This is a genomic window from Azotobacter chroococcum (assembly GCF_004339665.1).
Classification (GTDB): domain Bacteria; phylum Pseudomonadota; class Gammaproteobacteria; order Pseudomonadales; family Pseudomonadaceae; genus Azotobacter; species Azotobacter chroococcum.
Map to the genome: position 1 here is coordinate 1 of NZ_SMMU01000002.1, position 376,021 is coordinate 376,021.

A 376,021-nucleotide genomic window follows, 5' to 3' on the forward strand; every position below is an offset into this window, starting at 1 on the left:
TCGGTGATCAGGATGTCCAGGCTGTCGCTGGCGGTCTGGCCGTTGGCGTCGGTGAGCAGCAGGGCGAAGGAGTCGAGCACGCTGGTGTCGCCGGCACTGTGGTCCTGGGCGCCGTCCACCCTGTAGCTGTAGCTGACGCTGCTGCCGTCGAAGCCGGTGAGGGTCAGCAGGCCCTTGGCGGTGTCGATCGTCACCGGGGTGCTGCCGAGGGCCTGCAGCTGGGCCAGGGTCAGGGTGGTGCCGCCGATCTGCAGGCTGGCGATGCCGGCCTCGCTGGCGACGCTGAAGCTGCCGGTGACCGGCTCGCCGGCGTTCTCGGCGATGCTGGCGTCGCCGGCGAGTGCGCTGTTGCCGTCGGGCACTTCGATAAGTGGCTCGCCGAGCGGCTGGACACTGATGGTGGCCGTTGCCGGACTGGCGTCTGTCAGGCCGTCGTTGTCGACGGCGGCATAGGTGAAGCTGGTTTCACCGTTCCAGTCGGCATTCGGCACGAAGGTGAGAGTGGCGGCATTGCCGGAGGCCGGCACCACGCTGCCGATGGCCAGCACGGTGGTGCCGAGCATCAGCGTGCCGTTTTCCGGCAGCGACTGGATGACGAAGGAGGCGACGCCGCCGTCGGCGTCGGTGCCAGAGAGGGTGACCGGGACCTCGCTGTCCTCGTTTCCGCTGGCGACGCTGTCGAAGGTTTCGGGGGCATCGTTCAGCGGGGTGACGCTGCCGCTGACCGTGGCGGTGGCCGTGGCGTTGCCGTCGCTGACGGTGTAGTCGAAGGCGGCCGGGCCGTTATAGTCGGCGGTTGGAGTGAACACCAGTTGGCCATTGTTGAGGGTGACGCGGCCGTTGTCGACCTCGACGGTCTGGCCTTCGGCGATGGCCTGGCCGTTGACCGCGGTGACGGTCAGCTCGTCGCCGTCCGGATCGGAGTCGTTGGCGCGTACGTCGATGGCGACGCTGCCATCTTCGGCGACGGTGAAGCTGTCCGGGGCGGCGAGGGGGGCATCGTTCACCGGCATGACGTTGCCGCTGACCGTGGCGGTGGCCGTGGCGTTGCCGTCGCTGACGGTGTACTCGAAGGTGGCCGGGCCGTTGTAGTCGGCGGCCGGGGTGAATACCAGTTGACCGTTGCTGAGGGTGACGCGGCCGTTGTCGACCTCGACGGTCTGGCCTTCGGTGATGGCCTGGCCGTCGACCGCGGTGACGGTCAGGGGATCGCCGTCCGGATCGGAGTCGTTGGCACGCACGTCGATGGCGACGCTGCCGTCCTCGGCGACGGTGAAGCTGTCCGGGGCGGCGAGCGGAGCATCGTTCACCGGCATGACGCTGCCGTTGACCGTGGCGGTGGCCGTGGCGCTGCCGTCGCTGACGGTGTAGTCGAAGGACGCCGGGCCGTTGTAGTCGGGGTCCGGGGTGAACAGCAGCTGGCCATTGCTCAGGGTGACGCGGCCGTTGTCGACCTCGACGCTCTGGCCTTCGGCGATGGCTTGGCCGTTGACCGCGGTGACGGTCAGCGCGTCGCCGTCCGGATCGGAGTCGTTGGCGCGTACGTCGATGGCGACGCTGCCGTCCTCGGCGACGGTGAAGCTGTCCGGAGCGGCGAGGGGGGCATCGTTCACCGGCATGACGCTGCCGCTGACCGTGGCGGTGGCCGTGGCGGCGCCGTCGCTGACGCTGTACTCGAAGGACGCCGGGCCGTTGTAGTCGGGGGCCGGGGTGAACAGCAGCTGGCCGTTGCTCAGGGTGACGCGGCCGTTGTCGACCTCGATGGTCTGGCCTTCGGCGATGGCCTGGCCGTCGACCGCGGTGACGGTCAGGGGATCGCCGTCCGGGTCGCTGTCGTTGGCACGCACGTCGATGGCGACGCTGCCATCCTCGGCGACGGTGAAGCTGTCGGGAGCGGCGGAGGGGGCATTGTTGGCGGGTACAGGCTGTGTCTCGTCCTCGTCCGGCTGGTCGAGCAGGTCCCGTTCCACGGGACCCTCGAAGGCATTGCCGATGCCCAGGGTCGGGTAGCCGATGATCGGGTCCAGCTGCTGGCCCGTCTCGCTCAGGACGATGAAGGTATGGCCGCCCCCCGAAGCGTTGGTGCCGCCCGTGGCGCCCGGACCGGCGGCGGTGGGTTCGAGTCCGGTGGTCGGGTCGAAGCCCTCGGCGATCGCCCGCTCCAGATCGGAGGCGGGCTCATCGGTCGCCTGCTCAGTGTCTTCGTCGTTCTGCGCCACAGCCTGCCAGGTGCTGGAACTGCCCAGCCGGAGGGTTTCGCCGTTGGCCAGTTCCAGCACCACCGAGCCATCCGCTCCGGTGAGGATCTGCTCGCCCGGCAGCAGCCGTTCCCCTTCGAAGAGCGGCCGCTTGATGCCCTCCGTGGTGAGGACGAAAACCTGCCCTGTGACGCTTTTGACGACGGCAACTGCACTGCTCATACCGATGCTCCATGCGCTTGCTGGAATGGCCTTTACGCTCGGGACTGACGTATTTCAATGACTGCAGTCAATAAAGTGACGACATCGGTTCCTGGCGAATTGATATTGCCAAAGTATTGACCCTGGCAGCAGTGATCCTAAACAATAGGGGCTAATATGTCACTTCAATATCAGTCTGGCATCTTGGTGATATCAGTGCTGCCGCAGGACCCTAAAGCGAGCCGGTTTGGCTGACGTTTCGCTTCACCCGTCCTGCCAGGCGAAATCAGCCGGTCGCTTGAAAGGAATCCCAAGCATGAAGCGTTTCACAGCCCTTCTCCCCCTGGCACTGGCCATTTCCCTCCCGGCCAGCGGGCAGACCTTGCAGGAAGCCATGCGCAGTGCGCTGGAATACCATCCGGAAGTCCAGTCGGCGCTCAACGCCCGGCTGTCGGTGGACGAGCGCCTGAAGGCGGCCAAGGGGGGCTATCTGCCCAAGGTGGACCTGCTGATGGGCTACGGCTGGGAGGGTTCCGACAACCCGACCACGCGCGGCGACGGAGACCATCGAAAGACCCTGACCCGCGGCGAGTCGTCGCTGAGCCTGCAGCAGATGTTGTTCGACGGCTTCGCCACCGACAGCGAGGTGGCGCGTCAGCGGGCCACGGTGAACTCGCGGGCCCTGGAGCTGATGGGCGTCTCCCAGCGCACCGCGCTGAAGACCGCCGAGGTCTACCTGGATGTGCTGCGGCGCCAGGAATTCGTCCGCCTGGCCGAATACAACCTGCGCAGCCACGAACGGGTCTACGAGCAGATCAGCCAGCGCAGCGCCCGCGGCGTCGGGCGCATGGCCGACCAGGAGCAGGCCGAGGCGCGCCTGGCGCAGGCGCGCAACAACCTCATCACCGAGCAGACCAACCTGGCGGACGCCAAGGTCAACTACTTCAGCGTGGTCGGCCGGCCGGCGGAGAGTCTCGCGCCGCCGGAGGGGCTGAACGGGCTGGTGCCGGAAGACCTGCTGGCCGCGCGCCAGGAGATGGTGCAGAACAACCCCTTCCTGCGTTCCTCCGAAGCCGACGTGGATGCCGCCGATGCCCAGTATCAGACCGCCAGGTCCACCTACTACCCGCGCTTCGACGTGGAGCTGGCCAACGGCTACAACGACGACCTGGACGGCACCAAGGGCCACGACAATTCCTGGCAGGCGATGGTGCGCATGCGCTACAACCTGTTCCACGGTGGCAGCGACAAGGCCGACATCCAGTCCAAGGCCCACCAGATCGACGAGGCCAGGGACATCCGCAACAACACCCTGCGGGTGCTGAACGAGGAGATCGGCCTGGCCTGGAACGCCATGCGCAACGCCCAGCAGCAGTACCCGATCTCCGAGCAGTACGCCGAGCGCGCCCGCCGCGTGCGCGATGCCTACCAGCAGCAGTTCACCATCGGCGAGCGAACCCTGCTCGACCTGCTCGACAGCGAGAACGAACTCTTTACCTCCTCGCGCCGGCGCGAGGACATCCGCTTCACCTCGATGTACAGCCAGTACCGGGTCAAGGCGGTGATGGGTTCGCTGATCCAGAGCCAGGGCGTGGTCGCGCCTATGGCCGCAGCGCCGATGGACGACGTGCGGGCCCGGGTGGCCTTGCCGAACATTGATTGAGGAACCCGCGCAGGGGCATGCCATGAGCCAGTCCGAGGAGGCGCTCGACGCCGGTCAGTCGCAAAGCCGTGGCGATCCCCGCGATCGCTGGGACGATCCCCTGCTCGACAGCCTGCTGACGCTCTGCAGCCTGCATCAGAGGCCCGCCAGCCGGGCCATGCTCAGCGCCGGCCTGCCGCTCGCCGGGCAGCGCCTGACCGTCGAGTTGCTGCCGCGCGCCGCGGCCCGCGCCGGTCTGCGCGGGCGCTGGCTGCGCCGCAGCCTGCGGCAGATCCCGAAACTGGCCATGCCGGCCCTGCTGCTGCTGCACGAGGGGCGCAGCGCCCTGCTGCTCGGCTGGGACGCGCAGGGCCGGGCGCGCCTGCTGCTGAGCGAGAGCGAGGGCGGCGAGGTCGCGGTCGACGCCGCGCTGCTCGAGGAGGACTACGCCGGCCAGGTGTTCTTCGCCCAGCCGCGGCACCGCCTCGACCCCCAGCGTGGGGAGCTGATCCCGCGCACCCGCCACTGGTTCCGCGACACCCTCGCGCGCTCGCGCTGGCTCTATGCCGATGCCCTGGCCGCCAGCCTGCTGATCAGCCTGATCGGCCTGGTCACCCCGCTGTTCGTGATGAACGTGTACGACCGGGTGGTGCCCAACCAGGCCGAGGCCACCCTCTGGGTGCTGGCGATCGGGGTGGCCGGCGCCTACTGCTTCGACCTGCTGCTGAAGACCCTGCGCGGCTTCTGCCTGGACCTGGCGGGCAAGAAGACCGACCTGATCATCTCCGCCACGCTGTTCGAGCGGATCGCCGGCATGCTCATGAAGTGCCGCCCGGCGCGGGTCGGCACCTTCGCCCAGAACATCCACGAATTCCAGAACCTGCGCGAGTTTCTCGCCTCGCTGACCCTGGCCAGCCTGATCGACCTGCCGTTCACCCTGCTGATCCTCGCCGTCATCGCGCTGATCGGCGGGCATCTGGTGTGGATTCCGCTGCTCGCCTTCCCGCTCGTCGCGCTGCTCGGCTGGCTGCTGCAGCGGCCGCTGGGCGAGACCCTGGAGCGCAGCATGGCGCTGTCCGCCGAGCGCCAGTCGGGCCTGATCGAGACGCTCGCCGGGCTCGACGCGGTGAAGGTCAACAATGCCGAGAGCGAGCGCCAGTACCTGTGGGAGCAGACCATCGGCGCCCTGAGCCGCCTGGAGCTGCGCGCGCGCATGCTCTCCGGCCTGGCGCTGAACGGCACCGTCCTGCTGCAGCAGCTCAGCGGCACGGCGCTGATCGTCGCGGGGGTCTACCTGATCATCGACGGCCAGCTCAGCATGGGCGGGCTGATCGCCTGCTACATGCTCGGCAGCCGGGCCTTGATGCCGCTGGCCATGCTCTCCGGCCTGCTGGTCCGCTACCAGCAGGCCAGGGTCACGCTGCGCACGGTGAACGACATGCTGGCCCTGCCGCAGGAGCGCAGCGAAGAGGAGCAGCCGCTCAAGCGCCAGACGCTGCAGGGCGCCCTCGAGTTCCGTGCGGTGGACTTCCACTATCCGGGCCAGCAGCAGGCCGCGCTGAGCGGCGTCAACCTGCTGATCAGGCCCGGCGAGAAGGTCGGCATCATCGGCCGCAGCGGCTCGGGCAAGAGTTCACTGGCCCGGCTGGTAGTCGGCCTGCATCAGCCCGATGCCGGCAGCCTGCTGGTCGACGGCGTCGACATGCGCCAGCTGGACATCGCCGACCTGCGCCACAACATCGGCTACGTGGCCCAGGACATCCAGCTGTTCTCCGGCACCCTGCGTGACAACCTGACCATGGGTGCGCGCTACGTCGAGGACGGACTGGTCCTGCAGGCCGCCGAGCTGGCCGGCGTGCACGAGTTCGCCCGCCTGCATCCGCAGGGCTATGCGCTGCAGGTGGGCGAGCGCGGGCAGAACCTGTCCGGCGGCCAGCGCCAGTGTGTGGCCCTGGCCCGGGCCCTGTTGCTCGACCCGCCGATCCTGTTGCTCGACGAGCCGACCAGCGCGATGGACAACACCAGCGAGGAGCGCCTGCGCCAGCGGCTGGCCGGGGTGCTCGGCGACAAGACGCTGCTGCTGGTGACCCACCGTACCTCCATGCTCGCCCTGGTCGATCGTCTGCTGATCGTCGATCGCGGGCAGATCGTCGCCGACGGGCCGAAGGCGGCCATCATGGAAGCGCTGAAGAAGGGGCAGATCCGTGTCAGCTGAGCAATCGACGAGCGTGCCCGCCGCGGAGCGCACCGGCTTCTCCGGCGGCCTTTTCGGGCAATCCGAGGCGCCGCTGCCGGAGGTCGGCCGGGCGCTGGTCGAGGACGCGCCGCGGCTGGTGCGCCTGACCATCTGGGGCATCCTCGGCTTCGTGCTGTTCTGCCTGGCCTGGGCGCACTTCGCGATCATCGACGAGGTGACCCGCGGCGAGGGCAAGGCGATTCCCTCCACGCGCCTGCAGAAGATCCAGAACCTCGAGGGCGGCATCGTCGCCGAGCTGTTCGTCCGCGAAGGACAGGTGGTGAATGCCGGCGACCCTCTGCTGCGCCTGGACGACACCCGCTTCACTTCCAACGTCGGCGAGAGCGAGGCCGAGCGCCTGGCGCTGGCCATGCGCGTCGAACGTCTTTCCGCCGAGGTCGACGGGCGCGCCCTGGAGGTGCCGGCGGAGGTCCGGGAGAAGGCCCCGGGGCTGGCCGACAGCGAACTGGCGCTGTTCCGCAGCCGCCAGCAGCAGCTCGGCGACGAGATCGCCGGCCTCGAGGAGCAGCTCACCCAGCGCCGTCAGGAGCGCCGCGAGCTGAGCTCCAAGCAGGCGCAGTTCCGCAACAGCCTGGGCCTGCTGCGCCAGGAGATCAACATGTCCGAGCCCTTGGTGGCCTCCGGGGCGATCTCCCAGGTCGAGGTCCTGCGCCTCAAGCGCGCCGAGGTCGAGAGCCGCGGCCAGCTGGATGCCACCACCCTGGCGATCCCGCGGGCGGAGGCGGCGATCAAGGAGATCGAGAGCAAGATCGGCGAGACCCGCGGGCGCTTTCGCAGCGAGGCGCTGACCCAGCTCAACGAGGCGCGCACCGAGCTGGCCAAGCTGGCCTCCAGCGGCAAGGCGCTGGAGGACCGGGTGCGCCGCACCCTGGTCACCTCGCCGGTACGCGGGGTGGTCAAGCAGCTGCTGGTCAACACCATCGGCGGGGTGATCCAGCCGGGCAGCGACATCCTCGAAGTGGTGCCGCTGGACGACACCCTGCTGGTCGAGGCGCGGGTGCGCCCGCAGGACATTGCCTTCCTGCATCCCGGCCAGGAGGCCATGGTCAAGTTCACCGCCTATGACTACACCATCTACGGCGGCCTCAAGGCCCGGCTGGAGCACATCAGCGCCGACAGCATCACCGACGAGGAGGGCAACAGCTTCTTCCTCATCCACCTGCGCACCGAGAAGAGCCACCTGGGCAGCGACGACAAGCCGCTGCTGATCATTCCCGGCATGGTCGCCTCGGTGGACATCATCACCGGCCAGAAGAGCGTCCTCAGCTACCTGCTCAAGCCGATCCTGCGCGCCCGCGCCGAGGCGTTGCGCGAGCGCTGAGCCGTTCACGGTCCCGCCCTTCGCCTCTCCCGGGGGCGAGGCTGCTCCCGCCTGACCAAGAGCAGGCCGCCAGTGAGCCGAATGAGCGGTCATGGCTCGCTATGGGCCCATACGCCGCTGCCGGGCGCCTTTGTCCGTCATTGCGGCACCATGGGTGCAAGCGCAGGCTTCGCGTCGCCAGTACCTGTGCGAACAGACAGCGGCGGGACAGCGCATATAAATTGTGTGGGTTACCTGTCGCTTTTGGGATAACCGGCTATCTTGATATCACGGCGCTGTTACAGCAGTGGCACTGTGCCTGATTTCATTTACTACACAAGGAAGGAAGTAGTGGGTTTTACCGGCACCTTCGTGGTCGGAGGCGGCTTTGTCTCCTCTCCACGCAGTGCCTCATTGGGGACATCTCATGTGCGATCCAAGGATGGTCGATGCGCAGCGTTTCTCTCTGGCGATTCCGAAACTGCACGATGAGTTGGCGCAACTGTGTAGGGGAAGTTTGTACTGGCTGGCCTGCGCCCGGGTTGAGGATGCCGACAGGCTGTGCCGCCAGATCCTGGCGGGAATGGGAGCCGGCACACGTGCCGCGCTAGTGGTTGGCGGGCGCTCGCCCCAGTTGCTGACCCTGGGGCTGGATGCCCGCCAGGGGCCGACCGAGCTGGCTTCCTGCAGTTTTTCCGAGCATCAGGCAGCCGCCGTCCTGCAAGACCTGCCGAAGGAGTTGGAGCGCGCCCTGCGCCCACGCGGACGGCTGTTGCTGCTGTCGGTGCCGGCGCAGGCCTGGAGCGGCTTCGACCAGGGCTGGCTGCAGGCCTGGTGCATGCGGATGCGTACCTGGCTGGCCGCGCGTGACTGCAGCCTGCTGGTGGTGACCCATGCCGGCTCGGCAGCGCTGTATTTTCGCCTGCAGACGTGCAACGAGTATCTGGCTGGGCTTGCACAACTGTACTGGCAAACCGGGGCCATCCATTATCTGGTGCATTTCTGGCGCAACGAGTGGGGCGTGAGCGGCAGCTGCGCCCTGGAGCTGGTGGAGGGGGCCGCAGGCTTTGCCGTGCGCGTCCAGCCCGGAATGCCGGCGCTACCGGACGCCGGCGACCAGCAGCTGTGCCTGGCCCTGCGCGAGATCCTCGAGGGGGCGCCGGCGCTGTCCGAGCACTGGCAACTGTTCGACGAGCCGCAGGCCCTGCTGGCCAGGGCGATGCATGCCCAGGCTGCCAGCGTGCTGCTGGCGATCGCCGGCAACGATCGCGTCGGCGAACTGGCTCGCCAGCTGTATGCGTTGCGCCAGCACCGCGGCGCGGCGCTCAAGCTGGTGGTCCGTGAGCTGGCGCCTTGCCTGCGTGGCCCCGACGAGCAGGTGCTGCTGGGCTGCGGGGCAAATCTCGTCGTGCCGTGCGGCACCCGCCTGCCGCGCTTCCTGACGCTGCTCGGCACTGTGCAGGGCCAGCTCTGGCGGGGGCGTCTGCCGGCAGACATCGAGGAGTTCCTGCGCCATCGACAGCCGCCGCCGCAGCGTGGTGTGGTGCCGGGTGGACAGTTCGTGGCTCAGGTACGCGAGATCCTCGCTCTCGAACGGTCGGACGAGGCCCGTCATCTGCTCCTGGCGTTGAGTCCGGTAGCGGGGCTGAGTGTGGCGCAGACCTTGGGCCAGTGCCGGCTGCGCCGCTACGGCGATTTCGCCTGCATCGGCGGTGGGCGGCTGTATCTGTTCCTTTTCGGCTGCCCGTCCGAAGGCCTGGAAATGGCCTTGGGCCACGTGTTCCGCCTGCCTTGGCGCGAGTTGTTCAGCGAATACGAGGTGCTGGCGGGTGTGGATGCCCTGTGGCTGGACTGGCCCGCTGGGGCGTTGCCGAACGAGGCGCCGCCGAGCGCAGCGATCGCCCCGGCGTCTCAGTCTGCCGGCCATGAGCTGCTGCCGGCGCCTCGACAGGTAGTGCTGCCCAACGTTCTGGGGGCGCCATGAACTATTCCGACGCCTTGCAATTGATCGGAGCCACCATCCTGCTGACCCTGCCGCTAGGCCTGCTGCTCGGCCATCTGGGTGGCCACCTGCCAAGGCTGGTCGAACGGCTTCTTCCGCCTCGCTATCTGCAGATCCACCCCGTCCGCCGCCGTCAGCCGGCGGATGCCCCGGCGAGCGAAGACCATGAGCCACGCTGAGCAACTGCTGCCGGGCTCCGTGCAGTCATCCAGCGCCTGGGCTGGGCTGGGAGCCTGGAACCTGTACTTCCTGTTGAAGCTCCTGCTGCTCTGGCAGGGGCTGCTGAACTTTCACGTACTGCCCAACCTGCTTTTCGCCGGCGTGCTCCTGCTGCCCCTGCGCCATGACTGGCCGCGGCGGCTGCGGCGCTGGCTGGCAATGCCGGTAGCCGTGGCGCTGTTCTATCACGACACCTGGCTGCCACCGCTCGAGCGCCTGGCTGCGTTGGCCGACGTGCTGGATTTCTCCGCCGAGTATCTGCTGGAGCTGGCGGGGCGCCTGGTCAACTGGCAACTGCTCGGGCTGTGCCTGCTGCTGGTGGTGGCCTACTGCCTGCTAGCGCCCTGGCTGCGCCTGACCAGCATCAGCGTGATCGGCATGCTCTGGCTGGCGTTGCAGTCGCTGCCGGGCGCTTCCGGACTGACGTCGGCGGCGAATGCCGGCGCTACGGCGGCGACGGGGCCCCTGGATGGCCATGGGCCGGGTATCCAAGCCGGCACAGCCGGCAACGAACCGGTCGATGGGCGTGTTCTGGACGTCTATCTGGAGCGCTTCTACCGGGGCGAGGCTGGGCGCAGGACGCATTTCGTACCCGCTGCCGCAGGGAGCGCGCCCTTCGATCTGCTGCTGCTGAACATCTGCTCGCTGGCCTGGAGCGACCTGCAGACCTCGGGCTTGAGCGGCCATCCCCTGCTGCAGCGGATGGACATCGTTTTCGACGAATTCAACTCGGCCAGCGCCTACAGCGGCCCTGCCGTGATCCGCCTGCTGCGCGCCAGCTGCGGACAGACCTCGCATGCCGGCCTGTACCAGCCGCCGGACGAGCAGTGCCTGCTGTTCGAGAACCTCAAGACACTCGGTTTCGGCACCGAGATGCTGCTCAATCACAATGGCCGCTTCGACGGTTTCCTCCAGGAGGTACAGGCCGAGGGGCGGATGCCCGCGCCGATGGCCCTGACCAACCGGTTGCGGCACCGGATGGTCGGCTTCGACGGTTCGCCGATCTGGCGTGACCAGGAGGTGCTCGGCGGCTGGTGGCAGCAGCGCCGGGGCCTCGACAGGCCGCGGGTGGCGCTGTTCTACAACAGCATCAGCCTGCACGACGGCAACCGCCGGGTCCATGAGAGTGGGCGTACCCAGCGCGCGGATTACGCGAGCCGGGCCCGGCAGCTGCTGGACGATCTGAGCGCCTTCATCGAGGAACTGCAGCGCAGTGGGCGGCGCGTTGTGCTGGTGCTGGTGCCCGAGCACGGGGCGGCGCTGCACGGCGATCGCATGCAGATCGCCGGCATGCGCGAAATCCCCAGCCCGGCGATCACTCATGTTCCGGTGGGGGTCAAGCTGATCGGCATGTCGGCGCCGCCGCGCGGCGAGCCGCTGCATGTGCGCGAGCCGAGCAGCTATCTGGCCCTGTCGGAGCTGATCGCCCGCCTGCACGAGGGGCGTGCGGACGGGTCCGAGGGCATCGACTGGACCACGCTGCTCGACGGGTTGCCGCAGACGCCGCGGGTGGCGGAGAACGCCGGCACCGTGGTCCTCGACTATCAGGGCTCCACCTACATCCGCATCAAGAACGAGTGGTTGCCTTATCCACAGTGACTCCAGGGAACGGAGGGTCTGCCATGCATGGCCGAGTGCGCATGAAGCGCAACAACGATATCGCCAACCTCAAGGAGGCCCTGCGCCTGCCCGGGTTGGCCTATGTGGACTGTGCCGCCCGGCAGGAGCTGAGGCTCGCGTTGCAGCGCTGGCCGCTGCTGGCCGAGCTGCTGGCGGCGCGGGGGGTGGAGCCATGACCGCTCCGGCTACCAGCCTGACGCTGCGCGGGGTGCGCGGCGGCGTCGGGGTCAGCTCGCTGCTGGCGGCGCTCGGCCATGCCCTGGAGGGCCTGGGCGAGCGGGTGCTGCTGGTGGACATGTGTCCGGAGAACCTGCTGCGCCTGCACTTCAATCTGCCGCTGGGTGAGAAGGACGGCTGGGCGCGCGCCACGCTGGACGGCCATCCCTGGAGTGCGTCGGCATGGTGCCTGGGAAACCACATGCACCTGCTGCCCTACGGCTGCCTGACTGTTCAGGAGCAGGCGCAGATGGAGGTGTACCTGCGCCGGGAGCCGGAGTTGTGGGCGCGGCGCCAGGCCAGCCTAGCCAGCCATTTCGACTGGATCCTGTTCGATCTGCCCCAGCGTCTGCCCGGGCATTGCCTGCTCGGGACGTGCGACCTGTCCATCCTGCTGCTCGAAGCGGATGTCGCCTGCCATGTCCTGTTGCAGCAGCCCATGACGGAGGGCCTGCTGCTGGTCAACCGGTTCGACCCGGCCAGCACGTTGCAGCGCGATCTGCTGCTGGTCTGGCAGCAGACCCTGTCCAGCCGTCTGCTGCCTCAGGTCATGCACCTGGATACGGCCATGCCCGAGGCGCTGGCGCACAAGCAGCCGGTCGGCCATTACGCCCCCTCCAGCCTGGTGGCGCTGGACGCCGCGAGTCTGGCCACCTGGCTTCTGACCCGCCGTGCGCCGCTTGCCGGCGAGCGGGCAGTTCCGACCGGCAGTGCCGAGCAGCGGGTGACGCTGCATGCCAAGGCGGGCGTCGAGCCGGCTGCAGGGGGCTGAGCATGGTCGATCCTGTCAGGGACGCTGCCCGGCCCGGGGAGCGCCCTCGCGGTCTGGCGGCCATCTGGCCGTACCGCTACCTGCGCGAGTGCCGCGGCGCTACGGCTGCTACCGCCATGCTGCTTTGTGTGCTGCAGGCGCTGGCCTGGCTGGTATTGCATCTGGAATCGCCGGTCTGGCAAGCCGTCCGGCGCGACCACGGGCGCTGGTTCCCGCACCTGGCGAACAAGGTGCCGACTCTCGGCGATCCATTGCGCTATGGACTGCAGGGCCTGTGGCTGTTGCTGACTCGCCCGGTCGTCTTGCCGCGGTTCATTGTCTGGCACCGACTCTGGCACAGTGCCACGGCTCCGCTGCGGCGGCTGCGTCTGTGGCATGGGCTGATCCTGGATCGGCTCAGGCGGCGTCTGCAGAACGGCCGCATCGAAACGGCGACGGAGACGGTGCTGGCCGGTCTGAGCTGCCGCCAGCGGGGCGTGCTGGCCGGCGTGCTCGGGCTGCTCGGAACGGCACTGGCGCTGCTGTGCATCACCGAGCCCTTCGGCTCTCAGGCGCAGCTGCTGTTCAGCCTGCTGCTGTGGATGCTGGCCATGGTTCTTTGGCGTCTGCCGGGGACCTTTCCCACCCTGCTGCTGATCCTGCTGTCGGCGATCGTCTCGTGCCGCTACCTGTGGTGGCGCTACAACTCCACGCTGCACTGGGACAGCGCGCTGGATCTGACCCTGGGGCTGGTCCTGCTGGCCGCGGAGACCTATGCCTGGCTGGTGCTGATGCTCGGCTATGTCCAGTCGAGCAGGCCACTGCGACGCAAGCCGGCGCCATTGCCCGTCGACACGGTGCGATGGCCGACCGTGGACCTGATGATTCCGACGTACGACGAGGACCTGGCGGTGGTGCAGACCACCGTGTTCGCCGCCCTGGGAATCGATTGGCCGGTCGGCAAGCTGCGCATCCACCTGCTCGACGACGGCCGGCGCGAGAGCTTTCGCCGCTTCGCCGCCGAGGTCGGGGTGGGCTACATCACCCGCCCCGACAACCGCCACGCCAAGGCCGGCAATCTCAACCATGCGCTGCGCGTGACCGATGGCGAGCTGGTGGCGATCTTCGACTGCGACCACGTACCGGTGCGCTCCTTCCTGCAGCTCACCGTCGGCTGGTTCCTGCGCGACCCGAAACTGGCGCTCGTGCAGACCCCTCACCATTTCTTCTCGCCCGACCCCTTCGAGCGCAACCTGGGCACCTTCGGGCGCGAACCCAACGAGGGAGAGCTGTTCTACGGCCTGCTGCAGGACGGCAACGATCTGTGGAATGCCGCCTTCTTCTGCGGCTCCTGTGCGGTGCTGCGGCGTGCGGCGCTGGAGGCAATCGGTGGGTTCGCCGTGGAAACTGTCACCGAGGATGCCCATACCGCCCTGCGCCTGCATCGCCACGGCTGGAATTCGGCCTATCTGCGCATTCCCCAGGCCGCCGGCCTGGCCACCGAGACGCTGGCGGCGCATATCGGCCAGCGCATTCGCTGGGCACGCGGCATGGTGCAGATCCTGCGCACCGACAATCCCTTGTTCGGCAAGGGCCTGAGTCCGCTCCAGCGGCTGTGCTACATCAATGCCATGCTGCATTTCCTCGCCGGCCTGCCGCGCCTGGTGTTCCTCACCGCGCCGCTGGCGTTCCTGCTGCTGCATGCCTACATCATCTACGCACCGGCGCTGATGATCCTGCTCTACGTGCTGCCGCACATGATCCACGCCAGCCTGGCCGGCTCGCGCCTGCAGAGCGATTACCGGCACATCCTGTGGGGCGAGCTGTACGAGACGGTACTGGCCTGGTACATCGCGCGGCCGACCACCCTGGCCCTGTTCGCGCCGAAGCTGGGAGCCTTCAACGTCACCGCCAAGGGTGGGTTGATCCCGGACGGCTGGTTCGACTGGCGCACGGCCCGGCCCTACCTGACGCTCGCCGCGCTGAACGCGCTCGGTCTGGGATTCGCCGTCTGGCGTCTGCTCCAAGGTCCCGCCGAAGAGATCGGGACCGTGCTCATCAGCGGCCTGTGGGTGCTCTTCAACCTGCTGATCATCGGCGGCGCCGTGGCGGTGTCCGCCGAAGTGCGCCAGGTACGCCGGAACCACCGGGTGACGGCGGTGCTGGAGGCGGTTCTGCGCCTGCCCGATGGCCGCGCCTACCCGTGCCTGCTGAGCGACTATTCGGTCGGCGGTGCCGGCATCGAGCTGCCGCAGGCCCTGACGCTGGCCCAGGGCTCGCCGGCCACGCTGCTGCTCGCGCGCGGGCGTCGCGAGTTCGCCTTTCCCTGCACCCTCAGCCGCTGCCTCGGCCGGCAGATCGGCATCCGCTTCGACGGCCTCAGCCGCCAGCAGCAGATCGATCTCGTCCAATGCACCTTCGCCCGCGCCGACGCCTGGCTGAACCGCACCGAGCGATACGGCGAGGAGCGCCTGCTCGGCAGTGTCGCCAGCGTGCTCCGTCTGGGCGGCAGGGGATATCTGCGGCTGTTCGAGCATGCCCCCGGGCGGTTGCGTCGACTGCTGCGGCCCGTGTCGAGGCTGCTGCGCTGGCTGTCCAGTTTCCTGCCGCGCTCGCCGCTCCCGGCTTCCTCCATTCCACCTTTTCTGCACATGGAAGTGTCGAAAGCATGAAGAATCGAACTTCGATCAAGTTCTGGCTGGCAGGTCTGTGCCTGCTGGCCATCGGCAACAGCCTGGCAGAGCCCAAGCCGGCGCCCCGGGCCGAGGTGGCACCGAGCTGGCGCACCACCTACAGCTTCGAGCAACTGGGCCGGCAGGTCGACTCCCTGCTACTGGGGATTCGCAACAGCGACCAGCTGGAGTTCCGCCTGCGCCGCGACCGCCTGGTCAGCGAGGCGACGCTGCAGCTCGACTACACCCCTTCACCCTCGCTGCTGCCGAACCTGTCGCACCTGCGCGTCTACCTCAACGACGAGCTGATGGGCGTGCTGCCGGCGACCGGCGCCCAGCCGGGGCAGCGCGTCAGCCAGCAACTGCGTCTCGAGCCGCGGCTGCTGGGCGACTTCAACCGTTTGCGCCTGGAGCTGGTCGGCCATTACACCGATGTCTGCGAGGATCCGGCCAACAGTGCCCTGTGGCTGAGCCTCGGTCGCCAGAGCCGGATCTCCTTGGTCGAGCAGCCCTTGATCCTGAGCAACGACCTGGCGCATTTCCCGGCCCCCTTCTTCGACGAGCGCGACATGCGCAAGTTGGTGCTGCCGGTGCTGTTCGCCGGTTCGCCGACCCTGGGCGAGCAGCAGGCCGCGGCGATTCTGGCTTCCTACTTCGGCAGCCTGGCCGGCTGGCGTCGCGCCAGCTTCCCGGTGCTGTTCGAGCAACTGCCCGAGGCAGTGCACGAGCCGGGCCAGCCGGCGCTGGTGTTCGCCACCAATGCGCGGCGCCCGGCGTTCATGGCCGACCTGGAGCGTTTCCCGCCGGTCGAGGGGCCGGTGGTGGAGATGATCGGCCATCCCCGGGACCCCTACGCCAAGCTGCTTCTGGTGCGCGGGCGCGACGAGCAGGATCTGGTCAGGGCGGTCACCGCCCTGGCCGTGGGCCGCGAACTGCTGCGTGGCCAGCGGGTCGCCTTCGACCGGCTGCCGGCACTACCGGCGCGTCGGCCCTACGATGCGCCGAACTGGGCGACTACCGAGCGCCCGGTACGTTTCGCCGAATTGCTCGAATATCCGCAGCAGCTGCAGGTCAGCGGCCTGCAACCGCCGCCGATCAGCCTCGAGCTGAACCTGCCGCCGGACCTCTTCGTCTGGCGCAACCAGGGTATTCCCCTGAGTACCCGCTATCGCTACAGCACGCCGACACAGGCTGACGATTCGCGCCTCAGCGTCAGTTTCAACGGGCAATTCATCAGCAGCGTGCCGCTCGTCGGGCGCGAACCGGGCCGCGTGCTGGCCGGACTGCCGCTGGCCGGGCTGGTCGGCGGCGATGGTGCCCAGAACGAGAGGCTGCTGCTGCCGGCGCTGAAGATCGGCGAGCGCAACAGCCTGCGCTTCGACTTCAACTTCGCCAGCCAGCTTGGCAGCAGCCAGCGCGAGCGCTGCCAGACGATCCTGCCGGTGAACGTGCAGGCCGTCATCGACGAAGGTTCCACCATTGATCTGTCCGGTCTCCACCACTACATGGCGCTGCCCGATCTGCGCGCCTTCGCGCGCAGCGGCTTCCCCTTCAGTCGCCTGGCCGACCTGTCGGAGACGCTGGTGCTGGTGCCGTCGCAACCCAGTGCGGTCCAGGTCGGCACCCTGCTCGATGCGCTCGCCGGCATCGCCGCGCATGTCGGCTATCCGGCCCTGGGCGTGCGCCTGAGCGACGGCTGGGCGCAGGCCCAGGGCCTGGATGCCGATCTGCTGCTGCTCGGCCCGCGGCCGGCCTCGCTGCACGACAGCCCCGACCTCGACGCGCTGTTCGACCTGGCGCGTGGCTGGCTGCAGCAGGCCACCGCCCGGCCGACCGCCGCTCCCGAGGCCGGCGCACAGGCGCCGCTGGCAGCCATCGTCGGCATGCAGTCACCCTTCCATCCGCAGCGCAGCCTGGTCGCCCTGCTGGCCTCGTCGGCGGACGATCACGCCCTGTTGCGCGACACCTTGGGCGATGTCGGCAAGCTCGACGCAGTGGCCGGCTCGCTGGCGCTGATTCGCAGCAGCGGCGTGAGCAGCCAGTTCGTCGGCAAGCGCTACTACGTCGGCCAGTTGCCCTGGTGGCTGCTGCTCTGGTACCACCTGGCCGAACGACCGTTGCTGCTGGCCGTGCTGGCATCGCTGGGCATCGTGCTGCTGGCCTTCCTGCTGTGGGCGGCGCTGGGGCAGCGGGCGCGGCGCCGCTTGGGAGAGGGATGACCGATGCTGCGTGCCTTGTGCTGCGCCATGGCGCTGGCCATGGCCGGGCGTGCCGCGGCCGCGGACTGTACATGGCCGGCTTGGGACGCCTTCAAGCGGGATCTGATCAGCGCCGATGGCAGGGTCATCGACCCTTCCTTGCCCCAGAAGCCCACCACCTCGGAAGGGCAGAGCTATGCGCTGTTCTTTGCCCTGGTCGCCAACGATCGCGAGAACTTCGCCCGCCTGCTCGAGTGGACGCAGAACAACCTGGCCGGTGGCGATCTGGACCGGCACCTGCCGGCCTGGTTGTGGGGGGACGACGGCAAGGGGCGCTGGACGGTGCTCGATGCGAACAATGCCAACGATGCCGACCTGTGGCTGGCCTACAGCCTGCTGGAGGCCGGGCGGCTCTGGCAGGTGCCGGACTACCTGGGGCGCGGCGAGCGCCTGCTCGCGCGCATCCAGGCGCAGACCCTGCGCCGGCTGCCGGGGCTGGGGGCGCTGCCCTTGCCCGGCGATCTGGGATTCGAGGCGGAGCAGGGCTGGCGGCTCAATCCCAGCTATCTGCCGCCGCAGCTGCTGAGGCGTTTCGCCGCCAGCGACGCGCGCTGGGCCGAAGTGGCCATCGGCGGCCTGCGCCTGCTGCGCGAGGGTGCCCCCCTGGGGCTGGCTCCGGACTGGCTGCTATGGCGCCACGAGCAGGGCTGGGCAGCCGATCCCAAGTCCGGCAGCCGCGGCAGCTACGACGCCATCCGCGTTTACCTGTGGGTCGGCATGCTGGGCGAGGGCGCGCCGGAGCGGGCCGGGCTGCAGCGGCATTTCGCCCCCATGGCCGAGTTGACCGCGCGGCTGGGCGCGCCGCCGGAAAACGTCGATACCACCAGCGGCAAGACCAGCGGCAGCGGTCCGGCCGGTTTCTCGGCGGCGCTGCTGCCGCTGCTGGCGGCCAGCGAACAGCACACCGCATTGCAGCAGCAGCGCGATCGCCTGCATCGCCATCCGCCGCGTCGCAAGAACTATTACAACCGGGTCCTGGCGTTGTTCGGCATGGGCTGGGATGAGCGTCGTTACCGTTTCGACGCGGACGGCCGACTGCTGCCGTCCTGGGAGGATGCATGCGCAACCGAAGGGAATTGACCCACCTCTTGCTGCTGCTGGGCGCTTTGCAGGGAGTGAGTCTGGCGCAGGCCCAGCCGGGCGTGCAGGAGGGGCAGCAGCAACGGCTGATCGAGCAGATCCGGGTAGGCGAGGCGCTGTATCGCGACGATCTGGTGCGCGATTCGCTGACGCGCCTGGAGTCGATTGCACCGGATGCTCCCGAGGCGCTGGCGGCCGGCATCCGCCTGGCCCTGCGCCAGCAGGATCAGGGCCGGGCCGAGACGCTGCTGGCGCGCCTGGCCGAAGTCGCGCCCGGCTCGCCGCCGTGGCGCCAGTCGCAGCTGCTGGTGAGACTGAGCCAGCCCTGGGGCCGGCAAGCCCTGCAGGAGGCCCGCCTGCTTGCCGCTGCCGGCCGTGCCGACGAGGCCCTGGCGGCCTACGACAAGCTGCTGGCCGGCGCCCCCTTGGATCTCGAGCTGGGCGTGGAATACTGGAAACTGCGCGGTGGTCTGGCGGGGCAGCGTCCGCAGGCGATCGAGCGCCTGCGCGAACTGGACCGCCAGTATCCCGGCAATGCCGCCCTGCGCCAGAGCCTGGCCGGCCTGCTGTTCGCCCAGGCGCGCAACCGCGAAGCGCTTCAGGTGCTGCACCAACTGGCCGACGATCCGCGGGCGAGGAGTGCGGCGGCGCAGCGCGAGTTCGATTATCTCGACGAGCTGGAGCCTGGCACGGAAAGCGTCGCCGGCTGGCAGGCGTTCGTCGATCGCTACCCGGATTCTCCCCTGCGCGCCGAGGCCGCGGCGGCGCTGGCGCGCCAGCGCACGCTGCTGGCCGATCCCGGCTGGCAGGCGGCCCAGCGCGGTCGGCGCCTGCTCGAGCAGGGCCATGACGCCGAGGCACAGGTGCAGTTGCGCCAGGCGCTGCGGAGTTTTCCACAGGACGGCGGTCTGCACGGTGCCCTGGGCCTGGCGCAGATGCGCCTGGGGCAGCGCGAGGCGGCGGATGCCTCGTTCCGGCAGGCCTTGCGTCTGGACAGGGACAGCCGGCGTATCGACAAGTGGAGCGACCTCAGGGCCGCGAACCGCTATTGGCTGACCCTGCAGCAGGGCGAGGCGGCGCTGGCGGCGAAGCGCTTCGGGCAGGCCCGCAGCCTGTACGGGAGCGCCCGGCGGCAGCGGCCGCGCGAGGTCGGGGCATGGCTGGGGCTGAGCGAGGTGGCGCTCGCCGAGGGACAGACGGGCGAGGCCGAGCGCCTGCTGCTGCAGGCGCGCCAGCTCGCCCCGGACCACGAAGGCGTGCTGCACGGGCTCTATCGGCTGTACCTGGCGCAGTCGCCGGACAGGGCCCGTGTCTGGCTCGACAGCCTGTCACCGGAGCAACAGCGCGGCTTCGCCGGGCAGCGCCGCACCCTGCGCCTGCAGCAGCTCCGCCAGGCCGGCGAAGCCGCCCGCGCCCGCCAGGACTGGGCGCAGGCCAGTGCCTCTTTGCAGCAGGCCGTCGAGCTGGATCCCGACGATCCCTGGCTGGCCTATCACCTGGCCGGCAGCCTGAGCGAGCAGCGCCGCCATGGCGAGGCCGACGCGGTGTTCGAGCGCCTGCTGCAGCGCCAGGGGCGCGATCCGCAAGCCCGCCATGCCCACGGGCTCTACCTGGCCGCCAGCGCGCGCGACGCCAGTGCGCTGAGCAGCCTGGAGGCGATCCCGCAGGCGCAGTGGAGCGACGACATGCGGGCGCTGGCGGCGCGCCTGCAGCGGCGCTACCTGCTGGCGCGGGTCGAGGCGCTGCAGGCGGCCGGTCAGGAGCGGGAAGCCATCGCCCTGCTGCAGGCCCAGGCCGCCGACGGGCCGCTGCTGGCCGAAGGTCTGCTGCGCCTGGCCGACCGGGCACGGCAGCGTGACGACCACGCCCGGGCCCAGGACCTCTACCGGCAGGTGCTGACGCGCGATCCGGCGCATGCCGAAGCCCGTCTCGGGCAGATCGAGAGCTGGCTCGAACTCGGCGAAACGGCCCGTGCCCGCCGTGCCCTGGAGCAGGCACCGCCGGAGTTTCCCGCCGCGGAGATCGGTGCGCGCCGCCGGCTGGGCAACGCCTGGGCAGCGGTGGGCGAGCGCCAACGCGGCACTGCGCTGCTCGAGCAGCTAGCCGGCGAGCAGCAGGCACCGGATGTCCTGCTGCATCGCGACCGGGCACGCCTGCTGGCCTCGATCGAGCCGCAGCGGGCGCTGGATGTCTACGCCCGCGCCATGGGCGACGCCGGTCTGCTGACGAGCGGGCAGACGAGCCCGCGCGACGACCGTGCCCTGACCCTGGCCAGCCGCGAGCAGGATGAGGACGACTGGCTGCGGCGCAGCCTGCGCAGCGATGTCGACGAGCTGTATCGGCGGCAGAACCCGACGTTGCGCCTGCAGCACGACCATGCCTGGCGCGAGGACAGCACCACGCCCGGGCTATCCGACCTCGAGACCGATACCAGCATCGTCCAGATCGACTGGCCGTTGGCGGGCGGTCAGGCCTTTCTGCGCGCCGAGCAGGTGCGCATGGATGCCGGCAGCTTCGATACCGATGCCGATGGCCGGCATACCGAGGAATTCGGCACCTGTTCCTTCCAGGGGCGCGACAGCGCCGGCCGCTACCAGGCGCTGCCCGGCTGCCTGGGCGGCTCGCAGACCGACAGCGGCACCGCCGTGGCCATAGGGTGGCGCAACGAGCGCCTGGTGGTCGATTTCGGCCGCTCGCCGCAGGGCTTCGAAATCGACAACTGGCTGGGCGGGGTGACCTACGACTGGGATTTCGCCGGGCTGGGCTGGTCGCTGACTGCATCACGGCGGCCGCTGACCAACTCGCTGCTGTCCTATGCCGGCAGCGTCGATCCGCGTACCGGCATCCGCTGGGGCGGGGTCACGGCCAATGGCGTCAGCTTGGGCCTGAGCCATGACCGGGGCGGCCGCCACGGCGTCTGGAGCCAGTTCGGCAGGCACTGGCTGCACGGCAAGAACGTGGCCGACAACGAGCGCACCACGGCGATGGCCGGCTACTACTACAAGCTGATCGACCGCGCCGACACGCGCATGCGCCTCGGCCTGACCGGGATGTACTGGCACTACGACAAGGACCTCGGCGACTACAGTCTCGGCCAGGGCGGCTATTACAGCCCCCAGCACTACTATTCGCTCGGCGTCCCGGTGAGCTACGCCTGGCGCAACAGCGACTGGTCGGTGTTGCTGGAGGGATCGCTCGGCTGGTCGTACGCGGTCACCGACGATAGCGAGCGCTACCCGCTGCAGCGCCTGATCGCCCGGCCGCTGGCCGAGATCATGGCGCAGTCCGAACCGGCGGCCTTCGGCCGGGACAACTTCCGCCAGGACGGCGGTCGCAGCGATGCGCTCAGCTACCGGGCCCAGGCCCTGGTCGAGCGGCGGCTGAGCGATCACCTGGTGCTGGGCGGCGGATTCACCCTGCAACACAGCAGGGACTATGCGCCGCAGCGCGTGTCGCTCTACCTGCGCTATACCTTCGAACCCTGGCAGGGCAACCTGTCGCTGGTGCCCAGTCCGCTGATTCCCTATGGCGACTTCAGGTAGCGGCGTCTCGCCCGCCCGTCCGCACCCCGTGCCGTCGCGCGCGGCGCAAGGTGGCGCTCCGGGTAAAATCTGCTAACAATGATCGGCCGAACGGCCGCCAGGGCAGCGTCATATAATGGCGTCCGACCGTCGCCAGGAGTCCCGATGAACAGCACAGCCAGCGCCACGCCGGAAGGCGAAAAGATCCTCGTCGTCGACGACGACCCCCGTCTGCGCCACCTGCTGGATCGCTTCCTCAGCGAGCAGGGCTACCGCGTGCGGGCGGTGGAGAACGTCGAGCAGATGGACCGCCTGCTCGGCCGCGAAATCTTCAACCTGGTGGTGCTCGACCTGATGCTGCCCGGCGAGGACGGCCTGTCCGCCTGCCGCCGCCTGCGCGAGCGCGACAACCCGGTGCCGATCATCATGCTCACCGCCAAGGGCGACGAGAGCAGCCGCATCCAGGGGCTGGAGCAGGGTGCCGACGACTATCTGGCCAAGCCGTTCAACCCCCGCGAGCTGCTGGCGCGGATCAAGGCCGTGCTGCGCCGTCAGGCGCCGGTGGTGCCGGGCGCACCGACCAGCGAGGACGAGATCGTCAGCTTCGGCGACTACCGGCTGTCGCTGGCCACCCGCGAGCTGATGAAGGGCGACCAGGTGCAGATGCTCACCACCGGCGAGTTCGCCGTGCTCAAGGCGCTGGTCCAGCATGCCCGCGAGCCGCTGACCCGCGACAAGCTCATGAACCTCGCCCGCGGCCGCGAATGGGACGCCCTGGAGCGCTCCATCGACGTGCAGATCTCGCGCCTGCGCCGGCTGATCGAGCCGGACCCGTCCAAGCCGCGCTATATCCAGACCGTCTGGGGCGTCGGCTATGTGTTCGTCCCGGACGGCACCAAGTCGTAGGACGGAAAACGGCCGCAGGCCTTTTCCGTCGCCAGGCCGAGAGGTGGAAAACCGCTTGGCGGGTTTTCCACCCTGACGCTGATTCCGTGATTGCCTACCGATGAAAACCCCGCTCTGGTTCCCGCAAAGCTTTTTCGCCCGCACCCTCTGGCTGGTGCTGATCGCGGTGCTGTTCTCCAAGGCGCTGACCCTCGTCTACCTGATGCTCAACGAGGACGTGCTGGTGGATCGCCAGTACAGCCACGGCGCCGCGCTGACCCTGCGCGCCTACTGGGTGGCGGACGAGCGCGACCAGCCGCGTATCGCCGAGGCGGCCGGCCTGGTGCGCGGCGCGCCGGAAAACGTACCGCTCGGCGAGCACCACTGGCCGTACAGCGAGATCTTCCAGCGCCAGATGCAGGACGAGCTGGGCCCCGAGACCCAGGTGCGGATGCGCGCCCAGCCGAACCTGGCGCTCTGGGTCCATGCGCCCAACCTGGGGCCGGACTGGGTGCGCATCCCCATGTATCCGCACCCGCTGCGCGGCCAGCGGATCTGGAGCGTGCTCGGCTGGTTCCTCGGCATCGGCCTGCTGTCCACCGCCGCCGCCTGGATCTTCGTCCGCCAGCTGAGCGCGCCGCTCAAGCTGCTGGTCTTCGCCGCCCGGCAGATCGGCCAGGGGCGCAGCGTGCGCCTGCCGGTCAGCGACACGCCGAGCGAGATGACCGAGCTGTACCGCGCCTTCAACCAGATGGCCGCCGACGTCGAGCAGGCCAGCCGCGAGCGCGAGCTGATGCTGGCCGGGGTGTCCCACGACCTGCGCACCCCGCTGACCCGCCTGCGCCTGTCCCTGGAGCTGCTCGGCAACGACTCCGAGCTGACCGAGGACATGGTGCGCGACATCGAGGACATGAACGCCATCCTCGACCAGTTCCTCGCCTTCATCCGCGACGGCCGCGACGAGCCGGTGGAACAGCTCGAGCTGGGCGAGCTGGTGCAGGAGGTGGTGGCGCCGTTCAACCAGAAGGACGAGAAGGTGCGCCTGGCCCTGCAGCCGATCCCGCCGTTCCCGCTGCGCCGGGTGTCGATCAAGCGGCTGCTCGGCAATCTGGTGCAGAACGCCCTGCGCCACGGCGGCGAGCAGGTCGAGGTCGCCGTCTATGTGGCGGGCGACCAAGGTGCGCCCTACGTGGTGCTCAGCGTGCTCGACCGCGGCGCCGGCATCGACCCGGCCGAGATGGGCGAGATCTTCAATCCCTTCACCCGCGGCGACCGCGCCCGCGGTGGCTCCGGAACCGGCCTGGGCCTGGCCATCGTCAAGCGCATCGCCGCCCAGCACGGCGGCAGCGTCGAGCTGCGCAACCGCCCGGGCGGCGGCCTGGAAGCGCGGGTCTGCCTGCCGCTGGGGTTAATGCTGCCGCGCGACGCGGTGTGAGCAGTCCGCGTGAAAACTACTGCGCTCGGCCATGCTGCGTTGAAATCAGGCTCAGAAGCCGCTTGCGGCTAACGCACTTCAGTGCGGCCCCGAAGGGGCGAGCGGAGCGAGTCATGCTCATTTACAACGCGTAAACTGCGCTTCTTCACCTGATTTCGCCTTGCCTGGCCTTCGCTCGCTACGTTTTCACACGGACTGTGAGGAGCGCTCGCCAGGGCAACGCATGCGTTGCCTGTTTCTGGCTCAGCCCTTGCCGCGGGTCCGGGTCAGTCCGTGCTCGGCGTTTTTCTCCAGGTACTCGATGATCATCCCCGCGACGTCCTTGCCGGTGGTGGTCTCGATGCCTTCCAGGCCGGGCGAGGAGTTCACCTCCATCACCAGCGGGCCGTGATTGGAGCGCAGGATGTCCACGCCGGCGACGCTGAGGCCCATGATCTTGGCCGCGCGGATGGCGGTGGAGCGCTCCTCCGGGGTGATCTTGACCAGGCTGGCGGTGCCGCCGCGGTGCAGGTTGGAGCGGAACTCGCCGGGCTTGGCCTGGCGCTTCATCGAGGCGATGACCCGCTCGCCGACCACGAAGCAGCGGATGTCGGCGCCGCCAGCCTCCTGGATGTACTCCTGGACCATGATGTTCTGCTCCATGCCCATGAAGGCCTCGATCACCGACTCGGCGGCCTTCTGCGTCTCGCAGAGCACTACACCTATGCCTTGGGTGCCTTCCAGCAGCTTGATCACCAGCGGCGCGCCGCCAACCATCTCGATCAGGTCGGGAATGTCGTCCGGCGAGTGGGCGAAGCCGGTCACCGGCAGGCCGATGCCCTTGCGCGAGAGCAGCTGCAGCGAGCGCAGCTTGTCCCGCGAGCGGCTGATCGCCACCGATTCGTTGAGCGGGAACACGCCCATCATCTCGAACTGGCGCAGCACCGCGCAGCCGTAGAAGGTCACCGAGGCGCCGATGCGCGGGATCACCGCGTCGAAGCCCTCCAGCGGGCGGCCGCGGTAGTGAATCTGCGGCTTGTGGCTGGCGATGTTCATGTAGGCGCGCAAGGTGTCGATCACCACCACCTGATGGCCGCGCTGCTCGCCGGCTTCCATCAGGCGGCGGGTCGAGTACAGGCGTGGGTTGCGCGACAGCACGGCGATTTTCATTGGGCACCAAGCAGCTTGGGGAAAAGGGGTTTGTCCTGCACGTAGGTCAGCGCCGGATTGACCACCAGCTGGCCGTCGATCAGCGCTTTCGAACCGAGCAGCACGCGGTAGCGCATGGCCTTGCGGCAGGTCAGGGTGAACTCCACCGGCCAGGCACGATCGCCGAGCGCCAGGGTGGTGAGGATGACGTAGCGGGTCTGGGTCTGGCCATTGGAGCTCTTGATGGTCTTCACGGCCACCAGGGGCGCCTGGCAATGGCGGTGGCGCAGTTGCACCAGGGTGCCGAGGTGGGCGGTGAAGCGCACCCAGGGCTTGCCGTCGCGCTCGAACTGCACCACCTCGGTGGCATGCAGGGTCGAGGTGCTGGCACCGGTGTCGATCTTCGCCCGCAGTCCGGCGACGCCGAGCTCGGGCAGATCGATCCATTCGCGCAGACCAATCACCGAAAGATGGTCGAATGTCTTCAAGAAGGCGGCGCTCCAACAGTCGGTGTGAGGCATTCTAATCGGCACGACCGACAATCGCACCTGTCTGCGCCGGCCCCGACGGTCGGCCGAATCGGCATGGGAGAGGTGATCTGCAAGCATGAACGAGAAAGATGACGAAAAGGTTCGCCTGGACAAGTGGCTCTGGGCGGCGCGTTTCTACAAGACCCGGGCGCTGGCCAAGGAGGCCATCGAGGGCGGCAAGGTGCATTGCCGCGGCGAGCGCTGCAAGCCCTCGAAGGAGCCGAAGATCGGCGAGGAGCTGACCATCCGCACCGGCTTCGACGAGCGCACCGTGGTGATCCGTGCGCTCAGCGCGGTGCGCCGTGGCGCCCCCGAGGCCCAGCTGCTCTACGAGGAAACCGCCGAGAGCCAGGCCCGCCGCGAGGAAGCCGCGGCCCTGCGCAAGGCCGGCGCCCTCGGCCTGGAGACCGCCGGGCGGCCGAGCAAGAAGCAGCGCCGGCAGCTGTTCCAGTTCCGCCAGGATCATTAGGCGGCTCGTCCGGCAGTGCTCATGGGGCGCATGGAATGGCTGTCGGACGCTCTGGCACGGCGCCGTAGGCGACCCGCGGAATGCCGCCGAGACGGCGCTCGAGCAGGGCGGCGAGGGATTCGTCGGGATCCAGGCAGGCGTCGCCGAAATCCTCGCCCAGGTTGCAGGGGTGGCTGATCACCTCCAGGGTGCCCTGCGCCGGCAGGGGCTGGTCGCGCAGGTCGGCCGGGGTGCAGACGTGCTCGACGCAGCGTCCGGCCAGTTGGCGCAGGCGCCGGTTGAGCAGCGCCTTGAACAGCCGCTTGGCCGGGCCGAGGTTGCCGCCCAGGTTGCGCGCCAGGCGCAGCGGCACGCCCTGGGCGGCGGCGAAGCGCGCCAGCCGCTCGCCGACCGGCCAGATGTTGTGCACGTGCTGGTGGGAGTCCAGATGGCTGGGCCGCACCCCGTGGTCCAGGCAGCGCTGCCATTGCGCCTGCAGCTCGTCGTCGATCGCCGCGCGCACCGCCCGGTTCAGCCACAGGCGATGGCGCGGCAGACGCAGCTCGAACTCGCCGGATGCGTTGCAGAAGCAGTTCTGGCTGGCGATGGCGCTGCCCAGCGGGCGGCCGTAGGTGAGGTTGACGTGCAGGCCGACCCGGCCGTGCAGGCCCTCGCTGTGGATCAGCGCGCAGGCCTGGGCGAACGCCGGCATGTTCGCCATCAGGGTGGCGGAGCTGATCAGGCCGCGGCGGAAGGCGCGGACGATGACGGCGTTCTCTTCCCGGTTCAGGCCGAAGTCGTCGGCATTGATGATCACTCGGCTGGGCATGGGCGTTCTCCGCTGCTGCGCGGGGGCTGGTCCGCGGACTGCAGGCGGCGGGCCTTGACGGCGCTCCACAGACGATGGGCCAGGCCCAGGGCGATGCCATCGGGGCGCCAGGAGTAGAAGCTCCAGCGCAGCTGCAGGAGCTCGCCGGTCATGCGTTCGTGCAGCTGGTGGCTGGAGCCCTGCAGGCTGACCCGCGAGGCGTCGATCCACTGCCAGCCGTCCTCCAGCCCCCAGCGAATCCACTCGTCCAGCAGCAGGCGGCCGCTGCCGAGTTCGGCGTACTCCGGCAGGAAGGCCAGGTTGTAGTCGTACAGCCGGCCGCGCTCCAGCAGCCCGAGGCGGTAGCTGATGCAGCGCTCCTGGTGCTCGAGCAGCACGATGCGCACCAGACCGGCCGCGGCCAGCGCGCCGAAGGCCTCGCGCATCCATTGCCGGCGCCGTTCACCGGAGAAGATGCCGACGCTCTGCTCGCCCTTCCAGCTGGCCTGCTCGACCGCGGCGATGGCCTCCAGCGCGGCGCCGATGCTCGCGCCGTCCGGGGTCAGGCGACGTATCCGGGCATCGCAGGCGGCGGCGCGCTTGCGTGCCCGGCGCAGCTTGTAGCGCAGGTCGCCGGACGGCTCACGGTGGTCGCCTTCGTCAATCGCGTGCACCGGCACCCGGCAGCTCGGGCGCCGCTCGTGGGTCGAGCTGGCGACGGCCCAGTCCTCGAGCAGGGCTTCCTGTTCGCCGCCCTCGACCAGTTCGTGCAGTTGCAGGAGGGCGTGCGGCAGGTGCCGGCGGATGGCCGTCCGCACCTGGCGGCGGCCGTCCGCGTCGAGCCGGCAGAGCAGGGCGATGCGGTCGCTGAGCGGATGGCCGAGGTGGCGCAGCACCGTCCAGCGCAGGCCGAAGCGGCGTTCGCGGGCGCAGACCAGCGGCAGGCACAGGCGCAGCTCGTCGCCCGCCCAGGCCAGCAGCACCTGCAACTCCTGTCCCGGCTCGAGGGCACGTTCGGCGGCCTGCAGCCAGCCGAGCTGGTTGAACGGAGTGGCCTGCGGCACCTGGGCCTGGAGTCTGGCGTAGGCGCCACGGGGAAAGTCGGCGGCGCAGAGGCCGGTCATCCATTGCAGGCGATAGTCCATGATGAGGTCCGTTCTCGCTGGTTCTCGCTGGGAGCTGCTTGGCATGCTGTACAGCAGCGTAGCAGCTGGACATACCGACGGTTTGAATCACATGGATACGTTTCCCGCGTCGCGCCGCGCACCTGGCGTCTATAGTCCTGAACGGACCTGCGTAGGAGCGGCGCCAGGCGGTCCCGGCCGGTTCTTCCCGCCACGTTTGTGTGGTGCCGTGCAGGATGCACAAGATGATGAAGCAGAAAGCCTTCGAGCAGGATTCCGGCCTGCCCCTCTATGGCGGCTACCGCATCGCGGTGGTCCGCTCCCTGGAAGATGTCGGGCCTTGGCTGGCGGACTGGGAGGCGCTGGCCCGCTCGTCCGGCGAGCCCAACGTGTTCTATTCGCCCTGGGCCCTGCTGCCGGCCCTCGAGCACCTGGCCGGCGACAAGCGCTTCGCCCTGCTGTTCGTGATCCGTCCGGGCGGGCCCGATACCGCGGACAGGCCGGTGCTGGACGGCTTCTTCCCGCTGCTCGAGCCGGTCGGTTGTGCCCTGCTGCCGCTGAAGGTGGCGAGGATGTTCCGCCACCGCTACTGCTTTTCGGTGGCGCCGCTGGTGCGCGAAGGACGCGAGCCGGCGGTCATGCGCGCCTTCCTGCGCTGGCTGCAGGCGCACCGCCGCCAGTATCCGCTGTTGCTGCTGCGCGATGCGCCCGCCGACGGGCCGCTGGCCGCGGCCCTGCGCAGCACCCTGGCCAACGAGGGCCGGCATTTCCACGAGGGCGCCCGGCGCTCGCGCGCACTGATCGAGCCGGGCGACGATGCCGAGGATTACCTGGAGCGGGCCCTGTCCGGGAAACGGCGCAAGGAATACCGGCGGCTGGGCCGGCGCCTGGCCGAGCTGGGCGAGCTGCGCCTGCGCGTGCTGCAGTCGCGCGGCGAGGACCTCGGGGCCTGGCTGTCGGCCTTCGTCGCGCTGGAGGCGAAGGGCTGGAAGGGCCAGTCGCGCTCGGCGCTGGGCTGTCGCGCCGCCTGTCGCCGCTACTTCGAGGAGGTCGCCACGGCCGCCCATGCGCGCGGGCAGCTGCGGATGCTTGAGCTGTCCCTGGATGGCCGGCCGCTGGCGATGCTCTGCGACTTCCTCGCCCCGCCGGGGGCCTTTGCCTTCAAGGTCGCCTTCGACGAGGACTACGCCCGCTATTCCCCCGGCGCGCTCCTCGAACTCGAGTGCATCCGCCTGTTGCACGAGCAGAAGGCGCAGGGCATCCGCTGGATGGACTCCTGCGCGGCGCCGGAGCATGGCCTGAGCAACAGCCTGTGGCTGGAGCGCAAGCCGCTGTGCACCTTCCTGCTCAGCAGCGGCTCGCTCCTGGCTGATTGCTGGGTCGAGCTGTATCCCTACGGGAAGCGCCTGAAGGGGTGCTGGAGGCGATACCAGGCGAGGCTGCCGGACTGGCTGCCAAGCTGGTCGCGCACCGCCGGCGGCTGATGGCAGAGGCGCAGGCAGCCGAACAGCCTGAACACCCGGGTCTGCCAGCCGAGCGGCTGGAAGCCCAGGTGTTCGAGCAGCTTGCGGGCGCGCGCATTGCGCGCATCGACCACCGCCCGGGCATGCGGGTGGCCGGCCGCCCGCAGCCGTTCCCAGAGGTGCTCCTGGCCGCCGAGGATCAGCGCACTGCCGCGGTGACCGGGGGCGACCTCGACGGCGAACAGGTAGGCGCCCGGCGCCGTGACCGGAAACCAGCAGCGATAGTAGTGGCGGTCGTAGTAGTCGCGGTCGCTGTACCAGACGAAGGCGCAGACGTTGCCTTCGTCGTCCAGGGCGGCCAGGCCCTGCACCCCGGCCTCTTCGAGCAGGTCGCCGATCACTGCCCGGTGCTGGGGAAAGTGGCGTTCGAAGGCCGGCAGCAGCTCCCGGCCGATCGGCGGGTAGCGCCAGTGGTGCTGGCGTTGCAGCCTTGGCGCCTCCAGGGTCAGGTCGCGCTCCATCCAGAGCAGGCGCCGCTGGCCGTACAGGTAGCGTGCGCAGAGATGGTGCAGGCTGCCGGACAGACCCTTGCGTTTCACCTTGCCGGCCAGATCCCTCGGGTTCATGGTGCCTCCCATTCGAGGACGAAGAGGGTTTCGCCCGGCAGGCTGAAGCGCCATGGCTGCTCGGAGCAGTCGAGGCGGCCCTCGCCAGGCTCTGCCGTCGCGCTCAACAGGTGCAGGCGGGGCGGCTCCTGATCGCGGCAGGTCAGCGGCTCGCCGCGCAGCCGTACTTCCTGATGACGTGGCGTCTTGTTCACGCCGAACAGCACGATCCGGACGCCGGAGCGCATGGCCAGGACATCCACCTCGAAGGCGTCGTTGTCCAGGCGCAGGACCTGCTCCTGCCAGTGCCGCTGCATGAAGACCATGGCCTCGCCGACCGGCTTGAGGACGTAGCGGCCGTCGTCCGACAGGCCGATCATGCCCTTGGCATGGTTCTCGTTGTCGGTGGCGGGAAACCAGTCGAGCAGCTCCAGCAGGCCGTCCTGGGCCGCGTTGACCGCCACCGAGGCCCACCAGAGCGCGGCGATCCCGGTTTCCTGCTCGTAGGGGCTGACGCTGTTGCCGCTGGACAGGTTGGTCTGTTCCAGCAGCAGCGCCTTGCGCGGCCGGCCGCGCTCGTCCAGGCCGACCAGCTGCGCGGCCTGGCGCACGGCGTTGCGATAAACGCCGGTGGCGCGCAGGTCGCGGACCATCCATTCGTGCCAGGAGAGGGCGTCGATCCACTCGCCGTGCTCGGCCAGCAGCTGTTGCGCCCAGTCCAGGCCGCGCCGTGCGCTGGCGCCATTGAGGCTTGGGCCGTTGATCAGGCGCGAGGAAGACGGCACGGCGAGGCGCACCCCGGCTTCGCGGGCGCCGGGGTGCTCGCGGAGCAGCGGGGCCATCCGGGCGAAATAGGCGGCGAAACTGGCGTAGTCGGGGTAGTTGAGGTTGGGCTCGTCGGCCAGGGCCAGGTAATGGGTGCCCTTCCCGCCGAGGGCGACGATGCCGTCGAGCCAGGCCTTCAGCCCGCCGCGGCTCATCTCGTTGGCGGCGAGCAGCGGGCGCCGGCCGCTCTGCGAGAGCAGGGTGATGTCGGTGCGGATGCCATAGCGGTTCAGGTACAGGGGACGGAACTGCTCCTCGCGCTTTGGATTGCGGGTCATCGCATCGACGAAGCTGTAGTAGCTGGCGGCGCGCGGTGCCAGCCGGGCGAGCAGCTCGGGCGCCTCGGGCGGTGTGTAGGGCAGGGCCACGCCGAGTTTGGGCGTCGGGCCGAGGACTTCGCCGTGCAGCTCGAGCCCGACCTTGCCGGGGGCGAGCTCCGGGCTGAACAGGTGCTCGGGGCGCTGGGCGAACAGGTTGGCGCTGCCGTCCAGCCAGAAGGCGGCCTTGCCGCGTCCGCGCAGGCGCAGGCTCCAGACCTGGTCCTCGGCGGATACGGGCAGCGCGATGCGGTCGCTCCGGCGGTACTGGAGGTCGCGCGACAGCGGCAGATAGAGGCTGTGGCCGTCGCTCAGGCGTTCGGCGTACAGGCCCTCGACGCCGCCGTGGTACTTGCCGGCGAGCAGCGCGCGCTCGCCGCCGCGCACGCGAAAGTACAGGCGCGTGCCGGCCGGCAGTTCGGCGCAGAAGTGCAGCTTGACCGGCTCGAACAGTGCGGCGGTGTCGTCGGCATGCCGGACCCGGTAGCGGCGGAAGCTGTAGCCGGGGATTTCCAGGCGCTGGTCGCCGTCCTCGGGACGCAGCGCCCAGTGCTGGCGGCCGCGGATCTCCTCGGCGCCGATGTCGCGGCGGGCCAGCAGGCGTCCGTCGCCGGCCTGCAGGTAGAGGCGCTCGGCGTTGGCCTCGGCCTGCCAGGCGGGTTGCCAGTCGACCTGCAGGCTGTCGCCCTGTTGAGCGCGCAGGTACAGCGCGCCGTCGCGGATGCCGGGCCACTCCTGGGCCCGTGCATCCGGTAGCAGCACGGCGAGCAGCAGGCCGCCGAGCAATGCGCATCGTCCGTTCATGTCGCCGTCCCCAATTGGGCGCGCAGCAGGCGCAGGTCGCTGGGCAGGATCAGCAGGGTCTGGCCGATGCCGACGCCGCTGACCCGCCAGTAGAGCAGCAGCATGGCCAGGGCCAGGGCGCCGTAGGCGACCGACGAGGCGATTGCCGCGCCGACGATGCCCCAGCGCGGAATCAGCAGCAGCGCCAGCACCAGGTTCAGCGCCGCGGCGCCGCCGGCGAAGATCGACAGGGTACCGGGCCGTTCCTTGCCGAGCAGGTCCAGGTGCAGGATGCTCGAGTAGCACAGGCTGAACATGCCGGGCAGCAGGGCCAGCAGGGCCGGATAGGCCGGCCGGAAGGCGTCGCCGAACAGCAGCACGATCAGCCACTCGCCGGTCACGGCCAGGCACAGGCAGGCGGCGAGCATCGCGGTGCCGGTCAGGCGCAGCGCCAGCGGGGTGAGTCGCTCGATGCCGTCGTCCTGCTGCAGCAGGCGCTTCATCAGCGGGGTGGTGACCGCCTCGGGGACGATGAACAGCAGCTCGGCGGCGGCGGTGGCCATGGCGTAGTAGCCGAGCTGCTCGCTGTCGAGCAGCAGGCCGATGAGCAGGTAGTCGGCGCGCATCAGCATCTGCTGGAACAGCACGTCGGGGTGGCTCTTGCTGCCGAAGCGCAGCAGCTCGCCCTGGCTGGCCGGATCCCAGCGCAGGCGGATGCTGTGGTAGCGGGCGAGCAGGCAGAGGCCGGCCGCCACCACCAGCGCCAGGCCGCCGAGCCAGCCGATCAGCGCGGCGCTCAGCGCGGCGTCCGGCCACGTCCAGATCAGGGCGAGGAACAGCAGCAAAGGCGCCAGCGACTCCAGAAGGCGCAGACCGTTGAAGGTGCCGACCCGACCGTCGGCGTTGTGCAGGGTGAGCAGGGCGCTCTTCAGCACGAACAGCGGCACGGCCAGCAGCAGCAGCCAGGCGAAGGGGCCGAGCTGGCGCATGATCTCCAGGTCCTGGCCGAACGACTGCAGCGCTTCCACGCCGAGCAGGGTTGCCAGCGCCGAGGCCAGGCAGCCGTAGAGCAGCATCAGGGTCAGCAGCAGCCCCATCGGATGCTGGCGCGCCGCCTGGTAGCCGAGGGCGGTGTTCAGCCCGCCGCTGGTGGCCGCGCCGATCAGCTCCGGCAGGGCGCTGAGCAGGGCGAACAGGCCGCGGTCGGCGGGGCCGAGGATGCGCGCCAGCAGCACGTTGCGCAGCAGACGCAGGGCGAGCATCGCCAGTTTGGTGCCGATGCTGAACAGCAGTTGGCGAATATAGTCACTGGACTTCATTCCGGACTTCCTGCAGGCCGCTGGCCTGTACTGCCGATTGCTCGGCGCCCTGGCGGCGGACGCCTTGCAGGATGCGCCAGCCGAGCAGGGCGGGCCGACAGGCGACCTGGTGGCTGACGCCGATGCGCGGCAGCGACAGCGAGACCGCCTGCCGGCTGCGCTGCAGGCCGGGCCGGGTGCTCAGCGCCTGGCTGTAGCCCAGCCGCCTGAGCGCGGCGCAGACCCGCGCGTCGTGGTCGCCGTTGGGGTAGCAGTAGACCGGCAGTGGCCGGCGGCAGTGCGCGGCGAGGGCTTCGTGCGAGCGGCGCAGATCGAGCTCCAGGCTGGCGTCGTCGAGTCCGGTGAGGATCGCATGGCCGGCGCCGTGGGGGCCGAAGCGCACCAGCCCGGAAGCCTCCAGCGCCTGCACCTGCCGCCAGTCCATGGCGTGCGGCCCGGGTGGGGGCGGGCAGCTGTCGGCGAGTTCCTGCAGGGTGGTCGCCGGCAGGCCTTTCAGGCGCTGCAGGAACTGCGCGAGGACCTGGCTGCGGTGTTGCTCGGAGCGCGCGGTACGCAGCGCGTCCGGCAGGTTCAGGTGCTGGCGCAGGCGGGCACCGAGCTGCTCGCGGGCCTCCTCGCCGAAGCTGCCCCAGAGGGTTTCGCCGATGGCCTCCCACCAGTAGCGCCGCGGGCTGTCGATGAAGTCGGTGGACAGGAAGATGCTCGCCGGCAGCCCGTGCTGCAGCAGCAGCGGGAAGGCATGCTCGGCGTTGTCGCGCCAGCCGTCGTCGAAGGTCAGGGCCAGGCGCGGCGGCCCGTTCGCCGGGGCTGCCGGGTCGAGCAGCTCGGTGAGCGGCACGCAGTCGAAGTGCCGCTTGAGCCAGTGCAGCAGGTTGCCGAAGGCCGGTTTGCCGATGCACAGGGCGTTGCGGTGCGGCAGGGCCGCCTGCGCATCCTCGGCCAGCACCCGGTGCAGCATCAGGATGGTGCCGGTCCCGCGCAGCAGGCGGCGTCCCGCGGGGGTGTCGAGGCAGAGCCAGCCGGTAGCGGCCTTGATCAGCTGCGTGAAGGGCACGAGACCTCCTTAGCGGTTCTGTTGTGGGTTCCAGTGCTGGTAGCGTTGCCCGCCGAGGAACTGCCAGACCCCGGCGCTCATCGCCGCCAGGGTCACCAGCAGGTAGGCGGCCAGGTGGAAGGGCTTGGGCAGGCGCCGGTGCTGGCCGAGCAGGCCGATCACGGCCACCGCGTAGCCGGCGAGCTGGGCGAGCAGGGCGAAGCGGTAGAAGGCGCCGGCGTCCCACAGCCAGAGATTGCTCAGCAGCAGCGGAATCAGCAGGACCGGCGCCAGCCGGCGGATCAGCTTGTGGCTGAGCAGGCCGAGGGCGAGCAGGCCGTGGCGGTGCGGGGCGAGCAGCGCGCGACGGCGGGCCAGGCTGCGCAGGCCGCGGGTGGTGATCCGCCGGCGGCGGCGGAACTGACTGTCGGCGCTCTCCACGCCGACATCGACGACCCGCGCGGCTTCGGCGAAGACGATGCGCTGGCCGGCGACCGGCGCGCAGGTGCTCAGGAAGAAGTCGTCGGTGACATCCGCCGGTACCGTCTGGAACAGGCTGCGGCGCAGGGCCTGCAGACCGCCGTCGGCCGAGGCCATGCAGCCGGTGCGGCTCTCCAGGCGGCGCAGCCAGGACTCGTAGGCGCGGTACAGGCGGTCGCCGACGGCCAGCGCCTTGCCGGCGGCAGGGATGGTCACGTTGCCGGCGGTGGCGCCGACCCGCGGGTCGGCAAAGGGCGCGACCAGCTGGCGCAGGGTGTCGCCGGTCCACAGGGTGTCGGCGTCGCTGAACACCAGGATCTCGCCGTCGGCCACGGCCACCGCGTTGTTCAGCGCCCCGGCCTTGCCGCTGCGCGGCAGCTCCAGCACGCGGATGTCGTCCCAGGGACGGAGCTGGGCGACGCGCCGGGCCAGCGTCACGGTGGCGTCGCTGGAGCCGTCGCTGGCGACGATGATCTGCCGCCGCTCGCGCGGGTAGTCGTCGTCGAGCAGCGAACGCAGCTTGGCCACGATGTGCCGCTCCTCGTTGTAGGCGGCGACGATCACGCTGACCCGCGGCAGCTCCTGCGGCGCGCCGGCCGGCGCGGGGCGGCGGAACAGGGCGCACAGCGCCAGCAGGGCCGGATAGCCGAGGTAGGCGAAGAGCGGCAGGCAGAGGCACAGCCAGAAGATCGATTCAGCCACGGGAAGGCCTCCGTGCGCTCAAGTTGGTCAGGCCCATCAGCAGGGCGATACCGGCGACATGCAGGCGCAGCCAGTGCAACAGCGCCAGGCGCGCCGCCAGCAGCGGGCGCTGCCGGGTGTAGCGGTGGCGCAGGCTGAGCAGGCCGGCCGGCAGCCAGCCCAGGGCGAAGGCGCCGAGGGCGGCAGCCGGCTGGCCGAGCAGCAGGCAGACCAGGGCCAGTGCGTCGAGCGCCCAGTGCCCGGCCGCCAGCAGCGGGAAGCGCAGCAGGCGCAGGCTGGCGCGCCCCTTGCGCAGCAGCTGGGCCTGGCTGCTCTGCCGCCAGAGTTCCTTGCCCAGCCATTCGCTCCAGCTGCCCTCGTAGCCCCAGTTCAGCACTGTCGGCCGCGGCAGGCTGAGCAGGCGCGCCCCGGCCTGGCCGAGGCGCAGGCCGAGGTCCTTGTCCTCGCCGCTGCGCAGGCGCTCGTCGAAGCCGCCGACGCGCTCGAACCAGGCGCGCTCCAGGCACAGGTTGGCGGTCGGCAGCCAGTCCAGCAGCGCCGGCCGGTCGCGCTCGGCGGCCAGCCGCTGCAGCCAGGCGCGGGCGTACCAGGGCGCCTCGGGCGGCGCCTGGTGGACCAGGCCGAGCACGTCGGCGCGGTCCTCGGCGCGCACCGCGCACCAGGTGGTCAGCCAGTCCGCGGGCATCTCCATGTCGGCATCGAGAAAGGCCAGGCAGTCGCCGCTGGCCGCCGCGGCGCCACGGTTGCGCAGGGCGCCGATGCTCACCCCGGGGCAGTCCAGCACCTGCGCGCCGAGGCGCCGGGCCAGCGCCTGGCTGCCGTCGCGGGAGCCGTTGTCGGGGACGATCAGCTCGTATTCGAGGCCGGCCTGCTCGGCGGCGCGCCGCGCGGCTTCCAGGGTGCGGCCGAGGCGCTCGGCCTCGTCGAGAGTCGGCACGATGATCGAGATGCGCTTCATGGCCGTACCTCCGCGGCGTCGTCGTCCGCCTGCCGGCGCAGGAAGCTGGCGATCCCGAGCATCACCCAGAGGTACTTGTGGCTCGGTACGCTGAGGAAGAACAGGAAGCAGCCGAGCGCCAGGCAGGACAGGCCGAAGTGGGCGGCCAGCGCCGCCCGCTCGGGGTCGCCGCGGCTCAGCCAGTGGCGGCGGGCGAGCTGGCAGTTGCGCAGGCTGAGCAGGATCAGGCCGACGAACAGCAGGCCGCCGGGCACGCCGACCTCGCTGAACATGCCCAGGTAGGTGTTGTGCGCTTCGCGGAACAGTTCCACCGGCAGCCCCCGGATGGAGAAGGCGATGGCGTAGCCGGTCTTGGCGAACTCCAGGGGAAAGGTGCCGGGGCCACTGCCGAGCAGCGGGTGTTCGGCGATGATCTGGCTGCCCACCACCACGTAGGCGCTGCGCCGGGCCAGCGAGGTGTCGGCGTAGGCCTTGACCCCCGACTTCAGGCTGGCGAGGACCTCCAGGCGCTGGATGAAGCTGTCCGGCAGCAGCGCTGGGGCGAGCGGCACGGCGATCGCTGCGGCCAGGATCAGCCCGCCGAGGTGGTAGGTCAGCAGGTGTTTCAGGCGTGCGCGATAGTGCCAGGTGGCGATGGCTGCGGTGAGCAGCACCACCAGCAGGCCGGAGCGCGAGCCGGTGCGGCCGAGGCCGGCTAGCAGCAACAGCAGCGGCGCCAGCCAGAACAGCCGCTGCGGCCAGCGCGGCGCGCGCACCACCAGGAGCAGCGCCAGCGGAAGGGCGACGCTGATCAGCAGGGCGAAGTAGTTGGGGTCGGCGAGCAGGCCAATGGCGCGGCTGGCCGGCTGGGTGCTGGTGGAGAGCAGGGCGACCACGCAGGTGCTGGCCACCGACAGCACCAGCACGCGGGCCAGGGCCGGCAGGTCGAAGTCGCGGCCGAACAGCACGGTGAGGCTGAACAGCACCAGGCCGACGGCGAGCTGACGCAGCTGCTGCAGCGACAGGCCGAGGTGGCTGCTGAACGCCAGGCTGAGCAGGTACCAGGCCAGGAAGGCCAGCAGCAGCGGCCACAGGTTGCTGCGCAGGTGCTGCAGCGACAGTTGGCGCAGCAGCACCTGCAGGGCGGCGATGGCGATCAGCGCGAGGCCGAGCAGTTTGCTCAGGGTCAGACCGGCACCGTCGCTTCCGGCGGCGGCATCGGCGGCGGAGAACAGGCCTTCGAAGGGCACCAGGGCGAGCATCACCAGCAGGCCCCAGACCGGCTTGCGGTAGAGCACGGCGAGGGCGGCGAGGGCGGGAAACGCCAGCGGCGCCAGATAGGGCCAGGGGCTGGCCAGCAGGAGCAGGCAGGCCAGGCCGAGCAGCAGAGCCAGGGGTAGCGTCAGGACCATTGCCTTACTCTCCGACTGCGTTGCGGTACAGCTGCCGCCAGCGCTCGGTCTGGGCCGGCAGGTGGTAGTGGCGCAGCTGGGCGAGTCTGGCCTGTTCGGTCAGCGTCCGGCACAGCGTCTTGTCGAGCAGCAGGCGCGCCACCTGCCGGGCCAGTTCGTCGACCTCGCCGGGCGCGACGAGTAGGCCGGACGCCTCGTGGTCGAGCACGTCGGGAATGCCGCCCACGGCGAAGGCGGCCACCGGCACGCCGGCCTGCATGGCTTCCAGCAGGACCATCGGCGTACCCTCGGTGCGCGAGCTGATCACCAACACGTCGAGGGCGCGCAGCCAGGCCGGCAGGTCTTTCCGGTAGCCGGGCAGGAGGATGCGCCCGTGCAGGTCGGCGTCGTCGATGCTCTGCTGCAGGGCCTCCTGCTGCGGACCCTCGCCGAGCAGTACGGCGTGCAGGCGCGGATTGCGCCGGCACAGGGCGATGGCCAGCTCGACGAACAGATCCGGGCCCTTTTCCGCGCTGAGGCGGCCGACGAAGCCGATCAGCGGGGCCGGGGGGGCTGCCGGCGGCCGCAGGTAGGTGACCGCGGGGGCTGGCGGCAGGCCGTTGGGCAGCACGTGCAGCTTGCCGGCGCGCACCCCGGCCTGGCGGTGCAGGCGGGCGATGCTGTCGGCCACGCAGACCACTGCGCGGACCTGCGCGGTGCGGCACAGGCGCAGGCTGAGCCAGGCGTAGAAGCGCTGCTTGCGGCTGCGCGGGGTGAAGCCGTGCTGGGTGACGATCAGCGGCAGGCCGAGACAGAGCGCGCTCAGCCAGCCGTAGACCAGGCCCTTGAAGCCGTGGCCGTTGAGCAGCGTTGGCCGAGCGTCCGACTGCCCCAGCTGGCGCAGCAGGCTGCCCAGGCCGGTGCAGCGGCTCAGCTCCACGCCGGCCTCGCGAAAGCGCTGGGCCAGCGGCTCGGGGCCGTCGAGCAGGAGCACCCGGTGCTGGCCGGGCGCGTACTGGCAGTGCTCGAGGAGCATCCGTTCGAGACCGTAGAAGCCGCCGCTGCTGAGCAGGTGGGCGATCCGCAGCGGCGCCTCCTTCTGACGGGTGCTCAGTCGCTGGCCCAGTGTCGAATCCATGGCAGGCTCCCGGGTTTGTGCGGATTGGGCAGCGCGGTGGGCTGCGTGTCGTTGATGGTCATCAGCACGGGCAGGCCGAGCTGGTTCGGCAGCTGCTCGGGATGCTTGAAGCGATGGTCGAAGAACTCGCGGATGTAGCCGGCGGCAATCGCCAGCAGCAGGGCGGTGAGCAGGCCGAGGGGAATGATCTGCAGGGGCTGGGGAAAGCTCGCCGCGGTGGGCTCGAAGGGCCGGCTGAGGACCTTGGCGTTGGACTGGCCGCCGTCGAGCAGGGCGCGGCTGCGGCTTTCCTCGTAGCGCTGGGTGTAGGTGAAGAAGGCCTGGTGCAGGGCCTCGATCTCGGTGTTGAGCTGGCGCAGGCCGCCCTGCGCGTCCTGCAGTTCGCGAATCCGCGCCTGGTATTCCGTGATCCGGGTGGTCTTCTGGGCGATCACGCCGGAGAGGACCTCCAGCTCCTTCTGGCGCTCGCTGATGCGGTTGCCGATCACCTGGAGGAACTGCTGGCGGGTCCGGCTGATCTGCGCGTAGAGGTTTTGCATCGGCGCGCTGTTCGGGTTGTAGACGTCGGTTTCGGCGCCGTACTGGCCGATCTGCTCGATCAGCCGGTCGCCCAGCTGACGGATTTCGCGGTCTTCGAAGGACGCGTTGTTGAGGGTGTTGGCGAAGGTGTAGGGAAAGCCGTAATCGGTCAGCCTGGCCTTGCGTGCCATGGCCAGGCTGTTCTGCAGGTAGTCGACCCAGCGCTGGTTTTCCAGCAGGCGGTCGCGGTACTGGTTGAGGGCCTGCTCTTCCTGGTTGATGGCGTTGAGGCGGAAGGTGATCTCCTCCTCGGGATTGGCCGCGTTGACCCGTCCGAGCAGGGCCAGGCGCTGGCTCTCGAGATCGCCCAGCTGGTTCTGGTACTGGGCCTTCTTCTGCTCGTAGAAGGCTTCCGGCAGGTCGTTGGAGTGCAGGGCGTGACGGCGCATCAGGTAGGTGTCGAGCAGGCGGTTGACGAACAGGGTGCCGAGGGCCGGCTCGCCGGCCCGGTAGTGCACGGCGATGACGTTGGAGCCGGGCAGCGGGACGACCTCGAGGTCCTCCAGGGTGGCTAGGGTCAGCTCGTCCAGGCGGCTGTCGCGCACCGGTTCGGCGGCGAAGCCGAGGGCGGCGAGCAGCGGGTCGAGCAGCCGCTCGCGCAGGGGGTTGATCAGGTAGTCGCGCAGCGGGTTGAGCAGCACCTGCTTGAGCAGGCCGTCCTCCTCGGCGAAGTGGCCTTCCTGGCGCAGCGAGTCGAGGGTCGCCCGGACCAGCTCGGGCGAGCGCAGGATGCTGCTTTCGGTTTCCATGTCGGCCAGGGTCGGCGGCAGGAACTTGTCGGTTTCCTGCTGCAGGCTGGCGCTGTTGGGCTCGGTCTGCGCCACCTTCTTGGATTGCACCAGGACTTCCGCACTGATGTCGTAGGTCGATCTGAGCAGGAGCGGCAACAGCAGGACGAGGGCGGCGAAGGCCAGGAACACCCGCTTGATCAGCCGGCGGTTGGCGTACAGCGTGTAGAGGAGCGGATAGAGCGGGTTTTCGTGTCTGAGGGTGTCCATCGCTAGTTGTCTCCATCATCCTTGTTGTCGACCTGATAGGAGAAGCCGAAGTTGAAGCCGCTGAAGAGCATCACGTCGGCCAGCTGGCGCATGGTGTCGCCGGCGCTGGTCAGGCCGCTGCGCGGCACGAAGAGCAGGTCGTCCGGCTGCAGGTAGGCGACGCTGTCGGCGTCGTTGTCGAGCAGTTCCTCGAGGTCGTAGGTGCGCGATACCACCTGGTCGCCCCGGCGGTGCAGGACCAGCACCGAGTCGAGGTCGGCGGTGACCGGGTTGTGGCCGCGCGCCATGGTCAGCGCCTCGAGCACCGAGATCGGCCGGCGCACCGGATAGGCGCCGGGCTGGCCGACCTCGCCGAGCACGTAGATCTCGTTGGCGGCGGTGGCCTTGAGCAGCACGTCGACCTGGATCGGCCCGACCTCCTCGCGGTAGCGCTCGTTCAAGAGCTTCTCGAGCTCGTCTCGGCTCATGCCGCTCAGGCGGATGCTGCCGAGCATCGGGAAGGTGGCGCGGCCGTCGGCGCCGATGGTGATGTCCCGGCTCATCCCGCTGTTGGGGCTGAACAGGGTGTCGCGCAGGTGCTGCGCGCGGGTCTGCGCCTTGGCCACGGAGACGGTGATCAGCGGCGTGCGCAGGGTCTCCCGGTAGCGCTCGACCATCTGCGCCTGGGCTTCCTCGACGGTCAGCCCGGCGACCTTCAGGCTGCCGACGTATTCCAGGTTGACGGTGCCGTCGGGCATCACCGTCTTGATGCCGGTCAGGCCCTTGGCGGTGGCGAACTGGATCTCCAACTGGTCGCCGGGCTGGATGCGATAGGCGTTGGGCGAGTCCATCTCGATGTGGAAGATCACGTCGAGGACATCCTGCGGGCGCAGCACCTGGGTCACCGGGATCAGTTCGCTCTGCGTGGCCTGCTCCTCGGGGGCGGTGAGGATGTAGGCAGGGATCGAGCGCTGGCTGCTGCAGCCGGCCAGGGCCAGGAAGGCGAGCAGGGGGAGGATTGGTTTGTGCATGGTGGCGTCCGTCCTGTGGGTGCGATCCGTGATCAGAGCAGCCTGTAGAGCCACTTCGGCATGTAGAACCGGCGGGCGTTGAATACGCTGCCGAGCAGCTTGGCGTTGGCCTGGCGCAGGCGCTGCACGGCGGCCTGAGCGACTTCCAGGCGGGTTTCCTCGGCGCGGACCACCAGCACCACGGCGTCGGCCATGGCCGCCAGGGTCAGGCCGCTGGTGCCGCTGTAGACGGCCTCGGCGTCGACCACCACGAAGCGGTAGCGGGAGGCCAGGCAGTCGAGCAGGTGCTGCAGGTCCTCGGCGGTGAAGCGGCCGGCCGCCGGCGAGGGCTGGCCGAGCGGCAGCAGGTCGAAGGGCAGTTCAGGGTGCTGCTGGATGCAGCGGCGCAGCTCGCCTTCGGGATTCTGGCTGTGCAGCAGCTCGAACAGGCCCGGGTCGGCCGCCATGCCCAGGCGCGAGCTGAGGCCGGTGGCCGAGGGGCTGGCGTCGACCAGCAGCAGCTTGCCCTTGGCGGAGTGGGCCAGTTGCCGGGCCATGCTCAGGGCGCTGGTGGTGGTGCCGCAGCCGCTGGTCGGGGCGATCATCAGCAGGGTCCGGCAGTTCTGGTCGAGTAGCGTGGCTGCCAGGTTGACTTCGCTGGGACTGAGGACACGCTGGTCCTGCTCCAGCAGGAGCGTGGTTTGCTCGGAACGGAGCATGGTCATGGGCTGACTCCTGAGGCGTGCACGGCCTGAAGAAAGGGAAGGTTCAGCTGGCGCCATGGCCGTAGAACACTTCGAGGGGGGTTTTCAGGAGAATCCACAGGTCCAGCAGGGGACCCTGTCGGCGGATGTAGGTCATGTCGAGCTCGACCCGGTCGTCGAAGTCGACGTCGCTGCGCCCGGAGATCTGCCAGAGGCCGGTCATGCCGGGGTAGATGCTCAGCCGGCCGAGGTGGTGCAGGTGGTAGCGGCTGGCGTTGAACGAGGTAGGGCGCGGGCCGACCAGGCGCATCTCGCCACGCACCACGTTGATCAGGTTGGGCAGCTCGTCGAGACTGGTGCGGCGCAGCCACTGGCCGATCGGCGTCACCCGCGGGTCGGCGTCGATCTTGAAGTCGATGGCGTCGGGGCCGTGCTTGTTCAGGTGGCGCAGCGACTCCTTCAGGGCCTCGGCGTCGGCCACCATGCTGCGGAACTTGAACATGCCGAAGCGGCGCCCGCGAAAGCCGGTGCGCTGCTGGACGAACAGCACGGGGCCCGGGCTGCCCAGCCTGATCAGCAGGGCGATGCCGAGCAGCAGGGGGGAGAGCAGGAGCAGCAGGAGGAGGGCGGCGAGCGCCTCGCTGACGCGCTTGGTGCGGGACAGGGTCCAGGGGCGGCCGCCCTGGCGTCCGCTGAGCCAGCCGCAGTTGTGGACCCAGAGGGCGTTCTCGATCTTTTCGCGCTGCGAGGGATCGGTGCGTTTTTCCTTGAGGCGGTACTGGCTATCCTTGGCGAAGCTGGGTTGTTGGAACGAGTTTCCCGGGGCATTCATTGCGCATTACCTCATGCGGCAGATCCCCGGCCATGGCAGCGGATGAGAGCGCCGCGGCATCGGGACTGCCGATCCTGTAGTAGTGGCAAAACCAGGATACGAAGCGGGCGAGGCCTTCTTCGAGACTGACCTGGGGCTGAAAGCCGGTGTCCCGTTGCAATTCCGAGACGTCGGCATAAGTGTCGAGCACGTCCCCGGGCTGCAAAGGCAGCAATTCTCGTTGGGCCTTGCGGCCCAGATGCCTTTCCAAGGTGTCAATGTAGTCGGTGAGGGCGATCGGTCGATGCCCGCCGATGTTGTACAGGCGCCACGGCGCCATGCTGCTTTCCGCGCGGGGCCGTTCGCGGTCCCAGTGCGGATCGGGCTGGGGCGGCTGCGCCAGCAGCCGCACCAGCCCTTCGATGATGTCGTCGATGTAGGTGAAGTCGCGCCGGTGCTGGCCATGGTTGAACAGGCGCAGCGGCCGCCCCTCGACGATGGCCTGGGCGAACTGGATCGGCGACATGTCCGGCCGGCCCCAGGGGCCGTAGACGGTGAAGAAGCGCAGGCCGGTGGCGGGAATGCCGAACAGGTGGCTGTAGCTGTGGGCCATCAGCTCGTTGGCCTTCTTGCTCGCAGCGTACAGTGACAGGGGGTGGTCGACGTTGTCCTGCACCGAATAGGGGGTGTGCTGGTTGGCGCCGTACACCGAGCTGGACGAAGCGTAGATCAGGTGCTGCACCGGCTGCTGGCGGCAGCCTTCGAGGATGTTCAGGAAGCCTGCCAGGTTGCTCTGCACGTAGTCCTGCGGATGGCTCAGCGAGTGGCGCACGCCGGCCTGGGCGGCCAGGTGGACCACCACTTCCGGGCGCTGGCTGGCGAACAGGTCGGCGATGCCGGCGGCATCGCCGAGATCCAGCCGCCGCAGCGGAAAGTCGCCGGCCTCCTGGCATACCCAGCGCACCCGGTCCTCCTTCAGGGCCGGGGCGTAGTAGTCGTTGAAGTTGTCCAGGCCGATGACCTCATGGCCGTCGAGCAGCAGCCGGCGCACGCAGTGGGCGCCGATGAAGCCGGCCGCGCCGGTGACCAGGACCTTCATTGCGCACCTGCCCGGGGGGCGACCTGCGGCAGGCCGATGCCCAGGTAGCGCAGGCCGGCGGCAGCCAGCTGCTGGGGGTTGTAGAGGTTGCGCCCGTCGATGACCAGGCGGTCGCGCAGCTTGTGCGCGAGCAGCTCGAAGTCGACCACCCGGAAGGCCTTCCACTCGGTGCAGATGACCAGCGCGTCGGCGTCCTGCAGGGTGTCGTCGCGGGTGGCGCAGAGCACCAGGTCGTCGCGGTAGCCGTACAGGCGCCGGCATTCGGACATGGCTTCGGGGTCGAAGGCGTGCACCGTCGCGCCCTCGCGCCACAGGGCCTCCATCAGGCAGCGGCTGGGCGCCTCGCGCATGTCGTCGGTGTTGGGCTTGAAGGCCAGTCCCCAGAGGGCGATGGACTTGCCGGCCAGTCCCCCGGGATAGAGCTTCTGCAGCTTTTGGAACGGCACCAGGCGCTGCGTCTCGTTGACCTCCTGGACGCTCTGCAGCAGGCGCAGCGGCTGGCCGCTGGCTCTGGCGGTGTGCAGCAGGGCGCGCAGGTCCTTGGGAAAGCAGGAGCCGCCGAAGCCGCAGCCGGGGTAGATGAAGTGGTAGCCGATGCGCGGGTCGGAGCCGATGCCGCGGCGCACCGCCTCGATGTCGGCACCCAGTTGCTCGGCCAGGTTGGCCAGCTCGTTCATCAGGCTGATGCGCGTGGCCAGCATGGCGTTGGCCGCGTACTTGGTCAGCTCGGCGCTGCGGTTGTCCATGAAGATCAGCTTGTCGCGGCTGCGGCAGAAGGGCGCGTAGAGCTCGGCGAGCTGGGCGCGGGCCTGCTCGTCGTCGCTGCCGACGATGATCCGGTCGGGGCGGATGCAGTCGTTGACCGCGCTGCCCTCCTTGAGAAATTCCGGATTGGACACCACCCGCACCGCCAGCTGGCCCTTGCCCAGGCGGTCGAGTTCGTCGCGGGCGACCGTCTCCACCTGGCTGGCGGTGCCCACCGGCACGGTGGACTTGATCACCAGGGTGCGGTCGGCCTGCATGTGGCTGGCGATTTCGCGGGTCACCCCCAGCACGTGGCGCAGGTCGGCGGAGCCGTCCTCGTCCGGCGGGGTGCCGACGGCGATGAAGATCAGCTGGCCGTGAATCACCGCATCGCTGGCCTGGGTGCTGAAGGACAGCCGGCCCTCGCGCAGGTTGTCGTCGATCATGGCGGACAGGCCAGGCTCCTGGATGGGCGGAACCGCCCGCTGCAACTGCTGGATCTTCAGCTCGTCGATGTCGACGCAGAGAACCCGGTGGCCGACGTCGGCCAGGGCAGCAGCCTGAACCAGGCCGACGTATCCGGTACCGAAAACACTCACGTCCATGTTGGCGTGCCTCGTTGGGGGAGTGCGGTGTTACAGGTATAGGCGGTCGTACAAGGAGACTGTCAAGCAGGCGGCTTGATGTCTGTCTGACACTCCCTAGATGGCATAACAATGGCCATCACCCTCCTGTAACCTATTCAATTCCTTATATTTTTCTGAGCTGTTGAAGTATTGGTTAGGAGCGGGAAATTATCATTTCACCCGACGAGCGGTACTATCGTGTCGAAACGGGAGATGATGGAAAACTTGGAGGCTTCCCGCTTTCTTTCTAGAATTTCCCTGCGAGTCGGCCGCTTGTGGCGATTTTGCTTTTTCCGACTCCGAGGACTGGCTGCAGGCCAGCTCTGTTCCCCGACATGGCCAGCCGATATGCCCGATTTCGATTTCACCCAACGCTTTCTCTTTGACGACACCGACGTGCGCGGCGAACTGGCCGACCTGCGCGGCAGCTACGCCGAGGTGCTGGCCAAGCACCCCTATCCCGAGCCGGTCGCCCAGCTGCTCGGCGAGATGCTCGCCGCCGCCGCGCTGCTGGTCGGCACCCTCAAGTTCGACGGCCTGCTGGTGCTGCAGGCGCGCTCCCCGGGGGCGGTGCCCCTGCTCATGGTCGAGTGCTCCAGCGACTGCGAGGTGCGCGGTATCGCCCGCTATCACGCCGAGCAGATCCCGGCCGGCGCCGGGCTGCGCGAGCTGATGCCCGAGGGCCTGCTGACCCTGACCGTCGATCCCGCCCAGGGGCAGCGCTACCAGGGCATCGTCGAACTGCAGGGCGACAGCCTGGCCGACTGCCTGTCCGGCTATTTCGCCAGTTCGGAGCAGCTGCCGACGCGCTTCTGGCTCAATGCCGACGGCCGTCGCGCCCGCGGCTTCCTGCTCCAGCAGTTGCCCGGCGACCGCCAGAAGGATGCCGAGGCGCGCGCGGCCAGCTGGGAGCACCTGGTCACCCTGGCCGATACCCTGACCGCCGAGGAGCTGCTCGCGCTGGACAACGAGACCCTGCTGCGCCGGCTCTACCACCAGGAGGCCGTGCGCCTGTTCGAGCCGCTGCCGCTGCGCTTTCGCTGCAGCTGTTCGCGCGAGCGCTCGGCCAACGCCCTGTCCAGCCTGGGGCACGCGGATGCCGAGCAGCTGCTGCGCGAGCGCAGCGGCCTGGTGGTGGTCGACTGCCAGTTCTGCAACCAGCGCTACGAGTTCGATGCCAGCGACATCGCCCAGCTGTTCGCCGGCGGCGGCAGCGAGGCGCCCTCGGCGACCCGACATTGAGCGGCCGGGCCGCCCGTGATCGGCCGGCCCGGATGCACGGATTTTTCGGCAAAGGCCTGCTCCGGCAAGGGGGGGCAGGGGCCTGCTTGTCTTCGAAAAACCTCGGCAGCGCCGGTCGCGTTCCGGCCGATGGTGTGACGGCAGGGAACCTTTGCCAGACTAGCGGCTCCTACTGTGTCGTCGGCTTTTCTGGTATGATCGCCGCACTTTTTTTATCTTTTCCCTGTAGCGTGACCGGATGTCGCGCTACAAAACGTATGGAGGAATCGGCCACAAGCCGATCGGACGCACATGACGCAAGCCACTCAAGCCGTGTTTACCGACATCAGCGCCGCACAATTGGTAGAAGAAGCCCTCCGCCGCGGAGAAGGCGAACTGGCCGCCAACGGTTCGCTGGTGGTTCGGACCGGCCATCGCACCGGGCGATCCCCGAGCGACCGCTTCATCGTCGAGGAACCGGGCACTCAGCACAAGATTGCCTGGGGCAGCATCAACCGTCCCTTCCCCAGCGACAAGTTCGACGCCCTCTGGTCGCGCGTCGAAGCTTACCTTGGCGAACGTGACCGCTTCGTTTCGCACGTCCATGTAGGCGCCAATCCTGAATACTACCTGGCGGTCAAGATGACCACCGAAACGGCCTGGCACAACCTGTTCGGCCGCTGCCTGTTCATCAACCCGGAAAAGTTCAACCCCGCCGGCAAGGGTGAATGGCAGATCCTCAACGCCCCCCACTTCGAGTGCGTGCCGGAGCGCGACGGCACCAATTCCGACGGCTGCGTGATCATCAACTTCGCCGCCAAGCGGGTCCTGCTGGCCGGCATGCAGTACGCCGGCGAGATGAAGAAGGCAATGTTCTCCGTGCAGAACTTCCTGCTGCCGGAAGTCGACGTGCTGCCGATGCACTGCGCCGCCAACACGGGCGAGGAGGGCGACGTGACCCTGTTCTTCGGCCTGTCCGGCACCGGCAAGACCACCCTGTCCGCCGACCCGAGTCGCTACCTGATCGGCGACGACGAGCACGGCTGGGGCGAGGGCACCGTGTTCAACATCGAGGGCGGCTGCTATGCCAAGTGCATCGACCTGTCCGAGAAGAACGAGCCCGTCATCTGGAAGGCCATCCAGTTCGGCGCCGTGCTGGAGAACGTGGTGCTCGACGAGCGTTCGCGCCAGCCCGACTACGCCGACAGCAGCCTGACCCAGAACACCCGCGCCGCCTACCCGCGCGAGCTGATCGAGAAACGCGTGGCGGACAACCGCGCCGGCGAACCCAATGCGGTGATCTTCCTCACCTGCGACCTGACCGGCGTGCTGCCCCCGGTGTCGATCCTCGACAACGAGCAGGCGGCCTACCATTTCCTGTCCGGCTACACCGCGCTGGTCGGTTCCACCGAGATGGGCTCCGGCGGCGGCATCAAGTCGACCTTCTCCACCTGCTTCGGTGCGCCCTTCTTCCCGCGCCCGGCCGGCGAGTACGCCGAGCTGCTGATCAAGCGCATCCAGGGCTACGACTCCAAGGTGTACCTGGTCAACACCGGCTGGACCGGCGGCGGCTACGGCGTCGGCAAGCGTTTCAACATCCCGACCACCCGCGGCGTGATCGCGGCGATCCAGAGCGGCGCGCTGATCGGCGTCGAGACCGAGCGCCTGCCGATCATCAACCTGGACGTGCCGAAGGTCGTGCCGGGGGTCGACACCGGGCTGCTCAACCCGCGCAACACCTGGGCCGACAAGAGCGCCTACGACGAGGCGGCGCGCGCCCTGGCCAGGCAGTTCATCGAGAACTTCAGGAAGTTCGACGTCTCCGACGCCATCCGCGACGCCGGCCCGCTGCTGTAAGCCGCAGCGCGTGGTGAAGAAGCCGCCTCCGCAGACTGTGTGAAAACCTGGCAGTCGGTGGGGCGGATGAGGACAATGCCCGTATCGTAAGATGCGGGCATTGTCATTTATGGCTTGCATCCGCGGCCAATCCCCCGACCAGGGCAGCCTCGGCGCGCCGGCAACTGAGCATCAAGCAGCTCAAGCGTCAGCAGGCGGCCCTGTCAGGCCCTGATGGAGGCGCAGCAGTAGCCAGGTCGTCGCCCAGGGCCTTTCGCTGGCGCTGGCCGAGCCCATGGCCGAGCCCAGCACGGTGGTCAGCCTGGTCACCTACGCCCTGCACAGGCGGGTCGACTGGATGCTGGGCATTTCCCTGGCGATCGGCGGTCTGTTCGGCGTTGGCTGGGGCGTGCGGATGGCCCATGCGTTGCCGGAGCGGGCATTGGTTCTGCTGTTCTGCGGTCTTATGTCGTTCTGCGCACTGCTTCTGCTGCTCGACTAATGCAGCCGGTGCAGCCGGCACGGCAAGGAGGGAGTCCCGTCAACTCCTGTACCCCACGTCCCTGTGGGGACAGGAAGGCTGCGCATCAGGTCTTCAGGAGGCAGCCGGCGGATAGTTTGCGATAGGCGACGACCTTGGTTTCGCCGGCGGAGTCCAGGTAGGTCATCCTGGCGTCGACGATCCTGCAGACATAGGGATCGTAGGGCGTCTCGATGGAGATGACCCTGGCGATATCCAGGGGGAGGCCGTAGCGGTACTGCTGGACGGGCGGTTCGGCGGCCTGGGCGAGGGAGGCCGCGCAGCAGAAGGGCAACACCAGATACGAACGTTTCATGTCGATCACTGTCGTTCTCAGGAGGTGACTGCACGGAATGTCAGAAGAAACCTTACCGGGTTGCCAACTGCGATCGCCGGTGCAATCACGCGGGTGAGCTCATGGATCGGGAGGTTCCATGACTCCACCGCGAGCAGGACGCCGATCGGGTGGAATTCGATCCAGCCATCACCAACGTCATTGGCGAAAGGTTGTAGCCGAGCGGTGCGAAGGCCTCGCTAGCCGCCTGTACCAGCCTCTCGTCGCCTGGCCAACCGGGCCTCTTGCAATCCGCTATGAGCGGAGGCTTCCCGGATCAGGGGTTTCATCGGAATGGTTCCCAGCGACGAAACAGCACGCTGGCATTGACACCACCAAACCCGAACCCGTTTGACAGGGCGTACTGGATCGGCATTTGCCGCGCGACCAGGCCAACCAGATCGAGTCCGTCAGCCGCGTCGTCGGGATCAACGAGGTTCAGCGTGGGCGGGACGATCTGATCGCGTAGCGCCAGGATGGTGAAGATGGCCTCAATCCCGCCTGCCGCCCCCAGTAGATGACCGGTACTGGATTTGGTCGATGTGATCGCCACGCCCGATCCGGTCCCGAAGACGGACCGAATGGCGGCCAGCTCGCCCCGGTCTCCAACTTGAGTGGAGGTCGCATGTGCATTGATGTGCTGCACATCGCCCGAGGCAATACCGGCCTGCCGCAACGCCTGCTCCATTGCGCGTCGAGCGCCGCTACCGTTCTCCGGGCCGGCGGTCAGGTGATAGGCATCGGCGCTGGTGCCGTAGCCGACCAGCTCCGCCAGTGGCCGTGCGCCGCGTGCCAGCGCATGTTCCAGCGATTCGATCACCAGCAGGCCGGCGCCTTCGGCCATGACGAAGCCATCCCGGCCGCGGTCGAACGGACGCGACGCTTGCTGGGGGCGGTCGTTGAATCCAGTGGACAACGCACGCGCCGCAGCAAAGCTTCCGAGCGTGACGCGATGGATCGCGGCCTCGGTCCCGCCGCACACCGCAATATCCGCTTCGCCGCTACGGATCAGTCGGGCCGCATCACCGATGGCTTGCGCCCCGGCCGCGCAGGCGGTCACCGGTGCCCCGAGCGGCCCCTTGAAGCCGTGCCGGATGGAGACGTGCCCGGCCGCCATATTGGCGAGAAACGAAGGCGCGGTGAATGGCGAGAGCCGGCGCGGCCCGCGTTCGTCCGTGGTGCGCACGGCTTCGGCGATGGCACCGAACCCACCGACACCGGATGCAATGATGGTCGCGGTTCGCTGCCGCTGTTCCTCGTCTGCCGGCTGCCAGGCCGCCTGCGCCAAGGCTTCCTGAGCGGCAACGAGCGCAAACTCGATGAAGCGATCCATCTTCTTGCGCTCCTTGGCGGCGACGATTCGCTCCGGGTCGTAGCCCGCCTGTCTGTCCTCTTCCAGCGTTGGCACCCGCCCGCCTACAGCGCAGCCGGTACCATCGGCCAGATCGGCAGGCAGGGCACGGATGCCCGACTGTCCCGCCAACAGACGGGACCAGACCGTCTCGGTGCCGCACCCCAGTGGTCCGACGGTACCTGTCCCCGTCACCACGATACGAACTGCATTACGGACACTCATCGTCTACCTCGCTTGTCACACGGTCGGCGCCTCGCAGCGAGCACCGTTTGCTTCTTTCTGGCCGCATATCGGTTATCGCTGGTAAGCGAACACAACTACATCCGATCACCTCAAGCCCCGGTCATGCGTGCTGCGCCTCCATGGGGCGGGTGACTGTGCCGGGCCCGATCTTGAACCAGATGGAATACATGGCCGGCAGGAACACCAGGGTCAGTACGGTTCCTGCGAACGTGCCGCCGATCAGCGTGTAGGCAAGCGTTCCCCAGAACACCGAATGGGTCAGCGGGATGAAAGCCAGGATTGCCGCCAATGCGGTCAGGATCACCGGGCGGGCACGCTGCACGGTTGCTTCGACGACCGCACGAAACGGATCCAATCCCGCCTGCTCGTTGTGGTGGATCTGCCCGATCAGAATCAGCGTGTTGCGCATCAGGATGCCTGATAGCGCAATCAGACCGACCAACGCATTGATGCCGAATGGCTGCTGAAAAAGAATCAGCGTAGGCACCACGCCGATCAGCCCCAGCGGACTGGTGAGAAAGACCATGGCCATCGCGGAAATCGAGCGCACCTGAAAAATGAGGATGATCAGGGTGATCGCCAGCATGATGGGAAACAGCGGCAACATCGCCACCGTCGCCTTGCCTGACTCTTCGATGGAGCCAGCCTGCTCGATGCGATAGCCGCTCGGCAGTTTCTCCATGACGGGCTGGAGCTGCCGGGTAATTGCTGCCGACACGTCCGGCGGCTGCAGGCCATCGGCAATGTCGCCCCGCACGGTGATCGTCGGCATGCGGTCGCGCCGGCGCATGATCGGTTCCTCCGTGCGCACATCGACCTTCCCGACCTGCGACAGCGGGATGCGTTGCCCGTTGACGCCCGCCAAGGTGAAGTCCGCGATCCTGGCCGGATCGAAGCGGGTGTCCCCGGCCGAACGGGCCACTACCTGCACCGTGCGGATGTCCTCGCGCACGGCGGTAACGGGCACACCGCTCAGCAGGAACTGCAGTTGTTGCGCGACGGCGCTGGAGGTCAGCCCCACGGCCTGCAAGCGGTCCTGCTGCAAGGTGAAATGCAGCGTGGGCGTGCGCGTGCCCCAGTCGGTGTTGACCGTGCGCATCATCGGGCTGGCATTCATGACCTGCTGCACGTCGGCGGCGATGTCGCGCAGCTTTTCCGCATCCGGGCCGGTGACGCGGTAGGCGACCGGAAACGGCGAATACGGGCCGAACACGAGTTGGGTGACACGCACGCGCGCCTCGGCGGCGAGGCCCTCGGAAATCGCCTGGCGCAGACGATGTTTCAACGCCTCGCGCTCTTCCTGGTTGTCCGTGCGGACCACGATCTTGGCAAATGACGGATCAGGCAGTTCCGGCCCCATTGCCATGTAGAAGCGCGGCGCGCCCTGGCCGACGTAAGCCGTGACGATCCTGGCTTTGTCCTGCCCGGCCAGCCAGGCTTCCACCTTCGCCGTGGCGGCGCTGGTCTGGGCGATCGAGGTGCCGTAGGGCATCTGCACCTCGACCAGCACCTCGGGCCGATCGGAGATCGGAAAGAACTGCTTCTTGACCAACCCCATGCCGAGTATGGCCAGGACGAAAAGGCCGACCACCGCACCGGCGACCAGCCACTTGTGTGCGATGACGCGCCCCAGCACCCGGCGAAAGCGGTTGTAGCGCGGCGTATCGTAGAGCGCCTCGTGGCCGCCTTCGACCTTGTTGAAGTGAGGCAGCAGCTTGACGCCGAAGTAGGGCGTGAAAACCACCGCCACCAGCCACGACGCAACCAGTGCGATGCCGACGATCCAGAACATATTGCTGGTGTATTCGCCCGCCGTGGAGCGGGCGAAGCCATTGGGCATGAAGCCCACGGCCGTCACCAGCGTGCCCGACAGCATCGGCGCGGCGGTATGGCTCCAGGCATAGGCGGAAGCGGCGATGCGGCTGTAGCCTTCCTCCATCTTCACCACCATCATTTCGATGGCGATGATGGCGTCGTCCACCAGCAGGCCCAGGGCCAGGATCAGGGAGCCCAGGGTGATGCGGTCGAAGTTCTTGCCGGTCGCGGCCATCACCACGAAGACCACCGCCAGCGTCAGCGGCACGGCCGCGGCGACCACCACGCCCACACGCCAGCCCATGCTGATAAAGCTCACCAGCATGACCACCAGCAGCGCGACGAAGAACTTGACCATGAACTCATCGACCGCTGAGCTGATGTTGACGGCCTGATCCGTGACCTTGCTCAGGCTCATGCCCAGCGGCAGCTCGGCGTTGATCGCACGCACCTCGCTGTCCAGCGCCTTGCCCAGGCCGAGACCGTTCCAGCCTTCGCGCATGACGATGCCCAGCAGCAAGGCAGGTTCGCCGCCGTTGCGAATCATGAAAGTCGCCGGGTCTTCATAGCCACGCTTGACGGTGGCGATGTCCGACAGCTTCAGCGTGCGGCCCTGCGCCACAACCGGCGTGTCGCGGATCTTCTGCAATTCGTCGAAGGCGCCGTCCAGGCGAATGAACACCTCCGGCCCCTTGGTTTCCACCGAGCCCGCCGGCGTCAGGGCATTCTGGCTGTTGAGCGCGGCGAACACCTCCTGCGGGCCGACGCCCAGGGTTGCCAGGCGCTCATGCGAGAACTCGACATAGACGCGCTCGGACTGCTCGCCGACGATGTTGACCTTCTTCACCCCCGGCACGTGCAGCAGCCGCTGGCGCAGCGCCTCCGCGTCGCGTACCAGCAAGCGCTGCGGCTCGCCCTTGGCCTTGAGGGCGAACAAGGCAAAGGTGACATCCGAGTATTCGTCGTTGACCATCGGCCCGATCACGCCAGACGGAAGCTCCTTCGCCTCGTCGCCGACCTTCTTGCGGGCCTGGTAGAACTCCTCCGGCACTTGCGAAGGCGGTGTGCTGTCGAGCAACGTCAAGGTCGTGAAGGCCAAGCCGGGTCTTGTGTAGGTCTCGGTGCGGTCGTACCAGCGCAGCTCCTGCAGGCGCTTTTCGATCTTCTCGGCGACTTGGTCCTGCATTTCCTGTGCGGTGGCCCCGGGCCAGGCGGTAATGATGGTCATCACCTTGACCGTGAAAGCTGGGTCTTCCGCCCGGCCCAACTTGAAGAACGCAATGAGCCCGGCCAACGAAATCAGACAGATCAGGAACAAGGTGATGGAGCGCTCACGTACGGCGAGCGCTGACAGGTTGAAACGGCCTTCGCTCACGGACGGACTCCCTCGGCCGCCGCGACGGCGGCTTGACCAGCCACCCGCACCTGCTGGCCGTCGTGCAGCAGGTGCGCGCCGAGCGCGACTATCCGCTCGCCTTGCTTGAGCTGACCGGTGATGCGTGCCCCCTCATCGTCCAGGTGCTGGACCACGACCGGCTGCCAGTGAACCTGCGTTGGTTCGCCCTGGATGACCCACACTCCGGGGCCCTTGCCTGCGTCGTACAGGGCGCCGATCGGTACCCGCAAGATGCCTTGCATGGAGGAATGCCCAGCCGGGATCTGCAGGGTGACCGTGGTGCCCAACGGCGCGTTGGCCAGTTCCCCTTCCAGCACATAGCGCGCCTCGAAGGTGCGGGTCAGTCGATCTGCGGCATCCGATAGCTGCCGGAGCTTGGTCGGAACGCTAACGTCCTCTTTGCCGAAGAGCGTGGCCTGTGCGGCGGAACCGACCGCCGGGCGCAGGGTTTCCGGCAACTGGATAACCGCTTCACGGGGCCCGGCATGAGCCAAGCGCACCACGACTTGGCCGGCATTGACGACTTGGCCGGGTTCGACCAACGTTTCCATGACAATGCCATCGGCATCGGCCAGCAACTCGGCATAACGGGTGGCGTTGAGGGCAACTTCAGCCTGGGCCTCGGCCGCACTGAGCTGGGCCTTGGCGGCATCCGCCGCAGCCTTGACCTGATCGTAGGCCGAAGCCGATATCGCGCCGGTTCCGCGCAGGTTGCGGTAGCGGGATTCATCCTCAGCCGTTTGCTGCGCCCGCGCTCGCGCAGCAGCGACAGCCTCCCGCTGCGCATGCGCTGCGAGCTTCAAATCGACGGGATCGATGCGCATGAGTGGCTGACCGCGTTTGACGGTTTGTCCCGTATCCACAAGCCGCTCCAGCACCTTGCCGGAGACGCGAAAGCCCAGGTCGCTCTGAACTCGAGCAGCTACGGTCCCGGTGAAGGCGCGTGGCGCAGGGGTTGCCCCCTGAACGATGGCGACACGCACCAGCGGCGCTTCGGCGCGTGGATCGGATTGTGTTTTTTCGCCGCAGGCGACCAACGCAAACGGCAATACGCAGATGACGGTTGGTAAAAAGAGGCGGCGCCGGAGCATGAGAGTCCCATCGACGAATCGGTCAGGACTCCACTCTGAATCTAGTGACTAAAATAGTCAATAGTCACAAGGCCTCCCCGTCTCAGGGCGACAGGCTGCGCAGCACCAGGCCAGACAGCTGGGCGGGCGCTTCGTCGGTGTAGTCGAAGCTATGCTGCAAGAGCAGCGGGTTGAGGTAAGGACGCATGACCAGATAAATCGCCATCACGGTTTCATCGAGAGGCGTCTTGCGCTCGAAGTCTCCGGTTTGCCGACCTTCCTGCAAGATGTCCTGAAGCAACTTCCGAATGCGCTCTTCATAAGCGAGCGCCGCCTGCCAGCGCTCGGTTGCCGCCGAAGCCGCAATCTCGTAGAGCTTACGGTCCTGGAAAAACAGGCGAAGGCTCGCCGCGACGATCGCCTTGAACATCCGCCGCAGCTTCTCCGGCGGTCGATCGGCCTCATCGACGGCCGCTCTGACCTCGGACTCGATCTGGCGCAGGCAATTCGCGCAGATCATCTCGCCAATGGCCTGCTTGGACTCGAAGAACTTGTAGATGTAGGCCTTGGAAAAACCGATAGCTTTGGCGAGATCGGAGACGGTCGTCTTCTCGTAGCCATACCGGCTGAAGTGCTCGGTAGCTGCGACAACGATTTGATCTCGCACCTCGTGATCGGCCGGGCCGCGGGCCGAAACTGAATTAGTGACTGTTTTGCTCATGGTTTACAGCTTACTGCCAATCTTAAAAGGGGATAGCATGTGACCAATATGTATTATGGTCACCATTATTCTGCTCGCCATATCTCCTGCTCCGGAAGAAGCCCATGCTACCCAGGCGCACCCTTGCCATGCTCATCAGTGCCAGCCTCTCGGCAGGCTGCGCCATCGGTCCAGACTACGTTCGCCCCGACATGCCCTTGCCGGAACGATATCTGGGCCAGGCGGCAGTAGATCAACGGCATGCCACTGCCAGCGCCGATCTCGTCGCATGGTGGACGGGTTTCGGCGACCCGCAACTAACTCGATTCGTGATACTTGCGCTGGAGCAGAACCTCGATCTCGCGCAGGCGCCCGCTCGCGTCGCTCAAGCGCGTGCGGGACTCGGGGCGGCAAATGCCGCCTTGTTGCCTTCCGGCAACATCAACGGCCAAGCAGCCAGAACCTACCAGTCGGTTGAAACGCCGTTGGGGCAAGTCCTTGACTCGACGCCCGATTTCGACCGCTATGGCAATGCCTACGAAGTCAATCTTGGCGCGAGCTGGGAACTGGACCTATTCGGCGGCCTGCGTCGTGGGCGCGAAGCGGCGCTTGCCGAGTACCTGGCTTCGGAGGCCGACGCGACTGCAACACAGTTGGCTGTGGCGGCACAGGCCGTCGACATTTACATCAGCATCCGTGGATTGCAAGCCCGCCTTGCCGTATCGAACGCGCGAATCGGCGTCGCCATCGCCGAGTATTATCCCAAGCTCTCCCTGAGTGGACTGATTGGCAGCGCGACATCGGTGTCCGGTGGCAGCCTGTTCAGTAACGGTGCCAGCCAGGCCGCCGGCATGCTGGGCCTGCGCTGGCGTCTGTTCGATTCCGGCTGCATCAGCGCGCAGATCCACTTGGCCAGGGGCCAGGAGGCCGAAGTACTGGCATGCTTATCTGCATGCAACCGAGGACGTAGAAAATGCCTTCTCGGCTCTGGCTACCGTACTTGCCCGGGGGAGTGGACTCACTCGGGCGCGCGCGAGGAGCTTCGTTTGCGGCATACCAAAAAGGTGTCGTCAGCCTGATTGAAGTCCTGAAGGCCGACGAAGACTTGCTACATGCTTCCGATGCGCGAGCCCAGGCGCAGACGGAATCAGCGCGAGTAGGCGTCGCTGTCTTCAAGGCACTTGATGGGGGGTTGGCAATCCCGCAAGTCCGAAACGGTAGCAACCAGGTAACAGACGGTCAGCGAAAACGATGTCCGCTCTGGGGCGGATAGCGCCCATTGCTGGGGGCCCGGCGCCTGATGGCGCTACTGGCCTGAGCGGACTTTTGTCCGCTCTCAGGATCGGGCAACAGTCCAGAAGCAAACGCCCTGAGCAAGTCGGGACGTTTGTTTAAGCCGCTGTAGCGTGTTTTCCACGGTCTGTCCGGGAGGCTTTTTCACGGCCGCTTCCCGACGCTCCATCGCCATGCCCGCCTGTTATGCTCAGAAGCGGCATCTCGATGGAGTGGGGCATGGGCATGGAGCAGGGCGCTTTCCAGCTCTTGGGCTATCTGCTGGTGCTAATCCAGGCGCTCGGGGTGGCTGCGGCCGTCCATGCGGTGTTCACCGTGCGTACCGCCCAGGGGGCCATCGCCTGGGCCATCTCCCTGCTGTTCATGCCCTATCTCACCCTGCTGCCCTACCTGGTGTTCGGCCGCAGCCGTTTCGATGCCTACATCGAGGCGAGGCGCCAGGCCGACCTGCAGATGCACCGGGCGATGGCCGAGCTGGACTGGCGGCCCTGGGTCGAGGAGGCCCTGACGGCCCACGACAGCGAGGCCGCGCAGAACCTCAAGGTGCTGGCGCGCCTCGGCCGCCAGCCGCCCCTGGCGAACAACCGGGTGCGCCTGCTGATCGACGGCGAGAATGCTTTCGCGGCGATCTTCGAGGCCATCGCCCAGGCGCGCGAGGTGATCCTGCTGCAGTTCTTCATCGTCCGTGACGACCATCTCGGCCGGCATCTGCAACGCCTGCTGCTGGAGCGGGCCGCCAGCGGTGTGCAGGTGTTCTTCCTCTACGACCGCATCGGCTGTCATGCCCTGCCGCGCCGCTATGTGCAGTGCCTGCGCGAGGGCGGGGTGGCGATGCATGCCTTCTCGGTCTCCGCGCACAGCGGCCTGCTCAACCGCTTCCAGCTGAATTTCCGCAACCACCGCAAGCTGGTGCTGGTCGACGGCCGGCGCGGCTTTCTCGGCGGGCTGAACGTCGGCGACGACTATCTTGGCGGCAATCCGCAGCTTTCCCCCTGGCGCGATACCCAAGTGGAGCTGAGCGGCCCCGTGCTGGCCTGCCTGCAGGAGTCCTTCGCCGAGGACTGGTTCTGGACCACCCGGCAGTTGCCGCCGCTGCTGCTGCCGGAACGCTATCCCGCCGGCGGGGTGCTCTGCCAACTGGTCGGCAGCGGCCCGGCCGATCCCCAGGAAACCGGCTCGCTGCAGTTCGTCGCGGCGATCAATGCGGCGCGCCGGCGGATCTGGCTGGCCAGTCCCTACTTCGTGCCCGACGAGTCGGTGTTCGCCGCCCTGCGCCTGGCGGCGCTGCGCGGGCTGGAGGTGCGCCTGCTGCTGCCGTCGCGGCCCGACCACCGGGTGGTCTATGCCGCCTCCAGCCTGTATGCCTTCGAGGCGCTCGAGGCGGGCATCCGGGTGTTCCGTTACCTGCCGGGCTTCATGCACCAGAAGGTGCTGCTGATCGACGGCGATACCGCGGCAGTGGGCAGCGCCAACCTGGACAATCGCTCGTTCCGGCTGAATTTCGAGCTGACCCTGTTCACTGTCGATGCCACCTTCGCCGCGGAGGTGGAATGCATGCTGCAGACGGACTTCAGCCGCTCCCGCGAGCTGGATCGGGAGGAGAGCCGCCGGGCGCACCGCCTGAAGCGCCTGGGCATGCGGGTGGCACGGCTGATTTCGCCGATCCTCTGAAACGAAGAAGCCCGCCATGGGGCGGGCTTCTTCTGAGTCCGGATTGCACCGCTATCAGTCGTCGTGACGATGGCGACGCTTGTGCTTGTGCTTGTGGTGGCCGCGGTGATAGCCATTGTCGTGGTAATGGTGGTGGTGCTCGACGCGGCGGCGACCGCCATGGTCGTCGTCGTCGTCATCGTCGCCATAGGCGTTGCCCAGGGCGCCGCCGCCGGCGCCTCCGAGTGCGGCGCCGATCACGCCGCCGGTACGGCCGCCGACCGAATTGCCGATGACGTTGCCGCCGGCCGCACCGAGCCCGCCGCCGATGGCCGCTTCGGTCCGGCTGCGGCGGTCGGCGCCGATCCCGGCGCCGGCTGCACCGCCAACCCCCGAGCCGATCACCGCGCCGGTGGAGCCACCCAGGGCGCCCCCGACAACCGAGCCCAGTGTGCCGCCCAGTGCGCCGCCGACAGCTGCCTCGGTGTTGCCGCCAGCGAATGCCGCGCCGCTGGCCAGGCCGAAGGAGAGCAGGAGTATGGGTGCGTACTTCATGACGTGGGGAACCTCAGTGGGGATGACGAGGCGATCCTCTCCGCCGTGAAGGCTTTGTGCAAGCATTTTCTGCCGATCTGCAGGATTTTTTGTTGCTTTGTAACTCGTTGTTTGTTAAGGGGAACTTTGCGAAATCGGGACTGTCAACCCTTTTCTGCAGGTCGTTTCTGCCTTTTTCCCAGCCTTCCGGCGACCGTCGTGATCCGCTCTGGCACGGTCTTTTCCCTGGCTCAGCAAAGCCCCTCGCACAGCGCCGGATAGCTCTCCACGGCGGTGAATTCCCCAGTGTCCTTCGGTCCCTGCCGGCTGTCCGGCTGGCGTACCGCCAGCAGATGGGCGATGCCGTAGCGCCGGGCGCTGCGCAGGACCGGCAGGCTGTCGTCGATGAACAGGCTGCGTGCCGGCGCGAAGCCGAAGTCCTGCTGCAGGGCGAGCCAGAACTGCTGGTCCTCCTTGGGAAAGCCGTAGTCGTGGGAGCTGATCAGGCGGTCGAACCAGGGGGCCAGTTCGACCCGCTCCAGCTTCAGCGACAGCGAATCGCGGTGCGCGTTGGTGATCAGCGCGACGCGCTTGCCGGCCCTGCGCAGGGCGGCGAGGAAGCGGTCGGCGTCCGGACGCAGGGCGATCAGGTGGGCGACCTCGCGCTTGAGCTCGACGACCGACAGCTTCAGCTCGGCGCTCCAGAAGTCTAGGCAGTACCAGGTCAGCCGGCCGGCATGTTCGCGGAACAGCGGCAGCAGTTCCTGCTCGGCCATCGCGCGGCTGATGCCGTGGTGCTCGGCATAGCGTTGCGGCAGGTGCTCCAGCCAGAAATGGTTGTCGAAATGCAGGTCGAGCAGGGTGCCGTCCATGTCGAGCAGGACGGTATCGATTTCGCTCCAGGGTAGCGGGGGCATGGCGGCTCTTGTCGGGTGGAGGCTTCGGGAAGCGTGGCATGCGAAGGACCTGCGCGCTATCGGCCAAGGGCGAGCCGCGCCGCAAGCCGGGGTATGATACCCAGCCACAGGGCTCCAGAAGAACGTCCAATCGAGCCTCCCATCCAGTCGAGGAATGACTATGCGCCAGAAACCCACCGTACTCGTTCGAGCGATCGTCGCGACCAGCCGCCTGTTTCGCGTCGAGGAACTGCAGCTGCGCTTCAGCAATGGCGTCGAGCGCACCTATGAGCGTCTGGTGGGCACCGGCAGCGGCTACGGTGCGGTGATGATCGTCGCGCTGATCGACGACCAGCACGCCCTGCTGGTGGAGGAATACTGCGCCGGCACCGACGATTACCAGCTGTCCCTGCCCAAGGGGCTGATCGAGCCGGGCGAGGACATTCTGGTGGCGGCCAACCGCGAACTGAAGGAGGAGGCCGGCTACGGCGCTCACCATCTGGAGTACCTCACCGAGCTGTCCCTGTCGCCCGGCTACATGACCCAGAAGATCCAGGTGGTGCTGGCCCGCGACCTCTATGAAAAGCGCCTGCCGGGCGACGAGCCGGAGCCGATGCGGGTCGAGCGGGTCAACCTGCGCGAGCTGTCCGATCTGGTCCGGCATGCGCAGTTCAGCGAGGGGCGGGCCCTGGCCGCGCTCTATCTGGCGCGCGATCTGCTGGTCCAGCGCGGAGTCCTGGTCCTGTGAGCCCTGTCCCGTTCGCCCCGCTGATCGATCTGGTGCGCCAGGCCGGCGCCGCCATCCTGCCGTACTGGCGCGTGGATATCGAGGTGCAGGAGAAGGCCGACGCTTCGCCGGTGACCGCCGCCGACCTGGCCGCGCACCGCGTTCTCTGCGCCGGGCTGCAGGCGCTCGAGCCGGGAATACCGGTGCTCTCCGAGGAGGACTGCGCGATTCCCCTAGCCGAGCGCGCCGGCTGGCGTCGCTGGTGGCTGGTCGACCCGCTGGACGGCACCAAGGAGTTCATCGCCGGCAGCGCGGAGTTCACCGTCAACGTGGCGCTGATCGAGGACGGCCGGGTGCTGTTCGGGGTGGTCGGCGTGCCGGCGACTGGCTGCTGCTACTTCGGCGGCGCCGGGCTCGGCGCCTGGCGCAGCGACGCGCCGGGCCTGCAGCAGCCGATCGGCGTGCGCAGCAGCCCGGACGAGGCTTTCACCGTGGTCGCCAGCCGGCGGCACAGCAGTCCGGCCCAGGAACGCCTGCTGCAGGGGCTCGGCGCGCGTTTCGGCAGCCTGCAACTGGCCAGTGTCGGCAGCTCGCTGAAGTTCTGCCAGGTCGCCGAGGGCCGCGCCGACTGCTATCCGCGCCTGGCGCCGACCTCGCAGTGGGACACCGCCGCCGCCCAGGGCGTGCTCGAAGGCGCCGGCGGCGAGGTGCTGGACCTGCAGGGCCGGGCGCTGGACTACGCGGCGCGCGCCGACTATCTCAACCCGTCGTTCCTGGCCCTGCCGCTGGCGGCGGACTGGCGCGACGGGCTGCTCGCGCTGGCGCGGACACTGGAGTGAAGGGGGAGGGCGGGGGCGCGGCCCCCGCCGGGCGAGGCTGTCTCAGTCGAGCATGTCGCTGAAGCGCTCATCCTTCTTGAAGCGGATCGCCTGGCTGAAGCCGGGCAGCTTGATCCCTTCCTCGCTCAGTTCGATGGCGTGGTCGTCGATCATGTCCTGGCCGAAGTTGTAGAGGATGTCGAAGCGCCCCTGCAGGGCCTGCTCGTCGTAGCGGCGGGCGGCCTCGCGGGTGGTTTCGCGGCGTGCGCAGTAGTCGGCGAAGGCGGCCTCGCCATGGCGCTTGCGCAGCATCTTCTCGGTGATCCGCGGCGACAGCAGCACGCCGGTGGCGTTGTTGCCGCCGAAGCCCTTGGAGTTGATGAAGCAGACGTCCAGATCGTCGCGATGCACGTCGCGCGTGGACAGGCGCAGATGCTTGTCATGGACATCGTCGGCAAAGCGGTCGACGGTCTTGATGCCCGGCAGCAGGCCGTACTTGAAGGTACCGAGGGCGGAAATCAGCTGGTCGCCGCTGGCGGTGGCCAGGGAGTGGCCGACATAGGCTTTGACCGCGGCGACCGGCCAGTCGGCGATGCCGAAGGCCCCGGCGACGCGGTCCAGCAGCTCCGACTCGGTGACGCGGTTGGCCGGCGTACTGGAGCCGTGGGCATGGACGAAGCTGCGCTGGCGCACGCCCTCCTCGCCGACCAGTTGTATCGCGCTGGCCACCGCCTTGGCCAGGGTCAGGTAGTTGCCCGGGCCGGGGGCGGAGATGGACTTCTTGAAGCCGTCGGCGTTGACGAACACGTCCGGCGCCGCGCCGTGGATATCGGCGCCCAGCTCCAGGGCCAGGGCATCGTCCATCAGCACCACGTACTGCGCCGCCTCGGCCAGGGTGAACCCGCAGTTGGCGCCGAAGGGCCGGCTGGCGCGGCGGAAATCCACCTCGTCGCGGCCTTCGATATGGCGCAGGCCTTCCTCGGTGGCCAGGGCGCCCATGGCCGCATAGCCCTCGACGATCTCCGGGGTGATGGGCGCCTCGGCGTTGCCGACGATGACCACCCGCGCCTGGCCGGAGGTAATGACGTCGATACCCTTCTGCAGGTTGTAGAGGAAGGTGGCGCAGGCGCCGGTGATGCTGCCGGTGATGCCGACGCTGCCCAGCACATAGGCGTTGATGAAGTCGGTGGGCATGCTGTTGAAGCCCAGCGGCAGCTGCTTGGCGGAGACGCGGTGACCCTTCAGGCGCGACTGCAGCAGGCCGCCGTAGCCGTTATCGTCGAGCTGGCTCATGATGCTGCTGGAGAACACCGCCACCTCGTCGGGCTGCACGTGGTCGAGAATGGTCTGCCAGTCGATGCCGATGGAGCGCAGCGCGTCGGTGGCGGCCACCACCGACAGCTGCAGGCCGCGCGGGTGGAAGCGCGAGTTGTAGAGTTCCCCCGGCTCGAAGCCGGTGGGCAGCTGGCCGGCGGACTTCACCGGCAGCTCGCGGTAGCTGTCGACCTTGAATTCGCAGCTGCCGTGGATGGTCACCCGTACCTGGTTACCTTCGAGGGGCTCGACGCTCCAGCTGGCCGGCAGTGGCTCCGGTAACTGCTTGGTGCTGGTGGTGAAGTGCAGCGGCTCGCCTTCCCCGGACAGCGTCAGGCTCTTCTGCCAGTGGGCGGCGTCGACGTCGAAGTACTGCTTCTCGATGCGCCGGATCAGGGTGGAGGCGAGGATCTGCTCGCCGTGGCGGCGTTCGATCTCGGCCGGGGTGAGGGGCGCGCCGTCGCTGCCGCGGTACTCGCCGTCGACCACGCTGACCAGCTTCATCATCACCGCCAGTCCGGCGAGGGTTTCCTGGCGGGTCTGGGGGTCGAGAGACTCGATGACGGTGCGACGGAAACCGTGGTGGAAGGAGCTGCGACCGGCTGAGTTGTAACCACCAAAACCAACGATGACAGGTAAGCGAGACATAGCTCGAAAAACTCCTCACGCAAGAGAACTGCAGGCTCCGGAATTAGGGGCCGGTCACTGCCAGATTGCCGATCCGCTGTACGGCCCGAGGCTCGGACCTGCCGGATCGGTCACGCCGAAGCGGAATTTGGGATGTCCAGGTTGACGAGATCGTCAACGATCGAGTCACGATCACCGCAGGACGTTCGTCGCTTGGCTTTCGCGGCGGCCCGGGGCGAGGCATCGACGGGGGATCTTAGCCGATTGTAGCCCTGGACTGCAGAGGGGGAAGGCGACGACCGCCGCCAGTGTGACGGCGGTCGTCGGGGCAGTCACAGACCGGCGGCGGCGCGCAGCGCCTCGGCCTTGTCGGTGCGCTCCCAGGTGAAGGCGGTGAAGGTGTCGTCGCCGACGGTCATCTCGACCGGCGTGCGGCCGAAGTGGCCGTAAGCCGCGGTCGGACGGTACATCGGGTGCAGCAGGTCGAGCATCCGGGTGATCGCGTACGGGCGCAGGTCGAAGTGCTCGCGGACCAACTGGACGATGCGCTCGTCGCTGATCCTGCCGGTGCCGAAGGTGTTGACCGAGATGGAGGTCGGCAGGGCCACGCCGATGGCGTAGGACACCTGGATCTCGCAGCGCTCGGCGAGGCCGGCGGCGACGATGTTCTTGGCCACGTAGCGGCCGGCGTAGGCGGCCGAGCGGTCGACCTTGGACGGGTCCTTGCCGGAGAAGGCGCCGCCGCCGTGGCGGGCCATGCCGCCGTAGGAGTCGACGATGATCTTGCGCCCGGTCAGGCCGCAGTCGCCCACCGGGCCGCCGATGACGAACTTGCCGGTCGGGTTGATGTGGAACTGGGTGTCCTTGTGTAGCAGCTCGGCCGGCAGGGTGTGCTTGATGATCAGCTCCATCACCGCTTCCTGCAGGTCGGCCTGGCTGATCTCCGGGTTGTGCTGGGTGGACAGCACCACCGCGTCGATGCCGACCACCTTGCCGTTCTCGTAGCGGCAGGTGACCTGGCTCTTGGCGTCCGGGCGCAGCCAGGGCAGCAGGCCGCTCTTGCGCGCTTCGGCCTGGCGCTCGACCAGACGGTGGGAGAAGCAGATCGGCGCCGGCATCAGCACCTCGGTCTCGTTGCTGGCGTAGCCGAACATCAGGCCCTGGTCGCCGGCGCCCTGGTCTTCCGGCCTGGCGCGGTCGACCCCCTGGTTGATGTCCACCGACTGCTTGCCGATGATGTTGACGATGCCGCAGGTGGCGCCGTCGAAGCCGACATCGGAGCTGTCGTAGCCGATGTCGACGATCACGTCGCGCACCAGCTGCTCGAGGTCGACCCAGGCGGAGGTGGTGATCTCGCCGGCGACGATGGCCACGCCGGTCTTCACCAGGGTTTCGCAGGCCACGCGGGCGTGCTTGTCCTCGGCGATGATGGCGTCGAGCACCGCATCGGAGATCTGGTCGGCGATCTTGTCCGGATGGCCTTCGGACACGGACTCGGAGGTGAAAAGGGAATATTCGCTCATCGATCGGTTCCTGTTGTTTACCGGTGGCTGAGTCGGCCTCGCGGCCGTGTCATGCAATGTTCAATGGGGTCACTGTCGTTCGCCGGCGCCCATCGGTGACTTGGCGAAGTGCCGTATCTGGATCTGGAAGCCGTTGCGCAGGCCGATGTACAGGCTTTCGCCGGGCTCCAGGCCGGCCTCCGCGGCCCAGCGCGCCAGCTCGTCCTGGTCGAAGCCGAGCCAGAGGTCGCCGCAGGCTTCGCGGGCCCAGGCCTGGTCATGGCGGCACAACTCGGTCAGCAGCAGGCTGCCGCCCGGCCTGACCCGTGCGGCCAGCCACTTCAGCGCTTCGGCCGGTGCGGCGAAGTGATGCAGCACCATGTTCAGCACCACGCAGTCGGCGCGCTCCTGTCCGTCCTGCAGCGCATCGGCGAGCTTCAGCTCGACGTTCTCCAGGCCTTCCTGGGCGCAGCGCTGGCGCGCCAGCTCGAGCATCGCCGGGCTGTTGTCCAGGGCCGTCACCTTCGCGAAGCGCCGCGCCAGCTCCGGCAGCAGGGCGCCGTCGCCGGGGCCGACCTCCAGCGCGCAGGCCGAGTCGGCGAAGCCCAGGGCATCGAGCAGGGCCAGCAGGCTGTCGCGGTACTGCGGCAGGCCGGCGATCAGGTCCTGCTGGGCCTGGAACTTGTCCGCCATGCGGCTGAAGAAGTCGCGGCTGACCGCGGCGCGCTGGGCATGCACCTCGCCGATCCGCGTGCGGATCGCGGATTCCAGCTCCAGTGCGTCGACCTCCGCCAGCAGCGCCGCGCGCAACATGCCGCCGAAGCCGGCGGCGGCCGGCAGGGCGCGGCGGTAGAAGATCGCGTTGCCCTCGCGGCGCGTCGCCACCAGCCCGGCCTGGGCCAGCACCTTGAGGTGGTGGCTGATGCCCGACTGGCCGATGGCGAAGATCTGCGCCAGCTCCAGCACGCCGAAGGAATCGCTGGCCAGCACGCGCAGCACCCTGAGGCGCAGCGCGTCGCCGCCGGCCTTGCAGAGGGCGGCCAGCTCGTCGCAGTCGTCGTCGCGGCGGAGGGTGGGGACACGCAGGTTCATGGGGCAGGCAGTCTAGTCGGTCGATTTTCGTCCAGCAAGGCTGTATCAAAAAGTTTTGATATTGCCGTCGGCATTCGCAGGAGAAGGGCGTCCGTCAGGAACCCAGGCAGACGGGGAGGCGGGTCTGCGACGGGCTGCTAATCTGGCGGGTTACGGCCACTTCGACCATCTGCGATTGCCGCTGCCCGTGCGGCTGGGCGAAAATAGCCGACTTTTTCGATTCAGTACCCCCGCAGGAGATTCAGCGATGCCCAGCCGTCGTGAGCGTGCCAATGCCATCCGTGCCCTCAGCATGGATGCCGTGCAGAAAGCCAACAGCGGCCACCCCGGCGCCCCCATGGGCATGGCGGATATCGCCGAAGTGCTGTGGCGCGACTACCTCAGCCACAACCCGGGCAACCCGCAGTGGGCCGACCGTGACCGTTTCGTGCTGTCCAACGGCCATGGCTCGATGCTGATCTATTCGCTGCTGCACCTGACCGGCTACGACCTCTCCATCGACGACCTGAAGAACTTCCGCCAGCTCGGCAGCCGCACCCCCGGCCACCCGGAATACGGCTACACCCCCGGCGTCGAGACCACCACCGGCCCGCTCGGCCAGGGCCTGGCCAACGCCGTCGGCATGGCTGTAGCGGAGAAGGTGCTGGCCGCACAGTTCAACCGCCCGGGCCATACCATCGTCGACCACCACACCTACGTGTTCCTCGGCGACGGCTGCCTGATGGAGGGCATCTCCCACGAGGTCTGCTCGCTGGCCGGCACCCTGGGGCTCAACAAGCTGATCGCCTTCTACGACGACAACGGCATCTCCATCGACGGCGAGGTGCATGGCTGGTTCACCGACGACACCCCGGCGCGCTTCGAGGCCTACGACTGGCTGGTGATCCGCAACGTCGATGGCCATGACGCCGACGAGATCAAGACCGCCCTCGAGACCGCGCGCAAGAGCGAGCGGCCGACCCTGATCTGCTGCAAGACGGTGATCGGCTTCGGCTCGCCGAACAAGCAGGGCAAGGAGGAGTGCCACGGCGCCGCGCTGGGCGCCGAGGAGGTCGCCCTGACCCGCGCCGCGCTGGGCTGGAGCCATGCGCCGTTCGAGATCCCCGCCGAGCTCTACGCCGCCTGGGACGCCAGGGCCGCCGGCGCCGCCCGCGAGGCCGAGTGGAACCAGCGTTTCGCCGCCTACCAGGCCGAGTATCCGGCGCTGGCCGCGGAGTTCCTGCGCCGCAGCCGCGGCGAGCTGCCGGAAGGCTTCGCCGCGAAGGCCGCCGAGTACGTCGCCGAAGTCGCTGCCAAGGGCGAAGCCATCGCCAGCCGCAAGGCCAGCCAGAACGCGCTGAACGCCTTCGGCCCGCTGCTGCCGGAATTCCTCGGCGGCTCGGCGGACCTGGCCGGCTCCAACCTGACCCTGTGGAAGGGCTGCCAGGCGCTGAAGGCGGACGACGCCTCCGGCAACTACCTGTACTACGGCGTGCGCGAGTTCGGCATGAGCGCGATCATGAACGGCATCGCCCTGCACGGCGGTTTCATTCCCTACGGTGCCACCTTCCTGGTGTTCATGGAATACGCCTGCAACGCCGTGCGCATGGCCGCGCTGATGAGGCAGCGCGTGCTGTTCGTCTACACCCACGACTCCATCGGTCTTGGCGAGGACGGCCCGACCCACCAGCCGGTCGAGCAGCTGGCCAGCCTGCGCAGCACGCCGAACCTCGACACCTGGCGTCCGTGCGACGCGGTGGAGTCCGCCGTGGCCTGGAAAAGCGCCATCGAGCGCCAGGACGGCCCGAGCGCCCTGGTGTTCAGCCGCCAGAACCTGCCGCACCAGACGCGCGAAGCCGGGCCGCTGGCCGATCTCGCCCGTGGCGGCTACGTGCTCAAGGACTGCGCCGGCGAGCCGGAGCTGATCCTCATCGCTACCGGTTCGGAAGTCGCCCTGGCCGTGCAGGCCTTCGACAGGCTGAGCGCCGAGGGGCGTCGGGTGCGCGTCGTCTCCATGCCCTCGACCAGCGTGTTCGACCGCCAGGACGCCGCCTGGAAGCAGGCCGTGCTGCCGCTCCAGGTCGGTGCGCGGATCGCCATCGAGGCCGCGCATGCCGACTTCTGGTACAAGTACGTCGGCCTGGAAGGACGCATCATCGGCATGACCAGCTTCGGCGAGTCCGCCCCGGCCGGCGCGCTCTTCGAGCACTTCGGCTTCACCCTCGACAACCTGCTGGCCACCGCCGAGGAACTGCTCGAGGACTGATGTGCCGGCTCTCCTCTCCCGCGTGCGGGGGAGGAGGCAGGGGAGAGGGCGTGGCCGGCGCCCCCGTCTCCCCGACCTTCTCCCCTGCGGGGGAGCGGGAGCGAATCGCCTACCGCCGAGACCTGTCATGTCCAACCCTCCCTACCGCGTTGCCCTCAACGGCTATGGCCGCATCGGCCGCTGCGTTTTGCGTGCCCACTATGAGCGGGGCGCGTCGGCGGAGTTCCGCATCGTCGCCCTCAACGACCTGGCCGACCAGGCCAGCGTCGAATACCTGACCCGCTTCGACTCCACCCACGGGCGCTTCCCCGGCGCGGTGCGGGTGGAGGGCGACCGGCTGTGCCTGAACGGCGACGCGCTGCAGGTGCTGCGCGTCCCGACCCCGGAGGCCGTCGACTGGGCGGCGCTGGGCATCGACCTGGTGCTGGAGTGCTCCGGCGTCTATCACAGCCGCGCCGACGGCGAGCGCTTCCTGCGCGCCGGTGCGCCGCGGGTGCTGTTCTCCCAGCCGATGGCCAGCGAGCACGACGTCGACGCCACCATCGTCTACGGAGTCAACCAGCAGCGTCTCGCGGGCGACGAAAAGCTGGTTTCCAATGCCTCCTGCACCACCAACTGCAGCGTGCCCTTGCTGAAACTGCTGAACGAGGCGATCGGCCTGGAGTACATCTCCATCACCACCATCCATTCGGCGATGAACGACCAGCCGGTGATCGACGCCTACCACCACGAGGACCTGCGCCGCACGCGCTCGGCCTTCCAGTCGGTGATCCCGGTGTCGACCGGCCTGGCCCGCGGCATCGAGCGCCTGCTGCCGGAACTTTCCGGGCGCATCCAGGCCAAAGCCGTGCGCGTGCCGACGCTCAACGTCTCCTGTCTCGACATCACCCTGCAGACCGCCCGCGACACCTCGGCCGAGGAAGTCAACCGCGTGCTGCGCCGGGCTGCCGAGCAGGGCCCGCTCCAGGGCCTGCTGGACTACACCGAGCTGCCCCACGCCAGTTGCGATTTCAACCATGATCCCCATTCGGCCATCGTCGATGGCAGCCAGACCCGCGTTTCCGGCCCCCGGCTGGTCAACCTGCTGGCCTGGTTCGACAACGAGTGGGGGTTCGCCAACCGCATGCTCGACGTCGCCAGCCACTGGCTGAGCGTCGCCGCAGCACGACAATGAAATTCTCTGCCCGTAGAAGGACCGACCGTATATGACCGTGTTGAAGATGACCGACCTCGACCTCAAGGGTAAGCGCGTACTCATCCGCGAAGACCTCAACGTGCCGGTGAAGGACGGCGTGGTGACGAGCGACGCCCGCATCCTCGCCGCCCTGCCGACCATCCGGCTGGCGCTGGAGAAGGGCGCGGCGCTGATGGTCTGCTCGCACCTGGGCCGGCCCACCGAGGGCGAGTACTCCGCGGAGAACAGCCTTCAGCCGGTTGCCGACTACCTGTCCAAGGCCCTCGGCCGCGAGGTGCCGCTGCTCAAGGACTACCTCGACGGCGTGAACGTCGAGCCGGGGCAGGTGGTGCTGTTCGAGAACGTGCGCTTCAACAAGGGCGAGAAGAAGAACGGCGATGAGCTGGCGCAGCAGTATGCCGCGCTCTGCGACGTGTTCGTCATGGACGCCTTCGGCACCGCCCACCGCGCCGAGGGCTCGACCCACGGCGTCGCCAAGTTCGCCAGGGTCGCCTGCGCCGGCCCGCTGCTGGCCGCCGAGCTGGACGCGCTGGGCAAGGCGCTGGACAACCCGCAGCGGCCGATGGCGGCGATCGTCGCCGGCTCCAAGGTGTCCACCAAGCTCGACGTGCTCAACTCCCTGAGCCAGGTCTGCGACCAGTTGATCGTCGGCGGCGGCATCGCCAACACCTTCCTCGCCGCGGCCGGCTACAAGGTCGGCAAGTCGCTCTACGAAGCCGATCTGGTCGACACCGCCAAGGCCATCGCCGCCAAGGTCAGCGTGCCGCTGCCGGTGGACGTGGTGGTCGCCAAGGCCTTCGCCGAAGACGCCGAGGCCACCGTCAAGGCCATCGCGGACGTCGCCGACGACGACATGATCCTCGACATCGGCCCGCAGACCGCCGCGCAGTTCGCCGAACTGCTGAAATCCTGCAAGACCATCCTGTGGAACGGCCCGGTCGGGGTGTTCGAGTTCGACCAGTTCGGCAACGGCACCAAGGTCCTGGCCCAGGCCATCGCCAACGGTGACGCCTTCTCCATCGCCGGCGGTGGCGACACCCTGGCGGCCATCGATAAATACGGCGTGGGCGAGAAGATCTCCTACATTTCCACTGGGGGTGGTGCCTTCCTCGAGTTCGTCGAGGGCAAGGTGCTGCCGGCCGTGGCGGTGCTGGAAGAGCGCGCCAAGTAATACCCGTGTCTGGATGGCTCCCACGCTCCGGCGTGGGAGCCATGCCCGGGACGCTCCGGCGTCCCGGTGCATGGACGCAGGAGCGTCCGGGGAGGCGTTCCCACGCGGGAGCGTGGGAACGATCAGCTCGCTCCTACGGGCGCGCTACCCGAAATTCTTGACCCTGGCTGTGCCCCCGCGGCCGGCCGGGCAGCGATCCAACGATCATCATTGGGAGTAGAAAGATGGCACTTATCAGCATGCGTCAGCTGCTGGACCACGCCGCCGAATTCGGCTACGGCGTGCCGGCCTTCAATGTCAACAACCTCGAGCAGATGCGCGCCATCATGGAAGCGGCCGACAGGACCGACTCGCCGGTGATCGTCCAGGCTTCCGCCGGTGCGCGCAAATATGCCGGTGCGCCCTTCCTGCGCCACCTGATCCTCGCCGCCATCGAGGAATTCCCGCACATCCCGGTGTGCATGCACCAGGACCACGGCACCAGCCCGGACGTCTGCCAGCGCTCGATCCAGCTGGGCTTCAGCTCGGTGATGATGGACGGCTCGCTGCGTGAAGACGGCAAGACCCCCGCCGACTACGAGTACAACGTCCGCGTGACCCAGCAGACCGTGGCGTTCGCCCACGCCTGCGGCGTCTCCGTGGAAGGCGAGCTGGGCTGCCTGGGCAGTCTGGAAACCGGCCAGGCCGGCGAGGAGGACGGTGTCGGCGCCGAGGGCATCCTCGACCACAGCCAGATGCTGACCGATCCGGAAGAGGCGGCCGCCTTCGTCAAGGCCACCCAGGTCGACGCCCTGGCCATCGCCATCGGCACCAGCCACGGCGCCTACAAGTTCACCAAGCCGCCGACCGGCGACATCCTCGCCATCGAGCGCATCAAGGAGATCCACAAGCGCATCCCCGACACCCACCTGGTGATGCACGGCTCCAGCTCGGTGCCGCAGGACTGGCTGAAGGTGATCAACGAATACGGCGGCGACATCAAGGAAACCTACGGCGTGCCGGTCGAGGAAATCGTCGAGGGCATCAAGTACGGCGTGCGCAAGGTCAACATCGACACCGACCTGCGCCTGGCCTCCACCGGCGCGATCCGCCGCTTCATGGGCCAGAACCCCAGCGAGTTCGACCCGCGCAAGTACCTGGCCAAGACCGTCGAGGCCATGCGCGACGTCTGCATCGCCCGCTACGAAGCCTTCGGCACCGCCGGCCACGCCTCGAAGATCAAGCCGATCTCCCTGGAAGGCATGTTCCAGCGCTATGCCAAGGGTGAGCTGGCGGCGAAGGTCAACTGAGCCCCGGCTCCACCGTCGTCCCACAAGGCCCGCTGTGTGCGGGCCTTGTGCTTGTAGGTCCAGTATGGGCGCACTCTGGGCGGTGCCAGGAAGCTCGGGCCATTGATGCCATACGTTTTTTTCCAAAGCATATCAGTTGGTTCATATTTAGAACGATTTGTGCTTTGCCTGTACTGGCAACTACGAAACCTTCCTCGCCTGGCAGGTGCGGCCGGACTGGCTGATGCTCGCCAGCATTGGTTGGCAGGACTGGTCGGAGTTCGGCGCCGTGGGCGTGGAGATTGACTCCGCCAATCCGCAAAGCTTCTCCGTCGAGCGCGAGTACAAGTACATCTGGTATCTCTCGTTGGGTCTGCAGCATCGGATCAATGCGCGCCTGCGCTGGAATGCCGGCATCGGCTACGATAGTTCGGCGGTGGACGACAGGGACCGCACCCTGGACAACCCCATGAACGAAACTTGGCGCCTGGCCACCGGCTTCAACTACCGGCCGGGTGATATGGAGGTCGACCAGCAGAGGCGCAGCACCGATGTCCGGACGTTCGGGGAGTATTCCAACGCTGCCCTACACATCATCGCGGGAGGGGTGGTCTAGCGGTTCTGAGCGCGTGCCGTGTCATTTCAGCGCGCCTCCTTCGATTCCACCTGTGGTCGGCCCTGCATACGATTAAGGTGGATAATGTCCACGGTCGGCACTGGACAATCGGGCACAGGCCCTATCCGGTGCCCGATGCCCTGCACGAGCGCTCTGCGAGCTTTCCGGATCAGGCCCGCTCCGCCGCCAGCCAGGCCTGCAGCGCCTCCACCACCAGCCGGTGATCGTCCCACTGCGGCAGGCCCGATAGGGTCAGGGCGCCGATCAGTTCCCCGTTGCTCAGGCGCAACGGGAAGCTGCCGCCGTGGGCCGCATATTTCCGCGCGTCGATATGGGGCTGGGTTTCGAATTCCCGCCCTTTGCTGCGGTTGTACTCCCCCAGGTACATCGAGCTGTGCCCGAAGCGCAGCACCGTGTTGCGTTTGCGCCGGACCCAGTCATCGTTGTCGGCACTGGAACCCGGCAGGGCGGCGCTGAAGGCGACCCGGCCGTAGGCGTGGATCTCCAGCACGGCCGGGGCCTGGACGGCGGTCGCGAGCCGATGCAGCTGCTGGCCCAGTTGCCAGGCCGCGTCCAGGTCGAAGGCGGGCAGTTGCAACTGCGCTTCCTGCGCCAGCAGTTCGGACGGGGTCATCGGCTCATCTCCAGGGTACGGCCCTGTTGATGGCTGCGGTAGGCCAGCTCGATCAGGCGGATGCCCTGCAGGGCGTCCGCAGGAGTGACCGGCGGTGGCAAGCGCCGCTGCAGGGCCTGCGCCAGTTGCTGGTAGAACAGTTGGTAATTGCCGGCCAGGGTCGGCAGCGTCCGGCTCTCGTGTTCGGTATGGATGCTGCCATGCTGGCTCGCCGGTTCCAGCCCCCAGTCCGGGCCGCCCGGCAGCGCGCCGGCGCGCAGCGCATCCTCCTGGGGATCGAGCCCGGACTTGTGGTAGCTGCCTTGGGTGCCCTGCAGCACGAAGCGCAGGGTGGGGGCGGCGCAGAATGGGCTCGAATGCAGCACCACCTCCTTGTCCGGATAATGCAGTTGCAGGTGGAAGTGGTCGGTGGCCTCGGCGCCGGCGCGCAATTCGCGGCAGCGGGCGCTGATGGCCTCGGGCAGGCCGAACAGCACCAGCGCCTGATCGATCAGGTGGGGGCCGAGGTCATAGAGAATGCCGCCACCCGGGACGGCCTGCTCGCGCCAGCGGGCCCTCGGGATCGGGCGGAAGCGGTCGAAGTGGGATTCGAAATAGCGGATCTCCCCCAGCTCTCCCGTGCGCAACAGCTGTTGCAGGGTCAGGAAGTCGCCATCGAAGCGGCGGTTGTGATAGACCGCCAGAACCCGCTGCTGGCGTGCGGCCAGGGCCAGCAACTCTTTGCCTTCCTCCGCCGTCACCACGAAGGGCTTCTCCACCAGCACATCCTTGCCGGCCAGCAAGGCCTGCCGGGCCAGGGAAAAATGACAGTGGTTCGGCGAGGTGATGACCACCAGCTCGGCGTCGCTGTGGGCGATCAGCTCGCTGCCATCCGGGTAATGCTGCAGCTGCGGATGATCCTGGCGCAGCTGTTCCTGGCTGCTGCTGATGGCCACCAGTTGCAGTTCCGCCTGGTTGCGAATGAAGGGCAGGTGGAAGGTTCGGGCCGAGAGCCCGTAGCCGATAACAGCAGTCTTAATCAACGGAAGCCTCCAGGGTGACGATCGGGGTTTCGAGGTCGGCGAGTGCCTGACGCAACGGCCCGGCGGGCAAGGCATCGCAGATCAGCAGGTCCAGCCGTGCCAGGTCGCAGACCTGGTGCAACTGCTGCTGAGCGAACTTGTCGGCGCTGCCGACTGCGATCAGATGTTCGGACTGGGCGATCGCCCGGCGTTTCAGCGCGGCTTCGGCGGCCGTCGGGGCGCTCAGTCCGTGCTCGTTCAGGGCGCAGATCCCCATGACGGCGTGTTGCAGCCGGAACTGTCCCAACTGCCGTTCGGTTTCCGTTCCCAGCATCATGCGCTGCAGCGGATCAAACTCCCCGCCCAAGCCATGGAGGCTGAGCGCCGGGTTCTGGCTCAGCACCTGCAGCGCATCCAGCGCGGCGCTGACCAAGCTGAAGGGCCGGGACTGTGCAGCCAGCAGTCGGGCCAGTTCCAGCAGCGTGCTGCCACCGTCCAGGTACAGGCTGGCGCCGGGCCGCAGCACCTCCAGGGTTCGCCGGGCGAGCGCCGTTTTGATCTCGTTGCGCGGACGCTGCAGAAAGGGCAGCGGCTCCGGGGCCGGCTCGAACAAGCGTGCGCCGCCGCGAATACGCTGAAAGCGGGGCTGCTCGGTCAGCTTGATCAGGTCTCGCCGGGCCGAGTCGCGGGAAATACCGAAGTGCTGGCAGATCTCGTCCAGGGTGATGCGCTGCTGCCGTTCCAGCAGTCCGGCGATGACATCGAGGCGTTCTTCCTGGGTCACGGCAATCATGCTAGGTGGTTCTGCGTTTTTAAGTGATTGCAAGCCTATTCAACCAGTAAATCTTGGTCAAATGCTTTGTTTGTAAGTTGTTGTAAGTGTATATGCGTAAAAAAGGAGGAGGCGGCGTGACAAGCCGTCCTGATGCAGCCTTACTGCTGCTCCCGGCGATGCCTTCCCGGCACTCGAAGAGAACCACTTGATGACCGTACTGAAATACCTCGCCGCCTATCCCGTCCATCTGCAGGACCAGGTCCGCCGGCTGATCGCCGAGGAGCGCCTCGGCGGGTACCTGGAGAGGCGCTATCCCGGCCGCCACGACGTACAGAGCGACAAGGCGCTGTACGCCTACACCATGGACCTCAAGCAGCAGTACCTGCGCAATGCACCGGGCATCGACAAGGTGCTCTACGACAGCAGGCGGGACGTGCTGCGCAACGCCCTCGGCCTGCACACCGCGATCTCGCGGGTGCAGGGCGGCCGGCTCAAGGCGAAGAAGGAGATCCGCGTGGCCACGCTGTTTCGCGAGGCGGCGCCGGAGTTCCTCGCGATGATCGTGGTGCATGAGCTGGCGCACCTGCGCGAGTTCGACCACAACAAGGCCTTCTACCAGCTCTGCGAGCACATGCTGCCCGGCTACCACCAGCTGGAGTTCGACCTGCGCGTCTACCTGACTTGGCGCGAGCTGCCCGGGCAGGACACCCTGGCGGGCCGCTGAGTCCCTCTCCCCGTCCGGCAAAATGCACGCTGCGCTGGCCTGCGGTCTTGCACTTTGCAAGACGTTCTTCTGTTCTTCATTTGCAACTCACTGATTAAAAAGGAAATTACTGCTGGCATGAGAGTTGCCCAAGCTTTGCCGCGGAACCACACGATCAGGGAGTAGCTTCATGAAGCAGATAGTAGAAACGTTTGTCGCCGCTTTTCCCGACTGCGAGGTCCTTCTCGAGCGGCGTCCGGACGGCAGCCTGCTGCTCACCCTGCAGCAAGGGGAGCGTCTGGTGCTGCGTCGCGCCCTGTCCCTCGCCCAGCTGCGAAACCGCCTGCAGCTCGACGGGGTGATCGGCTCGATCCAGCGCGACCTGGCCATCGAGGCTGGCCAGGCGCCGATGCTCGCCATGTTGCAACGCCAGAGTCGCCTGCGTCTGCCCACCTACGCCTTGACCTGATACGGAGGGACGCCCGCCGTCCCCGCGGGGCATTCACCTGTCCGGCCCGGCCTCCTGCCGGGCCTTTGTCTGGGCAGGGCGCACAAATTTCCTGCAGTTTCTCCGGCCATCTTTGCCGTGTCCTGCCGACCTGCTTTACTGGCGGCCCGCGCCAGGTCCGCCAACCCGCCTGGCTCTTCCCCAACAAGGAGTTCCCCATGGCTGGTAGCAGTCTGCTAACCCTGATCGACGATATCGCCACCCTGCTCGACGACGTCTCGGTGATGACCAAGCTCGCGGCGAAGAAGACCGCCGGCGTGCTCGGCGACGACCTCGCCCTCAATGCCCAGCAGGTCGCCGGCGTGCAGGCCGAGCGGGAGCTGCCGGTGGTCTGGGCGGTGGCCAAGGGCTCGCTGCTGAACAAGGTGATCCTGGTGCCCGCCGCGCTGCTGATCAGCGCCCTGGCGCCCTGGCTGATCACTCCGCTGTTGATGCTCGGCGGCGCCTTCCTCTGTTACGAGGGCTTCGAGAAGCTGGCGCACAAGCTGACCCACAGCGCCGCCGAGGACGAGGCCGAGCACGCCGAGCTGACCGCCGCGCTGGTCGATCCCAACATCGATCTGGTCGCCTTCGAGCGGGACAAGATCAAGGGCGCGATCCGCACCGACTTCATCCTTTCCGCCGAGATCATCGCGATCAGCCTCGGCACCGTGGCGCAGGCCGCCTTCACCACCCAGGTCGCGGTGCTGGTGGGCATCTCGCTGATCGTGACCGTCGGCGTCTACGGGCTGGTCGCCGGCATCGTCAAGCTGGACGACCTCGGGCTTTACCTCGAGCGCCAGCCCGACGCGCTGCTGAACCGTCTCGGCCAAGGCCTGCTGGCGGCTGCGCCCTGGCTGATGAAGGCCCTGTCGGTGGTCGGCACCGCGGCGATGTTCCTGGTCGGCGGCGGCATCCTGGTGCACGGTCTGCCATTCCTCGCCCACTGGCTGCATGGTCTGGAGGCCACCACCAACGGCTTGCCGACCGTCGGCAGCATCCTCTCGGCGCTGCTGCCGACTCTGGCCAACGCCGTGGTCGGCATCGTCGCCGGCGGCCTGGTGCTGGCCGGCGTCACGCTGGTCAAGCGCGTGCTGAAAGCCTTCGGCCGCTGAGGCGTGCGGGCCCCTCAATCGACCTCCAGTACCTCGTAACACCGGCGCACCCCGGCCAGCGCCAGCTCGATCTCTTCCCCTTCGCCCCGGCCGAGCAGGCGCTGGCCGAGCGGCGAGCGCGGGGTGATGACCATCACCTGCCGGTCGCCGGCCTGCACCTTGAGGCCGGCGGCGTCCGGGCCGAGAAACAGCGTCTGCTCCCCGCCCTGCCCATCGACCAGGCGCACCAGGGCGGTCAGCTGGATACCCCGTTCGGCATCGAAGGGACGCAGCTGCAGGTTCTGGTAGAGGCTCAGGGCCTGGCGGATTTCCTCTACCCGGCGTGACTGGCCGGCCGCCAGATAGGCGGCCTCCAGCCCACGGGTGTCGTACTTGTTCTCGGCGAGACTCTCTTCGTGGGTCGCCGCTTCGTGGGCCGTCTGCGCGGCCTGCCGGGCGAGGGCGAAGTCGTCCTCCAGGCGGGCGAGGATCAGCTGCAACAGGTGGGTTTTGGTCATCGGAAGGCGTCGGGAAAACGGGGGATCGGAGCGCGCTGGCGCCCGTGTGGACGCCATTGTGCCTGAAGGGTGAAGGACGGCGCGGGCCATCCGGGGGATGATGCCGTGGCGTCATCCCCCGGTCGAGTGCCTCAGAGCGTGCGCAGGAAGGCCACCAGGTCGGCCTTTTCCTCCGCGCTCAGGCCGCGCTGCAGCACCAGGTTGAAGAACTCCACGGTGTCGTCCAGGGTCAGCAGGCGGCCGTCGTGCAGGTACGGCGGCGAGTCCTTGATGCCGCGCAGCGGGAAGGTCTTGATCGGCCCGTCGGCCTTGGCCAGGCGGCCGTTGATGTTCTGCGGCTCGAAGAAGCGCTCGGTCTTCAGGTTGTGCATCGAGTTGTCGGTGAAGTAGGGCGGCGCGTGGCAGCCGGCGCAGGCGGCCTTGCCGTAGAACAGCGCCTCGCCGCGCAGCTCCTGCTCGCTGGCCTGGCCGCGGATCAGCCGGCCCTCGACGCCCAGCTTGGGCGCCGGCGGGAAGTCCAGGATGTTCTGGAACTCGCCCATGAAGTGCACCTGGCTGCCGCGCTCGAGAATGTTCACCCCCTTCTTGGTGGCGATCACCGGGTCGCCGTCGAAGTAGGCGGCGCGCTGCTCGAACTCGGTGAAATCCTCCACCGATTTCAGTGCGCGCTGCGAGCCGAACAGCCGCTGGATATTCACCCCGCGCAGCGACGGGGTGTCGATGCGATGGCGCAGCTCCTGCGGGCGGATGTCGCCGACCAGGTGGGTGGCGGCGTTGGTGTGGCCATTAGCGTGACAGTCCAGGCAGGCCACGCCGCGGTGCGGGTGCTCGCTGCGGCGGTCCTCGGTGGCGTTGAACTGCTGCTGCGGGAAGGGTGTAAGCAACAGGCGCAGGCCTTCGAGCTGCTTGGGATTGAGGATGCCGTTGAACAGCTCGTGGAAGTTGAACAGGGTCACCTGCTTGCCTTGCGACACGTCGCCCAGATCCGGGCGGGTGGTGAGAAAGATCGGCGCCGGGAACTCGGGCAGGAAGTGGTCGGGCAGGTCGAAGTCCAGATCGAAGCGGGTCAGGTCGCGCTGCTCCTGCTTATTGATCTCGTCGATCATGAACTGCGGGAAAACCATGCCGCCCTCGCCGTGCTTGGGATGCGGCAGCGGCATGAAGCCGGCCGGAAACAGACGCTTGCCGCGGATGTCCTCGGGACTCATGCGTCCCAGGTCGTCCCAATTGGTGCCGCTGGACAGCTTGACCCGCACGCCGCCCTGCACCGGCTTGCCCCTGCTCATGGTGACGCCCTGGACGGGCTTGTCGGCGAGGTCGTAGCGCGCATCCAGCAGGCGGCGTTGGGTCTGCGCCACGCCGGCTTTCTCGCCCGCGAGACGGTTCTTGGTGGACTCGAAATCTTCTGTGATCGCCACCGGCGAATAGCTGCTCGGCTTCTCCTCCGGTGCGGCCTGGGCGCTGCCGGCCAGGTTCAGGACCAGGGCGAAGGGAATCGCCAGGCCTGCTGTTACTGTTGTTCTGCTCATGAAGTTCTCCCAGCGATGGATGTTTCGAGGGAACAGCAACAGGTATAGCCGAGCGTACCGGGGAAGGCGAAAGGCCGGGAAAGTGCCCGGCCGCCGGCGATCAGTGCGCCGGACTCTGCTGCAGGGGGACGGCGAGGCTGCGCAGCGGCGCCAGCTGGCCGGCGATCAGCGCCAGCTGGCTCTGCACCAGGCGCAGGCGGTCGTCCTGCTCCTCGGGCAGCTGTTCCAGGCGCTGCGCCAGCGCCTGCTCGGCCTCGTTGCGGACGGCCAGCGGGCGGTTGCCGGCGAGCGCCCGGGCGATTTCCTCAAGGCTGTCGGCCAGGCGTCCGGCGGCCTCGTCGAGCAGCGGGCGGCACTCGGCCTCCGGCAGTTGCTCGCGGTGCGCGCCGAGCGCCGAGAGGTAGCCCAGCAGGGTGTGGGAGAGGACCAGGAAGCGGAAGCCGACATCCGCCTCGTGGCGGAACTGGCCGGGCTCCATGAGCATCCCGGCGAGGGTCGAGGACAGCGCCGCATCGGCGTTGTGCGCGTCGCGCCGGGCCAGGCGGTAGGCCAGGTCGTCGCGCTTGCCGCTGCGGTACTGCTGCATCAACTGGCGCAGGTAGCGGGCGTTGCAGGCCAGGGTGTTGGCGAGCACCCGGTTCAACTGGCGGTCCTGCCAGTCGGGGAGGATCAGGAACACTGCGAGGCCGGCGATCAGACTGCCAAGCAGGGTGTCGACCAGCCGCGGCCAGATCAGCCCGTAGCTGTCGCCGACCTGGTTGAAGCAGGACAGCACCAGCAGGGTGATCGCCGCGGTGGCCAGGGTGTAGTGGCTGGCCCGGGTGGCGAAGAACACCACCCCGGCGAGCACGGCGAACAGCGACTGCACCAGCAGGCTGGGGAAGAGCTCGAACAGCGCCCAGCCGGCCAGCAGACCGAGCATGGTGCCGGCGATGCGCTGACGGACACGGCGGCGGGTGGCGCCGAAGTTGGGCTGGCAGACGAACAGGGTGGTCAGCAGGATCCAGTAGCCTTGGGTCGGGTGGATCAGGTGCAGCAGGGCGTAGCCGGCGGAGAGCGCCGCGGCCAGGCGCAGGGCGTGGCGGAACGGCCGCGATGCCGGCGTCAGCTGTTGGCGCAGGCGACTCAGGGCCTCGCCGAGCGACTGCGGCTCGCGGTCGAGCAGGCTGCTGTCCTGGGCCTCGGCCAGGGCGTCGGGGTTGCGCGCGTCGTGCAGCAGGCGATCGAGGTGGGCGAGGTTGTCGGCCAGCGCGCCGAGCGAGCGCAGCAGGTGGCGCCAGGCTGGATTGCTCTGCAGGCGCAGGTGCGCCAGCGAGGTCTGCAGGTCTTCGAGGGCTTGGCTCTGGTCGAAACAGTCGAACGGCTGGCGCAGCTCGATGGCCCGCGCCAGGGCCAGGCAGGACTTGCCCTGCTGGCGTATCACCAGGCGGCAGCGGAACAGCACGTCGCTGTGGAAGAAGGCCTCGGCCAGTGCGTTGTAGGGATAGTGCGAGGAGCTGGCGCGCTCGTGGAGGTCCTGGGCGAGAAAGTACAGCTTCAGGTAGCGGTTCACCTGCGGCGTCGGTCGGCCGTTGTCGACCCGGTGCAGGATGATCTCCTTGGTTGCGTTCAGCGCCGCCACCACCCGGCTGTTCTGCTGCGCCAGGGCCAGGCGGCGCTTCTCCACGTCGAGATGGCGCACCGGCTCGAACAGCGACGCCTTGAGCTTCAGGTATTCGCCCAGCTCGCGGAACACCCGGGCCAGGCTCTGCTGGATCGGCTGGTGGCTGAACAGCGCCTGCCAGATCACCGAGAGCCCGCCGTACCAGGCGGCGCCGGCGACCAGCACCAGCGGCTCGCGCCAAAGGTCGAGCGGCGGCCCGCCGCGCTGGTCGATGCCGATCATGGTGTAGATCGCCAGGATCAGCGTGCCCGAGGCGATGGTGGCATAACGCTCGCCCAGCGCCCCGAGCATGGTCAGGCCGAAGCTGGACAGCGCCAGGGCGGCGGCGAACCACCAGGGATGGGGGAACAGCAGCTCCACGGCGAAGGCCGCCGCGGCGAAACAGGCGAGGGTGACCAGCAGCGCCTGCAGCCGGCCCTCCCAGCTGTCGTCGGTTTCCGCCAGGGCGCTGGCGATGATGCCGAGGAACAGGGGGATGAGCAGGTCCATGCGATCTAGAAACCAGCACAACGCCATGCTGCCGGTGAGGGCGATGAACACCCGCAGGCTGTAGCTGAAAACGTGGTGGGCCCAGAGCTGGCGGAGGGACTGGCTGAGGGAGGTCGAGGGCATGGGGGCGGCCTGGTGGTGGGGGCGGGTCATTGTAGACATCGGGGGGAGTGGGGTGGGAGGCCGGTATGCGGCCTCGTCAGGGCAATCGCGCTACATCATCCCTATTGCCTTGGATGACGATTACCGGTGGCGGATGTCGATCCACGGTCAGGGGCAACTGGATGCGCTTGCCTGCCTGCTGAGCTTCCGGATGCGTAAAGGTTTCGATTTCAAATGCCCGATCGAAATGATGACGGAAGTCATGGCAATGCAGCATGATGTGCCTGCTTCAATTCAGTAGCCGTGTTGCACTCAGTTTCTGCATCCGCAATTTTGCCCGATGTCTTCGTGGCTCCTTTCTCTCAAAAGTTGGAGCATCCGGATAATCGGATGCGGTTCAGGTTGTTGGGTTTTTAGAGGTGTCCCGCTATGATGCCGGTGTCATATTGAGGTAGAGCCCCAAATGCTGACTTTGTTAAAGCTCCTTCAAGATGGTCGTTTCCATTCAGGGCAGGAAATTGGAGATGCATTATGTATTAGTCGAAGTGCCGTCTGGAAACAGATGCGGCGCTTGGAGGCTGAGTTTGGGGTTCGGTTGAGTCGGGTGCGGGGGCGTGGTTATAAACTAACTAATCCACTGGCTTTATTGGCCGATCTGACGCTGCGTGAAAGGGGCTTGTCTGATATTTGGCCTTTTTATATTTATGAAACCCTGGATTCAACCAATACTGAAGCGGCTAGACTTTTAACGGCGGGGGTTGAGCCTCCTTTTCTGGTTCTGGCCGAAAGACAGACGGCCGGGCGGGGGAGGCGCGGTCGTGTTTGGCAAAGCCCATTTGGGGTAAATGTTTATTTTAGTTTGGTAATTCGAGTTCAAAAGGGAGCTCGTCAGTTAGAGGGGTTAAGCCTCGTGGTTGGGTTGGCGGTGATGCAGGCGCTGCGAGCATCGGGCCTTGGCGAGGCTGGACTGAAATGGCCGAATGATATTTTGGTGCAAGGGAAAAAGATCGCAGGAGTCCTCTTGGAGTTGACTGGTGATCCTGCGGACGTATGTGATGTTGTTGTGGGTGTTGGTGTCAATGTCAATATGGAAAGTGAGAGCGGTATTGAGCAGCCTTGGACCTCGATGAGGTTGGAGCTCCAGCATCTGATTGACAGAAATGATTTGGTCTGCGCGTTGAGTCGGCACTTGCACGGGTATTTGGCGCGTCACGCGGAGTTGGGCTTTGCTGCGTTTCAAGAGGAGTGGGAATCGAGCCACTTATGGCAGGGGCGCGAGGTGGTGTTGATTGCGGGTACGCAGCGGATCGAGGGCTTGGTCTTGGGGGTTGATCATGTGGGCGCTCTACGCCTGAGCGTCAATGGGGTGGAGCAGCGGTACAGTGGTGGCGAGATTAGCTTGAGGTTGTGTGATGATCATCGAGCTTGACTGTGGCAACAGTTTTATAAAGTGGCGAATCATTGATGCGGCCTCTCAAGTGCTCCTGAGTGGAGTGGTTGGATCGACTGAGGAACTGGCCCGTGCTCTGGAGGGGGCGCGAGTATCCCATGAGCTTTATCATTGCCGCATGGTCAGTGTGCGTAGTGATGAGGAGACTGCTTGTCTTGAGCAGTGTCTTGCTCAAAAGTTTGGACTCCGTGTGTTGACTGCTCGGCCGGCATCTTGCTTGGCGGGGGTGCGTAACGGATATGTAAATTATGAAAGCCTGGGGCTTGATAGGTGGATGGCTGTTATTGCTGCCTATCATCTTTCGGCGGGTGCCTGCCTGGTGCTGGATCTGGGTACTGCAGTCACGGCTGATTTTGTTGCTGCCAATGGCGACCATAAGGGAGGGTTTATTTGTCCCGGGCTGCCGCTGTTGCGTAGTCAGTTGCGCACGCATACCCGGCGCATTCATTACGATGCCGTTGCTTCTAATCAATTCATGGCTGAGCCGCTTGCTCCGGGGCGCTCTACAGCTGAGGCGGTTGAGCGTGGATGTGCCTTGATGTTGAAGGGGTTCGTGCGTTCCCAGTTGGAGTTGGCAATGGCGTATTGGGGCGATGATTATGAAGTCTTTCTGACGGGCGGAGATGCCTCCGTGGTCGCGGATGTTTTGCCTCGTGTAAGAGTGGTGCCGGATTTGATTTTCATCGGGCTTGCCATTGCTTGTCCCATTTCTTCCTGAGGTCATGCATGCGCTGGCTTTTCCTCTTGCTGCTGGTGTTGAACCTCTTTTATTGGGTCTGGAGTGAGCGATTCAGCACTCGGGGGGCGCATGAGAATCCCGCTTCGCCGTCTCTTGATGTGAACTCAGGAATTCAGCTTGTCAGTGAGTCGAGGGTCGCTACGCGAGCGAAGGCAGGGGAGCCCAGAAAGGAGGTGTGCTTATTTCTGGGGGGATTTCAGTCTGAGGAAAGGGGGCGCCAGGTTGTGCAGCGGCTGCTAAGCCTCGACGTCGCCTCCAGTGTGGAGCGGGTCGAGCGTATTGTGGCAACGGACTACTGGGTGTACTTGCCGCCGCTGGCCTCTCGGCAAGCATCCTTGCATCAGTTAAGAGAGCTGCAGGCAAAAAAAATAGACAGCTACGTCATTACTCAGGGCGATCTGGTCAATGGCATCTCGCTGGGGGTTTTTTCTCGCGCTGAGCCCGCCAAGGCTGCAATGCAGCACTTCAGGGATGCTGGCTATGAGCCTATGGTGCGTGAGCTGTCGCGGGTACGGCATGATTATTGGGTAAAGGTGGCGCCCGAGGGTGCCCGACTGTTTGATGAGAGGCTAATGGGGATCCTTGCTCGATCCTTTCCAGGGCTGCAGCATCAACAAAAAGAGTGTGAGGGGGTTGCAAGTCCTGGGCAGCTTGAATAGAATTGCGCCCGCTTTCAGGCGGCGGCCGATACAGGCGGCGCTCAGGAAAGTAGCGGTCAAGTGAGCTAAGCTCAAGTTTTTAAAGAAAAAACTCTTGACAGCATCTTGGCGGCAAGCAATAATGCGGCCATGTTTTGGAGGGGTTCCCGAGTGGCCAAAGGGATCAGACTGTAAATCTGACGTCATAGACTTCGAAGGTTCGAATCCTTCCCCCTCCACCAGATTTTTAGCATTAGCCTGATGGCTGTGCGGGTATAGTTCAGTGGTAGAACCTCAGCCTTCCAAGCTGATGATGCGGGTTCGATTCCCGCTACCCGCTCCATGTTTGGTTTTTGCTTGGTTTCCGCTCATGTAGCTCAGCTGGTAGAGCACACCCTTGGTAAGGGTGAGGTCAGCGGTTCAAATCCGCTCATGAGCTCCAAAATATTAAAAGGCAGATATGAAAATATCTGCCTTTGTTTTGGTGGTGTGATTATCGCGGGGTGGCCTCGGTGGCTAAAGAAAAGTTCGAACGTAACAAGCCGCACGTCAACGTCGGCACCATCGGTCACGTGGACCATGGCAAGACCACTCTGACGGCCGCCCTGACCAAGGTCTGCTCCGAGACTTGGGGTGGCTCCGCTCGTGCCTTCGACCAGATCGACAATGCTCCGGAAGAAAAGGCGCGCGGTATCACCATCAACACTTCCCACGTTGAATACGATTCCGCAACCCGTCACTACGCGCACGTCGATTGCCCCGGTCACGCCGACTACGTGAAGAACATGATCACCGGTGCTGCCCAGATGGACGGCGCTATCCTGGTCTGCTCGGCTGCCGACGGCCCCATGCCGCAAACCCGCGAGCACATCCTGCTGTCCCGTCAGGTGGGCGTTCCCTACATCGTCGTGTTCCTGAACAAGGCCGACATGGTCGACGACGCCGAGCTCCTGGAGCTGGTCGAGATGGAAGTGCGCGATCTGCTGTCCACCTACGACTTCCCGGGCGACGACACTCCGATCATCACCGGCTCTGCCCTGATGGCCCTGGAAGGCAAGGATGACAACGGCATCGGCGTTTCCGCCGTGCGCAAGCTGGTGGAAACCCTCGACTCCTACATTCCGGAGCCGGTGCGTGCCATCGATCAGCCGTTCCTGATGCCGATCGAAGACGTGTTCTCGATCTCCGGTCGCGGCACCGTGGTGACCGGTCGTGTTGAGCGTGGCATCGTCAAGGTGGGTGAGGAGGTGGAGATCGTCGGTATCCGTCCGACCACCAAGACCACCTGCACCGGCGTGGAAATGTTCCGCAAGCTGCTCGATGAAGGTCGTGCCGGCGAAAACATCGGCGCCCTGCTGCGCGGCACCAAGCGTGAAGACGTGGAGCGCGGCCAGGTTCTGGCCAAGCCGGGCACCATCAAGCCGCACACCAAGTTCGAAGCCGAAGTGTACGTGCTGTCCAAGGAAGAGGGTGGTCGTCACACTCCGTTCTTCAAGGGCTACCGTCCGCAGTTCTACTTCCGCACCACCGACGTGACCGGTAACGTCGAGCTGCCGGAAGGCGTCGAGATGGTGATGCCGGGTGACAACATCAAGATGGTCGTCACCCTGATCGCTCCGATCGCCATGGAAGACGGTCTGCGCTTCGCAATTCGCGAAGGCGGTCGTACCGTTGGCGCCGGTGTGGTTGCCAAGGTCATTGAATAAATCGTTGATCTTTTCTTCTGGGGCTGACAAGATAGTCAGCCTTGTCAAAGTTTTAGGCCAGTAGCTCAATTGGCAGAGCGGCGGTCTCCAAAACCGCAGGTTGGGGGTTCGATTCCCTCCTGGCCTGCCAGATTTCACAGGATTTCTGGCATTTCTTATGGGGTCTCTCGGATGAATGCCAAGGCTGAAGCTAAAGAGTCTCGCTTTGATTTGGTGAAGTGGCTCGTGGTGGTGGTCTTGGTCGCAGTGGGTGTAGTTGGTAATCAGCTATACTCCGAAGAGTCCATCCTGTATCGCGTTATCGCATTGCTGGTTCTGGGGGTTGTGGCGGCCTTCGTTGCGCTCAAGACCAGTAAGGGGCAGGCTTTTTTCTCTCTGGCGAAAGAAGCGCGTGCCGAAATTCGCAAGGTTGTCTGGCCGACCCGTCAAGAGACTACGCAGACCACGTTGATCGTGGTGGCTGTAGTTCTGGTGATGGCGCTACTGCTGTGGGGGCTTGATTCCCTGCTTGGTTGGCTGGTCTCCATGATCGTTGGTTAAGGGTGCATTCGTGGCTAAGCGTTGGTACGTCGTTCATGCCTATTCGGGCTACGAAAAGCATGTCATGCGCTCGCTGATCGAACGGGTCAAGCTTGCTGGGATGGAAGATCAGTTCGGCGAGATTCTGGTTCCCACCGAAGAGGTGGTGGAAATGCGGAACGGCCAGAAGCGGAAAAGCGAGCGGAAGTTCTTTCCAGGTTACGTGCTGGTCCAGATGGAGATGAACGAGGCGACGTGGCACCTGATCAAGGACACGCCTCGTGTCATGGGTTTTATTGGCGGTACTGCCGACAAGCCTGCCCCCATTACCGACAAGGAAGCTGAGGCTATTCTTCGTCGAGTGGCTGACAGCGGTGATCGGCCAAAGCCGAAGACCTTGTTCGAGCCGGGTGAGGTGGTGCGTGTCATCGACGGCCCTTTTGCAGATTTCAATGGGGTCGTGGAAGAGGTCAATTACGAGAAGAGTCGCATCCAGGTAGCGGTGCTCATCTTCGGTCGCTCCACGCCAGTGGAGCTGGAGTTCAGTCAAGTCGAAAAGGCGTAGCTGAAGAACTCGCCCCATACCCCGCAGTCGCAGGCTGCGGGGTTTTGTCGTCACTAGGGCAATCGCGAAAGCAATAGGGGAGCCTTCGGGCGTTTGAACCCATAACTGGAGTTTTGCATGGCTAAGAAGATTCAGGCTTATATCAAGCTGCAAGTGAAGGCCGGCCAGGCCAACCCGTCGCCGCCGGTCGGTCCGGCTCTGGGTCAGCATGGTGTGAATATCATGGAGTTCTGCAAGGCGTTCAACGCCAAGACCCAAGGCATGGAACTGGGTCTGCCGACTCCGGTGATCATCACCGTCTATAGTGACCGCAGCTTTACCTTTGAAACCAAGAGCACCCCGGCATCCGTCTTGCTGAAAAAGGCGGCCGGTATCTCCAGTGGTTCTGCTCGCCCGAACACCCAGAAAGTCGGTACCGTGAACCGTGCTCAGCTGGAAGAGATCGCCAAGGCCAAGCAGGCCGATCTGACGGCCGCTGACCTGGAGGCTGCTGTGCGTACCATCGCTGGTTCCGCGCGCAGCATGGGCCTGAACGTGGAGGGTGTTTAAATGGCTAAGCTGACCAAGCGCCAGAAGGCGATCGCTGCAAAGGTAGAGGCAGGCAAGCAGTACGGCTTCGAAGAAGCTGCCGCTCTGCTGGCAGATCTCTCCACCATCAAATTCAAAGAATCTGTAGACATCGCCATCAATCTTGGTGTGGATCCGCGTAAATCCGACCAGGTTGTGCGTGGCGCCACCGTGCTGCCGAACGGCACCGGCAAGAGCGTGCGCGTTGCCGTGTTTACCCAGGGCCCTGCTGCCGAAGCAGCCTTGGCCGCTGGTGCCGACAAGGTAGGCATGGACGAGTTGGCTGCCGAGATGAAGGGCGGCGATCTGAGCTATGACGTGGTCATTGCCTCCCCGGATGCAATGCGTGTCGTTGGTCAGTTGGGCCAGATCCTCGGCCCGCGTGGTCTGATGCCGAACCCGAAGGTGGGTACCGTGACCCCCGACGTAGCTACGGCCGTGAAAAACGCCAAGGCTGGTCAGGTGCGTTTCCGCACCGACAAGAACGGCATCATCCACGCTTCGGTGGGCAAGGTCGATTTCGAGCCGATCAAGCTGAAGCAGAACGTCGAAGCCCTGCTGAGCGACCTGAAGCGCCTGAAGCCGTCCACCTCCAAGGGCGTCTACGTCAAGCGTGTGACCCTCAGCACGACCATGGGGCCGGGGCTGGTCATCGATCAGGCTTCCCTGGAAGCCTAAGCATTGAGCGTGGCGGACTGTTCCGTCACGCCAACTATTGGGGTCCCTGCCTGGCGGGGGCTATCCAAGACCGTAGGCGGCGCAAGCCTTAAACCCTCAGCCTACGCAGATGGTGCTCCCGATTCGTACCGAATCAGACACCAAAGCGCGTCCGGCTCTGCTGGGCGAAACGGTAACATCCAGGAGTAAACCCGTGGCAATCAAACTCGAAGACAAGAAGGCCATCGTCGCTGAAGTCAACGAGGCTGCCAAGGCTGCCCTGTCCGCTGTCGTGGCCGATGCCCGTGGCGTGACCGTCGGCGCCATGACCGGACTCCGTAAAGAGGCCCGCGAGGCTGGTGTGTACGTGCGAGTCGTGCGTAACACCCTGGCCCGCCGCGCCGTCGCAGGCACTCAGTTCGAGATCCTGAACGACGCGTTCAAGGGCCCGACCCTGATCGCTTTCTCCAACGAACATCCGGGTGCTGCAGCCCGTATCTTCAAGGAGTTTGCCAAGGGTCAGGACAAGTTCGAGATCAAGGCCGCTGCATTCGAGGGGCAGTTCCTCGCAGCCAACCAGATCGACGTACTGGCTACCCTGCCGACCTACAACGAAGCCGTTGCACAGCTGATGAGCGTGATTCAGGGCGCTACCAGCAAGCTGGCCCGTACCTTGGCGGCAATTCGCGACCAGAAAGAGGGTGCGGCTGCCTGACCGGCATCCGGCTGCTTTCGAACTCATATTTAACTTTGATGGCCGTGAAAAGGCCGTCTATCCCTAACAGGAATTAGAGTCATGGCTCTGACCAACGAAGATATCATCAACGCCGTTTCCGAAATGTCCGTCATGCAGATCGTCGAGCTGATCAAGGCGATGGAAGAGAAGTTCGGCGTGACTGCTGCCGCTGCCGTGGCTGCCGGCCCGGCTGCCGCTGCCCCGGTTGCTGAAGAGCAGACCGAGTTCAACGTCATTCTGACCGAGGCTGGCGAAAAGAAAGTGAACGTGATCAAGGTCGTTCGCGAGCTGACCGGTCTGGGTCTGAAGGAAGCCAAGGCTGTTGTCGACGGCGCTCCGGGCGTGGTCAAGGAAGGCATCTCCAAGGAAGAGGCCGAGGCTGCCAAGAAGGCCCTGGAAGAAGCTGGCGCGAAAGTCGAGCTCAAGTAAGCGACGATCTTGCGTCTACGGCCTGCGCGCGTTGCGTAAGGCTGATGGCTGGTGGCTGGAGCCACCGGCCTTTTTCCGTTATGGGTGGCTTGCCTGTCTGCCGCCACCCGTGACCTACCACCTCAGAGGGTGGCGCAGGCAATCAGCCTGCACGATTTCTGGCAACTCCCCTTCGGAGAGGCCAAACAAGCAGGTGACCAAGCTGGGGAACGCTGATGGCTTACTCATACACTGAGAAAAAACGTATCCGCAAGGACTTTAGCAAGTTGCCGGACGTCATGGATGTGCCTTATCTCCTGGCTATCCAGTTGGATTCCTATCGCGAATTCCTGCAAGCCGGTGCGAGCAAGGACAGGCTCCGCGACGTTGGTTTGCATGCAGCCTTCAAGTCCGTTTTCCCGATCATCAGCTATTCCGGCAATGCTGCACTGGAATACGTTGGCTACCGTCTGGGCGAGCCGGCCTTCGACGTCAAGGAGTGCGTACTGCGAGGCGTGACCTTCGCCGTACCGCTTCGCGTGAAGGTGCGCCTGATAATTTTCGACAAGGAATCTTCGAACAAGGCGATCAAGGACATCAAGGAGCAGGAAGTCTACATGGGGGAAATCCCCCTGATGACCGAGAACGGCACCTTTATCGTCAACGGTACCGAGCGCGTGATCGTTTCTCAGCTGCACCGTTCCCCGGGTGTGTTCTTTGATCACGACCGCGGCAAGACCCACAGCTCCGGCAAGCTGCTGTATTCCGCACGGATCATTCCCTACCGCGGCTCTTGGCTCGACTTCGAGTTCGATCCGAAGGATGCAGTGTTCGTCCGTATCGACCGTCGCCGCAAGCTGCCGGCCTCGGTGTTGCTGCGTGCGCTGGGATACACCACCGAAGAAGTGCTGGACATCTTCTACGACACCAATGTGTTCCATGTGACGGAGCAGGGCCTCAGTTTGGAGCTGGTGCCGCAGCGTTTGCGTGGCGAAATTGCCGCGTTCGACATCAAGGACGCTGCCGGCAAGGTCATCGTCGAGCAGGGGCGACGCGTCACCGCTCGTCACATCAATCAGCTGGAAAAAGCCGGCATCAAGGAACTGGATGTTCCGCTGGAATATGTCACCGGCCGCACCTCGGCCAAGGCCATCGTGCACCCGTCCACCGGCGAGATCATCGCCGAGTGCAACACCGAGCTGACCCCCGAACTGCTGGTGAAGATCGCCAAGGGCCAAGTCGTGCGCATCGAGACTCTCTACACCAACGACATCGATTGCGGCCCGTTCATTTCCGACACCCTGAAGATCGACTCGACCACCAATCAGCTGGAAGCATTGGTCGAGATCTACCGCATGATGCGCCCGGGCGAGCCGCCGACCAAGGATGCCGCCGAGACCCTGTTCAACAACCTGTTCTTCAGCGCCGAACGTTACGATCTGTCCGCGGTGGGGCGCATGAAGTTCAACCGCCGCATCGGTCGCGAAGAGATCGAGGGGGCGGGTGTGCTGAGCCGCGAGGATATCGTCGACGTGCTCAAGACCCTGGTCGACATCCGCAACGGCAAGGGCATCGTCGATGACATCGACCACCTGGGCAACCGTCGCGTGCGCTGTGTCGGCGAAATGGCCGAGAACCAGTTCCGGGTCGGCTTGGTCCGCGTCGAGCGCGCGGTCAAGGAGCGCCTGTCGATGGCCGAAAGCGAAGGCCTGATGCCGCAGGATCTGATCAACGCCAAGCCGGTGGCGGCCGCGGTCAAGGAGTTCTTCGGCTCCAGCCAGCTGTCGCAGTTCATGGACCAGAACAACCCGCTGTCGGAAATCACCCATAAGCGCCGCGTTTCCGCCCTCGGCCCGGGCGGTCTGACCCGCGAGCGCGCCGGCTTCGAGGTGCGCGACGTACACCCGACCCATTATGGCCGCGTGTGCCCGATCGAAACGCCTGAAGGTCCGAACATCGGTCTGATCAACTCCCTGGCTGCCTATGCCCGTACCAACCAGTACGGCTTCCTGGAGAGCCCGTACCGTGTGGTCAAGGAAGGGCAGGTAACCGACCAGATCGTGTTCCTTTCCGCCATCGAGGAAGCCGACCATGTGATTGCCCAGGCGTCGGCGACGCTGGACGAGAGTGGTCGGCTGATCGACGAGCTGGTAGCTGTCCGCCATCTGAATGAATTCACCGTCAAGGCGCCGGAAGACGTCACTCTGATGGATGTCTCGCCGCGTCAGGTGGTGTCCGTCGCCGCTTCGCTGATTCCCTTCCTCGAGCACGACGACGCCAACCGTGCGCTCATGGGCTCCAACATGCAGCGTCAGGCCGTGCCGACCCTGCGTGCCGACAAGCCGCTGGTGGGCACCGGGATGGAGCGCAACGTGGCGCGCGACTCCGGCGTCTGCGTGGTAGCCCGCCGTGGTGGGGTGATCGACTCGGTCGACGCCAGTCGCATCGTGGTGCGCGTCAATGACGACGAGGTCGAAACCGGCGAAGCCGGTGTGGATATCTACAACCTGACCAAGTACACCCGTTCCAACCAGAACACCTGCATCAACCAGCGTCCGCTGGTCAGCAAGGGTGACCAGGTCTCGCGCGGCGACATCATGGCCGATGGTCCGTCCACCGACATGGGCGAGCTGGCCCTGGGGCAGAACATGCGCGTGGCGTTCATGCCCTGGAACGGCTTCAACTTCGAGGACTCCATCTGCCTGTCCGAGCGCGTGGTCCAGGAGGACCGCTTCACCACCATCCACATCCAGGAACTGACCTGTGTGGCGCGTGATACCAAGCTTGGCCCGGAGGAGATCACCGCGGATATCCCGAACGTCGGTGAGGCTGCGCTGAACAAGCTGGACGAGGCCGGTATCGTCTACGTCGGTGCCGAGGTCATGGCTGGCGACATCCTGGTCGGCAAGGTCACCCCGAAGGGCGAGACCCAGCTGACTCCGGAAGAGAAGCTGCTGCGGGCGATCTTCGGCGAGAAGGCCAGCGACGTGAAGGACACGTCCCTGCGCGTACCGACCGGCACCAAGGGCACCGTGATCGACGTCCAGGTGTTCACTCGTGATGGCGTCGAGCGCGACTCCCGTGCCCTGGCCATCGAGAAAATGCAGCTGGACGAGATCCGCAAGGATCTCAACGAGGAGTTCCGCATCGTCGAGGGGGCAACCTTCGAGCGTCTGCGGGCCGCTCTAGTCGGCGCCATGTGCGAAGGCGGGGCCGGCCTTAAGAAGGGCACCGAGATCAGCGACGAGATCCTCGACGGACTCGAGCATGGCCAGTGGTTCAAACTGCGCATGGCCGACGACGCGCTCAACGAGCAGCTGGAGAAGGCCCAGGCCTACCTGTCCGATCGTCGCCAGCTGCTCGACGACAAGTTCGAGGACAAGAAGCGCAAGCTGCAACAGGGCGACGATCTGGCACCGGGTGTGCTGAAGATCGTCAAGGTCTACCTGGCCATCAAACGCCGCATCCAGCCGGGCGACAAGATGGCCGGCCGTCACGGCAACAAGGGTGTGGTGTCGGTGATCATGCCGGTCGAGGACATGCCCCACGATGCCAACGGCACTCCCGTGGACATCGTCCTCAACCCGCTGGGCGTGCCGTCGCGGATGAACGTCGGGCAGATCCTCGAAACCCACCTGGGGCTGGCAGCCAAGGGCCTGGGCGAGAAGATCAACCGGATGCTTGAGGAGCAGCGCAAGGTCGCCGAGCTGCGTCAGTTCCTTGCCGAGGTGTACAACGAGATCGGCGGGCGCAAGGAGGAAGAGCTGGATTCTCTGAGCGATACCGAGATCGTCGACCTGGCAAACAACCTGCGCGGCGGCGTGCCGATGGCTACGCCGGTGTTCGATGGCGCCAAGGAAAGCGAAATCAAGGCCATGCTGAAGCTGGCCGATCTGCCGGAAAGCGGTCAGATGCGCCTGTTCGATGGGCGGACCGGCAACCAGTTCGAGCGTCCGACCACCGTCGGTTACATGTACATGCTCAAGCTGAACCACCTGGTCGACGACAAGATGCACGCGCGCTCTACCGGTTCCTACAGCCTGGTGACCCAGCAGCCGCTGGGTGGCAAGGCGCAGTTCGGCGGTCAGCGTTTCGGGGAGATGGAGGTCTGGGCGCTGGAAGCCTATGGCGCCGCCTACACCCTGCAGGAAATGCTCACCGTGAAATCGGATGACGTGAATGGCCGGACCAAGATGTACAAGAACATCGTGGACGGCGATCACCGCATGGAGGCCGGCATGCCCGAGTCCTTCAACGTGCTGATCAAGGAAATCCGCTCGCTCGGCATCGACATCGAACTGGAAACCGAATAACCACGCACCGTCCATGCGGTGCCCGGCGCTAGCCGGCCACCGCCGGTTCGTGAGGAGGAAAGGCCTTGAAAGACTTGCTGAACCTTTTGAAAAACCAGGGTCAACTCGAAGAGTTCGATGCCATCCGTATCGGTCTGGCTTCGCCCGAGATGATCCGCTCCTGGTCCTTCGGTGAAGTGAAGAAGCCGGAGACCATCAACTACCGTACCTTTAAGCCGGAACGCGACGGCCTGTTCTGCGCCAAGATCTTCGGCCCGGTGAAGGACTACGAGTGCCTGTGCGGCAAGTACAAGCGCCTCAAGCATCGCGGCGTGATCTGTGAGAAGTGCGGGGTGGAGGTCGCCCTGGCCAAGGTGCGTCGCGAGCGCATGGCGCACATCGAGCTGGCCTCGCCGGTCGCCCACATCTGGTTCCTCAAGTCGCTGCCGTCGCGCATCGGCCTGCTGTTGGACATGACCCTGCGCGATATCGAACGCGTGCTCTATTTCGAGAGCTACGTGGTGATCGATCCGGGCATGACCACGCTGGAGAAGGGCCAGTTGCTCAACGACGAGCAGTACTTCGAGGCCCTCGAGGAGTTCGGTGACGACTTCGATGCGCGCATGGGCGCCGAGGCGGTCCGCGAACTGCTTAACCAGATCGACCTGGAACACGAGATCGGCCGCCTGCGCGAGGAGATTCCGCAGACCAACTCGGAAACCAAGATCAAGAAGCTGTCCAAGCGGTTGAAGCTGATGGAGGCCTTCCAGGGCTCCGGCAACCTGCCGGAGTGGATGGTTCTGACTGTGCTGCCGGTGCTGCCGCCGGACCTGCGTCCGCTGGTGCCGCTGGACGGTGGCCGCTTCGCCACTTCCGACCTGAACGATCTCTACCGTCGGGTAATCAACCGCAACAACCGTCTGAAGCGCCTGCTCGACCTGGCTGCGCCGGACATCATCGTGCGCAACGAGAAGCGCATGCTGCAGGAGGCGGTGGACGCCCTGCTGGACAACGGTCGCCGCGGTCGGGCGATCACCGGCTCCAACAAGCGCCCGCTGAAATCCCTGGCCGACATGATCAAGGGCAAGCAGGGCCGTTTCCGCCAGAACCTGCTGGGCAAGCGTGTCGACTACTCCGGCCGTTCGGTGATCACCGTGGGCCCGACCCTGCGTCTGCACCAGTGCGGTCTGCCGAAGAAGATGGCGCTCGAGCTGTTCAAGCCGTTCATCTTCGGCAAGCTGGAAACCCGTGGCATGGCCACCACCATCAAGGCGGCCAAGAAGATGGTCGAGCGTGAGCTGCCCGAGGTTTGGGACGTGCTCGCCGAAGTCATCCGCGAACATCCGGTGCTGCTCAACCGTGCGCCGACCCTGCACCGTCTGGGTATCCAGGCGTTCGAGCCGGTGCTCATCGAGGGCAAGGCGATCCAGCTGCACCCGTTGGTCTGTGCTGCCTACAATGCCGACTTCGACGGCGACCAGATGGCCGTGCACGTCCCGCTGACCCTCGAGGCCCAGCTGGAGGCGCGTGCGCTGATGATGTCGACCAACAACATCCTCTCGCCGGCCAACGGCGAGCCGATCATCGTGCCGTCGCAGGACGTGGTGCTGGGTCTGTACTACATGACCCGCGAAGCGGTGAACGCCAAGGGCGAGGGTCGCGTTTTCGCCGACCTGCAGGAAGTCGACCGGGTGTTCCGGGGCGGCGAGGCATCACTGCACGCTCGCGTGAAGGTGCGGATCAACGAGACTGTCAAGCAGAAAGACGGCAGTCTGGTTCACAACACTCGCATCGTCGACACTACCGTTGGCCGTGCGCTGCTGTTCCAGGTCGTACCGGCCGGTCTGCCGTATGATGTGGTCAATCAGCCGATGAAGAAGAAGGCGATCTCCAAGCTGATCAACCACTGCTATCGTACGGTGGGCCTGAAGGATACCGTCATCTTCGCTGACCAGCTGATGTACACCGGTTTTGCCTTCTCGACCCTGTCGGGGGTTTCCATCGGAGTGAACGACTTCGTCATTCCGGCGGAAAAGGCGCGGATCATCGATGGCGCCACCGAGGAAGTGAAGGAGATCGAAAGCCAGTATGCCACCGGCCTGGTGACCCAGGGCGAGAAGTACAACAAGGTGATCGACCTGTGGTCGAAGGCCAACGACGAAGTGTCCAAGGCGATGATGGCCAACCTCTCGAAGGAGAAGGTCATCGACCGCAATGGCAACGAGGTCGAGCAGGAGTCGTTCAACTCCATGTACATGATGGCGGACTCCGGTGCGCGGGGTTCCGCGGCGCAGATCCGCCAGCTGGCCGGGATGCGCGGTCTGATGGCCAAGCCCGATGGCTCGATCATCGAGACCCCGATCACCGCCAACTTCCGCGAGGGCCTGAACGTACTGCAGTACTTCATCTCAACCCACGGCGCACGAAAGGGCCTGGCGGATACCGCACTGAAAACTGCGAACTCCGGCTACCTGACCCGTCGTCTGGTTGATGTGGCCCAGGATCTGGTCGTGACAGAGGTCGATTGCGGCACCGAACAGGGCCTGCTGATGACTCCGCACATCGAGGGCGGCGATGTGGTCGAACCGCTCGGCGAGCGCGTGCTGGGCCGAGTCATCGCCAAGGATGTGTTCCGTCCCGGGACCGACGAAGTTATCGTTCCGGCCGGCACCCTGATTGACGAGAAGTGGGTCGAGTTCATCGAGGTGAACACCATCGACGAGGTGGTCGTGCGTTCGCCGATCACCTGCGAGACCCGCTACGGCATCTGCGCCAAGTGCTACGGCCGCGATCTGGCTCGTGGGCACCAGGTCAACATCGGCGAGGCGGTCGGTGTCATCGCCGCCCAGTCGATCGGTGAGCCGGGTACCCAGCTGACCATGCGGACCTTCCACATCGGCGGTGCGGCCAGCCGGACCTCGGCAGTGGACAATGTCCAGGTGAAGAACGGTGGCAACATCCGTTTGCACAACCTGAAGCACGTCGAGCGCGCCGACGGCAACCTGGTCGCGGTGTCCCGCTCTGGCGAGCTGGCCGTGGCCGACGACTTCGGTCGCGAGCGCGAGCGCTACAAGCTGCCTTACGGTGCGGTGATTTCGGTGAAGGAGGGCGACAAGGTCGATCCGGGCGCCATCGTTGCCAAGTGGGACCCGCACACCCACCCGATCGTGACGGAAATGAAGGGTACCGTGACCTTCGTCGGCATGGAGGAGGGCATCACCATCAAGCGCCAGACCGACGAGCTGACCGGTCTGACCAACATCGAGGTGATGGATGCGAAGGACCGCCCGGCCGCCGGCAAGGATATCCGTCCGGCCGTGAAGCTGGTCGATGCCAATGGCAAGGAGCTACTGTTGCCGGGGACCGACGTACCGGCCCAGTATTTCCTGCCGGCCAACGCTCTGGTAGGGGTGGCCGACGGTGCCGAAGTGGGGGTGGGTGACGTAATCGCCCGTATCCCGCAGGAAACCTCGAAGACCCGCGATATCACCGGTGGTCTGCCGCGGGTGGCGGACCTGTTCGAGGCGCGGCGTCCGAAGGAACCGTCGATCCTGGCGGAAATCAGCGGCACCATCAGCTTCGGCAAGGAAACCAAGGGCAAGCGCCGCTTGGTCATCACCCCGAACGATGGCAGTGATCCGTACGAGGAGCTGATTCCGAAGTGGCGTCACCTCAACGTCTTCGAAGGCGAACAGGTGAATCGCGGCGAAGTGATCTCCGACGGTCCGAGCAATCCGCACGACATTCTGCGCCTGCTGGGAGTTAGTGCGCTGGCCAAGTACATCGTCAATGAAATCCAGGACGTGTACCGCCTGCAGGGTGTGAAGATCAACGACAAGCACATCGAGACCATCCTCCGGCAGATGCTGCGCAAGGTCGAGGTTGCCGAAGCCGGCGACTCGAGCTTCATCAAGGGCGATCAGGTGGAGCTGACCCAGGTGCTCGAGGAGAACGAGCAGCTGGCGACCGAGGACCGCTTCCCGGCCAGGTACGAGCGCATCCTCCTGGGTATCACCAAGGCGTCGCTGTCGACCGAGTCGTTCATCTCCGCCGCTTCCTTCCAGGAGACCACTCGCGTGCTCACCGAGGCAGCGGTCACCGGCAAGCGCGACTACCTGCGTGGTCTGAAGGAGAACGTCGTTGTCGGTCGGCTGATTCCGGCCGGCACCGGTTTGGCCTACCACAGCGAGCGCAAGCGCAAGCGCGATGCCGAGAAGCCGGTGCGGGTGAGCGCGGAAGAGGTCGAGGCCGCGCTGACCGAGGCGCTCAACACCAGCGGCAGTTGACTGCCAAGGCCTGGGCGGCGAGCTGCCTGTCGGGCCTTGCCTTGACGGGGTCCGGGAGTCTCTTTAGACTTACGGACCCCTAAATTTGGCAGGGCGAATCGCTCTGCCATTTTGTTTATGTCGAAAGACAACAGTGGAGCTAGTAGATGGCAACTATCAACCAGCTGGTGCGTCAGCCGCGCAAGCGTCTCGTCGACAAGAGCGACGTGCCTGCGCTGCAGAACTGCCCCCAGCGCCGTGGCGTGTGCACCCGCGTGTACACCACCACGCCGAAAAAACCGAACTCGGCACTGCGTAAGGTCTGCCGTGTGCGCCTGACCAACGGTTACGAGGTCACCTCCTATATCGGTGGCGAGGGGCATAACCTGCAGGAGCACAGTGTAGTGCTGATCCGTGGCGGTCGTGTCAAGGACCTTCCGGGTGTCCGTTACCACACCGTGCGCGGTTCGCTGGATACCACCGGCGTGAAAGACCGCAAGCAGGGCCGTTCCAAATACGGTACCAAGCGTCCGAAGTAATTCGGTGCGCCAATTTTCTATTTGTTGAGTCGATAAGAGTAAGGTCGGACGTGGCCTTGGTGGCTACCGTTCCGAGCTAACCTGAAGACCGTTTGAGGGCTTATCAATGCCAAGACGTCGTGTAGCAGCCAAGCGTGAGATTCTGGATGATCCGAAATACGGAAGCCAAATTCTTGCCAAGTTCATGAACCACGTGATGGAAAGCGGCAAGAAGGCGGTTGCCGAGCGCATCGTTTACGGCGCGCTGGATACCGTCAAAACCCGCAAGAACAGTGATCCCCTGGAAATCTTCGAAAAAGCACTCGACGCCATCGCTCCGCTGGTCGAAGTGAAGTCCCGCCGCGTGGGTGGTGCGACTTACCAGGTTCCGGTCGAGGTTCGTCCGTCGCGTCGCAATGCGCTGGCCATGCGCTGGCTGGTGGACTCCGCACGCAAGCGTGGCGAGAAATCCATGGCCCTGCGTCTCGCTGGTGAGCTGCTTGATGCCTCCGAGGGCAAGGGCGCTGCTGTGAAGAAGCGTGAAGACGTGCATCGCATGGCCGAGGCGAACAAGGCGTTCTCGCACTATCGTTTCTGAATTCAGCCTCCATCTACGAGGACCTCATTGTGGCCCGTACAACCCCTATCAATCGCTACCGTAACATCGGTATCTGCGCCCATGTGGACGCAGGCAAGACGACGACTACGGAGCGGATCCTGTTCTACACAGGCGTCAACCACAAGATGGGCGAGGTGCATGATGGCGCCGCCACCATGGACTGGATGGTGCAGGAGCAGGAGCGCGGTATCACCATTACCTCCGCTGCGACCACCGCCTTCTGGCAGGGCTCGACCAAGCAGTACGACAACTATCGCGTAAACATCATCGATACCCCCGGTCACGTGGACTTTACCATCGAAGTGGAGCGCTCACTACGTGTGCTGGACGGCGCTGTGGTGGTGTTCTGTGGTACCTCCGGTGTCGAGCCGCAGTCCGAAACCGTATGGCGTCAGGCCAACAAGTACGGCGTGCCGCGTATCGTCTACGTGAACAAGATGGACCGTGCTGGTGCCAACTTCCTGCGCGTCGTCGAGCAAATCAAGAAGCGTCTGGGTCACACTCCGGTCCCGGTACAGCTGGCCATCGGCGCGGAAGAGAACTTCCAGGGTCAGATCGATCTTCTCAAGATGAAGGCAATTTACTGGAACGAAGACGATCAGGGTATGACCTACCGCGAGGAAGAGATTCCGGCGGAGTTGCAGGGGCTTGCCGAGGAGTATCGCTCCAACATGGTGGAGGCTGCTGCCGAAGCCAACGAAGAGCTGATGAACAAGTACCTTGAGGGTGGCGAGCTGTCGATCGAAGAGATCAAGGCTGGGCTGCGTCAGCGCACCATCGCGTGTGAGATCGTCCCGGCTGTATGTGGTTCCTCCTTCAAGAACAAGGGTGTTCCGCTGGTTCTCGACGCCGTTATCGAATTTCTTCCGGCTCCGACCGAGATCCCTGCAATCAAGGGCGTGCATCCCGATAACGAGGAAATCGTCGACGAGCGTCATGCTGACGATAACGAGCCGTTCTCGGCGCTGGCGTTCAAGATCGCTACCGACCCGTTTGTGGGTACCTTGACGTTTGCTCGAGTGTACTCGGGTGTTCTCAGTTCTGGCGACTCGGTTATCAACTCGGTCAAGGGCAAGAAAGAGCGTGTGGGGCGTATGGTGCAAATGCACGCCAACACTCGCGAAGAAATCAAGGAAGTGCGTGCTGGTGATATCGCGGCGCTGATCGGTATGAAGGACGTCACCACTGGTGACACCCTCTGCTCGATCGAGAAGCCGATCATTCTCGAGCGTATGGACTTCCCTGAGCCGGTAATCTCCGTGGCGGTCGAGCCGAAGACCAAGGCTGACCAAGAAAAGATGGGTATCGCCCTTGGCAAGCTGGCACAGGAAGACCCGTCTTTCCGCGTCAAGACCGACGAGGAAAGTGGTCAGACCATTATTTCCGGTATGGGCGAGTTGCATCTGGATATTCTGGTCGATCGCATGAGGCGCGAGTTCGGTGTCGAGGCTAACATCGGCAAGCCTCAGGTGGCTTATCGCGAGACCATTCGCAACAAGTGCGAGATCGAAGGCAAGTTCGTGCGACAGTCCGGTGGTCGTGGCCAGTTCGGTCATTGCTGGATCCGTTTCGAGCCGGCTGACGAGGGTCAGGAAGGGTTGCTCTTCACTAACGAGGTTGTGGGTGGTGTGATTCCGAAGGAATACATCCCGGCGATCCAGAAGGGTATCGAAGAGCAGATGAAGAACGGTGTGGTTGCGGGTTATCCGCTGCTTGGTCTGAAGGCCGCCGTATTCGATGGCTCCTACCATGACGTTGACTCCAACGAAATGGCGTTCAAGATCGCGGCCTCCATGGCGACCAAGCAACTGTCCCAGAAGGGCGGTGCGGTGCTGCTCGAGCCGATCATGAAGGTCGAGGTGGTTACTCCGGAAGACTACATGGGTGATGTCATGGGCGACTTGAACCGTCGCCGTGGTCTGATCCAGGGTATGGAGGACACCGTCTCCGGTAAGGTCATCCGCGCCGAAGTCCCGCTGGGCGAGATGTTTGGTTACGCTACCGATGTACGTTCGATGTCCCAGGGACGCGCCAGCTACTCCATGGAATTCTCGAAGTACTCCGAAGCTCCGGCCAACATCGCCGAAGCTATCGTCAAAAAACAAGGTTGATTCAGCCCTTTAAGTAAGAGGTTTACTGTCGTGGCTAAGGAAAAATTCGAACGTAACAAACCGCACGTCAACGTCGGCACCATCGGTCACGTGGACCATGGCAAGACCACTCTGACGGCCGCCCTGACCAAGGTCTGCTCCGAGACTTGGGGTGGCTCCGCTCGTGCCTTCGACCAGATCGACAATGCTCCGGAAGAAAAGGCGCGCGGTATCACCATCAACACTTCCCACGTTGAATACGATTCCGCAACCCGTCACTACGCGCACGTCGATTGCCCCGGTCACGCCGACTACGTGAAGAACATGATCACCGGTGCTGCCCAGATGGACGGCGCTATCCTGGTCTGCTCGGCTGCCGACGGCCCCATGCCGCAAACCCGCGAGCACATCCTGCTGTCCCGTCAGGTGGGCGTTCCCTACATCGTCGTGTTCCTGAACAAGGCCGACATGGTCGACGACGCCGAGCTCCTGGAGCTGGTCGAGATGGAAGTGCGCGATCTGCTGTCCACCTACGACTTCCCGGGCGACGACACTCCGATCATCACCGGCTCTGCCCTGATGGCCCTGGAAGGCAAGGATGACAACGGCATCGGCGTTTCCGCCGTGCGCAAGCTGGTGGAAACCCTCGACTCCTACATTCCGGAGCCGGTGCGTGCCATCGATCAGCCGTTCCTGATGCCGATCGAAGACGTGTTCTCGATCTCCGGTCGCGGCACCGTGGTGACCGGTCGTGTTGAGCGTGGCATCGTCAAGGTGGGTGAGGAGGTGGAGATCGTCGGTATCCGTCCGACCACCAAGACCACCTGCACCGGCGTGGAAATGTTCCGCAAGCTGCTCGATGAAGGTCGTGCCGGCGAAAACATCGGCGCCCTGCTGCGCGGCACCAAGCGTGAAGACGTGGAGCGCGGCCAGGTTCTGGCCAAGCCGGGCACCATCAAGCCGCACACCAAGTTCGAAGCCGAAGTGTACGTGCTGTCCAAGGAAGAGGGTGGTCGTCACACTCCGTTCTTCAAGGGCTACCGTCCGCAGTTCTACTTCCGCACCACCGACGTGACCGGTAACGTCGAGCTGCCGGAAGGCGTCGAGATGGTGATGCCGGGTGACAACATCAAGATGGTCGTCACCCTGATCGCTCCGATCGCCATGGAAGACGGTCTGCGCTTCGCAATTCGCGAAGGCGGTCGTACCGTTGGCGCCGGTGTGGTTGCCAAGGTCATCGAGTAATCGATGAGGTGATAGAAAAAGCCCCTTTTGGGGCTTTTTCTATTGCTGATCATTTTATTGACACCTTGGGGGAGCATCCGTACAATTGCGCCTCCTTTTATCGGGCGTATTCCGCTCGGTAGGGTGGCAACTTCGAGTCTGAGGTCAAAATGCAAAACCAACAAATCCGTATTCGGTTGAAGGCTTTTGACCATCGCCTGATTGATCAATCTACCCAGGAAATCGTGGAAACCGCGAAACGTACTGGTGCTCAGGTGCGTGGTCCGATTCCTCTGCCTACTCGCAAAGAGCGGTATACCGTTCTGGTTTCGCCGCACGTCAACAAGGATGCGCGTGATCAGTACGAAATTCGTACCCACAAGCGTGTGCTGGACATCGTTCAGCCGACCGACAAGACCGTCGATGCGCTGATGAAGCTCGATCTGGCGGCTGGCGTGGAAGTGCAGATCAGCCTCGGCTAAGACCGTTCAGGTTTTGGTCGTGTAACGCTCTGAAATGGGCGGCCATAGCGGGTGAAAGCCCCGTACACTCGAGAGGTTCAAAAAATGACTATTGGTGTAGTCGGTCGTAAGTGCGGCATGACCCGCATTTTCACCGAAGAAGGTGTCTCCATTCCGGTTACGGTCATTGAGATCGAGCCGAATCGCGTGACCCAGTTCAAGAACGAAGAAAGCGACGGCTATCGTGCAGTGCAAATCACTGTTGGCGAGCGCCGTGCTTCGCGTGTGACCAAGGCGCAGGCTGGTCACTTCGCCAAGGCGAATGTCGCTGCTGGTCGTGGTGTCTGGGAGTTCCGCCTCGAAGAGGGCGAGTACCAGGCCGGTGATCAGATCACTACCGAAATTTTCCAGGCAGGACAGTTGGTGGATGTCACCGGTCAGTCCAAGGGTAAAGGCTATGCCGGTACCATCAAGCGCTGGAATTTCCGTGGTCAGGACAATACCCACGGCAACTCAGTCTCTCACCGTGTTCCGGGCTCCATCGGCCAGTGCCAGACTCCTGGCCGTGTGTTCAAGGGCAAGAAGATGTCCGGTCATATGGGTGCCGAGCGCGTGACTGTGCAGTCCCTGGAAGTGGTTCGTGTTGATGCCGAGCGCAATCTGCTGCTGGTCAAGGGTGCTGTTCCCGGCGCTACCGGCGGCGATGTGATCGTGCGTCCGGCAGCCAAGGCTCGCGGTTAAGGGGGAAGCTGAGATGCAATTGAATGTGAATGGCGCTCAGGCGATCGAAGTCTCTGAGCGCACTTTTGGCGGCGAATTCAACGAGACCCTCGTGCACCAGGCTGTCGTTGCCTATCTGGCGGGTGGTCGCCAGGGCAGCAAGCAGCAGAAGAATCGCTCCGACGTCAGCGGTGGCGGCAAGCGCCCCTGGCGCCAGAAGGGCACCGGTCGTGCGCGTGCCGGTACCACTCGTGGTCCGATCTGGCGTGGCGGCGGCATGACCTTCGCCGCTCGTCCGCAGAATCATGAGCAGAAGCTCAACAAGAAGATGTACCGTGCCGCTCTGCGCTCGATCCTGAGCGAGTTGGTACGCCAGGATCGCCTGGTCATTGTTGAAGATTTCGCCGTGGATGCCCCGAAGACCAAGAGTTTGGTGAGCAAGCTGGGTAGCCTGGGCCTGAACGATGTGCTGATCGTCTCCGATGCTGTGGATCAGAACTTGTATCTGGCTGCCCGCAACCTGCCGCATGTCGATGTTCGCGACGTTCAGGGTTCCGATCCGGTCAGCCTGATCGCGTATGACAAGGTGCTGATCACCGTGCCGGCCGTGAAGAAATTCGAGGAGCTGCTGGGATGAACCAGGAACGCGTATTTAAAGTGCTGCTTGGTCCGCACATCTCCGAGAAGGCCACCGTGCTGGCGGAAAGCAAGAAGCAGTTCGTTTTCAAGGTTGCCACCGATGCAACCAAGCTGGAAATCAAGAAGGCTGTCGAAGCTCTGTTCGAAGTGAAGGTCGCCCGTGTCACCACCCTGAATGTCCAGGGCAAGACCAAGCGCACCGCTCGCGGTCTGGGCAAGCGCAACGACTGGAAGAAGGCGTACGTCGCTCTTCAGGCCGGCCAAGATCTCGATTTCGCCAGCAGCGCTGAGTAAAGGGGTGCATCATGGCAATCGTTAAATGCAAACCGACTTCCGCTGGCCGCCGCTTCGTGGTCAAGGTGGTCAACCAGGAGCTGCACAAGGGTGCCCCCTATGCGCCGCTGCTGGAGAAGAAGTCCAAGTCCGGCGGCCGTAACAACAACGGTCGCATCACCACCCGTCATATTGGTGGTGGTCACAAGCAGCACTATCGCCTGGTCGACTTCCGTCGCAGCAAGGATGGCATTCCTGCCATCGTCGAGCGCATCGAGTACGACCCGAACCGCACCGCGCATATCGCACTGCTGAAGTATGCCGACGGCGAGCGTCGCTACATCATCGCACCGAAGGGCGTGGCGGCTGGTGACCAGCTGATCTCCGGCGTGAACGCACCGATCAAGGCGGGCAATACCCTGCCGCTGCGCAACATTCCGGTCGGCTCCACCATTCACGCTATCGAGCTGAAGCCGGGCAAGGGTGCGCAGATCGCCCGTTCTGCCGGTGCTTCCGTGCAGCTGGTTGCGCGTGAGGGTGCCTACGTGACCCTGCGTCTGCGCTCTGGCGAGATGCGCAAGGTCCTGGCTGATTGCCGTGCGACCCTGGGCGAGGTGTCCAACTCCGAGCACAGTCTGCGCTCGCTGGGCAAGGCCGGTGCCAAGCGCTGGCGTGGCGTTCGCCCGACCGTTCGTGGCGTGGCGATGAACCCGGTCGACCACCCGCATGGTGGTGGTGAAGGTCGTACCTCGGGTGGTCGTCATCCGGTGTCGCCGTGGGGCTTCCCGACCAAGGGTGCGAAGACCCGGTCGAACAAGCGCACCGACAACATGATCGTCCGCCGCCGTAAGTAACTAGAGGGATACGACTGTGCCGCGTTCTCTGAAAAAAGGTCCTTTCATCGATCTTCACCTGTTGAAGAAGGTCGAAGTGGCGGTGGAAAAAAACGATCGCAAACCGGTCAAGACCTGGTCGCGTCGTTCGATGATCCTGCCGCAGATGGTCGGTCTGACCATTGCTGTGCATAACGGCCGTCAGCATGTCCCGGTGCTTATCAGCGAGGATATGGTCGGTCACAAACTAGGCGAGTTTGCTGCTACCCGTACCTATCGTGGTCATGCGGCAGACAAGAAAGCCAAGCGTTGAGGGGTAAGGAAAGATGGAAGTAGCCGCTAAGCTGTCGGGCGCTCGAATCTCCGCCCAGAAAGCCCGCTTGGTCGCCGACCAGATCCGCGGGAAGAAGGTGGGCGATGCGCTCAACCTCCTGGCTTTCAGCAGCAAGAAAGCCGCCGAGATCATGAAGAAAGTGCTGGAGTCGGCCGTTGCCAACGCCGAGCACAACGAGGGCGCAGACGTGGATGACCTGAAGGTTTCCACCGTTTTCGTCAACGAGGGGCGTTCGCTTAAGCGCATCATGCCGCGCGCCAAGGGCCGTGCTGATCGCATCGTCAAGCGGTCTTGCCATATCACTGTCAAGGTTGCGGACAAGTAACGGAGTCGATCAGATGGGTCAGAAAGTACATCCCGTTGGCATCCGCCTGGGAATCGTCAAGGAGCATACCTCGGTCTGGTATGCAGATAAGCGCACTTATGCCGATTATCTGTTCGCCGACCTGAAGGTGCGTGAGTACCTCCAAGACAAACTAAAAAGCGCGTCCGTGAGCCGTATCGACATCGCTCGTCCGGCTCAAACCGCACGCATCACCATCCACACCGCTCGTCCCGGCATCGTGATCGGCAAGAAAGGTGAGGATGTCGAGAAGCTGCGTCAGGACCTGACCAAGCAAATGGGTGTGCCGGTGCACATCAACATCGAAGAGATCCGCAAGCCGGAGCTTGACGGTATGCTGGTTGCTCAGAGCGTAGCCCAGCAGCTCGAGCGTCGCGTAATGTTCCGTCGCGCCATGAAGCGCGCCGTGCAGAACGCCATGCGCATTGGTGCCAAGGGCATCAAGATCCAGGTGAGTGGTCGTCTGGGCGGTGCCGAAATCGCCCGTACCGAATGGTATCGCGAAGGCCGTGTGCCGCTGCACACCCTGCGCGCAGATATCGATTACGCCACCTACGAAGCGCACACCACCTATGGTGTGATCGGCGTCAAGGTTTGGATCTTCAAGGGCGAGGTCATTGGTGGCCAGCATGAAGAGCTCAAGCCGCAAGCGCCTGCGCCTCGCAAAAAAGCTGCTAAGTAAGAGGAGTACGCAACATGCTGCAACCCAAGCGTACAAAATTCCGCAAGCAGATGACCGGCCACAACCGTGGCTTGGCTCACCGTGGTAGCAAGGTCAGCTTCGGCGAGTTTGCCCTGAAGTCCGTGAGCCGCGGTCGTCTCACCGCTCGCCAGATCGAGGCTGCACGTCGCGCCCTGACCCGTCACGTCAAGCGTGGCGGCAAGATCTGGATCCGCGTATTCCCCGACAAGCCGGTTACCAAGAAACCCCTCGAAGTTCGTATGGGTAAGGGTAAGGGTAACGTCGAGTACTGGGTAGCCCAGATCCAGCCGGGCAAGGTGCTCTACGAAATCGAGGGTGTTTCCGAAGAGCTGGCGCGCGAGGCTTTCGCCCTGGCAGCAGCCAAGCTGCCGCTCGCCACCACTTTTGTTAAGCGGACGGTGATGTGATGAAAGCGAATGAACTTCGTGAAAAATCGGCTGAGCAACTGAGCGAGCAATTGCTCGGCCTGCTGCGTGACCAGTTCAATCTGCGCATGCAGAAGGCAACTGGCCAACTGGGGCAGAGTCACCTGCTCTCGCAAGTGAAGCGCGATATCGCTCGCGTCAAGACTGTGCTCAACCAGCAGGCAGGTAAGTGATCATGGCTGAAGCTCAGAAAACCGTTCGTACGCTGACCGGCCGTGTCGTAAGCGACAAAATGGACAAGACCATCACCGTCCTGATCGAGCGCCGCGTGAAGCACCCGATCTACGGTAAATACGTGAAGCGTTCGACCAAGCTGCACGCCCACGACGAAACCAACCAGTGCCGTATCGGCGACACGGTCACCATCCGCGAGACCCGTCCGCTGGCCAAGACCAAGTCCTGGATGCTGGTGGAAGTCGTCGAGCGCGCGGTGGAAGTCTAAGAGACTAAGGGTCGGAGAAAGTTATGATTCAGACTCAATCCATGCTCGACGTGGCCGACAACAGCGGTGCCCGTCGCGTCATGTGCATCAAGGTGCTGGGCGGCTCTCATCGCCGTTACGCCGGCATCGGCGACATCATCAAGGTGACCGTGAAGGAAGCGATTCCGCGCGGCAAGGTCAAGAAGGGCCAAGTCATGACGGCTGTGGTGGTTCGCACCAGGCACGGTGTCCGCCGTCCCGATGGCTCCATCATCCGCTTCGACGGCAATGCGGCAGTCCTGCTGAACAACAAGCAGGAGCCGATCGGCACTCGCATCTTCGGGCCGGTTACCCGTGAGCTTCGTTCCGAGAAGTTCATGAAGATCGTCTCGCTCGCCCCTGAAGTGCTGTAAGGAGAAGCCGTCATGCAAAAGATTCGTCGTGACGACGAGATCATCGTCATCGCCGGCAAGGACAAGGGCAAGCGTGGCAAGGTGCTCAAGGTTCTCGCGGACGACCGTCTGGTCGTCGGTGGGGTCAACCTGATCAAGCGCCACAGCAAGCCGAATCCGATGCTGGGCGTCCAGGGCGGTATCGTCGAGAAGGAGGCGCCTCTGCACGTCTCCAACGTGGCCATCTTCAATGCTGAAACCAACAAGGCTGATCGCGTCGGTTTCAAGGTCGAAGACGGCAAGAAAATTCGTGTCTTCAAGTCGACCCAAAAGCCGGTTGATGCTTGAGCACTGCTAGGTAGATAACCATGGCACGACTAAAAGAGATTTATCGGAAAGAAATCGCGCCCAAGTTGAAGGAAGAGCTTCAGCTGGCCAACGTGATGGAAGTTCCGCGCGTTACCAAAATCACCCTGAACATGGGTCTTGGCGAAGCTATCGGCGATAAGAAAATCATCGAGAACGCAGTTGCTGACCTGGAAAAAATCACTGGTCAAAAGCCGATCGTCACCTATGCTCGCAAGTCAATTGCGGGCTTCAAGGTTCGTGAGGGCTGGCCGATCGGTGTCAAGGTGACGCTGCGTCGCGATCGTATGTACGAATTCCTGGATCGTCTGCTCGCGATCTCCCTGCCGCGTGTGCGTGACTTCCGCGGTCTGAATGCCAAGTCCTTCGATGGTCGCGGCAACTACAGCATGGGCGTCAAAGAGCAGATCATCTTCCCGGAAATCGATTACGACAAGATCGATGCGCTGCGTGGTCTGGACATCACCCTGACCACCACTGCCCGTACCGATGATGAAGGTCGCGCTCTGCTGCGTGCCTTCAACTTCCCGTTCCGCAACTGACTGGAGCAGGCAATGGCCAAACAGAGCATGAAGAACCGCGAGCTGAAGCGACAGCAAACGGTTGCCAAGTACGCCAAGAAGCGTGCCGAGCTGAAAGCTATCATCGCCAACCCGAACTCCGCTCCGGAGCAGCGTTGGGAAGCCCAGATCGCCCTGCAGAAGCAGCCGCGTGATGCCAGTGCCTCGCGCCTGCGCAACCGCTGCCGTCTGACCGGTCGTCCTCATGGCGTCTACCGCAAGTTCGGTCTGGCTCGCAACATGCTGCGCCAGGCCGCCATGCGCGGTGACGTGCCGGGTCTGGTCAAGGCCAGCTGGTAAGTACATCTCGGACTCGCGAAGCCTTCGTCGAGTCCGGGCTATCTGAGTCAAGCCCCTTTTGGGGCTTGATTCTTTTCTGGACAGCCTCTAGGATGTTCGGCTCTCCTGACTTTTGATTTTTATCTGTAGTCAAGGTCCGGGGCTCAGGCCGCAAGGCTTTCTTTCTGTATCAGGAGCAATTAGCCCATGAGTATGCAGGACCCGTTAGCGGACATGCTAACTCGTATCCGTAATGCCCAGATGGCTGAGAAGACCGTCGTGAGTATGCCGTCTTCCAAGCTGAAGGTGGCTGTGGCCAGTGTTCTCAAGAACGAGGGCTACATTTCGGATTATCAAGTCAGCAGCGATATCAAGCCGCTGCTGTCTATCGAGCTCAAGTATTTCGAGGGCCGTCCGGTCATCGAGGAGCTCAAGCGCGTGAGTCGTCCTGGCCTGCGCCAGTACAAGTCCGTCGATCAGCTGCCGAAAGTGCGTGGCGGTCTGGGCGTTTCGATCGTGTCCACCAACAAGGGTGTGATGACTGATCGTGCGGCCCGTGCTGCTGGTGTTGGCGGCGAAGTGCTCTGCACTGTGTTCTAAGGGGGGGAACAGCATGTCTCGCGTTGCTAAGAACCCCGTCAAGCTGCCCGCTGGCGTAGAGATCAATCTGGCCGGTCAGCAGCTTTCGGTGAAGGGAGCCAAGGGCTCTCTCGAATTGAATGTGCATCCTTCCGTCGAGGTCATCCAGGATGCCGGTGAGCTGCGTTTTGCTGCCCGCAATGGCGATCAGCAGAACCGGGCCATGGCCGGTACCACTCGTGCACTCGTCAACAATATGGTGATCGGTGTCAGTCAGGGCTTCGAGCGCAAGCTGCAGCTGGTTGGCGTTGGTTACAAGGCGCAGGCCAAGGGGCAGATCCTGTCCCTGGCGCTTGGCTTCTCCCATCCGGTGGACTATGAGCTGCCGCAAGGCATCACTGCGGAGACTCCCAGCCAGACCGATATCCTGATCAAGGGCATCGACAAGCAGCTGGTTGGTCAGGTGGCGGCCGAGATTCGCGACTTCCGTCGTCCCGAGCCGTACAAGGGCAAGGGTGTGCGGTATGCCGGCGAAGTGGTCCATCGCAAAGAAGCCAAGAAGAAGTAGGGCATAGCAAATGAGCGTAAAGAAAGAAACTCGTCTGCGTCGCGCCCGCAAGGCGCGCCTGAAAATGCGCGAGCTGGAAACCGTACGCCTCTGCGTGTATCGCTCTTCCCAGCATATCTACGCCCAGGTCATCACGGCCGACGGCGGCAAGGTTCTGGCTTCTGCCTCGACCTTGGACAAAGAACTGCGTGACGCTGCCACCGGCAACGTCGATGCGGCCAAGAAGGTTGGCCAACTGGTAGCCGAGCGTGCGAAGGCCGCTGGCGTAACCCAGGTGGCATTCGACCGTTCTGGCTTCAAGTACCACGGTCGTGTCAAGGCACTGGCCGATGCTGCTCGTGAAGGCGGGCTGGAGTTCTAAGTTATGGCGAATAACGAGCAAAAGCGCGACGAGGGCTACATCGAGAAGCTGGTCCAGGTCAATCGCGTCGCCAAGACCGTCAAGGGTGGTCGCATCTTCACCTTTACCGCGCTGACTGTCGTTGGCGATGGCAAGGGCCGTGTTGGCTTTGGTCGCGGCAAGTCCCGCGAGGTCCCGGCTGCTATCCAGAAGGCCATGGAAGCTGCCCGCCGCAACATGATCCAAGTCGATCTGAACGGTACCACTCTGCAGTATCCGGTCAAGTCCGCCCATGGCGCTTCCCGGGTCTATATGCAGCCTGCCAGCGAGGGTACCGGGATCATCGCCGGCGGCGCCATGCGTGCCGTTCTCGAGGTTGCGGGTGTGCAGAACGTCCTGGCCAAGTGCTACGGTTCGACCAATCCGGTGAACGTGGTTTACGCCACCTTCAAGGGTCTGAAGGAAATGCAGTCCCCCGAGTCGGTGGCCGCCAAGCGTGGCAAGAGCGTCGAGGAGATTCTCTGATCATGGCAACCGTCAAAGTCACTCTGGTCAAGAGCCTGAATGGTCGTCTGGCCAATCACAAGGCTTGCGTCAAGGGCCTGGGCCTGCGTCGCATCGGTCACACTGTCGAAGTTCAGGATACCCCTGAAAATCGCGGGATGATCAACAAGGCCTATTACCTGCTGCGTGTGGAGGGTTAATCCATGCAACTGAACGATCTGCGTTCCGCGCCGGGTGCCCGGCGCGAGAAGCTGCGTCCGGGTCGTGGCATCGGCAGCGGCCTCGGGAAGACCGGCGGCCGTGGCCACAAAGGGCAGACTTCCCGCTCCGGCGGCAAGATCGCTCCCGGGTTCGAGGGCGGTCAGCAGCCTCTGCATCGCCGTCTGCCGAAGTTCGGCTTCACTTCCCTGAAAGCCATGGATCGTGCGGAAATTCGCACTTCCGAGCTGGCCAAGTTGGACGGTGATGTCGTGACTCTGCAGGCGCTGAAGGATGCCGATCTGGTCAATCAGAACGTCCGTCGCGTGAAGGTCATGCTGTCTGGCGAGGTAAGTCGGGCCGTTACCCTGAAGGGGATCGCCGTCACCAAGGGTGCGCGTGCGGCCATCGAAGCAGCTGGCGGTAAGATCGAGGACTAAATGGCTAAGCAAGGTGCTCTCTCCGCACTCAGCAATGGCGGGCTGTCCGAGCTCTGGGCTCGGCTGCGGTTCCTGTTCCTGGCGATCATCGTCTATCGCATAGGCGCGCATATCCCGGTGCCAGGAATCAATCCCGACAGGCTGGCGGAACTGTTCCAGCAGAACGAGGGAACCATTCTTAGCCTGTTCAACATGTTCTCCGGTGGCGCGCTGGAGCGGATGAGCATCTTTGCGCTGGGGATCATGCCGTATATTTCGGCATCGATCATCATGCAGCTGATGACCGTGGTCAGCCCCCAGCTGGAGCAGTTGAAGAAGGAGGGCGAGGCCGGTCGTCGCAAGATCAGCCAGTACACCCGTTACGGGACACTTGTTCTGGCGATTATCCAGGCCTTCGGCATGTCCGTCGGTCTGGCCAGCCAGGGTGTCGCCTTCGCCGCCGATTTCAGCTTCCACTTCGTGGCTGTGACCACCTTCGTGGCTGGTGCGATGTTCATGATGTGGCTGGGTGAGCAGATTACCGAGCGAGGCGTCGGCAATGGTATCTCGATGCTGATCTTTGCCGGGATCGTGGCCGGTCTGCCGGCAGCGATCGGTCAGTCGTTCGAGTCTGCCCGTCAGGGTGATATCAATATCATTGCTCTGCTGTCTGTCGCGCTGCTGGCTGTGGCGATCATCGGCTTTGTGGTTTTCGTCGAGCGTGGCCAGCGACGTATTGCGGTGCACTATGCCAAGCGTCAGCAGGGTCGCAAGGTTTTTGCTGCGCAGACCAGCCACTTGCCGCTGAAGGTGAATATGGCGGGGGTCATTCCGGCCATTTTCGCTAGCAGCATCCTGCTGTTCCCAGCTTCGCTGGGGTCCTGGTTTGGTCAGTCGGAAGGCATGGGCTGGCTGCAGGACATTGCCCAGGCCATCGCGCCCGGTCAGCCATTGAATATCCTCCTGTTCAGTGTGGGGATCATTTTCTTCTGCTTCTTCTACACTGCGCTGATGTTCAATCCCAAGGATGTGGCGGAAAACCTGAAAAAATCGGGCGCTTTCATTCCGGGCATCAGGCCGGGTGAGCAGTCGGCGCGCTATATCGATGGTGTACTGACCCGCTTGACCATTTTTGGCGCTCTCTACATGACGGCGGTCTGTCTGCTCCCACAGTTCCTGGTGGTGGCAGCCAACGTGCCGTTCTATCTTGGCGGGACTTCGTTGCTGATCGTGGTGGTGGTTGTGATGGACTTCATGTCGCAAGTACAATCGCACCTCGTTTCGCACCAGTACGAATCCCTGATGAAGAAAAGCAACCTGAAGGGCTATGGCGGCGGCATGCTCCGCTGATTCGCCCATAAGGTTCGAGGAGTTGGTGATGAAAGTTCGTGCGTCGGTGAAAAAGCTGTGCCGTAACTGCAAGATCATCCGCCGCGACGGTGTCGTGCGCGTGATCTGCAGCGCGGAGCCGCGTCACAAGCAGCGCCAAGGCTGAGTGTGAACCTCGCGTGATGAACCCGGCAGCTAGTGTGCTGCCGGGTTGATTCTTTTTTATTACAGCGCTAGTATCCTGCGCCCTATTTCTTGGCTTCCAGGGCGTGGGTAGCTGTCAATTGGAGTTCCACTGAATGGCCCGTATCGCAGGCGTCAACATTCCAGATAACAAGCATACTGTTATCTCGCTGACCTATATCTATGGTGTCGGTCGTACCACTGCACAGGCTATCTGTGCCGCTACCGGCGTCAATCCGGCAGCAAAGATCAAGGATCTCTCGGACGAGCAGATCGAGCAACTGCGTGGCGAAGTAGCCAAGCTCACCACCGAGGGTGACCTACGCCGCGAAGTCAACATGAAAATCAAGCGCCTGATGGATCTGGGCTGCTACCGCGGCCTGCGTCATCGCCGTGGCCTGCCGGTTCGCGGTCAGCGTACCAAGACCAACGCCCGTACCCGCAAGGGTCCGCGCAAGCCGATCCGCAAGTAATCGCGTTCGCGAATCGACAGGAATTTAATCATGGCAAAACCTGCTGCTCGTCCTCGTAAGAAAATCAAAAAGACCGTGGTGGATGGCATTGCCCATATCCATGCGTCCTTCAACAACACCATCGTGACCATCACCGACCGTCAGGGCAACGCGCTGTCCTGGGCGACCTCGGGTGGTTCCGGTTTCCGCGGCTCCCGTAAGAGCACTCCGTTCGCTGCCCAAGTGGCTGCCGAGCGTGCCGGCCAGGCTGCTCTGGAGTACGGTCTGAAGAACCTCGACGTGAACGTCAAGGGTCCCGGTCCGGGTCGCGAATCCGCCGTGCGCGCCCTCAATGCCTGCGGTTACAAGATTGCCAGCATCACCGACGTGACCCCGATCCCGCACAACGGTTGCCGTCCGCCGAAGAAGCGTCGCGTGTAATAGGAGACAGTGAAGAATGGCTCGTTACATTGGTCCCAAATGCAAACTGTCCCGTCGCGAAGGCACTGACCTGTTCCTGAAGAGCGGCTCCCGTGCGCTCGAGTCCAAGTGCAACGTCGAGTCGGCTCCCGGTGTTCATGGTCAGCGCCGTGGTCGTCTGTCCGAGTACGGTTCCCAGCTGCGCGAGAAGCAGAAAGTCCGCCGTATCTACGGTGTGCTGGAGCGTCAGTTCAGTGGTTACTACAAGGAAGCCAGCCGCCGCAAGGGTTCCACCGGCGAAAACCTGCTGCAGCTGCTTGAGTGCCGCCTGGACAACGTCATCTATCGCATGGGCTTCGGCGCCACCCGTGCCGAATCCCGCCAGCTGGTTTCGCACAAGGCCATTACCGTCAATGGCCAGACCGTGAACATCCCGTCCTACCAGATCAAGGCCGGCGACGTCGTGGCCATTCGCGAGAAAGCCAAGAATCAGCTGCGCATTGCTCAGGCTCTTGAACTCTGCGCCCAGCGCGGCCGCGTCGAGTGGGTTGAAGTGGATACCGAGAAGAAGTCTGGCGTGTTCAAGAGCGTGCCGGCCCGCAGCGACCTGTCTGCCGACATCAACGAAAACCTGATTGTCGAGCTCTACTCCAAGTAAGGGCTAGAAAATAGGTATATCCATGCAGAGTTCGGTAAATGAGTTCCTGACCCCCCGCCACATCGATGTGCAGGCGGTCAGTCCGACCCGCGCCAAGATCACGCTCGAGCCTCTCGAGCGCGGTTTTGGTCATACCCTGGGCAATGCCCTGCGTCGCATCCTGCTGTCCTCCATGCCCGGCTGCGCAGTGGTCGAGGTTGAGATCGACGGCGTGCTTCATGAGTACAGTGCCATCGAAGGCGTGCAGGAAGATGTCATCGAAATCCTGCTCAACCTGAAGGGCCTGGCCATCAAGCTGCACGGTCGCGACGAAGTCACGCTGAGCCTGAGCAAGAAGGGCCCAGGCGCGGTCACCGCTGCCGATATTCAGCTGGATCATGATGTCGAAATCGTCAACGGCGGCCATGTAATCGCCAACCTGGCGGACAACGGCGTACTGAACATGAAGCTCAAGGTGGCTCGTGGGCGTGGCTATGAGCCCGCCGATGCCCGCTTGAGCGACGAAGACGAAAGCCGCAGTATCGGTCGTCTGCAGCTCGACGCTTCCTTCAGCCCGGTCCGTCGTGTTGCCTACGTGGTGGAAAACGCCCGTGTCGAGCAGCGCACCAACCTGGACAAGCTGGTCATCGATCTGGAGACCAACGGTACCCTGGATCCCGAAGAGGCCATCCGCCGTGCCGCGACCATTCTGCAGCAGCAGCTGGCCGCGTTCGTCGACCTCAAGGGTGACACCGCACCGGTGGTGGTCGAGCAGGAAGACGAGATCGATCCGATCCTTCTGCGTCCGGTCGACGATCTGGAGCTGACCGTACGTTCGGCCAACTGCCTGAAGGCGGAGAACATCTACTACATCGGTGACCTGATTCAGCGCACCGAAGTGGAGCTGTTGAAGACTCCGAACCTGGGCAAGAAGTCCCTGACCGAAATCAAGGACGTTCTGGCTTCCCGTGGTCTGTCCCTCGGTATGCGCCTCGACAACTGGCCGCCGGCAAGTCTGAAGAAGGACGACAAGGCTACGGCCTGAGCGTCATAACCACCGAACGAACAAGTTTGGTAAGGAATTTAACCATGCGTCATCGTAAAAGTGGCCGTCATCTGAGCCGCACCAGCGCACACCGCAAGGCCATGTTCCAGAACATGGCGGTGTCGCTGTTCGAGCACGAACTGATCAAAACCACCCTGCCCAAGGCCAAGGAACTGCGTCGCGTCGCCGAGCCGCTGATCACCCTGGCCAAGGAAGACAGCGTCTCCAACCGTCGCCTGGCCTTTGATCGTACCCGTTCGAAGTCCGCCGTCGGCAAGCTGTTCAACGACTTGGGCAAGCGCTATGCCAACCGTCAGGGCGGCTATCTGCGTATCCTGAAGTGCGGTTTCCGCGCCGGCGACAACGCCCCCATGGCCTATGTCGAGCTGGTGGATCGTCCGGTTGCCGAGGCTGTGGAAGCAGCTGCCGAGTAAACGTGGACGAGCGACAAGAAACCGGGCCCAGTGCCCGGTTTTTTGTTGTTCTCGAAAGTGCTTGAGCGGCACGGTCCGTTCTCCGGGGCGCCGCCACGCATTACACCCGATCCCGTTCTAGCAGTGGGGCGAGGAAGCGCCCGGTGAACGACTGCGGCATCGCCGCCACGGCTTCCGGCGTGCCACGGGCAATGATCTGCCCGCCGCGCGAGCCGCCTTCCGGACCGAGGTCCACCAGCCAGTCGGCGGTCTTGATCACGTCCAGGTTGTGCTCGATCACCACCACGGTGTTGCCGTGGTCGCGCAGGCGGTGCAGCACGTCGAGCAACTGCTGGATGTCGGCGAAGTGCAGGCCGGTGGTTGGCTCGTCGAGGATATACAGGGTCTTGCCGGTGTCGCGCTTGGACAGTTCGCGCGACAGCTTGACGCGCTGTGCCTCGCCGCCGGAGAGGGTGGTGGCGTTCTGTCCCAGCCTGATATAGGACAGCCCTACGTCGATCAGCGTCTGCAGCCGACGGGCCACCGCCGGAATCGGATCGAAGAGCTCGCGGGCCTCCTCGATGGTCATCTCCAGCACCTCGTGGATGCTGCGTCCCTTGTACTTCACCTCCAGGGTCTCGCGGTTGTAGCGCTTGCCCTTGCAGACGTCGCAGGGCACGTAGATGTCCGGCAGGAAGTGCATCTCCACCTTGATCACACCATCGCCCTGGCAGGCCTCGCAGCGCCCACCCTTGACGTTGAAGGAGAAGCGTCCCGGACCGTAGCCGCGCGAGCGGGCCTCCGGCACGCCGGCGAACAGCTCGCGGATCGGGGTGAAGAGGCCGGTATAGGTCGCCGGGTTGGAGCGTGGTGTGCGGCCGATCGGGCTTTGGTCGATGTCGACCACCTTGTCGAGATGCTGCAGTCCGTCGAAGGAGGTGTATGGCGCAGTCTCCAGGGAGGTGGCGCCGTTCAGCGCGGTGGCGGCGAGCGGGAACAGGGTGTTGTTGATCAGCGTCGATTTGCCCGAGCCGGATACCCCGGTGACGCAGGTGAACAGGCCGACCGGGATTTCCAGGTCGACGTTCTGCAGGTTGTTGCCGCGCGCGCCCCTGAGCGTCAGCAGCTTCTGCGGATCGCGCGGCGTGCGGTGGGCCGGCACGGCGATCTTCATCCGGCCGGAAAGGTACTTGCCGGTCAGCGAGTCGGGGTGGGCCATCACCTCGGCGGGCGTACCCTCGGCGACGATCCGCCCGCCGTGCACGCCGGCGCCGGGACCGATGTCGACCAGGTAGTCGGCCAGACGGATGGCGTCCTCGTCGTGCTCCACCACGATCACCGTATTGCCGAGGTCGCGCAGGTGGGTGAGGGTGGCCAGCAGGCGCTCGTTGTCGCGCTGGTGCAGGCCGATGGAGGGTTCGTCGAGGATGTACATCACTCCCACCAGGCCGGCGCCGATCTGACTGGCCAGGCGGATGCGCTGCGCCTCACCGCCCGACAGGGTGTCGGCGCTGCGGTCCAGGGTCAGGTAGTCGAGGCCGACGTTGACCAGGAACTGCAGGCGCTCGCGGATTTCCTTGAGGATCTTCTCGGCGATCTCGCCACGCCGGCCGCTCAGCGACAGGCCGGCGAAATAGCTGCGGGCCTCGCCTACCGGCAGCGCGGTGACCGCCGGCAAGGTCTTTTCGCCGATCCAGACATGCCGTGCCTCGCGGCGCAGGCGGGTGCCGCGGCACTCCGGGCAGGGCTGAGTGCTGAGCAGTTTGGCCAGCTCCTCGCGCACACTGGCGGACTCGGTCTCGCGGTAGCGGCGTTCGAGGTTGGGAATGATGCCTTCGAACGGATGCGCCCGGATGACGATGTCGCCGCGGTCGTTGAGATAGCGGAACTCGATGCTCTCGCGGCCGCTGCCCTGCAGCAGGACCTTTTGCTGGGCGGCCGGCAGCTCCTCGAACGGTTCTTCGAGGCTGAAGCCGTAGTGCGCGGCCAGCGAGCCGAGCATCTGGAAGTAGTAGACGTTGCGCCGGTCCCAGCCGCGGATCGCGCCTTCGGCGAGGGACAGCTTGCCGTTGACCAGCCGGCGCGGATCGAAGAACTGCCTGACCCCCAGGCCGTCGCAGGAAGGGCAGGCGCCAGCCGGGTTGTTGAAGGAGAACAGCTTGGGCTCCAGCTCGCCGATCGAGTGTCCGCAGTGCGGGCAGGCGAAGCGCGCGGAGAAGATGATTTCCTCGCCTTCCTCGCCCTCCATGGGGGTGATCAGGGCGATGCCGTCGGCCAGTTTCAGCGCGGTCTCGAAGGACTCGGCCAGGCGCTGCTGCAGGTCGCCGCGGACCTTGAAGCGGTCCACCACCACCTCGATGCTGTGCTTTTTCTGCTTGTCGAGTTTCGGCAGCTCGTCCAGTTCAAAGAGCTTGCCGTCGACCCGGGCGCGGATGAAGCCCTGGGCGCGCAGCTCCTCGAACACCGAAAGATGCTCGCCCTTGCGCTCGCGGACCACCGGGGCCAGCAGCATCAGTTTGCTGCCCTCGGGCAGTGCCAGCACCTGGTCGACCATCTGACTGACGGTCTGTGCCTCCAGCGGCACGTCGTGTTCCGGGCAGCGCGGGATACCGACCCGGGCGTAGAGCAGGCGCAGGTAGTCGTAGATCTCGGTGATGGTGCCGACGGTGGAGCGCGGGTTGTGCGAGGTGGACTTCTGCTCGATGGAAATCGCCGGCGAAAGACCCTCGATGGCATCGACATCGGGTTTTTCCATCATCGACAGGAATTGCCGGGCGTACGCCGAGAGAGATTCCACGTAGCGGCGCTGGCCCTCGGCATAGAGGGTGTCGAAGGCCAGCGAGGACTTGCCGGAGCCGGACAGGCCGGTGATAACGATCAGCTTGTCGCGGGGCAGGGTGAGGTCGATGTTCTTCAGGTTGTGGGTGCGCGCCCCACGGATCAGGATCTTGTCCAAAGCGGCCTCGCATGGCGGGCGGAAATCCGCGAGTATACGGCGCGCCGCAGGCGGCTGGCATGGGCTGGCCAGGCAGCGGCTGGTAGAATCGTGCCTTTTCACGAGGACTGGAGCATGCACGACCGCGAGCGCATGAGTGGCAGCGAAATCCGGGCGGGAGGCGGACTGGCGCTGGTGTTCGCCTTTCGCATGCTGGGCATGTTCATGGTGCTGCCGGTGCTCGCCACCTATGGCATGGACCTGACGGATGCTACGCCGGCGCTGATCGGCCTGGCGATCGGCGCCTACGGGTTGACCCAGGCGCTGTTGCAGATTCCCTTCGGCATGCTCTCCGACCGCATCGGTCGTCGTCCGGTGATCTATGCCGGCCTGGTGATCTTCGCCGCCGGTGCGGTGCTGGCGGCCACTGCCGACTCCATCTGGGGGGTCGTCGCTGGACGTGTGCTGCAGGGCGCCGGGGCCATCTCGGCGGCGGTGATGGCGCTGCTCTCCGACCTGACCCGCGAACAGCATCGCACCAAGGCCATGGCCATGATCGGCATGAGCATCGGCCTGTCGTTCGCCGCGGCCATGGTGATCGGCCCGCTGCTGACCCGTGCCTTCGGGCTGTCCGGGCTGTTCTGGGCGACCGCCGGCCTGGCCCTGCTCGGCATCCTGCTCGTCGCTGCACTGGTGCCTAAGGCGCCGCAGGTCCTGCAGCACCGCGAATCAGTCGTGGCGCGCCAGGCGCTGGGCGCCACGCTGCGCCATCCCGACCTGCTGCGCCTGGATTTCGGCATCGGCGCGCTGCATGCGATCCTCATGGCCACCTTCATCGCCCTGCCGCTGGCCCTGGTGGAGCAGGGCAGCTTGCCCCGGGAGGAGCACTGGTGGGTGTACCTGGTCGCCCTGCTGGTGGGCTTCTTCGGCATGGTCCCGTTCATCTTCTACGCTGAAAAGAAGCGTCGGATGAAATGGGTGTTCTGCGCGGCGGTGGCGGTTCTGCTGTTCTGCGAGCTGTATTTCTGGCTGCTCGGTGGCGGCCTGGTGGCGCTGGTGGTGGGAGCGGTGGCGTTCTTCACCGCCTTCAACCTGCTGGAGGCCTCCCTGCCGTCGCTGGTCAGCAAGGTCGCCCCGGCCGGAGGCAAGGGCACGGCGATGGGCGTATATGCCACCAGCCAGTTCCTCGGCGCGGCGCTGGGCGGCATCTTCGGCGGCTGGCTGTACCAGCAGGGCGGACTGGGTGCAGTGTTCGTCGGCTGTGCGCTGCTCTGCGCCCTATGGCTGGCGATAGCTGTTACCATGCGCGAACCTCCCTACGTCACCAGCCTGCGCTTGCCGCTGTCGCCCGCGGCCCTGCGCGATGCGGCCCTGCGCGAGCGCCTGTTGGCCGTGCCCGGAGTGGCGGATGTCATGGTGGTGGCCGAGGAGGCCGCCCTCTATATCAAAGTGGATACCCAAAAACTGGACCGCACGTCCCTCGAGCGCCTGATCGACCCGGCGCCGGCGCGTGCTGAAGCCTAGGAGAACGTTATGGCCCGTGGGGTTAACAAAGTCATTCTGATCGGCAACGTCGGCGGCGACCCGGAAACCCGGTATCTGCCCAATGGCAATGCGGTCACCAACATCACCCTGGCCACCACTGACGCCTGGAAGGACAAGCAGACCGGCCAGCAGCAGGAGCGCACCGAATGGCACCGCGTGGTGTTCTTCGGCAAGCTCGCCGAGATCGCCGGCGAATACCTGCGCAAGGGCTCGCAGTGCTACGTCGAGGGGCGTCTGCAGACCCGCAAGTGGCAGGGCCAGGATGGTCAGGACCGCTACACCACCGAAATCGTCGTCGACATGAACGGCACCCTGCAGCTGCTCGGCGGCCGCGGCGGCAACGCCGACGACGCCCCCCGCGCGCCGCGTCCCCCGCGCGAGCCGCAGCAGCAGGCCCAGGCTCCGCAGTCGCGTCCCGCCCCGCAGCAGGACCGGCAGCCGCCGGCGCCGGACTACGACAGCTTCGACGACGACATCCCGTTCTGAGCCCGCTTTCCCGCCTGCCATGCGGCAGGCGGGGATTCAGATCTCTCGGTCCTTCACGCGCGCCTTGTCGCCTCAGGCGGCGCAAAACGCTCGGCATAGAGCGCCGAAACCCACTCGACGAAGACCTTGACCCGCGGCGACAGCTGGCGGTGATAGGGATAGAGCACCGAGACCGGCAGGCCGGGGCTGGGCCAGTCCGTCAGCACCTCCTCCAGCCTTCCGCTGCGAGATGTTCCTCCACCCGGAAGCGCGGCACCTGGATCAGTCCGCAGCCGCCCAGCGCACAGGTGCTGTAACACTCCGCGTCGTTGACCGAAATCCAGCCGCCCACCTCGAACTCCGCCACCTCACCGTCGATCAGGAAGCTGAAGGGGTAGCGGATGTTGGGATTGCTGGAGAAGAAGCCCACCGCCTGATGGCCCGCCAGCTCGGCGGGGTGGGCGGGGCAGCCGTGGCGCTTCAGGTAGTCCGGGCTGGCGCAGACCACCTCCGGCATCAGCGCCAGGCGCCGTGCCACCAGCGAGGAGTCGCGCGGGTTGCCGGCGCGCACCACGCAGTCGATGCCTTCGCCGACCAGGTCAACCAGGCGGTCGCCACTGCTGATGATCAGCTCGATCTGCGCGTAGCGGCGGCGGAATTCCTGAATGCGCGGCAGGATGATCAGGTTGGCATGGGCGCCGTGGAGGTCCAGGCGCAGGATGCCGCGCGGGTTGGCCAGTGTGGTGCTGAGGGAGGACTCGGCGTCCTCCAGATCGCCGAAGATGTGCTTGCAGCGCTCGTAGAAGACCTGTCCGTCCAGCGTAGGGCGCACTTGGCGGGTGGTGCGCTCCAGCAGCCGCGCGCCGAGTCGTTCCTCCAGTGTCTTGATGGCGTGGGTGGCCGTGGCGCGGGGAATGTCCAGGGCGCCGGCCGCCCGAGTGAAGCTGCCCTGCTCGACGATGCGAGTGAAGAGCTGCAGGGTGTCGAATCTGTCCATGGGCACCGCAATTGTTGTGGTTAATTGAATAATCCTGGCAATTCCTGCGCATTTATCCAAGGAGTCCCGGCTACCAGAATCACTTCCAGCAGGGACGGCCTTCGTCGCCCCGTCACGCAGGAGTGAAGTCATGCAGACAGTCAACAAGGCGGCCATCGTCACGGGAGCTGCGCGCGGCATCGGTCGGGCCATCGCCCGGCGCTTGGCGCAGGACGGCTTCGCGGTGGCCGTCAACTACGCCGGCAACCAGGTCATGGCCGAGTCGGTCGTGGCGGAAATCGTCGCCGCCGGCGGCCGGGCCATCGCTGTGCGCGGTGATGTGGCCGAGCCGGCCGATATGGAGCACCTGTTCGCCAAGACGCGGGTGACCTTCGGGCGCATCGACGTGGTGGTCAACAGTGCCGGAATCATGTCCTGCCTGACGATTGCCGATGGCGATCTCGAGCAGTTCGACTGGGTGATCCGCACCAATCTGAGCGGCGCCTTCGTCGTGCTCTCCCAGGCGGCCCGGCAGGTGGGGCGTGGCGGGCGAATCATCGCTCTGTCGAGCAGTGCGATCGCCAAGTCCTTTCCCGGTTATGGTCCCTACATCGCCAGCAAGGCGGGCGTCGAGGGACTGGTGCAGGTCCTGGCCAACGAGTTGCGCGGGCGCGAGGTCAGCGTCAACGCCGTGGCGCCGGGGCCGGTCGCCACCGAGCTGTTCTTCGCCGGCAAGAGCACGGAACAGCTCGATCAGCTGAGCAAGCTGCCGCCGCTGGAGCGCCTCGGCGCGCCTGAGGACATCGCCGCGCTGGTGTCCTTTCTCGCCGGCCCGGACGGCGGCTGGATCAATTCCCAAGTGCTGCGCGCCAACGGCGGCTTCGCCTGAGCCCGGACAGTCAAGGAGGCATGCGATGCCCCGTATCCTGGTTCCCGATCATCTCAAGGTCACCGTCGGCGAGTCGGCGCTGGCGAGCCTGGCTGCCTCAGTCAGTGGGGTGCTCGTCGAGGTGCCGTCATCGGCTGGATCGCCTTCTTCACCCGCGGCGTCACGGCCCGCCACGGCCACTCCCTGCTCTGGTTACCTTGTCGGTACACAGGCACAGGGCAGGGGGCCGGTACGGCGAGTGGCGGCCCGTGGCGCAGGCGGTAGTGACGTACAGGGTTGAAAGCCGCACAATACCGTCCAATTGCTAGGGTTGGCTTGGCCGCCTTGGCGCCGATCAGTGCAGATGACGAACCGTTTTCAGTCTTTCCATGTATCCATTCCTTCTGCCAGCCCAGGATAATCTCCTCCCATGCATATGCGCCTGATGCTGCTGGGGGGCGGCAGTGCCCTGGGGCGGGCCCTGATCCACCTGGGCGCCGAGGCCGACATCAGCTTCCTGGCTCCCCGTCCGCCGGAGCAGGGCTGGGATTCGGCCAGCCTGACCCTTCTGCTCGACGAGACCCGGCCCGATGCGCTGGTCAATCTCGCCTACTACCACGACTGGTTTCAGGCCGAGACCCTCGAGGCCGCGCGTCTGGCGACCCAGGAGCGCGCCACCGAGCGTCTCGCCGAACTTTGCCAGCATCATCAGATCATCCTGCTGCAGCCTTCCAGCTATCGGGTCTTCGACGGTACCCGAGCCACGGCCTACGGCGAAAAGGACGAGCCCATGCCGCTCGGGCTGCGCGGGCAGTCCTTGCTGCGCATCGAGCAGGGCGTGCGCTCGATCTGTCCCCGCCATGTGCTGCTGCGTTTCGGCTGGCTCTACGACGACAGCCCCGACGGGCTGCTCGGGCGTTTTCTCCTGCGTGCCGAACGGGAAAGCGTGCTGGCGCTTGCCGACGACCGACGCGGCAACCCGACGCCGGTGGACGATGCCGCGCGGGTGATGCTCGCCGTGCTGAAGCAGCTGGACTGCCGGGCGCCGCTGTGGGGTACCTACCACTATGGCGGGCACGAGGCGACCACTGCTCTGGCATTCGGCCAGGCGGTCCTTGGCGAAGCGCGCGTCCACCGTCGGCTGGCCGTCGAGGACATCCAGGCCCAGCCGCACGCGGCGAGTCCGGATGCGGCCGAAGAGCCGCAGCATGCGGTGCTATCCTGCAAGAAGATTCTCAACACCTTCGGCATCAAGCCACGCGCCTGGCGCGCCGGTTTGCCGAGCCTGCTGGATCGCTATTATCGCCATGTCTGATCTGCCCGTTCTGGTCACCGGTGGGGCCGGCTTCATCGGCTCGCATCTGGTCGATGCGCTGCTCGCCAGGGGATATTCCGTGCGCGTGCTGGACAACCTGTCGAGCGGCAAGCCGGGCAATCTGCCGCTCGGCGATCCTCGCCTCGAACTGGTCGAGGGGGATGTCGCCGATGCCGGCCTGGTGCGGGACATCATGGTCGGCTGCGGCGCGGTGGTCCATCTGGCCGCCGTGGCCTCGGTGCAGGCCTCGGTGATCGATCCGGTGGGGACCCACCGGAGCAATTTCATCGGCACCCTGAATGTCTGCGAGGCGATGCGCGAGCATGGCATCAGGCGTGTACTGTTCGCCTCCAGCGCCGCGGTCTACGGCAACAACGGGGAAGGGGAGGCCATCGACGAGGACACGCCGAAGGCGCCACTCACCCCCTATGCGGCGGACAAGCTGGCCAGCGAGCATTACCTTGACTTCTATCGCCGCCAGCACGGGCTGGAGCCGGCGATCTTCCGCTTCTTCAATATCTACGGGCCGCGGCAGGATCCTTCGTCACCCTATTCGGGGGTGATCAGCATCTTCACCGAGCGGGCCGCCAAGGGCCTTCCGATCACCCTGTTCGGCGATGGCGAGCAGACCCGCGATTTCGTTTATATCGCCGATCTCATCGGGGTGCTGCTACAAGCCCTGGAGGCGCCGCAGGTCCTGCCCGGAGCGGTGAATGTCGGCTTGAACCGCAGCCTCAGCCTGAACCGGCTGCTCGAGGAAATCTCGGCGCTGTTCGGCGGTTTGCCGGAGGTGCGCCGGGAGGCTGCGCGTCCCGGCGATATCCGTCACTCGCGGGCGGACAACCGGCGCCTGATGGAGCGCTACCGGTTGGCCGAGCCGACGTCGATGGCTGCCGGCCTGGCCTGTCTGCTGGGGCGTGCACGGCCCTGATGGCCGGTGCTGGAGGTGGCTTTTATGGTGCCGCGGGGAGTGACAAACGAAAAAGGCGCCCGGTTGGCGCCTTTTTCGTTGCTGGGGCTGGTTCAGAACTTGTAGCCCAGGGCGACCATGTAGACCCAGGGGTTGACGTCCACGTCGACGGTGACTTTGCTGTCGTTCAGGTAGGTGGTGGCCTTGGTTTCGATGTCGATGTAGCGCACCTGGGCGTTGAGCATGAGGGTGTCGGTCAGCATGTAGTCCACGCCGATCTGCGCGGCCAGGCCGACGGAGTTCTGCATGTCCAGGCCGCTGAAGCCCTTGCCTTCGGCGGCCTTGCCCAGCTTGGTCTCGAAGATGTAGGTGTAGTTGACGCCTACCCCGACGTAGGGCTGGATGGTGGCGTTGGGCGACAGCGGGTAGTAGACCAGGCTGACGGTCGGCGGCAGCTGCTTGAAGTCGCCGAGGCGGCCGTCCAGGTTGCCGGGGAGGCCCTTGCCTTTCACTTCGTGGGTGAAGGGAGTAGCAGCCAGGTATTCGATGCCGACGTGGTCGGTCAGCATGTAGAGGTAGTTCAGACCGAGCTGGGTATCACTGTCGAGGGTGGCCTTGGTACCGGAGAGCTTGCCGGCGCCGGCGAGGCGGATGTCCTCGCTGTCTTCGCGCGGGTCGACGGTGACCGCACCGGCCCGCAGGATGATGTCGCCGCGCTCGTGCGCAGTGGCATAGGGGGCTGCCAGAGCCATGGTAACCAGGGAAAGGGCGAACAGTGAGTTACGCATGGTCTTGCTCCTAAAGGCCCCACAGGTTTGTTGGCCTTTAATATGTTTGGTTCTTGGGGCTCATATTAGGCTGCTCGTGCCGGGCTGTTTTGATTCAACTCAATAAATAATGGCCACTATGTTCATGCCAATTATTGGGGGGCTGAGTGATTGTTTGAGTGCGCTTGACTCATGTCAAAAGGGGCAGGGCCGGCCTGCCGGACGGTCTTTGCTGCTGGCTGTTGTTTGATTTGGATCAAGGCCATGTTCTGGGCATGGTTCCCTGCTTCCCGGATTGAATTGAGGGAGAGTTTGTACTGATGTTTGTCGGAAAAGGCTCTTCGAGGTGAGGGGTTCTTTGATCTGTATCAATGCGTGGATAAGAAGTGTGGGGGCTGGTCGCTGAGGGGGCAGAAGAGGACGCTGGCAAGAGGTCGGGCCATGCTGCAGCTCTGCTGTCGTGCTGCGTTGTGCGGAGGTGGCAGCAACGAAAAAGGCGCCCGGTTGGCGCCTTTTTCGTTGCTGGGGCTGGTTCAGAACTTGTAGCCCAGGGCGACCATGTAGACCCAGGGGTTGACGTCCACGTCGACGGTGACTTTGCTGTCGTTCAGGTAGGTGGTGGCCTTGGTTTCGATGTCGATGTAGCGCACCTGGGCGTTGAGCATGAGGGTGTCGGTCAGCATGTAGTCCACGCCGATCTGCGCGGCCAGGCCGACGGAGTTCTGCATGTCCAGGCCGCTGAAGCCCTTGCCTTCGGCGGCCTTGCCCAGCTTGGTCTCGAAGATGTAGGTGTAGTTGACGCCTACCCCGACGTAGGGCTGGATGGTGGCGTTGGGCGACAGCGGGTAGTAGACCAGGCTGACGGTCGGCGGCAGCTGCTTGAAGTCGCCGAGGCGGCCGTCCAGGTTGCCGGGGAGGCCCTTGCCTTTCACTTCGTGGGTGAAGGGAGTAGCAGCCAGGTATTCGATGCCGACGTGGTCGGTCAGCATGTAGAGGTAGTTCAGACCGAGCTGGGTATCACTGTCGAGGGTGGCCTTGGTACCGGAGAGCTTGCCGGCGCCGGCGAGGCGGATGTCCTCGCTGTCTTCGCGCGGGTCGACGGTGACCGCACCGGCCCGCAGGATGATGTCGCCGCGCTCGTGCGCAGTGGCATAGGGAGCTGCCAGGGCCATGCCGACCAGGGAAAGGGCGAAGAGGGATTTGAACTTGGCCATGGCGAACTCCCGAAGAAGTATTTGCGTGTTGGAGTTGATATTAATAACTCCCGTCAGGCCGGTTTTGATTTGCCTCAATAAAGCTCTTGGTTCCACTTTACTTTGGATGGGTGGATGAAAAGTGATTGTCTGCGAAAGGGAGATGAGGATTTTAAGTTGTTGGAAAGATAACTTTTGCGAGCGGCAAAGTTTGCCTGGCAAATAATTCCTGTGAACTTTGCCGGGAGAGTTGTCATTATCAAAAAATATCGACGGATGACAGAAGGGAAGAGCGGGAGCAGGGTTTCCTGCTGCTAGTGCATGAGGCGGAAATGATCTTCCGATGTCGACAGAGGATAGGTTGTCCGGCCGCACCCATGTTGACCTGGCGCAAGAAAAGTTCCGTGACATTCTTGGTTTTCTGAAAAATTGTGACGCAGTTCGCGCGAAGCGGCGTCCTCCCCCGAGAGACCAAGGGGGGCGGCCTGTTGCAGGCCGGCCTGGAGGCTCTTTCCAGAGCGCTGCCAGGCTTTTACAGGTTGCCTTGAGTGGCTTTTTTGCAGGTGATAATTTTTCTCTTTTGTGATCTGTGCCTTGTTGAGGACGCCCCGTATGAACCCTTATCCCCACCGCCTGCTGACAGTAGTCTTGCTGCTGGCCAGCTTGCCGCTGTCGGCGGCGTCGCTGGATGCTGCGCTGGATGAAAGCCAGCGTCTGGCCGAGGAGGCGAAGGCCTCGCAAGGCCGTATCGACGCGCTGGACGATGCCAGTCGGGACATGCTCAACGAGTACCGCGCCGCGATCCAGCAGGCCGAGGCCTTGAAGGGCTACAACGCGCAGATGCGCGAAATGACCGCCGCCCAGAGCAAGGAGCTGGCCGGTTATCAGCAGCAGCTGGACGGCATCGAGCGCACCCAGCAGACGGTGGCGCCGCAGATGCAGCGCATGGTCGAGGTGCTCGGCGAATTCATCGCGGCTGACCTGCCGTTCCTCCCGGAGGAGCGCGGCGACCGTCTGGCGCAGTTGCAGGAGCTGTTGCCGCAGCCGAATGTCTCCCTGGCCGAGAAGTACCGGCGGATCCTCGAGGCCTACCAGATCGAGAGCGACTATGGCCACACCCTCGAGGCTTGGCGGGGCGAGCTGCAGGCAGAGGGCGGCCTGCGCAGCGTCGAGTTCTTCCGCCTGGGCCGGGTGATGCTTTATTACCAGACCCTCGATGGTCACGAGAGCGGCTGGTGGAATCCGCAGACCCGCCGCTGGGAGATCCTCGACGGCAGTGCCCGGCGGCCCCTGGCCCAGGCCATCGCCATCGCCCGCCAGCAACAGGCTCCCGCCTACCTGCACCTGCCCGTCAAGACCCTGGCCCTGGAGGCCAAGCCATGATTTGCCGTCTCGCCTTCGCCCTTGCCCTAAGCCTGCCGACCCTGGCCCTGGCCCTGGCGGCGGACTCCTTGAGTCCCGATCAGTTGCTCGAGCGCATCCGCAGCGAGCGTGCCGCCGAGCTCAGTGCCATGGCCGAGCGGGAAAAGGCCTTCCTCGCCGAGCGCGGCGAGCAGGCCAGGTTGCTCGCCGCTGCTCGTGCCGAGCTGGATGCGCAGAAGGCCGAGGCCGAGCGCTTGAAGGCCGAGTTCGACCGGCAGGCGGCCCAGCTGGCCGAGCAGGAAAAACAGCTGGCCCTGCGCGCCGGCAGTTTCGGCGAGCTGTTCGCCGTGGTTCGCCAGAGCGCCGGGGATATCGCCGGGCAATGGCAGGACAGCCTGCTCAATGCGCAGTACCCCGAGCGTCTGGCGCGCCTCAGGACACTGGCGGAAAGCAATGTCCTGCCGTCCAGCGAGGATCTCGACGGCTTCTGGATGACTCTGCTCGAGGACCTCGCCGCCAGCGGCCGGGTCGAGCGGGTGGAGCTGCCGGTGGTGGGGGCCGACGGCCGGCGCGCGACACAGCCGGTGCTGCGGGTCGGCACCTTTTCCACCTTCGCCGATACCGGCTTCCTGCGCTACGACGCCGATGCCGGCGAGCTGCTGGTCGTGCCGCGCCAGCCGGCCGGCGATGGTCTGCTGAAAAGCTATCTGCAGAGCGGCGAGGCCCTCGCCGAGCTGCCCGTCGACGCCTCCCGCGGCACCCTGCTGGCCCAGCTGCAACGCGAGCCGGGCCTCTGGGATCGCGTCCAGCAGGGCGGTCTGGTCGGCTGGGTAATCCTCGGCCTCGGCGTGCTCGGCCTGTGTCTCGCCGCCTGGCGGATGATCTACCTCGCTGGCGTGTCGCGCAGCATCAGGGCGCAGCTGCGGGACCTCGGCACTCCCCGCGACGACAATCCCCTCGGTCGGGTGATCGGCGTGCTCGGGCCGAAGCCGCAGCTGGGCGACCTGGAAACCCTGGAGCTCAAGCTGGACGAGGCGATCCTCCTGGAAGCACCGCCGCTGGAGCGCGGCCAGGGCCTGATCAAGCTGATCAGCGCCGTGGCTCCGCTGCTCGGTCTGCTCGGCACCGTGACCGGCATGATCGTCACCTTCCAGGCCATCACCCAGAGCGGCGGCGGCGATTCGCGGCTGATGGCCGACGGCATCTCCCAGGCCCTGGTGACCACCGTGCAGGGACTGGTGGTGGCCATCCCGATGCTGTTCCTGCACAGCCTGCTGGCCGGCCGCAGCAAGGCGCTGGTCCAACTGCTGGAGCAGCAGAGCGCCGGTCTGGTCGCCCTGCACCTGTCGGGAGTGCCGCGCCGTGACTGATCCATACATCTATTGGCTGCGCCTGATCGACCGCGGTCATGTGCTGCTCGACTTCATGGCCGCCGGCGGGCCGGAGATGTGGGTTCTGGCGGGACTCTGCGTGATCTACTGGACGCTGGTGTTTGAGCGCCTGTGGTTCATGCGCCGGGTATTTCCGCGCTGGGCCGAGGCGCGCCGCGGGGACTGGGGGGTGATCAGCCAGCGGCCCGGCACCTGGCAGCGCGCGGTGCGCACCGCCTGGCTGGCCCAGGCCCGGCAGAGGCTCGCCGGCCCCCTGCGCTTCGGCAAGGTCCTGGTGGCGCTGTACCCGCTGCTCGGTCTGCTCGGTACCGTCAGCGGCATGATCGCGGTGTTCGACGTGCTGGCGCTGAGCGGGGCCGGCAATCCGCGCAGCATGGCCGCCGGAGTCTGGCGAGCGACCCTGCCGACCATGGCCGGCATGGTCCTGGCCATTACCGGACTGTTTAGTCTGGCGCGGCTGGAGCGCAGCGCTGAGCGCATCCTTGAGCAACTGGCCGACCAGTTGCGCCACGATTGAACCTGTCCGTTCACGGAGAGATCGACGATGAAGATGCGCCGCCACCATTACCAGCAGGACGAGGAAGTCGGCATCGATCTGACCCCGATGCTCGATGTGGTCTTCATCATGCTGATCTTCTTCATCGTCACCAGCTCCTTCATCAAGGAGTCCGGCGTCGAGGTCCAGCGTCCGCAGGCGGATACCGCCAGCCCGCAGGACAAGGGCAACATCCTGATCGCGGTGACCGCCGACGGCCAGGTCTGGATCGACAAGAAGGCCGTGGACGTGCGCAGCGTGCGCGCCCATGTCGAGCGCCTGCGCGTCGACCAGCCGGAGGGTGTGGTGGTGGTCCAGGCCGACCGCGACGCACGCACCGGACTGGTCGTGCAGGTGATGGACCAGGCGCGCCAGGCCGGGGTGACCGACGTGGCGTTGGCGGCCGGCACGGGAGCGCCCTGATGCGCCTGCCGCTGTCCTTCGCCGCGGCCTGCCTGGTGGCCCTGGCGCTGTTCTCGCTGATGCTCGGCCTGATCGCCCCGCCCAGCCGCAAGGTGGCCGAGGATCCGCTCACCGTCGGCCATTTCGTACGGATCGGGGCGACCGAGCAAAGCCGCGCGAGCGCCAGCCGGCAGCCGGCACCGGACATGCCGCAACCCAAGACGCCGCCACAGCCGCCGACCCCGGTGACGCCGACTGCCGCCGCGCCTGCGCCCAAGCTGCCCAGCCTCGACCTGGAAATGCCGACCCTGTCCAGCAAGATCAGCGTCGCCAGCGCACCGGCACCGAGCCTGGAAGGACTTGCCGCCGCGGCCGCGCCCGCGGCGGCCTCCGCGGCGCCCGCCGGGGCCAGCGGGGCGGCCAGCGGTGCCGAGGCGGGCGCTGACAGTGCCGGTCCGCTCGGCGGTCCGGAAAGCGAGGTGAGGCCGCTCAACGACGTCCGTCCGCGCTACCCGCGGATGGCCCTGCAGCGCAATATCGAGGGGCACGTCAAGCTGGCCTTCACCATCACCCGTGCCGGCGCGGTGGAGAACATCCGCGTGCTGGAAGCCTCGCCGCGCAACGTCTTCGAGCGCGAGGCGCGCAGCGCCGCCGCCCGCTGGCGCTTCGCGCCGCGTACCGAGAACGGTCTGGCGGTCGACCGCGAGGCGGTCAAGACCCTGTACTTCAAGATTCAGCGAGGTGATTGAGATGCATCGCCTGCTTCTCCTGCTGCTTCTGCTGAGCGCTTCGGTGCAGGCCGCGCAGAACATCGACCCCGCTGTATTCCAGGCGCTGCAGGCGGCGCAGGCGGCGCAGCAGAAGGGCGATCATGCGGCAGCCCGGAGCGCCCTGAAGGGCGTCAAGGCGGCTGCGGGCAGTCTCGAGGAGGCGCTGCTCTGGCGTAGCGGCGGCTACCTGGCCTGGGCCGAAGGCGACAACGGACGGGCCATCGAGCTGCTCGCCAAGGCTCTGGCCAGCGGCAGGCTGGACAAGGAGGTGGCGGCCGGCGAGCGCCTCAACCTGGCCAGGCTGAATGCCGTCGAGGGGCGCGATGCCAAGGTGGTTGAGCTGCTTGCGCCGGTTTCCGCCAAGGCCGGTGAAGACGTCCTGCTGATGCTGGCGCAGGCCTATCAGGGCCTGGGGCAGCACGACAAGGCCCTGCCGCTGGCCGAGCGCTACGTGCAGGCCAACCCGGCGGCGGCGGGCAACTGGCTGCGCTTCCTGGTCGCCGCCAACCTCGATCTCAAGCGCTGGGCCGCCGCCGAGCGCTGGCAGCGCCAGCTGCTGGTCCGCCATCCCGAGGATGCCGGCCAGTGGCGTCAGCTGGCGGCCCTGCAGCAGATGAGCGGTGCCGAGCACAAGGCGCTGGCGACCCTGCGCGCGGCCTACACCAAGGGCCTGCGCTTCAGCGAGCGCGAACTGGACAATCTGGTGCTGCTGGCCGGCAGTGCCGGACAGCCTTGGCAGGGCGCCAGGCTGCTCTCCGCCCTGCTGCAGGACGGCATCCTGCCGCGCACCCCGGCCCGCGAGGAGCGCCTCGGCCAGCTCTGGTGGCAGGCCCGCGACCGCAAGCGGGCGAGCGAGGTGTTCGGCCGTCTCGCCGCCAGCTCGAACAATCCCAGGCACTGGTTGAGCCTCGCCCAGCTGGAGTTGGAGCAGGCGCACTGGAGTCCCGGCCTGGAGGCACTGACGCGCGCCGAGCAGGCCGGCGCGGGACGCAGCCAGGTAGGCCCCTGGCGTGAGTGGGCGGAAGGCGAGCTGGCGTTCGAGCGCGAACGGCACTGGGCCAACACGGACTGAGCGCTGCCGCTTGTCCTTCAGGCGGCGCACGGGACAGTCGGCGATCCAGGTTGGCCGAGTGTCCCGCCCGTATTCATTGCTCCATCTCGTACGGATAGACCTTGCTGGTGGTCATCCGGTAGCCCGCCTCGGCCAGCTCGCTGCTGGTCTGCTCGACCTGCAGCCGTCCCTCCACCCAGTACGGCTGATACAGCACCTCGAGCTGCACGCCGGGCTCGTTGCGTACATGCACGATCTGGTTCGACGGCGGCGGCGGCACATGGATGCAGGCGCCGAAGAAGGGCACCAGCAGGAATTCGCGGACGCGGCCGTCGCTGGCAGTTTCCAGCGGCACCAGATAGCCGGGCAGGCGGACCAGCTGACCGTCGAGTGCCTTGACCACCGGCGCCGACGGCGAGGCCTGGGCCGCCGGCGGCGCGGATTCGTCGGCCAGCCCGTCGTTGCCCTGGCTCTCGTGCATCGGCGCCTGGGGTTCCGGCACCGGTGGCGTGCCTTCCGGGATCATCTCGGTCCAGGCCAGGTCGCGGGGCTCGGCCGCCCACAGCGGCGTGGCGAGGGCGAGCAGCAGGACAAGCAGAAGGCGTCGCATCGGGATTCCTCACAGACGAATGGACAGGCCGTCGGCCAGCGACTGGCGGTAGGCGCGCCAGGCCGGCACGCCGCCCAGCGGCAGGGCGGCGAGCAGAATGGCGCCGAGCAGCAGCCATTCGTAGGCACTCGGCGCAGCGAACGGCAGATACAAACCGTAGGCCGCCTGCAGCGGTCCCTGGGCCAGCAGGATGCTGAGATAGAGCAGGGCCAGGCCGAGCAGCACGCCGGCCAGGGTCAGCGCGAAGGCCTCCAGCACCAGCAGTCCGGCGATGTGCCAGGGGCGCGCGCCCAGCGAGCGGAGGATCGCCATCTCCCGGCGGCGCTCGTTGAGACTGGCGAGGATCGCCGTGAGCATGCCGATCAGCCCAGTCAGCACGACGCACAGCGAGACCACGAACAGCGCCTGCTCCGCGGTGCCCATCAGGCTCCACAGCTCCTGCAGGGCGACGCCGGGGAGGATCGCCAGCAGCGGCTCGCCCAGGTAGTCGTTGATTTCCCGCTGCACGGCGAAGGTGGCGATCTTGCTGTCGAGACCGAGCAGGAAGGCGGTGATCACCTTGGGTTGCAGAGCCATGCGGCGCGCCTGCTCGGCGTCGATGCGCGCGCCGCCCCGGGCCGGTACGCCACCGCGCCAGTCGACGTGCAGCGCCTCCATGCCGGCCAGGTTGATGTGCAGGGTGCGGTCGACCGGCGTGCCGGTGCGGCCGAGGATGCCGACCACGCGGAACGGCTTGTCCTCGTGGCGGGTCAGGCTGAGCCTGGCCACGCCGTGGGCCAGCACGAGCTCGTCGCCCGGCTGGTAGTGCAGTGCCTCGGCCACCTCGGCGCCGAGCACCACCTCGAACGGATCGGTGGCGAAGGCGCGGCCCTCGCTCAATGCCAGTGGCTGCTGGCGGCCGTAGCGGTAGTGCTCGAAGTAGGCCGGCGTGGTGCCGAGCACCCGGTAGCCGCGGTGCGAGTCGCCGAGCGACAGCGGGATCGCCCACTTCACCCGCGGGTGGTCGGCGAAGTGCCGGAAACTCTCCCAGCGGATGTTGTTGGTGGCGTTGCCGATGCGGAACACCGAATAGAGCAGCAGGTTCACCGGACCGGAGCGGGCGCCGACGATCAGGTCGGTGCCGCTCAGGGTGCTGGCGAAGCTGGCGCGGGCCTCGGTGCGCACCCGCTCGACGGCGAGCAGCAGGCACACCGACAGGGCGATGGCGAACACCGTGAGCAGGGCGGTGAAGCGGCGGTTGGCCAGGCTGGCCAGGGCCAGGCGCAGCAGATGCATGTCAGATCTCCCGGGGCCGCGCGGCGCGGTTCAGTTCGAGCAGCGACAGGCTGCGCCCGAACAGCCCGGCCAGGCTCTGGTCGTGGCTGACGAACAGCAGGCTGGCCGAGGCCTCGCGGCACTCGGCGAAGAGCAGGTCGAGGAACGCCTGGCGGGCGTCGGCGTCCAGCGCCGAGGTGGGCTCGTCGGCGATCACCAGCTCCGGCTGGCCGATCAGCGCGCGGGCGGCGGCGACCCGCTGCTGCTGGCCGATCGACAGCTCCGCGGCGCGGCGCTCCAGCAGGGCGGCGTCGAGGCCGAGGTGTTCCAGCAGGCGGGCGGCCGCCCGCTCGACGCTGCCGTGGCGCTGGCGGGCCCGCTCGGCGCGCAGCCTGGAGAAGCGGCAGGGCAGCTCGACGTTGGCGCGCACCGAGAGGAACGGCAGCAGGTTGAACTGCTGGAAGATGTAGCCGGTGTGGTCGACCCGGAAGTGATCGCGGGCCGCCGCGGAGAGCGCGCCCAGCTCGGTGCCGAGCAGGCGGATGTGGCCGCGGCCCGGTTTCTGCACGCCGCCGAGCAGGCCGAGCAGGGTGGTCTTGCCGCTGCCGGAGGGGCCCTTGAGGAACAGGGTTTCGCCGCGCCGCAGGTGGAACTCGGGAATGTCCAGCAGCTCGGGCTGACCCGGCCAGGCGAAGCCGAGGTCGGACAGTTCGATCAGGGGTGTGCTCATGGTGTCGGCCGAGGCGATCGGTGGGGCGCCCGGCCGCGACGTCAGAACGTCAGGCCGCTGCGCTCGGGGCTGAGCTCCAGGCCCTGCTGGCCGCGGGGGCCGATCAGCTGGACCTGGATCTTCTGCGTAGCCGGAAATGTGCCGAACAGCGCGGCGAGATTCAAGCCCTGCAGCGCGTCTGCTGCGCTGCATTGCAGGCGATAGCGGGCCTCGATTTCGCTGTGCTCCTGCCCGCCGGCCCCGGTCGGCTCGAACAGGGCACCGTGCAGGCTGTGCTCGCGGACCTGGCAGCCGGCCGCGGCGGGGACGCCGAACAGACCGAGCGGCTGCTCCAGGCGGGCGCGGGCCGCGGCCAGCATGACCCGGTCGGCGTCGCTGCGGGGGGCATGCTCGAAGCCGAGCAGGTTCATGGCCGGACTGGCGAACTCGATTTCCAGGACATCGCCGTCCAGCGCCAGGTTGAGCCGGGCGCTGCCGTGCTCGTGGGCGGCGAGGGCTTCCCCGTGTCGCGGCTCGTGGTGGTGATGGGCGTCCTCGGCCTGAGCGAGGGTAGTCAGCAGGGCGAGGGGCAGGGCGAGCAGCAGGCGGGGCATGACGGTCTCCGGGCCGGAATTTCGTTACTTTATAACGAGTTTGCCCGGGCCTCGCCAGCCGTGCCTGGGCCACCATGCTTGGCGGGGCGCAGGCGGCGTGGGAGCATGACGCTCTTCATCGCGAGGAGCTGTGCCCATGCTGAGAATACGCGGACACATCGGCGAATGGCCGGTGGACCTGAGTCTGGAACTGGACGACGAGGACTGGGCGCGCCTGGGCGCCCGGCTGACCGCCGGCAATCCCGGCGCACCTGCCGCTCCGGCGGCGGAGCCGGGCGACCGCCTCTGGCAGACTGCCCAGCAAGTGTTGCGCAGCGCCGGGCAGATGGAGGGGCCCGCACTGCTCAACCAGCTACAGGCGCTGGCCGGCAGCGCCGAGGCCGGCAAGCGCCTGCTGGTGCGGCTGCGCCACTGTGCGCAGGTCCGCATCGAGAACGCTCCGGACGCGCCGATCTACCACTGGGCGGAATGACGCCCGCGCCTCAGTAGAGGGCCTGGTACAGCTTGCGGCGGTAGGTGGCGACCAGCGGGTGGTCGCTGCCGAGCAGGTCGAACACCTGCAGCAGGGTCTTGTGCGGCAGGCCGTCGGCATAGCTGCGGTTGCGCACGAACAGCCGCAGCAGGCCGTCCAGCGCCGCCTCGTATTGCTGCCGCGCCAGCTGCTGGATCGCCAGCTGGTAGGCGGCCTCGTCGTCATTGGCATCCTGGGCCAGGCGGCTTTTCAGGGTAGCGACTTCCGGCAGGTCGGCGGCCTGGCGCAGGAAGGTCAGCTGGGCGCGGGCGCCGGCCAGGGCCTGCTTGTGTTCGTCGCCCTTCACGGCGTCCAGCACCGTCTCGGCCTCGCTCAGCTCGCCGCGTTCGGCCAGGCAGCGGGCATAGAGGATCAGCGCGGCGCCGTTCTCGTTGTCCTCGCCCAGCAGCGCCACGAGCAGGTTCTCGGTCTCGCCGATCTGCCCGGCGGCGAACAGCGCCAGGGCGACCTCCATCGGGTCGGCCTCGGGAGCGGCCGGCATCTGCACGTGAGGTTCGAGCATGGCGAGGATGGCCGATTCCGGCTGGGCGCCGGCGAAGCCGTCCACCGGCTGGCCATTCCTGAACAGCACCACGGTCGGCAGGCTGCGGATGCCCATGCGCATCACGGTCTGCTGCTCGACGTCGCTGTTGACCTTGGCCAGCAGCAGCTCGCCCTGGTAGCTCTCGGCGATCTTCGCCAAGAGCGGCATCAGTGCCTTGCAGGGCGCGCACCATTCGGCCCAGAAGTCCACCAGCACCGGCTTGTGGAAGGAGTTTTCGAGGACCAGCTGGTCGAAGCTGGCGTCTGTGACGTCGAAGATATAGGGGGTTTCGCTCATCGGAACTCTCGGCAGTGGGCTGGAATGGAATCCAGCATGGTAAGTGGGGGCGCGCAGCGGGGGAAGCAAGGCAGGCGCGGCTGGATTGCCCTCAGGCAGCGCGCTGGGCGTGGTACAGGCTGACCTGGCGGAACTCCGCCGGCTCGGCCAGATCCGGCCAGGTGCAGGCCTCGAGGCTGGCCAGGCGCCGGTAGCGCGGATGGGCGAAGTCGCGCACCCGCGAGTCCGCCACCAGAGCCTCGCGGCCGCGGGCAAGGAACTGGTCGAGCAGCGGCAGGTTGGCGCGGTCGTAGAGTACGTCGGCGACCAGGATCAGGTCGAAGCGGTCGGCCTCGGCGAAGAAGTCCGCCGAATAGCCCAGCTCCACCCCGTTCAGCGCGGCATTCGCCCGGCAGGCGGCGAGCGCCAGGGGGGCCAGGTCGCAGGCCACCACCTCGGCGGCGCCCAGCCGGGCCGCGGCGATCGCGGCGACGCCGCTGCCGGCGCCGAAGTCCAGCACACGCCGGCCGTGCACCCATTCCGGACGCTCGGCGAGCCAGCGGGCGAGCGCCAGGCCGCTGGCCCAGCAGAAGCTCCAGTAGGGCGGCTCCGCGAGGATGCGCCGGGTTTCCTCCGGGCTGAAGGCGCGCGCCATGTTCGCCGGGTCGATCAGCCAGAGGCGCAGCGCGCTGCCCGGCAAGTCCTGCGCGACCAGCCGGGCGTCGCCGAGCAGGCCGCCCAGCGCCGCCTGCAGCTCGGCCGGCGCGCTCACGGCGCGGGGACCAGCTGCAGGGGGCCGAGCATCTGGCTGTCCGTGCCGGAAACGGTGCGCGGCGGCAGGCGCAGGATCAGCCGGCCGGACTGGCTGGCCCGGCCGCGCAGCTCGACCCGCAGGCCGGGGCTAAAGGGCTGCGGCTCGAAGCGCAGGCTGAACGGCAGCGCCTGGCCGTTGCCCGAGAGATGGAGGTTGCCGAGCTCCCCGCGCGGACGGCCGCGCTCGTCGACCACCAGCAGCGCCAGTTCCACCTCGCTGTTCGCCGGCGCGCCGAGCAGGCTGCCGCGCAGCTCGCGCTGGCCGGCCTGCAGCGGCTGGGGGGCGGCGCTGGCCTTGCGTTCCGACGGGGCCGAGGGGGCTTGCGGGATTTCCTCTTCGGGCTGGCTGGAGCAGGCGGCGAGCAGGAGGCTCAGGCCGAGGAGGGCGAAAGGGCGCGACGACATGGGGGCTCCTTGGCGGGGGTTGCGGCTGGGCGTCTGTATAGCGCAAAGCCCGTGGCTTGTCTTGGGGACGGGATGCGCTACCATGAACCTCCTTTTTGCGATAGCCCCCGCCCATGCATTGTCCCTTCTGCAGCGCCCACGACACCAAGGTCATCGACTCGCGGCTGGTCGCCGAGGGTGATCAGGTGCGCCGCCGGCGCGAGTGCCAGGCCTGCGGCGAGCGCTTCACCACCTTCGAGACCGCCGAGCTGGTCATGCCCCGGGTCATCAAGCAGGACGGCAGCCGCCAGCCGTTCGACGAGGACAAGCTGCGCGCCGGCATGCAGCGGGCGCTGGAGAAGCGCCCGGTGAGCGTCGAGCGCCTGGAGGCGGCGATCGGCCGGATCAAGCACGAGCTGCGTGCCACCGGCGAGCGGGAGATCAAGTCGCGGGTGCTCGGCGAGCTGGTGATGGCCGAGCTGCGCAAGCTCGACGAGGTCGCCTACATCCGCTTCGCCTCCGTCTACCGGCGCTTCCAGGACCTCAACGAGTTCCGCGAGGAAATCGAGCGCCTCTCCCGCGAGCCGTCCAAACCATGAACCACTATCCGTACATGGCCCACGCCCTGGAACTGGCGCGCCGGGGGCTGTATTCCACCCATCCCAATCCGCGGGTCGGCTGCGTGATCGTCGCCGGCGGCGCGGTGGTCGGCGAGGGCTGGCACGTGCGCGCCGGCGAGCCGCACGCCGAGGTCCACGCCCTGCGCCAGGCCGGCGAGGCGGCGCGCGGCGCCACCGCCTACGTCACCCTGGAGCCCTGCAGCCACCACGGGCGCACGCCGCCCTGCGCCGAGGCGCTGGTCGCCGCCGGGGTCGGCCGGGTGGTGGCGGCCATGCAGGACCCCAATCCGCAGGTGTCCGGGCGCGGCCTGGGGCGTCTGCGCCAGGCCGGCATCGAGGTCGAGGTCGGCGTGCTGGAGGCCGAGGCGCGCGAACTCAACGCCGGTTTCGTCAAGCGCATGGAGCGTGGTCTGCCGCTGCTGCGGGTCAAGCTGGCGATGAGTCTGGACGGCCGCACGGCGATGGCCAGCGGCGAGAGCCAGTGGATCACCGGGGCGCCGGCGCGTGCCGCGGTGCAGCGCCTGCGCGCCCGTTCCAGCGTGGTGCTGACCGGTGCCGACACGGTGCTCGCCGACCATGCCCGGCTCACCGTGCGCGGCGCGGAACTGGGGCTGGCGCCCGAGCAGGCCGCCCTGGCCCTGCAGCGCCCGCCGCTGCGCGTGCTGGTCGACGGGCGCCTGCGGGTGCCGCTGGACGCGCCCTTCTTCCAGGCCGGACCGGCGCTGGTGGCAACCCTTGCAGCCGAGCGCGAGGCCGCCTACCGCGCGGCCGGCCACGAGCTGCTGGCCGTGCCGGGCGAGGAGGGCAGGGTCGACCTGCCGGCGCTGCTGGCCGAACTGGCCGCGCGCGGCGCCAACGAGGTGCTGGTGGAGGCCGGGCCGCGTCTGGCCGGGGCCTTCGCCCGGCTGGGGCTGGTCGACGAGTACCGGATCTTCGTCGCGCCCAAGTTCCTCGGCTCGAGCGCCCGGCCGCTCCTGGAGCTGCCCCTGGAGCGCATGGCCGAGGCGCGCGAGCTGAAGATCCGCGACATCCGCGCGGTGGGCGACGACTGGCAGATCATCGCCGTGCCCGCGCTCTAGCGCGCCCGCCCGACCAGACGCCGGTGGCCGGCGGCGCGCGCCTTGTGGTAAAAAGCGCCTCCGGGCCGCACGGCCCGACGTTCTCAGGGCGGGGTGGAATTCCCCACCGGCGGTGATGACGCACAGCGTCCAGCCCGCGAGCGCTTGCCACGGGGCGACCCCGCGCAAGGTCAGCAGATCCGGTGCGATTCCGGAGCCGACGGTCAGAGTCCGGATGAGAGAGAGCGGGATGTTCCGCCACGCGCAATCCGCGCGCGCGATCCCTTTCGATCTGCATGCCCTGTTTTTCCGAAACAGGAGATCGTTCCATGCACCATGTTCTGCTGCAGCGCGCCGGAGGGACTGCATGTTCACCGGCATAATCGAAGCCATCGGCACCGTCCGTGCCCTCACCCCCAAGGGCGGCGACGTGCGCGTCTACGTCCAGACCGGCAAGCTCGACCTCGGCGACGTCAAGCTCGGCGACAGCATCGCGGTGAACGGCATCTGCCTGACCGCGGTGGAGCTGCCCGGCGACGGCTTCTGGGCCGACGTCAGCCGCGAGACCCTGGCGCGCACCGCCTTCATCGACCTCAAGGCGGGCAGCCGGGTCAACCTGGAAAAGGCCCTGACCCCGACCAGCCGCCTCGGCGGCCACCTGGTCAGCGGGCACGTCGACGGCGTCGGCGAGGTGCTGTCCCGCGAGGAGAACGCCCGCGCCGTGCAGTTCCGCATCCGTGCGCCGCGCGAGCTGGCCCGCTACATCGCCCTCAAGGGCTCGATCACCGTCGACGGCACCAGCCTGACGGTCAACGGCGTGAACGGCGCCGAGTTCGAGCTGACCATCGTGCCGCATACCTTGGGCGAAACCATCATGGCCGACTACCGGCCGGGCCGGCAGGTGAACCTGGAGGTCGACCTTCTGGCGCGCTACCTGGAGCGCCTGATGCTCGGCGACCAGGCCGCCGAGCCCAGCGCCTCCGGCCTCACCACCAGCTTTCTGGCCGAGCACGGCTACCTGAAGTAATCGAGGAGTGGCCTGATGGCTCTCAACAGCATTGACGAACTGATCGAAGACATCCGCCAGGGCAAGATGGTCATCCTCATGGATGACGAGGATCGCGAGAACGAGGGTGATCTGATCATGGCCGCCGAATGCGTGCAGGCCGAGCACATCAACTTCATGGCGAAATACGCCCGCGGGCTGATCTGCATGCCGATGACCCGCGAGCGCTGCGAGACCCTCAAGCTGCCGCTGATGGCGCCGCGCAACGGCTCCGGCTTCGGCACCAAGTTCACCGTCTCCATCGAGGCGGCCGAGGGCGTCACCACCGGCATTTCCGCTGCCGACCGGGCGCGCACCGTGCAGGTCGCCGCGGCGAAGAATGCCCAGGCCGACGACATCGTCAGCCCCGGGCACATCTTCCCGCTGATGGCCCAGCCGGGCGGCGTGCTGGCCCGAGCCGGGCATACCGAGGCGGCCTGCGACCTGGCGCGGATGGCCGGCTTCGAGCCTTCCGGGGTGATCTGCGAGATCATGAACGACGACGGCAGCATGGCCCGCCGTCCCGAGCTGGAGGTCTTCGCCGAGCAGCACGGCATCAAGATCGGCACCATCGCCGACCTGATCCACTACCGGCTGATCCACGAGCGGACCATCCAGCGCATCGCCGAGCAGGAGCTGGACAGCGAGCTGGGCCGCTTCCACCTGGTGAGCTACCGCGACGCGGTGGAAGGCGACGTGCACATGGCGCTGATCATGGGCGAGATCCATGCCGACGAGCCGACCCTGGTGCGGGTGCACAACATGGACCCGCTGCGCGACCTGCTGATGGTCCGCCAGCCGGGCCGCTGGAGCCTGCGCGCGGCGATGGCCGAGGTGGCCCGCGCCGGGCGCGGCGTGGTGCTGCTGCTCGGCCATCCGCTGGAGGCCAACGAGGTGCTGACCCTGCTGCGCGAGGGCACGCCCAAGTCGCCGAACACCTACAGCACCGTCGGTGCCGGCTCGCAGATCCTGCGCGACCTCGGCGTGCGCAAGATGCGCCTGATGAGTGCGCCGATGAAGTTCAACGCGATATCCGGGTTCGACCTGGAGGTTGTAGAATACCTGCCCGCCGAATGATCCCCACCGGAACCGCCCGCCTTTTCCCTGCCCCCGTCGGCAGGGGGCGGGCGGTTCCGTCTGGAAGGCCGGGACCGATTGTTTGCGGAGCCGCCGAGGGCGCTCCGGTTCTTTAACGAGACGAGATTCGCCATGACCCTGAAGACCATCGAAGGTACCTTTACCGCCGCCAAGGGCCGCTACGCCCTGGTGGTCGGCCGCTTCAACAGCTTCGTCGTGGAAAGCCTGGTGCAGGGCGCCATCGATACCCTGGTGCGCCATGGCGTCGAGCAGAGCGAGCTGACCATCATCCGCGTACCCGGCGCCTTCGAGATCCCGCTGGTGGCGCAGAAGGTCGCCCAGCGCGGCGAATTCGATGCCATCATCGCCCTCGGTGCGGTGATCCGCGGCGGCACTCCGCACTTCGACTACGTCGCCGGCGAGTGCACCAAGGGCCTGGCCCAGGTGTCCCTGCAGTTCGGCGTGCCGGTCGCCTTCGGCGTGCTTACCGTCGACTCCATCGAGCAGGCCATCGAGCGCTCCGGCACCAAGGCCGGCAACAAGGGCGCCGAAGCTGCCCTGTCCGCCCTGGAAATGGTCAGCCTGATGGCGGCCCTGGAGGCCAAGTGAGCGTGAATCGCGACGACGGCCAGAGTGGGCCGGGCGCCAAGCCGGCCAAGGGCAAGGTGGCAGCGCGCCGGCAGGCGCGCGTCCTGGCCATGCAGGCGCTCTACCAGTGGCACGTGGCAGGTCAGCCGCTCAACGAGATCGAGGCGCAGTTTCGCGTCGACAACGATTTCAGCGCGGTCGACGGTGCCTACTTCCACGAGATCCTGCACGGCGTGCCGCGTCAGAAGACCGAGATCGACGAGGCCTTCGCGCCGCTGCTCGATCGTCCGCTGGCGGAAGTCGATCCGGTGGAGCTGGCCATCCTGCGGCTGTCCACCTATGAGCTGAGCAACCGTCCGGACGTGCCCTACCGGGTGGTGATCAACGAGGGCATCGAGCTGGCCAAGGTGTTCGGCGCCACCGACGGACACAAGTTCGTCAACGGCGTGCTGGACAAGCTGGCGCCGCGCCTGCGCGCGGACGAAGTCCGCGGCGGCAGGCGCTGAGTGCGCCGATGGGCGAGTTCGAGCTGATCCGCCGCTACTTCGCCGCCGCCGCCTGTGCGCAGGCGGCGCCCGGCGTGGCCCTCGGCATCGGCGACGACTGCGCCCTGCTGGAGGTGCCCGCCGGCGAGCAGCTGGCGATCTCCACCGACAGCATGGTCGCCGGGGTGCATTTCCCCGATCCCAGCGATCCCTTCCTGCTCGCCCAGCGCGCCTTGGCGGCGGCCGCCAGCGATCTGGCGGCGATGGGCGCCACGCCGCTCGGCTTCACCCTTGCCCTAACCCTGCCGGCGGCCGATCCGGCCTGGCTGGCCTCCTTTGCCCGCGGCCTCGACTGCAAGGCGCGCGAGTGCGGCCTGGCGCTGATCGGCGGCGACACCACCCGCGGTCCCCTGTGCATCACCCTGACCGTGTTCGGCCGGGTGCCGGCCGGCCTGGCGCTGCGCCGGGACGGCGCGCGTCCCGGCGATCTCGTCTGCGTCGGCGCTCCGCTCGGCGATGCCGCCGGCGCCCTGGCACTGGTGCTCGGCCAGCGCCAGGCACCCGCCGAGACCGCCGGCCCCCTGCTCGCGCGCTACTGGTCGCCGCGGCCGCAGCTATCCTTGGGACTGGCGCTGCGCGGCCGGGCGAGTGCGGCGCTGGACGTGTCCGACGGCCTGCTCGCCGACTGCGGGCACATCGCCGCGGCCTCCGGCGTGGCCCTGTGCATCGAGCGCGACCGGGTGCCGCTGTCGGCGCCGCTGCGCCGCCTGCTCGATGCGCAGGCGGCGCTGGCCTGCGCCCTTGGCGGCGGCGACGACTATGTGCTGGCCTTCACCCTGCCGCCGCGCTTCCTCGCCGCCCTGCAGGCCGAGTGGCCGCTGCGGGTGATCGGCCGGGTCGAGGCCGGTTCGGGCGTGCACCTGCTGGACGACGCCGGCCGGGAAGTCGAACCACCGGCCGGGGGCTATCAACATTTCGGGAGTCCGCGTGACTGAATCCGTGCGCGTGCCGCCGTCGGTGTGGCGCAATCCCTGGCACTTCCTGGCCTTCGGCTTCGGCTCCGGGACCCTGCCGAAGGCCCCCGGCACCTGGGGCTCGCTGGTCGCGCTGCCCTTCGTGCCGCTCTGGCAGATGCTGCCGGACTGGGGCTACTGGCTGCTGCTCGGGCTGACCATGCTGTTCGGTTTCTGGCTGTGCGGCAGGGTCGCCGCCGATCTCAGGGTGCACGACCACGAAGGCATCGTCTGGGACGAGATGGTCGGCATGTGGATCACCCTCTGGCTGGTCCCGGAAGGCTGGCAGTGGCTGCTGCTGGGCTTCGCGATGTTCCGGGTGATGGACATCCTCAAGCCCTGGCCGATCCACTGGATCGACCGCCACGTGCACGGCGGCGTCGGCATCATGCTGGACGACGTGCTGGCCGGGGTCTTCGCCTGGCTGGCGATGCAACTGCTGATCTGGGGGCTGGCCTGGTTATGAGGCGGCTGTGGTCGACCCTGCTGCTGTGTGGCTGTCTGCTGGGTGTCGCGGCTGCCGAGGCGTGGGGAACGCCGCTGGCCGGGCTGAGTTCACCGGAGGAGATCCTGCTGGTCGGCGTCGAGCGCAAGGGTCATACCGGTGCCGATGCCAGCGGCCTGGTCTGGGAAGTCCTGCGTCTGGTCTTCGAGCCGGCCGGACTGCGGGTGCGCACCGACACCGTGCCCTATATCCGCGCAGTCGGCCTGGTCACCCGCGGCGATGCCGATGCCTGGGTCGGCGCCTATCCGGAGGAAACCGCCGGGGCCCTGTTTCCCAAATGGCACTATGCCGCCGAGGTGATCGCTGCGCTGGGCCTGTCCCGGGCGCCAGAGCCGCGCCTGGAGGATCTGGGCAATTTCCGCCTGGCCTGGATGCGCGGCTATGCCTTCGACAAATACCTGCCGCGGCTGCAGCGCTACCAGGAGATCCAGCGCTACAACGGTTCGCTGGCGATGCTCCGGCTCGGCCACGCCGACTACCTGATCGCCGCCCGGGCCGAGCTCGAGGGCGTGCTCGCCTGGGCGGAGAACCCCGAAGCCTACCGCATCACCGACCTGACCCTGCTGCCGTTGTATCCTGGCTTCGCCGACACGCCACGCGGCCGCGAACTGGCCGCGCTGTACGACCGGCGCATGGCCGAGCTGGTGCGTTCCGGCGAATTGCGACCGATCTTCGCCCGCTGGCAACAACCGTATCCGTTCGATTGACGACTCCCGGAGGCAGGGATGCTGCACGTTCGCTGGTTCACCGCCATTCTGCCACTGCTCCTGGTCGCCGGCCTGGCGGTCGCAGCCGAGGTCCGGGTGGTGGGGCTGTTCCCCGGCGCCGCGGTGGTCAACGTCGACGGCCGGCGCCAGCTGCTCAAGGTCGGTCAGGAGGGCCCCGGCGGCGTGCAGCTGCTGGAGGCCGACGGCCGCGGCGCACTGCTGCGGGTGGAGGGTGTCGAGCGCCGCTACGAGCTGACCCGCGACTACGGCACGGGCGAGGGTTTCGCGCCGCCGGGCAAGGCGCGCCTCGGCGTCGCCCGCGGCGAGGGCGGCCACTACTGGGTCGCCGGCGCCGTCGATGGGCAGCCGGTGCAGTTCCTGGTGGACACCGGGGCCACCACGGTGGCGCTCAGCGAAAGTCAGGCCAGGCGTCTGGGCGTCGACTATCGCGGCGGCGGGCGGCCAGTGCGGGTGAGCACCGCCAACGGCACGGCCCAGGGCTGGCAGGTCAAGCTGAACCGGGTCAAGGTCGGCACCCTGGAGGTGCTCGGCGTCGAGGCGGTGGTCCTGCAGGGCGACTCGCCGGGCACCGCCCTGCTCGGCATGAGCTTTCTCAACCGCGTGCGCTGGCGGGAGGAGCAGGGGATGCTGATGCTGGAGTCGAAGCTGTAGCGGCGACTCCTCCAGCGCATCGCTTCCGGTCAGTCGACGGCATTCCGGCTGCGCCGCCGGGCGGCGTGGCTGTTACAATGACCGCTTGACGCATTTTTCAGGAGTCCTTCCGGTGTCCGTCGTCTTCGTCGCCGCATCCAAGCTGCCCACGCCGTTCGGCGTCTTCACCATGCATGGCTTTCTCGACGAAGCCACCGGCAAGGAGCATGTGGCGCTCACCCTGGGCAAGGTGGACGACGGCGCGCCGGTGCTCGGCCGCCTGCATTCCGAGTGCCTGACCGGCGACGCGCTGTTCAGCCTGCGCTGCGACTGCGGCTTCCAGCTGGAGGCGGCACTGCGCGCCATCGCCGCCGAAGGCCGCGGCGTGCTGCTCTACCTGCGCCAGGAAGGGCGCGGCATCGGCCTGCTGAACAAGATCCGCGCCTACAAGCTGCAGGATGCCGGGGCCGACACCGTCGAGGCCAACGAGCGCCTGGGCTTTCGCGCCGACCAGCGCGACTACGGGATCTGCAAGCCGATGCTCGAGCACCTGGGCATCGCCGCGATCAAGCTGATGACCAACAACCCGCGCAAGGTCAAGGCGCTGGAAGGCTCCGGCATCCGGGTGGCCGAGCGGGTGCCGCTGCAGACCGGACTCAACCCGCACAATCAGAAGTACCTGCAGACCAAGGCCGGCAAGCTCGGCCATCTGCTCGGCAGCCTGCATCAGGGCGAGGTGGAAACCCAGGCCGGCAGCTGAAGTGGAGCTCGCCGCGCGGCCTGACGCCCGCCGCCGCTGGCGGGTGCGCCTGGCCTTGCGCTGGTGGGGCCAGCTGGGGCTGTGCCTGCTGCCGATGCTGGTGCTGGTCGCCTTGCGCGAGCCGGCTGCCGCTGCGCCGGCGCAATCGGGGCTGCCGCTGTTCGGCCTCGGCCTGCTCTCCCTGTTCGTCAGCCTGCCGCTGTTCCGCGCCTACAAGCATGCCCTGATCGCGACCGGACGCGCCCTCGACAGCGCCGCCGAGCCGGACGCCTGGGCGCGCCTCGCCGCCTGCCGGCAACGCGCGCTGTTTGGCGCCGGGCTGCCGGCCTGGAGCGGCGCCGCGGGGCTGTGGTTCGGCCTGGAGAGCGTTGCGGCGTTGCTGCTGTGCGGCGCCAGTCTGGTTCTGCTGCTGCTCTACCGCCTGCCCCGGCAGCTGGCCTGATGCGCTTCTGGCCGGTCCTGCTGCTCTGTCTCACCCTGCCGCTGGCGGCGGCCGAACGGGTGGTCAGCCTGGCGCCGTCGCTTACCGACATGATGCTGGAGCTGGAGGCCGGCGACCGCCTGGTCGGCGTGCTCGACGGCGGCGAGCGGCCGGCGGCAGTGGCTGGCCTGCCTTCGCTGGGACGCTGGGGGCGGCTGGAGATGGAGACCCTGCTCGCCCTGCGCCCGGACCTGATCCTGCTCTGGCCGGACAGCATCGGCGCGGCGCAGCGCGAACAACTGCGCGGCTTCGGCATCCCGGTTTTCGAGGCGCAGCCCCGGCGCCTGGAGGACATCGCTGGACAGCTCGAAGCGCTCGGTGCGCAGGTCGGCCGTGCCGAGCGGGGCCGCCAGCTGGCCGCGCAGCTGCGTCTGCAACTCGCCGAGCTGCGCCGCCAGTATCGCCGCGAGGTGCCGCTGCGGGTCTTCTACCAGGTCTGGGACCGGCCGTTGTACAGCATCGGTGGTACGCAGATCATCAGCGACGCGCTGCAGGTCTGCGGCGCGCTGAACGTCTTCGCCGACCTCGACCTGCCGGCCCCGCAGCTTTCCCTGGAGGCGGTGCTGGCGCGCGATCCCGAGGTGATCCTGGTCAGCCAGCCGGAGCAGCGCGACGCTTGGCAGGCCTGGCCGCAGCTGGAGGCGGTGCGCCGCGGGCAGGTCTGGGCAGTGCCCGAGCGCAGCCTCGAACGGCCCAGCCTGCAGATGCTGGCGGCTACCCGCAAGCTGTGCGAGTTGCTGCGCCAGGCCCGCCCCTGAGCAGCTAGCTGAGCGCGGCGATCAGCTCCGCCTTGCGCATCCGCGAGCGGCCCCGGACGCCCTGTTCGGCGGCACGTTCGAGCAGGGCGGCCCGGGTCATGGCGCTCAGCGAGGTGCTGCCGGATTGCTGGCGGTCGCGTGCCGAACCGCGGTTGGGCGACTGCCCGCGGCGGGTCGCAGCGGCACGTCGCGCCGAGTCCTTGCGGTCGGCGCGCTTGGCGGTCTCGCTCTTGCGGCTGGCGGAGCCGCCTTTCTCGCCGCCGCCGGACTGCTTGTTCACGGTCGCCCAGGCGCGGGCTTCGGCCTCCTGCTCCGGGACGCCACGCGACTCGTAGCTCTCCTCGATATGCGCGGCCTTGCGTTTTTGCTTGTCGCTGTACTTGGACTTGTCACCTTGGGGCATGATTGCGCTCCTCGATTCGGTGGTCACAGAGAGTTTGACTGGCGCGGGACGCAAAGTTTCGCGGTCTGCAAGCGACGACTTGCAAGGCGACCGGCCTTATTCTTGCCGTATCGAAGCTGCATGAGTGGACGTTGCATGGGCAAGGCGCTCGAAACCCGTTATCCGATCCTGCTGGTGCATGGCCTGCTCGGCTTCGTGCGCCTGCCGGGGCATTCCTACTGGAACGGCATCGACGTGGCGCTGCGTCGGCAGGGGGCGGCGGTCTATCCGGTACGGCTGTCCGGCGTGCACGACAACGAGGCGCTGGGCGAGCAGCTGCTCGAGCGCATTGCCGCGATCCGCGCTGCCAGCGGCGCACGCCGGGTCAATCTGCTCGGCCACAGCCAGGGCGGCCTGAGCGCCCGCTATGCGGCGGCGCGACGCCCGGACTGGGTGGCCTCGGTGACCACCGTGGCCACGCCGAACCAGGGCTCCGAGGTGGCCGATCGGCTGCGCCATCGCGTGCCGCCCAGCGGTCGGAGCGAGCGCCTGCTGGCGCGCGGCTTCGAAGGCCTGGCACGGCTGATGGAGCGGCTGGAATGCGCCGAGCCGGGAGTCTGCCTGCCCCTCGACGGGCCGGCCTCGCTGCTGGCGCTGACCAGCGAGGGCATGGCCGGCTTCAACGCCCGCTACCCGCAGGGGCTGCCCGCGCGCTGGGGCGGCGAGGGCGCCGGGGAAGTCGACGGGGTGCGCTACTACTCCTGGAGCGGCACCCTGCAGACCCGCGACGATGCCGTGCTGGACCTGGACCCCGGGCATGTCCTGTGCCGGCAGCTGGCCCGCTGCTTCGTCCGCGAGGCCGAACAGAACGACGGCCTGGTGGGGCGCTTCAGCTCGCACCTGGGCAAGGTGATCCGCTCCGACTATCCCTTCGACCACCTGGATGTCATCAACCGCTGCGGGGGACGCCGGGAGGGGGAGGACAAGCCGCTCGGCGTGTACCTCGAGCACCTGGCGCGACTGGCCGAGGCCGGGCTCTAGGGCGCGCCCTAGCGCAGCTCCAGCGTGCGTCCGTCGAGGATGAGGCGCTCGGCGCGCATCTCCGCGCTGCCATCCTTGTGCGGATGACCGACCAGGATCACCGGCCTGCCCGGTCGCAGATCGTTCTTGATCACGCCGCGCGACAGCAGGCGCGAGGAGGGACCCAGCACCACCTTCCACTCCTCGCCCCGGTAGTCGACCCGTACCTCGGTCTGGGGACTGCGATACAGCACCTGTTTCAGGGGGGCTTCGATGGTCAGTCTCTGCCCTGTGTCGTAGGAGTCCCAACCCGGGCTCGCCAATCCCATGGAGGCGCCGAGAATCAAGGCGGCACCGAGCAGCAGCGCAAGGAGGAGGACCAGCAGGAGGCGATTGTTGTGCATGATGGGCACCTTGGTTCGAAGCAGCGGCGACCCCAAAACCATAGGCCAGAATCCGCCGGCCCGGCGCCTTTCAGCCGTAGCGCCGTCGCGCCTCGATGGCCAGGCCGCTGCCGATGCTTCCGAAGCGGTCGCCCTCGACCAGCCGGGCGTTCGGCAGCAGCGCGGCGACGCTTGCGCGCAGCGCCGGCACGCCGCTGGAGCCGCCGGTGAAGAACAGCGTGTCGATCCGTTCCCGGCCCACCCCGGCGCCGGCCAGCAGGTTTTCCAGGCTGGCGCGGACCCGCTCCAGCAGCGGCTCGATGGCCTGCTCGAGGAGTGCTCGGTCGAGTTCGGCGGCCAGCTTCGCCTCGATGCGCCCCAGGTCGATGCGGTGTCGTTCGCTGTCGCCGAGGGCGATCTTGCCGTCTTCCACCTGCATCGCCAGCCAGTGCCCGGCGCGTTGTTCGATCAGCCGGAACAGCCGGTCGATGCCCGTGGGATCGAGGATGTCGTAGCGCATGCTCGCCAGCGCCCGCTGCGAGGCCTGGGCGTAGACGGCGTTGATGGTGTGCCAGGTGGCCAGGTTGAGGTGCATGCTGGTCGGCATCGGCGCGTCGCTTTTCATCCGGCTGCCATAGCCGAACAGCGGCATCACGCCCTGCAGGCTGAGCTGCCTGTCGAAGTCGGTGCCGCCGATGTGCACGCCGCCGGTGGCGAGGATGTCGTCCTGCCGCTCGGCCAGGACGCGGCGCTCGGGAGCCAGGCGCACCAGGGAGAAGTCCGAGGTGCCGCCGCCGATGTCGACAATCAGCACCAGCTCCTCGCGCGCGATGACCGACTCGTAGTCGAAGGCCGCGGCAATCGGCTCGTACTGGAAGGACACCTCCTTCAGGCCGAGGCTGCGCGCCACCTCGCTCAGGGTGTCGGCGGCCTCGCGGTCGGCCTGCGGATCCTCGTCGACGAAGAACACCGGGCGGCCCAGCACCGCTTCCTCGAAGGGCCTTCCGGCCTCCGCCTCGGCGCGCCGCTTCAGCTCGCCGAGGAACAGCTTGAGGATTTCCTTGAACGGCAGTGCGCTGCCGAGCACCGTGGTCTCGCTTTTCAGCAGCTTGGAACCCAGCAGACTCTTCAGCGAGCGCATCAGGCGGCCTTCGTAGCCTTCCAGGTATTCGTGCAGGGCCTGCCGGCCGAACACCGGGCGGCGCTCCTCGAAATTGAAGAACAGCACCGAGGGCAGGGTGATCCGGCCGTCCTCCAGGGGGATCAACGCCTCCCGGCCGGGGCGCAGCCAGCCGACGGTGGAGTTGGAGGTGCCGAAGTCGATGCCGCAGGCGCGGGCGGGCAGGGCGGTGGTCATGGCGCGGGCTCGGGCGAAAAAAGGGGCGCGCATTCTAGCAGGCCGCCGCCCGGCGTCTGCACCGGCCGGTCAATCAGGGATGGAGGGCGTGGCGGTAGCTTTCCTTGCGCTCGACCCACTGCTCGATCAGGGCGCGCAGCTGGGACAGCTCCACCGGCTTGGCCAGGTGACCGTCCATGCCGACCCGCTGGGCATGGTCGCGGTGCTCGCTGAGGATGTGCGCGGTGAGCGCGACGATCGGCGTGTGCGGGCGACATTCGCGGGCTTCCCAGGCGCGCAGCTGCTCGGTGGCGGCGAAGCCGTCGAGCACCGGCATCTCGCAGTCCATCAGCACCAGGTCGTACTGCCGGGCCTTCATCGCCTGCAGGGCTTCCTCGCCGTTGCTGGCGGTGTCCGGCTGCAGGTTGAGCTTGCGCAGCATGCCGCGGATGACCTTGGTGGAGATGCTGTTGTCCTCGGCGACCAGGATGCGGAAGTCGCCCGGCACTTCCAGGGGCGCGTTCTCCGTCAGGCCGCTGGCCGGCGGACGGGCGTCGCGGCGCTTGCCGAGCTCGTCGGCGAGGGTGGTCTTCAGCGTGTAGCCGGCCACCGGCTTGGCCAGGCTGCAGGTGATGCCGGCGTTGCGGGCGAAGATCCGTCCCGGCGCATCGCTGAGGCCGGTCAGCATGATCAGCAGGATGTCGTGGTTCAGGCCGGGGTCTTCCTTGATCCGCTGCGCCAGCTGCAGGCCGCTCATGCCGGGCATGTTCTGGTCGAGCAGCGCCGCGTCGAAGTATTCCCCCAGGTGGGCCTTGGTGCGCAGCAGGGCCAGGGCCTCCTTGCCGGAGGATACCGCGCTGACCTTCATGCCCCAGGCGCCGCACTGCTGCAGGAGGACTTTGCGGCAGGTGTCGTTGTCGTCCACCACCAGCAGGCGGGCGTCCTGCAGCGGACCGTTCAGGTCGGCGGCCGGGCGCTCCAGGCTGGCGGGATCGAGCGGCAGCGACAGCCAGATCGTGCTGCCCGTGTCGGGGCCGATGTCGATACCGTAATGCCCCTGCATCAACAGGACGAGCTGGCGGGCGATGACCAAGCCCAAGCTGCCGTCGATCTGCGCCGCGGAGAGCAGGTCTTGGCTCTGCAGTTCGCTGTGCAGCAGGGCTTCGCGGCGGCTCTCCGGCATGGGTTGGCCGCTGTCCTGCACGGCGATGTGCAGGCGCGGCTGCGAGCCCTCGGTTTCCAGGGACACCTTGAGGAGGATTTCCCCTTCGTCGGTCTGCCGGAAGGCATTGTCGATCAGGGTCAGCAGGATCTGACGCAGACGCGTCGGATCGCCCTTGACCAGCCGTGGCACCTGCGGCTGGACGAAGCTGATCAGCTCGACGCGGCGCCTTTCCGCCTTGGCGCGGAAGATGCCCAGGCAATCCTCGATCAGGCCGTTGAGGTCGAACGACACCTCGTCCAGCTCGATCTGCCCGGACTCCAGGCGGGAGATGTCGAGGATGTCGTTGATCAGGCTGAGCAGCTCGTTGCCCGAGCTGTTGATGGTCTGCACGTAGTCGTACTGCTTGGCGGTCAGCGGGGTACCCAGCAGCAGCTCGGTCATGCCCAGAACGCCGTTCATCGGCGTGCGGATCTCGTGGCTGAGCTTGGCCAGGAATTCGCTCTTGGCGCGCAGTTCCGCGCTGCTCGCCGCCTCGCTGGTACGCCAGGCGGCGCGGTCCTGCTCGATCTTGCGCTGCCGCTCGGCCAGGGCGAAGCCGAGCACCAGGCCGCTGGCGGCGCTGAAGGCGAACAGCGCGAGGACCTGCCAGCAGGGGCCGAACTGGCTGTAGTCCAGCAGCATCGACAGATAGGCGCTGAAGCCCAGGTGGAAGAGCAGCATCCCGACCAGCACCAGGCGTGCCGGGCGATAGCCGCGCAGCCAGTGGTAGAACGCGCAGGCCGTCGCGGTCAGGCTGGCGAGCAGGATCAGGCCGCTGCGCAGTCCGTCCTGCGGCGACGGGCCGTCGAGCACGGCGGCCAGTGCCAGCACGGCGACCTCGCCGCGCAGCAGCCAGTCGAGCAGGCGCGGACGCTCCACCTGGTCGAAGAAGCTGCAGGTGAACTGCAGCAGGAAGAGGAAGCTGAGCAGGGCGGCGATGTCCGCCACCGGTATCTGGTATGCCCCGAGCGACGGCAGCCAGGCACGGAGCAGGCCGAAATGCGCGATGGCGCTGATCAGGAGTGCGCCCTGCATGGCCGCCAGCCAGAGATTGCAGATCGCCTTGTTGTAGCCGAAGCGGATCAGGTTGTAGAGCATCCCCAGGGCCAGGGCGCTGAGCAGGGCGCCCAGCGCGTAGGCCAGCTTGCTCTTGTCCAGCAGGCCGGCCGTATCGATGTGGTCGAACCAGGCCGGTGCAGCCTGCCGGGGGGCCAGGCGCAGCCAGACCTCGCGCGCTGTCTGGTCTGCCGGCAGGGTGAAGAGGTGGGCCTGTTCGGCGGTGGCCAGGCCGTTCAGGGGCATTGCCCCGGTTTCGACCCGGCGTTCGGGGGCGCCCCGGTTGGTCAGGAAGAAGTCGACCCGGTCCACCCGCGGGGCGAGCACCCAGATCCAGCGGGGATCGTCGTGGCCGGCGACGGGCAGATGCAGCCAGGCGGCCTGGTCGGCCGGCAGGGTGAGGGAGTGGTGGGCGAGCGGGGCGAAGTGGTCGCGCCGCTCGATGACATCCTTCAGCGTCAGGCTGGCCGACTCGTCGAGGAGGATCCGCCAGTCGCCATTTGGCATGGCGGTCTCGCCCGAGCGCAGCAGGCTGCCCGCCAAGGTCGGCAAGGCCGCAAGCACGACCAGCAGCAGACCGATTATGAGCGTTGTGGCATTCCAAGGCCGGCGCACGACGAAGTCCCTTCCAGAGTGAGTGGCCAAATTATAACCAATGGCCTGAAGCAAGGTAACAAGCAAAAAGCTATCGTCCGATGGCCTGTTCGCTGCATCGGGTCGTTTGCCGGGACCGGGCGCAGGCCTCAGCCCTCGCGGGCAATCGCGCGGTAGCCGATGTCCTTGCGGTAGAAGCAGCCGTTCCAGCGGATCTTTTCGGCCAGGCGGTAGGCCTGCCGCTGGGCGTCGGACACGCTCGCGCCGATGGCGGTGGCGCACAGCACGCGCCCGCCACTGGTGACGATCTGGCCGTCCTTCAGCGCGGTGCCGGCGTGGAACACCTTGCCGTCGAGCTTGGCAGCCTCGTCGAGGCCCTCGATCACCTCACCCTTGGCATAGTCGCCCGGGTAGCCGCCGGCGGCCAGCACCACGCCCACGGTCGGTCGCGGGTCCCAGGTCGCCTCGACCTTGTCCAGCGCCCTGGCCAGCGCGGCCTCGACCAGCAGCACCAGGGAGGACTCCAGGCGCACCATGATCGGCTGGGTTTCCGGGTCGCCGAAGCGGCAGTTGAACTCGATAACCTTGGGCGCGCCGCTCTTGTCGATCATCAGGCCAGCGTACAGGAAGCCGGTGTAGACGTTGCCCTCGGCGGCCATGCCGCGCACGGTCGGGTAGATGATCTCGTCCATCACCCGCTGGTGCACCGCGGCGGTGACCACCGGGGCCGGGGAGTAGGCGCCCATGCCGCCGGTGTTCGGGCCGCTGTCGCCGTCGCCGACGCGCTTGTGGTCCTGGCTGGTGGCCATCGGCAGCACGTTCTCGCCGTCGACCATGACGATGAAGCTGGCTTCCTCGCCGTCGAGGAACTCCTCGATCACCACGCGCGCGCCGGCGTCGCCGAAGGCGTTGCCGGAGAGCATGTCGCGCACCGCTTCCTCGGCTTCGGCCAGGCTCATGGCGACGATCACGCCCTTGCCGGCGGCCAGGCCGTCGGCCTTGACCACGATCGGCGCGCCCTGCTCGCGCAGGTAGGCCAGCGCCGGTTCGACCTCGGTGAAGTTCCGGTAGGCGGCGGTGGGGATGGCGTGGCGGGCCAGGAAGTCCTTGGTGAAGGCCTTGGAGCCTTCCAGCTGGGCGGCGCCGGCGGTCGGGCCGAAGATGGCGAGATCGCGGGCGCGGAACAGGTCGACCACGCCTTTCACCAGCGGCGCTTCCGGGCCGACGATGGTCAGTTGCACGTTGGCGGCGGCGAAGTCGGCCAACTGCTCGAGGGCCAGCACGTCGATGGCGACGTTCTCGCACTTGGCCTCAAGGGCGGTGCCGGCGTTGCCCGGGGCGACGAAGACCTTCCCGACGCGCGGATCCTGCGCCACTTTCCAGGCCAGGGCGTGCTCGCGGCCGCCGCTGCCGATGATCAGTACGTTCATATTTCAAGCCTCATGTGATCGTTCCCACGCTCTGCGTGGGAATGTCGCTGTGGACGCTCTGCGTCCGATGCCTTGGGACGCGGAGCGTCCCGGGCTGCGTGCCCACGCAGAGCGTGGGTACGATCAGTTCTTAGTGACGGAAGTGGCGCATGCCGGTGAACACCATGGCGATGTTCGCTTCGTCGGCCGCGGCGATCACCTCGTTGTCGCGCATCGAACCGCCCGGCTGGATCACCGCGCTGATGCCGGCCTTGGCCGCGTTGTCGATGCCGTCGCGGAAGGGGAAGAAGGCGTCCGAGGCCATCACCGCGCCCGCGACCGGCAGGCCGGCGTGCTCGGCCTTGATCGCGGCGATGCGCGCGGAGTTGACGCGGCTCATCTGGCCGGCGCCGACGCCGACGGTCTGGCGGTTCCTGGCGTAGACGATGGCGTTGGACTTGACGAACTTGGCCACCTTCCAGGCGAAGATCAGGTCGTGGATCTCCTGCTCGGTCGGCGCGCGCTTAGTCACCACCTTGAGATCGGCTTCGCTGATCATGCCGATGTCGCGGCTCTGCACCAGCAGGCCGCCGTTGACGCGCTTGTAGTCCAGACCATTGATGCGCTCGGCTGGCCACTGGCCGCACTCGAGCAGGCGCACGTTGGCCTTGGCCGCCAGCACTTCGCGGGCCTCGGCGGACACGCTAGGGGCGATGATCACCTCGACGAACTGGCGCTCGACGATGGCCTTGGCGGTTTCACCGTCCAGCTCGCGGTTGAAGGCGATGATGCCGCCGAAGGCCGATTCGCTGTCGGTGGCATAGGCCAGGTCGTAGGCCTTGCGGATGCCGCCCTCGTTCTCCGGGACCACGGCCACGCCGCACGGGTTGGCGTGCTTGACGATCACGCAGGCCGGCTTGACGAAGCTCTTCACGCACTCCAGCGCGGCGTCGGTGTCGGCCACGTTGTTGTAGGACAGCTCCTTGCCCTGCAGCTGGCGCGCGGTGGCCACGCTGGCCTCGGCCGGGTTGGCCTCGACGTAGAAGGCCGCGCTCTGGTGCGGGTTCTCGCCGTAGCGCATGTCCTGCGCCTTGAGGAACTGGCTGTTGAAGGTGCGCGGGAACTCGACGCGGCCTTCGGTCGACAGGGTCTCGGCCTGCTGGTCGATGGTGCCCAGGTAGTTGGCGATCATGCCGTCGTAGGCGGCGGTGTGCTCGAAGGCCTTGAGCGCCAGGTCGAAGCGCTGGGCATAGGTCAGGCCGCCGTTCTTCAGGGATTCGACGATGGCACCGTAGTCGCCGGCGTTGACCACGATGGCGACGTCCTTGTGGTTCTTGGCCGCGCTGCGGACCATGGTCGGGCCGCCGATGTCGATGTTCTCGATGGCCTCGGGCAGGCTGCAGCCGGGCTTGGCCACGGTGGCGGCGAACGGGTAGAGGTTGACGGCGACCAGGTCGATCGGCGCGATGCCGTGCTCGGCCATGACCGCACCGTCGAGGTCGCGGCGGCCGAGGATGCCGCCGTGGATCTTCGGATGCAGGGTCTTCACCCGGCCGTCCATCATTTCCGGGAAACCGGTGTAGTCGGCCACTTCCACGGCATTGACGCCGTTGTCGCGCAGCAGCTTGAAGGTGCCGCCGGTGGAGAGGATCTCGACGCCGAGGGCGGCGAGCTCACGGGCGAAGTCGACGACGCCGGTCTTGTCGGACACGCTGATCAGCGCGCGGCGGACGGGAAGGCGGGTGGTCTGGTCGGTCATCTCGGGTTCCATCAGGACAGGAGTGAATGGAAACGGGAGCGGCCCTGCCGCTCCCGTTTCGGACGGATAGGGTTACAGCAGGTCGTACTGCTTGAGCTTCTTGCGCAGGGTGCCGCGGTTCAGGCCGAGCAGTTCGGAGGCCTTGGTCTGGTTGCCCTTGACGTAGTGCATCACGGTTTCCAGCAGGGGAGCCTCCACTTCGGAGAGCACCAGGTTGTAGACATCCGTGACGGCAGCGCCCTCAAGATGGGCGAAGTAATTGCGCAGCGCCTTCTCCACGCTGTCGCGCAGCGTCTGGCCCGCCTCGCTCGGCGTGTTCAGGTGCTGTTTCAGATTGGCGTTGTCACTCACGGGTGTCGTTCCACTCTCTAAAGTCTCGGTCGTCGTCGTCATGCGGCCACCCCATCTCCGTCTTCGTGAGGTTCGGCGAAGAATCGCCGAACCTGGGCGCTCTGCGCGTCCGTGGTATCCAAGCGGTTGAACTGGGTGCGAAATTCCCGTGCGCCGGGCAGGGTCGCCAGGTACCAGCCGACGTGCTTGCGGGCGATGCGCACGCCCAGCTCCTCCCCGTAGAAACAGTGCAACGCGGCCAGGTGCTCGAGCAGAACGGGTTCCACCTCTGCAGCCGTCACCGCCGGCAGGCGCTCGCCGGTTTGCAGGTAGTGCTCGATCTCGCGGAAGATCCATGGCCGCCCCTGGGCGGCGCGGCCGATCAGCAGGCCATCGGCGCCGGTGGCATCGAGCACCCGGCGGGCCTTCTCCGGCGAGTCGATGTCGCCGTTGGCGAACACCGGGATCGAAACCGCCTGCTTGATCGCGGCGATGGTGTCGTATTCGGCCGCGCCACTGTACAGGTCGGCACGGGTCCGTCCGTGCACGGCGAGGGCGGCGATGCCGGCCTGTTCGGCGAGCCGGGCCACGCTGACCCCGTTGCGGTTGGCATGGTCCCAGCCGGTGCGGATCTTCAGGGTCACCGGCACCTCGACGGCGGCCACCACCGCCTGGAGGATCTCGGCGACCAGCGCCTCGTTCTTCATCAGCGCCGAGCCGGCGGCCTTGTTGCAGACCTTCTTCGCCGGACAGCCCATGTTGATGTCGATGATCTGTGCGCCCAGCTCGACGTTGCGGCGGGCCGCCTCGGCGAGCATCTGCGGGTCGCCGCCGGCGATCTGCACCGAGCGCGGCTCCGGCTCGTCCTCGTGCGGCAGGCGCAGGCGGGACTTGCGGCTGTTCCACAGGCGAACGTCGCTGGTGAGCATTTCCGAGACCGTCATGCCGGCGCCGAGCCGGCGGCACAGCGCGCGAAACGGCCGATCGGTGACACCGGCCATGGGCGCCAGGATCAGTCGGTTGGGCAAAGTGTAGGGGCCGATACGTACCGCCGACATAGGTCTTCCCTGCTGGAGACGGGTTTCAGGTCGAACGGGGACCGCAAAAAAAGGGTGGGCATGATACCTGCTCTCCATGAATGGATAAAGGCTGTTCTGCACAAAATATGAACAGCAGACAGGCAAGCACCCACGACCGGCGGGCAGCCTGATGGCTACCCTCCAGGCAGCAGTGTCACTCCGGAGAGTGAAAGCTTAGGCTGTAATTCACCGCCTGTGTGCCGGGGTCGAGAATCTCCAGGGAGATATGGATCGGCGTCTGCGGCGGCATTTCCTGCTGCCCGGCCAGTTCGCCGCTCAGATACTCGCTGGGCTTGAAGCGCCGGGTGGCGACGGGTTGGCCGTTGATGTCGGCGAAGCGCAGCTCGAGCAGCGGGAAGGGCTGGGCGAAGGCGGCGCGGTTATAGAGGATCGCATCCACCGCCAGGGCGCCAGCGAAGTCGGGGTGGTGGCGCACCACCAGGTTGCTGCTCTTGATCTGGCCGATGTCGACCAGCGGCGGCAGGCTGCAGCCGAGGGTGGGGCACAGGCGCTCGAACCAGGGCCGGTAGCGGTCCTGGCGGACCAGTTCGTCGTAGTGGAACCAGACGTACTGGCCCGCCAGCGCGCCGATCGCGAGCAGGTTCAGGGCGATCCAGCCGAGGCGGCGGCCCCAGGACTGGCGCGGCTTCCGCCATTCCAGGCGGAGGGGCTCGTCGGCCAGCTCGAGCAGGCCTTCCTCGGGACGCTCCGGCTCGCTGCGCTGCAGCGGGCTGGCGGGCGACGGCTGGCGCGGCCCGGGCGGGGCGGCGGGCGCTTCCCGGGAAGCGGGCGGCGCGGGCGGCGCGGGACGGGCCGGCTTGTCGTCCGCGACGGGCGGTTTCAGGGTCAGGGTCGGTTCGGCGCGCTCGCCCGGGCCGCTTGGTGTGACCAGCAGGCTGCCGGTCGGCGGCAGCAGCGGTTCGACGGGTTCCTGGCGCGGTCGGGCGGGTGCAGGTGCAGGTGCAGGTGCGGTGGGCCGCGGCGCCGGGGGCGTGGCGTCGGCGCTCTGCAGGCGCGCCATCAGCTGGCGCTCCTGGCTTTCCAGCTTGGCCAGCTCCTCGTCCAGGTCGAGGGTATCCAGGTCCAGATCGCCCAGGTCGAGCTCGTCGTAGTCCCAGTGGGGCGCCGGCGGGCGCTCGGCAGCCGGCGGGCAGGCCGGGGCAGTGCCGACGGTCGGCGCTTCGCTGGCTGCGGGCGGAGGTGGGGCCGGGTGCTCGACGAGGTGCTTGGCGGCGTTGAACACCTGTAGGCAGGAGCCGCAGCGCACCGCGCCGCGGGCGGCGTCGAGCTGCGCGCGGTTGATGCGGAAGCGGGTCTGACAGTGCGGGCACTGGGTGGCGAAGGTATCTGTCATGCGGCAAGCCGGCAGTCGGCGGTCTGGACTGAACGGGACGGTAGTCTAGGGCTTGGCGTCGATTGTTTCCACGCGGCAACGCAATCGTGGAGGCAAGCGATGCCAGCCCCTGGCGCAGCCAGTGGACCCGGGAAGCAGGAAATCAGCGCCGTACGCCGCTGATACGTACCCAGCCATCCTTCTCCGCCGTGGGGTCGAGGGCGAAGGCATCGGCATAGGCGGCACGCACTTCCTCGGCCTGTTCGGCGAGGATGCCGGACAGCGCCAGGCGGCCGCCCGGTTTGACCAGCGAGGTGATCTGCGGCGCCAGTTGCACCAGGGGGCCGGCGAGGATGTTGGCCACCACCACCTCGGCCGGCTGCTGCGGCAGCTCGGCCGGCAGGTAGAGCGGAAAGCGTGCCGGGTCGATGCCGTTGCGCGTGGCGTTGTCGCGCGAGGCCTCCAGCGCCTGCGGGTCGATGTCGGTGCCGACCGCCCGTTCGGCGCCGAGCAGCAGTGCGGCGATGGCGAGGATGCCCGAGCCGCAGCCGAAGTCCAGCACGTTGCAGCCGGCCAGTTCCTGGCCGTCCAGCCATTCCAGGCACAATGCGGTGGTCGGGTGGGTGCCGGTGCCGAAGGCGAGGCCGGGGTCGAGCAGCAGGTTGACCGCCTCGGGTTCCGGCGCCTGGTGCCAGCTCGGCACGATCCACAGGCGGCGGCCGAAGCGCATCGGCTGGAAGTTGTCCATCCAGCTGCGCTCCCAGTCCTGGTCTTCGATGCGTTCGACCTGGTGCTCGGGCAGCTCGCCGCCGCGCAGCAGGCGCAGGTGGGCGAGCAGGGCGTCTGCGTCGGTGTCGGCCTCGAACAGCGCCAGCAGGTGGGTGTGCGACCAGAGCGGGGTGGTGCCGAGGTCCGGCTCGAAGATCGGCTGGTCCTCGGCGTCCATGAAGGTCACCGAGACCGCGCCCAGCTCGAGCAGCTGATCTTCCAGCGCACCGGCCTGGTCGGGGGTGATGGCGAGACGGATTTGCAGCCAGGGCATGGGGGAGGCCTCTTCGGGAATGGGCGGAAAGGCGCGCAAGCTTACTGGAGGGGCGGAGGCTCTGCCAGTGTGGGGCGGTAGGGTGGAAAACGACCGTAGTCTTTTCCACCGCCGGTGCAGGGAGTCTGGTGGAAAATCCCGGCGCGAGTGTTCCAGCCTGCGATCATCGTTGCAGCGGAAACGACAGGGGCCGCCCGAAGGCGGCCCCCATCATGGTGCGCCGGCGCGTGGCTCAGTGCTTGTCCAGACCCAGTTTCTTTTCCAGGTAGTGGATGTTCACGCCGCCCTGGCAGAAGCCAGGATCGCGGGTGAGCTCGCGGTGCAGCGGCACATTGGTCTTGATGCCGTCGACGACGATCTCGTCCAGGGCATTGCGCATGCGCGCCATGGCCTCGTCGCGATCCTTGCCGTAGGCGATCAGCTTGCCGATCAGCGAGTCGTAGTTCGGCGGTACCGCATAGCCGCTGTAGAGGTGCGAGTCGACGCGGATGCCGTTGCCGCCCGGGGCGTGGAAGTGCTTGACCTTGCCCGGGCTGGGCATGAAGGTCGCCGGGTCTTCGGCGTTGATCCGGCACTCCAGCGCATGGCCGCGGATCACCACGTCCTCCTGGCGGATCGACAGCGGCTCGCCGCCGGCAATGAGCAGCATCTCCTTGACGATGTCGATGCCGGTGACCATCTCGGTGACCGGGTGCTCCACCTGCACGCGGGTGTTCATCTCGATGAAGTAGAAGCGGCCGTCCTCGTAGAGGAACTCGAAGGTGCCGGCGCCACGGTAGCCGATCTCGATGCAGGCGCGCACGCAGCGGTCCAGCACCTCGGCACGGGCCTGCGGGTCGATGCCCGGTGCCGGGGCTTCTTCCAGGACCTTCTGGTGGCGGCGCTGCAGCGAGCAGTCGCGGTCGCCCAGGTGGATGGCATGGCCCTGTCCGTCGGACAGCACCTGCACTTCCACGTGGCGCGGGTTCTCCAGGAACTTCTCCAGGTAGACCATGCCGTTGCCGAAGGCGGCCTCGGCCTCGGTGCGGGTCAGTCGCGCCGACTTGATCAGGTCCTCTTCCTTGCGCACCACGCGCATGCCGCGCCCGCCGCCGCCGCCGGCGGCCTTGATGATCACCGGATAACCGACCTGCCGGGCGATGGCCAGGGCGGTCTCCTCGTCTTCCGGCAGCGGACCGTCGGAGCCGGGCACGGTGGGCACGCCGGCCTGCTTCATGGCGTTCTTGGCCGAGACCTTGTCGCCCATCAGGCGGATCACCTCGGCGGTCGGGCCGATGAAGGCGAAGCCGGATTTCTCCACCTGCTCGGCGAAGTCGGCGTTCTCGGCGAGGAAGCCGTAGCCCGGGTGGATTCCGTTCGCGCCGGTAACCTCGGCGGCGGCGATGATGGCCGGGATGTGCAGGTAGGATTTGGTCGCCGGGGCCGGACCGATGCACACGGTCTCGTCGGCGAGGCCCAGGTGCATCAGCTCGCGGTCGGCCGTGGAGTACACAGCCACCGTCTTGATCCCCAGCTCCTTGCAGGCGCGCAGGATGCGCAGGGCGATCTCGCCACGGTTGGCGATCAGGACTTTTTCCAACATCGCAGGGTCTCCGCGGTTCAAACGATGGTGAACAGCGGCTGGTCGTACTCTACCGGCTGACCGTTTTCCGCCAGGATGGCTTCGATGACGCCGCCGACTTCAGCCTCGATGTGGTTCATCATCTTCATGGCTTCGACGATGCACAGGATGTCGCCCTTCTTCACGCTCTGGCCGATCTGGACGAAGGAGGGAGCGCTCGGCGACGGCGAGCGGTAGAAGGTACCGACCATCGGCGAGCGGACCACATGGCCGTTCAGCTTGGGAGCCGCCGGCGCGGCGGCTTCGGCCGGCGCAGCGGCGGCGATGGCCGGGGCGGGCATGGCGGCAGGCATGGCCGCCATCGGCGGTGCGGCATACATCGGCTGCGGAGCGTTCTTGGAGTGGCGGCTGATGCGAACCGATTCTTCGCCTTCGCGAATCTCCAGCTCGTCGATACCGGACTCTTCCAGCAGTTCGATCAGTTTCTTGACTTTGCGGATATCCATTCGAAATAACTCCGGGTGCGAATCAGGGACGTTCAAGTTGTTCGAGGGCGGCCTCCAGGGCCAGACGGTAGCCACTGGCGCCCAGGCCGCAGATCACTCCTACGGCGATGTCGGAAAAGTAGGAGTGATGGCGGAAGGGCTCGCGCTTGTGCACGTTGGACAGGTGCACCTCGGTGAATGGGATGCTCACTGCCAGCAATGCGTCACGCAGGGCGACACTTGTATGGGTGAAAGCCGCCGGATTGAAGATGATGTAGTCCACATTCTCCAGCCGGGCGGCATGGATGCGCTCGATCAGCACGTGCTCGGCGTTGCTCTGCAGGTGCAGCAGGCGATGGCCGGCCTCGCTGGCGCGCCGCTCCAGGTCCTGGTTGATCTGCTCGAGAGTGGTGGCGCCATACACGCCGGGCTCGCGGGTACCCAGCAGATTGAGGTTGGGGCCGTGCAGCACCAGTAGGGTGGCCATGTCGGTTGTTGTCCTTGCGTACTGAGTGATGGGGCTCGGCAACGGGCCGGCCCGTCCCGCAGACGGCGGGTTGGCTGGGGCGCCGTTCCGTCGGGACCTTCAGCCGGGCATTTTAACCGGAATTTGCCGCATATTACCTGCGACTAATCGTAGATGTCCTGCAGGATCAGTGCTGGGATTGACTTTCCCGCAGGCGTTGCGCAAACGCCGCGGCGTCGATCTCGCCGACCACCCGCAGCGCCTCGCGTTCCGTGCCGTCGGCGGCGAAGAACTGGATCGCCGGCGGGCCGAACAGCCGGTAGCGGTCCAGCAGCGCACGCTGCGCCGGGGTGCCGGCGGTGATGTCGAAGCGGATCAGCCGGTAGTCGCCGAGCTGCGCGGTGACCTGCGGGGCGGCGAACACCTCGCGCTCGATCACCTTGCAGCTGATGCACCAGTCCGCATACCAGTCGAGCAGCAAGGGCTGGCCGGCGTGCTTCGCCTCGGCCAGGGCAGCGTCCAGATCCTCCGGTGCGCTGACGGTCCGCCAGGCGCCGGCGGCCTGCGCGGCGGGTGTGACGGACAGCGGCGCGCTGCCCAGCGGGCGCAGCGGATCGGACTCGCCGCGCAGCGCGCCGGTCCAGCTGGCCAGGGCATAGACCAGCAGGACCAGCCCGGCCAGTTGGCCGAGCTTCTGCCGGTGGTTCTTCTCGGTGAACTCCAGCGTGCCGAGAAACAGCGCCACCCCCGCCGCCAGCAGACCCCACAGGGCCAGCGCCAGCGGGCCGGGCAGCACCCGCTCGAGCAGCCACACGGCGACCGCCAGCAGCAGCACGCCGAAGGCATTGCGCACCGCGAGCATCCACGGACCGCTCTTCGGCAGCAGGGCGCCGCCGCCGGTGGCGAACAGCACCAGCGGCGCGCCCATGCCGAGCCCCAGGGCAAGGAGCTTCAGGCCGCCGCCGAGGGCATCGCCGCTCGAGCTGATATAGAGCAGCGCGCCGGCCAGCGGGGCGGAGACGCAGGGCGAGACCAGCAGGCTGGACAGCACGCCGAGGGCGGCGGCGCCCCACAGCGAGCCGCCGCGGGTCTGCCCGGCGAGCCGCTCCAGCGGGGCGCCGAGCGCCTGCGGCAGACGCAGCTCGTAGACCCCGAACATGGCCAGGGCGAACACCACGAAGAACAGCGCGAAGGGCGCCAGCACCCAGGGCGACTGCAGGCGCGCCTGCAGGTTCAGCTCGGCGCCGAACAGCCCCATCAGCGCGCCGAGCACGGCGAAGCAGGCGGCCATCGGCAGCACGTAGGCCAGCGACAGGACCAAGCCGCGCGCACCGCCGATCTCGCCGCGCAGCACCACGCCGGAGAGGATCGGCAGCATCGGCAGCACGCAGGGGGTGAAGGTCAGGCCGAGGCCGGCGAGGAAGAACAGCGCCAGCTCTCGCCAGCTCCGGGCCGTCGTATTGGCGCTCGGGGCGGCCCCGCTCGAGACGCCCGCCTCAGAAACTCCGGCGCCGCCGATCTGCAGCCGTTCGGTTTCCGGCGGGTAGCAGAGCCCCTTGTCGGCGCAGCCCTGGTAGCCGACCTGCAGGCCGAAGGGCTGGCCGTCCGGGTTGTCCACGGGCAGCTCGACGTCGAGCACGCCGTAGTAGACCTCCGTCTCGCCGAAGTACTCGTCGTTCTTGAGCTGCCCGGCCGGCAGGCGGGGCGCGCCGAGCGCGACCCCGGGCGCGTCGGTGCGGAACTGCAGGCGCTGGCGGTACAGGTAGTAGCCCTCGGCGGCGACGAAGCGCAGCCGCACGGCCTGCGGCGTGCTCTCAACCAGGCTCAGGCGGAAGGCCTCGCGGACCGGCAGGAAGTCGCCGCGGTTGTCCAGTCCGCCCAGCGTGGAACCCGGCCGGCTGTCGAACAGGCCGGCGGCGGCGGGCAGGGCGAGCAGCAGCAGGAGCAGGGGCAGCAGCAGGCGGCGCATGGCGTTCTCGCAGAAACGTGCAGAAATACAAAGGGCCGGATGATACCGGAGGCGGCGAAGCGCTGCAGGCCATGGCGCGGCGCGCGGCAAGCGCCACCTTGGTCGCAGGCCGGTGCGGCGCCGCCCTGTCCCGGTGCTCTGCCCATTAGTGCTAGGCTTGCGCGGCGAGCCCGAGGGCCCGCCGACTTTTCGAATCACGAAGGATTTTGCCATGCTGGACTGGAAAGAAAGCGCAAGTCGTGCGTACGGTGGGGCCGACAGCGCCCTGCGGCGTGTCGTCGGCAACCACTGGCTGGGCCGCGCCCTGGCGCTGCTGCTCGCCCTCTACCTGCTGGTGACCGGGTTGCTCGGCTGGTACTGGAGCCTGGAGCCGGATGCCTTCCCGGTACAGGAGAACGCCCAGACCGCTGCCGAGCAGGCGCAGCGCAAGTTCGTCAAGGGCTACACCACCGTCGAGACCCTGAGGGCCGTGGCCGGCACCCTGCTCGACAAGCCCGGCGGCTATCTGACCAACGACCTGTCTCCGCCCGGCATCTGGCTGGACAACATGCCCAACTGGGAATTCGGCGTGCTGGTCCAGGTGCGCGATCTGGCGCGCTCGCTGCGCAAGGAAATGGCCCGCTCGCAGTCGCAGTCCACCGAGGATACCGACCTGGCCAAGGCCGAGCCGCGCTTCAACTTCGACAACCGCAGCTGGGCGCTGCCGGCTTCCGAAACCGAATACCGCGCCGGCCTCAAGCTGCTCGACAGCTACCTGGCGCGCCTGGGCGACCCGGCCAAGCCCGGCGCGCAATTCTTCGCCCGCGCCGACAACCTGAGCGGCTGGCTGGGCGACGTCTCCACCCGTCTCGGCTCGCTCTCCCAGCGGCTCTCGGCGAGTATCGGCCAGGAGCGTCTGGATTCCGACCTGGTGCCCGACGAAGCGACCGGCCAGACCCAGCAGGGGGAAGTCATCGAGACGCCCTGGCTGCAGATCGACAACGTGTTCTACGAGGCCCGCGGCCAGGCCTGGGCGCTGTCGCACTTCCTGCGCGCCATCGAGGTGGACTTCGGCGACGTGCTGGCGCGCAAGAACGCCACCGTCAGCCTCCAGCAGATCATCCGCGAGCTGGAGGCGGCGCAGGAGCCGCTGTGGAGTCCGATGGTGCTGAACGGCGGCGGCTACGGCGTGCTGGCCAACCACTCGCTGGTGATGGCCAACTTCATCTCTCGGGCCAACGCCGCGCTGATCGACCTGCGCGCGCTGCTTTCCCAGGGCTGATGGCCATCTCCGCACGGGAGGCGGCCCACCGGGCCGCCTCCGACGCCGAACGGGTCGCCTGGGTCGACACCGACGATCGCCCGCTCGGCGCGCTGCCCCGCGCCGAGCTGCGCGAACGCGGACTGATCGGCCGCGGTACCTTCATCCTGCTGTTCAACGGCGCCGGGCAGCTCTGCGTGCACCGGCGCACCCTGAGCAAGGCGATCTATCCCGGCTACTGGGATGTGGCCGCCGGCGGCATGGTGCAGGCCGGGGAGGAATACGGCGAGTCCGCCGCCCGCGAACTGGAGGAGGAGCTCGGCATCGCCGGCGTGGAACTGCGCGAGCACGGCCGCTTCTTCTTCGACCAGCCGGACAACCGCCTGTGGTGCGCGGTGTTCTCGGCGATCTCCGACGCCCCCCTGGTGCTGCAGCCCGAGGAAGTCCTGGAAGCCCGTCTCATCCTGCCCCACGCGGCCCTAGGCGAGGCCCTGGAGCGTCCCTACTGCCCGGATTCGCTGCAGGCGCTGCGCCGTTACCTCGGGCTGGCCTGAGCGTTCGCGATCTTCCCCGCCCCTTGACCCGGCGCATCCGCCCGCCCGCGCCGACTCCCTACACTGTCGACGATTCCCACAGCAGCCGGCCCGCCGGGAGTGGCGGCGCCGGTCGAACGGCAGGAGCTTTCACCCATGAAAATCGTGATGTTCAGTGCGCAACCCTACGACGAGCGCTCGTTCGACGAGGTGCTGCAGCGCGACTATGTGTCCCGCGGCTTCGAGCTGGTCTACCAGAAGGCCGCGCTGTCCTTGCAGACCGTGGCGCTGGCCCAGGGCGGCGAGGCGGTGTGCGCCTTCGTCAACGACCAGCTCGATGCGCCGGTGCTGGAAACCCTGCACGGCTACGGCGTGCGGGCGATCCTGCTGCGCTGCGCGGGGTTCAACCACATCGACCTGGAGGCCGCCCGCCGGCTGGGGCTGTTCGTCGCCCGGGTGCCGGCCTATTCGCCGGAGGCGGTGGCCGAGCACGCCATCGCCCTGATCCTGACCCTCAACCGGCATACCCACCGCGCCTACAACCGGGTGCGCGAGGGCAATTTCATGCTCGACGGCCTGCTCGGCTTCAACCTGCACGGCAAGACCGTGGGGGTGGTCGGCACCGGCAAGATCGGCCTGGCCACGGCGCGCATCCTCAAGGGCTTCGGCTGCCGGGTGCTCGGTTACGATCCGTACCCGACGGACGAGTTCGCCGCGCTCGGCGAGTACGTGGCGCTCGACGTCCTGCTCGCCGAATCCGACGTGGTCAGCCTGCACTGTCCGCTGAGCGACGCCACCCGGCACCTGATCAGTGCCGCCAGCCTGGCGCGGATCAAGCATGGCGCCATGCTGGTCAACACTTCCCGCGGCGGCCTGATCGACACCCGTGCGGTGATCGCCGCGCTCAAGTCGCGGCGCCTCTCGGCGCTGGCCATCGACGTCTACGAGCAGGAGAGCCAGCTGTTCTTCCACGACCGCTCCTCGGACATCATCGACGACGACGTCTTCACGCGGCTGATGACCTTCCCCAACGTGATCGTCACCGGCCACCAGGGCTTCTTCACCGTCGAGGCGCTGCGCGAGATCGCCGAAACCACCCTGCACAACCTGGACTGCTACGCCGGCGGCCGCAGCTGCGGGAACCTGCTGGCGGGCAATGCCTGAGCGACGACGGGCGGGCGGATGGCAGTGCGCGTTCATCTACCCGCCGTCTGCCACCGTCTTCGGCATTTCACACGCTTGCCGCTACACTGGCCCCTCGTTTTCCGCGCATTTCCGAGGAGCCAGCCTTGGCCAAGAAAGCCTCTTCACTCGCCGCCCTGGGCGGTCTGGTCTATTCCACCGACAGCGGTCGCCACTGTCCCGACTGCGGCCAGCCGGTCGCCGCCTGCGTTTGTAGCCAGAGCCAGGCGCCGGCCGGCGACGGCATCGCCCGGGTGCGCCGCGAGAGCAAGGGCCGCGGCGGCAAGACGGTGACCACCGTCAGCGGCGTGCCGCTGGCCGGCGACGCGCTGAAGGAGCTGGCCAGCGCCCTGAAGCGCCGCTGCGGCACCGGCGGCGCGCTCAAGGACGGAGTCATCGAGATCCAGGGCGAGCACGTCGAGCTGCTTCTCGAGGAACTCGCCAAACGTGGCTTCAAGGCGAAGAAATCCGGCGGCTAGGCTGTATCAGACATCTGCACAGGAGCAATCCATGGCACGACGTACACGCAAGGACGACGGCAGCCAGTGGACCGTGGCCGACAGCCGCGCCGTCTACGGCATCCGTCACTGGGGTGCCGGCTATTTCGCGATCAACGAGCGTGGCCATGTGGAGGCGTGGCTGAACCGCGCCGCCGACCAGCCCATCGACCTCGTCGAGCTGCTCGGCCAGCTGCGCGAGGCCGGCCTGTCGCTGCCGCTGCTGGTGCGCTTTCCGGACATCCTGCAGGACCGCGTGCGCCAGCTGACCGGCGCCTTCGACGCGCACATCGCGCGCCTCGACTACCAGAGCGGCTACACCGCGCTGTACCCGATCAAGGTCAACCAGCAGGAGGCGGTGGTGGAGAACATCATCGCCACGCCGAACGTCTCCATCGGCCTGGAGGCCGGCTCCAAGCCGGAACTGCTCGCCGTGCTGGCGCTGGCGCCGAAGGGCGGCACCATCGTCTGCAACGGCTACAAGGACCGCGAATTCATCCGCCTGGCGCTGATCGGCCAGAAGCTCGGCCATTCGGTGTTCATCGTCATCGAGAAGGAGTCGGAGGTGCAACTGGTCATCGAGGAGGCCGCCGAGCTCAAGATCGTGCCGCAGCTCGGCCTGCGCGTGCGGCTGTCCTCGCTGGCTTCCTCGAAGTGGGCCGACACCGGCGGCGAGAAGGCCAAGTTCGGCCTCTCGGCGGCGCAGCTGCTGCGGGTGACCGAGCGCCTGCGCGGCGCCGGGCTGGAGCAGGGGGTGCGCCTGCTGCACTTCCACATGGGCTCGCAGATCGCCAACCTGGCCGACTACCAGGCCGGCTTCAGGGAGGCCATCCGCTACTACGGCGAGCTGCGCGCCCTCGGCCTGCCGGTCGACCACGTCGACGTCGGCGGCGGTCTGGGCGTCGACTACGACGGCACCCACTCGCGCAACCCCAGCTCGATCAACTACGACATGGACGACTACGCCGCCACCGTGGTCGGCATGCTCCAGGAGTTCTGCAATGCCCAGGGCCTGCCGCATCCGCACATCTTCTCGGAGAGCGGCCGGGCGCTGAGCGCGCATCACGCGCTCCTGGTCGTGCAGGTCACCGATGTGGAGCGCCACAACGACCAACTGCCGGAGATCGCCGACCCCGACGGCCTGCCGGAAACGCTGCGCTGGCTGGTCGAGCTGCTCGGCCCGACCGACGACGAGATGGTCACCGAAACCTACTGGCGCGCCACCCAGTACCTCGGCGAGCTGTCGCGCCAGTACGCCGACGGCAAGCTGTCGCTGGCCGACAAGGCGCTCGCCGAACAGTGCTACTACGCGCTCTGCCGGCGCCTGCACGATGCGCTGAAGGCCCGCCAGCGCTCGCACCGCCAGGTGCTCGACGAACTCAACGACAAGCTGGCGGACAAGTACATCTGCAACTTCTCGGTGTTCCAGAGCCTGCCGGACACCTGGGCGATCGGCCAGGTGCTGCCGATCCTGCCGCTCGACCGGCTCGACGAGGAGCCGCTGCGCCGCGCCGTGCTGCAGGATCTGACCTGCGACTCCGATGGCAAGATCAAGCAGTACGTCGACGAGCAGAGCATCGAGACCAGCCTGCCGGTGCACGAGCTGCGCGTGGGCGAGGAGTACTTCCTGGGCATCTTCCTGGTCGGCGCCTACCAGGAGATCCTCGGCGACATGCACAACCTGTTCGGCGACACCGACTCGGTGAACGTCTACCAGCGCGCCGACGGGCGCATCTACCACGCCGGCATCGAGACCCACGACACCATCGAGGACATGCTGCGCTACGTGCACCTGTCGCCCGAGGAACTGATGACCTACTACCGCGACAAGGTGGCCGGCGCGCCCATCGGCGCCCGCGAGCGCGCCCAGTACCTGGACGCCCTGCGCCTGGGGCTGACGCGCTCGTCCTACCTGTCGGGCTGAGCGCTGCGCGGTAGCGCTCAGATCTCGTCCAGCAGGCGCCGGGCGAACAGGCCCATGGCCAGGGCGCGCAGCGCCATGAAGGCGAGGAAGGCCAGCCACAGGCCGTGGTTGCCGAATCCCTGCAGCAGCCAGGCCAGCGGCAGCGCCAGGGCCACGGCGAGCAGCATGGCGTCGCGCATCTCGCGGGCGCGGGTGGCGCCGATGAACAGGCCGTCGAGCAGGTAGCTCCACACCGCGACCGGCGGCAGCGCGGCGAGGTAGGGCAGGTAGGCCTCGGCCAGTTCGCGCACCGCCGGGATGTCGGTCTGCAGGCGGACGAACAGCGCGCCGCCGCTCAGGAAGAACAGCGAAAAGCCCAGGCTGGCCAGCAGCGACCAGAGGCCGGCGACCGCCAGCGCCCGCTGCAGGGCGGCGCGGTCGCGGCGGCCGATGGCGTGCCCGCACAGCGCCTCGACGGCGTGGGCCAGGCCGTCCAGGGCGTGGGCGGTGAGCAGCAGGCCGTTGAGCAGCAGGGCGTTGGCCGCCACCGTGGCGTCGCCGAGCCGGGCGCCCTGCACGGTGATCAGGAAGAACACCAGCTGCAGGAGCAGGCTGCGCAGGAAGATGTCGCGGTTCACCGCCAGCAGCGGGCGCCAGCTCGCCCAGCGGCGCAGGGCGTCCCAGGGCAGCCGGCCGGGATGCCGGCGCAGCGCCCGGCGGGCCAGCGCCAGGCCGAGCAGGGCGCCGCTCCACTCGGCGAGCACCGAGGCGCGGGCGGCGCCGGCCACGCCCCAGTCGAGGCCGAGGACGAACCACAGGTCGAGCGCCACGTTGCCCAGGCTGGTGAGCAGCAGCATGGCCAGCGGCGCACGGGCGTTCTGCGCGCCGAGCAGCCAGCCGATCAGCGCGTAGCTGGCCAGTACCGCCGGCAGGCCGAACAGGCGGATGTGGAAATACTCGCGGCTCAGCGCATCGAGCGCCGCCGAGGGCTGCATCAGGCCGAGGGCGAGTTCGCCGAAAGGCAACGCCAGCAGGCCCAGCAGCAGGGCGAAGACCGCGGCGAGCAGCAGGCTCTGCAGCAGCACCTGGCGCAGCGCGGCGCCGTCGGCGCGGCCGCAGGCCTGGGCAGCGAAGCCGGTGGTGCCCATGCGCAGGAAGCCGAAGGCCCAGGCCAGCAGGGTGAACAGGCTGCCGCCAACCGCCACCGCGCCGAGCTGGTGGGCGTGCGGCAGGTGGCCGATCACCGCGCTGTCGACCAGGGTCACCAGCGGCGTGCAGAAGTTGGAGAGGACCATGGGCGCGGCCAGCGCCCGGACCCGGCGCCGGGTCGGCGCGTGGCGCCAGGCTGCGGCCAGCGCGCTCGCGCTCACTGGATCAGCCAGCTGAGCACCCAGAGTCCCAGCAGCAGGCAGAGCGCCCCGCTGACGAAGGCGCGCTTGAGCAGCGCGCGCACCCCGCCGGCCAGCAGCGCCAGGCCGACGACCAGGGCAACGAAGCCGAGCAGCGTGGGGTTCATGCCGAGGGTGCGCGACAGGCCTTCGAGAAAGGACGCGCCGGCCCGGGCGATCGAGCCGAATAGTCCGCCCAGCCCCTCGACGAGGTGGCGGAGCGCCGCGCCCACCGCCTCGCCGAGCCATTCGAAGAAGCTTTCCGTTTGCATTGCATCCCCCTGCCGAACCGAGAAAAGTGCCGGGCCGCCGGCTCTCTCGCCCTGGCGGAGTAGAGCGGGCGGCCGCAAAAGCCGGGCAAGGATAGCGCGTCGGGCGGACGCTTTCAGCGCAGCAGCAGGAGTGGCGTCCGTGACCGGTGCAGCATGTGGCGGGTGGTGCTGCCGAGCAGCAGGCGGCGAATCCGCGAATGGCCGTAGGCACCCATCGCCAGCAGGTCGATGGCGCGCTCCTGCTGATAGGCGTGCAGCACCGGTTCGAGCTTGCCCTCGCGGATCGCCGGAATCACCAGGAAGCCGGCGAGCTCCAGCTGGGCCTGGGCCTCGTGCAGCGCGGTGCGGGTCAGCGCGTTGTCCTCGCCGACCATCAGCAGATGCAGCGGCAGGCCCTTGAACAGCGGGCTGGCGGCCAGCGCGTCCACCGCCTGGCGGGCGCTCGGGCTGGCGTCGTAGGCGAGCAGCAGGCTGTCCGGCGCCTTGAAGTCGTCCGGCGCGACCAGGATCGGCCGGGCCAGGGCGCGGGTCACGTTCTCCAGGTGGCTGCCGATCGGCTGGCCGGCCTGCTGCCGGCTGTCCTCGCCCTGGCGGCCGATCACCAGCAGGCGGAGGTCGTCGGCCATCTCGACGAGGGTCTCGACCAGGTCGCCGTGGCGCTGGCAAAGCTCCGGCGCCTCCAGGCCGGCGGCGAGGGCGCGGTCGCGGGCCGCCTCCAGTACCGCCTGGCCCTGCTCCAGGGCCACCTTGGCGCGCCGCTCGTCGAGGCGGGCCAGCTCGTCGAGCAGGTGTTCGCGGCTGCCCAGGCCGATGGCGCCGCTGAGGTCGCCCGGACCCGGGTAGCGCTCGCGGTCCAGCACGTGCAGGAAGGTCAGCGGCCGGCCGAGGCGCCGGCTGGCCCAGATGGCCCAGTCGCAGACCGCGGCGGTGGCGGCGGAGCCGTCGATGCAGGCGAGTATCCGAGTCATGGGTTGGCTCCTTTCTCAGTGTTCCATGAGGGTGTCGATGGCGTCGGGTTTGTCGTGCACGGCAAAGCGGTCGACGATGGTGGCGCTGGCCTCGTTGAGGCCGAGCACCGTCACCTCGCTCCCCTCGCGGCGGAGCTTGAGCACCCCCTTGTCCAGGGCGGCCACTGCGGTGATGTCCCGGAAGTGGGCATGGGACAGGTCGATGGTGACCCGGTTCAGCACTTCCTTGAAGTCGAAGGCGGCGACGAACTTGCTCGACGAGCTGAAGAATACCTGGCCGACCACCCGGTAGGTGCGGGCATGGCCATTATCCCGGCTGGTGCTGTCGATGCGCAGGAAGTGGCCGACCTTGTTGGCGAAGAACAGCGCCGCCAGCAGTACGCCGACCAGCACGCCGTAGGCCAGGTTGTGGGGGTACACCACCACGGCGACGGTGGCGAGTATGACCAGGTTGGTGGACCTGTATCAGCGGATACAGGGTGATCATCAGCAGGGCCATGGCGCCGGTGGCGCGGAGATCATCCCCGGCCGGCCGCCGGCGAAGGCGGTGACCACGGCGATGCAGAAGGAGGCGTAGAGGCTGACCTTGGGATCGACCCACGGCGATGATGGAAAAGGCGATGGCCTCGGGGGATCAGCGCGAGGGCCACCACCAGGCCGGCGAGAACATCGCCGCGGACATTGAGCTGCCAGGTGTCTCTGAGGGATTTCAGCATGGAGTTTTCCTGTCGGAACGAATGAACACAAAAAGAAACGCAGCCTTCCCGGGCGGGAATGGACGCGTCGATCGGCAAGATTTTTCGTCAGGCAAGCAAAACGAGCGGCGCATCGGCAGGGCGAGCGGGCGCTCGGGCACCTGCGGCGGGCGCAGGTCGGAGGAGGGGGCGAAGCGCTATGGCGGCGTGGGCAGCCAGCGGGCGGTGGAGCGGCCGGTCATGCTCGGCACGGGGGTTCGGATTCTTTCGACGGGGCGGACTAACTATAGGCTAAGCGACCTGAAGTTAGGCGACGGCCGATAAACCTTTGGTTAGTATGGCCTTAGCAAATCTGCAGTACTGGCGATGCATACTGCATCACAATTTCGTTTCGCTACGAGCATACCGCCATGATCGCGATTGCCAAGGGCTTGCTGGGACGGCTGCCGATGATACATCCACGGATCTGGATCGCGTTGTTGCTGAGCCTGCTGCTGGTGCAGCAGGTGCAGGACCGGCAATTCGACGAGCGCCTGTATTTCTGGGCGAAGAACGCCTGGCTCGAGGCCTGCTCCCTGGGTCCCGATTTCTGCCTGTCGGACTACGAGGTGCGCCTTGAGGCGCTGCCGGTCGCCGGCGTACGCAACAACCTCTCCGGGCTGAGCTACGACGACGAACGCAACCACCTGTGGGCGGTGATCAACAACCCGGAAGAGTTGCTCGCCCTGAGCCTCGAGGGCGAGGTGCTGGCGCGCTATCCGCTCGAAGGCTTCAAGGACGTCGAGGGTGTGGCCTACCTCGGCGGCGGCCTGCTGGTGTTCACCGAGGAGCGCGACCAGGCACTGGTCGCCGTGCCGGTGCCGACCGGCCCCGGCGCCCTGGTGCGCAAGGACTACCGGGCGCTGACCCTGGGCTTCGACAATCCCGACGGCGACAACCGCGGTTTCGAGGGCGTCGCCTATGACCGCCGCGGCGACCGCCTGTTCGTGGTCACCGAGCGCGCGCCGCTCAAGCTCTACGAGATCCGCGGGTTCAAGGCCAGTCTGTCCGGCAACTTCAACCTCAAGGTGCTCGACCGCTCCGCCTGGCTGAACGAGAAGTTCGTCGGCACCGGTCTGGCCTCGGTGGAGTACGACCAGAGCAGCGACCACCTGATCCTGCTCAGCGACGAGTCGCGGATGCTGGTGGAGCTGGACGGCCGGGGCGATACGGTCAGCCTGCGCTCCCTGTGGCGCGGCTCCGCGGGACTCGAGAAGAACGTCCCGCAGGGCGAGGGCGTGGCCCTGGACGAGTACGGCAGGCTCTACATGGTCAGCGAGCCGAACCTGTTCTACGTCTTCGACCGCGAGGACTGATCCGCCGCCGTCGTCCGCCGTTCCCGCCTCCGCTGCCGGTTCGCCCGGCACTTCTCCTTTCCTTCCTCGTCTTCGCCGCCGGCGGCCCAGGCCGCGGCGGGCGCCTGCCGTTGTCCTGAAGAAAATGGAACTCCGTTCTTGAATGCTTTTGTGGATTTGATTAGTTTTCGGAATGAAGTTCCAAAAAACGCATGAGCCCGTTTGCCTGTCTGGCGTGCCAGGTACGGACGCCCGGCTGCCGATCCGCCAGGAGACCCTAACAATGAGAACGATCCTTCAAGAGATTCAGGACGGCGAAAGCTTCGACATCGTCGTCGTCGGCGCCGGCGGCGCCGGCATGTCGGCCGCGCTGTTCGGCGCGCTGCAGGGCGCCAAGGTGCTGTTGCTGGAGAAGACCGAGTACGTCGGCGGCACCACGGCGTTTTCCGCCGGCACCACCTGGATTCCGGGCAGCCACCATGCCGCCGGGATCGGCGTGCATGACGACAGCCTGGCCAAGGCCGGCGGCTACCTCGATCTCGCAGTCGGCGAGCGTTCTCGCGCCGAGCTGCGCCGGGTGTTCCTGGAGAACGGGCCGAAGGCGGTCAGGGCCATCGAGACCGGCACCTCGGTGCGCTACCGCGCCCGTCCGCTGCACCCGGACTACATCTCCGACCTCGAAGGCTCGACCCTGCGCGGCCGCGCCCTGGAGCCGCTGCCCTTCGACGGCCGGCTGCTCGGCGAGCGCTTTCGCCTGGTACGCCCGCCGATCCCCGAGTTCACCGTGCTCGGCGGCATGATGATCGACCGCGACGACGTCAACCACCTGCTCAAGCTGACCCGCTCCTTCGCCTCGTTCCGCCACGCGGTCAAGCTGCTCTCCCGGCATGCCCTGGACCGCCTGCGCCATCCGCGCGGCACGCGCCTGGTGATGGGCAACGCGCTGATCGCCAGCCTCCTGCATTCGCTGGACGCGCGCGGCGTGCCGGTGCTCATCGAATGCCGGCTCGAGCGCCTGCAGCGCGGCGCCGGCGGCATCGAGGCGCTCGAGGTGACGCAGAAGGACGTGAAGCGGCGGATCGTCGTCAAGGGCGGGGTGATCCTCGCCTCCGGCGGCTTCAACCGCCATCCCGAGCGGCGCCGGGCGCTGCTGCCGGGCAGCGATCCGCAGTGGTGCCCGGGGGCGCCGGGGCACACCGGCCAGGCCCACGACCTCGCCGAGGCGGTGGGGGCGCGCTACGGCGCGCCGGGACTGAGCCATGCCTTCTGGGCGCCGGTGTCGATCCGCAGGCGCGCCGACGGCAGCACCGCGGCGTTCCCGCACTTCATCCTCGACCGCGGCAAGCCGGGGATGATCACCGTCGACCGCGAAGGGAAGCGCTTTCTCAACGAGTCCACCTCCTACCACCTGTTCGGCATCGGCATGCGCGAGGCCGGGGTGGCGCCGGCCTATCTGGTCACCGACGCCGAGGGCCTGCGCAAGTACGGCCTGGGCATGGTGCGCCCGGGCGGCAAGGGGCTGAAGCCGTTCCTCGCCGACGGCTACCTGACCGCGGGCGCGACCCTCGCCGAGCTGGCCGGGCGCCTGGGCATCGACGCCGCCGGGCTGCAGGACAGCGTGCGCCGGATCAACGACTACGCGCGCAGCGGCGTCGACCTCGACTATCGGCGCGGCACCACCGACTACCAGCGGGTCAACGGCGACGCGGCGCAGCAGCCCAACCCCAACCTCGGGCCGATCGGCACCGCGCCCTTCTACGCGGTGCGCCTCTATCCCGGCGACATCGGCGCCGCCACCGGCTTCGCCACCGATACCGACGCCCGCGTGCTGGACCAGGACGATACGCCGATCGACGGCCTCTACGCGGTCGGCAACGACATGCACTCGATCATGGGCGGCACCTATCCGGGACCGGGCATCACCCTGGGGCCGGGCCTGACCTTCGCCTACCTCGCCGCGCAGCACGCCGTGGCGCGGGCCAAGACGCCGCTGGCCCGGGAGGCGAAGTCCGCCGCCGTCTGAGTTCTTCCGGCAAGGCGATATTCGCCAGGCACCGGTTCTGCGCCGGCTGTCCGGCGAATACCTGTCGCGGCCAGGTCTGGCGCGACGTCAGTCCCGGCGCGCCGGGACGTCGGCCGGGCGCGCCCGGTCCGCCGCGATCAGTCGTTCCGGGCCGAGCGCGCCGATGGCGTAGCCCTGCGGGTGCGTCCGGTTGGGCCGGTGGGTGAAGAAGCACGGCTCGCGCCGGGGCGGCAGCCGGCGCAGGATCCGCCCCCGCAGCCTGAGCGTGCCGTCGACCAGTCCGCGCATGCCCGGCAGCGGGCGCGGAAAGCCGAACGCCTCGAGCATGGCGTCGTCGAGCAGGGCGTAGACCGCCTGACGTACCAGAGGAGCGAGAGGGGCCGGGTACCAGGAGGCGAACAGGTCGCGGGTCGCGGCGCCGACCCGCCGGTTCGCCTCGTGGTAGCGGAACGCCTCGTCCTCGTAGGCGCGCGCCCAGGCCTCGAAGGCCTCGTAGCTCGGCGGGATGTCGCGGATTCCCATCAGGATCCCGACCCCGCGCCAGAAGTGGTAGTAGCCGAGCCTCTCGTTGCGGCAGGTCGGTCGCCAGCCGTAGCGGTCGATCCAGCGGATCGGTTCGTAGAGGAGGGTCGAAAGCACGTAGAGGAACTCGTGGTTGGCGATCCTGTAGTGGCCGTGGGCCCAGTTGATGCGCTCCAGCGCCTCGCGGCCCCTGCCGCTCTCGTAGCCCCACTCGCAGACCTCGGCGATCAGCAGGGCAGTGTCGTCGAAGCGCCGCTGCGCATGCCGCAGGAACTCGCCGGTACGCTCGAGCAGCCGGGAGATGCCGGGTACGCAGTAGGTGCGGTAGAGCGCGAACTCGAGCGCCTTGGTCGAGTCCCAGCAGAACTCGTAGCCGAACGAGAGGTGCACGATGCGCTGGCAGTCGCGCTCGGGGTCGAGGCCTTCGATCTCGCGCAGACGGTCGAATCGCCTCGCGGAGCCTCCTGCCGGCGGTTCTGCGCGGGGCGTGGTCGAGCTTGGGTGGCGGGTCATGCGGGGCCTGCGGATCTCTGCCGGTCGGGCCGGCAAGGATACCTTGCCGTAGGCGCAGGGATGCACAACGGCGCCGGGATGTAGTGGAATGCGTCCGGCAGGCACCTCACCATGATCGAGTTCCGATGAGCAGAAAAGCTTCGAGCCCCCGTCCGGGAGGCAATCCGACCCTGATCGACGTCGCCCGGGTCGCCGGCGTCTCGCCGATCACCGTCTCGCGCGCCCTGGGGCGCCCCGAGGTGGTCAGCGACGCGACCCGCCGGCGGGTGCTGGAGGCCGTTCGCGCCACCGGCTACGTGCCCAACCTGGCGGCCGGTTCGCTGGCTTCGAGCCGCAGCCGCCTGGTGGCGATCCTCCTGCCGACCATCGCCAACTCGATCTTCGCCGATACCGTGCAGTCGCTCACCGAACGCCTGGCCGGCGCCGGCTACCAGACCCTGCTGGGCCTCACCGGCTACCTCCCCGAACAGGAGGAGGCGCTGCTCGAGGCGCTGCTGGGGCGTCGCCCGGACGGCATCGTGCTCACCGGCACCCAGCACACCGAGGCCAGCCGCGAGCGGCTGAGGCGTACCGGCATTCCGCAGGTGGAGGCCTGGGACCTGTGCGCGCGTCCGCTGGACATGCTGGTCGGCTTCTCCCACGAGGCGGTCGGCCGCGCGGTTGCCGATTACCTGCTCGGCAAGGGCTACCGGCGCATCTCGGTGGTCAGCCTCGACGACCCGCGCGGGCTGCGCCGCTACCACAGCCTGCTGCAGGCGCTGGCGGAGCAGGGCATCGGCGAGGTCGCGGCAGAAATCCTTCCGGCACCGGCGACCCTGGCGGAGGGCCGCGAGGGGCTGCGCCACCTGCTGGAGCGGGGCCAGGCCGGGGAGGTGGTGGTCTGCAGTTCGGACACCCTGGCCCAAGGCGTGCTGGCCGAGGCGGCGAGCCGGCAGATTGCCGTGCCCGGGCAACTGGCGGTGATGGGCTTCGGCGACCTGTCCAGCGCGGCCCATACCCATCCGCCGTTGTCGACGGTGCGCATCGATGGCCCGCGGATCGGCCAGAGCATCGCCGAGGCGCTGCTGGCGCGTTTCGCCGAGCCGGGCCTGGCGCGCAACCCGCTGCGCATGGATGTCGGTTTCGAGCTGATCGAGCGCGCCAGCACCTGAATCACGGCGCTTGAATGATTGCGCAATCATCCGAGAATGGCTCAGGTCCCCGATGAGCCGGGGGCCGCATGACCGGCAAATATTCTGGCAAGCAGCGCCGGTCGTGCGTTCATCGTCCTTTTCCGAACGAGGAAGTTGCATGAACGACAAGCCCGCCATCCCCTGCGCCGACGACGACCGCATTGCCTGGCTGCGCCTGCGCTCGGTGGCCCTGCCGCTGGCCACTCCGATCAGCGACGCCAAGGTGCTCACCGGCCGGCAGAAGCCGATGACCGAGATCGCCATCCTGATCGCCGAGATCGAGACCCGCGCCGGCCACCGGGGCCTCGGCTTCAGCTATTCCAAGCGCGCCGGCGGGGCAGGGCAGTTCGCCCACGCCCTGGAAGTGGCGCCCAACCTGATCGGCGAGAACCCCAGCGACATCGCCCGGCTGTGGGACAAGCTGTGCTGGGCCGGCGCCTCGGTGGGGCGCAGCGGCCTGGCGACCCAGGCCATCGGCGCCTTCGACGTGGCGCTGTGGGATCTCAAGGCGCGTCGCGCTGGCCTGTCGCTGGCGCGCCTGCTCGGCGCCCAGCGCGATTCGGTGCGTTGCTACAACACCTCTGGCGGTTTCCTCCACACACCGCTCGATCAGTTGCTGAAGAACACCGATATCTCCCGCGAGAAGGGCATCGGCGGCATCAAGCTCAAGGTCGGCCAGCCGGACTGGGCGCTGGATCTGCATCGGGTCGGCACGGTGCGCCAGCATCTGGGCGATGCCTTCCCGTTGATGGTGGACGCCAACCAGCAATGGGATCGGCCCACCGCGCGGCGCATGTGCCGGCGCCTGGAGCCGTTCGATCTGATCTGGATCGAGGAGCCGCTGGACTGCTACGACGCCGAGGGCCACGCCGAGCTGGTGCGCCAGTTCGACACGCCGATCGCCACCGGCGAGATGCTCACCAGCCCGGCCGAGCACTGGGAGTTCATTCGCCAGCGCGCCGCCGACTTCCTCATGCCGGATGCGCCGCGGGTCGGCGGCATCACCCCCTACCTGCGGGTGCAGACGCTGGCCGAGCAGGCCGGCATGACCCTGGCGCCGCACTTCGCCATGGAACTGCACGTGCACCTGGCGGCCACCCACGCGCGCGAGCCCTGGGTCGAGCACTTCGAGTGGCTGGAGCCGCTGTTCGAGGAGCGCCTGGAGATTCGCGACGGACGCATGCTGGTGCCCAATCGACCCGGCCTGGGCCTCAGCCTGAGCGAGCGGGTGGCCGGCTGGACGGTGCAGGAGGCCGAAGTCGGCCAGCGCGCATAGCAGGCCGTCAATTTGCGGCGAGCGGCTCCTGCTGGGCTTCCCGAGCCGCCTGGCGCACGGCTTCGCGCACCGCGGCGAAGGCCGGGTTGTCGTTGTCGTCGCGCCAGACCAGGTGCAGCTCGCTGCACACCCCGCCCGGCAGCTCCAGGGCACGGAAGCGCACCCGCTCGAAGCGCACCGCGCTGGCGCCGCGCGGCACCAGGGCCAGGCCCATGCCGGTGTTGACCAGGGCGAGAATGGTCAGGGTGGAACCGAGCGACTGCACGTAGTCCGGCTCCACGGCGCTGGAGCGGAACATGCCGGTGAGCAGTTCGTTGAACGGCTGCCAGGCGCCATGGGCATAGATGATGAAGGGCTGGCCGTGCAACGCGGCCAGCGTCGGCGTCGTGGCTTCGGCCAGCGGATGCTCGGCGGGCACGGCGAGGACGAAGGGCTCGCGCACCAGGCATTCGCCGATCAGCCCCGGTTGGTTGAGCGGCGCGCGCACGATGGCCAGGTCGATGCGCCGTGTGCGCAGTGCCTGCAATTGCTCGAAGGTGGTCATCTCCTGCAGGGCGATCTGCACCTCGGGGCGCTCGCGCCGGGTCTGCGCCACCACCCGCGGCAGGAAGTCGTACACCGCACTGGCGACGAAGCCGATGCTCACCGTGCCGCTCTCGCCGAGGGCGGCCTGGCGGGCGCTCTGCGCCGCGCGATGGGCCTGGTCGAGCAGCGCCTGGGCCTCGACGAAGAAGGCGCGGCCAGCGGCGGTCAGCGCAACCGAACGGGTGCTGCGGGTGAACAGCGCCACGCCCAATTGATGCTCCAGCAACTGGATTTGCCGGCTCAGCGGCGGCTGGGTCATATGCAGGCGTTCGGCGGCGCGCCGGAAGTTCAGCTCCGTGGCCAGGGTGGTGAAGCAGCGCAGTTGGGCCAGCTCGAACATTGATTCATCCAGGGTATCAATCAAGTGCTTGATTAGATTAGACCTGGATCAATTCGGCCGTCCATCATATGTCCAGCGCAATGTGCAGGCAGCCGACATCGGCTGGCGCTTCCGAGGGGCGTCGAGGGGCGCAGCGGGGAGAGGAACTGAGGAGGGCGAAGTGGCCGCCCCCCCTCAGAGAGGGGGCGGCATGGCGATCAGGTACGCAGGATTTCGTTGATCGCGCTGGGTTTGGGGCGCAGGGCGCTGAACACTTGCCAGAGGACGAATGCCAGAGCCAGGCCGAGGAAGGTGCCGGCGATGGGGGTGGTCAGGAAGTCCATGAAGTTGTTGTCCGACAGCATCAGGCCGCGGCGCAGGTTGGTTTCGGCCATTGGCCCGAGGATGAAGCCGATGATGAACGGCGCCGCCGGCGTGCCGGCCTTGACGAAGGCGTAGCCGAGCAGACCGAACAGCAGGATCGACCAGACGTCGAACAGGCGGCTGGACAGACCGAAGGCACCGACCACGCAGAGCACCAGGATGATCGGCAGCAGGATGTGCTTGGGCACGTCGAGCAGCTTGATGAACAGGCGCAGGCCGTAGAACTCCATGAACAGCATCATCACCGTGGCGACGATCAGCGCGGCGAAGATGGTGTACACCAACGGGCCCTGGCTGACGAACAGCAGCGGGCCGGGCTGGATGCCATGGATCAGGAAGCCGCCGAGCATGATCGCGGTGACGGTGTCGCCGGGGATGCCCAGGGTCATCAGCGGCATCATGGCCCCGCCGATGCCGGCGTTGTTGGCGGTCTCGCTGGCCACCACGCCACCGATGTTGCCCTTGCCGTAGGAGTCCGAATCCTTGGCGCGCTTCTTGGCGATGATGTACGACACCAGGTTGGAGGTGCCGGCACCGATGCCCGGCAGGATGCCGATGCCCAGGCCGATCAGGCCGGAGCGACCGGCATTGGGCAGTTGCTCACGGAACTCCTTGAGCGAGAAACCGAAGCCCTTGATGTTCTTCATGCTGACCGAGCGCGCCTTGCCCTGGACCGCATGACGGCCGGTTTCGGCGAGCTTGATGATCTCGGCCACGGCGAACATGCCGATCATCACGGTGAGCATGGAGAAGCCGCCGTTGAGTTCACTGATGCCGAAGGTGAAGCGGCGCACGGCCTCTACCGGGGCGATGCCGATGGTCGACACGGCGATGCCCAGGGCGCCGGCGAACAGCCCCTTGACCATGGAGCCGGCCGACAGCGTGGCGATCAGGGTCAGGGAGAACACGGCGATGGCGAAGTATTCGTGCGGGCCGAAGCTCAGTGCCACCTTGGCCAGCTGCGGGGCGATGAACATCAGCGCTGCGATGCTGAAGATGGTGCCCAGGAAGGAGAACACGATGCCGACACCGAGCGCCTTGACGCCCTGGCCCTGTTCCATCAGCGGGCCGCCGTCGAAGACCGTGGCGATTGATGAGGGCGTGCCGGGAATCTTGAGCAGGATCGCCGAGATCAGCCCGCCGGAGGTGGCGCCGATGAACAGGGCGACCAGCAGTGACAGGCCCGCCTGCGGGCCCATGGTGAAGGTCAGTGGCAGGCACAGGGCCACGGCCATGGTGGCCGACAGTCCTGGTACCGCGCCGAACACGATGCCCATGGCCACGCCGATGGCCATCAGCAGCAGAATGTTGAGCGAGAAGACGGCACCGAAGCCTTGCTGCAGTAATTCGAGCATGGTCGATCCTCAGAGGAAGTTCAGCAGTCCCGGGGGCAGCATCAGATCGAAGGCCTCGCGGAACAGCAGGTAGATGACGGCCGAGCTGATCACGGCGATCAGGGCGTAGGTCGGGTGCCGGACCTTGTGGTTCAGCGGGGTCAGCACGATGAACTGCAGATACAGGTAGACGGCGGTCATGATCGGGAAGCCCACCGGCCCGAGCAGGGCCATGTAGCCGAGTATCAGCCCCAGGGTCTTGAGCACGGTCTTGGGCTCGATGATTTCGGGAGCCGCTACTTCGGCGCTGTCGTCCGGCAGTTGGCTGGGCGTTTCGGCTGCGGCCTGCGCCTTGTTGCCAAAGGCGCTGAACAGCTGCATCACACCCAGCAGGGATAGCAGTCCGGCCAGCAGAACGGGAACCGTGGCGGCGTCGACGCCTTCGTGCCCAGGCAGCCGATAGGCCATCACCATATAGACGATGCTGGCGCCCAGCATGGCGACGCCGATGATCAGTTCTTTCTTGTTCAGGGTGCTCATCGCATACCTCGATTTACTGAGGCGTACCGCCGGCCGATCACGCGGCCGGCGGTACGTTATGGCTTATTTGACCTTGTGCAGATCGTCCTTGAACTGCATGAAGTCTTCGCGGGTCTTGGCCAGGATCGCCTTCGACTCCTCGGTGCCGAAGTAGGCCACCGGCTGCTTGAACTTCTTCAGATCCTCGGCGTACTCGGGGATCTCGGTGATCTGCTTCATCAGGTCGGCCATCTTCTTGACGATGGCCGGGTCGGTGCCTTTCGGGAAGGCGACCACATACGGCTTGTCGAGGGTGATGTCCAGGCCCTGCTCCTTGAGGGTGGGCACGTCACCCAGCAGTGCGTTGTGCTCGTCGTTGGGCTGGCCCAGGGCGACCATCTGGCCACCGTTGACGTAGTCCTGCACCGAACCGTAGCTGATCGCTCCGAGATCGACACGGCCGCCCAGCATGGCCACGACGCGGTCGGAAACGGTGCCGGCATCGACCATCTTCAGCTGGGTGCCGGTGAGTTTTTCCAGCATCAGGCCCTGCACGTGGGAGAAGTTGCCCATCTCGGTGCCGTAGGTGAGGCTGCCTGGTTCGGCCTTGGCCTTGTCGATCAGGTCTTTCATGCTGGTCACGCCGGACTGCCTGGAGGCGACGAACACCGCACTCTTGTCGACACCGGCGATGCAGGCGACGTCGAAGACTTCGTAGCTGTCTTCGGACAGGCCGGCCACTTCGTTGACGATCAGCTGACCCGGGTGGGTGAAGAGGAGGGTGTTGCCATCCGCCGCCGCGCCCTTGACCTGTTCGGCGGCGAGGGTGCCGCCGCCGCCGGCGACGTTGGTCACCACCATGGTCTTGCCGGTGATCCGGTTGAAGTACTTGGCCATCATCCGGGCGTTGAAGTCGGTGTCGCCGCCGGGGTTGGCGATCACCACCACCTGCACGGGGCGGGTGGGCCAGTTGACCTCGGCGGCGACGGCGGCCGACTGGGTGCCGAGCGTGGCGGCGGCGACCATGGCGGAGAGCAGGGAGGCGCGGAGTGTTTTTTTCATTGTCTTCTCCTTGGAGGGATGTGGGGCGTACGGGGTTCAGCGGGCCAGGCTGGGATGCTTGGGGTCGTAGCGCCAGCCGGGAATCAGGTACTGCATGGCCATGGCGTCGTCGCGCGCGCCAGTGGCCACCTTCTTGTACAGCTCGTGGGCGGCGATGATCCGCTGCATGTCCGGCTCGATGCCGAGGCCGGGTCTGTCCGGCACCTCGACCTGGCCGCCGACGATCTGCAGCGGCTCGCGGGTCAGGCGTTCCTGGCCTTCCTGCCAGATCCAGTGGGTGTCGATGGCGGTGATGCGCCCCGGCACGGCGGCCGCGGCATGGGTGAACATGGCCAGGGAAATGTCGAAGTGGTTGTTCGAATGCGAGCCCCAGGTCAGGCCGAATTCCTCGCACACCTGGCCGAGGCGCACGGCGCCCTGCATGGTCCAGAAATGCGGGTCGGCCAGCGGGATGTCCACTGCCTCCAGGCGCAGCGAATGGCCCATCTGCCGCCAGTCGGTGGCGGCCATGTTGGTGGCGGTGGGAATGCCGGTGGCGCGCTTGAATTCGCCCATCACCTCGCGGCCGGAGTAACCGTTCTCCGGGCCGCAGGGGTCCTCGGCGTAGGCCAGCACCTGGCCCTGGCCCTTGCACAGGCGAATCGCCTCGTCCAGCGACCAGGCGCCGTTGGGGTCGAGGGTGACGCGGGCCTGGGGGAAACGCGCCTTGATCGCCGTCACCGCGGCGATCTCGTCCTCGCCGCGCATCACCCCGCCCTTGAGCTTGAAGTCGCTGAAGCCGTAGCGGGCGTGGGCCGCCTCGGCGAGGTGGGCGATGGCCTCGGGGGTGAGCGCCGCCTCGTGGCGCAGGTGATACCAGTCGTCGGCGGAGCCTTGGCCGGCCAGGTAGGGCAGGTCGGTGCGCCGGCGCTCGCCGATATAGAGAGGTAGGCCAGCATCGGCACGCGGTCGCGCTGCTGGCCGGCGCCGAGCAGTTCGGCCACCGGCACCTCCAGATGCTGGCCGAGCAGGTCGAGGAGGGCGGCCTCCACCGCGGTGATCACGTTGTCCAGGCGCAGGTTGATCTCGTGGGGCTGCTTCAGAACGGCGGCTTCCGCCTCCGAAGTCACCTGGTGCACGGTGGCCTGCGGGCCGCTGCCGCGCCCGGCGAGGGTCTGGCGCAGGCGGTTCAGGATGCGGTTGTAGCGGCCGATCGGCTGGCCGACGACCAGATCGCGCGAGCGCTCCAGTGCCTGGCGGATGCCCTCGCCGCCGGGGACCTCGCCGATGCCGGTGCGTCCGGCGCTGTCGCCGAGCAGGACCAGGTTGCGGGTGAAGTACGGGGCGTGGGCGCCGCAGAGGTTGAGCAGCATGCTGTCATGCCCGGCGACCGGGATGACCTGCATCTCGGTGACGACTGGCGTGGCGGTGGCTGGAGTGGCGGACATGCGGAGTCTCGTCTTGTTGTTATTTGATGTTATGCGTCGTCGTACGACATTGGTGAATTAGTATCAATGGATGGCGCTCGTGTCAATGTCGTCATGTCCCGGGGCGAAGGGCACCCGGTTTGGGTGCAGATGGCGAGGGGCGGTTTTCGAGGCGTTTCGGGGGATGGGTTTTCAGTCGCTCGCTCGGGGCGGCGTGCTCTCTTGAGGTTATATGATGTCTGTGGCGATCTGGCCGTCCCCTGCGAGGCTGGACCGTTTCAGGGGGCGGAAGTCCATAGCTGGGCGTGCAAGAGATGCCGATATTCTTTTCGGCCCGCCTGGTCTTGCCGTGTCATAAAGTCAAACGCTCGTTTGCTCGCTATTTTCCGCCCGCAGCACGGGCCGCGATCAAGACGGCTCGCCAGCCCCCGTTCGGTCAGCCCATCGCGAAACCCGTATCGTTGCCGTGGCCGGTTCGGTCGGCACGACGCCTCGCGCAATCCCGGCAGTCAGGGCGGCCTCGAGCCGTTCCAGTGCACTCATCGGCTTGGTCTGGAGCTCGATCCATTCCGGCACGCCGGCACGCCGGCACGCCGGCGCGGGGGCCGCGCCGTATCTCCGCCCAGACCTCGGGCGGATACAGCCGTCAGGCTACTGGAAAGGCCTTTGGGCGCATGCCCTCCACCAGCGCCCTAGCCGCCTGCAGGGCGGCGCGGGCCCAGGCTTCGGGGCCCATCTCGGCGACGCGCCGGTCGTTGGGGATCTCGATGCTCACCGGCAGCCCGGCCGGCAGCTCGCGCCACAGCCGGCGCAGGTCGAGGCCGCCCTCGCCGGGCAGCAGGCGCTCGCCGCGGGCGGCCTGGATCAGGGCCTCGGTAGTGGTCGGACGCTCGGCCGGGCCGTCGCAGATCTGCGCGTAGTGCAGCCACTCGGCGGGGATCTCGGCCAACTGCTCGAAGCGGCTGGCCGAGCGGTCGAAGTGCAGGGCGTCGACCAGGATGCCGCCGTTGCGGCGGTCGGCACGGCGGACGATGCGCAGGGCACTGTCCAGGTCGCGCACCGGGGTCCAGGGCATGAATTCCAGATCGGCCGACAGGCCGAACGGCAGCATGGCGTCGCACAGGCGCGCGTAGTGTTCGATCAGGCGTTCCTCCTCGGGGTCGTCGCCGGCCACCAGCACGGCCTTGGCGCCCAGTTCGGCGCCGGTTTCCAGGAAGGGCAGGTAGCGCTCCAGCTCGAAATCCGCACCGATGCGGATCAGCTCCAGGTCGAAGATGCGCACGCCGGTGTCGTTCATCCGCGCCAGGGTTTCGCGCAGCATCGGCTTGTCGGTCATCAGCGGATAGGCCACGGCGCCGGGCGCCACCGGCAGCAGGCGCACGCCGGCCTGGTCGTAGCCGGTACGCGCCGCCAGCTCGATCATCTGCGGCGGGCTCAGCTGCAGGGCGGTGAGCTGGGCGATGGAGTAGGTCGGTTGCATGGGCGTCTCCGGTTTCTTGTTGTCGTTTGGCGACCGGCTCGATCCCGCGGACCCGGGAGCGGGCCGCCGGTCATGGTCCCGGGACGGTTCTGCCCGAAGGACCTTCGGATATTGGCATTTATGGAACTTAATTCCAATAAATAACATTGCTCCGCTGGCCTGCCTGCTGGGCATGCGCGCAATCCCCTTCCGTGGGAAACAGTTTCCCATCAGGGGAACGCCGCAGACCCCTGACTAGACTTGCCGTGCGTCTCGAAGGTGGAGAGGCGCTGCCCCCAGATCCATGGAGATTGGAAAATGAACAGGTATGGCGCGGAGTTTCTCGGAACCTTCTGGCTGGTGCTCGGCGGCTGCGGCAGCGCGGTCCTCGCCGCGGCCTTCCCGGAGGTCGGCATCGGCCTGCATGGTGTCTCGCTGGCGTTCGGCCTGACGGTGCTGACCATGGCCTATGCCATCGGCCACATCTCCGGCTGCCACCTGAATCCGGCGGTGTCCATCGGCCTGTGGGCCGGCGGGCGCTTCCCGGCCAAGGACCTGGCGCCCTATATCGCGGCCCAGGTGCTCGGCGGGATCGCCGCGGGCGCGGTCCTCTACGTCATCGCCAGCGGCACCGCCGGCTTCGACGTCGCCAAGGGTTTCGCCTCCAACGGTTACGGCGCCCATTCGCCGGGCGGCTATTCGCTGCTGGCGGCGCTGGTGACCGAGGTGGTGATGACCCTGTTCTTCCTGCTGATCATCCTCGGCGCCACCGACAAGCGCGCCCCCGCCGGCTTCGCCCCGATCGCCATCGGCCTGGCCCTGACGCTGATCCACCTGATCAGCATCCCGGTGACCAATACCTCGGTGAACCCGGCGCGCAGCACCGGCGTCGCCGTGTTCGTCGGCGACTGGGCCCTCGCCCAGCTCTGGCTGTTCTGGGTCGCGCCGATCGTCGGGGCGCTGATCGGCGCCGTCGTCTATCGGCTGATCGGCGTCGAGGAAACCGGTTTCGCCCGGCAACCGGCTCGCAGCTGAGCTGTGCCGGACGCAGCCCGGCTTCTCTCTCGTCATCCGGTGGGCCGTGCTGCGCAGTTGCCCACCCTGCAAAAGCCGACCTCTCGCCAGAGCCCTCGCGGCCGGGGCCGCTCCCAGCCATTAACTCCCGTGTGCCGCCCCGGCTCCAGCGAGGCGGTCCATCTATGCTATTCGAGAGGCTTTTTCCGCAGGGGAGTACAAGGATGAACAAGAGCGATCTGAAATTGCGCGGGGTCAATCTGGGCAGCTGGCTGGTGCTGGAGAAGTGGATGGTGCCGAGCCTGTTCGAGGGCCTGGCGGCCACCGACGAGACCACCTGGTGCGCCGAGCTGGGCGAGCGGGCCGGCGAGCGCCTGCGTGCCCACTGGAACCGCTGGATCACCCGCGACGACTTCGCCTGGCTGGCCGAGCGTGGCCTGAACGCCGTGCGCATTCCGGTCGGCCACTGGATCTTCGGCCCCGACTACCCCTATCACCCGAGCTACGGCGAGGCCCGCTATCCCTTCGTCGAGGGCGGCATCGAGGTGCTCGACCGGGCCATGACCTGGGCCTGGGAATGCGGCCTGCACGTGGTGCTCGACCTGCATGCCGCGCCGGGTTGCCAGAACGGCTTCGACAACGGCGGGATCAAGGACGTCTGCGAGTGGCACACCCGCCCGGAATACCGCGAGCACTCGCTGTCGGTGCTCGAGCGGCTGGCCGAGCGCTACCGTGAGCACCCGGCGCTGCATGCCATAGAAGTGCTCAACGAGCCGCGCTGGGACGTGCCCACCGACTACCTCAAGGCCTACAACCTGGACGCCTACGCGCGCATCCGCCGGCACTGCTCGGCCGAGCGGGTGGCGGTGGTGTTCCACGACGGCTTCCGCGACTTCCGCGAGTACCTGGGCTTCATGCAGGGGCCGCAGTACCGCAACGTGATCTTCGACATCCACCGCTACCAGTGCTTCGAGCGCGGCGACATCGACATGGACATCTACGGCCACATGCGCAAGGCCGCCGGGGACTGGAAGGCCGAGGCCGATGCGGTCATCACCGAGCTGGGCCTGCCGACCATCTGCGGCGAGTGGAGCCTGGGGCTGGACCTCAGGGTGGTGTCGCTGTGGGCCGAGGGACCGTTCAACCATGCCCTCGAGCACATGGACGCCTTCCAGGAGAGCGTCGCCTACCGCGGCTACGCCGCCGCCCAACTGGCCTGCTTCGAGAAGTACCAGGGCTGGTTCTTCTGGAACTACAAGACCGAGACCACGCCGGCCTGGTGCTTCCGCGACTGCGTCGAGCGCGGCTGGCTGCCGTCATCCTTTGCGTAGCCCGCACAGTTCGCTGGCGCAGGCGAGAAAGCGCGGCTCGGCCTGGCGGTTGAGAATCAGCTTGCGCGTGTGGTGGTGTTCCAGCCCGGCGTGGAAGCTGATGGTCAGCAGGGTCGAGTCGGGCAGCTCGCGGCAGAGCATTTCCAGCATGTAGTCCTCGCCCTTGGGATCGAAGGCGTCGGTGGCCTCCTCGAGGAACACCCAGGGCGGCTGGTGCAGGATCAGCCGGGCGATGGCCAGGCACTGCTGGGCGCGCAGCGGCAGCACCCGGCTCCAGCTGTCGGTTTCCGAAAGGCGCGGGGCCAGCCAGGCCACCCCGGCGCATTCGAGCGCATGGTGCAGTTCCGCGCGGCTGAAATGGTTGGGTTCGCGCGGGTAGCTGAGCACCGACTCCAGGCTGCCGTCGGGCAGGAAGGGGTGCTGCGAGAGGAACACCACGCCGGCGTCGTCGGGCAGCAGGATCTGGCCGTTGCCCCAGGGCCACAGTCCGGCCACCGCCTTGAACAGGCCGATGGTCACCGCCGGATCGCCGGCGATCAGCACCCGCTCGCCGCGGTGGATGGTGGCGTTGAGGCGCTCGACGAGGATCTCGCCGTCCGGATTGGCCAGGCACAGGTCGCGGAACACCAGCTCGTTGGCCCGCCCGTGGCCCAGCTCGATGCGGTGCTCCACCGGCTGGCGCTCGCGCTCCTCCAGCTGCAGCATGTCGTTGTGGAGGCTGGCCACCCGGTCCGCCGAAGCCTTGCACTTGGCCAGTTCGCCGAGGTTGTCGATCGGCCAGGAGAGCGCCGAGGTCAGGCGCTGGAAGGCCTGCGCCGCCTGCATCAGCACGCCGAGGGTCATCGCCCCGGAGATGTACTGCGGCGCCGCGACCAGGATCGGGAACACCGGCAGCAGCGCGCCGTAGCCGGCGGAGAAGGACACGATGCCGAGGTAGCCGATGGTCTGCCGGTTCCAGCCGTGGCCGACGTCGGCGAACAGCCGGCCGGCGTAGTCGCGCTCGATGCCCTCGCCGTGCATCAGGGCGATCGACTCGGAGTTCTCGCGGGCCCGCGCCAGGCCGAAGCGCAGGTTCGCCTCGACCGTCTGCAGCCGGTTGGTGGACTTGGTCAGCGGCCGGCCGAGCAGCAGGCCCAGCACGCTGCCGCCGCCGGCGTAGAGGAAGGCCAGCAGCACCAGGAAGCCGGGGATGACGATGTCGGTGCCGGGCAGCGCCAGGCTGCCGGAGAGCTTGAACAGGATATCGACGAAGGTGCCGAGGATCAGCAGGGAGAAGACCAGCGAATGGGCGAGGTTGATCGCGTTCTCGGTGGCGATGCGGATGTCCTCGGCGATGCGCCCGTCGGGGTTGTCGTGCTCGCCGCTGGTGAACTGCAGCTTGTAGTGGTGGGCGCGGGCCAGCCAGTGGTCGAGCAGGTGCAGGGTCAGCCACTGCCGCCAGTCCAGCTGCAGCCAGCGCTTGACGTGCAGGTGCAGCGCGGTGACCAGCATGGTCAGGGCGAAGATCAGCGCGAAGGTGGCGATCTGCAGCAGCAGGGTGTTGAGCGAGCGCGCCTCCAGGGCGTCGAACAGCTCGCGGTGCCAGTAGCTGGTCCAGATCGCCAGGCCGACCTGGCCGAGGGTCAGCAGCAGCAGCATGCCCACGGCGCCGCGCACCAGCCATTTGCGCTCGCTGTTCCAGTAGGGCTTGACCATGTGGGCGAACTGCCACCGCAAGGGCGGCGGGTTCAGGCTGCTCTGGCTCATCGGCGTTCCTCCCCCGGCCCGCCCGCCATGGACGCGGCCGGCGCCTGTGCCAGGCGCCGGCTGTCCGCCTGCAAGACCACCCTCAACTCGCAGAACGACATCCCTTTCACCTTAGCCGCCCGCTGGCGACGCACGACATCCATCGGCCCGCCCGCAGGCGCGTCCCGATATCGACCCCGGGGAAAGTCTGCCGGGGCACCGGCGAGCCATCGCTGCGACACCCGTCTGGCTGGTCGATAGGGACAGCTTAGCCCGCCCCCGGCTCGCCTGTTGGGCTGCGAGACTGCCGGCTGTCGTGGCGGGGAGCCATACTGAGGAGGGTACGCCGGATGCCGGGCAGGTCTGCGCCTTCGGCAACGGCCTGTCCGGGGTCGGACAGCGCTGCCGCTGGCTGCGCTGCGCCGGCAGCTGTAACCTGCTGCGCCATCGCCGAAAGAGTCCTGCCTATGCTCGGAAACCCGCATTCATTCATCATCGGCGTCTGCGTCTGTCTCGCCGTCCCGGCCCTGGCCGACAACGCCAGCCCGCCGCAGAGCCGGCAGGCGCATATCCATCATCAGGGCCACAGCGTGATGCCCTTCTCCCTCAAGCGCACCCTGCACGTCTTTCGCATGACCGAAAGCGGCGGCAGCATGCAGGTGGTCATCCGCAAGCCGGGCGCGGCGGACCAGCTGTCGGGCATCCAGCGCCATCTCCTGCACATGGCGGCGCGCTTCTCCGGCGGCGACTTTTCCGTCCCGGCCAGCCTGCACGGCGAGAGCATGCCGGGCCTCAGGGAGCTGGAGGCCGGTGCCGCGCGCATGAAGGTCACCTACGCGCCCCTGCCCGACGGCGGCGAAATCCGCTTCGAGGCCGAAGACCTCGAGATGATCACCGCCATCCACCGCTGGTTCGGCGCCCAACTGTCCGAGCACGGCGCCGATGCGCAGGCGCAGTGAGGAGACCGGGGAGTCGATATATGGATGACCTCGGGGACTATCTGCTGAGGCCGCTGGTGAAGGGGCTTTACCTGCTGGTGCGCCTGGCCCTGTGGCTGGTATTCGAGCTGCTCGTCGAAGTGATCGCCTGGTGGATTGGCTGGTGCGTTTGCCGGGTCGCCAGCCTCAACGCCTTTCCGCGGGAGCGCATCGGCGAATACGACAGGGCCTCGCGTCCGGTGGCCCTGGCCGTGTGTGTGACCGGCATGCTGGCGCTGCTGGTGCTGGGCGCGGCCCTGGCATGGGCGGCCGCCAGCGGCACCGGCTGACGGCGGCGTCCGGAGTCAGATCCCTTTTCGAATCAAGGAAACATGCATGAAAGCTGAAAACTTCGCGCTGGAGGACTACTTCGAGCGCATCGGTTACCGCGGCGCGGCGCGGGCGGACCTCGCCACGCTGACCGGGCTGATGCGCTGCCAGCTGTTCACGGTACCCTTCGAGAACCTCGACGTGCAGGCGGGCAGGATCGTTTCGCTGGTGCCGGAAGAAATCGTCGGAAAGATCGTCGGGCGCCGGCGCGGCGGCTATTGCTACGAGGTCAACGGGCTCTTCTGCATGGCGCTCGAGGCGCTGGGGATTCCCTACCAGTTCGTCGCGGCGCGGCCCATGTTCTACCCGGTCAGACGGCCGAAGACCCATATGGCGATCGTCGTGACGCTGGAAGGCGGGCAATGGCTGTGCGACCTGGGCTTCGGCAGCTACGGCATCCGCGCGCCCATGCGCCTCGACCGGCTCGATGTCGAGGTCCGCCAGGACGACGATGTGTTCATGCTGAGCCGGCCGGACGGGCGGGAATACCTGCTGCAGGCACGGGTGAACGGCGAGTGGCTCAGGCAGTTCGCCTTCGACCTGTCGCCCCAGGAGTGGATCGACTTCATGCCGGCCAACTACCTGAACTCCACGCACCCCGAGGCCATCTTCGTGCAGAAGCTGCTCGTCGTGCGCCATGCGCCGGACGGCAGGGCAATCCTTCTCGGCAACACCCTGAAGACGGTGAAAGCGGGCGAGGTCCGGGTGGAGTCGCTGGCGGCGGAAGATCTCGACGCGGTGCTGGTCGATATCTTCGGGCTGCCCGGCATGGGCGGCGTGCTCTGAACGTCCAGCGAGGGGAAGTCATGTCCAACCTGCAAGATCCCCGGGTGCTGTTCGCCGCCGAGCGGACCCTGCTGGCCTGGAACCGGACCAGCCTGGCGCTGATCGCCTTCGGCTTCGTGGTCGAGCGCTCCGGCCTGCTGGTGCGGGCGCTCGCCCCCGACAGTCTGGCCGCAAAGGACTTGGCCATCACCTTCTGGCTGGGCCTGGCCTTCATCGCGCTGGGGGCCTTCGCCGCCCTCTATTCGTGCCGGGAATACCTGGTAGTGCTGAGATCCCTGACGTCCGCCGAATATCCGCCGGGCTACGGCGCGCGCTGGGGGATTGTCGTGAACCTGATCGTCGCGCTGCTCGGCGCCAGTCTGGCGCTGGCGCTGTATGTGCATTGAACTCCGTCCGGCGCGCGCGTGATGGCACTCACTCTGAAGGCAAGGGAGGAGGGCATGGCAAGGCATTCGGCGATCATCCGCGGGTTGCGCGTGGCCGGCATCCTTCTCGCGCTCGCCATGAGCATGAGCATGGGCGCGGCCGCCGGCGGCGGCGAGCCGGGCGGCGAAATCCTCGACGAGGCCGCCCCGCTGGAAGGCATCGGGCTCGACGAGCTGCATCGCCAGATCAAGGCGCTGATTCCGCCGTCGCAGACCTTCGGCGGCGTCGCCGAGATCAACGAGGCCCTGGCGCAGACCGGTGCGCCGGTGCTCCAGGAGATGATCGTCCATTCCCGCGACGAAGCGCTGCGCAATGGCGTGCAGCCGATGCCGCCGGACATCCGCCACCAGCTCACGGGCTTCCTGCCGGAGCGGGTGCTGAATGCGGCGCGCTACCGGGTGCAGGGCGGCGACGACTTCACCCTGCAGTGGAACCTGATTCGCTACGGCGAGGCCCAGGCCATCGCCCTCGATCACGTGGTGATCTTCAAGGAAACCAGCGACGCGCTCTACAACCCGACGCTCTGGGTGCACGAACTGACCCACGTCGACCAGTACCAGCGCTGGGGCATCCAGGAGTTCGCCATCCGCTACTTGCGGAACTACGAAGCCGTGGAGCGCGAGGCCTACGAGGCCGAGACGCGCTACGTCGCCTGGACGAGGCTGCACAACCGGCAGAAGCTGGCCGCCGCCGGCGACCCGACCGCGGAGCGCCCGGTCGGCGACGCGGCTGCCGACCGGGCGCTCGAACCCTTGCCCGCAAAAGTCGCCTCCAGTACCTGCGGCACGGCCGCCGCCACCTGCCGGGTCACGGGGTCCGGCTCCGTCGGCACGCCCTGCTGGTGCAACCTGCCGACGGGGGCGGCTGCCGGCGCGCTGGTGCCCGACCCGACGAACGACAACACCGCCCCGCCCGCGCTGCCGGCCAACGCCTGCACCAGCGCGCGCGGCACCTGCCCGCTGGCCGTCGAAATCGAGGAGGGCTCGCCCTGCACCTGCGTCATGCCCGAGGGCAGCTTCCCCGGCAGCGCCGAACGCAAAAGCCTGGGCGAGCGCTGCGCGACCTACAGCGGCACCTGCCCACTGGCCGCGCCCCTGCTTTCCGGGGAACCTTGCCACTGTCCGGGGCCGATGGGCGCAGTGGAGGGGCATGTGCAGTGAAAGACACTTGGCCATACATGGCATGAGCGGTCATTTGCAGCCGGCTCGACCCTGCCTTGCCAATATTGCGGATCGTCCGCGCGAACACTCGGGCAAACCGTTTTGTGGAGTAGGGCGGCAGAGGATCATTCGCCCGCTGAGCAAGGCGAAAATAGGCGCGATTGAAAAGTAATTATTGAACTAATCAGATATGGAACCTGGGGGCCACCTATAATGGCGTCCTCGATTATCCATGGGGCAGTAGTTGCAAGTGTGGGGCGGAAACCCGTGGTCTTTAAGGCGCCCGGCAGCCGCGGAGTGATAGATGCCGGATCGATAGGTATCTTGAAGCTGATCACCGGTTCAATCGGTAGTGGTCCGCGGCCAGTTACGGGCTTTTCCTCTCTTGTAAATGGGGCGAGGGTTAAAAGTGGATTCTTTTTTCGATTCTCGGAAATTCAGGGATTTCAAAATATTGCTGATGTTTGTGGAGTTTTGAATTGTGGTTCTTGGTTTGCGTAATGTCGAGCGATGTCCTTGTTGCGCGCAACTCCTCCCTCAAGATGTTAATTTGCTCCTGCAGGTCGCTTTTTACTCCAAGTATCAAGCAGTTGATACAGAGTGTCGCTATCAAGACCAAAGCACAAGTAATCCAGCCCTGAATCATCAGTCACCTTGCACGCAGTTGAGATTTGCACAATTGATGCAATGATTTTCATATAATCATTGATCATGCTATTCCTCCCCTTCTAAGGCTAATTTTTTAATTTTTGTTTGATGTTGTTATCGGTCTTTCAAACGTCGTTGAGTTGACAAGGCTCGAGGTTTTCCCTGTTCGCCTTTTATTGGCAAGCCTGAGCGTTGGCATGCCATCTGCCTCAGTACGCAGACGTACTGTCACGGCAATCGTTACCAGGATTTCTACGCGAGGCCGGATTGATGCCCGGTGTTGCGGCATCTCCAGATGCTTGGCTGCAACGGGTTATGGCAGAAAGACATGATTTACCCCCCCCCCTCGATGATGTCGCATTGATGGCCATAATCAACTATGGCTAATCACCATTGCTATGGTATCGCAATGACATAAAAGTGCCATAGTTTCTGTCGTTTTTTCATGCGGATGATGTCTATTTGACATTATTTTGGCGCTCGATGTCATTCAGGTGGTTCTGCGTAGCTGATAGAGTAAATGTCTGTGCCCGAGTAGGGGGGGTGCGTAAAGCACAGCCATGAGCGGTGCAGTGTGCGGACGAGCGATACCTGGTGAGCGCCGACGAACGATATCCCTCAATCGGGCAAACAGGCACTCATGCATTGTGCTGTCAATGTTTGAGGTGATCGAACAGCCTTGTTTGGGCTTTCGCTTGCCTGGGGCGCTCAGGGAAACAGGCTGCATAGGGTCTGCGATGCTGATGGCATGCCTTTGCGCTTATCGCCATCAGCAAGCCAGGTTGGCTCTTGCCGACAAGGAGAGGACTTGGAGTATTTACACCCGGTCACTTTTTCGAGTTGCCCACTGTTCCAATGGCATTTGGCTGTTATTGGGCCTTTCGGCGCACGTCAGTCATGCCCTGATTGAGTGCAGGCGGCATGCCTGTCAGCAAAGTACCTGGGCGGCAATAGTGGCGAATAGAAGCTTTCGGCTTCCCCTTATAACCGTCTGTCGGTATTTCCAGGATTTAGTAATATCGGAATGGATTTTAAGTAAGATGTTTCACGTTTTGTGTCATTTATCGCCAATAAAAAGCGGGTCGGGTTGTCTGCGTGCGGCATTGCCCGGACCCATTCCTTTTGTCGCTGTTTTGGGGGGAAGCCATGCCTTCACCAGTACCAGGCAGGACATCACAGGGTCCCTTGCGTGTGGACCTTGCGCTGCAGGGAGGCGGTGCCCACGGAGCTTTTACCTGGGGCGTGCTCGACCGGCTGCTTGAAGAGCCGAAACTTCAACTGGATGGCATTTCCGGCACGTCGGCCGGAGCCATGAATGCGGCCGTCCTGGTGGACGGCTATGCCAAGGGCGGGGCGGAGGGGGCCCGTCGTGCGCTGGAGGCGTTCTGGCGCCGGGTGTCGAGGGCCTCGCAGTTCAGCCCCTTCCGGCGCGGCCCACTCGATGTGCTGTTCGGGCGCTGGACCCTGGACTACTCGCCCACGTTCCTGACCATGGACATGGTCGCGCGGCTGTTCTCGCCCTACGACCTGAACCCGGGCGGGACCAACCCCCTGCGCACCATCCTCGCCGAATCCATCGATTTCGCGCATCTGGCCGAGGGGCCGATCAAGCTGTTCGTGACCGCGACCAACGTGCGTACCGGCCGCGGACGGGTGTTCCGCAACACTGATCTGACAATCGATGCGCTGCTGGCGTCGGCCTGTCTGCCCAACATGTTCCAGGCCATCGAGATCGACGGCGATGCCTACTGGGACGGCGGCTATGCTGGCAATCCGACCATCACCCCGCTGGTGCGCGAGTGCGAGTCGAGCGACACCATCCTGGTGCAGATCAATCCCATCGAGCGTCCCGGCACGCCGCGCTCGGCGCGCAACATCCTCAGCCGCCTCAACGAGGTCTCCTTCAACTCCGTGCTGCTCAAGGAGCTGAAGATGATCGCGCTGCTGCGTCAGATGGTCTGCCTGGGCGATGACGAAAGCGCGCGCTGGGCGTCGATGCGGATTCATCGTATCTCCAGCGACGTGCTGCTGGAACTGGGCTATTCCTCGAAGCTGAACGGGGAGTGGGCGTTTCTGACCATGCTGCGCGACCAGGGACGACATGCGGCCGAGGGCTTCCTCGAGGCTCATCGCGCCGATCTGGGCCGGCGTTCGACCCTGGATCTGGATACCCTGCTGGAAGGGGTTTGACGGATAGGGCGCCGGCCGTCCGGCCGGCGCCCGCAGCCTCTACAGGCTCAATGCGGCGGGTACTGCGAGAGTACCTTGGCCACGGTTTCGCGGATCATCCGGGTGCGCTCGGCGGGGGAGTAGGGGCCGCTGCGCAGGGTCTGCTGGGCGCTGCCGCGCCAGACCAGCTTGTCGTCGCGGCTGTCGTAGAAGTCGATCTGCAGGGTGCCGACCTGGTAGTCGTAGGTGCGGGTCTCGCCATAGCCGGGGCCGCCCCAGTAGCCGTACCAGGGGTTGCCCCAGTAGCCGCCGGAGTAGGTGGTGACCTGGCTCTGGCGCTGGTCGACGATCAGCCAGACCTGCACCCGGAAGTCGCCCGCGCTGCCGGGCGGTGCCTGGCGCAGGCCGCGCTGGTCGAGCTGGTCGGCCACGGCGGCGCGCATGCGCTGTTCGGTGAGGTCGCTTCTCAGGCGCGGGTCGGCGGGGCGGTACTGCAGCGCCGGCTCCTGCCAGCTCCAGGTGCGGTAGGCGCCGAAGTCGCGCTCGGGGTCGAAGTCGCGTTCGAGATGGACGCTCTGGCAGGCGGCGAGCAGCAGCAGAAGGGGCAGCAGCAGACGGGTTCGCATGGTGGTTTCTCCGGTGGCGGCGCGCGCGGCGGATCGACCGTCGCTGGCGTGGTTCCCCTCGCTCCGGCCGATTTCCCAGAGGGGGAAGGGCGGTGTCGCTGTCCAATCTAAAGTTTGTGATTAACCAATCTATAACCAATCGATGAGCAAGGATTTTTCCGAGGCGGTGCTGTTCGGAAAATTAACCGTAACTAATTGATATTTAAATATTTATAGCAGGCTCTGGCCTTGGCTACGGCGGAAAGCCGTCCAAGGCGCGGCGGGCCGCCTGGTGAAGAGCTTTGGCGCGGCCGGTCTGTCCGTCCTCGACGCTGGCCTCGCCGCTGCCGCTCCACACCCGCTGGCCGTCGGCGCCGTCGACCAGCTCGACATGCACCACCAGCACCTGTTCCTGGTAGTGGCGGACGATGGGCACCGCGCCCCAGGCGCCGTAGCGGTCCCAGTAGTGGCCGTAGCCGTAGTAGCCGGCGAGGCTGCCGTAGTAATCCTCGTAGGCGCGGATGCGCCATTCCAGCTCCAGCCGCGCGGCGACCTGCAGGTCTGCCGTCGCGCCCGGACGGACCGGGCGCAGGCCGCGGCGGTCCAGTTCGGCGGACAGCGCTTCCTGCACCTGGCCGGCCTCCAGGCCGGCGCCGCCGCCCGGCGGGCGGTCGTCCAGCCAGGCCCAGTCGCGGTAGCCGGCGTAGTCCCGCGGGGCGGCCGGATAGACGCCGGGCTCGACGGCCCCGGCAGCCTCGGGCGCCGGGGGCAGGGGCGCGGACTCGGCGCGATAGGGATTGGGGCTCTGGCAGGCGCCGAGCGCGATGCAGAGCGTCAGTGCGGCCAGGCGGTGCATGGGCATTCCTCGGCGGCGCCCAGGCTTCGGCGGGACCGTGGGTGGCGCGGGGCGGCCATTTCTTTTCAGCTTAGCAAGCCGGGTGCGGCCGGCAGAGCCAGTGCAGGTAGCGGCCGAGGCCGGCGAAGGCCGGGTGGCGACGGTAGGCCAGTTCCATTTCCAGCAGGTCGAGCAGTTCCGCCTTGGCCTGGAACTCCGCCGGCATGTAGTCGTGGAACACCCGCACACCGCTTTCGCTGTCGATCTGCCAGGCGCTTTCCATCGCGGCCTTCAACTCGCGCGGGTCGAGCGGGCGCTGCGGGGTCAGGCTGCGCCCTTCGCCGGCGAAGCGTTCCTTGCGCAGCTTGCGGAAGTGGCCCTTGAGCAGGTTACGGTAGATCAGCGCGTCCTTGTTGTAGAAGGCCAGCGACAGCCAGCCACCGGGCGCGGTGAGCTGGTGCAGCACCGGGAGGATATGGTGCGGCTCGGCCAGCCATTCCAGTACGGCGTGGCAGAGCACCAGATCGAAGGGTTCGTCGAGCCGGCCGAGCAGTTCCTGCCAGGGCGCCTGGAGGAAGGTGGCGGGCTGGCCGGCGGCGGCGAAGCGTTCGCGGGCGGCGTCGAGCATCGGCGCGGCCGGCTCGGCGAGGGTCACCTGGTGGCCGCGTTCGGCCAGCCAGAGCGCCATGTGGCCGAGCCCGGCGCCGACGTCGAGCACCCGCAGCGGACGTTCCGGCAGTGCCTCGCTCAGGTCGGCCTGGAGCACGGCGAGGCGGATCGCACCCTTGGCGCCGCCGTAGATCTTCTCGGCGAAACGCAGGGCCAGGTCGTCGAAGTGGCGGTCGCTCATCGGGCGAAGCGCCGTTCGCTGTCGGCCAGCTTGGCGCGCACCACCTCGTCCATATCCAGGCCGAGTTCGGCGCAGAGCAGCAGGAGGTAGAGGACCACGTCGCCGATCTCCTGGCCGGCATGGGCCAGCTGGTCGGCGGGCAGGGTGCGGGATTCGTCCTCGCTCTGCCACTGGAAGATTTCCACCAGCTCGGCCATTTCCACGCTGGCGGCCATCGCCAGGTTCTTCGGGCTGTGGAAGCGTCGCCAGTCGTTGGCGTCGCGGATGGCGTGCAGGCGGCGGGTGAGTTCGGCGGTGTTCATGGCGGGGCTCCGGCGCAAAGGCGCATAGCTTCGACCCGCAGCGGGCGGGCCGCAAGTGCGGCACCGCCCGCATCGCTCAGTATTCCCAGAAGATCCGCTGCAGCTCCTGGCTGTCCTGGGTTTTGCTCAGGGCGAGCATGGCGAGGATGCGCGCCTTCTGCGGGTTGAGGTCGTGGGCGACCACCCAGTCGTATTTATCGTCCGGCTGCTCGGCATTGCGCAGGACGAAGCCGCCCTGGTCGGCGCGCGAGGCGCGGATGATCTGCAGCCCCTCCTTGCGCAGCGCCCGCAGGGCCGGCACCACGGGGGCGGCGACCGAGCCGTTGCCGGTGCCGGCATGCACGATCGCCCTGGCCCCGGCGCCGGCGAAGGCCCGGTAGGCGGTGTCGTCGAGGTTGCCGTAGGCGTAGGCGATGTCCACCCGCGGCAGGCTGGTGATCTGCCGGATGTCGAACTCGGAATTCAGCGTGTGGCGCTTGGCCGGCAGGCGGAACCAGTAGCTCTTGCCTTCGACCACCATGCCCAGCGGCCCCCAGGGGCTCTTGAAGGCTTCGGTCTTGATGTTCAGCGCCTTGCTGACATCGCGCCCGGAGTGGATCTCGTCGTTCAGGGTCACCAGCACGCCCTTGCCGCGCGATGCCGGATTACCGGCCACGGCGACCGCGTTGTACAGGTTGAGCGCGCCGTCGGCGGACAGGGCGGTTCCCGGGCGCATGGAGCCGACCAGTACGATGGGCTTGTCGGTGCGCTCCACCAGCGTGAGGAAGTAGGCGGTTTCCTCCAGGGTGTCGGTGCCGTGGGTGATGACAATGCCGTCGACCTCGGGATTCTCCGCCAGCTCGGCGACGCGCCGGCCGAGCGTCAGCAGCTGCTCGTTGGCGAAGCTTTCCGAGGCGAGCTGGAGGACCTGCTCGCCGCGCACCGCGGCCAGCTCGGCGAGTTGCGGCACGCCGGCGAGCAACTGCTCGACCGGGACCTTGGCCGCCTGGTAGGTGGCGCTGTTGGCGGCGCTGGCGCCGGCGCCGGCGATGGTGCCGCCGGTGGCGAGGATCACCACCCGCGGCAGCTGGCGCGCCGCTTCGGTCGGCGCGGGCTCTTCGGCGTGCAGGCCGGGCGGGAGCAGCAGGGTCAGGGCGAAGAGGGCCGGGCCGAGGGCGTTCAGAAGGTGCTTCATGGCTGGCTGCCTCAGTGCGGGAGGATCTTGGCGAGGAACTGCCGGGCACGCTCGCTGCGCGCCGAGATGTCGCCGAAGAATGCCTCGGTGGCGCAATCCTCGACGATGCTGCCGCTGTCCATGAAGATCACCCGGTTGGCGACCTTGCGGGCGAAGCCCATCTCGTGGGTCACGCACATCATGGTCATGCCTTCCTGGGCGAGCTGGACCATCACGTCGAGCACCTCGTTGACCATTTCCGGGTCGAGCGCCGAGGTCGGCTCGTCGAACAGCATCACCACCGGGTCCATGGCCAGCGCGCGGGCGATCGCCACGCGCTGCTGCTGGCCGCCGGAGAGCTGGCCGGGATGCTTGTGGGCGTGGGCCTTGAGGCCGACCCGGTCGAGCAGCGCCAGGCCCTTCTCGGTGGCTTCCGCCTTGTCGCGGCCGAGCACCTTGATCTGCGCGAGGGTCAGGTTCTCGGTGACCGTCAGGTGGGGGAACAGCTCGAAGTGCTGAAAGACCATGCCGACCCGGGCGCGCAGCTTCGGCAGGTCGGTCTTCGGAGCGGCGAGGGAGGTGCCGTCGACGACGATGTCGCCCTGCTGGAAGGGCTCCAGGGCGTTGACGCACTTGATCAGGGTGGACTTGCCGGAACCGGACGGCCCGCAGACCACCACCACCTCGCCCTTGCGCACCTCGGTGGTGCAGTCGCTGAGGACCTGGAAGTCCCCATACCACTTGCTGACGTTGCGGATCGAAATCATGGAGTTAACCTTTTCTGCAGACGCTTGACCAGCTGCGAGGCGGCGAAGCTGACGATGAAGTACACCAGGCCGGCGACGAGCAGGAGTTCGTGGGGCTGGCCGACGATGTCGCCGCGCGAGCGGGCGGCGTTGAGGAAGTCCATCAGGCCCACGCTGTAGACCAGCGAGGTGTCCTGGAAGAGGATGATGCTCTGCTGCAGCAGCAGCGGGGTCATCTTGCGGAACGCCTGGGGCAGGATGATCAGGCGCATGCTCTGACCGTAGGTCATCCCCAGCGCCTGGGCGGCGCTCATCTGACCGCGCGGGATGGACTGGATGCCGGCGCGGACGATCTCGCAGAAGTAGGCCGCCTCGAACATCACGAAGGCCACCAGGCAGGAGGCGAAGGCGCCCACCGGGGTGTCCTCGCCGGTGATCTCGCGCAGCACGAAGGGCACCGCGAAGTAGAACCAGGTGATCACCAGGAGCAGCGGGATGGAGCGGAAGTAGTTGACGTAGGTGGCGGCGATGCCGGCCAGCAGCGGGTTGTGCGAAAGGCGCAGCATCGCCAGCAGGGTGCCCAGCAGCACGCCGCCGAGCACGCCGAGCACGAGCAGCAGCAGGGTGGTCTGCATGCCCTCCCAGAGCGCCGGCAGCGCGGCGGGGATCGAGCTGAAATCCATCACTTGCCTCCTGCGATCAGGCCCGGCACCGCGACCTTCTTCTCGATCCGGCGCATGACGAGCATCAGGCTCATGTTCAGGGTGAAGTAGATCAGCGTGGCCAGGGTGAAGGCCTCGAACAGGTGGGCGGAGAACTCCGCGGTCTGCTTGGTCTGCGCCAGCAGCTCCATCAGGCCGATCAGCGAGGCCACCGAGGAGTTCTTGAAGATGTTGAGGAATTCCGAGGTCAGCGGCGGGATGATGATCCGGAAGGCCTGCGGCAGCAGCACCTGGCGGTAGATCTGGCCGGTCCGCAGGCCCAGCGCCAGGGCGGCGGCGGTCTGTCCCCTGGGCAGCGCCTGGATGCCGGTGCGCACCTGCTCGCAGACCCGCGCGGCGGTGAACAGGCCGAGGCACACCACTACGCTGAGGTAGGCCGAGGTGGCCGGGCTGAGGTCCTGCTTGAACCACAGTTCAAGCGGCTCGGGCAGCAGGTCCGGCACCAGGAAGTACCAGATGAACAGCTGCACCAGCAGCGGCACGTTGCGGAACAGCTCCACGTAGGCGGTGGCCAGGCCGGACAGCCAGCGGTTCGGCAGGGTGCGCAGCACGCCGAGCAGCGAGCCGAGCAGCAGGGCGAAGATCCAGCCGGCCAGGGCGACGGCGACGGTCCAGCCGAGGCCGGCGACGAACCAGTCGAGGTAGATCTCGTCGCCGATGCCGGTGGATCTGAGAAACACGCCCCAGTCCCAGTTGTAATCCATGGAGTTTTCTCTCTGTCGAGCGGGGGGAGGCCCTGCGCGGCGTGTTTCCGCGCAGGACGCGGGTTACATCTCTTCGGCCGACTTGTCGGTCGGGACTTCGATCAGCTTCTTCAGCTCGTCGCTCATCGGGAAGTTGAGGTTCAGGCCCTTGGGCGGAATCGGCTGGAGGAACCACTTATCGTAGATGGCGTTGATCTCGCCCGAGCGGTAGGTGGCGATGAGCGCATCGTCGACCGCTTTCTTGAAGGCCGGATCGCCCTTGCGCAGCATGCAGGCGTAGATCTCGAAGGACTGCGGCGTGCCGACCACCGCCCAGTCGTCGGGCTTTCTGGCCTTGGCCATTTCGCCGTAGAGCAGGGCGTCGTCCATCATGAAGGCCGCCGCGCGGCCGGATTCGAGCATCAGGAAGGATTCGCCGTGGTCCTTGGCGGCGATGATGCTCATGCCCATCTGCTTCTCGACATTCATCGAGCGCAGCAGGCGCTCGGAGGTGGTGCCGGCGGTGGTCACCACGTTCTTGCCCTTGAGGTCGGCGAAGTTCTGGATGCCGGAAGTCTTCTTGGTCAGCAGGCGGGTGCCGACCTCGAAGATGCCCACCGAGAAGGCGACCTGCTGCTGGCGCTCGACGTTGTTGGTGGTGGAGCCGCATTCGAGGTCGACGGTGCCGTTCTGCACCAGCGGAATGCGGCTCTGCGAGGTGACCAGGGTGTAGCGAACCTTCAGCTCGGGCAGGCCGAGCTGCTGCTTGAGCGCCTCGACCACCTTGAGCTGCAGGTCGTGGGAATAGCCGATCGGCTCGCGGGAAGTGCCGCCCAGGTAGGAAAAGGGGATGGAAGCGTCGCGGTGGCCCAGGGTGATGGTGCCGGTGTCCTTGATCTTCTTCAGCGTGCCGCTGAGTTCTTCCGCGGCGACGACCGGGCCGGACGACAGGGCGACGGCCAGGGCGCTGCCCAGCAGGCAGGAGGCGATGCGCATGAGTGGTTCCTCTACTCGTTGTTTGGCTGAAGGCGACAGCCCGATCCCTCGAGGAGGCTCTGCCGCCTGGCTTCAAGTCTAAGGGCAGAATGCGTGCCAGTCGGGCAGAATGGCGGATTTTATTTTATCCGCATGATTCGAAAGGAATTTTTCCGGGGGCGGTAGGGCGGGTGAAACCCGCCGGACATGGCCTGGGGCTGCACCGGGATCGGGGGTTTCCCCCGCCCTACGGGGCGCCGCCGGCCCTACGGCCGAGCCGCCGCCCCACGCCGGGCAGGCGCAGGGCCAGCAGGAGCAGCGCCCAGGCGCAATACAGCAGCCACTGGCCGATGTCCGAGCGGACCACCCAGAGCATGTGCAGCAGCGCCAGGCCGAGGGCGGCGTAGGCCAGGCGGTGCAGGTGTTTCCAGCGGCGCCCCAGGCGGCGCATGCTGAAGCGGTTCGAGGTGAGGGCGAGCGGCAGCAGGGCGCACCAAGTCAGCGCGCCGACCAGGATGTAGGGACGCTTGCGCAGCTCGTCGCCGAGCTGGGCGAAATCCAGGCCGAGGACGAAGACCAGGTAGGCCAGAAGGTGCAGGCAGGCGTAGGCGAAGCACCACAGGCCGAGCTGGCGACGCACCAGCGCCCAGCCGCTCCAGTGCGTGGCGCGCTGCAGCGGGGTCAGGCAGAGGGTCAGCAGCAGCAGGAGCAGGGCGCCCTGGCCGAGGCGTTCGAGCAGCACCTTGCCCGGGTCCGGGCCGAGGGCGAAGGTCCACGCCTGGTACAGCCAGTAGGGCGGCGGCAGCAGGGCCGCGACGAACACGGCGGAGCGCCAGAGCGGATGCTTCATCAGTAGTCCTTGCTCAGGTCCATGCCGGCATAGAGGCCGGCGACTTCCTCGGCGTAGCCGTTGAACGGCAGGGTGTCGCGCAGATTGGGGCTGAACAGGCTGTTCGGCAGGCGCCGTTCGCGCTTCTGCGTCCAGCGCGGGTGATCGACGCTGGGGTTGACGTTGGCGTAGAAGCCGTATTCCCCGGGCGCCCGGTTCTGCCAGCTGGTGAAGGGCTGGCGCCCGGTCAGGCTGATGCGCACGATCGACTTGATGCTCTTGAAACCGTACTTCCAGGGCACCACCAAACGCAGCGGCGCGCCGTTCTGGTTGGGCAGCACGCGGCCGTACATGCCCACCGCGAGGAGGGTCAGCGGGTGCATCGCCTCGTCGAGGCGCAGGCCCTCGCGGTACGGCCAGTCGAGCAGGGCGAAGCGCGAGCGCTGGCCGGGCATGTGCTCGGGATCGACCAGCGTCTCGAAGGCCACGTATTTAGCATTGCCGGTGGGCTCGGCGCGCTTGAGCAACTCGGCGAGGGGAAAGCCCACCCAGGGGATCACCATCGACCAGGCTTCCACGCAGCGCAGGCGGTAGATGCGCTCCTCCAGCGCGTGCGGGCGAACCAGCTCCTCCAGGGCATACTGGCCCGGCTTGCCGACCTCGCCGTCGATCCGCACCGTCCAGGGCTCGGTGGGCAACTGGCCGGCGTTCGCCGCCGGATCGCCCTTGTCCGGGCCGAACTCGTAGAAATTGTTGTAGTGGCTGGCGTCTTGATACGGCGTGAGCGCCTCGCCTGGCGCCTCGACCGCCTGCCAGCGGGTATCCGGCAGCTTCCCGGTGAACCAGGCCGGCGGGTTGCCCGGCTCGACCCCGGCATAGCGGGCCGCCTCGCCGGCACGGGCCCAGGCGGGCAGGGCGGCGGCGCCCAGCGCCACGGCCCCGGCGCCGAGAACGCGCCGGCGCGACAGGTAGACGGACTCCGGGGTGATCTCGGAGGGCGGGCAGTGCGAGCAGGGCGGGATCTGGATCAGCATGGTCGGCCTCTCGGACGGAGCCGGCGCGCGGGGCTCGGCACGCCGGGCTGGAGCAAGGCTAGACTTTACGTCAGGACAGGGAGGAAAGCCCATGCAGATCAGGGACAGTGTGTGCGTGGTGAGCGGGGGAAGCTCCGGACTGGGGGCAGCGACGGCGCGGCTGATCGTCGAGCGGGGCGGCCGGGTGGTGCTGGCGGACGTCAACCGCGAGGCCGGCGCCGCGCTGGCCGCGGAACTGGGCGAGCGCGCGCGCTTCGTGGCAACCGACGTGACCAGCGCCGACAGCGCCCGCGCCTGCTTCGCCGCCGCCGTCGGCATGGGCAGCCTGCGCGGCCTGGTGAACTGTGCCGGCATCGCCCCGGCGGAGAGGCTGGTCGGGCGCGAGGGGCCGCATGCCCTGGAGACCTTCGCCCGTACCCTGGAGATCAACCTGCTGGGCAGCTTCAACATGATCCGCCTGGCCGCCGCGATCATGCGCGATGTCGAGCCGGACGTCGAGGGCGAGCGCGGGGTGATCGTCAACACCGCCTCGGTGGCGGCCTTCGACGGGCAGATCGGCCAGGCCGCCTATGCCGCCTCCAAGGGCGGCGTGGTGGCGATGACCCTGCCGCTGGCCCGCGAACTCGGCCGCCACGCCATCCGGGTCATGTGCATCGCCCCCGGGATCATGGAAACCCCGATGCTGCTGGGCATGCCGGCCGAGGTGCAGGCCTCGCTGGGCCAGATGGTGCCGTTTCCGGCGCGGCTGGGCCGGCCCGCGGAGTTCGCCGCGCTGGTGGAGCACATCTTCGCCAACCCGTACCTGAACGGCGAGGTCATCCGCCTGGACGGCGCAATCCGCATGGCCGCCCGTTAGGGGCTCCACTCCTTCTTTCGTCAATCACTGATAGCGAGGGCCTCCCATGTCCCAAGATCCGGTTGTCATCGTTTCCGCCGCCCGCACGCCGCTTGGCGCCTTCCAGGGCGAACTCTCCGGGCTGAGCGCTCCAGAGCTGGGCGGCGTCGCCGTGCGTGCGGCGCTGGAGCGGGCCGGCGTTGCCGGCGAGCGGGTGCAGGAGCTGTTCCTCGGCTGCGTGCTGCCCGCCGGCCTCGGCCAGGCGCCGGCCCGCCAGGCGGCGATCGCCGCCGGCCTGCCGCTGTCGGTCGGCTGCACCACGGTCAACAAGGTCTGCGGCTCGGGGATGAAGGCCGCCATGCTGGCCCACGATCTGCTGCTCGCCGGCAGCGCCGAGGTCATGCTGGCCGGCGGCATGGAGTCGATGAGCAACGCACCCTACCTGCTGCCCGGCGCGCGCGGCGGCTACCGGCTCGGACACCGGCAGGCGCTCGACCACATGTTCTTCGACGGCCTGGAGGATGCCTACTTCGACCGCGGCCGGCTGATGGGCACCTTCGCCGAAGACTGCGCGGCCAGCTACGGCTTCAGCCGCGAGGAGCAGGACGCCTGGGCGATCGCCTCGACGTGCCGTGCCCGGGCGGCCATCGAATCCGGCGCCTTCGCCTGGGAGATCACGCCGGTGACGCTAACCGGGCGCCGCGGCGAGGTGCGGGTCGAGCACGACGAACAGCCGTCGAAGGTCCGTCTGGAGCGGATTCCCGAACTCAGGCCGGCCTTTCGCGAGGGCGGCACGGTGACCCCGGCCAACTCCAGCTCGATCTCCGACGGCGCCGCCGCGCTGCTGCTGATGCGCCGCTCCACGGCCGGGCGGCTCGGGCTGGCGCCGCTGGCGACTGTGGTCGGCCATGCCAGCCATGCCCATGAGCCGCGATTGTTCCCGACCGCGCCGGTCGGCGCCATGCAGAGTCTGCTGGAGCGGACCGGCTGGACGGTCGGCGAGGTCGATCTGTGGGAGATCAACGAGGCCTTCGCGGTGGTGACCCTGGCGGCGATCCGCGACCTGGCGCTCGATCCGCAGCGGGTCAACGTCCATGGCGGTGCTTGCGCCCTGGGGCATCCGATCGGCGCGAGCGGTGCGCGGATCCTGGTCAGTCTGCTGGGCGCCCTGCGGCGCAGCGGCGGGCGGCGCGGTATCGCCAGCCTGTGCATCGGCGGTGGCGAGGCGACGGCGATGGCCGTGGAAATGGCCTGACAGGCAGGAGCCTGGCGCTCCCGCCTGTGGGCCAGGACAGTCAGTGTCGACCGCCGCCGTGACTGTTGCGGCCCCCCTTGCGGCCGGCCTCGGAGGCTTTCTTCGGATCGTTGGCAAAGTTGCCGCCACTGTTGTGCCCACCCTTGCGGCCGGCCGCGGCGGCCCGTTCAGGGTCGTTGGCGAAGTTTCCGGGATTGGCGTGTTTGGGCATGGCCTCTCTCCTTGCGTGCTGATGGGGTGCGCAGTCTGGGCGAGCGACGAGCGCCTGGCTGCACAGTTACTGAGAGAGGCCCACTGGCAGAGTTCCGGTTTTTCCGGCGAAGGGTCGGGCAGCGGATGGACGGTAGCAGCGGGTACGACGAGCGGTCGGCTGGATCGGGAGAGCCGGCGGTGGAGTTGGCTCCCGCGCGGGCGCGGGAGCCACGAGGGGACGGGCTATTTGCTCAGGCGCCAGGTGCGCCGCGGCTTGTCCGAGCGTGACAGGCGCCAGTCGCCCGGGACGCGGGGCTGGGAGGTCTCCAGCAGGTCTTCGCAGCTGTGGATTTCCAGCCCAGGTTCGAGGTGTTTCTTCGGGTCGAGCGTGGTGTTCTTCTTCATGTTGTTCACCTGTAAGTGCCCAGTAAATGACGGCGCCGGTAGCGCATTTGTTAGCTGCCTGTTGTTTTCCTGTCTAGCTGGCGGGGCGTCGGCTGTCAAAACGCGGCTGACCGGCGGAGGCCGTGGCTGAGCCGGCCGGCTCGTCTCGGCCGGGCGAGGGCGGCGCTCAGTCGAGGATGAAATGCGGCAGGAAGCGCGAGCTGTCCTGGGTGATCGGGCTGGCGTCCTCGCGGATGCCGATGCCGCAGGCGCGGTCGCCCACCACCCAGCTGCCGATCACCGGGTGCTGGCCGGCGAAGCAGGGCAGCAGGTGCAGGCCTGGTGCACCGCGGCGCCGCCGTAGGGGCCGGGTACGCAAAGGCGCAGGCCGTCCACGGCGGTTCGATGAAGCGCGTGAAGGCGCCGGCGATGCGCGGGCCGAAGTCCTCTTCCAGCAGGAACTCCCAGGGGTAGAGCTTGAACAGCGTGGGGATGTGCCGCTCGTCCAGGTCGACGAAGCCGCCGGCGCGGTCCAGGCCGATGTCCTCGATGGCGATGTGGCGGGCGTCGTGGCCGGCCGGGGTGGCGATGTCGCGCAGGTAGTCGATCGTGCCGCGATCCTCCCGGGAGTCGCGCACGCTGGCGAAGTACAGCGGCTGCTGCACGGCGAGGCCGGCGAAGCGCTCGAACAGGCATTCCTGGATCGAATTGAACTGGTCGGCGGCGGCAGGCAGCTCGCCGCTGAGACGCAGCTGCTCCAGCCACAGCCACTGGAAGAAGGCCGCCTCGTAGAGGGCGGTGGGCGTGTCGTAGTTGAGTTCGAGCAGCTTGGTTTGGCCGGGCCCTGGCCTTCGTAGGCCAGGTCCAGCCGCCCGTAGAGGTGCGGTTCGCGGCGCCGCCAACTGGCGGCCAGGTGCTCGCGGAAGAAGGCGGGCACGCCGAGACGCTCGAGCAGCGCCTCGCTGGCGACGACCTCCTCGACCAGCGCCAGGCTCATGGCGTGCAGTTCCTCGGTCGGCGCCTCGAGATCCTCCTCGATCTGCCGCAGGGAGAAGCGGTAGGCGGCGCTTTCGTCCCAGTAGGGTTCGCCGTCGAAGGTGTGGAAGGCGAAGCCCAGCCGTTCGGCCTGGGCGCGCCAGTCCGGGCGCTCGCGCAGGGCGATCCGCTGCATCAGCTGCCGAAGCTCGACAGGCGGGCGGCGCTCTTGCCGAAGCCGCCGCGGCTGACGACGCTCGGCGCCGGGCTGCGGGTGACATCGGCGTCGACGTGGGGCAGGCCCTCGCGCGAGCCGACCCGCAGGTTGTCGGCGCTGCGAAAGTGCTGCGCATCGTCGAGGCTGCGGTACAGCGGCTGGCTGGCGAAGGTGCGCCGGGCACTGCCCCCGCCGGCCGTGCCGCCGCCACTGCCGCTCTGCTCCTCGCGTGGCGGTTCGCGGCCCACCAGGTAGCCGGCCATCAGCGGCATGTACAGGCCGGTGTTGTAGGGGGCGGGCTCGCAGCGGCCGGCGCCGAAGTCGGTCTCGCAGTCGCCGCGCCAGCGGTAGCGCGGCGCGCTCTGCAGATGGGCGGCGCGGGCCAGCTCGAACTCGTGCTGGCAGATCGAGCGATCGAAGACCGCGGCGGCGATGCACGAGGCCGGGTCGCGGTACAGGTAGCCGGGGCGCGACGGTTCGCAGCCGGCGAGCATCAGCGGGGTGCTGCCGATCAGCACCAGGCGCAGGGTTCTGCTGCGCTTCATGCCCGCTCAGCCCTTCATGGCCGCAGCATTCAGCACGCCGACGGCGACGGAGACCAGGGCCACCAGGATGGCGCTGGCCATTTCGTTGTCGCTGATGCGCCGGCCCAGATCGGGGACCAGAAGGCGCAGCAGGCAGAAGGTGACCAGTTGGACGAGCAGCGCCACCAGGGCCCAGAGCAGGAAGTCGAACAGGCTGACCGACTCGCGCATGGCGCTGGCCAGCGGCAGGACGAAGCCGAGCAGGCTGCCGCCGAAGGCCAGCGCGGCGGCCGGCACGTTGGCGCGGATCAGTCGCCACTCGCGATGCGGGGTGAGGGTGGTGTAGATCAGGCCGAACAGGACCAGCAGGAGCGCGCCCAGGCCGAAATAGAGTACGAAGGCCGGCAGCCCGGCGAGGTAGAAGGCAATGGCATCGGGCATCGGGGCGCTTCCTCGGGGGCGGTTTCGGTGGGCCGAACCCTAGGGCCTGTTGACGTTTTGGCGTGAGCCGCGTTGCCGCGCCAAATGCCGCCAGGCAAGGTGCGGGTCGCCGGCAATGGTCATTCCCTTGCCAAGACCCGCAACGCCGCATGGCGGCATTTGCCGTGCAACCCGAAGGGACGGGGCCCGTTTGGCGCAGCACGGCGTCTCTCGTCGTTCATTTGGAATGACCAAACTTCTCTCCTCGTTCCTTGTTCTGCGCCAGACGGGCCTCCGTCGCGGCCTATGCCAAAACGTCAACAGGCCCTAGCCAGCCGCCGCGGCTCCGGCAATCGGCGGCTGTGGCCGCTTGCGGTAAATGTGAGGCGAATCGAATTCTGTCGCCGCCGCAGCCGGGGAGGCCCGGCTGCGGCGGAGCAGGGTCAGTAGCTCTGCAGCTCTTCGCGCAGGCGGGCCAGCTGGCCGGCCAGCTCGGCGGGGTAGGGCTCGAGCAGGCGCTCGATGCTGGCGCCGCCCTCCGGCGTGGCGAGCGGACGCAGGCGCACGCACAGACGGACCGCGGGATCCTCGCCGATCTGCTGTTCGAGCAGCAGGACGTTGTGGCTGTATTGCGCCAGGGTCAGCGCGGACTGGCCGCCCGGGCTGAGCAGCAGGGCCGCCTGGCCGAGGCCGGCGAGGTTCTCGCCGCGCGCCAGGCCGAGCTGCAGCTGCAGGCTGGCGCCGCCGGCGGCCTCGAGTTCCAGTTCGGATTTCAGCGAGCGCAGCAGTTCGGCGCAGCAGATGGCGTTGGCCAGGTAGTCGTCGCCGCACTCGCGGCGGTGGAACAGCAGCAGTCCGCCATCTTCATCGAGCGGGTGCAGTTCGCCGCCGTAGAAGGCCGCGGCCTGCTCCAGGCTGTCGCGATAGCGTCGGCGCAGCTCGGCCAGTTGCCCGCGGGACAGGCTGCGCAACTGGTCCAGGGGGCCGAGCTGGATGGCCAGCACGGCGCTTTCACGGGCCTGGCGATGTGCTGCGGGCGCAGGCGCGGGAGCGGGAGCAAAATCCTCGTCGAGCGCCGGACTGAAGCAGGGCTCGTCGTCGACCTCCGGGGCCAGCCGGCGCAGCGGCGGGTCTTCGTCTTCATCATCCAGCCGGCTGTCGGCGTGCAGCCCGGACAGGGGCCGCGGCAGCGGCCCTGCAGCCGGCCGACCGGGCGTCGCTACGCCGGGCATCGCCACGCCGCGTTTCGCCACCTCGACGGTGGGCGGCTGCGGCCTGTCGAACGGCTGGGAGCGGGGCACCGCTTTCCCGGCCATTGCCGGGCGGGGCGCCGCGCTGGCAGGCGGAGCCACCTCGGGGTCGAGCGACAGCTCGTCGTCCTCCAGCTCGTCGAGGGCGGGGTGGGCCGCTCGCTCTGGCGCCAGGCGGGTCTCCAGTTGGCGGGCCAGGTCGCCGATCTCGTCCTGGCGCTCGGCGCCGGGGGCATGGTCGTCCAGATCGCGCAGCCAGACGCGCAACTGCAGCAGCGGCGTGGAGATGCCATAGCCCAGGCGCAGGCCGAGGATCAGCGTCAGGAACAGCAACCCCAGGCCGATCAGCCCCATGTTGCGCAGGCCGACGATGAACGGCTCGCGGAACTGCGGCATGTTGAGGACGATGCGCAGGTGGCCGGTGACGCTGTCTTGGAAGGTGATGGGCCGGGCGTGGAGGCTGGGATCGCCTTCCGGCGGCATGCGCGGCGGACGGCTGCCGGTCTCGGCGAGGAGGTGGTTGTCCGCGTTGTAGACGGCCGCGTGGGCGACCAGCGGGTTCTTCGTCAGGTTGCCCAGCAGCACATTGAGGCTGAGAATGTCGTTGGCCACCAGCAATTGGCTGGCCGAGGCCGCGGTCTGGGTGGTCAGCGTCTGGCCGAGGGCGTCGGCCTGCTCGTGCATGGTCTGGCGCACCTGCAGGCCGACCAGCCAGGAATAGAGGGCCAGCGCCAGGATCACCAGCACCAGGCTGTGGCTGACGATGCGCAGGGAGACTGGGACGCGCCGCTGGGTCAGGGCGCGAAACAGCAGGACGAAGAAGTTGTCGGGCTTGACGGATGCGGGCCGGTTCACTGATCGCGGCTCTTGAGACGGACGGGCGGGCAGTATACGGAATGCCGGGGGGGTGCCGTAAGGCTTGACGGGGGGAAACCGCCCGACGGGGTTGGCGCCCGGCCGGGAAGCGCCCGGCACGGCGGGGCCTGCTAGAATGCCGCCTTCTTTGCCATGGGAGACGGCGCCTTGCGCGAAATTGTCCTGATCAACATCACCGGGGCGGATCGTCCCGGCCTGACCGCGGCCATCACCGGCGCGCTGGCCCGGTGCGGGGTGGGTATCCTCGATATCGGCCAGGCGGTCGTCCACAACACCCTGTCGTTCGGCATCCTGGTCGAGATCCCGGCCGACGGCGAGCTGGCGGCGTTGCAGAAGGAGGTGCTGTTCGTCGCCCACGCCCTGGAGCAGCAGGTGCGCTTCACTGCGGTTTCCGAGACCGACTACCAGGCCTGGGTCGCCGGCCAGGGCAAGCCGCGCTACATCGTCACCCTGATGACGCGCCGGGTCACCGCCGCGCAGCTGGAGCGGGTCAGCGCGATCACCGCCCGCTACGGGCTGGAGATCGACCAGATCGACCGTCTTTCCGGGCGCCTGGCCCTGGGCACGCCGGAAGCGCGCAGCAAGGGCTGCATCGAGTTCTCGGTGCGCGGCGAGCCGGCCGATCCGGCGGCACTGCGTGCGGAGTTCCTGCTGGCGGCCCAGGAGCTGAACGTCGACATCGGCTTCCAGCTCGACACGGTGTTCCGCCGCATCCGCCGTCTGGCGGTGTTCGACATGGACTCGACGCTGATCGAGGCGGAGGTGATCGACGAGCTGGCCAAGGCCGCCGGTATCGGCGAGCAGGTCGCGGCCATCACCGAGCGGGCGATGCGCGGCGAGCTGGACTTTCGCGCCAGCTTCAAGGAGCGCCTGGCGCTGCTCAAGGGCCTGCCGGAGGACGTGCTGGCGGAGATCGGCGCCTCGCTGCGCCTGACCGAGGGCGCCGAGGTGCTGTTCGCCGAACTCAAGCGTCTGGGCTACAAGACGGCGATCCTCTCCGGCGGTTTCTCCTATTTCGCCCGCCAGGTGCAGGCCAAGCTGGGCATCGACTACGTGTTCGCCAACGAGCTGGAAATCGTCGACGGCAAGGTCACCGGGGTGGCCGTCGAGCCGATCGTCGACGGCCAGCGCAAGGCCGACCTGCTGCGCCAGCTGGCCGAGCAGGAGGGGCTGTCCCTGGAGCAGACCATCGCCGTCGGCGACGGTGCCAACGACCTGCCGATGCTCGGCCTGGCCGGCCTCGGCGTGGCCTTCCGCGCCAAGCCGCTGGTCCGCCAGTCGGCCAGGCAGGCGATTTCCAACCTCGGCCTGGACGGCATCCTCTATCTGCTCGGCTACCGGGACCGCGAGCCGGGCGTCTGAGGCCCGCGGCGTCCTACGGCTTGATCGCCACCTTGAGCACGCCGTCGCGCTGGTGGGCGAACAGGTCGTAGGCGGCTTCGATGTCGTCCAGCCGGTAGTGGTGGGTGACCAGCGGCTTGAGGTCGACGCGCCCCGAGGCGACCACGTTGAGCAGGCGGCGCATGCGTTCCTTGCCGCCGGGACACAGCGAGGTGACGATGCGGTTGTCGCCGAGGCCGGCGTGGAAGGCGCCGAGGGGAATGCTCAGGTCGCTGGAGTAGACGCCCAGGCTGGACAGGGTGCCGCCCGGCTTGAGCACGCGCAGGGCGCTCTCGACGCTCTCGAAGGTGGTCTGCGTGCCCAGCGCCTCGATCGTGGCGTCCACCCCGCGCCCGCCGGTCAGCTTGAGAAGCTCCTCGACCACGTCCACTTCGCGGAAGTTGAGCGTGACGTCGGCGCCGGCGAAGCCGATGGACATGATGTCCGGGTACATCAGCACCTGCTCGTCGCTCAGGCCGTCCGGCACCGGCACGTACTCGCCCTTGAGGATGTGCACGTCGGTGCCGCAGATGGTGGTGGTGATGCGCAGCAGGGCATCGTTCGGCCCGACGTCGGGGATGGGCTTGTCCGCAGCTCGATCCGACCGGGCTCGACGAGCACGGCGGCTTTCATCAGGGGCATGGCGGTCTCCTTTCCGGAGCGAAGTGGCTTCGGCAGTCTAGCCGCATGTCCTTGTCCGAAGTCCGGACCCAGCTCAACCGCGGACATGCGGCGCAGGCCCGCGCAGGAGCGGGTCGCTACGCCTCGCTGGAGAACTCGTAGTCCATCGCCGGGCCTGGCGTCTGCAGATAATGCCCCTGAATGTAGCTGACCCCGGCCTGCCAGAGCGTCGCCAGCACGCTGGAGTTCTCGATGCCCGGCACTATGCTCGGCTTGGACTGCGCATGCAGGCTGGCCAGCAGGGACTTGAGGTTTTCCCGGCCCTCTTCCTCGGCGAGGCTCCGGGTAAAGGAGTCGTCGACCTTGACGTAGTCCACCGGCAGGTGCTTGAGCGTGTTGAACGGATTGAGGGTGCAGCCGAAGTGGATCAGCGCGCTCTTGCCGCGCAGTTCGGCGAGCCCTTCGGCCAGGGCTCTGGCCTGCTTGAGGTAGACGGTCGCATCGGCCTCGTCGAGCTGCAGGATCAGTGCCGCGGCGGGCAGCCGTGCCGCGTGCAGCGCCGTGGCGAGCCAGGGCAGCAGCGTCGGGTCCTGCAGGCTGGCGGCGGACAGGTGGACGAACAGGCGGGTGTCGCGGCCGTGCGCGCGGTGCGCGGCAAGCTGGCGGATGGCATTGAGGATCACCCAGCGGTCCAGGGTTTCGGCGAGGCCGGCTTCGCTGGCGGCGGCGAGGAAATCGGCGGGCAGCAGCTCCTTCCCCTGGGGATCGATCGGGCGCAGCAGGACCTCGTAGTGTTCGGTGCTGTCCCCCTGCAGGCTGATGATCGGCTGGAACAGCAGGCGGAAGCTGTCCGTCTCCAGCGCATGGCGGAGCATGGCGACGACGCTGCCGCGGCTGGCCTCGGCAGCCAGCGCCTCGAGCGGATCGTAGAGCTTCAGGGTGTTGCCGTCGGCCAGCGCATCGGCGCAGCGATGGGCGCGCTCGATCGCCTCCTGGGCCTTGGGCGTCGTCTTGTCGAGGCCGGCAGCGCCGATCGACAGGGTCAGCTGCACGGTTCGGTCGGCGACTTCGAACAGGTGGGTTTCGACCTTCTTGAGCAGGGCGGCGAGTCTGCCCTGCGCCTGTTCCGGCGTCAGGCCGGACTGCAGCACGGCGAAGGCATCGTCGGCGAAACGGGCCAGCAGGGCGTCGGCAGGGAACGCACCGCGCAGCAGGGTGGCCAGGTCGGCGAGCAACTGGTCGATGCCGGCGAGGCCAAGGTCGGCATGCAGCTGGGCGTAGCGGTCGAGGCGCAGGTAGGCCAGGCAGGACGGCTGGCCGGCGTTGGCCGCGCGGGCGCAGGCGGCATCCAGCAGCTCGAGGAAATGGTTGCGGTTGAACAGGCCGGTGACCCGGTCCTGGCTGCTGACCTCGCGCAGCTTCTCTTCCAGCTCGCTCTGCATGCTTTCGGCGCGCAGCACCGCCTGGATGCAGGGCTCTCCGTCGTAGCTGGCCGGCGACAGGTCGATGCGCATGCGGAACGGGCGGCCTGCGGCAGTGACGCCACGGCACTGCAGCACGCTTTCGCCGCGGCCGCTGCCATAGTGCTTCAGGAAGTCGCGGAACGCGGCCTGGTCGCGGCCGTCGACCAGGTCGATCATCGGCAGGCCTTCCAGCTCGTCGGCCTCCTCGTAGCCGAACAGCTCCAGATAGGCGCGGTTGGCGTAGATGTGCATGCCGTCGTGCACGTAGGCGATGGCGTCCACCGAGCTGTCGAGCAGCAGCTGGCAGCGTTTTTCCGCCTCGCGCAGGGCGATTTCCGCGCTGCGCCGGGCGCGCCGCTCCTCCAGGTTGGCCAGCTCGCGGTTGGCGACCAGGATCAGGCGCTCGTCCTCGCCTTGGGGCAGGGCGTCCCGGGCGCCGAGGGCGAGGGCCTCGGTGATCGCGTCGGAGTCGTTGTCCGGCAGCAACTGGAGAATGGGGAGGTCCCTGGCCTGGCGGCGGATGATGGCGATCGCCTCGGCGGGGCTGAGGTTTTCGCTGTGCGGTGCGGCGATCAGCAGGTCCCAGGTCTGCTGCAGGGACTCGGTGAGGTCCTCGCTGGAGGTCAGGCGGTGCACCCGGGTGGCGCGGCCGGCGTTGCGGAACAGGCTGACCAGGCGCTCGGCTTCGTTCTGCGAGTCTTCCAGAATCAGCAGGCGGACGGTTTTCTTCTCGATGGCCATGGCGGGGACAGAATCGGCGCAGGGCGGTCACAGGCCGCCGAAAGCCGTTCGAGGCTTTTTCCGACCCGCTCACCGCGGAACAGGGGTTGGCGGAATCTACAGGGCCCGTCGGGGGGAGTCAAAGCGCGGGAGGGCCGGCTGTGACCGGCATCCCGCGTGTGGCGACCGGCGGTCAGGCAGCGCCTGGCGGCTGTGCCTGACCGATGGCCTGGCCCATGCGCAGCTCGCCCAGCGGCGCGAGCTCGTCGCGCCAGCGTACCTGGTCCGGGCCGAACAGGAGGATCGCCGTCGAGCCGAGCTTGAAGCGTCCGAGTTCCGCGCCCTTGTCCAGGTGGATAGGCGAGCGCGCCGCCTCGCCGTAATGCCAGCGCCTGACCTGCCGCGTCGGTGGGGTGACCAGCCCGGCCCAGACCGTCTCGATGCTGGCGACGATCATCGCGCCGACCAGCACCACGGCCATGGGGCCGCACTCGGTGTCGAACAGGCAGACCAGCCGCTCGTTGCGGGCGAACAGCTCCGGCACGTTCTCCGCGGTGAGGCGGTTCACCGAGAACAGCTGTCCCGGCACGTGGATCATCTCGCGCAGGGTGCCGGCCAGCGGCATGTGCACGCGGTGGTAGTCTCTGGGCGACAGGTAGACGGTGGCGAAGTTGCCGCCCTGGAAGGGGGCTGCGGTGGCCGGGTCGCCGCCGAGCAGCTCCTGCACGCTGAAGCTGTGGCCCTTGGCCTGGAAGAGGCGCCCCCGCTCGATGACGCCGAGCTGGCTGACGGCCCCGTCGGCCGGACTGAGGACGGCGCCGGGCGTGGCATCGAGCGGACGGGCATCCGCTTTCAGGGCGCGGGTGAAGAAGGCGTTGAAGTGCTCGTAGGCGGTCGGCTCCTCGACCAGTGCCTCGCCCATGTCGACCCGGAAGTGCCGGGCGAAGACCTTGATCAGGGTGTTCTTGACCCAGGGTGTGCGGCATTCGGCCAGGCAGCCGGCCGCGCGCGACAGCAGGTGGTGGGGCAGCAGGTGCTGGCCGAGGAGGAACAGGCGGTCTTTCATCGTTTTTCCTTAGATCTCCACCGGCGTGTCCGGATGGTTGCCCCATTCGCCCCAGGAGCCGGCATAGCCCTTGACCCGCGGGTAGCCGAGGGCCTTGGCGATCAGGTAGGTCAGGCCGGAGCGGTGATGGGTCTGGCAGTGGGTGACGATTTCCTTGTCCGGGGTGATGCCCAGCGCCGTCAGGCAGTCGGCGATGTCGGTGCGGATGCGCAGGGCGCGGGCCGGGTCCATGGCGGCGGTCCACTCGAAGTTGACCGCGCCGGGCACATGCCCGCCCTTCGCCGCGAGCACTTTCTCGCCGCGGTACTCCTGGGGCGAGCGGGCGTCCCAGACGGCCAGATCGGCGGCGCCGAGGCGGCTTTGCAGGTAGTCGCGGGTGGCGGTCGGTTCGTCGTGCAGCACGAGCGGGACGGGGCCGCCGGCCGCCGCCGGGACCTCCCGGGACAGCACCCGGCCTTCGGCCAGCCAGGCGGTAAGGCCGCCGTTCAGGTAGTGGTAGTGCGGGTGGCCGATGACGTCGAGCAGCCAGATGAAGCGCCCGGCCCAGCCGCCGCCCTCGTCGTCATAGACCACGTAGACCGCCTCCGGGCGGTGGCCGAGTTCGCCGAACAGGCCTTCCAGCTGCTCCTCGGTGGGCAGCAGGCCGGGCGCCGGCGGCTGGCCGAGCTGGGTGCGCTTGGGATCGACGAAGCGCGCGCCGGGGATGTGGCCCTCGGCGTAGCGGGCGGCGCTGGTCAGGTCGACCAGGATCAGCTCGGGCGCCGTCAGGCGGGCGTCCAGATCAGCCGGTTCGATGACCAGCGGCAGCGAGGCGAAGTCGGCCATGGGAGGCTCCAGGCAGTCGGATGGGGAGAATGATTGTAGCCGCAGCCCGGCGGGCTCCGGCAGCGCAGGGATCAGTATTCCGGTTCGGGCAGGCTGGCGAGGATATGCCGGTAGCTGGCCATGCGCTGCGGCTGGATGCGGCCTTCGTCGAGGGCCTTGAGCAGCGCGCAGCCGGGTTCGCGGTCGTGCTTGCAGTCGCGGAAGCGGCAGTGGCCGAGCAGCTCGCGGAACTCGATGAAGCCGGCCTCGACATCGTCGCGGCTGACGTGGCCCAGGCCGAATTCGCGGATGCCGGGCGAGTCGATCAGCTGGCCGCCGCCGGGGAAGTGGAACAGCCGGGCGGTGGTGGTGGTGTGCATGCCCTTGCCGGTCAACTCGGAAAGGGCGCCGACGCGGGTGTCCACACCGGGCAGCAGGCTGTTGACCAGCGACGACTTGCCCACCCCGGACTGGCCGACGAAGACGCTGACGTGGCCGTCCAGCGCCGCCTGCAGCGCCGGCATGCCGGCGCCCTGGCGGGCCGAGACCTCCAGCAGCGGATAGCCGAGGCGCTGGTAGGTGGCGAGCAGGGCATCGAGGTTGGCGGCGTTCCCCTCGTTCACCAGGTCGGCCTTGTTCAGCAGCAGCAGCGGGCGGATGCCGGCGTGCTCGGCGGCGACCAGGTAGCGGTCGATGAGGTTGGCGTGGGGCTCGGGCAGCGGGGCGAAGACGATGACGATCTGGTCGACGTTGGCCGCCACCGGCTTGAGCTGGCCGCGCATGTCCGGGCGGCACAGTTCGCTGCGCCGCGGCAGCTGCGCGACGATCACCCCGACCCCCTGGTTGCCGGCGCGCCAGACCACCCGGTCGCCGGTGACCAGCGCCGGCAGGTTGGCGCGCAGGTGGCAGCGGCAGGCCTGCCCGGCCCGTTCACCGTCCTCGGCCTCGACCTCCACCTGGACGCCGAAGTGGGCGATCACCAGGCCGGTCTGCTCCGGGCCGAGGTCGCTGCCTTCCAGCTCATCCAGCAGGCGGGATTCGCGCTTGGCGGCGCGGGCGGCGCGTTCTTCCTGGATCTTTTCGATGCGCCAGCTCTGGCGGCGGGTCAGTTGGCGTTTGGCCATGGCTCGGGGTTCGGTCGCAGGTGGCTGGGGGCGGCGAGTTTAGCATGGGCCGGCCCTGCTAAACTGCGGCAAAGCCAAGGAGCCTAGTTATGCAGAACCCGCAGAATCTGATCTGGATCGACCTGGAAATGACCGGCCTGAATCCGGAACGGGACGTCATCATCGAGATGGCGACCATCGTCACCGACAGCGAGCTGAACGTGCTGGCCGAGGGGCCGGTGATCGCCGTGCACCAGAGCGACGAGGCCCTCGCCGGCATGGACGAGTGGAACACCCGCCAGCATGGCCGTTCCGGCCTCACCCAGCGGGTCCGCGACAGCCGCATCGATGCCGCGACGGCCGAGGCGCAGACCCTGGCCTTCCTCGAGCAGTGGGTGCCCAGGGGCAAGTCGCCGATGTGCGGCAACAGCATCTGTCAGGATCGGCGCTTCCTCGCCCGCTACATGCCGGCCCTGGAGGCCTGGTTCCACTATCGCCACATCGATGTCTCGACCCTCAAGGAGCTGGCCGGGCGCTGGGCGCCGCAGGTGCGCGACAGCTTCAAGAAGTCCGCCACCCACCTGGCGCTGGACGACATCCGCGAGTCCATCGCCGAGCTGCGCCACTACCGCGAGCACTTCATCAAATATTGATGCGATCAGGTGCGGCCATGCCGGCTCAGCGCCCAGAGCACATGCTCGCGGACCAGTTCCGAGGGATGCTCTCGGCGCGCCTCGAGCGCCTCGAGCACCGGGATGGTCGAGGGCGCGTTGCCCAGACCGACCGCCAGGTTGCGCAGCCAGCGCTCGTAGCCGGCACGGCGCAGCGGCGAGCCTTCGCTGCGGGCAAGAAATTCGGCTTCGCTCCAGCGGAAGAGGGCGGCCAGTTCGGCGTTGTCCAGGCCATGGCGCGGCTGGAAGTCGCCCTCCGCGGTGGGCCGGGCGAAGCGGTTCCAGGGGCAGACCAGCTGGCAGTCGTCGCAGCCGAACACGCGGTTGCCGATCAGCGGACGCAGTTCCACAGGGATCGGCCCCTTCAGTTCGATGGTCAGGTAGGAGATGCAGCGCCGTGCGTCGAGCAGCTTGGGCCCGACGAAGGCACCGGTCGGGCAGGCCTCCAGGCAGGCCGAGCAGCGTCCGCAATGCTCGCCGGCGTGGGGCGCGTCCACCGGCAACGGCAGGTCGACGTACAGCTCGCCGAGGAAGAACCAGCTGCCGGCCTTACGGTTGAGCAGCAGGGTGTTCTTGCCGATCCAGCCGAGCCCGGCCTGCTCGGCGAGGGCCTTCTCCAGCACCGGGGCGCTGTCGACGAAGGCGCGGTAGCCGAACGGGCCGATCTCTCCCTGGATGCGTTCGGCCAGCTGCTGCAGGCGCTTGCGGATCAGCTTGTGGTAGTCGCGGCCGAGGGCATAGCGCGACAGGTAGGCCTGCTCCGGCGCGGCGAGGCGCTCGGCCATCCGCGTGTCGCCCGGCAGGTAGTCCATGCGCAGCGAGACCACCCGCAGGGTGCCAGGCAGCAGCTCGGCCGGGCGCGAGCGCTTGTCGCCGTGGGCGGCCATGTAGTCCATCTCGCCCTGGTAGCCGGCGGCCAGCCAGCGCTGCAGGTGGGCTTCGTGCTCGCCCAGCTCGATGCCGGCGATGCCGACCTGCTGGAAGCCCAGTTCGCGGCCCCAGTCCTTGATCGACTGGGCGAGGCGGGCGGGATCGGGAGGAGTGGCGGACATGCTGAAGGAAACCTGTATTCGATGCGATAATTCTGCCAGACCTCGGAGCCGATCGACGCATGCCAGACATCCAGGAAGACCTGCCGCTTTCCCTTTACAGCGCCGCCCAGGTGCGCGAACTCGACGCGCGGCTGATCGCCGCCGGCACGCCCGGCTTCGAGCTGATGAGCCGTGCCGCCCATGCCGCCTGGCGCGCCCTGCGCCGGCGCTGGCCACAGGCCGGTGCGCTGAGCGTGCTCGCCGGGCGCGGCAACAATGCCGGCGACGGCTATCTGGTCGCCGCGCTGGCACAGCGCGCCGGCTGGCGCGTGCGGGTGCTGGCGGTGGGCGACCCGCAGCAGCTGCAGGGCGACGCGGCGCAGGCCCTGGGCGAGGCGCGTCAGGCCGGCGTGGCGATCGAGCCCTGGAGCGAGTGCGCGCCGCTGGAGGGCGTGCTGGTCGATGCCCTGCTCGGCACCGGCCTCGGCGGTACGGTGCGCGAACCCTATGCCCAGGCGATCCGCCAGGTCAACGCCAGCGGTCTGCCGGTGCTGGCGGTGGACATTCCTTCCGGGCTCAGCGCCGACACCGGCTGCGCGCTGGGCGTGGCGGTACGCGCCGAGCTGACGGTGACCTTCATCGGCCTCAAGATCGGGCTGTTCACCGGCGAGGCGCCGGATCACGTCGGCACGCTGGTGTTCGCCGATCTGGCGGCCGACCCGCCGATCGTCGCCGCGCAGCCGGTCACCGCCCGGCGGCTGGCCGCCGGCAGTGTGGCGCGCCTGGCGCCGCGGCCGCGCACCGCGCACAAGGGGCATTTCGGCCATGTGCTGGTGGTCGGCGGCGACCTCGGCCTCGGCGGCGCGGCGCTGCTCGGCGCGGAAAGCGCCCTGCGTGCCGGCGCGGGGCTGGTCAGCCTGGCGACCCGCGGCGCACACGTGCCGGCGGCGCTGGCGCGGCGTCCGGAGCTGATGAGCCGCGGCGTCGAGTCGGCCAATCAGGCGCTGGCGCTGATGACTCGCGCCGATGTGCTGGTGGTCGGCCCGGGGCTCGGCCAGGAGGCCTGGGGGCGCAGCCTGCTGTCGGCGGCCGCCGGCCTCGCGCAGCCCCAGGTGTGGGATGCCGATGCCCTGAACCTGCTCGCCGCCGGTGCGCTGGGCGCGCCGGCGCATGCCGTGCTGACGCCCCACCCCGGCGAGGCCGCGCGTCTCCTGGGCAGCGATATCGGAACGGTACAGGCCGACCGGCCGGCGGCGGCCCTCGCCCTGGCGCGGCGCCATGGCGCGGTGGTCGTTCTCAAGGGGGCTGGCAGTTTGGTGGCCGATCCCGAGGGGCGCCTGGCGCTGTGCGACCACGGCCATCCGGCGATGGCCGGAGCGGGGCTCGGCGACGTCCTCGCCGGGCTGATCGGCGCCCTGATGGCCCAGGGTCTGGAGCCTTTCGAGGCGGCCTGCCTGGCGGTCTGGCTGCATGCCCGGGCGGGCGAGCGGTTGGGCGCGCAGGGACGCGGGCTGCTGGCGGGCGATCTGTTTCCGGCGATCCGCCAGCTGCTGGAGGAGCATGCGCCGTGCCTGATCTGAGCCTCTTCGCCGCCGACGAGGCGGCCCAGCTAATCCTCGGCGAGCGCCTTGGTGCGCTCACCGGCGGTTGCGGGACGATCTTCCTGCACGGCGATCTCGGCGCCGGCAAGACCACCCTGTCGCGCGGCATCCTGCGCGGCCTGGGCCATGCCGGCGTGGTGAAGAGCCCGACCTTCACCCTGGTCGAGCCCTACCGGATCGGCGAGCGGCAGGCCTACCACTTCGACCTGTATCGCCTGAGTGATCCGGAAGAGCTTGAATTTCTTGGCATTCGTGACTATTTCGAGGGAGACGCGCTGTGCCTGGTCGAATGGCCGCAGCGCGGCTCGGGCTTTTTGCCGAGGCCGGATCTCGACATTACCATTACCCAGCAAGCGGGAGGCCGCGTCCTGTGCCTGTCGCCCCATGGTGCACGGGGCGAAGCTTGGTGTGCGGCCCTGGCTCAGGAGAACTAGACAAATGAGGGGGAATCCCATGCGTGCCTGGGCTGCCGGCGTCGGTCTGCTGCTCGCCGCTCTGGCCGTCGATGCTTGGGCCGCCGTGGAAGTGCGGGGCGTGCGCCTGTGGCGGGCGCCGGACAATACCCGCCTGGTGTTCGATCTGAGCGGTCAGGTGCAGCACAGCGTGTTCACCCTGACCGCGCCGCACCGGATCGTCATCGATGTCAACGGCGCCCAGCTGCGCACTCCGCTGGACAGGCTCGCCCTGGGCAACACCCCGATCAGCGGTCTGCGCGCGGCGCAGCGGACCCCGAACGATCTGCGTCTGGTCCTCGATCTGTCCAAGTCGGTGGTGCCTAAGAGTTTCGCCCTCGCCCCCAACCAGCAGTACGGCCATCGCCTGGTGCTCGACCTCTACGATCAGGAGCCGGAGCCGAGCGTGGCGCCCGAGCTGCCGCCGACGCGCGTCGCAACCACCAAGCCGGTGCCGGTACCTGTGCCGGTCCCGGTGGTGACGCCGACCAAGCCGGCGGCGAAGGCGACCACGCCGTTGCCCAGGGGCAAGCGCGACATCGTGGTCGCCATCGATGCCGGTCATGGCGGCGAGGATCCCGGCGCGATCGGCTCGCAGGGCGCCCAGGAAAAGCACGTCGTGCTGGCCATCGCCCGCGAACTACAGCGCCAGATCAACGCCGAGAAGGGCTTTCGCGCCGAGCTGGTGCGCACCGGCGACTACTTCATTCCGCTGCGCCGGCGCACCGAGATCGCCCGCAAGAAGGGGGCCGACCTGTTCGTCTCCATCCATGCTGACGCCGCGCCGCGCTCGTCGGCCTTCGGCGCCTCCGTCTATGCCCTGTCCGATCGCGGCGCGACTTCGGAAACGGCGCGCTGGCTGGCCGACAGCGAGAACCGTTCGGACCTGATCGGCGGCGCCGGTAACGTCAGCCTGGAAGACAAGGACCGCATGCTCGCCGGCGTGCTGCTCGACCTGTCGATGACCGCCTCGCTGTCTTCCAGCCTGAACGTCGGCCAGAAGGTGCTGAGCAACATGGGGCGGATCACCCCGCTGCACAAGGAGCGGGTCGAGCAGGCCGGCTTCATGGTGCTGAAGTCGCCGGACATACCGTCGATCCTGGTGGAAACCGGGTTCATCTCCAATCCTGGCGAAGCCGGCAAGCTGCAGACCCGCAGTCACCAGCAGGCGCTGGCGCGCTCCATCCACGGCGGGGTGCGGCAGTTCTTCCACCAGAATCCGCCGCCGGGCACCTACATTGCCTGGCTGCGCGACTCCGGGAAGATCGCCCAGGGGCGACAGGAACATGTGGTCAGCTCTGGCGAAACCCTGGCGCTGATCGCCGAGCGCTATCAGGTCGGCATGGCGGCGCTGCGCAACGCCAACCGGCTAAAGAGCGACGAGCTGAAGATCGGTCAGGTCCTCGACATCCCGGCCGCCACCCTGGCGGCCCAGCCATGAACGGTCCGGCACGCATCCAGCTGCTGAGTCCGCGGCTGGCCAACCAGATCGCCGCCGGCGAGGTGGTCGAGCGCCCCGCCTCGGTGGCCAAGGAGCTGCTGGAGAACAGCCTGGACGCCGGCGCCCGGCGCATCGACATCGAGGTGGAGCAGGGCGGTGTCAAGCTGCTGCGGATACGCGACGACGGCTGCGGCATTGCCGCCGACGACCTGCCGCTGGCCCTGGCCCGCCATGCCACCAGCAAGATCCGCGATCTGGAGGATCTCGAGCGGGTGACGAGCCTGGGCTTTCGCGGCGAGGCGCTGGCCTCGATCGGCTCGGTGGCGCGCCTGACCCTGACCTCGCGTACCGCCGATGCCGGGCAGGCCTGGCAGGTCGAAACGGAGGGGCGCGACATGGAGGCGCGGGTGCAGCCGGCGGCGCATCCGGTCGGCACCTCGGTGGAGGTGCGCGACCTGTTCTTCAACACGCCGGCGCGGCGCAAGTTCCTGCGCGCGGAGAAGACCGAGTTCGAGCATCTGCAGGAAGTCATCAGGCGCCTGGCTCTGGCGCGTTTCGACGTGGCTTTCCATCTGCGCCACAACGGCCGCAGTGCGCTGGCCCTGCACGAGGCCGGCGACGAGATGGCCCGTGCGCGGCGGGTGGCGGCGGTCTGCGGGCCGGCCTTCCTGGAACAGGCGCTGCCCATCGAGGTCGAGCGGGGCGGCTTGCGCCTGTGGGGCTGGGTCGGCCTGCCGACCTTCTCGCGCAGCCAGGCCGACCTGCAGTACTTCTATGTCAACGGCCGCATGGTGCGCGACAAGCTGGTTGCCCATGCGGTGCGCCAGGCCTATCGCGACGTGCTGTTCAACGGCCGGCACCCGGCCTTCGTGCTGTTCCTCGAGGTCGATCCGGCGGTGGTGGATGTCAACGTGCACCCGACCAAGCACGAGGTGCGTTTCCGCGACAGCCGCATGATCCACGACTTCCTCTATGGCACCCTGCACCATGCGCTGGGCGAGGTGCGTCCCGAGGACCGTCTGGCGGCGCCCGCTGCCGTAGCGCCATTGGCGCCGCCCGTCGGGCCGGCCGCCGGCGAGTTCCGCGGGCAGGGCGAGATGCCGCTGTCCGCCGGTCTGTCCGAGCGGGAGCCCGAAAGGCCGGCCGCCTGGAAGGGGACGGGCGCCGGCTATCAGACGCCTTCGCCGCGGCCGGCCGGGCGCTCTGCCGAGTCCGCGGGCCTCTATCGCGAGTTTTTCGCACCCCTGGCCGAGTCCGGGGCCGAGCCCGCGGCCCAGCCGGAGGGGCTGGGCGGCATTCCACCGCTCGGCTATGCCCTGGCCCAGCTCAAGGGCATCTACATCCTCGCCGAGAATGCCCAGGGGCTGGTGCTGGTGGATATGCACGCGGCCCACGAGCGGATCACCTACGAGCGGCTGAAGGTTGCCATGGCCAGCGAGGGCTTGCGCGGCCAGCCGCTGTTGGTGCCGGAAAGCCTGGCCCTCAGCCAGCGCGAGGCGGACTGCGCCGAGGAGCATGCCGAGTGGTTCCAGCGGCTGGGCTTCGAGCTGCAGCGCCTCGGCCCGGAAACCCTGGCGATCCGCCAGACGCCGGCATTGCTCCGCCAGGCCGAGGCGGGCCAGCTGGTGCGCGATGTGCTGGCCGATCTTCTCGAGTACGGGACCAGCGACCGCATCCAGGCGCATCTCAACGAGCTGCTGGCGACCATGGCCTGTCATGGCGCGGTGCGCGCCAGCCGGCGCCTGACCCTGCCGGAGATGAACGCCCTGCTGCGCGACATGGAGCACACCGAGCGCAGCGGCCAGTGCAACCACGGGCGGCCGACCTGGACCCAGTTGGGTATGGACGAGCTGGACAAGCTGTTCCTGCGCGGCCGTTAGCCGTTCCCGCCCGCCGGGCAGGTCCGCTTGCGGCCTGGCGTCCGGCACCCGAAACTATGCGCCCTTTTCGCGCCAACACCGAGTTCGCCGATGTCCCGCCTGCCTCCCGCCATCCTCCTCATGGGGCCGACCGCCTCCGGCAAGACCGACCTGGCGCTGGAGCTGGCGCGGGTCCTGCCGTGCGAGCTGATCAGCGTCGACTCGGCGCTGGTCTACCGGGGCATGGACATCGGCACGGCCAAGCCCGCGAAGGCGCTGCTGGCGGAGTTTCCCCATCGGCTCATTGACATCCGCGATCCGGCGGAAAGCTATTCCGCCGCCGAGTTCCGCGACGACGCCCTGGCGGCCATGGCGGAGATCACCGCCCGGGGGCGCATCCCCCTGCTGGTGGGCGGCACCATGCTTTATTACAAGGCCCTGCTGGAGGGGCTGGCGGACATGCCGGGCGCCGATCCGGCGCTGCGTGCGGAACTGGAGGCGCGGGGAGCGGCGGAAGGCTGGCCGACCCTGCACCGGGAACTGGCGGCGGTCGATCCGGAGTCGGCGGCGCGCATCCACCCCAACGATCCCCAGCGTCTGGTGCGGGCTCTGGAGGTCTATCGGATCAGCGGCCTGTCGATGACCGTCCATCGGCTGCGTCAGGTTGCGCAAAATCCTGCATCCGGCAACTCGATTACCGGGCATTTGCCTTATACTGTCGCCCATCTGGCAATGGCGCCGGCGCAGCGACAGATTCTGCACGAGCGGATCGCCCGGCGATTCCACTTGATGCTGGAGCAGGGCTTCGTCGACGAGGTCGAGACCTTGCGGCGGCGCGGCGATCTACACGAGAGCCTGCCCTCCATGCGGGCCGTCGGCTATCGGCAGGTGCGGGAGCATCTGGATGGCCGACTGACGCGGGAGCAGATGGTCGAGCGCGGCATCATTGCGACACGCCAACTGGCCAAGCGGCAATTCACCTGGTTGCGCAGCTGGACCGACCTCCACTGGTTGGACAGCCTGGGGGACGACAATCTTCAACGCACCTTGAAATACCTCGAGGCGGCCGCCATATTGGCCTGAACTTCAGTCCTTGCTGCCGTTTTGGGTTTTCCATGGGGGCGGCCTGCCATTTTTCTTCGATTTCCAAACCATCCCTGAAAGGAGAGCTCCTTATGTCAAAAGGGCATTCGCTACAAGACCCTTACCTTAATACGCTGCGCAAAGAGCGCGTTCCGGTTTCCATCTATCTGGTCAATGGCATCAAGCTGCAGGGCCAGATCGAGTCCTTCGACCAGTTCGTGATTCTGCTGAAGAACACTGTCAGCCAGATGGTCTACAAGCACGCGATTTCCACCGTGGTGCCGAGCCGTCCGGTGCGCCTGCCCACTGCGAGCGAGGGCGAGCAGCCCGAACCCGGCAACGCCTGATAGGAGTCCACCTTGTTCTTTGAGCGCCCTGGTGGTGGAGAGCGGGCCATTCTGGTTCATCTGGAGGGGCAGGATCCCGAGGCGCGTGAGGACCCGCAGGAGTTCCAGGAACTTGCCCGCTCGGCAGGTGCCGACATGGTGGCGTTCGTCGGTGTGGCGCGCCACCAGCCGAGCGCCAAGTATCTGATCGGCACCGGCAAGGTCGATGAACTGCACGATCTGGTCAGGGTCGAGCAGGCCGAGCTGGTGATCTTCAATCACATCCTGACACCCAGCCAGGAGCGCAACCTGGAACGTGCCTTCGAGTGCCGGGTGCTCGATCGTACCGGCCTGATTCTGGACATCTTCGCCCAGCGCGCGCGAACTCACGAGGGCAAGCTGCAGGTCGAGCTGGCTCAGCTGGAGCACATGAGCACGCGGCTGGTTCGCGGCTGGACCCACCTGGAGCGGCAGAAGGGCGGTATCGGTCTGCGTGGCCCCGGCGAAACCCAGCTGGAAACCGACCGGCGCCTGCTGCGGGTACGCATCCGGCAGATCCGCCAGCGTCTGGAAAAGGTGCGCAGCCAGCGCGAGCAGGCGCGGCGCGGTCGCCGGCGCGCGGAGATTCCCCTGGTTTCCCTGGTCGGCTACACCAACGCCGGCAAGTCCACCCTGTTCAATGCCCTGACGGCTTCCGAGGTCTATGCGGCCAACCAGTTGTTCGCCACCCTCGATCCGACCCTGCGCCGCCTCGAGCTGGATGACCTGGGGGCGCTGGTGCTGGCCGATACCGTGGGCTTCATCCGCCATCTTCCGCACAAGCTGGTCGAGGCATTTCGCGCTACGCTGGAAGAGTCGAGCAACTCCGACCTGCTGCTGCACGTGATCGATGCCCATGAGCCCGAGCGCATGGCACAGATCGAGCAGGTCATGGCTGTGCTGGGGGAGATCGGCGCCGACAGCCTGCCGATTCTCGAGGTATACAACAAGCTTGACCTGCTCGAGGGCATGGAGCCGCAGATCCAGCGCGATGCCGACGGCAAGCCGCAGCGGGTCTGGGTTTCGGCCCGCGACGGACGGGGTCTGGATCTGTTGCGCCAGGCCATCGCCGAGCTGCTGGGGGATGATCTGTTCGTCGGAACCCTGCGTCTGCCGCAGGGGCTGGGTCGGCTGCGCGCGCAGTTTTTCGCGCTCGGGGCAGTGTGCAGCGAGACGCATGATGAGGAGGGGGGAAGCCTGCTGGCGGTGCGTTTGCCACGGATCGACCTGAATCGTCTGGTCAGCCGGGAGGGGCTGCGGCCGGACGAGTTCATCGCGCAACATACTTTGCAATGAAAGCGCAGCCGGCGATTTTGCCGCTGGAAGCGGGCAATTGGGTAGCATGGGGCGGCGTGCCGTGGGCGCGTCTGTGTTTTTCAGATGGAGAGCGCTATGGCTTGGAATGAGCCGGGTGGCAATTCTAACAATCAGGATCCCTGGGGGGGGCGTCGTGGGGGTGACCGTAAGGGACCGCCGGACCTCGACGAGGCGTTCCGCAAGTTACAGGAAAGCCTGAACGGCATGCTGGGCGGCAAGAAGCGCGGCAGTGACGGGGCAGGAGGCAAGGGCGGCGGCTTCGGTCTGTTCGGCATCGCCCTGGCGGTGCTGGCGGCTTTCTGGCTGTACAGCGCGATCTATGTGCTGGACGAGCAGGAGCAGGCGGTGGTGCTGCGCTTCGGCAAGTATCACGAAACCGTCGGGCCGGGCCTGAATATCCACTTTCCGCCGATCGATCGCAGGTTCGTGGAGAACGTCACCCGCGAGCGGGCCTACAGCAAGCAGGGGCAGATGCTCACCGAGGACGAGAACATCGTCGAGGTGCCGCTCACCGTGCAGTACAAGATCAGCAACCTGAAGGACTTCGTGCTGAACGTGGACCAGCCCGAGGTCAGTCTGCAGCATGCCACCGACAGCGCCCTGCGCCATGTGGCGGGCTCCACCGAGATGGACCAGGTGCTCACCGAGGGACGCGAACTGCTGGCGAGCGAGGTTCGGGAGCGCCTGCAGCGTTTCCTGGATACCTACCGGACCGGCATCCTCGTGACCCAGGTGAACGTGCAGAACGCCCAGGCGCCGCGCGAGGTCCAGGAGGCGTTCGACGACGTGATCCGGGCCCGCGAGGACGAGCAGCGCGAGCGCAACCAGGCGGAAGCCTATGCCAATGGCGTGATTCCCGAGGCCCGCGGCCAGGCCCAGCGGATTCTCGAGGATGCCAATGGCTATCGCGAGGAGGTCGTGGCTCGTGCCCGGGGTGAAGCGCAGCGTTTCAGCAGGCTGGTGGCGGAGTATCGCAAGGCGCCGGAGGTGACCCGTCAGCGCTTGTACCTGGAAACCCTGCAGGAGGTCCTGAGCAACAGCAGCAAGGTCCTGGTTGCCACCGAGGGTGGGCAGAGCAATCTGCTCTACCTGCCGCTCGACAAGATGCTCGAGGGGCGTGCCGGTGGCGCCCCGGCTGGCTTGCCGGCGCCTGCCGCGGCGGGCGCTGCCGAGATGGGCTCGCAGGTCGGCAATGATCAGCAGCAGCGAGACCTGCGTTCAAGGGAGAGGCGTTGATGAGCAACAAGTCCGTGATCGCCCTGGTCGTCGGAGTGGTTCTGGCGGTCGCCGTCTGGAACAGCTTCTACATCGTGGCGCAAACCGAAAAGGCTGTCCTGCTGCAGTTCGGTCGCATCGTCGAGGCCGATGTCCAGCCCGGGTTGCACGTGAAGATTCCCTATGTCAACAAGGTGCGCAAGTTCGACGCCCGTCTGTTGACGCTGGATTCGCCGACCCAGCGTTTCCTTACCCTGGAAAAGAAGGCAGTGATGGTCGATGCCTACGCCAAGTGGCGGGTGGCGGATGCCGAGCGCTTCTACACCGCGACTTCCGGCCTCAAGCAGGTCGCCGACGAGCGTCTGCTGCGCCGCCTCGAGTCGGGGCTGCGCGACCAGTTCGGCAAGCGTACCCTGCATGAGGTGGTGTCCGGCGAGCGCGACGCGCTGATGGCGGACATCGCCCAGATGCTCGATCGCCTGGCGCGCAAGGAGTTGGGGATCGAGGTGCTCGATGTGCGGGTCAAGGCCATCGATCTGCCGAAGGAGGTCAATCGCAGCGTGTTCGAGCGCATGAGCACCGAGCGCGAGCGCGAGGCCCGCGAGCACCGGGCCAAGGGCAAGGAGTTGGCCGAGGGGATTCGTGCCGATGCCGACCGCCAGCGCCGTGTGCTGCTGGCCGAGGCCTATCGCGAGTCGGAAGAACTGCGTGGCGAGGGCGATGCGCTGGCCGCTGCCATCTATGCCCAGGCTTACCAGCAGGACCAGGAGTTCTATGCCTTTCACCGCAGTCTGCAAGCCTATCGTGGCAGTTTCGCGGACAAGAAGGATATGCTGGTCCTGGATCCAAAGAGCGACTTCTTCCGCTATCTGGAGCAGGCCAAGCCGTGATGGAGATCCGGCGGGGGCTGCAGACCCCGCCGGGATGTCCCGAGTGGAAAACGTGCTATGATGGGCCAGCCGGGAAAATCCCGGCTTTTTTGCGTCTGTGGGAATCATGTGGCAGGAATTCGCAGTTGCCTTGTGTCTGATGCTGGTGTTCGAAGGCATCCTGCCATTCCTCAATCCGCGACGCTGGCGTAGTGCGATCATACAGGTGTTGCAATTGTCGGATCGCCAACTGCGCCTCACCGGGCTGGCCAGCATGCTGCTGGGAACAGCCCTCCTTTATTTGCTTCACTAAAGGCTTGCCGCCCGGATCGAGAGAGGAAAGGCGTAATGGCAACGGTAGACCGCTGGCTGCTGCCGGATGGCATCGAGGAAGTTCTGCCGCCGGAGGCGGCCCGCATCGAAGTGGTGCGTCGTCAGATGCTGGATCTGTTCCAGCGCTGGGGCTACGAGTTCGTCGTCACCCCGCATATCGAATTTCTGGAGTCTCTGCTGACCGGCGCCGGTCAGGACCTGGACCTGCGTACCTTCAAGGTGACGGACCCGCTGTCCGGCCGCCTGATCGGCTTTCGCGCCGACATCACGCCGCAGGTCGCGCGCATCGATGCGCACACCCTGCGCCGTGAGGGGCCCAGCCGGCTCTGCTATGCCGGCAGCGTGCTGCATGCGAAGCCGCGGGCCCTGTCCACTTCGCGCAGCCCTATTCAGCTGGGGGCGGAGCTTTACGGCGATGCCAGCCCGGCCAGCGACGTGGAAGTCATCGGCCTGATGCTGGAGGTGCTCGAGCAGGTCGCGGTGCCGGGCGTGCACATGGACCTCGGGCATGTTGGCATCTACCGGGGCCTGGCTCGGGCGGCGGGGCTCTCCGGCGAAGTCGAGCAGCAGCTTTTCGATGCCCTGCAGCGCAAGGCCGTCGACGAGGTGGAAGCCCTGACCGCGGCGCTGCCCGCGGCCCAGGCCTCGATGCTGCGCGCTCTGGCCGAACTCTGCGGTGGTCGCGAAGTGCTCGATCTGGCGCAGGCCTGTCTGGTCGACGCTCCCGCCGAAGTGCAGGCGGCCCTGGATGAGCTGATCGCCATTGCCGACATCCTGGGCGTGCGCTATCCGGAGCTGCCGCTGTATTTCGATCTGAGCGAGCTGCGCGGCTATCACTATCACACCGGCGTGGTGTTCGCCGCCTTCGTGCCGGGTGTCGGCCAGTCGATCGCCCAGGGTGGTCGTTACGACGACATCGGCGCCGATTTTGGCCGTGCCCGGCCGGCAACCGGTTTTTCCACCGACCTGAAGACCCTGGTGGCTCTGGGGCAGGTGGACTCGGCCGAGCCGGTGGTCGGCATCTGGGCCCCGGATAGTCACGATGTCTATCTTTGGCAGATGGTGCAGCGCCTGCGGCACCAGGGCGAGCGGGTGGTCCAGGCCTTGCCGGGCCAGCCGATTGCCGCTGCGCGGGCTGGTGGCTGCGACCGGCAGTTGCTGCTGAGCGATGGGCAGTGGCGGGTGGTGCCGCTGGCTCCCTGAGTTTCTTCAGCCGGCCCATGGGCCGGCTTCAGTTTTTCCCGAAGAGGACAAGCGTTATGGGTAAGAATGTCGTGGTCCTGGGCACCCAGTGGGGCGATGAGGGCAAGGGCAAGATCGTCGACCTGCTGACCGATCAGGCGGCGGCCGTCGTACGTTATCAGGGTGGCCACAACGCTGGTCACACGCTGGTCATCGATGGCGAGAAGACCGTGCTGCACCTGATTCCGTCCGGGATTCTGCGCGACAACGTGGAGTGCCTGATCGGCAACGGGGTGGTCGTGGCGCCGGATGCGTTGCTGCGCGAGATCGTCAAGCTGGAGGAGAAGGGTGTGCCGGTGCGTCAGCGCCTGCGCATCAGTCCGTCCTGCACCCTGATCCTGCCCTACCACGTGGCTCTGGACCAGGCGCGCGAGGCCGCCCGCTCTGAAGGCAAGATCGGCACCACCGGTCGCGGCATCGGCCCGGCCTACGAGGACAAGGTGGCGCGTCGCGGCCTGCGCATCGGCGACCTGTTCAATCCGGAGCGTTTTGCCAAGAAGCTGCGGGAGCTGCTGGAGTACCACAACTTCGTCCTGCAGAACTTCTACAAGGTCGAGCCGGTGGACTTCCAGAAGACCCTCGACGAGGCGCTCGGCTACGCCGAGCTGCTCAAGCCGATGATCGCCGATGTTGCCGTGCGCCTGCACGAGCTGCGCAAGCAGGGAGCCGACATCATGTTCGAGGGTGCTCAAGGTTCGCTGCTGGACATCGATCACGGCACCTATCCCTATGTGACCAGTTCCAGCACTACCGCTGGCGGTACCGCCACCGGCTCCGGCTTCGGTCCTCTGTACCTCGACTACATCCTCGGCATCACCAAGGCCTACACCACCCGTGTGGGGTCCGGACCTTTCCCCACCGAGCTGTTCGACGATATCGGGGCGCATTTGGCCAGCAAGGGGCATGAGTTCGGTTCCACAACCGGCCGTGCCCGCCGCTGTGGCTGGTTCGATGCGGTGATCCTGCGCCGTGCCATCGAGATCAACAGCATCTCCGGTCTGTGCCTGACCAAGCTGGATGTGCTGGACGGCCTGGAAACCGTCAAGCTGTGCGTGGCTTACCGGAATGCCGAGGGTGTCATCATCGAGGCCCCGACCGATGCCGACAGCTATGTGGGACTGGAGCCGGTATACGAGGAGATGCCGGGCTGGAAGGAGTCGACCGTCGGCATCAAGAGCCTGAACGGGCTGCCGGCCAATGCGCTTGCCTACATCAAGCGCATCGAGGCGCTGGTTGGGGCGCCCATCGACATCATTTCCACCGGTCCGGATCGCAACGAAACCATCGTGCTGCGTCATCCGTTCGCCTGAAGTTGGATCGCCCGAAAGGCCGCCTGCGGGCGGTCTTTCGCATGGGGCTTGCCACTGGCAGCATTGGAAGGGGTGGTGAAGTTTCAGGTGTACGGAAACGAAAAAACCGAGCCAGTGGCTCGGTTTTTTCGTGAATGAGATGGTGCCCAGGAGAAGACTCGAACTTCCACGGTGTTGCCACCGCTAGGACCTGAACCTAGTGCGTCTACCAATTCCGCCACCTGGGCACATGCGACGATCAGACGCCGACTTTCGCAGTATTCATCGGACTGGCCGACACGGAACCTGCTGTCCGCGATAAAAAACCACTTCAGTGAAGTGTGCTTTTCAATATGGTGCCCAGGAGAAGACTCGAACTTCCACGGTGTTGCCACCGCTAGGACCTGAACCTAGTGCGTCTACCAATTCCGCCACCTGGGCACTGCATCTCGATGCTATTGCGTCGATTTCATGCTACAACGTCTGCAACGTTGTGGGCGCGAACTATACGGAGCAGGTCTTGGCTTGTAAACCCTTGAGGTGAAAAAATTATTGTCACCGCAAAGCTGACCGACAGATGGATTTCGCGCTTCAATAAGCAGATGGCAGATACCTCAAATGGAAATCATGAATAAGGTGACAACGCACTGATGGCCGATTGGCAAAGTCTCGATCCCGAGGCCGCCCGCGAGGCGGAAAAGTACGATAACCCCATTCCCAGCCGCGAGCTGATCCTGAAGCGCCTCGACGAGCGCGGGGCTCCCGCCAGCCGCGAGGAGTTGGCGGAGGAGTTTGGCCTGCGCGAAGAGGAGCAGATCGAAGCCCTGCGCCGGCGACTGCGCGCCATGGAGCGCGACGGTCAACTGATCCATACCCGCCGCGGCACCTATGCGCCGGTGGACAAGCTCGACCTGGTGCTCGGCCGGGTCAGCGGACATCGGGACGGCTTCGGCTTCCTGATTCCCGACGACGGCAGCGACGACCTCTTTCTCAGTCCGATGCAGATGCGCCTGCTGTTCGACGGCGACCGGGCGCTGGCACGGGTATCCGGCTTCGACCGGCGGGGCCGCCGCGAGGGGGCCATCGTCGAGGTGGTCTCGCGAGCCCATGAAACCGTCGTCGGCCGCTACTACGAAGAAGGCGGCATCGGTTTTGTCATCCCCGACAACCCGAAGATCCAGCAGGAGATGCTGGTCACCCCCGGTCGCACGGGGAACGCCGCGGTCGGCCAGTTCGTCGAGATCCGCATCACCCACTGGCCGACCCTGCGCTTCCAGCCGCAGGGCGACATCGTCGAGGTGATCGGCAACTATATGGCGCCGGGCATGGAAATCGACGTTGCCCTGCGCAGCTACGATATCCCCCACGTCTGGCCGGAGGCCGTGCGCAAGGAGGCGTGCAAGCTCAAGCCCGAGGTGGAGGAGAAGGACAAGCTCAAGCGCATCGACCTGCGCCACCTGCCGTTCGTCACCATCGACGGTGAGGATGCCCGCGACTTCGACGATGCGGTCTACTGCGAGAAGAGCCTTCTGGCCCCGATCGCCGGTGGCTACCGCCTGTATGTGGCGATCGCTGACGTGTCCCACTACGTCAGGGTCGGCTCGGCGCTGGACGAGGAAGCCAGCCAGCGCGGCAACTCGGTGTATTTCCCCGAGCGGGTGGTACCGATGCTACCCGAGGAGCTGTCCAACGGCCTCTGTTCGCTCAACCCGCAGGTTGACCGGCTGGCCATGGTCTGCGAGATGACCCTGTCGCGCTCCGGCAAGATGACCGATTACCAGTTCTACGAGGCGGTCATCCATTCCCATGCGCGACTGACCTACAACCGGGTCAGCACCATGCTGGAGCAGCCGAAGAGCCCCGAAGGCAAGCGGCTGTGCAGCATCTATGCCGGGGTGCTGCCGCATCTCAAGCAGCTGTATTCGCTCTATAAGGTGCTGGTGAAGGCGCGCCAGGTGCGTGGCGCCATCGATTTCGAGACCCAGGAAACACGCATCGTCTTCGGTTCCGGGCGCAAGATCGCGGAAATCCTGCCGACCGAGCGCAACGATGCGCACAAGCTGATCGAGGAGTGCATGCTCTGCGCCAACGTGGCGACCGCCGCGTTCCTGCAGAAGCACGAGCTGCCGGGACTCTATCGGGTGCACGATGGCCCGCCGGCGGAGCGCCTGGAGAAGCTCAAGGCCTTTCTTGGCGAGCTCGGCCTGAGTCTGCACCGCAGCAAGGATGGCCCGACACCGAAGGACTACCAGATGCTGCTGGAGTCGATCCAGGGGCGAGCGGACTTCCACCTGATCCAGACGGTCATGCTGCGCTCGCTCAGCCAGGCGGTGTACAGCGCCGACAACCACGGCCACTTCGGCCTGAACTACGAGGCCTACACCCATTTCACCTCGCCGATCCGCCGCTATCCGGATCTGCTGGTGCACCGTGCGATCCGCAGCGTGATCCGCTCCAAGCGCGAGACCCCCCATGCCCGCCGCGCGGGTGCGGCGAGCATGCCCAAGGCGCGCATCTATCCCTACGACGAGGCGACCCTGGAGCAGCTCGGCGAAGCCTGCTCGCTGACCGAGCGGCGTGCCGACGAGGCGACCCGTGACGTGGTCAACTGGTTGAAGTGCGAGTTCATGCAGGATCGCGTCGGCGAGCGTTTCGACGGGGTGATCACCGCGGTGACCGGCTTCGGCATCTTCGTAGAGCTGAAGGACATCTACGTCGAGGGACTGGTGCATGTCACCGCCCTGCCGGGCGACTACTACCACTTCGATCCGGTGCATCATCGCCTGTCCGGGGAGCGCAGCGGGCGTGGCTTCCGGCTCGGCGACAGCGTTGCCGTGCGGGTGATGCGGGTCGACCTGGACGAGCGGCGGATCGATTTCGAGCTGGTCGAGGGCGAGCGTGGGCAGCCGACCGGGCGTCGTCGGCGTGCTGCCGAGCAGGAGGAGGTGGTCGAGGAGCGTGCCGCCAAGGGGCGTGGCAAGGGCGGCAAGGGCAAGGAGCTGGCGCCGCTGGCTTCCGAACTGCTGGCCCAGGCCGAGGCCATGCTCGGCAATACCGATGTGAAGAAGAGTCGGGCGACCAAGCAGGCGCTGCTGGCCGAGGCCAAGACTGCCAAGCCGGAGCGCCGGAAGGCGGCCAAGGGGTCTGCCGAGAAGGGCGGGGGCGGCAGGCAGCACAAGCCGGCTGACAAGGGGGCCCCCCGCAAGGCCCGGAGCAAGGCCAGAACATGAGCGATCTGGAACGGATCTACGGCGTGCATGCCGTGGAGGCCCTGCTGCGTCATCATCCCCGGCGGGTCAAGCAGCTCTGGCTGGCCGAGGGGCGTCAGGATCCGCGGATCCAGGCGCTGCTCGAGCTGGCCCGGCAGGCGCGGGTGCCGGTCGGCCAGCGTGAGCGTCGTGAGCTGGATGAGTGGGCCGAGGGCGTGCACCAGGGGGTGGTCGCCGAGGTCAGTCCCAGCCAGGTCTGGGGCGAGGCGATGCTCGACGAACTGCTCGACCGCTGCGAAGGACCGCCGCTGCTGCTGGTCTTGGACGGCGTCACCGATCCGCACAACCTCGGTGCTTGCCTGCGTACCGCCGACGCCGCCGGCGTGCAGGCGGTGATCGTGCCCAAGGACAAGTCGGCCACCCTGAATGCCACGGTGCGCAAGGTCGCCTGTGGCGCCGCCGAGGTGGTTCCGCTGGTGGCGGTGACCAATCTGGCGCGGACCCTGGAGAAGCTCCGTCAGCGCGGCCTGTGGACGGTCGGCACCGCCGGCGAGGTCGAGCAGGAGCTCTATGGGCTGGATCTGCGCGGCCCGACCGTGCTGATCATGGGCGCCGAGGGCAAGGGCATGCGCCGGCTGACCCGCGAGCACTGCGATTACCTGGTGCGCCTGCCGATGGCCGGCAGCGTCAGCAGCCTGAACGTGTCCGTCGCCACCGGCGTCTGTCTGTTCGAGGTCGTGCGCCAGCGCCGCCTGCAGTGACGGCAGGGCGCTGTGCGCCTTGCTTCCCTCCCGGCCCTTCTCTAGAATTGCGCCCCTTGTCTCGAGCTGGGGCGCACTGCCCCGGATTCCCGGCAAGTCCAACGAGTCATTCACTCCTTGCCTGACCGCATCGCGTCGGCAGGCTACAACCCGTAAGGAGCATCCATGCGTCATTACGAAATCATTTTCCTGGTCCACCCCGATCAGAGCGAGCAGGTCGGTGGCATGGTGGAGCGTTACACCAAGCTGATCGAAGAAGATGGTGGCAAGATCCATCGTCTGGAAGACTGGGGCCGTCGCCAGCTGGCCTATGCCATCAACAACGTGCACAAGGCTCACTACGTGATGCTGAACGTCGAGTGCAGTGGCAAGGCCCTGGCCGAGCTGGAAGACAACTTCCGCTACAACGACGCCGTCATCCGCAACCTGGTCATCCGCCGCGACGAAGCCATCACCGGCCAGTCCGAGATGCTCAAGGCCGAGGAAAACCGCAGCGAGCGTCGCGAGCGTCGTGAGCGCCCCGAACACGGCGGCCACGAAGGTCATGACAGCGATAGCGACAGCGATAAAGCTGACGAGTAATCCACGGATCTATTGAGGAGCAACTCCCATGGCACGTTTCTTCCGTCGTCGCAAGTTCTGCCGTTTCACCGCCGAAGGCGTCAAAGAGATCGACTTCAAGGATCTCAACACCCTGAAGGCCTACATCTCCGAAACCGGCAAGATCGTTCCCAGCCGCATCACCGGTACCAAGGCCCGTTATCAGCGTCAGCTGGCCACCGCCATCAAGCGTGCCCGCTACCTGGCCCTGCTGCCCTACACCGACAGCCACGGCCGTTGATGGCGGGCGGTCGACAAAGGTAAGGGATAGATCGCATGCGCGCCCTGGCTGAGTTCATCATGCGCGGTCGCATGCAGGCCGGCTTCGTGGTCGTCGGCTCCGCCGCCCTGCCGCTGCTGTTCTGGCTGAGCGCGGCGGCGGGCTGCCTGGTGCTGCTGCGCCGCGGCTTGAGCGATGCCTTCGGTATCGTCGCTCTGGCCCTGCTGCCGGCGGCTGCCTGGTGGTATTTCGGCGAGCCGCGCACCCTGCTGCTGTTGCTCGGCACCCTGGGGCTGGCTCAGCTGCTGCGCACCAGCGTGTCCTGGCGGCTGGTGCTGATGGGCAGCGTGCTGGTCGGCCTAGTCTATGCGCTGGTGCTGGGGGAGGTGTTTCGCGCCCCCATCGAGGCGATGGCCGGCGAGCTGCAGAAGCTAATGCCGCAGGTGCTCGAGTCGGCCCGGCCGCTCTCGGCGGACGAGCAGGCGCGTCTGGGGGCCCTGCTGGTGCCGGTGCTGACCGGCCTGTTGGCGGCGCTGCTGCAGATCGTCAGCTTGCTTGCCCTGGTGCTCGGTCGTTACTGGCAGAGCCTGCTGTACAACCCGGGCGGCTTTGCCAGCGAGTTCCGCGCGCTGCGTCTGCCTGGTCTGTGGGCGCTCGCGCTGCTGGCCGGCATGCTGCTCGCCCCCAACCTGGGGGCGCAGATGGCCATGCTGACGCCGCTGTGCAGCGTACCGCTGTTCTTCGCCGGCATAGCCCTGATACACGGGCTGGTGGCGCAGGGGCGGCTGGGGCGGTTCTGGCTGGTGGGGCTGTATGTGACGCTGCTGCTGTTCATGCAGCTGACCTATCCGTTACTGATGGTCTTGGCCATCGTCGACAGTCTGATTGATTTTCGCGGTCGGCAGACGCCCAAGGGTGGCTCCGGAGCTGCGAACGGTGAAGGTTAAAAGTTAAGAGGTAAGACTCAAATGGATGTCATCCTGCTGGAAAAGATCGCCAACCTGGGCAACCTGGGCGACAAGGTGAGTGTAAAGGGCGGCTACGCGCGCAACTTCCTGCTGCCGCAGGGCAAGGCCACCGCGGCCACCGCCGAGAACGTTGCGGCGTTCGAAGCCCGTCGTGCCGAACTGGAGCGTCTGGCTGCCGAGAAGCGGGCTTCCGCCGAAGAGCGCGCGGCCCAGCTGAACGAGCTGGAAATCACCATCACCGCCACTGCCGGCGATGAAGGCAAGCTGTTCGGCTCCATCGGCACCGCCGACATCGCCGACGCCCTGACCGGCGCCGGTCTGGAAGTGGCGAAGAGTGAAGTGCGTCTGCCCAACGGCACCATTCGCCAGACTGGCGAATACGAGGTGGCCCTGCACCTGCACACTGACGTCGAGGCCAGCATCCGCCTGGTCGTGGTCGCCGGCTAAGCGGTCGCCATATCGTCTGGCAGCCTGGCTGCCAGACGCCTAACATCGGGCACTCTCCGCAGCCGCGGAGCGTGCCCGTTGTCTTTCTGCCGTCCCGGAATCCTCGCCAGCCATGAACGACATCAGTCCTCCCGAGCAGTACGACCTGGAAACCGCTGCCCTCAAGGTGCCGCCGCATTCCATCGAGGCCGAGCAGGCCGTGCTGGGCGGCTTGATGCTGGACAACAACACCTGGGAGCGGGTGCTCGACCAGGTGTCCGACGGCGATTTCTACCGCCACGACCACCGCATGATCTTCCGCGCCATCACGGTGCTGGCCGAGCGCAACATGCCGTTCGACGTGGTCACCCTGTCCGAGCAGCTGGACAAGGAAGGCCACCTGGAACAGGTCGGCGGTCTGGCCTACCTGGGCGAGCTGGCCAAGAACATCCCCTCGGTGGCCAACATCAAGGCCTATGCGCAGATCGTCCGCGAGCGCGCCACCCTGCGCCAACTGATCGGCATCAGCAACCGGATCGCCGACAGCGCCTACGCACCCCAGGGGCGTAGCGGCGACGAGATTCTCGACGAGGCCGAGCGGATGATCTTCCAGATCGCCGAGGCACGGCCAAAAGCCGGCGGCCCGCTGGCGATCAACGACATCCTGGTCAAGGCCATCGATCGTATCGACTCGCTGTTCAACTCCGGCGACGCCATCACCGGTCTTTCCACCGGCTTCACCGATCTGGACGAGCAGACCAGCGGCCTTCAGCCGGCCGACCTGGTCATCGTCGCCGGGCGTCCGTCGATGGGCAAGACCACCTTCGCGATGAACCTGGTGGAGAACGCCGTGCTGCGCAGCGACAAGGCGGTCGTGGTGTATTCCCTGGAGATGCCTGCCGAATCCATCGTGATCCGGATGCTCGCCTCGCTCGGGCGGATCGACCAGACCAAGGTGCGCGCCGGCCGGCTGGACGACGACGACTGGCCGCGGCTGACCTCGGCGGTCAACCTGCTCAACGAGCGCAAGCTGTTCATCGACGACACCGCCGGTATCAGCCCGGCGGAAATGCGCGCGCGCACCCGGCGCCTGGCCCGCGAGCACGGCGAGATCGCCATGATCATGGTCGACTACCTGCAGCTGATGCAGATTCCCGGCTCCAGCGGCGACAACCGGGTCAACGAGATTTCCGAGATCTCCCGCTCGCTGAAGGCGCTGGCCAAGGAATTCAACTGCCCGGTGATCGCCCTCTCGCAGCTCAACCGCTCGCTGGAGCAGCGTCCCAACAAGCGTCCGGTGAACTCCGACCTGCGCGAATCCGGGGCCATCGAGCAGGACGCCGACGTCATCATGTTCGTCTACCGCGACGAGGTCTATCACCCGGAAACCGAGTTCAAGGGCGTCGCCGAGATCATCATCGGCAAGCAGCGTAACGGCCCGATCGGCACCACCCGGCTGGCCTTCCTCGGCAAGTACTCGCGCTTCGAGAACCTGGCGCCGGGCAGCTACCAGTTCGACGAGTGAGCGCACTGGACAGGCCTGCCCGTGCGGATTAGCGTCAAGCAAGGCGTCAGATTCCGCACAGGGAGGCCAGACATGGCTGCTCCGGGGCGTCCTTTCTCCTTTACCGCCGGCCTGCGTGCCCTGCCGGCGGGCATCTGGGCGCTGGGCTTCGGCTCGATGCTCATGGACATCTCCTCCGAGCTGATCCACAGCCTGCTGCCGCTATTCATGGTCGGCGTGCTCGGCACTTCGCTGGTGACGGTGGGCATCGTCGAGGGCGTGGCCGAGGCCACCGCGGCCTTCGCCAAGGTGTTCTCCGGTGCACTCAGCGACTACCTGGGGCGGCGCAAGCGGCTGATGGTGTTCGGTTATGCCCTGGCGGCTTTCAGCAAGCCGCTGTTTCCCCTGGCCACGAGCGTCGACTGGGTGTTCGCCGCGCGCTTCGCCGACCGTGTCGGCAAGGGCATCCGCGGCGCGCCGCGCGATGCGCTGGTCGCCGACATCGTGCCGCCGCGTCTGCGCGGTGCGGCCTATGGCCTGCGTCAGGCGCTGGACTCGCTCGGCGCGGTGATCGGTCCGCTGCTGGCGCTGCTGTTCATGTTCTGGTTCGCCAACGACATCGCGGCGGTGATGTGGGTGGCGGTGATCCCGGCCTTCCTCACCGTGGCCCTGCTGCTGCGCTACGTCCGGGAGCCGGCGCGCGTTGGGGCCGAGGAGGGCGCCCGGCCGCCGCTGCGGCTGGGCGATGTGCGCCGGTTGGGCGGCGCCTACTGGCGGGTGGTGGGCATCGGCGCGGTGTTCACCCTGGCGCGCTTCAGCGAGGCCTTCCTGATCCTGCGCGTCGAGGATGTGGGCGTACCGCTCGGTCTGGTGCCGCTGGCTCTGGTGGTGATGAACCTGTTCTATGCCCTGTGCGCCTATCCGGCCGGCCAGGCCGCCGACCGTCTCGATGCGCGCCGGCTGCTGCTGCTCAGCCTGCTGCTGCTGATCCTCGCCGACCTGCTGCTGGCCGGCGCCGGCAGCCCCTGGCTGGCCTTCGCCGGTGCCGCCCTGTGGGGACTGCACATGGCCTTCAGCCAGGGCCTCTTGGCCAAGCTGGTGGCCGACAGCGCGCCGCTGGCGCTGCGCGGTACCGCCTTCGGCTTCTTCAATCTGCTCAGCGGCCTGGCGCTGCTGGCGGCCAGCCTGATCGCCGGCGCCCTGTGGCAGCAGTTCGGCGCCGCTGCGACCTTCCTGGCCGGTGCCGCCTTCGCCGTGCTGGCCGCCCTGGGGCTGCTCGGCTGGCGCGTTCCGGGTGGGCTGGGAGACGGTGCGGGGCGCTGAGCGGCGCCGGCTCAGGGAGTCAGGCGGAGGGTCATGGCGCCCAGTTCGAGCTGGCCCTGGGCCTGGAAGTGTTCGGCCTGCGCGGGCGGCCAGGTGAAGGCCGCGCCCAGCAGTTCGCGCTTGCCGCCCTGGCGGGCCACCTCGACCATCAGATGGTATTCGCCGGCCGGCAGATCCTTGAACGGTGCGCGGTCGTCGCTGAAGGTCAAGCGGTGCACGCCGACCGGGCGGGTCGCGCCGCTGACGCCGTCCACCGGCATGTCGAGGTGGCGACCGCTGATCTGCCACCACTGGCGCAGGGAGTTGAGCCACTTCTCGCCCTTGTTGTTCTTCATCTTCATGCCATACCAGACTGCCAGGTCGGCGACGTGCGTCTTGTCCGGCCGCTGCAGCCAGACGGCGACATAGGGGCGATGGTACTCGGCGACCTCCAGGCGGGGGATTTCCAGACCGATTTCCAGCTCGGCGGCGAAGGCCGGCGCGGCGAACAGCGCGCAGAGGGGCAGCAGCAGGCGGTGACGCATGGATGACTCCTTCAATGGGCGAACAGCAGGACGATCAGCAGCGGCAGCAGCAGGCCGAGGCCGGTCAGCGGCCAGGTGCTCGGGCGGAAAGCGGCCTGGCGCTGCAGAAGCAGCAGCCCGGTGAGGCTGAAGATCACGCAAACCCCGGCGAAGGCATCGATGAACCAGCCCCAGGCCTCGCCGGTATTGCGGCCCTTGTGCAGGTCGTTGAGCCAGGCGATCCAGCCGCGGTCGGTGGACTCGTACTCCAGCGCGCCGGACGCGAGGTCCAGGCTCAGCCAGGCATCGCCGCCCGGCCGGAGCAGGCCGATGTACAGCGCGCCGTCGGTCCACTCGGCCTCGGTCCCGGCCAGGCGGATGTCCAGCTCGCCCTCCAGCCACTGCTGCAGCGCCGGCGGCAGGCCGGCCTCGGGCACCGCCGCCAGCAGGTCGGCCTGCAGGGGCGCGGGCAGCCGGGCGCTGCGGTTCTCCACCTGCGGACGGCTTTCGATCTGCGCGGCGTGGTTGAGGGTGATGCCGGTAATGGCGAACAGCAGCATGCCCGCCAGGCAGAGGGCGGAGCTGATCCAGTGCCATTGGCGAAGGGTGCCGAGCCGGAGGGAGCGGGGCATTGCAAAGTCCTGCACGAAAGGGAGGAGCGCTACGGGGCAGGCACTTTATTGACTTTTCGGCTGGGGCGCGAGGGGTTTACAAACGGCATGCGTTCGCATTGCTGCCCGCTCCGGAGGAGAGCGGGATGGCGTTCGCGGTGCGCCCCGGGCGGCGCCACGAAATCCCGTTCGGACAGCCAGCCGGCGCCGGCCTCGGCTGGCGGTGCGGAACTAGCGCGGAGCCACCGGCCGCTTGGGCTTGCCGCCCTTGCTACCCGACTTGCCGCCCTTGTCGGCCTTGCGCCGCGCTTCGGCGGCGGCCTTGGCCTGTTCGCGCTTGTCCCAGGGGTTGCCGTCCTGGCTGCGCGGCGGCAGGCCGGTGTGCTGGGTGAGCAAAGGCTTGCCGGCCTTCTTGCTGCCGGCCGGTGTGGAATTCTTGCGCCGTGCGCTTTGATAGCCGTCGGTGTCCGGCTGGTAGGCCGGGATCAGCTGGTGCTTGCCGCTGCCGATCAGATCGCTGCGGCCCAGCTCCTTCAGCGCCTCGCGCAGCAGCGGCCAGTTCTGCGGGTCGTGCCAGCGCAGGAAGGCCTTGTGCAGCCGGCGCTGCCGCTCGCTCTTGACGATGGCCACCGCGTCGCTCTTGTAGGTCACCTTGTGCAGCGGATCGCGTCCCGAGTGGTACATGGCGGTCGCCGTGGCCATCGGCGAGGGGTAGAAGGCCTGCACCTGGTCGGCGCGAAAATCGTTGCGCTTGAGCCACAGGGCGAGGTTCATCATGTCCTCGTCGCTGGTGCCGGGGTGCGCGGCGATGAAGTAGGGGATCAGGTACTGCTCCTTGCCCGCCTCCTTCGAGAACTTGTCGAACAGCTTCTTGAAGCGGTCGTAGGTGCCGATGCCCGGCTTCATCATCTTCGAGAGCGGACCCTGCTCGGTGTGCTCCGGGGCGATCTTCAGGTAGCCGCCGACATGGTGGGTGACCAGTTCCCTGACGTACTCCGGCGACTCCACGGCGAGGTCATAACGCAGCCCGGAGGCGATCAGGATCTTCTTCACCCCCGGCAGGTCGCGGGCCGAGCGGTAGAGGTGGATCAGCGCCGAATGGTCGGTGTTCAGGTTGTCGCAGATGCCCGGGTAGACGCAGGACGGCTTGCGGCAGGCGGCCTCGATCTTCCGGCTCTTGCAGGCGATGCGGTACATGTTGGCGGTCGGCCCGCCGAGGTCGGAGATCACCCCGGTGAAGCCCGGTACCCGGTCGCGGATCTCCTCGATCTCGCGCAGGATCGACTCCTCCGAGCGGTTCTGGATGATCCGTCCCTCGTGCTCGGTGATCGAGCAGAAGGTGCAGCCGCCGAAGCAGCCGCGCATGATGTTCACCGAGAAGCGGATCATCTCGTAGGCCGGAATGCGCTCGCCGCCGTAGGCCGGGTGCGGCACGCGGGCGTAGGGCAGGCCGAACACGTAGTCCATCTCCTCGGTGGAGAGCGGGATCGGCGGCGGGTTGAGCCAGACGTCCAGGGTGTCGTGGCGCTGCACCAGGGCGCGGGCGTTGCCGGGGTTGGTCTCCTGGTGCAGCACGCGGCTGGCGTGGGCGTAGAGCACCGGGTCGTTGCGCAGCTTCTCGAAGGACGGCAGACGCACCACCGTGCGCTCGCGGCTCAGCTTCGGGTGCGGCAGCAGCTCGACCGGCTGCGCCGCGCTCGGGTCCTCCGGCTCGCCCCTGGCCTGTTCGAGGGCGCAGGCCTCGAGATCCTGGGTGTTGACGTAGGGATTGATGATCTTGTCGATCTTGCCCGGACGGTCGATGCGCGTGGAGTCGATCTCGAACCAGCCCTCCGGCGTGTCGCGGCGGACGAAGGCGCTGCCGCGGATGTCGGTGATCGACTCGATGCGTTCGCCGGCGGCCAGCCGGTGGGCCACCTCCACCACGGCGCGCTCGGCGTTGCCGAACAGCAGCAGGTCGGCGGTAGCGTCCATCAGGATCGAGCGGCGCACCTTGTCCTGCCAGTAGTCGTAGTGGGCGATGCGCCGCAGCGAGGCCTCGATGCCGCCGAGCACCACCGGCACCTCGCTCCAGGCCTCCTTGCAGCGCTGGCTGTAGACCAGGCTGGCGCGGTCCGGACGCCTGCCGGCGAGGCCGCCGGGCGTGTAGGCGTCGTCGGAGCGGATCTTCCGGTCGGCGGTGTAGCGGTTGATCATCGAGTCCATGTTGCCGGCGGCGACCCCGAAGAACAGGTTCGGTCTGCCAAGCTTCATGAAGTCGCCCTTCGCGCGCCAGTCCGGCTGGCTGATGATGCCGACCCGGAAGCCCTGGGCCTCCAGCAGGCGGCCGATGATCGCCATGCCGAAGGACGGATGGTCCACGTAGGCGTCGCCGGTGACGATGATCACGTCACAGGAGTCCCAGCCGAGCTGCTCCATCTCCTCCCGGCTCGTCGGCAGGAAGGGCGCCGGTCCGAAGCATTCGGCCCAGTACTTGGGATAGTCGAAGAGCGGCTTGGCTGCGTGCATGGCAAGGACCGGGGCGGAGAAAAACGGGCGCGCAATATAGCACAAAAAATGAGCAGAAAGCCGAGCGAAACACTCGGCTATAGGCCGGATTCCGCCCGCTCGGGCGGGCCGGGCGTGCGGCTAGAAACGGTAGCGCCGCGGCACCCGCGCGGTCACCCGGGTCAGCAGCTCGTAGCCGATGGTACCGCAGGCGCGGGCGACCTCGTCGACCGGCAATCCGGCGCCCCACAGCTCCACCGCATCGCCGACCCGCGCCTCGGGCAGTTCGCTCAGGTCCACGCTCAGCATGTCCATCGACACCCGCCCGGCCAGCGGCACGCGCCGCCCGCGGATCGCCAGCGGGGTGCCGGCGGGCGCGTTGCGCGGATAGCCGTCGGCGTAGCCGCAGCTCACCGTGCCGATCCGCGCCGGTCGCCCGGCCTGCCAGGCCGCGCCGTAGCCGACCGTTTCCCCGGCCGGCACCTCGCGGATGGCGATCAGCCGGGCGGTCAGGCTCATCGCCGGCTGCAGGCCCAGCGCCGCGGCGTCCTGTCCGGCAAAGGGGCTGGCACCGTAGAGCATGATGCCCGGGCGCAGCCAGTCGAGATGCGCCTGCGGCAGACTCAGGATGGCCGCCGAATTGGCCAGGCTGCGTCCGGCGAACGGCAGGTCGGCGAGGCTCAGGAAACTTTCCAACTGCTGCGCGGTGAGCGGATGGTCCTGCTCGTCGGCGCAGGCGAAGTGGCTCATCAGGTTCAGCTCGGCGACCTGCCGGGCGCCCTGTAGGCGGGTGTGCCAGGCACGCAGGTCCGGCGCGGAAAAGCCCAGGCGGTGCATGCCGCTGTCCAGCTTCAGCCAGAGGTGCAGCGGGCGCTCCAGCTCGGCTGCGAGCAGCGCCTCGGCCTGTTCCTCGCCCTGCACCGCCACGTCCAGGCCGAGGTGCGCCGCGACCTGATATTCCAGCGGCTCGAAGCAGCCCTCCAGCAGCAGGATCCGCGCGCTCTGGTGCAGGGCGCGGACCTCGGCGGCTTCCTCCAGACAGGCCACGGCGAAGCCGTCGGCGTCGTCGTGCAGCGCCGTCACCACCTCGCGCACGCCGTGGCCGTAGGCGTTCGCCTTGACCACCGCGAAGGCCCGCGCGCCCGGCGCGCAGCCCTTGGCCAGGGCATGGTTGTGACGGAGGGCGGCCAGATCGACCGTGGCGACGAGAGGGCGCATGGAAAGGTCCTTGGGAAGCAGGGACGCCCATGGTACTCCGGTGGTATGGCGGCGGGCATGTTCCCACCATGGGAAGTGGCGCGAATCTCGGGAAAGCACCCAGTTGGCGTGGGGAATTTCCGCAATTTCTGTGAAAAGGCCTGTGGATAAGCCTGGGAACAAATCGCCTGCCCGGGACGCGCCGCGGCTTGCGGCGGGACCGGCGGAAGACTGCGCATCGAGAGCGGTGAATATCCTGGAGCAGGCGATTTTTCTGGCGTCAAGGGAAATGTGCGTTCGGCCTCAACGGGTCTGCAGATACTATCGATGTGTCCAGCGAAACTGTGAAGCAGCCTGTGGATAAGTTGCGCACGAAGGGCTCGGGTCCGCCCGCGGCGGGCCTTGGGCGGAGCTGCTCGTTCCCTGTTCAGCGAGTCGCCTTGAGGATGACGAACTTGGGCGTCGCCGCCACCTGCTCGACGCGGGAGAACAGCTTCCTGAGCTTGACGTGATAGCCCAGGTGGCGGTTGCCGACGATCCACAGCGCGCCGCCCGGCACCAGCGCCGCCCGTGCCTGCTGGAACATGCGCCAGGCGAGGAAGTCGCCGACCACCTGCTGCTGGTGGAACGGCGGGTTGCACAGCACGACGTCCAGCGACTGCTCCGCCTGCCCGGCCAGGCCGTCGGCGGCGCGGATCTCCACCGGCCGCGCGCCGAGCGCGGCGCGCCAGTTCTCTTCGGCCGACTGCACGGCCATGTAGGACTCGTCGACCAGGGTCAGCCGCGCCTCGGGATTGGCCAGCGCGCAGGCGATGGCCAGCACCCCGTTGCCGCAACCGAGGTCGGCGACCCGCGCGTCGCCGAGGTTGCGCGGCAGGTGGGGGAGGAAGGCGCGGGTGCCGATGTCCAGCCCCTCGCGGCAGAACACGTTGGCGTGGTTGGCCAGCTCGATGGGCGGCTGGTCGAGGCGGTAGCGGCTCGGGTAGGGCGAGCGCGGGGCAGGTTTTTCTTCCGGCGTGGCGAACAGCAGGCGCGCCTTCTTCACCGCCAGCGAGGCCTGCAGCGGGCCGACGTAGCGCTCCAGCAGGTCGCCCGCGGCACGCGGCAGGTGCTTGAGCATGGCGGCGGCGATCACCTGGGCGCCCGGCGCTAGCCGGCCGTGCAGGCGGATCAGCTGCTCCTCGAGCAGCGCCAAGGTCTTGGGCACACGGATCAGCACCCGATCGAAAGGCCCCTCGGCGACCGCGCTGGCCGGCACGAAGGTCACCGCGTCCGCCGCCAGGCCGTTGCGTCGCAGGTTGTCCTGCAGGGCCAGCCAGCCCAGGTGGGAGTCGCCGCTGCTGGTCACCCGGGCATGGCCCGCCAGGGCGCAGGCCAGTGCGCCGAAGGCGTCGTTGAGCACCAGGATCCGCGCCTGGGCGGGCAGGCCCTGTTCGTGCTGGTGCTGCAGCAGGTACTCGTCGGCGGCGTCGAAGGCCTGCAGGGGATCGTCGCGCCGCGGCGGCTGGCGCTGCAGCTCGAGGCGGGCGAACGGGGTGTCGAGAATGGGCATGGCGGGACGGCGCTTGTCTATACCAAAAGAGAGGCCGGCGCCTTCGCCGGGCGGTCGATCCGCCCCGGCCGCGAGCGCCGGCCCGGACACAGTCATGGCGTTCGCCCGGATACCGGCGGCGAACGAGGAGCGAAGTATGACCGCCAGCGAAGACAAGTTCACCCGGCAGACGCTGCTCGAGGTCTGGCCCTGGACGGACACCCTGTTCAGCCTGCGCTGTACGCGCCCGCCGGAGTTCCGTTTCCGCGCCGGCCAGTTCGCCCGCCTCGGCCTCTGCAAGGCCGACGGCAACAGCGTCTGGCGTGCCTATTCGATGGTCTCGGCGCCGGCCGAGGAGCAGCTGGAATTCTTCTCCGTGGTGGTGCCGGGCGGCGAGTTCACCAGCGAGCTGCGCCGCCTGAAACCCGGCGACACGCTGTTCGTCGAGCGCCAGCCCTACGGCTTCCTGACCCTCGAGCGCTTCCCCGACGGCCGCGACCTCTGGATGCTGGCCTCCGGCACCGGGCTCGGGCCTTTTCTCTCGATCCTGCGTGACCCGGAGGTCTGGCAGCGCTTCGAGCACATCCTGCTGGTGCACAGCGTGCGCACCGCGGGCGAGCTGGCCTACCGCGAGCAGATCGCCGGGCTGCCGGCGCGCATGCAGGCGCCGGGTGGCGAAGAGCAGCTGCGCTACTTGCCGCTGGTGACCCGCGAGACGGTGCCCGGCGCCTTGCACGAACGCATCACCACGCTGCTCGACAGCGGCGAACTGGAGCGCGCCGCCGGCCTGCCGATCGAGGCGGCGCACTCGCGGCTGATGCTCTGCGGCAACCCGCAGATGATCAAGGACTGCCGGACGCTGCTCAAGGCGCGTGGCCTGCAGCTCAGCCTGAACCGCCAGCCGGGCCAGGTGGCGGTGGAAAACTACTGGTAGCGGAAGGGTATTCCTCTTGGCCCGGACGGCCGGCACTGGCAAAGTCGTATCCCTCGGGCGGCCGTCCGGCCGCCGCCAAGCCTTGCGTGAGGGATACAGCCGATGACGGAGATTCTCGACAACCTGGTCGCCCTGCTGAGCCTCGAGCCCATCGAGGAAAACCTGTTCCGCGGCCGCAGCGAGGACCTCGGCCTGCGCCAGCTGTTCGGCGGCCAGGTGCTCGGCCAGGCGGTGTCGGCGGCCAGCCAGACGGTCGAGCCCGGCCGCCAGGTGCACTCGCTGCACGGCTACTTTCTGCGCCCCGGCGACGCCAGCCTGCCGGTGCTCTACGAGGTCGACCCGCTGCGCGACGGCAAGAGCTTCAGCGCCCGGCGGGTCACCGCGATCCAGAAGGGCCGGCCGATCTTCACCTGCTCCGCCTCCTTCCAGGCCGGCGAGGAGGGACTCGAACACCAGCAGCCGACGATGCCCGAGGTGCCGGGGCCGGAAGGGCTGGCCTCGGAAACCGAGCTGGCGCGGCAGGTCGCCGACCAGTTGCCGGAGCGCCTCCACGACTGGGCGATCAGCGCCAAGCCGATCGAGATCCGCCCGGTGACCCGGGTCAATCCCTTCTCGCCCGAGCCCTGCGCGCCGATCCGCTATGCCTGGTTCCGCGCCGACGGACGCCTGCCGGACGATCCGCAGCTGCACCGCTACCTGCTCGCCTACGCCTCGGATTTCTCCCTGCTGAACACTGCGCTGCAGCCGCACGGGGTGTCGGTGTTCCAGAAGTTCATGCAGGTGGCCAGCCTCGACCATGCCCTGTGGTTCCACGGCGACCTGCGCCTGGACGACTGGCTGCTGTTCGCGGTGGAGAGCCCCTGGAGCGCCAACGCCCGCGGCTTCGCCCGCGGCCACGTGTTCGACCGCGGCGGCCGGCTGGTCGCCTCGATGGCCCAGGAGGGCCTGATCCGCCGGCGCGAGGACTGGCAATGAGGTTCGCCGCCGCCCGCCACTGGGTGTTCGACATGGACGGCACCCTGACCGTCGCCGTGCACGACTTCGCCGCCATCCGCCACGCCCTGGAGATCCCTCCGGAGGACGACATCCTCCATCACTTGGCCGCCCTGCCGGCGGCGCAGGCGGCCGCCAAGCACGCCTGGCTGCTCGAGCACGAGCGCGCGCTGGCCCTGGCCGCGCGCCCGGCCGCCGGCGCGGTGGAGCTGGTGCGCACCCTGCACGGGCGCGGCTGCCGCCTAGGCCTTTTGACCCGCAATGCCCACGAGCTGGCGCTGCTCACCCTGCAGGCGATCGGCCTGGCCGACTGCTTCGCCCGCGCGGACATCGTCGGTCGCGACGAGGCGCCGCCCAAGCCCCATCCCGGCGGCCTGCTGCAGCTGGCCGCGGCCTGGGGCGTGGCGCCCGGAGAGCTGGTGATGGTCGGCGACTACCGCAACGACCTGGAGTGCGCGCGCGGCGCCGGCGCGCACGCCGTGCTGGTCTGCCCGGCGGCAAACCCCTGGCCCGAGCTGACCGACTGGCAGGTGCGCGACTGCTTCGAGCTGCTGGCGCAGCTGCCGGTGGGCTGAGCCTGCCTCAAGGGCGCCGGCCGCGCCTCACAACCTGCTGGTCTGGAAGGTGTCGCAACGCCTGACCTCGCCGCCCTCGAAGCCCAGCTTGAACCAGCGCACCCGTTGCTCCGAAGTGCCGTGGGTGAAGGAGTCGGGCACCACCTGGCCGCGGCCGTGGCGCTGCAGGCGGTCGTCGCCGATGGCGTTGGCGGCGTTCAGGGCTTCCTCCAGGTCGCCGGGCTCCAGCCATTCCAGGCGCTGCTGGGCATGATGGGCCCAGACGCCGGCCAGGCAGTCGGCCTGCAGCTCCTGGCGCACCTGCAGGCCGGTCGCGCCCTCCAGAGGCTCGCCGCGCTGCCGGGCGGCATTCACCCGGGCGGAGACGCCGAGCAGGGTCTGCACGTGGTGGCCGACCTCGTGGGCGATCACGTAGGCCTGGGCGAAGTCGCCGGCGGCGGCGAAGCGCCGGGCCAGCTCGTCGAAGAACGCCAGGTCCAGGTAGACCCGCTGGTCGGCGGGGCAGTAGAAGGGGCCGACCGCCTGGCTGGCGAAGCCGCAGGCGGAGTTCACGCCCTGGCTGAACAGCACCAGGGCCGGGTCCCGGTACTCGCGCCCGGCCTGCTGGAACAGCGCTCGCCAGGTGTCCTCGGTGTCGCCGAGCACGGCGCGGACGAATTCGGCGTGCTCGTCGCCGGCGGGCGGTGCGCCGGCCTGCCGCGAATCGACCGAGCTCTGGGTGGTCAGTTCGGTAAGGATCTGTCCCGGGTCCCGGCCCATCAGCAGGCCGACGATCACCACCAGCGCGATGCCGCCGAGGCCCAGGCCCTTGCCGCCGAAGCGCAGGCCACCGCCGCGCGCATCCACCACGTTGTCGCTGCGTCGTGCCCGTTTCCAGCGCATGGCGGCATCCCCCTGGCTTGAACGATACCCCTCAGTCTAGGTCGATTGCTGCCGGGGCAGGGATCAGTGCGCCGGATAGTCGGCGAGCACGCGCTGCTCGCCGCCGCGGGTGACGCCGATCACCTGGTAGGCATCCTGGCGGTCGCCGATTTCCATGCCCGGCGAGCCGACCGGCATGCCCGGCACCGCGGCGCCGATCAGATCGGGCTGGCGGCGCAGCCTGAGGATGTCGGCGGCCGGCACATGGCCCTCGACGAACTTGCCGTCGATCACCGCGGTATGGCAGGAGCCCAGGCTGTAGGGCACGCCGAGGCGGGACTTGACCGCGTTCATGTTCGTCTCGACGTGGTCGGTGACGGCGAAGCCGTTGGCCTGAAGGTGCCGGATCCAGTCCTGGCAGCAGCCGCAGCTGGGGTCGCGGTACACATCGATGGCGACGGGCTCGGCGGCCTGGACGGCGCTGGCGAGGGTGAGGGCGAGCAGGACGAGGCGGCGCATGGGGATCTCCGGCTGGGGCAGGCGTGCAGGATAGTCCTTCCCTTTCGGCAGCCCAAGCCTGCCGGGATGTCCGCTGTGGCGAACGAATGATGCAGGAGCGGGTCTTTTGTGGACCGATGCACAGATGGCCAAATGCCGTCCCGGTTGGGACGCGGCGCATCCTTTTTTGATGGAGAGAACCGACATGCTTTTCGCCCGAATCGTCCTGCTGGTCCAGGTCGTGGTCATGGGCGGCGTGGGCCTGGCCTACTGGCTGCGCCCCTACGAAATGGCCAACCTGAACGGCATGCTGCTGATGGAAGCGGTCTCGGTGAGCAACACCCGGGTCTACTACGGTGGCCTGCAGCTGGGCCTGGCGCTGTTCCTGCTGTGGTCGACCCGCCGCCCGGAACGGCTGCGCAGCGCCCTGGTGCTGCTGATCACGATGCAGGCGGCGCTGGTGCTGGCGCGCCTGGGCTCGCTGTGGCTGGATGGCGGCACCCTGCGCAATCTGGACCTTGGCGCGCTGGCCTACAAGGTGGGCAGCGCGCTGCTGGCGCTGCTCGCCCTGTACCGGCTGAAGTCCGCGCCCGCAGCGGAGCCGCCCGTGCCGCTCCCGCCGGCAGAGCTACCCAGGGGCGAGTTCGACGACGACTTCGGCCGCCTGCAGCGCCGCCAGGAGCCGACGCTCGACCGGCCCGACCAGGCGCGACAGGACTGAGCGCCTCTCAGCGCCGTTCCAGCAGCACGCCCGACTCCATGTGATGGGTGTAGGGGAACTGGTCGAACAGCGCGCAGCGCACGATGCGGTGGCTGTCGTGGAGTTGGGCGATGTTCGCCGCCAGGGTTTCCGGGTTGCAGGAGATGTAGAGGATGCGCTCGAAGCGCCGGGTCAGCTCGCAGGTGTCCGGGTCCATGCCGGCGCGCGGCGGGTCGACGAACACGCTGCCGAAGTCATAGCCCTTGAGGTCGATGCCGGCCAGCCGGCGGAACGGGCGCACCTCGTTGAGCGCCTGGGTCAGCTCCTCGGCGGACAGGCGCACCAGGGTCACGTTGTCCACGCCGTTGTCGTCCAGGTTGGCCAGCGCGGCGTTCACCGAGGTCTTGCTGATCTCGGTGGCCAGCACCCGGCGCACCCGGGTCGCCAGCGGCAGGGTGAAGTTGCCGTTGCCGCAGTACAGCTCCAGCAGGTCGTCGTCGCGCTCGCCGAGCGCCTCGAAGGCCCAGTTCAGCATCTTCTGGCAGACCACGCCGTTGGGCTGGGTGAAGGCGCCTTCCGGCTGGCGGTAGCGGAAACGCCGTCCGGCCACCTCCAGTTCCTCCTCCACGTAGTCGCGGCCGACGACGATCCGCTGGCCCCGCGAGCGGCCGACGATGCTCGCCCCCAGTTCCGCGGCGAGCTGCTCGGCGGCGGTCTGCCAGAGGGCGTCCAGCGGGCGGTGGTAGCACAGGGTGATCAGCGCGTCGCCGGCCAGGGTGGTGAGGAACTCCACCTGGAACAGCTTGAAGGCGAGCGCCGCGCTGTTCTGCCAGGCGGCCTTCAGCGGCGGCATCAGCCGGTTGATGCGCTCGCTGGCGATGGGAAAGTCGTCGAGGAGGATCGGCTGGCGCTTGTCGCCGGGATCGAACATCGCGTAGTGGCGTTCCTCGCCCTCGCGCCACAGGCGGAACTCGGCGCGCAGGCGGTAGTGCTCGCGGGGCGAGTCGAACACCGCAGGCTCCGGCGCGGCGAAGGGCGCCAGCAATTCGGCCAGGCGCGCTTTCTTCCCGGCCAGCTGGGTGTCGTAGTGCGAGGGATCGAAGTGCGGGAGGCTCATGGGGTTACTCGTAGGTTGCGGGGGCGGATAGGCGCTTGATTGCGGCTGCTGGTTTTCAGGGGGCCGGCATCGACGTGGCAGGCGCATCCAATCCGGCTCATGCGTTGAACCAGCCCAGCTTGATCACGAACAGCCCGGCGAGGATCAGCAGCGCCGGGTTCAGCTCGTGGCGGCGGCCGGCGAGCAGTTTTATTGCGCTCCAGGCGATGAAGCCGAAGGCGATGCCGTTGGCGATCGAGTAGGTCAGCGGCATGGCCAGGGCGGTGACCAGCACCGGCGCGGCGGTGGTCAGGTCGCTCCAGTCGACTTCGGCGAGCGCGGAAACCATCAGCACGGCGACGAACAGCAGCGCCGGCGCGGTGGCGAAGGGCGGAATGCTGGCGGCCAGCGGGGCGAAGAACAGGCTGAGCAGAAACAGCACGGCGACGGTGCAGGCGGTCAGCCCGGTGCGCCCGCCGGCGCTCACCCCGGCGGCGGACTCGATGTAGCTGGTGGTGGTCGAGGTCCCGAGCAGCGCGCCGCCCAGGGCCGCGGCGCTGTCGGCGATGAGCGCGCGGCCCATCTTCGGCAGGCGGCCGTCCGGCGCCATCAGCCCGGCGCGGCGGGCCACCGCGATCAGGGTGCCGGAGTTGTCGAACACGTCGACGAACAGGAAGGCGAAGACCACGCTGACCAGGCCGATCTCCAGCGCGCCGGCGATGTCCAGCTGGAGCAGGGTCGGCGCCAGCGACGGCGGCAGCGCCAGCAGCCCGGCGAAGGGCGTGACCCCAAGCCCGACGGCGACGAGGGTCACGGCGAGGATGCCGAGCAGCACCGCGCCGGGGACTCGCCGCGCTTCCAGGGTGACGATCAAGAGGAAGCCCAGCGCGGCGAGGACTGGCGGGGCCTCGGTCAGGTCACCGAGGGTCAGCAGGGTCACCGGATGGTCGACGACAATGCCGGCGTTCTGCAGGGCGATCAGCGCGAGGAACAGGCCGATGCCGGCGCCGATGGCGAGGCGCAGCTCCAGCGGGATGCTGTCGATGATCCACGCGCGGATGCGCAGCACCGAGATCAGCAGGAACAGGCAGGCGGAGAGGAACACCGCGCCGAGCCCGACCTGCCAGCTGTGGCCCATCTGCAGCACCACGCCGTAGGTGAAGAAGGCGTTGAGGCCCATGCCGGGGGCCAGCGCGATCGGGTAGTTGGCGATCAGGCCCATCAGCGCCGAGCCGATCGCTGCGGCCAGGGCGGTGGCGACGAACACCGCGCCCCTGTCCATGCCCGTTTCGCTGAGGATGCTCGGGTTGACGAAGAGGATGTAGGCCATGGTCAGGAAGGTGGTCAGGCCGGCCAGCAGCTCGGTGCGCAGCGTGGTGCCGTGCGCCTCGAGTCGGAACAGCTTCTCCAGCATGCGGATCTCCGTCGGTGCCCTGGTTCGGGAAAAGGCTGGGCAGATCGCGCCGCGCCGCGCAAAAGGGCTGCGGATGATAGCAGCTCGGCGGAGCGGCGAAAATTTGCCGGGCTACGGCGTCCAGGTCAGCGAGAGCATGGCGCTGCGGCCGTCCTGGCGGTACTCGTGCTGGCCGACGCTGGTGTAGAGGGGAGTGTTCGGTCGGTCGTAGAGCGCCTGCGAGTAGCCCTTGTCCAGCAGGTTGTCGATCTTGGCCTGCCACTTCAGCGCCGGGGTCATCTGCCAGCTGCCGCGCAGGCCGAGCAGGGCGTAGCCGGGGATCTGGTGGTCGTTGGCGTCGTCGTCGTAGCGGCTGGACACCGCCTGCCAGGAGAGGCCGGCGGAGAAGGCGCCGAAGCGGCGGTCGAGGTCCAGGCTCAGGTTGCGCCGGGCCCGGAGTGGCAGGGTGTGGCCGCTGTCGCGGTCGCGCGGGTCGACCAGGCTGGCGGCCAGCGCCGCCTGCCAGCCGAAGAGGTCGCGCGACAGGGCCAGCTCCAGGCCCTGCAGGCGTGCCCGGTCGATGTTCTCCGGACGGGTGAAGAAGCTGTCCGGCCGGCTGGCAACGACGATCAGGTCGTCGACCTCGGTGCGGTAGGCGGACAGGCTCCAGCGGGTCTGCAGGTGTTCGCCGCGCAGCGCGATCTCGTAGCTCTTCGAGCGCTCCGACGAGAGGTCGGGATTGCCGCCGTAGAGCGGGGTGCGCGGGTAGTAGAGCAGGCCGAAGCTCGGTGCATGGAAGCCTTCGGCGTAGCTCAGGGCCAGTTCGGTGGCCGCTGCCACGTCCAGGCTCAGCGCCGCGCTCCAGCTGTCCTCGCTGCCGAAGCGCTGGTTGTCGTCGTGACGCAGGCCGACTTCGGCGCCGAAACCCTCGCCCCGGTAGCTGTGGCGGACGAAGGCCGCGCGGTTCCAGCGCCGGCTCTCGGCGTACTCGCGATCGCTGTTCAGGCGCTCCTCGTACCACTCGGCGCCGAGCAGCAGCTGGCGGCGCTCGTCGAGCCGCAGGGTGTTGAACCAGGTCAGCGAGTCCCGGTAGGTGTTGAAGCTGTAGTTGTTGACGGCATTGTGGTCGTCGCGGTTCTCGCTCTTGTTCTCGAAGTGGCCGGCCTCGACGCGGCTGGTCCAGGCATCGGTCGGCCTGGCCTCGAGATGGGCGGCGAGGCTGCTGACGGCGAAGCGCTCGTAGGGATCGCCGGGCCTGAAGCGGTGGACGTCGTCCAGCTCGCTTTCGCCGCGCTGGTCGAGCAGGTCAGCCCGGCCTGCAGGCTGTCGGTGAAACGGTGCTCGAGGGTCAGGTCGAGGGCCCGGCGGCGGAAGCCGTCATGGTCGGCGTCGCGCCCGCGGTCGTCGGAGCCGCGGTCGAAGCCCTGGCTTTCCGCCTGGCTGGCGCCGAGGTCGAAGCGGGTCCGGTCGTCGCCGCCGGACAGGCCCAGCTCGCGCTCGAAGCTGCCGCGGTTGCCGGCCGCCAGGCGCAGGCGCGGCTGCAGCCCGGACTCGCCGCGGCGGGTGGTGATCCGGATCAGCCCGCCGATGGCATCGGCGCCGTACTGGCTGGCCTGCGGGCCGCGGATCACCTCGATGCGCTCGATGCGCCCGGGGTCGAGGAATTCCAGGCGGGCCAGGCCGCTGACGGCGGCATTGATGCGCACCCCGTCGACCAGCACCAGGGTCTGCGTGGGCGTGGCGCCGCGGATGAAGACGCCGCTCAGCGCACCGCGCCCGCCGGCCTGGACCACGGTGACGCCGGGAACCCGGTTCAGCAGCTCCGGCACGCTCTGCACCTGCAGGCGCTCGATGTCGTCGCGCTCGAACAGCGTGGCGGCGGCGCTCGCCGGTTCGGCGAAATCGGCGGACTTTGGCGAGGTGACGGCCTGGGTCGGCAGCCGGTAGGCCGGCGGGGCGTCGGCCGGTTCGGCGGCGAGGAGGGGGGCGGGCAGCAGGAGCGCGGCCAGGGCGAGACGGGAGCGCGTCATGGTGCGCCTTCGACGGCGGCGCGCTGGCGGTTTTCCATTCGACGTCCCTGTCTGGTTGGTTCAGTCCGGCTGCGCCAGGCGCCGGCGCACCGCCGCTTCGATGCCGGCGGCGTCGAGGCCGCATTCGGCGAGCATCTCGGCGGGCTTGGCGTGCTCCACGTAGTAGTCCGGCAGGCCCAGGTGGAGGATCGGCTTGACGATGTTCTCGGCGGCGAGGAATTCCGCCACCGCGCTGCCGGCGCCGCCCATGATGCTGTTCTCCTCGACGGTCACCAGCAGCTCGTGGCCAGCGGCCAGTTCGCGCACCAGCGCCTCGTCCAGCGGCTTGACGAAGCGCATGTCGGCCACCGTGGCGTCCAGCGTCTCGGCCACCTGCAGTGCCTCGGCCAGTTGCACGCCGAACACCAGCAGCGCCACCTTGCGGCCCTGCCGGCGCAGCACGCCCCGGCCGATCGGCAGGGGCTCCAGGCCCGGCTCGATGGGTGCGTTCGGGCCGCTGCCGCGCGGGTAGCGCACCGCCGCCGGGCCCTCGAACAGGTAGCCGGTGGTGAGCATCCGGCGCAGCTCGTTCTCGTCGCTGGGGGTCATCACCAGCATGCCGGGGATGCAGCGCAGGTAGGAGAGGTCGAAGCTGCCGGCGTGGGTCGGGCCGTCCTCACCGACCAGGCCGGCGCGGTCGATGGCGAACAGCACGTCGAGGTTCTGCACCGCGACGTCGTGGATCAACTGGTCGTAGGCGCGCTGCAGGAAGGTCGAGTAGATCGCCACCACCGGCTTGATGCCGTCGCAGGCCATGCCGGCGGCGAGGGTCACGGCGTGCTGCTCGGCGATGGCCACGTCGAAGTAGCGCTCCGGGAAGCGCTGGCTGAAGGCGACCAGGTCGGAGCCTTCCTTCATCGCCGGGGTGATGCCGGCCAGCCGCGGGTCGGCGGCGGCCATGTCGCACAGCCAGCGGCCGAAGACGCTGGAGTATTTCGGCCCCTTGGGCTTCTTCGGTTCGCTGCCTTCCGGCTCCAGTTTGGTGATCGCGTGGTAGCCGATGGGGTCGGCCTCGGCCGGGGCGAAGCCCTTGCCCTTCTTGGTCACCACGTGGAGGAACTGCGGTCCCTTGAGATCGCGCATGTTGCGCAGGGTGGCGAGCAGGATCGGCAGGTCGTGGCCGTCGATCGGGCCGATGTAGTTCCAGCCGAGCTCCTCGAACAGGGTGCCGGGCACCAGCATGCCCTTGGCGTATTCCTCGGTGCGCCGGGCGATCTCCCAGGCGCCGGGCAGGCGCGAGAGGATGTTCTTGCTGCCCTCGCGCATGCTGGCGTAGGTGCGGCTGGAGAGGATCTTGGCCAGGTAGTTGGACAGCCCGCCGACGTTGTTGGAGATCGACATGTCGTTGTCGTTGAGCACCACGAGCATGTCGGCCTGCACGTCCGAGGCGTGGTTGAGGGCCTCGAAGGCCATCCCGGCGGTCAGCGCGCCGTCGCCGATCACGGCGATGCACTTGCGCTGCTCGCCCTTCATCCGCGCGGCGATGGCCATGCCCAACGCCGCACCGATGGAGGTGCTGGAGTGGCCGACGCCGAAGGTGTCGTAGGGGCTTTCCGAGCGGCGCGGAAAGGCGGCGATGCCGTCCTTCTGGCGCAGCGTGAGCATGCGTTCGCGGCGTCCGGTGAGGATCTTGTGGGGGTAGGCCTGATGACCGACGTCCCACACCAGACGGTCTTCGGGGGTATTGAAGACGTAGTGCAGGGCGATGGTCAGCTCGATCACGCCGAGCCCGGCACCGAAGTGCCCGCCGGTCTGTCCGACCGTATAGAGCAGGTCCTGGCGCAGTTCGTTGGCCAGCACTTCCAGCTCCGCCTCGCCGAGCTGGCGCAGCCGGTCGGGCGTCGCGGCGCGGTCCAGCAGGGGAGTGGCGGGGCGCTCGCGGGGAATCTCGTGGAACGTCTTGGGCATCGGAGGATTGTTACGGGAGGTAAAAAGAGGCGGCATTTTACCCGATCGCGGCAACGTCTAGATATTCGTTGGCAGCGCTCGGGCTTCGCCGATGGTCGCAGGGGCTGCGGCGCCGCTCAGTGGCGCCGTTCGACGATGTAGCGGGCCAGCGCGCGCAGGGGCTCGGCGCCGGCGTCGAAGCCTTCGAGGGCGCTCAGGGCCTGGTCGCGCAGGGCCAGGGCATAGGCCTTGGCGGCGTCGAGGCCGAGCAGCGCGGGGTAGGTGGGCTTGTCGCGGGCGATGTCGGCGCCCTGGCGCTTGCCGAGGGTCGCGGTGTCGCTTTCCACGTCGAGGATGTCGTCCTGCACCTGGAAGGCCAGGCCGATGGCCCGCGCATAGTCGGCGAGCGCGGCCAGGCTGGCTTCGTCGGCCCGGCCGCTGGCCAGGGCGCCGAGGCGCACGCTGGCCTCGATCAGCGCGCCGGTCTTGTGCCGGTGCATGGTTTCCAGGACGCCCTGGTCGAGCGCCCGGCCGACCGCCTCGAGGTCGATGGCCTGGCCGCCGACCATGCCGGCGGGGCCGGCGGCCCGGGCCAGGGTGCGCGACATCTCCAGGCGCAGCCCGGCTTCCTCGGGGTTGCGCCGGGGATCGGCGAGCACCTCGAAGGCCAGCGCCTGCAGGCCGTCGCCGGCGAGGATCGCGCAGGCCTCGTCGAAGGCCCTGTGGGTGGTCGGCTGGCCGCGGCGCAGGTCGTCGTCGTCCATCGCCGGCAGGTCGTCGTGGACCAGCGAGTAGGCGTGGATCAGCTCCACCGCGCAGGCGGCGCCCTCGGCCCGCTCCGGCATGCCGCCGAGCGCCTCGCAGGCGGCGTAGACGAGGAGCGGGCGGACCCGCTTGCCGCCGTTGACGACGCTGTAGCGCATCGCCTGGTAGAGCCGCGCCAGCTCGTCGCGCGGGGCTTGCAGGAGGCTTTCCAGGGCGGCGTCGACGCGGGCCTGGCATTGCTTCTGATAGGTCGCGATCATGTTTGGCTGTCCGCGTCGAAGGGGGCCTGTTCGAGGGTGCCGCCGCGCTCCAGGAGGATCTGCACCTTCTGCTCGGCCTGGCCCAGCGCCGCCTGGCAGTCGCGGGTCAGACGGATGCCCTGCTCGAAGCAGGCCAGGGAGTCCTCCAGCGACAGCTCGCCGCCCTCCAGGCGCTCGACCAGTTGCTGCAGTTCGGCGAGGGATTTTTCGAAATCGACGGCGGCTTTCTTGCGGGCCATGGGCGGGAACCTGTGTCGGCGGCACTTCTGAAAAAACGCGGCGACACTAGCAGAGCCGGGGCGGGGCGGCAAACGCTAACGCCGGCGGCCGGGCGCCTCGCGGGGCCAGTCGCGCTCGATGTCGGCCGGCGGCTGCGGGCGGCAGTAGTGATAGCCCTGCAGGCTGGGACAGCCGTTGAAGCGCAGGAAGGCGGCCTGGCGCTCGTTGCTGACCCCTTCGGCCACCACGTGCAGGCCGAGGTGCCTGGCCATGGTCAGGATGCCGCGCACCAGGGCCACCGAGTGCTCGCTGTCCGGCAGGCCGGCGACGAACTGGCGGTCGATCTTAATGCCGTCGAAGGGGAACTGCTGCAGGTAGGTGAGCGAGGCGTAGCCGGTACCGAAGTCGTCGAGCAGCAGCGGCAGGCCGGCAGCCTTGAGGCTGGCCAGGGTCCGCTGGACCTCCTCGCCGGCATCGAGCAGGGCGCTTTCGGTGATCTCCAGTTCGAGCAGCTCGGGCGGGGTCTGTTCCTCGGCGAGGATGGCCAGCAGGGTGCCGGCCAGGTCGGACTGGCGGAAGTCCAGCGGCGACAGGTTGACCGCGATGCGCAGCGCGTGGCCCTGCTCGGCCCAGCGGCGGGCCTGGCGGCAGGCCTCGCGGAACACCCAGCGGGTGGCCTCGATGATCATCCCGCTGTCCTCCAGCACCGGGATGAATTCGCCCGGCAGCACCAGCCCGCGGCTCGGCGACTGCCAGCGCAGCAGGGCCTCCATGACCTGCGGGCGGCCCTGGTCGTCGACCTGGGCCTGGTAGTGGAGGACGAATTCCTGCCGGTCGAGGGCGCGGCGCAGTTCCTGTTCCAGCTGCAGGCGGCGCTCGGCGGCCTCGCCGAGCGGGCGGCTGTAGACGGCCAGGCGGTTGCGCCCGGCATCCTTGGCGGCGTAGAGGGCCAGGTCGGCCTGCTTGAGCAGTTCGGTGGCGTCGCCCTGGCCGGCGCAGCCGGTGATGCCGATGCTGGGCGTGACGAAGCATTCATACTGGCCGAGCTGCAGGGGCGCCTTGAAGTCGCGCAGCAGGGTTTCGGCCAGCTCGCGGGCCTCTTGTGCCGTGCGCCCCTCGAGGAGCAGGAGAAACTCGTCGCCGCCTGAGCGCGCCACCAGGGCCTGCTCGGGAACCAGCCGGATCAGGCGCCGGGCGATCTCCGCCAGCAGGCGGTCGCCGACCTCGTGGCCGAGGGTGTCGTTGATCCGCTTGAAGTGGTCGATGTCGAGAAACAGCAGGCTCAGCGGGGTGTGGGCGGCCAGCAGCTGCTCCAGGCGCTGGACCAGGCAATGGCGGTTCGCCAGGTGGGTCAGCGGGTCGAAATGGGCGAGAAAGCGCAGGCGCTGCTCGGCCTGCAGGCGTTCGCTGATGTCGCGCAGCAGGAGCAGGTAGCGCTGGCGGCCGTCACGCATGAAGGGCGTCCAGGTGACCTCCAGCGGCAGTTCCCGGCCCTGGCGCAGGCCGGCCAGCTCCACCGGGCTATTGGCCGGCGTGCGCAGCAGACGCTTGAGCGAGTCGCCGGTCAGCAGGCGGTCGCGCGGGCGCCTGCCCGGCAAGTCCTCCGGCGCGCAGCCGAACAGCGCCGCCGCCGCCGGATTGGCCTGCTCCACCCGCAGCCCGCCGCTCACCACCAGCATGCCAGCCGGCGAGCTGTCGAACAGCTCGCGCATCAGCTGCTCGCTGTCCTGCAGAGCCTGCTGGCGCTCGTGCAGCTGGCCCATCATCTGGCTGAAGGTCTCGGCCAGCTGGCCGATCTCGTCGTGGCCGTCGACCGCGGCCGGCTGCGGCTGCTGGTCGGCGGCGAAACGCCGGGCGGCGCGGTCGATGCGCGCCAGGCGCCGGGTGATCAGGCGGTGGTAGAGGCGGTTGAGGGCCAGCCCGAGCAGCAGCAGCACGAGGATCTGGCCGAGGTAGAGCCAGGCTTCGAGGCGGGTCTGGCTGAGCAGCGGGCTGAAGTCCAGATCGACCAGCAGCGCCTCGCCACTCTCGCCATTGCGCTGGCTGATCTGGTCGAGCGGGAGGATGGCCAGATAGCGCTGGCTGGCGTGCTCCAGCCAGGCGGGATGCCCGCTGGCCAGCTGTGCCTGCACCCGCTCGGCAGCGATGCCGAGCTGCCAGGGGGCGAGGCCCAGGCGGGTGGCCGCCAGCACCCGCAGTTGCGGGTCGGCCACCATGGCCCAGCGGACGCCCCGCAGGCTGGCGAAGTCGGCCAGTGCGGTTTCCAGCTCCGCCTGGCGGCCGTGGCGCAGGTGGTTGCTCAGGGTGCTCTGCAGCAGCACGAGCAGCTGGTTGGTGTGGCTGCGCCAAGCATGCAGCTCCTTGTCGATGCTGCGCGGCAGGTAAAGCGTGGTCAGCAGCAGGGTGAAGAGCAGGGCGAAGAGGCCGAGCAGCAGCGGCAGGGATTTGCGCAGAGACAGTTGGGCAAGTTGGGTCAGCATCCGTAGGCCCCGCAGCTGGCGAGCAGTTCCCGTGGCCTGGCCGGGCGGGACAGTAACCGGTGTTCGACCATGTAGCGGTTGAGTCGTTCGATGCTGCGCAGCAGGCGGCCGTCCGCCAGCATCTGCCGGTTGAGGGCGGGATCGCCCGCCAGCAGCCCGGCGAGGCTGTCCTGCCGGGTCTGCGTGCCCAGCCCCAGACGCTGCGCAAGCGCCGGGCCGGCGCAGTCGGGGGACGCCTGCCAGAGGTGCAGGGCTTCGTACCACAGCGACTTCAGGCGCCTGCGCTGTCCGGCCGCGACGCGCCGGCGGTCGACCACCAGCACGTCGATGATTTCGCCGGGCAGTTCGCGGCTGTCGAAGATGCGCCGGGCGCCGAGCGCCTCCAGGGTCGGTCCCTGGGAGGCGAAACTGACCAGCGCATCGACGCGACCCGCGCCCAGGGCGGCGGCCTGTTCGTGGATCGGCAGGCTGACGACGCTCAGCTCGTCGGGCCGCAGGCCGGTCCGGTCGAGGATGCGCGACAGGAAGAAGGCCCCGAGGGCGCTGCTTTCCACGCCGACGCGCCGCCCCCTGAGGTCGGCGGGCGCAAGGATCGGCGGCCGGGCATAGAGCACATCGGCGCCGGCCGAAAGGTCGGTGACCAGCAGTATCTCCAGGTCCAGACCGCTGCTCTGCAGCGTCAGGGCTTCGTCCAGGGTGAGCAGGGCGGCATCCAGCAGGCCGTTGCGGAAGCCGCGCAGCACGCCGCTGGCGTTGGGGTATTCGACCAGCCGCAGGCCGGCCGGCTCCAGCCATTGCAACTCGTCGGCCAGATACAGCGGGGCATAGCCGGGCCAGCGATTGCCGCCGATGCGGATCGTGTCCGGTTCCATCTTGCAGGCCAGCAGGGCCAGGGGAATCAGCGCCAGCAGGAGGATGCGCATCCTGTCACTCCAACCAGGGAAGCGACACGTTAGCGAAAGTGCATGGCTGCGTGAATCGAGGCACTTCAAAAAGTTGCCTCGCATCAAGAAACGGCCGGCAATAAGGGGAAAGGGCTGCTGGAATTCGCACGGCTCGCGATGCTGAAAATAAAAAAGCCGGCTTGTGGCCGGCGTTTTTTTCGCTGTAGGCCGCGCAGTTTCTTGACTTTGAGGCCGATACTCGATTTGTTCCCCCATTTGTTCCCCCACTTTGGCGACGCGTGAAGTGTTCCCCCATCCGCCGGCCTCAATGATCGCCACCAGGGTGACGCACTGCTGGCGCTGGTGATCGTCGTCACTCCATCGCCCATGGTGATCTCCACCGGTGTTCCGCCGCTGGTGGTCTGGTGGTCTGGTGGTTATGCGGTGATCGGCACCAGGGGGCGGCGACTCCACGCTACCTTCTGGCTGGCGCTGGTGGTAACTGGTTATTCATACAGTAGCCGGCAGATTTCGCCGGTAGCTCTCCAGCGACCACAGCAGGGCGACAGCGGGCGGCGCAATCGATCGCCAGCAGTCACAGTCCCAGCTCTTGCGCGATGCTCTCCGGTGACTGCCCGCGGCGCAGGGCGCGCTGGGCGTCCCTCACCAACTGCGCGGCGGCCTGCTCCTCGAAACGGCGGGCCATGGCTTCGGCCTTGCGTGCGATGGCGGCGGCCAGGTCGCGGGGGAATGGTGCTGGCTTGCGCTGGCGGTCGTAGTCGTCCAGGTAGTCCCGCTGAATGGCGGTCATGGTGCTGGCCTCGCTGATGGTCTGTCGGCGTAGTGTGCCAGCCCCTCGCGTGCGCGTACTGCTCGGCATGGGGGCCTCAGATCGGGGCGCCCTTCCGGTGATCGGCCAGCGGGGAGCGCAGCCAGCCCCACGAGCACGCGGGGCGGGTTGTTTCGCAAGGGGGGCAAATCGCCCCCCTTCAGCCAGTCCCACACGCACACGGGCCGAGTGGATCAGCCGAGCTTCCGGCCAATGTTCGCGCCCCTCCTGGCATGGTCCAGAACCGGACCATCCGCCTCCTGCTGGCGGGCCTGCCTCAGTGTGGCGCTCTCGCCACTCAGGGCAGCACCAAGGCGGGCCGGTGCGTGGCGATCCTGCGTGAAGGGTGCGTGACGGTTGCCGCTGTTTTGCTGGCAACCTGCGTGGAAACCTCGATGGAAACCAGCGCCAGCACCAGGGCGGCGATTCCCTCCCTGTTAACAGTTAAGTTAACGACTTCCGTTAACGGGGAGATTTTTTACACGTGAGGGATCGGGCGGTTTCCGGCGCGGCGAGCCTCGAAGTTTCAACCCACCCCCTCCCATCGGCCACCAGCGCCAGCACCAGACGCGAACAGGATCAGGCCAGGCCATCGGCTACCGGATCAGCTGGCGCGTGCTATTCCGGGATTTCCCCGGCTTTACGCGGGGATGCCTTGGGGTGTGGTCATCATGGCCACCCCTCCGGCCTTACCGTGTTCTTACCGTGCCGGCCTCATCCATTGGGTTGGTTTTCGCAAAGCCGGGCAGGACTGTAAACGCGCTTTACAGGCGGCTTGCATGGGGTGTTTTCCCATATCCGGCGTACTGCTCTTGCGAGCGAAGCAGGTCAATCCACGCTGTTGCGCTCGCAGTGGATACCGACAGCCTTGCACTGGTCGAACAGCTCGCGCAGGTGTTGATAGGAGCCGCACAGAGTTTTGATGATCTCTCTACCATACGATAGATGTAGCGACCACTGTCCCAGGTGGTCGGTCAGCAGCTCTGAGTGGGTAATGTTGTAGGACTGCCCGTCGAGCGTGATGCGCCAAGTTTTGGCCATTCAGCGGATCTCTAGGTTTTTGGGCGCGCCAAACTGCCATGTCCCGCATGACAAGGTAATGAAAAGCCCGCATTAATCCGGGATCGTTTGACGGTTAGCAGTTACGGTAACGGGCTCTAATGCTTAACGTCCGGTGCTGGTCACTGTCTTGACAGTGGGCCCGTTGCCAAGCGCGGCCTTGGCGATGCTCAGTCGACTCGCCAGCACTGGCGCAGCAGATCGGCCAGCGGCAAACTGGATGCCCGCCCCGGATTGGCCGGCGATCATTCCCGACTTTCCGGATATGTACTGGCGCCGGGGGCGGCTCAAAGTCCGATCTGCGGACAGTCAGCCCCGCGCGCAGACAGCTAAGCACCGATGTACAAGCCACACAAGCCAGCGGATCGGCGTCAGCCCAGCAGCGGCGCGGCTTCCAGCGATTCGCGAGTGGTGATCCTCTTGTACATTGGCTTTCGGCAAATGCTCACCCTGCCCACCCCTGTCAAACGTCTGGAAGCCAGAGGCTGCGCGGCCTCCAGCGGATCGAAGAAAGGGTTGTGGTGGAGCATCCGAAAAATCGAAAAATTGTCGGTTACCGCGCGGCTCGACGCCTTCCCCGCGGGGGTGGGAGGGGTGCCAGGGTCCCCCCGGCTGCGCCTGCGCCTTTCGCGGTGGCCTGCCATCGGCCAACTCCCGAATTTTTAATTTCGCGGGCGTGAAAAAAGACTTCAGGGCGCGGTCTAGGCGCGCAAGGGCTGAAAGTTTCGAGCCTCCCCCTCCCTGCTGGCTATGTTCGGTCGTTTCCGCATGGCCATCGGCCTCTGTGCGACTGCTGGCGCGGCTTCCAGGCAAAACCGGAACCGGAAACAGGCCGGCGGCAGATCGCCCGTATGTAGTCCAGAGTCGGGGCTCGAATCACCCGCAGGGGGTGGCGGGGGCCGGAAGGGCCCGTGACGGAGGGGCCTGTCACTGCCAAGGCGATGCTCGGCCCGGTGGTGGTCCGGTGCTGGTCACTGCCTTGGCTGGCATAGCTTAGTTGCAGGCTTGGCCAATCAAGGCATTGCCGCTGGCTCTGGTGGAGTTACCACGTTGCCGGGCTGCCTCCACTCCTCCATGGGGTGTTTTCGCAGATCGGCCAGCGGCTCGGCGGCGAAGTGGGGAAATCTCACTTTGATCAGCAGCCAGCGAGGGCTGATCCGTCAAGGCCCGGTCAAGATAGCCGGCGGCAATCCATCCGAATCTGTCCAGAAAAACCGGGCGCCAGCGGCATCACGATCAAGATCGCCTTATAGAACGATGAACCGGAATTTTAGAAAAATGCTCTGGGTTGGTGCTGATCCCTGGTCAGTTTTACTCTGAGTGGCTCCCCCTCCACTTGCTCAAAAGGTTGGAGCAATCCAGTCGACTGCCCCAGAGTTTCCAAGGTGAGACGCGAATCGATGATCCGCTCGCCTTCAAGAATGTAATAAACCTTCATACGTTTATCGAGGCGCAGAGTCTGGCCATATGATTTCAGATGCTTGGCAATCCGTGCCTGTAGCGCCTTTCTAGTAACGATCACCTTCTTCATGCCTCATGTTTTCCTTGCATGGGGAGATATAGATCAACGGGATTTTGGAGCAAAGGGGCTTCGACGACGAGTCGAGTTAACTAAATCAAAGTGAACAGTAGGTTTCGACTTAGGGCGGAATCAAGATGTGTTCCCTTTGAGGATGTACCTGTCACGCAGGTTCCCATCTCCTCCAGGATGCGGAAAAGCGAATCAATGTATTGATAGAGACGATGGCTTGGCAGCTCACCACTTTCAAGCTTGATCGCATCAAGGCGCTGGAGGGAGAGCCTACGCCAGCCAGTTCCAGCGAACTCCTGCTAACAGGTGCTGGTCGCTCTCCCTGTCAGCTCTGACATTCGCCCCGCATCATGTGACATGTCACAGCGCACAGCCTTCCCGCAGGTCGTCTGGTCTTCTTCTTTTGGAGTTCCCGAAAAGCGCCAGGGGCAGCGGCTGGTGCGGCCTCAAGTGAATACCTCGATACGGACGATACCGGCCTCATACCGCTTGAAGCGCTCGCCTCCTGCCTTCCCATACCGGCCATGACGGCGGGGCGGTGCTGGCTGGCTTGCGTGCGGCTTGGTGGCACAGCTGGTAGGGAGAACGAATCGCTCCGTCTCGCGCGCGCGTATTGCTCGACAGGGAGCCAGGTCGGCATCGGCTTGACTGGCCAGCCACCAAGGCGCTTACCGGCAGATTTCGCCGATAGCTCTCCAGCTACCAGAGCAGAGCGACAATCAGCTCCAGCAACCGAGTCTCGAAACAATTATCTAGATTTTTGCGTCTGATAGATCCGAGGTAGCGCCAAATTCCCAATAATCTTGCATTCTTCATCATTATTTAGAATTGGCAGAATCCACTTTTTTACACTGCCATCCTCCATGGCGCGCGTGAATAAAGAACTCCCACGACGCCATGTCAATTTGCCGCTTTCAGTGCATACAAATGTATACAGAGTAGCCATCAAAGCGCCTCCTTCCCTAAGTTGAAGATGCAAGAATAGCCATCAAATACAGTAGGACTTGCTTAGCATTTGTGTGGCTGCCGAGAATCAGTATCTCGTCATCTTCCGCACATGTAGGCGACGCATCAACGGATGCACAACGGTAGGGTATCGGTCGTGTAACGGTGAAGTAACGGCGAGGTAGCGTTTTACGCCAGTGCCGAGCAGCGCCTTGACGATGCCTGGCCCGGTGCTGGTCTGGCTCACTCGAAGGCATGGCAGACCATGGCGGTGCCGCCGGCTTGGGGTGGTGCTAGGCAAGGGTGCCCCGGATCAGGGCGTTCTCTCAGGTGATCGGCCAGGCGCCAGCAGCTCGCCGACGACTCGTCGAACAGTCGTCGTCTGCTCATCGAATGCTCAACGTCCGTTCAGCGGACGCTCAGCGGACGCTCAGCGGACGTTCAACGGATGCGCAACGGTGGGGTCGCGGTCGTGTAACGGTGAAGTAACGGCGAGGTAGCGTTTCACGCCAGTGCCGGGCACAACCTTGGCGATGCCCGGCCCGGTGCCTGTCTGGTGCCGGCCAGTGCCCAGATAGGGCTATGCCGTCGATGTGACAGGGCAGGGCTGGGGGCGATCAACTGGTGACAGTGCGTGACTTGTCGTGACAGCGCGTGACGCCTGGCCGGTGCTGGCCACCGCGGCGAGCGCGGCAGCCGGTTGGCGGGCCTACCCGATCAGGTTTTCGAGGATGGCATCACCCTTGGCGCCGTCGAGGTAGTGGTGAGCGTTGACGTGGCGCAGCACGGCCTTGGCCTCGTCGCGGTTGCGGGGGCGAATCTCCGCGAGCATGTCCTCGACGAAGAACCGCCTGGCGCTCGCCTCTTCCGGTCCTTGGTAGGCGTAGGCGCCCGGCGCCTCGGGGCTGGCCCGGCGCAGGCGCCACAGGTTGTTCCAGTAGTCCAGCTCGTGCAGGCAGTCAGCCAAGGTATGCGGCAGCCACTCGGGGTGGGCCTTGAAGCGCTCGGCTACCTCGTCGTCGTCGTAGAGGTCGAAATCGTCCGGCTCCAGCCCGGCGAGCACCACGCAACACCAGTGCTCTTGATCAGTGTCCGCGTTGACGTTGGCGAAGCGTCCGGCCGCCTCGGCGCGATCCCTCGCCAGCGCCAGCGACTCCCCGGCCAGCTTCTCCAACTCGTGAAGCCCATGGATGCGGAAGGGCGGAATGCCCGGCTTCAGGCCGAGGCGGTACGGCTTCCACTCCCATTCCCGGAAGCGCTGTTCCAGCTCCGCATGCGGCGTGGTGATCCGCTTCGACGCCTCCAGGGCAATGCCGATCAACGCCTCGTCGCCCGTCTCTATGCACTCGCGCAGCCACAGCATGGCGTCGACCTCCTTGTCGCCAGTGATGGCCCGCTGGGGTGGCGCGGTGCGCGTGCTCATGTCCGTGCCGGCGCTGGGGCGGAAAGGCGGCAGGGTGAAGAAGGCCCGGTGCTCCAGGTTGTCGCGGAAGGCGCCGGAGCGTGAAACCAGGGTCTTCACCGTGCCCAGCGGCAAGCCCGTCTCGGCGGCCACCTCGCGCAGCGACATCCGGCGGCGCAGATCGAGCACGCGGCGGCGCTGTTCTTCTGAAACCCGCTGTTTCGTGGTCGTGTTCATGAATCAGTTCTCCAGGATGTCGGCATCCGGCCAGCGCCAGCGCGCTTCGGCCAAGGCTTCGGTACGGGTGGACGGCTCGCCGACCATGGTGCAGATCGGCTTCCCGCCTCGGGTGATCGTCCAGGCGTTGCGGCGGGCCTCTGCCGGGTGCTCCGCTGCTGGCGCTGGGATTGGCGCTGCCGGTGCTGCCGGTGCTGCCGTCGTCGTCTGTCGCGGCTCCGGGGCGCTCTGGTGATCGTTGATGGCAGGCGCCAGCGCGGCGACCTTCACCACGTTCGCCGAAGCGATGAAGTTGTCGGTCTTTTCGTTGCAGATGCCTGACTTTTCAGGCTCGCTTTCCAGCAGTTCGAACAGTTCCGCCAGTAGGGTCATGGGCCTCTCTCGCGTTACTCATCACATGTTTCTCTAAAAACGAAAAATCCGGGGGAACGGGGGAACAAAACGCTGTAGCCCTAGTGCCACGCGGGTTACAGCGTTCCCCAAGGGGCAGGGAACACGTTCCCCGCCATGGGAACCGGGGAACAGGAACAAGCACCAGGACGAAACGGCTCGGGAAGGGAAAGCACGCCTCTTTATCTCAAAGTGGTGTGTTCCCCCGTTCCCCATCCCTCTCTCTCTTGGGGAACAGACGAAAGCCGCGTCATTGCTGGGCTTTCGCCCTCTTGTTCCCCTGTTCCCCACGTTCCCCGGATTTCTAGGTTCCTGTGTGTTTGTTGTCGTCGGCGCCCGCCATTTCCAGCCGCTCGGGGTCGATGACGTACAGCCCTTTCGGGGAGCCGCCTCCGGGTAGCCGGTACTTCTTGGTGTTGCGCGTGCGGTCCTTCTCGATATCGCGCTTGGCGATGGCGCCTGCCGTGTCCAGTGCGGTGACGATGCGCGCCAGCCCGAAGCCATGGGCGGCTTCCTGCAAGCCGGACGTGTTGAACAGGAACAGCCGGCGGTTCGGCTCGTCCTCCCAGTAGCCGGCCCGATTGGTGACCCGGTTGTCCGTCTCGCCGGCATGCACGTCGGAGAAGCGGCTGTCGCCATGGCGCTCGATGAAGCGGGCGAGGCTGGCCAGAATCTGCCGATCCTCGGCACTGCCGCTGCCCACCCGCTCCAGCCACTCGCGATAGAGCAACAGGCTGTCGGCCAGGCTGTTGCCCACCGTCCAGGGCAACAGGCCGTAGGCGATGGCCATCTCGCCGGCCAGGGCGACGACGGCGAAGCGATCCGCCACCCGTCCGGCCTGCGCGCTGTCGGATTGGAAGTGGGCGCGTACCTTGGCGAACGCCTCCAGCAGCCCGTCACGGTCGTTGCCGGCGATCAGCTTCTCGACGAAGGCCGGGCCAAGGTGCCCGTAGTGCTCCCCCACGGCGCCTGTCATGAGCCGGTGAAAGCCCGCTCCGTCCAGGCCGTGGCAGTCGTCGAAGGCACCGTGCGTCCGGGTGCCGGCGTTCACGTCCACCATGCGCAGTTCGGCGCCAGCGTGGGCCGGATCGCCCGACAGCGCGGCATGCTCGGAGAGCGATCGCTCGCCGCTGGAGAGGGTGAGGAGGGTCCAACTGAGCTTGGCGCGGCCTTCCCGCTCGCGGTTCATGGTGCCCTTGCCGCACCCGTTGGCCAGCGAGTAGGCCATCTCCTGAATATCCTTGGGGTTGGCGCGCTTGATCTCGTCCAGCGACAGCAGGGTGTCGTTGCGCGAGGCGGCCTCGATCTCCAGCCCGTTCTTGGTCATGCACCAGGAGGCGCCGAAGCCCGCCGGCCCCGGATCGCCCCACACCGAGGCGCCGACCAGTTGCGCCAGCGACTTGCCCTTGGAGCTGTCGCCGACCAGATGGACCCCGCCGCCATTCACCTTGACCAGGTTCAGCAGCGGCCCGGCCAGCGCGCAGCCCACGGCCAGGGTCAGCACCGGATTGCCCACGCAACGGGCGCCCACCAGAGCCTGCCACTGCGCCAGCTCGCCACGCACCCGGAACAGGTCCGGCGCACGCCCCGACGACTGGAAGCGCACCCCCTCGCCGCCGATGGTGCGGTGGGGCAGGACGAACACCCCGGATGCATGCCAGCCGGGCCGGCTGGTGGTGGCAATAGTCTGGCCGGGCTGCTGGTCTAGCAGGTACTCCAGGAAGCGGGGACGCTGGCGCGGGGCGATCACCGCCCCCATGGCGAACAGGGCACGGCGGATTTCCTCGCCGCTGCCGCCCAGCATCTCCATGGGCATGGTCCACTCCTTGTCCCCGCCATGCGTCGCCAGGCGCAACAGACGGCCTTCGGTGCCGTCGTCGCTGTTGAGGGTGCGGGCCTCGACGAGCACCGGCGTGGCGATCCAGTCGTCGCGCACGGGGCGGTCCCGGTCGTCGCCTGGCGCGTCCCCATCGTCATCCTTGGTGCGCTGGTAGCTGTGCCAGTAGACACCCGGCTTGAGCCTGGCGCCCTTCTCGTTCTGTACCCACCCCTGATAGACGCCAAAGCAGGGCCGCTCCGGCTTGATGGCCGGTGGTTGGCGAACAAACGGAACAACGGTCTTGTCGTCACTCATGCGGATACCTCCTGCCACTGGCGCAGGTCGTTGAAGTCGGAGAGGTTGAGCGGCGCCCCGGCGGGCCAAGACGGGAACACCACGTCACAGCCCAGCGCCACGGCGGCGCGGTTGGCGGCGTCCCGGCCAGGGTTGCCCTTGCCCTCGGCCTCGGTCTGGCGGTCGTCGTCGCCGGCCACGATCAGCACGGCCTCCGAGTAGCGGCGGCGCAGGTGCTGCCCGACCGCCAGCAGGTTGCCGGCGTTCAGGGCTACGGCCACGGCGGCGCCGCTGTGCTCGTGGAGCGTCGCTCCGGTGGCCCAGCCCTCGCAGAGGTACAGCGGCTGCCCGGCCTCGACCTGGCCGAGCGTGGAGTAGCAACCCGTCACCCGCCCTCCGGACAGGAAGCGCTTGCTGCCGTCCGGGGCGATGCGTTGCAGGTTCACCAGCCGGGCGGCATGGAACAGCGGCACCAGCAGCTCGCCGCCGCGCTGGCGCAGGCCGTGGGGCTTCACACCCTTGGCGACCAGGTACGGGTGGCCGGCTTCGGCGCGGCGGGCTCCCTGCCAGCAGCGGGCGGCCCAGCTTTCGGCAGCCGCCCAGCGGCGGCGCTGCTCGGCCTCTCGCTGGCGCCGGGCCTGCTCGATGCGCTGGCGCACCTGCTCGGCTTCCTGCGGGTCGGTGGGCTGGCGGCTGCTCCAGTGGTGGACCGCGCCAGCCTTCCAGCTGCCGAAGGCGCCAGCGGCCAGCCCGTCCGGGAACAGCACATACCAGCCGTTGCAGCTGCCGCTGCGGTCGCCGGGGACGTGGAAGCGGTGGAGCTGGGCATCAGGCTCGGGCAGCCACTCCAGCGGGCCGAAGGCGCCTTGCAGGGCGTCACGGAAGGCAGTCACGCAATCGAGACTCATAGACGGTCCTCCTCGAGGCTCTCCAGGCGAGCGACCAGCGCCACGCTCGGCGGTGCTGCTGGTCTGGTCGGTGGCGCGGTGGAGCGCCTGCTGCGCGGCGCGGATCAGCTCCAGGTGGTGCGGGGTCAGTTGCAGGACCGGGCCTTTCTGCGGGCAAGCCGATCCCGTCGCCGCCGGCTGGCAGCGTTGAAAATCACGCATGGGTCAGTCCTCGAAGGCTTCGGGGTCGAAGGGCTCGGCGCCCGCTCGCAGGGCTCGCATGCCGACTACGGCCAGCGCAGCAAGGCCCGTGGCAAAGCCGCACTCGGCGCCAGCGCCACCGGTCTTCCAGTAGGGGGACATCAGGGCGAACTGGATCGCCTCGAAGGCCTCCACCTCGTCAACGGCGTGCAGGGTGCGCACCTCCTCGAGCAGGGACTCGCCGAGGCGGTGCTCGATGTTCCACTGGTTGGGCTGGGGCGGCACCCGGGCGGGCGCCCAGTTGATGAAGCGCGGATCCTCGTCGGCGGTGTAGCCGGTGAAGCTCAGGCCGGCGCGGGTGGTAATGGCGCGTGTGAGGTTGTTCCAGATGGGCGTCATTGGGCACCCCCTGCGGCGTCGAGCTGGCTTTTCAGTTGCTCAGTCTGCTGCTCCAGGTACTCGGACCAGTCCACCGCGGCCTGCTCGCCCAGGCCGGCGAGATACTGGGTGTCGAGCGCTCCGCTGCGGCTGGGGCTGCTCAGGGTGGCGAGCACGCCAGGCGTTGCCCGGTAGATGGCGCGCAGCAGGGAGGCCAGTGTGTCGAGCTGCTCGCGGGTGGACTCCAGCAGCTCCAGGGCTTCGTCGGCGACGGCCACGGCGTTGACGGCGGTGTGGGTAGTGCGCTGGCTCACTGGATCACCTCCACTGCTTCCGGGGCCTTGGTGGTGGTGCGGTCCTCGATGTGCTCGGGCAGGGACTGGTGGCCGGCGGCGAGCGCCAGCTGTTCCAGGTCGGACAGACGCACACCGGCCGGAAGGCGCATGTTGCCCAGCACGCGGCCGGTGCTGTCGATCAGTTGGACGGCGATCACAGGGCCACCTCCTGCGCTTCCAGGGCGCGGGCCTTGGCCATGTGGTCGTTGTAGCGGGAGAGACGGACGGACAGGGAGGAGTTCGCACGGAGGGCGGCCATGGCCATAGCGCGGTGGGCGCTGGCGCGTTGCCGGAGTGCGGACGGATTGAGGGCGGGGTCGTGCTTCATGGGGTACAGCTCCTTGGGTAGTGGAGCCGTCACCGCTTGCGGCCAAGCAAGGAATGGCGACGGCTGTACGCGGGTTGGCCGACCGGTACCCAAGGAAACCGGCACACCCGAAGGTGTCCCACGCACAGCCGCCATAACACGAAACTGCGGGCACAAAAAAAGCGCCTGCGTTCGGATGGTGGGCGCTTGTGCGCCTTAGGTAGTTCGACCGGCCAAGGTCGGCCACGGGATTTACCGTGACGGGCACAGAATAGTGCCGGTTGCTGGCACGTGCAACACCCGGTTTCAGGCTATCGGGCCCATAGCCAACCGGTTGTTGCATATGCCGTTTGGCCGTGTCATTCCTTTCAGTATGAACCACCAGAAAGAGGTGATCGAGCATGGAGAAGGTAATGGAGCGGTTCCAAACCGATCTGCTGAACTCTGTACAGGCCTTGGTGGAGTCCGTGCGGCAGATGGAGGCCGGCGAGGCGGTAGAGCTACCACCAGATGGCAAGGTTTCCGTCACCGTTCGGCTACCACCCGAGCTGGTGGAGGCCTTCCGCGCCACGGGCGACGGCTGGCAGGCCCGGATGGATGCCGCCCTGGCCGACTGGTTGCGGATGAACTCGCCAGCCAGGACGCTGATGTAGCTCTCGGCTCCGACAGGAGGGCATCCGCTGGCCGTCCGCATCGGGCCAGCAACGCGGGGGCGGCGATCTGCCGTGGCCCCGCGTTTTTCATTGGAGGCGATCATGCTGCGCGCCCTCCCAGCAGCAGAGCTCCTGCGCCTGTCATGTAGGCCAGTACCGCGGCCTTCGCCTTGCCGAATGCCTTGCGGTGATCGTCGCCGCGCTCAAGGCTGGCATGCAGGTGATTCCGCCAGACCGCCTGAAGCGTCGTCAGCAACAGCCGCTGCTCGATGGTCAGCGTGTCGCGCTCGCCGCTGGCAATCCCCATGACGGCGTTCAGCGCCTTGTTGGCGTTGATGTGAAACATGCGCTCCGGGGTGTCGCTGCCGCGCTCCTTGGCGCGCTGGGCCAGGGCGGCCACCTCGTCGTGCATGGCGTGATAGAGCGGCAGGTACTGCGCGTCCGTCACGTTGGAGCGGTCGCGGGCCTCGCGGAAGGCAGCGATCAGGTCTGCCTTCAAATCCACCACGATGTCGGTATTCCGCGACAGTGACAGCAGGAAGTAGCACTGGTCCTCGTTCAGCAGGGCATAGCGCTCGGCCTTGCCGCCGCCTTGAACCCGCTTACCAACCTCCGTTTGAAACGGAAGATGGCCGAAGCGCTTGAACTTGGCGGCATAGCGCTCGATCAGGTCCATGGAGTTCTTGTGCTGGTTGCCCAACTGCTTGGCCAGCAGACGGCTATCCGCCCGCGCTTCGCCCTTGAACTGGACCAGGGTAATGGCGTTGCTCATGCGGCTGCCTCCTTACGGCCCTTGGCCGGCTTGCTCAGCAGCGCCAGCACTGCACGGGCGCGCTGGTGCTGGCTCTCCGGCAGGCTGTAGCGGGTCACGTCGCAGGGGGCGCCCCAGCGGTTGGGCACCTTCTCCGGCTGGCGCTGGAACTCCAGGCCGTAGCTGTGCGTCAGCTTGGCAATGGTCGAGTTCAGGCAGTGATCGCCCAGGAGTTCGGCCTCGAAGCGGTTCAGCGAGTTGCACGGCGCCAGCAGGTAGGCCAGCACACGGGCGATTTTGGTCGGCGCCTTGGCAAACAGCACATCGGGGCTGGCGCTGGCGGTGATAGACTGGCCTTGCAGCAGGCGGCTTTGTTCTTCGGGACGGGTCGCCTTTTTCATTTCAGGCCACCTTGCCAAGCTGCTCGGCGATCCACGCCTCTACCTCCAGCGAATCCCAGCCGACCGCATGGGCGCCAGCGATGCGCCGGTTCTTCGGAAAGCGGCCATCCTTCATCAGATCGTAAATCGTGGTGCGCCCCAGGCCGGTGCGGGCCTTCACGGTCGGCAGGCGCCAGATACAGCGGGGTTGTTGAACGGCTTTGGCCATCGTCGTTACCTCTAGGCATGCCCCGGTGCGGGGCGGACGATGGGCAAGGTATGCGGGGTGAGTGGGGTGTCAGCTAGGGGTGACATAGTGTCATGACATACTGTCACCCTCTGCCGTCATGCTTTCGGCAGATCGTCCGGCTTGATGGCCTTGGCCAGCTCTTCGAGCTTCCGCGAGCTCTCCCCGGTGCGCTCCGCGAGGAATATTTGAACCCGCTTTTGTATGCCGTACGGCATAGGAGTGCTGCGGTCATGCTGATGCCAAAACTCTATGGCGGCGTCACGCATGGCCTCCAGTTGCTTGGTGGCGTAGGGGAATACCAGGCCGGCAGCCGGAGGCTGTTGGGGGCTCTGCTGATCGGCTTGCGCTGAAAGCTGCTGCTCGAGGTATCTCGCGCGGCGTTCGGCTTGCTCTGCGCGCTCTTGCATTGCTCGATAGTCGGTGTCACCGCCTTCCGTTACAGCCTGGCTGAGCAGGAGCGCAACCTGTGCTTCCGCCTCCTCTGCCCGTTGTTTCATGGTGACCGCCTTGTCTCTGTGGTCGAGCATTGCGCCGGTGACATTCGTCAGCTCTTCGATTGAGGCAGCAAGATAGCCATGCAGGGCGCTTTCAAGCTCTGACAGCGCAGGGGCTTTAGGGCAGGCCGTCTTGAGTTGATCCAGGCTGACGATGAGTGCTTCCGCTTTTTCCCCAATAGGGCTGGATCCCTCGGGCACTGGCTTCCCATGTCGATACTTGAGAACGCCCAGCCGCTCCCTCGCAGAGCCGAGCCAGGACCATAGATTTTGTTCGCTCATCAGCACGCCCTCCCAGGCGCCCCACTTCTTGAATAGATCGGCTGGTCAGGCGGGTGGGAAGTCCGCTTTTCGGGGGCGACCCTAGGTCAGCCGGTAACTCGATTAGGCGCGTTTGAAGTCGCCTTGAATGACGTTTTCCGCCGGCGGCGCGGTGATGAACTTCGCCCAGTCGGCCATCAGGGCGCGGCGCTTCTCGATGAAGTCGGACCGTGAATAGGCGCCCTCGGTCTGGTCGCGCTCATCGTGGGCGAGCGCCAGCTCGCAGACCTCCCGCGGGTAGTGGGTGCGCTCGTTTGCCCAGTCGCGGAAGCTCGACCGGAAGCCGTGCCGGGTGATGCTCTCGTGCCCGAGGCCGTGCAACAGATTGCGGACGGCGTTGGCGTGCATGACGCCGGACTTGCCTTGGCCGGGGAACAGGTAGGGGCTGTCGTCGATTCGCGGAATGCTCTCCAGCAGCTCGACCACTTCGGGAGCCAGGGGAATGGCGAATGCCTGGCGCATCTTCATCCGCTCGGCAGGCAGCGACCAGACGCCGTCCCCTATGTCGAACTCCGACCACTGGGCGAAGCGGACCATGTGCGATCGGGCGCCGGTCAGGATCAGCAGGCGGGCCGCTGCGGCGGCGTGTCCGTCGATCCCGGCAATCGTGGCCATGAGCGCCGGCACGTCCTGCCATTTCATCGCCGGGAAGTGCTGGCGCTGGCGGGCCTTCCGCTTCTCGGTCTTGCCCAGCAGGTTTGCCAGGTGCCCACGCCAGCGGGCCGGGTTGTCACCATCGCGCAGACGGCGGGCCTTGGCTGCGTCCAATACCTGCTCGATCTGCCCACGCACCTCATCGGCGGTGCGGGTCTTCTCCGTCCAGATGGGGCGCAGCACGCGCAGGACGTGTTCCGTTTCGATGTCGCTGGTCGGCATCCTGCCGATGACTGGAAAGGCATACAGCTCCAGCTTTCGCAGCCAGCCGGCCCGCCACTTCTCCGACCAGGACGAACCATGCGCCTCCCAATACTCGGTCGCCAGCGCATCGAATGTGACCTTGCGCGCCTCCTTGATGCGCTGCGCTTCCCGCTGGCGCTCGCGCTCGGCATCGCGGGCGGCCATCGGATCGGTGCCGGCAGCCAACAGCTTGCGTTGATCCCCGGCGGCCAGGCGGGCGGCCTTCAAACTCACCTCGGGGAAGCTCCCCAAACCCATCTCCCGGCGCTGACCGTTGATCTGGAAACGCAACACCCATGACTTGCGTCCGGTGGCCTTCACGATCAGGCGCAGGCCGGCACCGTCTTCATAGGTGCCCGGCTCCGTCAGGTTCTCGACTTGCTTCGGATTCAGCTTGCCCATGCTCCACTCCGTTGGTGGGGGAACAAATTCTGTTCCCCCATTTGTTCCCCCACTTTTTCGCGGAAAGCGACAGTGACGAACGGACGATTACGGACGGATGATAGGCTGAAACCCGCATGCTAGCTAGGGTTCGCGGAAATGCTCGAATTACTGCGGAAATGAAAAAAGCCGGCTTGTGGCCGGCTTTTCCAAGGGGAGGCTGGCTTACTTCTGGTAAGCCGCGACCGCCTTGAGAATCTCGGCGCGAGCCGCTTCGGCGTCGCCCCAGCTTTCCACTTTCACCCACTTGCCCTTTTCGAGGTCCTTGTAGTTCTCGAAGAAGTGCTTGATCTGCTCCAGCAGCAGTGCCGGCAGGTCGGTGTATTCCTTCACGTCCTGGTAGAGGACGGTCAGCTTGTCGTGCGGTACGGCGATCAGCTTGGCATCGCCGCCGCCTTCGTCGGTCATGTGCAGCACGCCGACCGGACGGGCGCGGATCACCGAACCGGGGGCGACCGGGTAGGGGGTCACCACCAGCACGTCCAGCGGGTCGCCGTCGTCGGCCAGGGTGTTGGGGATGTAGCCGTAGTTGGCCGGGTAGAACATCGGAGTCGCCATGAAGCGGTCGACGAACAGGCAGTCGCTGTCCTTGTCGATCTCGTACTTGATGGGCGCGTGATTGGCCGGGATCTCGATCGCGACGTAGATGTCGTTCGGCAGGTCTTTGCCCGCGGGGATCTTGCTGTAGCTCATGGATTGACTCTCAGGGAAGGCCAAAAAGTGGCCGGGATTATAGGTAGATTTCCGTGCGCTTGCCATGACGGCCGGCTCAGCCCTTGGTTGCAGGCTCGGCCGTCGCGCGGTACTGGGGATCTTCGACCTGCAGGCGGCGCAATCGTGCCAGCGGGTCCTGGCGGTAGAAGGTCGCCAATTGGTCATAGACCGCCGGGTAGGCCTCGACGAGCAGGTCGGGGGCGCTGAAGAAGTACTCGCTGGTCACTGCGAAGAATTCCGCCGGGTCCTCGGCGGCGTAGGGATCGATCGGCGTCTCGGCGTCCGGGTCGGCCTCCAGGCGGGCGTCGAGGTCGTCGTAGGCGGCCTGCAGGGCGGCGGCCCAGTCCTGCACGCGCATGTCGGCGTGCAGCGGCGGCAGGCCGTTGGCCTCGCCGTTGAGCATGTCCAGCTTGTGCGCCAGCTCGTGGATCGCCAGGTTGTAGCCGTCCCACTCGCCGCTGGCCGCGATGCCCGGCCAGGCGAGGATCACCGGCCCCTGGTGCCAGGCCTCGCCGCTGCGCTCGGCGTCCCATTCGTGGACCACCCCGGTGGCGTCGCGGTGCTTCTGCGGGCTGAGGAAGTCGTCGGGGTACAGCACCAGTTCGTGGAAGCCCCGATACCAGTCGAACTCCGGCAGGTTGAGCAGCGGCAGCTCGGCCTGGGCGGCCAGGCGCAGGCGGGCGAAGCCATCCAGCTCGACCCCCGGCAGCGCGGTGAGCCGCTTGGCGTGCAGGAAGAGCACGCAGCGCTCGCGCAGCCGCTCGGTCTCCTCGGCGCTCAGGCCGTCGAGGATCGGCAGGCTGCCCAGGACCTGGCGCCAGAGTTCGGCATCGACCGGGAAGCGGGCGAGGATGCGCCGGCGGCGCCAGGCGCGGAAGGACCACATCGGCAGAGGCTCCAGAACACGGAGGGCTCACCTTAAGGGCGCCGTGATCCAGGAGCAAGGCCTGCGCCGGCTGGCGCAGGCCGGAGGTTCAGGCAGCGAGGTCGAGGACGATGCGGCCTTCGATCTGCCCCTTGTGCATGCGGGCGAAGATGTCGTTGATGTTTTCCAAAGGCTCGCTGGCGACCGTGGCCCGCACCTTGCCCTGGCCGGCGAAGTCCAGCGCTTCCTGCAGGTCCAGGCGGGTGCCGACGATGGAGCCGCGCACCGTGGTGCCGTTGAGCACCATGTCGAAGATCGACAGGCTGAACTCGCCGGGCGGCAGGCCGTTGAGGGCGACGGTGCCGCCGCGGCGGGTCATGCCCAGGGCCTGCTCGAAGGCCTTCGGCGAGACGGCGGTGACCAGCACGCCGTGCATGCCGCCGATTTCCTGCTGCAGGAAGGCCGCCGGGTCCTGCTGGCGGGCATTGACGGTGAGGCTGGCGCCAAGCCGCCGGGCGAACTCCAGCTTGGCGTCGTCGACGTCCACGGCGGCGACGTTCAGGCCCATGGCCCGGGCGTACTGCACGGCCATGTGGCCGAGGCCGCCGACGCCGGAGATCGCCACCCACTGGCCGGGACGGGTGTCGGTCATCTTCAGGCCCTTGTAGACGGTCACCCCGGCGCAGAGGATGGGGGCGATCTCGATGAAGTCGGCGTTGTCCGGCAGGCGGCCGGCGTATTCTGCCTCGGCCAGGGCGTATTCGGCGAAGCCGCCGTTCACCGAGTAGCCGGTGTTGCTCTGCGCGTGGCAGAGGGTTTCCCAGCCGCCCAGGCAGTGCTCGCAGTGGCCGCAGGCGGAGTGCAGCCAGGGAATGCCGACCCGGTCGCCTTCCTTGATGTGGCTGACGCCGGCGCCCACGGCGACCACCTGGCCGACGCCTTCGTGGCCGGGAATGAAGGGGGGATTGGGTTTGACCGGCCAGTCGCCTTCGGCGGCGTGCAGGTCGGTGTGGCAGACGCCGCAGGCGGCGATCTTCACCAGCAGTTGCCCGGGGCCGGGGGTGGGCACCGGTACTTCGCGAATCTCCAGCGGCTTGCCGAACTCGACGACAACGGCAGCCTTCATCGTCTTGGCCATGGTGGCGGCCCTCGTGGAACGGATGGGTGACCCAATCAGTAAATGCCGGATCGGACTGGCTCGCCAGGGCAGCGGACGGAGTGCGGAGGGGGCGAAAAAGTTGCCCCCCGCCACCAGAGGGGTGACCGTGGCGGGGGGGCACAGTGACGGTGAATCCGGAGGAGCCCGGGCCGGCCGGAGCGGGGCGGCCGGCCCGGGCGATCCGCCGCCTTAGAAGGCGTTGCGGAAGATTTCCTCGATCTGCTGCTGGTCGGCCGGGCGCGGGTTGGTCAGGCCGCAGGCGTCCTTCAGGGCGTTGGCCGCCAGGACCGGAATGTCGTCGGCCTTGGCACCCAGCTCGCCGAGGCCGCCCGGGATGCCGATGTCCTTGGACAGGGTGCGGATCGCCGCGAGGGCGGCCTGGGCACCCTGCTCGGCGCTCATGCCCTGGACGTCGACGCCCATGGACTTGGCGACGTCGCGCAGGCGATCCGGACAGACGCTGGCGTTGAAGCTTTCCACGTGCGGCAGCAGAACCGCGTTGCAGACGCCGTGGGGCAGGTCGTAGAAGCCGCCCAGCTGGTGCGCCATGGCATGCACATAGCCGAGGGAGGCGTTGTTGAAGGCCATGCCGGCGAGGAACTGGGCATAGGCCATGTTCTCGCGGGCGGTCATGTCGCTGCCGTTGGCCACTGCGTTGCGCAGGTTGGCGGAGATCAGCTCGACGGCCTTCAGGGCGCAGGCGTCGGTGATCGGCGTGGCGGCGGTGGAGACGTAGGCTTCGACCGCGTGGGTCAGGGCGTCCATGCCGGTGGCGGCGGTCAGGCCCTTGGGCATGGCGGCCATCAGCGAGGGGTCGTTGACCGACAGCAGCGGGGTGACGTTGCGGTCGACGATGGCCATTTTCACGTGACGGGTTTCGTCGGTGATGATGCAGAAGCGGGTCATCTCGCTGGCGGTGCCGGCGGTGGTGTTGATGGCAACCAGCGGCAGCTGCGGGCGGGCCGAGCGATCGACGCCCTCGTACTCGCTGATGTGCCCGCCGTTGGCGGCGCACAGGGCGATGCCCTTGGCGCAGTCGTGGGGCGAGCCGCCGCCCAGGGAGATGACGAAGTCGCAGCCGCTGCTCTTGAGCAGGGTCAGGCCGTTCTCGACGTTGCTGACGGTGGGGTTCGGCTTGGCGCCGTCGTAGAGAACGGAGTCGATATCCTGCTGGGCCAGCAACTGGGAAACCCTGTCGGCTACGCCGGCTTTCGCCAGGCCGGCGTCGGTGACGATCAGCGCCTTGCGGAAACCGTGGTTCTTGATTGCGCCCATGGCCTCGTCGAGGCTGCCGATGCCCATCATGTTCACTGCAGGGATGAAGAAGGTGCTGCTCATGAGGATTTCCTCTCTGTTGTTATCTTGTTTTTAGGCGACCTTGCACACCTGGCGGCCGCGGTGGACCTTCCCTGTGCCCGCGCGGGTCGCGCACGCGGGTACCGGCGGGAAGGTACGTCCGTCGGCCAGGCTTTACCGTGATTCGGGCGAGGGTTCGCCCTGACCGTCTCGATTCAATCCCGTCCCCGGCCCGCGAAGGGCAGGGGACGTGCATCAGAAGAAGCCCAGCGGGTTGATGTCGTAGCTGACCAGCAGGTTCTTGGTCTGCTGGTAGTGGTCGAGCATCATCTTGTGGGTTTCGCGGCCGACGCCGGACTTCTTGTAGCCACCGAAGGCGGCGTGCGCCGGATACAGGTGGTAGCAGTTGGTCCACACGCGGCCGGCCTGGATGCCGCGGCCCATGCGGTAGGCGCGGTTGATGTCGCGGGTCCAGACGCCGGCGCCCAGGCCGAACTCGGTGTCGTTGGCAATCGCCAGGGCCTCGGCTTCGGTCTTGAAGGTGGTGACGCCGACCACCGGGCCGAAGATCTCCTCCTGGAACACGCGCATCTTGTTGTGGCCCTTGAGCAGGGTCGGCTGGATGTAGTAGCCGCTTGCCAGGCTGCCTTCCAGGCGCTCGGCGGCGCCGCCGGTGAGGACTTCGGCGCCCTCGCTGCGGGCGATCTCCAGGTAGGAGAGGATCTTCTCGAACTGCTGGCTGGAGGCCTGGGCGCCGACCATGGTGTCGGTGTCCAGCGGATGGCCGCGCTTGATCTGGCTGACCTTCTTCATCACGACCTTCATGAAGTCGTCGTAGATGGATTCCTGGATCAGCGCGCGCGACGGGCAGGTGCACACCTCGCCCTGGTTGAAGAAGGCCAGCACCAGGCCTTCGGCGGCCTTCTCGATGAAGGCCGGCTCGGCCTGCATGATGTCCTCGAAGAAGATGTTCGGCGACTTGCCGCCCAGCTCGACGGTGCTCGGGATGATGTTTTCGGCGGCGCACTTGAGGATGTGCGCGCCCACCGGGGTGGAGCCGGTGAAGGCGATCTTGGCGATGCGCTTGCTGGTCGCCAGCGCCTCGCCGGCCTCGCGGCCGAAGCCCTGGACGACGTTCAGCACGCCCGGCGGCAGCAGGTCGCCGATCAGTTCGACCAGCACGGTGATCGACAGCGGGGTCTGCTCGGCGGGTTTCAGCACGATGCAGTTGCCGGCGGCCAGGGCCGGGGCCAGCTTCCAGGCGGCCATCAGCAGCGGGAAGTTCCACGGGATGATCTGGCCGACCACGCCCAGCGGCTCGTGGAAGTGGTAGGCAACGGTGTTCTCGTTGATCTCGCCGGCGCTGCCTTCCTGGGCGCGGATGCAGCCGGCGTAGTAGCGGAAGTGGTCGGCGGACAGCGGCACGTCGGCGTTCAGGGTCTCGCGGACCGGCTTGCCGTTGTCCCAGGTTTCGGTGACGGCCAGCACTTCCAGGTTCTGCTCGATGCGGTCGGCGATCTTCAGCAGGACGGCGGCGCGTTCCTGTACAGAAGTGCGGCCCCAGGCGCCGGCGGCGGCGTGGGCGGCATCCAGGGCCTTCTCGATATCCTCGGCGGTGGAGCGGGGGAATTCGGCGAATTCTTCGCCGGTGACCGGCGAGCTGTTGGTGAAGTACTGACCTTTCACCGGGGGTACGAACTGGCCGCCGATATAGTTGCCGTAGCGGACCTTGTAGGAAACGATGGCGCCTTCACTGCCAGGATGGGCATACCGCATGGAGAGTCTCCTGATTCTTGTGGTTCTTGGATTTTCTGGGGAGTGCGCAAGAGCACGTCTGCAAAGAGATATAGCAAGGGGCGGGCCAAGTCGCTGGAACCCCAGTAGCTGCGCGGATTTGCCGCGCTTTGCCGGGCCTGCGCCGGGGTGTTCTGTGGCATGACTGGAACAGGGGCGTGACATTTTGTCCCGCAAGCTTGACAGTGACACTCGAGTCCGGACGTGACGCCATTGCAAAGCCGCCACGGCTGGACGATGCTGTGCGGTCACTACGGGAGCTGCCCGCCGATCAACGCGGAGACAACAATGACAATGCAAGCGAACCGCATGCTGCGCCACGCCCAACAGGTGCGGACCCTGGCCGAGGGAAGGGCCATCGGACCGGCCAACGATCCCTCCATCGCCCGTTCCTGGCTGCGCTGCCTGGAGCAGCACCGGCTGGACCCGTCGCTGCCGCTGACGACCAGCGTGCTGGAGCACGCCCATCTGCTGGAGCGCCGCGAACGCCTGCAGCAGGTGCTGGAGATCGCCAGCGGCGAGATGAACAGCCTTCACCTGCAGCTGGCCGGCAGCGCCCATGCGGTGCTGCTGACCGACGCCCGCGGGGTGATCCTCAACCGCGTCAGCGCCGCCGCCGAACAGTCGACCTTCGAGCACGCCGGGCTGTGGCTGGGCGCCGACTGGAGCGAGGCCTGCGAGGGCACCAACGGCATCGGCACCTGCCTGGTCGAGCGCCAGCCGCTGACCATCCAGCAGGAGGAGCACTTCCGCAGCTGCCACACCGGGCTGACCTGCTCGGCCAGCCCGGTGTTCGATCCGCACGGCGAACTGCTCGCGGTGCTCGACGTGTCCTCGCTGCAGGGCAACGTGTCGCGGCAGAGCCAGTTCCACACCATGGCGCTGGTCAACCTTTCGGCCAAGGTGATCGAAAGCTGCTATTTCCTGCGCCGCTTCGAGAACGAGTGGCTGCTGCGCTTCCATCTGCAGGCCGAATACGTCGGGCTGTTCAGCGAGGGGCTGCTGGCCTTCGACGGCGAGGGGCGGGTGCTGGCGGTCAACCAGACCGCCATCAACTTGCTCGGCGGCAGCCGCCGCGAGCTGCTCGGCCAGTCGGTCGAGGCCCTCTTCGCCAGCCGCCTAGACGACCTGCTGGCGCTGGCCAGCGAGCAGCCGAACGCCAGTTGGCCGCTGCGCACCCAGGACGGGCGGATGCTCTTTGCCCTGCTGCGCGGGCGGCCGCGCCGTCCGGTAAGCGCGGTGCCGCTGGAGGGCACCGTGGTGCCCGCGGTGCCGGCGAGCATCTGCCTGGGCGATCCCAACCTGCAGCAGGCCTTCCGCCGTGCGCTGCGGGTGGTCGAGCGCGACGTGCCGCTGTTGCTGCACGGCGAGACCGGCTCCGGCAAGGAGGCCTTCGCCAAGGCCGTGCACCAGGCCGGCCGCCGCGCCGAGCGGCCGTTCGTCGCGCTGAACTGCGCGGCGATCCCGGAGAACCTGATCGAGAGCGAGCTGTTCGGCTACCGCGGCGGCAGCTTCACCGGCGCGCGCAAGGAAGGCATGCGCGGCAAGCTGCAGCAGGCCGACGGCGGCACGCTGTTCCTCGACGAGATCGGCGACATGCCGCTGGCCCTGCAGACCCGCCTGCTGCGCGTGCTCGACGAGCGCCAGGTGGTGCCGATCGGCGGCGAGCCGGAGCCGGTGGACGTGCGGGTGATCAGCGCCACCCACCGCGACCTGCGTGAGCGGGTCGCCGCCGGGCTGTTCCGCGAGGACCTGTTCTACCGTCTGGACGGTCTGGCGGTGACCCTGCCGCCGCTGCGCGAGCGGACCGACAAGGGCGAGCTGATCGACCACCTGCTCGAGCGCGAGGCGCGCGGCGAGGCGATCCGCCTCGAGCCGGCGGCGCGCCAGGCCCTGCTCGGCTATGCCTGGCCGGGCAACGTGCGCCAGCTGCGCAGCGTGCTGCGCGCCCAGGCGGCGCTCTGCGAGGACGGCCTGATCCGTCTGGCCGACCTGCCGGCGGAGTTGCGCCTGGCCCCGGTGCTGCCGGCGCCGGTGCCGCTGGAGGCCAGCGGCCTGCTGGAGCAGGCCGAGCGTGACGCCCTGCTGGCTACCCTCGAGACCAATCACTGGCACGTGAGCCGTACCGCCGAGCAGCTCGGGATCAGCCGCAACACCCTCTACCGCAAGCTGCAGCGCCACGGCATCCGCCGCGAAGGCGACTGACTGAGACAGGCTTCGCCGCAGCGCCCGGCCGCCTGCTGCGGCGCCGGGCGCTGTGCTAACCTGCCGCGCATCGCTTTTCAGGCCAGGATTCATTCATGCACATCCACATACTCGGCATCTGCGGCACCTTCATGGGCTCGCTGGCCGTCCTGGCGAAGGAGCTGGGCCATCGCGTCACCGGCTCCGACGCCAACGTCTACCCGCCCATGAGCACCCAGCTGGAGGCCCAGGGCATCGAGCTCCTGCAGGGCTACTCTGCCGAGCATCTGCAGCCCGCGCCGGACCTGGTGGTGATCGGCAATGCCCTGTCGCGCGGCAACCCGGCGGTGGAGCATGTGCTGAACCAGGGCCTGCCCTATGTTTCCGGTCCGCAGTGGCTGGCCGACCATGTGCTGCAGGGCCGCTGGGTGCTGGCGGCGGCCGGCACCCACGGCAAGACCACCACCAGCAGCATGCTGGCCTGGGTGCTGGAGCACGCCGGGATGAGCCCGGGTTTCCTGATCGGCGGGGTGCCGCAGAACTTCGCCGTCTCGGCGCGCCTGGGCGGCACGCCGTTCTTCGTGGTCGAGGCCGACGAATACGACAGCGCCTTCTTCGACAAGCGCTCGAAGTTCGTCCATTACCGGCCGCGGACCGCCATCCTCAACAACCTGGAGTTCGACCACGCGGACATCTTTCCGGACCTCGCGGCGATCGAGCGGCAGTTCCACCACCTGGTGCGGACCATTCCCAGCCAGGGGCTGATCATCCACCCGACCACCGAGCAGGCCATCGAGCGGGTGCTGGCCATGGGCCGCTGGACGCCGGTGCAGACCACCGGGGAAGGCGGCCAGTGGCAGGCGCGCCTCTTGGCCGAGGACGGCTCGCGCTTCGAGGTGCTGTTCGAGGGTGCCCTGCAGGGCGTGGTCGACTGGGAGCTGACGGGGCGGCACAACGTCGCCAACGCGCTGGCCGCCCTGGCCGCAGCGCGCCATGTGGGCGTGGTGGCGGAGCAGGGCATCGCCGCGCTGGGCTCGTTCCTGAGCGTCAAGCGGCGGATGGAGAAGGTCGCCGAGGTGAGGGGCGTGACGATCTACGACGACTTCGCCCACCACCCGACGGCCATCGCCACCACCCTCGACGGGCTGCGCAAGCGGGTCGGCGAGGCGCCGATCATCGCGGTGATCGAGCCGCGCTCCAACTCCATGAAGCTTGGCGCCCACCGCGACGGCCTGCCGGAGTCGGTGGCCCAGGCCGACCAGGTGGTCTGGTACGCACCGCCGAACCTCGGCTGGGACCTGGCTGCGACCGCCGCCGCCTGCCCGGTGCCGGCGGTGGTCTGCGACTCGCTGGAGGCGATCATCGCGCGGGTCGCGAGCCAGGCGGCGCCCGGCACCCAGGTGGTGATCATGAGCAACGGCGGTTTCGGCGGCCTGCACGGCAAGCTGGCCAAGGCCCTGGAGGACTGAGCATGGCCGGACCGCAACGCGTCACCCTGGCGATGACCGGCGCCTCCGGCGCCCAGTACGGCCTGCGCCTGCTCGACTGCCTGGTGCAGGAGGAGCGCGAGGTGCATTTCCTGATCTCCAAGGCCGCGCAGCTGGTGATCGCCACCGAGACCGACGTCACCCTGCCGGCCAAGCCGCAGGCCATGCAGGCCTTCCTCAGCGAGTACACCGGCGCGGCGCCGGGGCAGATCCGCGTGTTCGGCCAGGAGGACTGGCTGGCGCCGCCGGCCTCCGGCTCCAGTGCACCGAGCGCCATGGTGGTGGTGCCCTGTTCCACCGGCAGCCTGTCGGCGATCGCCACGGGTGCCTGCAACAACCTGATCGAGCGTGCCGCCGACGTGGCCCTCAAGGAGCGCCGCCAACTGATCCTGGTGCCGCGCGAGGCGCCGTACTCGACCATCCACCTGGAGAACATGCTCAAGCTGTCGAACCTCGGCGCGATCATCCTGCCGGCCTCGCCGGGCTTCTACCACCAGCCGCAGAGCCTCGACGACCTGGTCGACTTCGTGGTGGCGCGCATCCTCAACCTGCTGGAGATCCCCCAGGACATGCTGCCGCGCTGGGGCGAGCACTATCGGGCCAGCGGCGAGGAATAGCCTGTGGCCCTGCCCCGGGCCGCCGGCCTGTAGCCTGGCACTTTCTGCACCGTACCCCGCGATAACCACGCCATATCGACAACGCCCCCGGCCGGTTCGCCGGCGTGCCGCGTCGCCGGAGGATTGTGTCCGTGGATGCGCGGAACGGCCCATTTGCCGCCAAAATCACCCCTTCAAGAGCCGTTTTGCATAGTTCCCGTCGCGCCGTCGTGGCTTTCGGGAGAGCAATTAGCCATTGGTTTGCCGGTGAATGTGAAAAATTTGTTAAGATTTCGGCGGGTCAGGGAGGATCTGAAAAAGCCTGTTTTCGCGACTTATAAGACCTATAAACAGCCAACTCCGTGAGCGAGCGGCTTTCCGCGCGTGCCTTTGGGGTGGAAGGGGGTTTTTTCAGGGTTTCCTCAAGGAATCTTGTCGCGAATCTCAGCCGAAGTTTTCCCCATGACCAATATGCACAGCGAAGAGGCGTCAATTCAGAAGGGAAAGGGCCTGTTCAAGGCAGAAGTTGTCGTGACTCCCTTTGAGGACCGGATGGTCGTCAGAAAGGACTACAGCAGATACAGGAACACCCTGTTATCGCCCATAGCCAGTTTCATCATCGGGAGAGAGACCAAGCTTCTGCGGCGGGTCAGGGATCTCCCGTGCTGCCCGGATCTCGTCAGGGTGGACGACAAGTTCAGCTTCACGATGGAGTACATTGACGGGAAAAACGTCAGGGAGTCGGTCAGGAACGGAGCCCGGATCAGGTTTCACGACATCCTGAAGGCGATCAACATGCTGCACCGCAACGATATCATTCACAACGATCTGCGCGGGGCGAACATCCTTGTGGACCGGCAGGGCGGGATTTTCATCGTCGATTTCGCCTCGGCCATCGTCATTCCAAGGCCGTTGCGCTTTCTCAAGACGCGGCTGCGCTGCCTCGATCTTGCCAGCGCTCTCAAGATCAAGAAGAAGCTATTGAACCAGCCGCTCACCGAGAAGGAACTCAAGATAATGAGCGGGCGCAAGTGGTTGAAAGCGGTGCAGTACGTCTGGAAGCAGCAGATTCTCCGACTGTTCGGCCGCAGATAGGCATGCGCCGGGGGCGGAGCCGTGCTCTACAATCCATGTGGCTGCAGGCGGAGCGTCCTGCATGGCAGCCATCCACCTGGAGCAATGGCCATTGGCTTCGACAACTCTCCCGCGCATGTCTCGTCGAGTCGCTGCGGGAGTCCTGCTGGTTTCGCTGGAGCTGCTCGCCGGCTGCGCCACCTTTCGCACCCTGAATGCCGGCAAGCCCGACACGCCGCTCGTCTACTCCGGTACCCGTCTAGACTGGTACGCGATGCACGGCGGCTGCTGCCCGCTCGACCGCTTCGGCGCCGAGCCGCCGCGGTATCCTGCCGTCGACCTGCCGGCCAGCGTTCTGCTCGACACCCTGTTCCTGCCCTTCACCCTGGCCGCCGAACTGGGGGTGGCGCTGAACGTGTCCGGCGGCCTCTGAGCTTGACGGATGCTCAGGCCATCTCCACCCGGTTCCGCCCGGCGTGCTTGGCCTGGTAGAGGGCGGCATCGGCGCGCTTGAGAACCTCCTCGACGCTGGCGACGCTGGCGGCGCTGTCCGGCCAGTGCGCCACGCCGGCCGAGAGGGTGACGCTCGGGCAGTCGGCGCAGCAGGTGTTGCCCATCTGGGTGCGGACCCGCTCGGCGACCTGGCGGGCGGCCTCCAGGCTGGCGCCCGGCAGGAGCATGACGAATTCCTCGCCGCCGCTGCGGCAGAGCAGGTCGCTGGCGCGCGAGCAGTCGCTCATCTGCTGGGCGAGATGCTGCAGCACGCGGTCGCCGAATTCGTGGCCGTGGTTGTCGTTGACCTGCTTGAAATGGTCGATGTCGAGGGCGATGGCTGCGAAGGGCTGCCGTTGCTGCTGCCACCGTTCCAGCTGGGCCTGCAGGCAGCGGCGATTGCCCAGGCCGGTCAGCGGATCGGTGAGACTTTCCTGGCTGAGCTTGCCGAGGCGTTGGTGGAGCAGCGCCAGGCTGGCGAGTATCGCGCGCTTGAGCTGGTCGGCCTCGAAGTACCAGGCATGGAGGCGTCGTACCTGTTCCGGGGCTTCCTCGGTATCCCAGTGCTGGGCGCTTCTGGCCAGTTGCCAGAGTGGCCGCGAGATCAGGTGCGACAACCACCAGATACCGGCCAGCGACAGCAGCAGCATCGGCAGGGACAGGCGCAGGATATTCAGCATCAGGCCGTCGAGCTCCTCCAGGGCGAGTTCCAGGGGCCGCTGGGCGACGATGTCCCAGCCGCTCGCTGTCACCGGCGCGAAGCCGGCGAGCGTCTCGATGCCGCGGGAGTTGGTTAGGGCCAGGGTGCCTTCCTCGCCGCGGATCAGCCGCTCGACCACCGGGTTGCCGGTGGCGATCTCGCCAACCCGCCCCTGATCCTGGTGGTAGATCAGCCGGCGATTGCGGTCGACCACGTAGAGATAGGTGCCGTCCTGATAGAAGTGCTCGCCGAGCAGGGTGTGCAGGATGTTCTCGTGCTGCAGGTAGAGGCTGCCGCCGATATAGCCCTGGTAGCTGCCGTCATCGGCGAAGATCGGCTGCGAAATGAAGACCACCAGCCTGTTCGTGGCGCTGACATAGGGATCGCTGATCAGCGGGCGGCGCTTGTCCAGTGCCTCGCGCGCGCCTGCGCTGTCGAGCATCTGGCCGAGCAGACCGAGGCTCTCGGGCGAGGCTGCCATCACTTTGCCATCATGACGGACCACGAAGGCCGAATTGAAGTGGCGGTTCTGGCGGATCAGGCGCTCGGTTTCGTCGGCCAGCCGTTCCGGCTGGCTCATCCGCTCCACCAGCAGGCCGGCGCTGTAGGCCAGCTGCTGGTGCATGCTGCCGAGCAACTGTTCGGCGCTCTGGCGTAGCTTGGCGGCGTAGACGCGGTTGGCCTCCAGGGTGTGGCGGATCAGCAGGTCGCGCTGGGTCTGGTAGCTGGCGTGGAAGCTGTTGAAGAAGCTGAACAGGGCGACTGCCAGGCTGAGCAGGAGAATCAGGCGGCGGAGGTCGAGCCGGGTGTGGATACGCATGGACATGTCTGGCAAGGGACGGGCCGTCCCCCTTCCGTGCGGGGCGGGCATCGATTCCTGGACGCGTCATGGAGTCCCTGCCATGCCGCCGGCTTCATAGCATATGGCCGTTATCGGCTCGGGCCATAATGCAAAGGTCAGAGGCGTCGTCCGGCTTGCCCGCTTTCCGCCCGCTGCGCAGATAATGCGCGGGCGAGGCTCGCGGGAGGCGGGCGGATATTCATCGGAGGCATAGTGAAGCAACAGGCGCAGTTTCATATCGGCTACTGGTTCATCGCCGTGCTGGGGTTCGTGCTCATCCAGAGCCTGCTGACCGAGCAGCAGCAGGTGGCGCAAATTCCCTACAGCGAGTTCGAGCAGTACCTGAAGGAGGGCAGGGTCGAGGAGCTGGCGATCACCGAGCGGCAGATCGAGGGCACGCTCAAGGAGCCGCTGCCCGGCGGCCAGACCCGCTTCGCCGCCACCCGCATCGAGCCGCGGCTGGCCGAGCACCTGCAGCAGTACCCGGTGCGCTACGCCGGCAAGATCGAGAGCACCCTGCTGCGCGACCTGCTGTCCTGGACCCTGCCGGCGCTGATCTTCTTCAGCCTCTGGCTGTTCCTGCTCAAGCGTATCGGCGGCGGCCTCGGCGGCGGCATGATGCAGATCGGCAAGAGCAAGGCGAAGGTCTACGTCGAGACCGACATGAAGGTGACCTTCGCCGACGTGGCCGGGGTCGACGAGGCCAAGGACGAGCTCAAGGAGATCGTCGACTTCCTCAAGGACCCGAAGACCTACGGCCGCCTCGGCGGGCGCATGCCCAAGGGCGTGCTGCTGGTCGGCCCGCCGGGCACCGGCAAGACCCTGCTGGCGCGGGCGGTGGCCGGCGAGGCGAAGGTGCCGTTCTTCTCGATCTCCGGTTCCGAGTTCGTCGAGATGTTCGTCGGCGTCGGCGCAGCAAGGGTTCGCGATCTGTTCGAGCAGGCGCGGGCGCAGGCCCCGGCGATCATTTTCATCGACGAGCTGGACGCTCTCGGCCGCGCCCGCGGCGTCGGCCCGCTGGGCGGCGGGCACGACGAGAAGGAGCAGACCCTCAACCAGCTGCTGGTGGAGCTGGACGGCTTCGACACCTCCACCGGGCTGGTCCTGCTGGCCGCCACCAACCGTCCGGAAATCCTCGATCCGGCGCTGCTGCGTGCCGGCCGCTTCGACCGCCAGGTGCTGGTCGACCGGCCGGACAAGGCCGGGCGCGTGCAGATCCTCCAGGTACACCTGAAGCGGGCGCAGCTGGCGGCCGACGTCGATCCGCAGCAGATCGCCGCGCTGACCCCCGGCTTCACCGGTGCCGACCTGGCCAACCTGGTCAACGAGGCGGCCCTGCTCGCCACCCGCCGGCGTGCCGAGGCGGTGAGCATGGACGATTTCACCGCCGCCGTGGAGCGCATCGTCGCCGGCCTGGAAAAGCGCAACCGCCTGCTCAACCCGAAGGAGCGGGAGATCGTCGCCCACCACGAGATGGGCCATGCGCTGGTGGCCATGGCTCTGCCGGGGATGGACGTGGTGCACAAGGTGTCGATCATCCCGCGCGGCATGGGCGCGCTCGGCTACACCATCCAGCGGCCCACCGAGGACCGCTTCCTGATGACCCGCGAGGAACTGGAGAACAAGATGGCGGTGCTGCTCGGCGGCCGTGCCGCCGAGTGGGTCATCTACTCCCACTTCTCCACCGGCGCCGCCGACGACCTGGCCAAGGTCACCGACATCGCCCGCGCCATGGTCACCCGCTACGGCATGTCGGAACGCCTCGGTCATGTCACCCTGGAGCGCGAGCAGCACAGCTACCTGGGCGTCGAGCAGCTGTACGGCCTGCCGGCCCGCCACGAATACGGCGAGACCACCGCGACCGCCATCGACGCCGAGGTGCAGGCGATCGTCGAGCGCGCCTTCCAGCGCACCGTGGCCCTGCTCGAGGAGCGCCGCGAACTGCTCGAGCGCAGCGCCCGGCGCCTGCTGGAGGAGGAAACCCTCGATGCCGAGCAGCTGTCCGCCCTGGTCGGGGAGGCGCAGGGGAGTCCCGTCGAATCATCCGGAGCGACGCCACAATGAGCGAAGAACACGACGACTCCCGCCCGCTGCCGCCCGAGCCGCCCCAGGAGGGCGAGTGCTGCGAGGATGGCTGTGGCGAGGCCTGTGTCTGGGAGCAATACCACGAGGCCCGCGCCGAATACGCCCGGGCACTGGCCGAGTGGCAGGCGCGTCAGCCCCAGGATGCGGTGAAGTAGCGAGTCTTTAGCGCCCCAGTCGGTGCAGCTCCTCCGCCTCGACGACGCGTACCCCGTCCTCTTCCTCCAGGGCCAGGCGCCAGAGGGCGCGGGCCAGGGTGCAGGGGTCGATGGCGCGGTAGTGGCTGGGGGTCAGGCGCAGCAGCGGGTCGCTCAGCTGGTCGAGCAGGCGCAGTTCGCGGCGCGGGCCGAGCAGCTGGGTCGGCCGGGCGAGGGTCAGCTGCGGCCAGTCCTGGGCCTTGAGGCCTTCCTCCATTTCACCCTTGACCCGGCAATAGAGGCGCGACGAGTGCGGGTCGGCGCACTGCGCGCTGATCACCAGCAGGTGGCGGGCGCCCAGCTCGCGGGCGCGGCGGCCGAAGGCCAGGACCAGATCGTGGTCGATGGCGCGGAAGGCTTCCTGGCTGCCGGCCTGTTCGGCGCTGCTGCCGAGGCAGCAGAAGGCGGTGTCGAGCGGCCCGCTCAGGCGTGGCAGCAGGTCGGCCAGCGGGCCCTGGGGGTTTTCCAGGCGCGGATGCTCGGCCAGCGCCTGGCGGGTGGGGGCCAGCACCCGGGCGATGGTCGGTTCGGTAAGCAGGCGATCGAGCAGGTGCTCGCCGGCCAGGCCGGTGGCGCCGGCGAGCAGGATGTGCTGAGGCGTCAGGTACATGGGGCGATCCTCGCGCAAGGTGATCGAGCGGTCGGCTGGCGCAAGTGCGCTCCGTGCAGCGGCCAGTACTACCGTTTCGCTTGTTGTTATGAGTTGTAGTGTGGCCCAAAGCCCTTGTTCCTGCCCGCTGGCCTTTGCCAGCCGGTCGGGTAGGCTGTCGCGCTTTATGGCGAGCCGCTGTGCCTGCCTATAATGGGCCCTTTCCCGTCCGTCTGTCCCGGCGCGCGCCCTGGCATTGGGGTTTTTTCAGGCAGGCGGCTCGACCGCGGAGGTTCATATGTTGTTGCGAGGCCTCACCTGGCTGGTGCTGTTCCAGTTGCTTGGCACGGCCATCCAGGCGCTCTGCCTGCCCATGCTGCCGGGGCCGATCATCGGCCTGCTGCTGCTATTCGTCTATCTGGTCTGGCGCGGCGAGGTGAGCGCGCCGGTCCAGGAGGCGGCCACCACGCTGCTGCGCTATCTGCCGCTGCTGCTGGTGCCGCCGGCGGTGGGGCTGATGGCCTATGTCGATGCCATCGCCGCCGACTTCTGGGCCATCGCCGGGGCGCTGCTGCTGTCCCTGCTGGTGTCGCTGGCCTTCGTCGGCTGGCTGATGCAGCGGCTGATCGAGCGCCAGGCGCGTCGGGAGGAGGAGGCATGAGCTTCGACTGGCAGGGGGCCTGGCAGGCGCTGGTGCAGCATCCGTTGTTCGCCTTCGGCATCACCCTCGGTGCCTACCAGCTGGCGGTGGCCGCCTACGAGAAGACCCGCTGGGTGTTCCTGCAGCCGGTGCTGGTGTCGATGCTGCTGGTGATCGGCGTGCTGCTGCTCTGCGGGGTGGATTACGCCGCCTATCGCGACGGCGCGAGGATTCTCACGGTGTTCCTCGGCCCGGCCACGGTGGCGCTGGCCGTGCCGCTGTTTCTCAACCTGAAGCGGATTCGCCTGCTGTTCTGGCCGGTGGTGGCGACCCTGCTGGTCGGCGGCCTGTTCACCACCCTGCTGGGCATCGGGCTGGCCTGGCTGTTCGGCACCGAGCGGCTGATGCTGATGACCCTGGCGCCGAAGTCGGTCACCTCGCCGATCGCCATGCTGGTGTCCGAGCAGATCGGCGGGGTGGCCGGCCTGGCGGCTGTGTTCGTGCTCATCACCGGCATCCTCGGCGCGGTGTTCGGTCCCGCGCTGCTGCGCCGCTGCGGGGTGCGCCATCCGGCCGCGCTGGGCATCGCCCTGGGCCTGACCTCCCATGCGGTGGGCACCTCGCGGGCGCTGCAGGAGGGCGAGGAGTGCGGCGCCTTCGCCGCCCTGGGGATGAGTCTGATGGGGGTGTGCACCGCGATCCTGCTGCCCCTGAGCGTGGCCATGGTCGTCTGAGGAGGCGCGATGGACTTTCCGCTGTTTCCCCTGAATACCGTCCTGTTTCCCGGCTGCCGGCTGGATCTGTCGATCTTCGAGGCGCGCTATCTGGACATGCTCAGTCGCTGCCTGCGCCAGGGCACGGGCTTCGGCGTGGTATGCCTCCTCGAGGGCGAGGAGGTCGGCGAGGCGGCCAGCCGCTTCGCCGCGCTCGGCTGCGAGGCGCTGATCCGCGACTGGCAGCAGCGCCCCGACGGGGTGCTGGAAGTCCGCGTCGAGGGCGCCCGGCGTTTTCGCGTCAATCGCGCCGAGGTGCGGCGCGACCAGCTGACCGTCGCCGAGGTGGACTGGCTGCACGAGGTCCAGGCGGCGCCGCTGGCCGCCGGGCACGCCGAGCTGGCCGCCCTGCTGCAGGCGCTGGCGGAGCATCCGCTGATCGAGGCGCTGGGCATGGGCGGCACGCCGGCGAATCAGCAGGCGCTGGCCAACCAGCTGAGCTACCTGCTGCCGTTCGAGGCCGAGGAGAAGCTGAAACTGTTGGCGATGGGCGATCCGGTGCGCCGCCTGGAGCACATCCAGCACCTGCTGGAGCGCCTGCAGGGCGAGGCGCCGGCCTGAGTCGGCCGCGGGCTCCAGGTCCGGGCGCCTCTGCGAAGAGGCTCGCTCAGAGCTGGTAGATCGTCGCCTGCCAGGGCTGCAGCGAGACGCTTGCGGCGCCGGGCTGCAGCGGCTGCTGCGCGGCGCCGTTGTCCAGCAGCGTGGTGGCGATCTTCAGCCCCTCCGGCAGGTCGTAGGCGACCGTCTCGCGGGTGAAGTTGATCAGCACCAGATAGCGCTTGTCGTCGAGCGTGCGCGTATAGGCGAAGACCTTGGGGTTGGCCGGATCGAGATCCCGGAATTCGCCATGGATGAGCGCGGGGATCTGGCGGCGCACCTCCATCAGGCGGCGATGATGGTGGTAGACCGAGCCGGCGTCGTCGACCTGAGCCGTCGCATTGATCTGCGCATAGTTCGGATTGACCGCCAGCCAGGGCGTGCCGGTGGTGAAGCCACCGTTCGGCGCCGCGCTCCACTGCATCGGGGTGCGGGCGTTGTCGCGGCTGGTCTGGCGCAGATGGGACAGGTATTCCTCCGCCGACACCTTGCCGCTTTCCACGAAGTCGTGCCATTGACCCTTCACTTCGACGTCGTCGTAGTCCTCGATGCCGTGGAAGGGATAGTTGGTCATGCCCAGTTCGTCACCCTGGTAGAGGAAGGGCGTGGCGCGCTGGGTGAGCATCATGGTCGCCAGTGCCTTGGCCGAGACGGCGCGCCATTCGGGACTGTCGTCGCCGAAATGGGAGACGGTGCGGGGATTGTCGTGGTTGGTCAGGAAACTGGTGTTCCAGCCATGGCTGCCGCCCGTGCGGTCGATCTGCGCATAAGCCGCCTTGAGCTCGGGCAGCGTCCAGTCCTTCTTGCGCCAGCCGTCGCGATCGAGCCGGACCAGATCGAAGTGGAAGATCATGTCGAGTTCGCGGCGGCGCGCGTCGGTGAACAGCGGCGCCTGCTCGAAGCTGATGCCGAAGGCCTCGCCGACCGTCATGGCGTCGTAGCGGGACAGGACCTCGCGGTTCATCTCCTGAAGATACGGGTGGACGCGCGGGCCGTTCGCGTAGACGAATTCGGGATGGGCAAGGTTTTCCGCGGGCAGGTCGGGCAGGCCGTCCGGCTTGGAGATGAAGGGGATCACGTCCATGCGGAAGCCGGACACGCCCTTGTCCAGCCAGAAGCGCATGATGTCGTAGACCTCGGCGCGGACCTTGGGATTTTCCCAGTTCAGGTCGGGCTGTTTCCGGGCGAAGTAGTGGAGATAGTACTGCCCGGTGGCCTCGTCCTTCTTCCAGGCCGAGCCGCCGAAGAACGACGGGTAGTTGTTCGGTGCTCCGCCGTCCCTGCCGTCGCGCCAGATGTAGTAGTCGCGATAGGGGTTGTCCTTCGACTGGCGGCTCTCGACGAACCAGCGATGCTCGTCGCTGCTGTGGTTGACCACCAGGTCGATGATCAGACGCATGCCGCGCCTCTTCATCTCGGCGAGCATGCGGTCGAAGTCGTCCATGTTGCCGAATTCGCTCATTACCTTGCGGTAATCGCGGATGTCGTAGCCATTGTCGGCGTTGGGCGAGTCGAAATGCGGGCTCAGCCAGATCGTGTCGACGCCCAGCGTCTTCAGGTAATCCAGCTTCGCCGTGATGCCGTTCAGATCGCCGATGCCGTCGCCGTTCGTGTCGTTGAACGAGCGCGGATAGATCTGGTAGACGACCGCCTCCTTCCACCAGGGCGCGCCGGGGCGGGCGGCCGGGGTTTGCGGAGTGTCTTCTTTCGCCGTGTCGCTGCCTGTGCTCGGGGTGCTCATTGCCGTTTGACATATGGCCAGAGTGCCCATCATGACGCTCAACAGGGTTTTGCGAAAGCTTGCCTTCTGCATGAAATTTTCCTTTTCCGGGCTTGGGTTCTTGTTGTTCGGCGCTTCCCGCTTGCGGCCAGGGCCGTGGCGGGGCAGACAGGGGAGGATGCCTCGTCGACTTCCCTGTTTTTCAGAGGATAAACCTTGGATTTTCTTTAGGTAAAACGATTCAGCATGGCGGTATCGGAATACTGTTGCGTTCGGGCGCCGGGCCGTTGCCCAGGCGCCTGGCCCGAGGTGGCGAAGAGTGCAGGATCTCGAGGGGGGGAGGCTGCCGTTCAGCGGTAGCGGTACAGCGCCAGGGCTTCCGGCAGCGCCCAGCTGGCGGCGCCGCCCAGCAGCGCCAGGCACAGCGGCACGATCAGCCACCAGATGCGGGCGTCGATTCCCTCGAGCGGCGTCTTCCGCTGCACCAGGGCCAGGCTGAGGGCGCAGAAGCCTCCGGCGAGCAAGCCGCCGGCGATGATGTCGGTCGGCCAGTGCACGCCCAGGTAGACCCGCGACAGGGCGATGGCGATGGCCGGCAGGCAGGCGAGCAGCAGCCAGGTCAGGCGCATCCGCGGCGTCTGGCCGCGGCCGGCGAGGATGCCCAGGGTGAGGAAGAAGGCGAAGGCCGCCGAGCTGTGTCCGCTGGGCAGGCTGTAGCTGTGCAGCGGCTCGAGGAGAACCTCCGGACGGCCGCGGGCGAACAGCGCTTTCAGGCCGCCGTTGGCCAGGGCCGTGCCGAGCAGGGCCAGGCCGGCGAACAGCGCCGCGCGCCATTGCCGCAGGGCCAGCAGCAGCAGGCCGAGCAGCGCACCGGCATACAGCTGGGTGTTGAAGTCGCCCAGACGGGTGATCAGTACCATCACCTGGTCCAGACTGGCGTGGCGCTGCTCCTGGATCAGCGTCAGCAGCCCCTGGTCGAGTTCGTGCAACCGGCTCCAGCCCAGCAGCAGGGCGCCGAGCGCCGCCAGGCAGAGGCCGGCGGCCAGCGGTGTGGCCCAGCGCTGGCGGCGCAGGCTGGTCTGCACGATCAGGCCGAGGACCAGCGCCAGTCCCGCCGCCATCACCCCGGCGTCGCTCCAGAAGCCCTCCGGCAGCGGCAGGCGCAAAGCGGCGCCGGTGGCCCAGCCGGGTAGCAGGTAGGCCACCGCCCAGCCGGCGGCGGCCAGCAGGCTGACGGCGATGAAGCGCGGCAGCGGCATGTCGAGCATGCCGGCGATCATCGGCAGCATCGGCCGCAGCGGGCCGATGTAGCGGCCGACCAGCAGGCTGACGATGCCGTAGCGCTGGAAATACACCTCGGCGCCGACCAGCCATTCCGGATGATGGCGCAGGATGGGCAGGCGCCGGATGCCCTGGTGGAAATGCCGGCCCAGGGCATAGGAGATCGCGTCGCCGAGCAGCCCGCCGGCATAGCCCAGCAGCAGGGTCTGGCCGAGGGTCAGGGCGCCGCTGCCGGCCATCGCGGCGACCGCGAACATCAGCACGGTGCCGGGAACGATGATGCCGAGTATCGCCAGGCATTCGACGCAGGCGATCAGGAAGATGGCCAGTCCCAGCCATTCGGGGTGAGAGGTCAGCCAGCCGGTCAGGCTGTCGAGCCATGCGCTCATCGGGCGGCGCTCCTTGTCATGGGCCTGTGAGGGATGGGATGGTTCCGGGCCGGCCGCGCGGGCCGTATCGCCAAGCGGCGCATGATAGCAGCCGCCGCTGGCGGCACGGAGGCCTGTTCCGGGCGCGACTTCTGCCCGAGCATGCTGGGCGCAGGACGGCGGTATCGCTATAATCAGCCGCTTTCCCCGACTGCCAGACCCGAGACCATGACCGAGTCCGTGCTCGACTACATGACCCGCCTGGGCCGCGCCGCCCGCGAAGCCTCGCGGGTGCTCGCGCGCACCAGCACCGCGCAGAAGAACCGTGCCCTGGAGGCCGCTGCCGCCGCCCTGGACGCCGCCCGCGAGGAACTCGCCGCGGCCAACGCCCAGGACCTGGCCGCCGGCCGCGCCAGCGGCCTGGACGAGGCCATGCTCGACCGTCTGGCGCTGACCCCGGCGCGTATCGACGAGATGATCGAGGGGCTGCGCCAGGTCGCCCGGCTGCCCGATCCGATCGGCGAGATCCGCGACATGCGCTACATGCCCTCGGGCATCCAGGTCGGCAGGATGCGCGTGCCGCTGGGGGTGATCGGCATCGTCTACGAGTCGCGCCCCAACGTGACCATCGACGCCGCCAGCCTGTGCCTGAAGTCCGGCAACGCCACCATCCTGCGCGGCGGTTCCGAGGCCATCCATTCCAACCAGGCGATCGCCCGCTGCATCCAGCTCGGCCTGGCCGAGGCCGGCCTGCCGGCGGCCGCCGTGCAGGTGGTGGAGACCACCGACCGCGCCGCGGTGGGCGCGCTGATCAGCATGCCGGAATTCGTCGACGTGATCGTCCCGCGCGGCGGCAAGGGCCTGATCGAGCGCATCAGCCGCGAGGCGAAGGTGCCGGTGATCAAGCATCTGGACGGCATCTGCCACGTCTACATCGACGTCGCCGCCGACCTCGACAAGGCGATCCGCGTCGCCGACAACGCCAAGACCCAGCGCTTCGCGCCCTGCAACACCATGGAAACCCTGCTGGTGCACGCCGCCGTCGCCGCGCGCGCGCTGCCGCCGCTCGGCGAGATCTACCGGGCCAAGGGCGTCGAGCTGCGCGGCTGCCCGCGCAGCCGCGAACTGCTCGGCCCAGGCACCCTGGCGGCGAGCGAGGAGGACTGGTCCACCGAATACAACGCGCCGATCCTCTCGGTGCGCGTGGTGGATTCCCTGGACGAGGCCATCGCCCACATCAACCACTACGGCTCGCACCACACCGACGCCATCGTCACCGAGAGCTTCACCGACGCGCGGCGCTTTCTCGCCGAGGTGGACTCCAGCTCGGTGATGATCAACGCCTCGACGCGCTTCGCCGACGGCTTCGAATACGGCCTGGGCGCGGAGATCGGCATCTCCACCGACAAGCTGCACGCCCGCGGCCCGGTCGGCCTGGAAGGGCTGACCAGCGAGAAGTACGTCGTGTTCGGCGATGGCCACGTGCGCGGCTGATGGCGAAAAAGATCGGAATTCTCGGCGGCACCTTCGACCCCATCCATATCGGTCATCTGCGCGGCGCCCTCGAGGTCGCCGAGCAGTTCGGCCTCGACGAGCTGCGCCTGATTCCCTGCGCGCGTCCGCCGCACCGGCTGTCGCCGCAGGTGTCGGCGGCCGACCGCCTGGCGATGGTGCGCTGTGCGGTCGACGACGTGCCGCCCCTGACCGTGGACGACCGTGAACTTCGCCGCGAGCGGCCGTCCTATACCATTGACACCCTGGAATCTTTGCGCGGCGAGCTGGCCCCGGACGACCAGCTGTTTCTCGTGCTCGGCTGGGACGCCTTCTGCGGCCTGCCGAGCTGGCACCGCTGGCAGGAACTGCTCGACCACTGCCACATCCTGGTCCTGCAGCGCCCGGAGGCCGCCAGCGAGCCGCCGGAAGCCCTGCGCAACCTGCTGGCGGCGCGCAGCGTCGGCGATCCGCAGGCCCTCGCCGGGCCGGGCGGGCAAATCGCCTTCGTCTGGCAGACGCCGCTGGAGGTGTCCGCCACGCAGATCCGCGAACGCCTGGCCAGCGGCCGCTCGGTGCGCTTCCTGGTACCCGACGCGGTACTGGCCTATATCCATGCGCACGGGTTGTACCCGGCGTCGAACTGAACATCACATACGAGCCATCCATGCAGAACGAACAACTGGTCCAGCTGGCGGTCGACGCCCTGGAAGATCTCAAGGCCAAGGACATCACCGTCATCGATGTGCGCGGCAAGACCAGCGTCACCGATTTCATGGTGGTCGCCAGCGGCACCTCCAGCCGCCATGTGAAATCCCTTGCCGACAACGTCCTAGAGAAGGTCAAGGAGCAGGGCGTGCGCCCGCTCGGCAGCGAGGGGCTGGAGGGTGGCGAATGGGCGCTGCTCGATCTGGGCGACGTGGTGGTCCACGTGATGCAGGTCGCCACCCGCCAGTTCTACGACCTCGAGCGTCTCTGGCAGGGCGCGGAGCAGAGCCGGGCCCAGCACGGCGAGGAATGAGATCGCCGTGCGTCTGCGCCTGATCGCCGTGGGTTCGCGGATGCCGCGCTGGGTGGAGGAGGGCTGGCACGAGTATGCCAAGCGCCTGCCGCCCGAGCTGGCCCTCGAACTGGTGGAAATCCCCCTGCACACCCGGGGCAAGAATGCCGACGTGGCCCGCCTGATCCGCCAGGAGGGCGAGGCCATGCTGGGCAAGGTGCAGGCGGGCGAACGCATCGTCACCCTCGAGGTGACCGGCAAGTCCTGGAGCACCGAGCAGCTGGCCGCCGAGCTGGAGCGCTGGCGGCTCGACGCGCGCACCGTCAACCTCATGGTCGGCGGCCCGGAAGGCCTGGCGCCGGAGGTCTGCGCGCGCAGCGAACAGCGCTGGTCGCTGTCGCCGCTGACCCTGCCGCATCCCCTGGTCCGCATCCTCATCGGCGAGCAGATCTATCGCGCCTGGACCCTGCTGTCCGGGCATCCGTATCACAAGTGACCGCGGTTTGCGCAGATGCCGGAGCCGATTCGCCTCAAAGACCACGAGAAGGACGCGCGCCTGGTCCGCGCGCGGGCCGTCGTCGGCGCGGTGGTCATCGTGCTGCTGTCGCTGACGCTGGTGGCGCGCCTGTACTACCTGCAGGTGATCCAGTACGAGCACCACTCGACCCTGGCGGAAAACAACCGCATCCACGTGCAGCCGATCCCGCCGAACCGCGGGCTGATCTTCGACCGCAACGGGGTGATCCTCGCCGACAACCGGCCGAGCTTCAGCCTGACGGTGACCCGCGAGCGCGCCGGCGACTGGCAGAAGGTGCTGGACACCATCGTTTCGGTGCTCGAGCTCGGCCCCGAGGAGCGCACCCTGTTCGAGAAGCGCGTGCGCCAGGGGCGCCGGCCGTTCGAGCCGGTGCCGATCCTGTTCGAGCTGTCCGAGGAGCAGATCGCCCGCATCGCGGTCAACCAGTTCCTGCTGCCTGGCGTGGAGGTGGCCGCCCAGTTGGTCCGCCACTACCCCCAGAACGAGCACTTCGCCCATTCGGTCGGCTACGTCGGGCGGATCAACGAGCGCGAGCTGAAGAAGCTCGATCCGGTCGACTACAGTGGTACTCACCACATCGGCAAGACCGGCGTGGAGCTGTTCTACGAGGACCTGCTGCACGGCCAGGTGGGTTACGAGGAGGTCGAGACCAACGCCCGCGGGCGGGTGCTGCGAGTGCTCAAGCACACCGATCCGGTGCCCGGCAAGGACCTCACCCTGAGCCTCGACCTGAACCTGCAGAAGGCCGCCGAGGCGGCACTCGGCGACCGCCGCGGCGCAGTGATCGCCATCGACCCGACCAGCGGCGGGGTGCTGGCGATGATCAGCCAGCCGAGCTTCAACCCCAACCTGTTCGTCACCGGGATCAGCATCAAGGACTACGCCGCGCTGCGCGACTCCATCGACCGCCCGCTGTACAACCGGGTGCTGCGTGGCATCTACCCGCCGGGCTCGACGATCAAGCCGGTGGTCGCCCTGGCCGGCCTCGACAGCGGGGTGGTGGAGCGCAGCACGCGGGTCTTCGATCCGGGCTTCTATCAATTGCCCAACGTCAAGCACAAGTACCGCAACTGGAACCGCGGCGGCGACGGCTGGGTGAGCATGGAGCTGGCCATCGCCCGCTCCAACGACACCTATTTCTACTCCTTGGCGCACCGCATGGGCATCGACCGCCTGCACCGCTACCTGAGCCACTTCGGCATCGGCCAGCGGGTGTCCCTGGACATGTTCGAGGAGGCCGCCGGGCTGATGCCCTCGCGCGAGTGGAAGCGGGTCAACCGCCGCCAGGCCTGGTATCCGGGCGAGACCCTGATCACCGGCATCGGCCAGGGCTACATGCTGGCCACTCCGCTGCAGCTGGCCCAGGCCACCGCCCTCCTGGCGAACAAGGGCAAGTGGCACCGTCCGCGGCTGTTGATGAAGGCCGACGGCCTGTCGCCGGAGCAACTGATGGCGAGCGGCCTGCTGGCGGCGCGACCAGCACCGCCGGACATCCAGCTCAAGGATCCGCACAACTGGGACCTGATCAACTCCGACATGCAGCAGGTGGTGCACGGCGCACGCGGCACCGCGCACAAGGTCGGCGCCACGGCGCGCTACCGGATCGCCGGCAAGAGCGGTACGGCACAGGTGGTGGCGATCCGCCAGGGCGAGAAGTACGACCGCAACAAGCTGCAGGAGCGCCATCGCGACCACGCCCTGTTCATCGCCTTCGCCCCCGCCGAGAATCCGCAGATCGCCGTGGCGGTGATGGTGGAGAACGGCGAGTCGGGCTCCGGCGTCGCCGCGCCGGTGGCCAAGCAGGTGATGGACGCCTGGCTGCTCGACGAGAACGGCCGCCTGAAGGCTCAGTTCGCCGCGGCGCCGCAGGAGCTTGCCCATGACAATCAACGCTAGTTTCGACCGCACCCTGTCCGACGAGGACGTGCTGCGTCGCCGCGCCACCCTGCTACAGCGCCTGCACATCGACGGCCCGCTGCTGCTGCTGTTGCTGCTGCTCGCCGCCGGCAGCCTGTTCGTCCTCTATTCGGCCAGTGGCAGGAACCTCGACCTGCTGGTCAAGCAGGCCAGCTCGTTCGGTCTCGGCATGCTCGCCATGCTGGTCATCGCCCAGGTGGAGGCGCGCTTCATCGCCCGCTGGGTGCCGCTGGCCTACGTGCTGGGCGTGATTCTGCTGGCGGTGGTGGAAGTCATGGGCCACAACGCCATGGGCGCCACCCGCTGGATCAACATCCCCGGGGTGATCCGCTTCCAGCCCTCGGAGTTCATGAAGATCATCATGCCGGCGACCATCGCCTGGTATCTCGCCCGCAACAACCTGCCGCCGGGACTCAAGCACACCGCCGTCAGCCTGGCGCTGATCGGCGTGCCCTTCGTGCTGATCCTGCGCCAGCCGGACCTCGGCACCTCGCTGCTGATCCTCGCTTCCGGCGCCTTCGTGCTGTTCGTCGCCGGGCTGCCCTGGTTGTGGATCGGCGGGGCGGTGGCGGCTGTGGTGCCGGTCGCCGTGGGCATGTGGTATTTCGTCCTGCTCCAGTACCAGAAGCAGCGGGTGCTGACCTTCCTCGACCCGGAGAGCGACCCGCTCGGCACCGGCTGGAACATCATCCAGTCGAAGGCGGCGATCGGCTCGGGCGGGGTGTTCGGCAAGGGCTGGCTGCTCGGCACCCAGTCGCACCTGGATTTTTTGCCGGAAAGCCATACGGACTTTATCATTGCGGTCCTGGCCGAAGAGTTCGGCCTGGTCGGCGTCTGTCTGCTGCTGCTGGTCTACCTGCTGTTGATCGCCCGCGGACTGGTGATCACCGTGCAGGCGCAGACGCTGTTCGGCAAGCTGTGGGCCGGCGGCCTGACCATGACCTTCTTCGTCTACGTCTTCATCAACATCGGCATGGTGAGCGGCCTGTTGCCGGTGGTGGGGGTGCCCCTGCCGTTCATTAGCTACGGCGGAACTTCGCTGGTGACCCTGCTGTCAGGGTTCGGGGTTTTGATGTCGATCCACACCCATCGCAAATGGATCGCGCAAGTTTGAAGAGTAACGGATCGATGCATATACGGCGTGGCCGAGCGGCCAGAACCCTGGATTTGGCCAGCCTGGCGGGCTTTCTGGGGCTGGCCTGCGCGCTGCATGGCGGCGCGGCGCTGGCCGGCGACTACACGGATTCGCCACAGGTCGACGAGTTCGTCGCGGAGATGACCCGCGACTACGGCTTTGCCGGCGAACAACTGCTCGGCCTGTTCCGCGAGGTGCAGCGCAAGCAGCCGATCCTCGACGCCATCTCGCGGCCGGCGGAGCGCGCCAAGCCGTGGAAGGAGTACCGGCCGATCTTCATCACCGAGGCCCGCGTGGCCCGCGGCCTGGACTTCTGGCGCGAGCATGAGGCGGCCCTGGCCCGTGCCGAGCAGGAATACGGCGTGCCGGCCCAGGTGATCGTCGCGATCATCGGCGTGGAAACCTTCTACGGGCGCAACACCGGCAACTATCGGGTGATCGACGCGCTGTCCACCCTGGGCTTCGACTATCCGCCGCGCGCGCCCTTCTTCCGCAAGGAGCTGCGCGAGTTCCTGCTGATGACCCGCGAGGAGCAGGTCGACCCGCTCAGCCTGACCGGCTCCTACGCCGGCGCCATGGGCCTGCCGCAATTCATGCCGAGCAGCTTCCGCGCCTATGCAGTGGACTTCGACAACGACGGCCACATCGACATCTGGAAGAACCCGACCGACGCCATCGGCAGCGTCGCCAGCTACTTCAAGCGCCACGGCTGGAGCGCCGGCGGACCGGTGGCCAGCCGCGCCGAGATCAATGGGCCGGACGCCGAGCAGGGCCTGACCGAGGGGCTGGAGCCGGTGAAGAGCGTCGGCGAGCTGCGCAGCCTCGGCTGGAAGACCCGCGACCGCCTCGACGACGGCCTGCCGGTCACCGCCTTCCGCCTGGACGGCGCGGACGGCGCGGAATACTGGATGGGGCTGCCGAACTTCTACACCATCACCCGCTACAACCGCAGCGTGATGTATGCCATGGCCGTGCACCAGCTCTCCGATCTGCTGCTCCAGGCGCAGGGCGGCCGCCGATGACGAGGCGCGCCCTGCCGTTCCGTCTGCTCCTGCTCGGCGGCCTGGCGCTGCTGGCCAGCTGCTCCAGCACGCCGCCGGAGCGCGGCACGCCGTCGGGCTCCTCCGCCAAGGTCCACTACCCGCGCCCGCTCAAGGACGGCGCGCCCTGGTGGGACGTCGACGTTTCGAAGATTCCCGACGCGGTGCCCGCGCCCCACTATGGGCCGGTCAAGGCCAACCCCTACACGGTGCTGGGCAAGACCTACTACCCGATGAACGACGGCCGCCGCTACAAGGCGACCGGCACCGCCTCCTGGTACGGCACCAAGTTCCATGGCCAGGCCACCGCCAACGGCGAGCACTACGACCTCTACGGGATGAGCGCGGCGCACAAGACCCTGCCGCTGCCCTGCTATGTCCGGGTGACCAACCTGGACAACCGCAAGAGCGTGGTCCTGCGGGTCAACGACCGCGGCCCCTTCTATTCCGACCGGATCATCGACCTGTCCTTCGCCGCGGCGAAGAAGCTCGGCTATGCCGAGACCGGCACCGCGCGGGTCAGCGTCGAAGGCATCGATCCGGAAGAGTGGTGGGCCCAGCAGGGTCGCAAGCCGCCCTTGGTGCTGGCCCAGCCGCAGGTGGCCAAGGCGCAGCCGGCCACCCGTGCGGCGGTGCAGCCGATCGAGGAATATTCGCCGCCGCCCGGCCAGCATGCGGACGCCGTGCCGCCCGTGGCGGTCGCCGCCAGCCAGGCCGCCGCTCCGGCCGAGGGCCTGTACCTGCAGGTCGGCGCCTTCGCCAATCCGGACGCGGCGGAGCTGCTCAAGGACAAGCTGAGCCGGATCAGCTCCACCCCGGCGTTCGTCAGCCCGGTGGTGCGCGACCGGCAGACCTTCCATCGCGTGCGCCTGGGGCCGATCGGCAGCCAGGACGAGGCGCTCCAGCTGCAGGACAGCGTGCGCCTGGCCAGACTCGGCCAGCCGACCCTGGTCAAGCCCGATTGAGATCGGGACCCTCTCCACAGCCCGCAGGGCTGTGTCCGACTAGCCAACGATCCGAGAAACGATGAAAACCACCCGACTTGTGCAACGCCTTTTCCTGGCCCTCCTTATCTGCGTGCCGAGCGCCTGGGCCGCCGAGCCCCAGGCCACCCCGGTGCCGACGCCGACGCCGACGCGTGCCGCGGAGCCCCAGGCCATTCCGGCTCCGCCGCAGCTGGCCGCCACCTCCTATCTGCTGATGGACGCCGCCAGCGGCCAGGTGCTGATCGACAGCAACGGCGATCAGCGCCTGCCGCCGGCCAGCCTGACCAAGCTGATGACTGCCTACATCGCCACCCTGGAGATCAAGCGCGGGCAGATCAAGGAAGGCGACATGGTCACCGTCAGCGAGCGGGCCTGGCGCACCGGCGGTTCGCGGATGTTCATCCAGGTCGGCACCCAGGTGAGCGTCGACGACCTGCTGCACGGCATCATCATCCAGTCCGGCAACGATTCCAGCGTGGCGCTGGCCGAGCACATCGCCGGCAGCGAGGACGCCTTCGCCGACATGATGAACACCACTGCGCAGCGTCTCGGGATGAGCAATTCGCACTTCATGAACGCCACCGGCCTGCCGCATCCGGAGCACTATTCCTCGGCCCACGACATGGCCAGGCTGGCCCGCGCGATCATCTACGACGACCCGGCCCACTATGCGATCTATGCGCAGAAGGAGTTCTTCTGGAACAACATCAAGCAGCCCAACCGCAACCTGCTGCTGTGGCGCGACAAGACCGTCGACGGCCTGAAGACCGGTCACACCGAGGAGGCCGGCTACTGCCTGGTGGCTTCCGCCGTACGCGACGGCCAGCGCCTGATCTCGGTGGTCTTCGGCACCAACAGCGAACAGGCCCGCGCCGCCGAGACCCAGAAGCTTCTGACCTACGGTTTCCGCTTCTTCGAGACCCAGACCTTCTTCCAGAAGAACACCGAGCTGGCCCGCTCGCCGGTATGGAAGGGCGCCAGCCGCGAGGTCAAGGTCGGCCTGGCCGAGGATCTGACCTTCACCATGCCGCGCGGCCAGCTCAAGCAGCTGACCACCAGCAGCGTCCTCGAGCCGCAACTGATCGCACCGATCCAGCAGGGCACCGTGGTCGGCAAGGTCGAGGTCAGGCTGGGCGAGCAGGTGCTGCGCAGCGCCGATCTGGTTGCCCTGGAAACCGTCGAGGAGGGTGGCCTGTTCCGTCGTCTATGGGATAGCATCCGCCTGTTCTTCTACGGTTTGTTCAACTGAACCTCTGCCGACCGCCGTCCGCCGCTTCCGGCGGGCGGCCGTCCCCGCGGGCCGAACGGCCCGCCACCGCCATGACCGATACCGACGTACAAGCTCCGAAAATCGAATTTCCCTGCGAGCGCTATCCGATCAAGGTGATCGGCGATGCCGGCGAGGGTTTCGCCGACCTGGTCGTCGAGGTGATCCAGCGCCATGCGCCCGGGCTGGACAGCTCCACCCTGAGGCTGCGCGACAGCCGCAACGGGCGCTATCTCGCCGTGCAGGTGCTGATCACCGCCACCGGCGTCGAGCAGCTGCAGGCCATCCACCTCGACCTGCGCGCCACCGGGCGCGTGCACATGGTGCTCTGATGCCGGGCGTGATCGGCGTCCGCGAGCCGGGGCTGCTCGACTACCTGCCGACCTGGCAGGCGATGCAGCGCTTCACCAATGGGCGCGGTCCGGAAACCGGCGACGAACTCTGGCTGCTCGAGCATGCCCCGGTGTTCACCCAGGGTCAGGCCGGCAAGGCCGAGCATCTGCTGTTCCCCGGCGACATCCCGGTGGTGCAGGTGGATCGCGGCGGCCAGGTGACCTACCACGGCCCCGGCCAACTGGTCGGCTACCTGCTGCTGGACGTGCGGCGCCTGGGCATCGGCGTGCGCGAGCTGGTCAGCCGCATCGAGCGCAGCCTGATCGAGCTGCTCGCTGGCTATGGGGTCGAGGCCTATGCCAAGGCGGATGCGCCGGGGGTCTACGTCGGCGAGATGAAGATCGCCTCCCTCGGCCTGCGCATCCGCAACGGCTGTTCCTTCCATGGCCTGGCCCTGAACGTGGACATGGATCTGGCGCCCTTTCAGCGCATCAACCCCTGCGGCTACGCCGGCATGGTCATGACACAACTCAAGGATCAGGCCCGCGGGCCGGTCGAATTCGCCGAGGTGCGCAGCCGCCTGCGTGCACAGCTCGCTGCGCAGCTCGGTTACGCTGAAGCAAAGACCCTTACGGGCGGGATCGAAAGCATATGAGCACGACGGAAACCACGGGCAAGGGCCCGGCCAACAAGGTTGAGACCGGGGTCAAACTGCGCGGCGCGGAGAAGGTCGCGCGCATCCCGGTGAAAGTCATTCCGACCGAGGAGCTGCCGCGCAAGCCGGACTGGATCCGCGTGCGCATGCCGGCTTCCCCCGAGGTCGACCGGATCAAGCAGCTGCTGCGCCAGCACAAGCTGCACAGCGTCTGCGAGGAAGCCTCCTGCCCGAACCTCGGCGAGTGCTTCGCCGGCGGCACCGCGACCTTCATGATCATGGGCGACATCTGCACCCGCCGCTGCCCGTTCTGCGACGTCGGCCACGGCCGGCCGAACCCGCTCGACCCCGACGAGCCGAAGAACCTCGCCGTGGCCGTCGCCGACCTGCGCCTGAAATACGTGGTGATCACCTCGGTGGACCGCGACGACCTGCGCGACGGCGGCGCCCAGCACTTCGCCGACTGCCTGCGCGAGATTCGTCGGCTGAGCCCCGGCACCCAGCTGGAAACCCTGGTGCCCGACTACCGCGGACGCATGGAGATCGCCCTCGAGATCACCGCCAGCGAGCCGCCGGACGTGTTCAACCACAACCTGGAAACCGTGCCGCGCCTGTACAAGGCCGCCCGCCCGGGTTCGGACTTCGAGTGGTCGCTGGACCTGCTGGAGGAATTCAAGAAGCGCGTGCCGGGCGTGCCGACCAAGTCCGGGCTGATGCTCGGCCTCGGCGAGACCGACGAGGAAGTGATCGAGACCATGCAGCGCATGCGCGAGCACGAGATCGACATGCTCACCCTCGGCCAGTACCTGCAGCCCTCGCGCAGCCACCTGGCGGTGCAGCGTTTCGTCCATCCCGACACCTTCGCCTGGTTCGCCGAGGAAGGGCAGAAGATGGGCTTCAAGAACGTCACCTCCGGCCCGCTGGTGCGTTCCTCCTATCACGCCGACCAGCAGGCCCACGGCGCCAAGGGCGACTGATTGCCCGCCAGCCGCAACGAAAAAGCCCCCGCGAGGGGGCTTTTTCATGGGCTCGGGAACGCCGCCTGCTGCTCAGGGGGCCGCCTTCTCCTGCGGATAGAGGCTCAGCAGTTTCAGGGTGACGCCGTTGGTCCAGCCGAAGCCGTCCTGCAGCTTGTATTCGCCGCCGCCCCCGCCGAGGTTCTCTCCTTCCACGCTGTATTTCTCCACCAGCTTGTGCTCCTTGTCGAACAGCGCCTGCACCTGGGCGAGGAAGTTCTGGCCAATGGTCTGCGCCAGCGCGTCCTGGCCGTAGCGGCGCAGGCCGGAGACGGCGATCCATTGCAGCGGTGCCCAGCCGTTGGGGGAGTCCCACTGCTGGCCATTGTCGGTCTGCGTGGTATTCAGCCCGCCCGGCTTGACCAGGTTCGCCTCCACCGTCCTGGCGGTGAGGCCGGCCCGTTCGGGGGAGGCCACGCTGACGAACATCGGATAGAGGGTGGCGGCGGTGATCTGCGCGCTGAGCCGCTTCTTCTTCCAGTCGAAGTCGGCGTAGTAGCCGGCGTCGTTCCACAGATGTCGCTCGATCGCCTGCCGGCGCCGCTCGGCGCGTGCGCCGTAGGCCTCGGTGCAGCTCGGCATGGTGCTCTTCCCGCACGCCAGGGCGATGGTGCTCTCCAGGTGATGCAGCAGACTGTTCAGGTCGATCGGCACTATGGCGGTGGTGCGGATGGTGGCCATGGTCTTGCCATCCTCCAGCCAGCGCGAGCTGTAGTCCCAGCCGCTGGCGGCGCCGGCGCGCAGGTCCCGGTAGACCTCGCTGGCCGGACGGCCTTGGGCCTGTTCGGCGGTCTCGCGGTCCTGCATGTAGGATTCCTGGCGTGGTGTGTCGCGGTCGTCCCAGTAGCGGTTGAGCAGGCTGCCGTCGGCCAGCCGGACGACGTAGCGTGCCGCCTCGCCGGGCTTGAGGGTCTGCGAGCCTTCCATCCAGTAGGCGTATTCTTTCTGCAGTTGCGGCAGGTAGCGGCGATAGGCGTCGTCGCCCTCCGCCTGCGCGACCAGTTCGACCATGAACGAGAAGAAGGGCGGCTGCGAACGGCTCAGGTAGTAGGAGCGGGTGCCGTTGGGGATATGCCCGTAGGTATCGATCAGGTGGGCGAAGTTGTCGACCATCTGCCGGGCCAGCTGCTTCTCGCCGCTCTCCACCAGGCCCAGCATGGTGAAGTAGGAGTCCCAGTAGTACAGCTCGCGAAAGCGTCCGCCCGGCACCACGTAGGGGTGGGGCAGCGGCAGCTCGCTGCTGTAGGCAGGAACCTCGGCATGCTGGCGGGTGAGCGCCGGCCAGAGGTTGCCGATGTGCTCGCGCAGGCTCACGCCCGGACGGGTCGGCTGGGTTTCCGCCGAGGCCGGGGGGACGAAGTTGTCCGCTACGAACTGCCGGAGGTCGAAGCCGGGCTGCTGGTGGCGGGTCAGGTAGTCGGCCCGGATGGCGGCGGGATCGCGCCGCGGCACGGCGTCCACGAACTGCTTCTGGTCGTCGAACAGCCATTGCTGCTGGACGCTCTGGAAGAGTTCCGGGTAGGCCTCGTCGGGGGTGAGCGCCCGCGCTGTGCTGGCATCCTCATGGCTCCAGGTGCCTTGAGCGAAGGCCGTGCCGGCGCTGGCCAGCAGGATCGAGAGGGACAGGGCGAGCAGGGGGCCTGGGTGGGGGTGACGAAGGGTTTTCATGAGTTATCCGTAGGGCCTCATTGTTGTTGTGGGAAGTCGGATACCGCGGGGAGACGGCGGCTGGCCCTGGAGCATGTTCGTGAAACACCGGCTCAAGACTGCAGCGATCTTTGGGGGCGACGGCCTTCAGCGCCCTCTCCCCCATGCCAGGGAGAGGAGAGAAGTCCGGGCATTCCTTGAGCCCGGGTACAGTGAAACGGCTCTAGCGACTGCGATGCGGGGCATCGAAGGTAAGGAACGCTGGGGGGGCTGGGGCTGCTGAAAGCAGCAGCGTCGTCGGTACGCACGCGCATGGCGGGGAAGACCTCGGCGTATGGACAGCGCTATCTCTGCGGATCGAACGAATCTGCAGGGCAGGGGCTGTCGTCGCTATCTTGTTGTTCTTGTGGACTACCGCCGGAGCGGTTCCGAAGCGGGCGGCTGCAGGGAGCACGCCATGCACGCCATTAAAGATAGCGCTACCTTAGTCTTCGGTTTTTTGTTTGGCAAGCTGCCCCGAGGCAGGTCGTGGGGTTCAAATCAAGAGCTGGGGCCTTGCCGAATGGCGGAGAAGGGGTTTTGAGCAGCCTGGGCCGGACCGGCGCGCGCGGGCGTCGGCCAGCACGGTGCCTTACTGCCGGCGCAGGGCCTCGAGCAGTTCGCTGGTCGGATAGCCGTCGGCCGGCCAGCCGAGGCGCTGCTGGAAGCTGCGCACCGCCTTGCGGGTATTGGCGCCGATGATGCCGTCGGCGCTGCCGGGGTCGAAGCCGTTGCCGGCCAGCAGGTTCTGCAGCTCGATGCGCTCGCTGCGGCTCAGCGGCGTATCGCCGCGCGGCCAGGCGCCGACGATCTGCCCGCGGTTCTCGAAGCGCTCGCCGAGCAGCCCGATGGCCAGCGCGTAGGAGGTGGAGTTGTTGTACTTGAGCACGCTGCGGAAGTTGTCCAGCACCAGGAAGGCCGGGCCGCGGTGCCCGGCGGGCAGCAGCAGGCTGGCCTGCTCCCCGGCCGCCAGGCCGTTGCTGCTGGCGGGCAGGGCCACGCCCAGCTGGCGCCACTCGCCCAGCGACTTGCGGGTGGCCATGTCGGCCTGGGCGTAGTCGAAGCCCTGCGGCAGGCGTACCTCGAAGCCCCACGGCTGGCCCCGGCGCCAGCCGGACGCCTGCAGGTAGTGGGCGGCGGAGGCCAGGGCGTCGGCGGTCGAGTCCCAGATGTCGCGGCGTCCGTCGCTGTCGAAGTCCACCGCATGGCTGAGGTAGGTGGTCGGGATGAACTGGGTCTGGCCCATGGCGCCGGCCCAGGAGCCGATCATCCGCTCCGGCCGCACGTCGCCGTTCTGCAGGATCGACAGGGCCGCCAGCAGCTGGTCGTGGGCGAACTGCGGGCGACGCCCCTCGAAGGCCAGGGTGGCCAGCGAGCGGATCACCGACTTGTTGCCCATGACCTGGCCGAAGTTGCTTTCCATGCCCCAGATCGCCACCAGCGCCTGGCGGTCGACGCCATAGCGCGCCTCGATCCGGCCCAGCAGCTCGGCATGCCGCTTCAGCAGGGTCTGACCGCTGCGCACCCGCTGCTCGGCCAGGGCACCTTCCAGGTAGGCCCAGACCGGCCGGGTGAACTCCGGCTGGCTGCGGTCCGCGGAGATCACCGCGGAATCGGGCTCGACGCCGGCGAACGCCCGGTCGAAGACCAGCGGCTGGATGCCGCCGGCCAGCGCCTCGCGGCGGAAGTTGTCGCGCCAGTCCTCGAAGCGGATGACGGCGAGCGGCGCGGTCGGGAGGGCAGGCGGCGTGGCGATCGTCGGCGCCGGGGCCACGGCCGCGCTTGGCGCCGGCGCGGCGACTGCCGGGGCGGAGTCGGCGGTGGGGGTGTCGACGCAGGCGGTCAGCAGGACCAGTGCGCTGCCGGCGATCAGCTGGCGAAGGATCTGGCCGGGGGCCGGGGTGCTGAGCATCGGTACATCTCGAAAGGCTGCAATCAAGCGCCGACCATAACATGCCGGGGAAAGGCTTGTCCGCCCGTGCCGTCGGAAGGGGATCGCCCAGGTTGCGCCGCGTTGCCGGCGCGTGTAGGGTGGCCCGCGCTTCCTGCCCCCGACCGCTCGACAGCCGATTGCCCAGGTCCTTGCAGCCATGTCCGGTTCTTCTCGCCATCGCCCCGTGCTCGTCCCGTGCCTCGTCGCACTGGCGCTGCTGCTGGCCATGGCGCTGCTGCCGGTACTGACCTCGCTCGGCGAGCTCCACGATCTCTCCCATGCGCCGCTTGGCGCCCATGCCTATCCTGAGCAGGCGTCCGGCCACGGCGGCGACGCAGAGCCGGATGGAGAAGGCGGCGGAGGCTTTCATGCGCTGCTCCATTCCGCCCACTGCGCCGGCCATGCCGCGCAGGTCGCCCTGGGCGCCTTCCCGCGGCTGACCGCCATCCCGCCGGGCAGCGCCCGGCCTCGGGACGAGACGCCGCTCCTGCCGGCGTCTCCCGCACGCGCGCCCTACCGACCGCCGATCTTCGCGTAAGCGCCTGCCTGGCCTGTGGCCGGCATTTCCTTACCTCGATCGATCGGAGTTTCTTCATGCGTTCACGACTCGCGGCGCTTGCCGCCTGGGTCGCGGCATCCGTCGTGGCCTGGCCCGCGTTTGCCGCCGACCGCCTTTCCCTGGACGACGCCTTCGCCCGCGTTGCCGCCACCCATCCCGAGCTGCGCCTGTTCGACAGCCGCGGCGCAGTGCTCGCCGCGGAACGCGAGCGCGCCGCTCTGCGTCCGGCGCTGGTCGCCGGCGCCACCCTGGAGAACGCCTTCGGCACCGACGAGGCGCGCGGTCTGCAGGGTGCCGAGCTGACCCTGACGCTGGCCTCGGTGCTGGAGCGCGGCGGCAAGCTCGACGCACGCCGGACCCTGGCCCGCAGCCAGATCGACGCCCTGGCGGTCGAGCGCGAAGCGCGCCGCCTGGATCTGCTCGCCGAAGTGGCCCGGCGCTATCTGGCGATGGTCGCCGCCCGCCGCCAGGGCGAGATCGCCGGGGAGGACATCGCCCAGCGCCGGCGGACCCTGGCCGGCGCGCGCCAGCGCCTGCAGGCCGGCGCCTCGCCGGAGTCGGTGGTCCTCACCGCCGAGGCGGCGCTGGCCCGCGCCGAACTGGAGCGGGCCCGCGCGCGGCAGCGCCTCGACTCCGCGCGCCAGTATCTGGCGGCACTCTGGGGCGAGCGCGATCCGCGCTTCGAGGTGGTCGCCGCCGATCCCGCGCGGCTGCCGGAGATCGCCGACTTCGCTGCGCTGACCGCGCTGCTCGAGCGCACCCCGGAACTCGAGCAGTTCGTCGGCGAGCGGCGCATCCGCGAGGCGCGCCTGCAACTGGCGCGCAGCCAGGCGACGGCGGATCTGGACTGGCAGCTCGGCGTGCGCCGTCTCGAGGCGAGCGACGACTTCGGCATGGTCGGCAGCCTGTCGCTGCCGCTGGGCGCGGAACGCCGCGCCGCACCCGGGATCCGCGCCGCCGAGGCCGAGCTGGGCGCGCTGGAGACCGAGCGCGAGGCCCGGGGGCTGGCGCTGCATTCCACCCTGGTCGAGGCGCACGGCCGCTATCGCACCGCGCAGCTCGAGGTCCGCCGCCTGCAGGACGAGGTGATCCCCCTGCTGTCGCGCGCCGAGGGCGCCGCCGAGCGCGCCTATCGCGCCGGCGCCATCAGCTATCTGGAGTGGGCCCAGCTGCAGTCCGAGCGGACCGCGGCGCGCCGCCAGCAGCTCGACGCCGCCCTGGACGCCCAGCGCACCCTCATCGAAATCCAGCGACTCACCGGCCAGGCGTTCATCGCCGGTCAGTCCACCGACAAAGGAAACACCCCGTGAAAGCATCCCTCCTGGCCGGTCTGCCGCTGGCCCTGACCCTGGCGCTGAGCGCCTGCGACGGCCATTCGCCGGCCGAGTCCACCCCTCACGAGCATGCCGGCGCACACGGCGGACATGGCGAGCACGAAGAACACGACGAGCCGCGCAAGGGCGGACACGGCGGCCGCCTGCTCGAAGAGGGAGCGCTGACCGTCGAGCTGGCCATTGCCGAAGAGGGCACGCCGCCGAAGTACCAGGCCTGGCTGTACCGCGACGGCCAGCTGCTGCCGCCCTCGGCCGGCAGCGTCGTCGAGGTACGTCTCAAGCGCCTCGGCGACCGTCCCGAGAACCACCGGCTGGAAGCCCAGGCCGATGGCAGCCTGATGGCCTCCAGCGTGGTCGGCGAGCCGCACTCCTTCGACGTCGAGGTGCTCGCCAGCATCGAGGGCCAGGCGCTGCGCTGGAGCTACCCGAGCTACGAGGGGCGCACCGAGATCGAGCGGACCATCGCCGAGGAGGCCGGCATCCGCGTGGCGCCGGCCGGCCCCGGCGAGATCGCCGACGCCCATGAGGTGCAGGGCCTGCTGACCCCGGTCGACGGCAAGGTCGCCAAGGTCACCGCGCGCTTTCCCGGGCCGATCCGCCGCCTTGCGGTCAATGTCGGCGACCCGGTGCGCGCCGGGCAGACCCTCGCCCGCGTGGAGAGCAACCTGAGCCTGACCGAGTATCCGGTGACTGCGCCGATCTCCGGCGTGGTGCTGGCGCGCAACGCCAGCCTCGGCGCCCTGGCCGGCGAGGGTGCGCCGCTGTTCGAGATCGCCGACCTGTCGACCCTGTGGGTCGACCTGCACCTGTTCGGCGCCGACGCCCAGCGCATCCGTCCCGGCCTGCCGGTCGAGGTGACCCGCCTGAGCGACGGCGCCACCGCCAGGAGTGTGCTCGAGCGCGTGCTGCCCGGCACCGCGACGGTCAGCCAGAGCACCGTGGCCCGCGCCAGCCTGGCCAACGCCGACGGCTTCTGGCGTCCCGGCTCGGCGGTCAAGGCGCGTATCGTCGTCGCCCGTCAGCCGGCCGCGCTGGTCGTGCCGCTGGCGGCGCTGCAGAGCTTCCGCGACTGGGAGGTGGTGTTCGTCCGCGTCGGCGACACCTACGAGGTGCGCCCGGTCGAACTGGGTCGGCGCGACGCCGAGCGGGTCGAGGTGCTGGCCGGGATAGAGAAGGGCGACCAGATCGTGGTCGAGCAGAGCTATCTGGTGAAGGCGGACATCGAGAAGTCCGGCGCTTCCCACGACCACTGAGGATACCGCGATGCTCGAAAACATCATCCGCTTCGCCATCGCCCAGCGCTGGCTGATGCTCGCCCTCACCCTGGCCCTGGCCGGCCTGGGTGGCTGGAGCTTCACCCGGCTGCCGATCGACGTCACCCCGGACATCACCAACGTCCAGGTGCAGATCAACACCGAGGCCGCCGGCTACTCGCCGCTCGAGGCCGAACAGCGCGTGACCTTCCCGATCGAGACCGCGCTGGCCGGCCTGCCCGGCCTCGACTACACGCGCTCGATCTCGCGCTACGGCCTGTCGCAGGTCACCGTGGTGTTCAAGGACGGCACCGACCTGTACTTCGCCCGCCAGCAGGTCGGCGAGCGCCTGCAGCAGGTGCGCGGCCAGTTGCCGGCCGGCCTCGAGCCGGCGATGGGGCCGATCGCCACCGGCATGGGCGAGATCTTCATGTACACGCTCGAGGCCGCTCCCGGAGCGCGCAAGCCCGACGGCACGCCCTGGAGCGCCACCGACCTGCGCACCCTGCAGGACTGGGTGGTGCGCCCGCAGTTGCGCAATACCCCCGGCGTCACCGAGGTCAACACCATCGGCGGCTTCGCCCGGCAGATCCACATCACCCCCGATCCGGCGCGGCTGGTCGCCCTGGGCTTCACCCTGCACGACGTGGTCGCCGCCGTGGCGGCGAACAACCAGAACGTCGGCGCCGGCTACATCGAGCGCAACGGCCAGCAGTTCCTGGTCCGCGCCCCCGGGCAGATCGCCGACCTCGACGCCCTGCGCGACATCGTGCTGGACCGCCGCGAGGGCGTGCCGATCCGCGTGCGCGACGTGGCCGAGGTGGGCGAGGGGCCGGAGCTGCGCAACGGCGCGGCCACCCAGAACGGCCGCGAGGTGGTGCTGGGCACGGTGTTCATGCTGATCGGCGCGAACAGCCGCGAGGTCGCCCTGGCCTCGGCGCAGAAGCTGGCCGAGGCCAGCCGGAGCCTGCCGCCCGGGGTCGGCGCCAACCCGGTCTACGACCGCACCCGGCTGGTCGAGCGCACCATCGAGACGGTGGCGAGGAACCTGGCCGAGGGCGCCTTGCTGGTGATCGTGGTGCTGTTCCTCCTGCTCGGCAACTTCCGCGCGGCGCTGATCACCGCGGCGGTGATCCCGCTGTCGATGCTGCTCACCGTCACCGGCATGCTGCGCGGCGGGGTGTCGGGCAACCTGATGAGCCTGGGCGCGCTGGACTTCGGCCTGATCGTCGACGGCGCGGTGATCATCATCGAGAACTGCCTGCGCCGCTTCGGGATGTTGCAGCAGGCGCTGGGCCGGCCAATGAACGACGGCGAGCGGCTGGACGCCGCCGCTTCGGCCACCGCCGAGGTGATCCGCCCGAGCCTGTTCGGCCTCGGCATCATCACCGCCGTCTACCTGCCGATCTTCGCCCTCGGCGGCGTCGAGGGGCGGATGTTCCAGCCGATGGCGATCACCGTGGTGCTGGCCCTGAGCGGCGCCATGCTGCTCTCGCTGACCTTCGTGCCTGCGGCCATCGCGCTGTTCCTGCGCGGCCGGGTGGCCGAGCACGACACCCGCCTGATGCGCTGGGCGCGGCGCGGCTATGCGCCGGTGCTGGGCTGGTCGCTGCGCCGGCGCGGCTGGGTGATCGCCGCGGCGCTGGCGCTGGTCGCCGCCTGCGGGGCGCTCGCCACCCGCCTCGGCAGCGAGTTCGTGCCGGGCCTCGACGAGGGCGATATCGCCCTGCACGCGCTGCGCATTCCCGGCACCAGCCTGGACCAGGCGATCCGCATGCAGGCGACCCTGGAGGCGCGGATCAAGCAGTTCCCCGAGGTCGAGCGGGTGTTCGGCAAGCTCGGCACCGCCGAGGTGGCCACCGACCCGATGCCGCCCTCGGTGGCCGACACCTTCCTGATCCTCAAGCCGCGTGAGCAGTGGCCCGACCCGCGCAAGCCCAAGGCGCAGCTGATCGGCGAGATCGAGGCGGCGGTCAAGCGCCTGCCGGGCAACAACTACGAGTTCACCCAGCCGATCCAGATGCGCATGAACGAGCTGATCTCCGGGGTGCGCGCCGACGTGGCGATCAAGCTCTACGGCGACGACCTGGAGCAGCTGGTGGCGGTCGGCCAGGAGATCGAGCGCGTCGCCAGGGCGGTGCCGGGGGCGGCCGACGTCAAGCTGGAGCAGGCCACCGGGCTGCCGCTGCTCAGCGTCAGCCCCGACCGCCAGGCGCTGGCGCGCTACGGCCTCAACCCCGGCGCGGTGCAGGACACCCTGGCCACGGCGGTCGGCGGCGAGGTCGCCGGCCAGCTGTTCGAGGGCGACCGGCGCTTCGACATCGTGGTGCGCCTGCCCGAGCGCCTGCGCCAGGACCCGGCGGCCCTGGCCGACCTGCCGGTCCCGCTCGGCGCCAGCCTCAACGCCGACGAGTCGAGCCGCGCCGCCGCCTGGCTGGCCGGCGCGCCGCAGACCGTGCCGCTGCGCGAGGTGGCGACGCTGGAGGTCCACCAGGGGCCGAACCAGATCAACCGCGAGAACGGCAAGCGCCGGGTGGTGGTGACCGCCAACGTGCGCGGCCGCGACCTCGGCGGCTTCGTCGCCGAACTGCGCCAGCGGGTGGCCGCCGAGGTCGAGGTGCCGGCCGGCTACTGGGTCGACTACGGCGGCACCTTCGAGCAGCTGATCTCGGCCAGCCAGCGCCTGGCGATCGTGGTGCCGGCGACCCTGGCGCTGATCTTCGCCCTGCTGTTCTGGGCCTTCGGCTCGGTGCGCGACGCGCTGATCGTGTTCAGCGGCGTGCCGCTGGCGCTGACCGGCGGGGTGATCGCCCTGGCGCTGCGCGGCATTCCGCTGTCGATCTCCGCCGGGGTCGGCTTCATCGCCCTGTCCGGGGTGGCGGTGCTCAACGGGCTGGTGATGATCGCCTTCGTGCGCAGGCTGCGCGAGCGCGGCGCCGGGCTCGAGACGGCGATCGTCGAGGGCGCCCTCGGCCGCCTGCGCCCGGTGCTGATGACCGCCTTGGTGGCCTCGCTGGGCTTTCTGCCGATGGCCTTCAACGTCGGCGCCGGCTCCGAGGTGCAGCGGCCGCTGGCCACCGTGGTCATCGGCGGGATCGTCTCCTCGACCCTGCTGACCCTGCTCGTGCTGCCGGCGCTGTACCGCTGGCTGCACCGCGAGGAGGCGGCGCCCGCGCTGCGGGCGGAGGAGCGGACGGCGCTGCCGGGCCGTCTGGAGCAGGAGCCGACGGCCTGAGCAGCCTTCCCGCTCAGGCTGCCGCCGTCCTCACGACGCCTGCCGGTTGTCCGCCGCGGGCGTTGCTTCCTGGCTGCCGAGCTGGCGGACCGTATCGAGGAAGGCGCGCAGGATCGGCGAGCTGTCGCCCTTGCGGTACAGGCAGGCCAGTTCGATCTCGGCCTTGCCGCGGCAGCGCAGGGCGCGGTATTCCACGCCCGGCAGGCGCAGGTTGACGGTGGACTGGGGCACTACGCAGAGCCCCAGCCCGCCGGCCACCAGGGCGATGCTGGTGGTCACGTCGGTGACCTCCTGAACCACCCGGGGGGTGGCGTCGTAGTCGGCGAACAGCCGCCGCACATGGGTGGTCAGGCCCTTCCGGACCCCGCGCGGGTAGAGGATGAAGGGCTCCTCCAGTACCTCGCCCAGCTCGATGCTGTCCCGCGCCGCCAGCGGGTGCTTGGCCGGCAGCGCCAGCATCAGCGCCTCCCTGCGCACCAGTTCCTGCTCGATGTCCGGCTCGTTCGGCACCAGGCGGTTGAAGCCGATGCTGAGCCGGCGCTCGCGCAGCGCCTGGATCTGCGCGTCCTTGTCCATCGGATGCAGGGAGATCTCCACGGCCGGATGGGTGCGGCCGAACGCCTGCAGCACCCGCGGGATGAAGTCGAGGATCGACGAGCCGAAGATGCCGATCACCAGACTGCCCTTGCGGCCCTCGGCCAGCAGGCGCGACTCGTCGGCCGCGTGCTGCAGCTGGGCAAGGATGTTCAGCGCCTGCTGGTAGAAGGCCTGGCCGGCGTCGGTCAGTGCGACGCGCTTGGAGTTGCGCTCCAGCAGGACGGCGGGAATGGCTTCCTCCAGCTGCTGGATCTGCCGGCTCAGCGCGGGCTGGGTGATGTACAGCCGTTCGGCGGCGCGATTGAAGTTCAGCTCTTCGGCCACCGCGACGAAATACTTCAACTGCCTAATTTCCAAGGGATCACCATGCTGCGCGGACAGGGGAGGGGCAATGATGCCGTTCGGGTATCATTCGGTGATTGTATTCGATTGGACGGCATCGCCACGGCTGTTTATCTTCAACTTAGGTGGCGTGCCGGCATCAGGAGAGCAATCGGTAGAATCCCCCGCCAGGGATGGATGGTGTGCGTTGTGAAGAACGAGTCCAGAGCGGCAAAGCACCGCCTGGGTTTTATAAGAAAAACAATATCGAGAGGCCTTGAGTGATGGAGTTTTCTTTACTGAAAGAAAAGAGCGTGGTCTTCCAGGGCGCCGACCCCTACGACGTTTCCGGCTACGTGAACCAGCATGTCGGCTCCCATTCCATCCGCCTGTCGCAGTCCAGCCATCCTGCCGCCGACCTCAGCCATCGCAAGTTCGGCGATCTCGACCTCTGCCGGATCAGCTACGGCGGCACCGTGCGCGTCACCTCCGAGGCGCTGGAAACCATCTATCACCTGCAGATCCTGCTCAAGGGCCATTGCCTGTGGCGCGGCGCGCGCGGCCAGGAGCACCACTTCGTGCCGGGCGAGCTGCTCTTGATCAATCCGGACGATCCGGTGGACCTGACCTATTCGCAGGACTGCGAGAAGTTCATCGTCAAGATGCCCGGCTCCCTGCTCGAGGCGGCCTGTGCCGAGAACCACTGGCACTGGCCCGGCGAGGGCATCCGCTTCACCGCCAGCCGGCACAGCCTTCAGGAGATCGGCGGCCTGCTCAACCTGCTCGGCCTGGTCTGCGAGGAGGCCGAGTCCGGCATCGCGCCGCCCCGCCTGCAGGAGCACTACGGGCGGATCATCGCCAACAAGCTGCTCTGCCTGCAGAACAACGTGCGCCGCGAGCAGCCGGGCAGCGCCTCGGCGATCTTCGAGCGGGTCGTGCACTTCATCGAGGAGAACCTCAAGCAGGACATCACCCTCGAACAGCTGGCCGGGCTGGTGAACGTCAGCCCGCGCTCGCTCTATGCGCTGTTCGAGAAGCACGCCAGGACCACGCCCAGGCATTACGTGCGGCAGAAGAAGCTCGAGCGGATCAACGCCAGCCTGCGCGACCCCTCGGCGCCGGTGCGCAACATCACCGAGGTGGCGCTCGACTACGGCTTCCTGCACCTGGGGCGCTTTTCCGAATCCTACCGCAACGCCTTCGGCGAGCTGCCTTCGGATACCCTGAGGCGCCGCGCCTGCTGATTCCGCCACCTCGCCGCACCGTCATCCGCGCCGCCCCGGCCTTGTGCTGGGGCGGCGCGTTCGTTTCCGTCCGCAACCTTCGTACCGCGCTTGCAGAGAGTGGATAAAGGTCCTGCAGGAAACGGATATTGCCGGTCCTTGCCGATTCTTACGATGGGGCTCTGACACAAAAACAACGGAGCCGACGGCAATGACTCTTGGAATCGACGAGATCAATGGCTTGCTGGAAGAGGATCGCGAAAAGGGCCTCTATCGCTGCAAGCGGGACATGTTCATCGACGCGGAACTCTTCGAGCTGGAGATGAAGCACATCTTCGAAGGGAACTGGATCTATCTGGCCCACGACAGCCAGATCCCCGAGAAGAACGACTACTGCACCACCTACATCGGACGCCAGCCGATCATCATCGCCCGCACCAAGGACGGCGAGCTGAACGCCTTCATCAACGCCTGCAGCCACCGCGGCGCGGCGCTGTGCCGCTTCAAGAGCGGCAACAAGGCTACCTACACCTGTCCGTTCCACGGCTGGACCTTCAGCAACTCCGGCAAGCTCCTGAAGGTGAAGGACCCGGCCGATGCGGGCTACCCGGACAGCTTCAACTGCAACGGCTCGCACGACCTGCAGAAGATCGCCCGCTTCGAGTCCTACCGCGGCTTCCTGTTCGGCAGCCTGAATGCCGATGTCCAGCCGCTGAGCGAGTTCCTCGGCGAGTCGGCGAAGATCATCGACATGGTGGTCGACCAGTCGGCGGAAGGCCTGGAAGTGCTGCGCGGCGCCTCCACCTACGTGTTCGAGGGCAACTGGAAGCTGCAGGCCGAGAACGGTGCCGACGGCTACCACGTGACCGCCACCCACTGGAACTACGCCGCGACCCAGAACCAGCGCAAGCTCAAGGAGGCCGGCGACGACATCCGCGCCATGAGCGCCGGCGGCTGGGGCAAGAAGGGCGGCGGCTTCTACGCCTTCGAGAACGGCCACATCCTGCTCTGGACCCGCTGGGACAACCCCGAAGACCGTCCGCTGTACCGGCGCCGCGACGAGCTGGCCCAGGCGTTCGGCCAGGCCCGCGCCGACTGGATGATCGGCCATTCGCGCAACCTCTGCCTCTACCCCAACCTCTACCTGATGGACCAGTTCGGTTCGCAGCTGCGCGTGCTCCGGCCGATCTCGGTCGACAAGACCGAGGTGACCATCTACTGCATCGCGCCCAGGGGCGAGAACGCCGAGGCGCGCGCCCACCGCATCCGCCAGTACGAAGACTTCTTCAACGTGACCGGCATGGCCACCCCGGACGACCTCGAGGAGTTCCGCGCCTGCCAGCAGGGTTTCCAGGGCCGCGCGGCGGTCTGGAACGACATGTCCCGCGGTGCTACCCACTGGATCGACGGGGCTGACGAGGCCGCCAGGGAAATCGGCCTGGCGCCGAAGATGAGCGGCGTGCGCACCGAGGACGAAGGGCTTTACATCATGCAGCACCGCTACTGGCAGGAGCGCATGACCGCGGCACTGCAGCAAGAACAGGACAAGCTGATTCACGTGGAGGGCAACTGATCATGAACGCATCCTACGAAGCCGTACGCGACTTCCTCTACCGTGAAGCCCGCTACCTGGACGAGAAAGACTGGGACAGCTGGCTGGAGCAGTACGCCCCCGACTGCACCTTCTGGATGCCGTCCTGGGACGATCGCGACCAGTTGACCGAAGATCCGCAGAGCCAGATCTCGCTGATCTGGTACGGCAGCCGCCGCGGTCTGGAGGACCGGGTGTTCCGCATCCGCACCGAGCGCTCCAGCGCGACCATTCCGGATACCCGCACCTCGCACAACATCAGCAACCTAGAAATCCTCGAGCAGACCGGCGAGCTGTGCCGTCTGCGCTTCAACTGGCACACCCTGAACTTCCGCTACAAGACCGTCGACCAGTTCTACGGCACCAGCTTCTACACCCTGGACATCCGCGGCGAGAACCCGCTGATCAAGGCGAAGAAGGTCGTGCTGAAGAACGACTACGTGCGTCACGTCCTCGACATCTACCACGTCTGAACACAGCTCGAAGACCGCGCTCCGCCGGCGCCGTGCGGGACCCCTGCGTCCCGCCCGCCGCCCGGCGGCTGCTCCAACCGAAGAATGAGAGCGGGGTGCCATATGTCATACAAGGTTGCGCTGAATTTCGAAGACGGGGTCACCCGTTTCATCGAGGTGGACAGTGGCGAAACCGTCGCCGACGCCGCCTACCGTCAGGGCATCAATATTCCGCTGGACTGCCGCGACGGAGCCTGTGGCGCCTGCAAGTGCCTTGCCGAGGCCGGTCGTTACGACCTGGGCGACAACTACATCGAGGACGCGCTGAGCGAGGCGGAGAAGGCCGAAGGCCTGGTGCTGACCTGCCAGATGCGTCTGGAGAGCGACTGCGTGCTGCGCATTCCGGCCTCCTCCGAAGTCTGCAAGACCGAGCAGGCCAGCTACGAGGCGCTCATCAGCGACGTGCGCGCGCTGTCCGACAGCGTGATCAGCCTGTCGATCAAGGGCGCGTCCCTGGCCAGGCTGTCCTTCCTGCCGGGCCAGTACGTCAATCTCAGGGTGCCGGGCAGCGACCAGACCCGTGCCTACTCGTTCAGCTCGCTGCCGCAGGACGGCGAGGTCAGCTTCCTGATCCGCAACGTGCCGGGCGGCCTGATGAGCGGCTATCTCAGCCGGCAGGCCAGGGCCGGCGATGCCATGACCCTGACCGGGCCCTTGGGCAGTTTCTACCTGCGCGAGATCCGCCGGCCGCTGCTGATGCTGGCCGGCGGCACCGGCCTGGCGCCTTTCACCGCCATGCTGGAGAAGATCGCCGAAAGCGGCAGCGAGCATCCGATCCACCTGATCTACGGCGTCACCCACGATGCCGACCTGGTGGAGATGGACCGGCTGGAGGAGTTCGTCGCGCGCATTCCCAATTTCAGCTTCACGGCCTGCGTCGCCAGCCCGGAGAGCAGTCATCCGCACAAGGGCTACGTCACCCAGCACATCGCGCCGGTGCACCTGAACGACGGCGAGGTGGACATCTACCTGTGCGGTCCGCCGCCGATGGTCGAGGCGGTCAACGGGTTCCTCCGCGAGCAGGGCATCCAGCCGGCCAATTTCCACTACGAGAAGTTCGCCGCCAGCGTCTGAGCCGCTGCCCCGTGTCCGCACGGGCGGCCCCAAGGATAGAAACGCCATGCATGAAAAACGCTTTCAAGACAGGGTCGCAGTGGTCACCGGCGCGGCCCAGGGCATCGGCCGGCGCGTCGCCGAGCGGCTGGTCGCCGAGGGCGCCCGTCTGGTCGCCGTGGACCGCTCCGAACTGGTCCACGAGCTCGAGGCGCTGGGCGCCGGCTGGGTGCTGACCCTGACCGCCGACCTGGAGCGCTTCGCCGACTGCCAGGGGGTAATGACGGCGGCGGTCGAGCGCTTCGGCCGCCTCGACATCCTGATCAACAACGTCGGCGGCACCATCTGGGCCAAGCCCTTCGAGCACTACGCCGAAGAACAGATCGAGGCCGAGGTGCGCCGCTCGCTGTTCCCCACCCTGTGGTGCTGCCGCGCCGCCCTGCCGGCGATGCTCGAACAGGGCAGGGGGGCCATCGTCAACGTCTCCTCGATCGCCACCCGCGGCGTCAACCGCGTGCCCTACGGCGCGGCCAAGGGCGGCGTCAACGCGCTCACCGCCTGCCTGGCCTTCGAGACCGCCGAGCGCGGCATCCGCGTCAACGCCACCGCCCCCGGCGGCACCGAGGCGCCGCCGCGGCGCATCCCGCGCAACGCCGCCGAGTCGAGCGGGCAGGAGAAGGCCTGGTACCAGCAGATCGTCGAGCAGACCGTCGACAGCTCGCTGATGAAGCGCTACGGGACCATCGACGAGCAGGTCGGGGCGATCCTCTTCCTGGCTTCCGACGAAGCCTCCTATATCACCGGCACGATCCTGCCGGTAGGCGGCGGCGACCTGGGTTGAGGCCGGCGCTCCGCCGCCGGGCGGAGCGCGCACGTGGTTTTGCGATTACAACAACAACAGAGATCCACGCCATGCAGACAATCGATGTCAATCGCCTCATCGACGAGGCCCGCTTCAACCGCTTCCACTGGATGGTGCTGTGCTGGTGCGCACTGCTGCTGATCTTCGACGGCTATGACCTGTTCATCTACGGGGTGGTCCTGCCGGTCTTGATGAAGACCTGGAACCTGACACCGCTGGAGGCTGGCGCGCTGGGCAGCTACGCGCTGTTCGGCATGATGTTCGGCGCGCTGTTCTTCGGCCCGCTGGCCGACAAGATCGGCCGCAAGAAAGGCATCGCCATCTGCTTCCTGCTGTTCAGCGGCTTCACCGTGCTCAACGGCTTCACCCGCACCCCCACCGAGTTCGGCATCTGCCGCTTCATGGCCGGCCTCGGCATCGGCGGGCTGATGCCCAACGTGGTGGCGCTGATGAACGAATACGCGCCGAAGAAGATCCGCAGTACCCTGGTGGCCATCATGTTCAGCGGCTATTCGCTGGGCGGCATGCTCTCCGCCGGGCTCGGCATCTACATGCTGCCGCGCTTCGGCTGGGAGGCGATGTTCCAGGCCGCCGCCGTGCCGCTGTTGCTGCTGCCGCTGATCCTCTGGTTCCTGCCCGAATCGGTTGGCTACCTGCTGCGCCAGGGCCATACCGAGCAGGCGCGCGCCATCCTCCGCCGCGTCGATCCGGACCGGCTACTGACGGATGACGATTTGCTGGAGATGGCCGAGGCCAAAAGCGAGGGCGCGCCGGTGCTGCAGCTGTTCCGCGAGGGCCGCGCGCTGCGCACCCTGTCGATCTGGGTGGCGTTCTTCTGCTGCCTGCTGATGGTCTATGCGCTCAGCTCCTGGCTGCCGAAGATGATGGCCAGCGCCGGCTACAGCCTCGGCTCCAGCCTGTCGTTCCTGCTGGTGCTGAACTTCGGCGCGGTGTTCGGCGCCATCGGTGGCGGCTGGCTGGGCGACCGGCTGAACCTGCCCAAGGTGCTGGTGGTGTTCTTCGCCGTCGCCGCCCTGTCGATCGGCCTGCTCGGCTTCAAGACGCCGACCCCGGTGCTCTACGGCCTGATCGCCATCGCCGGCGCCACCACCATCGGCTCGCAGATCCTGCTCTACGCCTGCGCCGCGCAGTTCTACAGCATGGCCATCCGCTCCACCGGTCTCGGCTGGGCCTCGGGGATCGGCCGCAACGGCGCCATCGTCGGCCCGCTGCTCGGCGGGGCGCTGGTCGGCATGAGCCTGCCGCTGCAGGTGAACTTCATCGCCTTCGCCATCCCCGGACTGGTCGCGGCCATCGCCATGACCCTGTTCTGTGCGCACCGGCAGGCGACGGGCGCCGCGGCCGGCGAGGCGCTGGCGTAACGGGGGAAGAGGCGGCGAAGGGGAAGCAGAGGGCTGCCGGGTCTGTTTTCGCGCGCTCTTTCGCCGTCTCAGGAAAGTTGTCCCGGAAACGGGAAATAAACACCGCACCGTTAATCAAGGCGGCCGAACCGAGGCCGGCATTACTGCACACGGGAACTCTATTGCCAATATCTGCCTGCAAGTGCGCCTGATAACTTCCAAGGCACTTTTCACAATAACAACAAGAGACACATCATGAAGCGAAAACTGCAATTCGCTATAACGCTTGCGACGGCCGGCGGTATTCCTGCAGCAACGGCCGAAAGTGGATTCATCGAAGACTCCACCGCCACCCTGCAACTTCGCAATTATTATTTCATGCGCGACTTCTCCGATATCCAGGGACGCAACCAGCAGTCCAAGGCGGAGGAGTGGGCGCAGGGTTTCATCCTCAACTTCAAGTCCGGTTATACCCAGGGACCGGTCGGCTTCGGCCTCGACGCGCTCGCCCTGGTGGGCGTCAAGCTCGACAGCAGTCGCGACCGCACCAACACCGGCCTGCTGCCGGTGCACGACGACGGCGAGGCGGCCGACGAGTACGCCCGCCTGGGGCTGACGCTGAAGACCCGCTTCTCCAACACCGAGCTGCGCTTCGGCGAGCAGACGCCGAACCTGCCGATCCTGGCGCACACCGACAACCGCCTGCTGCCGCAGACCTACCAGGGCACGACGCTGATCTCCCGGGAGATTCCCGGGCTGACCCTGCAGGCCGGCCGGCTGAACTCCGCCAAGATGCGCAACTCGACCGACGACGGCGAGATGACCGCGCTGATCATCAACGACCCGATCAACCCGCGGCGCCTGGCCCACGTCACGGGCGACCACTACAACTACCTCGGCGGCGACTACAGCTTCAACGCCAACCGCACCACGCTGAGCTTCTGGCAGGGCCAGCTGGAGGACATCTACCAGCAGCGCTTCTACGGCATCAAGCATGCCCTGCCGCTGGGCGCCTGGACCCTGGCCGCCGACATCGGCTACTACACCGCCCAGGACGACGGCAACACCGATGCCGGCAGCCTCGACAACCAGCTGCTCTACGGGCTGTTCTCGGCCAAATACAAGGGTCACACCTTTTATGCCGGCTATCAGGGCGTCTACGGCGACGACGGCTTCCTGCGCATCGGCGACACCCTCTCGCCGCTCGGCAACGAACTGCCGACCTACCAGTTCTCCGCGCCGGACGAGCGCTCCTGGCAGATCCGCCACGACTTCGACTTCGCCAGCGTCGGTCTGCCCGGCCTGACCAGCACCCTGCGCTATGTCCAGGGCGACAACGTCGACACCGGCAGCCGCGGCTTCGAGGGCGAGGAGTGGGAGCGCGACCTCGACCTGGCCTACACCATCCAGAGCGGCCCGTTGAAGAACGTCAGCATCCGCTGGCGCAACGCGATCGCCCGTTCCAACTACGCCAGCGACATCGATGAGAACCGCATCATCATCAACTATGCGATCAAGTTGTTTTAGTCGTCTTTATCCGGAGTTTCCTGTGCGTGCAATTAACACCGGGCCGTATGGGTATGTCGGGAGGTTGCAGGAAACAGGCTGCCGAACTGTTCCGCACAACGTTTTCAAAGTTTCAGGGTTATCTGCCGGGGAGGACAAGGCACAAATGCGAAACAGACTGTTGTCGTTTTGGTTGATGATCGGAAAAAGGCATGTTTTCGCCTTCGGCCAAGTGCATTCGATCGAAAACCGGATATCCGGCAAGAACCTTTTCTCGAACTTGGGTCGGCAACTTCCGCCGGCGCAACAAGGCAATTGCCTGATTTGCCGGAAGTTCTTCGGCAATCGCGAAGAGAGGAATTCAATGATGCCCTCAAGGCATCGTTTGGTGCCTAGATTCGATTGGACGGCATTGCTGCCCCTGTTTACCTTCCAGCCACTCCCGAAGCGTTCCGCTCCTGGCGGGCGCCTCGATACAGACACCCCTTTCGCCATTCACGCTTAGCCCGCAGGAAAACAACCATGCGCCAAGCCCTGCTCAACCAGTACGCCGACGAGCTCTACCGCTCGCTCAAGGATTGCCGTCCCATCGCCCCGCTGACCGAGCGCGATCCGCAGCTCACCCTGGAGGAGGCCTACCAGATCCAGCTGCGCCTGATCGCCCGGCGCCTGGACGCCGACGGCGAGACCGTGATCGGCAAGAAGATCGGCGTCACCAGCCGGGTGGTCATGGACCTGCTCAAGGTCGACCAGCCCGACTTCGGCCACCTGACCTCCGGCATGCTCCGCGCGGATGGCGCGGCCATCGAGGCCGCCGGGCTGATCGCGCCGAAGGCCGAGGGCGAGATCGCCTTCGTGCTCAAGCACGAGCTGGCCGGTCCGGGGGTGACCGTCGCCGACGTGCTGCGCGCCACCGAATACGTGGTGCCCTGCTTCGAGATCGTCGATTCGCGGATCGCCGACTGGAAAATCAAGATCCAGGACACCGTGGCCGACAACGCCTCCTCGGCGCTGTTCGTGCTCGGCGATGCCGCCGTCGACCCGCGCCGCCTGGATCTTGGCGTGGTCGGCATGACCCTCGAACTCAACGGCGAGATCGCCGCCACCGGCGCCGGCGCCGCCGCGCTGGGCCATCCGGCCAACGCCGTGGCCTGGCTGGCCAACACCCTCGGGCGCCTGGAAGTGCCGCTCAAGGCCGGCGAGGTGATCCTCTCCGGCTCCCTCTCCACCATGCTGCCGGTCAAGGCCGGCGACAACCTGCGCATCAGCATCGGCGGCATCGGCTCGGCCGGCGTGCGTTTCGTCTGACAGGAGAATTTCGATGAATCTCGACCCGCAAACCATCGAGCGCCTCGCCGCCCACCTCGACGCCGCCGAAACCGAGCGTCGCGAAGTCCACAAGATCACCGACGACTACCCGGACATGGACTGGGAGGACGCCTACGCCATCCAGGACGCCCTGCGCGCCCTCAAGGAAGCCCGCGGCGTGCGCGTCGCCGGCCTGAAGATGGGCCTGACCTCCCACGCCAAGATGCGCCAGATGGGCGTCGTCGATCCGGTCTACGGCTTCATCACCGACTACGGCGCAGTGGCCGACGGCGGCGAGATCGACACCCAGCGGCTGATCCATCCCAAGGTCGAGGCGGAGATCGCCTTCGTCACCAAGCGCCCGCTGAAGGGCCCGGGCTGCCACATCGGCAGCGTGCTGGCGGCCACCGACTTCATCCTGCCGGCGGTGGAGATCATCGACTCGCGCTACGAGAACTTCCGCTTCGACCTGAAGAGCGTGATCGCCGACAACACCTCGTCGGCGCGCTACGTCCTCGGCGGCACCCACCGCAACGCCGAAGGCATCGACCTGAAGAACCTCGGCGTGGTGATGGAGAAGAACGGCGAGGTGGTGGCCATGGCCTCCGGCGCGGCGGTGCTCGGCCATCCGGCGCAGAGCGTGGCGATGCTCGCCAACATGCTCGGTGCGCGCGGCCGGGAGATTCCCGCCGGCACCCTGATTCTCACCGGCGGGGTCACCGAGGCGGTGGCGGTGGCCGCCGGCGACAACGTCACCGTGCGCTACCAGCATCTGGGCAGCGTATCGATGCGCTTCGTCTGACTGCGAGGAAGACACCATGCCCATCATGCAGGTTTACCTGATCGAAGGCCGCAGCGAAGAGCAGAAGGCCCGCCTGATCGACGCCCTGACCCGGGCCACCGTGGATGCCCTCGACGCGCCGATCGAGAGCGTACGGGTGGTGATCACCGAGGTGCCCAACACCAACTTCGGCATCGCCGGGCAGACGGCCAAGCAGCGCGGCCGCTGAGCGCGCCGCCCGACATCCAGCACAATGACAACAATCGAGGTTTTCCGTGGATAAGACATCGCCCCGTTGCAAGGTTGCGATCATCGGTTCGGGCAACATCGGGACCGACCTGATGATCAAGGTGCTGCGCCATGGCAAGCACCTGGAAATGGGCGCCATGGTCGGTATCGATCCGGCGTCCGACGGTCTGGCGCGCGCCAGGCGGCTCGGCGTCGCCACCACCGCGCAAGGCGTGGAGGGCCTCTTGGCGCTGCCGGAGTTCAAGGACATCGGCATCGCCTTCGACGCCACCTCGGCCGGCGCCCATGCCCATCACAACGAGCTGCTGCAGGCCCACGGGGTGAAGGTCATCGACCTGACCCCGGCGGCCATCGGCCCCTATGTGGTTCCGGCGATCAACCTGGACGCCGAGCTCGATGCGTCGAACATCAACATGGTCACCTGTGGCGGCCAGGCGACCATCCCGATGGTCGCTGCGGTGTCGCGCGTGGCCAAAGTCCACTACGCCGAGATCGTCGCCTCGATCGCCAGCAAGTCGGCCGGTCCCGGCACCCGCGCCAACATCGACGAGTTCACCGAGACCACTTCCAAGGCCATCGAGGTGATCGGCGGGGCGCAGAAGGGCAAGGCGATCATCGTCCTCAACCCGGCCGAGCCGCCGCTGATCATGCGCGACAGCGTGTTCGTGCTCTCCGAGGTGGTCGACCGGGACGCCATCGCCGCCAGCGTCGCGGAGATGGTCGCCAGCGTGCAGCGCTACGTGCCGGGCTACCGGCTCAAGCAGGAGGTGCAGTTCGACCTGCTCGAGACGCCGGTCAACGTGCCGGGCGTGGGCATGCTCGCGGGCCTCAAGACCTCGATCTTCCTCGAGGTGGAAGGCGCCGCCCACTACCTGCCGGCCTATGCGGGCAACCTCGACATCATGACCTCGGCGGCACTGTCCTGCGCCGAGCGGATGGCCGAGCGCGGCAAGGTGCGGGTTCTGCCTTCGGCGCTGGTCTAGACGGTAGACCGGGCTCGCGGGAGGCGACGGCCATGAGCTGGCTGCATCGGGTCCGCGAGCGGGTCAGTGGTGAAGTGCTTGAAGTGCGGCCTGGCGAATCGTTGCTGTGCGCCATGGAACGCCAGGGGAAGGGGTGCATTCCGGTCGGTTGCCGGGGCGGCGGCTGCGGAGTCTGCAAGGTCCGGGTGGTTTCCGGCCGGTTCGACTTCGGCGCCATGAGTTGCCGCCACGTAAGCGCCGACGAGCGCGGTCGGGGCCTGGCCCTGGCCTGCCGGCTGTTTCCCCTGGGCGATTCCGAGGTACAGGCGTGCGGCGAGGCAGTCCGGGCGGCTCCAGAACAACAATAGGTGTCATCATGAAAAAAGGTGTAATGCGTCCGGGCCATATCCAGCTGCGCGTGTTGGACATGCAGGCTGCCCTCAAACACTACGTCGATCTGCTCGGGCTGATCGAGATGGACAGGGATGCGCAGGGCCGCGTCTATCTCAAGGGCTGGACCGAGATCGACCGGTTCTCGGTGGTGCTGCGCGAGGCCGACGAGCCGGGCATGGATTTCCTCGGCTTCAAGGTCGTCGACGACGCCACCCTCTGCCGCCTGAGCGAGGAACTGGCCGCCTTCGGCTGCCAGGTGGAAAACCTGCCGGCCGGCGAACTCAAGGGCTGCGGTCGGCGCATCCGCTTCGAGGCGCCCTCCGGGCACTTCTTCGAGCTGTTCGCCGACAAGGAACAGACCGGCAAGTGGGGCGTCTCCGAGATCAACCCGGAAGCCTGGCCGCGCGGCCTGCAGGGCATGAAGGCGACCCGCTTCGACCACTGCCTGCTGTACGGCGTCGAGCTGCCGGAGACCCTGCGCCTGTTCACCGAGGTGCTCGGCTTCAGCCTCGCCGAGCAGGTGCTCGACGAGGCGGGCAGGCGCGTCGCCCAGTTCCTCACCGTCGGCATGAAGGCCCACGACGTGGCCTTCATCCAGCACCCGGAGAAGGGCCGCTTCCACCACGCTTCGTTCTTCCTCGAGAGCTGGGAGGATGTGCTGCGCGCCGCCGACCTGATCAGCATGAGCAACACCTCGATCGACATCGGCCCGACCCGCCACGGCCTGACCCACGGCAAGACCATCTATTTCTTCGATCCCTCGGGCAACCGCAACGAGGTGTTCTGCGGCGGCGATTACCACTACCCGGACCATCCGCCGGTGACCTGGACCGCCGACCAGTTGGGCAAGGCGATCTTCTATCACGACCGCCAGCTCAACGAACGCTTCCTCACCGCCCTGACCTGATTCCAGATTTCACGAGATTGAGCCCATGAAAGAGATCAAACATTTCATCAACGGCGAATACGTCGGTTCTGCCAGCGGCAAGCTGTTCGACAACGTCAACCCGGCCAACGGCCAGGTGATCGCCAGGATCCACGAAGCCGGCGAGGCCGAGGTCGACGCCGCGGTCAAGGCCGCCCGCGCCGCCCTGAAAGGCCCCTGGGGCAAGATGAGCGTGGCCGAGCGCACCGAGATCCTGCATCGCGTCGCCGCCGGCATCACCGCGCGCTTCGACGAGTTCCTCGAAGCCGAGTGCCAGGACACCGGCAAGCCGAAGTCCCTCGCCTCGCACATCGACATCCCGCGCGGCGCGGCCAACTTTTCGGTGTTCGCCGACCTGGTGAAGAACGTGCCCACCGAGGCCTTCGAGATGGCCACCCCGGACGGCAGCGGCGCGCTCAACTACGGCGTGCGCCGGCCCAAGGGGGTGATCGGGGTGATCAGCCCGTGGAACCTGCCGCTGCTCTTGATGACCTGGAAGGTCGGCCCGGCGCTGGCCTGCGGCAACACCGTGGTGGTCAAGCCGTCCGAGGAAACCCCCACCACCACCGCGCTGCTCGGCGAGGTGATGAACGCCGCCGGCGTGCCGGCCGGCGTGTACAACGTGGTGCACGGCTTCGGCGGCGACTCGGCCGGCGCCTTCCTCACCGCCCACCCGGACGTCGACGGCATCACCTTCACCGGCGAAACCGGCACCGGCGAAACCATCATGCGTGCCGCGGCCAAGGGTGTGCGCCAGGTGTCCCTGGAGCTGGGCGGCAAGAACGCCGGCATCGTGTTCGCCGACGCCGACCTGGACAAGGCCATCGAGGGCACCCTGCGCTCGGCCTTCGCCAACTGCGGCCAGGTCTGCCTGGGCACCGAGCGCGTCTACGTGCAGCGGCCGATCTTCGACGCGTTCGTCGCCCGTCTGAAGGCCGGCGCCGAGGCGCTGGTGATCGGCGAGCCGAACGATCCGAAGGCCAACTTCGGCCCGCTGGTCAGCCACAAGCACCGCGAGAAGGTCCTCAGCTACTACCAGAAGGCCCAGGACGAGGGCGCCACCATCGTCACCGGCGGCGGCGTGCCGGACATGCCCCAGCACCTGGCCGGCGGCGCCTGGGTGCAGCCGACCATCTGGACCGGCCTGAAGGACGATTCGCCGGTGGTCACCGAGGAAATCTTCGGGCCCTGCTGCCACATCCGCCCGTTCGACACCGAGGAGGAAGCCGTCGAGCTGGCCAACAGCCTGCCCTACGGCCTGGCCTCGGCGATCTGGACCGAGAACGCCTCGCGCGCGCACCGCGTCGCCGGGCAGATCGAGGCCGGCATCGTCTGGGTCAACAGCTGGTTCCTGCGCGACCTGCGCACCGCCTTCGGCGGCGCCAAGCAGTCGGGCATCGGCCGCGAAGGCGGGGTGCACTCGCTGGAGTTCTACACCGAGCTGAAGAACGTCTGCGTGAAGCTGTGAGGCAGTTACCCGTCAAGGAAAGCGGCACGAATAGCGCCGCCCGAGGAGAGCCAAGATGACTTTCGATCCGAACAAGAAGCTGTACATCTCCGACGTGACCCTGCGCGACGGCAGCCACGCCGTGCGTCACCAGTACTCGATCAGGAACGTGCAGGACATCGCCCGTGCGCTGGACAAGGCCAGGGTCGACTCCATCGAGGTCGCCCACGGCGACGGCCTGCAGGGTTCGAGCTTCAACTACGGCTTCGGCGCGCACAGCGACCTGGAGTGGATCGAGGCGGTCGCCGAAGTGGTGAGCCACGCGAAGATCGCCACCCTGCTGCTGCCCGGCATCGGCACGGTGCACCATCTCAAGGAAGCCTACGAGGCCGGCGCCCGGGTGGTGCGCGTGGCGACCCACTGCACCGAGGCGGACGTCTCCCGCCAGCACATCGAGTACGCGCGCGAGCTGGGCATGGACACCGTGGGCTTCCTGATGATGAGCCACATGACCACGCCGCAGAACCTGGCGGTCGAGGCGAAGAAGATGGAAAGCTACGGCGCCACCTGCATCTACGTGGTCGACTCCGGCGGCGCGCTGAGCATGAGCGACGTGCGTGACCGTTTCCGTGCGGTCAAGGACCTGCTCGACCCGTCGACCCAGACCGGCATCCACGCCCACCACAACCTGTCGCTCGGCGTGGCCAACTCCATCGTCGCGGTGGAAGAGGGCTGCGACCGCATCGACGCCTCGCTGGCCGGCATGGGCGCCGGCGCGGGGAACGCGCCGCTGGAGGTGTTCATCGCCGCGGCCGAACGCCTGGGCTGGAACCACGGCACCGACCTCTACACCCTGATGGACGCCGCCGACGAGATCGTCCGCCCGCTGCAGGACCGTCCGGTGCGGGTCGACCGCGAGACTCTGGCCCTAGGCTACGCCGGCGTCTACTCGAGCTTCCTGCGCCATGCCGAGGTGGCGGCGAGCAAGTACGGCCTGAGCACCGTGGACATCCTCGTCGAGCTGGGCAGGCGGCGGATGGTCGGCGGCCAGGAAGACATGATCGTCGACGTGGCGCTGGATCTGCTGCGCCAGCAGGGCGAGGCTGCCCGCCAGGCGTCGGCGTAACAAGCCAACCGGTCCGCCCGGCTTGGCTGTGGCGGTTTTCGAGCCTGGGGGCGGTTTCGCTCCCGGGCTTTTTTTGCCAAGACAGGACGCGAACGCGATGAAACCTTCTCTTCGCCGGATCGACAGCATCAACCTGGCCCTGGCCATGCACGCCCTGCAGGCGGCGCTCGATCAGGCCGCGGCGCTGTCGGTGCGGGTCAGCATCGCCGTGGTCGACGCGGCAGGCCAGCCGATCCACACCGCGCACATGGACGGCGCGCCGCTGCAGTGCCGGGACATCGCCCTGAACAAGGCGCTCACCGCCGTCGGCTTCGGGGCGCCGACCCGGGTCTGGGAAGAGCGCCTGGCCGGGATGTCCGACGCCGTCCGCCAGGGCCTGCCGCTGCAGCCGCGCATGGCGCTGTTCGGCGGCGGCGAACCTTTTCTGTTCGAGGGGACGGCGGTGGGCGCCATCGGCATCTCGGGCGCTTCCGAACAGCAGGACGAGCAGTGCGCCCAGGCGGCGGTACGGGCCGTGCTGGCCCTGCTGGATGCGCCTTCGGCGTAGCACGCCGCTGCGCTTTTCCGGGGGTGCTTTCGGCGGCAGCGGAACTGGGCCGCTGCTTTTTCCGGCGCACGCAAAAACGGCGAGGGGGTTGGCCTCGCCGTTTTTGCTTCTTACGTCCCTGTGCTCGTCGTCCTGACGAAGTAGCCGCATCCTGCGACTGTCCCTCTGGCCGCCATCCGTGGTCGGCCTGCGTCGATCCTTCGACGTCTTGGTGGGATTCAATCTACGCCGCTGGCCGTTCCGAACCAATGGGGAGAGCGCTCGATCTGCTGTAGGCGATGGCTTACGGCGTGGAAGTCCCCTGTCATACTGCGCGGCCTTTTTCATCGTCAGTCGGGGGCCATGAGCTGCGGAGGGCCCCGGATATGGTTTCAGCGCGAGTGGTGTTCATCGATGGCAGGCGGGAAGAAGATTCTGGAAGCGAAGGTGGTTCATGTCCCTGACGGAGATACCTTGAAGGTGAACTATGGCGACGGCATGACCGTGGTGGTGCGGTTGTGCAGCATCGATACGCCGGAAAAGGCTCAGCCCTATGGTCCGGAGGCGCGAGAGGCACTGGCGGCGCTGGTGCTCAACAAGAGCGTCAGGATCGAGCCGACGGCCCGGGATCGCTACGGCCGTATCGTCGGCAGGGTCTTTCGCGGGCGTACGTTCGTCAACGAGGAGATGGTCCGGCATGGCCATGCCTGGGTTTACCATGACTATTCCAAAGAGCCGGAGTTTGCCCGGCTGGAAGAGCGGGCACGCAAGGCCAGGCAGGGGCTGTGGGCCTTGCCGAAGGCAAAGCGGGTGCCGCCATGGGAATGGCGCAAGCTCGGGAAAGGGAAGGCCAGGCCAGTTGAAAAGGGCTGGAAGCTATGGCCATGGCTGTTGGCGGCGCTGGTGGCGGGTGCGCTGGCAGGTGGTGCTTACTTGTGGATGACGGGGCGTCTGGATATTTCCTGGCTGGTCCCGAGCAGCCTCCTTCGGTTCTGGAGCGTTGGACAGGTCCATCTTCCAGCATCGCTATCGCTTTGCTGATGTCCCTGCAGCGGCTGCCGGAGAGATGTCCGCCGTGGCGGCGAGGAGGTATGGGGGAGGCGGGGAGAGGGGACGCGGGCCTTTCAGGCGGCCAGAAGGACAAAAGCCTCCCGGTCGTCGGACCGGAAGGCTTCGCGGCGGTAGCTGCCCTTGCCCTTCTTCGCTTGTTCCTGGCGGCAGCGGAACAGCGGCTGGGCGACCAGGGATTTGGCCTTGTTCGGCCGGGAAGGGGATTTCTTCGCCATGAGCGTCCTCCTGCAGGCCCGCCCCGTGCGGGCGCGCGCATCATGCGCGGCTGGTCAAAAAATGTCCAGCGGTTTGGGCGCGAGGCTCCGCTCGTCCGCCCAGGCCATTGCTTCCTGTGGTCGCATACCCGGACGGTTCGACTGGAATTCGCCCGATGGGCGGACTATATGCAGGTATGCCCACCACAACAAAAACAAGGACGAAGTAGCAATGGAGTTTTCCAACCAACAGAAGCTGATCATCACTCTGCTCACCGATATCCACGCCCGTCTCGGGATCGACAACAGCGTCGACCCGCTCTTCGTGCAGCGGATGGTCCAGCGCGGTCATGGCTGGGCGCTGGGCTGGGCCTACCCCGGTCTGTTCGAGGACGGCATCGAGCCCCCGGAGGCCGTCACCTTCGTCGCCGAGGTGCTGACCATGTGGGAGGCCATCGAGGAGACCTATGCCGGGTTCGATCAGGCCCGGAAGGACCAACTGGCCGAGCTGGCCCCGACCTTCGGGCGCGACCCGCAGTTTCGCGGGTTCGACGGCAGCCATGAGGCCGATCTGCGGGGGATTGTCCATATCCTCGTGGATGACCTGGGCCGCTGGCCGGCCTTCAGGGGGCGCGATACCGACTCGCACAGGATCCTGGCCGACGGCTATCGGCGGATGCTGGAGGTGTACGCGCGCATCGCGGACTCCGGCCCCGAGTCCAGGCTGTCGGTAGAGGCGCTGGCGGAAATACTGAACGCAAAAATCATCCCGAAAAGTGGCATGGAACTGGACGCCAACGTGCTGCGCTGGGCCTGACCCTTCCGCCCTGTGACGCTGCCTTCAGGACAAGGCCCCGAGTTCCACGGGGCTTTTTCGTTTCCGGCGTCTCCATTCCCTGACTCCCCCGGCGTGCCTCGGAAAGAGCCCGGGGCCGTCGCACCTCAGGTTTCCGGCGGCAGCTGCAGGCGCTGGCCGGCGATGGCCAGCGCCAGCCGGGCGAGGCCGTTCCACGGCTCGCCTTCGGCCTGGCCCTTGATCTGCGCGTCGATCAGTTGGGCGTCGAGCAGCAGCTGGTTCCAGCGCGCCGCCGGGTGGCGCTGCAGGGCCTTGGTCAGCAGCGGGCGGCGCTTTTCCCAGACCGGCGGGCGCAGCTGCGCGAAGGCCTTCTCCAGCGGCACGCCCTGGGCGTACTGCTGGGCGAGCGTGGCCAGCTGGCGCAGTTCGCGGGCCAGCGCCCAGAGGATCACCGGGGTTTCCACGCCTTCGCCGCGCAGCCCGTCGAGCATGCGCAGGGCGTGGGCGGCCTGGCCGGCGAGGGCGGCGTCGAGCAGGCCGAAGACGTCGAAGCGGGCGCTGTCGGCCACCGCGGCCTGCACGGTGTCGGCGCCGACCTGGTTGTTCTCGGCGAGCAGCTTGAGCTTCTCGATCTCCTGGGCGGCGGCCAGCAGGTTGCCTTCGACGCGGGCGGCGATCAGCTCCAGCGCTTCCTGGCTGGCGGCCAGCCCGGCCTGGGACAGGCGCTGGCGGATCCATTGCGGCAGCTGCTGGGCGTCGACCGGCCAGACCTGCACGAACTGCACCTGCGGGCTGTCGAGCAGCGCCTTGGCCCACTTGCTCTTCTGGGTGGCGGCGTCGAGCCTGGGCAGGCTGATCAGCAGCAGGTTGTCCTCGGCGGGACGGGTCAGGTATTCGAGGACCGCCGCGGCGCCCTTGTCGCCGGGCTTGCCGTTGGGAATGCGCAGCTCCAGCAGGCGTTTCTCGGCGAACAGCGACAGGCTGGCGCCGGCCGCGTAGAGCTGGTTCCAGTCGAAGTTGGCGTCGGCGTTGAACACCTGCCGCTCGCTGAAGCCCTGGGCGCGGGCGGCGCCGCAGATGGCGTCGCAGGCCTCCTGGCAGAGCAGCGGCTCGTCGCCGCTGACCACGTAGACCGGCGCCAGGGTGTCCTTGAGCTGCTTGGGCAGTTGCGCGGAAGAGAGCTTCATGGCGGGAAGGGCGGGGCCGCAGCCCCGCCCGGCGGCGTCAGGGCATGAGGGCGGGCGGCAGTTCGAGCGGCGACTGCTGCGGCTCGCCTTGCTGCTCTTCCTGGGCGCGGCGCGCCGCCTCCGCGGCCTGCGCCTCGGCCTGGGCACGCTCCTTGGCCCGCTGCTCCATCAGGGCGATGCGCTCCGGGGTGAGCTGCTGCAGACGCAGCATCAGCTGCTGGACCATCTCGCGGCGCATCTCCTCGCGCAGCTGCTGGGCTTCCTGGGTCGAGGCGGTGATGTTGTTCTGGTCGTGGACGTAGACCTTCTGCACCTCCAGCTCGTTGCTGCCGAGCAGCTGCTTGCGGGCGTCGAGCAGTTCGTATTCGAGGGTGGTGGTCAGCTCGTATTCGACGCTGCGCGCCGAGCTGGTGTAGCTGGCGGTGCGCTGCTTCTCGGATTCACGGGCCAGCACCAGCTCGTAGGGCGCGCCGGGATACACCTTGACGCCGCTGGCTTCGAGCTGGCGGCGCAGCAGCCGCTGAGTCTCGCCGTAGGCGTTGCGGGCGCTCAGGTTGAGCTCGCTGAGGGCGAGGCGCCCGGTCTCGCCGGTGCCGCGCAGCTGGAAGCCGCAGGCGCCGAGCAGGCCGGTCAGGGCGATGAGCGCGAGGCTCCGTTTGATCATCTGCTTTCCCCTTGGAGTGACCGGCGGCGTCTTGTCGCCGGGACGCGCATCAATTGGCGACGATGTTGACCAGCTTGCCCGGCACCACGATGACCTTGCGGATGGCCAGGCCCTCGGTGAAGCGCAGCACGTTCTCGTTGGCGCGGGCGGCGGCCTCGACTTCTTCGCGGGAGGCGGCGGCCGGCACCTGGATTTCCCCGCGCAGCTTGCCGTTGACCTGCACCACCAGGGTCAGGGTGTCCTGCACCAGGGCGGACTCGTCCACCGCCGGCCAGGCGGCGTCGATGATCAGGCCATCCTTGCCGAGCGCCTCCCAGAGCGCGTGGCAGATGTGCGGAGTGATCGGCGCCAGCAGCAGGGCCACGGTTTCCAGGCCCTCCTGGAGCAGGGCGCGGTCCTGTTCGCCGGCGGTCGTGGCCTTTTCCAGCACGTTCATCAGGGTCATCACCTGGGCGATGGCGGTGTTGAACTTGTGGTGCTGGCCGACATCCTGGCTGGCCTGCCTGATGGCCAGATGGATAGCGCGGCGGATTTCCTTCTGGGCATCCGAGAGCTGGGCCTTGTCCAGCGCGCCCGGCAGGCCGGCGCTCACATGGCTCTGGGCCAGGCGCCAGACGCGGCGCAGGAAGCGGCTGGCGCCCTCGACGCCGGCGTCGGACCACTCCAGGCTGAGTTCCGGCGGGGCGGCGAACATCATGAACAGGCGGCAGGTGTCGGCGCCGTAGGCGTCGATCATCGCCTGCGGGTCGACGCCGTTGTTCTTCGACTTGGACATCTTCTCGGTGCCGCCGATCTCCACCGGCAGGCCGTCGGTCTTGAGCTTCGCGCCGATCACCTTGGCCCTGGCGTCGCGCTCGACTTCCACGTCGGCCGGGTTGAACCAGTCCTTGCCGCCGTTTTCCAGGGTGCGGTAGTAGGTCTCGGCGACCACCATGCCCTGGGTCAGGAGGTTCCTGAACGGCTCGTTGGAGGACACCAGCCCCTCGTCGCGCATCAGCTTGTGGAAGAAGCGCGCGTAGAGCAGGTGCAGGATGGCGTGCTCGATGCCGCCGATGTACTGGTCCACCGGCAGCCAGTGGTTGGCCGCCTGCGGGTCGACCATGCCCTGCTCATAGCTGGGCGAGGCGTAGCGGGCGTAGTACCAGGACGACTCGACGAAGGTGTCCATGGTGTCGGTTTCGCGCTTGGCCGGTTTGCCGCATTTCGGGCAGGTGCATGCGTAGAACTCCGGCATCTTGGCCAGCGGCGAGCCGCTGCCGTCCGGCACCACGTCCTCGGGCAGCACCACCGGCAGCTGGTCTTCCGGCACCGGCACGTCGCCGCAGCTGTCGCAGTGGACGATCGGGATCGGGCAGCCCCAGTAGCGCTGGCGGCTGATGCCCCAGTCGCGCAGGCGGAACTGGGTCTTGCGCGCGCCGTGGGCGGCGCTTTCCAGATCGGCGACGATGGCGTCGAAGGCGGCGGTGAAGTCCTTGCCGTCGTACTTGCCGCTGTTGACGGTGGTCAGGCCTTCCTTGTCGGCGTACCAGGCCTGCCATTCGGCGGCGCTGAACTCCTTGCCTTCGGCGGCGTAGACCTGCCTGATCGGCAGGCCGTACTTGTTGGCGAACTCGAAGTCGCGCTCGTCGTGGGCCGGCACGGCCATCACCGCGCCCTCGCCGTAGCCCCAGAGCACGTAGTTGGCGACGAACACCGGCAGTTTGTCGCCGCTCAGCGGGTGGATGACGAACTGGCCGGTGGCCAGGCCCTTCTTCTCCATGGTCGCCATGTCGGCCTCGGCCACCGAGCCGGCCTTGCATTCGGCGATGAAGGCCGCAAGCGCAGGGTTGTTCGCCGCGGCGCGCTGGGCCAGCGGGTGCTCGGCGGCGACGGCGACGTAGGTGGCGCCCATCAGGGTGTCCGGGCGGGTCGAGTAGACCTTCAGCTGGCCGGCCTCGCCGATGCTGGCGACGTCGTAGTCGAAGACGATGTCGGCGCCGAAGCTCTTGCCGATCCAGTTGCGCTGCATGGTCTTGACCTGCTCGGGCCAGCCGCTCAGTTCGTCCAGGCTACTCAGCAATTCTTCCGCATAGGCGGTGATGCGGAAGTAGTACATGGGGATCTCGCGCTTCTCGACCAGCGCGCCGGAGCGCCAGCCGCGGCCGTCGATGACCTGCTCGTTGGCCAGCACGGTCTGGTCCACCGGGTCCCAGTTGACGGTGCCGTTCTTGCGGTAGATCACGCCCTTCTCGAACAGCTGGGTGAACAGCCACTGCTCCCAGCGGTAGTAGTCCGGCTTGCAGGTGGTGACCTCACGCGACCAGTCGATGCCCAGGCCCAGGCTTTTCAGCTGGGACTTCATGTAGGCGATGTTCTCGTAGGTCCACTTGGCCGGCGCCACCTGGTTCTTCATCGCGGCGTTTTCCGCCGGCATGCCGAAGGCGTCCCAGCCCATCGGCTGCAGCACGTTCCTGCCCTGCATGCGCTGGTAGCGGGCGATCACGTCGCCGATGGTGTAGTTGCGCACGTGCCCCATGTGCAGCTTGCCGCTGGGGTAGGGGAACATCGACAGGCAGTAGAAGGTGTCCTTGCCGGGCTGCTCGCGCACTTCAAAGGACTTCTGGGCATCCCAGAGGGACTGCGCGGCGGCTTCGATCTCGCGGGGCTGATACTGTTCGTGCATGGTCTGCTGGCGCTGGAAAAGGGGGCGTGGAAAACCCGGTAGCATACATGAGCGGGCTTGGCCATGGGAAACGCCTGACCGGCGCGGGGCGCCGGCCGCTGGCACTCCGCCGCCGTTGGTCGCGACGGCCGACCGCGGCGGGGGCGGACGCTAAGCTCAGGGAAAAGAGATCGTTTCTCCCGGTGTGAGGTGTGGGATGGACGAGATGGGCGCGCGTGGCGGACTGTACCGGCGGCTGATCGAGCGGGTCGCCTGCGCCCTCGCCGGAGCCGAGGGCGCACGCTGTCGCGGCGGGCCGGAGCCGGTCGTGCTGGAGCTGCACGATCTGTCGCCCGCCGAGCGGGCGCTGATCCGCGCCTGGCTGCGCCGGGACCTGCAGTGGCTGCGCGGCTGGCAGGCGGCGGCCGAGGAGCTGGCGCTGATCGAGCGTCAGGAGCGTGCCCATCTCTTCGTGCCGCGGGAGCGTCCTGCCGCGCCACCGCGGCTTCGCCATGCCCACTTGCTCTGCGCCCTGTGCGGCCGGGCCGTGCGCTGGCGGCGCGCCGGCTGCGTCGCGGCTTGTCCGGTCTGCGCTTCGCGACTGTTCCGGGTCGCTCTGCGGCGCCGCTCGGGTTAGGCTCTGCGCCTCGCCCGGAGGTGCCCATGCCGCTTCGCTATCTGCTCAAGCAACTGCTGCTGCCGCCGTCCGGCCTGCTCCTTCTGCTGGGGCTCGGCTGGTGGCTGCGCCGCCGTGCGCCGCGGGCGGCCGGGCTGTGCTTTGTGCTCGGTGCGGGCGGGTTGTGGCTGCTCAGCCTGCCGGTGACGGTGGAGTGGGCGGCGCGAGCCATCGAGCGCGAGCCGGCGCTGGTCGAGGCGCAGTGGCCGCAGCTGGCGCAGCGCGCCGAGGCCATCGTGGTGCTGGGCGGCGGCCGCGAGCGCGGCGATCCGGCCTGGGGCGGCGATCAGCCGAGCCCGCTGGCGCTCGAGCGGCTGCGCTACGCCGCCCGCCTGGCGCGGGCCTCGGGCCTGCCGCTGCTGGCCAGCGGCGGACTGCATTTCGGTGCGCCGCCCAGCGAGGCGGCGCTGTCCGGCGAGGTACTGGAGCGCGACCATGGCCTGACGCTGCGCTGGCGCGAGGAGCGCAGCCGCACCACCTGGGAGAACGCCCGCTACAGCGCCGAGCTGCTGCAGGCGGAGGGCATCCGCCGGGTGGTGCTGGTGACCCAGGCCTGGCACATGCCGCGGGCGCGCTGGTGCTTCGAGCGGGCCGGCTTCACGGTGCTGCCGGCCCCGGCGGGCTTTCTCGGCGTGCCCAACGGCCGCCCGCTGGGCGGCTGGCTGCCCGAGGGGCGGGCGCTGTGGCAGAGCGGCCTGCTGCTCAACGAGGCGCTCGGGCAACTGGCCTATCCGCTTCTCTACCGCTGAGCCTCGATGGTCGCGCCGGCCGCCGAGGCCCGTTCGGCGCGCCGGCGCAGCAGCGCCCAGCCGAGCAGCAGGACGGCGAGGGTCGCCAGCGGCCAGGCGCGCCACTGCAGGTAGGGGGTGAGGCCCTGCATCGGCGTCACCTCGCCGTAGAGCACGGCGCGCTGGAACTGCGGCAGGCGCTCGGTGATCCGCCCGAAGGGGTCGATCAGCGCGGTGACGCCGTTGTTGGTGGTGCGGATCATCCAGCGGCCGGCCTCCAGGGCGCGCATCTGCGCCATCTGCAGGTGCTGCAGGGGGCCGATGGAGGTGCCGAACCAGGCGTCGTTGCTGATGGTGAGCAGCAGGTCGCTGCGCGCGGCCAGGCCGGCGGCGAATTCCGGGTAGACCACCTCGTAGCAGATGTAGGGGGCGATCCGCCAGCCGCGGGCCTCGAGCAGCGGCTGGTCGGCCGGGCCGCGGGCGAAGTCGGACATCGGCAGGTCGAAGAAGGCGATCAGCCCGCGCAGCAGCTCCTGCAGCGGCACGTATTCGCCGAAGGGCACCAGCTTCTGCTTCAGGTAGGTGCCCGCGCCTTCGCCGGCCACGGTGATGCCGTTGTAGTAGCGCGGCTCGCCCTGCGCATTGCGCTGGCGGATCGGCACCCCGGTGAGCAGTGCGATGTTGCGCGGGCGGGCGTAGCGCTCGAGGCCGGCGAGGTAGTCCTCGGCATACTCGCGGAGAATCGGCACGGCGGTTTCCGGCCAGACCACCAGGTCGACCGCCGCGGCCCGCTGCAGGGTGAGGTCGCGGTAGAGCATCAGCTGGGCGCTGAGCTGCTCCGGGTCCCACTTGAGGTTCTGCGGCACGTTGCCCTGCACCGCGGCGATCTTCAGCGGCGCGCCGGCAGACGCGGTCCAGGCATGGCCCTTGAGCGCCTGGCCGAGTCCCCAGGGGGCGAGCAGCAGACCGAGGGCGCCGGCCAAAGCCTGCGGCCGGCGGATCAGGCGTGGCAGGTTGACCGAGAGCGCCGCGGACAGCGCGAGGACGAAGGACAGCAGCCAGACCCCGCCCAGCGGCGCCAGGCCGGCGAGCGGCCCCTCGAGCTGGCTGTAGCCGGCGTAGAGCCAGGGAAAACCGGTGAGGAACCAGCCGCGAAAGCCTTCCAGCGCCAGCCACAGGGCGGCAAAACCCAAAGCGTCGGCCAGCGGCGCCTCGGCCCGGCGCAGCCAGCGGCCCCACAGCCAGGCGGGCAGGGCGAAGAAGAACGCCAGGGCGAGCATCAGGGCGAAGGTGAGCAGGCCGGCCAGCGGCAGCGAGGCGGCGCCGTAGTCGTGGATGCTGATGTAGATCCAGCTGGTGCCGGCGGCGTAGAGGCCGAAGCCGTAGCACCAGCCGCGCCACAGCGCCGCCCGCGGCGCCAGCTCGCGCAGGCCGAGGTAGAACAGGGCGATCGACAGCAGGGCCAGCGGCCAGATATCGAAGGGGGCCTGGGCCAGGGGCGTCAGGGCGCCGGCGGCCAGCGCCAGCAGGTTGCCCGGCCAGCCGGGGCGGGTGATCCAGCGCATCGGAGAGAGGTCCTTGCTCGGAAAAAAGGCGGCGCAAGCTTAATGGAGCGGCCCGCGGCATGCCATGACAGTCCGTTGAATGGCCGGGGCACCACATTGCGCGCAGTGCCCCGGCGGGGACGCTCAGTGGCGCGGAGGGGTGAGGCGCAGCAGATGGATGCGCCGGCTGTCGGCGTTCAGCACGCGGAAGCGGAAGTCGCCGACCTCGACGGTCTCGTTGCGCTTGGGCAGGTGGCCGAAGGCGTGGGCCACCAGGCCGCCGAGGGTGTCGAACTCGCTCTCGGGCAGCTGGCTGCCGAAATGCTTGTTGAAGTCCTCGATCGGCATCAGCGCCTTGATCACGAAGTCACCGCTGGGCAGCTCCTTGATGTAGCTGTCCTCCTCGACGTCGTGCTCGTCCTCGATGTCGCCGACGATCTGCTCGAGCACGTCCTCGATGGTCACCAGGCCGGCGACGCCGCCGTATTCGTCGATGACGATGGCCATGTGGTTGTGGGTGCTGCGGAACTCCCGCAGCAGCACGTTGAGGCGCTTGGATTCGGGGACGAAGGTCGCCGGGCGCAGCAACTGCCTGAGTTCGCAGGCGCAGGCCTCGCCGGTATTGCGCAGCAGCAGCGGCAGCAGGTCCTTGGCCAGGAGGATGCCGACGATGTCGTCGAGGCTCTCGCCGATCACCGGATAGCGCGAGTGGGCGGCGTCGATGATGGTCGGCAGGCACTCCTGCGGCGTCTGGCCGGCCTTGACGGTGATCATCTGCGAACGCGGAACCATGATGTCGCGGACCTGCAGGTCCACGACCTGGATGGCGCCCTCCACGATGGTCAGCGCCTCGCTGTCGAGCAGCTCGTTCTCGTGCGCCTCGTGGAGGATATCCAGCAGTTCCTGGCGGTTGCGGGGTTCATGGGCAAAGGCCTGGGTGAGTTTGCTCAGCCAGGATTGCCCGTTGCTCGATCGATCGTCGCTCATCTTCCTTCGCTCGTGGTGACCAGGGATTCGGGCTGGTCGTCGCCGTCATAGGGGTCGGGGTAGCCCAGTTCAGCTAGCAAGTCCCGTTCCAGGGATTCCATTTCCTCGGCTTCCTCGTCCTCGAGGTGGTCGTAGCCGAGCAGGTGCAGGCAGCCGTGGATCACCAGGTGGGCCCAATGGGCGTCCGGCAGCTTGCCCTGTTCGGCCGCCTCGCGCTCGACCACCGGCACGCAGATCACCAGGTCGCCGAGCAGCGGGATGTCCAGCAGCCCGTCGGGGATGTCGGCGGGGAAGGACAGCACGTTGGTCGGGTAGTCCTTGTGCCGCCAGGTACGGTTCAGCTCGCGGCCTTCCGCCTCGTCGACCAGGCGGATGGTCAGTTCGGAGTCGGCGCTGCGCTGGCGCAGGGCCAGTTCGCACCAGCGGCGGAAGTCGCTCTCGGCGGGCAGCGGCCGGCCGCTGGCCGCCTGCAGGTCCAGTTCAAGCATCGCGGCGTCCTTCCTGGCGCGGCTCGCCCTGGGGGCGGGCCGGATGGAGTTCCTCGAAGCGCTCGTAGGCTTCGACGATGCGCTGCACCAGCGGGTGGCGCACCACGTCCTTGGGCTGGAAGTGGGTGAAGCTGATCCCCGGCACGTCGCGGAGCACCTCGATCACATGGGCCAGCCCCGATTTGGTGCCGCGCGGCAGGTCGACCTGGGTCACGTCGCCGGTGATCACCGCGGTGGAGCCGAAGCCGATGCGGGTGAGGAACATCTTCATCTGTTCCAGGGTGGTGTTCTGGCTCTCGTCGAGGATGATGAAGCTGTTGTTCAGGGTCCGGCCGCGCATGTAGGCCAGCGGGGCGATCTCGATCACCTGCTTCTCGATCAGCTTGGCCACCTGTTCGAAGCCGAGCATCTCGTAGAGCGCGTCGTACAGCGGGCGCAGGTAGGGGTCGATCTTCTGCGCCAGGTCGCCGGGCAAAAAGCCCAGTTTCTCGCCGGCCTCCACCGCCGGGCGCACCAGCAGGATGCGCCGCACCTGCTCGCGCTCCAGGGCGTCCACCGCGCAGGCCACGGCCAGGTAGGTCTTGCCGGTGCCGGCCGGGCCGATGCCGAAGTTGATGTCGTTGTCGAGGATCGCCTTGACGTAGCGCTGCTGGTTGGCGCCGCGCGGGCGGATCAGCCCCTTGCGGGTGCGCAGGGCGACGCCGGCCTCGGCCCTGGGATCGGCCAGCGCCTCCATGCCCGATTCCTGGAGGTACAGGTGGACCAGCTCCAGCGACAGGTCGGCGCTGTGGGTTTCGCGGTAGAGGCGGCGCAGCAGGTGTTCGGCGGCCTGGGTGTGTTTCGGATCGCCGAGCAGTTCGAACTGGTTGCCGCGGTTGCGGATCTCGATGGCCAGACGCTGTTCGATCAGGCGCAGATGTTCGTCGAACTGTCCGCAGAGATTGGCGAAGCGGCGGGCTTCGAAGGGGTCGAGGGTGAAGCGACGGGATTCTGTGGGTGCGTTCAAGGGCTTTCGGGGACAACCGTCCTGCGGCAGGGTGATGAAGGAAGGATAGCGCCGTCGGCGGCAGGGGGGAAGCCGATGACAGCCGACGGACGGCGGACCCGACGGGCGCCGCCCGCCGGGTCAGGGCCTCGCCTGGGCGTCAGTCGAGCAGGCTGCCGCGCAGGGAGTGGGGCAGGGCGTCGTCGATGCGCACCAGGACGAACTGGCCGATCAGCCGCGGGTTGGCCGAGGGAAAGTTGACGATGCGGTTGTTCTCGGTGCGGCCCTGGAGCATGCCCGGGTCTTTCTTCGAGTAGTCGCTGACCAGGATGCGCTGGGTGCTGCCGACCATCCGTCGGCTGATCTCGAAGCCCTGCTGGGAGATGCGCTGCTGCAGGATCGAGAGGCGCTGCTTCTTCGCCTCTTCCGGGGTGTCGTCGGCCAGTTCCGCCGCCGGCGTGCCGGGGCGCGCGCTGTAGACGAAGGAGTAGGAGAAGTCGAAGCCGACCTCTTCGATCAGCTTCATGGTCTGCGCGAAGTCCTCCTCGGTCTCGCCGGGGAAGCCGACGATGAAGTCCGAGCTGATGCTGATCTCCGGCACCGCCGCCTTCAGCTTGCGGATCCGCGACTTGTACTCCAGCGCGGTGTGGTTGCGCTTCATCGCCGCGAGAATCCGGTCGGAGCCGGACTGCACCGGCAGGTGGATGAACTTCACCAGCTCGGGAATCTCCGCATGGGCCTGGATGAGGGCGTCGGAGAACTCCAGCGGGTGGCTGGTGGTGTAGCGCAGGCGCTCGATACCGTCGATGGCGGCCACCAGGTAGAGCAGTTCGGCGAAGTCGACCAGGCGCCCGTCGTCGGCCGTGCCGCGGTAGCCGTTGACGTTCTGGCCGAGCAGGGTGACCTCGCGCACGCCGTTCTCGGCCAGGTGGATGACCTCGGCGAGCACGTCCTCCGGCGGCCGGCTGACCTCCTCGCCACGAGTGTAGGGCACCACGCAGAAGCTGCAGTACTTGCTGCAGCCTTCCATCACCGAGACGAAGGCGCTGGGACCGTCGACCCGCGGTTCGGGCAGGCGGTCGAACTTCTCGATCTCCGGGAAGGAGACGTCCACCTGCGGCTTTTGCGTGGTCCGCGCGGCGTCGATCATCTCCGGCAGGCGGTGCAGGGTCTGCGGGCCGAACACCACGTCGACGTAGGGCGCGCGCTCGCGGATCGCCGCGCCTTCCTGGCTGGCCACGCAGCCGCCGACGCCGATCACCAGCGCCGGATTCTGCTTCTTCAGCTCGCGCCAGCGGCCCAGCTGGGAGAACACCTTTTCCTGGGCCTTCTCGCGGATCGAGCAGGTATTGAGGAGGATGACGTCGGCTTCCGCCGGGTTCTCGGTGAGTTCCAGAGCCTGGTGCTCACCCAGCAGGTCGGCCATGCGCGAGCTGTCGTACTCGTTCATCTGGCAGCCGTGGGTTTCGATGAAAAGCTTCTTGGCCATGGGGGTCCGGTCTGGGTGATTCGAAAGACCGCGCATTATAGGTAGGCGCGAAAGGCTCGGCCAGAGAGGTCGGGCGGCTGGCAGGGCAATCGCATGAAGCGAAATGTCGGCATGCATACGCCCCTACACGTTCATGCGATTGCCCTGGGGCGGCTGGTGCGCCGGCGGTCTGCCGCGGCCCCTGTGCTATCCTTCGCAGCCCCTTTGCAGCGATTTCCCCGCAGTCCGATGAGCAAGCGCGACGCCACGATCTACAAGGTGATCTTCCTCAACCAGGGCCAGGTCTACGAGCTGTACGCCAGGCAGATCCGCCAGAGCGATCTGTGGGGCTTTCTGGAGATCGAGGAGCTGGTCTTCGGCGAACGCACCCAGGTGGTGATCGATCCCGGCGAGGAGCGCCTGCGCAGCCAGTTCGAGGGCGTGCAGCGCAGCTTCGTGCCGCTGCACGCGATCGTCCGCATCGACGCGGTGGAGCGCCTGGGCACGGCGCGGATCAGCGAGGCCAGGGGCGGCGGCAATGTCACGCCGTTCCCGCTGCCGCCGACGCCGGACAAGGGCTGACGGGGCGCTGCGCTAGGGCAGCGGCGCGAACGGCGAGCGGCCTTCGAGGGCCTGCAGTTCCATGAGGTAGTTGCGGAAGATCTGGCCGAGCACCTGGGTGGCGATCTCCAGCTCGTCGCGGCTCATCTGTTCGGCGACCAGGTCGGCGCTGTCCAGGGCTTCCTCCGAGCCGTTCACCGCGGCCATCTTCAGCACGATGTAGGCCTGCACGTTGCTGGCCGGCACGCCCTCGCCGCGAAAGAACATCAGCCCCAGGCGGTGCTGCGCTTCGGCATGACCCTTGAGCGAGGCCTGCTCGAACCAGTTCAGCGCGCGGGACAGGTCGCGCGGGGTGCGCTTGCCGTCGTAGTAGAACTGGCCCAGCTCGTACTCGGCCTGCAGGTCGCCGTTCTGCGCGGCCTGTTCGCAGCGCGACAGCGCCGCCGGCAGCTCTTCGGCGGGGCTGTCGAGGGCGCAGCTGCCCGGTGCCGGAATCAGCAGGGTGTTCTCCCCGGCCGCAACCGGCAGGGAGAGGGAAAATAGCAACAGGCAACCCAGGGTCAGGTTACGGCGGGTCATGGAATCGCTGCGCCTCGAGTCGGAGCGGGCGGTCGCCCGGCCGGCAAAGTGTGCCGGCCGCCACATTATGAATAAGCGGCGCCGGCCTTACAAAGCCTTTGCCGCCTTTTTCCCGCCCCCGCAACCGCAAGACCGCCGCGGATGGCGATCCGCCATTCAGCCCCTGGCGAGCGCGGCGAAGGCGCGCTCGGCGGCGTCGAGGGTGATCGACAGCTCCGCCTCGCCATGGGCGATCGAGGTGAAGCCGGCCTCGAAGGCGGAAGGCGCGAGGTAGACGCCGCCGTCCAGCATCAGATGGAAGAAACGCTTGAAGCGCTCGGCATCGCTGGCCATCACATCGTTGAAGGTGACGATGTCGTCGGCGCCGCTGAAATACAGGCCGAACATGCCGCCGACCTGGGTGGTGACGAAGGGGATGCCGGCGGCATCGGCGCGCTGCTGCAGACCGTCGAGCATGCGCGCGGTGTAGTCGCTCAGCTCGGCGTGGAAGCCTGGGCGGCTGATCAGCCTGAGGCTGGCGAGGCCCGCGGCCATCGCCAGCGGATTGCCGGACAGGGTACCGGCCTGATAGACCGGACCCAGCGGGGCGATGCATTCCATGATCGCCCGCTTGCCGCCGAAGCAGCCGACCGGCATGCCGCCGCCGACGATCTTGCCGAAGGTCGAGAGGTCCGGGGTGACGCCGTAGTGCGCCTGGGCACCGCCCAGGGCGACGCGGAAACCGGTCATCACCTCGTCGAAGATCAGCACCACGCCGTGCCTGTCGCACTGCTCGCGCAGCCCCTCGAGAAAGCCCGGCGCCGGCGGCACGCAGTTCATGTTGCCGGCCACCGGCTCGACGATGATGCAGGCGATGTCCCGGCCGACCTCGGCGAGGGTCCGCTCCACCGCGGCCAGGTCGTTGTAAGGCAGGGTCAGGGTGTGCCTGGCGAAGGCCGCCGGCACGCCGGGCGAGCTGGGCACGCCGAGGGTCAGGGCGCCGGAGCCGGCCTTGACCAGCAGGCTGTCGGAGTGGCCGTGGTAGCAGCCCTCGAACTTGATGATGGTGTCGCGGCCGGTGTAGCCGCGGGCCAGGCGGATCGCGCTCATGGTCGCCTCGGTGCCGGAACTGACCATGCGCACCATGTCCATCGACGGCACCAGCGCGCAGACCAGCTCGGCCATCTCGGTTTCCAGGGCGGTCGGCGCACCGTAGGAGAGGCCGTGTTCCAGCTGCCTGCGCACCGCATCGAGCACTTCCGGGTGGCTGTGGCCGAGGATCATCGGGCCCCAGGAGCCGACGTAGTCGACGTAGCGCTTGTCGTCCTCGTCGATGACGTAGGCGCCTTGCGCGTGCTTGAAGAACAGCGGGGTGCCGCCGACGCCACGGAAGGCGCGCACCGGCGAGTTGACGCCGCCGGGGATGTGCTTCTGGGCGTTGGCGAAGAGGGTTTCGGAACGGGACATGTGGGCCTCGCAAGCTTAAGGCGGCGCCGCGCGGCGGGCGCCACCGTGAGGGGAAATCAGGAGTCTTCGAACAGTTGGCTGAAGGCGCGGGCGCGGCGCTCGACCTCGGCGGCGTTCTCGGCGGCGAACAGCGCATGGATCACCGCGACCATGGCGGCGCCGCGGCCGATCAGCTCCGGCGCGTTGTCCAGGGTCACGCCGCCGATGGCCACCAGCGGCTGGGCAAAGCGCGCGCGGGCCTCTTCCAGCAGTTCGGGGCTGGCCGGCGGCGCGCCGGGCTTGGTCGAGGAGTCGAAGAAGCGGCCGAAGGCCAGATAGCTGGCGCCGTCGGCGGCGGCCTGCTCGGCCAGCTCCAGCTGCCCGTGGCAGGTGGCGCCGAGGACCACCCTGGGACCGAGCAGGGCGCGGGCGGCGGACAGCGAGCCGTCCTGCTGGCCGAGATGCAGGCCGACGCCCAGGCGCGTGGCCAGCTCGAGGTCGTCGTTGATGATCAACTGCGCGCCGTGGCGCAGGCAGAGGTCGCGCAGCGCCTCGGCCTCGCGCAGCCGGCGGGCATCGTCGTCGGACTTGTCGCGATACTGCAGCAGCCGGGCGCCGCCCTCGAGCGCGGCTTCGACATAGGGCAGCAGCTTGCCGCCGGCGAGCAGCTGGCTGTCGGTGATAGCGTAGAGACCGCGTAGTTTCATGGTGGATTCGCCTCGTCTGCGAAGGGCCGGCGGAAGTTGCCGGGGACTGACCGTCCCCGGCCAGTCAAGCCGATGCGCCCGGCCTGCGCCAGGCGCTGCCGGATCAGTTGCCGAAATCCAGCGGCAGGCGGCGCGGCACGTACTGGCCGTGGCCCGGTGCCTCGGCGTCGCGCAGGGTGCGCCAGGTGTAGTCGAGCGCCGAGCGCACCGCGCTGGTCAGCTCTTCGCCGAGGGCCAGGCGGCCGGCCAGGGCGCTGGCCAGGGTGCAGCCGGAGCCGTGGTAGCTGCCCGGCAGGCGCACGCAGGTGAAGGTCCGGGCGCCGCCGTCCCGCGAGTACAGGCGGTTGTGCACCTCGCTCTCGTCGCCGTGGCCGCCGGTGATCAGCAGGTGCTCGCAGTGCTCGAGCAGCCGCTCGGCGCAGGCATCGGCGCTGCCTTCCGGCAGTTCGGCGAGCAGGCGCGCCTCCGGCAGGTTCGGGGTGGCGATGCGACAAAGCGGCAACAGGCGCTCGCGGATCGCCTGGCCGACCTCGTCCTTGCCCAGCGCGCCGCCACCGCCGGCGCGCAGCACCGGGTCGCAGACCAGCGGCACGCCGGGTAGGCGCCGGGCGATCGCGGCGACGGTGTCGACCATCTCCAGCGAGCCGAGCATGCCCAGCTTGATCGCGGCGACCGGCAGGTCGGCGATCACCGCCTCGGCCTGGGCCAGCACCCAGGCCGGCTCGAGCACGCGGAAATCGCTGACGTTGCAGGTGTCCTGCACGGTCAGCGCGGTGACCGCCGGCGCGGCGTGGCAGCCCTGGGCGAGCAGGGCCTCGATGTCCGCCTGCAGGCCGGCGCCGCCACTGGGATCGTGGCCGGACAGGCAGAGGACGACGGGACGGGAGTTCGGCATGTTCATGGCGTGCGAGCTTACCACTAATCGCCCGGGCCGAACTCCCGTCGGATGCGTCCGCCGCGCGGCATCCCGCGTGCTTCACTCAACGGGGCAAACGCCCGCCGAGGACCGCCCCCATGGACCTGCACCAGTACGCCGAAACCCACGAGGTGACCAACCAGGTGCCGCCCCTGGACGGCGCCAACCTCTACCGCATCGACCGGCCGCTGCAGGAATGGCTGTGCCGCTACGACGGCGACTGGGCGGACCGGCAGCTGGAGGCCTACGGCGCGCTGGCCGGCGGGCCGCTGCTGGCGGCGGGTTTCGCCGCCAACGAGAACCGGCCGGTGCTGCGCAGCCACGACCGCTACGGCCATCGCATCGACCAGGTGGACTTCCACCCCGCCTATCATGAGCTGATGGCCACGGCCATCGACCACGGCCTGCCGGCGCTGCCCTGGCGCGAGCCGCGCCCCGGCGCCCAGGTGGCCCGCGCCGGGCTGATGTACCTGCACAACCAGGTCGAGGCCGGCAGCGCCTGCCCGCTGACCATGACCTTCGCCAGCGTGGCGGCGCTGCGCCAGCAGCCGGAGATCGCCGAGCGCTGGCTGCCCAAGGTGCTGGCCGGCGACTACGATCCGCGCAACCTGCCGATGGAGCGCAAGAGCGGCGTCACCCTCGGCATGGCGATGACCGAGAAGCAGGGCGGCACCGACGTGCGCGCCAACACCACCCGCGCCTGGCCGGTCGGCGCCGCGGGGCCGGGACAGGCCTACGAACTGCTCGGCCACAAGTGGTTCTGCTCGGCGCCGATGAGCGACGCCTTCCTGACCCTGGCCTGGAGCGACGGCGGGCTGTCCTGCTTCCTGCTGCCGCGCCACCGCCCGGACGGCGGACGCAACCAGCTGTACATCCAGCGCCTGAAGAACAAGCTGGGCAACTGGTCGAACGCCTCCGCCGAGGTGGAGTACCGCGGCGCCCTGGCCTGGATGATCGGCGAGGAGGGGCGCGGCGTGAGCACCATCCTGGAGATGGTCGGCCTGACCCGCTTCGACTGCATGATCGGCTCCAGCGCGCTGATGCGCCAGGCGCTGACCCAGGCGCTGCACCATTGCGCGCACCGCCTGGTCGGCGGCCAGGTGCTGATCGAGCATGCGCTGATGCAGAACGTGCTGGCCGACCTGGCCCTGGAGAGCGAGGCCGCGCTGGCCCTCACCCTGCGCCTGGCGCGGGCGCTGGACCACGGCGAGGACGAACGCGAGCGGCTGCTCGCCCGGCTGCTCACCGCGATCGGCAAGTACTGGATCTGCAAGCGCGCCCCGGAAATGATCGGCGAGGCCGCCGAGTGCCTGGGCGGCGCCGGCTACGTCGAGGAGGGCATCCTGCCGCGGCTGTACCGCGAGGCGCCGGTCAACTCGATCTGGGAGGGCTCGGGCAACGTGCAGTGCCTGGACGTGCTGCGCGTGCTCGGCAAGGAGCCGGAGGCGCTGGAGGCGCTGTTCGACGAGCTGGACGGCGGCCACGGCGATGCGCGGCTCAAGGCGCGCATCGAATGGCTGCGCAAGGCGCTGGCCGACCGCACCGAGATCCACTACTGCGCCCGGCGGCTGGTCGAGGAACTGGCCGTGACCCTGCAGGCCGGGCTGCTGCTGGAGGCCGGCAACGCGGCGGTATCGGACGCCTTCATCCACAGCCGCCTCGGCGAGGGCGGTCGGGTCTACGGCACCCTGCCGCGCGGCCTGGACGTGGCCGGGCTGCTGGCGCGCAGCGCGCCGCAGCTCGGTTAGTTTCAGGCCTCGAGGAACAGCATCTGCGGCGGCTCGTGCATCAGAAAATGCTGGTGCGAGATGTTCCAGGCGTAGGCGCCGGCCAGGGTGAACACCAAGAGGTCGCCGACCGCCAGGGCGGCCACCGGCTGCTGGCGGGCCAGCATGTCCTTGGGCGTGCACAGCTGGCCGACCAGGGTCACCGGCTGGTTCTCCAGCTCGGCCGGTCGTTCGCCGCGGACCACCACGAAGGGATGGTCGTGGCCCTGGGCCGCCGGGGTGCGGAAGTGGTGGGTGCCGCCGCGGGCCACGGCGAAGTACTGGCCGTGGTTGCGCTTGATGTCCAGCACCTCCATCAGGTAGTAGCCGCAGGCGGCGCTGAGGAAGCGGCCGATCTCGAAGCGGATGCGCGTCCCGGCCATGCCTTCCTCGGCGATCAATGCGGCAAGCCCCGCGCAGAAGCCCGGCCAGTCGAAGGAGCGGGCGTGGTCCTGGTAGTTGATGCCCATGCCGCCGCCGACGTTGAGCAGTTCCAGCTCCAGGCCGTGGCGCGCGTTCAGCTGGCGGAAGCAGCGGAAGTAGCTGCGCATCAGCTGCAGGTGGGCGGCGCTGTCCAGCTGGTGGGAGAGCAGGTGGAAGTGCAGGCCCTGAAGCTTCAGCCAGGGCTCGCCGGCGAGCAGTGCCAGGGCTTCGTCGAGGGCCTCCTCGTCGAGGCCGAAGGGCGTCGGCTTGCCGCCCATCACCAGGCGGCTGTCCGGCGCCTCGTCGAGCTTGAGGTTGAGCCGCAGCAGCACCGGGGCCGGACGGCCGTGGGCCCTGGCGACGACCGCCAGACGGCGCAGCTCGCCGAGGCTCTCGACGTGAAAGGCGGAGATCCCGCAGTCCATGGCGGCGGCCAGCTCGCTGTCCAGCTTGCCGGGGCCGCCGAAGATCAGCGGCTTGTCCGGATGACACTCGTGGAGCCAGCGCAGCTCGCCGCCGGAGGCCGCCTCGAAGCCGTCGACCCAGGGCGCCAGGGTGCGCAGGATCGGCGCCTCGGGGTTGGCCTTGGCGGCGTAGAACAGCTCGCAGCCGGCCGGCAGCGCCTCGCGCAGGGCGCGGGCATGGCGCGCCAGCGCCGGCAGGTCGTAGAGGTAGGCGCACAGCGGCTCGGAGCGGGAGCGGCGCAGCTCGGCGATGGCCTGCTGGACGGACGCGGGCAGGCTCATCGGCACTCTCCACAGCAGGCCGCGGTCAGCGGATTGGGCAGGGCGGTGTAGCCGGCCTCGCGGTCGGCCTTCATCAGCAGGCGGGTCATGAAGTTCTCCTTGCTCGGCAGGGGCGCGCCGGCGCACAGCTCGCGCAGCGCCTGCGGCTCGCCGAGCGGCGCGCGCTGCGCTTCGAGGAGGTCGGCGATCTCGCGCCACAGGCGCTTCTCCAGCGCCGCGTCGCCGTTGGCCACATGGAACACCGCCTCGCCGAGGTTGTTGACCAGGGCGCAGTAGGCGACCCGTTTCCAGGCCTTGTCGGCGTCGTAGTGGAGCGAGGCGCGGGTGCGTTCGTCGAGGTGGGCCAGGCGCTCGGCCGGCCAGTGTTCGGGAACCAGCTTGGTGCCTTCCAGATCGCGGATCCACACCCGGCAGGGCAGGCCCTGGGCGTCGAGGCCGAGCAGGGTGTTCTGCAGGTGCGGCTCGAGCACCACGCCGTGGCGGAACAGGCAGTGCAGCGAGCCGCCGAGCAGCAGCCCGGCATAGGCGCGCAGCCAGCGCACGGCGGCTTCGGCCTGGTCGACGCCGAGCTGCGCCGCGCAGTGGGTGACCAGGGATTGGCAGGCGCTGATGCCGTCCAGGGTCCAGGTGAACAGGGCCATGGCGACCCGCGGCTGGTAGCGCGTGCGGCTGGCCTCGTCGAGATTCTGCCGGTAGAGGATGCCGAAGCACTCGGTGACCTCGCGGGCCTCCTCCGCGCTGCCGTAGGCGGACAGGTCCAGGGTGCTGGCGGCCGGCTCGGGCATCAGCGCGAAGCCCGGCTGGCTCTCGCCCAGCTCGCTCATCAGCGGGCCGAGCAGGCGGGTCAGGGCCACCGCGCTGTCCAGCTCGTACCAGGCGTTCTTGCGCACGCAGTTGGTCAGCCGCACGTGGATCGAGAACTTCAGGAAATGGCTCAGCGCCGGATGGTAGAGGGTGCGCACCGAGGAGGTCGGGTAGAGCGCCAGGCCCTGCGGGCCGAGATATTCGAGCAGGCCGAGGTCGCGCACCCGCTGGACCAGCGGATCGGCCAGCACCCGGGAAACCTCCCAGGGGTGGCAGGGGTAGAGATGGTCGGCGCCGGCGATCTGCGCGAGCAGGCCGCGCGGGTCGTCGCCCTGATGGCGGATCAGCGCGGGATCGACGCGGAACCAGTGCAGCGGGAACTGTGCGCCGACTTCCGGCGAGCAGGCCAGCAGGTCGGCCTCGGAGACGCCGTCGCGGCTTTTCGGCGTCGGGTGCAGGGCGTGGCCCCAGACTTGGCCCTGCTCGGAATGCAGCAGGGTGTCGGCGGGATCGTGGTTGGCCGCGCGGGCGTGGGTGAGAAAGGTGCGGGTGATGCGCAGGCTGTTGTCGATCTGCTCGAGCAGCTCGCCGTGGCGCTCCGGACCGTTCATCGGGGCGAGCAGCAGGCGCGCCAGCTCGGCGGCGTCCAGCGGCCGCCAGCCCTGGCCGTGGCCCTTGAAGTAGGGCGGGCTGACGAAGCGGCAGCGGCCGAGCACGCTGGTGCGGTCGGCGAGCAGCGCCAGGCGGCTGCCGTCGGCGAGCCGGATGCCGATGCAGCGGCCTTCGGCATGACGCAGGCCCATCGGCAGGTCTTGGGCCTGGCAGTCGAGGGTGGCCTCGCCGCGGGGCAGGGCGTACTCGCGCAGGTAGCAGTTGAGCAGGCAGTCGATGGCGTGGCGCTGGGCCTCGCCGTCCAGGGTGCGTTCGTGGGGGGAGCGGGCGACACGGATCATGGGGCAATCTCCGGCGAGCGTATGACTAGGGTCTGTTGATGTTTTGGAGCGAGCCGCGTTGCCGCGCCAAATGCCGCCAGGCAAGGCGCAGGGTGCCGGCAATGGTCATTCCCTTGCCAAGCCCTGCAACGCCGCATGGCGGCATTTGCCGCGCAACCCGAAGGGACGGGGCCCGTCTGGCGCAGCACGGCGTCTCTCGTCGTTCATTTGGAGTGACCAAACTTCTCTCCTCGTTCCTTGTTCTGCGCCAGACGGGCCTCCGTCGCGGTCTGCGCCAAAACGTCAACAGACCCTAGAGGGGAGGCCACGGCCAGCGCGGCGAGCGCGGCCAGGCAGGCGATCAGGAAGGGCATGGCGATGCCGTAGTGCTGGCAGGCCAGGCCGGCGACCAGGCCGGCGGCGGTGCCGGCCCACTTGCCGCTGGCATCGAACCAGCCGAACAGCCGGCCGGCGCCGCCGGCGCGGCGCCGCGCGGCGAGGCAGCGGTGCAGGCCGACGAAGGCGAGCAGCATGCCCAGCCCGGCGAGCAGGCGCAGGGCGAACAAGAGTTCGGCCGGCAGGCGCAGGAACTGCAGCAGGTTGCCCAGCGCCAGCAGGGCGAGCCCGGCCGGCAGCAGCGGGCCGCTCCTGCGCTGGACCCAGGGCAGGGCGAGCAGGTAGACCAGGTGCGGCAGGCTGTAGAGCAGGCCGATCAGCGCGTCGTTGGCGATTCCCAGGGCCTCGCCGTAGGGCACGAAGTAGGGGAAGGTCACCACCATGGCGAAGCTGAACAGGAACTGCACGGCGAGCAGGCGCAGCAGGTCCGCCGGCAGCTCGCCGGCCTCCGGCTTGCCGTCCGCGCTCCGCACCGGGGCGCGTGGCGCATCGGCCGGCAGCGGCAGGACCAGCAGGAAGGCGGCGAGCGGCAGCCAGACCAGGTAGCGGTACATCTCGATGCCCAGACCGGCGCCGGCCAGCAGGCCGACCAGCACCGGGCCGCTGAGCATCGCCAGGCGCGCCGAGTACTGGGTCAGGTTGAGGGCGCGCGACAGGCCTTCGCCGTCGAGCTGGCTCGCCAGGTAGGCGTTCGACGCCGCCATGGCGCCGCCGAAGGTGCCCTGGACAATCAGCGCGAGGATGAAGACCGCAAGGTTCGGGCTGAACCCGGCGAGCAGGAAGCCGGCGGCGAGCCCGGCGTGGGCGCGCAGCAGCGACAGCCGGCAGCCGTGGCGGTCGGCCAGGCGGCCCCAGAGCGGCGCCGCCAGCGCGGTGCACAGCGTCGGCAGCACGTAGAGCGCGCCGATGCTCCAGGTCGGCGCCGCGCTGCCGAGGTCGGCGAGGATGCGCGGCAGGAACAGCGGCGCACCCAGGGCGGTGAAGGCCGACAGGTAGTGGCCGAGCAGGACGCTGGCGGTCAGGCGCCGGGACATGGGGCCGCATCCAGCAGGAAGTTCGCCGCACTGTAGCCGTAGAACTTGTTGATGTCCGCCGCGCCGGAGTACTCCTTGCTGAACAGGCTGCCGGCGCTGAGCAGGTACTTCACCGGCAGTTTCGGGCTGTCGAGCAGGAAGCGGCGCGCCTCGTCGACCGCCACGCCCTCGCCCTCCAGCGCATCGAGACAGGCGCGCAGGCGCTCGCGCAGGCAGGCGTAGAGCGCCTCGCGCCCGGCCAGGCCGGCCGCGGCGATGGCTTCCAGCGGCGCGACGATGTTCAGCTGCAGGGTGATGGTGCAGAACATCTCCGCCAGCGGCTGCACGCCGTCGACGCGGATCCGCTCGTCGCGCAGTTCGGCCAGGCGCGGCGCCAGGTCCGGGCAGGCGGCGGCGAAGCGCGACGGCCAGAGCCGCGCGGCGTCGTTGTCCTTCATCAGCAGCTGCAGCGGGCGGCCGGGCTCGAAGAGCAGCACGGCGTTCTGCTGGTTGGCTTCCAGGGCGATGCCGTAGCGCAGCCAGAGGCGCAGGTGCACGGCGAGCAGCAGGTCGAGGTAGGCCTGCCACCAGGCCAGCAGATCGCCGCCGTGGAAGCGCTCGGCCAGCGCCGCGACCAGCAGCCGGCCATCGGGCAGGCGGCTGGCCAGGGCGGCGACCGGCACCAGGCTGGCCTGCTCCAGGCCCGCCGGGTAGCGGCGCAGGATGTAGGCCAGGTGGCGCTCGCCGGCGGCATGCCCGCCGTGCTGCTCGTCGACGTGCACATAGCGCGTGCCGAGCTGGCCGTCGCGGGCGGCGAGATCTTCGAGGACGGTCTGGAACCAGTGGCCGTCGTACAGGGTGCTCGGCTTGATCAGGCGCAGGTTGCGCGCGCCGAGGGTGCGCACCAGGAGCGGCAGTTTGATGTGGCAGCGCGGGTCCTCGACGCACAGCACGGTGCGCACCGAGAGGGTCGGTTCCACTTCCAGGGCGCTCTCCGGTGCGCGCAGGCAGCCTTCCGGCAAGCCGTGGGCGTCCAGCTCGGGCCAGGTCAGCGGATGCACCGGCAGCAGGGCGTGGCTGGCCTCCAGCGCCGGGTCCAGGCCGACCTCGGCGAAGCCCGGCCAGAGCGCGGGCGGCGTGCTGGTCCGTTCGAGGAGCGCCCTGGGCACCGCCAGCCAGTGGAGGCGAAAGCGCGGTGCGAACTCCGGGGCGTAGCCCTGCAGGGCCGTGGCGTCGAAGCCGCTCTTGGCCCGCGCGGTGGGGTAGAAGGGGTGGTCCAGGTAGCTGGCCAGGCGGTCGATGCCGAGCAGGCGCCGGCCCCAGTCGGGCTCGGCGAGAACCGCGCCCAGGTCAGCGGCGTGCGCGGCGTAGGCCTCGCGGCACAGGCGGCGGTGTTCGACTGCGCAGTCGGCTTCCGCGACGTAGTCGGCGAACAGCGCCAGGCTCTCGGCATCCAGGTCGGTGGCCAGGTGTTCGAGCCAGCGGCGGTAGCCCTGCTCCAGATGCACGCTGTCGCCCTGGCGGCGCAGCCAGCGGTCGCCGACCGCGCTCCAGTCCTGCAGCGGCGCGCCGCGGCGCACCGGCAGCCACAGTTCGCCGCAGCCTAGGTGCTCGATGCACAGCCAGTCCGGCTCCGCCGGCTGCGGCCAGTGGGCGGCCAGCTCCGCCGGCAGGGCGGCCGGCCGGGCCTGGCCGAGCAGCCCGCGGATGTCCTCGCGCAGGCAGCAGTCGAGGATGCGCTGGCCGATGGCCGCGCGGTCGTGATCCGTCATATCGAGGTTCATGCCAGCTCCCAGCGCAGGTCGCTGCGCGCGGCATCGAAGCGCGCCTGCAACGCGGCGTCGTCGGGGGCGATCAGGCGCAGCACGCCCAGGTAGTCCTTGTTCGAGTTGCTCAGGCGGATCTCCTCGCCGACTTCGCGCAACGCGCAGTAGTCGACCCAGTAGCCGTCGCCCTCGGCGCGGAAGCTCGGGCTGGCCGCCAGCAGGCGGCCGCCATGCAGGGCGACCAGGTAGTGCACCAGGGCCTCGGCGCTGCTGTTCTCGGTGTCGTCCAGCGGCTCGCCCAGGTGCAGGGCGAGGATGCGCTCGAACCAGCCCTGCGGCAGCAGGCGGTCGAGGAGGAACTCGCGGCCGTCGCCGATGCTGCGGTAGTTGATCTCCACCAGCACCGGGCCGTCGGCGGTGAGGATGAATTCGCTGTGGCAGACCCCGAAGTTGACGCCGAAGGCCGCCACCTGGGCCAGCGCCGCGTTGCGCGCGGCCCGCCCGACGGGACCGTTCCAGCGCGCTTCCAGTTCGACGAAGTGCGGCGGCGGCGAGAGGCTCACGTCGAAGCCGCCGATGGCCTGCAGGCGCTGGCCGTCGCCGAGGGTTTCCAGGGTGAACAGCGGGCCTTGCAGGTAGGCCTCGAGGAGCAGCGCGCGGTTCGGCTGGCGCTGCCAGAAGGCCTCGCAGTAGGCGGCCAGTTCGCCGGCGTTGCGGCACAGCTGCACGTCCAGGCTGGCGACGCCCTCGCGCGGCTTGGCCACCAGCGGGAAGGGGGCGTCCGCCGGCACTGCCATGCCGGGAGTGAGCACCTGGAACCAGGGGCCGGGCAGGCCGAGGCGCTGCAGGCGCTCGCGCATCTCCGCCTTGTTCTTCGCCGCGTGGCAGATCCGCCAGTCCTTGCCGGGGCAGTCGAAGGCCTCGGCCACCAGGGCGCAGCTGGTCTGCAGGTGGTCGCTGTTGGAGAACACCGCCCGCGGGCGCTGGCCGTGGGCGTGCAGCAGTTCGATCACCGCCATCGGGTTGAAGACGTCGCATTCGAGGATCTCCAGCCCGTCGACCGGAATCCCGGCGTCGGCCAGGTGGCGCCAGTGCCCCTGGGCATGGTCGGTGACGATCAGCAGCGGGTGCCCGCGCCGCTGTGCGGCAGGCAGGAAGCCTTCGCAGACGGCATGGGTGGCGACATGACTGAGAATGACGAAAGGCCTTTGCATGGGCGTTCTCCGGGCAGGAGCCGTCCGGCCGTGAGGCTGGACGGCGATGCCTGCAGTGCAGTTGGGGGAAGGGGAAGCTTAGAAGCGGTAGTTGGCCGCGACCGTGAAGGCGCGTCCGGGCCCCGGCTGGCGGCCCATGGGACTGGTGTCGATGCCGCGGAAGTAGTACTCGCGGCCAAACAGGTTGCTGACGCCGAGCGAGGTGGTCAGCTCGCTTTCCTTGAGCTTGAACTTGCGCTCCAGCGAGGTGTTCCAGATCCAGTAGGAGGGCAGCTCGCCGTAGGAGCCGGTGGCGTTCTCCTCGCGGTGGTTGGCGTCGTCCGAGTAGGCCTCGCTGACGTACAGGCCGTCCAGGGTGTAGGTCCAGCCCTCGGCGAAGCGCCAGCGGCCGTCGACGTTGAACTGGCTCTGCGAGGCGTAGGGCACCTCGTTGCCTTCATGCTGGCCGGTGCGGATCTTGGCGTCGAGGAAGGCGTAGCTGGCGTGCAGGTCGAGGTTGGGCATGGCCGCCGGGGTCCAGAACAGCTCGGTCTCGAAGCCCTGCTGGCGGGTGCTGCCGACGTTCTTCCAGGCGCCGTCCTGGAACACGATCTGGTCGTCGAAGTCGATGCGGTACAGGTTGAAGTCGTAGCGCAGGTTCGGCAGGGGCGTATAGCGGAAGCCGGCCTCGTAGTTCCAGGCGACCTCGGAGCTGACGTCGCCGTCATAGACGATGGTGGTGATCTGCGGCACGCGCAGCGAGCGCTGGGCGTTGGCGAAGAGGAACCAGTCGTCGGTGATCTGGTAGCCCACGGTCAGGCCGGGCAGCCATTCGTCGTCGAGGTTCTCGGTCTTCTTGCCGCTGACCGCGTCCGAATAGTCCTGGTGCACGCGTTCGTGGCGGATGCCGGGGGTGACGGTCAGGCGGCCGTCGAGCATGCTGATGGCGTTGCTGATGTAGGTGGCCTTGCCTTCGGTGTCGAAGTCCCAGTCGCGGACGGTGGTCACCGAGCCGGTCTTCAGGTCTTCCCGGTAGACCTCGAATTCGGTGTCTTCGCGGACGTAGCGGCCGCCGATCAGCCAGGTCTGGTTCACCTTGTCGCCGTAGATGGTGAAGCTCACGCGCGGCTCGAGTCCCCAGACCTTGTAGTCGCGGGGCGCGTCCTGCTCGTAGGCCGGCGGATTGGCCGGGTTGAAGGTGCGCTTGGAGTCCAGGCCGACATAGAAGTTGCGGTAGTCGTGGTGGCCGAAGCTGGTGAAGCTGAACTCCACGTCGTCGGCGAAGCCGATGCTGCCCAGGTACTGCTTGTAGGTGCCCCACAGGCGGTCGGTGTCGCCCTCGAAGCGGTCGAGGGGGCGGGTCGAGTCGCGGCGGTCGTCGTTGTAGTCGTCCTTGCTGAGGGCGCCGGCCAGCTCCATGTCGGCGTCGTAGCGCTGGACGCCGAAGCTCAGGCTGCGGTTCTCGTCGATGTCCCACTGGCCGCGCAGGCGGATGTTCTCGACGTCGGTGTCGGAGTTGTCGCGCTCGTAGTGGCCGCTCTTGGTGTTGTACTCGAAGAACAGGCCGAGGCTGTCGGTGACCTGGCCGCCGGTGCTGAAGTAGGTGTCGTACAGCTGGTGGCCGCCTTCGTAGAAGGTGATGCGCTCGGCGAGGTTGTGCTCCCACTTCTTGGGAATCGGCTTGCTGATGAAGTTGATCACCCCGCCGACGTTGTTCGGGCCGTACTGCACCGCGGCGCCGCCGCGCACGATGTCGATCCGCTCGACGGTCGCCAGGGTCTGCGGGAACAGCGACAGGCTGGTCTGGCCGTAGGGCGACAGGGACAGCGGGATACCGTCGGAGAGCACCTGCACGCGACCGCTGCGGCTCTCGTAGAGGCCGCGCACGGAGATCTGCGGCAGCACGCCGGTGCCGGTCTCGTCGAAGATCTTCACACCCGGCACGCGCTGCAGCGCGTCGTCCAGGCCGCGCACGCTGGCTTTCTCCAGGTCCTCGGCCTTGACCACGCTGCGGCTGCCCGAGTAGGTGCGGACTTCCTCGTCGGTGGCCTGGCCGAGCACGTCGCCCTTGATCACGGTGGCAGAGAGCGAGACCTTCTCCTCCTTGGAGGCCTCGTTTTCCTGGCGCTCCTCGGCGAGCGCGGGTTGAGCCAGCGCCACGGCCACAGCCAGCAGGCTGAAGGGCCAGCTGAACTGGCGAGTGTTGGTTTTCATGGATGGTCGGACTTCTGTGGGTTAATGGAAACTGTTCAGGCGACTCTTCAGCGCGGCGAGCAGCAGGCCGCGGTCTTCGCCGGCGAGGAAGCTCCTGATGCCCTGGCCGCGCCAGTGGCGGATCTGTTCGGGGGTGCGCGGGTTGGCGCAGAAGGGCACACCGGCGGCGGCGCAGGCGGCGGCCATCGACTGCAGCGCTTCCCAGACCTGCGGATGGGTCGGATCGGGGCCGAGCCCGAGGTCGAGGGACAGGTCGAGGGCGCCTTCGAGGATCATGCCGACCCCCGGCAGGGCGAGAATCTCCGGCAGGGCGGCGAGGCCGGCGGCGCTTTCGATCATCGGCACGATGCGCGGCTCGCCGTTGGCCAGTTCGATGTAGTCCGGCAGCGCCAGGCTGCCAAAGCCGGTGACCCGTCCGCCGCTGATGCCGCGCCGGCCGCGGGGCGGGAAACAGGCGGCGGCGATGGCCCGCTCGACTTCCGCGGCGCTTTCCACCCGCGGCAGCACGATGGCTTCGACGCCGGCGTCCAGGGCCCGGCCGATCAGCTTCTCGTCCACCTCGGGCAGGCGCAGCCAAGGCGCGATGCCGGCGCTTTCGCAGGCGCGCAGGCAGTGCATCAGCTCGTCGCCGGAGCGCAGCAGGTGCTCCATGTCGAGGATCACGAAGTGATAGCCGGCGGCGGCGATCATTTCGCAGAGCAGGGGGGAAGGCACCGAATTGAGCAAGCCAAAGACTTCGTCGCCCTGCCGCAGCCGGGCGAACACAACGGATTGTCTGAGCATCGTGTGTATGTATGTGTGTCTGCTGTATTAATGAGAATTGTTATTGTTTTGTAAGCTAAACGTCAAGGGTTCCGTTTCGTATTAATGGGCTAGACTGCAAATCGCCCGCCGGGCGACCGGCTAACGCCCGACAGGCAAATCCGGGCAAGATAGGCGGTGACAGAACGACAGAGAGTCCGATCGTGAATACCGACAGCGATGCCTTCATCGTCGCGGCCACCGCCGAGGAGGCGGTGGACCGCCTCGCCGCCCTGCACCTGCGCGCCACCTCCGCCCTGCGCCAGGCGCTCAAGCGCTACCTGACCGAGCGGGTCGAGCCGGATGCCGCACAGCGCCACCTGTTCCGCTATCCCGAGCTGCGCCTGACCCACCTGCCGCAGGGCCAGGTGCCCTCCACCATCCGTGCCTATGCCCGGGTCCAGGCCGCCGGCGTCTACAGCGCCACCGTGACCCAGCCGCAGGCCTTCCGCCGCTATCTGCTCGACCAGCTGCGCCCGCTGATGAACGACTTCAACGTGCAGGTCGAGGTCGGCGTGGGGATACAGGACATTCCCTATCCCTATGTGGTGGAGCAGGGCGACGAGCTGGGCGGCTCGGGGATCACCGCCGCCGAGCTGGCGCGGGTCTTCCCCAGCACCGACCTGGCCGCGGCCTCCGACGACGTCGCCGACGGCCTGCTCGCCTGGGCCGGTGCCGAGTCCTTCCCGCTGGCGCTGTTCGATGCGGCGCGGGTGGACTTCTCCCTGCGCCGCCTGGTGCACTACACCGGCAGCGACTGGCGCCACGTGCAGCCGTGGATCCTCTTGACCAACTACCACCGCTACGTCGACCAGTTCGTCCGCCACGGCCTCGAGCGGCTGCGCGAGGACGGCCGCTTCGTGCGCCTGGTGCTGCCGGGCAACGTGATCATCGAGCGCGGGACTTCCGAGGAGGACGCCCAGGCGGTGGCCGACGCGGTGGTCTGGCACCGCTACCAGATGCCGGCCTACCACCTGATCGCCGAGGACGGCCACGGCATCACCCTAGTGAACATCGGCGTCGGCCCATCGAACGCGAAGAACATCACCGACCACCTGGCGGTGCTGCGCCCGCACTGCTGGCTGATGATCGGCCACTGCGGCGGCCTGCGGCAGTCGCAGACCATCGGCGACTATGTGCTGGCGCACGCCTACATGCGCCGCGACGGCATCCTCGACCGGGTGCTGCCGCCGCACATTCCGCTGCCGGCGCTGGCCGAGGTGCAGCAGGCGCTGCAGGAGGCCGCCGCGCAGGTCACCGGGGAGCAGGGCGAGGCCTTGAAGCGCCGCCTGCGCACCGGCACCGTGCTGACCTACGACGACCGCAACTGGGAGCTGCGCTGGGCCCAGGAGCGGCCGCTGATCAACCTCTCGCGGGCGGTGGCGGTGGACATGGAGAGCGGCACCATCGCCGCCCAGGGCTATCGCCTGCGGGTGCCCTACGGCACCCTGCTGTGCGTCTCGGACAAGCCGCTGCACAGCGAGATCAAGCTGCCCGGCGCGGCGAACGCCTTCTACGAGCGGGCGGTGAGCCAGCACCTGCGCATCGGCATCGCCGCCCTCGATCTGCTGCGCGGCCAGCTCGACACCCTGCACTCGCGCAAGCTGCGCAGCTTCGACGAGCCGCCGTTCCGCTGAGTGCCGCGGCCTGCCGCCGTAGGGTGGGTCGGGCCGCAGGCCGTACCCATCGACCGGCCGTCAGGCCGGCAATGGGGATGCCTGCCGGCATCCTTGGCGGGTTACGCCGCGTTGCGGCTAACCCGCCCTACGCACTGGCAGGTGGAAAAGACCTGCGGTCGTTTTCCACCATGCGCTGTTCAGGCGCTGCCGGCCACGCCGAGCATGCCCTGCCGCTCGATGAAGGCGATGATCGCGTCGAGGCCCTGGCCGGTCTTCTGGTTGCTGAACACGAACGGCCGCTCGCCGCGCATCTTGCGGGCGTCGCGCTCCATCACCTCCAGCGAGGCGCCGACCAGCGGCGCCAGGTCGATCTTGTTGATCACCAAGAGGTCCGACTTGCAGATCCCCGGGCCGCCCTTGCGCGGCAGCTTGTCGCCGGCGGAGACGTCGATCACGTAGAGGGTCAGGTCGGAGAGTTCCGGGCTGAAGGTGGCGGAGAGGTTGTCGCCGCCGGACTCGACGAGGATCAGCTCGAGGCCGGGGAAGCGGCGGTTGAGCTGGTCGACCGCCTCCAGGTTGATCGAGGCGTCCTCGCGGATCGCCGTGTGCGGGCAGCCGCCGGTTTCCACGCCGATGATCCGCTCCGGCGCCAGCGCCTCGTTGCGCACCAGAAACTCGGCGTCCTCCTGGGTGTAGATGTCGTTGGTCACCACGGCGAGGTTGTAGCGCTCGCGCAGGGCCCGGCACAGCGCCAGGGTCAGGGCGGTCTTGCCGGAACCGACCGGGCCGCCGATGCCGACGCGCAGGGGTTGGCTGTTCATTGTGGTTGTCTCCTGTCAGGAACGGAAAAGACGGCTGTACTGGCGCTCGTGGGCCATGCTGGCCAGGGCCAGGCCGAAGGCGGCGCTGCCCCAGTCGTCGGGCTCGCGCGCGCAGGTCGTGCGCTGCGCCTCGGACAGCGCCGGCAGCAGGGCCGAGGTCAGGCGCTGGGCGGCCTGCTGGCCGAGCGGCAGGGTCTTCATCAGCACCGCCAGCTGGTTCTCCAGCCAGCCCCACAGCCAGGCGGCGAGGGCGTCCGCAGGCGCGATGCCCCAGGCGCGCGCCGCCAGCGCCCAGGCCGGCGCCAGGCCGGGTTCGGCGATCCGTGCCAGGAAGCTGCGCGAGGGTGTGTCCAGCTCCGGCAGGTCCTCCAGCAGCTGGCGCAGGGAATAGCCCATCTGCCGGCTTTCCAGGTGCAGTTCGCGGGTTTCGCGGCTGGCGCGGTGGCGTTCGGCGAGTTCTTCCAGCCTCTCCCAGTCGCCATCCGCGGCGGCCGTGCACTGGGCCAGCAGCAGCGGCGCCTCGAAGCGGGCGAGGTTGAGCAGCAGCTGGTCTTCCAGCCAGCGCCGGGCGCTGGCGCTGTCATGCACCAGGCCCCGTTCGACGGCCAGCTCCAGGCCCTGGGAATAGCTGTAGCCGCCGATCGGCAGCTGCGGGCTGGCGAGTCTCAACAACGCCCAGGTCGCACTCATTTGCGTACGCCGAACTGGTGCAGCTTCGGCGCGTAGCTGAATTCGGCCTCGCCGGCGTGGGAGTGGTGGTGGCCGCCGCCGTAGGCGCCGTGTTCGGGCTGGAAGGGCGCCTCGATGGCCTCCACGCTGGCGCCGAGCTTGAGCAGCATGTCCTTCAGCACATAGTCGTCGAGCAGGCGCAGCCAGCCGTCGCCGAGCTGCAGGGCGACGTGGCGGTTGCCCAGGTGGTAGGCGGCGCGGGTCAGTTCGAAGGCGCTGGCGCAGGTGACGTGCAGCAGCTTTTCGGGACGGGCGCGGACGCGGACGACGCGGCCGTCGTCGGCCAGCAGGCAGTCGCCGTCGGCCAGGGGCGGCTGGCCGCGCTCGAGGAACAGGCCGACGTCCTCGCCGGCGCTGGTGAAGCAGCGCAGGCGGCTCTTGCTGCGCGCCTCGAAGGTCAGTTCCAGTTCGGCGTCCCAGGCGGGGCGCGGCGCGGTGCGTTGGCGAATCGTCAGCATGGGCGGATTCCGTCGGAGAGGCGGCCGGGGCCGGGCGCCGTTCGCGGGCGACAGGCGGTCATCGGCTGACTGTAGGGCCTGACGGCGCGTTTTTCTAGGTTCTGTTGACGTATCAGCGTAGCCATAGCAGAGCAGCCGCAAAGGCCAGCATTCCCTTGAAATGGCTGGCCTTCTTCTCATAACGTGTGGCGATCCGCCGGTAAT

The 376,021-nt window shown here is 67.5% G+C and carries 356 protein-coding genes, 6 tRNA genes, 8 pseudogenes and 1 riboswitch; of the genes and pseudogenes, 204 read left to right on the plus strand and 166 right to left on the minus strand.

What is annotated here, in order from left to right:
- On the minus strand, positions 1-2,420 hold a 2,420-nt coding region (locus EV691_RS02150; RefSeq protein ID WP_131837551.1), incomplete at its 3' end, for a retention module-containing protein.
- 295 nt (positions 2,421-2,715) lie between these two features.
- Between EV691_RS02150 and EV691_RS02155 the strand changes: the two genes are divergently transcribed.
- From EV691_RS02155 to EV691_RS02220, 14 genes are all read left to right on the plus strand, one after another.
- The gene (locus tag EV691_RS02155; RefSeq protein ID WP_131299012.1) at positions 2,716-4,062 is read left to right on the plus strand and encodes a TolC family outer membrane protein; all 1,347 of its coding nucleotides are present in this window, start codon (positions 2,716-2,718) and stop codon (positions 4,060-4,062) included.
- A 22-nt stretch (positions 4,063-4,084) separates the two neighbouring features.
- Positions 4,085-6,256: a type I secretion system permease/ATPase gene (locus tag EV691_RS02160; protein ID WP_131299011.1), complete on the plus strand. Its 2,172-nt coding sequence runs from the start codon at positions 4,085-4,087 to the stop codon at positions 6,254-6,256.
- A gap of 13 nt (positions 6,257-6,269) precedes the next feature.
- On the plus strand, positions 6,270-7,619 hold the full coding sequence (locus EV691_RS02165; protein WP_131299031.1) for an HlyD family type I secretion periplasmic adaptor subunit: 1,350 nt from the start codon (positions 6,270-6,272) through the stop codon (positions 7,617-7,619).
- 406 nt (positions 7,620-8,025) lie between these two features.
- The gene (gene bcsE, locus EV691_RS02170) at positions 8,026-9,582 is read left to right on the plus strand and encodes a cellulose biosynthesis protein BcsE (RefSeq protein ID WP_131299010.1); all 1,557 of its coding nucleotides are present in this window, start codon (positions 8,026-8,028) and stop codon (positions 9,580-9,582) included.
- Positions 9,579-9,779, plus strand: a complete 201-nt coding sequence (bcsF, locus tag EV691_RS02175; protein ID WP_131299009.1) for a cellulose biosynthesis protein BcsF — start codon at positions 9,579-9,581, stop codon at positions 9,777-9,779. Before bcsE ends, bcsF begins: the two co-directional genes overlap by 4 nt.
- Positions 9,766-11,418 (plus strand): cellulose biosynthesis protein BcsG, encoded by a 1,653-nt coding sequence (bcsG, locus tag EV691_RS02180; protein ID WP_131299008.1) that lies wholly within the window; start codon positions 9,766-9,768, stop codon positions 11,416-11,418. Before bcsF ends, bcsG begins: the two co-directional genes overlap by 14 nt.
- A gap of 41 nt (positions 11,419-11,459) precedes the next feature.
- Complete coding sequence (gene bcsR, locus EV691_RS02185; protein WP_242672567.1) at positions 11,460-11,615, plus strand: cellulose biosynthesis protein BcsR; 156 nt, start codon at positions 11,460-11,462, stop codon at positions 11,613-11,615.
- Complete coding sequence (gene bcsQ / locus EV691_RS02190) at positions 11,612-12,427, plus strand: cellulose biosynthesis protein BcsQ (RefSeq protein WP_131299006.1); 816 nt, start codon at positions 11,612-11,614, stop codon at positions 12,425-12,427. Before bcsR ends, bcsQ begins: the two co-directional genes overlap by 4 nt.
- 2 nt (positions 12,428-12,429) lie before the next feature.
- Positions 12,430-15,078: a UDP-forming cellulose synthase catalytic subunit gene (gene bcsA / locus EV691_RS02195; RefSeq protein ID WP_131299005.1), complete on the plus strand. Its 2,649-nt coding sequence runs from the start codon at positions 12,430-12,432 to the stop codon at positions 15,076-15,078.
- Positions 15,075-17,297: a cellulose biosynthesis cyclic di-GMP-binding regulatory protein BcsB gene (gene bcsB / locus EV691_RS02200; RefSeq protein ID WP_131299004.1), complete on the plus strand. Its 2,223-nt coding sequence runs from the start codon at positions 15,075-15,077 to the stop codon at positions 17,295-17,297. Before bcsA ends, bcsB begins: the two co-directional genes overlap by 4 nt.
- 3 nt (positions 17,298-17,300) lie before the next feature.
- The gene (gene bcsZ, locus EV691_RS02205) at positions 17,301-18,416 is read left to right on the plus strand and encodes a cellulose synthase complex periplasmic endoglucanase BcsZ (protein ID WP_131299003.1); all 1,116 of its coding nucleotides are present in this window, start codon (positions 17,301-17,303) and stop codon (positions 18,414-18,416) included.
- Entirely contained in the window at positions 18,395-21,958 is a 3,564-nt protein-coding gene (gene bcsC / locus EV691_RS02210) for a cellulose synthase complex outer membrane protein BcsC (protein WP_131299002.1), read from the plus strand. Before bcsZ ends, bcsC begins: the two co-directional genes overlap by 22 nt.
- A 144-nt stretch (positions 21,959-22,102) precedes the next feature.
- Positions 22,103-22,843, plus strand: a complete 741-nt coding sequence (gene ompR / locus EV691_RS02215) for an osmolarity response regulator transcription factor OmpR (RefSeq protein WP_039806286.1) — start codon at positions 22,103-22,105, stop codon at positions 22,841-22,843.
- A 100-nt stretch (positions 22,844-22,943) separates the two neighbouring features.
- Positions 22,944-24,257, plus strand: a complete 1,314-nt coding sequence (locus tag EV691_RS02220; RefSeq protein ID WP_131299001.1) for an ATP-binding protein — start codon at positions 22,944-22,946, stop codon at positions 24,255-24,257.
- A 243-nt stretch (positions 24,258-24,500) separates the two neighbouring features.
- Here EV691_RS02220 and rimK read toward each other — a convergent pair whose 3' ends face one another.
- Positions 24,501-25,406: a 30S ribosomal protein S6--L-glutamate ligase gene (gene rimK / locus EV691_RS02225; RefSeq protein WP_039806281.1), complete on the minus strand. Its 906-nt coding sequence runs from the start codon at positions 25,404-25,406 to the stop codon at positions 24,501-24,503.
- Positions 25,403-25,873 carry a retropepsin-like aspartic endopeptidase RimB gene (rimB, locus tag EV691_RS02230; RefSeq protein WP_089169390.1) on the minus strand — a complete coding sequence of 157 codons (471 nt, stop codon included), beginning with the start codon at positions 25,871-25,873 and terminating at the stop codon, positions 25,403-25,405. The genes rimK and rimB overlap by 4 nt, the downstream gene beginning before the upstream one ends.
- Positions 25,874-25,991: 118 nt before the next feature.
- Here rimB and hslR point away from each other — a divergent pair, with 118 nt between their 5' ends.
- Positions 25,992-26,384: a ribosome-associated heat shock protein Hsp15 gene (hslR, locus tag EV691_RS02235; protein WP_089169389.1), complete on the plus strand. Its 393-nt coding sequence runs from the start codon at positions 25,992-25,994 to the stop codon at positions 26,382-26,384.
- A gap of 19 nt (positions 26,385-26,403) precedes the next feature.
- On the opposite strand, the gene EV691_RS02240 is transcribed toward hslR, so the two are convergent.
- The gene (locus tag EV691_RS02240; protein WP_131299000.1) at positions 26,404-27,192 is read right to left on the minus strand and encodes a ChbG/HpnK family deacetylase; all 789 of its coding nucleotides are present in this window, start codon (positions 27,190-27,192) and stop codon (positions 26,404-26,406) included.
- A complete protein-coding gene (locus tag EV691_RS02245) occupies positions 27,177-28,316 on the minus strand; it encodes a GNAT family N-acetyltransferase (RefSeq protein WP_131298999.1) in 1,140 nt (379 codons plus the stop codon). The genes EV691_RS02240 and EV691_RS02245 overlap by 16 nt, the downstream gene beginning before the upstream one ends.
- A gap of 224 nt (positions 28,317-28,540) precedes the next feature.
- On the opposite strand from EV691_RS02245, the gene EV691_RS02250 reads away from it, so the two are divergent.
- Complete coding sequence (locus EV691_RS02250; protein ID WP_165496565.1) at positions 28,541-29,779, plus strand: GNAT family N-acetyltransferase; 1,239 nt, start codon at positions 28,541-28,543, stop codon at positions 29,777-29,779.
- Here the strand turns inward: EV691_RS02250 and EV691_RS02255 are convergent.
- Genes EV691_RS02255 through EV691_RS02320 form a run of 14 tightly spaced genes read right to left on the minus strand, consistent with a single transcriptional unit; the run spans position 29,689 to position 45,817 of the window.
- Positions 29,689-30,384, minus strand: a complete 696-nt coding sequence (locus EV691_RS02255; protein WP_131298997.1) for a GNAT family N-acetyltransferase — start codon at positions 30,382-30,384, stop codon at positions 29,689-29,691. The genes EV691_RS02250 and EV691_RS02255 overlap by 91 nt on opposite strands.
- A complete protein-coding gene (locus EV691_RS02260; protein ID WP_131298996.1) occupies positions 30,381-32,309 on the minus strand; it encodes a hypothetical protein in 1,929 nt (642 codons plus the stop codon). Before EV691_RS02260 ends, EV691_RS02255 begins: the two co-directional genes overlap by 4 nt.
- Positions 32,306-33,607 (minus strand): lipopolysaccharide biosynthesis protein, encoded by a 1,302-nt coding sequence (locus EV691_RS02265; protein WP_131298995.1) that lies wholly within the window; start codon positions 33,605-33,607, stop codon positions 32,306-32,308. The genes EV691_RS02260 and EV691_RS02265 overlap by 4 nt, the downstream gene beginning before the upstream one ends.
- Positions 33,594-34,661, minus strand: a complete 1,068-nt coding sequence (locus EV691_RS02270) for a polysaccharide deacetylase family protein (RefSeq protein ID WP_131298994.1) — start codon at positions 34,659-34,661, stop codon at positions 33,594-33,596. The genes EV691_RS02265 and EV691_RS02270 overlap by 14 nt, the downstream gene beginning before the upstream one ends.
- Before the next feature lie 9 nt (positions 34,662-34,670).
- The gene (locus tag EV691_RS02275) at positions 34,671-35,822 is read right to left on the minus strand and encodes a glycosyltransferase family 2 protein (RefSeq protein ID WP_131298993.1); all 1,152 of its coding nucleotides are present in this window, start codon (positions 35,820-35,822) and stop codon (positions 34,671-34,673) included.
- Complete coding sequence (locus tag EV691_RS02280; RefSeq protein WP_131298992.1) at positions 35,815-36,780, minus strand: glycosyltransferase; 966 nt, start codon at positions 36,778-36,780, stop codon at positions 35,815-35,817. Before EV691_RS02280 ends, EV691_RS02275 begins: the two co-directional genes overlap by 8 nt.
- Positions 36,777-38,171 (minus strand): O-antigen ligase family protein, encoded by a 1,395-nt coding sequence (locus EV691_RS02285; protein ID WP_131298991.1) that lies wholly within the window; start codon positions 38,169-38,171, stop codon positions 36,777-36,779. The genes EV691_RS02280 and EV691_RS02285 overlap by 4 nt, the downstream gene beginning before the upstream one ends.
- Before the next feature lie 4 nt (positions 38,172-38,175).
- On the minus strand, positions 38,176-39,288 hold the full coding sequence (locus tag EV691_RS02290; protein ID WP_131298990.1) for a glycosyltransferase family 4 protein: 1,113 nt from the start codon (positions 39,286-39,288) through the stop codon (positions 38,176-38,178).
- The gene (locus tag EV691_RS02295) at positions 39,261-40,865 is read right to left on the minus strand and encodes a GumC family protein (protein WP_131298989.1); all 1,605 of its coding nucleotides are present in this window, start codon (positions 40,863-40,865) and stop codon (positions 39,261-39,263) included. Before EV691_RS02295 ends, EV691_RS02290 begins: the two co-directional genes overlap by 28 nt.
- Positions 40,866-40,867: 2 nt before the next feature.
- On the minus strand, positions 40,868-41,875 hold the full coding sequence (locus tag EV691_RS02300) for a polysaccharide biosynthesis/export family protein (protein WP_089169376.1): 1,008 nt from the start codon (positions 41,873-41,875) through the stop codon (positions 40,868-40,870).
- 32 nt (positions 41,876-41,907) lie between these two features.
- A complete protein-coding gene (locus EV691_RS02305; RefSeq protein WP_131298988.1) occupies positions 41,908-42,579 on the minus strand; it encodes a CpsD/CapB family tyrosine-protein kinase in 672 nt (223 codons plus the stop codon).
- 43 nt (positions 42,580-42,622) lie between these two features.
- Complete coding sequence (locus tag EV691_RS02310; protein WP_242672566.1) at positions 42,623-43,390, minus strand: sugar transferase; 768 nt, start codon at positions 43,388-43,390, stop codon at positions 42,623-42,625.
- Positions 43,341-44,468, minus strand: a complete 1,128-nt coding sequence (locus tag EV691_RS02315; protein ID WP_131298987.1) for an NAD-dependent epimerase — start codon at positions 44,466-44,468, stop codon at positions 43,341-43,343. The genes EV691_RS02310 and EV691_RS02315 overlap by 50 nt, the downstream gene beginning before the upstream one ends.
- A complete protein-coding gene (locus EV691_RS02320; protein WP_131298986.1) occupies positions 44,465-45,817 on the minus strand; it encodes a UDP-glucose dehydrogenase family protein in 1,353 nt (450 codons plus the stop codon). Before EV691_RS02320 ends, EV691_RS02315 begins: the two co-directional genes overlap by 4 nt.
- Positions 45,818-46,186: 369 nt before the next feature.
- Here EV691_RS02320 and hslO point away from each other — a divergent pair, with 369 nt between their 5' ends.
- The 3 genes and pseudogenes from hslO to EV691_RS02335 all read left to right on the plus strand — a co-directional run.
- Positions 46,187-47,080: an Hsp33 family molecular chaperone HslO gene (gene hslO / locus EV691_RS02325; RefSeq protein ID WP_039806244.1), complete on the plus strand. Its 894-nt coding sequence runs from the start codon at positions 46,187-46,189 to the stop codon at positions 47,078-47,080.
- A 291-nt stretch (positions 47,081-47,371) separates the two neighbouring features.
- Positions 47,372-48,916: a phosphoenolpyruvate carboxykinase gene (locus EV691_RS02330; protein WP_131298985.1), complete on the plus strand. Its 1,545-nt coding sequence runs from the start codon at positions 47,372-47,374 to the stop codon at positions 48,914-48,916.
- A 229-nt stretch (positions 48,917-49,145) separates the two neighbouring features.
- Positions 49,146-49,397 (plus strand): annotated as a pseudogene (locus tag EV691_RS02335) (TSUP family transporter); the annotation flags it as partial.
- Between the two features lie 85 nt (positions 49,398-49,482).
- On the opposite strand, the gene EV691_RS02340 reads toward EV691_RS02335, so the two are convergent.
- From EV691_RS02340 to EV691_RS02365, 6 genes are all read right to left on the minus strand, one after another.
- A complete protein-coding gene (locus EV691_RS02340; RefSeq protein ID WP_242672565.1) occupies positions 49,483-49,731 on the minus strand; it encodes a DUF2790 domain-containing protein in 249 nt (82 codons plus the stop codon).
- 17 nt (positions 49,732-49,748) lie between these two features.
- On the minus strand, positions 49,749-49,892 hold the full coding sequence (locus tag EV691_RS24225) for an aldehyde dehydrogenase family protein (protein WP_131299029.1): 144 nt from the start codon (positions 49,890-49,892) through the stop codon (positions 49,749-49,751).
- Between the two features lie 143 nt (positions 49,893-50,035).
- Complete coding sequence (gene fabF, locus EV691_RS02350; protein ID WP_131298983.1) at positions 50,036-51,325, minus strand: beta-ketoacyl-ACP synthase II; 1,290 nt, start codon at positions 51,323-51,325, stop codon at positions 50,036-50,038.
- Between the two features lie 121 nt (positions 51,326-51,446).
- On the minus strand, positions 51,447-54,536 hold the full coding sequence (locus EV691_RS02355) for an efflux RND transporter permease subunit (RefSeq protein ID WP_131298982.1): 3,090 nt from the start codon (positions 54,534-54,536) through the stop codon (positions 51,447-51,449).
- Positions 54,533-55,648, minus strand: a complete 1,116-nt coding sequence (locus tag EV691_RS02360; RefSeq protein ID WP_131298981.1) for an efflux RND transporter periplasmic adaptor subunit — start codon at positions 55,646-55,648, stop codon at positions 54,533-54,535. Before EV691_RS02360 ends, EV691_RS02355 begins: the two co-directional genes overlap by 4 nt.
- Positions 55,649-55,730: 82 nt before the next feature.
- Complete coding sequence (locus EV691_RS02365; protein ID WP_131298980.1) at positions 55,731-56,348, minus strand: TetR/AcrR family transcriptional regulator; 618 nt, start codon at positions 56,346-56,348, stop codon at positions 55,731-55,733.
- Positions 56,349-56,452: 104 nt separating this feature from the next.
- Between EV691_RS02365 and EV691_RS02370 the strand changes: the two are divergent.
- Positions 56,453-57,600 (plus strand): annotated as a pseudogene (locus EV691_RS02370) (TolC family protein).
- Between the two features lie 245 nt (positions 57,601-57,845).
- Positions 57,846-59,291 (plus strand): cardiolipin synthase, encoded by a 1,446-nt coding sequence (gene cls / locus EV691_RS02375; protein WP_131299028.1) that lies wholly within the window; start codon positions 57,846-57,848, stop codon positions 59,289-59,291.
- Positions 59,292-59,345: 54 nt separating this feature from the next.
- On the opposite strand, the gene EV691_RS02380 is transcribed toward cls, so the two are convergent.
- Positions 59,346-59,825: a glycine zipper domain-containing protein gene (locus tag EV691_RS02380; RefSeq protein ID WP_131298979.1), complete on the minus strand. Its 480-nt coding sequence runs from the start codon at positions 59,823-59,825 to the stop codon at positions 59,346-59,348.
- 230 nt (positions 59,826-60,055) lie between these two features.
- Entirely contained in the window at positions 60,056-60,721 is a 666-nt protein-coding gene (gene yrfG / locus EV691_RS02385) for a GMP/IMP nucleotidase (protein ID WP_131298978.1), read from the minus strand.
- A 160-nt stretch (positions 60,722-60,881) separates the two neighbouring features.
- Between yrfG and nudE the strand changes: the two genes are divergently transcribed.
- Positions 60,882-61,448, plus strand: coding sequence for an ADP compounds hydrolase NudE (nudE, locus tag EV691_RS02390; RefSeq protein WP_131298977.1), 567 nt, complete (start codon positions 60,882-60,884; stop codon positions 61,446-61,448).
- Entirely contained in the window at positions 61,445-62,266 is an 822-nt protein-coding gene (gene cysQ / locus EV691_RS02395; protein WP_089169363.1) for a 3'(2'),5'-bisphosphate nucleotidase CysQ, read from the plus strand. Before nudE ends, cysQ begins: the two co-directional genes overlap by 4 nt.
- 42 nt (positions 62,267-62,308) lie before the next feature.
- On the opposite strand, the gene EV691_RS02400 is transcribed toward cysQ, so the two are convergent.
- The 3 genes from EV691_RS02400 to EV691_RS02410 all read right to left on the minus strand — a co-directional run bounded on the left by EV691_RS02400 (position 62,309) and on the right by EV691_RS02410 (position 66,780).
- On the minus strand, positions 62,309-64,207 hold the full coding sequence (locus EV691_RS02400) for a beta-ketoacyl synthase (RefSeq protein WP_131298976.1): 1,899 nt from the start codon (positions 64,205-64,207) through the stop codon (positions 62,309-62,311).
- 311 nt (positions 64,208-64,518) lie between these two features.
- A complete protein-coding gene (metK, locus tag EV691_RS02405) occupies positions 64,519-65,709 on the minus strand; it encodes a methionine adenosyltransferase (RefSeq protein ID WP_131298975.1) in 1,191 nt (396 codons plus the stop codon).
- A gap of 69 nt (positions 65,710-65,778) precedes the next feature.
- A complete protein-coding gene (locus tag EV691_RS02410; RefSeq protein ID WP_131298974.1) occupies positions 65,779-66,780 on the minus strand; it encodes an ArsR/SmtB family transcription factor in 1,002 nt (333 codons plus the stop codon).
- A gap of 247 nt (positions 66,781-67,027) precedes the next feature.
- On the opposite strand from EV691_RS02410, the gene tkt reads away from it, so the two are divergent.
- From tkt to EV691_RS02435, 5 genes are all read left to right on the plus strand, one after another.
- On the plus strand, positions 67,028-69,025 hold the full coding sequence (gene tkt / locus EV691_RS02415; RefSeq protein ID WP_131298973.1) for a transketolase: 1,998 nt from the start codon (positions 67,028-67,030) through the stop codon (positions 69,023-69,025).
- A gap of 127 nt (positions 69,026-69,152) precedes the next feature.
- Entirely contained in the window at positions 69,153-70,199 is a 1,047-nt protein-coding gene (gene epd, locus EV691_RS02420; RefSeq protein WP_131298972.1) for an erythrose-4-phosphate dehydrogenase, read from the plus strand.
- Between the two features lie 31 nt (positions 70,200-70,230).
- Positions 70,231-71,391: a phosphoglycerate kinase gene (locus tag EV691_RS02425; RefSeq protein ID WP_131298971.1), complete on the plus strand. Its 1,161-nt coding sequence runs from the start codon at positions 70,231-70,233 to the stop codon at positions 71,389-71,391.
- A gap of 224 nt (positions 71,392-71,615) precedes the next feature.
- Complete coding sequence (fba, locus tag EV691_RS02430; protein ID WP_131298970.1) at positions 71,616-72,680, plus strand: class II fructose-bisphosphate aldolase; 1,065 nt, start codon at positions 71,616-71,618, stop codon at positions 72,678-72,680.
- A 157-nt stretch (positions 72,681-72,837) separates the two neighbouring features.
- Entirely contained in the window at positions 72,838-73,275 is a 438-nt protein-coding gene (locus EV691_RS02435; RefSeq protein ID WP_278250241.1) for an outer membrane protein transport protein, read from the plus strand.
- A gap of 169 nt (positions 73,276-73,444) precedes the next feature.
- On the opposite strand, the gene EV691_RS02440 is transcribed toward EV691_RS02435, so the two are convergent.
- From EV691_RS02440 to EV691_RS02450, 3 genes are read right to left on the minus strand one after another with little or no spacing between them, the layout of a single operon-like run.
- Positions 73,445-73,909, minus strand: a complete 465-nt coding sequence (locus tag EV691_RS02440) for a heme-degrading domain-containing protein (protein WP_131298968.1) — start codon at positions 73,907-73,909, stop codon at positions 73,445-73,447.
- Positions 73,906-74,931, minus strand: a complete 1,026-nt coding sequence (locus EV691_RS02445) for an oxidoreductase (RefSeq protein ID WP_242672564.1) — start codon at positions 74,929-74,931, stop codon at positions 73,906-73,908. The genes EV691_RS02440 and EV691_RS02445 overlap by 4 nt, the downstream gene beginning before the upstream one ends.
- Positions 74,924-75,703, minus strand: coding sequence for a DeoR/GlpR family DNA-binding transcription regulator (locus EV691_RS02450; RefSeq protein ID WP_131298966.1), 780 nt, complete (start codon positions 75,701-75,703; stop codon positions 74,924-74,926). The genes EV691_RS02445 and EV691_RS02450 overlap by 8 nt, the downstream gene beginning before the upstream one ends.
- Positions 75,704-75,893: 190 nt before the next feature.
- Between EV691_RS02450 and EV691_RS02455 the strand changes: the two genes are divergently transcribed.
- The 3 genes from EV691_RS02455 to EV691_RS02465 all read left to right on the plus strand — a co-directional run bounded on the left by EV691_RS02455 (position 75,894) and on the right by EV691_RS02465 (position 77,990).
- A complete protein-coding gene (locus tag EV691_RS02455; RefSeq protein WP_131298965.1) occupies positions 75,894-76,409 on the plus strand; it encodes a YgjP-like metallopeptidase domain-containing protein in 516 nt (171 codons plus the stop codon).
- Between the two features lie 169 nt (positions 76,410-76,578).
- Positions 76,579-76,857, plus strand: coding sequence for a DUF3509 domain-containing protein (locus tag EV691_RS02460; RefSeq protein ID WP_131255346.1), 279 nt, complete (start codon positions 76,579-76,581; stop codon positions 76,855-76,857).
- A gap of 197 nt (positions 76,858-77,054) precedes the next feature.
- Positions 77,055-77,990, plus strand: a complete 936-nt coding sequence (locus EV691_RS02465; RefSeq protein WP_131298964.1) for a DUF808 domain-containing protein — start codon at positions 77,055-77,057, stop codon at positions 77,988-77,990.
- Between the two features lie 14 nt (positions 77,991-78,004).
- Here EV691_RS02465 and EV691_RS02470 read toward each other — a convergent pair whose 3' ends face one another.
- The 3 genes from EV691_RS02470 to yccS form a co-directional block, all read right to left on the minus strand.
- Positions 78,005-78,487 carry a GreA/GreB family elongation factor gene (locus EV691_RS02470; RefSeq protein ID WP_131255347.1) on the minus strand — a complete coding sequence of 161 codons (483 nt, stop codon included), beginning with the start codon at positions 78,485-78,487 and terminating at the stop codon, positions 78,005-78,007.
- A gap of 131 nt (positions 78,488-78,618) precedes the next feature.
- Entirely contained in the window at positions 78,619-80,016 is a 1,398-nt protein-coding gene (locus EV691_RS02475; RefSeq protein ID WP_131298963.1) for a cytochrome B6, read from the minus strand.
- Positions 80,017-80,116: 100 nt separating this feature from the next.
- A complete protein-coding gene (gene yccS / locus EV691_RS02480) occupies positions 80,117-82,291 on the minus strand; it encodes a YccS family putative transporter (RefSeq protein WP_131298962.1) in 2,175 nt (724 codons plus the stop codon).
- A gap of 133 nt (positions 82,292-82,424) precedes the next feature.
- Between yccS and EV691_RS23725 the strand changes: the two are divergent.
- The 49 genes and pseudogenes from EV691_RS23725 to rplQ all read left to right on the plus strand — a co-directional run.
- A pseudogene (locus EV691_RS23725) lies at positions 82,425-82,571 on the plus strand (IS30 family transposase); the annotation flags it as partial.
- A 162-nt stretch (positions 82,572-82,733) separates the two neighbouring features.
- The gene (gene birA / locus EV691_RS02485) at positions 82,734-83,699 is read left to right on the plus strand and encodes a bifunctional biotin--[acetyl-CoA-carboxylase] ligase/biotin operon repressor BirA (RefSeq protein ID WP_131298961.1); all 966 of its coding nucleotides are present in this window, start codon (positions 82,734-82,736) and stop codon (positions 83,697-83,699) included.
- Complete coding sequence (locus EV691_RS02490; protein ID WP_131298960.1) at positions 83,683-84,438, plus strand: pantothenate kinase; 756 nt, start codon at positions 83,683-83,685, stop codon at positions 84,436-84,438. The genes birA and EV691_RS02490 overlap by 17 nt, the downstream gene beginning before the upstream one ends.
- Before the next feature lie 8 nt (positions 84,439-84,446).
- Entirely contained in the window at positions 84,447-85,118 is a 672-nt protein-coding gene (locus EV691_RS23565) for an SPOR domain-containing protein (protein WP_207390217.1), read from the plus strand.
- Positions 85,119-85,254: 136 nt separating this feature from the next.
- A tRNA-Tyr gene (locus EV691_RS02500) sits at positions 85,255-85,339 on the plus strand.
- Between the two features lie 27 nt (positions 85,340-85,366).
- Positions 85,367-85,440, plus strand: a tRNA-Gly gene (locus tag EV691_RS02505).
- 23 nt (positions 85,441-85,463) lie between these two features.
- Positions 85,464-85,539: transfer RNA gene (locus EV691_RS02510), tRNA-Thr, on the plus strand.
- A gap of 70 nt (positions 85,540-85,609) precedes the next feature.
- Positions 85,610-86,803, plus strand: a complete 1,194-nt coding sequence (gene tuf / locus EV691_RS02515; RefSeq protein WP_089169348.1) for an elongation factor Tu — start codon at positions 85,610-85,612, stop codon at positions 86,801-86,803.
- A gap of 54 nt (positions 86,804-86,857) precedes the next feature.
- Positions 86,858-86,933 (plus strand) — tRNA-Trp (locus EV691_RS02520).
- Between the two features lie 41 nt (positions 86,934-86,974).
- Positions 86,975-87,343, plus strand: coding sequence for a preprotein translocase subunit SecE (gene secE / locus EV691_RS02525; RefSeq protein ID WP_039806182.1), 369 nt, complete (start codon positions 86,975-86,977; stop codon positions 87,341-87,343).
- A 10-nt stretch (positions 87,344-87,353) separates the two neighbouring features.
- Positions 87,354-87,887: a transcription termination/antitermination protein NusG gene (nusG, locus tag EV691_RS02530; RefSeq protein ID WP_039806181.1), complete on the plus strand. Its 534-nt coding sequence runs from the start codon at positions 87,354-87,356 to the stop codon at positions 87,885-87,887.
- Positions 87,888-88,004: 117 nt separating this feature from the next.
- Positions 88,005-88,436, plus strand: a complete 432-nt coding sequence (gene rplK / locus EV691_RS02535) for a 50S ribosomal protein L11 (protein ID WP_131298959.1) — start codon at positions 88,005-88,007, stop codon at positions 88,434-88,436.
- Positions 88,437-89,132 (plus strand): 50S ribosomal protein L1, encoded by a 696-nt coding sequence (gene rplA / locus EV691_RS02540; protein WP_089169352.1) that lies wholly within the window; start codon positions 88,437-88,439, stop codon positions 89,130-89,132.
- Positions 89,133-89,325: 193 nt separating this feature from the next.
- Entirely contained in the window at positions 89,326-89,826 is a 501-nt protein-coding gene (gene rplJ / locus EV691_RS02545) for a 50S ribosomal protein L10 (RefSeq protein ID WP_012699294.1), read from the plus strand.
- An 81-nt stretch (positions 89,827-89,907) separates the two neighbouring features.
- Positions 89,908-90,276, plus strand: coding sequence for a 50S ribosomal protein L7/L12 (gene rplL / locus EV691_RS02550; RefSeq protein WP_089169351.1), 369 nt, complete (start codon positions 89,908-89,910; stop codon positions 90,274-90,276).
- Positions 90,277-90,491: 215 nt separating this feature from the next.
- A complete protein-coding gene (gene rpoB, locus EV691_RS02555) occupies positions 90,492-94,568 on the plus strand; it encodes a DNA-directed RNA polymerase subunit beta (protein ID WP_131255352.1) in 4,077 nt (1,358 codons plus the stop codon).
- 65 nt (positions 94,569-94,633) lie between these two features.
- The gene (rpoC, locus tag EV691_RS02560; RefSeq protein WP_089169349.1) at positions 94,634-98,833 is read left to right on the plus strand and encodes a DNA-directed RNA polymerase subunit beta'; all 4,200 of its coding nucleotides are present in this window, start codon (positions 94,634-94,636) and stop codon (positions 98,831-98,833) included.
- A 146-nt stretch (positions 98,834-98,979) separates the two neighbouring features.
- Positions 98,980-99,351, plus strand: coding sequence for a 30S ribosomal protein S12 (rpsL, locus tag EV691_RS02565; RefSeq protein WP_039806165.1), 372 nt, complete (start codon positions 98,980-98,982; stop codon positions 99,349-99,351).
- A gap of 106 nt (positions 99,352-99,457) precedes the next feature.
- On the plus strand, positions 99,458-99,928 hold the full coding sequence (rpsG, locus tag EV691_RS02570; RefSeq protein ID WP_131298958.1) for a 30S ribosomal protein S7: 471 nt from the start codon (positions 99,458-99,460) through the stop codon (positions 99,926-99,928).
- Between the two features lie 29 nt (positions 99,929-99,957).
- Positions 99,958-102,060: an elongation factor G gene (fusA, locus tag EV691_RS02575; protein WP_131298957.1), complete on the plus strand. Its 2,103-nt coding sequence runs from the start codon at positions 99,958-99,960 to the stop codon at positions 102,058-102,060.
- A gap of 30 nt (positions 102,061-102,090) precedes the next feature.
- A complete protein-coding gene (tuf, locus tag EV691_RS02580) occupies positions 102,091-103,284 on the plus strand; it encodes an elongation factor Tu (protein WP_089169348.1) in 1,194 nt (397 codons plus the stop codon).
- A gap of 149 nt (positions 103,285-103,433) precedes the next feature.
- Positions 103,434-103,745 carry a 30S ribosomal protein S10 gene (gene rpsJ, locus EV691_RS02585; RefSeq protein ID WP_003463313.1) on the plus strand — a complete coding sequence of 104 codons (312 nt, stop codon included), beginning with the start codon at positions 103,434-103,436 and terminating at the stop codon, positions 103,743-103,745.
- Between the two features lie 84 nt (positions 103,746-103,829).
- Positions 103,830-104,465 (plus strand): 50S ribosomal protein L3, encoded by a 636-nt coding sequence (rplC, locus tag EV691_RS02590; protein ID WP_039806154.1) that lies wholly within the window; start codon positions 103,830-103,832, stop codon positions 104,463-104,465.
- A gap of 13 nt (positions 104,466-104,478) precedes the next feature.
- Complete coding sequence (gene rplD / locus EV691_RS02595; protein WP_089169347.1) at positions 104,479-105,081, plus strand: 50S ribosomal protein L4; 603 nt, start codon at positions 104,479-104,481, stop codon at positions 105,079-105,081.
- Positions 105,078-105,377, plus strand: a complete 300-nt coding sequence (rplW, locus tag EV691_RS02600) for a 50S ribosomal protein L23 (protein WP_039806150.1) — start codon at positions 105,078-105,080, stop codon at positions 105,375-105,377. The genes rplD and rplW overlap by 4 nt, the downstream gene beginning before the upstream one ends.
- An 11-nt stretch (positions 105,378-105,388) precedes the next feature.
- The gene (gene rplB, locus EV691_RS02605; protein ID WP_131255353.1) at positions 105,389-106,210 is read left to right on the plus strand and encodes a 50S ribosomal protein L2; all 822 of its coding nucleotides are present in this window, start codon (positions 105,389-105,391) and stop codon (positions 106,208-106,210) included.
- A 16-nt stretch (positions 106,211-106,226) separates the two neighbouring features.
- Complete coding sequence (gene rpsS, locus EV691_RS02610) at positions 106,227-106,502, plus strand: 30S ribosomal protein S19 (protein ID WP_012699306.1); 276 nt, start codon at positions 106,227-106,229, stop codon at positions 106,500-106,502.
- A gap of 13 nt (positions 106,503-106,515) precedes the next feature.
- Positions 106,516-106,848 (plus strand): 50S ribosomal protein L22, encoded by a 333-nt coding sequence (gene rplV / locus EV691_RS02615; protein WP_003304070.1) that lies wholly within the window; start codon positions 106,516-106,518, stop codon positions 106,846-106,848.
- Positions 106,849-106,861: 13 nt separating this feature from the next.
- On the plus strand, positions 106,862-107,548 hold the full coding sequence (gene rpsC / locus EV691_RS02620) for a 30S ribosomal protein S3 (protein WP_039806143.1): 687 nt from the start codon (positions 106,862-106,864) through the stop codon (positions 107,546-107,548).
- Between the two features lie 14 nt (positions 107,549-107,562).
- Positions 107,563-107,976, plus strand: coding sequence for a 50S ribosomal protein L16 (rplP, locus tag EV691_RS02625; RefSeq protein ID WP_012699309.1), 414 nt, complete (start codon positions 107,563-107,565; stop codon positions 107,974-107,976).
- A complete protein-coding gene (gene rpmC, locus EV691_RS02630) occupies positions 107,976-108,167 on the plus strand; it encodes a 50S ribosomal protein L29 (RefSeq protein WP_039806140.1) in 192 nt (63 codons plus the stop codon). The genes rplP and rpmC overlap by 1 nt, the downstream gene beginning before the upstream one ends.
- A gap of 2 nt (positions 108,168-108,169) precedes the next feature.
- A complete protein-coding gene (gene rpsQ, locus EV691_RS02635) occupies positions 108,170-108,436 on the plus strand; it encodes a 30S ribosomal protein S17 (RefSeq protein ID WP_012699311.1) in 267 nt (88 codons plus the stop codon).
- 23 nt (positions 108,437-108,459) lie between these two features.
- Complete coding sequence (gene rplN, locus EV691_RS02640) at positions 108,460-108,828, plus strand: 50S ribosomal protein L14 (protein WP_003289207.1); 369 nt, start codon at positions 108,460-108,462, stop codon at positions 108,826-108,828.
- A 12-nt stretch (positions 108,829-108,840) separates the two neighbouring features.
- Entirely contained in the window at positions 108,841-109,155 is a 315-nt protein-coding gene (gene rplX, locus EV691_RS02645) for a 50S ribosomal protein L24 (protein WP_039806134.1), read from the plus strand.
- Positions 109,156-109,175: 20 nt separating this feature from the next.
- Entirely contained in the window at positions 109,176-109,715 is a 540-nt protein-coding gene (gene rplE / locus EV691_RS02650; RefSeq protein WP_039806132.1) for a 50S ribosomal protein L5, read from the plus strand.
- 12 nt (positions 109,716-109,727) lie between these two features.
- On the plus strand, positions 109,728-110,033 hold the full coding sequence (rpsN, locus tag EV691_RS02655; protein ID WP_039806130.1) for a 30S ribosomal protein S14: 306 nt from the start codon (positions 109,728-109,730) through the stop codon (positions 110,031-110,033).
- A 186-nt stretch (positions 110,034-110,219) separates the two neighbouring features.
- Positions 110,220-110,612 (plus strand): 30S ribosomal protein S8, encoded by a 393-nt coding sequence (gene rpsH / locus EV691_RS02660; RefSeq protein WP_039806127.1) that lies wholly within the window; start codon positions 110,220-110,222, stop codon positions 110,610-110,612.
- 13 nt (positions 110,613-110,625) lie between these two features.
- Positions 110,626-111,159 (plus strand): 50S ribosomal protein L6, encoded by a 534-nt coding sequence (gene rplF / locus EV691_RS02665; protein WP_039806125.1) that lies wholly within the window; start codon positions 110,626-110,628, stop codon positions 111,157-111,159.
- Positions 111,160-111,169: 10 nt separating this feature from the next.
- Positions 111,170-111,520: a 50S ribosomal protein L18 gene (gene rplR, locus EV691_RS02670; RefSeq protein ID WP_039806123.1), complete on the plus strand. Its 351-nt coding sequence runs from the start codon at positions 111,170-111,172 to the stop codon at positions 111,518-111,520.
- Between the two features lie 3 nt (positions 111,521-111,523).
- The gene (gene rpsE / locus EV691_RS02675) at positions 111,524-112,024 is read left to right on the plus strand and encodes a 30S ribosomal protein S5 (protein ID WP_039806121.1); all 501 of its coding nucleotides are present in this window, start codon (positions 111,524-111,526) and stop codon (positions 112,022-112,024) included.
- Between the two features lie 2 nt (positions 112,025-112,026).
- Positions 112,027-112,203: a 50S ribosomal protein L30 gene (gene rpmD, locus EV691_RS02680; RefSeq protein ID WP_039806119.1), complete on the plus strand. Its 177-nt coding sequence runs from the start codon at positions 112,027-112,029 to the stop codon at positions 112,201-112,203.
- A gap of 3 nt (positions 112,204-112,206) precedes the next feature.
- Positions 112,207-112,641, plus strand: a complete 435-nt coding sequence (rplO, locus tag EV691_RS02685) for a 50S ribosomal protein L15 (RefSeq protein ID WP_131298956.1) — start codon at positions 112,207-112,209, stop codon at positions 112,639-112,641.
- Positions 112,642-113,970 (plus strand): preprotein translocase subunit SecY, encoded by a 1,329-nt coding sequence (secY, locus tag EV691_RS02690; protein WP_039806114.1) that lies wholly within the window; start codon positions 112,642-112,644, stop codon positions 113,968-113,970.
- A 28-nt stretch (positions 113,971-113,998) separates the two neighbouring features.
- Positions 113,999-114,115, plus strand: coding sequence for a 50S ribosomal protein L36 (rpmJ, locus tag EV691_RS02695; protein ID WP_003281814.1), 117 nt, complete (start codon positions 113,999-114,001; stop codon positions 114,113-114,115).
- A 133-nt stretch (positions 114,116-114,248) separates the two neighbouring features.
- A complete protein-coding gene (rpsM, locus tag EV691_RS02700) occupies positions 114,249-114,605 on the plus strand; it encodes a 30S ribosomal protein S13 (RefSeq protein WP_012699324.1) in 357 nt (118 codons plus the stop codon).
- A gap of 30 nt (positions 114,606-114,635) precedes the next feature.
- Positions 114,636-115,025: a 30S ribosomal protein S11 gene (rpsK, locus tag EV691_RS02705; protein WP_039806105.1), complete on the plus strand. Its 390-nt coding sequence runs from the start codon at positions 114,636-114,638 to the stop codon at positions 115,023-115,025.
- A gap of 16 nt (positions 115,026-115,041) precedes the next feature.
- Positions 115,042-115,662 (plus strand): 30S ribosomal protein S4, encoded by a 621-nt coding sequence (rpsD, locus tag EV691_RS02710; protein ID WP_089169343.1) that lies wholly within the window; start codon positions 115,042-115,044, stop codon positions 115,660-115,662.
- Between the two features lie 22 nt (positions 115,663-115,684).
- Positions 115,685-116,686 (plus strand): DNA-directed RNA polymerase subunit alpha, encoded by a 1,002-nt coding sequence (locus EV691_RS02715; protein ID WP_089169342.1) that lies wholly within the window; start codon positions 115,685-115,687, stop codon positions 116,684-116,686.
- Between the two features lie 44 nt (positions 116,687-116,730).
- Complete coding sequence (gene rplQ / locus EV691_RS02720) at positions 116,731-117,120, plus strand: 50S ribosomal protein L17 (RefSeq protein ID WP_089169341.1); 390 nt, start codon at positions 116,731-116,733, stop codon at positions 117,118-117,120.
- 100 nt (positions 117,121-117,220) lie between these two features.
- On the opposite strand, the gene uvrA is transcribed toward rplQ, so the two are convergent.
- Positions 117,221-120,055, minus strand: coding sequence for an excinuclease ABC subunit UvrA (gene uvrA / locus EV691_RS02725; protein WP_131298955.1), 2,835 nt, complete (start codon positions 120,053-120,055; stop codon positions 117,221-117,223).
- 114 nt (positions 120,056-120,169) lie between these two features.
- On the opposite strand from uvrA, the gene EV691_RS02730 reads away from it, so the two are divergent.
- Positions 120,170-121,558: an MFS transporter gene (locus EV691_RS02730; RefSeq protein ID WP_131298954.1), complete on the plus strand. Its 1,389-nt coding sequence runs from the start codon at positions 120,170-120,172 to the stop codon at positions 121,556-121,558.
- 9 nt (positions 121,559-121,567) lie between these two features.
- Complete coding sequence (locus EV691_RS02735) at positions 121,568-122,065, plus strand: single-stranded DNA-binding protein (protein WP_131255356.1); 498 nt, start codon at positions 121,568-121,570, stop codon at positions 122,063-122,065.
- 53 nt (positions 122,066-122,118) lie between these two features.
- Here the strand turns inward: EV691_RS02735 and EV691_RS24230 are convergent, their stop codons facing one another.
- Entirely contained in the window at positions 122,119-122,271 is a 153-nt protein-coding gene (locus tag EV691_RS24230) for a hypothetical protein (RefSeq protein WP_242672563.1), read from the minus strand.
- The gene (locus EV691_RS02740) at positions 122,265-123,041 is read right to left on the minus strand and encodes a LysR family transcriptional regulator (protein ID WP_242672562.1); all 777 of its coding nucleotides are present in this window, start codon (positions 123,039-123,041) and stop codon (positions 122,265-122,267) included. The genes EV691_RS24230 and EV691_RS02740 overlap by 7 nt, the downstream gene beginning before the upstream one ends.
- Positions 123,042-123,171: 130 nt before the next feature.
- Between EV691_RS02740 and EV691_RS02745 the strand changes: the two genes are divergently transcribed.
- From EV691_RS02745 to EV691_RS02755, 3 genes are all read left to right on the plus strand, one after another.
- A complete protein-coding gene (locus EV691_RS02745) occupies positions 123,172-123,909 on the plus strand; it encodes an SDR family oxidoreductase (RefSeq protein ID WP_131298953.1) in 738 nt (245 codons plus the stop codon).
- Between the two features lie 409 nt (positions 123,910-124,318).
- Positions 124,319-125,203, plus strand: a complete 885-nt coding sequence (locus EV691_RS02750) for a sugar nucleotide-binding protein (protein ID WP_131298952.1) — start codon at positions 124,319-124,321, stop codon at positions 125,201-125,203.
- A complete protein-coding gene (locus tag EV691_RS02755) occupies positions 125,196-126,134 on the plus strand; it encodes an NAD-dependent epimerase/dehydratase family protein (RefSeq protein WP_131298951.1) in 939 nt (312 codons plus the stop codon). Before EV691_RS02750 ends, EV691_RS02755 begins: the two co-directional genes overlap by 8 nt.
- A gap of 92 nt (positions 126,135-126,226) precedes the next feature.
- Here EV691_RS02755 and EV691_RS02760 read toward each other — a convergent pair whose 3' ends face one another.
- Together EV691_RS02760 and EV691_RS02765 are read right to left on the minus strand one after the other, a co-directional pair.
- On the minus strand, positions 126,227-126,901 hold the full coding sequence (locus tag EV691_RS02760; RefSeq protein WP_089169336.1) for an OmpW/AlkL family protein: 675 nt from the start codon (positions 126,899-126,901) through the stop codon (positions 126,227-126,229).
- Positions 126,902-127,413: 512 nt separating this feature from the next.
- Positions 127,414-128,094 (minus strand): OmpW/AlkL family protein, encoded by a 681-nt coding sequence (locus EV691_RS02765; protein ID WP_089169335.1) that lies wholly within the window; start codon positions 128,092-128,094, stop codon positions 127,414-127,416.
- A gap of 591 nt (positions 128,095-128,685) precedes the next feature.
- Between EV691_RS02765 and EV691_RS02770 the strand changes: the two genes are divergently transcribed.
- From EV691_RS02770 to EV691_RS02795, 6 genes are read left to right on the plus strand one after another with little or no spacing between them, the layout of a single operon-like run.
- Positions 128,686-129,456, plus strand: coding sequence for a DUF3450 domain-containing protein (locus EV691_RS02770; protein WP_131298950.1), 771 nt, complete (start codon positions 128,686-128,688; stop codon positions 129,454-129,456).
- Positions 129,453-130,805, plus strand: coding sequence for a MotA/TolQ/ExbB proton channel family protein (locus EV691_RS02775; protein ID WP_131298949.1), 1,353 nt, complete (start codon positions 129,453-129,455; stop codon positions 130,803-130,805). The genes EV691_RS02770 and EV691_RS02775 overlap by 4 nt, the downstream gene beginning before the upstream one ends.
- A 55-nt stretch (positions 130,806-130,860) precedes the next feature.
- Positions 130,861-131,343 (plus strand): MotA/TolQ/ExbB proton channel family protein, encoded by a 483-nt coding sequence (locus EV691_RS02780; RefSeq protein WP_377802350.1) that lies wholly within the window; start codon positions 130,861-130,863, stop codon positions 131,341-131,343.
- Between the two features lie 27 nt (positions 131,344-131,370).
- Entirely contained in the window at positions 131,371-131,784 is a 414-nt protein-coding gene (locus EV691_RS02785; RefSeq protein WP_131298947.1) for an ExbD/TolR family protein, read from the plus strand.
- Positions 131,784-132,512 carry an energy transducer TonB gene (locus EV691_RS02790; protein ID WP_131298946.1) on the plus strand — a complete coding sequence of 243 codons (729 nt, stop codon included), beginning with the start codon at positions 131,784-131,786 and terminating at the stop codon, positions 132,510-132,512. The genes EV691_RS02785 and EV691_RS02790 overlap by 1 nt, the downstream gene beginning before the upstream one ends.
- Before the next feature lies 1 nt (position 132,513).
- Complete coding sequence (locus EV691_RS02795) at positions 132,514-133,605, plus strand: tetratricopeptide repeat protein (protein ID WP_131298945.1); 1,092 nt, start codon at positions 132,514-132,516, stop codon at positions 133,603-133,605.
- Between the two features lie 73 nt (positions 133,606-133,678).
- Here the strand turns inward: EV691_RS02795 and EV691_RS02800 are convergent, their stop codons facing one another.
- The 4 genes from EV691_RS02800 to EV691_RS02815 are packed head-to-tail and all read right to left on the minus strand — an operon-like array spanning position 133,679 to position 136,771.
- Entirely contained in the window at positions 133,679-134,194 is a 516-nt protein-coding gene (locus tag EV691_RS02800; RefSeq protein ID WP_131298944.1) for a DUF3299 domain-containing protein, read from the minus strand.
- A 9-nt stretch (positions 134,195-134,203) separates the two neighbouring features.
- A complete protein-coding gene (locus EV691_RS02805) occupies positions 134,204-135,469 on the minus strand; it encodes an ABC transporter permease (RefSeq protein ID WP_131298943.1) in 1,266 nt (421 codons plus the stop codon).
- 1 nt (position 135,470) lies between these two features.
- Complete coding sequence (locus tag EV691_RS02810) at positions 135,471-136,178, minus strand: ABC transporter ATP-binding protein (protein ID WP_207390216.1); 708 nt, start codon at positions 136,176-136,178, stop codon at positions 135,471-135,473.
- Positions 136,179-136,219: 41 nt separating this feature from the next.
- A complete protein-coding gene (locus EV691_RS02815; protein ID WP_131298942.1) occupies positions 136,220-136,771 on the minus strand; it encodes a DUF2796 domain-containing protein in 552 nt (183 codons plus the stop codon).
- Between the two features lie 136 nt (positions 136,772-136,907).
- Here EV691_RS02815 and EV691_RS02820 point away from each other — a divergent pair, with 136 nt between their 5' ends.
- Positions 136,908-137,243, plus strand: coding sequence for a hypothetical protein (locus tag EV691_RS02820; RefSeq protein WP_131298941.1), 336 nt, complete (start codon positions 136,908-136,910; stop codon positions 137,241-137,243).
- A gap of 10 nt (positions 137,244-137,253) precedes the next feature.
- On the opposite strand, the gene trxA is transcribed toward EV691_RS02820, so the two are convergent.
- The 3 genes from trxA to EV691_RS02835 form a co-directional block, all read right to left on the minus strand.
- The gene (gene trxA / locus EV691_RS02825) at positions 137,254-138,123 is read right to left on the minus strand and encodes a thioredoxin (protein WP_131298940.1); all 870 of its coding nucleotides are present in this window, start codon (positions 138,121-138,123) and stop codon (positions 137,254-137,256) included.
- Positions 138,124-138,214: 91 nt separating this feature from the next.
- Complete coding sequence (locus EV691_RS02830) at positions 138,215-138,874, minus strand: class I SAM-dependent methyltransferase (protein WP_131298939.1); 660 nt, start codon at positions 138,872-138,874, stop codon at positions 138,215-138,217.
- Positions 138,871-139,320 (minus strand): hypothetical protein, encoded by a 450-nt coding sequence (locus tag EV691_RS02835; protein WP_131298938.1) that lies wholly within the window; start codon positions 139,318-139,320, stop codon positions 138,871-138,873. Before EV691_RS02835 ends, EV691_RS02830 begins: the two co-directional genes overlap by 4 nt.
- A gap of 113 nt (positions 139,321-139,433) precedes the next feature.
- Here EV691_RS02835 and nrdR point away from each other — a divergent pair, with 113 nt between their 5' ends.
- From nrdR to EV691_RS02900, 13 genes are all read left to right on the plus strand, one after another.
- The gene (gene nrdR, locus EV691_RS02840) at positions 139,434-139,898 is read left to right on the plus strand and encodes a transcriptional regulator NrdR (RefSeq protein ID WP_131298937.1); all 465 of its coding nucleotides are present in this window, start codon (positions 139,434-139,436) and stop codon (positions 139,896-139,898) included.
- A 14-nt stretch (positions 139,899-139,912) separates the two neighbouring features.
- Complete coding sequence (gene ribD / locus EV691_RS02845) at positions 139,913-140,998, plus strand: bifunctional diaminohydroxyphosphoribosylaminopyrimidine deaminase/5-amino-6-(5-phosphoribosylamino)uracil reductase RibD (RefSeq protein ID WP_131299025.1); 1,086 nt, start codon at positions 139,913-139,915, stop codon at positions 140,996-140,998.
- A 75-nt stretch (positions 140,999-141,073) separates the two neighbouring features.
- Positions 141,074-141,228, plus strand: a riboswitch (FMN riboswitch).
- Positions 141,229-141,344: 116 nt separating this feature from the next.
- Positions 141,345-142,004 carry a riboflavin synthase gene (locus tag EV691_RS02850; RefSeq protein WP_131298936.1) on the plus strand — a complete coding sequence of 220 codons (660 nt, stop codon included), beginning with the start codon at positions 141,345-141,347 and terminating at the stop codon, positions 142,002-142,004.
- Positions 142,005-142,019: 15 nt separating this feature from the next.
- Positions 142,020-143,099: a bifunctional 3,4-dihydroxy-2-butanone-4-phosphate synthase/GTP cyclohydrolase II gene (gene ribBA / locus EV691_RS02855; RefSeq protein ID WP_089169319.1), complete on the plus strand. Its 1,080-nt coding sequence runs from the start codon at positions 142,020-142,022 to the stop codon at positions 143,097-143,099.
- A gap of 132 nt (positions 143,100-143,231) precedes the next feature.
- Positions 143,232-143,708 (plus strand): 6,7-dimethyl-8-ribityllumazine synthase, encoded by a 477-nt coding sequence (ribH, locus tag EV691_RS02860; RefSeq protein ID WP_039806054.1) that lies wholly within the window; start codon positions 143,232-143,234, stop codon positions 143,706-143,708.
- A complete protein-coding gene (gene nusB / locus EV691_RS02865; RefSeq protein WP_131298935.1) occupies positions 143,705-144,193 on the plus strand; it encodes a transcription antitermination factor NusB in 489 nt (162 codons plus the stop codon). The genes ribH and nusB overlap by 4 nt, the downstream gene beginning before the upstream one ends.
- Positions 144,194-144,201: 8 nt before the next feature.
- Positions 144,202-145,167: a thiamine-phosphate kinase gene (gene thiL / locus EV691_RS02870; protein WP_131298934.1), complete on the plus strand. Its 966-nt coding sequence runs from the start codon at positions 144,202-144,204 to the stop codon at positions 145,165-145,167.
- A gap of 4 nt (positions 145,168-145,171) precedes the next feature.
- Entirely contained in the window at positions 145,172-145,651 is a 480-nt protein-coding gene (locus EV691_RS02875) for a phosphatidylglycerophosphatase A family protein (RefSeq protein ID WP_039808160.1), read from the plus strand.
- Positions 145,648-146,397: a substrate-binding periplasmic protein gene (locus EV691_RS02880; RefSeq protein WP_131298933.1), complete on the plus strand. Its 750-nt coding sequence runs from the start codon at positions 145,648-145,650 to the stop codon at positions 146,395-146,397. The genes EV691_RS02875 and EV691_RS02880 overlap by 4 nt, the downstream gene beginning before the upstream one ends.
- Positions 146,398-146,415: 18 nt before the next feature.
- The gene (locus EV691_RS02885; RefSeq protein WP_131298932.1) at positions 146,416-147,069 is read left to right on the plus strand and encodes a retropepsin-like aspartic protease family protein; all 654 of its coding nucleotides are present in this window, start codon (positions 146,416-146,418) and stop codon (positions 147,067-147,069) included.
- Between the two features lie 112 nt (positions 147,070-147,181).
- Positions 147,182-147,808, plus strand: coding sequence for a GTP cyclohydrolase II (gene ribA / locus EV691_RS02890; RefSeq protein WP_089169316.1), 627 nt, complete (start codon positions 147,182-147,184; stop codon positions 147,806-147,808).
- 1 nt (position 147,809) lies between these two features.
- A complete protein-coding gene (locus EV691_RS02895; protein ID WP_131298931.1) occupies positions 147,810-148,250 on the plus strand; it encodes an MFS transporter in 441 nt (146 codons plus the stop codon).
- The gene (locus tag EV691_RS02900; protein ID WP_131255377.1) at positions 148,250-149,047 is read left to right on the plus strand and encodes a cobalamin-binding protein; all 798 of its coding nucleotides are present in this window, start codon (positions 148,250-148,252) and stop codon (positions 149,045-149,047) included. The genes EV691_RS02895 and EV691_RS02900 overlap by 1 nt, the downstream gene beginning before the upstream one ends.
- A gap of 4 nt (positions 149,048-149,051) precedes the next feature.
- On the opposite strand, the gene EV691_RS02905 is transcribed toward EV691_RS02900, so the two are convergent.
- Positions 149,052-149,450, minus strand: a complete 399-nt coding sequence (locus EV691_RS02905) for a Rho termination factor N-terminal domain-containing protein (protein WP_039806046.1) — start codon at positions 149,448-149,450, stop codon at positions 149,052-149,054.
- A 135-nt stretch (positions 149,451-149,585) separates the two neighbouring features.
- Here EV691_RS02905 and EV691_RS02910 point away from each other — a divergent pair, with 135 nt between their 5' ends.
- Complete coding sequence (locus tag EV691_RS02910) at positions 149,586-150,470, plus strand: esterase/lipase family protein (protein ID WP_131299024.1); 885 nt, start codon at positions 149,586-149,588, stop codon at positions 150,468-150,470.
- An 8-nt stretch (positions 150,471-150,478) separates the two neighbouring features.
- On the opposite strand, the gene EV691_RS02915 is transcribed toward EV691_RS02910, so the two are convergent.
- The 13 genes from EV691_RS02915 to EV691_RS02980 all read right to left on the minus strand — a co-directional run bounded on the left by EV691_RS02915 (position 150,479) and on the right by EV691_RS02980 (position 166,455).
- On the minus strand, positions 150,479-150,853 hold the full coding sequence (locus tag EV691_RS02915) for a DUF6152 family protein (protein WP_089169314.1): 375 nt from the start codon (positions 150,851-150,853) through the stop codon (positions 150,479-150,481).
- A 70-nt stretch (positions 150,854-150,923) separates the two neighbouring features.
- Positions 150,924-152,189: an Hsp70 family protein gene (locus EV691_RS02920; protein WP_131298930.1), complete on the minus strand. Its 1,266-nt coding sequence runs from the start codon at positions 152,187-152,189 to the stop codon at positions 150,924-150,926.
- 73 nt (positions 152,190-152,262) lie between these two features.
- Positions 152,263-155,043, minus strand: a complete 2,781-nt coding sequence (locus tag EV691_RS02925; protein ID WP_131298929.1) for a hybrid sensor histidine kinase/response regulator — start codon at positions 155,041-155,043, stop codon at positions 152,263-152,265.
- Positions 155,044-155,171: 128 nt separating this feature from the next.
- Complete coding sequence (gene purD, locus EV691_RS02930) at positions 155,172-156,452, minus strand: phosphoribosylamine--glycine ligase (RefSeq protein ID WP_131298928.1); 1,281 nt, start codon at positions 156,450-156,452, stop codon at positions 155,172-155,174.
- Between the two features lie 130 nt (positions 156,453-156,582).
- Positions 156,583-158,190: a bifunctional phosphoribosylaminoimidazolecarboxamide formyltransferase/IMP cyclohydrolase gene (gene purH / locus EV691_RS02935; RefSeq protein ID WP_131298927.1), complete on the minus strand. Its 1,608-nt coding sequence runs from the start codon at positions 158,188-158,190 to the stop codon at positions 156,583-156,585.
- Positions 158,191-158,262: 72 nt separating this feature from the next.
- Positions 158,263-158,583 (minus strand): DNA-binding transcriptional regulator Fis, encoded by a 321-nt coding sequence (gene fis, locus EV691_RS02940; RefSeq protein ID WP_039806039.1) that lies wholly within the window; start codon positions 158,581-158,583, stop codon positions 158,263-158,265.
- Complete coding sequence (gene dusB / locus EV691_RS02945) at positions 158,580-159,578, minus strand: tRNA dihydrouridine synthase DusB (RefSeq protein ID WP_131298926.1); 999 nt, start codon at positions 159,576-159,578, stop codon at positions 158,580-158,582. The genes fis and dusB overlap by 4 nt, the downstream gene beginning before the upstream one ends.
- Before the next feature lie 175 nt (positions 159,579-159,753).
- Entirely contained in the window at positions 159,754-160,953 is a 1,200-nt protein-coding gene (locus EV691_RS02955) for a DUF3426 domain-containing protein (RefSeq protein WP_131298925.1), read from the minus strand.
- Between the two features lie 142 nt (positions 160,954-161,095).
- On the minus strand, positions 161,096-161,974 hold the full coding sequence (gene prmA / locus EV691_RS02960; RefSeq protein ID WP_131298924.1) for a 50S ribosomal protein L11 methyltransferase: 879 nt from the start codon (positions 161,972-161,974) through the stop codon (positions 161,096-161,098).
- 232 nt (positions 161,975-162,206) lie between these two features.
- Positions 162,207-163,556 carry an acetyl-CoA carboxylase biotin carboxylase subunit gene (gene accC, locus EV691_RS02965; protein ID WP_039806035.1) on the minus strand — a complete coding sequence of 450 codons (1,350 nt, stop codon included), beginning with the start codon at positions 163,554-163,556 and terminating at the stop codon, positions 162,207-162,209.
- Between the two features lie 17 nt (positions 163,557-163,573).
- On the minus strand, positions 163,574-164,041 hold the full coding sequence (gene accB / locus EV691_RS02970) for an acetyl-CoA carboxylase biotin carboxyl carrier protein (protein WP_131298923.1): 468 nt from the start codon (positions 164,039-164,041) through the stop codon (positions 163,574-163,576).
- A gap of 22 nt (positions 164,042-164,063) precedes the next feature.
- Positions 164,064-164,507: a type II 3-dehydroquinate dehydratase gene (gene aroQ / locus EV691_RS02975; RefSeq protein ID WP_131298922.1), complete on the minus strand. Its 444-nt coding sequence runs from the start codon at positions 164,505-164,507 to the stop codon at positions 164,064-164,066.
- A gap of 166 nt (positions 164,508-164,673) precedes the next feature.
- A complete protein-coding gene (locus EV691_RS02980; RefSeq protein ID WP_131298921.1) occupies positions 164,674-166,455 on the minus strand; it encodes a protein-disulfide reductase DsbD in 1,782 nt (593 codons plus the stop codon).
- 211 nt (positions 166,456-166,666) lie between these two features.
- Here EV691_RS02980 and EV691_RS02985 point away from each other — a divergent pair, with 211 nt between their 5' ends.
- The 5 genes from EV691_RS02985 (at position 166,667) to speA (ending at position 171,831) form a co-directional block, all read left to right on the plus strand.
- Positions 166,667-167,716: a DUF2333 family protein gene (locus tag EV691_RS02985; protein ID WP_131298920.1), complete on the plus strand. Its 1,050-nt coding sequence runs from the start codon at positions 166,667-166,669 to the stop codon at positions 167,714-167,716.
- Positions 167,716-168,249 carry an NUDIX hydrolase gene (locus tag EV691_RS02990; RefSeq protein WP_131298919.1) on the plus strand — a complete coding sequence of 178 codons (534 nt, stop codon included), beginning with the start codon at positions 167,716-167,718 and terminating at the stop codon, positions 168,247-168,249. Before EV691_RS02985 ends, EV691_RS02990 begins: the two co-directional genes overlap by 1 nt.
- Positions 168,250-168,384: 135 nt before the next feature.
- Complete coding sequence (locus EV691_RS02995) at positions 168,385-169,392, plus strand: 2-hydroxyacid dehydrogenase (RefSeq protein WP_131298918.1); 1,008 nt, start codon at positions 168,385-168,387, stop codon at positions 169,390-169,392.
- 125 nt (positions 169,393-169,517) lie between these two features.
- Positions 169,518-169,889 carry a translation initiation factor Sui1 gene (locus EV691_RS03000; protein WP_131298917.1) on the plus strand — a complete coding sequence of 124 codons (372 nt, stop codon included), beginning with the start codon at positions 169,518-169,520 and terminating at the stop codon, positions 169,887-169,889.
- A gap of 31 nt (positions 169,890-169,920) precedes the next feature.
- Entirely contained in the window at positions 169,921-171,831 is a 1,911-nt protein-coding gene (gene speA / locus EV691_RS03005; RefSeq protein WP_131298916.1) for an arginine decarboxylase, read from the plus strand.
- A 17-nt stretch (positions 171,832-171,848) separates the two neighbouring features.
- On the opposite strand, the gene EV691_RS03010 is transcribed toward speA, so the two are convergent.
- From EV691_RS03010 to EV691_RS03025, 4 genes and pseudogenes are all read right to left on the minus strand, one after another.
- Positions 171,849-173,180 (minus strand): MATE family efflux transporter, encoded by a 1,332-nt coding sequence (locus EV691_RS03010; protein WP_207390215.1) that lies wholly within the window; start codon positions 173,178-173,180, stop codon positions 171,849-171,851.
- Complete coding sequence (locus EV691_RS03015; protein WP_131298915.1) at positions 173,177-173,470, minus strand: hypothetical protein; 294 nt, start codon at positions 173,468-173,470, stop codon at positions 173,177-173,179. Before EV691_RS03015 ends, EV691_RS03010 begins: the two co-directional genes overlap by 4 nt.
- A 113-nt stretch (positions 173,471-173,583) precedes the next feature.
- Entirely contained in the window at positions 173,584-174,438 is an 855-nt protein-coding gene (locus EV691_RS03020) for a universal stress protein (protein WP_131298914.1), read from the minus strand.
- Positions 174,439-174,453: 15 nt separating this feature from the next.
- Positions 174,454-174,897 (minus strand): annotated as a pseudogene (locus tag EV691_RS03025) (STAS domain-containing protein); the annotation flags it as partial.
- Between EV691_RS03025 and EV691_RS24110 the strand changes: the two are divergent.
- The 4 genes from EV691_RS24110 to EV691_RS03040 all read left to right on the plus strand — a co-directional run bounded on the left by EV691_RS24110 (position 174,881) and on the right by EV691_RS03040 (position 178,490).
- On the plus strand, positions 174,881-175,015 hold the full coding sequence (locus EV691_RS24110; RefSeq protein ID WP_278250239.1) for a hypothetical protein: 135 nt from the start codon (positions 174,881-174,883) through the stop codon (positions 175,013-175,015). The pseudogene EV691_RS03025 and the gene EV691_RS24110 overlap by 17 nt on opposite strands.
- A gap of 28 nt (positions 175,016-175,043) precedes the next feature.
- Positions 175,044-175,457, plus strand: coding sequence for a hypothetical protein (locus EV691_RS23235; protein ID WP_165496564.1), 414 nt, complete (start codon positions 175,044-175,046; stop codon positions 175,455-175,457).
- Positions 175,458-175,543: 86 nt separating this feature from the next.
- Entirely contained in the window at positions 175,544-176,488 is a 945-nt protein-coding gene (locus tag EV691_RS03035; RefSeq protein ID WP_131298912.1) for an SdiA-regulated domain-containing protein, read from the plus strand.
- A gap of 262 nt (positions 176,489-176,750) precedes the next feature.
- Entirely contained in the window at positions 176,751-178,490 is a 1,740-nt protein-coding gene (locus tag EV691_RS03040; protein ID WP_131298911.1) for an FAD-dependent oxidoreductase, read from the plus strand.
- A gap of 87 nt (positions 178,491-178,577) precedes the next feature.
- Here EV691_RS03040 and EV691_RS03045 read toward each other — a convergent pair whose 3' ends face one another.
- The gene (locus EV691_RS03045) at positions 178,578-179,525 is read right to left on the minus strand and encodes an oxygenase MpaB family protein (protein WP_131298910.1); all 948 of its coding nucleotides are present in this window, start codon (positions 179,523-179,525) and stop codon (positions 178,578-178,580) included.
- Positions 179,526-179,650: 125 nt separating this feature from the next.
- On the opposite strand from EV691_RS03045, the gene EV691_RS03050 reads away from it, so the two are divergent.
- Positions 179,651-180,676, plus strand: a complete 1,026-nt coding sequence (locus tag EV691_RS03050; RefSeq protein WP_131298909.1) for a LacI family DNA-binding transcriptional regulator — start codon at positions 179,651-179,653, stop codon at positions 180,674-180,676.
- A 139-nt stretch (positions 180,677-180,815) separates the two neighbouring features.
- Complete coding sequence (locus EV691_RS03055; RefSeq protein WP_131298908.1) at positions 180,816-181,973, plus strand: L-talarate/galactarate dehydratase; 1,158 nt, start codon at positions 180,816-180,818, stop codon at positions 181,971-181,973.
- Positions 181,974-181,980: 7 nt separating this feature from the next.
- Here the strand turns inward: EV691_RS03055 and EV691_RS03060 are convergent, their stop codons facing one another.
- From EV691_RS03060 to EV691_RS03085, 6 genes and pseudogenes are all read right to left on the minus strand, one after another.
- Complete coding sequence (locus EV691_RS03060; protein WP_131298907.1) at positions 181,981-182,898, minus strand: LysR substrate-binding domain-containing protein; 918 nt, start codon at positions 182,896-182,898, stop codon at positions 181,981-181,983.
- Positions 182,899-183,095: 197 nt separating this feature from the next.
- A complete protein-coding gene (locus EV691_RS03065) occupies positions 183,096-184,616 on the minus strand; it encodes a tripartite tricarboxylate transporter permease (RefSeq protein ID WP_131298906.1) in 1,521 nt (506 codons plus the stop codon).
- A 9-nt stretch (positions 184,617-184,625) separates the two neighbouring features.
- Positions 184,626-185,135 (minus strand): tripartite tricarboxylate transporter TctB family protein, encoded by a 510-nt coding sequence (locus EV691_RS03070; protein WP_131298905.1) that lies wholly within the window; start codon positions 185,133-185,135, stop codon positions 184,626-184,628.
- A gap of 63 nt (positions 185,136-185,198) precedes the next feature.
- On the minus strand, positions 185,199-186,176 hold the full coding sequence (locus tag EV691_RS03075) for a tripartite tricarboxylate transporter substrate binding protein (RefSeq protein ID WP_131298904.1): 978 nt from the start codon (positions 186,174-186,176) through the stop codon (positions 185,199-185,201).
- Between the two features lie 36 nt (positions 186,177-186,212).
- Positions 186,213-187,603 (minus strand): annotated as a pseudogene (locus tag EV691_RS03080) (enolase C-terminal domain-like protein).
- Positions 187,604-188,228: 625 nt separating this feature from the next.
- Complete coding sequence (locus EV691_RS03085) at positions 188,229-189,062, minus strand: sugar phosphate isomerase/epimerase family protein (protein ID WP_131298903.1); 834 nt, start codon at positions 189,060-189,062, stop codon at positions 188,229-188,231.
- Positions 189,063-189,359: 297 nt separating this feature from the next.
- On the opposite strand from EV691_RS03085, the gene aqpZ reads away from it, so the two are divergent.
- A complete protein-coding gene (gene aqpZ, locus EV691_RS03090; RefSeq protein WP_131298902.1) occupies positions 189,360-190,076 on the plus strand; it encodes an aquaporin Z in 717 nt (238 codons plus the stop codon).
- A 203-nt stretch (positions 190,077-190,279) separates the two neighbouring features.
- A complete protein-coding gene (locus tag EV691_RS03095; protein WP_131298901.1) occupies positions 190,280-191,386 on the plus strand; it encodes a glycoside hydrolase family 5 protein in 1,107 nt (368 codons plus the stop codon).
- Here EV691_RS03095 and EV691_RS03100 read toward each other — a convergent pair.
- On the minus strand, positions 191,372-193,132 hold the full coding sequence (locus tag EV691_RS03100; RefSeq protein ID WP_131298900.1) for an ABC transporter ATP-binding protein/permease: 1,761 nt from the start codon (positions 193,130-193,132) through the stop codon (positions 191,372-191,374). The two genes, EV691_RS03095 and EV691_RS03100, sit on opposite strands and share 15 nt — an antisense overlap.
- 446 nt (positions 193,133-193,578) lie before the next feature.
- Between EV691_RS03100 and EV691_RS03105 the strand changes: the two genes are divergently transcribed.
- From EV691_RS03105 to EV691_RS03125, 5 genes are read left to right on the plus strand one after another with little or no spacing between them, the layout of a single operon-like run.
- Entirely contained in the window at positions 193,579-194,070 is a 492-nt protein-coding gene (locus EV691_RS03105) for a hypothetical protein (protein ID WP_039806009.1), read from the plus strand.
- 20 nt (positions 194,071-194,090) lie between these two features.
- Complete coding sequence (locus EV691_RS03110) at positions 194,091-194,378, plus strand: hypothetical protein (RefSeq protein WP_131298899.1); 288 nt, start codon at positions 194,091-194,093, stop codon at positions 194,376-194,378.
- Positions 194,379-194,424: 46 nt separating this feature from the next.
- On the plus strand, positions 194,425-195,204 hold the full coding sequence (locus tag EV691_RS03115; RefSeq protein WP_131298898.1) for an arylamine N-acetyltransferase family protein: 780 nt from the start codon (positions 194,425-194,427) through the stop codon (positions 195,202-195,204).
- A gap of 20 nt (positions 195,205-195,224) precedes the next feature.
- Complete coding sequence (locus EV691_RS03120) at positions 195,225-195,590, plus strand: YidH family protein (protein WP_131298897.1); 366 nt, start codon at positions 195,225-195,227, stop codon at positions 195,588-195,590.
- 54 nt (positions 195,591-195,644) lie between these two features.
- Positions 195,645-196,790 carry an eCIS core domain-containing protein gene (locus EV691_RS03125; RefSeq protein WP_131298896.1) on the plus strand — a complete coding sequence of 382 codons (1,146 nt, stop codon included), beginning with the start codon at positions 195,645-195,647 and terminating at the stop codon, positions 196,788-196,790.
- 545 nt (positions 196,791-197,335) lie between these two features.
- Here the strand turns inward: EV691_RS03125 and EV691_RS23240 are convergent.
- Positions 197,336-197,503 carry a hypothetical protein gene (locus EV691_RS23240; RefSeq protein WP_165496563.1) on the minus strand — a complete coding sequence of 56 codons (168 nt, stop codon included), beginning with the start codon at positions 197,501-197,503 and terminating at the stop codon, positions 197,336-197,338.
- A 1,081-nt stretch (positions 197,504-198,584) separates the two neighbouring features.
- Between EV691_RS23240 and EV691_RS03130 the strand changes: the two genes are divergently transcribed.
- Positions 198,585-199,628, plus strand: a complete 1,044-nt coding sequence (locus EV691_RS03130) for a patatin-like phospholipase family protein (RefSeq protein ID WP_278250238.1) — start codon at positions 198,585-198,587, stop codon at positions 199,626-199,628.
- A gap of 47 nt (positions 199,629-199,675) precedes the next feature.
- Here the strand turns inward: EV691_RS03130 and EV691_RS03135 are convergent, their stop codons facing one another.
- The 11 genes from EV691_RS03135 to msrP form a co-directional block, all read right to left on the minus strand.
- Positions 199,676-200,233, minus strand: coding sequence for a DUF4136 domain-containing protein (locus EV691_RS03135; RefSeq protein ID WP_207390214.1), 558 nt, complete (start codon positions 200,231-200,233; stop codon positions 199,676-199,678).
- 232 nt (positions 200,234-200,465) lie between these two features.
- Entirely contained in the window at positions 200,466-201,068 is a 603-nt protein-coding gene (locus tag EV691_RS03140; RefSeq protein ID WP_131298895.1) for a DUF4136 domain-containing protein, read from the minus strand.
- 70 nt (positions 201,069-201,138) lie between these two features.
- Positions 201,139-201,897 (minus strand): methyltransferase domain-containing protein, encoded by a 759-nt coding sequence (locus EV691_RS03145; protein WP_131298894.1) that lies wholly within the window; start codon positions 201,895-201,897, stop codon positions 201,139-201,141.
- Positions 201,894-202,199, minus strand: coding sequence for a MazG-like family protein (locus EV691_RS03150; RefSeq protein ID WP_131298893.1), 306 nt, complete (start codon positions 202,197-202,199; stop codon positions 201,894-201,896). Before EV691_RS03150 ends, EV691_RS03145 begins: the two co-directional genes overlap by 4 nt.
- A 76-nt stretch (positions 202,200-202,275) precedes the next feature.
- Positions 202,276-203,373 (minus strand): type II asparaginase, encoded by a 1,098-nt coding sequence (locus tag EV691_RS03155; protein ID WP_131298892.1) that lies wholly within the window; start codon positions 203,371-203,373, stop codon positions 202,276-202,278.
- Between the two features lie 11 nt (positions 203,374-203,384).
- Entirely contained in the window at positions 203,385-204,119 is a 735-nt protein-coding gene (locus tag EV691_RS03160; RefSeq protein ID WP_131298891.1) for an amino acid ABC transporter ATP-binding protein, read from the minus strand.
- Complete coding sequence (locus EV691_RS03165; RefSeq protein ID WP_207390213.1) at positions 204,116-204,784, minus strand: amino acid ABC transporter permease; 669 nt, start codon at positions 204,782-204,784, stop codon at positions 204,116-204,118. Before EV691_RS03165 ends, EV691_RS03160 begins: the two co-directional genes overlap by 4 nt.
- Complete coding sequence (locus EV691_RS03170; RefSeq protein ID WP_131298889.1) at positions 204,781-205,524, minus strand: amino acid ABC transporter permease; 744 nt, start codon at positions 205,522-205,524, stop codon at positions 204,781-204,783. Before EV691_RS03170 ends, EV691_RS03165 begins: the two co-directional genes overlap by 4 nt.
- A gap of 63 nt (positions 205,525-205,587) precedes the next feature.
- Positions 205,588-206,499, minus strand: a complete 912-nt coding sequence (locus EV691_RS03175; RefSeq protein WP_131298888.1) for a glutamate/aspartate ABC transporter substrate-binding protein — start codon at positions 206,497-206,499, stop codon at positions 205,588-205,590.
- Between the two features lie 226 nt (positions 206,500-206,725).
- A complete protein-coding gene (gene msrQ, locus EV691_RS03180; protein WP_131298887.1) occupies positions 206,726-207,328 on the minus strand; it encodes a protein-methionine-sulfoxide reductase heme-binding subunit MsrQ in 603 nt (200 codons plus the stop codon).
- Positions 207,328-208,341, minus strand: coding sequence for a protein-methionine-sulfoxide reductase catalytic subunit MsrP (gene msrP, locus EV691_RS03185; RefSeq protein WP_131298886.1), 1,014 nt, complete (start codon positions 208,339-208,341; stop codon positions 207,328-207,330). The genes msrQ and msrP overlap by 1 nt, the downstream gene beginning before the upstream one ends.
- A gap of 91 nt (positions 208,342-208,432) precedes the next feature.
- Here msrP and EV691_RS03190 point away from each other — a divergent pair, with 91 nt between their 5' ends.
- Both EV691_RS03190 and EV691_RS03195 read left to right on the plus strand, forming a co-directional pair.
- Positions 208,433-209,197, plus strand: coding sequence for an SDR family NAD(P)-dependent oxidoreductase (locus tag EV691_RS03190; RefSeq protein ID WP_131298885.1), 765 nt, complete (start codon positions 208,433-208,435; stop codon positions 209,195-209,197).
- 46 nt (positions 209,198-209,243) lie between these two features.
- The gene (locus EV691_RS03195; protein WP_131298884.1) at positions 209,244-210,431 is read left to right on the plus strand and encodes an acetyl-CoA C-acyltransferase; all 1,188 of its coding nucleotides are present in this window, start codon (positions 209,244-209,246) and stop codon (positions 210,429-210,431) included.
- Positions 210,432-210,471: 40 nt separating this feature from the next.
- Here the strand turns inward: EV691_RS03195 and EV691_RS03200 are convergent, their stop codons facing one another.
- From EV691_RS03200 to EV691_RS03220, 6 genes and pseudogenes are all read right to left on the minus strand, one after another.
- Positions 210,472-210,642: a con-10 family general stress protein gene (locus tag EV691_RS03200; protein ID WP_039805990.1), complete on the minus strand. Its 171-nt coding sequence runs from the start codon at positions 210,640-210,642 to the stop codon at positions 210,472-210,474.
- Positions 210,643-210,866: 224 nt separating this feature from the next.
- Positions 210,867-211,028, minus strand: coding sequence for a hypothetical protein (locus tag EV691_RS23245; RefSeq protein ID WP_165493855.1), 162 nt, complete (start codon positions 211,026-211,028; stop codon positions 210,867-210,869).
- Between the two features lie 166 nt (positions 211,029-211,194).
- Positions 211,195-212,178, minus strand: a pseudogene (locus EV691_RS03205) (glutathionylspermidine synthase family protein).
- A complete protein-coding gene (locus EV691_RS03210; protein WP_131298883.1) occupies positions 212,178-212,744 on the minus strand; it encodes a DUF1190 domain-containing protein in 567 nt (188 codons plus the stop codon). The pseudogene EV691_RS03205 and the gene EV691_RS03210 overlap by 1 nt, the downstream one beginning before the upstream one ends.
- Positions 212,745-212,750: 6 nt before the next feature.
- The gene (locus EV691_RS03215) at positions 212,751-213,164 is read right to left on the minus strand and encodes a DUF350 domain-containing protein (protein WP_039805987.1); all 414 of its coding nucleotides are present in this window, start codon (positions 213,162-213,164) and stop codon (positions 212,751-212,753) included.
- A 422-nt stretch (positions 213,165-213,586) separates the two neighbouring features.
- On the minus strand, positions 213,587-215,248 hold the full coding sequence (locus EV691_RS03220) for an AhpA/YtjB family protein (RefSeq protein WP_131298882.1): 1,662 nt from the start codon (positions 215,246-215,248) through the stop codon (positions 213,587-213,589).
- 168 nt (positions 215,249-215,416) lie between these two features.
- On the opposite strand from EV691_RS03220, the gene serB reads away from it, so the two are divergent.
- A complete protein-coding gene (serB, locus tag EV691_RS03225) occupies positions 215,417-216,631 on the plus strand; it encodes a phosphoserine phosphatase SerB (protein ID WP_131298881.1) in 1,215 nt (404 codons plus the stop codon).
- A 13-nt stretch (positions 216,632-216,644) separates the two neighbouring features.
- On the opposite strand, the pseudogene EV691_RS03230 reads toward serB, so the two are convergent.
- From EV691_RS03230 to rsgA, 5 genes and pseudogenes are all read right to left on the minus strand, one after another.
- Positions 216,645-217,291, minus strand: a pseudogene (locus tag EV691_RS03230) (zinc-binding dehydrogenase).
- Positions 217,292-217,407: 116 nt separating this feature from the next.
- Positions 217,408-219,474: an EAL domain-containing response regulator gene (locus EV691_RS03235; protein ID WP_131298880.1), complete on the minus strand. Its 2,067-nt coding sequence runs from the start codon at positions 219,472-219,474 to the stop codon at positions 217,408-217,410.
- A 172-nt stretch (positions 219,475-219,646) separates the two neighbouring features.
- Positions 219,647-220,519: an archaetidylserine decarboxylase gene (asd, locus tag EV691_RS03240; protein WP_131298879.1), complete on the minus strand. Its 873-nt coding sequence runs from the start codon at positions 220,517-220,519 to the stop codon at positions 219,647-219,649.
- Positions 220,520-220,528: 9 nt separating this feature from the next.
- Positions 220,529-221,344 carry a thiosulfate sulfurtransferase gene (rhdA, locus tag EV691_RS03245; RefSeq protein ID WP_131298878.1) on the minus strand — a complete coding sequence of 272 codons (816 nt, stop codon included), beginning with the start codon at positions 221,342-221,344 and terminating at the stop codon, positions 220,529-220,531.
- 71 nt (positions 221,345-221,415) lie between these two features.
- Positions 221,416-222,447 carry a small ribosomal subunit biogenesis GTPase RsgA gene (gene rsgA / locus EV691_RS03250; protein ID WP_131298877.1) on the minus strand — a complete coding sequence of 344 codons (1,032 nt, stop codon included), beginning with the start codon at positions 222,445-222,447 and terminating at the stop codon, positions 221,416-221,418.
- Positions 222,448-222,536: 89 nt separating this feature from the next.
- Here rsgA and orn point away from each other — a divergent pair, with 89 nt between their 5' ends.
- The gene (gene orn / locus EV691_RS03255) at positions 222,537-223,079 is read left to right on the plus strand and encodes an oligoribonuclease (protein WP_089169263.1); all 543 of its coding nucleotides are present in this window, start codon (positions 222,537-222,539) and stop codon (positions 223,077-223,079) included.
- A gap of 5 nt (positions 223,080-223,084) precedes the next feature.
- Here orn and queG read toward each other — a convergent pair whose 3' ends face one another.
- Complete coding sequence (gene queG / locus EV691_RS03260) at positions 223,085-224,149, minus strand: tRNA epoxyqueuosine(34) reductase QueG (RefSeq protein WP_131298876.1); 1,065 nt, start codon at positions 224,147-224,149, stop codon at positions 223,085-223,087.
- A gap of 59 nt (positions 224,150-224,208) precedes the next feature.
- Between queG and EV691_RS03265 the strand changes: the two genes are divergently transcribed.
- The 12 genes from EV691_RS03265 (at position 224,209) to EV691_RS03320 (ending at position 237,215) form a co-directional block, all read left to right on the plus strand.
- A complete protein-coding gene (locus EV691_RS03265) occupies positions 224,209-225,708 on the plus strand; it encodes an NAD(P)H-hydrate dehydratase (protein WP_131298875.1) in 1,500 nt (499 codons plus the stop codon).
- A complete protein-coding gene (gene tsaE / locus EV691_RS03270; RefSeq protein ID WP_131298874.1) occupies positions 225,696-226,163 on the plus strand; it encodes a tRNA (adenosine(37)-N6)-threonylcarbamoyltransferase complex ATPase subunit type 1 TsaE in 468 nt (155 codons plus the stop codon). The genes EV691_RS03265 and tsaE overlap by 13 nt, the downstream gene beginning before the upstream one ends.
- A 19-nt stretch (positions 226,164-226,182) precedes the next feature.
- Positions 226,183-227,622, plus strand: coding sequence for an N-acetylmuramoyl-L-alanine amidase (locus EV691_RS03275; protein ID WP_131298873.1), 1,440 nt, complete (start codon positions 226,183-226,185; stop codon positions 227,620-227,622).
- A complete protein-coding gene (mutL, locus tag EV691_RS03280) occupies positions 227,619-229,502 on the plus strand; it encodes a DNA mismatch repair endonuclease MutL (protein WP_131298872.1) in 1,884 nt (627 codons plus the stop codon). The genes EV691_RS03275 and mutL overlap by 4 nt, the downstream gene beginning before the upstream one ends.
- 90 nt (positions 229,503-229,592) lie before the next feature.
- The gene (gene miaA, locus EV691_RS03285; RefSeq protein ID WP_131298871.1) at positions 229,593-230,564 is read left to right on the plus strand and encodes a tRNA (adenosine(37)-N6)-dimethylallyltransferase MiaA; all 972 of its coding nucleotides are present in this window, start codon (positions 229,593-229,595) and stop codon (positions 230,562-230,564) included.
- Positions 230,565-230,656: 92 nt separating this feature from the next.
- A complete protein-coding gene (gene hfq, locus EV691_RS03290) occupies positions 230,657-230,911 on the plus strand; it encodes an RNA chaperone Hfq (protein WP_012699425.1) in 255 nt (84 codons plus the stop codon).
- Positions 230,912-230,923: 12 nt separating this feature from the next.
- Positions 230,924-232,225, plus strand: coding sequence for a ribosome rescue GTPase HflX (gene hflX, locus EV691_RS03295; RefSeq protein WP_131298870.1), 1,302 nt, complete (start codon positions 230,924-230,926; stop codon positions 232,223-232,225).
- A 96-nt stretch (positions 232,226-232,321) separates the two neighbouring features.
- Positions 232,322-233,482, plus strand: a complete 1,161-nt coding sequence (gene hflK, locus EV691_RS03300) for an FtsH protease activity modulator HflK (RefSeq protein WP_089169255.1) — start codon at positions 232,322-232,324, stop codon at positions 233,480-233,482.
- Positions 233,482-234,351, plus strand: coding sequence for a protease modulator HflC (gene hflC, locus EV691_RS03305; RefSeq protein ID WP_131298869.1), 870 nt, complete (start codon positions 233,482-233,484; stop codon positions 234,349-234,351). The genes hflK and hflC overlap by 1 nt, the downstream gene beginning before the upstream one ends.
- 106 nt (positions 234,352-234,457) lie before the next feature.
- A complete protein-coding gene (locus EV691_RS03310) occupies positions 234,458-234,643 on the plus strand; it encodes a DUF2065 domain-containing protein (RefSeq protein ID WP_131298868.1) in 186 nt (61 codons plus the stop codon).
- 35 nt (positions 234,644-234,678) lie between these two features.
- Positions 234,679-235,866, plus strand: coding sequence for an ATP phosphoribosyltransferase regulatory subunit (locus EV691_RS03315; RefSeq protein ID WP_131298867.1), 1,188 nt, complete (start codon positions 234,679-234,681; stop codon positions 235,864-235,866).
- A 56-nt stretch (positions 235,867-235,922) separates the two neighbouring features.
- Complete coding sequence (locus EV691_RS03320) at positions 235,923-237,215, plus strand: adenylosuccinate synthase (protein WP_131298866.1); 1,293 nt, start codon at positions 235,923-235,925, stop codon at positions 237,213-237,215.
- Positions 237,216-237,355: 140 nt separating this feature from the next.
- Here the strand turns inward: EV691_RS03320 and EV691_RS03325 are convergent.
- A tRNA-Leu gene (locus tag EV691_RS03325) sits at positions 237,356-237,442 on the minus strand.
- 106 nt (positions 237,443-237,548) lie between these two features.
- A tRNA-Leu gene (locus EV691_RS03330) sits at positions 237,549-237,635 on the minus strand.
- Positions 237,636-237,844: 209 nt separating this feature from the next.
- Between EV691_RS03330 and rnr the strand changes: the two genes are divergently transcribed.
- The 8 genes from rnr (at position 237,845) to EV691_RS03370 (ending at position 246,205) form a co-directional block, all read left to right on the plus strand.
- Entirely contained in the window at positions 237,845-240,424 is a 2,580-nt protein-coding gene (gene rnr, locus EV691_RS03335; RefSeq protein WP_131298865.1) for a ribonuclease R, read from the plus strand.
- The gene (gene rlmB / locus EV691_RS03340; RefSeq protein WP_131298864.1) at positions 240,421-241,164 is read left to right on the plus strand and encodes a 23S rRNA (guanosine(2251)-2'-O)-methyltransferase RlmB; all 744 of its coding nucleotides are present in this window, start codon (positions 240,421-240,423) and stop codon (positions 241,162-241,164) included. The genes rnr and rlmB overlap by 4 nt, the downstream gene beginning before the upstream one ends.
- Before the next feature lie 165 nt (positions 241,165-241,329).
- Positions 241,330-241,746 carry a 30S ribosomal protein S6 gene (rpsF, locus tag EV691_RS03345; RefSeq protein WP_131298863.1) on the plus strand — a complete coding sequence of 139 codons (417 nt, stop codon included), beginning with the start codon at positions 241,330-241,332 and terminating at the stop codon, positions 241,744-241,746.
- A gap of 28 nt (positions 241,747-241,774) precedes the next feature.
- Positions 241,775-242,005: a 30S ribosomal protein S18 gene (gene rpsR / locus EV691_RS03350; protein ID WP_012699436.1), complete on the plus strand. Its 231-nt coding sequence runs from the start codon at positions 241,775-241,777 to the stop codon at positions 242,003-242,005.
- Between the two features lie 35 nt (positions 242,006-242,040).
- Positions 242,041-242,931, plus strand: a complete 891-nt coding sequence (locus tag EV691_RS03355) for a YybS family protein (RefSeq protein ID WP_089169250.1) — start codon at positions 242,041-242,043, stop codon at positions 242,929-242,931.
- 21 nt (positions 242,932-242,952) lie between these two features.
- A complete protein-coding gene (gene rplI / locus EV691_RS03360; RefSeq protein WP_039805961.1) occupies positions 242,953-243,399 on the plus strand; it encodes a 50S ribosomal protein L9 in 447 nt (148 codons plus the stop codon).
- Positions 243,400-243,511: 112 nt separating this feature from the next.
- Entirely contained in the window at positions 243,512-244,903 is a 1,392-nt protein-coding gene (dnaB, locus tag EV691_RS03365; protein ID WP_089169249.1) for a replicative DNA helicase, read from the plus strand.
- Between the two features lie 72 nt (positions 244,904-244,975).
- On the plus strand, positions 244,976-246,205 hold the full coding sequence (locus EV691_RS03370) for an MFS transporter (RefSeq protein WP_131298862.1): 1,230 nt from the start codon (positions 244,976-244,978) through the stop codon (positions 246,203-246,205).
- 11 nt (positions 246,206-246,216) lie between these two features.
- On the opposite strand, the gene EV691_RS03375 is transcribed toward EV691_RS03370, so the two are convergent.
- The 5 genes from EV691_RS03375 to EV691_RS03395 form a co-directional block, all read right to left on the minus strand.
- A complete protein-coding gene (locus EV691_RS03375) occupies positions 246,217-246,729 on the minus strand; it encodes a DUF2271 domain-containing protein (protein ID WP_131298861.1) in 513 nt (170 codons plus the stop codon).
- Between the two features lie 11 nt (positions 246,730-246,740).
- Positions 246,741-247,340: a PepSY-associated TM helix domain-containing protein gene (locus EV691_RS03380; RefSeq protein WP_131298860.1), complete on the minus strand. Its 600-nt coding sequence runs from the start codon at positions 247,338-247,340 to the stop codon at positions 246,741-246,743.
- A 210-nt stretch (positions 247,341-247,550) separates the two neighbouring features.
- On the minus strand, positions 247,551-249,827 hold the full coding sequence (locus EV691_RS03385) for a YgiQ family radical SAM protein (RefSeq protein WP_131298859.1): 2,277 nt from the start codon (positions 249,825-249,827) through the stop codon (positions 247,551-247,553).
- Between the two features lie 120 nt (positions 249,828-249,947).
- Positions 249,948-251,024, minus strand: a complete 1,077-nt coding sequence (gene alr / locus EV691_RS03390; RefSeq protein WP_131298858.1) for an alanine racemase — start codon at positions 251,022-251,024, stop codon at positions 249,948-249,950.
- A 406-nt stretch (positions 251,025-251,430) separates the two neighbouring features.
- The gene (locus tag EV691_RS03395; protein WP_131298857.1) at positions 251,431-252,555 is read right to left on the minus strand and encodes a methyltransferase; all 1,125 of its coding nucleotides are present in this window, start codon (positions 252,553-252,555) and stop codon (positions 251,431-251,433) included.
- 136 nt (positions 252,556-252,691) lie between these two features.
- Here EV691_RS03395 and EV691_RS03400 point away from each other — a divergent pair, with 136 nt between their 5' ends.
- From EV691_RS03400 to EV691_RS03410, 3 genes are all read left to right on the plus strand, one after another.
- A complete protein-coding gene (locus tag EV691_RS03400) occupies positions 252,692-253,468 on the plus strand; it encodes a ferredoxin--NADP reductase (protein ID WP_131298856.1) in 777 nt (258 codons plus the stop codon).
- 102 nt (positions 253,469-253,570) lie between these two features.
- Complete coding sequence (tesB, locus tag EV691_RS03405; protein WP_131298855.1) at positions 253,571-254,443, plus strand: acyl-CoA thioesterase II; 873 nt, start codon at positions 253,571-253,573, stop codon at positions 254,441-254,443.
- Positions 254,440-255,036 (plus strand): HAD family hydrolase, encoded by a 597-nt coding sequence (locus EV691_RS03410; RefSeq protein ID WP_131298854.1) that lies wholly within the window; start codon positions 254,440-254,442, stop codon positions 255,034-255,036. The genes tesB and EV691_RS03410 overlap by 4 nt, the downstream gene beginning before the upstream one ends.
- Positions 255,037-255,063: 27 nt before the next feature.
- Here EV691_RS03410 and ypfJ read toward each other — a convergent pair whose 3' ends face one another.
- Both ypfJ and EV691_RS03420 read right to left on the minus strand, forming a co-directional pair.
- On the minus strand, positions 255,064-255,918 hold the full coding sequence (gene ypfJ, locus EV691_RS03415) for a KPN_02809 family neutral zinc metallopeptidase (RefSeq protein WP_039805950.1): 855 nt from the start codon (positions 255,916-255,918) through the stop codon (positions 255,064-255,066).
- A gap of 63 nt (positions 255,919-255,981) precedes the next feature.
- Complete coding sequence (locus EV691_RS03420) at positions 255,982-256,416, minus strand: DUF411 domain-containing protein (RefSeq protein WP_131298853.1); 435 nt, start codon at positions 256,414-256,416, stop codon at positions 255,982-255,984.
- Positions 256,417-256,600: 184 nt separating this feature from the next.
- Here EV691_RS03420 and EV691_RS03425 point away from each other — a divergent pair, with 184 nt between their 5' ends.
- On the plus strand, positions 256,601-257,116 hold the full coding sequence (locus EV691_RS03425; RefSeq protein ID WP_131298852.1) for a DUF4345 family protein: 516 nt from the start codon (positions 256,601-256,603) through the stop codon (positions 257,114-257,116).
- Between the two features lie 7 nt (positions 257,117-257,123).
- Here EV691_RS03425 and trmA read toward each other — a convergent pair whose 3' ends face one another.
- From trmA to EV691_RS03470, 9 genes and pseudogenes are all read right to left on the minus strand, one after another.
- Complete coding sequence (gene trmA, locus EV691_RS03430) at positions 257,124-258,212, minus strand: tRNA (uridine(54)-C5)-methyltransferase TrmA (protein WP_131298851.1); 1,089 nt, start codon at positions 258,210-258,212, stop codon at positions 257,124-257,126.
- A 97-nt stretch (positions 258,213-258,309) separates the two neighbouring features.
- The gene (locus EV691_RS03435; RefSeq protein ID WP_131298850.1) at positions 258,310-259,605 is read right to left on the minus strand and encodes an NCS2 family permease; all 1,296 of its coding nucleotides are present in this window, start codon (positions 259,603-259,605) and stop codon (positions 258,310-258,312) included.
- Positions 259,606-259,716: 111 nt separating this feature from the next.
- Positions 259,717-261,614 (minus strand): annotated as a pseudogene (locus EV691_RS03440) (TonB-dependent receptor domain-containing protein).
- Between the two features lie 60 nt (positions 261,615-261,674).
- Positions 261,675-263,561, minus strand: a complete 1,887-nt coding sequence (dxs, locus tag EV691_RS03445; protein WP_131298849.1) for a 1-deoxy-D-xylulose-5-phosphate synthase — start codon at positions 263,559-263,561, stop codon at positions 261,675-261,677.
- Between the two features lie 116 nt (positions 263,562-263,677).
- Positions 263,678-264,565, minus strand: a complete 888-nt coding sequence (ispA, locus tag EV691_RS03450; protein ID WP_131298848.1) for a (2E,6E)-farnesyl diphosphate synthase — start codon at positions 264,563-264,565, stop codon at positions 263,678-263,680.
- Entirely contained in the window at positions 264,562-264,804 is a 243-nt protein-coding gene (locus EV691_RS03455; RefSeq protein ID WP_131298847.1) for an exodeoxyribonuclease VII small subunit, read from the minus strand. Before EV691_RS03455 ends, ispA begins: the two co-directional genes overlap by 4 nt.
- 75 nt (positions 264,805-264,879) lie before the next feature.
- Positions 264,880-267,264 (minus strand): putative bifunctional diguanylate cyclase/phosphodiesterase, encoded by a 2,385-nt coding sequence (locus tag EV691_RS03460; RefSeq protein WP_131298846.1) that lies wholly within the window; start codon positions 267,262-267,264, stop codon positions 264,880-264,882.
- Entirely contained in the window at positions 267,258-268,187 is a 930-nt protein-coding gene (locus EV691_RS03465) for an ABC transporter substrate-binding protein (protein ID WP_131298845.1), read from the minus strand. The genes EV691_RS03460 and EV691_RS03465 overlap by 7 nt, the downstream gene beginning before the upstream one ends.
- 556 nt (positions 268,188-268,743) lie before the next feature.
- The gene (locus EV691_RS03470) at positions 268,744-268,959 is read right to left on the minus strand and encodes a hypothetical protein (protein WP_089169230.1); all 216 of its coding nucleotides are present in this window, start codon (positions 268,957-268,959) and stop codon (positions 268,744-268,746) included.
- 344 nt (positions 268,960-269,303) lie between these two features.
- On the opposite strand from EV691_RS03470, the gene EV691_RS23250 reads away from it, so the two are divergent.
- On the plus strand, positions 269,304-269,465 hold the full coding sequence (locus EV691_RS23250) for a hypothetical protein (RefSeq protein ID WP_157731479.1): 162 nt from the start codon (positions 269,304-269,306) through the stop codon (positions 269,463-269,465).
- A 340-nt stretch (positions 269,466-269,805) separates the two neighbouring features.
- Here EV691_RS23250 and EV691_RS03475 read toward each other — a convergent pair whose 3' ends face one another.
- The 10 genes from EV691_RS03475 to EV691_RS23260 all read right to left on the minus strand — a co-directional run bounded on the left by EV691_RS03475 (position 269,806) and on the right by EV691_RS23260 (position 278,783).
- Positions 269,806-270,018 (minus strand): hypothetical protein, encoded by a 213-nt coding sequence (locus EV691_RS03475; RefSeq protein WP_089169228.1) that lies wholly within the window; start codon positions 270,016-270,018, stop codon positions 269,806-269,808.
- A gap of 1,288 nt (positions 270,019-271,306) precedes the next feature.
- Entirely contained in the window at positions 271,307-271,567 is a 261-nt protein-coding gene (locus tag EV691_RS03480; RefSeq protein WP_131298844.1) for a hypothetical protein, read from the minus strand.
- A 1,654-nt stretch (positions 271,568-273,221) separates the two neighbouring features.
- A complete protein-coding gene (locus EV691_RS23735; RefSeq protein WP_131298843.1) occupies positions 273,222-274,151 on the minus strand; it encodes a hypothetical protein in 930 nt (309 codons plus the stop codon).
- A gap of 3 nt (positions 274,152-274,154) precedes the next feature.
- A complete protein-coding gene (locus tag EV691_RS03490) occupies positions 274,155-274,523 on the minus strand; it encodes a hypothetical protein (protein WP_131298842.1) in 369 nt (122 codons plus the stop codon).
- Positions 274,524-274,845: 322 nt separating this feature from the next.
- Positions 274,846-276,675 carry a DUF927 domain-containing protein gene (locus EV691_RS03495; protein ID WP_131298841.1) on the minus strand — a complete coding sequence of 610 codons (1,830 nt, stop codon included), beginning with the start codon at positions 276,673-276,675 and terminating at the stop codon, positions 274,846-274,848.
- Positions 276,672-277,562, minus strand: coding sequence for a toprim domain-containing protein (locus tag EV691_RS03500; protein WP_131299020.1), 891 nt, complete (start codon positions 277,560-277,562; stop codon positions 276,672-276,674). The genes EV691_RS03495 and EV691_RS03500 overlap by 4 nt, the downstream gene beginning before the upstream one ends.
- A gap of 204 nt (positions 277,563-277,766) precedes the next feature.
- Positions 277,767-278,141: a hypothetical protein gene (locus EV691_RS03505; protein ID WP_131298840.1), complete on the minus strand. Its 375-nt coding sequence runs from the start codon at positions 278,139-278,141 to the stop codon at positions 277,767-277,769.
- Positions 278,138-278,434, minus strand: a complete 297-nt coding sequence (locus EV691_RS03510) for a hypothetical protein (RefSeq protein WP_131298839.1) — start codon at positions 278,432-278,434, stop codon at positions 278,138-278,140. Before EV691_RS03510 ends, EV691_RS03505 begins: the two co-directional genes overlap by 4 nt.
- On the minus strand, positions 278,431-278,613 hold the full coding sequence (locus tag EV691_RS23255) for a hypothetical protein (protein WP_165496562.1): 183 nt from the start codon (positions 278,611-278,613) through the stop codon (positions 278,431-278,433). The genes EV691_RS03510 and EV691_RS23255 overlap by 4 nt, the downstream gene beginning before the upstream one ends.
- Positions 278,610-278,783, minus strand: a complete 174-nt coding sequence (locus EV691_RS23260; RefSeq protein ID WP_165496561.1) for a hypothetical protein — start codon at positions 278,781-278,783, stop codon at positions 278,610-278,612. The genes EV691_RS23255 and EV691_RS23260 overlap by 4 nt, the downstream gene beginning before the upstream one ends.
- Positions 278,784-279,175: 392 nt before the next feature.
- Here EV691_RS23260 and EV691_RS03515 point away from each other — a divergent pair, with 392 nt between their 5' ends.
- A complete protein-coding gene (locus tag EV691_RS03515; RefSeq protein ID WP_207390211.1) occupies positions 279,176-279,415 on the plus strand; it encodes a BrnA antitoxin family protein in 240 nt (79 codons plus the stop codon).
- Positions 279,416-279,515: 100 nt separating this feature from the next.
- On the opposite strand, the gene EV691_RS03520 is transcribed toward EV691_RS03515, so the two are convergent.
- From EV691_RS03520 to exaC, 10 genes are all read right to left on the minus strand, one after another.
- Complete coding sequence (locus EV691_RS03520; RefSeq protein ID WP_131298838.1) at positions 279,516-280,187, minus strand: Rha family transcriptional regulator; 672 nt, start codon at positions 280,185-280,187, stop codon at positions 279,516-279,518.
- Entirely contained in the window at positions 280,184-280,567 is a 384-nt protein-coding gene (locus EV691_RS03525; protein ID WP_131298837.1) for a hypothetical protein, read from the minus strand. Before EV691_RS03525 ends, EV691_RS03520 begins: the two co-directional genes overlap by 4 nt.
- Before the next feature lies 1 nt (position 280,568).
- A complete protein-coding gene (locus EV691_RS03530) occupies positions 280,569-280,775 on the minus strand; it encodes a helix-turn-helix transcriptional regulator (protein WP_131298836.1) in 207 nt (68 codons plus the stop codon).
- 116 nt (positions 280,776-280,891) lie between these two features.
- Positions 280,892-281,572: a hypothetical protein gene (locus EV691_RS03535; RefSeq protein ID WP_131298835.1), complete on the minus strand. Its 681-nt coding sequence runs from the start codon at positions 281,570-281,572 to the stop codon at positions 280,892-280,894.
- Between the two features lie 102 nt (positions 281,573-281,674).
- The gene (locus tag EV691_RS03540; RefSeq protein WP_131298834.1) at positions 281,675-282,910 is read right to left on the minus strand and encodes a tyrosine-type recombinase/integrase; all 1,236 of its coding nucleotides are present in this window, start codon (positions 282,908-282,910) and stop codon (positions 281,675-281,677) included.
- A 204-nt stretch (positions 282,911-283,114) separates the two neighbouring features.
- Positions 283,115-283,642 (minus strand): inorganic diphosphatase, encoded by a 528-nt coding sequence (gene ppa, locus EV691_RS03545; protein WP_039805937.1) that lies wholly within the window; start codon positions 283,640-283,642, stop codon positions 283,115-283,117.
- 76 nt (positions 283,643-283,718) lie between these two features.
- Complete coding sequence (locus EV691_RS03550; RefSeq protein WP_131298833.1) at positions 283,719-284,549, minus strand: M90 family metallopeptidase; 831 nt, start codon at positions 284,547-284,549, stop codon at positions 283,719-283,721.
- An 88-nt stretch (positions 284,550-284,637) separates the two neighbouring features.
- The gene (gene adhP, locus EV691_RS03555) at positions 284,638-285,666 is read right to left on the minus strand and encodes an alcohol dehydrogenase AdhP (protein ID WP_131298832.1); all 1,029 of its coding nucleotides are present in this window, start codon (positions 285,664-285,666) and stop codon (positions 284,638-284,640) included.
- Between the two features lie 210 nt (positions 285,667-285,876).
- Positions 285,877-287,025 (minus strand): L-threonine dehydrogenase, encoded by a 1,149-nt coding sequence (gene yiaY / locus EV691_RS03560; RefSeq protein ID WP_089169211.1) that lies wholly within the window; start codon positions 287,023-287,025, stop codon positions 285,877-285,879.
- Between the two features lie 213 nt (positions 287,026-287,238).
- A complete protein-coding gene (gene exaC, locus EV691_RS03570) occupies positions 287,239-288,759 on the minus strand; it encodes an acetaldehyde dehydrogenase ExaC (protein ID WP_131298831.1) in 1,521 nt (506 codons plus the stop codon).
- Between the two features lie 312 nt (positions 288,760-289,071).
- Between exaC and EV691_RS03575 the strand changes: the two genes are divergently transcribed.
- From EV691_RS03575 to EV691_RS03595, 5 genes are all read left to right on the plus strand, one after another.
- Positions 289,072-290,982 (plus strand): sigma-54-dependent Fis family transcriptional regulator, encoded by a 1,911-nt coding sequence (locus EV691_RS03575; RefSeq protein ID WP_207390219.1) that lies wholly within the window; start codon positions 289,072-289,074, stop codon positions 290,980-290,982.
- A 95-nt stretch (positions 290,983-291,077) separates the two neighbouring features.
- Positions 291,078-292,430: a UDP-N-acetylmuramate:L-alanyl-gamma-D-glutamyl-meso-diaminopimelate ligase gene (mpl, locus tag EV691_RS03580; RefSeq protein WP_131298830.1), complete on the plus strand. Its 1,353-nt coding sequence runs from the start codon at positions 291,078-291,080 to the stop codon at positions 292,428-292,430.
- A gap of 2 nt (positions 292,431-292,432) precedes the next feature.
- Positions 292,433-293,065, plus strand: coding sequence for a flavin prenyltransferase UbiX (gene ubiX / locus EV691_RS03585; RefSeq protein ID WP_131298829.1), 633 nt, complete (start codon positions 292,433-292,435; stop codon positions 293,063-293,065).
- A 441-nt stretch (positions 293,066-293,506) separates the two neighbouring features.
- Complete coding sequence (locus EV691_RS03590; RefSeq protein ID WP_131298828.1) at positions 293,507-294,139, plus strand: protein kinase domain-containing protein; 633 nt, start codon at positions 293,507-293,509, stop codon at positions 294,137-294,139.
- 115 nt (positions 294,140-294,254) lie between these two features.
- The gene (locus tag EV691_RS03595; protein ID WP_131299018.1) at positions 294,255-294,551 is read left to right on the plus strand and encodes a YceK/YidQ family lipoprotein; all 297 of its coding nucleotides are present in this window, start codon (positions 294,255-294,257) and stop codon (positions 294,549-294,551) included.
- Positions 294,552-294,564: 13 nt separating this feature from the next.
- Here EV691_RS03595 and EV691_RS03600 read toward each other — a convergent pair whose 3' ends face one another.
- Positions 294,565-296,130: a sensor domain-containing diguanylate cyclase gene (locus tag EV691_RS03600; protein WP_131298827.1), complete on the minus strand. Its 1,566-nt coding sequence runs from the start codon at positions 296,128-296,130 to the stop codon at positions 294,565-294,567.
- Positions 296,131-296,364: 234 nt separating this feature from the next.
- On the opposite strand from EV691_RS03600, the gene ftsH reads away from it, so the two are divergent.
- Together ftsH and EV691_RS03610 are read left to right on the plus strand one after the other, a co-directional pair.
- Complete coding sequence (ftsH, locus tag EV691_RS03605; protein WP_131298826.1) at positions 296,365-298,215, plus strand: ATP-dependent zinc metalloprotease FtsH; 1,851 nt, start codon at positions 296,365-296,367, stop codon at positions 298,213-298,215.
- On the plus strand, positions 298,212-298,391 hold the full coding sequence (locus EV691_RS03610) for an oxidoreductase-like domain-containing protein (RefSeq protein WP_242672561.1): 180 nt from the start codon (positions 298,212-298,214) through the stop codon (positions 298,389-298,391). The genes ftsH and EV691_RS03610 overlap by 4 nt, the downstream gene beginning before the upstream one ends.
- Before the next feature lie 7 nt (positions 298,392-298,398).
- Here EV691_RS03610 and EV691_RS03615 read toward each other — a convergent pair whose 3' ends face one another.
- Entirely contained in the window at positions 298,399-299,040 is a 642-nt protein-coding gene (locus EV691_RS03615) for a Rossmann-fold NAD(P)-binding domain-containing protein (RefSeq protein WP_131254930.1), read from the minus strand.
- A 277-nt stretch (positions 299,041-299,317) separates the two neighbouring features.
- On the opposite strand from EV691_RS03615, the gene EV691_RS03620 reads away from it, so the two are divergent.
- Genes EV691_RS03620 through EV691_RS03630 form a run of 3 tightly spaced genes read left to right on the plus strand, consistent with a single transcriptional unit; the run spans position 299,318 to position 300,993 of the window.
- A complete protein-coding gene (locus tag EV691_RS03620) occupies positions 299,318-299,680 on the plus strand; it encodes a CidA/LrgA family protein (RefSeq protein WP_089169204.1) in 363 nt (120 codons plus the stop codon).
- Positions 299,677-300,393 (plus strand): LrgB family protein, encoded by a 717-nt coding sequence (locus EV691_RS03625; protein ID WP_039805921.1) that lies wholly within the window; start codon positions 299,677-299,679, stop codon positions 300,391-300,393. Before EV691_RS03620 ends, EV691_RS03625 begins: the two co-directional genes overlap by 4 nt.
- 9 nt (positions 300,394-300,402) lie before the next feature.
- On the plus strand, positions 300,403-300,993 hold the full coding sequence (locus EV691_RS03630) for an LON peptidase substrate-binding domain-containing protein (RefSeq protein WP_131298825.1): 591 nt from the start codon (positions 300,403-300,405) through the stop codon (positions 300,991-300,993).
- A gap of 46 nt (positions 300,994-301,039) precedes the next feature.
- Here EV691_RS03630 and EV691_RS03635 read toward each other — a convergent pair whose 3' ends face one another.
- Positions 301,040-302,842, minus strand: coding sequence for an alpha,alpha-phosphotrehalase (locus EV691_RS03635; protein ID WP_131298824.1), 1,803 nt, complete (start codon positions 302,840-302,842; stop codon positions 301,040-301,042).
- A gap of 257 nt (positions 302,843-303,099) precedes the next feature.
- Positions 303,100-304,419: a bifunctional DedA family/phosphatase PAP2 family protein gene (locus tag EV691_RS03640; RefSeq protein WP_131298823.1), complete on the minus strand. Its 1,320-nt coding sequence runs from the start codon at positions 304,417-304,419 to the stop codon at positions 303,100-303,102.
- A 207-nt stretch (positions 304,420-304,626) separates the two neighbouring features.
- On the opposite strand from EV691_RS03640, the gene EV691_RS03645 reads away from it, so the two are divergent.
- From EV691_RS03645 to lipA, 12 genes are all read left to right on the plus strand, one after another.
- Positions 304,627-305,892, plus strand: coding sequence for a glutamate-5-semialdehyde dehydrogenase (locus EV691_RS03645; RefSeq protein ID WP_131298822.1), 1,266 nt, complete (start codon positions 304,627-304,629; stop codon positions 305,890-305,892).
- Complete coding sequence (gene nadD / locus EV691_RS03650) at positions 305,892-306,536, plus strand: nicotinate-nucleotide adenylyltransferase (RefSeq protein WP_089169199.1); 645 nt, start codon at positions 305,892-305,894, stop codon at positions 306,534-306,536. Before EV691_RS03645 ends, nadD begins: the two co-directional genes overlap by 1 nt.
- A gap of 20 nt (positions 306,537-306,556) precedes the next feature.
- Positions 306,557-306,910, plus strand: coding sequence for a ribosome silencing factor (gene rsfS, locus EV691_RS03655; protein ID WP_039805915.1), 354 nt, complete (start codon positions 306,557-306,559; stop codon positions 306,908-306,910).
- 7 nt (positions 306,911-306,917) lie between these two features.
- Positions 306,918-307,385, plus strand: coding sequence for a 23S rRNA (pseudouridine(1915)-N(3))-methyltransferase RlmH (rlmH, locus tag EV691_RS03660; RefSeq protein ID WP_039805914.1), 468 nt, complete (start codon positions 306,918-306,920; stop codon positions 307,383-307,385).
- Positions 307,386-307,400: 15 nt separating this feature from the next.
- A complete protein-coding gene (gene mrdA, locus EV691_RS03665; protein ID WP_131298821.1) occupies positions 307,401-309,323 on the plus strand; it encodes a penicillin-binding protein 2 in 1,923 nt (640 codons plus the stop codon).
- Positions 309,313-310,458: a rod shape-determining protein RodA gene (gene rodA, locus EV691_RS03670; RefSeq protein ID WP_131299016.1), complete on the plus strand. Its 1,146-nt coding sequence runs from the start codon at positions 309,313-309,315 to the stop codon at positions 310,456-310,458. Before mrdA ends, rodA begins: the two co-directional genes overlap by 11 nt.
- Positions 310,459-310,472: 14 nt before the next feature.
- The gene (gene mltB, locus EV691_RS03675) at positions 310,473-311,501 is read left to right on the plus strand and encodes a lytic murein transglycosylase B (RefSeq protein ID WP_131298820.1); all 1,029 of its coding nucleotides are present in this window, start codon (positions 310,473-310,475) and stop codon (positions 311,499-311,501) included.
- A complete protein-coding gene (locus tag EV691_RS03680; RefSeq protein WP_131298819.1) occupies positions 311,498-312,484 on the plus strand; it encodes a septal ring lytic transglycosylase RlpA family protein in 987 nt (328 codons plus the stop codon). The genes mltB and EV691_RS03680 overlap by 4 nt, the downstream gene beginning before the upstream one ends.
- Positions 312,485-312,545: 61 nt before the next feature.
- Positions 312,546-313,754, plus strand: coding sequence for a D-alanyl-D-alanine carboxypeptidase family protein (locus tag EV691_RS03685; protein WP_131298818.1), 1,209 nt, complete (start codon positions 312,546-312,548; stop codon positions 313,752-313,754).
- Between the two features lie 71 nt (positions 313,755-313,825).
- The gene (locus tag EV691_RS03690; protein WP_039805908.1) at positions 313,826-314,104 is read left to right on the plus strand and encodes a DUF493 domain-containing protein; all 279 of its coding nucleotides are present in this window, start codon (positions 313,826-313,828) and stop codon (positions 314,102-314,104) included.
- Positions 314,104-314,760 carry a lipoyl(octanoyl) transferase LipB gene (lipB, locus tag EV691_RS03695; protein WP_131298817.1) on the plus strand — a complete coding sequence of 219 codons (657 nt, stop codon included), beginning with the start codon at positions 314,104-314,106 and terminating at the stop codon, positions 314,758-314,760. Before EV691_RS03690 ends, lipB begins: the two co-directional genes overlap by 1 nt.
- Positions 314,757-315,737, plus strand: coding sequence for a lipoyl synthase (lipA, locus tag EV691_RS03700; protein ID WP_089169192.1), 981 nt, complete (start codon positions 314,757-314,759; stop codon positions 315,735-315,737). The genes lipB and lipA overlap by 4 nt, the downstream gene beginning before the upstream one ends.
- 72 nt (positions 315,738-315,809) lie before the next feature.
- Here lipA and treA read toward each other — a convergent pair whose 3' ends face one another.
- Both treA and EV691_RS03710 read right to left on the minus strand, forming a co-directional pair.
- The gene (gene treA / locus EV691_RS03705) at positions 315,810-317,444 is read right to left on the minus strand and encodes an alpha,alpha-trehalase TreA (RefSeq protein WP_131298816.1); all 1,635 of its coding nucleotides are present in this window, start codon (positions 317,442-317,444) and stop codon (positions 315,810-315,812) included.
- 610 nt (positions 317,445-318,054) lie between these two features.
- Entirely contained in the window at positions 318,055-319,374 is a 1,320-nt protein-coding gene (locus tag EV691_RS03710) for a lytic murein transglycosylase (RefSeq protein WP_131298815.1), read from the minus strand.
- 178 nt (positions 319,375-319,552) lie between these two features.
- Between EV691_RS03710 and EV691_RS03715 the strand changes: the two genes are divergently transcribed.
- From EV691_RS03715 to EV691_RS03730, 4 genes are read left to right on the plus strand one after another with little or no spacing between them, the layout of a single operon-like run.
- On the plus strand, positions 319,553-319,933 hold the full coding sequence (locus tag EV691_RS03715) for a hypothetical protein (RefSeq protein WP_242672560.1): 381 nt from the start codon (positions 319,553-319,555) through the stop codon (positions 319,931-319,933).
- Between the two features lie 56 nt (positions 319,934-319,989).
- On the plus strand, positions 319,990-321,264 hold the full coding sequence (locus EV691_RS03720; RefSeq protein ID WP_131298814.1) for a TolC family protein: 1,275 nt from the start codon (positions 319,990-319,992) through the stop codon (positions 321,262-321,264).
- A complete protein-coding gene (locus EV691_RS03725; RefSeq protein ID WP_131298813.1) occupies positions 321,261-322,541 on the plus strand; it encodes an efflux RND transporter periplasmic adaptor subunit in 1,281 nt (426 codons plus the stop codon). The genes EV691_RS03720 and EV691_RS03725 overlap by 4 nt, the downstream gene beginning before the upstream one ends.
- Positions 322,542-322,551: 10 nt before the next feature.
- Positions 322,552-325,776 (plus strand): efflux RND transporter permease subunit, encoded by a 3,225-nt coding sequence (locus EV691_RS03730; protein ID WP_131298812.1) that lies wholly within the window; start codon positions 322,552-322,554, stop codon positions 325,774-325,776.
- A gap of 30 nt (positions 325,777-325,806) precedes the next feature.
- Here EV691_RS03730 and EV691_RS03735 read toward each other — a convergent pair whose 3' ends face one another.
- Complete coding sequence (locus tag EV691_RS03735; RefSeq protein WP_242672559.1) at positions 325,807-326,715, minus strand: LysR family transcriptional regulator; 909 nt, start codon at positions 326,713-326,715, stop codon at positions 325,807-325,809.
- Positions 326,716-326,978: 263 nt separating this feature from the next.
- Here EV691_RS03735 and EV691_RS03740 point away from each other — a divergent pair, with 263 nt between their 5' ends.
- From EV691_RS03740 to EV691_RS03820, 17 genes are all read left to right on the plus strand, one after another.
- Positions 326,979-327,938, plus strand: a complete 960-nt coding sequence (locus EV691_RS03740; protein ID WP_131298810.1) for an AraC family transcriptional regulator — start codon at positions 326,979-326,981, stop codon at positions 327,936-327,938.
- A gap of 190 nt (positions 327,939-328,128) precedes the next feature.
- Positions 328,129-329,490 carry a benzoate 1,2-dioxygenase large subunit gene (gene benA, locus EV691_RS03745; protein ID WP_131298809.1) on the plus strand — a complete coding sequence of 454 codons (1,362 nt, stop codon included), beginning with the start codon at positions 328,129-328,131 and terminating at the stop codon, positions 329,488-329,490.
- A 2-nt stretch (positions 329,491-329,492) separates the two neighbouring features.
- Entirely contained in the window at positions 329,493-329,981 is a 489-nt protein-coding gene (benB, locus tag EV691_RS03750) for a benzoate 1,2-dioxygenase small subunit (protein WP_131298808.1), read from the plus strand.
- Positions 329,982-330,083: 102 nt separating this feature from the next.
- Positions 330,084-331,094, plus strand: a complete 1,011-nt coding sequence (gene benC / locus EV691_RS03755) for a benzoate 1,2-dioxygenase electron transfer component BenC (protein ID WP_131298807.1) — start codon at positions 330,084-330,086, stop codon at positions 331,092-331,094.
- A 46-nt stretch (positions 331,095-331,140) separates the two neighbouring features.
- The gene (locus tag EV691_RS03760; RefSeq protein ID WP_131298806.1) at positions 331,141-331,914 is read left to right on the plus strand and encodes a 1,6-dihydroxycyclohexa-2,4-diene-1-carboxylate dehydrogenase; all 774 of its coding nucleotides are present in this window, start codon (positions 331,141-331,143) and stop codon (positions 331,912-331,914) included.
- A 71-nt stretch (positions 331,915-331,985) separates the two neighbouring features.
- Positions 331,986-333,317, plus strand: a complete 1,332-nt coding sequence (locus tag EV691_RS03765) for an MFS transporter (protein ID WP_131298805.1) — start codon at positions 331,986-331,988, stop codon at positions 333,315-333,317.
- 234 nt (positions 333,318-333,551) lie between these two features.
- Positions 333,552-334,823: an OprD family porin gene (locus EV691_RS03770; RefSeq protein ID WP_131298804.1), complete on the plus strand. Its 1,272-nt coding sequence runs from the start codon at positions 333,552-333,554 to the stop codon at positions 334,821-334,823.
- 501 nt (positions 334,824-335,324) lie between these two features.
- Positions 335,325-336,110, plus strand: a complete 786-nt coding sequence (gene dmpE, locus EV691_RS03775) for a 2-oxopent-4-enoate hydratase (protein WP_131298803.1) — start codon at positions 335,325-335,327, stop codon at positions 336,108-336,110.
- 13 nt (positions 336,111-336,123) lie between these two features.
- The gene (gene dmpH, locus EV691_RS03780; RefSeq protein WP_131298802.1) at positions 336,124-336,912 is read left to right on the plus strand and encodes a 2-oxo-3-hexenedioate decarboxylase; all 789 of its coding nucleotides are present in this window, start codon (positions 336,124-336,126) and stop codon (positions 336,910-336,912) included.
- Positions 336,913-336,928: 16 nt separating this feature from the next.
- On the plus strand, positions 336,929-337,120 hold the full coding sequence (locus tag EV691_RS03785; protein WP_131298801.1) for a tautomerase family protein: 192 nt from the start codon (positions 336,929-336,931) through the stop codon (positions 337,118-337,120).
- A gap of 46 nt (positions 337,121-337,166) precedes the next feature.
- Positions 337,167-338,123 carry an acetaldehyde dehydrogenase (acetylating) gene (locus EV691_RS03790; protein WP_131298800.1) on the plus strand — a complete coding sequence of 319 codons (957 nt, stop codon included), beginning with the start codon at positions 337,167-337,169 and terminating at the stop codon, positions 338,121-338,123.
- A gap of 32 nt (positions 338,124-338,155) precedes the next feature.
- Positions 338,156-338,470 carry a 2Fe-2S iron-sulfur cluster-binding protein gene (locus EV691_RS03795; protein ID WP_131298799.1) on the plus strand — a complete coding sequence of 105 codons (315 nt, stop codon included), beginning with the start codon at positions 338,156-338,158 and terminating at the stop codon, positions 338,468-338,470.
- An 8-nt stretch (positions 338,471-338,478) separates the two neighbouring features.
- Positions 338,479-339,402, plus strand: coding sequence for a catechol 2,3-dioxygenase (locus EV691_RS03800; protein WP_131298798.1), 924 nt, complete (start codon positions 338,479-338,481; stop codon positions 339,400-339,402).
- A gap of 25 nt (positions 339,403-339,427) precedes the next feature.
- Positions 339,428-340,888 carry a 2-hydroxymuconic semialdehyde dehydrogenase gene (locus EV691_RS03805; RefSeq protein WP_131298797.1) on the plus strand — a complete coding sequence of 487 codons (1,461 nt, stop codon included), beginning with the start codon at positions 339,428-339,430 and terminating at the stop codon, positions 340,886-340,888.
- Between the two features lie 55 nt (positions 340,889-340,943).
- Positions 340,944-341,993 (plus strand): 4-hydroxy-2-oxovalerate aldolase, encoded by a 1,050-nt coding sequence (gene dmpG, locus EV691_RS03810; protein ID WP_131298796.1) that lies wholly within the window; start codon positions 340,944-340,946, stop codon positions 341,991-341,993.
- A 97-nt stretch (positions 341,994-342,090) separates the two neighbouring features.
- Entirely contained in the window at positions 342,091-342,540 is a 450-nt protein-coding gene (locus EV691_RS03815; protein ID WP_131298795.1) for a GlcG/HbpS family heme-binding protein, read from the plus strand.
- A gap of 393 nt (positions 342,541-342,933) precedes the next feature.
- The gene (locus tag EV691_RS03820; RefSeq protein ID WP_131298794.1) at positions 342,934-343,560 is read left to right on the plus strand and encodes a thermonuclease family protein; all 627 of its coding nucleotides are present in this window, start codon (positions 342,934-342,936) and stop codon (positions 343,558-343,560) included.
- Between the two features lie 83 nt (positions 343,561-343,643).
- On the opposite strand, the gene arfA is transcribed toward EV691_RS03820, so the two are convergent.
- Positions 343,644-343,805, minus strand: a complete 162-nt coding sequence (gene arfA, locus EV691_RS03825; protein ID WP_131298793.1) for an alternative ribosome rescue factor ArfA — start codon at positions 343,803-343,805, stop codon at positions 343,644-343,646.
- On the opposite strand from arfA, the gene EV691_RS03830 reads away from it, so the two are divergent.
- Positions 343,804-344,601: a YfbU family protein gene (locus EV691_RS03830; RefSeq protein WP_242672558.1), complete on the plus strand. Its 798-nt coding sequence runs from the start codon at positions 343,804-343,806 to the stop codon at positions 344,599-344,601. The genes arfA and EV691_RS03830 overlap by 2 nt on opposite strands.
- Positions 344,602-344,726: 125 nt before the next feature.
- Here EV691_RS03830 and holA read toward each other — a convergent pair whose 3' ends face one another.
- From holA to leuS, 3 genes are read right to left on the minus strand one after another with little or no spacing between them, the layout of a single operon-like run.
- Positions 344,727-345,767 carry a DNA polymerase III subunit delta gene (holA, locus tag EV691_RS03835; protein WP_131298792.1) on the minus strand — a complete coding sequence of 347 codons (1,041 nt, stop codon included), beginning with the start codon at positions 345,765-345,767 and terminating at the stop codon, positions 344,727-344,729.
- Positions 345,768-345,804: 37 nt separating this feature from the next.
- Positions 345,805-346,431 carry an LPS-assembly lipoprotein LptE gene (locus EV691_RS03840; protein WP_131298791.1) on the minus strand — a complete coding sequence of 209 codons (627 nt, stop codon included), beginning with the start codon at positions 346,429-346,431 and terminating at the stop codon, positions 345,805-345,807.
- A 49-nt stretch (positions 346,432-346,480) separates the two neighbouring features.
- A complete protein-coding gene (leuS, locus tag EV691_RS03845) occupies positions 346,481-349,093 on the minus strand; it encodes a leucine--tRNA ligase (RefSeq protein ID WP_131298790.1) in 2,613 nt (870 codons plus the stop codon).
- Between the two features lie 196 nt (positions 349,094-349,289).
- Between leuS and EV691_RS03850 the strand changes: the two genes are divergently transcribed.
- Positions 349,290-349,709 carry a zinc ribbon-containing protein gene (locus tag EV691_RS03850; RefSeq protein WP_039805877.1) on the plus strand — a complete coding sequence of 140 codons (420 nt, stop codon included), beginning with the start codon at positions 349,290-349,292 and terminating at the stop codon, positions 349,707-349,709.
- Between the two features lie 26 nt (positions 349,710-349,735).
- Positions 349,736-350,497 carry a YdcF family protein gene (locus tag EV691_RS03855; protein WP_131298789.1) on the plus strand — a complete coding sequence of 254 codons (762 nt, stop codon included), beginning with the start codon at positions 349,736-349,738 and terminating at the stop codon, positions 350,495-350,497.
- On the opposite strand, the gene lnt is transcribed toward EV691_RS03855, so the two are convergent.
- From lnt to miaB, 5 genes are all read right to left on the minus strand, one after another.
- Positions 350,488-352,041, minus strand: coding sequence for an apolipoprotein N-acyltransferase (gene lnt, locus EV691_RS03860; protein WP_131298788.1), 1,554 nt, complete (start codon positions 352,039-352,041; stop codon positions 350,488-350,490). The two genes, EV691_RS03855 and lnt, sit on opposite strands and share 10 nt — an antisense overlap.
- Before the next feature lie 123 nt (positions 352,042-352,164).
- Positions 352,165-353,007 (minus strand): HlyC/CorC family transporter, encoded by an 843-nt coding sequence (locus EV691_RS03865; protein ID WP_039805873.1) that lies wholly within the window; start codon positions 353,005-353,007, stop codon positions 352,165-352,167.
- Positions 353,004-353,495, minus strand: a complete 492-nt coding sequence (gene ybeY, locus EV691_RS03870; RefSeq protein ID WP_131298787.1) for an rRNA maturation RNase YbeY — start codon at positions 353,493-353,495, stop codon at positions 353,004-353,006. The genes EV691_RS03865 and ybeY overlap by 4 nt, the downstream gene beginning before the upstream one ends.
- Positions 353,488-354,501: a PhoH family protein gene (locus tag EV691_RS03875; RefSeq protein ID WP_039805871.1), complete on the minus strand. Its 1,014-nt coding sequence runs from the start codon at positions 354,499-354,501 to the stop codon at positions 353,488-353,490. The genes ybeY and EV691_RS03875 overlap by 8 nt, the downstream gene beginning before the upstream one ends.
- A 139-nt stretch (positions 354,502-354,640) precedes the next feature.
- Complete coding sequence (gene miaB, locus EV691_RS03880; protein ID WP_131254892.1) at positions 354,641-355,969, minus strand: tRNA (N6-isopentenyl adenosine(37)-C2)-methylthiotransferase MiaB; 1,329 nt, start codon at positions 355,967-355,969, stop codon at positions 354,641-354,643.
- 228 nt (positions 355,970-356,197) lie between these two features.
- On the opposite strand from miaB, the gene EV691_RS03885 reads away from it, so the two are divergent.
- A complete protein-coding gene (locus EV691_RS03885; RefSeq protein ID WP_131298786.1) occupies positions 356,198-356,530 on the plus strand; it encodes a DUF1820 family protein in 333 nt (110 codons plus the stop codon).
- A gap of 12 nt (positions 356,531-356,542) precedes the next feature.
- Here the strand turns inward: EV691_RS03885 and EV691_RS03890 are convergent, their stop codons facing one another.
- From EV691_RS03890 to EV691_RS03905, 4 genes are all read right to left on the minus strand, one after another.
- Positions 356,543-357,088 (minus strand): tetratricopeptide repeat protein, encoded by a 546-nt coding sequence (locus tag EV691_RS03890; protein ID WP_131298785.1) that lies wholly within the window; start codon positions 357,086-357,088, stop codon positions 356,543-356,545.
- 156 nt (positions 357,089-357,244) lie between these two features.
- Entirely contained in the window at positions 357,245-358,534 is a 1,290-nt protein-coding gene (gene hemL, locus EV691_RS03895; protein WP_131298784.1) for a glutamate-1-semialdehyde 2,1-aminomutase, read from the minus strand.
- A 56-nt stretch (positions 358,535-358,590) separates the two neighbouring features.
- Positions 358,591-359,220 (minus strand): thiamine phosphate synthase, encoded by a 630-nt coding sequence (thiE, locus tag EV691_RS03900; protein ID WP_131254888.1) that lies wholly within the window; start codon positions 359,218-359,220, stop codon positions 358,591-358,593.
- A gap of 103 nt (positions 359,221-359,323) precedes the next feature.
- On the minus strand, positions 359,324-360,121 hold the full coding sequence (locus tag EV691_RS03905) for a hydroxymethylpyrimidine/phosphomethylpyrimidine kinase (protein WP_131298783.1): 798 nt from the start codon (positions 360,119-360,121) through the stop codon (positions 359,324-359,326).
- 113 nt (positions 360,122-360,234) lie between these two features.
- On the opposite strand from EV691_RS03905, the gene EV691_RS03910 reads away from it, so the two are divergent.
- Complete coding sequence (locus EV691_RS03910; RefSeq protein ID WP_131298782.1) at positions 360,235-361,884, plus strand: acyl-CoA dehydrogenase family protein; 1,650 nt, start codon at positions 360,235-360,237, stop codon at positions 361,882-361,884.
- A gap of 2 nt (positions 361,885-361,886) precedes the next feature.
- Here the strand turns inward: EV691_RS03910 and EV691_RS03915 are convergent, their stop codons facing one another.
- The 7 genes from EV691_RS03915 to EV691_RS03945 all read right to left on the minus strand — a co-directional run bounded on the left by EV691_RS03915 (position 361,887) and on the right by EV691_RS03945 (position 372,172).
- The gene (locus tag EV691_RS03915) at positions 361,887-363,077 is read right to left on the minus strand and encodes a type III PLP-dependent enzyme (protein WP_131298781.1); all 1,191 of its coding nucleotides are present in this window, start codon (positions 363,075-363,077) and stop codon (positions 361,887-361,889) included.
- Positions 363,068-364,828: an IucA/IucC family protein gene (locus EV691_RS03920; protein ID WP_131298780.1), complete on the minus strand. Its 1,761-nt coding sequence runs from the start codon at positions 364,826-364,828 to the stop codon at positions 363,068-363,070. The genes EV691_RS03915 and EV691_RS03920 overlap by 10 nt, the downstream gene beginning before the upstream one ends.
- Positions 364,829-365,031: 203 nt before the next feature.
- Positions 365,032-366,237 carry an MFS transporter gene (locus tag EV691_RS03925; RefSeq protein WP_242672557.1) on the minus strand — a complete coding sequence of 402 codons (1,206 nt, stop codon included), beginning with the start codon at positions 366,235-366,237 and terminating at the stop codon, positions 365,032-365,034.
- The gene (locus tag EV691_RS03930) at positions 366,222-368,000 is read right to left on the minus strand and encodes an IucA/IucC family protein (RefSeq protein WP_131298779.1); all 1,779 of its coding nucleotides are present in this window, start codon (positions 367,998-368,000) and stop codon (positions 366,222-366,224) included. Before EV691_RS03930 ends, EV691_RS03925 begins: the two co-directional genes overlap by 16 nt.
- Positions 367,997-369,196, minus strand: coding sequence for an ATP-grasp domain-containing protein (locus tag EV691_RS03935; RefSeq protein ID WP_131298778.1), 1,200 nt, complete (start codon positions 369,194-369,196; stop codon positions 367,997-367,999). The genes EV691_RS03930 and EV691_RS03935 overlap by 4 nt, the downstream gene beginning before the upstream one ends.
- Before the next feature lie 78 nt (positions 369,197-369,274).
- Positions 369,275-371,389, minus strand: a complete 2,115-nt coding sequence (locus tag EV691_RS03940) for a TonB-dependent receptor family protein (RefSeq protein WP_131298777.1) — start codon at positions 371,387-371,389, stop codon at positions 369,275-369,277.
- 21 nt (positions 371,390-371,410) lie between these two features.
- Entirely contained in the window at positions 371,411-372,172 is a 762-nt protein-coding gene (locus tag EV691_RS03945) for an HpcH/HpaI aldolase family protein (protein WP_131298776.1), read from the minus strand.
- Between the two features lie 182 nt (positions 372,173-372,354).
- On the opposite strand from EV691_RS03945, the gene amn reads away from it, so the two are divergent.
- Complete coding sequence (gene amn, locus EV691_RS03950) at positions 372,355-373,827, plus strand: AMP nucleosidase (RefSeq protein ID WP_039805854.1); 1,473 nt, start codon at positions 372,355-372,357, stop codon at positions 373,825-373,827.
- A 179-nt stretch (positions 373,828-374,006) separates the two neighbouring features.
- Here amn and ureG read toward each other — a convergent pair whose 3' ends face one another.
- Genes ureG through ureE form a run of 3 tightly spaced genes read right to left on the minus strand, consistent with a single transcriptional unit; the run spans position 374,007 to position 375,817 of the window.
- The gene (gene ureG, locus EV691_RS03955) at positions 374,007-374,630 is read right to left on the minus strand and encodes an urease accessory protein UreG (protein WP_039805853.1); all 624 of its coding nucleotides are present in this window, start codon (positions 374,628-374,630) and stop codon (positions 374,007-374,009) included.
- Positions 374,631-374,645: 15 nt separating this feature from the next.
- Positions 374,646-375,320: an urease accessory protein UreF gene (locus EV691_RS03960; RefSeq protein ID WP_131298775.1), complete on the minus strand. Its 675-nt coding sequence runs from the start codon at positions 375,318-375,320 to the stop codon at positions 374,646-374,648.
- A complete protein-coding gene (ureE, locus tag EV691_RS03965; RefSeq protein WP_089169147.1) occupies positions 375,317-375,817 on the minus strand; it encodes an urease accessory protein UreE in 501 nt (166 codons plus the stop codon). Before ureE ends, EV691_RS03960 begins: the two co-directional genes overlap by 4 nt.
- Between the last annotated feature and the right edge of the window lie 204 nt (positions 375,818-376,021).

What these genes read in the sequence shown, in the direction of transcription:
- EV691_RS02155 (WP_131299012.1), top strand. Translation starts at nt 2,716, where the DNA reads ATGAAGCGTTTCACAGCCCTTCTCCCCCTGGCACTGGCCATTTCCCTC.
- EV691_RS02160 (WP_131299011.1), top strand. Translation starts at nt 4,085, where the DNA reads ATGAGCCAGTCCGAGGAGGCGCTCGACGCCGGTCAGTCGCAAAGCCGT.
- bcsE (WP_131299010.1), top strand. Translation starts at nt 8,026, where the DNA reads ATGTGCGATCCAAGGATGGTCGATGCGCAGCGTTTCTCTCTGGCGATT.
- bcsF (WP_131299009.1), top strand. Translation starts at nt 9,579, where the DNA reads ATGAACTATTCCGACGCCTTGCAATTGATCGGAGCCACCATCCTGCTG.
- bcsG (WP_131299008.1), top strand. Translation starts at nt 9,766, where the DNA reads ATGAGCCACGCTGAGCAACTGCTGCCGGGCTCCGTGCAGTCATCCAGC.
- bcsR (WP_242672567.1), top strand. Translation starts at nt 11,460, where the DNA reads ATGAAGCGCAACAACGATATCGCCAACCTCAAGGAGGCCCTGCGCCTG.
- bcsQ (WP_131299006.1), top strand. Translation starts at nt 11,612, where the DNA reads ATGACCGCTCCGGCTACCAGCCTGACGCTGCGCGGGGTGCGCGGCGGC.
- bcsA (WP_131299005.1), top strand. Translation starts at nt 12,430, where the DNA reads ATGGTCGATCCTGTCAGGGACGCTGCCCGGCCCGGGGAGCGCCCTCGC.
- bcsB (WP_131299004.1), top strand. Translation starts at nt 15,075, where the DNA reads ATGAAGAATCGAACTTCGATCAAGTTCTGGCTGGCAGGTCTGTGCCTG.
- bcsZ (WP_131299003.1), top strand. Translation starts at nt 17,301, where the DNA reads ATGCTGCGTGCCTTGTGCTGCGCCATGGCGCTGGCCATGGCCGGGCGT.
- bcsC (WP_131299002.1), top strand. Translation starts at nt 18,395, where the DNA reads ATGCGCAACCGAAGGGAATTGACCCACCTCTTGCTGCTGCTGGGCGCT.
- ompR (WP_039806286.1), top strand. Translation starts at nt 22,103, where the DNA reads ATGAACAGCACAGCCAGCGCCACGCCGGAAGGCGAAAAGATCCTCGTC.
- EV691_RS02220 (WP_131299001.1), top strand. Translation starts at nt 22,944, where the DNA reads ATGAAAACCCCGCTCTGGTTCCCGCAAAGCTTTTTCGCCCGCACCCTC.
- rimK (WP_039806281.1), bottom strand. Translation starts at nt 25,406, where the DNA reads ATGAAAATCGCCGTGCTGTCGCGCAACCCACGCCTGTACTCGACCCGC.
- hslR (WP_089169389.1), top strand. Translation starts at nt 25,992, where the DNA reads ATGAACGAGAAAGATGACGAAAAGGTTCGCCTGGACAAGTGGCTCTGG.
- EV691_RS02240 (WP_131299000.1), bottom strand. Translation starts at nt 27,192, where the DNA reads ATGCCCAGCCGAGTGATCATCAATGCCGACGACTTCGGCCTGAACCGG.
- EV691_RS02245 (WP_131298999.1), bottom strand. Translation starts at nt 28,316, where the DNA reads ATGGACTATCGCCTGCAATGGATGACCGGCCTCTGCGCCGCCGACTTT.
- EV691_RS02250 (WP_165496565.1), top strand. Translation starts at nt 28,541, where the DNA reads ATGATGAAGCAGAAAGCCTTCGAGCAGGATTCCGGCCTGCCCCTCTAT.
- EV691_RS02255 (WP_131298997.1), bottom strand. Translation starts at nt 30,384, where the DNA reads ATGAACCCGAGGGATCTGGCCGGCAAGGTGAAACGCAAGGGTCTGTCC.
- EV691_RS02260 (WP_131298996.1), bottom strand. Translation starts at nt 32,309, where the DNA reads ATGAACGGACGATGCGCATTGCTCGGCGGCCTGCTGCTCGCCGTGCTG.
- EV691_RS02265 (WP_131298995.1), bottom strand. Translation starts at nt 33,607, where the DNA reads ATGAAGTCCAGTGACTATATTCGCCAACTGCTGTTCAGCATCGGCACC.
- EV691_RS02280 (WP_131298992.1), bottom strand. Translation starts at nt 36,780, where the DNA reads ATGAAGCGCATCTCGATCATCGTGCCGACTCTCGACGAGGCCGAGCGC.
- EV691_RS02285 (WP_131298991.1), bottom strand. Translation starts at nt 38,171, where the DNA reads ATGGTCCTGACGCTACCCCTGGCTCTGCTGCTCGGCCTGGCCTGCCTG.
- EV691_RS02290 (WP_131298990.1), bottom strand. Translation starts at nt 39,288, where the DNA reads ATGGATTCGACACTGGGCCAGCGACTGAGCACCCGTCAGAAGGAGGCG.
- EV691_RS02295 (WP_131298989.1), bottom strand. Translation starts at nt 40,865, where the DNA reads ATGGACACCCTCAGACACGAAAACCCGCTCTATCCGCTCCTCTACACG.
- EV691_RS02300 (WP_089169376.1), bottom strand. Translation starts at nt 41,875, where the DNA reads ATGCACAAACCAATCCTCCCCCTGCTCGCCTTCCTGGCCCTGGCCGGC.
- EV691_RS02305 (WP_131298988.1), bottom strand. Translation starts at nt 42,579, where the DNA reads ATGACCATGCTCCGTTCCGAGCAAACCACGCTCCTGCTGGAGCAGGAC.
- EV691_RS02310 (WP_242672566.1), bottom strand. Translation starts at nt 43,390, where the DNA reads ATGAATGCCCCGGGAAACTCGTTCCAACAACCCAGCTTCGCCAAGGAT.
- EV691_RS02315 (WP_131298987.1), bottom strand. Translation starts at nt 44,468, where the DNA reads ATGAAGGTCCTGGTCACCGGCGCGGCCGGCTTCATCGGCGCCCACTGC.
- EV691_RS02320 (WP_131298986.1), bottom strand. Translation starts at nt 45,817, where the DNA reads ATGGACGTGAGTGTTTTCGGTACCGGATACGTCGGCCTGGTTCAGGCT.
- hslO (WP_039806244.1), top strand. Translation starts at nt 46,187, where the DNA reads ATGCCCGATTTCGATTTCACCCAACGCTTTCTCTTTGACGACACCGAC.
- EV691_RS02330 (WP_131298985.1), top strand. Translation starts at nt 47,372, where the DNA reads ATGACGCAAGCCACTCAAGCCGTGTTTACCGACATCAGCGCCGCACAA.
- EV691_RS02340 (WP_242672565.1), bottom strand. Translation starts at nt 49,731, where the DNA reads ATGAAACGTTCGTATCTGGTGTTGCCCTTCTGCTGCGCGGCCTCCCTC.
- fabF (WP_131298983.1), bottom strand. Translation starts at nt 51,325, where the DNA reads ATGAGTGTCCGTAATGCAGTTCGTATCGTGGTGACGGGGACAGGTACC.
- EV691_RS02360 (WP_131298981.1), bottom strand. Translation starts at nt 55,648, where the DNA reads ATGCTCCGGCGCCGCCTCTTTTTACCAACCGTCATCTGCGTATTGCCG.
- EV691_RS02365 (WP_131298980.1), bottom strand. Translation starts at nt 56,348, where the DNA reads ATGAGCAAAACAGTCACTAATTCAGTTTCGGCCCGCGGCCCGGCCGAT.
- cls (WP_131299028.1), top strand. Translation starts at nt 57,846, where the DNA reads ATGGAGCAGGGCGCTTTCCAGCTCTTGGGCTATCTGCTGGTGCTAATC.
- EV691_RS02380 (WP_131298979.1), bottom strand. Translation starts at nt 59,825, where the DNA reads ATGAAGTACGCACCCATACTCCTGCTCTCCTTCGGCCTGGCCAGCGGC.
- yrfG (WP_131298978.1), bottom strand. Translation starts at nt 60,721, where the DNA reads ATGCCCCCGCTACCCTGGAGCGAAATCGATACCGTCCTGCTCGACATG.
- nudE (WP_131298977.1), top strand. Translation starts at nt 60,882, where the DNA reads ATGCGCCAGAAACCCACCGTACTCGTTCGAGCGATCGTCGCGACCAGC.
- EV691_RS02400 (WP_131298976.1), bottom strand. Translation starts at nt 64,207, where the DNA reads ATGTCTCGCTTACCTGTCATCGTTGGTTTTGGTGGTTACAACTCAGCC.
- metK (WP_131298975.1), bottom strand. Translation starts at nt 65,709, where the DNA reads ATGAGCGAATATTCCCTTTTCACCTCCGAGTCCGTGTCCGAAGGCCAT.
- EV691_RS02410 (WP_131298974.1), bottom strand. Translation starts at nt 66,780, where the DNA reads ATGAACCTGCGTGTCCCCACCCTCCGCCGCGACGACGACTGCGACGAG.
- tkt (WP_131298973.1), top strand. Translation starts at nt 67,028, where the DNA reads ATGCCCAGCCGTCGTGAGCGTGCCAATGCCATCCGTGCCCTCAGCATG.
- epd (WP_131298972.1), top strand. Translation starts at nt 69,153, where the DNA reads ATGTCCAACCCTCCCTACCGCGTTGCCCTCAACGGCTATGGCCGCATC.
- EV691_RS02425 (WP_131298971.1), top strand. Translation starts at nt 70,231, where the DNA reads ATGACCGTGTTGAAGATGACCGACCTCGACCTCAAGGGTAAGCGCGTA.
- fba (WP_131298970.1), top strand. Translation starts at nt 71,616, where the DNA reads ATGGCACTTATCAGCATGCGTCAGCTGCTGGACCACGCCGCCGAATTC.
- EV691_RS02440 (WP_131298968.1), bottom strand. Translation starts at nt 73,909, where the DNA reads ATGACCCCGTCCGAACTGCTGGCGCAGGAAGCGCAGTTGCAACTGCCC.
- EV691_RS02450 (WP_131298966.1), bottom strand. Translation starts at nt 75,703, where the DNA reads ATGATTGCCGTGACCCAGGAAGAACGCCTCGATGTCATCGCCGGACTG.
- EV691_RS02455 (WP_131298965.1), top strand. Translation starts at nt 75,894, where the DNA reads ATGACCGTACTGAAATACCTCGCCGCCTATCCCGTCCATCTGCAGGAC.
- EV691_RS02460 (WP_131255346.1), top strand. Translation starts at nt 76,579, where the DNA reads ATGAAGCAGATAGTAGAAACGTTTGTCGCCGCTTTTCCCGACTGCGAG.
- EV691_RS02465 (WP_131298964.1), top strand. Translation starts at nt 77,055, where the DNA reads ATGGCTGGTAGCAGTCTGCTAACCCTGATCGACGATATCGCCACCCTG.
- EV691_RS02470 (WP_131255347.1), bottom strand. Translation starts at nt 78,487, where the DNA reads ATGACCAAAACCCACCTGTTGCAGCTGATCCTCGCCCGCCTGGAGGAC.
- EV691_RS02475 (WP_131298963.1), bottom strand. Translation starts at nt 80,016, where the DNA reads ATGAGCAGAACAACAGTAACAGCAGGCCTGGCGATTCCCTTCGCCCTG.
- yccS (WP_131298962.1), bottom strand. Translation starts at nt 82,291, where the DNA reads ATGCCCTCGACCTCCCTCAGCCAGTCCCTCCGCCAGCTCTGGGCCCAC.
- birA (WP_131298961.1), top strand. Translation starts at nt 82,734, where the DNA reads ATGCTGACTTTGTTAAAGCTCCTTCAAGATGGTCGTTTCCATTCAGGG.
- EV691_RS02490 (WP_131298960.1), top strand. Translation starts at nt 83,683, where the DNA reads ATGATCATCGAGCTTGACTGTGGCAACAGTTTTATAAAGTGGCGAATC.
- EV691_RS23565 (WP_207390217.1), top strand. Translation starts at nt 84,447, where the DNA reads ATGCGCTGGCTTTTCCTCTTGCTGCTGGTGTTGAACCTCTTTTATTGG.
- secE (WP_039806182.1), top strand. Translation starts at nt 86,975, where the DNA reads ATGAATGCCAAGGCTGAAGCTAAAGAGTCTCGCTTTGATTTGGTGAAG.
- rplK (WP_131298959.1), top strand. Translation starts at nt 88,005, where the DNA reads ATGGCTAAGAAGATTCAGGCTTATATCAAGCTGCAAGTGAAGGCCGGC.
- rplA (WP_089169352.1), top strand. Translation starts at nt 88,437, where the DNA reads ATGGCTAAGCTGACCAAGCGCCAGAAGGCGATCGCTGCAAAGGTAGAG.
- rplL (WP_089169351.1), top strand. Translation starts at nt 89,908, where the DNA reads ATGGCTCTGACCAACGAAGATATCATCAACGCCGTTTCCGAAATGTCC.
- rpoB (WP_131255352.1), top strand. Translation starts at nt 90,492, where the DNA reads ATGGCTTACTCATACACTGAGAAAAAACGTATCCGCAAGGACTTTAGC.
- rpsL (WP_039806165.1), top strand. Translation starts at nt 98,980, where the DNA reads ATGGCAACTATCAACCAGCTGGTGCGTCAGCCGCGCAAGCGTCTCGTC.
- rpsG (WP_131298958.1), top strand. Translation starts at nt 99,458, where the DNA reads ATGCCAAGACGTCGTGTAGCAGCCAAGCGTGAGATTCTGGATGATCCG.
- rpsJ (WP_003463313.1), top strand. Translation starts at nt 103,434, where the DNA reads ATGCAAAACCAACAAATCCGTATTCGGTTGAAGGCTTTTGACCATCGC.
- rplC (WP_039806154.1), top strand. Translation starts at nt 103,830, where the DNA reads ATGACTATTGGTGTAGTCGGTCGTAAGTGCGGCATGACCCGCATTTTC.
- rplD (WP_089169347.1), top strand. Translation starts at nt 104,479, where the DNA reads ATGCAATTGAATGTGAATGGCGCTCAGGCGATCGAAGTCTCTGAGCGC.
- rplW (WP_039806150.1), top strand. Translation starts at nt 105,078, where the DNA reads ATGAACCAGGAACGCGTATTTAAAGTGCTGCTTGGTCCGCACATCTCC.
- rplB (WP_131255353.1), top strand. Translation starts at nt 105,389, where the DNA reads ATGGCAATCGTTAAATGCAAACCGACTTCCGCTGGCCGCCGCTTCGTG.
- rplV (WP_003304070.1), top strand. Translation starts at nt 106,516, where the DNA reads ATGGAAGTAGCCGCTAAGCTGTCGGGCGCTCGAATCTCCGCCCAGAAA.
- rpsC (WP_039806143.1), top strand. Translation starts at nt 106,862, where the DNA reads ATGGGTCAGAAAGTACATCCCGTTGGCATCCGCCTGGGAATCGTCAAG.
- rplP (WP_012699309.1), top strand. Translation starts at nt 107,563, where the DNA reads ATGCTGCAACCCAAGCGTACAAAATTCCGCAAGCAGATGACCGGCCAC.
- rpmC (WP_039806140.1), top strand. Translation starts at nt 107,976, where the DNA reads ATGAAAGCGAATGAACTTCGTGAAAAATCGGCTGAGCAACTGAGCGAG.
- rpsQ (WP_012699311.1), top strand. Translation starts at nt 108,170, where the DNA reads ATGGCTGAAGCTCAGAAAACCGTTCGTACGCTGACCGGCCGTGTCGTA.
- rplN (WP_003289207.1), top strand. Translation starts at nt 108,460, where the DNA reads ATGATTCAGACTCAATCCATGCTCGACGTGGCCGACAACAGCGGTGCC.
- rplX (WP_039806134.1), top strand. Translation starts at nt 108,841, where the DNA reads ATGCAAAAGATTCGTCGTGACGACGAGATCATCGTCATCGCCGGCAAG.
- rplE (WP_039806132.1), top strand. Translation starts at nt 109,176, where the DNA reads ATGGCACGACTAAAAGAGATTTATCGGAAAGAAATCGCGCCCAAGTTG.
- rpsN (WP_039806130.1), top strand. Translation starts at nt 109,728, where the DNA reads ATGGCCAAACAGAGCATGAAGAACCGCGAGCTGAAGCGACAGCAAACG.
- rpsH (WP_039806127.1), top strand. Translation starts at nt 110,220, where the DNA reads ATGAGTATGCAGGACCCGTTAGCGGACATGCTAACTCGTATCCGTAAT.
- rplF (WP_039806125.1), top strand. Translation starts at nt 110,626, where the DNA reads ATGTCTCGCGTTGCTAAGAACCCCGTCAAGCTGCCCGCTGGCGTAGAG.
- rplR (WP_039806123.1), top strand. Translation starts at nt 111,170, where the DNA reads ATGAGCGTAAAGAAAGAAACTCGTCTGCGTCGCGCCCGCAAGGCGCGC.
- rpsE (WP_039806121.1), top strand. Translation starts at nt 111,524, where the DNA reads ATGGCGAATAACGAGCAAAAGCGCGACGAGGGCTACATCGAGAAGCTG.
- rpmD (WP_039806119.1), top strand. Translation starts at nt 112,027, where the DNA reads ATGGCAACCGTCAAAGTCACTCTGGTCAAGAGCCTGAATGGTCGTCTG.
- rplO (WP_131298956.1), top strand. Translation starts at nt 112,207, where the DNA reads ATGCAACTGAACGATCTGCGTTCCGCGCCGGGTGCCCGGCGCGAGAAG.
- secY (WP_039806114.1), top strand. Translation starts at nt 112,642, where the DNA reads ATGGCTAAGCAAGGTGCTCTCTCCGCACTCAGCAATGGCGGGCTGTCC.
- rpmJ (WP_003281814.1), top strand. Translation starts at nt 113,999, where the DNA reads ATGAAAGTTCGTGCGTCGGTGAAAAAGCTGTGCCGTAACTGCAAGATC.
- rpsM (WP_012699324.1), top strand. Translation starts at nt 114,249, where the DNA reads ATGGCCCGTATCGCAGGCGTCAACATTCCAGATAACAAGCATACTGTT.
- rpsK (WP_039806105.1), top strand. Translation starts at nt 114,636, where the DNA reads ATGGCAAAACCTGCTGCTCGTCCTCGTAAGAAAATCAAAAAGACCGTG.
- rpsD (WP_089169343.1), top strand. Translation starts at nt 115,042, where the DNA reads ATGGCTCGTTACATTGGTCCCAAATGCAAACTGTCCCGTCGCGAAGGC.
- EV691_RS02715 (WP_089169342.1), top strand. Translation starts at nt 115,685, where the DNA reads ATGCAGAGTTCGGTAAATGAGTTCCTGACCCCCCGCCACATCGATGTG.
- rplQ (WP_089169341.1), top strand. Translation starts at nt 116,731, where the DNA reads ATGCGTCATCGTAAAAGTGGCCGTCATCTGAGCCGCACCAGCGCACAC.
- EV691_RS02730 (WP_131298954.1), top strand. Translation starts at nt 120,170, where the DNA reads ATGCACGACCGCGAGCGCATGAGTGGCAGCGAAATCCGGGCGGGAGGC.
- EV691_RS02735 (WP_131255356.1), top strand. Translation starts at nt 121,568, where the DNA reads ATGGCCCGTGGGGTTAACAAAGTCATTCTGATCGGCAACGTCGGCGGC.
- EV691_RS02740 (WP_242672562.1), bottom strand. Translation starts at nt 123,041, where the DNA reads ATGGACAGATTCGACACCCTGCAGCTCTTCACTCGCATCGTCGAGCAG.
- EV691_RS02745 (WP_131298953.1), top strand. Translation starts at nt 123,172, where the DNA reads ATGCAGACAGTCAACAAGGCGGCCATCGTCACGGGAGCTGCGCGCGGC.
- EV691_RS02750 (WP_131298952.1), top strand. Translation starts at nt 124,319, where the DNA reads ATGCATATGCGCCTGATGCTGCTGGGGGGCGGCAGTGCCCTGGGGCGG.
- EV691_RS02755 (WP_131298951.1), top strand. Translation starts at nt 125,196, where the DNA reads ATGTCTGATCTGCCCGTTCTGGTCACCGGTGGGGCCGGCTTCATCGGC.
- EV691_RS02760 (WP_089169336.1), bottom strand. Translation starts at nt 126,901, where the DNA reads ATGCGTAACTCACTGTTCGCCCTTTCCCTGGTTACCATGGCTCTGGCA.
- EV691_RS02765 (WP_089169335.1), bottom strand. Translation starts at nt 128,094, where the DNA reads ATGGCCAAGTTCAAATCCCTCTTCGCCCTTTCCCTGGTCGGCATGGCC.
- EV691_RS02770 (WP_131298950.1), top strand. Translation starts at nt 128,686, where the DNA reads ATGAACCCTTATCCCCACCGCCTGCTGACAGTAGTCTTGCTGCTGGCC.
- EV691_RS02775 (WP_131298949.1), top strand. Translation starts at nt 129,453, where the DNA reads ATGATTTGCCGTCTCGCCTTCGCCCTTGCCCTAAGCCTGCCGACCCTG.
- EV691_RS02780 (WP_377802350.1), top strand. Translation starts at nt 130,861, where the DNA reads ATGGCCGCCGGCGGGCCGGAGATGTGGGTTCTGGCGGGACTCTGCGTG.
- EV691_RS02785 (WP_131298947.1), top strand. Translation starts at nt 131,371, where the DNA reads ATGAAGATGCGCCGCCACCATTACCAGCAGGACGAGGAAGTCGGCATC.
- EV691_RS02790 (WP_131298946.1), top strand. Translation starts at nt 131,784, where the DNA reads ATGCGCCTGCCGCTGTCCTTCGCCGCGGCCTGCCTGGTGGCCCTGGCG.
- EV691_RS02795 (WP_131298945.1), top strand. Translation starts at nt 132,514, where the DNA reads ATGCATCGCCTGCTTCTCCTGCTGCTTCTGCTGAGCGCTTCGGTGCAG.
- EV691_RS02800 (WP_131298944.1), bottom strand. Translation starts at nt 134,194, where the DNA reads ATGCGACGCCTTCTGCTTGTCCTGCTGCTCGCCCTCGCCACGCCGCTG.
- EV691_RS02805 (WP_131298943.1), bottom strand. Translation starts at nt 135,469, where the DNA reads ATGCATCTGCTGCGCCTGGCCCTGGCCAGCCTGGCCAACCGCCGCTTC.
- EV691_RS02810 (WP_207390216.1), bottom strand. Translation starts at nt 136,178, where the DNA reads ATGAGCACACCCCTGATCGAACTGTCCGACCTCGGCTTCGCCTGGCCG.
- EV691_RS02815 (WP_131298942.1), bottom strand. Translation starts at nt 136,771, where the DNA reads ATGCCCCGCCTGCTGCTCGCCCTGCCCCTCGCCCTGCTGACTACCCTC.
- EV691_RS02820 (WP_131298941.1), top strand. Translation starts at nt 136,908, where the DNA reads ATGCTGAGAATACGCGGACACATCGGCGAATGGCCGGTGGACCTGAGT.
- trxA (WP_131298940.1), bottom strand. Translation starts at nt 138,123, where the DNA reads ATGAGCGAAACCCCCTATATCTTCGACGTCACAGACGCCAGCTTCGAC.
- EV691_RS02835 (WP_131298938.1), bottom strand. Translation starts at nt 139,320, where the DNA reads ATGTCGTCGCGCCCTTTCGCCCTCCTCGGCCTGAGCCTCCTGCTCGCC.
- nrdR (WP_131298937.1), top strand. Translation starts at nt 139,434, where the DNA reads ATGCATTGTCCCTTCTGCAGCGCCCACGACACCAAGGTCATCGACTCG.
- ribD (WP_131299025.1), top strand. Translation starts at nt 139,913, where the DNA reads ATGGCCCACGCCCTGGAACTGGCGCGCCGGGGGCTGTATTCCACCCAT.
- EV691_RS02850 (WP_131298936.1), top strand. Translation starts at nt 141,345, where the DNA reads ATGTTCACCGGCATAATCGAAGCCATCGGCACCGTCCGTGCCCTCACC.
- ribBA (WP_089169319.1), top strand. Translation starts at nt 142,020, where the DNA reads ATGGCTCTCAACAGCATTGACGAACTGATCGAAGACATCCGCCAGGGC.
- ribH (WP_039806054.1), top strand. Translation starts at nt 143,232, where the DNA reads ATGACCCTGAAGACCATCGAAGGTACCTTTACCGCCGCCAAGGGCCGC.
- thiL (WP_131298934.1), top strand. Translation starts at nt 144,202, where the DNA reads ATGGGCGAGTTCGAGCTGATCCGCCGCTACTTCGCCGCCGCCGCCTGT.
- EV691_RS02880 (WP_131298933.1), top strand. Translation starts at nt 145,648, where the DNA reads ATGAGGCGGCTGTGGTCGACCCTGCTGCTGTGTGGCTGTCTGCTGGGT.
- EV691_RS02885 (WP_131298932.1), top strand. Translation starts at nt 146,416, where the DNA reads ATGCTGCACGTTCGCTGGTTCACCGCCATTCTGCCACTGCTCCTGGTC.
- EV691_RS02900 (WP_131255377.1), top strand. Translation starts at nt 148,250, where the DNA reads ATGCGCTTCTGGCCGGTCCTGCTGCTCTGTCTCACCCTGCCGCTGGCG.
- EV691_RS02905 (WP_039806046.1), bottom strand. Translation starts at nt 149,450, where the DNA reads ATGCCCCAAGGTGACAAGTCCAAGTACAGCGACAAGCAAAAACGCAAG.
- EV691_RS02910 (WP_131299024.1), top strand. Translation starts at nt 149,586, where the DNA reads ATGGGCAAGGCGCTCGAAACCCGTTATCCGATCCTGCTGGTGCATGGC.
- EV691_RS02915 (WP_089169314.1), bottom strand. Translation starts at nt 150,853, where the DNA reads ATGCACAACAATCGCCTCCTGCTGGTCCTCCTCCTTGCGCTGCTGCTC.
- EV691_RS02920 (WP_131298930.1), bottom strand. Translation starts at nt 152,189, where the DNA reads ATGACCACCGCCCTGCCCGCCCGCGCCTGCGGCATCGACTTCGGCACC.
- purD (WP_131298928.1), bottom strand. Translation starts at nt 156,452, where the DNA reads ATGAACGTACTGATCATCGGCAGCGGCGGCCGCGAGCACGCCCTGGCC.
- purH (WP_131298927.1), bottom strand. Translation starts at nt 158,190, where the DNA reads ATGACCGACCAGACCACCCGCCTTCCCGTCCGCCGCGCGCTGATCAGC.
- fis (WP_039806039.1), bottom strand. Translation starts at nt 158,583, where the DNA reads ATGACGACGACGACCGAGACTTTAGAGAGTGGAACGACACCCGTGAGT.
- dusB (WP_131298926.1), bottom strand. Translation starts at nt 159,578, where the DNA reads ATGTCGGCGGTACGTATCGGCCCCTACACTTTGCCCAACCGACTGATC.
- EV691_RS02955 (WP_131298925.1), bottom strand. Translation starts at nt 160,953, where the DNA reads ATGACAGATACCTTCGCCACCCAGTGCCCGCACTGTCAGACCCGCTTC.
- prmA (WP_131298924.1), bottom strand. Translation starts at nt 161,974, where the DNA reads ATGCCCTGGCTGCAAATCCGTCTCGCCATCACCCCCGACCAGGCCGGT.
- accC (WP_039806035.1), bottom strand. Translation starts at nt 163,556, where the DNA reads ATGTTGGAAAAAGTCCTGATCGCCAACCGTGGCGAGATCGCCCTGCGC.
- accB (WP_131298923.1), bottom strand. Translation starts at nt 164,041, where the DNA reads ATGGATATCCGCAAAGTCAAGAAACTGATCGAACTGCTGGAAGAGTCC.
- aroQ (WP_131298922.1), bottom strand. Translation starts at nt 164,507, where the DNA reads ATGGCCACCCTACTGGTGCTGCACGGCCCCAACCTCAATCTGCTGGGT.
- EV691_RS02980 (WP_131298921.1), bottom strand. Translation starts at nt 166,455, where the DNA reads ATGCGCCGCCTGCTGCTGCCCCTGCTCCTGCTGCTGCTCGCCCTGCCC.
- EV691_RS02985 (WP_131298920.1), top strand. Translation starts at nt 166,667, where the DNA reads ATGCTGGACTGGAAAGAAAGCGCAAGTCGTGCGTACGGTGGGGCCGAC.
- EV691_RS02990 (WP_131298919.1), top strand. Translation starts at nt 167,716, where the DNA reads ATGGCCATCTCCGCACGGGAGGCGGCCCACCGGGCCGCCTCCGACGCC.
- EV691_RS02995 (WP_131298918.1), top strand. Translation starts at nt 168,385, where the DNA reads ATGAAAATCGTGATGTTCAGTGCGCAACCCTACGACGAGCGCTCGTTC.
- speA (WP_131298916.1), top strand. Translation starts at nt 169,921, where the DNA reads ATGGCACGACGTACACGCAAGGACGACGGCAGCCAGTGGACCGTGGCC.
- EV691_RS03015 (WP_131298915.1), bottom strand. Translation starts at nt 173,470, where the DNA reads ATGCAAACGGAAAGCTTCTTCGAATGGCTCGGCGAGGCGGTGGGCGCG.
- EV691_RS03020 (WP_131298914.1), bottom strand. Translation starts at nt 174,438, where the DNA reads ATGACTCGGATACTCGCCTGCATCGACGGCTCCGCCGCCACCGCCGCG.
- EV691_RS24110 (WP_278250239.1), top strand. Translation starts at nt 174,881, where the DNA reads ATGACCAGGTTGGTGGACCTGTATCAGCGGATACAGGGTGATCATCAG.
- EV691_RS23235 (WP_165496564.1), top strand. Translation starts at nt 175,044, where the DNA reads ATGATGGAAAAGGCGATGGCCTCGGGGGATCAGCGCGAGGGCCACCAC.
- EV691_RS03035 (WP_131298912.1), top strand. Translation starts at nt 175,544, where the DNA reads ATGATCGCGATTGCCAAGGGCTTGCTGGGACGGCTGCCGATGATACAT.
- EV691_RS03040 (WP_131298911.1), top strand. Translation starts at nt 176,751, where the DNA reads ATGAGAACGATCCTTCAAGAGATTCAGGACGGCGAAAGCTTCGACATC.
- EV691_RS03045 (WP_131298910.1), bottom strand. Translation starts at nt 179,525, where the DNA reads ATGACCCGCCACCCAAGCTCGACCACGCCCCGCGCAGAACCGCCGGCA.
- EV691_RS03050 (WP_131298909.1), top strand. Translation starts at nt 179,651, where the DNA reads ATGAGCAGAAAAGCTTCGAGCCCCCGTCCGGGAGGCAATCCGACCCTG.
- EV691_RS03055 (WP_131298908.1), top strand. Translation starts at nt 180,816, where the DNA reads ATGAACGACAAGCCCGCCATCCCCTGCGCCGACGACGACCGCATTGCC.
- EV691_RS03060 (WP_131298907.1), bottom strand. Translation starts at nt 182,898, where the DNA reads ATGTTCGAGCTGGCCCAACTGCGCTGCTTCACCACCCTGGCCACGGAG.
- EV691_RS03065 (WP_131298906.1), bottom strand. Translation starts at nt 184,616, where the DNA reads ATGCTCGAATTACTGCAGCAAGGCTTCGGTGCCGTCTTCTCGCTCAAC.
- EV691_RS03070 (WP_131298905.1), bottom strand. Translation starts at nt 185,135, where the DNA reads ATGAGCACCCTGAACAAGAAAGAACTGATCATCGGCGTCGCCATGCTG.
- EV691_RS03075 (WP_131298904.1), bottom strand. Translation starts at nt 186,176, where the DNA reads ATGAAAAAAACACTCCGCGCCTCCCTGCTCTCCGCCATGGTCGCCGCC.
- EV691_RS03085 (WP_131298903.1), bottom strand. Translation starts at nt 189,062, where the DNA reads ATGCAACCGACCTACTCCATCGCCCAGCTCACCGCCCTGCAGCTGAGC.
- aqpZ (WP_131298902.1), top strand. Translation starts at nt 189,360, where the DNA reads ATGAACAGGTATGGCGCGGAGTTTCTCGGAACCTTCTGGCTGGTGCTC.
- EV691_RS03095 (WP_131298901.1), top strand. Translation starts at nt 190,280, where the DNA reads ATGAACAAGAGCGATCTGAAATTGCGCGGGGTCAATCTGGGCAGCTGG.
- EV691_RS03100 (WP_131298900.1), bottom strand. Translation starts at nt 193,132, where the DNA reads ATGAGCCAGAGCAGCCTGAACCCGCCGCCCTTGCGGTGGCAGTTCGCC.
- EV691_RS03105 (WP_039806009.1), top strand. Translation starts at nt 193,579, where the DNA reads ATGCTCGGAAACCCGCATTCATTCATCATCGGCGTCTGCGTCTGTCTC.
- EV691_RS03110 (WP_131298899.1), top strand. Translation starts at nt 194,091, where the DNA reads ATGGATGACCTCGGGGACTATCTGCTGAGGCCGCTGGTGAAGGGGCTT.
- EV691_RS03115 (WP_131298898.1), top strand. Translation starts at nt 194,425, where the DNA reads ATGAAAGCTGAAAACTTCGCGCTGGAGGACTACTTCGAGCGCATCGGT.
- EV691_RS03120 (WP_131298897.1), top strand. Translation starts at nt 195,225, where the DNA reads ATGTCCAACCTGCAAGATCCCCGGGTGCTGTTCGCCGCCGAGCGGACC.
- EV691_RS03125 (WP_131298896.1), top strand. Translation starts at nt 195,645, where the DNA reads ATGGCAAGGCATTCGGCGATCATCCGCGGGTTGCGCGTGGCCGGCATC.
- EV691_RS23240 (WP_165496563.1), bottom strand. Translation starts at nt 197,503, where the DNA reads ATGATCAATGATTATATGAAAATCATTGCATCAATTGTGCAAATCTCA.
- EV691_RS03130 (WP_278250238.1), top strand. Translation starts at nt 198,585, where the DNA reads ATGCCTTCACCAGTACCAGGCAGGACATCACAGGGTCCCTTGCGTGTG.
- EV691_RS03135 (WP_207390214.1), bottom strand. Translation starts at nt 200,233, where the DNA reads ATGCGAACCCGTCTGCTGCTGCCCCTTCTGCTGCTGCTCGCCGCCTGC.
- EV691_RS03140 (WP_131298895.1), bottom strand. Translation starts at nt 201,068, where the DNA reads ATGCACCGCCTGGCCGCACTGACGCTCTGCATCGCGCTCGGCGCCTGC.
- EV691_RS03145 (WP_131298894.1), bottom strand. Translation starts at nt 201,897, where the DNA reads ATGAGCGACCGCCACTTCGACGACCTGGCCCTGCGTTTCGCCGAGAAG.
- EV691_RS03150 (WP_131298893.1), bottom strand. Translation starts at nt 202,199, where the DNA reads ATGAACACCGCCGAACTCACCCGCCGCCTGCACGCCATCCGCGACGCC.
- EV691_RS03155 (WP_131298892.1), bottom strand. Translation starts at nt 203,373, where the DNA reads ATGAAGCACCTTCTGAACGCCCTCGGCCCGGCCCTCTTCGCCCTGACC.
- EV691_RS03160 (WP_131298891.1), bottom strand. Translation starts at nt 204,119, where the DNA reads ATGATTTCGATCCGCAACGTCAGCAAGTGGTATGGGGACTTCCAGGTC.
- EV691_RS03170 (WP_131298889.1), bottom strand. Translation starts at nt 205,524, where the DNA reads ATGGATTACAACTGGGACTGGGGCGTGTTTCTCAGATCCACCGGCATC.
- EV691_RS03175 (WP_131298888.1), bottom strand. Translation starts at nt 206,499, where the DNA reads ATGCGCATCGCCTCCTGCCTGCTGGGCAGCGCCCTGGCCGTCGCCCTG.
- msrQ (WP_131298887.1), bottom strand. Translation starts at nt 207,328, where the DNA reads ATGAAGCATCCGCTCTGGCGCTCCGCCGTGTTCGTCGCGGCCCTGCTG.
- msrP (WP_131298886.1), bottom strand. Translation starts at nt 208,341, where the DNA reads ATGCTGATCCAGATCCCGCCCTGCTCGCACTGCCCGCCCTCCGAGATC.
- EV691_RS03190 (WP_131298885.1), top strand. Translation starts at nt 208,433, where the DNA reads ATGCAGATCAGGGACAGTGTGTGCGTGGTGAGCGGGGGAAGCTCCGGA.
- EV691_RS03195 (WP_131298884.1), top strand. Translation starts at nt 209,244, where the DNA reads ATGTCCCAAGATCCGGTTGTCATCGTTTCCGCCGCCCGCACGCCGCTT.
- EV691_RS03200 (WP_039805990.1), bottom strand. Translation starts at nt 210,642, where the DNA reads ATGCCCAAACACGCCAATCCCGGAAACTTCGCCAACGACCCTGAACGG.
- EV691_RS23245 (WP_165493855.1), bottom strand. Translation starts at nt 211,028, where the DNA reads ATGAAGAAGAACACCACGCTCGACCCGAAGAAACACCTCGAACCTGGG.
- EV691_RS03210 (WP_131298883.1), bottom strand. Translation starts at nt 212,744, where the DNA reads ATGAAGCGCAGCAGAACCCTGCGCCTGGTGCTGATCGGCAGCACCCCG.
- EV691_RS03215 (WP_039805987.1), bottom strand. Translation starts at nt 213,164, where the DNA reads ATGCCCGATGCCATTGCCTTCTACCTCGCCGGGCTGCCGGCCTTCGTA.
- EV691_RS03235 (WP_131298880.1), bottom strand. Translation starts at nt 219,474, where the DNA reads ATGGCCATCGAGAAGAAAACCGTCCGCCTGCTGATTCTGGAAGACTCG.
- asd (WP_131298879.1), bottom strand. Translation starts at nt 220,519, where the DNA reads ATGAAAGACCGCCTGTTCCTCCTCGGCCAGCACCTGCTGCCCCACCAC.
- rhdA (WP_131298878.1), bottom strand. Translation starts at nt 221,344, where the DNA reads ATGGCCGACTTCGCCTCGCTGCCGCTGGTCATCGAACCGGCTGATCTG.
- rsgA (WP_131298877.1), bottom strand. Translation starts at nt 222,447, where the DNA reads ATGGCCAAACGCCAACTGACCCGCCGCCAGAGCTGGCGCATCGAAAAG.
- orn (WP_089169263.1), top strand. Translation starts at nt 222,537, where the DNA reads ATGCAGAACCCGCAGAATCTGATCTGGATCGACCTGGAAATGACCGGC.
- queG (WP_131298876.1), bottom strand. Translation starts at nt 224,149, where the DNA reads ATGTCCGCCACTCCTCCCGATCCCGCCCGCCTCGCCCAGTCGATCAAG.
- EV691_RS03265 (WP_131298875.1), top strand. Translation starts at nt 224,209, where the DNA reads ATGCCAGACATCCAGGAAGACCTGCCGCTTTCCCTTTACAGCGCCGCC.
- EV691_RS03275 (WP_131298873.1), top strand. Translation starts at nt 226,183, where the DNA reads ATGCGTGCCTGGGCTGCCGGCGTCGGTCTGCTGCTCGCCGCTCTGGCC.
- mutL (WP_131298872.1), top strand. Translation starts at nt 227,619, where the DNA reads ATGAACGGTCCGGCACGCATCCAGCTGCTGAGTCCGCGGCTGGCCAAC.
- miaA (WP_131298871.1), top strand. Translation starts at nt 229,593, where the DNA reads ATGTCCCGCCTGCCTCCCGCCATCCTCCTCATGGGGCCGACCGCCTCC.
- hfq (WP_012699425.1), top strand. Translation starts at nt 230,657, where the DNA reads ATGTCAAAAGGGCATTCGCTACAAGACCCTTACCTTAATACGCTGCGC.
- hflK (WP_089169255.1), top strand. Translation starts at nt 232,322, where the DNA reads ATGGCTTGGAATGAGCCGGGTGGCAATTCTAACAATCAGGATCCCTGG.
- hflC (WP_131298869.1), top strand. Translation starts at nt 233,482, where the DNA reads ATGAGCAACAAGTCCGTGATCGCCCTGGTCGTCGGAGTGGTTCTGGCG.
- EV691_RS03310 (WP_131298868.1), top strand. Translation starts at nt 234,458, where the DNA reads ATGTGGCAGGAATTCGCAGTTGCCTTGTGTCTGATGCTGGTGTTCGAA.
- EV691_RS03315 (WP_131298867.1), top strand. Translation starts at nt 234,679, where the DNA reads ATGGCAACGGTAGACCGCTGGCTGCTGCCGGATGGCATCGAGGAAGTT.
- EV691_RS03320 (WP_131298866.1), top strand. Translation starts at nt 235,923, where the DNA reads ATGGGTAAGAATGTCGTGGTCCTGGGCACCCAGTGGGGCGATGAGGGC.
- rnr (WP_131298865.1), top strand. Translation starts at nt 237,845, where the DNA reads ATGGCCGATTGGCAAAGTCTCGATCCCGAGGCCGCCCGCGAGGCGGAA.
- rlmB (WP_131298864.1), top strand. Translation starts at nt 240,421, where the DNA reads ATGAGCGATCTGGAACGGATCTACGGCGTGCATGCCGTGGAGGCCCTG.
- rpsF (WP_131298863.1), top strand. Translation starts at nt 241,330, where the DNA reads ATGCGTCATTACGAAATCATTTTCCTGGTCCACCCCGATCAGAGCGAG.
- rpsR (WP_012699436.1), top strand. Translation starts at nt 241,775, where the DNA reads ATGGCACGTTTCTTCCGTCGTCGCAAGTTCTGCCGTTTCACCGCCGAA.
- EV691_RS03355 (WP_089169250.1), top strand. Translation starts at nt 242,041, where the DNA reads ATGCGCGCCCTGGCTGAGTTCATCATGCGCGGTCGCATGCAGGCCGGC.
- rplI (WP_039805961.1), top strand. Translation starts at nt 242,953, where the DNA reads ATGGATGTCATCCTGCTGGAAAAGATCGCCAACCTGGGCAACCTGGGC.
- dnaB (WP_089169249.1), top strand. Translation starts at nt 243,512, where the DNA reads ATGAACGACATCAGTCCTCCCGAGCAGTACGACCTGGAAACCGCTGCC.
- EV691_RS03370 (WP_131298862.1), top strand. Translation starts at nt 244,976, where the DNA reads ATGGCTGCTCCGGGGCGTCCTTTCTCCTTTACCGCCGGCCTGCGTGCC.
- EV691_RS03375 (WP_131298861.1), bottom strand. Translation starts at nt 246,729, where the DNA reads ATGCGTCACCGCCTGCTGCTGCCCCTCTGCGCGCTGTTCGCCGCGCCG.
- EV691_RS03380 (WP_131298860.1), bottom strand. Translation starts at nt 247,340, where the DNA reads ATGCCCCGCTCCCTCCGGCTCGGCACCCTTCGCCAATGGCACTGGATC.
- EV691_RS03385 (WP_131298859.1), bottom strand. Translation starts at nt 249,827, where the DNA reads ATGCACGCAGCCAAGCCGCTCTTCGACTATCCCAAGTACTGGGCCGAA.
- alr (WP_131298858.1), bottom strand. Translation starts at nt 251,024, where the DNA reads ATGCGCCCTCTCGTCGCCACGGTCGATCTGGCCGCCCTCCGTCACAAC.
- EV691_RS03395 (WP_131298857.1), bottom strand. Translation starts at nt 252,555, where the DNA reads ATGCCCATTCTCGACACCCCGTTCGCCCGCCTCGAGCTGCAGCGCCAG.
- EV691_RS03400 (WP_131298856.1), top strand. Translation starts at nt 252,692, where the DNA reads ATGACCGCCAGCGAAGACAAGTTCACCCGGCAGACGCTGCTCGAGGTC.
- tesB (WP_131298855.1), top strand. Translation starts at nt 253,571, where the DNA reads ATGACGGAGATTCTCGACAACCTGGTCGCCCTGCTGAGCCTCGAGCCC.
- EV691_RS03410 (WP_131298854.1), top strand. Translation starts at nt 254,440, where the DNA reads ATGAGGTTCGCCGCCGCCCGCCACTGGGTGTTCGACATGGACGGCACC.
- ypfJ (WP_039805950.1), bottom strand. Translation starts at nt 255,918, where the DNA reads ATGCGCTGGAAACGGGCACGACGCAGCGACAACGTGGTGGATGCGCGC.
- EV691_RS03420 (WP_131298853.1), bottom strand. Translation starts at nt 256,416, where the DNA reads ATGCGCCGCCTCGTCCTGCTCGCCCTCACCCTCGCCAGCGCCGTCCAG.
- EV691_RS03425 (WP_131298852.1), top strand. Translation starts at nt 256,601, where the DNA reads ATGCTTTTCGCCCGAATCGTCCTGCTGGTCCAGGTCGTGGTCATGGGC.
- trmA (WP_131298851.1), bottom strand. Translation starts at nt 258,212, where the DNA reads ATGAGCCTCCCGCACTTCGATCCCTCGCACTACGACACCCAGCTGGCC.
- EV691_RS03435 (WP_131298850.1), bottom strand. Translation starts at nt 259,605, where the DNA reads ATGCTGGAGAAGCTGTTCCGACTCGAGGCGCACGGCACCACGCTGCGC.
- dxs (WP_131298849.1), bottom strand. Translation starts at nt 263,561, where the DNA reads ATGCCCAAGACGTTCCACGAGATTCCCCGCGAGCGCCCCGCCACTCCC.
- ispA (WP_131298848.1), bottom strand. Translation starts at nt 264,565, where the DNA reads ATGATCGCGACCTATCAGAAGCAATGCCAGGCCCGCGTCGACGCCGCC.
- EV691_RS03455 (WP_131298847.1), bottom strand. Translation starts at nt 264,804, where the DNA reads ATGGCCCGCAAGAAAGCCGCCGTCGATTTCGAAAAATCCCTCGCCGAA.
- EV691_RS03460 (WP_131298846.1), bottom strand. Translation starts at nt 267,264, where the DNA reads ATGCTGACCCAACTTGCCCAACTGTCTCTGCGCAAATCCCTGCCGCTG.
- EV691_RS03465 (WP_131298845.1), bottom strand. Translation starts at nt 268,187, where the DNA reads ATGCGCATCCTCCTGCTGGCGCTGATTCCCCTGGCCCTGCTGGCCTGC.
- EV691_RS03470 (WP_089169230.1), bottom strand. Translation starts at nt 268,959, where the DNA reads ATGACCGCCATTCAGCGGGACTACCTGGACGACTACGACCGCCAGCGC.
- EV691_RS03475 (WP_089169228.1), bottom strand. Translation starts at nt 270,018, where the DNA reads ATGGCCAAAACTTGGCGCATCACGCTCGACGGGCAGTCCTACAACATT.
- EV691_RS03480 (WP_131298844.1), bottom strand. Translation starts at nt 271,567, where the DNA reads ATGAAGAAGGTGATCGTTACTAGAAAGGCGCTACAGGCACGGATTGCC.
- EV691_RS23735 (WP_131298843.1), bottom strand. Translation starts at nt 274,151, where the DNA reads ATGAACACGACCACGAAACAGCGGGTTTCAGAAGAACAGCGCCGCCGC.
- EV691_RS03490 (WP_131298842.1), bottom strand. Translation starts at nt 274,523, where the DNA reads ATGACCCTACTGGCGGAACTGTTCGAACTGCTGGAAAGCGAGCCTGAA.
- EV691_RS03495 (WP_131298841.1), bottom strand. Translation starts at nt 276,675, where the DNA reads ATGAGTGACGACAAGACCGTTGTTCCGTTTGTTCGCCAACCACCGGCC.
- EV691_RS03500 (WP_131299020.1), bottom strand. Translation starts at nt 277,562, where the DNA reads ATGAGTCTCGATTGCGTGACTGCCTTCCGTGACGCCCTGCAAGGCGCC.
- EV691_RS03505 (WP_131298840.1), bottom strand. Translation starts at nt 278,141, where the DNA reads ATGACGCCCATCTGGAACAACCTCACACGCGCCATTACCACCCGCGCC.
- EV691_RS23260 (WP_165496561.1), bottom strand. Translation starts at nt 278,783, where the DNA reads ATGAAGCACGACCCCGCCCTCAATCCGTCCGCACTCCGGCAACGCGCC.
- EV691_RS03515 (WP_207390211.1), top strand. Translation starts at nt 279,176, where the DNA reads ATGGAGCGGTTCCAAACCGATCTGCTGAACTCTGTACAGGCCTTGGTG.
- EV691_RS03520 (WP_131298838.1), bottom strand. Translation starts at nt 280,187, where the DNA reads ATGAGCAACGCCATTACCCTGGTCCAGTTCAAGGGCGAAGCGCGGGCG.
- EV691_RS03525 (WP_131298837.1), bottom strand. Translation starts at nt 280,567, where the DNA reads ATGAAAAAGGCGACCCGTCCCGAAGAACAAAGCCGCCTGCTGCAAGGC.
- EV691_RS03530 (WP_131298836.1), bottom strand. Translation starts at nt 280,775, where the DNA reads ATGGCCAAAGCCGTTCAACAACCCCGCTGTATCTGGCGCCTGCCGACC.
- EV691_RS03535 (WP_131298835.1), bottom strand. Translation starts at nt 281,572, where the DNA reads ATGAGCGAACAAAATCTATGGTCCTGGCTCGGCTCTGCGAGGGAGCGG.
- EV691_RS03540 (WP_131298834.1), bottom strand. Translation starts at nt 282,910, where the DNA reads ATGGGCAAGCTGAATCCGAAGCAAGTCGAGAACCTGACGGAGCCGGGC.
- ppa (WP_039805937.1), bottom strand. Translation starts at nt 283,642, where the DNA reads ATGAGCTACAGCAAGATCCCCGCGGGCAAAGACCTGCCGAACGACATC.
- EV691_RS03550 (WP_131298833.1), bottom strand. Translation starts at nt 284,549, where the DNA reads ATGTGGTCCTTCCGCGCCTGGCGCCGCCGGCGCATCCTCGCCCGCTTC.
- adhP (WP_131298832.1), bottom strand. Translation starts at nt 285,666, where the DNA reads ATGGCCAAGACGATGAAGGCTGCCGTTGTCGTCGAGTTCGGCAAGCCG.
- yiaY (WP_089169211.1), bottom strand. Translation starts at nt 287,025, where the DNA reads ATGAGCAGCACCTTCTTCATCCCTGCAGTGAACATGATGGGCATCGGC.
- exaC (WP_131298831.1), bottom strand. Translation starts at nt 288,759, where the DNA reads ATGCGGTATGCCCATCCTGGCAGTGAAGGCGCCATCGTTTCCTACAAG.
- EV691_RS03575 (WP_207390219.1), top strand. Translation starts at nt 289,072, where the DNA reads ATGCAAGCGAACCGCATGCTGCGCCACGCCCAACAGGTGCGGACCCTG.
- mpl (WP_131298830.1), top strand. Translation starts at nt 291,078, where the DNA reads ATGCACATCCACATACTCGGCATCTGCGGCACCTTCATGGGCTCGCTG.
- ubiX (WP_131298829.1), top strand. Translation starts at nt 292,433, where the DNA reads ATGGCCGGACCGCAACGCGTCACCCTGGCGATGACCGGCGCCTCCGGC.
- EV691_RS03590 (WP_131298828.1), top strand. Translation starts at nt 293,507, where the DNA reads ATGACCAATATGCACAGCGAAGAGGCGTCAATTCAGAAGGGAAAGGGC.
- EV691_RS03595 (WP_131299018.1), top strand. Translation starts at nt 294,255, where the DNA reads ATGTCTCGTCGAGTCGCTGCGGGAGTCCTGCTGGTTTCGCTGGAGCTG.
- EV691_RS03600 (WP_131298827.1), bottom strand. Translation starts at nt 296,130, where the DNA reads ATGCGTATCCACACCCGGCTCGACCTCCGCCGCCTGATTCTCCTGCTC.
- EV691_RS03610 (WP_242672561.1), top strand. Translation starts at nt 298,212, where the DNA reads ATGAGCGAAGAACACGACGACTCCCGCCCGCTGCCGCCCGAGCCGCCC.
- EV691_RS03615 (WP_131254930.1), bottom strand. Translation starts at nt 299,040, where the DNA reads ATGTACCTGACGCCTCAGCACATCCTGCTCGCCGGCGCCACCGGCCTG.
- EV691_RS03620 (WP_089169204.1), top strand. Translation starts at nt 299,318, where the DNA reads ATGTTGTTGCGAGGCCTCACCTGGCTGGTGCTGTTCCAGTTGCTTGGC.
- EV691_RS03625 (WP_039805921.1), top strand. Translation starts at nt 299,677, where the DNA reads ATGAGCTTCGACTGGCAGGGGGCCTGGCAGGCGCTGGTGCAGCATCCG.
- EV691_RS03630 (WP_131298825.1), top strand. Translation starts at nt 300,403, where the DNA reads ATGGACTTTCCGCTGTTTCCCCTGAATACCGTCCTGTTTCCCGGCTGC.
- EV691_RS03635 (WP_131298824.1), bottom strand. Translation starts at nt 302,842, where the DNA reads ATGCAGAAGGCAAGCTTTCGCAAAACCCTGTTGAGCGTCATGATGGGC.
- EV691_RS03640 (WP_131298823.1), bottom strand. Translation starts at nt 304,419, where the DNA reads ATGAGCGCATGGCTCGACAGCCTGACCGGCTGGCTGACCTCTCACCCC.
- EV691_RS03645 (WP_131298822.1), top strand. Translation starts at nt 304,627, where the DNA reads ATGACCGAGTCCGTGCTCGACTACATGACCCGCCTGGGCCGCGCCGCC.
- nadD (WP_089169199.1), top strand. Translation starts at nt 305,892, where the DNA reads ATGGCGAAAAAGATCGGAATTCTCGGCGGCACCTTCGACCCCATCCAT.
- rsfS (WP_039805915.1), top strand. Translation starts at nt 306,557, where the DNA reads ATGCAGAACGAACAACTGGTCCAGCTGGCGGTCGACGCCCTGGAAGAT.
- mrdA (WP_131298821.1), top strand. Translation starts at nt 307,401, where the DNA reads ATGCCGGAGCCGATTCGCCTCAAAGACCACGAGAAGGACGCGCGCCTG.
- mltB (WP_131298820.1), top strand. Translation starts at nt 310,473, where the DNA reads ATGCATATACGGCGTGGCCGAGCGGCCAGAACCCTGGATTTGGCCAGC.
- EV691_RS03680 (WP_131298819.1), top strand. Translation starts at nt 311,498, where the DNA reads ATGACGAGGCGCGCCCTGCCGTTCCGTCTGCTCCTGCTCGGCGGCCTG.
- EV691_RS03685 (WP_131298818.1), top strand. Translation starts at nt 312,546, where the DNA reads ATGAAAACCACCCGACTTGTGCAACGCCTTTTCCTGGCCCTCCTTATC.
- EV691_RS03690 (WP_039805908.1), top strand. Translation starts at nt 313,826, where the DNA reads ATGACCGATACCGACGTACAAGCTCCGAAAATCGAATTTCCCTGCGAG.
- lipB (WP_131298817.1), top strand. Translation starts at nt 314,104, where the DNA reads ATGCCGGGCGTGATCGGCGTCCGCGAGCCGGGGCTGCTCGACTACCTG.
- lipA (WP_089169192.1), top strand. Translation starts at nt 314,757, where the DNA reads ATGAGCACGACGGAAACCACGGGCAAGGGCCCGGCCAACAAGGTTGAG.
- treA (WP_131298816.1), bottom strand. Translation starts at nt 317,444, where the DNA reads ATGAAAACCCTTCGTCACCCCCACCCAGGCCCCCTGCTCGCCCTGTCC.
- EV691_RS03710 (WP_131298815.1), bottom strand. Translation starts at nt 319,374, where the DNA reads ATGCTCAGCACCCCGGCCCCCGGCCAGATCCTTCGCCAGCTGATCGCC.
- EV691_RS03715 (WP_242672560.1), top strand. Translation starts at nt 319,553, where the DNA reads ATGTCCGGTTCTTCTCGCCATCGCCCCGTGCTCGTCCCGTGCCTCGTC.
- EV691_RS03720 (WP_131298814.1), top strand. Translation starts at nt 319,990, where the DNA reads ATGCGTTCACGACTCGCGGCGCTTGCCGCCTGGGTCGCGGCATCCGTC.
- EV691_RS03730 (WP_131298812.1), top strand. Translation starts at nt 322,552, where the DNA reads ATGCTCGAAAACATCATCCGCTTCGCCATCGCCCAGCGCTGGCTGATG.
- EV691_RS03740 (WP_131298810.1), top strand. Translation starts at nt 326,979, where the DNA reads ATGGAGTTTTCTTTACTGAAAGAAAAGAGCGTGGTCTTCCAGGGCGCC.
- benA (WP_131298809.1), top strand. Translation starts at nt 328,129, where the DNA reads ATGACTCTTGGAATCGACGAGATCAATGGCTTGCTGGAAGAGGATCGC.
- benB (WP_131298808.1), top strand. Translation starts at nt 329,493, where the DNA reads ATGAACGCATCCTACGAAGCCGTACGCGACTTCCTCTACCGTGAAGCC.
- benC (WP_131298807.1), top strand. Translation starts at nt 330,084, where the DNA reads ATGTCATACAAGGTTGCGCTGAATTTCGAAGACGGGGTCACCCGTTTC.
- EV691_RS03760 (WP_131298806.1), top strand. Translation starts at nt 331,141, where the DNA reads ATGCATGAAAAACGCTTTCAAGACAGGGTCGCAGTGGTCACCGGCGCG.
- EV691_RS03765 (WP_131298805.1), top strand. Translation starts at nt 331,986, where the DNA reads ATGCAGACAATCGATGTCAATCGCCTCATCGACGAGGCCCGCTTCAAC.
- EV691_RS03770 (WP_131298804.1), top strand. Translation starts at nt 333,552, where the DNA reads ATGAAGCGAAAACTGCAATTCGCTATAACGCTTGCGACGGCCGGCGGT.
- dmpE (WP_131298803.1), top strand. Translation starts at nt 335,325, where the DNA reads ATGCGCCAAGCCCTGCTCAACCAGTACGCCGACGAGCTCTACCGCTCG.
- dmpH (WP_131298802.1), top strand. Translation starts at nt 336,124, where the DNA reads ATGAATCTCGACCCGCAAACCATCGAGCGCCTCGCCGCCCACCTCGAC.
- EV691_RS03785 (WP_131298801.1), top strand. Translation starts at nt 336,929, where the DNA reads ATGCCCATCATGCAGGTTTACCTGATCGAAGGCCGCAGCGAAGAGCAG.
- EV691_RS03795 (WP_131298799.1), top strand. Translation starts at nt 338,156, where the DNA reads ATGAGCTGGCTGCATCGGGTCCGCGAGCGGGTCAGTGGTGAAGTGCTT.
- EV691_RS03800 (WP_131298798.1), top strand. Translation starts at nt 338,479, where the DNA reads ATGAAAAAAGGTGTAATGCGTCCGGGCCATATCCAGCTGCGCGTGTTG.
- EV691_RS03805 (WP_131298797.1), top strand. Translation starts at nt 339,428, where the DNA reads ATGAAAGAGATCAAACATTTCATCAACGGCGAATACGTCGGTTCTGCC.
- dmpG (WP_131298796.1), top strand. Translation starts at nt 340,944, where the DNA reads ATGACTTTCGATCCGAACAAGAAGCTGTACATCTCCGACGTGACCCTG.
- EV691_RS03815 (WP_131298795.1), top strand. Translation starts at nt 342,091, where the DNA reads ATGAAACCTTCTCTTCGCCGGATCGACAGCATCAACCTGGCCCTGGCC.
- EV691_RS03820 (WP_131298794.1), top strand. Translation starts at nt 342,934, where the DNA reads ATGGCAGGCGGGAAGAAGATTCTGGAAGCGAAGGTGGTTCATGTCCCT.
- EV691_RS03830 (WP_242672558.1), top strand. Translation starts at nt 343,804, where the DNA reads ATGAGCGTCCTCCTGCAGGCCCGCCCCGTGCGGGCGCGCGCATCATGC.
- arfA (WP_131298793.1), bottom strand. Translation starts at nt 343,805, where the DNA reads ATGGCGAAGAAATCCCCTTCCCGGCCGAACAAGGCCAAATCCCTGGTC.
- holA (WP_131298792.1), bottom strand. Translation starts at nt 345,767, where the DNA reads ATGAAGCTCTCTTCCGCGCAACTGCCCAAGCAGCTCAAGGACACCCTG.
- EV691_RS03840 (WP_131298791.1), bottom strand. Translation starts at nt 346,431, where the DNA reads ATGATCAAACGGAGCCTCGCGCTCATCGCCCTGACCGGCCTGCTCGGC.
- leuS (WP_131298790.1), bottom strand. Translation starts at nt 349,093, where the DNA reads ATGCACGAACAGTATCAGCCCCGCGAGATCGAAGCCGCCGCGCAGTCC.
- EV691_RS03850 (WP_039805877.1), top strand. Translation starts at nt 349,290, where the DNA reads ATGGACGAGATGGGCGCGCGTGGCGGACTGTACCGGCGGCTGATCGAG.
- EV691_RS03855 (WP_131298789.1), top strand. Translation starts at nt 349,736, where the DNA reads ATGCCGCTTCGCTATCTGCTCAAGCAACTGCTGCTGCCGCCGTCCGGC.
- lnt (WP_131298788.1), bottom strand. Translation starts at nt 352,041, where the DNA reads ATGCGCTGGATCACCCGCCCCGGCTGGCCGGGCAACCTGCTGGCGCTG.
- EV691_RS03865 (WP_039805873.1), bottom strand. Translation starts at nt 353,007, where the DNA reads ATGAGCGACGATCGATCGAGCAACGGGCAATCCTGGCTGAGCAAACTC.
- ybeY (WP_131298787.1), bottom strand. Translation starts at nt 353,495, where the DNA reads ATGCTTGAACTGGACCTGCAGGCGGCCAGCGGCCGGCCGCTGCCCGCC.
- miaB (WP_131254892.1), bottom strand. Translation starts at nt 355,969, where the DNA reads ATGGCCAAGAAGCTTTTCATCGAAACCCACGGCTGCCAGATGAACGAG.
- EV691_RS03885 (WP_131298786.1), top strand. Translation starts at nt 356,198, where the DNA reads ATGAGCAAGCGCGACGCCACGATCTACAAGGTGATCTTCCTCAACCAG.
- EV691_RS03890 (WP_131298785.1), bottom strand. Translation starts at nt 357,088, where the DNA reads ATGACCCGCCGTAACCTGACCCTGGGTTGCCTGTTGCTATTTTCCCTC.
- hemL (WP_131298784.1), bottom strand. Translation starts at nt 358,534, where the DNA reads ATGTCCCGTTCCGAAACCCTCTTCGCCAACGCCCAGAAGCACATCCCC.
- thiE (WP_131254888.1), bottom strand. Translation starts at nt 359,220, where the DNA reads ATGAAACTACGCGGTCTCTACGCTATCACCGACAGCCAGCTGCTCGCC.
- EV691_RS03905 (WP_131298783.1), bottom strand. Translation starts at nt 360,121, where the DNA reads ATGAACATGCCGAACTCCCGTCCCGTCGTCCTCTGCCTGTCCGGCCAC.
- EV691_RS03910 (WP_131298782.1), top strand. Translation starts at nt 360,235, where the DNA reads ATGGACCTGCACCAGTACGCCGAAACCCACGAGGTGACCAACCAGGTG.
- EV691_RS03920 (WP_131298780.1), bottom strand. Translation starts at nt 364,828, where the DNA reads ATGATCCGTGTCGCCCGCTCCCCCCACGAACGCACCCTGGACGGCGAG.
- EV691_RS03925 (WP_242672557.1), bottom strand. Translation starts at nt 366,237, where the DNA reads ATGTCCCGGCGCCTGACCGCCAGCGTCCTGCTCGGCCACTACCTGTCG.
- EV691_RS03930 (WP_131298779.1), bottom strand. Translation starts at nt 368,000, where the DNA reads ATGAACCTCGATATGACGGATCACGACCGCGCGGCCATCGGCCAGCGC.
- EV691_RS03935 (WP_131298778.1), bottom strand. Translation starts at nt 369,196, where the DNA reads ATGCAAAGGCCTTTCGTCATTCTCAGTCATGTCGCCACCCATGCCGTC.
- EV691_RS03940 (WP_131298777.1), bottom strand. Translation starts at nt 371,389, where the DNA reads ATGAAAACCAACACTCGCCAGTTCAGCTGGCCCTTCAGCCTGCTGGCT.
- EV691_RS03945 (WP_131298776.1), bottom strand. Translation starts at nt 372,172, where the DNA reads ATGCTCAGACAATCCGTTGTGTTCGCCCGGCTGCGGCAGGGCGACGAA.
- ureG (WP_039805853.1), bottom strand. Translation starts at nt 374,630, where the DNA reads ATGAACAGCCAACCCCTGCGCGTCGGCATCGGCGGCCCGGTCGGTTCC.
- EV691_RS03960 (WP_131298775.1), bottom strand. Translation starts at nt 375,320, where the DNA reads ATGAGTGCGACCTGGGCGTTGTTGAGACTCGCCAGCCCGCAGCTGCCG.
- ureE (WP_089169147.1), bottom strand. Translation starts at nt 375,817, where the DNA reads ATGCTGACGATTCGCCAACGCACCGCGCCGCGCCCCGCCTGGGACGCC.